Origin of the sequence: Tolypothrix tenuis PCC 7101, assembly GCF_963874875.1 — a bacterium.
Classification (GTDB): domain Bacteria; phylum Cyanobacteriota; class Cyanobacteriia; order Cyanobacteriales; family Nostocaceae; genus Aulosira; species Aulosira tenue.
Map to the genome: position 1 here is coordinate 4607513 of NZ_CAWNJS010000001.1, position 461373 is coordinate 5068885.

Here is a 461373-nt window from a genome sequence, read left to right on the forward strand (position 1 = left end):
AACTAAAAGTATTGCCACAATTACCTGTGTCAGCGTCGGCTTTTTGTTAGGATTAATCGCTTTGGGGATAGATATCCTACCCTTATTAGCGGGTGCAAGTTTAGTTGGTGTTGCCGTTTCCCTAGCATCGCAAAACCTGATTAAAGATGCGATCAACGGATTTTTGATTATTTTAGAAGACCAATATGCCTTAGGCGATGTGATTAATGTCGGTACTGTAGGAGGCTTAGTAGAGAATTTAAATTTGCGGATGACCCAAGTTCGCGACTCCGAAGGACGCTTAATCACCATTCCCAACAGTGAAATTAAAATAGTTGCCAATCTTTCTAGCCGTTGGTCTAGGGCAGATTTAACCATTCCCGTAGACTATCAAGCTGATGTTGACGAAGCTTTGAAATTAATTACTACTGTTGCCTTAGAGATGGATGAAGATCCAATATGGAAACACCAGATTGTAGAGACACCAAAAGTTTTAGGAGTTGATAACTTTGGCGATCGCGGTTTAATTATTCGTGTTTGGATTAAAACCCAACCCCTGAAACAATGGGATGTAGCGCGCGAATACCGCCGCCGTCTCAAAATCGCCTTCGACCAAGCCGGAATTTTTATTCCTGTTCCCCAACAGGCAATCTGGATTAATGATATGCAATTGCAGCAACTCCAAGAGAATGGTAAAGCTAATTAATTAGGGAATGGGGCATTGGGCAAGGGTAATAGGTAATGGGTAATTGGTAATTGGTAATTGCTTTTCTCCCCTGCTCCCTGCCCCCTGCCCCCTTGCCTCTTCCCCAATCCCCTTATAATCAAAATATGGAAAAACAACCGATACAAGTAATTGGAGGTGGACTAGCTGGGACAGAAGCAGCTTGGCAAATTGCCCAGGCTGGTGTACCGGTGATTTTCCATGAAATGCGTCCTAATCGCTTTAGCCCTGCCCACCATACAGAACACGTGGCAGAATTAGTTTGTAGTAATTCCTTTGGTGCAATGGCAAGCGATCGCGCTACAGGATTATTACATGAAGAATTGCGGCAGCTAAATTCCATTGTTATCGCCAAAGCTGATGAACACTCTGTTCCCGCAGGTGGCGCGCTAGCTGTAGATAGAGGACAATTTAGCCAAGATTTAACAGAAACATTATCTCGTCATCCTTTAATTGAATTTCGCCGGGGGGAAGTTCCTGCCATTCCTGAAGGTATTGTGGTTTTGGCAACTGGCCCCTTAACTAGCCCAGATTTGGCAGAAGATATCCGTCGGTTAACGGGGATGGAATACCTCAGCTTTTTTGATGCTGCTAGCCCTATTGTTGTAGGAGAATCAATTAACCGCGATATTGCTTTTATGGCTTCTCGCTATGACAAAGGCGAAGCCGCTTATCTCAACTGTCCCATGAATAAAGAGCAATATCTGCATTTTTGGGAAGAACTCCGCAAGGCTGAACAAACGGAATTGAAGGATTTTGAACGCGAAACCGCGAAATTCTTTGAAGCCTGTCTCCCCATTGAAGAACAAGCTTTACGGGGGGAAGACACGATGCGCTATGGCCCCCTCAAACCAGTGGGGTTATCTGATAGCCGCACCGGAGAACGCCCTTACGCTGTAGTACAGTTGCGACAAGAAGATAAAGCCGGTCAACTTTGGAACATGGTAGGCTTCCAAACAAATCTGCGTTGGGGTGAGCAAAAGCGAGTATTTAAATTAATTCCTGGTTTAGAAAATGCCGAATTTGTGCGCTTAGGAGTGATGCACCGCAACACCTTTATTAATGCACCTCAACTCATGCATCCCACTCTGCAATTTAAACAGCGTCCTACTTTACTAGCGGCGGGGCAATTAATTGGTACTGAAGGCTACACCGCTGCGGCTGCGGGTGGCTGCTTGGCGGGAATTAATGCTGCCAGATTAGCTTTAGGCAAAGAAACTTTAACTCTACCACCCACAACCATGATGGGTGCGCTATTTGAATTTATCAGTTCCGCCTCTCCCAAACACTTTCAACCTATGCCGCCTAACTTCGGTATTTTCCCGGAATTGGGTGTAAAAATTAAGAATAAACAAGAGCGTTATGGACGTTACCGCGATCGCTCTTTGGCTGACTTAGCAAACTGGAAGCTTGCAATGTAAAGATGACATCTTCATCACTGTAATGTTCTCCGTTAGGGGTTTAGGAATGCTCAACTTCCTAAACCCCTTAGTTTTCTTATACCAATTCAAATAATGTTTGCGACAAATAAATTCTTTAGTAGGGAACATCTACAATCTTGTGGTGTATCGAATTATCTTACTGTTGCCCCCCTACCCATCTGTCGCATTCTTTTTTCAAAATGGTATTAGCCTAACGCTTATAAACTACTAAAAAAGGTGAAAGTTCTTAAAATCCTCATTTTCACGAGAGTTAGGGGTAAAACTTTTTTATACAAACATTCTCTAAAATAGTTTGAAAACATTGGCTATATTTATCTAGGTTTTTCATAGCATTGCTAATTAGTGAAAACTAAATTTTAAAATACCAATTACGACGATACATGAAATAAAGAATCAACCACCAGAAAATTACGGTTGTTATGGCAAATAATAAAGAACCATTGAGCGCACCCGCCCAAGGTTTAAATAAATGCTCGTAAATCCAAGTGTATGTAGTCGGTGCATCAGTACCATTACCAATGTGCGTTTTTATTAATATTCTGGCTATAAAACCAGAACCGACAAAAGCGAAGATAGCATTTAAGCCCATAACTTCAAAAGGAAAACCTAACCACTTTAAATTGCGAACTTCGATTAATTCATAGCAAGCAGCTAGTAATAACAATGCAAAACCAGCAGTGAAAATAACAAAAGAACTTGTCCACAATTGTTTGTTGATAGGAAATAAAAAGCCCCACAAATGACCTACTAAAATGCAACTCATTCCCACAATCACTAAATTAATGCTAGTACGACTTTGCTGAGGTTGTTTACTTAGCCATTCTCCAGTAAAGTAACCAGCAAGAACAGTAACTACAGCAGGTAAGGTACTGAGTAAACCTTCTGGATCGAAAGGTTTTCCTCCTAATAAATGTTGCTGTCCTAAAATTAAGCGATCGCAGTACCCCACCAAATTACCTGCGGGTGTCAAGTTACCAGCACCATAACCGGGAACCGGAATAAGTTGCATTGCAGCCCAGTAGCCAAGAAGCAAGATTGCCGCTAATATCCATAAAGCACGACGGTGGAGATTGAGTACAGCGATCGCACTGATGAAGTAAGCGAGACTAATCCGTTGCAATACACCCATAATCCGAATTGTGGCAAATTTGGAAGCAGGCGCACCATTAAGCCAGAAATCTAAAGTTAAGGAAAATAACGCTAAAAATAACCCCAATCCACATAAAATTAACGCTCTACGCCCAATCCGCCAATACACTGCTTTTGTAGGACGGTTTTCTTTTGTGTATTTGGATAGGGAAAAAGGCATTGCTGCACCGACAATGAACAAGAAGAATGGAAAGATAAAATCTGGAGGTGTGTAACCGTTCCACTCGGCGTGATCTAGCTGTGGATAAATATTATCCCAACTTCCGGGATTATTCACTAAAATCATGGAGGCGATCGCAATACCACGAAATACATCCAGAGATTTCCAGCGCTGAGATATTTTCATCTAAGCCTCCAACGGACGCGCGTTTCCACATATAGAATAAACTTGAGTAGTAGCATGACAGCAAAAAACTGTTTTCACAATGGTGCTGTGTGCGCCAGAATTTCAGCCGGGTTCTGGGTGATTTTGGCAAAAATATTTGTGAAGTAACAACAGTTACTATTCCCCTTGAGCGATGAGATTTATTGGACTCACTCAGGCGTGGTACAGCCTGACACAAAAATGATGCGATCGCATAGTATTTATTTAGTACTTAAATATTTTTGTAAGCGCTGATTTAAAGTACCTGTGTGTAACTCAAATAAGTGATTATCATAGTCATAAAAATATAGAGAACGTCCTTCACCTCCAACACGCTTTCTATCTTCTTTAACATTAACTCCTAAATTCTTCACTCTTGCAGTATAGATTTCATAGTCTTCTGCAGCTATTTTAAAAGCTACATGGTTATAGGTTTTTTCTGCTAAAGATTCACCCTCCATAATCGCAATCCACAAGCCATTGATCAGGAAAAATTTTTCTTTGGCAATAGAGAAAGTTGTCTCTCCACTTGCATAGACTTCTTGAGCATCAAATACAGTTGTCAGAAACTTGCTCATCTTGTCTAAATCTCTGACTATAAATGTAATGTGGCTGATACCTTGAATCATTTTCCCTTCCCCAGAGATTGAATTAGCTAGTATTTTTGTCAGCAAATTTTGACAATTGCATTAAAAAATTTTTACGTCAAAATCAGTTAATGGCTGCTTAGTTAAAAATCCTCCTATGTCCATCGTCTTTGATGAGAAAGTATAGCCGAAAAACCGCTAATTACTTATTTAATGGAATTTTCAGAGTCAGCAATTTATCAATATAGAATATCTCAACTGAAAAATTATAGTTTTATAGAAAATGACACCTTTTTCCCCAGCATAAGTGGGGTTTATATTTACTTAATATACTGAGTCAAAAAACAGATATACAAGGGAATTTAACTATTCTAAATTTAGAAAGTATGTAGCAACAAGTTTATTTCATAGATATTATGTACAACTATATTTTGAACCTAACTGTTTCTCCTGCCACAATTGCAATTATTGGGGGTGGGTTTAGTGGTTCTCTTGTTGCAGCCCATATTTTGCGAAATGCAACCATCCCAATTTCTATTAAGTTAATTGAACGAAGAGCAGAAATTGGTAAAGGAGTCGCATATAGTACGTCAGTTGCAGGACATTTGCTCAACGTACCAGCTCTAAAGATGAGCGCTTTTGCAGATAAACCTCAACACTTCTTAACCTGGCTGCATAAAAATGGATATACCGAAGCGACTGCATCGACATTTGCACCGCGTCAGGTGTATGGAGAATATATACAGGCGATTTTAAATGAAGCTGAAGCCAATGCGCCGACTCATGTAAGTTTAGAGAGAATTTGCGATGAAGCGATCGCAATTGAAACCACTGCATACAGTACGAGAATTGAACTAAGTAGCGGTAAATCTCTACACGTGCAAAAAGTTGTCCTCGCCTTGGGGAATTTTCCAGCTTCGCTACCACAACCTATTGCAGCCCTAGGAAATAATCATCCCAATGTTAAAGATGCTTGGTCAACTGATGCAATTAGCAATCTGCGCCCAGATGATTCTATTCTGTTAGTAGGAACTGGGTTAACAATGGTTGATGCAGTTGTGGCTTTAAATCAGCAAGGATTCCGGGGAAAAATTCATGCTGTTTCTCGTCATGGATTAACCCCCCAACGCCACCAAGCGACAATTTATTATCCTGAATATCTGGACTTAGCAACTGCGCCCAAAACAGCGCGGGGGTTACTGTGCTTAGTACGTCGAGAAATTAAAACAGCAGCTATTTACGGTTATGATTGGCGGGCGGTAATTGATGCTATCCGCCCACTCACGCAACAACTTTGGCAAACACTACCACTTGCAGAACAGCGGCGCTTTCTCCGCCATGTCAAAGCTTACTGGGAAGTTTATCGCCACCGGATTGCAGGAGAAATTGCTGAACTATTAGATAGCAAACTCCAATCTGGTCAACTAAATTATTATGGTGGGCGGATTCAGATTTGTCAGCAAGTAGATAATGCAATTGAAGTGAAAATTTGTGAACGGCGAACCCAAGCAGATATTGTTTTACAGGTGAACCGAATTATTAATTGCACAGGTTCAAATTGCAACTATAAGAGGTTAGAAAATCCACTGATTACCAGCTTACAAGCCCAAGGATTGATTCGCCCTCATGCTTTGTCAATGGGGATTGATACAGCCGCCAACGGTGCGGTAATTAATGCTCAAGGAAAAGTTTCCGACAGACTTTATACTCTAGGAACACCACGCAAAGGCGATCTTTGGGAAACTACAGCAGTTCCAGAAATTCGCTCTCAAGCAGCAGCTTTGGCTCAAGAGTTACTGAAATCTCTCAATCCCAGATCCTACGCTATGGAAAGAGATTGGTTCGCTCTCCATCCATTGAGCGATTTCCCCAAACCTGCTATGCTATTTCGTCAACTGTTTGATCGAGAATCGAGTACCTATACATACTTAATTGCAGATCCCCAAACCAAAGCCGCAATCTTGGTAGATCCGGTACTAGAACAGGTAGAACGTGACTTGCAAGTCTTGCAAAAGCTGGATTTGACTTTACTTTACTGCTTAGAGACCCATATTCACGCTGACCATATTACCGGAACAGCTCAACTAAGACAGTTTACAGGTTGTTGGAGTGTTTTACCCGATAAGACTGTGCCGAGCGATCGCTATATTGCTGATGGTGAGATTTTACAATTAGGTTCTGTGCAAATTCAAGCGATCGCCACTCCCGGACATACCGACTCTCACATGGCTTACCTCGTTAACGGTACTCACCTGTTAACCGGAGATGCTTTATTTATCGGGGGTTGTGGTCGTACCGACTTCCAAAATGGTAATGCTGGATTATTGTATGATGTCGTCACCCAAAAGCTATTTACCCTCCCAGATGACACATGGGTATTTCCCGGACACGACTATCAAGGGAGAACAGTATCGACAATTGGTGAAGAAAAACGCTGGAATCCTCGGTTTTTGGGACGTACCCGCAGCCAATTTATTGAACTAATGAACAATTTAAACCTTCCTTATCCGCAAAAGATGTCGGAAGCCATACCCGCCAACCAACGTGGAGGGAAAGTTTTAGTGAGGTTAGATTATCAAATTTGAACCATTATGTAGGATGCGTTATCAACGCATCCTACTTGCTGGATAGGTTACCACTAAAATTACATAACTCCAGCATTAAGTAAAATAGGCTAGCTAATATTCTCTTGAGTCTAAATAAAAGACGCAATATATTGCGTCTCTTTATTTAACATTATTCAGTAGCTTGAGTAATACCATTTTGAAAAAAGAACGCGACAGATGGGGGAGGGCACGGCACCTGTAAGATATTTGATATACCAAAAGATTATGGATGCCGTGCCCCTACATGGAATTGATCTGTCGCAAACATTATTTGAATTGGTATAAGATTTGTGGTGTTAATAAATTGCTATTCTGGTATTTTGTACAATCGCAGGATTTTATAGACCAATTAATAGAAAACTACTAAATAGTGCGAATTTACCTTGTACCTACCTTTTTACTGCATTACCCAACTTAAAGAGGTTTGACTAAGAAACGGTTGTTCTCAATTTTAGCCTCAAAAGGTTTTAGCCCTCGTTCTGCTGGGCCTTTAACCACTTTTCCATCAGTAGCAAATTCAGAACCATGACAAGGACAGACAAAACGCTGCTTCTCTTGTTTCCAATCAACTACACAATTTCTATGAGCACATAGAGGACTGACAGCAACTAATTTTTTATTAGCGCTATTTCTGACAATAAGAACTTTATCAGTTAAAACTTTACCATGCTCATCCAAAATGCTTGCAGGGCCGACAACAGGCTCAAAACCATCAGTTCTCGGTTTAGCTTGCTTAATAGAGTTATTAGATTGTTGTCCAAAAGCAGCGATCGCAGTACCAAAAGTAGAAGCAAAACTGGCTGCAAAAAATAGCAATCTTCGGCGCGTAGCAGAAAAAGGAAAAGTCAAGATATTACCTCTTTAGTTAAGTCATTAAGGAGCAAATAATTCGTAATTGATATTTCATCATAAAAATTACGCATTACCAATTACGAATTATTAATTACTAAGCAGCAACAGGAGTAGGTTTCGCAAACCTTGCATATCGCTCGATATAGAACTCTCTAGAATGAGCGATCGCTTTCACAGATGGACGTTCTTTCAGCGCGTGTTTCCACTGTTTTACACGAGCAAATTCCGCAGGGATACCAAAACCACGATACTCTTTAAGCGCAGGCCAGCGCTCAAACCAAGGGAAAAATGTGAAATCAACCAAACTGATAGATTCACCAAACCAATAGGGGCCATTTTGAGAGAGTTTCCCTAAAGCTTCAGTTTCAATAAATTCTAAATGTTTGTACAGTTCTTGTTTAGCTTCTTCTTGTTTTTGAGCATCTGTACTGCGTAAGAGAGTAGAAAAAGCAGGTACTAATCTTGTATTAGCAAAATCAATCCAAATTCGAGCTTGCGCTTTAGCAATGGGATCGCTAGGTAAAAGTGGTGGATTTGGGAATACTTCATCTAAATATTCATTAATTACCGCCGATTCCCAAACGCGATTTTCGCCATGTGTAATTGCAGGTACTTTGCCATAGGGAGAAACTTTTGTAAAACCCTCTGGCTTATTCTGCAAGTCAATTTCAATCAAATCAAAATCAATGCCTTTTTCTTGCAAAACTAGGCGCGTGCGGTGAGCATAAGGACAAACAACTGCACTATAAATCTTAATGTCAGCCATGCTAATGTTCCTCTATAAATATGTCTGATTACTGGGCATTGTGCTAGAGATTTTCTATTTAAAAAATCTCAAAATTTTTGGATGAATTATTAGTTCAAAATCCCAAATTTTCTTAGCCCTTTAATAAGGGTGAAGTATGTCCCCACTGTCCTGTAAACACAAATTCGCTTAAAGGTTTGCGGGTACGGGGTGCTAATTCGCGATCGCGTAATCCATCAGGGAGATTCTGGGGATCGCCTGGATAGCCAATTGTCAACACAGTTGCAGGTTCATAATCTGCGGGAATTTGGTATATTTCCCTGGCGGTATCTGCATTAAATCCCCCGATTTGATGAGCAAATAAACCTAGAGAAGTTGCTTGAAGAATCAAGTTTTCTATAGCTAGTCCCACATCATGAAATGCGTGTCTGTTTGTCTTTCCATCATCAGTACGAATTTTGGCGATCGCAAGGATCAATACCGGCGCATTTTTCGCCCATCCTTGATTAAACTCCACCAAGGTACTAAATAGGCGATTGTATTCTGTTGCATCCTCTTTAGTTGCAACAATAAAGCTCCAAGGCTGATGATTAAAGGAAGAAGGTGCCCAACGCGCCGCTTCTAACAAAGATAGTAGTTTCTCTGGTTCAACAGCGCGATCGCTAAAAGCTCTAGGACTCCAACGACTGCGAATGAAGTCATGAACAGGGTATTCCGTAGGAGCAAGTTTCTGCGTCATCTGAGTGAATTTCCTGGGTAATGAACTGAATAGATCTACATCACCGATTTATATTTGATTGCTGCTTGCCAAAGGCTTGTAGCAGTTAAAAAACTTGTTTAGAGAAGAAATACTCAATACTACGGTAAATACGTGTAAAAAACGAATTTTAATTATCCTACTGCATCCATCAGCAGTTAATCAAGTATCAGGGAATCAAAAACCGAGAAGTTACGGAATATTGCAATTAATTGCAACCATGAAACATTTATTCAGGAATTTTGATTTGGAGGGCGATCGCAGCAATAACTATATTTGAGGTTAGAAAAAAAATTAGAAATTATATTATGGCTTGGGAAATTACCACTGAAGAGTTGTTGAAAAAATACACTTCCGGTAAGCGAAACTTCGCTGGGGCTGTCGTAATTAGAGAAAAAGGATATGGTAGAGAATTTATTGACCTCGAAGGTGCTGTCTTGCGGGATATCAACTTGCGTGGAGCAGATATAAGTTTCGCTGATTTGAGAGGAGCCGATTTGACTGGAGCCGATCTCTTTGCTGCTTCCTTGAGAGAAGCTCGGTTGGATGGTGCGATTATCAGAAATGCTAATTTGGAATGTGTGAATTTGTTCAGGTCTTATTTAATTGGTGCTGATTTAGTTGGAAGTAACTTGTATCATGCTAATGCCATCGGTGCTATTTTCCGTGAAGCTAGATTTTTGTATGGTGGTGAGCATAACATTTTCATTTGTGCTGATTTTCGGGGTGCTTCCATTGCTCACGACGCAATTTGTCGAGCCATGAATGTAATTTGGGATACTATCATGCCGGATGGCAGTATTGAACGAGGGCCTTATTTCGGAGAGTGGAAATCCATCAGTAAATAAGGTAATTTGTATAACCTCGACCGCGCAAGGAAGTTGCGAGACATTGGCTAACTCAATATAAGACTACAATTGATTCACAGCTTTTATTTAAAAGCCATTTCTTACCAAATTTTCTTACTAAGTCTCCGGACTAATATAAATACGCTCACGGAACAGTATTGCCAGCAGACTTGATTTTACATCTATATCTGTGATACTGTGCCTTCATTGCAAAATCCTGTTAATCGATAGATTTGCCGTAGTTAATTATTGTGCAGCGTGCTTATCACACTGCAAAGCCATAGTTTGCAAGGAATGGGAATCACCCCTTATGCCAAAAGATTGGTTTGAATGGCACGATCTCTATAATACAGAACCAAAATTACAACAACGGCTAGAAATCGTGCGGGAATACATTACCTACAGCTTAGATGCGTCTCCAGCAGGAAGAATCCGTGTAGTTAGTGTTTGCGCTGGTGATGGTAGAGATTTACTCGGAACCCTAGCAAATCACCCCCGCGCCCAAGATGTCTATGCAAGACTGGTGGAGTTAAACCCCAACTTAGTTGAACGCGGAAAAGCAACTATAGAATCATTGGGTTTAGCCAAGCAAATAGAATTTATCAATGGTGATGCAACTATCTCCGCTAATTATGTAGGCGCAGTACCCGCAGATATTGTGATTGTCTGTGGTGTGTTTGGTAATTTGGCTGATGAAGCTGAACTTAAACGCTTGCTAGATAACTTGAGTTTTCTCAGTAAAAAAGGTGCTTTTGTTCTCTGGACTCGCGGACATTCTAACGGTACTGCTTACTCTGACACTGTGCGGAAAGTTTTACAAGCATCACAATTTGAAGAAGTTAAGTTTAAACTCACCGCCACGGGAGATATGGGAGTAGGTATTAATCGTTACGTTGGTGAAAATTTACCTGCACCGAAAGAGCAACAATTATTTGTATTTTCTGGCGTTCCCCATAAAGCTAGGTAATTCAAGATAATTCGTAATTCGTAATACCCTGCGGGAAGCGCAAAGCGCTACGTAATTCGTAATTAAATTTAGGGTTAGAGGATGTTTTAAAAATGGTTAGCTCTGAATTTTAGGCACTTATTGATCCCCCCAACCCCCCTTAAAAAGGGGGGCGAAAAGACTCTCAAAGTCCCCCTTTTTAAGGGGGATTTAGGGGGATCGATAAATTTAGAAGGCTAAACGAGTAGTTTGAAAACACGCTCTAGAGTCCTCAGTTAAAATCACCATTTATAACGTAATTACGAATTGTTAATGACTTTTGCTTTTCAATCCAATAGGATTGCTCTAATTTTCGAGGTTGTCCGACATAATTTTTTTTAAATAGGTGTCAAAAATGGCTATTCAAGACGCTGTATCTAATTGGGAACAACTCTTAGAAACTGCTCGAAAAAATACCCCAGCGCGGAGGGTAAAAAGACCAGGACAAGCTCCATCTACTGCACCTATACCCAGCAGTTTGCATAAACTTCCACCAGACACTAAAGCACCAGTTTTGTTATATAGAGATACTAATTCTTGGTGTCCTTTTTGTGAGAGAGTGTGGTTTGCTCTAGAAGAAAAAGAAATTCCTTTTGAGACAGAGTTTATTGATTTAAGTAATAAGCCAAAATGGTACACTGATTTAGTACCGACTACCCTTGTACCTGGTGCAAAAATTGAAGGTAAGTTAGTGTATGAATCTAAAGATATTCTCTTAGCTTTAGAAGAAAGATTTCCTACACCAGCGTTACTTCCAGAAGATTCAGAAGAAAATGCTGTGGCTAGACAATGGGTAGAAGAGTCAGAAACGAACGGTTTTAGAGATATTGCTTACAAATTCCTCAGAGAAAAAGTTACTGATGCTGATGAATTAGCTAAGTTACAAGCAGAATTTGAAGCTAAATTAGATGAACTTGAACAAACTTTAGGTAAATATCCTGGCCCCTATTTTCTTAGCAATTTTAGCTTGGTAGATATCCTCTACAGTCCCCATCTCGATCGCTTGGCGGCTAACTTACCAGTTTATCGACAGTATCATATCAAAGGTAATCCCCGTTACCCCCGAATCAACGCTTGGTTTGATGCACTCAATCAACGCCCAGCTTATCATCGGGTGAAATCGGATAATATCACCAACAATTTACTTTTACGCCGCAGATGGGGTGTAGAACCGATTGGAAATCCTTTACCCTTAGATCCAGCAGAAAGCGAAGCCATCCAGTTTCGTGCAGAAGCGGCGGAGAGATTGAGCGATAATCGAGAAGCAGCTATTGGTGATATTTTGAGAAACTCAGGTGTACAAGCCTTAGCTGTAGATGGCGATGTTTCTGCAGTTCAAGAGGTGGTTGATTTTCACCTGAGATTGCTTGCTGATTACCTCATCAACGGTAACGGTGAACCTCTACCAGGTGGACGCACAGGTGGTAAAGATGGTAATACTATCGATCCCAAGATAGCTGCCATTGGAGCTATTACACTCGCCTATTTGCGAAATCGCATCTGTGCGCCACGAGATATGAGTGCTGGTGCTGCGACTGCATTCCGCGCCGCTGCTGATAAGGTTTTGGCTTCTCTTTATTAATTTTCCTCAATTTTCATTGGTGACAGGTATCAATCTGTCACCTTTTCAACTGCAAATATGAAAACCCGTCGCTATATTTTAACTGCGATCGCCACTTGTGTATTAACCTGGCTTTTAGCCTTGGCTGGCTGTAGTTCGCAAAATACCTCACAAAGTAACATTTCTCCCGTTGCACAACCCTCTGCTAGTTCACAGGTAAAGGTGATTAATATCGGTCACCAAAGCGGTACACCTGGACTAAATTTGCTGAAGGCGCAGGGATTGTTAGAAAAAAGACTTGCGCCAGAAGGTATTCAAGTTCAATGGATATCCTTCCAAGGTGGCCCTCCGATGATGGAAGCAATGGCTGCTGGTAGTGTTGATATCGGCAACGTAGGAAATCTACCACCTGTATTTGCACAAGCTGGTGGTAATCCCATCCTCTATGTGGCGGCGACGGGTTCAAATGCAGGCGCTCAAGCTATTATTGTGCCTAAAGATTCTCCTATTAAAACCCTTGCTGATTTAAAGGGGAAAAAATTAGCAATTCAAAAAGGAACAGCACTACAATACTTTGTCCTCAAAGCTTTAGAAAGTGCAAAACTGAAGCTGACTGATATTCAACCTGTTTACTTAAAAATTCCCGATAGTACCACAGCTTTTGAAGGTGGTAATGTCGATGCTTTACCTATAGGCGATCCTTATCTCGCTTCTAAAGAATTAAATGGTAGCGTGCGTGTATTAGTTAGAGGTTCCGATGTCGCACCTCAACGCGCTTTTTACATTGCTACAGAAAATTTTGCTAAAAATCACCCCGATTTAGTCAAAATCGTTTTGGAAGAACAAACAAAAGTAGAAGATTGGGCGAAAGCTAATCCTACTGAAGTTGCCAAACTTTTGGCAGTAGAAACTAAATATAAACCAGAAGTTTTGGAATATTCTTTAAAAAATCGTCCCTATTTTGGTGTTTTTGAAATGAAGGATGAATATATTGCTGAACAACAACAAGTAGTTGATTTGTTCTACAGTCAAAAGCTAATTCCTAAAACCTTTCAAGTTAAAGATGCTATTTGGAAACCTTAAATAGGCTAATATATTAGTCATTCATGAAACAAAATTTTGCCACTACTCACAAACGTTTACCCATACTAGTAACATCATCTACTTTGAATCCTAAATGCTTATAAAACTGAATAACATCTGTATTTGAATTGCGTATCTGGATATTTATTTTTGGGCAATTTAGGGACTTGAGTTTAAGAGTTGCTTGCTCAACGAGATACTTACCGATCCCTTGTCGTTGATATTCTGGTGCTACAGCTAAATAGTTGAACCAACCACGATGTCCTCCATAACCTGCCATTATAGTAGCAATAACTTCATCTTCAATTAAACCAATAAGAAACAATTCTGGTTGGACTTGCAATTTAAGTTGAATGTCTTGTTTAGGGTCATTCCACGGTACTACTAAATTACATCGATACCATAAATTAATTACTTGTTCTTCATCTTGCTCTTGATAGGAGCGCAGCAATAAATTTATGTTTTGCATTTTATAGTACAATATTTTTCTATGAAACTATATTACATCACCCTAAATAATACAGATGAAGCTCGCCAGATTGGTCGTGCTTTGTTAGAACAAAAACTAGCTGTTTGCGTCAATTGGTTCCCGATTACCTGTGCTTATATATGGCAAGGGGAAATTACAGAAGAGCCAGAAGTCGTGCTAATTGTCAAAACTCAAGCAAGTTATCGCCATGATATTGAAAAATTAATTAGCCAATATATTAATTACACTAACTTCATTGCGGAGATATCACCCACTAATATTAACGACAAATTTTTAGTATGGTTGAATGCTGAAGTTCCCATACGTTATTCAGAGTAAATATTGGCGATGAGCAGAAATTAAAAAAGTATTTATTTAAAATTTTAGAGCAGTAATTTATCAGCCCATCTGCTCATGCACTGGGGTATTTCACTGACTTTGATTACGTAACCTCAACACTGAAGCAGCGGCAGCAATACACAGAATTATTGCTGCAAACCGAAACGTAGCTTGGAAGCCTGTAACAATCGCATCCGGAGGAGCGACAGATACATCTGCACCTGCTGCTACACTAGCAATTAAGCCGCCAAATACTGCACCTATCAAGGAAACGCCGACAGTATTACCAGATGTGCGTGATAAAGAGAGTAATCCCGAAGCAATTCCTAACCTTTCCCGAGATACTGAACCCATGACGGTAGTATTATTGGGTGATTGAAATAAACCTAACCCAATACCGTAAATAAAATAACGCGATATATAATCCAACTCAGTAATTTGAGCATTAAAGGTACTGATACCCAAACAACCACCAATCATCAATCCCAGCCCAAGGGAACTAATTAATTTCGCACCAAAGCGGTCTGCAAGTATACCAGCGAGCGGGGCAACTAATCCGCTAAGTATAGGCGAAAAAGCTAAGAGTAATCCAACTTTTACTGTCGGATAGTTCTTCACTCGCTCTAAAAAGAATGGGGTAATGAGTAGAGAACCACCAATTACAGTGAACGCTAACCAGCCACTCAGCAAACTCATACTCAGCTGAAGATTGCGGAATAGGTGCAGTTCTAGTAATGGCTGGTCGAGAATAGCTTCTACTACCAGAAAAGTTAAAAAGCTGAGAGTGGCGATCGCAAGTAATACGATGGTGTTAATACTGCTAAAGCCTTCACTTTGCCCAAAGGTCATACCTAAGCCAAAACTACCCAGAGTCCATAAAGCTAACAAGGCTCCTAAAGGGTCGAATGTTTGTTTACTTTCACTAGGGGTAGATGGTGGTACTAACCGCGCCACAAGGAAACTAGCTATGATGCCCAAAGGCACATTGATCAGGAATATACTATGCCAACCTGACAAGTTCAACAGCAATCCGCCCGCAGAAGGGCCAAAAGCAATTCCCAGTGACACGACACTCCCAATAATGCCAACCGCCCGACCTCGTTCGGAAGCTGGGAAGACTTCTGTGATAATTGCCAAACCAAGGCCAGAGATGAACACAGAACCAAGTCCCTGAAGTGCCCGAAAACCAATCAACCACTCAATGCTAGGTGCAAAGCTACATAACAGTGAACTCAAGGTAAATATAATCAGCCCTGCTTGATATAGGGGTTTTTTGCCCCACATATCCCCTAGACGAGTTGCGCCTAAAACTAAACCAGAACTGACTAACTGATAACTCAATACAGCCCACTGGGCCATAGGAAAACTAGTCTGAAAGCTTTGCACCAAAGTGGGTAATGCCACATTGATAATCCCCACATCTAGGGTAGACATGAATACACCTAATCCGACACCTAACAAAACCCAAGATTTTTGAGAGGTGGATAAAGTCAGAGATTGTATTGGCAGTTGGGACAATATTTAGTCTCCTTGTGTAGATGGTTGGGGATTGGGGACTGGGGATTGGGGACTAGGGATGAGGGAGAAATAACTAATGACCAATTACCAAGTACCCATTTTCTTATACAGGCTGTAAATGCCTTACACGTGGCATAATTTCTTCGGCAAAGCGGGTCATTTCCCGTGCAAAAGGATTGAATTGCAGCATAAATGTATCGATACCTGCATCAGAAAAAGCGGCAATTCTGGTAGCAACTGTGTCATAGCTGCCAACTAAGCCTGCGGCTGTCCCACCATTACCACCAACGGCGGGATTTTTAGCGAAGAGTCGGAACATAACTGCATCTGGATCGACACCTTTCGCCACGCTTAATTTTAAATGTTCTTCTTTGCTCTGAAGTTCTGTGAGTCTCTGTAGTTCCTCTTGTGCTTCTGCATCGGTAGGTCGAGCAATGACGAAGGCTGATAAACCAAAACGCACTGGTTGAGGTAGCGTAGGCGTAGCCCGCCGTAGGCATCGCGGACGGCTCAATACTTGCTTAATTACCTGACGTACATCTTCGATTGGCTGACCGTTGATAAAGTAGATATCTGCTTGTTCAGCTGCTAAAATCTGGGCGGGATCGGATGCACCTCCTAAGTAGATTGGGGGATGGGGCTTGGCGATGGAAGTAGGACGTAAGCTTAAATCTGTGATTTTAAAATATTCTCCCTCAAAGTTAACCCTCTCCCCACTCCACAAAGCTCTAACAACTTTTAACCATTCACCAGAATAGCGGTAACGTTCATCGTGGGGAGGAAAGGGAATATTGGTGCGTTCCATTTCTGGACGAAACCAAGCGCTAATCAAGTTGATGGCAAACCGCCCGCGACTAATAGCGTCAATCCCTAACGCCATCTTTGCTAGTACAGCTGGATGGAATAGTAAAGGCTTAATGGCGGCGATAATCTCAATTTTTTCTGTCGCCTCAGCTAAAGCTGCAGAAGCTGTCCAAGTTTCTAACTGCTCTAACTCTAAACTGCGTGGGTTGGCGAGATGCTGTGCCACCAAGGTTGTAGCGTATCCCAAGCGTTCAGCTTCTAAAATCAGCGATCGCGATCGCTCATAACTCGCATCGATGGGTTCTTCTTGAGTATCTAGGGGGCCAAAGTTACCACCAACAGGTGCCCAAATACCATAACGTGGTTTTGACATGGTGAACTCCAAGTTAATTGGGGAATGAGGAGATGAGGTAGGGGAAATACTATGTTGGATTATTTTATAATACGGTAAATTTATCGAGTTAGTGTATTATATTGAAAGTTGCGATCGCTTCCTGATGATCTCTTGCACTTGATAGCAACAGAAGTAGACGAGTGCAAACAAACCCAGGTAAACCTCTGGAGAATTTTTATGAGCAACAAGCATATTGAAGTCAAACCAGTAGCTGGTCACATCGGTGCAGAAATCGGTGGTGTAGACCTTTCCCGTCCTCTATCCGATGAAGCAGTAGCCGAAATTCGTCAAGCGCTGTTGAAGTGGAAAGTCATATTCTTTCGCAATCAGAACATTGACCACGCAGCACAGATTGCTTTCACATCTCGTTTTGGCGAAGTGACTTATGCACACCCCCACGAGGATGAACCAATCGAAGGCTTTGCCGAAATCCTGCCTATCGACCGCAGCCGCTACGAACGGAAAAATGGTCTGCGTCGCGCCAGTTATGAAAACCGTTGGCACACCGATGTGACAGCAGTTGTTAACCCACCAGCAGGTTCTATTTTGCGTGCAGTTAACGTTCCTAGCTTTGGTGGTGACACACAGTGGACTAATTTAGTTGCAGCTTACGAGGGACTATCAGCACCGGTGAAGGCGCTAGCAGACACATTAAAAGCACAACATCACTTCAATGCACGCTTGCGTTTATCCAGCAATAGTAAGCTTGCACAACGCATCGCCGCCAATCCCCAGGTTTCTATTCACCCAGTCGTGCGAGTGCATCCAGAAACAGGCGAACGTGCATTATTTGTGAATCCTGGCTTTACCTCTCACATTCTCGATGTATCGCCACAAGAAAGCGATTTACTACTAGAATTGTTCTTCAATCAAATTACCAAACCTGCTTATACCACCCGTTTCCATTGGAACAACGGTGATATTGCCTTCTGGGACAACCGCGCCACCGCACATTTAGCACCGCAAGATCTAGATCATATAGAAGTCGAGCGCGTACTTTATCGCACCACCATTACTGGTGATATCCCCGTCGGCCCCGATGGCTTCAGATCGCAAATAGTTGAAGGTGAGCCTTTAACTAGCGAATTACCAACCGTACTCAAAAACAAAGCCGAACAGCGACAACCCGTGCTTTCATAAGTCATATAGTTTTCAACTAGGCTGCTGATACAGTTCACAGCCTAGTTGATCTGACAACAAATAACAAATGACCAATGACAAAACTAATTTTACCTATAGAGCTTGCTACCGAAATTGAGCCAAATTTACCATCAGATACAAAATTTGTCCGGGTAGATAGTGATGGTAATTTTGATGGCGATCCCAGTGATGCTGAAGTTTATCTCAATGGGTTTAAATTAAAACCCACAACTCTACATAAAGTCCTAGAAACTGCGCCTAAAATACGTTGGCAACAAACTCCCAGTGCGGGTGTAAATCATATTCTCACGCCCACTTTTTTAGAACACGATATTATCCTGACTAATGGCGCAGGGGTTCATGCGATTCCCATTTCGGAATTTGTCTTGAGTTTGATTCTCTATCACGCCAAGCAGTTACGAGAATTGCAAGCATCTCACGATCAACACGATTGGCGCAAAAGCTGGTTAGTACTGCCAGAATTAGCAAATTCTACTGTATTAATTCTCGGTACTGGAAATATAGGAAAAGCGATCGCATCTCGTCTCAAAGCATTCGGAACGAGAGTTTGGGGTGGTCGTCGTCGTCCGGAAGCGCTGCCAAATTTTGATAAAATTGTCGGTCAAAATGAATGGCACGCCTTGTTACCAGAAGTTGACTATCTCGTTGTCGCCACACCTCTGACACCAGAAACCAAAGCTTTAATTGATGAAGAAGTACTGCGATCGCTCCCTAATCATGGTTATTTAATTAATGTTGGTCGCGGTGCAGTTGTGGATGAATCAGCATTAACTAAAGCCCTCACTGAAGGCTGGATTGGCGGTGCAGCATTAGACACAGTTTCCATTGAACCCCTACCACCAGAAAGCCCTCTATGGTCGTTACCCAACCTCTTAATTACACCGCATACTTCCGCAATTTCCCCAGCATTAAAAGAGCGCATCGCCACCTTATTTCTGGATAATTTAGCGCGTTTCCGGAATGGTCAACCTTTACGGAATATAGTCAATAAACAAGCAGGATACTAATTTATACTTCACCGTCCTGATAGGACGAGTCCAGTTAGATGAGAATTTGAAAAAAGAATGCAACAGATTGTTGGGTATGGCAATGCCATGCCCTCTAGAATATTATTGATGTACTGCAAACATTATTTAAATTTATTTATTTCTTAGCTTGACCAACTTTTGTGGCTTCCGGCACTTCAATTAATTGCCCAGTTTTCACATCGTAAATATAACCATAAATAGGAATTTCTGGGGGAACTAACGGATGCAAACGAATCCTTTGCACATCTGCGTAAACACTTTGAGCCAGATCGTCAATAGTCAACCAATTGATAAACTTACCTTCATTTGATCCCGGACCAGATCCAATATCAGACCAACCAGTTTCATCTAGTTTGGCTGTTTTGAAGCTATTAGCAAGTAAGTTACCCATGATGTCATTCGTGAAGGTTTCCATCCCACAATTAGTATGATGAATAACAAACCATTCACGAGTCCTAAGGAGTTTGTAAGAAATCACCAAAGAGCGAATTGCATCATCGCTAGCACGTCCACCTGCATTGCGAATTACATGAGCATCTCCTTCAGCTAATCCAGCAAATTTAGCTGGATCGAGTCTCGCATCCATGCAAGTGAGAATTGCAAACCGACGAGCCGGGGGTATGGTGAGATTACCCTTATCGCCGAAGTTTTGCGTGTAAGTAAGATTAGCTGCCAGAACTTCTTCTACAATTTGGCTCATTTTTAATCTTTATAGGTAAGCACTTAATTCGCAAAGCAGAAGCTAAATTTCTATCTTATTTACCCTAGTTTGAGAAAATTATTTATCTAAACCACAGTAACTTGATAGGAATTTGCTATTTTACAAAGAGTAATTTGCCACAAATTGATATAAAAAGCAAGTTAGGGGACTCCAAAAAATCAATTATCCTGCTAAAAGTCATTGACGGTTGACCTTTCATATTGAATAGTCAACCGTCAAAAATACCAATGAAATATTTTTTTACTTCAGAAATGCTTTACCATTTCTGGTCAGGAACCCAGTTGAAGTTTTTATCTTTGACATCGATTTTCTTGGGAATAACTTTGAGTTCGTAGAAGCTATCTGCCATATTTTGTAAGCCTGAGAGAACTTCATCAGTTACAGGTAATACTTTGCGATCGCCTCCACGTTCCTCTACGATGTTCATTGTTGCTAAGTCAACTTTGTAGAGCTTGGAAAGTAGTTTAGCTGAATCTTTGTAGTTACTTTTCGCCCAACTACCTGCTTTTTCCAATTCTTGTAAAATTATTTTTACAATATCTGGATGATCGCGGACGAAATCGGGTGCAGCGTAATAAAATCCTGGGCTTTCTACAGCAGCTTTTTCGCCAAATACTGTAGTATTATCTGCCAATAAACGAGTACGCAGCTTACGTTCAGCTTCTGCAGTATAAGGGTCCCAAATTACCCATGCGTCAAAATCACCACGTTCAAAGGCTGGTAAGGCTTCAGCTGGCGTGAGATAGACAGGTTGAATATCTGTGTATTTCAAACCGACTTTTTCTAAAGCACGCACGATCATGTATTGCGAACTTGCACCTTTAGCAAAAGCAACTTTCTTACCTTTTAAATCAGCAAGAGTTTTAAGCGGTGAATTTTCTTTCACCAGGATGGCGGAACTTCTGGTACTACTGGTACTTGCAGCCACTCGCACAAAAGGTTTATCAGCAGCTTGAGCAAAGACGCTTCCTGTACCGCCGCCACCACCGAAAACAATTGCACCTACACCCATCCCCTCAAGTAAAGGTGCAGTCGAAGAAAATTCATTCCAGGTGACAGAAATACCTTGGGGTTGCAAACGCTTCTCTAGGCTACCTTGGGCTTTGAGGATATTCAGCAACGCCATCCCTTTTTGATGTCCCATTTTCAACACAGTTAACTTGCTGGCTTGGGGTTTTTCTGCTGGTGCATTCGCTGAATTACTGGGCGCGCAAGATGCGATCGCAAAACTCAAGCCTAAACCGATGACAAATAATAATGCAAATGAGCGAATTCCCGGTTGCTGAAAAGATTTCAACAACCTCCTCTGATTTATCCAACTAAAAAACTGATGTAGCCATTTCTTGAACATATATATTCCTTTGCTTACTGGCATATTGTGTGTATTTATTTCTCATTTTTAGAATTAAATTTATTTAAAATTATTAAAATATCAAGCTATTTTTCAGGTTATTAATACTAGAAAAAGGATACTAATGATTCATTTGATAATTCTTGATTGAACTAACGCGAATCATTAGTTTCCATGTGACGTACTTTGGTTGAAGCGGAAAAATAAATGCTGAGTAAGTTGGTACGTTGACTCCCCTACATTCAAATTTCTTAATTTAGATGGGGGAATAATGCTTACTTTCTATTTAATAGAAGTAAGTTGAGGATTAGGAATATCTAGCAAGTAGGAAAGTACTTCTTTGCGCCATGCATCATATATTGGTTCAATACCTTGGCTATTAGAACCATTAAAGTTTTCTGCATCTTGCCAGCGTTGTTTGATATAAGCAGCACGTCGCTTTTGAATTTCTTCATCTAATTCTAATAATTGTGCAGCTAGTTCAGCACGTTCATTAGACGAAGCTCGCTCAAATTTCTTACGCCACCAATTAGCAATTGTCACTCGATGAATTGCTTCATCATCACTAAATCTTTCGCTACTTTGTTGGGCTAATACTGCATCACCAATTGTTGATGTCAGCTTATTAAACCAAACTTGGGGCAAAATATGATGCTCATAATGCAGTTCCCAAGCAATAAATCCTAGCCAGTTACGATAGGGTACATCTTCGAGAAATTCCCAATGGCGTTCGGCTTCTTTACGGATATCGTCAATCGGATCGCGTCCAGTTAGAGCAATGACTCTTTCCCGAAAAGCGATCGCATGTGCGCCGTCATCACCAATTTGTCTACTCAAAATTAAATGCAAATCTGGGTCGGGAATCAATAAGATTGCCTTACTCGCAGCTTGCACAATAGACAAATCGTGACCACCAGTAGCAGCCCAATATTGATAGAAATGCTCTTTTTCTGCTTCTGTAATTGGCGGACGGCTGGGATGTTCGCGAGTTAATGGTACGTGTGGCGCGTGCTGACTAAAGAGTTTTTCCAGGTTTTCTTTTTCAAACTCTACACTCCAGCTTCGAGTTAAAGTTGCAGCCATAATAGGTTCCTTGAGATATTTTAGATTGCGTCCTAATCGTCAATGCTGACAAGTTTGGGTAACTGAGAAACTGGAATATCGAAGAAATAAGACAATACCTCTTGTCGCCAAGTATCATAAATTACACCTGTTCCCTCAACTTCAATCCCTAGCGCCCGACGGCTAACTTTTTCATGCTCTTTTAAATAGGGATTGCGACGGCGTTGGACTTCTTCGTCTGCTTCGATTACCTGTGCAGCTAACTCAGCTTTTTCCGTTGGCGAAGCTTTGTCAAATTTACGTAACCACCACTCTGCAACACCTGCACGGTGGAATGTTTCATCTGGGATAATTCTCGCTGTTGCAAAGCTAGAGGATTCTGGATCGTACAGCCTTGATAAACGGCGATTTAATGAACCAATGGCAACAATATGATGTTCATAATGCAGCTCAAAAGCTAAAAAGCCTAACCAGCCTCGTCGGGGTATATCTCCCATAAAATCCCAATGCTTTTGTACTTGCTTTTGGATATCGTCAATGGGATCGTGACCAAATAATGCTTCTACACGGCGACGAGTATTTTCTGCATGTGCGCCATCATCACCTAATTGGCGACTTAAAAATAACTGCAATTCTGGATCGGGAATTTTATCGATAACGTTAGCGACAACTTGCACAATAAATAAATCATGGGCTGCACCACCAACACGGAAATGGTAGAAATTTTCTAGTTCTTCGGCTGTGGCGATCGCTTTTGGCTCTTGCAAGCGCTTTTTCGGAATATGGGGCGCGTGTTTATCAATTAACCTATCAATAGTTTCATTTTCAAATTCAATTGTCCAAGCTGGACGAGTGATAATAACAGTCATATTTTGCTCCTGTGTGTGAGTTGTTCACTGATTTGGAACAGAGCCGAGTTAATCTGCCAATCTTGAATTTTTGTAACGCGAATTTATATGTTGTAATCTCGCGTCTGTTCTTTGTCTGTTCGTAAAATTTAATGATGTGTTGCACTATCTAAAATTTGTTGTCATCCACACATTTTCTGCAACTGTGGGATAATTCTTGGCTCATAATTAGTTAGGGTTTAAGAAAAAAGTGAGCCTAGTTGCTGGAATTTGAAATTTTACTCCCTTCTCTAGGCTCAGGCGGCATAACTGTTCAGAACCTTGGCAATCAGCGTTTGAAAGTAAATGTTTAATTTCTTAAACCATAAACTACGGTAATTTGACCAATAAACCGTAGTTTATAAATATGAGATTTGCATATATGGCGATAAAAAACAAGGGGTGAGATTTTCAAGCTTGCTTCTTGAGGTGAACTGTGGTAGGTTCATATTGCAGAAAATACAGTAGCTCGACTGATTTACCGTAGTTTAATAAAAAATGTTACTAACCTACTCCAAAGAGTTGCTGTGCTAGATAATTTCCTACCTAACTTTGGGTAAATAGTAATGAGCCGAAAGATTTTATTAATTCAGTGCGATCGCGTCTGTTAAGAAATTTCATCAAATAATTCTGCTAATAGTTTGACGGTGTAGTCATCTGAATCGTCACGCCTAATATATCAGGCTATTTCATGGCTGTATTTATTAAATAATCTTCTATTTATAGGAGTCGAAAATCATGGTGCAAACTTCCATCGTCCGCAATGGTACTCTCGTTAAACCACCAACCTTTACCTCCACAGAAGCAGAACGTCGTCATCGCAAAGAACGGTTAGCAGCAGCTTTACGCATTTTTGCCCGTTTAGGTTTTGCTCAAGGATTAGGAGGACACATCACAGCCCGCGATCCTGAACTTACCGATCATTTTTGGGTTAATCCTTTTGGGATTCATTTCAGCCGCGTGCGTGTTTCTGACTTAATCTTGGTGAATGCTCAAGGTGAAGTTGTTCAAGGTAATGGCGCACTCAATCAAGCAGCTTATGCTATTCACTCCCAAATTCACGAAGCCCGTCCAGATGTAGTAGCGGCGGCTCATGCTCATTCCTTCTATGGCAAAACTTGGTCAGCACTAGGTCGCTTAATCGATCCGATTACTCAAGATTCTGCTGTGTTCTATCAAGATCATGCTTTATTTGATGATTACAAAGGCATTGTGTTGGATACCAGTGAAGGAAAACGCATTGCGGAAGGATTAGGTAATAAAAAAGCGGCAATCCTCCGCAATCATGGATTATTAACAGTAGGACATACTGTAGACGAGGCGGCTTGGTGGTTCATTCGTCTAGAAGATGCGACTAAATCCCAGTTGCTAGCAGAATCCGTAGGTACACCCATTCCTATTGAGCATGATCTCGCTTTGAGTATTCAACAACGCAATGGTACTCATGAAGCAGGTTGGCGTGCATTCCAATATTTGTGGGATGAAATTACCCGCGATCAACCAGACTTATTGGATTGATAGCGATTGAAATTGGACTGACGTAAAAATCGCAGATAATCAAACCGCAGAGGACGCAGAGGACACAGAGTTTGAGAGGTTTTTTGCATCAGTCTTATGAAAATTAGGGACTGGAGAAAACTTTCCTCATCCCTAATTAAAATTATTTGTAGGAGAATTGATCGTGCCAGTAGAGTTTATTGGGTTAATCCGCACCAAACCTGCTTCGGAGTTAAACAGTTTACCGGGTAGTCTAGCGGATGATATTATTGACCCCGCCTATGTGCGTGAGTTTGCCCAAGCTCATGAACAAGGGGATTTTGATAAGGTACTAATCGGCTATAGCTCTAGTAGTCCTGATGGTTTTACCGTTGCTACCCATGCAGCTGCATTTACTGAGCGCTTAGGCTTTTTGATTGCTCATCGTCCAGGTTTTGTTGCACCAACTTTAGCAGCACGCAAAGCCGCTACCCTCGACCATTTCACCAATGGTCGGATTGCGGTACATATTATCACTGGCGGTAGTGATGCAGACCAGCAAAGAGATGGTGATTGGCTTGACCATGACAACCGCTATCGTCGTACAGATGAGTATTTAGAAATAGTCCGTCGTGTTTGGACAAGCGATACACCCTTCGATTACGAGGGTGAATTTTATCGTGTTAAAGATGCTTTCTCTGCCATTAAGCCACTGCAAAAGCCTCATATTCCCCTTTACTTTGGCGGTGCATCCGGCCCAGCCGTAGGAGTAGGAGCCAAGCATAGTAACGTTTATGCTTTGTGGGGTGAGCCTATAGCCGCAGTGAAAGAACGGATTGCTCAAGTTAAGGCTGCTTTACCTCCTGATCGCTCTATTCGCTTTAGTGTATCTCTGCGTCCTATTTTAGGTGTGACAGAAGAACAGGCTTGGGAAAGAGCCAGAAATATTTTAGGGCGGATTCAAGAACAACGCGGAGGTGCAAAAGTCGCGCCCCCAGCTAGACCACAGGCGGTAGGTTCGCAACGGTTACTGGATTTTGCAGCTAAAAGCGAGATTTACGATAAACGTTTATGGACACCGATCGCAGCTGCTACTGGTGCCGCAGGTAACACAACTGCATTAGTGGGAACACCGGAACAAGTTGCAGAAGCTTTAGTTGATTACTATGACGCAGGTGTCACTACATTACTAATTCGGGGCTTCGATCCGCTACCAGATGCCATTGATTACGGGCGGGAAGTTATTCCTTTAGTGCGGAAAGAAGTAGCAAAACGAGAACGCCAAGCTGTTACAGTTGGGAGATAAAAATTATGGTACAAACATCTACATCTAAAAGAACTGTTGAATTAATTACAGTTGATACTGCATTAGCCGCAGTCAAAGCAGGTTTAAAGGAAAGCCAAAATTTAGGTGCTAACGTATCTATTGCTGTTTACAACTCCCTTTTAACTTTGGTAGCCTTTGCACATGGTGATGATGCACCGCCTCACAGTGTGCAAACAAGCAAACGCAAAGCGCAAACAGCAGCTTCGATTCGTCGCCCTACAGGAACCTTTGCCGATCATTTGGCTGTAGCATTACCGTTAGCTTCGGGAAATTTGTTAACAAATCTCGGTGGAGGTTTACCTATTCGCTTTGGTGGTGATCATGTAGGAGCCATCGGTGTTGGCGGTGGTACTGTTGAACAGGATATTGCGATCGCCAAAGCCGCGTTAAGTGCGATCGGTGCAGAGCCAATAGATTAAATGGGCATTGGGCATTGGGCATTGGGCATGGGAAGATTGATTTTTATTGTTCTTTGTGAGCCTTTAACACGCATACTCAACAACGCCCAAACATTTATGCAAGAAGTCTATTAGTTATACCAATTTGAAAAAAGAATGCGATATATACACAACTTCAACGCCTTGCTCTGTCTGGATTCTTAATTTTGAATTTTGAATTTTGAATTGGTATTATCTACCCCATTTGAGCGATGATTCTTAGCCATTACCCTGGTTCCATTGTCGGAAGCGATCGCTTTTTGGCTCCGACAGATTTCCCCGACAGCCCTCTCTCTCAAGCATTAAAACAGCCTGTATTGTTGGGGTTATTTCTCCCCATCCAAGCAGGCGGTTGGAGTGCTTCTACATTACCACGCACTACCGACTGGAGCTTTGAATACAACAAGGATTTGGTGCTGAAAACTGAGGCGCTGGGTTTTGATTTAGTATTTGCGCTGTCACAATGGTTACCTAAAGGCGGCTATGGTGGTGTGTTCAATGGTCAAGCGCTGGATTCTTTTGTGACTACAGCTGCACTCACCAGCGTGACACAGAAGATTATGCTCATCTCTACCATTCATGTGTTGTACGGGCCGATTCATCCCTTGCACTTAGCTAAATATGGCGCAACACTCGACCATATATCAGGGGGGCGCTGGGGTATTAACGTGGTGACTGGACACCGCGCTGTTGAACATGAAATGTTTGGTTGGAATCGGATTGAGCACGATCATCGTTATGAACTTGCAGCTGAGTTTATCGAAGTACTGCAACGTTTATGGGGTGATAATGAAAATTTCTCATTTGAGGGTAAGTCCTCGTGGAAACTCAATGGTGCTTATGTAACGCCTAAGCCCAAATATGGCCGTCCGGTGCTAGTCAATGCGACAGGCTCAGATGCAGGTATTTCCTTTGCTGCACGTTATTCTGACATTGTGTTTATTACCAGCCCAGCAGGTTCAGATTTTGAGAGTGCCATTGAAGCATTACCCCCACATACTAAAAGAGTAAAGCAAGCTGCACGGGATATCGGGCGGGAAGTGCGGACACTCCTCAACCCGATGGTAATTAGCCGCGAAACTGAGCGCGAAACTTGGGAATATCACGATGCGATAGTCGCTCATGCTGACTCAGCCGCACCTTTAGGCTTTAGCAGATTTGATAGTGACGCACACGCTTGGAAAGGTCGCGTCGGTAGAGATGAACCAAAGCGGCGGGCTATTGGTGGTAACATCGAGGTCATTGGTACACCTGAGCAGGTAGTCGAGCAGTTTGTCCAGTTGAAAGAGGCTGGTATTGATGGCTTGCAGTTGAGCTTTTATGACTTTAAGCCTGATTTGGAATTTTTTGGCGATCGCATCCTCCCACTCATGAAGCAGGCAGGTCTGAGGGTATAAATTACCTATAAATTAACATTTACAACTGAAAATTTTACCTTGATCATCTGCATAGAAGTTAATACTTTCCTGGTGAAACAATCAGGATTTTAATTGATTAATTATTTTTCTATAAAAATTAAATAGAAAAATAATTATCCAATTTTTGCTATGTTGCCCAATGCTTGATAGGGGTAAATATTCAATCAAAAATCTCTTGATTTTGGTTAGTATATATGCAATTATAATTTTCAATACCATTAAATCTACTCGCTTATGGTAGTTAAATTGGAAGGGAATTTAACTACCATCTTATTTAATGAATTATCATATAAACTTAATTTATAGATGATTTATACAGCGTAAAGCACAGCTTTTTACGTCTCATGTTTAATGAAAGATTGGCAATATATTTTCCTAAATAAAATAATTTGCTTAATATTACTTTACTACTAGGTAATTAGTTTTTTAAATATTTAGGACTTACGCAAGTGTCACATTATTTTTCTTTTAGGCTGTCCAGCGTCTACCATCAAAAGTCTAAAAAATCTGAATTTTGACCCTTGACTCTTGACTCTTCAACCAGAAGATAGGTGTACCAGTTGCGTAAGTCCTGAATTTGTTCCTATCCGCTTTTCAATCTGCGAGGAGAGTAATCATATGAGGCTAAAACGCCGTGAATTGCTGGGTTTGGGTATATCAACAGCAGCTTTGGCAGCTTGCGGTAAATTGGCTAATTCTCCATCCAACACATCTAATAATACTACCCCTGTAGCAGCTAACACTGACGTGAGTTCTGCCAAATTGCGTCTAGGCTTTCAACCACCATACGTTGCTGTATATGCATTAAGAGAACAAAAGTTATTAGAGAAAGCTTTGGCAGAAAAATCAACTAGTGTTGAGTTTCGCCGGATGCTATCACTCAAACCAGTTACAGAAGCCCTATCTGCTAGCGCTATTGATTTGGGTTTAGGTGGTACACCAGTAGCCGCAATTGCATCTGGGCAACCTATTAAGATAATTACTTTAGTTGAACGTAGTCCTAAAACCCATGCTTTGTTAGTTTTACCTAATTCACCCATCAAAAAAATTGCTGATTTAAAAGGTAAAAAACTCGGTAATCCATCAGGAAAAAGCTACTATTTTGCAATTAGAGTATTAGAACGTGCTGGACTCAAAGATAGTGATATAGAATGGGTACAAATTGAAAATGATGCAGGTAGAGCTGCATTATTATCAGGTGCTATTGATGTTTGGGGTACATGGGACCCTTTTTATGCGAGTGCTGAAGTTGCAAAAGAAGTAGTACCCTTAGTTGATGGTGAAGGTTATCAGTTAAATTATGTAGCTTTATTTGGGCGAACAGATTATATAGAAAAGAATCCAGAGACTATACAAAAATTTTTGCAAGCCTATAAACAAGCAATATCTTGGGCAAAAGATAACCGTCAAGCAGCAGTAGATATTTTGGTTAAAGAAAATAAGTTATCACCACAGGCGGCTGATTTAACTTTAGGTCGTCGCAACCTGATATTTGAAGTTCCAAATGATGAGTATCGCCAAGAATTAATCAATCAGTCTCAATTACTGACTCGTCTAGGACTGATCAAACAACAGCCAAATTGGGATAGCGCAATTGATACAACGGTGGCTAAAGCGATCGCATCCTGAATCCGCCCAATTAGCATCCCAAATTGACAAAATTCACAGTAACAACTTTTAATACCACCTCTAAACCCAGCAATTAGCAATAAATGCTGGGTTTTTCCTATTTTTTAGGCGAATATCAAAATTTCAATTTTGCCAATCTTGTATACCTGCACCTAAATTCAGTGCCTTTGGACTGCTTGCTTTTTTTTAAAGCTTATGACATGATACTTAATACAAATAAACTACGTTAATTCGATAGACTTAATGTAGTTTTGACCTCCACGACTAGCAATTCCTGATTTTGCTCACTATTCGTTGGATTGGTTTAATTAAAAAACCTTTCATGCCTAATGTTTGGTTTGAGAAACAATAGGCATGATCAATTACCCTCTCAATTAGACTTGTCCAATTGAGCAAAAATTCCCTGACATTCAGTTCATCACTTAATTACACCTATTTGTTGACCTTCAAAAAGTTAGTTTGGAGAATTTTGTATGGCAGCTATAGCATTAAGCGTATCTACTGTTAAGCCTCTAGGCGATCGCGTTTTCATCAAGGTTAGTGAATCTGAAGAGAAAACAACGGGAGGTATTTTCTTGCCTGATAGCGCTAAAGAAAAGCCACAGGTGGGTGAAATTGTTGCAGTTGGCCCTGGTAAACGTCACGATAACGGCACCATTCACACTATAGATGTTGCCATTGGCGATAAGGTTCTTTACTCCAAGTATGCAGGTACCGACATTAAGCTAGGTACAGAAGAGTATGTCCTCTTATCTGAAAAGGACATCTTGGCAATTGTTTCCTAGTTGATTGCCATTAGTTATTAATCATTTTTACTCCACAAGTCAAAAAGCGAATAGTGAATCAATAATCACATTCGCAATTGATGAAATTACACAATATTTAGAGAGAACTTGCATCACTATGGCTAAACGCATCATTTACAACGAAAATGCTCGTCGCGCCTTGGAAAAAGGAATTGATATCCTCGCTGAAGCAGTAGCAGTTACCCTCGGCCCCAAAGGTCGTAACGTTGTTTTAGAAAAGAAATTTGGCGCACCCCAAATTGTGAATGATGGCGTTACCATCGCTAAAGAAATTGAATTAGAAGATCACGTGGAAAACACAGGTGTATCTCTAATTCGTCAAGCTGCTTCTAAAACTAACGATGCTGCTGGAGACGGTACTACAACTGCAACTGTGTTGGCTCATGCCATTGTCAAAGAAGGTTTGCGGAACGTAGCTGCTGGTGCGAATGCCATTGAAATCAAACGCGGTATCGACAAAGCCACAGGCTTTCTCGTGGACAAGATTAAAGAACACGCCCGTCCTGTAGAAGATTCTAAAGCGATCGCACAGGTTGCAGCTATCTCTGCTGGTAACGATGAAGTTGTAGGTGCTTTAATTGCTGAAGCCTTAGATAAAGTTGGTCGTGAAGGCGTTATTTCCTTAGAAGAAGGTAAGTCAGTCACCACCGAACTAGAAGTTACAGAAGGCTTGAACTTCGACAAGGGTTATATCTCTCCCTATTTTGCCACCGATGCCGAGCGCTTGGAAGCAGTATTCGATGAGCCTTTCTTGCTGTTAACAGATAAGAAAATCGCTTTAGTACAAGACCTCGTACCCGTACTTGAGCAAGTAGCGCGTGCTGGTCGTCCTTTGGTAATTATTGCCGAAGATATTGAAAAAGAAGCTTTAGCAACCTTGGTAGTTAACCGTTTGCGTGGTGTACTGAATGTAGCTGCTGTCAAAGCACCTGGATTTGGCGATCGCCGCAAAGCTATCTTAGAAGACATTGCCATTCTCACAGGCGGACAGTTAATTACCGAAGATGCTGGTCTAAGACTAGATGCTACTAAACTTGACCAACTCGGTAAAGCTCGCCGCATCACCATCACCAAAGATAGCACCACCCTCGTAGCTGAAGGTAACGAGCAAGCTGTCAAAGCACGGGTAGAACAAATCCGTCGCCAAATCGAAGAAACAGAATCTTCCTACGATAAAGAAAAACTGCAAGAACGTTTAGCAAAACTCGCAGGTGGTGTTGCAGTCGTAAAAGTGGGTGCTGCGACAGAAACCGAACTCAAAGACCGCAAACTACGTCTGGAAGATGCGATCAACGCCACTAAAGCTGCTGTAGAAGAGGGTATTGTTCCCGGTGGCGGTACAACACTGGCACATTTAGCCCCTGGCTTGCAAGAATGGGCAAAAACTAACCTAGTCAATGAAGAATTAACAGGCGCATTGATTGTATCTCGCGCACTGTCTGCACCTCTCAAGAGAATTGCTGAAAACGCCGGTCAAAACGGTGCAGTAATTGCAGAACGAGTCAAAGAAAAAGAATTCAACGTTGGTTATGATGCAACCACTGGTGAATTTGTAGATTTGTTTGAAGCTGGAATCGTTGATCCCGCCAAAGTAACCCGTTCCGCAGTGCAAAATGCTGCATCAATTGCAGGTATGGTACTAACCACCGAAGCCATTGTAGTTGACAAACCAGAACCGAAGGATGCTGCACCTGCTGCACCCGGTGGCGGTGGCTTAGGTGGCGATTTCGATTACTAATCCTGAATTGGTTGTAAAACAATAGGTTTTGGGTCTTTTGTAATCCTCAGGGGCGATCGCCAAATATTGCGATCGCCTCTTTACTTACGATTTTAGGGCTTACGCATACTCTACAAACTCTTGGCGTTCTTGGCGTCTTGGCGGTTCATTAATTTAGGCTTTTGGGAATTTTTGTGTAAGTCCTAGACTTCTCTTCCTTCTCTCTATAACCACCCATTTCCAGGTGACTCATAAAATATGTTTTTTCTCTGCGCCTCTGCGCTCTCTGCGGTTTAAAAATAATTTATCTAACCACAGAGACGCAGAGAACACAGAGATAAGAGATTAATTTGCAATATTTAATTTTGAAAACCTAATAATTAGGGTATCATATTATCTGAAATCTTATCTTTATCTATACTGTTTAAACTTGCTTGCCGACTTACGCAACCAAAAAACATGAAATCGACCCCCCCAGACTCATCTGCGGGGTTATTAATTTTGAATTCCCCAAACAGGGTGCAACTACCAACAAGGAGGAAAAACAATTGCTCACAGTCGATAGCGAAACAGAACTACAACTAACCGCCGATGTGCTGGTAATTGGTGGCGGGCCCGCCGCAGCATGGGCCGCATCAGCAGCAGCCGCCCAAGGTGTAAAAGTCATCATTGCAGATAAAGGCTATTTGGGTACGAGTGGAGCCGCAGCTGCCAGTGGTAATGGCATCATGGCCCCTTCTCCAGAAAATTGGGACAAAGTTGTATCAGAACGTTACCGCATTGGAAAAAACCTCGCTAATTTACGTTGGATTGAACGTGTCATTGAAAAAACTTGGCTAAGTTTGCCCCTAGTAGAAGATTGGGGCTATCGTTTCCCTAAAGAAAATGGGGAATCCGTGCGCCAAAGTTATTATGGCCCGGAATATATGCGGGTACTTCGCAAACACCTGTTGCGTGTGGGCGTGCAAATTCTTGACCAAAGCCCCGCTTTAGAACTGTTATTAGCTGAAGATGGCTCTGTAGCTGGCGCTAGAGGTGTACAAAGGCAAAATAATCGCACTTATACCGTTCGCGCTGGTGCAGTAGTTTTAGCAAATGGCGGTTGTGCATACTTGAGTAAAGCTTTAGGTTGCAATACCAATACAGGTGATGGACTGCTGATGGCTGTAGAGGCTGGCGGCGAACTCTCCAGTATGGAAGCTTCTAATCACTATGCCATCTCGACCGCTTTTAATGCCACAGTCACAAGGGGTGTTCCTTTTGGCTGGGCTAGTTACAGCGATGAAGCAGGTAACGATTTAGGCGGTTATATCAATGGTCGTCGCGATCCCGCATTCCTTCCCAATGCTCTCTTAAAAGGCCCGGTTTATGCTCGTTTGGATCGAGCTACGCCTGAAGTCAAAGCCGTAATTGAAAAATCGCATTTCATCGCGTATCTACCCTATAAAAAAGCTGGTATTGACCCCTATACAGAACGAGTACCTGTAACCTTGGTTCTAGAAGGTACGGTTCGGGGTACTGGTGGAATTCGGATTATCAATGATAGTTGCGGGACAAAAGTACCCGGACTTTACGCCGCAGGTGATGCAGCATCACGGGAATTTTTAGCCGGTTTAGCTTCTGGGGGTGGTGGCCCTAATGCTGCTTGGGCAATATCTACAGGACAATGGGCGGGAGAAGGTGCAGCAACTTTTGCGAAAAGTTTGGGCGATCGCGCTCATGAAAGAGTTGTGTATCCTGCTGGACAGGCGGGAATGCGTTCGCCGAAGGCGGAGCGTAGCGCCTCGCAATCTCTCACCTCGGAAACATTCGATAGTCAGGCGATCGTGCGTGGTGTTCAAGCGGAGGTATTCCCCTTAGAGAAGAATTACCTGCGTTCTGAGCAGAAACTACTAGATTCTCTCGCAAAATTAGAAACTTTGTGGCAGCAAGTACAAGAGAACCCGAAACAAGATACTGTGCGTGATATCGAATTTTCTCGCAGAGCTGCTGCGCTGACTGCTGTAGCAAGATGGGGATATTTTAGCGCTTTACATCGCAAAGAAAGCCGCAGCGAACATATTCGCATAGACTATCCCGAAACCGATCCCAATCAGCGTTATTACCAAGCCACAGGCGGTTTAAATAAGCTGTGGGTAAGACGGGATTGGATTACAGATGAGACTACGACATCACCAGTATTAACAACTCAAACTACAGCCTCAGTATCATGATCGAGCTTGTCAGCCATCAACTCTGCATTAATTGTAATGTCTGCGTTCAAGTTTGCCCTACCAATGTCTTTGACGCAGTTCCCAACCAACCACCTGCGATCGCGCGTCAGGAAGACTGTCAAACTTGTTTTATGTGTGAAGCATACTGTCCAGCAGATGCGCTCTATGTTGCACCCCAATCTCATACCAATGTTGCAGTCAACGAGGATGAGTTAATTGAAAGTGGGATTATGGGTGAATATCGTCGCATCTTAGGTTGGGGATATGGTAGAAAAAACAACAGTGAATTAGACACTGCTCATAAATTGCGCCAACTACCACGACCTTATCAAAGTTAGTTGACGTTTGACTGTTAATACCAATTTAATCTGAAGTTGCACATATCTAGATCCCCCTAAATCCCCCTTCAAAAGGGGGACTTTGATAAATGTTTTCTGATTCCCCCCTTTTTTAAGGGGGGTTAGGGGGGATCGAATTCTATGCAGCTTTATAAAGAATTAGTATAAAGATTTGAAACGAAATAATTTCTTTTGTCGTTTTTCATAAATGAAGCATCTTTGTGTCATTTTTGATTTGGATGGAACTTTAGTTGATAGCGAAAAGCTTTGTAACCAAGCATTTATCGATTTGCTACCTTTTATTAATGAATCAGTTGACAGTCTAATTTGTCGATATCGTGGCAGAAAATTAGCTTTAATTTTAGCGGATATAGAAATAAGATATAGCGTAAAGCTGCCGATAGATTTTGAAGCAACATATCGTCAAAAAGTGAATGAATTATTTGAATTTTATTTGCAGCCAGTAACAGGCGTTCCAGAGATGCTACAAAAGCTAGAATATCCTATTTGTGTTGCCTCAAGTGCGCCTATCGCTAAAATTCGTCAGGCTTTAAATGTCACAAATCTATCCCATTATTTTGGCGATAGCTTGTTTAGTTCTTATGAGGTATGCTCGTGGAAACCCGACCCAGGTTTATTTTTATACGCAGCTAAGAAAATGGGATTTCTGCCCGAATCTTGTGTTGTCATTGAGGATAGTGATGTGGGAATTCAAGCTGCAAATTCAGCCGGAATTTATGCTTTGAAATATTCAACAGAGGAGAAAGCAGAGACACAAAATAATGTGTTTTCTCATATGAAATATCTGGGAAAGCGGCTTGATAATATTTATGCGATGAAATGCGATCGCTCATAAAATAGCCCAGGATATGTAATAAGTTAATAGCTTTTGGTGACAGGGCATATCGAGAATCGTTGCCTGAATCAGGAATCCTTCTATTGCGATAGCCGATGATTTGTCAGGCTATATCAATGCCCGTAAACAAAGTTCTTGACTTATTTTTCCTTAAGAGGTAGGTTATCAATATTGCTTTAAATACGGTAAAACTATCAATATATAGTATGATGCAAATTTAAAACAAGATAAACTTTTTTAAAATAGCGCATATTCATGGCAATTTTCAATAAATAAAAAACTCCACCCACAAGGGGATGGAGTTTTTGGGCATGGGGAATGGGGCATGGGGAAGAAATCACCAATGCCCAATGCCCAATGCCCCAAGCGGCGGGGCGGCTGTCCCTCTCCACCCACAAGGGGATGGAGTTTCCCGCCGCTTTCAATTAATAGACTGATGAATATTTATCAGCAATATTGAGTCTGAATTTTGATTTCTTCTTGTTAACAGTCAACACCACTGTGTTAAGGAAAAGTTTTTTAGCGCTGTTATTGGTTATAGGAGTAGCAATGTCTACGGCGATTCCTCCCGCTTTTGCTGCTACCGCTAATCCCTGTCCTCCAGAAATGGTAATGATTCCTGGTGGAACATTTACGATGGGATCGGATAATTCCGGTTATATAGAAGAACTCTCAGCACAAGAAGTAAGAGTTAGTTCATTTTGTATCGATAAATACGAGGTCACAAACTCCCAATTTGCAGAGTTTGTCAAAGCGACGGGGTATTTAACAGTTGCAGAGCGTCCTTTATCAAAAGAACAGTTTCCCGACTTACCAGATGAGCAGAGATTACCCGGTTCTTTAGTGTTTGCAATAGTACAACCAGAAGCAAAACCACTGAGTTGGTGGCATTGGCAGACTGGAGCGAATTGGCGACATCCATTTGGCAAAGAAAGTGCTATCGCCCATCAAGATAACTATCCAGTTGTTCATATTGCTTACGAAGATGCTGTAGCTTATGCCCAATGGGTAGGAAAATCACTACCGACAGAAGCCCAATGGGAATACGCCGCCCGTGGTGGGTTAGATGCTGCAACTTATGCTTGGGGCGATCAATATTCGGAGAAAAAAGCCAATACTTGGCAAGGAATATTTCCCTTTTTCAATACTCAAAAAGATGGTTACACAGGTATTGCCCCTGTTGGTTCCTTTCCACCCAACGGTTATGGACTTTATGACATGACCGGTAATGTTTGGGAATTAACATCTGATTGGTTTATGCCAGGACATAACCACAAAACCCACAGTGTTAATCCTACAGGCCCAGAACAAAGTTTTGACCCCAATAAACCTACCGAGAAAGCCCTACACGTTATCAAAGGTGGCTCTTATTTGTGTGCTACTAACTATTGCAGCCGTTTCCGTCCTGCAGCGAGAGAATCTCAAGCGCCGGATACGGGAACAACTCATATCGGATTTCGCTTAGTAAAGAACCTGACTACAGAAAGGATGAAGAATGAAGTTTAAATCTAAGCCCTGGAATTTATTTCCAAGAATAGCAAAGGCGATCGCTATATCATTATTGATAGTTTTGTTAACGATCAATAGCCCCGCCCTAGCTGCTACATCTGAGGTTTTACCTGTGCCCTTACCAGAGTTTAAGGGTAAAATCGGCCTCACCTATAAAGAATCACAACCAGACTTTCCCCAACCCATCGCCGCCCCAGCCAACGCCCCCAACGTCTTGCTAGTAATTCTAGATGATGTGGGCTTTGGACAAGCCAGTACCTTTGGCGGCCCTGTGGATACTCCCAACTTAACGCGCCTAGCTGAGAAAGGATTACGCTACAACCAATTTCACACCACCGCCCTGTGTTCGCCTACCAGAGCAGCTTTGTTAACTGGACGCAATCACCATTCAGTGAATACAGGAGTAGTTGAAGAATTAGCTACAGGTTATCCTGGCTACACAACAGTTTTACCTAAGAGTGCTGCTACTGTTGCCGAAATCCTGCGACAAAATGGTTATAATACAGCCGCTTTTGGTAAATGGCATAATACACCAGACTTTGAAACCAGCGCCGCCGGGCCTTTTGATCGCTGGCCTACAGGGTTAGGATTTGAGTATTATTACGGCTTCCTTGGTGGCGATACTAACCAGTGGAGTCCGGCTTTAGTGGAAAATACTAAACGGATAGATAAACCCAACAAGCCAGATTATCACCTAACACCTGACTTAGTAGACCATGCGATCGCCTGGATTCGCAACCAACAATCTATTGCACCAGAAAAACCCTTTTTTGCCTATCTTGCCACCGGCGCTACCCACGCACCCCACCACGCCCCTAAAGAGTGGATTGACAAATATAAAGGTAAATTTGACCAAGGCTGGGATAAATTACGCGAAGAAACCTTTGCCCGACAAAAGCAACAGGGTGTAATTCCCGCTAATGCTCAACTCACCCCCCGTCCTCAAGAATTGCCAGCTTGGGATTCCCTCTCAGCAGAACAGCAAAAACTCTATGCCCACATGGCCGAGGTATTTGCTGGATTTTTAGGTCATACAGATTATGAAGTCGGTAGGTTAATTAATGCCGTTGACCAACTTGGTGAACTGGATAACACCTTAGTCATATATGTAGTGGGAGATAACGGTGCTAGTGCCGAAGGCGGATTAACAGGTAGCGTCAACGAACTGCAAGTTTTCAATGGTGTACCCGAAAATCTCCAACAACTGCTAGCTGCTTATGATGACTTGGGTAGCCCCAAAACCTTCAACCATTTTCCAGCTGCTTGGGCATGGGCAGTCAATACTCCCTTTCAATGGACAAAGCAAATCGCCTCTCACTTTGGCGGTACTCGCAACCCCTTAGTAATTTCCTGGGGCGCAAATATCAAAGACCAAGGCAGCATTCGCAGCCAATTTCACCATGTAATTGATATTACACCCACAATTTTAGAAGTAGCGGGAATTACTGCTCCTAAACAAGTAAATGGTGTGAAGCAACAACCAATAGAAGGTACTAGCCTCGCATATACATTTAATAATCCTAATGCGGACTCTCATCGGGAAACACAGTATTTTGAGATGCTGGGTAACCGAGCCATTTACGATGAAGGTTGGGTAGCGGCGGCGCGTCATGGTCGCTTACCTTGGGAACGAACTGTCAAAGGTAGCTTTGATACAGATGAGTGGGAACTGTACAACATTGCCGAAGATTTTAGCGAGGCGAATAATCTAGCTAAGAAAAACCCAGAAAAGCTAGAAAAACTGCAAAAGTTGTTTTTAAAAGAAGCCAAGAAGCATAACGTCTTACCACTAGACGATCGCATCGCTGAAAGATTTGATGTTAAAATTCGTCCCAGCCTCACCAGAGGACGCACAACATTCACCTACTATCCAGGTACAGTGGGTATTCCAGAAGGTAGCGCCCCAAATTTGAAAAATCGCTCCTTCACGATTACAGCTAATGTAGAAATTCCGGAAAAAGGGGCAGAAGGTGTAATTTTAACCCAAGGCGGTCGTTTTGCAGGTTGGAGTTTCTTCCTTGAGGATGGTAAGCCTACATATATCTACAACTATGCCAATACCGCCCGCTATACTATCCAATCACCAGAAAAATTACCCTCTGGTAAATCTACAATCCGGTTCAACTTTGATTATGACGGTGGTGTAGGTGCAGGTGGCATCGGCAAATTATTTATTAACGAGCAACAAGTAGCCGAAGGTCGAGTTGATAAAACCATCGCTTACCGTTTAGCCCTAGACGAAACCTTTGATGTAGGCAGAGATACAGGTACTCCTGTGGTTGACACTTATCAAGTACCTTTTAACTTTACTGGTAACTTACAACAAGTCAGCCTGGAGTTGAAGTAATTCAGATTTGATATGGGGCATGAAAATTAGAAAGCAGAGGAGAAATAACTATGCCCCATGCCCAATGCCCCATGCCCTATACCCTATAAATCATGAATGAAATATTAGTAATAATCGATAAAATTGCACTATTCACATTTATTGTTTTCACTATGTTAGGTGCAGGTTTAGGTTTAACCATCAAACAAATCTGGCAACCACTCCGCAGCCCTAGACTTGTGATTTTATCGTTGCTGACCAATTTTATATTGGTGCCAAGTTTTGTTTATCTGCTAGTACAAATAGTACCTCTGAGTGAAGCATTAAAAGATGGTTTACTCATCATGGCATTAGCATCAGGCCCGCCAGCTTTGCCTAAACTTGCTCAAATAGTGAAGGGCAATATAGCCTTTTCTGTGGGATTAATGATGTTACTTATGCTTGGTACTATTTTTTATATGCCATTAGTACTACCCTTAGTTGTGCAAGGGGTACAAATCAATTCTTGGGATATTGGTAAACCTTTGTTATTGATGATGATTAGCCCGTTAGTAATTGGGCTATTTATCAAAGCCAAATTTCCTGCGATCGCTCCTGTTATCCAGCCTATTTTCTTCAAGTTATCTAGTAGTGGATTATTGTTAGGTTTAGTAGTCCGATTAATAATTCACACCAACGATATTATCGGTTTATTAAAAACAGGCGCAATCTTTGTTTGTGCAGTATTTATTATCTTTTCCTTTAGCGTTGGTTATCTCTTAGGCGGGCCTGGTATTGATACTCAAAGGGTACTAGGAGTAGGAACAGCGCAACGCAATTTTGCCGCAGCATTATTAGTAGGAACAAGTAATTTTGACGACCCCAACGTGGTCAGCATTATCATGGTGACAAGTTTATTAATGATGGTGACAGTTCTGATTATCGGGCCAAGGTTTATAGAATTAGACCAGCCAAAGGATGGAGATATTAAACAGTTAGAGATATCAGGGTAAATGCCTTTACAAGCAAAAATCAATAATATGCCAATACAATCTCACTTTAAAAATTAATTTTTAATAAAAGCAATTAACAAAAAGGGCCTTATTTTTTAGAAAACTCCTTGGATATCGCTCCTCAAAAGCAAAGGATAAATAATTATCAATGTTATGATAAATCCTAAATTTGAGGCAAAAATATGGGACAAAATCAATTCGAGCTTGTGATTTTTGATTGTGATGGAGTTTTGGTTGATAGCGAACCAATTATTAATCGCGTTTTTGCAGAAACGCTCACTGAAGCTGGCTTTCCTATCACCTATGCAGAAGTAACTCAAAAATTTATTGGCAAGTCCTTAAAAACCTGTTTAGAGATTATCGAGACATCTTACAACAAACCATTGCCCAAAAACTTTATGGAACTTTGTAAAGAGCGAGAAATCGCTCCCTTGGAGCAAGAACTAAAACCAGTTCTAGGTATTAGCGAAGTGTTGGAGCAGATAACATTACCAAAATGTGTGGCATCAAATAGTAGCCACCGTCATATTCAAATGGTATTGAAATTAACGGGGCTCCTACATAAATTTGATGGCAAAATATATAGCGCTAATGATGTTTCGCGCCCCAAACCTTTTCCTGATGTGTATCTGTATGCAGCCGAGCAAATGAATACAAATCCAGAAGATTGTGCTGTAATTGAAGACTCTGTACCGGGCGTACAAGCAGCATCCGCAGCAGGAATGACTGTTTTTGGCTATGCTTATCACAGCGATTGCACTGCTTTAGCGGAAGCTGGAGCCAAGATAGTCTTTAACGATATGCGCCAGCTTTCTCAATTGCTATAAGTGGGGCATTGGGGATTGGGCATAGGGCATATTGGCAATGGCTGCATCTATCTTACAGAGGCGGTTGCAGTCTCAAAAAAGCGGTTAGCGGGGCGGGCTAGTCCCAGATTTTCACGCAGTGTCTTTCCTTCATAATCTTTGCGGAAAATGCCACGCAGTTGCAGTTCAGGCACAACTTGATCTACAAAATCATTCAAACCTTCAGGTAAAAAAGGAAACATAACGTTGAAGCCGTCAGATCCCTCTTCTGTCAGCCATTGCTCCATCTCATCGGCAATGGTTTGGGGTGTACCAACAAAGGCTAGTCCGCCATAACTACCAACGCGTTGAGCTAGCTGACGAATTGTCAGATTCTCTTTTTGTGCCATTGCTATGACTCGTTCTCGAGAGCTGCGTCCGGCGTTAGTCTCAGGTATTTCTGGCAACGGCCCGTCTGGATCAAAGTCTGAAACATCGTAGCCCAAGGCGCTATTTAAGCTGGCAATACCACTGTCGTAGTGTACTAAGCTATCCAAATGGGCACGTTTAGCCCGTGCATCTGCTACAGTTTCGCCCACAATCACTAAAGCGCCAGGAAGAATTTTGATGCTATCTGGATCTCGTCCAATCGCTCGTGTCCGTCCTTTAATGTCAGCAAAGAAAGCTTTGCCTGAATCCAAATTAGTCGCAGCAGCAAATACGACCTCTGCAGTTTCAGCAGCTAATTGTCGTCCTGCTTCCGATGCTCCCGCTTGGACTATCACAGGCCATCCTTGCACAGGTCTAGCAATGTTCAACGGCCCTCGCACTGAGAGATATTTTCCCTGATGAGCTAGAACATGAAATTTGTCGGGATCGAAGTAAATACCAGATTCTACGTCTTTGATAAATGCATCGTCAGCGAAGGAATCCCAAAGACCAGTAACGACATCATAAAATTCCCTCGCTCGTGCATAACGTTCGTCATGTTCCACCTCTTCTTTTAAGCCAAAGTTAAGGGCTGCGTGGGGATTTGATGTGGTAACAATATTCCAGCCAGCGCGACCGCCACTGATATGGTCAAGAGATGCAAAGCGACGCGCAATATGGAAAGGTGCATCATAAGTTGTAGAAGCTGTGGCTACTAGTCCGATATGTTCGGTGACGCTAGCGAGGGCAGAAAGTAGGGTAAAAGGTTCAAAGGAAGTGACTGTATGACTACGTTTGAGGGCGTTGATGGGCATATTCAGCAGCGCCAAGTGATCTGCCATAAAGAATGCATCAAACTTACCCTCTTCTAGCTTCTGGATGAATTTTTTCAGTGCAGGAAAGTTGAAATTGGCATCAGGTAAAGCCCCAGGATAGCGCCAAGCACCAGTATGTATGCTGACTGGGCGCATGAACGCACCTAATTTCAATTGCTTTGCTTTGCTCATTAGCCCTCCCTCCAAAAATTCTGGATGTTTGGTGAAATGTTATCAAATGCAGAATGAGACAGTTGAACGAGCATCTGAGATAATTTTTTACTACTATAAAAAACCAACTGAATCACAGTTTTTAAACCTGGTTTTGTAATTTCGTTCATTGTTTTTCTTTATGAGATTAAGAGGTTACTTATAAAGTAAAAATAAGCTCGACTTGAGCGAACTGGCGTTGTGTTAGGCGCTTATTTCCAAGATGATTTGTTACGAAATAACTATCTTCGCACCTAACGCACCATCAATGCAGCGGTGCGTTACGGCTAAATTTCATTGTCTCTAAGTCCCAAATACTTTCATAGCCGTAACACACCCTACTTCAGATTTAATAAGGTCGCTAAGATAAACTGTGTTGTGTTAGTCTACTACAAATACTAAGAATTGAAAAGCTCACTCAATGAGTTGAAATTTTGTTGAATTGCTTTAGCTAAATAATTCCCGATCGCATTAATATTTTCTACAGGCAAATTCCCTCCTAGGAATACAAAAGCCAAACTAGCGACCCCTAAAAATAACGCTAATGTTCTGCCAAAACAACCAGGATTAATTTCAATAAAGCCTAGTTTTGAGCTTCCTAAAACAGCAATTAACAAAAAAACAATACCTAGTATGAAAAAGATATTTGTTGCAGGTAAGGTAGTCATTATAATAGCTTAAAATATTGCTATGCCAACATTTATATTATAGCTATTTTAAATTTCAATTTTGGCGCTGAAAGTGATTGAAAACATCACTTTAAAAGCTTGTGTCTATCGGAATCATCTTTGGTTTTGGCAAATAACTCGCTTTTTTATCTATTCCATTTTTAAAGCAATACGCTTGGGTTAAGCTCATTAGCGATTGATTTGTCACTTATTAAAGAAGCCAGAAGAATTGGGGGATTCTCCCCCAAACCCCCGATTGGGTGACGGTTGCGTCCCCCAAGCCCCCTCCAAAATTATTGTTCGGTTTTTTGTTGAGTAACTAGTTACTAGTTTTTTGGTTTTGTTATCAATTAATTTTCTTAACTGAACTGTATTTCTTTTTAAACAGAAATTCGAGGCGGGGCTTTTTACTCTTGTACAGACGCGATTAATTGCGTCTGTACAACTCAGATTAACTTGCTTAACCAAAGCGTCCACTAATATAGTCTTCGGCTTCTTTAGTTTGCGGCGAACTGAACATTTGCTCTGTAGGACTAAACTCGACTAATTTTCCGCGACGTTTACTGTGTTCGTCTATTTCTGTATTGAAGAAAGCTGTACAATCTGCAACTCTGGCTGCTTGTTGCATATTATGGGTAACCATAATGATGGTGTATTGCTCCTTCAATTCTAAACAGAGTTCTTCTACTTGACGGCTAGAAATGGGATCGAGAGCTGAACATGGTTCATCCATTAATAATACATCTGGTTTCATGGCGATCGCTCTGGCAATGCAGAGTCGTTGCTGTTGTCCTCCAGATAAGGCTGTACCTTTTTCTTTAAGTTTGTCTTTGACTTCAGTCCAAATCGCAGCGCGTCGTAGAGAATCTTCGACTAATTCATCGAGATTACCTTTGTAGCCGTTAGAACGAGGGCCAAAAGCTATATTTTCATAGATTGATTTAGGGAAAGGATTCGGACGTTGAAACACCATCCCGACTTGGCGGCGTAATTTGACAGAATTAATCCTGGGATCGTAAATGTTGCGATCGCGGTAATTTAACCTCCCCTCTACTTTAGCACCGGGAATTAAATCGTTCATCCGATTGAAGCAACGTAATAGGGTACTTTTACCACATCCTGAAGGGCCAATAAAAGCCACGATTTGTCTTTCGGGAATCTGCAAATAGACATCTAGAAGTGCTAAAAACCCCCCATAATACACTTTCACACCTTCAACATCAAATACTTTATTGCTTTGGTCTAGTGTGACATTATTTAACTGACTTCTACTGTTTCTGGGATATGATGGCATTTGGCTAATCTCCTAGTATCTATCAATGCCTGATGATTTTGTAATTAATGAATAGTGAAGCGTTGTCTAATATAAATAGCTACACCATTTAAAGCTAAAATCAAGAGTAACAATGCAATAATTGTTGCGGCTGCTGCGTTTGCAAAACCTGGTTCTGGACGAGTAATGTAACTGTAGATTTGAATCGGTAAAGCCATAAATCTCTGGAATAAACCAGGATTAAATGTGAGAAAACCTACAGCACCAACAACAATTAATGATGCAGCATCGCCAATGGCGCGGGATATAGAAATAATTACCCCTGTAAGGATACCAGGAACCGCATAGGGTATGACATGACTACTAATAGTTTTCCATTTAGTAGCACCTAATCCATAAGATGCATATCGTAGAGAATTAGGAACAGCGCGAATTGCTTCTCTAGCTGTGACAATAATTACTGGTAATGACAATAAAGATAAAGTCAATGCACCAGAAATTAAAGCAGGGCCAAATCCTAGCAAATAATTAAAAACGCCTAAACCTAGCAAACCATAAACAATAGAAGGTACTCCAGCCAAATTACTGATATTAATCTCAATAATCGCTGTCCACCAATTTCTCGGTGCATACTCCTCTAAATATAAAGCTGCTCCCACACCAATGGGAACTGTTACCGAAATTACTACAAGTCCTAAAATAATGCTGCTCACAATTGCGGGACGGATACCACCTTCATCGGGGAAGCGGGAAGGCGTTTCTGTGAGAAAACCAGGCGTTAAAAATCTGGCTAATCCGTCGCGGAGAATATCAAACAGCAGTAATCCCAGGACGAACAAGCCAACTAATAACCCTAATAAAAACAGGATTTCAAATACCTTTCCTAAAGCCTCTCTTTTATCAATATTATCAGTAAATTCTGCTGTTGAATCTAGATAATCATCGCGTCGGTAAGTTGTAGCCATATTTATTAATCGTACTTTTCTTTAAAACGGTTAGCGACCCAGTAACTAATAATGTTTAACGCCAAAGTAATGAGAAACAAAAGCGCGCCTACAGCATATAAAGTTTTAAAATTCAGGCTTCCCCTCGGACTATCGCCACCGGAAATTTGTGCCATATAAGCTGTCATTGTTTCTACAGATTCTGCAAAGTTAATCGTGATTCTTGGTTGCTGTCCGGCAGCAATCACCACAGTCATCGTCTCACCCACAGCGCGAGAAATACCCAGAATAATTGAAGCGATAATTCCCGAAAGTGCTGCTGGGAGGACAACTTTAAAAATCGCTTCTAGTTTAGTAATTCCTAAAGCGTAAGCACCTTCTCGCAAAGAACGGGGAACGGCTTTAATCGCATCTAAGCTAATAGAACCAACAGTAGGAGTAATCATCACTCCCATCATTAACCCTGCACTTAAGGCGTTGAATAATTCTAAGGGAAGTACATTTCGTAGCAATGGCGTGATGAATAGTAGGGCAAAATATCCATATACTACAGTTGGTATACCTGCTAAAAGTTCGACTGCGGGACGTAAAATTGCGGCTACTTTTGGTTGAGCATATTCACTCAAATAAATTGCTGAAGATAAACCTAAAGGAATAGCCACCGCCATTGCGATCGCAGTGGTTAATAATGTACCGTTAATCAAAGGCCAAACGCCAAAATGCTTATCAGCAAATAGCGGTGTCCACTTAGTATCCAAAAAGAATTGAGCGAAAGAAACCTCTTGGAAAAATCCAAATGTTTCTTGAAATATAATTACTACAATGCCAAAAGTAGTTAAGACAGAAACAAAAGCACAAGCAAATAAAATTAGCCCAATAATCTTTTCTAAGATATCATCTGAGGCATTTTTTTCTAGCGAATCACTAAACCTGGAAAAGGAATCGTCTTGAGGATTTATATTTTGCATAACTTTCTCATGAATCAAGCTTAATTAAATAAAGTTGGTAATTGGTTCTCCAGGTTTAGCTTTCTTAAACTTTGTTCCCGTCTCACCTTTAGCAAACTTTTGTTTGACTTTGATATAAGCTTCATCTGGTAGCGCTACATAACCAACGCTATCTACCCATTTCCAAGAATTATCTAGATAAAAATCGACGAACTCTTTAACTGCTGGTTTATTATCTAAGGACTTTTTACTGACATAGATGAATAAAGGACGAGATAAAGGTGTGTAGGTATTTTTAATGACGTTATCTACGGGAACGGGTTTTTCACACTTTCCTGTTGGACTTTCTACCGCCACTAAATTTAGTTTGTCTTGGTTTTGAATGTAATAAGATATGCCTACATAACCCAAGGCTGTTGCATCACCTGATACCCCTTGTACTAAGAGGTTTTGATTGTGGCTAGGAGTATAATCTGTGCGCCCATTTTTAGCTTTACCAGTTACAGCTTGCGTCAGATAATCAAATGTTCCTGTATCCGAAGCGGGAGCATATAACTTAAGTTTTTGATTGGGAAACTTCGGATTAACTTGATTCCAAGTTAAAATCTTACCATCTGATTTCGCACTCCAAATTTTATCTAATTCCTTAATAGTTAGACATTGAGCAAAATTATTTTGACGGTTAGCAATGACAGCAATTCCATCTAAAGCTATGGGTAACTCTACAAATTCAATTTTCTTACTGCTACATTTTTTGATTTCTTCGTCTCTAATGGTACGAGAAGCACCAACAATATCAATATCACCATTACAAAACTTACTGATACCACCACCAGTTCCACTTGAGGCGACACTGACTTGTGCTTGAGGTTTTACTTTACCGTACTCTTCTGCAACTGCTAAAGAAATTGGGAACCCCACAGCCGCACCATCAATACTCACCTGACTTTTCAATTCTTGTCCGCCATTACAAGCAGTAATACTGCTAATAATCAACATAAAATTGGTGAGATAACAACTAGATTTAAATAGGCTACGCCAGCTCATAAACTATCCAAAATTTGCAAGTAATTTAAATTCCGAGGCTTTTGTGTGCAATAGAATTTCATGCTTTCTTACCAGATTGCACTTTGTCAAAAATTGCCCCATCGTCAAAGAATTTCTTCTGAATTAAATCCCAACCACCTAAATCTTGAGATGTGAATAAAGTATTGATGGGTGGATATTTGGCGACTACTTCTTGGGTAACGGTAGGATTTACAGGACGATATTGTAATTTCGCAAATTCCCTCTGTGCTTCTGTGGAATATAAGAAATCAACGAAGGCAGCAGCAACTTCTCTGTTACCATGTTTATCAACGTTTTTATCAACTATGGCGACAGGGTTATCAATGGAAATATTGATTGGAGGTACGGTATAAGGGAGTTTTGAGCCATTCTGTCCCGCTAAAGCTATCTCATTTTCGTAGTTGATTAAAACATCGCCCTGTTTTTGCTGGAAAAATAAATCGCTAGCTTCGCGAGCATCTTTTGTGAGAGTCGGAGTATTTTTATAGACTTTGCTGACATAATCTAAGGCTGTTGCTTCATCGCCACCATTAAGAGTCACCGAACCCCATAAAGCCAGCAATTCCCAAATAGCAATCCCAGAAGTTTTGGGGTTAGCTGCAATCAATGTTACGCCATCTTTTGCTAAGTCTTGCCAACTATTAATACCCTTGGGATTACCTTCACGGGTTACAATCGCCGCTACAGATTTACTAACAATACCATTCCTCGGCGCTTTGTTTTCCCAACCAGCTTTTATTAAACCTGCTTGCTGGATTTTCTTGACATCTAAAGGTAGTGCTAAATGTACTATATCTGCTTCTTGCGAACCTGCAATTACAGCTGCGGCTTGTGCGCCAGAACCGCCATAACTTTTTTCAAAAGTAACATTTTGATTATGTTCTTTTTTCCACTTTTCAACAAATTTAGGGATAATCTGATCGTGAGCAGCTTGCGTAACCGAGAAAGAAACCAGCTTCAGCCTTACATCAGATTGTCCAGCAAATCTGCTTTCCGAACAAGCTGCGATCGCAGTACTAAAAATAGCCCCTACTAATAACAAACCCACAAAACTGCTAACATTACGTACCCTCAACCACTTTGCAACGATGTGTTGGTAACGCAATATAGTTGGCAAAATTTTATCCACAATTAGGTATGCTAATTGCGCTAGATGCTGCAACTTGCTCATCAGCATTTGCTCCTTGTTTTACGGTATATCGGGCGGAATACCGTTGTTCAAAGTATTATATACACTATCAACTTAGATTTATGATTTCGGTTTATTTTTCGTTACTGAGTCAGCAAATTACTATAAATATGAACACAACTATTCACAAATTCATCTATATATAAAGCAGAATTAAGTGTCAATCAGGCGCAATCAATAGCTTTTTAGGGAAATTTATAGTCAAAACTCATATAAATACTGGATATACACAACGTTTTACTGCTGAAGCTGAAAAGGTAAAAAACTTCACGATTAATTTTTTGTAATCTAGCCAATTAACAAAAATACCTCCTGAGGAGGAGGGAGTAAAGTATTATTTGTGTATTTGGAATTGATGCGCTAATTACATCTTATTAGTCAATGAGTTGTGGGCTAGGAACTTGTACGTCAATATCAGCCTGAGATAATGTAGGGAGTAACCAGTTACCTTCGCCAGCTTTGAAAACTTTGGCAGGTGCAACATTCAATTCAATTGCACCAGTGGCGGGATTAGTTCTAGCAATTGACTGTGTACCATCGACAAACTTCACCGCGATTGGTTCAGTCAACGGTTGTATTTCAGTATTGGGAGTTAAAACTACCTGTGTACCTGCAGGAAAGTAAATACCATCACAATCCCAATCATCATCTGTAATTTGTCCAGCAGCTAAAAAGTATAGTTGCGTTGGAGATTTTTTTGGTTTATTGGCATAGACACCCAAAGTTCTACCAGTTTGATTAAAGCACTGCGCCCGTTTTCTTGCTGTTTCCATTACATACTTCTGAGACTGCAATTGTGAAAGTCGTTCCTGAAATTGTTCAGGTGTATAACCAGCTTGTTCAGGATTAGCTTTCGCAGTTAGAAGTTGATTAAGTTCCTGTGTTACCTCCACATAATCAGCCCCTTTAGTAAAATCCTTACCAGCCCAAGAAGGTTGAGCAAAAGTTAGATTTAAGATAAATACAAGAGCGACAAGAACTATTTTGATGAACTGCATATTTTTCTCCTTAATTTGAGATTCCTAATAATTATTTAAGGAAGTTATTAGCTAGGCTGGGGAAGCTTTTTTAAGATGTTTGCATCAGTCTGGATTTAGCGTAATGCTGAGTCTTGAATCTTAGGAAAACTTTCCAGCTTATTAGGATTTACCCATCGATTGATCGCTTCGCTATTTTTTTTGTGGACTTGAATTTGTACTTGCTTAGAACTTAACTTGACTACTTCAGCCGGGATTTTTTGCACTTCAGCAGAGTCGGGACGAGATTTGTATAGCCAGATAACTTTTTGTCCAACTTCAAAGTGCTGAGGATTATTGACTAAAGATAGATGGGTTACCGCCCAAGATGGGCTAGCTACTATTAAGTTAATCAAAAATACCAAGATTGCAAAAGCGAGAGGAAGATTTTTCATATATTTCTACAACTATAAACTTTGAGTTTTGAGTTTGGAAGTTTGAATGATTTTGATTAATCCCATTAAACCCAGACAAGCTACTGTCAAGACAATTGGAGTCAGCGCCGCACTATCTAAGATAATAAACACACCTAAGCCTATTAAAATAAAGGGAACAAAATTATTACCATAGCGTGTGAGTAAAGTTGCGATCGCACTCTGACAAGTTAGTTTATAAGTCACATAACACCAGACACCAACCAGTAGTAAGAAGACAGCAATGATTACTAGTAACTCAGAAATAGCACTATTAGCAAATAATGGCATATAAATTCCTACATTATCACTACCGTTAGCAATAGTAATAGCAGCCACACTGTAAGCTTGAGGAGATAAAAAACTACTGAAAATAGAAGAATTAGAAAATTCTATTCCTGATTCTATATCAGATGATTCATCATTATCTGTATTGATCAGACGATTAAATCCAATGGTAATTGGCACTAAACCTAACAGCCCAATCCAATGCGATGGTAAGATTAAACCGCCGAAAAAACCAAATAGGCTGGCAATTACCAAAGTACAAAATCCCAGGTATTGACCAATTACGATATGTCGATGGCGGAAAGTTGCATTTGCTTGAGCAAATAACAGTGTGAGAATGACTAAATCATCTAAGTTAGTAGCTACAAAAGCTGTAATTCCGGTGGGTATAGCTGTAATCAGTTCGTTCATTTCACCTCTCTCTCAATTTGATAGCTAATATTTTTCAATTAGTGTGACTTGATATTTGTAAAAGCTGGGGAAATGGCTATTTAATGAAGCGTGCAGATATAGCATCTCCAATTCAATATTTAAGCTGCGTCTACTGGTAGTGAAGTCAAAAGATGAGAATTTTACTTGATGAACTGACTCACTCAGTGCCAATGTTTTACAAAAACTTCAAAGATAGATTTGATTAAACAGAATATAGGTAATTATCTAGTAAACCAAAAATTGCTAATAGCTAATTTATCTTAGTGAATTAGCTTTTCCAAAACTTTGTTGTTATCACCTAATTGCTGAGAAACTGTAAAATTTTTATTGCTAGAAGCTTGTTTTGTAAATTTACTGTTTGTTTGAATATGTAAGCCTGGCAATCCAGCCACTCTAACTTCTTTATTTTCTTTTGGAGTATGGACTAAAGTTACTTTAAGCTCATGGATTACTTGTTGCTGCTCTTTGATAATTTGAGTTAGTTCATTGAGCTTTTGAGAGTGTAATTCATCCAATTTTTGATGTAACAGTTCAATATTTTGACTAGCCCTCAGATTCACTTGATGGTCGATATCCGCATTTCTGCGATCAGTGTCAGATTGACGATTCTGACTCATCAATACAATAGGTGCTGTATAGGCTGAAGCAAATGAAAACACTAAGTTGAGCATGATGAACGGTGACTCATCCCAGTGAGGAACTCCTGGTGCTAAGTTCATTCCTACCCATCCGGCCAAAATTGTGCTTTGACAAATCAGAAATTTCCAAGAACCTACTTGACTAGCTAATTTATCCGCCAGTCGTTGTCCTTGTGTTAATTCTTCTGTGGATGTCTGCGGCGCTGTTTCTGCAACTTGAGTTTTTTGAACGATTTGGGCATCAACGCTATTCGATAATGTTTTTGTAGCGGTTTTCATACTGCACCTGCTTGGGTAACTCAGTTGGCGTTTGCTTGATGAGTTTTAATTTACGTCTTTCCCAAGATAGGAGCAAATACTCTTTTTTTTTAAAACGATAAATAAAAGTGATTAATTGTGACAATAGTTTGCTCTGACTTTCTCAGCAAGCCCTAATACTTTTCGGTTAAGGGGGAAAAGGGGAATGGTTCAAGGGAAAGAAACAACCTTTAACCTTTTTCCCAAAAGCTATTTTGAGTTCAAGCTTCTTGGGAAAGAGTGGTAATAATATCTGCGATCGCTCCGATTTTCCAAAGCAGCAATTGTCTTTAATCCATTACGATTGAGTACAGATGCGTAGACGCGTTCGCGGAGCGTTGCCGCAGGCTAGCGGCTTGTCGTCAGACATCGCCTGTCCCATATCGCCAGCACTTAAAATACCAACAGTCTGTATTTGCATGGAAGTTTAAATTCCTCAGAGGGGTTGACATTGTGGACTAGTACATTTAACCTAGTAGTTAATTAACTGCGCGGTTAAATACTTCCAATCTAAATGTCCACCGATCAATTGAGCGTCACCTTTGCCGCCCTTGCCGATCCGACTCGGCGAGCAATCTTGGCTCATCTTGCTTTGGGCGAAGCATCGGTAACTGAGCTAGCCCAACCCTTTGAGATGAGCCTACCTGCCATTTCTAAACATCTCAAGGTGCTGGAGCGTGCGGGATTAATCGCACGGGGTAGAGAGGCTCAGTGGCGACCCTGCCGATTAGAAGCACAAGCGCTCAAGGAAGCAGCAGATTGGATTGAGCAATATCGCCAATTCTGGGAACAGAATTTGGATCGTCTAGACGAGTATTTACAACAATTGCAAGCAGAGGATAACAAACGCGATCGCGAATCATAAACTGCGTTCCCTTCTTCAGGAGAAACAAGATGTTGAAACAAAATGACTCCACATCCACTCAGTCCGAACGCGAGATTATCATTACCCGTATCTTCAATGCACCGCGAGAACTTGTATTTCAGGCATGGACAGACCCAAAACACATTGTCCAATGGTGGGGGCCAAAAGGCTTTACAACTCGTGTAACTGAACTAGATTTGCGTCCAGGCGGTCAATCGCGGTATGTCATGGTTGGCCCCGATGGCACAGAGTACCCTGTTAAAGGTGTTTTCTGTGAAATCGTGCCTCCTGAACGGATTGTCAGCAGCGATGAATTTGATGAAGGCTTTGAAAAAGTCATCAACGCAGATTTGCCGCAGGGAATCGTCATGACAGTGATGTTTGAAGATTTGGACGGCAAGACTAAACTAACTCTTCAAATTCGTCATGCAACCGAAAGCGATCGCCGCAAGCATGAAGAGATGGGTGTGGTTGCTGGGTGGAATTCTAGTTTCGATTGTCTTGACGAATTCTTGGCCAAGCAAGTTAAACAGCAACAGAATGGTTTTACTGTCACGTTGCCATCAGATACGGAAATCTTAATTACTCGCGTCTTTAATGCCCCACGCAGACTTGTTTTTCAGGCATGGACGCAGCCCGAACATATTAAGCGCTGGTTTGGGGGTTGTAGCAGTATGACAATGACTGTTTGCGAAATCGATCTGCGCGTGGGTGGTGCTTGGCGCTATGTCTTACATGAACCCAAAAACAACATTGAACACGCATTTTACGGAGAATATCGTGAGATTGTGCCACCAGAAAGATTGGTAACTACCGAAATCTATGAACCAGTCCCCAATAGTGACCATCTCAATATCCTGACTCTGAATGAAGTTGGTGGCAAAACAACGTTGCATATTCACATCCAACACCAATCTAAAGAGCAACGAGACGGGCATCTCCAATCTGGCATGGAAGAGGGACTAAGCGAAACTCTCAACCGTCTCGAAGCACTCCTTCAATCAATAGGGTGACAAATGCTACAAGAGATAGCATTTTGAACGGCCCTGTTGCATGATTTTTCCCGCGATCGCTGTAGGCATAAAACCTAGTTAGGGAAATACAACAGAATGTAACAGATGGGTAAGGGCACAAGCATTGCTGTACCCTTACCCATAATTTATGTGTCACGAATAGCACTGAATTTTTATGGAATCTGCGGTACCTGTGTTTTTGAGGACTGCGTTAACCTTGAGCAGTAGACTCTTCCGGATTATCCTTACCATCTTCACTGTTTTTTAAAAGTAGCTTATTTCTCGTAATAATGACACTCCACTCTTTTACTTGAGCCAAATGTAATGTGTTTATGCGAGTGATAAAATTATCAACTGCTTTGTCCTCACTAACTCGATAAGATTCTGTAACACCAATCTCAAAAGCTATTAACTCAGCTTCCAGAGCTTCTTGAGTGGATTTCCCAATTATCCAATTCTCCTGCCACCGAAATACTGCTAGACCACCAGTAATAGAAGCCAATGTGGGAGGAATTGCTTGTAGTACTTTTGGTGCATTTCCTAATATAAGAACAGGAGTTGCAGCAGCTAAAATTACAGTAGCAGCCTGTGAGCCATACCAGGCATTACGAAACTTCTTCCTACAACTTTTGTAATACTCGATTAAGTCTTTACAATAAGTAATCGCTTTTTCTCTAGAAGGTTTGTGGCTTTCTTCATCAGTTTTCATTGCACTATCCCTTGAAAGCTTAGAGCTATTAAATCAAAGTACAAAATTTATATAGCAACTTTGATCAGATTTTCTGTCACCTCAGAACAGAAGCAGAAAGCAGTTTCGGTCATAAGATGGTTATGCTTCAACAGTGCTGCCTATACATCTGGGTTCTGGCGCTAATTCTGAAGAGAATTTCTCAACTTTCACTGATTGTTTTTACCAATATATTCACTTTCACTCATCTAGCCGTTCCTGATGGGCAAGAAAGACTTTAATTTGGCTCAAACCGTTGCTCTATAAGCGATTTCATTTTATGCGCGCATTAGAGAGGCTGAAATCCTTATAACTTCGTTGTTCAAATTTAATCTTATGTGCGAACTTACACATTAACTCACGAATATTTACTTAATTTTTCCATACGCCCTCATATTGCGATCGCTTTGTCTCCAACAAAATATTAGATCTGATCAATAGTAGGGATATGACTTCGCACAATCATTTACCATTCAACACACTTCCTACTGAGCAAACTTCTGTGGTGCAGTGCTTGTCACCTTTTCAGCGTCGGTTGCTGCAAAAAATATTACAGCAAGATGATTTGCCCCAGAAATACCGCCAGCGTATTCAAATCATGTTACTAGCTGATGAAGGCAAAACACAAAGTCAAATTTGTCAGATCTTAGGCTGTTCTCGTGTAACGATCAGACATTGGATTTTGGTGGCGAAGTCAGGTGAAGCTCACAACTGGAATGCGTCTCCTTTAGGTAGGCCTAAAACTGCTAATGACCAGTACCGTGAGCATTTGAAAGAACTCATCAGCCACAATCCCAAAGAGCTTGGTTATCCATTTCGTCGTTGGACATCTCAATGGTTAAGCAAGCATCTAGCGAAAGAATTAGGCGTGAAGGTGGGAGTTCGCCACATCAATCGGTTACTGAAAGAAATGGGTTTATCTACGCGACAAACCATAGAATCTGTAGATTGTAACCAAAACAGCAACAACTGTCAGCTAGTCATTAGCGATCTACCAGAAGCTTCAGCACCTCATCCCAGTGTGTGGGAATTTCACTCAATACATTGAGATTGCAACTATGGTTAACAATCCATCCAACTCTTTTGTCTCTGGTGACTTAATATGCGATCGCACATTGGCTCATCAGGAGCTTGAAGCTGTCAAAAAGTCGTAGAAAATACCTTAAATCACTTTTAATTACTTGGGTAATTGGGATGAGGTTATGCTGTCATCGATAAATATTTCAGCCAAAGATATTCTTCAGCAAGTCAAGCTTTCCTGCCAAATTCCTGCGATTGTTGAGCAAATTGCTATCCGCAAGCTGATTATTTCTGCTGCTGCGGAGGCGCAAATTGAAGTAGATCCAAAAGAACTGCAACAAGCCGCAAACAATATTCGATTAGTTAGCAAACTCAGAAGTGCTGATCAAACGTGGGCATGGTTACAGAAAAATAGTTTATCTGTTGATGATTTTGAAGAAATGGTTTACACCAATGTCATTTCTGGGAAGTTAGCACAATATTTGTTTGGTGAGCAAGTCGAAGCGTGGTTTTTTGAACATCAACTAGATTATTATCGAGCTGTAATATATGAAATCATCTTGGAAGATGAAGATTTAGCAATGGAACTTTTTGATCAAATACAAGAAGGCCAGATGATCTTCCCTGAAGTTGCACAGAAATATATTCACGAGCAGGAACTTCGCCGCACCGGTGGTTATCGAGGAATTTTAAACAGTAAGGATATGAAACCAGAAATTTCATCTGCTGTTTTTGCTGCTAAACCTCCACAGCTTTTAAAACCAATTGTCACTGCTCAGGGCATACACCTAATTTTAGTTGAGGAGTTAATTCAACCAAAATTAGATGATAAATTACGTTATCAAATTAACTCTGATTTATTTAATATATGGATAAAAGAACAACTAAAAGAGATAGTGATTTTGAAAAATATTGATACAAACTCATGACAATTTGTGGCAGTTTTAGCTTGCTCTGTTTTACTATATAAATTTAGCTTTTTGTCAGCATTTTCAACATAGCGATCAATTTTAAATAATTTTGTAGATGCCCAATAATTTGTGTAACAAGTTAAAAGGGTATACTACCTCTGTGGATAATCGGTATAATACCAAATTTCGCACCAGAACTATGTTCTGGTGCTTTATTTTTGAATTTTATTATATATCGTTATTTTTTCTGTCTAATTAAATAGAGAAAATTTACAGCTAGCTTGTTTTTTAAATTTGATTGTTCAAGTTATCTAAATTAGATTGCTTGATATTTTATGAGAGTTGAAAGTACAGCATTATGTCCAAGTAAACACAAAAACTTTATATCCTTTATCTAAAAAATCTTTTTATAAGCTGATTTTGCAAAGATTGAATATAGCGCAAAATATAAAAGTGACATTTTTATGTCTTGTTAATTTGTAATTAAGCATTGGCATCCAAATTTTCTGCGGATTAAATAGTCAATAAGGGGCAAGAGAATTATCAGGTTGCCTAAGATAAAAACTCTGATTACCCAAGTTTGACAATCATTTAATAATGCAGAGATTGTATGAAAATAAAAAAACGCTTCACCTCAGCGATCGCAGCAGTTTTTCTTGTATCTTTGGGCAGTGTTTCTATTAATGCCATCAGTGCATTTTCGCCACTGCCGCAAACAGCTCAAGCTCAAACTACATATTGTAAAAATCGATCTTTTACTGCTAAAGCTTTGTTCAAAGTAAATGTTCGAGCTGATCGTTCTACATCATCTCCAATAGTAGCAGTGTTAAATCCCGGTACATACCAGTTTTCTACATGGGAAGAAGGACAGTCTATCCCTGATTCATGGACGGGTCAGCCTGACAATAAATGGTATAAGCTTGCAGATGGTAGAGGTTGGGTAGCTAGTGCTGTAATAGCTGGTTATCCTCCACAGGGATGTCCAATTAATGTTTCTGTTTACCAAGATCCACTTAAAGGAAAAGGTACTATTACCCAAAGACCAGGAGGCGCTACTAGCCATACTGGTAGAGCTCAGTATGCAATAGATTTTGGCACTCCTATTGGTACTCCTGTATATGCTATGCGTGCAGGTACAGTAGTCAAACTTGAAGATAGATTTGCAGACACAGGTGGTGGTGAAGCAAATAAGGACAAAGCTAACTTTATTGCTATCGAACATGTCGAGTCTAATGGTTCGCGCGTGCGTTCTGGATATGTACATTTGCAGCGAGGATTTATATCCAAAACTGGTATAAAAATAGGGCAACAAGTTCAAGCAGGACAGCTAATTGGATATAGTGGCAACTCTGGTTGGAGTACAAACCCTCATCTACACGTAGAAGTTCATATTCCCAACGCCAACGGCACTTTTGGACAAACAATTCCATTTTCTATCCAAGGTCGTTATTAACTCATAATCAATCAGGCGATCGCTCTATTATCTTCACATTGCGATCGCCTCTATTCTTACCTATTAATTTTTTCATCAAGATTTCAATATGCGGTTATCTTCCTTAATTCATACCACTATCTTAACTGCTTCGTTATTTACTACATATGTACCTAATCAATCAGCCATTACACTTGCCGGAACACCCAATAGTAGGACTGTAAAGGAGGATGTACCAATTTGCTATATACAAACATCTAATGGCAGAATTATCAATTTAGCTGCTCAATGTGGTTATCTCAGTCCAGATATATGTTTTACTTCATTGGGTAGCCCAGAACGCGATGTAGTGTTGGCAGAGTTTTGTAAGAAAAATGAAAAGTGTTTGCAGCATGATACTTGTAATAATACTCCACCTCCTTTGAACCCAACAGATCCAGAAGAACCTTTAGGTTAATTTACATCATTTGTATTTAAATTTTTTAACTAATTACTTATGTCTAGTTCGATTCAAACTAAACTAAAACAAAAAGAAATTACTTTAGAATCAGCATTGCAATCATTAGTCAATCAGGAGTTAAAAACTGTCAATCTGGAACTACTAGATTCAGAGATTAGCTTGAGATTTTTTCAACAAATCCGCGATCGCACTTCCATGCCACCGATTATTCCCCTGCTACTATGGCGTAATTGTTACTACCTCGGTTCACCAGTACAAGTGACAACTGCACAAATCAAAAACTGGAGCGATCGCCTCAATACAGATATTAAAATTATTCTCATCCATGAAAAAAGCTACCGTGATTGGTTTCGACTACAAAACCTAGATCATAGCCGTATCCAAGGGGAAAATTTTGTCAATCCCTTGACTGGTGAACAAGAACAAGAAGATATTTCCCAAATTACTGAACTTTACCTCTCCCGTACTGACGATCAAATTGAGAGGATTAATACAATTATTTCTTCTGCACTGCGAAATCGTGCCAGTGATATTCATCTAGAACCAATAGCAGATGGATTACGGATTCGTTTTCGTATAGATGGTATTCTCCGCCATGTCACTACCCTTTCATCAGAAATTAGCCGCAAAGTGATTGTCTCTCTCAAAGTCATGTGTAATATGGACATAGCGGAGAGTCGTCGTCCCCAGGATGGGAGAATTGGCGAAAAATATGCCACTCAACAACAACAACAGATGGGCTTAGACTTGCGGGTAAGTACCTTACCTTGTGTCAGTGATAAAAAAGGTGAACCAGCAGAAAAAGTGGTTTTGCGATTACTACGCCAACAAAACTCCTTTCAAACGGTTGAAGACTTAGGTTTTACTGAACGGACTCGTGCTATTTACAAAAACTGGCTAGAACAACCCCAAGGATTGATTATTCTCACTGGCCCTACAGGGTCAGGAAAAACCAGTACACTCTACACCAGTTTACAGGCGATCTCTACAGACTCAGTTAACATTGTCACTGTAGAAGACCCTGTAGAATATGTCCTCCCTGGAATTACCCAAACCCAAGTCAATGAAACCGCAGGTATGACATTTGCAGCTGGCTTAAGGGCTATTCTGCGGCAAGACCCTGATATAGTCATGTTAGGGGAAGTACGCGATCATGAAACCGCAGAAACCGCTATTAGAGCCGCATTGACAGGACACTTAGTGCTGACCACTTTACACACAAATGATGCAGTAGGTGCTATTCCTCGTCTCAAGGATATTGGGCCAGATCCCGGACTTATTAGCGATGCGTTGCTGGGTGTAGTCGCCCAACGTCTCGTGCGTCGTGTCTGTCCCCACTGTGCTGAACCCTACACACCCACAGAATCTGATCTCAAAGTATTGGGTTTAACTAGAGAAGAAGCCAATCCGACTGCATGGCGACGAGGACATGGTTGTGCAAAGTGTTTCCATTCTGGATATTTGGGAAGAGAAGCAGTCATTGAGCTATTGAATGTAGATAGTGTGGTTCGCCAGATTATTTACGAAGGTACAATGACCCAGTTGCATAACTACCTTCACGAAAGCAAATTTGATTCTTTCCGTATGGTTGCTATTGAGAAGGTCACAAAAGGTATCACTACTGTTGAAGAAATATTGCGAGTTTTACCACACAGTGCATTGTCTCGCAAACACTCTTCAGAAAAACGTATGGGACAGATGACTTTATTAAATGCAGGCTAATTGACATATCTCAACTATATTTTGACTAAATATAAATTATTCGTCAGGGCACAACAATGTTGTGCCCTTAAACATCTGTAGCTTTCTGTTTTTAAATTGGTATTAGTGCCAAAATCAACACCAGCAAATATGAAGGTGATATCTAATTTTTAGCGATTTTTTGACAATTTTTTCTCTGTCATACCATTTCACGAAATGCCTGATACAAATGATTAATCTCTAATTCTTTCCCCCTGCACCCTGCCCCCTGCCCCCTGCTGCCTATTTGTATCAATCTTAAAGTGAAACGGTATCAGTCCATAGGAATCCTAGGGACTTTCATAAAACCTCTAGGATATACCCAATAAGACATCAGTACACCAAGATACTGATTAACACAAAAAACTAACGTTGCCAGTGTTTGTCATCACACCTGAAAACTAGCAGTTTTTTATACTTAAATGTAAGTATAAAAAACTTAAAATCTGCTTAAAAATCGAAGGTCATGATGTACAGCAATCTACCTAATCGTCAGAACCTGGTTGATAAATTTTCTATGTATATCAAATTGGAAAGCAATAATGGTCATTTAAATCTGCAATGGCAATCTCAACCTTATTTGAAACGTAATATAGAGTTATATCAAAGCAGACATGAGCAATTTGCTAACCTATTTAATCAAAAAGATTCTACCAGGGAGATAGTACAGTTTTGGATAGATATGGCTTTTAATGATTTACCCCAGCAGCAAGACTGGGAACCTAGCAACAGAGTGGCAAAAGCATGGGAACACCTAAAAATTTACTGTGAAAAAAGTTGCTATGAAGCTACTAAACAGGTTTTAAAAGATACATGGCAAGCTCATATAAATGAATCTTGGGAGGAGTATCTATTTATTTGTAGATGCTTAATTTATTCTGATAATAAATTTCGCCAGATTTTAGAAAAATATAATTCAAGAACTTCATTGTTAGATACTTATATTACCGGAGTATTGATAAAAACCATTAAAGATGAAGCAGGTGTTGCTAAATTTTCTAAATGGCGACTCTTGTACAAAAAAAGTGATAAAGAACTTAAGGAAGCATTGCTTAGAGATGGCAGATATGAACCAGAAATTTCTCAGATGCTGTTTGCGCGGAAATATTTTAAATTAGTTTATCAAATGAATAAGGTGCAGAATCCTACTACTAGGGTTAGTAAGAAATGGCCAGAACCTGATAGCTCAGATTTTGCAGAGGCGGCTCAATACTACAATGCGGAGAAATTACTTGTCTGTGCGCCTCATGAGGTAGCTATTAGTGCTAACACCACAGGTGAACAACTTAAGGCTGGGATGGAAATTTGCATTACTGCTTTACAAAATTATCCCAAATCTATTACACCTCGTTGTTCTTTGGAGGCGCTAAAAGACGCAGGTTGTGAATTTGATGCCTTAGAACTTGGTTTAATAAGTGTTGATAAATTAGAAGATTGTACTCATCAACAAAGCAGCCTAATTAATCAAGCTGAGGCGATTTTACAGCAGCAATTACAGGCTTTAAAACCAGACCAACAAGAAATATTATTACTTTATTATGGTTTGAGAATAAATCAGCAAGAAATAGCAGATAAATTTCATGTTACCCAAGGAGCGATCGCTCACAGGCTGCAAACAATCGAACGCAAATTTATCAAAAGTTTATATAGCTTAAAATCTCCACCAATATGGGTTAGTAAGTATGTAGAGCAATGGTTAGCTACTAATTATAAGGCTCCAATTTATGCAGATTTAATTCAAGCCACTTTAGTAGTGGCTGAGAAAAAACTTGCGCCGCCAGAACGAGAAATATTACAACTGTGCTATGCACATAATTTAGAGCCACAAGTAATTGCCAATCAATTGGGCATCAATCAATCATTAGTACAAGAAATACTTCAGAAAACTCAAGCTAAATTAGAGGCGGCTGTAATTCAAGAAATTGATATCTTGATTAAAAAGTTTTTACAAATTTGGTTAGCTAAAATTTCTCAAACTTCTCCATATCTAGCCAATTTATCATCTGGGGATGCAATCAAAGCAAAAGTTCATCTTATGGCATAAGTAATGTTACATCAAAAGATTTATCCCAGAGAACTAAAATTTTTCATATTAGTTGGTCATCACTTATCACCAAGGCTAGCATTTTATCGCTATCTCGGTTATTTCAGCCGAATTAATGATACATTATTACCACCAATCTACAAGAGGCAAAATCGCCAGAGTAAGCAGCAGGTGGAGTTGATGTCTGATGACCATCATTTAGAAAAAGTCTTTGCTAATCGGTTTCGGTTGAAAATACCACCTCAAGAGCAAAAAACTACTTGGGAACAAGCTCAAATTCATCATCACGGAATTGCACGTCATAACGCTTACATTAACAGCATTTGCTTGCATACCCTCTTGAACTGGCTAACAAAAGTATCTGCACTACAACCATCGATTGTGCCTAGTGAGGCTAGTTTACCCAGTATATGGGAAGTGGTGAATGGCACAGCAATTAGTTTGGGAGATCGGCGCATAGTCATAATTCCCACAGAAACGATGGATTTAGAAGAGTTATGCGTACCTCAAGAGTGGGTAGATATTCCTAACTGGGCTGCTGATTATTACCTCGCAGTCCAGGTAAATTTAGAAGCAGATGAGGATGATTGTTGGATGTGGGTATGCGGGTTTACAACTCACCGCCAGCTCAAAAACTTTGCCGAGTATAAGTCTAGCGATCGCACTTATATATTACCAGCCGAAAATTTAATTAGTAATTTGACGGTAATGCAAGTAACTCTGGGACTGGATATGCGAGATGATGTCCCAGAATTACCAACTTTATCTGAGGTAGAGGCGCAAAACCTATTGGCGCTGTTAGGAGATCCATCTATCTATTCTCCACGTTTGCGAGTTGATATCCCCTTTGTACAATGGGCATCATTGTTAAATAATGAGCAATGGCGACAGCAGTTGTATCATCGCCGCATTGGCCGTTTGCTCCCCAATTATCCCCTAAAAATTAATAATTTGGGCAGATGGTGCCAAAATATTTTTGATAATGGTTGGCAGTCTCTGAACAGGCTGTTAAATTTAGATCCAAGCAACTTAGCTTATACTTTTAGACAATATGAAATTGCTGCTAGCGGTCTAGCTGTTGAGGGTGTCAAACTCATAGATTTAGGAATGCAATTAGGTCATCAATCTGTTGCACTCTTGATTGCTTTCACCCTACAAGCTGATGAACAAGTTGCGATTCGTGTGCAATTGCATCCCACTAAAGGAGAAGTTTACCTCCCACCCAATATCAAGTTAGCTTTAGTTTCTCATTCAGGCACAATTTTGCAAGAATTGGAATCACGAATTCAAGATAATTTTATGCAATTGAAAAGATTTACTTGCCCTTTGGGAATAGGTTTTAAAATTCGGGTGAGTATCAATGATCTGAGCATTACTGAGGAATTTGTATTAGAAACACCGACATCTCAACAACAATGACCAAGTTAGTTATCTTAAACCTGGGAAAAGGTAACTTGCACTCAGGCTTTCCGTTTGTAACTGTACAAATTTTAGAAAAAAGTAAAAATAAATGGAGGCAATATCAAGGTAGTTTACCTGCTGCACCAATTCTCAGCGACTTATATCAGCGTTGGCAATTGCTGTATGAATTAATTTATGAATCTCGTTATCTAATGGCAGGTTTTCGGCAATTTCATGACAGCTATGAAGGTATTAAAATTGATGATGCTGATGTAACTCATGTTTCTGATGTAGACTTTGAGCAAGTTTGTCAAGAAATTGCAAAACAAATTGATATTTGGCTAAATGCTGAGGAATTTCATCACATTGACCGCCAACTACGTAGACAATTAAGTATTGATGACGAAATTCGCTTTGTTGTGCAAACCGCAGACAACTTACTCAAAAAACTGCCTTGGCATACTTGGCATTTTTTTAGTGATTATCCCAAAGCAGAATTTGCTTTTAGTGCTGTTGAATTTGAAACTATAACTAAAAATAATTATTCTTTAAATAAAGTTAAAATATTAGCTATTCTTGGTGATAGTACAGGGATTAATATAAATACTGATAAAAAATTATTAGCTAGTTTACCAAATGCCGAAACTGTATTTTTAGTAGAACCAAAACGTTCAGAAGTTGATCATCTACTTTGGGAACAGCAGGGATGGCATATTTTGTTTTTTGCTGGACATAGCTGTCTTGCATCTCCAAGAGAAACTGGATTAATCAATATAAATCAAACAGAAAGCCTGAATATTAATCAGTTAAGGAATTCCCTAAAAATAGCCATAAAAAATGGGTTACAAATAGCAATTTTTAACTCTTGTCAGGGTTTAGCATTAGCAGAAGCACTACAAGATTTGCATATTCCCCAAATTATTGTGATGCGGGAGAAAATTCCGGATAAAGTAGCACAGGAGTTTTTGAAGCATTTTCTGGTGAACTTTGCTGCGGGTGAATCATTGTATTTAGCAGTGCGTCAAGCCAGAGAGAAGTTGCAAGGTTTAGAAAGTGAATTTCCCTGTGCAAGTTGGTTACCAGTAATTTTTCAAAACCCCGCAGAGTTATCACCAACTTGGGAAGATTTACAAGGTAAAAATCAAGGAGTGAGGAAATTTCAGCCTTTAGCTTGGCATCCCAGTCAACTCAATTTTAAAGGATTGTTGAGTTTGAATTTGCTCCTCACCATTTTGTTGATGGGAATGCGATCGCTTGGTATATTTCAGGGATGGGAACTCAAAGCCTTTGACCATTTGATGCAAATGCGTGCATCAGAATCCCCAGATAGCCGTCTTTTCATCGTGGGTGCAGATGAAAAAGACATTCGTACCTATGGTTATCCTCTACCTGATGCTGTACTAGCTAAAGTTGTAGATAAATTGCAGCAGTATCAACCCGCAGCTATTGGTTTAAATATTGTCCGGGATTTACCTGTACCCAGCAATGATGTAGTGGGACACCAAGCACTAGTTAATCATTGGCAAAAAAATCACGACTTAGTTACCGTCTGTGCATTTAATAATGGTCTTGAGCAAAATATTGCGCCTCCACCCACTACTCCCAAAACCCAAGTCGGCTTTGTTGACTTGTTTAATGATACACAACTCAACAGCCAAGATACCACAGTCCGGCGCTATCTGTTATCCCGCAGTGAAAATCCAATATCTGAAGCTGCTGTTTGCGAGACAAATTATTCCTTGGGTTGGCAATTAGTATATCGTTATCTCAAGTCCCAGCAAATTCCTGTAGAAACCTTAAAAGATAATTGGCAATTTGGCTCAGTTATTACCAAGAGGTTAAAAAGACATAGTGGCGGTTATCAAAACTTAGATGCACGCGGAAATCAACTATTAATCAATTACCGTCACACCCCTGAACCCTCCCAGATTGCTCAACAAGTCACCCTGAGAGATATTCTAAATTTAGATCGCGATCGCTTTAATCCTAACTGGGTAAAAGGTAGAGTGATCCTCATTGGTGTTGTAGCTAATAGCGTTCAAGACTCTCAGTTAACACCTTACGGTGAAATGCGCTCTTTATATATTCATGCACATATAGTCAGTCAAATCCTCAGTAACGTGGAAAATCATCGACCAATGTTATGGTGGTTACCACCTTGGGGTGATGCTTTATGGATATTTTGCTGGCTATTGCTGGGAAATGTTGTTTTACGTCTGCATACTTACCTTCAGCGAGGCTTGGCACTTGGTATATGCAGTGCTATGTTATACGGAAGCTGTTGGATAATCTTCAGTTTCGGCGGATGGATACCATTTATTCCCACCATGATTGCATTAATCGCGCCTTGGGGTGTTATCTGGATAGATCAGGAACTGCATCGCAGCAAACACCATTTGTCCTAGCATTGCAAGCAAACAACAAAGCATGAACAAAGCTCGAATTTTAGTAAGATTCATCTGTACTAGTATTTTGATGCTGACTGTACAAGGACAGTTACAACCCCATGTACAGGCGACTTCACCGCCACCCAAACCACCAGCCACAGGTACGCCTAAAGGAAATTCCACACCAGGAACAACACGTCCAGCCGCCACTTGTAAGCAAACAAATAAACCACTAACAGCACTCAACGCTAATAATGGTAGTGATTTTACTGTATCTGCAAATCCTAGCTTGTGGTTTTACGTGCCTTACAGCCAAGATGAGGTAAAAGAACTAGAATTTTTACTACTTGATGGACAGGAACACACAACACTTTACTATTCCACAATTAAGTTGGCGGCAAAGCCAGGACTCATCAAAATTAGCTTACCTGCAAATTCTCCCAATTCACTGCAACCCTACCAAAATTATCGTTGGTATTTGCTACTCAAGTGTAGCGCTAGTCATAGTGATGAACCAGATGCTGTGGTTGATGGCTGGATACAGCGTCAGCTAGTTGATAGCGAGCGATCGCACAACCTCGAAGTTGGTAAGTCACAAGACCTGAGTTTTTATACTAAAAACAATATTTGGTATGATGCCATCAATCATCTAGCAGAACTACATTTTCAATATCCAGATGATGCTGTCATTCAAGCTGCTTGGTATGACTTACTGAAGCTGTTAGGTAAAGAATGGATAGCACCAGCAGCTTTCATCGGTTCAACAACGGTTGCACAATTCCAATAATTTTGGTGACAGATAAATTCTTTGTAGGGGCACGGCACCAGTCATACCTGTCAACTTAAGCTAAAAGCTATATACGGCGAGTGTTGTACAAAAACCCTCGCCCTCATCCCCTCACCCCTTCTTCCCCTGGAGAAGGGGAATTAAATCTCTTGCTCCCCTCTCCTGCTGGGAGAGGGGCTGGGGGTGAGGGCGAAACCTTGCAACCAAAAGGGTTTCACGTTAAGTTGACACCAATGGGCACCAGTAAGATATTGGATATGCCAAAAGATTGTAGATGCCGTGCCCTCCAGGATAAATTTTGCATCGGTATTATTTTTTCCCCTCATATTTGCTTGAGACTGTTCCCAAATAAATAAGTAGATAATTTTATTTCCCAATAGCTCATCCTGTTTTACGCCTGAAAGTGTAATACCATTTTGGATGGGAAAATCTCTGCTATGTTTAGCTTGTTTTAATTCATTTTTTGCCGTCATTTTTAAAATTGGTGTTATACCAATTCTTGACGATTTAGCAACAAATTCAAAGTCTCAAACCTAGCTAGCTAATGTAGGATTTTCGTGATTACCAATGGTTATTACCTATTTTGTTTTAAAAATGGCGCTGTTTATATAGGTATGAAATTGGGTAAATAATATTTGATCGATAGCAATCCTGAGAATATTTAAATTAAAATAATGACAATTGAAAATCAACAACCCTTAACCAAAACAAAATTACTTTTAATAGCTGGTGGCTCCTTTTTTACAGTTTGTTTAACTGCTTTTGCATTAGTCAATATAGTATTTCCTAGCCTGCATTCACTCAATAACAAATCTAATGATAAAAAACATCCTCATGAAGGATTATTTATTGTAAAACAAGATGGTAAGTACGGCTATATCGATAATAAGGGAAAGGTAATAATTAATCCCCAGTTCAATGAAATTTATTCGGAATTTACAGAGGGATTAGCATCTGTAAAGATTGGTGACAAGTATGGCTACATAGACAAATCTGGAAAAATCGTCATTAATCCTCAGTTTGATTACGCGAGTTCAAAATTTTCAGAAGGATTAGCATTGGTGAAAATGAGTGATAAGTATGGCTATATTGATAAATCGGGGAAGATAGTCATTAATCCTCAGTTTGATGATGCGAGTTCGGAATTTTCCGAAGGATTAGCATCGGTGAAAATGGGTGATAAATATGGCTATATCGATAAATCTGGAAAGATAGTCATTAATCCTCAGTTTGATTACGCGAGATCCAAATTTTCCGAGGGATTAGCATCGGTAAAAATGGGTGATAAATATGGCTATATCGATAAATCGGGGAAAATCGTCATTAATCCTCAGTTTGAGTACACGAGTTCGGAATTTTCCGAGGGATTAGCATTGGTGAAAATTGGTGATAAATATGGCTATATCGATAAATCGGGGAAGATAGTCATTAATCCTCAGTTTGATGATGCGAGTTCGGAATTTTCAGAAGGATTAGCATCGGTGAAAATGGGTGACAAGTATGGCTATATTGATAAATCGGGGAAGATAGTCATTAATCCTCAGTTTGATAGTGCGAGTTCAAAATTTTCAGAAGGATTAGCATCTGTGGGAATTGGCGATAAGTACGGCTATATAGATAAATCTGGAAAGATAGTCATTAATCCTCAGTTTGATTACGCGAGATCCGAATTTTCCGAGGGATTAGCATCTGTAAGAATGGGTAATAAATATGGCTATATCGACAAATCGGGGAAAATAGTCATTAATCCTCAGTTTGATAGTGCGAGTTCGGAATTTTCCGAGGGATTAGCATCTGTAACAATGGGTGATAAATATGGTTATATTGATAAAAACGGTCATTATATTTGGAATCCAACAAATTAGAAATTTATGAGTTTGACTTAATTTTTACATTATTATTTAGGTGGGCTTTTTGTTCACCTAAAATTATTTTTAAGCAAAAAAGCTTTACATCCTCAGACAAGCTCAAGGCTGGATGTTATTTGATAAATCAATTAATTAATTTATCGCCAATTTCCCACCAATATATAAGGTGCCCAAAAATAGGGATTTTGATACTCTGGTTGATTTAAAAGAGCTTTTTGAGCTTGATGCAGTGCTTCGGCTTTAGTCACTTTACCTTGTTTTAACTGATGATAAAATTCTCCCATGAGTTTAGCTGTTGAATCATCGTTAACTTGCCATAAAGTTGATATTGTACTATGCGCTCCTGCTCTCACTGCTAATCCTGCTAATCCTAAAATGGCTCGATTGTCTCCTTCTGCTGTTTGACAAGCACTGAGAATTAGTAATTTAATCGCATTATTTCGCAGTAAATTGTTTAAGTCTTTGGATTTTAGCAGCTGATGATAAGCAAGAATATATGTATCTTCAGGGTCGGAACTAAAGTTACCATGAGTTGCTATATGTAAAACAGAAAATGCACTAGATTTAATTTGCTTAAGTAGATTAATTTTAGTAAATTGGGCATTGAGCATTAGTTTACTAGGTAGTAATTTCTCAATTTGCTGCAATTCATCTATATTCAGGGGATGGAAGTTACGATTTTCCACATTTTCCATTTTCTCACTGATGCCAGCACCTAAAACTTTTATTTTATTAATTGGTAAAGCTTTTAAATCGAATATTTGTAACCCTGGTACTAGAGCAAGTGCATACCGTTTTTGCATCAGGTATTCATTATTTTGACTATCATATAAAATACCCATGGGAATATTTCTGAATTCTCCATCCAAGACAAACACTAATGTTTTAATTTCATGATTGTTGCCAATATATGTTTCTAGAGGTTTAATTAACCAGTTATAAATCTCTTGAGATTGTTCTCTAGCTTTGCTAACATTACGATTTAAGATAGCTTGCCGTAGTTGTTTGATAGTATTTTGGACAGCAGGTCGTTTGATCAATTCAACATGATGTTCTATCTTTTGACCAGGTAATTTAAAAATCACATCTAATTTATCTTGCAAAATAATGGGGTAGATAAACGCAGCCTGATTATCTATATTGTCAATTTCTTGGTCAAGCTTGACTAATTGCGTCAGGTTACAATTTAAAAAATTCTGTAGTTCAGCTAGCTGTAAAGAGTCTATATTCTCAATAGCCGATTTTAAATATGTGGCTGATTGTATAGAATCACCCTGATTTTTTAAAAGTAAATTAACTAATCCTCGATATACAGGCTCTACATGATCTCGATAGGAAAATTGCACATCAGAATTGATGGCTAATAAATCACTACGCACAGATTTGAGGCTGGCTACAGCCATTTTGTAAAATTTAATTGCGTCTGGCTGCTTTTCTTGTAATGCTAACAGTCTTCCTAATTGCCATTCCCATTGATAAGTAATATCTGGTGCTGCAATTGCTTGAGCTAAGATTAAAGCTTCTTGAGTCAGCTTTTGACTTTTAGCTAGATAATGTTGATATAATTCTGGTTTTGATTTTGACTGAGATGTTTGTTGAATTTTGGCAGCGAAATATTCATAAAATCCCCCACGATTGCCAAGAGTATATGATATTGCACGGGGGTCTTGGAGTTTTCTAGCCTGTTGCTCTGATGTTGCTAATAAACTCTCAATCTCTTCCCATAAGGGAGGATTAATTAAGGTATTTTTTTGTTGTAAACAAGCAAGAGTTTTAGCTAAATTAATTTGAGCGTAGACTTCTTGACGACCACCAATAAATTTTGTAGTTTTAATTTTATCTGCTAAAGTTTGGGCATCTACAAACTTTCCAGTCTCAACTAATAGGCTCAAGTAATTAATCTGTGCTTGTACCCCTATAGCTGATGATGGAAATTCCGAAATTGCTTGACTGTATAAAAGTGCAGCACTCTGATAAAAGCCAAGGGATGCTTCTGGTAAGGCGATGGACTCACAACGCCAAGGCATGGCATCATACTCAATTGTACGTTGGCGATCGCGGATCAGATGACCCTGAGCGCGTAGAGTATTTGCTAAACTGAGCAACACAGCGCTTTTAATTTCAGGTTTGGCGCTGAGAGATGGGGATTCTGCAACTAAGGTTAAGCTTGTTTGCAAAACTGCTTGGGACTGTTTCAACTCACCTACAGCACGTAAGACATTCCCCAGACTCAGCAATCCTTTGGCTTTGATAACAACATCAGGTATGTTGTTGAGTGCTGGTGGCAATTCTTGTAATATTTCCCCAGCCTGTTGATAAAGTCCCAAACTTTGCAAAGCTTGAGCTTGATTAATCAAACTACCTAGTCTTCCTGCTTCATCACCTAATTGTTGGTAAATTTGACTGGCTTGTTGCAAGCTTTTCAAAGCTATTTCTGGTTGTCCCCGCAAATACCACAGACGACCTTGAATGTCCAAAGATTGGGCATATACTTTGAGATATTTGGGGTGATTTTGTACTATTTTTAAACTACTTTCAATAGTTTTTTGTGCTTGCTCCCAATCTGCCAATTGCTGATAAGTTAATGACAAGTTACTCAAGGTAGTAGCTTGCTTTAGGACATCGTTACTATCTTGAAATATTAGTAAGGCTTGTTGTAAATACTTGATTGCTTCCTGATATTGTCCTGTATGATAATAGCTTTTACCTTGTTGTAATAATTGTTGCCTATCAAAGCTTTGATGATTTTCTGGTGTCATTGGCATTTGAGAAAACGCTGGAGAAATTAATCTTGTTGTTAACAGAGTGATTATGCTTAAAATTAATAAGCGATTTACACTATATTTGATGTCAATAAAGACACGTAAAATTATCTTCCAGACATACAGAAAATGCTGTAATACCTTCTTGATTAATAGGTAACATTTGTAATTGAGTAATTTGCCACGCTGACTTGCCATAGGTTTAGTTTGCAATGTAGAGATGTTTAATTTTTCTGGCAAGCTGAACGCCTGAAATTAGATGTAGGAATTATATTTGTGGCTACTTGAATTTTCTGCTCTAGATTTACTAAATCTAGTAATTTTTTGGGCTGAGAATTATTTTCTATAGCGACACCATCATCAATCCAATCAGCTATAAAAATATCCACATTCAGTGGTTCATCTGGTTTTGGGGGTGAACCGCCACGTCCAGTTTCAAAAAATTGCACCCGCGCTGTTTGTTCACCACTAGCTTGACAACCTTCAGCAATTTCTACACTGCGGGGTTCTTCTGGTAAATTGGCTAATCCCCGATTAGGGTCAATACCAGAGGTGTTAATTTCAATTACGCCATTCAATTGGGAATTCTGTTGTGAAAAAGCAGTAATGTCACTGACTGGAGTGAGTTGTTCGCGGCGCTCTAAGCCAAATAGCCCAAAAGATGTAATATCAATAAACCCACCCTTACCCTCGAAAGCATTAGCAATAATATCGCTATTTTCTGGGGATACGCCCACAATAAAGCCATTTTCTGCATTAATTTTGATATTACCGCCATTGCCTGGAGCTTGCCCAGTCCCAGCAGTTGTAGATATTAAACTGTTGTGACGCAACAGTAATAAGTCCTGGACTTTTAGAGTAATATTTCCGCCATTAGTGGATGTAGTTTCGGCTGTAATTGCTCCTTGGTTGTCTAATAAAATGGATTTAGCAGCAATTTCTATATTTCCAGCCACTCCCGAACCTTGACTGCTGACTGTAATTGGAGCTTGATTTTGAATAATTAACTGCTGAGTGCGGAGGAATATATTACCCCCATTACCAGTGGAATTAGTATCAGTACTAGCTAATACCCCACTAGCCGCACCTTGATTAGTCAGAGTATCCAGACCAATTGTAGTGATACCCAAAACGCGATCGCTATAACTCGCATCACTACCAGTCAGGTTTATACTGTCTGCAATGTTAAGTGTAATATTCCCAGCATTGCCACTGCTGCGAGTAGCAGTAACAATTTGTCCCCCATTAGTGGCTGCTAAGGTTTGAGCATTAATCACAATACTACCGCCGTTACCTGCATTGGCAGTTAAGGCATTAATTACTCCTCCATCCTGCACCCGCAGATGAGCTGTATTCACTGTGATTTCTCCGCCTTTACCAATACCCAGTGGTTCGGTGTTGCTGTAAAGTCCACTAGAATAGCCATCGCCAGCAAACCCAGCAATAGTAACGCTATCAGCGCCATTAACTAAAATATCCCCCGCATCACCAGTTCCACGGGTGCTGGTTACTACCACAGCACCATTAGTTAAGGATAAGGAATTGGTGTTAACAATTACATTCCCACCATTTCCCTCACCTTTATTTTTCACACTGCTGAAAGCACCACTCGACTGAAAAAATTTAAATCCTGGTCTATCGTTAAAGCGACCTTCACCGTTGAATAAAATATGATCAGCATTAATTATCACATTACCCGCGTTCCCCAGCCCTGCAGTACTGGTAGTGAGTACTGCACCATGATTTAGTTTGACTGTTCTGGCTGTAACATTCACATTACCAGCATTGCCCACGGCAAAACGATCAACACGGCTGTATATACCACTACTAAATGTTGAAGTTAATATTTGATTAAAATCAGCAGTCTCACCATCAAAGGAAGCGGTATCACGGACAAAAATATTCACGTTTCCAGCATCACCCCGTCCCACGGTACTAGCTTCCAAAATCGCCCCATTGGTCAAATTCAGGGAATTGGCTATGATGTTGAGATTACCTCCACGACCTATGCCGCTTTCTGTGACTGAATTGTATGCGCCAGTGTTAATGCCATTAGTGCCCACACCATCAAACAAGATAGTATCGGCAACATTAATATTCACATTACCAACATCCCCTTGCCCATAGGTGCCAGCAAAAATTTGAAAACCTTCAGTGACAGCGAGTGAAGCTGCGGTAAGATTGACGTTACCACCTTTGCCTCTGGCGTTATCTCGCACAGCATTAGAAATAAAGCTACCTGTACCAATGAGGCTAACTGCACCTGTAGCATTAATTTCAATATCTCCAGCTTGACTGTTAACGGTACCTTGACCAGAAGCAATACCGGCTCTGAGGGTACTGACTTTGTCGATTTGCAAAGTCTGAGCATTGATAGTAATGCTACCACCGCCGTTAGCACGAACATTAACTTGGGAAGCATTTGTCAGGGAAACATGGGCACGGACTACATCAGTAGGAAAACTCAAGCTGCCATTTTGATTCAATTCTACTGTCCCTGCTCCTGTCAAGCCGCCTAACTCAACTCGGCCCCCAGGCGCAAGTATGGTTCCGCCATCTAATGTGAGGTTACCACCTACTAAGGCTAAATTTTTACCTGGCAACATTACTAGGCGTGCATCCTTGACAGTGATAGCTCCGGGAATTCCCTCAAATTCCAACCCCAAAGGCACTTTAATCGCCAGTAATGGCGGCGCTTGGGGATTAGTTGCGCTAAATGCACCATTACCAAAAGTGAGGCTACTTGCAGTACTACCAACAAAGGAACCCCGCATATCAAGTTGGGCATTAGCGCCAAAAATGATACCCTTAGGATTGATCAAAAATAAATTGGCATTTCCTAAGACACCCAAAGTTCCCAAAAAGCGTGAAGGATTTTCGCCTGTAACTCGGCTAATGATATTCTCAATTCCCGCCGGATTGCGAAAATAGGCTGTTCGTCCTTCACCAATATTGAATTCCAAAAAACTGTGAAAGAGGTTAGCGCCGCGAATTGCTCCACCATCAATCTCGTCAACTTGGGGATTTACTGGCTTAACCACAGAATTTTCATTTCCCAGAGTGCGATCGGGGATAATTGGGGAAGGAGTTTGAGCTACTACTTGATCTCTAGCAAAAGCTAGTATCTGCAACATACTGGCACTGAGCGCAGCACTCAATATAAAAAAACTGATTACCTTCAATATTTTTGAGACTTCTCCTGAAAAAAATTCGTTAAAGAATTTATCTCCTACTAATGCTTTTTGCTGTAAGAAATAATCATAAAAAATCTGTAAATTTTATCTGTAGCAGTGACCATATATCAGGCATGGGCTGCTTGTAGTGTTTGATTTATCGTTGTGAGAGACAATAAATCTACTACGAAACGCCCTACCTCTTCATACTCTTATTTTGGCAATGGTATTGTATTAATATTTAGATTTAATGACATCTCACTTACATTTCGTTTTTAGTTGAAATGCTGTATTGAGATTTATAAAATGAAAATAAATTACCAAGATAATTGTTTTTTTATTAAAAAATTATAGCTGAGTGTAAGTTTAAATATATGACATCTACCCTAGGATATATAATTAAATTTTATTGGTTTAATTTTTTTATATTAGTTCTACTCTAAATTCTGATTTTGGATAGAGACACAGCTAGATTTTGATGTGGATTTGCCTGAATCAAGACCTATAAAATATCCAAAATTGAATCACTGAAAACTTATTTTAAGTGTTAGTAAGCGTATATTATGATGTTTGTAATCAGTCTCATTAATTACGGCCAAGTATAGTCAATGGTTATACAGTATTTTTTGCTGATAATTTTGGCTAGTGTAAGCGTTAGAAATACCAAAAAACTAGCATTTATATTGAATTATAATCAACTGGTGTTCCTTGAATGCTCGCAAAATTTGGCTTAATTGCTACTTTAGCAAGTAAATTTTGTATTTGGCAAAAACTTCTGGTACACAACCTATGGAATTGAAACAAAATAGAATAAAGAGAAAAAGAGGAGTAGTATTAACTCCCAAGGGACTCAAGCAATTACAAGAAGCAATTATTTCTAGCGAGATAGTAGAAAATCAAGGAGATCGCTTTACTCTAGAGAAACTATCACAACGTACCAATATTTCCCCTAAAACTATTAGCCGTTTGTGGTCTTTAAGTAAAGGTGTAGATCAAAAAACTTTAAAATTATGTTTTAATGCCTTTGACTTAGAACTCCAAGATGAATATTATAGCTTTGTACAAGATGAGGAGGAAAATCAAGCAGAAATATCAGAACTTTTATTAGAGAGTTCTCAGATAAAAGAACAATATTATTGGCCCTATCCAGATAGACCAGTACCGCTAGATTCTCCTTTATATATTGAACGCCCACCGATAGAAGAACAAGTATATCGAGAAGTTACTCAAAGTGGTTGTGTAATTCGGATTCGTTCGCCTAGACAGATGGGGAAAACCTCTTTGGTAATGCGTCTTTGCGCCTTTGCTCAAAAGCAAGGATACCATACGCTTAATATCAATTGTGAGCAACTGGATGAGCGATGTTTAACTGACTTAAATAGGTTGTTGCGTTGTTTGTGTCTGCAAATCGCTACACAATTAGGCGCAGATACCAACCTTGATGACAAATGGGATGATGAGATTGGTTGTAAATTAAGTTGTAGTTTATATATACAAAATTTCTTATTAAAACAGAGTGAAAACCCCATAGTTTTGGTGTTGAGTGAGGTTGACCGCTTTTTTGAGTATCCTCAACTAGGTCGGGAGTTTTTTGCTTTATTGCGTTCTTGGTGCGATGAAGCCAGACAAAATAACCATTGGCGAAAATTAAGATTAGTGGTAGTTTACTCGACAGAACAGTATATTTCTTTAGATATTAACCATTCTCCCTTCAATATTGGACTACCAATTCGTTTGAGGGAATTTACTGTGCAGCAGGTAGAAGAATTAGTGAGGCGATACGGTATAGAATTGACCAGCAAAGAACTCAAGCAGTTGATGTCTTTGGTAGGAGGTCATCCAGGACTGCTACAACTAGCTTTGTTTAATCTTGTTTCTGGAAGTATGACTTTAAAAGAGTTAATAGCTGAAGCGATCGCCAATGGTGGGATTTACCGTTATCATTTATGGCAACATTGGGTAAATCTGCAAGCCAATCCTGGTTTGATTCAGATGTATGCTGAGTTAGTTACAGCCAAGCAAGGTATGATTCTTGACCCTGTATGTGCCTACAAACTCGAAAGTTTAGGATTAATTGACTTTGAAGGCGATCGCATTGTACCGCGTTGTGAACTCTACCGCAATTATTTTGCCAAGCAGTTAGCGACAACTGCGTAAATAAATTTCATTGGAAGTCGGCGGTAAACTCTATCCCCTTGTGGGTGGAGAGGGATAGCCGCCCGCCGACTTGGGGCATAGGGCATAGGGCATTGGGAACTCTTATACCAATTCTCTAAAATCTAGCAACACATTCAAAGCCGGAAACCCAGATACAGTAAGAAAGGCTTTAGAATAGATGCGTTACGCTATCGCTAACGCATCCTACCTGAACTCTATTTTTTTTAGGAGTTTATATCTCCATATTTTGCCATATACTCAGTATATTTAAATGGCTAAAATTTAGTGAATATTTTTTGAGCAACCTATGTAAATATTATCTGAGTTTCGCTGCCAAAACACAAGGACAGTTAAGCTATTTAAGCTGAAAATCTAGCAGAAATTTAAGACAGTTAAGATATCAAATTGGAAAATCGTAAAGTTACATAGTAGCTACTGCAACTGACAATAAATCAATAATGTGTAATAGTCAATTCTTGACTAGTGGATAGCAAACAGGCGAAAAATTCTCTACAAATCACCAAAAGTTGTGTTAATCTCTCTATGTGACATCGCATATCTGACATGAAAAATTTATATGTAATATAAAATATGTATATGATATGAAATACCAAGTTGGCGGTAGTTTGCCGAGTGATGATCCCAGCTACGTTATTCGGCAGGCAGACGAACAGCTTTATAACAGCTTAAAAGCTGGTGATTTTTGTTATATCTTTAATTCCCGCCAAATGGGTAAATCATCGCTGCTGCATCGCACAAAAGACCGTCTGATACAAGAAGGTGATAGCTGCGTTTATATAGATGTCACACGTTTGGGTAGCGAAGATACCACAACAGAACAATGGTACAAAGGAATTATTATTTGTCTTTTTTATGGTTTAAATTTAGCTGATCAAATCAATTTTAAACAATGGTGGGAAAAGCAAGCAGGTCTTTCACCTGTGCAGAAGTTAAATCAATTTGTTGAAGAGATTTTACTTTCACCGCAAGCAAGTCAGCGGATATTTATTTTTATTGATGAGATTGATAGTTTATTAAGTTTGAGCTTTCCAGTTAGTGACTTTTTTGCTTGGATTCGTCATTGTTATAACCAACGCGCCCAGGATGCAAAATTTCAACGCCTAGCATTTGCTGTGTTTGGGGTAGCAACTCCATCTGATTTGATTGCTGACAAACGCCGCACACCTTTTAACATTGGTAAAGCAATTGAGTTATATGGTTTTAAAATAGAAGAAGCAAGCCCATTACTTAAAGGATTAGACAAAGTTGTTTGCCAGCCCCAAATAATATTACAAAAAATTATTGACTGGACGGCTGGACAACCTTTTTTAACACAAAAACTTTGTCAGTTAGTTGTGCAGATAGCAAAGGAAACACCACACAACAAAATTGAGTTACCACCAGCTACAGAAGGGTATTGGATTGAGCAACTAGTAAAAAAGCAGATCATCCAACAGTGGAAAGCCAAAGACGATCCAGAACACCTACGAACAATACGCGATCGCCTTTTGCATAACGAACAGCGTGCTGGTAGGTTATTAGGGATTTATCAGCAAATTTTAGAAGCTGAGGCTGGTAATCCTCCGGTAGCGATTGATGATAGTCGAGAACAAAAAGAACTATTGTTATCAGGCTTAGTGGAAAAACACAATGGTTACCTCAAAATTAAAAATCCTATTTATCGCCATGTATTTAATGCGGAATGGGTAGAAAGACAATTAAATAACCTGCGTCCTTACTCGCAAATTTTTAATGCTTGGATCGCATCCAATTATCAAGACGAGTCACGCTTATTGCGGGGAAAAGCTTTAAAAGATGCTCAAAACTGGTCAATAGGTAAAAGTTTGAGCGATTTAGATTATAAATTTTTTGCTGCAAGTCAAGAATACGAACAGCGCGAAATTCAAACAACATTAGAAGCCGCCAGAGCCCAAGAAGTAGAAAAACGACTAGCACAAGAGAAAAAAAGTACTAAATTACAAAGATGGCTACTAATAGGAATGTGTATTAAATTCCTAGTTTCTACTAGTGTAGCTATCGGAATTTATATTTTATACCGCCAAGCCAAAACCAGCGAAACTGAAGCCAAAAACAGCGAAATTTGCGCGCTTGTATCGGCTTCCGAAGGTATGTTTGCCTCGAATCGCAGATTAGATGTGCTTGTAGCAGCAATTAAAGCTCAACAGAGACTAAAAAAACTAGAAAAACCCAACGCCGACATTGAGCATCAGGTAAATGATGTATTAGAGCAAGCAGTTTATGGCGCAGATGAATATAATCGCTTTGCTGGCCATCAAGCGGCTGTGATGTCAGTAGATATTAGTCCTGATAGTTCTTTGATTGCTTCCGCCAGTATAGATAAAACAATTAGATTATGGCGGCGCGATGGTACAGCCGTGGTAACTCTCAAAGGTCATCTAGGCGCAATTAGATCTGTCAAATTTAGTCCTAATGGTCAGATGTTAGCTTCAGCCGGTGAGGATGGTACGATTAAACTGTGGAAACGGCAAGGTACAGACAACCAGTGGCAGATTTCTCAAACATTTAAAGGTCATACTGCTTCCGTTTGGGGAGTCGCTTTTAGTCCTGATGGTCAGTTTCTCGTTTCTGCGGGTTGGGACAGAACAGTCAGGTTGTGGCAGCAAGATGGTAAACTTCTAAAAACATTTTCATGCCCATAGGTGTCAACTTAACGTGAAACCCGCTCTTGTGCAAGGTTTCGCTCTCACCCTGTGTCCCTCTCCCACCAGGCTAAGGTGTACACACAAGTTATCGAATCACTACCAGTCCTAGAATTACCCCACCCTAACCCTCCCCTTGCAAAGGGGAGCCACTGCGTTGCGGGGGTTCCCCCCGTTGTAGCAAGTGGCGTGAGGGAACTTGATTTTCTTGTTTCCCCCCTTGACAAGGGGGGATTAAGGGGGGTAAAACCCGGATCTCAAAATAAAATTAATTTGTGTGTACACCGTAGCCCACCAGGAGAGGGGAGCAAGAGATTCAATTCCCCTTCTCCCTGAGGGAGAAGGGGTTAGGGGATGAGGGCGCGAGGTATTTGTACAACGCCCGTCCTATATAGCTTTTAGCTTAAGTTGACACGTATGACATCTTGTCCGCCCAGTTTATGTGGCGGGCAAGATGCCCGCCCCACAAGATGGAATAATTTATTTCTTGGAAATACCTAAGAAGGCGAACACTTTGTTTAACAAGGTAAGCATTTTCTTTAAGAAGGCGAACACTTTGTTTAACAAACCAAACACTTTCTTTAAGAAGGTGAACACTTTCTTTGAGAAGGTGAACACTTTCTTTAAGAAGGTGAACACTTTCTTTGAGAAGGTGAACACTTTCTTTAACAAACCAAACACTTTGTTTAAGAAGGCGAACACTTTCTTTAACAAGGTGAACACTTTCTTTAACAAGGACAACACTTACCAAAGCCTCGATATCTTCTGCCATATAGCCTTGTCAAATTAATGGCAGCTTGATGGTAAACGTTGCACCCCGCCCAATGCCTGCACTTGCCGCTTCAATTGTAACGCCGTGTAGTTCTACAAGTTGACGTGCGATCGCTTGCCGCACATAGAGATTTCTTCTTGTTCCCTGCATCTCCCTAATCTCCTTTGGACTGATACAATCTCTATACCCGGCTGGTCTTGAATCTATCCAGGGGTAATAAGGAATCGCTGATGAGTGCTAAACAGCTAAAGCAGGTACAGCAATTACAAGCTACCCTCACCAAGATGGAAGTAACGCTAAATGCGATCGCTGATGCTGTCGTCTGGGTAGGGGAAGACCGAAGTATTCAATGGTGCAATGCTCAGTTTCAGTGTTTGGTTAACCAATTTGATGGTGCTGTCTGCGGTTTGCGGTTAACTGAGTTACTACCTTTAACACAAGCAGGAAAAGCAGTTGCAGCACAATTATATCCAGATGTGCGGATATTAAATGGAGAATACGCCACCACAATTTATCAGTTAACACAAAATGATCGTACCTTAATTTTAGAAATTTCTGGTAACTGCACAATATTGCGTGATGAAAAATTTGCTGTACTGGTAATTAGAGATATTACCAAGGCTCAACAAACTCAAGAATCGCTGCAAGCAATTGAGGAGCAATTACAAACATTAATTAACGCCACACCCGATATTATTTGTTTAAAAGATGGTAAGGGTAGATGGTTACTTTCTAACCAAGCTAATCTAGAATTTTTAGAACTCCCAGGTGTTAATTATCAAGGTAAAACTGACGCAGAATTAGCACAGTTTAGTAATTTTTATCATGATACCCTAACCAATTGCTATCAAACAGATGAGCAAGCTTGGCAATTAGGATCTGTGCATCGAGTAGAAGAGATTGTTAATCGTCCTGATGGTACAGTCAGCATTTTAGATATGATTAAAGTGCCTGTATTTCATCAGGATGGTAGACGTAAGGCACTGGTAGTTTTAGGGCGTGATATGAGCGAACGCCAACAAACTCAGGCAGCTTTAGAAAATTCTCTATCTTTATTAAGCGCTATTTTAGAATCGATTCAAGATGGCATTTTAACAGTAAATAGTTTAGGAGATATCACTAGTTATAATCAAAAGTTCCTAGAAATGTGGTCAATTCCTCCAGAAGTTTTGACAGAACCAAATCATCATAACCGACTGGCTTATTTAGCAAATCAACTTCTAGATCCAGAGGGATTTTTACAGCGAGTCCGAGAATTATATGCCCATCCAGAATTAGATACATACGATTTATTAGAATTGCGTGATGGCAGAGTATTTGAGAGATACTCTTGTCCGCAACTGATCAAAGAGCAAATTATTGGTAGAGTTTGGAGTTTCCGCGATGTCACAGAACGCCATAAGGCGGAAGTAGCACTGCGACAAAGTGAGTTGCAATATCGGAGTGTTTTTGAAGCAATTAATGATGGATTATTTATTACAGAAATAGAGACAGAAACAATTGCAGAAGTTAACCCAGCGGCTTGCCAGATGCATGGTTATACTTACGAAGAATTTATTACTCTGCATCCATCAACCTACATTCACCCAGACTCCCATCCGGTATTTCATGAGTTTATTGAAACTACAAAAGCTGGAGGACAATTTTATGGACAAGCCGTTGATGTTTGCAAAGATGGCAGCTTAATTAATGTGGAAGTAAAAGGCACGACTTGCATTTACAATGGCAAGCGGCACGTCTTAGCAATTGTACGCGATATTAGCGATCGCAAACGCACTGAGAAAGCTTTACGTCAAAGCGAAGTTCAGTATCGCGATTTAGTGCAAACAGCCAATTGTATTATTTTACGTTGGGATGCTCATGGTAATGTCATATATTTAAATGATTATGGTCAAAAGCTGTTTGGCTTTGATTTAAACGAAATTACAGGACGGAATGTTGTCGGTACAATTGTGCCGGAAACTGAAACCTCTGGGCGCGATTTACAGTGGTTAATGGTTGATATTTGCCAGCACCCAGAAAATTATCTGTTCAACGAAAATGAGAACTTGTGCAAAAATGGCGATCGCGTCTGGATTGTTTGGGCAAATAAACCGATATTAGATGAGCAAGGAAATTTAATTGAGATTCTCTCAGTGGGAACCGATGCTACAGAACGCAAACGCATCCAAGCTGCTTTGCAAGCAAGTGAGTTAAAGTTCCGCACTATTGTAGAGAATGCCAATGACTTAATTTTTACCATCTCTCCTGAGGGAATTTTTACTTACCATTCGCCAAATGTGACTCCTATTATGGGTTACAGCCTGCCGGAAATCGAGGGACATTCTGTAGTCGAATTTACCTACCCGGAAGATTTAGCAATTAGCGCCGTAGGTATGCAAAAAGCCATAGCCGGAGAAAAGCAGACAGGTATTGAGGTGCGATTAAGACACAAAAACAATAGCTGGCGCTGGTTTAGTTTTAATACTTCCACTATTCACACCCCCAATGGTGAAATTGCGATCGCTGGTGTCGGGCGTGACATCACAGAACGCAAAGAAGCCGAAGAGGCTTTGAGAGTTGCTAAAGAAGCAGCAGAAACCGCCAACCGTGCCAAAAGTGCTTTCTTAGCTAACATGAGTCATGAATTGCGTACTCCTCTCAATGCCATTTTAGGTTATTCGCAGTTGATGGAGCGAGATACTAGTCTCAACTCAAAGCAACGGGAATCTTTAGCTACTATCAACCGTAGTGGAGAACACTTACTGAATTTGATTAATGACGTACTGGAAATGTCCAAAATTGAAGCTGGACAAATGGTATTTCATCCAGAAGACTTTGATTTATACCTGTTGCTGCAAACACTGCAAGAAATGTTCCAAGTACGGACACAAGCCAAGCAATTATTCCTCAAATTTGAAATCGCCGCCAATCTTCCCCGTTATATCCAAACAGATGAAGGCAAACTGCGCCAAGTTCTGATTAACCTTTTGGGTAACGCTGTTAAGTTTACTCAAACAGGCGGGGTAACCTTGCGCGCGAGATTGGGGAAAGGAGATGAGGGGGATAAGGGAGAAAGGGGAAATAACAAACACCAATTACCCATTACCAATTACCCATTACCCATTACCCCTTCCCCCTTCCCCCTAACCTTTGAAGTAGAAGATACTGGGCGGGGAATTGCACCAGAAGAAATACATAACCTCTTTCAGCCGTTTGTGCAGACATCCAGCGGTATTCAAACTAAGGAAGGTACAGGATTAGGGCTAACTATTAGCCGACAATTTGTCCGGTTAATGGGGGGCGATATTCACCTCAATAGTACTCAGGGGCAAGGATCTACTTTTAGCTTTGACATTCAAGTCACTTTAGCGGAACCATTAGCAGTTAAACCCCAGTTGCATAAAGGACGCGTACTCAAGCTAGATGCAGATCAACCAACTTACCGTATTCTGGTAGTTGATGACCGACAAGAAAACTGCAACTTAATTGTGCAGCTTCTTAGTAGTGTGGGTTTTGAAATTGTAGCGGCTCGTAATGGACAAGATGCGATCGCACTTTGGGAAAGTTGGCAACCCCACTTAATTTTTATGGATATGCGAATGCCTGTTATGAACGGCTATGACGCAACAAAAGAAATTAGATCCAGAGAAGAAAATACACCTACAAATCACCGCACAGTAATTATTGCCCTAACTGCTAGTGCTTTTGAGGAACAACAAGCAAGTATTTTAGCCGCAGGTTGCGACGACTTAGTTCGCAAACCATTCCGCGAACATATAATCTTTGAAAAGATAGCTGAATATTTGCAAGTGCGCTACATTTGCTCAGAAGATTGTCACGAAAATGCTATAAATAACCAGCAAGAAAATGTGGAATCTCCTATTTTGGATCTGCACTCTGCTATCAAGTTTATGCCTAGCGAATGGATAGCAGAACTTCATCAAGCAGCCATTGCCGTTGATGGCGATCGCATTTTGCAATTAATTGAGCAAATACCACAAACTCATGCTGAATTGGCAGATAAATTAACAAATTTAGTCCGGAGTTTCGGCTTTGATGAAATTTTAGAATTGACCGAATAAAAATAAAATCATAAGATTCAGCGATTCAACAAGTAGGGGCACGGCATCGATTAAATATCGGTTTTATCGAAAGTTTATGGATGCCGTGCCCAGATGACTAAATGTTTGGTGATATTTTCAAATCAATGGGCACGGCACCGATTAAACATCGGTTTTATCGAAAATTTATGGATGCCGTGCCCAGATGACTGAATGTTTGGTGATATTTCACAATCAATGGGCACGGCACCGATTAAATTGATGTTTTTTGGGCTTAAATGTCATCCCAATAATGTTCGGTAATATTTATGAATAACAAGTATATTGTTTATGTAGGGGCACGGCACCGATTAAATATCGGGTTTATCGAAAATTTATGGATGCCGTGCCCAGATGACTGAATGTTTGGTGATATTTTCAAATTAATGGGCGCGGCAACAATTAAATTGATGTTTTTTGGGGTTAAATGTCATCCCAATAATGTTCGGTAATATTTATGAATAACAAGTATATTATTTATGGTAGGGGCACGGCACCGATCAAATATCGGTTTTATCGAAAGTTTATGGATGCCGTGCCCAGATGACTGAATGTTTGGTGATATTTCACAATCAATGGGCGCGGCAACAATTAAATTGATGTTTTTTGGGGTTAAATGTTATCCCAATAATGTTCGGTAATATTTATGTAGGGGCACGGCACCGATCAAATATCGGGTTTATCGAAAATTTATGGATGCCGTGCCCAGATGACTGAATGTTTGGTGATATTTTCAAATCAATGGGTACGGCAACAATTAAATGTGGTTCTTCCCAAAATATTGTGGATTTCCCCTAAATCCAGGTTTTACGATATTTCCTAAATCAATGGGCACGGCACCGATTAAATATCGATTTTATCGAAAGATTGTGGATGCCGTGCCCCTACAGAACATTTATCTGTCGCAAAAACTCTTTGAATTTGTATGATTTTATAAATGAGGTTGTGGATGTTCCTTACATCAAGGTTTTACGATATTTTCTAAATAATAAACTTCTCCCCTTGCTATGCAGAGGAGAAGTTTTAAGTTCACTATAATGCTTACAATTTAATCAATTAACAACTCAGTCAATGTTGTCTACATGACTTACACTTTAGCTAAGGCAAGTTCTGCTGTAAACATTTTTTTTGTTTCTGGGTGAGTTGTAAATTGTAAGTATTGAGTTGCCATTTCTGGTGTTAGCAGTTCAATCATGAGTCTGTTTTCTACCCAGAATTCAATCACATCAAAAAAGGTTTCACGGGTACAACGTACAGTGCGCCAACCTTCGCGATCGCCAATTTTTTCAATTTCTTCTTGGCTAGCAGGTACAGAAATAGCTGCATGAATATCTACATATTTAGGAGAAATAGCATTTTGGACAAATTCGCATTGTCTATCGCCTTCACCTGGTTCTAATTGGGTACCTGAAGGATAAAGTTCGATGGCTGTACCATGTTCATCAAAAGGTATAACCATATAGCTACCTGGGTGAGGAGGAAAGGGAACAGCTTCGGCTTTTAAAATTTCTGCCAAAACTTGAGCAACATGGTGAGGGTTGTTAACAGCAAAGGAAATATGGTGAATCATAAAGTAACCTGAGTTCGATGTTTTATAGATTAGGACACAATCGGGGAGAACTAGGGGAGAAAAATATCACTTTGACAGACTTATACCAATTCAAAATTCAAAATTCAAAATTCAAAATTAAGAAAACCATATGTAGCAAGGGTTTTTGAGTTTGGATCTGTTGCTGAATTTTGGAGAATTGGTATTACTGAGGTCGTCCATAATGAGCTTGACCTTGACCATCGGAAGTCTCAAGTAAGAGAACATCTTGTCCATACTCGTTTTTATCAATTGACCATTTGTAGGTTTCCGGCTTGGCTGTATTTTTTCCGGTATAGGTGCGTCCAGAGTTGCAAATTTGTCCCTTGGATGAACTTTCTGTAGGTTGGAAGGTAAGCTGTTGATCGTTGACGCTAATTTTTCCTTTCTCTTGGATGAAGAGGTTAGAGGCGCAATTGTAGGTGTTGATTTGAATTAATCTATTTCGCTGGTAGTTACCGTTAGCTGCGACTATAAAGCGATCGCTTGAACCATTAGGTGCTGCTGACTGTCCTGTAATTTGGTCTTGGTATTGGATAGAAGAAATTCGACCGTAAAGCCACTCACCTTGAAGTTCAGCAGGTATCGCAGCGTCATTTTTACCAGCTTGACTAGCACTAGGGTAGACGAACAGGCTAGTACTGAGGGTTAAACCCAAAGCAGCGAGAAGACGTGCGGTTTTTGGGATTGAAGATAATTTTTGGCTCGTCATATAATTTTTACCTTTTAATTGTTGTTTTGAGAATAAAAAATAATCGGGGAGAAATAGGGGAGAAAAGATGATTTTGTCTAAAAAAATTGCCAGCAGTTGTATTAACTACTGGCAAACTATCTTGAGTATTATTGATTTGAAAGTTCAAATTTAAGCAATAAACCGCAGATTATACTTATCTAAAATTGGCTGCACCTTTTCCATGTCTAGTGTCAAGCTATTTGCTACTTCACCCATTTCTTCATAAAAAGTTTTGGCGTTACCAGGTGCAATAAAAACTAAAAATTTAGCAAAAGCTGAACAAATTTTAAAAGCGTGGGCAGTATCGGCAGGAATATTCACAAAATATCCTGGTGTTGCCGTCACGGTTTGTTTACCAACTTGTAATTCTACCTCACCTTCTAGAATATAGAATGCTTCTTCCCAAGGATGAGTGTGTAAAGGCGGGCCGTTGTTTTCTGTATCTGTAAATTCATAGATTGTCCAAGCCCCATTAGTCGTTTCACCAGTTGCTTTGGTGGTAAAATGTCCGCCTAACACAGAGAATTTATTCCCTTCTCCTGGTGCTATAACTGTTGGTTTGTGCATGAGTGAATTTGACATATTAGCTACTCCTAGCTCTTGATTTCGTTAAATATTAACTATGAACTTGATTTGATATTTTCTAGATTAGAAATGAATCGGGGAGAACTAGGGGAGAAAATTAAGCTATGAAGAAGTTTTCTGTAAAAGATTATTAAGCTATTGAATTGACGATAAAATTTCTATTCATAATTAAGAGCCTGATTCTGGCTCAGAGTTAATATTGCGATGCCCACTCAGCTATTCAATTCTCCGAAAGCCGACATACTAGTAATTGATGATACACCGGAAAACCTGAATCTTTTATCTGCCATGCTGACCGAACAGGGGTATAAAGTTCGCAGCGTGACTAAAGGTTCTACAGGTTTGCGGGGAGCGAATGCAGTTCCCCCCGACTTGATTCTGCTGGATGTTAATATGCCGGAGATGAATGGTTATGAGGTTTGCCAACAATTAAAGACAAGCGATCGCACTCGTGATATTCCAGTAATTTTTATCAGCGCTTTGGGTGATGTGCTGGATAAGGTGAAGGCGTTTGCAGTTGGTGGGGTGGATTACATCACCAAGCCGTTTCAACTAGAAGAAGTGTTAGCCAGAATTGAAAACCATTTGACGATTCGCAACCTGCAAAAGCAACTCCAAGCGCAAAATCAGCAGTTGCAGCAGGAAATACGCGATCGCACTAAAGCTGAGGAGAAGTTTGCCAAAGTCTTTCGTTCTAGTCCCAACCCAATTGCGATCGCTACAATTTCAGAAACACGTTTGCTTGATGTTAATCCCAGCTTCCTCAAGATGAGTGGCTACAATGTAGATGAGGTAATTGGGCATACCGTCACAGAAGTTGATTTAGGTAAAAATACAGTAGCGATCGCCCAAACCATTCAACGTTTACCGGAAAGTGGTTCGCTGTACAATTTGGAATTTGAATTTTCTACCAAATCTGCGGAACTCAAAACTATCCTTCTATCCATCGAATTGATTGACTTGGCGGGAGTACCCTGTGCTTTATTAATTGCCAATGACATCACCGAACGCAAACGCCTAGAAAATGAGTTTATCTCTTTAGTTAGTCATGAGCTGCGGACACCTTTAACTTCCACAATGGGAGCATTAGATTTATTAGGTTCAGGACAATTGGGAACTTTAACCGCACAGGGGCAAAAAGTTTTGAGCATTGCTACCAATAACACCGAACGACTCATCCGGTTAGTGAACGATATTCTCGATTTAGAACGGATGAAATCGGGCAAAATCTTTATGCGTAAAGCCAAGTGCAATGCTGCTGAACTGCTGATTACAGCCACAGAAGCAATGCAAGCAATGGCAGATAAACTTCAAGTCAAATTAATTGTTAATCCTGTAGCGGTGGAACTTTGGGCAGATGCGGATCGCTTGTTGCAAACCTTCACCAACCTACTCAGCAACGCCATTAAGTTTTCCGAACCTGGGGATACGGTGTGGATTGGTGCCACACTTTCAGAAAATCAAAGTATTGAGCCTCAAGCCGATGCACCTAGTTACCTTTTGATTACATTCCGAGATGAAGGACGAGGAATCCCGGAAGATAAATTACAAATCATTTTTGAACGCTTTCAACAGGTTGATGCATCCGACTCCCGTAACAAAGGCGGAACAGGTTTAGGACTAGCTATTTGTCGGAATATTGTGCAGCAACATAACGGTAAAATTTGGGTTCAGAGCGCTTTAGGGGAAGGTAGCACCTTTTACGTACTTTTACCTTTAGCTGACTCTAATTAGCATCTGCTTACTGCTCTAATCTCCCCCATTTCTCCCCGATTGCATTTTAGAATAGCTCTAGAGTTATCAAGTTAGTCAGCATCACATATCATGCAAGGATGGCACCATGAGCAGAAATATCTTGATTGTTGATGACGAAGAAGACGTACAGGCGATCGCAAAATTGGGTTTAGAATTGGGTGCTGGTTGGAATGTGTTGACAGCTTGTTGTGGGCAGGAAGCATTGAATATCGCTGCTAAATCACCAGTTGATGTCATCCTTTTAGATATGATGATGCCGGATATGGATGGGCGTACCACCTTACAAAAATTAAAGGCTAATCCTGCTACTAAAGAAATTCCGGTTATTTTACTAACTGCCAAAGTTCAAGAATCAGATCAAGATTGCTTTACTGGGTTAGATGTCGCTGCTATCTTTGCCAAGCCTTTCCGCCCCTTAAAATTAGCAGGGCAAATCAGTGAAGCATTAGGCTGGGCTTATAGCGAAATAGATGGTTAAATAGGTCGGCGAAATTAAAGATAATTGGCTGAGGCTGTCATTGGTAAGAATTTCAAGAAACAGTAGGATGCGTTAATAACGCATCCCCCAAAGCTTTTGGTGCTAGAAGATAATACCAATTAAAATAATATTTGCGACAGATAAAATCTTTGTAGGGGCACGGCACCTGTCAGTGGTGTCAACTTAACGTGAAACCCGCTTGGTTGCAAGGTTTCGCCCTCACCCCCAGCCCCTCTCCCACCAGGAGAGGGGAGCAAGAGATTTAATTCCCCTTCTCCCTGAGGGAGAAGGGGTGAGGGGATGAGGGCGAGGGTTTTTGTACAACACTCGCCGTATATAGCTTTTAGCTTAAGTTGACACCTATGGGCACCTGTAAGATATTTGATATGCCAAAAGATTGTGGATGCCGTGCCCCTACCCATCTGTCGCGTTCTTTTTTCAAACCCATATCAGGTATCGCCATAGAGTTTTTAAAGGAATTCATAATTACGAATTGCTATTTACTCATTTCTCCCCTACTTCTCCCCGATCGCTCTGTAATTTAAAAAACATAAGCAGCATGGGAGATAAATCAAGTGCATATACAAAATCTTAAAAAAGAGCTAAAAAAGCTGATATTCGCCTATCGCTTCATGCGAATTGTCCAACTACCTTACGGTTCCTTTGGCGCAGGTGGCAATTTATCTGATGCAGCCATTGATCCTAAGAGTCTCAATCAAATTGTCCAGTTTCTCTCGCGCACGGAAAGGGGAAGAATTGCCCTAGCTGAAAAAAAGTCCCTCGGTAAAATTGATTTACAGCAACTCCATCAATTACCTAGCAACACCTTGGGCTATATTTACGCCGATCATCTGCTGAAAAACGGCTTAACTCCACCACCAGTACGGGAACATACGTCAGATACATATAGATATTTGTTCAATTATGTAATGGAAACCCATGATATTTGGCACGTAGTTACAGGTAGCAATACAGACAAAGCTGGTGAAATTCAAGTAGAAACATTTTCCTTAACTCAGTTCTATCCGGCGCGGTTTTGGGTGGTGTTACTGGCGAAAAATTTCCTCAAAACTGCGATTGAAGATATGGATATGTGCAGTCAGCACATGGAGGCTTTTGTGCGCGGCTGGATTATGGGACAACAAGCACAACCTTTGTTTGGTATTCCTTGGAATACTTTATGGGAAAAGCCTTTAGACGAAATCCGCGCCCAATTAAATATTCGTCCTTATTTAGGTTCAGAACTAGAAGCTGCTATTAAGTGGCGTGGTGAGGAAATTACGGCTAAATCTGAATTGGTAGGAGTTAAATGAGACATACACCAATAGATGTGAGTGTGACTACTTTAGTGGATCTGTTGGAGTATCGAGCCAGTCATCAGCCAGAGCAAACAGCTTATACTTTCCTTGCAGATGGAATTACCGCCGATAGCAGTTTCACCTATGGAGAATTGCATCAAAAAGCCCAAGCGATCGCAGCATATTTGCAAAGCCAAAAAGCTTATCAAGAGCGAGTTTTATTACTTTATCCACCAGGATTAGATTTTGCTGCGGCTTTCTTTGGCTGTTTGTATGCAGGTGCAGTTGCGGTTCCCGCTTATCCTCCGCGCCCGAATCAATCTATTGCGCGACTCCAAGCGATCGCAGCGAATGCTCAAGCTAAGATTGCACTCACCACTCAAGCAGTTTTAGCGCTGGTTCAGCCACAGTTACAAGAGTTTGCCGATTTGCGATCGCTACAATGGCAAGCTACCGATAATCTAGATAAAAATTGGGCACAAGATTGGCGACGAGTCGAAGTTAGTAGTGATAACCTCGCCTTCTTACAATACACTTCTGGCTCCACCTCCACACCAAAAGGTGTGATGATTAGCCACGCTAATTTACTGCACAATTCCTCTTTAATTTATCAATCGTTTCAGCATTCTCCAGAGAGTCGGGGTGTAATTTGGTTACCTGCTTACCATGACATGGGCTTGATTGGCGGTATCTTACAACCACTTTACGGTGGTTTTCCTGTCTTCCTGATGTCGCCAATGATATTCTTACAAAAGCCTTTCTACTGGTTGCAAGCGATTTCGCGTTACCAAGCAACTACCAGTGGTGGCCCTAACTTTGCTTATGATTTATGTGTGCGGAAAATTACCCCAGAACAACGCGCCACTCTCGATTTGAGTAGTTGGGAAGTGGCTTTTAATGGTGCGGAACCCGTACGCGCGGAAACAATGGAGCAGTTTGCTACTCTATTTGCGCCTTGTGGCTTCCGTCGCGAAGCGTTTTATCCCTGCTATGGGATGGCTGAAACTACGTTAATCATTGCTGGGGGAGATAAAGCAGCTTTACCAACTGTGGAAACGGTAGAGGAAAACGCTTTAAAACAGCATCAAGTAATTCCTAGTGATCATCATCTTAATAGCCAAAATATTGTTAGTTGTGGTCAAACTTTAGCAAATCTGCAAGTTGTGATTGTTAATCCAGAAACTTTAACTCCATGTTCACCCAATGAAGTCGGGGAAATTTGGGTATCTGGTGCTAGTGTGGCGCAAGGATATTGGCATAATCCCCAAGCAACAAAAGAATATTTTCAAGCATACTTAGCAGATAGCCAACAAGGGCCATTTTTACGCACAGGAGATTTAGGCTTTCTACATCAAGGCGAACTCTTCGTTACAGGCCGTCTCAAAGATTTAATCATTATTCGGGGACGCAATTATTACCCCCAGGATATCGAATTAACGGTTGCTCAAGCTCACCCATCCCTAAGACTTGGCGCTGGTGCAGCTTTTACCATTGAACGCGAAAATGGAGCGCGGCTAGTAATTGTGCAAGAAGTTGAGCGCCAATACCTACGCCACCTCAACGTTGCAGAAGTGGTAGGAAAAATTCGGGAAGCGGTGTTACAACAACATGAGTTGCAGATTCATACTGTAGCGTTGATTAAAACCGCCACTCTCCCGAAAACTTCTAGCGGTAAAGTCCAGCGCTATGCTTGCCGAGAGCATTTTTTAGCTCAAAAATTAGATATTTTGCCAAATTTAGCGCCAGTTTCAAGTGTAAATCATCTGTTATCTGCATAACTGCAGTAGGGTGTGTTGTCGCGCAGCGCAACGCACCGATTCGCATCAGTTATCAAGGTTGAGAATATGGAAAGCAGTATTAGCGTTGAATCCGCATTATTAAAAACGAGAACCATGAGCAACAGCTACATTAAGTTGTTGCAAAAGCGGCATTTTTTATTGTGTGACGTTCTGCCTTTTGTTGGGTTTATTTTTGCGATCGCCTGTTTATGGGGCAAGCCCATCAGTGTAGTTGATATCACCGTTTTTCTCGGGATGTGGTTTCTCACCTCTGTCGGAATTACCGTTGGCTATCACCGCTACTTCACTCACCGCGCTTTTCAAGCACATCCAATTATCCGGATTCTACTAGTAATTCTCGGTTCCACAGGTGCGGAAGGCCCTGTGCTTTCTTGGGTAGCCAACCACAGACACCATCATCGTTATAGCGATGAAATTGGAGACACTCATTCACCGCATTTACACGGTACAAGCTGGAGAAATCAACTTTATGGATTTTGGCACGCTCATCTGTGGTGGAAAGTTGAGTACGATTATCCGAACCCGCTTTACTATGCGCCAGAACTGCTGCGAGACAAGACAATTTACAAACTAAACCAACTGTATTTTGTTTGGGTAATTTTGGGGCTGGTTTTACCGGCGATTGTCGCTTTTCTTATTACAAGAACTTGGATTGGTGCTTGGCATGGTTTTTTGTGGGGTGGAGTCATTCGCCTATATTTAGGACAGCAAACGACTTGGTGCATTAACTCTATCTGTCATCTTTTCGGTACTCGGAGTTTTGATACCAAAGATAAAAGCACAAATAATTTGTGGCTAGCTTTACCTACCTTTGGCGAATCTTGGCACAACAACCATCACGCTTTTCAAAACTCGGCTAAGTTTGGCTTGCAATGGTGGCAAATTGATATTGGCTATTGGGTAATTGTGGCATTGCAATATCTAGGTTTAGCGTCGGATGTAAATCAACCGACACCGGAAATGATGCAATCAAAAAAAGTGCGATCGCTATAAATAATTAGTGTAATTCAAGCATGAATTTATATAAACCTGTGGAGCAGAATTTAATTATGAATAGCACCGAGCAAAAACAGCAAATACATACAGATCAATACTATATTCAAACCATCCGTCCTTTTATCCCAAAAGCAGCTTTTCAAAAAAAGCCAGGTTCCCTCTGGTATTTTCTCATTCAGTTTTCGGTATTTATATCAGCAATTGCCTTAACACGCTACTCCAATAATATTTGGATATTTTTGCTTGCAAGTTTATTATCAGGAAATTGCTTGCCAGGTCTAGTTTTTTTTGCTCATGATTTGAGTCATGGCTCAGTTATGGCAAAATCTTGGCAGAGACATTTTCTAGAAGTGTTAATTTGGGGAATAAATTTTATTCCTTTAACAATGTGGATACATATTCATCATCGAACACATCATCCTAATGCAGCAACATTTCGAGACCCTGATCGGCGATGGTTAGCCTCAGAAAAAACTCTCTTTAAATGGATTTATACTTGGATATTCTATCCCCAAAAAAGCAAATTCATACTTAGGTTCATTAATCCTTTCGCTTATATTCACTTTGTTTTTTACATCTTGCGTAATTTCATAGCTGTTTTTATCTCACCAAAAAGTAAGCTTTATATAGTTCCTTATCAAGTACCATATACTCTCAAAGAAAAATTATCAATTATTATTGAAACAGGCATTATCATTTTAATTCAGGCTATAATTTTTGCAGCCGTTCAATGTAACTGGTTAAAGTACCTATTTGTCAGCATATTACCTATATTGATTGCTTCAGTGATCGAAGTCATTTATGTAGCGACGAATCATTTCCTCAATCCTATAAAAGCGCAAAATAATTCTGTGCAAGGTACTACATCTGTAATAGTAGCTCCCTTGTTCAATGTAATTCATAACAATTTCTCTTATCACACCGAACATCATCTATTTCCAACAATGCACCCTTCTTACTATCCATTAGTCAGCGATTTGCTGAAAAGGCACTTCCCACAAGACTATAACCAATTAACAATTACAGAAGCTTGGCGGCGTTTATGGAATTCTCAGGCTTTTGATTAATGATGTCATAGCAGTTTGAAAAAATAAGGTGATAAAAATATGGGGTAGAGGCACATATCTGTGCATACGTGTCAACTTAACGTGAAACCCTCTTGGTTGCAAGGTTTCGCCCTCACCCTGTGCCCCTCTCCCACCAGGAGAGGGGAGCAAGAGATTTAATTCCCCTTCTCCCTGAGGGAGAAGGGGTTAGGGGATGAGGGCGAGGGTTTTTGTACAACACGCACCGTTATGACAAAGTGTAACCCACCCTACACATACTTAGATTTTTTCAATAATCAAATCGGATTCCTAAAGTTTACGCCTGGTATCTTCTCCCCTAGTTCTCCCCGATTTATCCCTAATCTATAAAGTATCAAAGAAATTCGACTGATACTTAAGAAGGTTTTAACGATGGAAGTCACCAGCACTATCACCAATAATTCATTAGCATCGCAACAAAATAATCTGAATGCAGAGGTAATTCAAGAATCGATAGTTGCTTACATTGCCGAACTTTTAGAAGTTGAGCCACAACAGGTAAATGTCAAGGCTTCTTTTACTCAATATGGTTTAGATTCACTGTCAGTAGTTAGTTTGATTTCCCATTTAGAAAGTTTAACCGGAGAGGATTTATCACCCACTTTATTATATGACTTACCTAGCATCGAAGTTTTATCGCAACGTTTAGCATCAGGCACAACAAAACTTGAGGTTCCTATCTAGGTTTTAAGTCAAACTATCAATTAATTATTCACAAACATAAACATCATGACTACTCTAAATACTGCAACTCCTGGAGCTTCACATCAAGCAATTCAACACCATTATGATGTTGGCAATGATTTTTATCAACTTTGGCTAGATAGCACTATGACTTATTCTTGTGCTATTTGGGAAGAAGGTGAAACAGAGTCAGCGCTAGAATTAGCTCAAATTAGAAAAGTAGATTTTCATATCAATCAAGCTAAAGCTAAAAATGCCAAGCGAGTTTTAGATATAGGTTGTGGTTGGGGAACAGTACTGCAACGTTTGGTAGAGGTGCATGGAGTTGAGCAAGCTGTAGGTTTGACATTAAGTGAAGCTCAAAAAGATTGGATTGCTGCTAAGAAGCATCCGCAAATAGAAGTTAATCTCGAAAGCTGGTTAAACTACTCACCTACAGAACCTTTTGATGCCATTATTTCTATTGGCGCTTTTGAGCATTTTGTGAAACCAGAATTATCGAGTAATGAAAAAATTGATGTTTATCGTACTTTCTTTAATCGCTGTCATGAATGGTTAAAACCTGGGGGTTCGATGTCGATTCAAACCATCGCCTATGGTAAAAGAAAACCAGAAGAAGTACAAAAAAGTTTAGGCGCTCAGTTTGCTAATCAAGAAATATTTCCCGAATCTGATTCCCCACGACTCACAGAAATTACCGCCGCCGCAGAAGGGATTTTTGAAGTCATTTCGATTCGTAATGATCGCATGGATTATGTCCGTACTCTTCAAGCGTGGTTAACTAACTTTAGAAGCAAGCGTACAGAAATCATCAATTTGGTTGGCAAAACTGTATTTGAGCGCTACGAACGTTATCTGTATCTGGCACTTTTAGGCTTTTTGACTGGCGATTTATTACTTTTACGGTTAACTTTTCGCCGCATTGATTAAAATCTCAAGATTGTCATTTGTCATTAGTCATTCGTCCTTTGTAATTACAAATGATAGCTAATAGGCTGTTAGCAAAAAGAATTATCATATAGAGTGTTCAAGAAAATGAGAAATAATCTAGTAGGTACTTGGAAACTTGTTAGCTGTGAAACGAGAACAGCAAATGGTCAAATTTTTTATCCTTTAGGCGAAAACCCCAGTGGGTACATCATTTATACAGATAATGGCTATGTTTCTGTAGCCATGATGAGAGCGAATCGTCCGCAATTTCAAGCTGGGGATATTGCGGCGGGTACTGTGGAAGAAAAGGTGGCGGCGGCTGATAGTTATGTTTCCTATTGTGGAACTTACGAAATCCAAGGCAATCAAGTTGTGCATCATGTGGAAGTAAGTTTCTTCCCGAACTGGGTAGGAGCAAATCAAGTCCGATATGTGCAATTAAATGATGAGTTATTGACTTTGAGTACGCCTCCTATACTCGTCAATGGTATTGAGATGGTTGGTAGCTTAATTTGGCAGAATGTAGCTAACATAAAGCCAGAAAAAGAATTAGTTACTTCTCATGTCACAGTACATTGAAGTTGGCGAACATCGATTAATGGTGCTAGGCGGAAATCAGAATCAACCAGGGATACCAATTATTTTTCTACATGGAATAACGCTATCTGCTAACTTTTGGATACCGAATTTACCTGCCATAGTTAGAGAAAATATACCTTGGTATTCTCTGAGTTTACCTGGTCATTATCCAGACTACTATCAACCGGAATTATTAACAGCAGATATGCTAGCCGATATCTTGATGAGTGCAATTCAGAAGTTGGTAGGTAAGCAACAAGTGGCTTTAGTGGGATACTCAACAGGTGGATTTGCTGCTTTAAATCTCGCGGCACATTTTCCTAGTCAAATTCAAGGTGTTTTCTGTATTTCTGGCTTCTCTCAAGGAAAATGGCATGGTTTTTTGGGATGGTTACAGCGACAGGCGCAAAATGGTGTAATGGGTAAGTTATTTTGTAAAATGCTCTGCAAAGCTCTCACGCTTAATCAAGCTAGCTATAAGCTGGGGTGTAGTATCAACATAGGCGATCGCAAAGCTTATTGGAATGCACCTACCCTAGAAACCACTGTTGACGCAGTGTATCCAGATGTCATCAAGCACAATCTCAACAATATTGTTGACTTGTTTGAGTGGTTCGCAGACATGGATATTAGCCATCTGTTACCTAAGATTCAAGCGCCTACTTTGATTTTAAGTGGCGATCGCGATCCAGTTATCCCCCTGGCGCAAGCAAAATTCATTGCTAGTCAAATTCCTGAGTCTCAATTAATTGTATTCGAGGGGATGGGGCATATGTTTTTTGCAGAGCGATCGCTAGCTTATCAAAATCTTTTAACAAGTTGGATAATAGAAAAAAAGCTATAAAATGCCGCTTTGATTATTAAATTTATCTGCTAGAAATTTTTACGAACCGCAGAGAACGCGGAGAACACAGAGAGAAACGATTAATAATCAGAAGTTTTGAGGAATTATGAATATGACTATCGAGCGCGTTTGTATTATCGGTGCTGGTTCATCTGGAATTGCTGCTGCTAAAATCTTCCATGAGCGTGGTATTCCCTTTGACTGCTTTGAAAAAGGTTCTGGGATTGGCGGTAATTGGCGCTATATGAATGATAACGGGATGTCTTCAGCTTATAAGTCCTTGCATATCAATTCATCTAAGGGACAAATGGCTTACTCTGATTTTCCCATGCCGGAAGATTATCCGCAGTATGCCAATCATAGCCAAGTTCTGCAATATTTTGAGTCTTATGTTGACCATTTTGGGTTTCGAGACAAAATCACTTTCAAAACAGAAGTTTCTCGTGTCTCGCCAGTTGGTGATGGTACTTACGATGTGACTATCAACAACGCCAACGGGGAGCGAACACAACGCTATGGTGCAGTAATTGTGGCTAATGGTCATCACTGGTGCCCAAATATGCCTAAATTCCCTGGAGAATTTACAGGGAAGATAATGCACACCCACGACTATAAAACTCCACAAGGGATGGATGACAAGAATGTTTTAGTTGTGGGTGTGGGTAATTCAGCTTGTGATATTGCTTGTGAAACTTCACGAGTAGCAAATCAAACTTACCTCTCCACTCGTCGCAGTGCCTATGTGTTACCGAAGTATATTTTAGGTAGAACTCTTGATAGTTATCTCACACCTTTGTTTTTTGCCTTGCCATTACCCTTGCGGCGATTATATGGTCAAATCCTGTTATATCTAGCGCGGGGGTCACAATCTGCCTATGGTTTCCCCAATCCCACCCATAAATTCTTAAGCGAACATCCGACAATCTCCTCAGAATTACTGAATTTTGTTGGCTATGGTAGGGTAAAAATCAAACCAAACATCAAAGAACTCGCAGGCGATCGCGTGCGTTTTGAAGATGGTACAGAACTGCCAATAGATATCATTATTTACGGTACAGGCTATAAAATTGCTTTTCCGTTTTTTGACAAAGACTTCATTAATCCCGAAGACAATGAATTTCCTTTGTACAAGCGAGTTGTACACCCAGAACATCCCAATCTTTACTTTATTGGTTTGTTGCAGCCCATAGGTGCAATTATGCCTTTAGCTGAGTGGCAATCGAAGTGGATTGCGGAAGTGATAGCTGGAAATGTGAGTTTACCCAGCAAAGCAGAGATGTTACGGCATATAGAAAAAGAACAGCGACTGATACAAAAACAATATGTCAATTCCAAACGCCACACAATGCAAGTAGATTTTTGCCCTTACATCGATGAAATTAAAAAAGAAATCAAAAAAGGACGCAGATATAACAATTCAAAATTCAACATACCCTTTGGCAAGCGCAAAGCACTACAAAATTCAAAATTAATAAATCCAGATTTTCCCAGGATGTCCGAGATTTAATACCATTTTGAAAAAAGGATGCGACAGCTGGGTAGGGGCACGGCACCAGTCATAGGTGTCAACTTAAGCTAAAAGCTATATACGGTGCGTGTTGTACAAATACCCTCGCCCTCATCCCCTAACCCCTTCTCCCTCAGGGAGAAGGGGAATTAAATCTCTTGCTCCCCTCTCCTGGTGGGGGTGAGGGCGAAACCTTGCAACCAAGAGGGTTTCACGTTAAGTTGACACGTATGGGCACCAGTAAGATATTTGATATGCCAAAAGATTGCGGATGCCGTGCCCTTCAAAAAATTTATCTGTCGCAAACATTATTTGAATTTGTATAATCTATTACCAATGCGAAACTGGCATTAAAGTAAAGTCTGCCGGGCAGAAGATTCTGTCCGGCTAGTTTTACATGAAAGTCAAGCTGTTGATTCCTATACAAGTATCAATTTCACAGTGGTACAAAAGAACCAATACACATTATGATGATCGATACAGGTTTAGGTGCATATTCCCTCCTGCCTTACCATAACGATAATTTTTAACACCAAGCTACTTAATTGATTAATGAAAATCTTGCTGATTGAAGACGACGAGATTTTAGTAAGTGTCTTAGCGAATTCTTTAACCCAAAATAACTATGTTGTAGACATCGCGCCAGATGGATATGCGGGTTGGGAATATAGTCAAGCTTATAACTATGATTTGATATTAATTGATGTGGGATTGCCGAAACTGGACGGTATTAGTTTATGTCAACGCTTACGTTCTAGTGGCAATTCCACTCCGATTTTGTTAATTACTGCTAAAGATGCAACTAGCGATCGCATTCGTGGGCTTGATGCTGGTGCTGATGATTATCTCATCAAACCTTTAGATTTAGGAGAACTGCAAGCTAGGGTAAGGGCGCTGTTACGTCGGGGTGATACTCCCGTTTCCCTAATGCTGGAAATTGGGGGATTACAGCTTGATCCAAGTAGCTGTCAAGTAACATTTAATGATAAATTGCTGGATTTAACACCAAAAGAATATAGCTTGCTAGAGTTATTTATCCGTAATCCTTCCCGAGTTTTTAGCCGGGGCAATATAATCGAGCATCTCTGGACTTTTGACGACCCACCCCAAGAGGAAAGTGTTAAATCGCACATTAAGGGCTTGCGGCAAAAGTTGAAAGCAGTTGGTGCAGTAGATTGGATTGAAAATGTCTATGGGTTGGGATATCGATTGCACCCTGCTGTGAAAGAAGCAGGGGAGCAGAGAAGAGAGGAGAAACCAAAATTACCAGTCTCTAATATTCAACAGCAATTCAACCAGGCCATGAGTAAGTTGTGGCATCAATATGCAGGGTTGATGCAGCAACGGATGACGGTACTACAAGAAGCAGCCACCGCACTGACTGGGGAGTTACCTCAAGAGTTACGCAAATCCGCAGAAAAAGAAGCCCATAAGCTAGCTGGTGTCTTAGGAATGTTTGAGCTAGAGACGGGTACTCAGATAGCGAGGGATATTGAACAAATTCTGGGGAAAAATACTAAATTATCTGCGGCTCAAAAAACTCAACTGCGATCGCAAATTCAAGAGTTAGGTAACTTAATCAACTTGATGGGGCAAAAGTCCAATTCAACTACTACTTTAATTGCCGAGGAAATTAGTCAGCGATTGCTATTAATTGACCCTAATCCGCAACTGAGTTCGCAGTTACAACAACTGGTTGAGAACTTAGGCATAAGCTGGGAGCAAATTAGCAAGTTAGAAGAGGCCAAAAATTTACTACAAACTACATCACCAGATTTAGTGGTGCTAAATGTCAGTGAAATAGGACATCGACAAGAAAGTTTGGCGCTGCTATCAGATTTAGCTACTCGGACTCCGCCTATACCTGTTTTGGTACTAGCTGCTGATGAGTTAGCAGAACGCGTAACTTTAGCGCAGTATGGCGCACGGGGTTTTTTGGCTCAACCTGTAACAGCTGCTCAAATTTGGGATGTTGTATCTCAACTATTACAGCGCACTCACGATTTACGAGTGAATGTCTTGGTTGTAGATGACGATCCTGTAATTTTAGCCGCATTGCGTTCAATGTTGGAACCTTGGGGTATGCGGGTGACAGCATTAGACAAGCCGTTACGTTTTTGGGAGGTACTGCAATCTACCACACCAGATTTATTGATTTTGGATGTGGAAATGCCCGATATCAGTGGTATAGAATTATGCCAAGCAGTTCGCACAGATCCGCAATGGCAGGAATTGCCGATTGTGTTTCTCACCGCACACCGCGACATAGAAACCGTACAGCAGGTGTTTGGGGTTGGGGGAGATGACTATGTAATTAAACCAGTAGTAGGCGCAGAACTGTTAGCAAGGATTAATCATCGCTTAGAACGCAGTCGCTTACTCCAGTCGCTTTCTACTAAAGATCCGCTCACCGGATTAGCAAATCAGTTACAGTCTAGCCGCAACTTGCAGCAGTTAATTGCTCAAGCCCAGAAACATCAGCATTCCCTTTGCTTGGCGATATTGAGTGTGACAGATTTACGCCAAATCAACAGCAAATATGGACATGAAACTGGTAACCAAGTATTGCAACGATGGAGTCGTCTATTTCAATCAGCATTTTGTAGCGGCGAAGTTCTCGGTTATTGGGGCAATGGAGAATTTGTCATGGGATTTTCTGGGTTAACCAAACCAGAAGTCAAAGACCGCTTAGGTAATATTTTAACTACTCTCCGCCAGCAAATATTCACAGATGTGAATGGCGATCGCTTTCAAGCAGTTTGCAATTGTGCTGTGGTTGAGTATCCTCAAGATGGACAAAACATTCAATCTTTATATCAAGTTGCCATTGGTCTTTAGAAAGGCTTCCCGCTACAAAAATATCCTATTGCTTTCTGGGCAGGGAGACAAATCACAGTGGCAATCTGTAAATAATTATACAAATTAACTCTAGTAGTCAACCAAGAAAATTAACGTAGGCTTTTAAGCATTCATGTTTCGCCTGATTTGAGTAGCCTTTGGTTGGACTATAAACATCGATACTAGGACTTACGCAATAAATCTCTGAAACTATCTTTACTTCGTGTTCCTTGCGTGCTTCGTGGTTCGTTTTTTCATGATTTTGCGTAAGTCCTGTGTAGTAGTAACATTTTTTATTCTCTCTTCTAGTAATTGTTCAGAATTAAAACATAGTTTCTTTGTAAGAACTTTACAAAGTTCATAAATATCCTAGTTGTATTTACGTAAAACAATGTATTAAGATTTATCAAAATCTAATCGAACAAAGCCTGCCTACCCTAAACTACGGTTTCTTCTGTGGAGTATGGGAAAGTCTTCTGGTGCGTCCTCAGCATAGGGGTACAACGAATACAGGCTGCAAATTTGGTGCATCTTCATCAAGAAACGTTATCAATGTTTAGGCTTTTTTAGGCTTTGTCTTAATCAAGCTAATTTTTCCTGGCTTTGATTTCTGTTATTAGCTTGATTGAAATTGTTGGCAAAAATTATTTTAAATATATCAACCTGGGGAACTGTATATGTGGTTCTCCCAGATGCATATTGTCATTTTTTAATATTTATTTTTATTGAAATTTATATTAGATGAACAACTTTGAGAATATTCTAAATCAAAACTCTAATTCCCCCGGTGCTGAGATTACCTTAATTGACCAACAGTCACTTAATCCGCTCACGGGTCAATTAGATAAGCTTGGGGGAAAAGCAGAAGTCGATTCTCAAACTCTTTTGTTACCAAATAATCTTGAAGATATTGAAGTCACACAAAAGCTTAATGATAATAGTGTAATTCCCTTACCACAGCTATCATATGCCCAAAATCAGCAAGATAATTCTGATTTATTAACTTATGAGCAACGCCAAGAACAACCACTAGTTGGAGACTTAGATAGTGTCAAACTACCATCTGTCGCTGATAATAATGTTAATGCATTGACCGCTTCATCACCTTCTTTAGTTCAAACAATCAGTCAAATTTCTCCAGTTGAGCAATTACCAGGATATACCTTTGTTGTCCCAGGGAAAACTTCAGAATCTAACACAATTAGTTTTAAATGGACACAACGAGACGCAGCTTTTAATAATGAAATTGGTGTATTTGTTATAGATGAATTAGGGCGAATCAACGGCATTGCACCAGGGGAAACAAATTATGCCCAAGCTGCTCTACAAAGTGCAACCAGACAAGTCATATTTTCCAGAGGTCAAAGTGCTGGTACACATAAAGAATTTACTTTTAAAGCGGGCGAACGTCTCGCTTTTTATTTAATTCAAAACAGCACCACAGAGCAATGGCTAGCATCAAATCCGCAGAATCAAATAGGGAAAGGGCCTGTAGCATTCTTTTCACTCAGTAATGCCAACCCAGACCAGATTGACCATGTTTTGACGCAGACATTGGACAATGGTTCAATGCAATTGAACTGGGAAGATATAACAGGAGGAGGCGATCGCGATTTTAATGATGTGGTGTTTACCATTGCAGAATCGCGGAAAGCCATCACTGTTCCCGGACAAAGAGGACAGAAAGTCACCACAAAATTTACCTGGACACAACGGGACGCAGCCTTCAATAATGAATTAGGGTTATTTATTGTTGATGATCCCACAGGCAGAATTGGCAATCTTTTACCTCAAGACACAGGATACGCCCAAGCTGCTTTAACTAGTAAATCCCGCCAAGTGGTGTTTGCAAGCGGTCAAACTCAAGGATATGTAAAAAATTTAGAACTACCATCTCAAGCATATATTGGCTTTTATCTCATCCAAAATTCTCCAACCGAGCAGTATTTAAGCCAGAATCCCCAAAATCAAATTCATCAAGGGCCTTCAGCCTTTTTCTTTTTCCCTAGCGCCAACCCAAATCAATTTGACCATATTATCGAACTATCATCCAATCAACTGGCGTGGGAAGATCAGACTAACGGAGGCGATCGCGATTATAATGACCTAGTTTTTCATTATGAATTTGGTTCGCCTTTTGATACCGAACTGCTGTCACCCACTTTAGATTTAGCCTCAGAAAGCGATAGTGGTGTTAGCAACAGTGACAACATTACCAATGACAATACTCCAACAATTACAGGTAATGCAGAAGTAGGAGCCAAGGTGCAATTGTATAGCGGTTCTGTACTGTTGGGTCAAACCATAGCAGACACCGCAGGTATTTGGCAAATTACTACCAATGAGTTAAATCATGGCACGCAGAATTTCAGTGCGATCGCCACTGATATTGCTGGTAATATTAGTCCTACATCCTCACCATTAAATATCTTCATCGATACGATTAACCCCATCATCAATCTGACGAACCCGATTGATATTGCTCCCTTACAAAAAGGCGCTAGACTCACAGGTAAAATTGATGGTACAGGTTCAGGAATTGCCTCACTCAGCTATCGATTTGATAATTATCCAGAAATAGCTCTGGCGTTTAATGCTGATGGTACATTTGACCAAGAAATTGATTTTACTAATATTGCCAATGGCGGATATAAATTATCAATTATTACTATTGATATAGCTGGTAACACTACAAACAGTCAGTTTAATATCAATGTTGCTAATAGCGATATAGTAGAAAACAGCGCTCCCGAAATTATTAGTCAGCCAGAAACTGATTACATTATTCTGCGTAACAGTAACACCCAAATTCAGGGAATTGCATTAGACACAACTCAAGCGGGTTTAGCAGAAATCCAAGGTCAAGCATTTTTAGACTTTGATAGGAATGGTATCAAAAATCTAGAAGCTGGTTTAGATGGCTTTGTAGTTGAGTTAGTTAACTCAGGCACAGATGAAGTTGTAGGAATGCAAGTTACTCGCAGTGTTGATATCAATAAAGATGGGAAAATTGACCCATTTACAGAACAGGGATTATATAAATTTAGCAACCTCCAAGCAGGAAACTATCAAGTTAGACAAGTTACTCAAGATGCTTGGAATTTAACTTCACCAGCATCACCTATATATAATCTGACGTTAAATAATGGTGAAAGCAAAGATGGATTAAACTTTGGTAATGCTCAGAATTATTTCTATCAACTTCAAGCCATAGATGGGGAGGGTGATTCTCTGAGCTACTGTTTAATATCTGCACCTCAAGACGCAAAAATTGATGCCAATACTGGTAAATTAATGTGGACACCACCTGCAACTGGAGAATATACATTCCAAGTGCAAGTTGTAGATGGTAAAGGTGGGGAAGATATTCAAGAATTTAAATTAAATGTTATCGACCCCAACCGCTTACCTAGCATCTCTTCTAGTCCTAGTGCTAATGCAACTGTAGAAGAAAATTATACTTACCAAATCATTGCTGATAATCCTGATTTAGATGGTTTAAACTTCCAATTAAATCAAGCACCCCAGGGAATGACAATTTCTCCTGATGGTTTAATTCAATGGACACCGCAAGCGAATCAAGTAGGCGCACAACAAGTAAAATTATTAGTTCAAGATGAGCGTGATGGTAAGGTTGAGCAGGTATTTACAATTTTGACTCAGGAAAAATTAGCTAATCCTCAACCATCAACTAATTATGCACCTGTGATTACCAGTAAACCTGCGATCGCAGCAGCCATTAACCAGCAATATAGTTATGATGTAGATGCTATTGATGGCGATAACGATCCGCTACAATATTCTCTGCTGACTGCACCACAGGGAATGAGCATTGACGAAAATACAGGATTAATTTCCTGGAATACTAACAGTCAAACTACTGGAGATTACAAGATTAATGTACAAGTTGCAGATAGTAAAGGTGGTGTTGACACTCAAGCATTTACCCTCACATTATCAAATACCGTTCCGGGAGAAATAAGCGGTATTGTGTGGGATGATTTCAATGGGAATGGAATCAGAGATACTAGCTTTGCTCAAGGTGCAAATCCTGATATTGTCTTTGTATTTGATGTTTCTTTAAGTACAGCTTTTAGTTTCCAAGGTTCTGTGAATGGTAATCAAAAATTTACCACTATTCTCGAAGCAGAAATAGCAGGTTTAAACGCACTCAATCAACAGCTAATTCGTCAAGGACTTGGGGAAACAGCGAGAGTTAGTATAGTGAGTTTTGCTGGAGATGTCAGTTCTATAGATATGAATCCATCTCTTGACGGAACACAGTTAGTGACCAACCCCATTGCTGATAATGATAATAATGGAGTTTTAGATTTTGAACAAGTTATAGAAAGAACTAATATCCGCCTGGGTACTAATTTTGAAGTTGCATTACAAGAAGCTGAAAAAGTTTTCAAAACTATCGGTACCACTCCAGGTAATGGTACTTTAGTGTTTTTATCAGATGGTGAAAATCTTTTAGGGAGTTCCATCATCGACGAAGTTAATAACCTCAAAGCATTGGGAATTAAACTATATGCTTTTGGTGTTGGAGATGGCTCAAAATTAAATGACGGAGATGCAGTTGATGATGATTTAGTGACAATTGACCCCAATGCCAAAATTTTTAAAACAACCGATGAATTATTAAATACTTTTAATGATTTAGGTAGAGGTCAAGATGTAACGGAACCTGTTTTAGCAGGTGTAAAAGTATATTTAGACTTAAATAATAATGGACTTTTTGAACCTGATGAACCTAGCAAAATCACCAATAATCAGAGTCAATTCCGCACAACTTCTCTCACAGTTGCAGCTACAGATGCTATTTTCTTAGCGGGTCGAGATGATATTACAATCCCGCCTTTAGGTAGTAACGATCCATCCTTTCCACTACAAAGAAGAAGAACCTTAAGACCTGGCTCAGTACCAGAAACATTTCCCCAATCAATTACCGTTCAACCAAACGAAATATTTAGTTTTACAGCCAGTGGTGAAGTCAATTTCTCTAATGGGTTTAGTCCGTTTAATCCAGATGGTTATAGTTTAAGAAATACTGTGCGTGGGTTAGAGGGAATTACTGCTTACAATGGCAGAATGGGTTCATTAGTTGGTGTGTTTTTAGATGATGAAAATCCTGTTAATCAAACTCCTCCCACAGAATTAAACTTTCAAAGAATTGGCAGTGAGTTTACATTTTTAACCCCAAGTATCGGGCAGGTTTTCTTTATTGGTGATGGCAAAAATGAAACTGGTCAAATCCAACAATTTGTCGCCCCCCAAGGAGCCACACGCCTATTTGTGGGTATAGCTGATGGTTCGATTTTAAACCCAGGTAATTATGAAGATAATGAAGGTGCTTATCAAGTTACAATTCAAAGCGATCGCTTTGCTAACAACACAAATTACAGCTTTAGTAATTTGCTTGGGGGTATTTATACAGTCCGTCAAGTTGTACCCAATGGTTATGCACAAACATTCCCAACAAATCCAAATTACTACACAGTTAATTTAGGCGCAGGCGAAATTGCTGAAAATCGTAATTTTGGTAATCAAAATACTACCAAGCCGAACCGATTACCAAACTTTATCACTGCACCAATTACTAATGCCCAAACAGGTAAATTATTCCGCTATGAAGCTACAGCACAAGACCCAGATGGCGATATTCTCACTTACGAATTGCTAGAAAAACCAACAGGTATGGCTATAGACTCCGCAAGGGGTATATTAGTTTGGCAACCTGCTACTGACCAAATCGGTAATTTTAATGTTGTCTTGCAAGTACAAGATGGTAAAGGCGGTTCTGCTACCCAAACTTTTCAAATTAATGTAGATGACGGTGTAGATAGGGTTGTTCCTGTAGTTGACTTAAGCTTTAGTAGCAATGTTGTGAACATCGGTGAAAGTGTCACCTTCAACATATCTGCTACAGATAATAATGTAGTGGAAAATATTGCTCTCACCATCGATGGAAATCCAGTTACACTCAATAACGGTTCTGCAACTATACAATTCAATCAAGCAGGTGTATTCTCAGTAATCGCAACCGCAACTGATAGCGCTGGAAATATAGTTAAAAAAGATTTATCTTTGCGCGTACTTGACCCCAACGACACCAGAGCACCAAATGTAGAAATTATTAGTCCGCAAACTAATAAAACTATTACTAACCTTACAGATATTGTTGGTAGTGTAAGTGACGATAATCTCGAATTTTATCGAGTAGATTATGCACCTTTAGACTTAGTTGATATTAATAATCTTGCTACTGCTGACCCCGACTTCATCACCATTGCTGAAGGTAAAACTAATGTTAATCAAGCGGTAATCGGTCAATTTGACCCCACTATATTATTTAATGGCAACTATGTACTGCGAGTCACAGCCCAAGATTTTAGCGGTAATATCAACTCTCAAGGAGTTTTTCTTGGTGTTTCTGGTGACAACAAACTGGGTAATTTCCGATTAGAATTAACAGATTTATCTATACCACTGGCTGGTATTCCCATTCAAATTAACCGAGTTTATGACACACTCCAAAGTAGTTTTTCTAGTGACTTCGGCTTTGGTTGGAGTTTGGGGGTTAAAGATGCCAAAATTCAAGAATCAGTACCGTTAACAGACGCAGAAAAACAAGGCGTACCCTCACTATTTAGCGCAAATCCCTTTACTGCGGGGACAAAAGTATATTTAACCAACCCCGAAGGTCGTCGCGTTGGATTCACCTTTGACCCTGTGGTTTCTGGCGCTAGCTTATTAGGTACATTTTGGAAACCTCGCTTTATTGCTGACCCTGGAGTTTACGACAAATTAGAAGTTGATGATATTAATCTGCAACAAAGGTCAGATGGTAGCTTTGGTTTATTTTTAATTCCTTTTGCCTACAATCCTTCAGAATATAAACTCACTACTAAAGACGGTACAACTTACAAATATGACCAATTTAAAGGTCTGCAAGCAGTTCAAGACCGTAACAACAATACCTTAACTTATCAAGATAATGGTATCTTCAGTTCTACAGGTGCTTCCATTGAATTTTTACGAGATACCCAAAAAAGAATTACCCAAATCAAAGACCCCACAGGGAAAGTAATTCTTTATGGTTATGATGCTAAAGGGAATTTAATTAGTGTTACTGACCGCAACAATAATGCTACTCAGTTTGTTTACAATAATCCAAATCGTCCAAGCTTCTTAACTGAGATAATTGACCCATTGGGACGTAAGGGTATTCGCACTGAGTATGACGATAAAGGACGATTAGCGCGAATTTTTGATGGGAATGGGAATCTAACTAACTTAAGTTTTAATGCTAATGGTTCGGTACAAACTATTACTGATTCTTTGGGTAATCCCACAACATTAGTTTATGACGAGCGCGGTAATGCTATTCAAGAAATTGATGCTCTTGGTGGTCTTATTCAAAGAACTTATGATGTGAATAATAACCTCATCAGTGTTAAAAATCCAATAGGAAATACTAGCACCTACACCTACGATAATCGTGGAAATCTCCTCTCGGAAGCAGATGCTTTTGGTAACAAAACAGTCTATACCTACAATGCCAATAATCAAATACTAACTATAGTTGATGCTCTAGGTAATGTATTCAGTAATACTTATGATGTTAAGGGTAATTTAATTGGTCGCCGAGATGCTGCGGGAAACACTGCAATCTATACCTACGACAACCAAGGTAATCTCCTAACTCAGATTGACGCTGATGAAAATATTACCAGTTACACTCATGACTCATTGGGTCGAGTTACAACTTTGGTCGATGGAAATGGGCAAACAACTCGTTTTACCTATGACGAAAACGGTAATATCTCCAGCATTTTGACACCACGCGGGTTTAATAATAGTTTTATTTACGATGGAGAAGGTCGCTTAACTCAAGTGACTGATGCTCTTGGTAATGTTAGCCAAGTTGAATACAATGCTGTTGGCGATCGCTCGGCTATCATTGATGCACTCGGTAGACGCACTGAGTACCGCTACAACGATAGTGGTTTTCAAACGGAAATTATTTACGCTGATGGAACAAAGGAAAGTTTTGTCTACGATGCTAACGGTAATCGTATAGCGAGCATAGATCGCGCTGGACGACAAACTAATTTTACTTATGATGCACTTGGTCGATTAATTAACAGAGATGAACCTTGTGGTTGTGGTGCTGCTGTTAAATTTGAATATGATGCTGCTGGCCGAGTGATTGCAAGTATTGATCAAAGGGGTAATCGTACTGAGTATAAATATGATGCGGTAGGACGGCGTACTGTTGTACGTGATGCACTCGGTTTTGAAACTAAATATAACTACGATGCTGTAGGTAATGTAATTCAAATTGCTGATGCTCTCAACCGTCAAACGCAATTTACCTATGATTCTCTTGGTCAGTTAACCAAAACTACCTTTGCTGATGGTACAACTGTCCAAAGTTTATATGATGAATTGGGACGAGTTAGCAAAGAAATTGACCAAAATGGTATTGCAACTGAATTTGAATATGATGCACTGGATAATTTAACGGCTGTCATCGATGCTGCTGGTAATCGCACATCTTATGAGTACGACAGTTACGGTAATTTAATCAGTACGACTGATGCTTTAGGAAGAACTACTCGCTACGAATATGATGCTTTAAATCAGCGCACAGCTACAATTTTACCTTTGGGGCAAAGAGAAACTTACACTTATGATGCAGTAGGAAATATTACTAGTACTACCGACTTTAACGGTCAAGCCATCCGATATACCTATGGTCTCAATAACGAACTGTTGCAGGAACAGTTTGCTAATAATTCCAATATTAGCTACACCTATACTCCAACCTTACAGCGGGCTACAGTTACCGACAATCGAGGGAAAACAACATATACTTACGATTTACGCGATCGCTTAACAAGTCGCACAGACCCAGATGGTTCACAAATAACTTATACTTACGACAAAGCAAGTAACCGGACATCAGTCGCAACAGCATCCGGAAGAGTTTCCTATACTTACGATGCTTTAAATCGTATTGATACTGTAATCGACCGGAACGCAGGAATTACTGACTACACTTACGATGCAGTTGGTAATTTGGTAAGCACAAGTTTACCCAATGGTGTTACGGAAACAAGGACATACAATGCTGTCAATCGTTTAGTTGCTTTAGAACAACGTTCATTAACAGGTGCGATCGCAGGATATTCTTACAACTATGACCCAACAGGAAGACGAACCCGTGTTGAAGAAATAGATGGACAAGTTACAGAATACAGCTTCGATTCTCTCTATCGTCTGACCAAAGAAAATATTACAATTCCAAGTGTTGGTAATAGAAGTATCAGTTATACCTATGATGTTGTTGGTAATCGCTTAACACGCAACGATTCAGCAAATGGTATTTCGACTTACGTCTACGATGCTAACAACCGTTTGCAAAGTCTTTCTAGCAATGGTGTAGCTACAACTTACAGCTACGACAATAACGGTAATACTCTTAGTGAAGGTAACACAACTGGAACCACAACCTATAACTGGGGTCAAAAAAATCGCTTGTTGGGTGTAACCACTGCTAACGGCGATATTGTCCAATATCAATATGATGCTGATGGCAATCGTGTTGCAGAAATTATCAACGGAATAGAAACAAGGTTCCGTTTAGATGATGGTCAACAGTTTTCAGAAGTTCTTGAGGAGTACGCCCCTGATAGTACGGTCAAAGTCACCTACACTTTTGGCAATGACTTAATTAGTCAAACGAGTGGTGGAAATATAACTTACCAGCATGGAGATGCACAAGGTACTGTTAAAACTCTCACGGATAACTTAGGCAATATTACTGCGAAAATTGCTTACGATGCTTTTGGTCGCATTTTAAATCAAGCAGGAACGACAAGCATTACACATCAATACACAGGTGAACAATTTGATAGAGAAACAGGATTAACTTATCTACGCGCTCGTTACTACAATGCTGAGGTGGGAAGGTTTCTGTCTCGTGATGCTTTTGAAGGTTTCTCATATAGACCTTTGACACAAAATCAATATTCTTACACGGAAAATAACCCAGTAAATGGTACTGACCCTAGCGGAAATTCCACAATTGAATTAAGGACAACTCTAATACCAGCTATCAGCATTGCTTCTCAAGCAAGGAACAGCGTACTGGTAACAAATATTGGTACAGGTATAGGTCGAGAAATAGTTAGAAAACGCTTCAATGTTTATGGTTTACGTATTGCTATACAAATATCCTGTAATCTCCTGAAAGTATCATCTGCGATTTCTATCACTAATACTGGCGTAAGCATCTCTTTGATGGAATTGCAAGATAAGGGTGGACAACTCAATTGTGGTTATGAACCTGAACCCAAAGAAGAGCCACCATGTGATGACTATAAAGGAAACTTTCCTTTTGGTAGGCCAAAGTATCTAGGAAATCAGCAATATAATCCCTGGCTTGAAATCGGACAGGATTTCGTCCAAACAAAAAACTCTCTAGGAAAAGTTTATTACGAAAATCAGACTACAGGTGAAACTTACTATCCTGACTTATTAAATACAGAACATAGAGGAAAAGGACACTGGGACTATAAAGCAAATGGGAGAAAATGGCGTGTTTATGATGATGATTGTATAGAAGAGGACAAGCGATAAGTTAGTTGCAGTTTAAAGCGTGATGTCTGTATTGGTTATAAAATTCTCTAAGGCAATTGCATCTGATTATAGGTTAGTAGTATTTATAATTTATTGCTACTAGATCAGCTTTAAATGCGAAGCAAAATCATCCCCAGAATCAGCAACACCTGTTTTTACAATGTTCTACAGCAAATTTTAATGATAGGTGCCTAGATTTAGATAACATTTAGTTTTTGTATGCTATGCAGCATCAGGATAATTATTACGTTTTCTCCCCATTAAGAACAGTACCTTCTGTTTGTCCAATCAAGGTAAATGCAGCCCAATATTTGGGATGGGGATGGCGTTCCATCGTTTTAAGCATTGCTTGGCGTAAGGCTTGAGCTTTGTTAAAATTTAGCTTAAGTTGACAATAAAATTCTTTCATTAAATCAGCGGTGCAATCATCGTCAACTGCCCATAGGGAAACAATAATACTGGGGGTTCCGGCACTAATAAAGGAACGGGATAAGCCGAGAATGCCATCGCTAGTAATTTCTCCTTTACCCGTATCGCAAGCACTGAGAACAATTAGAGAAGCATTTAGTTGTAAGTCAAAAATCTCACTACTCGTCAGCAGTCCATCCTCTTTACCTACCTCTGGTGCTAAGGCTAAAGCTCCTGGTAAGTCTTGCCGTTGACCTGGGATTTGTCCGTAATCAAGCAGTCCGTGGGTAGCAAAATGAATAATATCTGCATGGAGTAGTTTCGATTTTATGGCTGTCTCTGTAGCTTCAGCACCAATAAATGCTTTAGTGTTAAACAGTGTGGCAATTTCCAATGCTTCTTTTTCAGCGCCTGGTAAAGGAGATAATTTTGTAGCTGGTACTCCGATGTTTAAAGAAACGCTGGGCATGGTAGGATTGCCGACAATAAGTATTTGAGAAGCTATTGAGTTCTGACTCAACCTTTGTTCTAGTTTTTTACGAGTTAAATCCAGTACTTGAATTGATGGTGCCGTCAGAACAGTATGTTCTTCAATTAGGTATTTGCCCTGCTCATTCTTCAGTGCAGCAAAGGGAACCAAGAACAGTTCTTTATGTGGAATGAAGATAATGTGGGCGTTAGGGTCGGAGGGAAGCTGGTCAGCAATGGGTTTAATGAGCAAGTTGTACAATTTCTGGAGGTATTGCTTTTCGTCTTTATTTGGTGCGCGGGCAATTGGAATACTTTCGCGACTTCTAACACCAATGGCGTTACGGCTAATACTAACTAACTCTTGTAAGGGACTTTCAAATAAAAAAATATCCAAAATTTTCTTATGGGGTGAAGTCCCCAGCTCACCTTCGGAACGGGCAAGGATGCTCTGGAGTTTGCCGGAAAGAACATCTTCTCGGCAACTCCTCTCCATTCCACATTCTGGGAGAATTATATTTTTGGAAGTCCCTAATGAGATGTTGAGCGATTTAAGGTTCATTTGCTTAAAAACAATTTCGCCATTGGGTTTAATAACCCAAATGTAAAGTTCCGATTTATTGACTGAGTATTCAACAAGTGTGGCATTATGCTGCTGTGCTATTTGTCGAATTTCCTTAATTGTGGGAGAAGTGATAGTTGTTTTATCTAATTGCCCGTTTAACTTCTTGCTCAATAAATCTACAAATGCTCTAGCTCGACTGCTTTCAGCAATTTCCAATGCTAGTAAGGGCTTTTTTTGATCAATAAGAACAGCTTGCAATAAGTCATAAGTGTTAGCTTGCTGTTCAAATATTGATACTTTAAAATCATCATGCTCTCCTAAGCTTCCTCGTACAGATTCCCAAAGCTTAATCCCCGCGCGTAGTCTATTTTCTGCTTCTTCAATTTGATTTAAGCCTAAATAAGCAACTCCCATATCAGTTAGAATGCTTGCTTTGCCAGCAACATTTTTGAGTTCCTCCATAATTTGCAAACTCTGCTCAAAGGACTCTAATGCTTTAGTATATTCCCCTGTTAAAAGACAAATGCTTCCTCGAAAACCAATAGAAGCCCCTTTACCAATTTGGTCTTGTAGTTTCTCTTTTAGCATCAAGCTTCGTTCGTTATAATCCCACGCTTGTTTTAAATTTCCTTGGTAATAGTCAATATTAGCTAAAGCTTGTAAAGCATTAGCTTGTCCCTGCTCTTCGCGTATATTCTCGGCAATCTTCAAGCTTTTTTGGTAATTTTCTGACGCAGCAGTTAATTCGCCATTTATTATGTAATATCCTCCTAAACCTTGTAGGGCATGTATCTGCAACCAATAGGCATTTGGATGATTTATTTTATTGGCGATAGCCAAACTCTGCTCATAGTAATTTCTCGCTATATCCTTCTGTAAATAACCTAAAGCATCATAACTCCTTCCTAAATTAAATAAAGCGCTAGCCTCTATAAGAGAGTTTTTCAAATCTCGCCCGATGGATAAAAGCTTATTGTTACACTCTATCGCCTGAGCATATTGGCTCGTGTAATTATAAGAATCTTGCAAATCCTGCAAAGCATCTAGTTCTCCTTGAAGGTTTCCTATTTCTTGGAAGATAGATTTAGCCTGCTCATAACATCTAATTGCTGCCGGAAAATTCCTGTACTCTCCAGGTGCCCAATAATGAGCTTTTCCTATACAGGTTAGAGCAACAGCTTCGCCGTAACGATAGCCTATTTCCTTAGCAATTCCCATAGAAGAAGTGCAAATTTCTATAGCTTTACCTAAATCCCAAGCGTAGGGTGGATTGTAAGAAGCTCCTAAAGTATTGAGGATATCTATTTGTAATTTCTTAGCAGCAAAGTCATTTATCTGTTCAGCAATTGCCAAACTTTGCTTATAATAATTTCTTGCTTCGTCTAAATTGGACAAACTTTGATAATCAATTCCCAGATGGAACAGAGTTTCAGCCTCCAAAAAATCCTGCTTATGGTTTCGCACGATGGCTAAAAGCTGCTTGCTTGACTCTATTGCTTTTACATAATCTTGGATGTTACGGTAAAAGAAACTTATATAATACATAAGCATTATTTGCATCTGCTGATAGTTTCTTTCCTGGCAAATAACCAAAAACCGCTCGTAGTAATCAATTGCCTTGAAAAACTCCTGACTTTCAGAGCCAGCATTTTTAAGAGTAATTAACAAATTAATAACAGTACTGATTAAGCGTTCGGAAGTGTTTATACTGTTTTTTACTGCCAGATTTACAGCATAATCTAGCATTATTTGTACCAACTCAGCATTTATTAGGTTTTGATTGCTTTCCAAGATTGTTAATTCTTCACCACTGGGGCAGTTCAGCAGTACTTCAATCAAATTTATATAAGCTTGGTTACTATTTATATTCATAGATATATAGATGGACGCTTTTAAAGGATAAAGTGGGCAGGCTTTTCTGCCCACCCCACAAGACTAATCAACAAGATAATTTAGGATATCTTTTGAGAATTCCTTAAATAGCTTGGATTTCAAACGAGGAAGTAATATCGTTAAAGTCATCACCTATATAAGGAGTATCACTTGTAAGCTCCTTGGTTCGTCCTTGAAACCCGCTATGTTCGTAAAGAATAACTCGAAGTCCTGATGGTATTCTCAAGGAACTAAAGCGGTCATTCCAATCAAGATTTTGACCAACATCATATCTTGCTGGCTCTAATTCGCAGCTTACTCCTTGATAATCACGGTCTACATATAAAGTAACTTTCTTGGATGCTACTAAACCAGGATACATTTCACGAATGAATGCTTTATCCATTTCAGAAAGTTGGTTATTCCAGCCAATTTCAAAACCTCCAAGTGTTAATTCTTTAGAAACTGAATAGTGCATAATTGACTGTCTATCGTACTGAGAAAATTGTGTAATGTCAGTACCATATTTTTGAAAAATATTGCTGTCAATTTTTTCTTTATTCCAATTATTTGGTGGCCCCATATAATAGCTGTAAACAGCATCACGATTCCAAGGAATTCCAGCTTGGGGATGCTGATGCTCGTGAATACAACCCAGAGCATGACCAAATTCATGAAGCACAACTCCCATATAATCTTGGTCAGACGAATCTGGTTTTAACCATCCATAGTTCATTGTTGGCTCATTTTTGGCACGAGTTAAAGCATCAGTACCTAGATAAGACCAAGAACCTCCAGGTTGACATGAAATACGAATTTCTGCATCAGGGTCATTTCCAAACACTAATTTAAGGTTGGCGTATTGAGTCCACTGTATTGCTATTGCTTGAATTTTCATTTGAACCATAGGGTCACCATCTAAGAAACGAACGCGCAAAGTCCGACCAGGTTGCCATTTTTTACCTGTTATCAGCGCCATTCTATCTGGTGAACCATCAGTTGTTTCTGCATTTTTTGGATTTTCTTCAAATGCAATTCTCTGTGCTTCTTCAGACATATCGGCTGGTATATCTATACAAGCTTTGATATTCTCAAAGTTTATATTTTCAGATTTGATTTTTTCTGACATGTTACCACTCATAATTTCATTCCTGTTTTTACATTGAATTGGGTTAACGCTTTTACCATGCATTTCCGTAGGGTCGCCACTGGCAACCTTACAGCTTTACAGCTTAGGTAAGTGTCTTAACTAATGCTTCTAAACCTGCTGAATTAGTCAAGTAAGTCAGGTGGCCGCAAGCAACATCTGAGGAGCTTCTTTTGTATCAACGGTACTATTTCCTATATCAAACAGTTCCAAAACCCTCAAACCTGGGTCGCTTCCGCGCGTAGTAGTAAATTAATTGGAAAGGTTGGATCAGATTAGAGTCTTGTAGCAAAATAGCTGGAAGTAGTGGTTTTTCTCCTATATGCCTACTAACTTGAGGCCAGGTTGTTAAGCTCACTTTCGCTTGTAAACTTGGGTGTGGTTACAGTTGAACTACGGAATTTAGTAAATTAGTACTTTGATGAGGTTGAATTTCAACAGCATCTTACAGACGTACAATTGTTACTGCAATTTTCTTTGTCATCCAATCATCTAGTTTTTTGGTACTGGTACCAGGTTCACGGGTCTGAACTCTATTCAGTAAAAGATTGAGCGTACTATCTTTTTGCGTCAGCGAACGACTCTGTCGTGGTGGGTTGAGCCCATCTTGTTCTAACAATCCAGCATCAAACTCTGTGGTGCTAACGATTAGCTTAAATATCTCTTTGTACTCAGTTACTCCTTGTTCTAAAAAAGCATCTGGAATATAAAAGCTGTTGTCACCTTCGATACTTTGATACGCTTCAAGAACGATACTACTTCTTTCTTCAAAGAAAGGTAGATAAACTCCGTAGCTTTCTGAGAGTTCCAGTAAGTTGCAATAAAGCCTTCTTGAACTATTATTAGTCAAAGTGACTTTTATTCGTGGTGGTTCCCACTCACCTTTTTGATTAGTGTAATACACCCGTTTTTCTAAATCTCCTTTAGAGGAAGATACCTCTTGCCCAGAGATAATTTGAATCGACATCTCCACTTGTTCAGGTTTAATAAAACTTGTCGCTGGGCTTTCAAGTGTAAGAATATTATTCCACCGTGCGATATGTTCTAAACGTTGAATTGCCAAGTGCGCTCCCTCTTGTTGTGGAATGGGAGCAACTAAAGAACGGTTATCTTTAATTATCCAGTATTGACCATCGCGTGCTAACAAGGTGCAATATGCATCATCTGGAGAGTCTACAGCATCCACATACAACGAAGAATTTCGATTAGGACTTGCTTTTGATAGGGCTTCTTTTGCCAATTTTACACCTGTTTCTTCTCCTGTATTGCCTTGAATATAAACTTTTAAAGGTGCCAGTGGTACGCTGGTAATCACTGCCCAGTAAGCTTGAGTTTGAGATAAGCCGCTATCACGAGTAATCTCTACTTTACTAATTTGTGGTAGTACTTGGGTTACTTTCGCTTCAGCCACAGCATTATTTAATTGGTGTAGTTCTTCTGTACTGCTACCAACTGGAAAAACAGCTAGCAAGGTATTTCCACCTTTAGATGATTCTGGTACACCATGCAAAGCACCGCTATCAATTACCCAACTATTATGTTTTGTATTATGGCTCAAGGTAAAATATTGAGGACGTGTACCAATTGCGCCACCTAAAAAAGATTGATTTAGTTCTTCTGTGTTATTTGCTTCAACTTGTGGTGACTGTTCTTTAAGTTGACTAACTACTAAAGCACTTACATTTCTAACTAAATCTCGATAAGATATGGCACCATTTGTTTTTTTCAAAGTCTCTGTAAGGAAATAAGAAAAGGCACCTCGTCTTTGACCATCTTCTCCAGTATACTCCTGCGCTTTTTCATTTGAACGACAAGCGGCAATAGCAATATGTTTCCCCTTGAACTCTGGGAATTTAATATTGTTGTCCTGCTTATCAAATGCAACTGAGTCCAATGCAAAAATGAAACTATTCCAAGGACGTTGGCGCTCATCAGAGGGAGCTTGACGGACTGTTTCTACATCTCTTGTGCCAGTCCCAGAGTGACAACAGTCTAAAATAACAACAGTATGTGGGTTATTTTTTGACACTTGAGAGATCAAGTAAGCTAATTCCTTATCTGCAATGTCCCAACCATCTGCCGTGCGACTATCGTAGCAAATCAAAGTTTCATTATATTGGTCTAGTTCTAAATGAGAAAAAACTTCTGGTACTTTCTCTTGAGAACCATGACCTGCATAGTAAAATAGCACAACATCATCACTATCTGCTTTGCATAGGTGTTGTTGAAAACCATTAAGGATTGCTTGACGAGTCGCTTGTTCATCAATAAGAATCCACGGAATATCTGTAGATTCAACAAGTGTCCATTCACTATCTTTATCAATTCTATCTCGTAAATATGCCTCGATTGCTTTGATATCATTAATACAGCCTGTTAGTGATTTTATTGAAGGCTTTGATTCTGGATGATAGTTATCAATGCCAACTAATAAGGCGTAAATATTCTTAGCCATAGCTATTCTTCCTGATAATTTTAGTATAGTTGCAAGGGAAATTAACTGATACAGTTGTTTATAGAGCTTTCCTAATGCTTAGACTGTTTCTCTGCATTGAGGTAAAGTCTCTCCTAAGCGTAGGGTCTCATACCATTGCAGTAGACGTTATCATCTGCATTTACCCCCAGCATTTGGCTAAACTGCCTGTAAAAGCTTACCCTGCTCTCAACCTTTTCATTAGTAGGTATACCGCATTCCAGACCACCATTGATAATATTGATAGTCATGCCAAAACCAGGTGTAAGCCCTTTGTTTCCATCATCGGCAGAGGGTGTCCAATCACCGCTCATGACCGCGTGACAAGAAGGTTTTGGTGGTTGAGGAGTCATCCAAAACCACAAAGCGGTTTGGAAGGAGATAGCACCATCAGACTTGACTAAATCGGGGTTAGAAAGTAAATCCACTCCCAACGCTTGACCCGCTGCACCGTAATTGTAATTCCATGACAACTGCATCGGACCGCGACCGTGATAACTGCGACCGGAAACACAGGGATAAGTAGTGTTGTTGCGATCGCAGTAAGTAGCTTCACAGCCCCCATTTATACAGGCTAATTCTTCAATATATATAAGACCGCTAGTTTCATGGGCGATATTAGCTAGAAAGGCTGCTGCTTCACGTTTACGTTGTATGTCGGTTCCTTGATTGCAGAAGTTTGGATATTTCCCTGTTGCACTTACTAAACTGTCGTAGGAGTAAAGACTGTTACGATTGGGAAACATAGTTTCATAGGTTTGACGAGATACAATATCCGCAAAACTACCGCCCCCTGGAGGTTTCGGAGTTGAGCCATTAGGAAGACAAACTTCATTGCCAGGCTGTAATCTTCTAGCTTCTTCTTCTGTGAAAGGAGTACAATTTGGTTTGGTGATTTCTCTCCAACGACTGCTGTCACCTAACTCTCGCTCGGCTATGGCAGCGAGAGTATCTCCTGACTTAATAATGTATGAATTTCCACAAGTACAAGTCATAAATCACTTCCAAAAATGATAGACAAACCTAACTTGATTCATTTTTTAGTTCTATAGAACGAAGGTACTCCACCGCTCGATATTTTCATACCGAGCGAGCTAGGGTACCAACCCCTGAACCATTAACGTGGCTAAATACTACTAAGCGCCAAAGTTTTGCGTCCAATAAGTCCCAAATCTACCTCCTCCTTGAGCATATCCCACGCCAATGTCACGGAAGTTAGGATTAAGAATGTTTTGACGATGACCGGAGCTATTCATCCAAGAGCGCATTACATCTTGAGGTGAACGTTGACCTGCTGCTACATTCTCTCCAGCCGTGCGATAATTATAACCATATCGCTTTATGCGATCGCCCATTGATGAACCATCAGAGCCACTGTGGCTCATAAAGTCATTTCTTGCCATATCGTTGGAATGTGCTTGCGCTGAGGCATTGAGTTGTGAGTGCATTCTCAGAGGTGATAATCCAGCTCTGCCTCTTTCATGATTAACGATATTGACAACTTCCTGAATTACAGATGTAGACCTGCTGTCCAAGTCTATTGGCGATGGGTCTTCAATATTACAAGATAGAGGCATCTCTGCTTGAGCGGGATTTTTTAGTTCAATAGTTACGGGTTCGTCAATCACAACCTCAGATGTTGTTTGTTCTAAATTAGAATCAGGTGTTATAGTCATGATTTTTCCCTTTAATCAATTGAGTTGTGTCTAGATGTTTTTTGATGACAAGCGTTTGGTAAAAACTGATAAAACTTGTCTTGAAAATTACCATCACTGTCTGTATAGATATAGTTGGTATTGAGCCTATATCCGAGTATTTTCCTGCTAGATGGTCTGAAAAGCCTTATTATGTCTGGGTTTGATAATTGTTCATAATTCTTCTGGATTTTGTAGGATATTTGGCAAAGCAAATCCAAACTATAGAGTTTTTTAGGAAATGTTCTTTGCGAATCTCTTTGCTCTTTCTTAATACCAATAGTATTCTTTATTAACTAGTCATACATCGACATTTTCTGCATATTTGTGTGCAGTATTCATACTTAGAGAATGCAGTTTTATGCAATTAGGCAATCGCATAAAACTGTATAATGCAACAAAATTAGCTGATTTCTTGTTCTGGCGTTGCAGATAATTTGAGGTATTCTACTGTGCGAAAACAACAATATCCCCAACTTATCCAATAAGTCAGGGATATGAATTTTTGCGTTGCAATTTACATATAGATGGCTAGGATTAAAACTCGAAAATTTTTATTATTTGCAGGTAATTATGAAAGTATAGCATTAGGCGAATAACTCCCTGCTTACTCAGACCCTAAGATGTGTAATTTTGCGTTCTACTATTTGTCGTTCCTGACCAGGTTCGTTTCATCGGTATCAACGACAAAGACAGCCAGCAGGCGTGCGGGTTCAGTTCCACTGTTATTTGCGCTGACAGCATGATGATCGCCAGGTACTTCGGCCCATCTCTCTGCATATTTCAGAACTCTTTCCCATTCCCAGCGCCAAGCAGTCTCTACCGTTATTGCTTTGTGTGCAGTGCTCTGTGGAGCAGATAGTTGGGTGGCAATTGAACTATATGGCTGCACGAAATATTAATGGTTAAAAACGGAAAAACGAGTGAAAGTAGGAGTAAAAAACGAATACCGCTCAAAAAGTAGCTAAAGCAGTCTACAAAAATTTATGATTGCTAAATAAAGCTTTCAAAATAGACGTAGTTTTAAGGCTGAAATATGTTTTTTAAATTGTAATTTACTTATCCTATGGCATTTAGATTGTGGGTCAGGTAATTCCCAGATATCTCTTTGTATATGTTCTTGTTCTACTAATAACTGAATATCAGGTGGTAACTGGGAATATTGAGCAAATGACCAAGGTTCACCATTTGATAATTCCTTTTCTATGCCATGAAACATAATGTTTACCTGGGTTATGGATAAGTTATGATTGCAGCCGGTTATGTCAATGTATCAGCAACTTTTTGCTAAGATGCTCTCGTCTTTTGAGACATAGATAGTAATTTTTGCGATCGCTCTCATTCTGCCTGGGCATCTTTGTTAACAATGCTTTCATCAAAATTGATCGTAGTTGCATAAGTTTTACATTACTGTTTGATATGAAACTTCCAGCATTTTTGTGATTTTTTACAAGCAGCAGAAAAAATCTACAGACAAGAAAATTGAGATTTTAGATTTCGTCGTGAGCGCTCAGTCGAACGATTTGCGATGCGTGGATTTAAATCCAAAATCCAAAATTGTTTACAATACCCTATCCCATTAGTCCAATAAATCTGGTTCTTCGCGAACAATTCTGTCATAGAGTGGTTGGAAACTAAACCAGCCACCTGCATGAGTTCCAACTTGACTATGGGTTAAAGTAGCAATTTCATGTTCAATAGAAATTGGTTTACCTGCTGCTTCAGCTAAAAGTTGTGCTTGAGCCGATCGCTCAAATGTGATATACCACCAAGCAGCTTCATCTACTGTTCTTCCTACTGTCAAAAAGCCATGATTGCGAAGAATGACAGCTTTTTTATCGCCTAATGCTTTGGCAATTCTTTTACCCTCTGAAGTATCAAGAACTACACCCTTATAATCATCAAAAATGGTGTGGTCTTGATAAAAAGCACAAGCATCTTGAGTTAAAGGGTCAAGTAGACGACCTAAACTTGACCAAGATTTCCCATGCAGAGAATGAGCGTGTGCGGCTGCAATGACATCAGGTCGAGCTTCATGTACTTGAGAATGAATAGCAAAGGCGGCGCGATTGACAGCTGCATCACCTTTCACAACTTCGCCTTCTCTATCAACCAAAATTAAGTCAGAAACACGGATATGGCCGAAGTATGTTCCGAGGGGATTTACCCAAAAATGGTCAGTAAATTCTGGGTCGCGGGCGGTAATATGGCCTGCGATTCCTTCACTGAAACCAAAACGACCAAATAGGCGAAATGCTGCCGCTAGGCGTTGCTTGCGGTAAAGGCGTTCATCTTCAACTTTTGCAAAAACTGGTGGTTGGGGTCTATCAAATCTCGGCATAGTTTTACCCTGATAGTTTATAAGTTTTCTTTGTAAGGTGCATTGGAATATCCAGAACGAAAAGACTTAACGCTTTCTGCTTCTGGGTAATAGTGGTGCCGCAAAATGTTACCAGTATCATTTCCCATCACATGAATCGAGATAGAGGGAGTAAATACTGTTGTCGCTTTGACTGAATGAATATCTCCATCTGGGGGTAACAGACGGTAAATATCACCAGGTTTTACTTTATAAGTACCGAGGTTTTGTAACTGTGCCCGTCCTTCAACATCACCGTTATCGAGGCGACGGTAAACAGTTTCTTCTTGTCTGCCTTTATACAAACCCACTAACCCCCAAGACAAATGGTCGTGAACAGGTGTAATGGAATTAGGCGGAATTACTAAACTAAAGATGGTCAGCGAACGCTCCTGAGAACGATATAGCAACCATTGTCCAATGCCACCGCCTAAACCGCTATGGTGATTAGGTTGGGCGAATTGTTCTGGTAACCAATCTTGTTTTTTTAGAAGTGTTGCAAAATGGGGTTCTAGGGTATTGAGAGTTTCTTGGCGATCGCCTGCTGTGTTAGAGAGAATTTGTTTTGCGATCGCTACAAACTCACGTAAGTCAGGACTATCAATAAACCATTCGTCTGTTGCTAAGGATTCGAGAATAGTTGTATGAGTCATAAAATTCCTGTAATTTAACTTTGGGCATTGATTATTTCTCTTCTGCTTCCTCTGCTTCCTTGTCCTCCTCCCATTCCCTACCTCGTCGCAGTAGTTCCCAAAGGACATACCGAAGCGGCAATATCTACTCGTTTGGGCAGAATTTTTTGCTCTAATAACCAATCAGCTGTTTTCTGAAGCTTGGCAATATCATTAGCATCAGGAAAAACGTAAGATTCAGGGCCACGATTCTTAGTAGCTTGCTTGGCTACAGCTTCTGAAACTTTCAGTTCCTTCACCATAAAATCTGCGGCTGCATCGGTATGCTGATTCAGCCATTCACCATCTTGGCTCAAAGCTGTCAGTGCAGATTTAATTGCCACAGGATGATCCTTCGCCGCATCACCGCGCACAACCATAACGCCGTAGGTTGGTGCAGGATGCGTAGTCGTGATTCGTCGCGCTTTATGTTCTAATTCAGCAATGGAAATGTAAGGTTCCCAAACAGCCCAACCATCAACCGAACCTTGGTATAACGCTGGTGCAGCATCATTTGGCGATAAGTAAACTCGCTGGACTTTATCTTTGGGTATATTTTCTTTTTCTAAAACTTTTAATAACAGGTATTCACCTGCACCCCCTTGGTTTACTGCTACTTTTTTACCAATTAAATCAGCAGGTTTACGGATATGAGAATCACCACGCACTAAGATAGCACTACCTAAAGAATCAGCTTTAGGACGCTGTACAGAACCAATACAGAGTGGTTGTCCAGAAGCAATTCCTGAGATGGTAGGAATATCACCGCAACCACCTATGTCTGCACGATTACCATTAAGGGCTGCTAACAGTGTGGCACATCGGTCAAAAGGGCCAGTCCATTCAACTTTAATCTTTTGCGCTGTTAGCTGCTTTTCTAGGTCGCCGCGCTGACGGGAAATGGGAATAATCCCGCCTTTTTGGTATCCCAAGCGAACTACATTATTTTTTTCGGAATTTTGATTGTTACTCACAACTTGTGAAGCAGAATTGGAGTTAGCTGGTGGATTCACAGCCGTTTTTTGACTGCAACCAATAACCATCAAACTCAGATATGCAACAGCAAGTAAAAAACCACGGTTAGAATACGCTTGTTGATAGCGAAAGTTATGCTCTTGTAAATCATTCACCACAATTTATTCCTTCATCTCAATTGTTGAGAGTTGAAGCAGCAGCCGTATTTGTTTAATTTGATAGGCGAAGCCAAATCTACTTAAACTCGATATGTATATCGTAGATTAAAATCAAGCATACCATCTTTTTGATGGACTATATAAGTTCAAGCCAAGATTTTTTTGATTTACGGCATTACCATAAGCAGAAATCTTTAGATATAAAGGTTTTTGTGAATTACTTGAGTCAATACTACAAGGGATAGCGTTTTGAACTCAAAATAGCTTTTGGGAAAAAGGTTAAAGGTTAAGGGTGAAAGGTTGTTTCTTTCCCTTGAACCATTCTCCTTTTTCCCCTTAACCAAAAAGTATTGGCACTTGGATATAAGGTATTATGGCTAGTAGGTGAATCAAACTAGCGTTGTCGGTGAATCAATATTCACGCACAAACTTCACCTGTATTAACTACCCATTGACGCTACCTTTTTTGCAGAATCAGGGTTGGCGAAATAAGTATTTTTTACAAATATTAAAAAAACTACATATTTTTTTAATATCTATTTTTTTTTGATTCCTGCTTCAATGTGCTTGAACAGAAAAATTTATACTCTTTTAAGATGCTGAGAAAAAATATAAATTTTCCTCTCAGCATCTTTTTAGATAGGAAAATTTTGGCTGGTAAAAGGCAGACAGCTTGCTCAAACGACGAGATAGCGTGGAATGGTCTGGTACTTCTAGCTCAATTCCCATAAGCGTGAACTGTGATTCTAAAAACCCCTCTGCTTGTGTTTCAAGCACTTATGGGATTAATTCACAACCAAACCGAAGAGACAAATGGTGATCACCTGTAATTTTCTGGCATCATCTGAAGAGCGATGATAATAGCATATAAACTTACTGATGTTGATAACAGGGTTTTTAGGAAAAAAATTAAGATAGATCTCACCACTTTATAGTGATTGCAGAACTGTTCAGTCTACTGACAGTTACAACATTACAAAACTTTTCTCGCTAGTTTAGCGCCTATTTGTCATACGTTGAAATACTAATTGAGCTATTTTGGGAAAGATTTTTTCGTCCAAAGCATAGGCGCGATCCTCAGCAAAGACTACGAGAATATAAGCAGTTTTACCATCTTTGGTCGCTATGTATGCAGCTTCTTGACGAGAGCTAGAAGTCCAACCCCCTTTAGCACCAACATAAACATCTATTGGTAGAGACTCGCTGAAATATCCGTGTACAGGATTGAAGTCGTTGGAATCTTGCTGGTCTTTTTTTTCAATTCTGGTGGTAGGCTCTATTGATAGTAAGTTAGCCATTTTTTTACTATAAGCAGGAGATATAGCCTGCCCAGTGTAAATTTCATACAAAAGTCTAGCTGCTTGCTGTGTAGTGATTGTATTTTTAATTGAATATTTAGGATTACCCCGCATTTTTAAATCAAAACCTTGCGGTTCGTACATTTTTTTATGCGTTATAGGAAATGTTTTTTGACTAATATTGATTTTTTCATATCCTGCTTGCTGAAAAAATTTATTCATAATATTTCGCTTTTCTAGCCAATTTTCATAATATATATTTCCTACATTTTGGGTTGATTGTGTATGAGTAACTAAATCTATAATATCACTGGCAGCATTGTTATCAGATTGCTTAATCATCGAAATTAAGAGTTTGTCAAATTTCGACTCTAACCAAATACCATTATTTATCTGAGAATAGGAGTATACCATCCAAAACATTTTGGCTACGCTAGCAGGAAATCGTGGTTGCTTCTGCTGATATCCTGCAATTTCACGCTTATTTACATCAAGAATAGTAATAGAAAACTTATTTTTTGGTAATCTTTGAGAAGTTAGAATTTTTATAATTTCATTAATGGTTGATTGTAATTTTTCACTTTCTTTAAAAATTGTAGGTTTGCTGACATTATAAGTTAGGTCAGAATTATTAGATTGTGTTTGAAAGGTAGGCTTGGATAATAGCACTGCTTGATTAACAACTGGCAAGACTATAGATGTAGGAGGAAAATTAGGTATTTCTGGAGGCATCATAAATTTTTACACAAATATTTAAAGCTTGTTATGAGTGCATTAATAGTTTTTAGAGTAAATATAAACCTCGTCTAAGTTGAGAACTGAAGTTTTTCAAAAGGGAATGCTTAACAGGCAACAGTGCAGGATTTGGGAATAAAACCCAATTCTAAAAAACTAGCGGTTTCAAAGTAGATGTGGTTTAAATCAATATTTAATTTTTTAATGTGGTACGCCTACTTTTGCCAAACATATAGTGTATGGAAAAGGGCAGTAGGTTTGCAAACTTAATGAAATTTTCCAAACGCAATAATCAGAGTGTGGGTTCGGGCATAAAGTGAAATTTTGCATCTAATCACAGAAATTCGCTGGCTTCTGTGCAATCTTGATTACATTTTATACATAAAATTCTGAAAGGTATTCACCTTAACTGTCTGAAACCCTTTAGAGCAGAGGTTTGTAGCCTAAATATTAGCCTCTATCTCAAAATATTTTTAATAAGGGTGCAGGGGAGAAAGAAGAAGTTTTAGGCATATGAACGAAAGAAATAGAAATTCCCCTCTACCCCTCTGCAATCCATATGCTGCCTACCCTTCAGCTTAACAAGCGTACCATTCGTGCTTGCAGAGAGCTAAATATTGCCCCACTTTATTGCAAGTGTTTTGCGATGGAACTCAGGCTACACATTAAAAAGGCTTAAAATGGTATCTCGCCTCAATACCGCAGAGAGTTGATGTTATAAGCGTGAGGATCATTTTTAAACTATACGGTTTAGTTTTATCCTGGTATCAGCTACGCTATATTTAGTCCTAGTTCTCAAGTATGAATACTTGCAAGAGTTAAGCAATATTATGTAAATTTGCAGAACAAATGATAAATCTGTTGATAGAACTCTAGAAATATTCAGAGCAAGAGCGATCGCATTTATACGCTTCTCTGATTCAATAATGTAGTTGTAACAGGAGTGACTATGGACAAGCAGATATTACAATTTATCCCCCAAAGGTCTCATGTGGCACAGTCATAAGTTCATATGATGGCAGAGACTATATAGATGCAAAAAGAGACATAATGATTACCAAATGAGCCGATCATAGCTGATTTTCCAATTTACAGCCATTTTCATTTAAATAGGCTATATTGTGGAGAAGTTTTCTAAAATAATTTACGTACTCACTCTGCAGTTCATGTAATCAATATTTCTTATAGACATATGTAGTTTTCCCATTGGCAATCACAGATGTATCAAGCTTGTAGGAAGCATTGTGTATTTGGGAAGAGTGACATTGGCTTTAAGTTGGGTTTGAGTTAGTTTCACTAATTAGCACTGGTGAAAATATTAATGCCAAAATCAGAACAAGTAATGAAATTAATTGTAGGAGATTAATTGATGAGATACGAGTATAAACTTCAAATAGCGATTTTAAGCTTAATACAGAGTATAACCAAAGCACTGAGTTTATATATCTTTACATAATTTATTTTTCAGCAGATCTATTGAATCATTACCACTTAAGGTCAGACTGATTGCTGTTTTGCAGTTTCTTATAACACTCGTAATAGAATGAGGATAAATTGATGAACCCTGAAGGAAGAAAAACATTTAACTCGCGTTTAAGTATTGATCAGAGAATCCAAGAGATCTACGAGGCACCAGAAACCACTAGTCCTTCACCAAGTGGAAATGGGCAAACTCAGCAAACAACATCTACGCCAAATCAGACTGAATACCAAAAGAAAATAGCACTCATTAAGTCGCAGGCAAAGTTAAATGAACTGAAACAGAAATATCCTCATATATTTCCACAGGGACAAACTCTAAACCCACCATCAGCTTCTTCTCATCCGTCTCCTAGATAAGCTTTTCTCTTAGGGAGAAACAATAAGCGGTAAGGGTACAACAATGTTGTGCCCTTATGGAAAAGCTGTATTTATACAATTGAAAATGGCTAGGATTAATACCTGGGAACGAAGCAATAGGTAAAAACTAAAAATCAACCAATTTATAAGATTACAGAAAATAAAATTATGCATTGGGTTGATACTTTTTTGAAATACCTTAAGCACTATTTCGCTACAGTTATATCTCAACTAGTAATAAATCATCATTTCAAATTTGGAAACAAATATGGAGCGATTTATTTTCGCGATATTTGCTTTTATTTTCAAAATCTACTTTCAAATTCTGGGTCGAATTTTTGGGTGGATTGTCAAATTAACTGGGTGGACATTTTATCAGGCATTCAAAGCTGTAGGTACTTCTGTCAATAGTAAAAATGTTTTAATTCTTGGCCCAGGAGATTTGCTGAAACCATCTGTGAAATATCAAGAACTATTTGATTACTCACAAACTGCTAGTAAACAAGAAGTATGTAATTTTTTCACAGGTAACTTGAAAAATGGCGATTTTTGGCTAGGTAGATATGTAAGTTTTCGCAATAGCAAGGCATCTATTTCTGCGGATATTTGGCTTCCTAATGAGTTCTTACATCAGCATGTACTGATTGTTGGCGCAACTGGTTCTGGTAAAACAGAGCTGTTGTTGAAATCTGCACAAAATTTAATGTTGAAGGGCAACTTAGTTTGCGTTGATGCTGCTGGTTTTTTGGGAGATAGACTAGCGGGTTTAGCACATAGTGCAGGGTCAAGATTAGTGTGTTGGGATTTAAGTGCAGCTCGAAACCGAACAGTGTGGAACTTTTTAGAGGAGTTAGAAAAATTCGGTAAAGAGAGAGAAATTAGAGCGATCGCAGAAGCTATATATGGCAACTATAACGATACAGATCATAACGCTGCCTTTTGGAAGCGAGACATCATGTGGCTGACAGCCATTCTTGGTGTCGTTGTGGAAGCACGAAGACAAAAGCTGATCCAACTAAACCCCAGTGATTTAGCTGATTTAGTTACAGATCGGACTGGAATCCAGACATTGTTCAGTCACCTACCTAATGCTGCTAGTCAGTGGGGATCTGATCTGTTTTCCTATATGAGTCTTCCTGACGACCGCTTTGGACTGGATATCAGCTTTTTACAAAATAAATTAAGTCCTTTCAAAGACCCAAACGTCAAAGCAATTTGTGATGGCTCTAGCAATATCTTTTTACTGCCAGCTTTAAACGGTACTGTAAGACATACTCTAGTTGTTGGTCAATCATTGGCAGATGGTAAGTTTGGCTCTTGTTTGGCAGCGGTGATGATTAGCTATGTGATGAATGTGATGTACCGTCGGATGAACAATCCTAAACATAACTGGACTCCTACTTATGTCATATGTGATGAAGCTCCTCGCTTGAAAAATCTTGATTATGAAGAGCTAACTGCCATTGGTCGTAATGCGAAAGCGAGTGTTTTTCTTATGTGCCAATCTATTGATCAGTTTCCTGAAAAAACGATGGCAGCACTAAACAATTGCCGAACACAAATATTTTTACAGGGAGTAAGTCACAAAACAGCAGATTGGTTGAGTAAACAGTTAGGTGAATATCAAAGACAAGTGATGAGTATGTCTTTTCAGGGAGTGTTTGGTTCTAGTCCTATTAATCAGAAAAATGTGAGTTACGAACGGATATCTGTTTTGGGAATTAGAGAAGTTAGTAGCCGACCCTTAAGCATTTTACCAAGTGGATTGAGTGCTATTGTTCGGATTAATACAGCAGCTAGCCCAACAACTAAACCTTTTTTGACAGATTATTCAAGCTAAATTCAAAAACCGTAATTTTACTTAAATAATTATTTTATCGTTTTCAAAATTCATTGATATTAATGAGGTTTTTATTATGCTAATTGCATATTATCAAGAAAGTTAAGGGGAATCAATGTGGGAGTAGTTTATATAGGCGACCGCTCTACTGGAAAAACACACTTAGCAATGGAGTTAGCTAACCCTAAAAATGAATATATCAAGATTGTTAACCAAGACTATGATTTTCTGAAATCTAACCTTAGATTTGATGAATTTTCTGGAAAAATTGCACAAACTGAGGTCATTATTGATCGCTATCTCGATATTCAAGTACGACTACCCACAGGTAATAAACAAGTGATTGTGGATTGGATAGATACACCAGGAGAAGTATGGCGAAAAAGCTGGCAAACAGATAATCAAAATGAGTGGAACAGATTCTTGGACACAATCCGCCAAAGTGAAGGTATTTTGCTCATACTCCCACCGCATCGGGGGTTGAATTTTCAAGCAGGTGTAGATGTAGATCAATTTCTAACTCAGCAGCAATGGTGTAATAGATTTGATCGCTGGGTTGACTTTTTCCGTCAAGATTGCCCTAAAGCTAGACATATTGTCATTTGTTTAAATAAGGCGGATATGTTTTGTAATCTGCGAGAAGAAGCTTCAAAGCTTGCCTACAATCCAAATGGCGGATCAATGAATTGGCAACAACGCCATCTATATAGTCTGCAACGGTACTTCCGTCCTATTCAATCGCAATTAGAACAAATTAATAAAAGTATCTCTGGTTTATCAATTCGTTGCTTTATTACATCAATTTATAATCGTTCTTTGTTAGAACTTCCTTGGATATATTTAGGTAGTTTTTTAAGTAAATAAGAAGGTTAGAATCAAGATGGGGAACATTCGTGTTATTGGCCCAAGAAGTTCAGGTAAAACTACTTATCTAGCTGCCTTAGCTTATCAGCCAGCAAAAGCTAGCCGAAAAAATAATAACTTTCAAATTCAAGCTCTTAATGATGATACAAGAAAGTTAGCAGAGAAAGCTGAAGGTATTATTGTGGAAGCTGCATCTTTAGAACCTAGTATTACTCAAGTAAGAACAATTGATGATTTAGCCGTCTACTCATTTAATATAGAAGTAAAAAATAGATTTAGTAAAGAAAAACTTACATTAGCTGTTAGAGACTATCCTGGAGAAATATTTGATGAACTAGAACATGGTTCATCAAATCCATTACATCAAGAATTTATTGATGAATGCTTAACAAAAGATGTGAGTGGTTGCTTAATTTTGCTAACGGAATGGAAACAAGGAACTGACAAAACTTATAGCCGAGTACTACAACGCTTTACTGAATTAATGAATAGCCATGACAGAGCTAATGATTTACGCCTTGCTGTGGCTATGAGTAAGTGTGAACGAGGGGAACTCTGGCCAGGCCGTTTAGACCCAGAGATTGATTTATTTGACGTACATCTACCCAAAACTAAAAGTATTTTAAAAGATAAAATTCCTGCTAAAAATTTACATTTTTATGCCATATCAACATTTGGAGTACTTGGGCGCAATAACCCTCGTCCTAACCGAATTGAAGAGTGGGGGACTGATGGTAGAAATTCAGTTTTGCGAGATCCAAATCGTTGGCAACCCTATGGCTTGATTTCCCCCCTCTATTGGTTAAGTACAGGTAAGAGGATGAGATATGATGCGTGATTGGTTAAAAAAATACACTGCTTCTGAAGCCTTACAGAGTAGTGCAGTGGTGCGGGTAATAGGCGATCGCGGTTCAGGGAAAACTGCATATATGGCTTCTTTAGCACGCTGGCCCAATGCTGATCCTAAAAGCCCTGTGCAGACTGTTACCCCTGTAGGTGAGGCAGGAGAAGAGCTAGTTGCTAAAGCACAGAATATCCTCGAGCAAGGATTACAACTAGAACAAACAAGACTTGATCCTAATGCATCTGATACAAAAGATTACACCCTTAGTATTACCCTCAAGGGTCAGCTTTCTTGGAAGAATCCTAAAGCCACAATTGCTTCACAATTAGTGAATCTCAATATCAGTTGCAAAGACTATGCTGGAGAGTTTTTTACTGATCTTTTGCAACAATCAGGGAACTCAAAGCTACAAGATTATATGGAAGATTGCTTACAAGCTACAGGCATCATGTTCTTAGTTGATGGCAACAGCAAACGCAAAGATTTTGAATATGCAACAGCTTTAGATAAGTTTCTAACCGCGCTTGACCGTACAGATATTAACGTTGGGTTGAGAAAAATTGCCTTGGTGCTAACTAAGTGCGAACAGCCAGAGTTATGGGTCAATCGGCATAGGCCGGATTTTCTAGCAGAGGCTTGCTTTCCTCAAGTCTGTAGAAAGTTGAAAACTTGGCAGCAAATGGGAGTAGGTAGAGTGGATTACTTTACTGCTTCAGCTTTTGGAATGTTAGGGCAAAATTTTCCCGAACCCAATATGAATTTACTTGGTCGTGGTCGTGATGGTGTGGCAGCAGTCATCAAAGACCCTAAACGTTGGCGGCCTTTTGGCTTAGTGGCTCCAATTTATTGGTTATGTACAGGCGATCGCCATAAGGAATTAGATAAAGGTTAAGGGTATGAATCCATCAACGATTGAAATTCACGAATTTAGTACAGGTATTCGCCCACAGCAAACTGCTGATGGCGGTTGGGTATCGTTAGGCTTCACTGGACAGTACATGAATGTCACAATCGAGCGCATTCCTGAAGCTGTTGAGCGATCTATTGCTAATCGTGAATTTGCAGTAGCTGAAGGTGCTTCCAGCGACAAACCAGCAATTATCGGTCGGGTGCTAGGAACAGGAGAAGATATTTGGTCAGTGGTGGCTATAGTCACACGAGGACGCGATGAAAAAGGTCGTAGTGCTTCTATGTATCGTTATCTCCTCTCTAATGGATCTGACGGCTATAAAAACCTGCGGCTTATATTGGCTTGGTGGGAGGATCAAGAAACTCCTCTTACGTTTAACCCATTTGATATTAGAGAGTTAGGGAAACCTAATATATGTGACGTTGCTTTAGTTTCTACCCGGTTCCGACCCCAACCACAAGAAGCCACAAAGATTAATGTAGATATACCAGAACCAATATTGCTCTCACCAGAACAGCAATATGATTTACAAACTATCAACACCTTAGCATCTAAAAAATATAAGGCTAATAAAAATGGTCAAGCTCTTTCTTGGGCATTTAATGTAGAGGCTCTAGAAAAACCAGAGCGTTTTCAGGTGATTCAAGCTGCTTCGACACGGGCTTATCAAATTTTGCAAAAAGCCATTGCTAACACTCCTAAGGTCTTAGCACCAGTTGTAACAGATGAAGAGGCTCTTAAGTCTGCAATTCGCGGTTTAATGAATAGTTCCCAGGTGAAACCGGAAAATGTGAAAGTAATTGCAGATGCTCTAGCAAATGACCAAATTACCTCAGCATATTGGCACACCCTGTTTGATGCACAAGGAGCTAGAACCGCAATTGAGCAAAAAATTTATAGCCCACAAATGGTGAGGCTAATTACCCTCAGAGCAATGGTGATTCCAGAAACTATATTAAAGTTTCTAGTTTGGTTGAATATCAAATCAGGTCAAAAACCTGATGACAATCAAACTATTTCTCTAGAATTTCAAAAGGCTATACGCTCTTATTTGCCCAAAGAAAAACTGGCTGACAGTATAAAATTTCTTTTACCTAAATTGCTGAATCAGCCTCAAGAAATTACTCCAGAATATATCCATTGGTTACTTGTAGAAAAAGGGAGTGCTTGGGAGTCATGTCGTAAAGAATTTATTAATGATATTTTATATGACTTGCAATTAATTTCCGATCATTTTAAGACAGCAAATACTAAATCTAATCTTCCTTCTCAGCTTTTGAAATGTCCAATTGAAACATGGAAACTTTTAATTAGTAATTGGAGTCCCGTCTATTCGGGTTACTATAAACTTAAACAATACAATTATATTGCATGGTTATTTGAGCAGTTAGGAGAAAATTTATTAGCAGGTTATTTTTATCAAATTAGTCAGGGTATTGTACCAAAAGAGGTATTTGATAAAATTGCCGTTAAACAAACAAATACATCTGAACCTGTTGTTTTTGATTTAAATTTGAAACGAGATGTTAGTTTCGTTGAAGGTATTATATATTTTTTATTTCAGGAGTTTATTGTGCCAATTCAAATAGTAATTCTTCTATCTATTTTAATCTTTTTTAGTGGTCTATTGGTAGGTTCAAAAGTTTTTCCAGAAACAATTTCCGAGAGCAAAACGGACAATAATATTCCATCAAATAATACATCAATAAAATCATCACAAGGTAGCACAGGCTATATTGATGAAGCATTAATAAAAAAAGCAACCAATAAACAAAATTTTGATAAGACAAATAACTCTATTGAAACAATTGTTAAAGATATTAACAATAAAAATAATTTTATAAACCGTGAAGAAATTATTGCGGCTATTCAAAGTGTTTTGAATGTAAATATTGATTACGATAAAGCTGTTAGAGAAGAAAAATCTGATGAAAGAAAAAAAATAGTTAGGGCTATATATAATTATCAAAATTCTTATATTTTCTCAAGAGATCCAGATGGTATTTTAGGACAAGAAACGATTAGAGCATTAGAAACAAAAGTCAAAACGACCTTAAGTAATAGTCATCAAAAAACAATAAAATGAGAATTTACCTTTACATATTAGCTGGCTTAACATCAGCATTAATTGGTTGGAGTTTGGGTCAATTTTTTCTTACTGATATAAGACTATTCAATGAATTTCCTGAAATTACCCTATTTCCTTGCATTGCCATTTCTCTAGCCTGTGGGATGGTGATGAATGAAATATTTATCAGTAACCCTACAAGACCTAAACTCAGCTTTCGTATTGCCAAAACTCCTCTGTTAATAGCCTTGGGTTTAGGACTTCTAGCAGGCTTAATTGCTGGTGGTATATCCCAAATTCTTTTCTTACCGCAAATTCGCGTTCCTACTCCAATAGTAAGAACCATTGGCTGGCTCTTAATTGGTAGTTCTGTTGGCCTTGCGGAAGGGTTAAGTTGGCGGTGGCATAGTATGGAAGCCGGCGACCCCAAACGCTTCTGGCAGCGTTTCAGAATCAGTGTGATTGGTGCTAGCACTGCCAGCTTATTTGCTGCTGTAATTTTTGAAATCATTCGCACAACTTTAGGCGGAATGCCTAGTGAGTTCAAAGCTATCGAAGATCCCTTAGGTTTTTCTATTTTGGGTTTGTTGCTTGGGTTAGTATTCAGCATTACTAATTCACCCAGCTATCTAGGTGCGTTGAGGGCTGGTACAGGCTTTGAGTACACAGGCCCTAACTATGAAGATGTTGATCCTCAATTACAACCTGTTAATAAAAGTTTTCCCTACATTGATAAATCTCTACTCAAATTTGTCAATGATAGTGAAGCTTATGAAATTGAAGAAGGTCTATCAATTCAATTACCTGGGACAGGCAAAATTAGAATTGGTTCTGCTGCCAATAAGTCACATATTTATATTCCTGGATTACCTCTACACGTTGCCGATTTAATTTTAAAAAATAGAGAAGTATTGCTATCTCCTAACCCACAGTATTTCTCTACTATTGAACTGAATGGTCAACGTTTAAGCTCTCGCAAAGATATTCGCTTAAAACATAACTATGTTTTAACGTTTCATCCAGCAAATAAAAATAGTAATCATGAAAACAAAACATACCGCTTTATCTACTACAATCGCTTCCTTGACCCACAGGCTTAGTTTGTCACTCTTAATGATAGCTTCTCTAACTTCTCCTAGTTGGGCAAATGTAAAAGTAGCCGAAATTGTTAGAAAACCTGTGGTTAATGATGACAAAATAACTATTCGGATCAAGGTTAAAGGTGAAGAAGATAGACCCGCAATGGGTCTACAGGACACGGATTTCAAATTACTTGTAGATAAAAAAGAAGTTAAATTTAAAACCCAAGACTGGAAAAGCCCAGAAGAAAGTGTACCGCCACCTGCTTGGATTATAGTCCTACTGGATTTTAGTGGCAGTATGAATCAGCCCGATAGTAGAGGGGGCAAAAAAATTGTAGGGGCAATAAATGCTATCCGTCAATTTACTAAAGTATCAAGTGAACGTGGTGGTAATACTCAAATAGCTATTGTTCCTTTTGGTAAATCTAGTATTTACTGTAAACAAGGCTATCCTATTAGTAATGAAACCCTTGATAAATTTTTTATAGCAAGTGATTTTAAGCTACAAAATAATCTTGATTATATTGCCAGTTTAACTCCCTGTGCTTCTACGAATCTCTACGAGCCACTGATGAAGGCAGTCAAGTTTTTAGCTAATACTAAAGACCCTCGTTTTTACTTACTTGCAGATTCTCCCGAGCCACAGCCTCGACTTTCGATTATTTTACTATCTGATGGTTATCACAATGCCTCAAATGAAGAGCAGGATTTTCAAACTTTAAGTACTCTGCTGAAAAGGAATAATAATATTACTGTGCATACCTTGGGTTATGGTTTAACACCAGAACAGCTAGGTCAAAAATATAAACTTGGTAAAGCAGCAACTCGTGCAAATATCGGTAAAGGTGCAGGGAAAGTTCCTGAAGAAGAGTTTGTAGATAAAAAGCGGTTAGCAGAAATTGCTAAGTTAACTGGGGGAATTGCCGAGTTTTCTGGAGATGCAGAAACTATTGCAGAAAATCTACAGCTATTCCTGAATGCATTATTAGGGGAGTATGAAATTACCTACACCCAACCCAATGCAGAACGAGGTTCCAAGCATGATGTACAGGTTGAGGTGGCTTCTAAAGGAGCTACAGCAGTCAAATCACAACCACAAAGTTACACGATCCGCGTATTTGGGCGATCGCTTCCCTTAACAGTTCGACTAATAATGCTGGGATGTATTTTTATGGCTATAGGACTCGGTGGTGTAGTGCCATTTTACTTCTGGGGACAATACTTAAAGCAAGAGGCGTTAAGGGATTAATTGCTTTTATGAAAAGTCTTACATTCTCCCTTGCTACTTTAATGTTCTCTATCATCACTGCTTGTTCCCCGAACAACAAAACAACTGAGATAAGCACCGCTCAATGTTCAACTCAACCAAAAATAGTTCTCGAACCCAAAAATGTTACACCAGTTTCTTTGAGTACCCAAGCTATTACTGAATCAGGTATGGTAAGCAGTAATAAATCACTAGGTTACACCTTTGAAGCTAAATCTGGTCAAAGGCTTTCTTATAGAACTAATCAAGATATTTGTATTTGGATTTATACCCCAGATAATCACATACTCAATAGCAGTGATTTACCAACTAATGGAAAATACACGATTCAAGTCTCTGCACCTAAAGGTTCTACCACTTTTGATCTAGCAATAAATTTAGAGAGTGAGACAGCAGTATCTAGATCTTCCTCCACTGCAACACCAACCCCTGCAGTTTTAAATAATGTTCCCATAACTTCGGCTGCTATATCTAGGCCTTTAACCTCAATAACACAAACCCCTTCAGTGACAAATAATGTTCCTGTAAACTCAACACCCATATTCAATTCGTCATCTACGACAACAGCAAGCCCTTCAATACCAAATAATATTTCCAAACCCTCACCAGAAAAAGTTATAGAAGATTACTATACGAAAGTTAATAATCATCAATATCAAAAAGCATGGGATATTTTACCTCCTGCACTTCAAGATAGTAAGACTCTTCATCCAAATGGATACTACTCATTTATTGAATGGTGGTATAAGGTCAAATATGTAAGTATTAATAAATATTATGTAGCAAATGCCAATAGTAGTTCGTCCATAGTCAATGTCTGGACTAGCTATCACATGAATAATGGTAGAACAGTTCCTATATCTTTAAAGTTTTATATGGTATGGAATGATTCAGTTAACAAATGGGATATCACTAAAATACAAACTTTTTAATTTACTTATCTATATTACCAATCAGAGATAAATATAATTTTTAAAATCATGAGTGTGCATCATAATTACCAATTTCATAATCAATTAATATTAATGCCACCATTATGGGTTATTCTACTGATAATTGGTGGTTGTCATGTTACGCCTCAAACATCACTGCAAGCTGTTTCTAAGCAAATCAATCAAGCAAAAAGTTGTTCAGATAAGCCTATTGGTTACTTAGATAGTAAAAATGTTAAACCTCTTCAGATTTCGTCCAAAACTGTTACAGAAACAGGTCAAATAAGAGCAGATCAATACTTAGCTTATACATTTGAAGCTAAGTCTGGTCAGAAGTTAAGTTATCAAACCAATGATAATATTTGTGTGTGGGTTTATGCACCAGATAATCAATTAATTACAACTAAAGATTTATCACAGTCTGGTAAATATATTATTCAAGTTTCTACACCTCAAGGTTCTACTACTTTTTCGCTAGCAATGAATTTACAGAATATGGCGGCAGAATCTGCTTCCTCTGATTCTGCAAAATCGCTGTCTTCTATTTCAGATAGTGCGTCCCGTCCAACTCAGGTTGATAGACCATCACCAGAAAAGCTGATTGATACTTACTATACCAATATTAACAGCCATAATTACCAAGATGCTTGGAGCAGTTTAACGCTTGAACTTCAATCCAATAAAGAAGCTCATCCAAATGGTTATAGTTCTTATTTGGAATGGTGGCAACAAGTTAATTCTATAGATACTCAGCAAGTAGGTACAAACAATAACAGGGATACTTCAACAGTAACTATTAAATGTAAGTACCACATGAAGTCAGGGAAAATACTTTATGCAACTATCAAATATTATTTAACATGGCGTGAGGCGAAAAATACCTGGCAAATCAATAATGTAAAACGTATTTAAGAAACAATATTCAATAATTTTATCATGAAAATAAACGTTATAAGCTTAGGCTATCAATCTTCTTTGTATCAGGTAAAAAAAATAATATTTATGGCAATCATATTTCAAATGATTAATAGCGGCTGTAGTGGAACATCCCCAAAATCAGCTAAAAATATTTCTAATCCTCAATGTCCAGATAAACCTGAGAGTTTACTAGATAGTAAAAATGTTAAGCAACTTCAACTAGCTTCTCAAACTCTCACTGAAACTGGTCAAGCTAAAGCAGATCAATCGTTAGGATATACCTTTGAAGCGAAGTCTGGCCAGAAGCTAAATTATCAAACTAATGATGATATTTGTATCTGGATTTATGCACCTGATAATCAACTCATTACTAGTAAAGATTTATCTCAGACTGGCAAATATATTATGCAAGTTTCTGCACCTAAAGGGTTAAGAAGCTTTGAATTAAAAATCGGTTTAGATGTTTCACAAGCATTAATAACTTCATCTTCACAATCTTGGCAACAAAATATAGAGACGACAGATCACCCAGACACTACAAATTTTGTTAGGAATCATTATATAGCCCTTAATGACCGTCAATATGCTGAAACTTGGAAGCATCTTTCGCCTAGCTTTAAAAAGCTATCTGGTAGTTACTCCGAGTATCAACAATGGTGGAATAGCGTGAGAGAAATAAAAATTGGCGATGTTAAATTGATTAATCAAAATACTGATACTGCTATTGTAGATGCTGAATTGTGGTACTTCCTAAATAGCGGCAAAAGTTTTAAAGATTCTAACAATCGCATTTATTTGATATGGAGTAATAGCTCAAATAGCTGGTTGTTTGAGCGCAAATCATCACCTTGATTGTAAACTTATATTTTTATCATATAAACCTATTATTTTATCAAAATAATGAAAAATCTAATTCTTTATTTAACAATGTTAACTATCTACGGTTGTAATTTATCAGGAGGTTCATATCCTTCATATTCTTCAGCATCCTCGAGTTGCCCTACAAAACCTACAGTTACGCTTAGTGAAAATGATGTGCAAGAGATTTTATTAAATGAGCAACCATTAACAAAATCTGGTTACGCTATTCCTAGCAAAGCTACTGGTTATAAATTTGCTGCTAAATCAGGAGAAAGAATTAGCTTATCAAGTAATAATAATATATGTACTTGGGTTTATAGCCCGGATAATGAAATAATTTCTGGAGATAAGTTACCAAAAACTGGAAAGTATATCATCCAAGTATCTGCACTTAAAGATAAACAAAAATTTGATTTAAAAATAAAATTATTAGATATTGTTTTAACTCAGGATCTAGCGTTAGAAATAATAAAAAAATGGTACAAAGCTAAACCTCTAATATTTGCGCCTCCTTTTGATACAGCTTTAGTTGAGCAGCTAACAACTGGGAAATTGTATTCGGAACTAAGCAACTCTGATAGTTCATTATCTTGGTTAAAAAAGTATAATTCTTATTACACATATAATAAATCAGAAATTATAAATGTTATAAATTTTTATAATTCTGGCAAGCAAGGATATATAAAACTAAGAGTATTTGAAGAGCTTTATCTTCATACTCCTAAAGGTATTAATCAAGAAAATTCAGGAGAATTTAGAAATAGTTATATCTACTATTTAAATAGTGATAATGGGGTATGGAAAATAAGTTCTTATGAAAAAATACCTTAAATCTAAAATATAACAATAGATTAAAAGATGAAATAATGAAAAAATCATTGCAAAAATTATTGCTTTTTAAATTCCTGATTGCTTGTGTTTTAGGGTGTAAAAATAACTCTCTAGTATCCACAGAAATACATCAACCTTTAGCAGTTTGTCCAGAAAAGCCTTCAGTTGTTCTGACTGCTAATAACGTTAAAAAAATCTCACTCAATAATCAAACAATAAAAGAATCAGGTCAAGCTAGTTCTAATAAATCTATCGCATATATCTTTGACGCAACTGCTGGGCAAGAATTTAAATATAAAACGACTGAAGATAATATTTGTGTTTGGATGTATTCTCCAAATAACCAAATTTTAAACAATATGATTATTCCTGAAACTGGTAAGTATACTGTACAAATTGCAGCCCTTCAAGGTGCGACTAGCTTTAGCCTAGAAATGAGTTTACAAAATAGTAATATTACCGACAAGAATGTTTTAGTTTCTAGCTCTAGGAGCTTAAAACCATCTTCAATAAATAGTAGTTACATACCTAGTAGAAATCAAGGTATTGGTTGGATTTGGCTAGGTTCTGTTAATAACAAAGTAGGGACTTTTTCTTATGGTGAAGCATTAATACCTTCTAATCGCCAGCCAGTAACAATTACTCCATCTGTTGTTCCTTCTCCTAAAACAATTGTAATACTAAAATCTACAACTAATTTACGAGCAAATATACCACAACCGCCTAATTTTGAACTACCTAATAGAGTTAGTGACCCTCTGGAAACAGGGAGCAAACTGGAAATAATTAGAGTAGAAGCTTTTGTAGATAATACTTCTGACTCAGAATACACCAGAGTCTGGGCAGAAGTGGGAACTCCTTAAATGAATATGAAATAAGTTAGAAAACTATGCAAAACATATGGATAAAATTAAGGAAAAATAAACCCCTACTCTTTGGGCTATATGGTGCAATCGGTTGTTTGATATCTGCGATTGTTCTAGGAGAGCCATTACTAGCATTTACCAAACTAGCACTATCTGCACAACAACCCTCCCAAGCGATCGTCTTGTTAATTGATGCTTCTGGGAGTATGGCTGGTGGCAAATTGGCAGAAGTTAAATCAGCTGCGAGCAACTTTGTGCAACGTCGCAACTTGGATCAAGATCAACTAGCAGTAGTTAGTTTTGGCTTAGAAGTTAAAACTGCCTCTCCCTTAACTACTGATGCTAATACACTAAAAAATGCGATCGCTACCCTGTCAGAAGATGGTGGTACTCCTATGGCTGAAGGTATAGACAAAGCTGTAGGCGAGTTAAAATCTACCAATCTGCGACGCAACATCTTGTTATTTACCGATGGAGTCCCAAATTCCCCAAGTCTTACTAACTTATCAGCCCAATCTGCTAGAAATCAAAGAATTAATTTAATTGCAGTTGCTACTGGTGATGCTGATACAAATTATTTAGCACAACTGACAGGCGATCGCTCTTTGGTATTTTATGCAAGTTCTGGTCAGTTTGACCAAGCTTTCCGCAATGCTGAAGCGGCGATTTACAAACAATTAGTTGAATCCAGTCCCACAGGAGATTACGGCGTATTATATTCTGCCCTACGGATTGGTGGTTGGACTGCTTTTCTAGCAATGGGCATATCACTAGCTCTGATCATGGGACAAAACTCCTATATGCACCTTCCCCTCTTAACACTCCGCGAAGGTAGCGTTAGCACTGTTGGTAGCCTCACTGCAGGTATGGTTGCTGGAGCATCTGGTCAATTACTTTTTGTTCCACTTACGAGCATTCCTAACCCTACCATTCTTGAAGGTGTCATGCATGGCTCAATTGCTAGTGCCTTGGTAATCAGTATTATGTCCTTATTCATACCTAAATTAAAAAAACTTACATTATCTAAGGCTATAGTTTTTGGTGGTATTAGCGGTGGCTTAAGTGCTGGCGCTTGGCTGATGACTGCTAGTGTTTTAGGGGATTTCTTTGGTCGGTTAGCAGGAGCAATTGTCTTTGGTATTTGTATTCGACAAATAGCTGGTTCCGTCCTTAGCCTGATCGCAGGTATAGGAGTGATAGCCTTCGGTCAATTGCTATTTTTACCGATTTCTGGCATCTCTATCCTAGACCTTATTGGCAGAATATTTGGCTGGGCAATTTTAGGGATATTGGTGGGAGGCGGAACACGCTTTTTTGTACCTAATTTGCAACTAACTAAAGCTTTATTTGGTGGCACTATTGGCGGTGCTATTGGGTCTATTGGTTTTCTGCTTACTGCTGGTGTTTTTGGTGATATTCCTGGCCGTCTATCAGGTGCAGCCATCCTCGGCTTTTGCATTGGCTGGATGATTGCTTTAGCAGAGCAAGAACAATTAAACCAGGAACCCTATCTGGTAGTACATTGGACACAAACAGAGCAGACACCATATCTGTTGGGTATAAAACCTTTTTTAATAGGTACTTCCCATGAGGCAAACATACCCTTAAATGCCTCTGAAGGATTCACCCCTATTACTGCAAAAGTTTACAAGGAGGGTGAAAAAATCATGATGCAGTTTGATCAAGAGTATGCATCTATAAAAAAGATGACAAAAACAATACATGAACTTAAAGTTGGTGATAAGCGACACTTAGGAAAAATTCTGCTTGAAGTCAAATCTAAAAGCAATCATCAAGCAATTCAAAAACCATAAAATGTTCTAATTTCTATAAGGTATTGTAAATTAATCAAAAACATTTCTCATGGTGAAATATTTATTCCATCTCCAAGTTAAAGGTCTTAATGATGAATATATTTATGTTTTGGATTTAAATTCTAAACAAGAGAATTCACCTGAGCAAATTTTTAATAACCAGATGCGTGAAAATATGAGAAATCAATTACAAAATCAAAGCTTATGTGCTATCAAAGATAATCATCTCAACCAAATTATTCAAACTTGGGTACAAGATATTAGAGAAGGTTACAGAGATAGTACTCTTACCCTTAGCTTACCGTTATTAATTGAATCAAATCTTGAAAAACTACATGAACAAGGTAACCAAGAAACTCCCACCATAATTAGCCCCAATTTATCAGAGATAGAACCTATATTGGGAGCGCTACCACCTTTAAATTTTTCGTAAAAGTAAAGGAAAGCAACGATTTTTAACCTGTACTTTTACCCTAATTCTCACTCTCTGTTTAAATTACTCAAGGATGATCACAATGGCTAATGAATTAAATGTCAGCATTACTCCCCACCGGGAATTTATGCCTGCGGATACAGAGGCTCAAAAACTATTTCTGATGTTGAAGCTAAGACCAACAAAGGATGTAGCTGCTACTCGTCCTCCGACTACGTTTGCTTTTGTCATTGATACTAGTGGCTCAATGTATGAGGAAGTAGACGGAAGTAAAACCAAAATCGATGTTGTTATCGAATCTTTGTTAGCTCTGGTGCGTTCTGGCAGATTAGGTGCAAGCGATCGCATTGCCATTATCCAGTTTGATGACTCAGCTTCCCAGATTATCGGCTTGACAAGCGCAACTCAAGTGAGCCAATTAGAAAATGCGATCGCCAAACTCCGCACTTTTTCAGGTGGTACTTGTATGGGTTTGGGTTTAGCTAGTGCTTTAAACGCACTAAGTAACCAAGATATGACCGTGCGACGTACTTTACTATTCACCGATGGGCAAACTTTTGACGAAGATCAATGTCGAGCGATCGCCTCAGATTTTGCTGCCAATAACATCCCTATCACCGCTTTAGGGGTTGGGGGCTTTAACGAAGACTTACTTACTCATCTCAGCGATTCTACAGGTGGAAGTCTTTTATATATTGTTCCTGGAAAGGCTACAGGTACTCAGGTTTCCATTCAGGAACTACCCCAAAAAATTATAGAAGAATACAGCCAAGCACAACAAGAAGTCATCACCAACCTATCTTTAAGAGTCAAATCCGTTCAAGGTGTAGAACTTACCCGCATTGTTCGTGCCTATCCTACTCAAGCAGAATTTCCCTTCACTCAAGCTCCTTATCCTATTGGTAATGCAGCCGCTAACGATGAAACAATCTTTATCCTCGAATTTAGCATGGCCAGTCGTCCTGCATCCCGTGTCCGTCTAGCTCAACTCGGCTTAACCTACGATGTTCCAGGACAAAAAATCAGAGGTGAATTTCCCCCGCAAAACTTAGTAGTGCAATTTATTGCTGGACAGGGAGGTGCAGCACAAGTTAATCAAGAAGTAATGGATTATCTGCAACAATGCAATATTTCCAACCTCGTTGGCCAAGCAACAAAAGTTGCTGAACGTGACCCTCAAAAAGCCGAAGAATTACTAGAAACAGCACGCCGGATGACAGTCAGACTTGGTAATGATGAAATGACAGCATCTTTAAATGGCGCACAAGACGAATTACGTAAAACCCGCAAAATTTCCGACGGAACTCGTAAAACCGTCAAGATGGGTGCCAAAGGTAAAACCGTCAAAATGGGCGGTGATCTTAACGATCAGTTTTCGGAAGATGAGATGCGTAAACTAACAGGAACGTAGAAATTATAAATTTTTAGCTTTACAACTGAGAATGTCAATTTTTCTAACATCGTATTTGCAAATTAAGGAGCTATATCAATGATTACTTGTTCAGCCTGTGGCTATGATCAAAACCCAGATGGTGCAGAATTCTGTGATGCTTGTGGTTCAGAATTACAAGAAGTAGCAACAACTGTGATTCCCTCTTCACAAGCACCTACAGTTATCCAACCGCAAACACCACCACCACCACCACAAATACCCCAACCCAGCTACTCTAATCCAATACCTATTACCCCATCTTTTTCTACCAGCACAGCCACAACGGCCAGACTTATTGCTAAACAACCCAGTTCTCCAACACCAGAATTCTTTCTAGATAGCAATGCCATCGTTGGCATATTTGACCCAGATATGGGGCCAGTTGATATTGACTTGGAATCATTCTCTGGTGGTGACACAGTTTCACGTAATCATGCGGAAGTCTACCAAGAAGCGGGAGTCTGGAAAATTAAGGATCTTGGTTCTACAAACGGTATTTTCATCAAACCTGCTGGTCAAACCCGCTTTGCAGCCAGAATTACTTTACCTGAAACCTTAAATTCAGGAGATGAAATTGCTTTCGGTAAAGTGCGGTTCCTTTTCCAAAGTCCTTGAACTTCATAGAACTTAGGAAAACATTACTGCTTGGAGTAGGTTTAAGTATCTCCAAAAGCCTGCTCCATCCAAATCTATAAGCAAAAACGTATAAATCCTGTTAGTTAATTTTTAATTCCCAACCGAATATGAACTCACTTTCCAATGACACAATTAACAGTTTAGTAATCCAAAAAAATAGCAGCTTATCAATAGAGAATTTTCAAGTAGAAATTTTAGCATATCTAGGACAATTTACGTCCGATGTCTACTATTTTCAAGTCAACATTTTACCAACAGATACTAACATCACATCTTGTAAATTAGGCTTACTGCGAATAGGCTCAATTGAAGGTGGACTTAGCCGAGAACTAAAACTAAGAGAAGCACTCGCTGATTATAAATTAGTTGCTCCCCTTCTAGCTCAGATTATGGTTGATTCTGCAATTATTAATCTTCATCCACCTGACAGCGAAAATTCACCCAATCTCGAAAAACAAGAGTATCAAGAGCATAAAATAGAGTCTGATGAAGAAAATCATCAACATGGAATAGAGGCAAATATTACAAAAGAAAATACTGAGTCATCTGCCCCAGAATTATTAACTACATCTATTGATATAGATAATGAATCAGACTACCTCGAAGAAGAATACTATGAGGAGCAGGAGATTATTCCTAACTTATCTACACAAAAATTGCTTCTACTTAATTATCTTCCTGATGAAACAAAGACTTTAGAAAATTGGCTAAAAGCCGAACATTCCTTAGAAGAATCTATATTTTTAGCTAGTCAAGTCTGTCAATTTTTGCGCTATGTGCATCAACAAAACTGGTGTCTTGTTTGCGTTCTACCCCAACTTATTGAAATGGCAACTCCCATCCAGTTTTTTGATCTCACTAGTGCTTACCCTGTAGGTGAAACCCTCACTTCTGGCTTATTAGGAGATTATTGTGCTCCTGAATTAGCCTATGACAAAAATCCCGTCAATGAATTGATGAGTAGTTATACTGTTGCTGCATTGCTATATCATGCTATTCATAAACAACCTATACAATTAGAACAGTCAATAGACATCAAAATTAACCCCATTCCTCGGATTTATCAACTTCTCAAGATTAGTCTCTCTCCCATTCCCGAAGAAAGATTTCCTCTCTCCCAACTGTTAGGGAATTTAGTTGAAACTCGTCAAGCAATTAATACACCTAAAATTCAGTGGCAAATTGCTAGTTCTTCCACTGTAGGATTGTCAACCAAACGTTTACAAAATGAAGACAATTATGGAGTTAGACAACAGCAATTAAGCAATGCAGAAACAATGATATTAGGAGTAGTTGCCGATGGTATGGGTGGTATGGCTCAGGGAGAATTAGCCAGTAAATTAGCTGTAAAAACATTTTTAGAAGAACCTATACCTACTGATTTTAAAACTATAGATCAACGGAATGAATGGTTAATTTCACTATTTCAAAAAGCCAACGAGTCTGTAGCCGACCAAGTCAAAGATGGAGGAACTACACTCAGTGTAATTTTAGCTGTTGCCAAACAATTAATGATAGCTCATGTAGGAGATAGCCGTATTTACTTACTACGACAAGGCGAAATCCGCCAAATCAGTGAAGATCACTCCCTTGTTGCTTTGTTAGTTGCTAGTGGACAAATCACACAAGAAGAAAGTTTAGAACATCCAGACCGAAATGTGCTTACTAAATCTATTGGTTCAAAACGAAGATTAAGTGACGGCTATGTGCAGAATTTAAAAAATATAACTGAGGAATTATCAATCAATTTAGAAAATGGAGATATCTTGCTACTTTGTTCTGATGGAGTTTGGGATTTAGTTCCTACAAACGAATTAGCCGAATTTTTTAATACGCATCAAGATTTACAGTCTGGTGTTGACCACACTATTAATAAGGTACTTGAGCGTGGTGCATCTGATAACGCTACTCTTTTAACATTGCAGTATCGTATTGATAAATTCTGACTCAATATATAAATTATAATTTACTAACTAAATTATGATTTGACTGCGATTATTAACCAGTTCATTACTGGCATATTTATCATCATTTTCACAAATTGGAGAAAATATAATGATATCTAAAACAACCAAAAATGGATTTTTAAAATTAACCACTTCTACTGGAAGCAAACTTTTTAAACTATTATTTTTTTTCGGCTTTTTGGGCTTGACATTACAAATTACTGATAGTTCTTATTTGCAACAACAATGTCGTCAACAATCAAGTCAAAATCAACAGTCTTGGAACTGTTCGATAGTTTCTCCTTTGAGTGGTGGTTTGGGTTCAAATTTTAATTTTACACCCAGAGTCATCTCTTATGGATTGTTTATACCAATCTAAATTCACTAGAAAAAATAATTTTTCATCTATTTCAAACGCGTTTTTGAGTAAATTAGATAATCTTTATCAAGACTTGGAAAAGCATTATCATCCAACCAGTAAGAAAATTAAGGGTTCAATAGAGGTAAAATTTCATAAAAACTTATTTTCACCCATTGGTTACTACTCAGATTCAAAAGATTGTAAAATTGTATGGATGTATTTGTCAAACTCTGATGGTCGTGAATACCCAGCATTTCATATAGGTGCTCAAGATTTAATGGATGATACTGACAAACACTTTGAGCATTTATGGCAAGAGGCAGGTGCATTACTAATTAGAGTAACCAAAGATCCTGCTAGCAGTCTTAATGAAATAAATAAAATACGTTCTTCTTCAAGCCAAACCTAAAATTAGAAGACTGGTTGTAACCAAATGTCTATTCAATGTCCAGCTTGTTTTACAGAAAATGTTGACAATGTAGTTACCTGTATTTCCTGCGGTAACATCCTAAGTTCTACTACTGCAAGTCCATCTGCTCTCCAACCTGATACGTTACTAAAACAAGGAAAATATAAGATAGAAAAAGTATTAGGAAAAGGTGGATTTGGGATTACATATAAAGGCATTTATGTACAGAATTCTGCTCCTATTGCCATCAAAGAACTTTGGCCAGAAGGTGCTGCTAGACAAGGAAATAAAGTATTTTGGCCTATTTCGCTTGCGCCCGTTGATCGACAAAAACAAATTACAGAATTTCAAAATGAAGCTAGTAATGTCCAGAAATGTGTTCATACTCATATTGTCAAAGTTTATGATTGGTTTCAAGAGAATGATACTGCATACATGGTAATGGATTTACTCACTGGTAAATCATTAGACCAGATATTAAAAGAAGAAGGAATTCTAGAAGAGAATCGGGTAAAGCATTATTTTTTACAACTTGCAGAGGCTTTAAAAATTATTCATGCGAATAACTTACTTCATAGAGATATCAAACCAGAGAATATTATAATCGTACATCCAGATAGAGCCGTATTAATTGATTTTGGTGCAGCTAGAGAATTTATTGCTGGTCAAACTGCACGCATGACTGGGATATTAACAGCCGAGTATGCTCCTTATGAACAATATATCAAAAATAATAAACGCTTTCCAGCAACAGATTTTTATGCTTTGTGTGCATCGGTTTATGAATTATTAACTGGACAATTACCAGTAAACTCAGCAGAAAGAGCAGGCGCTTTATCTAGTAAAAATCCAGACCCATTTGTTTCACCTCGAAAATTTAATTCTAACCTGAGTCCTTTAATTGAAAAAGTTATTATTACAGGAATGCAGTTTAGAGCTGAAGACCGATTTCAAACTGCTGATGAATTGATTGATGCTTTGAATGGTAAATTTATATCACCTATTCACAAAAGAGCGCATGAGTTAGTTAAACAAGGAAAATTGTTTGATGCTGTTCAAGCTTATGAAAAATTACTCAACAATGAACCTAATAATGGAGAAGCTAAGGTTGAATTAGCTTTAGTGCAAATGTATATTGATGATAGAAAAGCAGAGGTAGCTGCTCAAAAAGCAATTCAATTACAACAAAAAGATGGTAGAGGATATGGAGTTTTAGGACTTGTCAATTGCCGCAGAGCAAATTGGACAGAAGCTGTAAAATATTTACAACAAGCAGCTAACCTAGCTCCCCAAGAACACTGGATACAAGCTAATCTAGCTTGGGCGTTAGGTAAGTCTGGTAATTGGCAACAAGCTGAAATGGCTGTAAATAATGCGCTATCCATAGATGTTAATTGTGCTTTTGCTTTAAGCTTACAAGCATGGATATATGTTAAACAACAACAATGGAAGCCAGCAGTCCGTGCTGCTACGCAAGCAGTTTTCAAGTTAAAGCAAACGCCATTAAGTAACTCTAAAGAATCACAACTATGGGTTTATCCTTACTTAATTTTTGCCTTAGAAAAAGCAGTAATTACTCAACAAGCTAATGATGTAGACAGACGTATTCAAGAATTTATTACTCAAGTACCTGATAGCCCTGTGGCTTGGGGTTTAAGAGGTTGGAAAAAGGCAAAGTACGGTCTATGGACTGATGCTCTCTCCAGTTTTGAACAAGCAAGCCGTCAAACACAAGTCCCTAGTTGGATATTAATAAATTATGGAATCACTCAAGAACATCTGCAAAATTTTCAAGGCGCTATCCAAGTTTATGAAGTTTACACTCAAAAATTTCGACCCCATGCCTTTGTTTGCTTTCGTCTAGGTACTTTGTACGGGAAGTTAGGGCAATGGTCGCAAGCACAGATACATCTAGAAAAAGCAATTCATTTAAATAGAAATTATGCACAAGCATATCATAACTTAGGTTGGGTTTTACTACATATTAAAAATTCAGATAGTCAAGTAGAGTACTTTCGCGAAATGTTATCAGCTTATCGCAAAGCCAATGAACTTTATACACAGCAACAAAAACATTCTTTAGCCGCATGTATTAAACAAGCTTTCCAATTGGTTGGTATGAATATTTAAACTCTATGATAAAAGTACTACAACAGTTTTCAGACGGTACCCCAGAAGATCAGTACCTCTGTCAATTGATTACGGAAATTTTTAATTCGCCAGAGACCAGTCCTATATACCGCAAAGCATTGAGCAGAATCATAATCAAAGTTCAAAATTTTCCAGGTCTGTTAAAATCGTCTCACAATAATTATCTATCTGCTCTAAACCTAACTTGGGAATGGCTGGCTAAAAATATTAAAAACTTTGAGCCACAACCACCCTCAATTCAAAAAAGCTTGTTAAAGTGGATTAATGGTTATCTGTATTGGAGAATTAAAGACCTAGATTCCTCAGACTTTTCTTATATTCCTCTAGATAAACAAATTCCAGGAAGTGAAATAGCTGAAGAGAAAACAACCTTTGCTGATTTAGTTTCAAACAATAACTCTAGTTCTGCTGAAATCAAACGTCGCAGAGATACAGGCGATCCGGATGGGATTGATATTTATATCCGCCAATTACAGGAGAAGAAAACTCAGAGGATTGGCTTAGAATTAGAACTTTACATTGAGCAAGATCCAAAAGGGAAATTACGCAGGTGTCATCCTAGAGGATGTGAACTATGCAACTGTCAATTGCTAGCGCAACGATTAATATTAAAAGAGCCTCCAGACGAATTTAAAACACTTGCTGAAAATCTTAGCATTCCCTACCAAACACTTTATTCTAGATGGACAAGAGAATGTAAAGTTTTATTATTTCAAATCGGGCTAGAAATTGGATATATCCCAAAACGCTTAAAACATTATATCAAAGAAGATCCAGATAGTTTATTAAAAAATACTTTTAAGTATGCGCCTGCTTGTAATGCCCAGTTTTTAGCTATGCAACTATTACCTGAATTTCAAAATTCACCAGCCTCTTTTAAGCAAATTACTTTAGGTTTTAATGACAAAGGAATCAACGTTACATCTAAACAAGTTCAAGATTATTGGGAAAAGAAGTGTTTGCCTTTATTAAGTAAAATAAATGTAAATCTGCAAAAATAAATTTAACTATTAAATATATCTATGCTTAATCTTAATACCAAACTAATTAGCATTCCAATTGATATAAAAGCCCAACTTTTGGCAAGTGAATTCGCTGCCGAACAATCAACTGTTCAGAAGGGCAGAAAAGTGTATTTTAATACCCTAGCAGTCTACGCAGTTCATTGTTACTTAAAGTGGTTACAAATCCCAACAGATTTAGAGGAAAGTGAAAGTTGGCATCCCATTCTACAGTCTAGCTACGATGTTGCAGATCTTGTTATTCCTAATTTGGGTAAATTAGAGTGTCGCCCGGTTTTTCATGAGGATTTGCCAGGAGCAATCACCATACCACCAAGCGCAAGAGAAGATCGTATTGGCTGTGTTGCAGTTTTGTTTAGGGATAGACTACTTAACCAAGTAGAATTACTCGGCTTTTTGCCACCTTTGGATTCGGCTGACTTACCGGAAGCAATTCCCATCAAAGATTTTCGCTCAGTTGAGAGTCTCATAGATTATCTTAACGAGATTGAATCAAGTTTGAGCTTAACACAGGAGTTTGAGCAAATTCGGATTAGCAGAGATTGGTTGCAAGGTAGATTTGGAGAAAATTGGCAACCGGAGCAAGAACTAATTGCAGGTCGTCGCAGTAATAATGAACGTCTGATAGAAGAGATTACTCGGGTAAAATTAATCAATCTTGCAGAAAATATTGTTGCTTTATTAGTATCAGTAATATCAGAAACTGACAATAAATTTCATATTATGTTTCGGCTCTACCCAGCCGGACAAGCATTTACACTTCCCACTGGTTTGAAACTAAATGTATTTGATGATGAAGATGGAGAACTAATTGAGCAGGAAGAAGCGGGACAAGCTGATAACTATATTCAGATAGAACTACTGGAGGCAGAACCTGGGTTTTGTGTGAGTGTTCAGCTATCATTGGGCGAAGTCAGCTTCACAGAATATTTTGTGGTTTAAGTCAACATCTACAGAATTGATTTATGGGTAAGGTAGTTAGCTTTGAGTTAGAGGGTGATTTAGAGCAAGGGTTTGATGTTACTGCCCAAATTGGGTTGGAGAATACTGCACCTTTCGTAAAGTTCAAGGGCAAACTGCCAGCTAATCCATCAATCTTCCAAAAATACACAACTTGGCAGCAAGCCTTTAATAGTATCAGATTTGCACGAGGCAGCAAAGTTAAACATAGGAAAGGTAAAGTTGGCTGTAATACACTGGCATTGGAGTTTACTGAGAATTTTAACGCTTGGCTAAATTCATCTAATCAAGAATGGCAAAAAGTTATGGTTGCTTTGAAGAAGCATCTGCGATCTAATGATGAAGTTCGCGTGATTATTCAAACCAGTAGTTTAGAAGCTCAACGTTTACCTTGGCATTTATGGGACTGGTTTTCTCGCTATACTCCTAAAGCTGAAGTGGCAATTAGCTTGCCAGAATTTGAAGAATCACAAACGCTAACATCTGTCCCCAAAGATGTGGTCAATATTTTGGTAATTTTGGGACATACAGTAACTTTAGATGCCTCAGACTTAGCTGTACATCTTGACTGTAGAGAAATTGAGCAATTGCCTGGTGTAGAAACGGTGATTCTAGATGCACAAGTAGAGGAATTAAGTTTAGAGCGTGTTCAACAAGTATTGCGATCGCAGCCTTGGGATATTCTGTTTTTTGCTGGTCACAGTCATACGCATGAAGAAACTGGCTACCTACATCTGACAGACAAGCTGAAAATTCGCCTGGATGATCTTAAAGATGGTTTAACAGATGCGATTTCTCACGGTTTAAAACTAGCAATATTCAACTCTTGTGACGGTTTGGGACTAGCGAGGCAAATGGCAACTTTGCATATACCACAAGTAATTGTGATGCGCGAAAACTTGCCCGATGAAGTAGCACCGCATTTCTTAAGATGCTTTCTCAAAGCCTATTCTCGCGGTAAATCTTTGTATACCTCTGTTCGTACAGCACGGCAAGTATTAGCAGATGATTGGGATCAAAAATATCCAGGTATTGGTTGGTTGCCAGTAATTGGTCAAAATCCCGCAGAATTACCCATTGCATGGTACGAACTCCGGCAAGGTTTCCGTTCCCAAAAACGACGTAGACAACGACCAGACGATGAAAACGCTTTATTAGATAAAGTAAGAACCTACTGGGTTGAAGGAGTGTTAGAAAAATCTTTGCATGGTAGGTTACGGATTGAGTTGGGGTTAGAGGAAAGGTTGGATGCGATCGCTCATCCTTGGAGTATGGTATGGGAAACTCCAGAACAACTCCGCAAATATCTCGCTCCAGGTACAAGGGCTATTGATGTCTTGAATGAAATGGGTAAAGGCGGAACACTCTTACTTTTGGGAGAACCTGGCTCCGGCAAAACTACAACACTGTTAGAATTGGCTGAGGATTTGATTACTCATGCCGACCAGGATAATACATTACCCATTCCAATTATTTTTAACTTGTCTAACTGGAAAGGCAGACGACAGACCTTTATTGACTGGTTAGTTCAAGAACTCAATGAAAAATACCGCGTCTCTAAAGCTCTTAGTCTGCAGTGGATTAATGCAGAAAAATTGAAGCTTATGTTGGATGGACTAGATGAAGTAAGGAGCGATCTCCGTGATTCCTGTATTCAAGCTATCAATCAATTCATTCAACAATATGGAAAAACAGAGCTAGTTGTATGCAGTCGTGTTCAAGATTATGAAGCACTCAAAAGCCGCCTCCAATTTCAGGGAGCTATCTATGTTCAACCATTAACTGATCAACAAATTGAAGACTATCTTTAGCAGAGCAGATGCTGGCTCTAATCAATTCAAAGGTCTAAGAGCAGCTTTGAAAACAGATGCAGTGTTACAGGAATTGACAAAATCACCCTTGACACTCAATATTATGACTCTCGTCTATCAAAAGTTTTCTCTTGAACAAATCTCGAGGATGCCATTGGCAGAACGTCGCAAAGATTTGTTTGATCGCTATATTGAGCGGATGTTCTCTCGACGTAAAACAAATATAAAAGATTCGAGTAATCAAAAATGCGAACTATCATACGAAGAAAATATAAGTCGAAAATGGTTAATTTGGTTAGCACATAATATGCAAAAGCGTTCTCAAAGTATCTTTTTAATAGAACGGATTCAACCTAATTGGTTATCGAGTAAAAAAGCTAAATTCCTGTATTCCTTGTTGTTTAGCTTAAGTTTTGGTGGAATCGGAGGATTACTAATTGGGATGATTTTTTGGTTAACTGTTGGAGTATTATTTCAAAATATTTGGGGATTTATTTTAGCAGCTAGTCTTGCTTTATTTTATGCCTTAATGGGTTCAACATGGGCAAGCTTAACAATAGGGAAAGTTTCTTGTGAAATAGAACCTCTGGAAACATTAGACTGGTCATATAAGAATATCATTAAATCAATTATTAGTGGATGTTTTGCAGGAGTATTGATCTATAAATTAACAAATATGAGTATATTTTTAATAATAGGACTATTAATAGGCATAACTTTTGGAGTTCAGGGGCCAAATTTAGAAAAAACTATGATTCCTAATGAAGGTATATGGCAATCTCTTAAAAATACAATATTTTTTTCGATTATTGGTGCACTAGGATTAGGTATACCAGCAGCATTTCAAACAAAAGAATTATTATTAATAGTTACTCATTCAATCTCGTTGCAAAATAAAATAAGTAATATCAATTTAATTAGTTCCGGTATTATTGCTGGGTTATTTTTTGGTCTTACTAAACCAGGAATAGCGTGTTTACAACATTTTATCCTAAGAACTATTACTTTTATAACTCAATACACCCCTTGGGATTATGCTCATTTTTTAAACTATGCTACTGAACGCATTTTTCTTCAGAAAGTAGGTGGGGGATATATCTTTATTCATCGTTCACTTCGGGATCACTTTGCAAACCTAAATTTGTATCTGTAATTTAAGATAAGGGAGGGTTGTAAATGACAAATTTGAGATGTGATTGCCTAATTCATGATGATATCTGAGATTTAGCTTAGGAACCATATTTTTCTCTCCGCGTAGTAACAAAAGAGGGATAAAAACTAAAATTTACTGCAAAAATCTAAAAAATTAGATATAAGTGCAAAAATTACTATAATTTAGTGAAAAATTTAATTTTTATTTAAGTAGAATACTCATGAATAGATAATAATAATTGCTTTAAAATAGTTAGCTAATAAAGAAAATGAGAGAATTTTTATGGTGATTTACAGCGACTCTATTCAGCTAGATACTTCTAGTGGTTTATGGTATAAATTTGGTTATGAAATTGTGGAAAATAATAAGAAATGGCATATTTTGTCTTCAGGAGACAGAGATAGTCTAGAAAAAAACAGCATTATTTACCACGATCATTTTTGGCAGAGTAATGGTCATTGGTACTTTCAGGGCAGACTTCAAAATCAACACATAATTGGAAAAGATGTTCTTAAGGAAGGAATTAAAATACAAAATCAAAGACGAAGACTAGAACTAACAGAAGCCGAAAAACAATACCTCAATTTAACTAGTGAAGAAAAACGTCAGCTAACAGAAATAGAAGTGAATCAATTAGCAATTTACAGAGCACGCCAAGCATATGGTAATTCTGGATATAGTGGTAGCAATCATGGTATTGAGGTTGATCAACACCTAGCTCATATACTGGATAGACAAGTTCAACAATATCAAGCATCTGTACAAACCTCTATATCTACTAATTTTCCTCAATCAACTACTAAATCGCCAAGTAGTGGAGCGGGAAGATTTCCAACTATGTAATGAAATATTAAGGAAATTTCAGAAATTAAAATATTACAAATAACTAGGACTTACGCAAGTGTCAGATTATTTTTCGTTTAGGCTGTCCAGGGGAGCTAGTCACGTGCGGTGAGACCAGCGCTGCAGGAGGGTTTCCCTCCGTTGAGTGAACTGGCGTTCAACCGTCAAAAGTCCAAAAAACCGGAATTTTGACCTTTGACTCTTGACTCTTAAACCAGAAGAGGGGTGTACCAGTTGCGTAAGTCCTGATAACTTATCGATACCTTGCTCCTACCAAAAGGGCGATCGCCAGTAACACACGCAAACTTTTAAGGGATTTGAGGAGATGCGATCGCCCTGATTATATGAATGTATCTGTCTGCAATTGAATTGCATCGACTGACAATGCCAGAGCGCTTACTTCGCCTCGCCAATTAAAGTAAATGCAGCCCAAGCGCTAGGATGAGGATGCTGTTTCATCGTTACCAACATCGCTTGACGCAACGCCTGTGCTTTATGAGGATTTTTCTGTAACTGGCGGTAAAATTCCCCCATCAATAATGCCGAAGGGCTATCAGGAATTGACCATAATGTAACAATCACACTCGGCACACCGCAGAAATTAAGGTGCGAGATAAGCCAATCACACCATCGCCTGTAAGCTTACCTTGGGCGGTATCACAAGCACTTAAGAGAGGGATGGTGTGATAATTCGACTGGGCTGTTTATCAATTCGTGCAATAGTGTCTAAATCCTGCCATGATTTCCATTTATTCGGAGTTACCAGCACATATACAATAGGTAGATTGACTTCTCAAAGTAGAACTTGAATAATAAGCACTAATTCTATTTGGGTTTGCGGTTCTTTCTATGCTTTGACAAGGTGATAAGAATGATTGCGCTACCTGACGTTGCGGTTAATGCTAAAATATACTCCAGCAATAATTCTGTGGTGTATCGTGGCATCAAGTTGTCAGATCACACGCCTGTTATTCTCAAAGTTCTCAAACAGGACTATCCTACGGCATCGGAACTCACCCGCTACAGGCAGGAATATGAAATTACGCGATCGCTTAACTTAGATGGTGCGATCAAGGCATATAGCCAGCAGGAATATCAACGCACACTCATTATTCTTTTAGAAGATTTTGGTGGAGAGTCACTAGCGAAATGGATGCATAAGCGTCCAGATTTCTGCCCCATGCCCTTATCTGCTTTTTTACCTCTTGCCATCAACCTCACAGATATTCTGGGCAAAATTCATGCAGCCAATATTATTCATAAGGATATCAATCCTGGAAATATTGTTCTCAATCCGGATACTGGTGTTGTCAAAATTATTGACTTCGGGATTGCCACCCAATTTAACCGCACGAATCCGACTTTCAAAAGCCCTCATGTTTTAGAAGGAACCCTAGCCTACCTGTCGCCAGAGCAAACAGGGAGAATGAACCGTTTGCTCGATTACCGCACCGATTTTTACTCGCTGGGTGTGACGTTCTATGAATTGCTAACCGGATATCTGCCTTTTCCCACAACAGATATCTTGGAGTTAGTCCACTGTCATATTGCTAAACAGCCACCTCCACCGCATGAATTGAATGCAACGATTCCTAAACCAGTTTCAGATATTGTTCTCAAACTGATGGCAAAAAATGCAGAGGAACGCTATCAGAGTGCTTGGGGAATCAAAGCGGATTTAGAAATTTGTGCTGACCAATTAAAAAAAATCGGACAAATTCATAGCATTCAATTGGGTCTTTTGGACATTAGGGATCAGTTCCAAATTCCCCAAAAACTTTATGGCAGGGATCGGGAAGTTGCAATGTTACTAGCAGCTTTTGAGCGCGTTGCTTCTTCACAAGAACATGTAGAAAAGACTTCAGAACAGGCACAAACTAGCAAACCAACATTCAAAGTCGAAATGATGTTGGTTTCTGGTTATGCGGGAATCGGGAAATCAGCATTAGTGCAGGAAATTTATAAACCAATCACCGCCAAGCGCGGCTATTTTATTTGGGGTAAATTCGATCAATTTCAGCGCAATATTCCTTACAGCGCGATCGCAGATGCTTTGCAGAAATTGGTGCAGCAAATACTTGGCGAACCAGATGAGCAGTTGCAACAGTGGCGATCGCAACTTCTAAAAGCTTTAGGAAGCAATGGACAAATTATTATTGATGTAATCCCGGAAGTTGAACTGATTATTGGCAAGCAGGCCCCTGTAGCAGAAGTTGGATCTGCGGAAGCCCAAAATCGTTTTAATCGAGTTTTTCAACAGTTTGTGCGGGTGTTTTGTTCCCAGTCACACCCGCTTGTGATATTCCTTGATGATTTACAGTGGATAGATTCTGCGACTCTGAAGCTGATTGAATTAATGCTCCTTGATGAGCAAACTCAACATCTATTTTTGATTGGAGCCTATCGGGATAACGAAGTCAGTCCAACGCATCCACTCAGATTATTGCAGGAGCGAGTACGAAAACAAGGAGTCGTGCTTGGGGAGATTATTCTAGCACCCTTAACACTGGAGCCATTGAGTCAGTTGATTGCTGAAACGCTGCATCAGAATACAGAGACTATACGTCCCTTAGCTGAGTTAGTGCTGCGTAAAACCGAAGGCAATCCTTTTTTTGTCGGCGAATTTTTGCGAATGCTGTATGGCGAGAATCTGCTAACCTTTAATGCAAAAAACCTATGTTGGCAGTGGAACATTGCTGAGATTCAAGCTCAAAATATTACCGATAATGTTGTAGAGTTGTTGCTGCATAAGTTAAAGAAACTACCAGATGATACAAGATACATTCTCCAGTTAGCGGCTTGTGTCGGTGCCGAATTTGATTTAGATACATTGGCGATCGTTTGTGAGAAAACCGCTCAAGAAGTTTTTCGAGATTTATTGGCAGCGATCCAAGCAGGATTAATTCAACCTTTATCTGAATTAGACGAAAACCTGTTAATTAAAGAATATAAGTTTTTGCACGATCGCGTTCAGCAAGCTGCCTATGCTCTCATTGATGAGTCGCATAAACAGGTGGTGCATTTACAAATTGGTCGCAACCTTCTGGAAAACACCTTAACTGAGCGACTATCAGAGCAGATATTTGAAATTATCGATCATCTCAATCATGGAATTGAACTGATCTTTGAACAATCTCAACGGGATGAAATTGCCAGATTGAATTTGATGGCAGGACAGAAAGCTTTAGCAGCAACAGCTTATGAAGCAGCTTTCAACTATTTCAATGTGGGACTAAAACTCTTGAATGGAGAAAGCTGGCAAAGTGCATATGACCTAACCCTAGCGTTGTACTTAGAGGCAGCACAGGCAGCATACCTCAGTGGTCATTTCGACGAAATGCACATATTCGTAGAAGAAGTACTTAACCATGCCAAGACAGATCTTGACAAACTGAAAGCTTACGATAGCCAAATTCAAGCGTGTTTGTCACAGGGCGATCCCAAAGAAGCACTTAGAATTGGATTGGAAGTGCTGAAACTTTTGGGAGTTAAGTTAGTAGAAACTCCAAGCCAGTTAGATGTGAAAGCAGGATTGACGCAAACAGCTTCACTATTAACTGGGCAGGAAATCGAAGACTTGATTGATTTGCCGGAGATGACCACTCCAGTAGCGTTGGCAGCAATCTATGTCCTGGCAAATATTGTAGCTGCTGCTTTTATGGTATCACCAGCATTAATGGTGTTGATCGTGTGCAGAATGGTGAATTTATCAGTCGAAAATGGTAATGTAACTTGGTCATCGCTTAGTTACGCTGCCTATGGAATGACATTATGTGGAGTAGTGCAAGATACTGAACTCGGTTATAGATTTGGCAAATTAGCTTTAAGTTTGATAGAGCGATTAAATGATAATAAAGGGAATGCTAAGGCATTGCTGGTAGTGGGTTCCCATGTGATGCACTGGAGAGAACATCTTAGGAAATCATTGCCAATTCTAGTTGACGGTTATCAAAGCGGAGTAGAAACTGGAGACTTTGAATTTGCTGCTTACTGTGCATTTAACTTTTGTTATTACTCATATTTTTCTGGTCAAGAACTAACAGAATTGGAACAACAAACAGCAATTTACAGTAAGGCTACCAGTCAAATTAGGCGAGAAAACCCCTTTAATTGGCTTTCAATGCTGCGGCAGACAATTCTTAATTTGCTAGGTCAGTCTGAAAATCCAAGCTGTTTAATTGGTTGTATATACAACGAAGAGCAAGCACTATCGCGTGCTATTTCAGTTAAAGACGGAACAGGAATTCACCACTTTTACCTGAACAAACTTATTTTATGTTATCTGTTTGGGGAGTATCACCAAGCTTCACAAACTGCTATTTTGGCGGAACAGTATTTAGGTGAAGTAACGGCGTTAATTTCTGTACCCCTATTTCATTTTTATGACTCTTTAGTAATTTTGAACTTATTAGCTAATACCTCAAATTCCGAAAAAAAGGCTTGGTTAAATCGCGTTAATATTAATCAAGAGAGAATGCAGAAATGGGCACATGATGCGCCAATGAATTATCTACACAAATTTCACTTAGTTGAGGCAGAGAAAGCGCGAGTTTTGGGGCAAGTTATGGAAGCCGAGGAGTTTTTTGAACAAGCCATATCTGGTGCTGCTGAAAACGAATTTATCCAGGAAGAAGCATTAGCTTATGAGTTAGCCGCTAAGTTTTATCTAGAACGTGGTAGAACAAAGATTGCTCAAACTTACATGAAAGAAGCTCACTACTGTTATGAACGTTGGGGAGCAACTGCAAAGGTAAAAGATTTAGAAACTCGGTATCCACAGCTATTTCCTCAGCAGTCAGCTAGAGATGGTACACCAATTCGTACTACTTCAGGAACTACTTCTAATTGCTCAGATGTTGCTCTTGATTTAGCGACGGTAATGAAAGCATCACAAGCGATTTCAAGTGAAATTGAACTCGAACGCCTGCTTCGTTCTTTAATGCAGATTTTAATTGAGAATGCTGGCGCACAAACTGGGTTTTTGATTTTGGAAAACTCAGGAGAATGGCTGATTGAAGCTGCTTGTGAACTAGCTGATGCTGAGAGTGTTTGTGCTACGCGAGTGCTACAATCGCTCCCAACTAAAAATCATCTGCCGGAATCAATTATCCAGTATGTGATTCGGACTCATGAATCTATCATTTTAAATGATGCAACTCGTGAAGGTAATTTTACCAACGAACCATATATTCAGCAGCACCAAACTCAATCACTTCTTTGTTTACCGCTATTAAATCAAAATAAACTTGTCGGTGTATTGTATTTAGAAAATCAATTAGCAACTGGAGCATTTACACCAGAGCGAGCGCAACTTTTACATCTATTATCAACTCAAGCAGCCATTGCCATCGAAAATGCTAGGCTCTACTCCAAGGTGCGTGAGAGCGAAAGTAAGATGACTCAATTTCTGGAAGCAATTCCAGTCTGTGTTGCAGTTGTAGATAAATGGGGACACCCTTATTACTTCAACCAGCGAGCAACTCAGCTATTGGCTAAAGATATTGATTCTTCTGTGACACTCGATCAACTTACAGAGGTTTATCAAGCTTATCAAGCTGGAACTGCTCAAAAATATCCAACTGAGAGAATGCCACTTTTCCGAGCGTTAAGGGGCGAACATACTAGAGTTGATGATATAGAAATTTACCACCAAAACGCCAAAATCCCCATTGAGGCATGGGGAACTCCAGTCTTTGACGAACAGGGCAATTTGACTTATGCGATCGCAGCCTTTCAAGATATTACTGAGCGCAAACAAGCCGAGAAATTGTTAGCCGATTACAATTGCACCTTAGAGCAACAGGTTGCCCAACGAACAGCAGCTTTACAAAAAAGCGAAGCCGAATTGCGCGATGTTTACGATGAGCTTCGCTTACGAGAACAGGAATTACGAGTGATTACAGACGCTCTACCTGTTTGTATCACCTATGTAGATGCCAAGCAGCATTATCGGTTTGCCAACCGCACTTATGAGGAATGGTTTGCTCGTAGTCAAGATGAGATTTTGGGCAAGCATATTCGCGAAACCTTGGATGATGCGGTTTATCAAGTTATGCAACCGTACATTAATCAAGCACTGGCAGGGCAAATCACAACCTATGAGGCAGAAATTCCCTGTGTATTGGGCAAGAAATATATTAGTAATTCGCTCATTCCTGATTTCGATGCCAATGGTCAAGTGAAAGGATATTATGGGTTAATCACAGACATCAGCGAACAGCGAAACGCTGCACTGCGTGAACGCAAACGTGCCGAAGCCGCCTCAATTTTAGAAGAACGCAACCGTATGGCACGGGAAATTCATGATACGCTGGCTCAAGCCTTTACAGGCATTTTGGTTCAAGTTGGTGCAGCAACCCAAGTGCTAGAGGATGATTTAGAAGCAACACAGGCACATCTGGAGATGATCGATGAATTAGCAAGAATTGGGCTAGCTGAAGCTCGTCGCTCAGTCACAGCACTCCGCCCTCAGTTGTTAGAGGAAGGCGATTTATCTAGCGCCCTCAATCGCCTTGTGACGCAAATGAGGTCTGCTACCGATGATACTGCTTTGATTTACGCAATTCAGGGTACAGCCTATCCTTTACCTGCCGAAGTGGAGAATAACTTACTGCGAATTGGACAGGAAGCATTGACAAATGCAATTAAATATGCAAAAGCTGATGAAATTCGCCTTGAATTAGTCTATGGAGATGCAGAAACTACATTGAGCATCAAAGACAATGGGCAAGGCTTTGGCGTAGGTAGCATTCCCTCGGTTGGGGGATTTGGATTGTTAGGAATGAGCGAACGGGCAGAGCGGATTGGAGCGCAATTGAGAATTGCCAGCCAACTAGGGCAAGGAACAGAAATTATTGTCATTGTCAATCGAGGGTAAGAATCATGCTTGGTCAATCCACTACAATTCGTGTTTTAATTGTTGACGATCACGCCATTGTCAGACAAGGATTGGCAACCATCATTAATCGCGATCCCGAAATGACAGTAATTGCTCAAGCAGAAGATGGAGAAGCGGCGATCGCTTGTTTTGGTGAACATCAACCGGATGTGACTTTGATGGATTTGCGAATGCCGCAGATGGGAGGAGTGGCAGCCATTACTGCTATTTGTAACCAATTTAAACCTGCCCGAATTATTGTGCTAACCACATACGATGGCGATGAAGATATCTATCGCGGATTGCAGGCAGGCGCGAAAGGCTATCTGCTCAAGGATGCAAAACCCAACGAACTGCTTAATGCCATTCGCATGGTTTATCGCGGTCAGCAGTACATTCCACCGGAGGTGGGGGCAAAGCTAGTACAGCGTATGAGTAACCCAGAACTGAGCGAACGAGAGCTAGAGGTACTGGGTTTAATGGCGCAAGGAATGAGTAATTCAGATATTGCAACGGCTCTAACTATTGGCGAAAGCACAGTCAAATCTCACGTTAATCGCATTCTGAGTAAATTGGGAGTAAGCGATCGCACTCAAGCTGTGATTATTGCGGTAAAACGCGGGATTGTCAGTTTGTAGGCTGTGCTTTTGGTTAACTTTCGATTCCAACTTTAGTTGGAGTTAGTCTTCCATTATCAGATGGGTTAAGCGATAATCCATTCGACTAAATAAAAGTGCCAACTGTGAGTGGACGACAAACCAAAGTCAATTGCATATATTAAATTCATACAAACACAGATAGTAATTCAGTTGCCAGATTCAAGATTATTGGTCTCATCTTCAACTCAGAATCGGAAACAGAGTTGATGGTAGCCATTATCTTTGCAAGTAATCAAGAGCTTTGATCCTCAATTGCACAATTATAAGAGGTAAAACCATGAGTACTGAATTCAGTAAAAACAAAGTTGCAATTGTCAGCCAGGGCGAATACCTCAATTGGTTCGATACAATGCCTGGTGAGCAAATGGCTATCCGGGTGCATAGCAGAGATGTTGGTGGGGCTTTTACAATCATCGAAGCGCGTGTCCCGCCATTCTCAGGCCCACCGCTTCACTATCACAAAGATAGGGAGGAAATATTTGAAGTACTGGAAGGCAGATTTCGCTTCCACTGTGCAGGTAAAGAGTTTGAGGCTGGGCCAGGAACGTCGGTTGTTGTACCCCGTAACAGCATACATGGATGGGTGAACCTGGGGCCGGGAGTAGCTCGGTTGCTTTTCACCTTTGTACCTGGCGATATGGACGAATTTTTCCCCCAAATAGGCCAAACGCCCCCCGAAGGTTGGACGGAACTGGCATATCGTTATGACACCTGGATCGTCGGAGAACCCCTTTCCATTAGTAAAAATGAGCAGCATTCACATGGGCAATAAGTTTGTGAACTGCCAAAGGCGGCACTTCGCGATCGCCCCATTGCACTTAATTTAGCAAGGACAAAACTAACCCAGATGTCTGCAATGGGAGGCGTATAAAAACGCACGTCCAGGTTTGCACAATTAACCAATACACAACAACGGAGACTCTCATGCCTTACATTACTGTTGGTCAAGAAAATTCTGGCAACATCGATATTTACTATGAAGATCTCGGCGCAGGCCAACCTGTCGTGCTAATCCACGGATTTCCGTTGAGCGGACACTCCTGGGAAAAGCAGGTATTATTTCTGCTGAATCAGGGGTATCGAGTTATCACTTATGATCGCCGAGGATTTGGCAATTCCAGCCAGCCGTCCTTTGGCTATGACTACGACACCTTCGCAGCAGATCTCAACACACTCATGACCAAACTTGACCTGCGCGATGCGGTGCTGGTTGGCTTTTCTATGGGGACAGGCGAAGTCACTCGCTATCTTGGCAAGTACGGCTCAGATCGCGTCAGTAAAGCTGTGCTGATGGCTCCTGTTCCACCTTTTCTGCTGAAGACAGATGATAACCCAGAAGGTGTCGATCAAAGCGTTTTCGATGGAATTATGAAAGCGATTGTTGAAGACCGTCCAGCTTATTTTTCTGCATTCTTCAGAGATTTCTTCAACGTAGATCTACTGCTTGGAGACCGCATCAGCCATGAAGCGATTCAAGCAAGTTGGAATGTTGCAGTAGGAGCCTCTGCTAAGGCGACTCTAGACTGTGTGCCATCGTGGTTGACTGATTTTCGTGACGATCTGCCCCGCATCGACGTGCCAACTTTAATTATTCACGGAGATAGCGATCGCATTCTGCCATTTGAGTCTACCGCAGCAAGACTACCACAGTTAATCAAAAACAGTCGTTTGGTGGTGATACCTGGCGGCCCCCATGCCATCAACTGGACTCATGCAGATCAAATCAATCCTGCACTGTTGGACTTTCTCAAAGGACATTTATAGGCATTACGAGTTGTGATCCGTCAGGCCCCTGGTTGATTACTGGGGGATATAAGCGCCCAAGGTCAACACAAACAAACCACCCCTACGCTTATCTCTATGCACAGATACACTTTAGGCAATTGGCGAATTCTGGCTGAGTCCACTAACTACAGATAAGGAGTTGAAAGATGGAGTCATTATCAACGATGCACGCACTAATTGTAGATGATTTTCAAACTGCAACATTTCGTGCTGCCGAAATTCCGCGACCAGAACCTAGTGCTAACCAAGTTTTAGTACAAATTAAGGCAAGTGGTGTGAACCCACTCGACAGCAAAATCCGCACAGGTAAAGCACCTCATACTCAATCTGTATTTCCTGCTGTGCTGGGATGCGATCTGGCTGGGGTCGTTGAAGCAGTTGGACAAGACGTTACCGCATTCAAAGTTGGCGATCGAGTCTACGGGCTGACAGGTGGAGTTGGTGGACTGCAAGGTTCACTGGCTGAGTTTGCGGCTGTCGATGCCGATTTGTTGGCGAAAACACCAATTAACTTCAGTATGCGAGAAGCAGCTGCTTTACCCCTGGTATTTTTGACCGCCTGGGAAGGACTGGTTGATCGGGCGAATGTCGGTGCAGGACATAGAGTTCTTGTACTCGGTGGTTCTGGCGGGGTTGGTCATATCGCTGTGCAGATTGCCAAAGCTCGTGGTGCTAAAGTGTTTGCAACTGCTTCAGTTGCCAAGCATGACATGGTGCGGCAACTCGGTGCAGTAGCGATCGACTATAACAGCACATCAATTGAGCAAATCGTACAGACATTCACGGATGGGCAAGGGTTTGATATAGTCTATGACACAGTTGGGAGTTCTACCCTGGATGATGCGTTCAAGGCAGTACGCAATTACGGTCACGTCGTTAGTAACTATGGCTGGGGGACTCATTCTCTACTGACCCTCTCACGCAAGGCTGCAACATATTCTGGTGTGTTTGTACTTCTGCCTCTATTGACTGGCGAAGGTCGCGTTCATCATGGTGAGATTCTCCGCCAAGCCACCCAATTGGCAGAAGCTGGACAACTGCGTCCCGTGGTTGATCCTCGCCATTTTACTTTAGATACTGCACTGTCTGCCCATGAAGCGGTGGAACAAGGTACGGCTGTCAGCAAAATTGTCATCGATTTGTGAACAGTGAACCACCAAAACCAATATTTTCACAACTTAAATAGGATTGTGATCGGCATGAATGTCCAACAAAAGAAATATGGATGAATATGGAACATTACGACGATATTATTATTGGTGGCGGCAAAGCGGGTAAAACTCTCGCACCTGCGCTAGTGGCAACTGGACGTAAAACTGCTTTGGTTGAACGTAGCCTAAACATGATAGGTGGCACTTGCATTAATGTTGCTTGCATTCCTACCAAAACTATGGTGGCAAGTGCCAATGTTGCGAATATAGTCCGTAACAGTGACGCTTATGGTGTTAAAGTCCATGCTTCCACCCTTGATTTTGCAGAGGTGATTCGCCGCAAACGAATAGTTGTGCAATCGATGCGTGAAATGAACTTGCACAATCTAAAAATAGCTCTCGGTCACGAACTGATCGTTGGTACGGGACGCTTTGTTGCTCCTCAAACGATTGAAGTGGCGACAGATGAAGGCAATACTCGGTTAATCACCGCAGAACGATTGTTTATTAACACAGGCACACGACCGTTGATTCCATCCATACCCGGACTTAAAGAAGCTGGGTTTTTGACTAGCGAGTCGATTATGGAGCTAGAGCAGTTGCCTGAACACTTACTTATTCTCGGTAGCGGCTATATTGGATTGGAGTTTGCTCAAATGTTCTGGCGCTTTGGTTCTCGCGTTAAGGTGATTGGACAAAGTGAGCAAATTCTTTCACAGCAAGATCCAGATATTGCAATGGCGGTGCAGACATTGCTGGAACGAGAGGGTATTGAATTTCTACTGAATGCGAAAGTGTTAAAGGCTGATCGTGCTGGCAATGCAATCAAACTGCAAATCCAAGTTGCTAATCAGCAAATAGAGCTTCAAGGTTCACATTTGCTCGTCGCTGTTGGTCGTGTGCCAACTACCGATAGCTTAAATTTAGCTGCTGCTGGTGTGGCAACTGATGCTCGTGGATTTATTGTAGTTAACGATCGCCTAGAAACGAATGTACCAGGTATTTGGGCGTTAGGCGACATCAATGGCTGCCCGCAATATACCCATGTGTCGCTGGACGATTATCGGATTATCAAAGCAAATTTGATTGATGGCGGCAACCGCAACACTAGCGATCGCCCAATTCCCTCCTGTCTGTTCATTGATCCAGAACTGGCGCATTTGGGGTTGACTGAAACTGAAGCACAGCAACAAGGGTATGCCATTCGAGTAGCAAAACTGGATGCCTCAGCCATTCCCAGAGCGAGAACACTAGGTAAAACTGATGGTTTGTTGAAGGCGATCGTGGATACTGAGACAGGGCATATTCTCGGTGCTTCACTCTTGTGTCATGAAGCGGGTGAAGTGATTTCAACTGTGCAGATGGTGATGCAAGCTCAAATGCCTTACACTGTTTTGCGCGATGGTGTGTTGACTCATCCCACAATGACCGAAGGGTTAAATTTGCTGTTTTCAAAGATGTGAAGCAGCAAGTGCAGACATCTTATAGTTGGAAGGGGAATTGAGTCATTTTATTGAATTCCAACTAAAGTTTGAGTTACTCTTCCATTGTCAGATGGATTAAGCGATCGCCCACTCGATTAAATAAAAGTACCAACTGTGAGTGGACGACAAACCAAAATCAATTGCATATATTAAATTTATGCAAACACAGATAGCAATCTAGTTGCCAGATTCAAGTTTGCTGATACACATAGCACAAAGAGGGATGGAGGCGTAACCCCCCGCAAGCATCACTTGCGGTAAACATACTTCCCCTCGGAGGTTCCAGTGAACAATGACCGTCAACACCGTTTATTATTCCCACCTTCAACCCAAGATCGTAAACAAGGGCTGTTAAGTGCCTCTGTGGTACTGGTGATGTATGGAGATTACCAATGTCAAGAGAGTGCGGAGGTTTATCGGTTGTTGAAAGTCATTGGGCGACAACTGAGTATTTCGTTAGGGGAGGATTATTTGTGCTTTATTTTCCGTCATTTTCCCCAGATAAAAATTCATTCTCAAGCTTTACGTGCGGCTGAAGCGGCTGAAGCAGCAGCTGTTCAAGGTCAGTTTTGGCAAATACATGACATTTTGTTTATTCACCAACAACAGTTAGCAGATGGTTATTTAGTAGAGTATGCCAACGATCTAGGACTCGATATCTCCCAATTTTTGCAAGATATGTGTAAGCATCTGCATCTTGAGCGCATCAATCAAGATATCGAAAGTGGCACCCGCAGTGGAGTAACAGCTACCCCAGCGTTGTTTATTAATGGCATTCGGTATGGCGTAGGCTTAGCCCGCCGCAGGCATCGCTGGAATATGGAGCAGTTAATAGCAGCCATTGTCAATACAGCAAATTGAGCCAGTCAAAGACTAATCAAGTCAGTGTTAGTTTATTTAGGAATATATCATGACGAATCAAACATCATCTCGCGTGTGGCTGATTACAGGCAGTTCTACGGGCTTTGGTCGGATTTTAGCTGAAGCTGCTTTGGCTCAAGGCGATCGTGTCATTGCAACGGCTCGTGATGTCAGCAAAATTCAAGATTTAGAGCAGCAATATCCACAGACGGGAAAGGCAGTGCGTTTAGATGTTACCGATCCAGCAACCATTCAAACGGCTGTGCGGAGTGGTTTAGCCGCATTTACCAAAATTGATGTGCTGGTGAACAACGCGGGCTATGGATTGATGGGTGCAATTGAGGAAGTAAGCGACCAGGAAATTCGTGACCAATTTGAAACTAACTTCTTTGGGCTGTTAAATGTGACTCGTGCCGTCATTCCGACATTCAAGAAACAAGGCGTTGGTCATATCTTGAATATTTCTTCAATAGGCGGACGGAAAACATTTCCTACGATGGGGCTATATCATGCTTCTAAATTTGCAGTCGAAGGACTTTCAGAGACCCTTGCACAAGAACTTATACCTTTTGGCATTAAGGTGACAATTGTTGAACCAGGAGGCTTTGAGACCGACTTTTCAGGTCGCTCTTTGATTACGGCAAAGCAAATGCCAGAGTACAATTCTCTCCGGGCGGAAGTGGTCAAAATTGCCGCCGAACAACCTCGTGGTCATGTACCAACGGGTGTTCTAGCAATGTTGAAAGTGGTGGAATTACCTGATCCGCCGCTTCACTTAGCGATCGGCCCCAATGCACTACCAACGATCGTTCAAAAACTTTCCTCAGATATCGAAGAATATCAGCGCTTTGAGCATATCTGGCAAGACTCTACCGCTAATGCGGGCGTGGGATTTAATTTTTCTAGCCTCACCCAGCAAGTTTAGAAACAAAGCTGGGGTAGCACCTGCTTTGTATAGCGATTAGCGATCGCTGGAATTTACCTCACACATGAAGCAGCAAGAACTAAATTGCTGAAGGATAACTCACTATGATCCAATGTCTTGAAAAAGCACAATCCCTTAATGTCCTCGATATCGGTCATCAACTTGCTCAGGAATTTGCCAAAACAGCCCCAGATCGCGATCGCAATGGTGGTAGCCGTCCAATCCATGAGATTGAGAAGTTGCGCCAAAGTTGCCTACTCAATCTGGTGATTCCTAAGATTTATGGGGGATTAGGAGAAACCTCTTGGGTCAAAATCTTTCAGTTGATCCGCGAGTTCTCCAAAGCTGATGGCTCGATTGTGTAAAACTGTCAACCCTGAATGGACGACAAGTTCGAGTCAATTTCCTATATTGAATTCATGCAAACACCAATAGCGAATCAATTGCAAGATTCAAATTTGCTGAATACGAGATATTGCATATCGAAGCTTTGCTACTAACCCGAATAATTTTCAGGAGATAAATCATGACTCAGAGAACATGGCTGATTACTGGTGCTTCACGGGGCTTTGGCGCCGAGATTGCGAAAGCAGTTCTGGCAGCAGGTGACAGATTAATTGCCACCGCCCGCAATCAAGCTGATTTGCAACAGTTTGCAACCAATAAAAACGTATTAGTACTGAGTATGGATGTCACTGATGAGACTCAGGTAAAAGCAGCGATCGCCACAAGTCTAGAAGAATTTGGACAAATCGATGTATTGGTTAACAATGCTGGATTCGGTTTGCTCGGAGCAGTCGAAGAGTGCAGTGCCGAAGAGGTTGAGAGTGTTTATCGCACCAATGTCTTCGGGCTACTAAATGTCACCCGTGCTGTGCTGCCCAGTATGCGTCAAAATCGCTCTGGACACATCATTAATTTATCGTCTATCGGTGGCTATCGCTCCTACCCAGGATGGGGGGTTTATGGCTCAACCAAGTTTGCCGTCGAAGGGATTACTGAAGCCCTACATTACGAGCTAGCCCCGTTAGGTATTCACGCTACAGTGGTTGAGCCAGGATTTTTCCGTACCAATTTTCTTGATGGTAGTTCACTGCGTCAAAGTAGAATACAAATCCCTGATTATGCTGAAACTGTCGGTAAAACCCGCGACGGGGCAGTTGAACATAACTATAAGCAACCAGGAGATCCGATCAAACTCGCCCAAGCCATTCTTGAGATTGTCAACACAGATGAACCACCCCTACGCTTACCTCTAGGTACAGACACGCTTCAAGCAATAGCTAAGAAGAACGCCTACGTTGAGCAAGAGACGCAAAAATGGCGAACTCTGGCTGAGTCTACCGATTACAGATAAGGAGTGGAAGATGGAGCCATTATCAACTATGCACGCACTGAATTGTAGATGATTTCACACTGCGGCATTTCGTAGCACCGAAATTTCCCAACCGTAAACCCACTCGCTTTGATCCACACAGGTAAAACGCCCCATGCCAAATCAGTCCTCGCTGCTGTGCTAGGAACTGATCTAGGTGGGATTGTGGAAGCGGGGACAGATGTTAGCAAAATTGCGATCGATTTATAACTCAGATAAATTCTTCCAAGAGGTTTTTATGCTTCGACAACTTGGTATTGAAGAACGTATATTTTGGTTACATGACCAGGCAATACCGCTACATTTTACAATGGCGGCAAAGGTAATTGGGGAACTTCAGGTTGACTCATTACAGCAGGCACTAGCTTGGGTACAACAACGACATCCCTTACTGGGGGTACGAATCGTTCTTGATTCCTTGGGAAACCCTTGGTTTACGGAAGATTCAGCTACTATTCCCTTACGAGTGGTGCAACGACAAAGTGAGCAGCAGTGGCAACAGGAAGTGGAACAAGAGCTTGCCCATCCGTTTAACTGGAATCAAGCTCCGCTAATTCGGATTGTATTGGTTCACGCAGCCGATTGCTCAGAACTGATAATAACCTGTCACCATGCGATCGCTGATGGTATGTCAGTAGTTTACTTGCTGCGGGATATACTGCAAGCGGTTGGGATACCCGGTAGTCAGCAACAAATTTTACCCGAACGTCCTGCCTATGAATATCTAACGCCGATTGCTCACAAAATTAAACCTCCAACCAAAGACTCGCAATTAGAGTTGGTAAATCCTAGCCAGACTATACCGCCAGCAAAAAGTCTTCACTTTCGTCTCTTAACCTGGTCGCTGTCACCCGAAGAGACTGCTACTGTTATTCTCCGTTGTCGACAAGCACAAACTAGCGTTCATGCGGCTATTTGTGCAGCTTTCTTGTTAGCGATCGCGCAATCCCATCACTCACAAAATGATACAGAAGCTCAGAGCCTTGAGCAAAAACAACCTGTCACCCTGAATTGTTTGACAGCGATTAATATTCGTCAATTCCTCACTCCTCCCATTCAAGAGGACTTTGGCTACTACTTCACCTCAAATATTTCGGCTCATACCATTACCCCAAATTTATCGCTTTGGGACTTAGCCCATGTCATCAAGGCGCAGCTCAATCAGAAGATGTCACCCGACCAAATTTTTGCCCATCTTCCCGAAGCTCAAGCGTTTATTACTAGCAATCCCAGTATTGATACGATTAAAGATATATTCCAAGAACTGTATAGGTATGACGTTCTTGTTAGTAATCTCGGAAAATTGCATATTCCCACACAGTATGGACATCTCCAACTTGCAGCTATATATGGCCCATCTGGAGCTATTCATGTTGCAAAGGGTCGCTTTATCGGAGTTGCGACCTTGGGAGACCAAATGTTTTTTAACTTGCTCTACCCTGATTCCAACATCTCATTAACCGAGATTGAGCATCTACAAAAGAAGACAATGCAACTCTTGTTAGGGGAATCGATGGAACAAGTTCAACTATTAAGCGATACCTTAATCTCTGAGGATAAACGGAGCTTGAGCAAAGTCAAGTAAGAAATATCTGGGAATGGATTTTAAGCGATCGCTCTTGATTGAGATTCCTTAGTGGCATTCGAGTTTGTATCCTTGTTTTCTCCGGTCAATGCTAAATTCACATAAAGAGAGAAGTTTTATGACGAGTAAACTTACAGATAAGATAATAAAAGTCCAGTTCCTAACTTGTAGAGAGCGCGAAAATCTACCTAATGAGGAATTCTCATGTCCAGTAAATTGGATTAAATTGCACAAAATGAACTGATTTGTCGCTGCAACCAGATGGATAGCAACTCCCAGCCCCAACCGCCCTTCCACGAAACCAATGAAAACACCCCAGAAATTGGCGGTGGGTTGCCTGTAATTGAGTATTGGGCAAAGCACACACTTTCACCAGAAGGGCCACATCTGTGGAAGACCCTGTTTCACAAAAGTGCTTGCTTGTCCTGCTCCTGGGGGACAGGTGGACAAAAAGGCGGATTTACCAATGAAGCGGGTGAGAAACTGCAACGCTGCATGAAAAGTGTAGAAGCAATTTCAGCAGAAATCCAACCTCCAGTTCCAGTCCACTTCTTTGATGACCACAAGATTACTGACCTACAACAGCTATCTTCTATGGAAGCGGATCGATTGGGAAGACTGAGCTTCCCGGTGATTCGACGTGCAGGGAGCGACCATTATGAGCGCATTTCTTGGGAAGAGATTTATGCGATCGCCACAGATGCATTTCAGCAACCAGCAGAGCGAATAGCATCCTACAGTTCCGGGCGTGGCTCCAACGAAGCGGCATTTTTACTACAATTGCTACTGCGAACCCTGGGTTCCAATAATTTGGCAGATTGCTCAGATCTGTGCCATGCTCCTTCCACAACCGCACTCAAAGAGATGTTTGGCACAAACACCTCAATCGTCAGCCTGGAAAGCTTGAAGCAGGCAGATTGTGTAGTGTTAGCAGGGTCAAATTCTGCTTACAACCATCCGCGGTTGATGAATGAGTTGATCAAACTGCGAGACAAAGGTGGCAAAGTGATTGTAATCAATCCGGTGATGGAAATTGGATTGGTGAAATTTGGCTCTCCGGCATTCCCAATTAAATCTTTGATTCCTGGTTCTGACATTGCTTCGCTTTATCTCCAACCGATTCCCGGTAGTGATGTGGCGCTGTTTGTGGGCATTCAGAAAGCGTTAATTGAACAGGGGTTTGTGCAGTACGACTTTTTGCAAGCATATACCCAAGGTTGGGAAGCGGTATTAGAACAGGCGCGATCGCTTTCTTGGGAAACAATCACGACTACCTGCGGCGTGTCCAAAGCAGAAATTGCCGCCGCCGCAACTATCATTGGCACATCAAAAGCTGTGGTCTTTGGTTGGGCGATGGGAATTACTCAACATACCAATGGTGTGGATAATGTCTATAGCATCGCCAATACAGCGTTAATTAGCGGTCAAATTGCCAGAATGGGAGCCGGAGTCATGCCTGTGCGGGGACATTCCAATGTGCAGGGCTTTGGCTCAATGGGTGTAACTGTGAAGCTCAAAGAAGAAATTAAGCAAGCGTTAGAGAAGTTGTTGGGGCGATCGCTCTCTTTACCCAAAGGCTACCACACTCGTGACTTAATCGAAGCAGCCGAAGCAGGCAAAGTAGATAGTCTCATCTGTGTAGGTGGTAATATCTATGGTGCTAATCCTGACTCAGCACAGGCAAAACGGGCATTGGGTAACATCGATACCATCATCTATCTCGCTACTAAACCCAATATTGGGCACTTTCACGGATTGGCGAAAACTCACACAATCATTATTCCCGTCCTCAACCGATTTGAAAACCCCCACAAAACCACCGTTGAATCGGGTAACAACTTTGTGCGCCTCAATGATGAAGGCAAAACTCACCTGAAGAATGCAGATTTAATTTCTGAAGTTGAGTTTTTAACTGAACTAGCCCATCGGCTGCTGGGTGATTATCCTGTCGAATGGCGTAAACTGCAAGATACTCGCTACGTACGGCAACTGATTGCCACAACTATTCCTGGCTATGAAAAAATTGCGACGATTGACGACACCAGCGAAGAGTTCATTATCTCTGGGCGCATCGTCACCGAACCCCATTTTAAAACGCCCTCAGGTAAGGCAAAAATGTTGACTACGCCACTACCGAATCTGGCTTTACCTCAACCTCAAGACTTTGACATTGATGATAGAGCAAATAGTCTCGTGCTGGCATTAATGACTGGACGCAGTTATTCCCAACACAACACGGTGGTTTATAAAATTGATGATCAGTACCGGGGAATGCCTCATCGCCACTGCATTTTGATGAACCGCAGAGATGCAGAAAAAATTGGGTTAGCCGAACATGATCTTGTCACAGTCCAGGGCGATGCCGACAAACTAGAGAACGTGGAAGTGATTTACGGTGCTGTGCGGGAAGGTGCGGCGTTGATGTTTTATCCGGAAGTGAATGTCATTTTTAAAGCCAGAACAGAAACACGTTGCGGTACGCCTGCTTACAAACGGGTGCCAGTGGTAGTGTATGGAAAATAGCCGGCTGGAGTTAGGGTTAGACAATTTTGAAATTGGCTTGAATCACAATATCATTGAAATCGCGATCGCCACCGCCTGCTAAATCCTCTACACCCCAAGCATTATTGCCGAGTGAGAGGAAGTGATCTGTATGGTCGGAATTTGCCCCAGTAAAGCTAAAATAGACAGAAACATCGCCTTTTAGCCCAGCGTCAACTGTACCATTAGCAATGAGATATGGTGCATAGAATTTCCCACCTGCAAAGGTACCACCAGTTAATACCCCTTGGTCATTCATAGTCATACCATGCTGTTGACTGTTGCGAATTGCGGCTTGTGCGTAACCGGCTTCACCAACACGGATCAATTTACCAGTGAGAGAGTCAACCACTGAACCTTGAATGTCTTCAATTTGATAGAAACCGAAAACATTATCATAAGCCGCTTCACTTTTGACAATTGGGAAGGAAACTTGAACTTGTAATCCAGCTAAATCTGTAAGGTCAATTAGTTCCTCTGTTCCTTGTTTTTGTAATTTACCACCTAAAGGAATCTCTTCATTAGTAATTTCTAACTTCACGACTAAATCAGGGTCAATATCTCCTAATTGATCCTCAAAGCTCAAACTAAATTGATTATTATCCAATGATGCAACAGTCAAGACTTGGGTAGAACTGGTACCAAAAGGAGAACCAAGGAACACGCGATTCAGCAGACTGCTATCATTGATAACTGCATCTAAGCTGGTATTTTGGAAAAACAGCAATCCTAAGTTTTCACGACTGGCTCTTTGAATAATTTTTGTTGGATTAGAAATAAAGTCATCGGGGAGTACCGAGAACAGCACCTGAGAACGTTTGAGTACAGCATTGAGGTAGCCATCTTGTCCAGGTTTGAAGCCATCAACTTCTCCTTGGGCGTTATCATAAGCAACCAACGCAATTTGGTGAATGTTTTGGCGATTGAGGTGCTTACTGCTCAGACTAAACTTGAGATTAATTGTGTCAGTATCGCCTTCTAGTTGGAAGACCTTGGTGTCAGTATTCAAGGTAATATGGGGCTGTTGTGGCTCGATACCGCCAAAGGGTGCTGCATACTGTAAGCCAGAACTGGTATAAAGTTCATTCAGTCCTCGCGGTAACAGATTTGTATCAAAATTACGGGCGTATAGTTCACCTGCGTTACCTACCGCCTTAATTACCTTAACTGCAAAATCATTATTCAGTCCCAGCTTGGCACCAAGATTACCTTTAATTCCTAAGAATGCCAGAATTTCCGGGGTAGAATCATTATTGGGGTCAGCATCGGTATTAAGAGCAATCAATTCATCAATATTAGTGGAATTAATGCCGTATTCCTCAGCTTGCACCAAAGTATACATTGTCCACCTGACTACATCAGCCCAATCTGATTGGTTTTCATCAATGATTAAAGCTAAAGGTTCTTTAGAAAAAGTATCTTGAAGAATTTGGTGTTCTTGTGGCTGAGATAAAGTGGGAATTTTGCCTGCTAGGAGTGTAACGTCATTAAAGACTGCTTCGACCTCACCGCGATCGTAAGCGGCGTACATCTCAGCAGAAGTCTCAAAGGTGACAAGGGTAGGACTAGCGCTAAATTTTACCAATGCATCTTGCAAATTGCTTAATGCAGTTGTACCTGACATTCCACTCAGCAACCCAATTTTACGACCATTGAGAGTGGGGATAGAACTAATACCGCTATTTTTGCGGGTGAGAATACCTTGTCCGGTATAAAGATAAATCGGACTGTAATCGATTCCGTAACTCGCATCACGGACTAAGTTTTCTGTATAAGCCGCAGCAGAAGCATCTACGACACCATTAGCTGTATTACCAAAGCCATCGGCGAAGGCTTGTTGTACAAATTCTACTTGATTGGGATTGCCAAATACGGCTGCGGCTAATGCCCTACCTAAATCTGCATCAAAGCCTTTGACTGTACCATCTGCTTGTTTGACTGTAAAACCGGGGAAGTTCAAGGGTTCAGGTAAGCCAAACTTCAGTACACCTCTTTGTTTGATTTCGTCTAAGACGTTACGTTTGTCATTGTCAATTAAATTCAGTTCCTTCGGAGTACCTGAGAACGGCGGTGTATACATTAAACCGCCATCAGTCCATAGAAGATTGCGATCGCGTTCTAAATTCGGGAAGTGACGCTGATAAATTTCGCCGTAGTTACCAACCTGCTTAATCACTTGCACGATAAAATCATCGCGCAAACCTAAAGCAGTCCCCAATTTTTCCTGCAAGCCTAAGAAACGGCGAATAGCAGGGTCAGAATCATTATTGGGGTTCTCATCTTGATTATCTTTGAGGATTTGGTCAATATTTTGAGAAGTAATCCCAAATTCTTCCGCTTGAATTGTGGCGTAAGTCACCCAGCGTACCACATCAGCCCAAGCAGATTCATTTTCTGGTAATACTAAGGCGATTGGTTCTTTGGAAAATTCGCCATCGAGAAGCTTGTGTTTTTGTGGATCTGGGAAGCTACGTAAGTAATTATCAACTAAGGCTGTATCAATAGATAGAGCAGAAATTTCACCTTTTTCATAAGCCGCAAACATCTGCGCTCCATTATCATACCAGCGCGGTGTAAAGCTAATACCTAAAGGTTGCAGTATATTTACTAAGTTAGCGTAGGCTGTACTGTTACTAACAACACCAATTGTTGCACCTTTGAGATCTTCAATTTTTTGAATCTTGCCGTCAGTAGGGACTAAAATACCTTGGTGATCGTAAAGATACACTGGGCCAAAATCCACATTTAAACCACCATCTCGCACAAGATTCTCAGTCACTCGCCGAACACTGAGGTCAAGGTTTTTATTAGCAACTTGAGTAAAACCATCGCTGGAGGTGGTGTTAACGATTTCGACTTGGTTTTTGTTACCAAATAAAGCAGCTGCTAAAGCACCAACAAACTCTAAATCAAAGCTGAGAACCGAGTTTTGGCTAGATGAAGCAACTTTGAGATAACCTCTTTGTAAAATTGCTTCTAAAAGGTTAGCCCCAGTTCCTTGGCTGCTTTGAACTAGATCGTTCAATACTGCGGGAGCATTAAAGCTATACAGGTTTTCCGGTATCTGTTGATTTTCAGTAGATGGAATTGGGGTGGGTTGGTCAACAATTTCCACAACTTTCTCAAGGTGAGAAAAGTAAGCGTAGGTTTTCCCTTGATTTTGAATCAGTGCGAGATTTTTGCCTTGGAAGTCTAAGACACCATTAATAAAGCGGAAACCACTGAGGTCACTGACACCAAAACCTGAAGCCGAAATCTGAATTTTGTCCCCTTGTTCGGGATTAAAATCGAGAATTGTGTCAAAGCCGTCATTGGGAGAGTTGAAGAAGAAGACATCTGCACCAGCACCGCCATTGAGGATGTCATCTCCCGTACCACCGACGATGACATCATTACTATCGCCAGCAACTATCCAGTCGTTATCTTCGTTACCGTAAATGGTGTCCTTACCGCCACCACCTTCAAGCTGATCGTTACCTTGATTACCTTCTAAATAATCATCGCCTAAACCAGCTAAGATAATATCGCTACCGACACCACCTAAAAGGCGATCGCTTCCTTCGCCACCTTCTAATCTATCGCTTCCTTCGCCACCTTCTAAGGAGTCATCACCAGCGTTACCTTCCAGCTGGTCATTACCAAGACCACCAATCAGGGTATCATTACTACCACCACCGAGTAAGAAGTCATTACCTTCTTTACCATCAAGATAATCGTTACCTTCTTTACCTTCGAGTTGATCGTTACCAACGCCACCTGTGAGGGTATTAGCCAACAAATTACCCTTAAGAACTATTCCTTTAGTAGCTGAATCTGTAGTTGTTTGGTCATCATCTTGAATATCGATCAAAGCGACTTTAGCATTTGGCGCGATCGCATAACCTTCACCTACAGTTTTCAAGTTCAAGGCGATACTTTCTAAGTTTTCTGCCAAGTTATCATTGAGAACTTGAATCTCAATCACCGCAGTAGTTTCACCAGGAGCAATATTGATTTCCCCTGTAGTTGCACCAACAATTTGGTAATCTTCCCCTAAAGTAGCTGTACCGGAGAAGTCATAAAGAATCTTTAAGCCTTGGTTTGGTGCTTCTTGGGTTAAATCAATGCGGAATTGAACCTTAGTTGCATCAGCCTCAGAAACCCTTGCTGGCGACACACTGACAGAAGCATAACGATTACCGAAGTTGTTACCGTTAGCATCAACTAAATAATAGTTTTGATCGAAAGTCGCTGCGATCGCACCGATAAGTTGCTCTGTAGTCAGTTTCCCCGCAGCCATCTGCTGTATTAATACAGGAATATGTTCTTCGGTGACTCGTTTGAGAGAGGCTAGTACTGGTAAGGCTTCCGATACAGCTTTTGATGCACCCACTTTCGCCACTGTCTCTAAATACTCATTACCTGCGGCGGTGGCTAAAGCTACACCACTTACTTGTTCAGCCGATGCAGTTAATTGATTGCGCTCAAGTACTGAGTTAAAGAAGGATTTGAGAATCTCTATATTCGTTAGATCCAGGCGAGAATAAGTGCTATTTTGCAGATATACAGCTAGGGCATTAATCGCTTCTAGTAAATTATTGGGATTAGCTACACCTGTAACAGCTTGTTGCAAACCATCCAAGAAAGCACGGGTTTGATTGAGCAGAGATTGGACTTGAATATGTGCTAGATAGACATCCAAGCCAATTTCTTGCTTTTCTCCTACAGCTTTAAGGGGGTCGAAACTTTCGATTTTCGATGACAAATCTAAGCCCAATTGCTGTTTAATAATGCCATCGGCTGCGTCTCGGCTCAAGCCTGATTGTACTAGTCTTGCTTCTAAGCTAGTTAACGGTGTCACGATCGCCGAACCCGGTAAAGCAATTAAAGCACCAGAAGACAAACCACTAGAAGTATCAAAGCCGCCTAATCCGACTAATTGCGCCTCATCAACCCCAATCTCGCCATCGCCATTAGTATCGACTTCTTGGGGAATATCCAGGTTAAATTGACCGTATTCATCGGAAATTGTCTTAACTTCCCCTACATCCCACTGATTATTAAAGTTAGTATCTAAAAAGATTGTGGCACCTGCAATATAGCTTTGAGAAAGTGCGCCACTGAAGGTAAAACCATCAGCACTCAAGGTAAATTTAGCTAAGTTAAAGCGAGCAAATTCTTCTTTCCATACAGTCCCGACAACAAGTACTTTAATTTCTGCTTCTAAGAAAGCATCAATACTACCATTGAGGTCAAACAATTCCCAAGGCTTGCTAATACGAGAAATAATCTCGGAACCGCGCACTTTACCATCGCTAGTTCCTGTATTTTCTCCAGTATCTACAACATCAACACCAAGATAACCTTGAACACCACCCCGCACTGTCGCATCAGCTACGCCAACATCTAAGCCTAAACCAGCAGTAATTGTGGCATTTAAAGATAATTCATCGACATCTTTACCGTTTGCATCCCAATCTTTGAGATAAAAACCGTCAAAGATTTTGTAGATACTGCTGAACTCAAAATTATCATTTTTCCAATCATTAACTCCGGCGGTATCAAAACCGACTACCAGGTTAGTTTTCGCTGAGAAACTACCACCGAGTTCACCTTTAACTGGCCCCCAAATTGGGAAACTCTTAGAAATGCCAAAGTTAAATTCCAAATCAGGAACATCATAAATCACCAAGTCGGTGGTTTTTCCTAACAGCAAATCAATGGCTTTGAGGGGATTGGTAAGAATGGGGAATTCTAAACCTTCAATATTTTTCAGCTTACTGAGGAAGCTACCTGTAGAACTACCACTAGTTTTATTGGTGGCGCTAGTGAGGGGATCTGTTGCTGTTTTAGTAGTTTGTAAACCGCCTGTATTACTAGAACTGGTATCAACTTTATTCGCAGCTTGGGTGGTATCTTTGCTAGCTACTTTCAAGTCATTGAGGGCAAAACTACCTAAATCAATAACAATTGGCTGATTGGCAGGAATTTTACTCAGTTCGGTAATCAAATCGACAATATCACCAACAGCTTTAATAAAGCGCTCAGATTTTTCTAATTTTGCCCGGTCTTCTGGAGGTGCTAACCGTTTGGCGACTTCAAAAACTGTGACTTTACCATCACTATTGGCATCAAATAAATCACCTAAACCGAGTTGAGTAAATAACTTTGTATCAGCATTTAGGAGTTTAATAACTGGTTTAATTGGCTCAATAATTTGATTAACTTCTTTGATGACTGGCCCCATTAAATTACTAATGAATGAGCCTAAATCAATTGCTACATTATTGAGTTTAATATTTGTCCCATTCTTGTTGGCTTGTTGAACATTGCCATAATTGAAAATGGGGAAATTGGCAGCAACATCGAAACTAAAGGAAGGAAAGACAGGACTACCATTAATACTGGTTTTAGCTGTTAAACCCAGGTTGGCTTCACCTTTGAGTTGATAATCAATGAAGTTATAAAAGCCCTGCTGATTGGTTTTCGCTGTATTGAAGATATTTATTAAATCTAAAGCGCTGAGGCGACCACCATCATCAATGCCTTTGGATATCCATTTATTACCGTCGTAGTTTAAGCCGATATTTAACCCAGCAACTGTTCCCGAAAGGTCAATAATTTTATTAGCAGAATTAGCAGCTTTTGTTACTGTAATCTGCGGATTATCTATTTTAATTTCCTTGATGTATGTGGTAATAACATCAGGTAAACCGAGACCATCCAAAGATACCAAAGACTTCAAATCAATGCCTTCGGATGCAGAAAATTGCACTTTATCGTTACTAACAAAGAAATTGACTTTTGGTAACTTACTACTTAAATCATCAGGAATACCCAAAGAAGTTGCTAAAGTTGCTAAATTCAAATCAGAAGCGGAAAATTGATAACTAGTAGTCCCAGACTTAAAGTTAGTTAACAGTAGATTGGGATCACGCAGGGTGAGATTTGGCGGTGCAGTGAAAATGCTATTAATTCCGGGAATCGCATTAATAACTTGGCTGAGGTTAATTTGGTTAGAAGAGAATTGGAATTGATTATTACTCAAACCTATATTCACATTACCAAAAGCAGTCAGTAAATCCTTAACTGGCGTAGCTACACTGCTAGGAACTAATGCCGAACCTTGGGAAATGAGCCAATCGGCTAATTGTTTGGTAGGTAATTGATCGGCTTTAAAAGTAAAGTTAGCATCTCGCCAACTGGTAGCGTTAAGTGGTTTAGTTAGGGTGAGACTAGGATTAGTAACTGGTAAATCGAGGGTATTAACATTGAGCGCATCTAAGCCTGGAATTTTCTCTAAAACATCGCTCAAATCTAGGATACCTTCATAGGTAATCTGAATTTGACTATCACCAATTTGCAAATCTACTCTTCTGGCTAAATCTAGCAAATCCTCAACTACATTAAGTACTTCCCCAGGTAAAACGGCTTTTGCTTGTTTGGTTAACCAATCTACCAATTCCTGTTTTGGCAAATGATCCGCAGTTAAGGAATAGTTAGCATCAGCAGCACCTTGATCTAAGTTAGAAATGCTCAGTACTGGATTGGTAATTGGTAAAGTTAAGTCAGTAGTTTGTAATTCTGATAAGCCAGGAATCTGTTTAATAACACTAGCTAAATCCAGAGTTCCCGGGTAACTAATTTGTAGCTGATTCTTTTTGAAGAGAACCTCAAAGTCGGCGGCGGTGGCGATGAGGGAACTAATAACATTGCTAACTGATGACGGTAGTACAGCCTTTGTTTCAGGAATTAACCATGCCGTCAAGCCTTTTTTATTGAGTTTCTCCACACTAAAGTTAAAGTCTGTGCTGGTAATGTTATTTGTCGTTACCCTTGTGAGAGTTAAAGTTGGTTTAGTAACAGTAAGGGCGTTATTTGGTGGTAGAGGAATGTTACTAATTCCAGGAATATTTTTAATTAGCCCAACGACATCAACAGTACCGTCATAAAGGACTTGGATTTGTTTATCTGTCAGGAGAATATTAACATCCTGTGCTAAATTCTTAAGTCCATTGAGAATATCCTTAGCTTCTGTGGGTAAAGCATTACCAGCTTTGGTAATCAACCAATTTTGTAATTCTGCAATTGGTAATTTTTCGGCATTAAAGCTAAAGTCTGCATCCTTACCGGGATTGGTAATAGTGATACTGGGATTTTTAACATTCAAAGTTAAACCAGTAAAATCAAAGTCCTTGATACCAGGAATTTCTTTGAGGATATTTACCAGATTGAGATTGCCTTGATATTTCACCTGGAATTGACTATCACCAAAGCGAATATCTAATTGTTCGCCTACCGCCGCTAAAGCGTTGAATATTCCCTGTAATTCTGTAGGAATTAAAGATTTGGCTTGTTCTTTCAGCCAGCTAATTAACTCTTGTTTTGGTAACTTGGTAGCAGCAAAACTATAACTCGCACTCTTACCAGGATTAGTAATAGTTAAACTGGGGTTGAGAACAGGTAATTTGAGGTTATTGAGGGGTAATTCATTTAAGCCGGGAATTTCTTTGAGGAGGGTAGCTAAATCAACCGAACCTTCATAAGCAATTTCTAGCTGATTATTGCCTACTTCTAAATCAATACCTTCAGAAATATTCATCAAAGTATTAAATACCTTGACTAAATCTGCGGGTAGTAATTCGGTAGCTTTTCCTTTTGCCCAGCTTACCAGTTCTTCTTTAGGTAAGCGATCGCTCTTGAGTAAATATTGGGCTGTGGCTGTGCCAGGATTGAGAATGGTAATGCTGGGATTGGTGACAGGGAGGTTTAACCCAGACAAAGCACCAATATCCTTCACCCCAGGAATTAAACCGATAACTTGCGCTAAATCTAGATTCCCATTATAAGCAAGTTGCATTTGTCCCTTGCCCAAAACTAAATCAATATTGGTTCCCAGCGCCAGTAATTGATTGAGAACCGATTTCACCGCGTCGGGTAGGCTATTGGTAGCTGTCGTTTTTAACCAAGCGAGAAGATCCTTGGTAGGTAGGCGATCGCTATTGAAGATATAATCTGCGTTGGCTTTACCAGGATTAATTAAGGTAAAACTGGGATTGGTAACATTCAGTTTTAATCCTTGCAGAGGTAGATCCTTAACGCCTGGAATCACTCCCGCGAGTTCTAGTAAATCAACATCACCACGATAGTTGAGTTGCAGTTGATTCTGGGCAATATTGATATCTAAATTAGTAGAAAGTTTGCTCAGTACAGTTTGTACGTCACTGGGTAACTGAGAACTCAGCCAATTTATTAACTGTTGTTTCGGTAATTTTTCGGCATCAATGCTATAGCTAGCATTTGCCCCAGGATTGAGAATGGTAAGCTTGGGATTGAGTACAGGTAGACTTAACCCAGTGGTGAGTAAATCCTTCACACCAGGAATCAACGCCAGGAGTTTAACTAAATCAATGTTACCGTTATAACCAATTTCAATCTGACTATTACCGAGAACCACATCCAGGTTTTGCGCTTCATTTGCGATCGCCTGTAATACCGATTTCACCTCAGCAGGTAACTGTTGCACTAACCAATTGAGTAACTGTTGCTTCGGTAGTTGCTCGGCACTAAAGTTATAACTAGCATTCTTACCTGGGTTGAGAATCTCAATCTTGGGATTCAGCACAGGTAAAGATAAATTATTCAGGGGTAACTCATTTAACCCAGGAATTTCTTTAATAATCGTCGCTAAATCTAAATTACCTTGATAACTCAGCGTCAGTTGATTACTCCCAATGGTTGCATCCATGCGTTGCGCTACATTGAGCAGAGATTTCACCATCCCTGCAACTTCTGTAGGTAACAGCGCCATGACTTCTTTACTCAGCCATTGAGTTAACTCATCTTTGGGTAAACTTTCTGCCGTTAAGCTATAGTTGCGATCGCTTCCGGTTTTGTTAATTGTAAAGCTGGGATTGAGAACAGGTAAGCTTAAATTTTTAGGGGTAACAGAGTCTAAACCCGGAATAATATCTAAAGCTTTGACTAAATCAACTGAACCTAAATAGGTAATTTGGGTTTGATTATCACCGAGAACTAAATCAATGTTGGTTAAGTTGTTTAACAATCCGGTGAGGAAATCTTGCACACTCGCATCGTTAACTAGGGTTTTAACTTGATCCACCAACCAAGTTTTAATTTGAGCTACAGGGAGGCGATCTAAATTAAAGCTAAAACTCGGTGCAACATTGGGATTAGTAATGGTGATACTGGGATTAGTGAGGGTAAGGTTTAATCCCTTGAGTGGTAACAAGAAATTACCGAGTTGACTGGTAATTCCATCGATGATGGTTTTGAGGTTGAGATCGCCTAAGTAGCCAATTTGGATTTGATTATTCCCAAATTGCACATCGATATTCTCAACCACACTCAGCAGTTGCTTGACAAACGACTGCACATCAGCCGGAAGTAGCTTGGTAACTGTGTTTGTTAACCATGTAACTAGCTCTTTTTTGGGTAGGCGATCGCTCTTAAAGGCGTAACTAAGATCCTGTGTACCTAAGTTGCTTAAAATCAACTGGGGATTGCTAACTGGTAACGCCAAGCCATCCAAAGATAAATCTTTAATTCCCGGTATAACTTTGGCAATTTTGGCAATATCTAAATTACCTTGATAAGCCAGTTTCAATTGCTTATCGCTAAATAGAACATCTACCTGTTGAGCAACATCAGAAACCGTATTTAAAATAGATTTGGCTTCTGTGGGTAACTGTTGAACTAGCCAATTAACTAATTCTTGTTTGGGTAACTGTTCAACCGCAAAACTATAGTCAATATCCTGACTATTGGGATTAATAATTGTTAGACGCGGATTAGTAACAGGTAACTTCAGGGTATTGAGTGGTAAATCCTTCAGCCCCGGAACTTGTTGTAAAATACTGCTCAGGTCTAATTTACCTAAATAACCGATTTGAATCTGGTTATTCCCCAGTTGTAAATCTACATTTTCTGTTAAATTTAGTAACCCATTCAGGACATTACGCACTTCTTCTGGTAGTAAAGCTGCTGCTTGTCCTTTCACCCAATTGATTAATTCTTGTTTGGGTAAACGTTCTACACTAAAGGCATAATCAACATTAGGTGTACCGAGATTTAATAAAGTTAAACTCGGATTTGTCACAGGTAAATTTAACCCTGTTAACGGTAAATCTCGTACCCCAGGAATCGCCGAAATTAACTTATCTAATTGCAAATCCCCTTTGTAGGTAATTTGCATTTGCTTACTACCCAATACCAAATCTACTCGTTCAAAGTTCTCGATAAATAGCTGATTCAGGAGGTTTTGAGCAGCTTCTGGTAATACAGATTTGGCTTGATTAGTGATCCAATTAAGAATAGGACGTTTTGGCAGACTATCAACAGCAAAGGCATAATCTGGGTTAGTTCCCTTGGGATTGTTAATTGTGAGGCGAGGATTAGTAACAGGTAAAGTTAAACCATTTAAAGGTAATTCTTTTACCCCAGGAATCAAAGCTGCTAATTGCGCTAAATCGAGATTACCTTGATAAGCAACTTCGATTTGATTATCGCCTAAAACTAAATCAATATTGTTAGTAAGTGCCAGGAGTTTATTTAAAACATCTTGTACGCCTTGGGGTAATGAAGATTTACCAGCAGCTAACCAGCTAACTAATTGTGCTTTCGGTAATTTTTCCGCAACAAAGGCATAATCTGCATTCACACTACCAGGATTAGTAATTGTAATCTTGGGATTGGTAACAGGTAAATTCAATCCAGTTAAAGGTAAATCTTTAATCCCCGGAATTACACCTGTAAGCTGTGTGAGGTTGAGATTACCTTGATAAGCAATTTGGATTTGTTCTTTACCCAATACCAAGTCAACATTATTAGTTAACGCCAAGAGTTTATTGACAACATCCTGTACACCTTGGGGTAGTAATGTTTTGGCTTGATTACCTAACCAGCTAACTAACTGTGCTTTGGGCAAACTCGCAGCCGACAAAGCATAATTAGCACTAGCATTACCCGGATTAGTAATGGTAATTGTGGGATTGGTAACAGGTAAAGTTAAGCCAGTTAAAGGTAAATCTTTAATCCCCGGAATTTTATCTTTGATTTGGGCAATATCCAAATTACCCAAATAAGTAATTTGCAGTTGATCTCTGCCTAATACCAAATCAACATTATTAGTTAATGTTAGTAATGAATTAAGGACATCTTGTACACCCTGCGGTAGTAATGTTTTCGCTTGATTACTTAACCAACTAACTAACTGTGCCTTTGGTAAACTAGCTGCACTAAATGTATAGTCAGCATTTTCTAATCCCGGATTATTAATGGTGAGTTTTGCACCTGTAACAGGCAGAGTTAAGCCATTGAGGGGGATATTCTTAACTCCCGGAATCACATTAGCTAACTTAGCAAAATCAATCGATCCGAGATAGGTAAATTGCAGTTGTTTATCGTTAAAAGCAATATTTACCCCAGTAGTTTCTGCTAACAGAATTTGCAGCAAAACTTTGACTTCTGGGGAAGCATTTGTTAAGGCTGTCAGTACCTCTTGGGAAATACCCGCCGTTGCTGTGGCTGGATTTTTTAACCATGTCGCTAAGGTTGATGCTGAGACATTAGAGAAAGAAGAGGTAAAAGACGCTGCTTGGGGAATAGTTTGCAGATTGCGGTTATACTCTACCGTCTTTGTATCTACTGTTTGCGCTAAAACCGGATTAGCTACAGGAATTTCTGCAATTTCTTGACTAGGATTACTCTTACTTACCGGAGTAGGTAAATTTGGTGTGGTAGCAGCTGGTGATTTCGGCGCTAATTTTTCCGTAGGTGCAGATGGAAGCTGTGGCGGTGTGGGAATAACTAAAGTATCGGCGGGGGTACTGTCTACCTTGATAGCTGTGACATCAATTGTGGTGATTGGTTTGGGTGCGACAAGTTTTTTCTTGCTAGCATCTGGATCTTTAAAGCTAATATCCGCAGAGATTCCTAATTTAGTTAGATTATTCGGATCGTTAGCAAAATCAACTTGCAGAAAGCCTAAATTACCTACACCTTTGAAATTTTGACTCAAATTCAAGCTGACATCAGCATGAAATTTAGTTTTGTCTGGATTAATATAAAAACCCAGGAGTTTATTTAAGCCAAAACCAACAGATAAATCATAATTAAAATTACCCGTTAAATTACCTTGAGTTTCAAAGCCAATCCCTAAAGCCGGAACACCTAAATCTGAGGAAAGATTGAGATTAAAGAGTTCGTAGTTTTTCTTAGCATTAAACTCAAAGTAAACATCGATATCTGTCATTGTGGTTTTGACATCTACCCCAGGAATTCCTAACTGAGTTAAAGCATCTTCTATTAGTTTCTCTAGGGAAGTTGTTGTCAGTTGATTAGGATCTGTTTGGCTGACACCTTTAATGACAATGCTGCCTAAATCTTGCAGTAAAGTTGGAGAACGGCCTTTGAGTGAACCAATAATTGGTAGTTCTAAGTTATCAATTGTGCCTTGAAGTGTGCCAAATCCAGCTTCAATCCCTTTGATGGTTTCAACTTTATCCAGAACCCGATCAACTATATAAACTGTTTGCGGTACAACAGCCAGATTGTCATAGTTAATATCCTTGCTACTCAGTTTATAGTCAATGACAGCGATATTTGTTTCTAAATTCGGTTCCAGAATGCCATCATCTATACCTTGAACAGTAATGGTTTTTAATTTATACCATTCCTCTGGTTTAAAGGTCACTTGCAGCGTATCAACTAACTGACCATTTTTATCAATAAAGCGTAATTGTTTCTTGTCTTCACCAGCAGCATTTTTCTTGGTGGTGTTAGTTGTTAAAGTCAGGGTGACATCAGATGAAGGTTCACTGAGGAGAGAAAGTTCAAACTGAGAAGTGCGAAGAGTATCGCCATTATTAGTTTTGAATGAATCATCTTCAATGGCAATAGTCCGATTTCCACCTTGAACAATCCGCACCCCAGGAACATCGTTATCAATAATATTCAGGCTGGCAGTTTTTGAATTAGTATCTCCTAATTTATAACCGTCACCAGGAAGTAATGTTACCGTGACTGTTTCGGAAGGAATTCTGGCTGCATTTCCAGCTTTAATTTGACTAGCAATAGCGTTATCAACGGTTAGTTCTAAGGTTCCCGTGTAATTGATGACGGTACTGTTAACAGGAGAATCTGTTTTGCTAACATTCCAAGTAGCACCATTTTGTAAAGTGGCATTAATACCATTACCAGTCAAATCGTTAATTACGCCACTGGTTTTATTTGTGGCATTAGCATTAGCAGTATTAGCGCTGTAATAAAGGTCTAAACCGTCTTCTTTACCAGAGAGAAAACGGTTCATATTTGCCTGAATTTCTTCAGTACTGCGGGCTGTATCCCATACTCTGACTTCAGCAATATTCCCGTCAAAGTATTCATCACTCCAGTTACTCTTACCAATAAAGTTACTGCTGCGGGTAATATTATTGACAATTTGTTGACCACTAGCCTGTTTAATTAACTCACCATTGAGGTAAATAAAAGCATTACCTTTACCATCATTAACTGCGGCAATATGAATCCATTGACCAATAGGTAAAACCTTGTCTGTGGTAATGAATGTCCTGTTACTAGTACCACTACCGTTGCGAGTGTTTAGTTCTAGTTTGCCTGTAGTACCATCAAACTGTAAAAGAATATTATCTTTATCTTGACCATTTCCTAAGTCAATAATAGTTGCATAGTTTTGATGTTTATCAATCTTAATCCACGCTTCAATTGTAAAATCGCCACCAATGTTTGTATTGCCGAAAGAAGCATAATTATTAGTACCATCAAAACTGAATGAACCTTGAGCTAATTGAGTCAGGGTAACATTCTTATTCAGATTCCCAGTTAAACCATTACCAAAATCAACAATACTAGCTGTTGGTAAATCGAGACTTGATGTCGATTCTGGTTTGAGGCTTTTGGCTAGAACATCTAACCGTAAAATTGTTTTACCATTACTGCTAGATACGGTAGAAACATTATTAATTGTGAAACTTACATCTTCGATTTTTTTATCATCAATGGGAACAATGGGAATGAGGATTTGATTACCAAAAACCCGCACTTTACCTATGTTGTTACCATCTGTGCCAATTGACTGATAATCTGCGTCTTTTGTTGCAGTGCCGCCTGTAATTTTGTAGTTGATTTCTAACCCTGTATTATCAACAGGCAGGGCATAAACAGGCGCATCAAAGTTCCCTACTTGCCAAGTTGCACCATTTTTGAGAGTGCCATCAATACCGTTATTTGTATAGTCGGTGAGAGTTTCAGGATAGAGATTGGTGGGATTGGCGTTATTAATACTATAGTAAGTTTTTAAACCGTTTTCTGTCCCCGAGAGAAAACGATTCATGTTTTGCCGAATTTGGTCGCTACTACGGGCTGTATCCCAAACTCTCACTTCGCTGATATTGCCATCAAAGTATTCATTACTCCAGTTACTTTTACCAATAAAGTTACTGTTACGAGTAATATTATTGATTATAGTTTGACCGCTTGCTTGTGTAGCTAACTCACCATTTAGGTAAATAGCAGCATTACCTTTACCATCATTAACTGCGGCGACATGAATCCATTGATTAATAGCTAATACTTGATTTGTGGTGATAGTTGTCTGGTTACCACTACCGTTGCGAGTATTTAGTTGTAGTTTACCTGTAGTATCAACCTGTAAAAGGATATTATCTTTATCTTGACCATTTCCTAAGTCAATAATGGTGGCATTATTTTGATATTTGTCAATCTTAATCCAGGCTTCCAGGGTAAAATCACCACCAATTTTGGGATCGCCAAGGGAAACATAGTCATCAACTCCATCCAAGACTAAAGTCCCTTGTTCGCCAAGATTGCGATCTAATTGCACAACAAAATAGCCCGGAGTGGAGTAGATTTCGGCGGCGGATCTACCAGCAGAGATACTGGCTGTGGGAAGATCGTTATCTTGAATGAGGACAGTTACAGGTTTGAGGTTTGCACCTATATTGTTATAGAGTGGATCTTCACCACTAACCTCAAAGGCGATCGCACTTCTTTGTAAATACTCTACCTTGTTATCATCAACGGCAGCAATTTGCAGGGTTTGGGCTTTATCCCAGTTTTGCGCGTTAAAAGTAATGGTGATGGTATCGCCGGGTTTTTTCCCAACAAAGTAAAATTCATCATCCTGGGGTGTCAGTGTGACAACAACTTTACCTGTGGGTTGGCTGGCAAGTTTTATACTAAAGGCATCCTGAGTTCCTTCAGTAGTAATTGGTAAAGAAGTAATGACAAATCCCGCTTTGTCATTATCATCTAGATTGGTAACAACTAAATCTTTAGTAGGCGCAGAAACGAAAATATCGCTAAATTTGTTGCTATCACCTGCAACCAGGTTTTCGGCTAGCGAACCAAAGACAACATAGCTACCATCCCCACTGATCGCCGCATCGAAACTAATATTAGTCCCTTGGGCGTTATTATTCGCAATATTCAGGCGTTCGATTTGCTTGGTAGTGCGATCATAGCGGAAAATATCTTTTTTAGAGTTAGTGTCATTTGCTACTAAGTTACTAGCTTCCGATTCAAAGACAACATAGCGCCCATCGCCACTAATAGTAGGATCTAAACTATCGCCGTTACCTTGAGTACCATCGCTACTAACACTGATGCGTTGAGTTTGTTTAGTAGTGCGATCGTAAATAAAGATATCTTTTTTGCCGTTGGTGTCACCGGCTACCAGGTTACTAGCTTCCGATTCAAAAACAATATAACGTCCATCAGCACTCACTGAAGCGATCGCACTATTACCATTTGCTTGTGTACCATCGCTAGCAACACTAATGCGCTGTATACCTTCTCCGGCGGTAATTACAGATTCTGTGACAGTTGTGGCAGTGTTAGCATTGAGTTTAAATTCCGCTAATTGAATTGCACCGCCGCTTTTAGCATCAATTCCATGATTAGACAGAATCTCCAGGCGATAGTAGCGATATTGTTTGCTGTTATTTACTTGGAAAGTCTTGGTTTCCAAGCGATTATTAAAGTTAATCCCTGTTTGTTTATCAATTGTTTCAAAGTTGCTACCATCATTTGAGCCGCGTAATTGCCAATCTTTGGGATCTCGTTCGGAAAAATCATTAGCAGAAGTAATTGAGTAGCTATTAACTACAACATTACTGACTGGATATTGGTACTGAATCCAACCAGATGAACCAAAAATTAACCATTTAGTATTTGTGTCGTTATCAAATGCTTTGTCTTGTTCTTCGCCAGTAGGAGAAATGGTACTAGAGACAGAAATAGTCCCGCCAGTGGTGTTAATGGGGTTAGTAATAACTTTGTTAACAATGGTGCGAGTGGTAGTGCGATCGTAGATGAAAATATCTCTTTTGCCGTTATTATCACCCGCTACCAGGTTATCAGCATCAGATTCAAAAATAATGTAGCGACCATCAGCAGTAATTACAGGATTATAGCTATTATTATTTGCTTGTTGATTACTATTGCTGAGGTTTATCCGTTGGGTTTCATTGGTAGTGCGATCGCGGACGAAAATATCTCGCTGACTATTGATATCACCAGCTACCAAGTTATCAGCATCAGATTCAAAGACAACATAGCGTCCATCAGCATTAATAGCTGAGTTATAACTATCAGCGTTTGCTTGTGTACCATTATTGCTGAGGTTCAGCCGTTGGGTTGCTTGAGTAGTGCGATCGTAGATAAATATATCTCTATTGCTATTAGTATCACCCGACACTAAATTGCTAGCCGCAGAGGTGAAAACTACATAGCGTCCATCGGTGCTTATCGAAGCCTGATAACTATAATTGTTTCCTTGAATACCATCACTACTGACGCTAAGGCGTTCAGTTTCTTTAGTATTGCGATCGTAGATGAAAACGTCTGAGTTACCGTTACTATCATTGGCTACTAAGTTGTTGGCAAAAGAAGAGAAAATCACATAACGCCCATCAGCGCTAATTGCTGGAGAATCAAAGAAGTTGGTATAGTTGTTTGCTTGTGTACCATCTGCGGCAATACTTACCCGATCAACTAATCTGTCGCTGATGTTAAAACCTAGTTTAGAGTCTGCGGTGTCATTGTAGTTGGGGTCAAGACTTTGAACTTGATGTCCTATTATATAAGCAATTGCGCCATCTTGAACGCGATCGTCTTGGGGAATAATTGAGAAGGATTGAGGTTGATTCCAGTTATCTGGGGTGAAGATTAAATCAACAACTTGATTAGCAGTTGTATCTCCAGTTTTCTGGAGTAATCCTTCCCTGACATTTTGACTAAAGACGCTGACTTTAACTTGATTTGTCGGCTTACTAGTCAGTTCAAGGCTGAAATTAACAGGAGTATTACTATTTTCTTGTGTTTGGTATTTCAGACTAGAGACAGGTTGTCCTTGAGAATTTTTTAGTAATAATCCGGCTTTGTCGTTATCTTGAATTGTCAGGGGTAGACGGTGATTCTCTGGTTGATTAGTATTAACCCTATAACTAGTATCTTCTGCTAGTTTTAGGTTAATAATTTCATTTCCTTCGAGAATTTGATCGTCAATTGCTTGAACTGTAATTTCTCCTGTGGTTTGTCCTTCAGGAATCACAATTGCTTGGTATTGTTTCTGATATTGCAGCGTACCATCAGCCTTACCAAGAACTGCATCTAAGTCATTATCTTGATCTAAATCTATAAATAACGGCGCACTATTAGCCCCTGTATTCCAGCTATTAGTTGGAGTATTATTATCGAGGGTAAACTGAGGGTTTTTAGCTGTACCAATGTTGCGGTAAAAGGAAACTTTACCATTTTTACCACCAACAAATAAATCTAAATCACCATCGCCATCAAAATCTACCAGATTCGGTTTACTATCATCACCAACATCAATACCCTTAAAGGGATTATTTGCATCTGCTTGAGGAGTTAGGATTGGCTGTATGCTTGTACCAGTATTTTTTGTCCCAGTATTTAGGTAATACTTAATTGTGCCATCGCCGGCACCGATAATTGCATCTAAATCACCATCTCGATCAATATCTGCGAAAGTAGGTGCACTATTAGTTATTGTTGGTTGTCCAATTATTTCTAGCTTTTGCAGTGGTGCAAATTTAATTCCTTTACTATCGCTGATATTTTCAGAATAAGAGAGATTCCCTGTGGAACTACCAATAACTAGATCTAAATCTCCATCTTGATCGATATCGGCAAAAGTTGGTGTACTATTACCATCAACCTTAATAGCTGTGAAAGGATTACTACTACCTGTTTCTGCACTAAAGAAGGGAGTCGCTGTAGTTCCAATGTTGCGATAAAACTGGACGACACCATTACCATTACCAACTACTAAATCTAAATCTCCATCTTTATCCAAATCCGCAAAATTAGGATTACTGAATTTACCAACATTAATACTATTAAAAAGATTTTTTGCTTGAGTTTGTGCTTGAGTTTGTGTTTGATTTTGTGTTTGATTTTGGAAGTAGTTGGTATTAACAGTGAAATCTTGTTTCCAAGTAGCACTACTACCATCAAAGGAAAAGAATACTGGTAACCCTCCTTGGGGCGCAGGTCGATCTAAAATTACTTTGACTGTGTTAAATGCGGTGCTATTTTCCGCAAAGGTAGTATTAGTTCCCTGGATTGTTACCAGAGGTAGAGATGGATTAGGACGTTCGAGAGTGACAAGTTTATCAATACTATTGTTGATATCTTGATTCGTAACAGTAATAGGAATATCTAACCCATTGTAATTAGAGTCATTACTGCTACTTTTGCCTGGAATATCGTAAGTAATATCACCATCAATAACAGTATCAGCTTCACCTTTTACTTCCACTAATTGGTATTGATCCCAGTTATCAGGAGTAAAGGTAACTGTAGAGGTGCTGAGGCTACTTTCTTTGCTATTAAATCCTTTGAAATCTACGGTAACGTTACTATTTGGTTTAGTTTTTAGCCGAATAGCAAATGTTTCCTTCTCGCCGCTTTCTTTAGTTTGCAATGCACGGAAAGTAGAAGCAATTATCGCTTTAGGTTTACCCTGTGCATCTAAATTTGTGTCATCAAAGCTGACATTAGCTAATTTAAACCCAACAATATTACTATCAATTAAAGTGATGGTTTTACTGTTAGCATTGGCATCAACATTGTAGCTGTTTCCAGAATTCAAGGTAATGGTAATTTCTTCGGACAATTCCTTGATATTGTCAGCAATCGGGACAACAGGTAAAGCAACAGAAATTTCCCCCTTGGGAATTGTCACAGAATAAGTATTGTTAGCACCTGTGGAAAATTTACCAGAGTAATCAATATCTTTAGTTGCTGTACCACCAATGCTATAGCTAATTGTTAAATCTTGATCGACTACATGGTCTAGTTGAACAACAAATTGAGCCGCTTCTAAACTATTTTCTTGAATTTGTGGGTCTTTGTTGCTTAAGCTAGGATCGCCTACAGCAAAAATACTAACTTTGGGAGTACCTAAATTTTGTGTCGCTACCCCTTCTTTTACTATTGTTTGTAAAGGTGGTGTAATTGTAACAGGAAGACTAAGATTGAGGTTTTGATAGTTAGCGTCACTACTAGTAAGTTGAGCTTGTAAATTAAAATCAGCAGTGACTCCTTCAATATTTATAGTTTGTAATTTATCCCAATTAGTCGCATTAAAAGTGATATTATTACCAGGTTTTAATGCCACATTAACAGGAGTTACATCTACAGCTAGTTTATACTTACCGCTACTATATGTTGTACCTGATGCACCGTAATACTCACTATAAACAACTTGAATATAGTATGTATCAGCTTTGCTGACAGTATATTCTAGTAAGGAATCCCAATCATCTCCAGAGGTATCATCATTTTTAGCAACTATTTCCCCCTTGGAGTTTAAAAGATTTATTTGGGAATCTAGTGTTGATAACTTGGGTTTTCTGGCATCAATATCAATCTTAAGTTTATCGCCTGGTTTAAGGTCAATCTTAAAAGTATCAATATCTTTGTTACTGCTGATTGCACCATCAAATCTGAAAGAACTGGTGGTAATAGCAATAGCATTAACGAGTTTATCGTTGTTATCTATTCCTTCGTTTTTTGTAATTGTACCTGTAGGTAAAGAAGCAGATGTTGTTGGTGCAGGGGGATTGAATTTAACAATAACATCATTCAAAGGTTGGCTACCTAATTTGAGTTTCAAGGTAGCTTTACCATCTGTGACTGCTAAGGGATTTTTATCGCTAACTAATTGACCAGTTTGGTCAATAATTAATACTTGTGGTGAATATAGTCCGCTATCTTCGATTTTTAATGTAGCGTTAATAGCATCAACAATCACACCATTTTGTTTGAGAAAGTAATTGGAGATTGTCTTATTACCTGTCGTATCTAAATCAAAGTGATAGGGTTGAATCTTAATATCTAAGTTCTCAGTATTTTCTTTGATTGCGTCTGGTAACGCCATAAAATAGATGCGGATTTTGGAAGCATCTACAACACTGTTACCAGCAATCTTTAAATCTTCACTGTTAGGGACAATAATCCCTTTTGTTTGGGTACTGGGATTGAAAGAAACTTTACGATATTGAGAACTGAGATAATCTACCCCTTCAATAACGGTATTACCAGCTGTGATGGTATATTTCACCCACAACCCCAAGGAAGAGAGAACAGGTTTATCCGCTTTTAATTCAATATAACCAATTGTTCCTGAATCTTCACCATTAGGTAAGAATGTATCGTATTCTTTGGCATTTTTAAAAGTGACAAACTCTAGGGTTGGTTCATTGTCATCAATATAGATGGTGTCAGATTTATTATTGCTATCAACTTCATAGTAGCGTTTGTTACTACCAGAAGTTTGTTGAACTAATTCAACTTTTACAGATTCAGTATTTTCTGCTACTTCGTCATTAATCGGTTCAACGCCGATAATAATTGCTTTATCACCAAGTCCTGTGTTAGCGGTAACTGTAAATTGATCGGCTGCTATATATTCTTTTTTGCTACCATCTTTGTAGCGCCAATAGAGAAGATAGTCAGCACCTTTAGCTGTGTCGATATAATCGCCCCGAATAATTTGACTACCTGTAATTTTGAGGTATTTATTAGGGTCAGACGCATCTTTTTTAGTGACAGCATCAACATTTAGTTTTAAGGCGAAATCTTCTGTTCTTTGGCGGTCAAAAGTTAGCTCAAATTCGGCATTATCTCCGATATTTTCCGAACCATCTTTAATTTTAGTAATCCCTATTTTTGGTTCATCATCAATGAGGTTAAAATCAATTGAACTCTTAGAGGAATTAATTGTATATCCATCATCAGAGTTAGGTTTTTTTAGGGAAATTGTAAAGCTTTCATCTCCTTCTCTAATGTCATCGTTCTTAATAGGAATTGAAATAGTAATCTTAGTTCCATCACTGGGTTTTATTATGCGACTAGTGGAGAAGGTATAGTCATCAGTTATTTTTGCACTACCACTGACAATAAAATTGACTGTAAACGGTTGAGAAGCAGCGCGATCTAAAGTTAGGCTAAATGTAAATTTTTCTTCGATTATATTTTCTGAACCATCTGTTGTGATTTTTTCAATACCAATTACAGGTTCATTATCGTTGATAGTTACGGTAGCAGAACTGGAAGCGGTTTTAATTGAGTAAGCATTAGAAGGATCGGGTAATAAGGTGATTCTTACTTTCTCTCCAGATTCTCCAGTGAGTAAGTCATCAGTAATAGGGATATTTATTGTTGCACTACTACCAGATAATGTGACGTATTTGGCTATATACTGAGTTTGAGGAACATTATTAAGATCTTTACTATCCGCTCCAGATATAGGTTCAACCTTGTAAAAAACTTTTACCTCTCCTGAAACAGTCAAATCAGATTTAATAGTCAATCTTGCAGTTCCGCCTTCTGTTACTTGTAATGTAGAAGGTGTAATAGAAACTGGATATTTGGTGGATGGAATATCATTAGGAAGAATAAAATTTGCAGCAGGAATAACTTGCTTAGAAATAGATGAACTAGACCATTTCAGAATTGCTCGCCAACCACCTGTATTATTCTGAAAATTCATCTGAAAGGGATACCATTGTCCTCCAGTTAAAGAGATATTACCTGTGTATTCACCAGTACCATTATTCCATTTATCAATAATTCTTGTATTATTTACCCATAGACGTACACCGTCATCAATGTCCGCGTAGAAAGTGTAATTTCCACTATCAGGTGCATAAACATAACCCGTCCAAATTATCCCTCTATCGTTATTTCCATTTACAAAATCAAAATTCTCATCGTTTTGTGCATAATTAATATTATCAATGTCATAACGCGTACCTTTACTGTCAGAAAGACCAGGGTCTTGATCTAGGTCTTTATCGTTAAAATATTCTGCTTTTAAATATAATAAATCGGTATAACCTTGCTTCGCCTCCTCAGTAACCGCTAAACTCGATTCAATACTTCCTGTTTGAACTTCTAAGTTCCAATCTCCCCCTAAATTTGCATTTCCGGTAATATCTGTGGAACCTGCAATATCAGCCCCGGTAATTTCGCTTAATTGCTGAAGAAACTCCTCGCCTATTCCTGAAGCTACATCACAACCAAACAGCAAAATATCAGCGTTTTCTGTCAAAGAATTGCGCCACTGTTCTAGTAAGTGATGGTATTTAGCGATGGTTTCTGTATTTAGGAGAGTGGAACCTAGCTGAACTTGTCCCTCACTTCCATGAGAGATAATTTGGACACTAGCGATATTACTTCGCTGGGCTAAAACATTGGTAATTTGTTCTACTCCATCCTGGTTAGCATCGAGGAGAATTATTTCAGTTCCTGTTTGGGTATTAGCAATAAGAGATTGGTAATTCTCGACATTGCGATCGACAAACAGAAGGGTATTGATGGAGTTAGAACTAGTCATATTAGAAATGTTCTTTGTAGAAAAGATTAGAGTTCTGGAAATTTAACATGACATATACAGATAGGATACAGAACACAAAAATGTTACCCTCCTACTTCTGTACATCACTCGTCGCCAACTTATACAGTTCGCTCTTCAGGAGTTTTTGCTTTGACAATTGATAAATTTTTAACGTTCCTAAATAATGGGATGACTACACATCAATTAGAACGAATTATCAATGATTTTAACCATCGAATCATCCCTGATTTATAGAACGCCAATTCTTAATAAATTCACCCTAAACATGATTTTTAGTCAACCGATTTTACTCATCAGCAATAGTTTGATTGGTTTGACAGAGATAATTTTGGTGCATTAGATGTTGTTTCGCCTTGCGAAACCCAACCTGGAGCTTGGTGTCGGACTTTACTCCAATTAACCCAACCCAAAATTTTTTTGCATCTGTCATTCCAGTAGGTTGCTACCCAAGCTAAATTAGCAGAAAAATTTATGTTTTTCTGCTAATCTAATGTAAACATTAACACTTAATATCAATTTTCGATATAGTATTTTCACGTAGTTAAGATTAACTGCATGAGAGGTAATACCACTCAAGTGGTAAATTGGAGGTCATGTTTTACAGCATATTTCAAGTAATATTCTCTCATAAGAGTGATGGAAGAGCGTTAGGTAGAGAACTGGAACTACTGCCACATCAATGTTTGCACAACTTTAAGAAATAAAGGGTAATTGAAGAACAAGGCAAAGCGATCGCATGAGTGAAGGAAGGAATTCATGAAGGCTGGTGTGATAATCCGACTGGGTTGTTTATCAACATCTGCAAAAGTGGGGCTAAGAGCAAGAATGTGGTGACATCGGATGATTGACTTTCAAACGCCTTACAGAAATCATCTACATAGCAAAATAAAGCATCTCAACTAAACATAAGATAGGTGCTGGATTTGACTTTATTTTTAGCTTACTACTTGTCCCTTTCCTGCTCCCGAACTCAGGTTATCTACGACAAGATGGAAGTTGCTGCAACTCCTGGGGATGGTTTTGGAAATAGTCGCCCAGCCAATTGCAACCTTGGGCGAGGAGATCGTCAAGATTCAAGTTCCAGGAATAGATCATTGACCCACTACTAGAAATCAAGCGGTTGCCATCTGGGGTAAAATTGAGGAATGTATTCAAGGCACCACCCATAGGGATGCGAGTAATAGGTGTGCCGTCGCCTTGCCAAATATGGATTATGCTATCAATAGTCTTGGCAATCAACAATTGCCCGTCTGGGCTAATCGTTCTAGATTTAAGATATCTGCATTGGTTCTGAGTTGCTGTTCTGATTGCTGGAAGTAAAAAAACGTGCCGATGGTGCTAATTACAGCCGCAGAAAGCGCGATCGCCCCAATTCGCAATCGTTTTCTGGTTTGATGTTGTACGGTTTTTAATCGCCCAATTGCTTGATTGTATTGCTGTTTGGGTTTTGGATTGGGCGATCGCTAATTCTTGGGCTTGGCTGGCAGATAAAAATTGATAATCACTATGACTCAAACTTAATTTTTTTGCCCAAACTAACGCCCACTGCAAGGCTTCATTTTGCAGTAAATATTGAGCATCTTGAGAAATTTCCCAAGCGGCGAGTTCTGCACCATAGGGACGGATAGCACGCAAAGCTTGTTCTGTCCAGGTATAATCAAACACGGTGGCATAGATGCGGTTATAGATACTCAATTTGCCTTGACGTTTGACAACCAAACCAGAAAGACACAACTGCATTAACTCCCAACTATCTTCAGCCGAAAGTTCCCCTTGATTGAGCAATTGCTGATAAAGTCCTAATGACCAACAAGCCAAAGATTTATTGTGGAGAATGCGATCGCGACTACTAAAATATGTATTTTGGGCATTGCTAAATTAGGGAATGAATTTTGAGCCATTGAAACCTCCCACTCCTGATTCTCTCTGCGTCTCTGCGTCTCTGCGTGAGATAAATCATCCCCCAATTATGCAACGCCGTATTTTGTTTCCAAATCTGTAACTCAATCCTGAGTTTGAGTATTTATTAGCTAACTTGAGACTGCAAGATTTACTGATATTTCTCAATCAATATTCTATGCTGCAACACTTTTCCCACCAAGCTTTATTCAAATCAACTATTTTTGGATGTCTGCTTTTTTCTAGTTCCCTAATTCCCTTACAATCTACCGTTGCTAATCCGCAAATTGTGACTACACCACAAGCAAAAACGATCGCTCAACAAGTGCTTCAAGATGCGATCGCCAAAGAGAAACTTGATAATACTGCAAAAGTCGTTCAAGTTGCTCGAATTGGTAAGGGCGATACCTGGATGTACAATCCTGTACCTTACTGGAAAATTGCGATCGCCGATCGGCATAAAAATTTGGTCTATTTCACCACTGATAATGGTAACTTTAGAGTCTTGATGCAAAGGAATGGGCAAAACATCCATTCTCTAGGAAAACCTGCTCAAGAAATTCCGCCAACGGCAATGATCACAAAAGCGATTCAACAGGCGAAAGAATGGGGCTATCCTGGAGAACCTGTATTAACTAATATTTCATCTGCAAAGACAACTTGGGCAAGTGGTTGTGAAAATGTTTCTGCCCCTAATCCTTGCGATCCCTTTCTTAGCCGAGGCTGGAAAATTACCATTCCCCACCAACGCCAAAGCTGGGTATTTCGAGGTGAAACAGCTGACGATTTACAATTGATTGCACGTACTAATCCTGTGATTGAAGGCGGCTTACCGATTCCGGTGGTTAACGAAATCAAGAGTATTGCCAGCAAACACTTGCAAATTTTACCCTCAGTTGTTCTGATTACTAAAATCGAACCTCAAACCTTTACTGATAGCTGTCTAGGATTGGGGAATTTAGCCGAATCCTGCGCTCAACAAAGAATTCGGGGCTATCGGGTAACGGTGGCGGGAAAGTCGCAAGCACAGCAAATATACCGAATTAGCAGTGATAAAGTTTATCTTCGCACCGAAGCGATCGCCGGACTTCCTACTCGCACTGATGAGTTACCAACTGCGATCGCTCGCACAGTCTTTAACGCCGCCAAATCAGACTTGAAAAAACCCATTGCCAATCTTAGTATTACCCAAGTGTCACCACGATTCTATTGTTTCCGCAGTCCCACGGCTGCACCTAATGAACCTTGCATACCAACGCAGCGCCTTGAAGGTTGGAATGTCACGGTGACAAATTTTCAGAAATCACTGACTTACACGGTTAATCTCAGTGGCAAGATTCTGAGCAAAAAATAGCTGAGTATAAATCAATATAGCTCTTTTAGTAATTAATACGCCCTAATTTAAGTGAATACGAATATACAACATAAGCTGATGATGCTGACGCGATGCCTGCGGCGAGCGAAGCTAACGCTCGCTTTGATTATTGCTTCTCAACTAATTTACTCTGTTCCTATTTATGCGGCAGATGCTAAAATAACTATTTCTAAAGCTTGCCGTGTAGAGCTAACTGGTGAAAGTACCCGACGCTGGAACGAAATTTCTGGAATGTCCCCGACTGATAGGCTCCCCGCAATTATCAGAGAGCTAGAAAACGCTCAACGGCGAGGAGATACAACTTTTACAACCCAGACATTAGATTTTGCTATCAAGACAATTACTACTCAAATACAATCACTGAAACAGAAGGATAATCCAAAACTTGCTACCATACTTGATCAAATCGTGGTTTTAGCTAAACCTTTACCGAGTGGGTATAGTCTGGGTAAAACTTATGTGTTGACGGAATCTGCGATCGCCTATGCACAAATTGGCCAGTCTAGCAAAGCAAAACAAACCCTACAGCTTGCGGCTGAGTCGGTATCAGGAATTCGCAATACTCCTAAAGATTTAATTGCGGCGCACATTCGCACAGCAGAAGGGTGGATTGCTCTCGACAAACCGGCGGAAGCTGCATCTTCCCTCAACTATGGATTTGAGCAAACTATCAAAAATCTGAAAGATCCCTACGCACGACGTGAGTTTTTGTCACAAATAGTTAATTTACATCTCCAAATTAACCAACCCACAAAAGCTTTAGAGGTGCTAAAGCAACTGTCTCCTCAAGATTACGATCCTGATATTACCGTCACTCAGATTGCTGCTACCTACTTTAAAGCTAAAGACCCAGTAAAAGCAAAGCAATTGCTAGATCCATTGCTCAAAGCAGCACTAGCAACTAAAGATGTTGAACAACGGGAAATTAAATTAATGACTTTGGTGCTACACTATGCCCCTAGTGGAGATTTAGGGCGATCGCAGCAAATTGTTTCCCTAATGAAACGCCCTAATTCTTTCCGGGCTAGAAGTTGGTTGACAATTGCCGCAGAAAGTCGCAAATTTAACCAGCCTGAAATCCGCGAATCTGCGATCGCCCGTTTAGTTGCTGATGCCAAAGCTGCTAAAATAGTCGATCAGTTTGGTGGACGCTTTGATAATGAATGGTATGGCGAGATGTCAAATTTATCTACAACTCGCGGCTATCACCCAGAACTCAAAGCTCTGATTGCTGAACTGCGTGCGGTGAATGTCTTGGGAATTGTCCTGAAAGATTTGATTGCCAATAAGCAGTTTACAACTGCACGGCAAATGGTACCACGTCCGATGATCGTACAGATAGATGCAGGCTATTTCGATGAAACTGATCGCTGGCTGGATAATATTGCCATAGCCGCCCTTGAAGCCGGACAAACCCAGGATGCAGAAGCTAGAATTGCTGGGGAAAAAACCGATGTGCAGCGATTGCTGCGGTTTGCTCAAGCTTTTCATCGCCGTGGTAATGTTGCTGTTGCCGATCAATTATTCACTCGTAGCCAAGTAATAGCTAATGGTATTTCTGCGATGACGAGAGTGTTCAATTAAGCCAGATAACGGCAGCAGCAAGATAAATTGCGCCCAGAAAGTTCCTTGCCCGCTTATCATAACGTGTTGCGTAGGCGTAGGCCGCCGTAGGCATCGCTCGATATTGCTTAAGTTGAGCAAAGAAATTCGTATGGGAGAAGCCGTGCTTTGTATAAAGGAGTCAAGTGAAAGCCGATAGGATTGCCTAAGGCATCTACCAAAGCATGAATCTTGGTACTCAATCCACCCCAATACTGCTCGGTTAAGGATTTTAAACTCTTAATTTGGTTTGGGAAAAGGTTAAAGGGTAAGGGTTAAAGGTTTTTTCTTGCCCCTTTTCCCCTTCCCCTTTTCCCCTTAACCGACAAGTATTGCAATCCACCCTTACTGCGTCCGATGGCTTCCCTAGACGCATCCCTCCCTTTGCCCCCACACTGTGTTGGTGGGCACGCACAATGGTCGAGTCAATCATCGCATATTCGTTGTCTGCATCCTCGGCTAACACTTCAAACACCTGTTGCCACTCTAAATTAGATTGATACCTATTTGATGACACGCCCTAATAAATACGTATAAATTTCAGAAAAATTGTCCTGAATTCAGGAAAATACTAAACAGCATATGTAGTTAAGGTGAATTTTGCTGTTCAGCCTCGATAAGAAAGATGTATCTACAAAAAACTAGACGCAGACGGGGTGTACTCCTAACGCCCGAAGGATTGAAGAAACTTCAAACAGCTAAGTCTGAAGCAGAGATGGGTGAAAACTCTGGTAATCGGTATACTCTTGAAGCATTGAATGAACGTACAGGTTTGTCAGTGGATACACTGATGAAGATATTTGCTTGTGAAGTAGGAGTAGACAAGCAAACCTTAAAATACTGTTTTCAAGCGTTTAATCTAGTTTTAGAACAGAGCGACTATGAATTTCCTGAACCACAACAGCAGGATGAAGTCTTAGACATTAACTTGCCCATAATAGAAACAACACCAGAGATACCAGAAGGTCAAGTACCGCTAGATTCTGCATTTTATTTAGAACGTCCTCCTATTGAAAGCGATTGTTATAGAGCTATTTTGCAACCAGGAGCTTTAATCCGCATCAAAGCTCCTAGACGCATGGGTAAAACTTCATTAATGTCAAGGATTCTTCAGTCTGCAACTAATAATGGTTATCGCACTGTATCTTTAAGCTTCCAGCTAGCCGATAAAGCAATTTTTCAAGACTTAGATAAATTCTTGCGTTGGTTTTGTGCAAGTATAAGTTTGGGTTTACAGGTACAAAACCAACTTACAGACTATTGGGATGAGATTTTTGGCAGCAAAATTAGCTCAAAAATTTACTTTGAGCAATATCTTTTAACAAAAACAACCAACCCTATTGTCCTGGGTTTAGATGATGTAGATCGGTTGTTCCAATATCCTGACTTAGCTGATGATTTTTTTGGCTTGTTACGCGCTTGGCATGAGGAAGCCAAAAATCGAGAGATTTGGAAAAAATTGCGGTTAGTTGTAGCCCACGCCACAGAAGTTTATATTCCCCTGAACGTGAATAAGTCACCTTTTAACGTAGGGTTACCAATTGAGTTACAGCTACTCAGCAAGAAACAGGTGCAAACTTTAGCCAAGCAGTATGGCTTGAACTGCTCACAAGCAGAAGTGGAACAATTACTGGCTTTGGTTGGCGGACAGCCTTATCTGATCCAACTAGCCCTATATCATACATGGCATCAGTGCATAACTCTAGAGCAAGTGTTGTCAACAGCACTTAGTGCAACAGGAATTTATAATGAACACCTGCAACAACAGTGGTGGAATCTTCAACAGTATCCAGAGTTGATGACTTTGTTTGCACAGATAGTCAGATATTCTACCCCTGTTGAATTAAATTTAGAGCAAGTATTCAAGTTGCAAAGCATGGGCTTAGTATATTTACAGGGTTATCAAGTAGTCCCTAGCTGTAAATTGTATGTCAGTTATTTTTGCGATCGCCTAAATAAACAGTTATTAAGTACCTAACATAAATGTTTAGCTATTGAAATAGCTGTATTTCTTACCTGTTTCCTTGCCTAACTAGATAATTTATTGGGCATAAAAACATTCGTAGACATCTGGTAATAGTATCAAAAACTTATGCTGCCAACTTTACCGCAGAATGATCCCAATCCTAGTGTGCGTCAAGCACAATTGGCTCGCAGCCGATATATCTACAAATTTACTCATAAGTACCAAGGCTGTCCCGGAAATTCACCTTTACCTAATGGGATTGCGCTGGCAGAACATGTTCCTCCTGATCAGGAGTTTACTCCAGACTATCTTTTGCGGGTTACTCAGGTTAACGCCACCTTACTGGCAAACCACGCAGCCATCGACCTGGAGTATCTCACAGGAGGAAACGCAGGTAGCAGCTTTTCGCTGTCTGATTGGTTAGGATTAACTCGGGCTGTAGGCAATAAACACTTACTTTTTTCCACACCGCTCAAGGTGACTTCCAGGATAGATAGTTCTTTTCCGATTAATTTGGATGCCTACGATGCAATGTTTGCGTTGATCCAGAAACCTGAGATTGTTTACAAGTTAAAGCAAGGCAGGGATGTTTGCGATCGCGCTTTTGCCTGGCAAAGGCTGGCTGGTGCTAATCCGATGGTTTTGCAAGGTATTACTCATTTACCACCGACGTTTCAGCTTACTAACCAGCAATATCAAGCTGCTATTAGAGATGAGAACGACACCCTTGAAGCTGCTGGTAAGGAAGGGAGGCTTTACGTTGCTGACTACTCGCTGCTTAGTGGGCTTCCTCACGGTACTTGGAGTGATGGCGTTCTTGGTGTGCCTCGTAATAAGTATATCTTTGACCCAATCGCTCTATTTGCTTGGAAAAAAGAAACTCCACTGGAATTAGGAGGGTTATTACCCGTAGCAATTCAATGCCAACAAACTCAAGATTCTATTTCGTGGTGTCGTTCGGTTGCACCAATCTTTACTCCTAATGATGGAATCTTCTGGGAAATGGCTAAAGCTATTGTCCAATCCGCTGATGGTAACATTCAGGAAATGGTCTACCATTTAGGGCACACGCACTTTGTAATGGAAGCCGTAATTGTTGCCGCAGAGCGCAATCTAGCTGCTGTTCATCCAATTCATGTACTGCTTAAGCCCCATTTTGAATTTACGCTATCACTAAATGACTATGCATACAAGCACCTAATTGCACCAGGTGGTGCAGTTGATTCGGTGATGGGTTCAACACTTGAAGGCAGCTTAACTCTTATGCTTCGGGGTATGAAAAACTATGCTTTTAATCAAGCTCTACCTCCCCTAGATTTCAAAAATCGTGGCGTTGATAATTTAGATGGGTTACCTGAGTATCCTTATCGCGATGATGGTTTATTAGTTTGGACGGCAATTCGTAAGTTTGTATCCAAATATCTCCGGCTCTACTATACCAATGATATTGATGTCAAAACCGATACCGAACTCCAAAACTGGGTCAAAAGTATTGGCAATAGTCAAGAAGGAAATATTCAAGGAGTGGAGGAAATCCAAACCTTAGAAAAGCTGATTGATATGGTAGCCTTAATCATTTTTACCGCTTCAGCACAGCATGGGTCACTCAACTACGCACAATTCCCAATGATGGGTTATGTACCGAATGTGTCTGGAGCAATTTACGCAGAAGCTCCCACAAATACAACTCCTCAGAATCAAGACAATTATTTAATGTTGTTGGCTCCCGTACAACAAGCCCTGATACAGTTCACAACTCTATATCAATTGTCGAACGTACGCTACGGTAAATTAGGTCATTATCCCTGCTTATATTTTCAAGATTCGCGAGTACTTCCTTTAGTCAAGGAATTCCAGCAGAACTTAGCTGTTGTTGAGTCAGAAATTCTTGATCGCGACCAAACTCGTTTTATGTCATATCCTTTTCTGCTTCCCTCTCAAATTGGGAACAGCATCTTTATTTGAATTTTATTAAGCTACAAACTCGATCAATCGATAATCTTATGGCTCAATTCCTTCATCAAACTATAATGCCATGTCTTCCCCAAACTGATCCAAAAGCTGAATCTCGTGCCCAGATGGTAGCTCGCGATCGAGAAATTTATCAACTCACTTATGACTATCACGACATTCCTTTACCAAAAGAAATACCTGCAAAAGAAAATTTTTCTCCTGAATATCAGTTATGTAAAACACTTATAGAAGCACAGTTGGTGCAAAACAATTTCCAGAGCGATTTGCAAGCGTGGGAAACTTCGCCGAATGGAGGTTTTCTCAACTTGATTCGTGATACCAAAAGCACACTCAGACACAAGATATTGAACAAAATATGGGGTTCACCTCGTGATGTTCAAATATTCCCCTACAATTGTCGTCCGCCTTTGAGTATCACAGACTATAAAAATATCTTGCAGTCAATTACTCCTCCCATTGCTGTGCAGTATTGGCAGGAGGATTGGTACTTTGCTTGGCAGCGTCTTACAGGCGTAAATCCACATTTGCTGTCGTTGGTTAGTCCTAGTAACGAGAAGCTGTTTGAGCAATTTCCCATCACGAATGAACAGTTCCAGCAAGCTATCGGCAATTCAGCAGATAACTTAGAGACAGCTAAGGCAGAAAACCGTCTGTTTGTCACTAATTTTCACCTGTTGGATAAAATTCCTACAGGTATCAGTGATGAGTGGCGCAAGTATTTGTCAGCTCCAATCGGGCTTTTCTACTCAGATCCAACAAGGGCTAGACAACTGCTACCTATAGGTATTCAATGCGGTCAAAAACCAAGCCGGGATAATCCAATTTTTACCCCTGCAAGCGATCGCTATGCTTGGTTAATGGCTAAGACTGCGTTTCAAGTAGCTGATAGCCATTATCAGGGCATCATTTCGCATGGTGCTTATTGTCACATTATTATGGGCGTTGTGGCTATCTGCACTTACCGGAGTCTGGCTGCAAACCATCCGATTCGCATTCTGTTACACCCACACTTCCAATTTACCATCCCGATCGCAGTAGCGACCCGGCAGATTGTACTTTCACCAGGTGGAACGACACCAACGTTACAGAGTGTAACCTTACAGGGAGCATTAACACTCACTCAACGGGCACTGCAAACTTTTAATTGGAATGAACAAGCCATTCCTCAATCCTTAGAACGTCATGGAATCACGCCAGAGATTTTACCAGAATATCCTTATCGGGATGACGTTCTACTATTGTGGGAAGCTATCCATTACTTTGTGAGGCGTTATGTGCATTTATACTATACGACTGATGCAGATGTTGTGGGCGATCGCGAGGTGCAGAATTGGTTGCGTGAGTTAGGCGATCGCGATGGGGGGAATATTCATGGTATAGGTAAAAATGGCCAAGTCAAAACCATTAAGGAACTAATTACATTAGTCAGCCAAATTATTCATCGGGCAACAGCTCACCATGCTGCTGTTAACTACTCTGTTTTTCCAGCTATGGGTTTTGCACCAAATATGCCTGGAGCATCTTTTGCACCATTTCCGAGCTCAGAAGACAACCAAATCCAGTACTCTTTAAATGACCTCCTGCAAATGCTGCCAACTCGAAAGCTAGCCATTGGTCAACTTGAGGATGTCTTTGTTGTCTCCAATGTGATCATGAATCATATTGGTAAATATGGATGCAATTATTTTTCAGATCGACGTGTTCGGCCCCTTGTAGAAGACTTTCAAAGTGAGCTAGATCAAATAGAGTTCAAAATTAACACCCAAAACAAAACTCGTTGTCTACCTTACGAAATTTTGTTACCGAGTCGAATTCCTGCTAGTATCCACATTTAACTAAAGCGCCCCTTCCTGCTATATTCTTGCGGGTATAGCAGTGAGTAGTTCACTAAAAGTGTAAGTGGTGTATGACAATTGCGGATTTTTCGTTAATAGAGAAATTACACGAAGGTAGTCAGTCTATTGTTTACCGTGCTTATAATCATAGGGATTCTATTCCTGTAATTATTAAAGTACTGAGAACTTTTGACTCGAACTTAAAAGCGATCTCTTGGCAACGAGAAGCACTGATCGCCCGCTTTAGTCAAGAATATGAAATTACTCAGCTGGTGGAAGGAGACGGCATAGTCAAATGTCTTGGGATAAAGTGTAGTAGCAACGATGCTTTTATGGTGCTGGAAGACTTTGGCGGCATCTCCCTTGACCGGATATTACCTGACTCTGGTCTACCACTGATTGAGTCTGTTGAGCTAGCTATTCAAGTTGTGAACATCTTGGGACGAGTTCACGGAATGCGGGTTATTCATAAAGATATTAATCCCAGCAACCTAGTTTACAATCGTGCAACCCAATTGGTTAAGCTCATTGACTTTGGTATTGCTAGCCGATTTGGTCAGGTCAATCTTGCGGACACTAGCGCACGCAAACTTGAAGGCACCTTGGCTTATCTTTCCCCAGAGCAGACAGGGCGCACAAATCATCCCATAGACTATCGTTCCGATTTCTACTCGCTGGGTGTAACATTATATGAAATATTGACTGGGCGCACTCCTTTCATAGGGTATGAGCCACTGGAAATCATCCATGCACACTTAGCCCAAGCTCCTCTGCCATTACACCAGGTAAGACCTGATGTTCCAGAAGCCCTTTCTGGTATCGTTCTCAAACTTTTATCAAAAATACCTGAGGAACGCTATCAGAGTTCTCATGGGCTGAAGCAAGATTTGCAAAGATGTCTAGAGTTGTTGAAAGCTACGGGATCTGTCGCAACTTTTCAACCGGGTCTAGGGGACTTTTCAGAAAGTCTGCATTTTTCGCAAAAACTCTACGGTCGCGAAACTGAAATCACAACCCTAATCGCCAGCTTCGAGCGAGTGCGCCTGGCGGGTCGTAGTGAATCATTTCTGGTAGCAGGTTACTCGGGTATTGGCAAAACAGCGTTGGTCAACGAGCTGCGTCAACATGTTTTGCTGCAAGGTGGTTGCTTTATCTCAGGAAAATTTGACCAGTTTCGCCGAAATATTCCTTACTCAGCTTTGACTGAGGCAATTGGGCAACGCTTACGGCAGATTCTGAATCAACCTGAACAGATTCTCGCTCAGTGGAAAACAGCCCTGGGTGAGGTTGTTGGTGATTATGGGCAATTGCTCAACGATATGATTCCTGAGTTAGCGTTGATTATCAAACCTCAGCCGCCATTAGCAGCTCTACCACCTAGTGAGTTTGAGACACGCTTTAGTTCACTAATGCGACGACTTGTGCGATCGCTCGCTTCAGCAGACTCTCCCCTCGTAATTTTTCTAGATGACTTGCAGTGGGCTGACTTACCCTCGATCGCTTTGCTGAAGCTGTTGCAAAGCGATCCACAATCTTCCTATATCTTACTGCTGGGAACTTACCGCAGTAATGAGGTTGATATTTCACATCCTCTGCGGTTAATGCTGGATGAAATGTATCAGCGTGGGGAAGCACCAACAATTTTAAATCTCACTCCTCTCCAGTTACAAGATACCCGTAGTTTTCTGAGTGAATGTCTTCGACGCAAACCAGAAGAAGTCTCAAACTTGGCAACTCTATGCCAGGAAAAAACACAAGGCAATCCTTTCTTTCTCAGACAGTTCATTGAGTCTCTATGTGAAACTAGGCTACTACAACTTAATCTGGATACAGGTGAATGGTTCTGGTTGATTGATGAGATCCGAAATCGGAACCTAACGGACGATGTGGCTAAATTCATCGCCCAGCGACTAGAAACATTGAAATTGAAAACGCGGGAACTGCTTTCTCTGTCGGCTTTTTTGGGCAGTCGTTTTGATCTGTTACCCTTGACAACATTGAGTGAACTTTCTGCCGTAGAAGTTGAAGTATGCCTGAATGAAGCCGTAGAAAGTGGATTTATTCAGCGTATTGAGAAATCTGCGATTCCTAAAAGTACCAAGGATGACCCAATAGATTCTTTATATAACTTTACATTCTATTTTATACATGACTACGTACAGCAGGCTGCTTACTCATTAATTCCCTGCGATGAGGCTAAATTAGTGCATTTGCGTATAGCTCGTATGCTTGTAGCACAGGTGAAATCAGATGAATTAGACGAGCAGATTTTTGATCTAGTTAACCATTATCGCCAAGCTTTGGAGCTAGTTAAAGATACCAACGAGCGCTTTGCGATCGCACGCTATGCTCTAGCGGCTGGAATCCGCGCCAAACAGTCCGCAGCATTTCAATTGTCCTTGAACTTTATGGACACAGGAATCAAATTACTCGAGGAGAATGCTTGGGAAACTGATTATGAATTTACCTTAAGTTTATATCGGGAAGCTGCAGAAGCAGCATACTTAGCTACTAACTTTGAGCGGATGGAAGCGTTAATTTCTGTTGTCTTGGCCAATGCTCGCACGCTCTTGGATCAAGTACTTGTCCACGAGATGAAGATTAATGCTCTCATGGCGATGAAGCAACTTACCGAGGCCATAGACTATGCTATTAACATTCTGTCGCTATTAAAGGTACACCTGCCTAGAAATCCTCACAAATTGCATGTATTGTGGGGACTGTTGTCCGCAAAAGCAGTGTTATGGGGCAGAAAAATTGATGATTTAGTGGCTTTGCCAATTGCCACTGATGTTACAATTTTGGCTACTGCACGTATTCTCATCAGTATTCTTTCTGCTGCGTATTATGCCAAACCCGATCTTATACCCTTACTAATTTTTAATTTAATTAGTATCACAATCAAGTATGGCATTGGTTCAGAGTCTTCCTATGCCTTTACAGTATGGGGATTATTATTGTGTTCTATTGGAGACATTAACAGTGGGTACTCGTTTGGTAAGATGGCTTTGCGTCTCAACAACCGAGTTCAGGTGCGGCGACTCCAAGACCGTTCTATACATGTTTTCAACTATCACATTCGTTTTTGGAAAGAACACTATCGATTTTGTCAGCAAGATTTGCTACAAATTTACAACCTCATACTCGATGGAGGCGACCTAGAATTTGCATCTTATGCAGCACATGCACACTGTGCTATTTCTTACTATTTAGGAGATGAATTACAACAGCTTGCAACCAAGATGACTGACTTTAGCAAAGTTATTCGCCGTCTTGGTCATGAGCCATCTTTGCACACCCACGAGATTCATAGGCAATTAGTACTGAATTTAGCAGGTTTATCCCAGAATCCTGACCAAATGTGTGGTGATGCATTTAATGAGAATACAATGATTCCACGTTTGCTTGCCGAGAATGATGTCTCTAACCTGTTTGTTTTTTACTCTAAAAAGCTGATCTTAAATACACTTCTTGGTAATTATGCAGAAGCTGCTCAGGCAGCAGTAGAGAACAAAAAGTATCTTGAAGGTGCTAAATCTACCATTTACTTACCCTGTTACTATCTATTCGATGCCTTAGCTCATACTGCTCTCTACGATATAAAACCAGTAAATGAGCAAAAGTACATTTGCAAACGAGTTAAACGCGATCGCAAAAAACTGAAAGTGTGGGCTGAGTTAGCTCCCATGAATCATCATCATCACCTTGCATTGCTAGACGCAGAAATTGCCCGAATAGAGGGGCGCGAACTGGCTGCTATGCAATTTTATGAAATTGCTATTACCGCAGCTCGCCAGCAGGGTTATATTAATGATGAAGCTTTGGCAAATGAACTGACCGCCCGATATTATCTTTCAAGGGGTAATGAGCGGATAGCTGGCGTATATTTGATGGATGCGCGAAAAAGCTATGAATCTTGGGGTGCGAAAGCTAAGGTTGATCGCCTCAATGCTACCTATCCCGAATTACTGGAAGAAGCAGCGACAACTGCGATCGCTGCTTTTGAACGCACAAAGCAGATTGATCATGATACCAAAACAGATTTAACCAGTATATCAAGACTTTTTCAAAAGACATTTAGAGTAGAGGAAAGCCAACTGGATGCGGTTACCCTAATCAAATCTTTGCAAGCGATATCTGAGGAAATTTTACTACCAAAGCTCATACAAAAGCTCATGCAGATTGTCATTGAAGCAGGTGGAGCTGATCGATCTGTGATTATATTGGTTGAGGGAGAAAAACTGATCGTTCAAGATGAGTGTCAAATCAGTAAGGCTACTTCTGCACAAAAAATGCCGATTTTTATAGAAGAGTATACTGACTGTCCAAAGACTATCATTCAATATGTGGCTCGTACTCAGAGCTATGTTCTTCTTAATGAAGCAAACCAAGAGGAGTACTTTACCCAAGATCCCTACATTATTTCTGCACAACCTAAATCAGTTCTTTGTATACCTTTGATCAATCAAAGTCAGCTGATTGGCATCTTATATTTGGAAAATAACCTCACAACCCAAGCTTTCACTTCTACTCGCTTAGAAGTACTAAAACTTCTGTCCTCTCAAGCGGCTATTTCTCTTCAAAATGCTCAACTGTATGTGGCGTTAGGTGAAAGTGAAAAAAAGCTAGCTCAATTTTTAGAAGCTGTGCCAGTTGGTATTGCTGTACTTGATGCTAATGGCAAACCTTACTACGTTAATCAGACGGCACAAGAGTTACTGGGTAAAGGGGTAATAGCAGAAGCAACATCCGAACAATTGGCCGATATTTATCAACTCTATCAAGCAGGAACTCAACAAATTTATCCTGCCGAAAACTTACCTATTGTACGAGCATTAAAGGGTGAACGGATCGCAGGTGAAGATTTAGAAATCCACCAAGTAGATAAAATTATTCCTATAGAAGCTTCTGGCACTCCCATCTTTGATGAAAAGGGCAAGATTGCCTATGCCATAGCCGCTTTTCAAGATATTACACAACGCAAACGGGCAGAAGCAGAGCGTATTCAGTTTATTCAAGAACTTGCCCATAAAAATACAGCTTTGGAACAAGCAACAGCCCAACTAGCTGAGTCTAACCGCAACTTAGAAACAAAAGTTCAAGAACGAACCAAAGAGTTAAGCCAAACTTTAGAAATCCTCAAAGCTACACAAGCTGAATTAGTGATTGAGAACGCTTTATTAAGAAGTGCAGAACAAACTCTCACTTATGAATATCAGGTAGGAGGAAGTTTGCCCATAGATGCACCTACTTATGTGGTACGTCAGGCAGATAGACATCTTTACAAGGCTTTGAAACAGGGAGAATTTTGTTACATTTTCAATGCTCGACAGATGGGTAAGTCTAGCTTGCGAGTGCAAATTATGAAAAGGCTACAAGCCGAGGGCTTTGCCTGTGCTGCTATCGATATTTCAGAAATTGGTAATCGCCAGCTGACTATGGAACAGTGGTATGCAGGTTTTATTTATATATTAGCCAGTAGTTTAAATCTTCTCGATAAAGTTAATATTCGTACTTGGTGGCGCGAGCATGAATTTCTATCTCCAGTACAACGTTTTAACAACTTTATAGAGGAAATAGTAATAGAAAACATCTTGCAAAAGAATATTGTGATTTTTGTTGATGAGATTGATAGTGTTAGCAATCTCAATTTTGAAATAGATGACTTTTTCGTACTCCTCAGAAGTTTCTATAATAAACGTTCTAATATTTCCAAATATAGTCGTCTCACTTTTGTATTGCTTGGGGTAGCAACTCCTTCTCAATTAATTCAAGATAAAAAACGAACGCCTTTTAATATTGGTCAAGCTATCCAACTTAATGGTTTTCAATTGCATGAAGCCCAACCCTTATTACAAGGATTAGCAGAAAGAGTAGATAATGCTCAAAATGTCCTGAAGGAAGTTTTAAACTGGACTAGTGGACAACCTTTCCTAACCCAAAAACTTTGTCAACTAATTCGTAATTCATCAGCAAAGATTCCCAAGGATAATGAAGCTGATTGGATAGAGAATTTAGTGCAAACACAGGTGATTGAGAATTGGGAAGCTCAAGACGAACCTGAGCATTTAAAAACTATACGCGATCGCCTCCTCAATATGGAATCCCGTTTTGTGGAAATATTAAAGCTATATCAAGCAATTTGGCATCAAGGTGAGATAGTTGCGGTTGATAGCCCCGAAGAAAAGGAACTACTGTTATCAGGTTTAATAGTTAAGCAGCAGGGTAAATTAAGAGTCCATAACCGGATTTACCAATTAGTCTTTAATGCTAATTGGATTGAGCAGATGCTTTGCAAACATCATGGGTCGATTAACTTGTGCGATCGCAGATAAGTTCGAGGCTAGGGCGGGTTTTTAAACTATAACCTGGAATGTAAAGACGAATACCACGATGGCAAAGGTAATTACGTATTTATTGACATACTTATATGCACTATTTTAATTCTCTCATGTTATTAGATTTTTGTCAACCTCAGTTAATCAGAAGATAAGGTATTTAGTCAGACTTTAAGGCAGATAAGCTGCGAGCATCATTTCAGTTGAAATTACTTGCAACCCTTGCTGATTATTGATTTAGCAGATAAATGCCATAAAATTCTTAAGTTCTTTTTTAAGACCCTAAACTTCGATTGTGATTTAGGGGTTAAAAAGGCAAATTGTATTCATGAAATTACCTAGAAATTGGAGTAATCAATGTTAACTCGTCATATCCAAAAAAGCGTTGAAATTGTCGATAACGGACAACACTACAAATACACCTGCTATGGAGACCATGAAGATAAAAATAAATTTTACGTACTTCCTGAAACTCCTGAATATGCAGTAGATGGTAAAGGTAAACCAAAATTCCAGTTTTATCAATATCGTGGAGATGCTCGCGATAAAGATGAAGGTGGTTTTGCTACATTTACTGTCAAATTACCTTTCCCCAATTCGTCCCAAAAAGAAAAAATTAAAGTAGCACTTCAAGAGGGTTTAGCTGCACAACTCGAAGCCCGTGCTAAAAAGACTCTGCTGTTAGTCAAGGCTTATCGCAACAAGCAAGAAACTGATTGGCGGGCTTTGCAAAAAGACTTGGGTTACACAGATGAACAAGTGCAATCTTTCTCGGCTCAATATGATGAATCAAAGGGATGGGATCAATACCTGCAAATACCTGATCTAAATGCAGTCAAGCTAGAAGCAATTCCCTATTCTGATGCAGAAGTTAGTTTATTAATTGGAGACGGCCCTGATAGCTTTTTTGAGAAGAAACTTAACCCAACTTCACCCTCCAAAATAGGTGATAATGAAACGGTTTTTGTCTTATCACTCAGCGACAAAGGGTCATCATTTTTTGAGCAAGCGCTGAAAAAAGGCTCTGCAAGTTCTATAGCGGCTGTCAAGTATAAATTGAGTTTTGAGTGTGTTTTACCTGCGGCTACAGTCGATGTTTTCTACAATGCTAAAGAAACTCGTGAGTACTCTAGAACGGTTGACCGGAACATTTGGGGTCAAGCAACAGAAGAGAAGATTCGAGATGAGTTTGAGAAGAACCAATACGCTGGAGTCAAAGTCATTTTAGGTTCAACAGAAGGTTTAACTGATAAAGAACAAAAAGACTTAGAAAAAGAATTGCGGGAGTGGGGACAAACTCAACTAGACGACATCCTCAGCAATCAAACTGGTGGTCTTGATTTGAGTAATATTGGTCAGAGGTTTAAAACTAATCCTGATAAAGTTTCCGAAGAACTCAAAAATACTAGAGATATCAAGCGCACTTTTAGTGAAAGTCGCGTTGTTACATACACTGTATTTCCTCAAATGCAGCTACCTACTATTGAATCATTAGTTGGTGAAGCAAATCTCAAAGATTATTTCCACGAAGTTGACTTACAAGACGAATTTTTCAAGAAAAAAGCAGTCAAAATTCAGACAAATGCTAATTTTGAAAAATTAGGAATTCACAGTATTGAAGTCAAGATTGATTACGAAGGCGAACCCCAGGGAGAATTTGTTTTCAACAAAAACAACTTTGCTGAACTCCAAGAAGTAATCTGGTATCTAAAATTTGTAGACCAAGGTGGTCAGAAAACACCAATTCACAAATATAAATATTCTTATCAAGTCAATTTCATCGGCGAAGGAAAGTCTTTCCAAAGTGAAACAAAAGAAAGTGATGAAAATGTTTTGACTATTAACGTGGGTGATACGGGGATTGTTTACGCAGAAATCACAACCAGTGATATCAATTGGTCACTGGTAGAAAGAGCGCAGGTGGAATTAAAGTATGAAGATGCGGGTATCCAGACAGTCGAAACCAAGAGAATTCTCACCAATACAAGTTCAAAAGCTAATTCTTTCGTGAAACCCATCTTTGTATCTCGCACAAAGCCCATCCAGTACCGCACTAAGTTCTTTATGAAAGATGGTAAAGAATTTTGGTACACAGTTGGTGACTTTGATGGTAAACCTGTAGAATGGGCACAAACATTAGGTTCTGACATCTATATAGATGACCCTTTCAAAGAGACACAAGAATACACTATCAATTCTGTACTTGATAGCAAGATTGAAGCGATTATTATTGACTTGAGTTACGTTGAATCTGGTATTCAATACATTCCTAACAAGACTGTGAGCCTATCTAGCGATCGCCGTACTGAAAAATGGGCTGTACCAACCATCAATAAAGATAGAGCTACAATCAAATACTCTGGGTTCATTCAGTTCAAAAATGGTACAACAAGAGAATTGGTTGGTGAACAACCTGCTGTAAAAAGTACGATCACAGTGGGAAATATTAAGGAAGATGTTCTAGAAATAGAAGTAGATACAGAAGAGGTAGATTTTACACTAAGATTTAGTTCTGCTAAAGTCACTCTTGGGTATGAAGATACGGAAAACCGTGTGAGTGAAAAGAAAATCTTCAGCTTCAAAGATGAGGAATCTGAGACTTGGGTAGTTGATCTCAAAGACAGAAATCATGAAGAATATAAATGGCAAGCTGTTCTCACGCATAAGAACACATTGTTCGGTGATAAAGGCAAAATTTATCTCCCCGGGCCAGGAAAAGATAATTGGACAGAAGCAGAAACTAACCCCAAACTGAGCTTGAAAGATGTGATTCCCAGTGATGAAGAATTGGCTAAACAAAGTAAATTACTCATGGTCAAAATTTCTAAAAAATTCATTGATTGGGATGAAGTTGACAACATTAAAGTTGTGATTGAGTACGGTAAAACCAAGCAAACTTTTAGGATAGACCAGGGCGAAGGTGATAATGACCCAGATCTAGTGTTTTTAGCACCTTTAGAAGATGGTGATGGTACTTATAATTGGCGAGCTGAATTTAAGCTAGATAATGGTGATAAGGACTATTATCCAGAGGCTAAATCCAAGGTATTATCACCATCCACAGATACGGCAATTGTTCTGAATGAATACCTTTCCCAAAAGTATGGAGGAGAACTGGATTCTCAAGGCTAAATAAATTTTAGGGACGGCTATAATCACCGTCCCTAACAATAAAAATGGCAATATTTATCGCTGTTGAAATATGAAAATAATTGCCTTAAAGCCATGAGGAATCTACCATGCTGGAATTGAAACCCCAAGTAATCAATGGAATTTACTTATTCCCTGACAATATTGATCCATCCAGATATTATTACCTACTACAAGAGCCGCAGATTGCCCAAAGAAATGGTGAATTTCAAATCAAATTAATTAAGTATAGCGGGGCGGTTAAAGGTGGAATGTTCAGCCTTGAAGTTGACCTGAATGTAGAACAAGAACGTTTACAACAGGTTAGTCGTGAGATGAAAATTCCCGGTGTCCAGCTAGAACCTGTAGCGATAATAGATGGCTCAGTTAAACTGATAATTCTAGATAAGATTTACAAACCTCAGAAACCTGCACTTTTTGGTAATAACCAAGCTGTATTTTGTTTATCGCTAACACAAGATGAAGTTGTGATTTTAGAGCAGGCGCTTTTAGAAGCAGAGTTTACAACAATTGGGGTAGTTTATGCTTTAGATTATCTAGCTTTAAGACCATCTTATGCTTACCAACTTCGAGCTAACTGGGAGCGAGTACAACAATATATAGAAGAAAAATTTGGCTTAAATTTTGTTTTCTTCAAGGTAGATATTGAAAATGTTATTGACCAATTAATTGAAAATCGCAGTATTGAAATTAAGTTAGATTCCTTTACACCAGAGGATGAAGACAGTAAAAATCGCGATCGCATCCTCCAAGAAATTCAGTCAATGGTACTGAGTACATTTTTTGAACCCACCCTTAAACCTGTTCCCATCAAAGATAAATCTGGCGAATTTTCACTATTACCAGGCTTCAGCTATCGTCGAATTGACATTACTACCATTGATCAGAGATTTCTCAATCTGACTGTGAATGAAGAAACTACAGTTAGACGCAGTATCTATCCTCAAGGGAATTTGCAAGGCTTTTTACAACTAATTCAACAAGGTAAATTAGACTGCGATCGCATCATCACTACTATAGACCTTGATGATCCTTTTTTTAGACATCGTCAGGTACAGGTAATTTCCCGTGGGAATTTTGAAGAAGATGGAATTTCGCAAATTTCCGTGACTCTCCAATATGGCGACGAACTCAAGACTATTCTCTTGCAATCATCAACTGATAGAAAAAATGTCGAACCCTGGAATAGCATCCTCAATGATGGTGTGGTGCAAAGAGATGTCAAAGCCAAGTATACAGTCAGTTTCAAAAATTTCGATAGTAGTCAGCGACCAAATACTCTCGAATCACCAGAGACAGTCACAATTTTTAATCAATTAGAGATTGTTCCTAGAGAATTATACTCAATCATCCCGGTGTCCATAACTACGAGTTCTACCTTCCCTTGGGAGCGATATGAAACAGTTCAGGTAAAGATTTTGTACCAGGATGAAGCCAATAAAATTCGCTTAGAACCGAATTTTTATCTAAATCGCCAGAATTACCAGCAGATATGGAAGATGTTTGTGGGCGATCGCCTGCGAAAAAAGTTTCAATATCAACTATCTTATCAGCCAACGTCTGGTAATTCATATTACAAAACATCTTGGCTGGAAGCTGAGGAACAAATTATTGTCCACAATCCTTTTCCGCAAGAACGCACCCTAACTGTAATTCCCTTATTTTCATGGTCGGAAATCAGAGAAGTTGAAGTCCAATTAAATTATCAAGACCCTAGCAATAACATTAATGAAAATCAGGTATTTTTGTTTAGTGAATCTGATTCTGAAAATAAAATTTTTAGTGCTAGGATGCGTAATCCAGAACTACGGCTGGTGACTTACTATGTAACTATCTTTTTTGCAGATGAGAAAATTTGGCAACTTCCGCGTTCTGTCACATTAGACAAACGAATTTTTCTCACTCAAGACATGAAAGCACATCAAATAGTTGCAATCAGCGCTGAGAAAGTAGATTTTGAGGCTAACCAAATTAAAGAAATCACAGTAGAAATCAGTTATGAAGATGCAAAAGCTGGATTGTTCAATAAAAGTAATTATGTTTTCGATTCTTCAGGCGATCGCGCATATTTTGAATTTGATTATTTAGATGCTCGTCGCCAACATTATCAATATCGTACCACTTATCTGTTTACCAATGGTATCCAAGGAACAACAGACTGGCAAATAGTCGATAGTGACAAGTTAATTTTAGAGAGTAAAACCAGCGATTTTTTTCACTCTGAATCAATTACAGAAAATTTGACAGTAGAAATATCTGCCAAAAATCTGAATTGGCAACAAATTGAATCTGTAAAAGTACTGCTTGCTTTTGAAGATAAAAATATAGGCATTAAAGAAGCCAGTGAAGCCATCTATTTCCGTGAAAAAAATCAAGAGTCTTTTTTTTGGGAAGTTGAACTCAAAAATAGTCCAATCAGAACCTATAAATGGCAAGCCATAGTTTATCTGCGAGATAAATCAGTTAATCGGAAAGACAAAATCTATCATCCTGGCCCTACTGCTAAAAATTGGCAGGAAACCGACAAACAACAACTAAATCTCAAAGATTATCTCAAGGTCAATGAGAAATAAGAGTTTTTCAATTATACCTCAAGTCAAACAACACATATTCAAGGAGTTCTAAATGTTATTACTAGGAAGAGGCGCACAACAAATCAACGGAATTACTATCTATCCCGATCATGAAAATCCTCAACAATTTTGGTATCTATCAGGTTCGGTAAGGCTATCAGAGCGGAATAACAATTCCGTATTTACCCTAATTAAATACAATAAAAAAGCCAAAGACAAAGGCGCTAAAGGCGGCGGATTCGTCACTTTTGAAGTGAATATTGGGCTGTCAGAAATGCAAAAACAGCGTATCCTTAGCCAACTCCCTGCTGATTCTGTTTTGGCTCCTGTACCTTTTGATAAAGGAACTGTTAAATGCTTGGCACTGGATATTGATAAAGAGCAAATCTTGGGGGCTGCGTCTCCATCTCTTTATGACGAAAATTCAGCAATTTTTAGTCTCACATTAAACGAGAATCAAACAGCTATTCTAGAGCAAGCTTATAACGGTAATGCTACACCAATCGGTGTTGTTTATGAACTGGAATATACTGCCATGCGTCCAACTTTGGATGTGAAACTAGAGGCAGATTTAAAACGAGTTTATGAAGAATTACAATTCGGTATTGGCGGTTCTGGTTTTGTCGAAGGGGTCAAATTAGATGCTGCAATCGAAACTGGTTTTCAAAATTTAATCCAAGAAGGTGCAATCAAAATAGAAGTCTTTACATTTACAGATGATGAGGATGTGAAAATCCAAAAAGAAACTGCTTTGAAATTGTTTATGGATACACTCATCAAAGATTGGTTTGTACCAACTCTAACGATTCCAAAAATCACTGATGAAGATGATAAAGATGACTTACCTTTAGATGAAACAACCAATGAAAAACCTGATGGTGCAGCAACAACAGAAACAAAACCTGAAGATGGTATAGGAGAGGATGTCAAAGATACCGTAGATGCTGCTGAAGATATCGCTGAAGAATTTATCCCAAAAGCAACACTAAAACTGAGATATGTGAAACAAGAAGAACAAAAGAAAGTTACATACACATATCGTGGGGCACAAACGACAACCAAAAATTACTTTCCGCAAGGATTTTTCAGCCGTCTCTTGAGTGATGTAGATAATAAACAAGGTATTATTTTAGCTGACCTTGATGACCCATTTTTCCGAACTATCAATATCACAGTCCAAGCTCCACAAATTAGCTACGAAAAGTATGGAATTCAATCTATTAATTTCGCTGCTAAATATCCCAACCGTGAAATAGAAAGCCATATTTTTGACGAGAACAACAATGCTGCTCAAATTATTGAGTTTGCGATGAATAAAAACCTGGATACATCCTATAAGTACCAGGTGCAGTATAACTTTTTACCTGATTCTGGTTGGGAAGGCGATCGCGTCAAGTATGAAGTTCCTTGGACACCCACTGAGGACAGAACGCAGGTATTGTTACCCCATGAGCATATTGACTTCTTAGATATCACCGCCACCTTGGAAAGCAATTTCTACTGGGGTCAAATTCAGGAAGCCAGGGTGTATCTCAGCTATAAAAGTCGCACTGGTTGGAGCAAACAAAAAATGTTGCGCTTTATACCGGGAGATGAAACAGAACAGCATTGGAAATTGCGACTGAGCGATCGCCAAAATCGTAATGGTGAAGACCCATCCTACAGCTATTACATCGAATATAAAATGGCGGATGACTCCACCCAAAAAACTGAGCAGGTAACAACAAAAGTCCCAGCAATAGTAGTTAATGACCTGATTAAGAAAAAGTTACCTATCAAATTTATCTCCCAATTAGCAGCAAATGAGCGTGCATTGATCGACATAGTTTATGAAGATACTGAAAACAATTTTCGCTGGGATAAAAGCTTAGAAATGAGCGCCAATAATTCAACGCCTGTAGAATTAGAAATTCCCCTAGCCAATCCATCTCAGCAGCAATTTCAGTACACAATAACTTACGTCAAAGCTGATGGTAGAAGATTAACTCAATCATTTCCACTAGGTATTTATCATCGCTCACCCATTATTGTCAATACTGGCAGTGATTTAGAAGTAAATGTGTCTCCAGACAATATTAACTGGGAATTGGTTAGGACAGTGACTGTGAACTTGCTTTACCAAGACCCACAAAATAATATTCAAAAATCTGAGACTAAAACTTTTAACAGAGGTGATAAATCCTTTGTTTGGAAAGCGGTACTTGCCAATCAAAGCTTAAGAACTTACCAGTGGCGCGCCGCTTATTACATGAAAGACACTACCATCGGCGAGCAAGGATTGGTACGCTATCCCGAAAGTAAAGATGCTTGGAATACAACAGATGAAGCCGTAATTTTCCTAGATAGATATCAACCAAAGTCAAATAAACCGGAAACAAAAGAAGGGGAATTAGAAGTAGAAGTATCTCTAGAAGATATTGATTGGGATGTAGTGCGACGGATCACAGTAAATCTACGTTATCAAGACCCACAGAATAATATTGATGAATCAGAAACCAAAACTTTTAGAAGTGGTGATGATTCCTTCATCTGGAATATTACAGCCGCTAATAAGAACTTAAAAAGTTATCAGTGGCAAGCGACATTTTACATGAAAGATAGCTCTGTAGGCGAGCAAGGAAAACTCTATTATCCACAAACCAAAGGTGAGTGGGTATCAAGTACAGACAGCGTCATTTTTATCAGTAATTACCAGAATTCTTCTAGTTGGGTGGGATTTTCTCTAGTAGATGAAGATGGGAAACCTGTTACTAATGAAGTATACCGCGTGACACTACCAAATGGCACAGTTCGAGAAGGGCGTTCAGACGAACAAGGACGGGCAAAGATTGAGGGAATCGCTATGGGAAACTGTACAATTTCTTTCCCCAATATTGATGCTAATGATTGGCATCAGTTTTAAACAGATATCTAAATAAGGAGACAACTTTTATGGCATCTTCAATTCCGCGCAATCAGTGGCATACTGTGGTAGCTGGAGAGAACATCTTACTCATTGCTAAACAAGCAGGATTTAGGAACTGGCAGACTATTTTTGAACACCAAAAAAATCAAACCTTTAGGCAGAATAATCCAGATCCTTACAGCATTCACACAGGTGATTCTGTTTGGATTCCTGAAAAAATGCCCCGACCAGGCTTTAAATGCGAGGTAGGAAAAGAACATCAATTTGTACTCAAGACTTTAAAGGCTTCGTTGCATTTGGTGCTGGAAAATGATGATGATCTTTCCTATGCAGATAGGAAGTACGAAATATGGATTAATGGTCAGCAGTATGGTAACGAAGAGAGACGAACATCGGGGGATGGCGTTGTCACAGGTGAAATCCCAGTTGTACCAGAGATAGAACTGAAGATTTGGTTTGAAGGCGATGCAGATGAACCAACTACCTACATTGTGCGAACAGGAGATTTAGACCCTATTGACACTATTGCAGGTGTTCAAGACCGCCTCAATAACCTGGGCTATGACTGTGGGGATGAACAAGGTGAAATTGGCCCTGAGACTAAAGCAGCATTGCAAGCATTTCAATCTGATTTTGGGTTGACACCTACTGGTGAAATTGATGATGCCACCCGCAGAATACTTCAACAAGAACATGATGTGCAATAAGGCTCAATAATTTTTGAGCGAAACCTTAGTTAATACATAATTGCCCAAATAAGTCAAAAAAAGGAGACATGATATGGATTCAAATAGAACACCAAACAAAAAGAAAGCGGAACTAATCGAACAACACACAAAAACATTTGGTATAGAAATCGAATTTTGCACTCATAAGAGCGCAATTTTAAGTTATACCCACATTGAAGTCTGCAAAATAAAAGACGGTGTTCACGAGTGGAAAATCGAAACTGATGCAGATTTCACACTCGAACTTGTATCACCTATTTTAGTATTCGATAATCACGAAGCAGCGAATGAATGCAAACGAATCCTGGTGAAGGAACTGCATGAAATCGTAAAAAGTAGACCCACACTCAAAGTTTGCATTGACAATATTCAAGTTTTAATTAAAAAAATATCGTCAATGTTCCGATATTGGAATATTGATCATGCTCAAGAATACCAACCAACTAATGCATTCAAAATTGAGTATATAACTCGAGAACAACTCTTGAAAGAGCTAGATTTTCATAACTGGGATATAAGTACTAAATGGCAAGAAGCAGAGGATGAGAAAAAGAAGTTTTTGCGTATAACTCAACAAGATCTAGAGAATTATATAAACACATTAAAGTTAAGAGTTAGTCAAAAACATGGGGGGATGCCCAGTCCTCAACTCAACTTGCCAATGAGCCTAAAAGCTTATGTTTGGTATTCAGCTTATGTGAAAGAACCAACGGCTTGGCGTAGGCTGCTACTCCTCTCCAACAACGATTTTAAAGCAGAATGGGTGAAGAAGAGAATCCAGAAGATATCTGGCTTTGAAGCGACAGTAACTGATTCTGAAATGAACAAAGATTTTACTGTAAAAGTAACAGATTGGTTCAAGTACTGGTTCTGGCTTGTCAGTATTCGTGAACTGACAGAGAAAGCTCTTCAATCCCTAAAATATAAGGACGGTTATGAATGGAGAGAAAATTTAGGATCTAGAAAAGGAAATACTATAAATAAACATCAATTGGTAAAAGAATGGCAGCATATTACTTTGGCTGAATTTGAGAGTAGGATAGGGATAACGAATAAAGGTAACTACAAGGGGCTACCCATTGAGATAGTGAAAAAAATCGGCAACAATGGAATGCTACCTGTTGAGCATTATTGGGAATTAAAGGAAAATTCAGAGGAAAATTCAGAGGAAGAATCAAAGGAAGAATCAGAGGAAAAGTTAGAAAAAAAATTAAAGGAAAATAAGGCAAAAAGTGTTGTCTCCAGCCTGCTATATTTAATAGTACAAAAACTAATTGCAGGAGCACTGGGTGTGTTAAGTGAGCCGGCTCAGTTGAAATTTCAAGAATTGAAGTGTGATCCAAACAATGCAAAAAAGAGTAATGATATTCTGCTGAGAGATGTCCCAAATGCTAATTTTCGAGATTATCACAGTTTCTTAAAAGACCTGACACCGTTATGGTTCAAGGGTACACTTGCCGATGTGTTGTTAAGTGTCCTGAACTCTAGCGATACTGACCTAACTAACCTAGTTTTGCCATATTTGATAGACGGAATAAAGGCAATAAATAGAGATGTGGCAAAAAAAATTCTGGAGAATAATATCGCGTTTCTGGAAACTATGTATTCCTTCCACCAATTGGAGAAAAACAGCAAAAACTGGAAGAGTTTTCAGCAAGAATTTGTCCCTAGCTTGGAGGAGTTTTTAAAGCAGTATGAGATTGGAAGGGTTGACCTATTAAGACATATTGGGGAGAGCGAAAATAACATTTGGCAACTTGATCGGTTTGGTTACGACGGCAATTTAGAAACCAAAGACAATAAATTTTTACAGCGCAACGGAGTACCTCCTTGGGAGGGACGATGGGATACCTTGAAGCCTCCTATTGATAATCTAACTGAGGAGAAAGAATTTCTTGTCGAACATCGCAATAACTAACTAGTACACCTCGGCGTAAATAAGCAGACCATTCTAAACTCACGAAACGCTTACGCTGTATTCATTTTGAATTTTGAATTTTGAATTCCGCCTTGCGGTACTAGCGCACTCTTTCACCTACCCGAAACTCAACAATTTAGCTAGGGTGCAGGGAATCTCGAGATGGTTCACCCATTGCTTCCATAACCCTAGTAACGAAAAAGCACTCACATCGCCTCTAAAAATAGCTCTCTCTAATCCCACTGCTGTCAACTCTTATAAAGATGCTTGTAGTCCATAAACCCTCTACTCCACCTGCGCTGACGCGGGCGATTCAAATCACAACGGCAAATATACCCCAAGCCACAGCCCGTGTTACAGCTACTCTTGATACTCTGTTAAAAAGGATTCGCACCTCCCAACATCAGGAGGCTTGGAAATTCAGCCGCTTAAATAAGAATGGCTTTCCTGTGGAATTTACTTTTAATTCTTTAGATGCAAGTGTGCGCTATGCTACTGATGTAGCAGCACCGGAGGTAGACCCAGTTGAGCGTTTATCCCATGCTGAGTCGCTATTAGCTGAATTAGGCGTACCAGTGCCAGAAGATACAATGAATCGCTTGCAACAGGTGCAGACATCCGGTGATTTAGAGTGGGGGGCTTGGATTGGGGTACGCCACCGCCCAGAAGGCGATCGCTATAAGTTATATGTGCAAGTTCCTGATACTGGTTCTGCAACCGCAGATGAACTGATGCAAGACTATTTGGGAACGGAACCTTTATTACCCAACAATACTGCGCGGTTGGTGGCAATTGGTCAAGAGTTAGGTACGCCGCGCATTGAGTTCTATTTCAAAATCGACCATCTCGGTTTGCAATATTGGGAAGTTAGCTATTTGCTACGGCGTTTTGGTTTAGCAGCCCGACAAATAGAGTTGCTGAGTCTCATTGAAGAGACTCGTGGCTATTCTCTGGATGAGGCGCGACCAAAGTTACCAGATACAACTTATGGATTTAGTTTATCTGTCTCCTCTGGGGAACCAATGGTGTTTTCCCTCTTTGGCTTTGTTGGGCCTTTGTTGGGGGGAGACGGACAAATCCGTCAGCGTCTGTTGTCGCTAGCAGAAAAAAAGGGTTGGAACTTCGATAGTTATGCAGCTTTGACTAAGCCACTGGCAGCAGAGGATAACTATAATCTGCATCATAATGCGATCGCTTTTATTGTCCCATCCCAAGGCCCTATCGGCTTACATATTTCCTTGAGTCCTCCGGAGGTAGTAGCAGAGGATTTAGCTGAGAATTCTCCAGATTTCCGCCCGCTCAATTTGTCCCCAACCCGCCCTGAATTTAATGATGCAGATATCAATTGGGCAATAAAAACTGCCCAAAAATTTTTGATTAACGCCCAACATCCAGAAGGGTGGTGGTCAGATTTTCAGCTAGCGCCAGGGCGTAGTGATGAGTGGGTAACTGCTTATGTGGGTACTGCGATCGCTAGTCTTTCCACTCATCAAACTAAAGCGATCGCTTTTAAAGCTTGGCGTTGGTTGATCGGTCGTTGTCAATCATCACCGGGCTGGGGATACAATGCTTTAGTACCTAGAGATGCCGATAGCACAGTTTGGGCTTTGCAATTAGCCGCCGCTATTGGTTGTAGTAATTGGGAACCAGCCCAGTTAGCTAGCGAATTCTTGCTTCAGCATCTGCGCCCTGGTGGTGGTATCGCCACCTATGCTGACGATCGCTTAATACGGCGTTTTATTGGCGCATCCGAGCAAATGTCTTTTGCGGGGTGGTGTAGTCCCCAAGTTTGTGTCACAGCCGCCGCCAGTTCCTTACCAAAGTTGCGTTTCGCTGCTGGCGACTTTTTACGCCAAACCCAATCACAGGACGGTAGCTGGAAAAGTTATTGGTGGTGTGAAGATGAGTATGCTACAGCTTTGGCAGCAGCCGCATTATCTAAAGGTATGGAACCACAAGATAGCGATCGCGTGCAACGAGCAATCCAATGGGCTGTCACTCGGATTAATTCTGATGGCTCAGTTTCTTCTAGCATCAAACCTTTGGGTTCAGCCTTCGCCTCTGCTTGGATACTGCGGCTACTCCTGCTTGATCATCAACCTGAGACTTTTCGCGAACAGCGCGATCGTCTAGTTCGTTGGCTGTTAAATCATCAAAACCCTGATGGCTCTTGGAATTGTTCTGCTGGCTTACGAGTTCCACCACCAAATATCATCTATCCGGAAACTCAGCAAAATTGGGTTTTGCATGGCTTAATCGAAAACGCAATTTCTCTAGACCAATTAAGTATTTTTACTACAGCTACTGTGTTGCAAAGTTTACATAAATATGCCAAATTTATTTGCAGATTTAACTGATATAAAAAATATAATTACAGATCAAGGGTCGAAAACAGTCGCTGTGAAGGTAACGGATACATCGGGCGTTAATAAGCCTGATGATATTAGTTTTGATGCTCAAAGTTCATCAGCATCACCTTACATCGATGTTGTGATTTTACCAAACCTTTCGCCGCCAGTCCCTAGAAGTCAAATTCAAGTTGCAGTTTCTCCCAATGGTCAAGTTACGGATGAGGTACTGTTTGAGGAAGCGGCTGATGCTAGCAAAAAGCTATATTTACCTCGTTATCGACTCTCAGAAGAAATTGTTTCAGGTCAACGGCGATATCGAATTTCTCTAGAGCCAAGTGGACAAATTTGGAACTTAATTGTCTATCTAGAAGCGTACCCAGCTGATAAACTTCAGGAAATAGGTAATGCGAAATTGATTGACCATAACCCTCAGGTGATCCTGAAATACCAATTCCAAGGAAAGGCTGTGGAGTCCGTATTTCAAGAAGTAACCAAAGCCGAGGGAGGACAAAAACTCAGAGCCGTATTGCAACTTTACACTCTCGAAGAGCGAGACAAAATTTATCTTGCACTTACAGATGCTGCATATAATACATCCTTAATTGTGCAACGCGATTTTAAAGCTGCGATCGCTCTCACTCATTCAGCACCATCAAATAGCACTGAGCGATTAACACCAAAACTGATTGTTAAAGGTACAGAAAACTATCAAGCTGGTGGACAGGCTTGGACTCGGTATCTGTTGAGTGTCACCAACTGGTCAGCTTTTCCCCAAGAACTATTCGACCCTGCACCCGATTTACCTCCTTGTGGTTTGAACAAAAACTCGGCTCGTACTTGGGTAGATATCTACGCTCAAGGTGGAACCAAACTATACGGATTTTGTGCCCTCTCTTCTCCCAAAAACCTTGATGACCTTTGGTTTGCTGTCTCCACGGGGAAAGCACCGCCAGAAGCAGTTTACATCGTTCTCAACGACCGAAGGCAGCAAATTAGTTATACATCCAATAGCATCAGCCCTTTACTGAGTGCGGATGCAGGACTATTCGACAAAGCAGCAATTCTGAAATTTAACGGCAAAGATAGCTATGTCGATTGTGGTAATAGTGCAAATTTAAATTTTGGTGGTCAAATTACGATTGAAGCCTGGATTAAGCCAGAGAAAACAACTGGCCTACAAAATATTGTCGCCCACGGTCACTCACCTAACAGCGAAATTTATTTAAGGATCATCAATAACTATTACCAAATTGGCTCTTGGGATGGTCGAGACTACTTGACAGGGTTTTCCATACCAGCAGAAGATGTGGGGAAATGGGTTCATTTAGCAGGGCTTTATGACGGCACAACTTGGAGACTGTATCGGAATGGGGTAGAAGTTAGTGCTAACCTTGCTGTTAAAGGTGCATTCCCCGTGAATGAGAATTGGGCAATTGGTGCTAGAGGGACAGGAAGCGAAAGATTCTTCCAAGGTCAAATTAGTGAAGTGCGAATTTGGAACCGTTCTCGCTCTCCAGAAGAGATCCGGCGCGATATGATTCGGAGACTGGCTGGTAATGAGGGTGGACTAGTTGCTTACTGGCCTGGTAACGAGGGTTATGGTGACAAAGTCTTTGACAAAACAGCTAATGGAAATCACGGTTTGCTGCGGGGAAATGTGCAATGGGTGGGTACGCTACCAGAGACTTTGTACAGCCAGGCTAATTATGTACTTCCCGATATTGTCGATGACAGTTTCTTCTTCCCGACATTATTGTATGACTACATTTTTAGTCGCCTTAAACCTCCTTCTAGCCAAGGTATCAACCTCATTCAGCGATTAGTTGAATGGAACGGTATATGGTACAGCTACTACCAAGACGAACGACAACGCGATCGCTTTTATTATCTACCAGATAGTTTTCAGATTGGCAAAAGACCTGAGTCTCAAGAACCAACAATGTCCTTGCAATTTCAGTCCATAAATGGAACACAACAAACTGTAGCCAAGCTGGAATACTATGCAGCGCCTATTGTGAATATAGATCGGCTGACATTCGCCGCCACCAAATTGCTGCAATATGCCCAACCTCTGCCGATTGGGGTTAAAAGTTTAGAATTTGTACCACTGAGAAATACCCAAAATCTGCAATTCCGCCTCGCACTCCCAGGAACAGAGGGTCTACAAACTCGTAATGCAAAAATCAATCTGCAACTAGGTATATTTGATACTTTAACCTTAGCTGTACCAGATGATTTTCAAGCTATTTGGGATGCAATGTTTAGCAGCAAGCAAGAAAAAACTCTCTTGACTGGACTGGTAAATGTGGAAATAGCAGGTGGTTACTCTGAAGAAATTCCCTTCTTTATCCGTTTGCAGGCCCAACAGGAGCAAATTTGGAACGCCATTTTTGTCGCAGACGTACCCGCACAGTACATCAAAAATATCGAAGTCAAAACCTATAATTCGATTTTTGCACCACCACCCACTCGTCCGCAAGACCAAATTATGAGTATCTTAGTTGACTTTGAGGGTAGTGATGCTGTGGAACTCAATGCAGCTAAGTTAACAGCAACAGCGAAAATAACTTTACCTATTAGCGATCTGATTTTGCATCGAGAGGATACGGGAGTTTACCGTTATCAAATGACTGTCATTCGCCGCAGTGGACAGAGTAGTTTTCAGCGCGAAACAACTATGGAAATACTGTATCCAGACGTAGAGGTGTAAAATGTCACTTTTAGGACTACCAGATTTCCAGCAACCACTTCATACCGGAAATATACAGATATTTTATTCCTATGAAAGTGCTGGTAACTACACTCTTCTCCCTGAGAAATTAGAGATTGCTTCGGGTATTGATGGTTCACCTGACTTTCTACTGGAGTTTGTGCGCGGTAAAAACCCAATGCTACCCCCAGAACCTTACAGCCTGCTGGATTTTCGAGTATCGCCGCATTACCAAATGACAGAGGGACTAATTTTCCTCCGGAATCAGCAACCAGCAGCCAGTCTATCTGTTAGTAGCTTTTCTTCAGGATTTCTGCGCTTTCAACCTCTAGGAAATTTAAATCATGAGTTAGATCAACTGACGCAACCAATCCCGCTAGTGTGGAACGGTCTAGGTATGGCGCGATTTAGTCGCAAACTCTCACCTAGTACTGGTATTTTGCTGAAAAATTCTTTACAAAGTCAAGTGCTGGCGTTAACTGCTAGGGCTGAGTTAGAGATGATTGGCGTGTCACCGCGAGTACCAGTGAAAGTCCGCTTTGATCCCAAACAACTTTTAGAATCTTTGGTATCTTTAGGCACAGCAGAAAGACAAGTTTCTTGGCAAGCGATCGCTGACTCTTTCCGCCACAATTGGCAATTCCTACCATTGCAGGTGGAAGGTGATTTGGATGAACACCAACTAGAAGATTTTGCACAGACGCTGACTGATAGGGTGCGCCTCCGCTTTGGTAAATTTGTGCCCGCACCAACAATTGATGCTGGTGCTCACATCGCCTTGGTGTCACCCACATCTATTGGTAGTGGGCGTTTTGAGTGGGATTTAGCGCAACCAATCTCAGTTCTTCGTCCTCTAACTTTTGACCTCAATCCACAGGAGGGCGAATCACTGCTAAACGTAGTAGTGCGGGAAAAAGTCGTTCCACCTATACCTACAGGTTTCCAAACGATCAATCTTGTTGCGAATTTACCCTCCCATCGCGAAGGAATTTTAGACTTAGGTGTAACACTCCGTGTCAAAGCAAAACCCCCTTTGCGTCCGCAAACTCAGGTAGAGACAGTAGAGTTAAATACTGACGAGACACCACAGATTAACCTGCGATTCTCTCCTCAAGAAAAGCCAGAGTACACTTTCTCGACTTATGTCATCATCAAAGATGCTCAGGGTATTGAACAACTAGAAAGTGAAGCTAAACCCTATAGCGGAAACAGACTATACCTCAATCCTCATGATTTTCCTGTGGATTTCGTCACCGTACAAAGTTCTCGGTTGTTACTTGAGATTGCTATGGTGCGGGGGATTTACCAAAGGTTGCTAGGCTCATCATTAATTGAAGATAAATTTGAACTGACTTTAAATCAACCGACCATCACTTTAGCGCTTTCCAAGAGTGCTGAAAATGCTACTCTCTCTATAGAGGCTGAGTCTCGTGAAGGTTTAGGAACTATTTATCTGAATTCTCTACCAGCGCGCTCGCTTTTGCTCGATCTACATTCATTTCCAGAAGCTGGGCCGCAAAAAGTCGAGGTAGAGTGCATATTTGAGAACGAGAGAAAACTTGTAATTTTTGAGTTCTTACCAGAAGGATTGTCGGAGACTGCTGGTGCAAGCAAATTGTTATATTTCACTCCTGATAAACCGCAAGGGATATTTACTTGGATGGGGCGATCGCCTTTTCAATGTCGTTATCGTTATCGCCGCACACTTCTAGGATCTAGTTCTGCTCAATGGTCAGATTATTTATCTGGCTTGAGCAACCTGAAAATTTACGTTTAAATCAACAACTATGACTGAATTACCAACCGGTTTTTACTTTCAAGATGTCTATTGTTATCAAGACGGGACATCTAATCGCTGGACTTATTTTTACATTCCCAGCGCCCCCAAACCAGAACTGAATCTTGCTGGTCAGCCAATTATTAGTTTAATGGCAAGCGATCGCGGTGCGATCGTGCAATTGCAAACTCGTTGGGATGTAAATTTTGATGTTCTCAGCGAATTAAAACAAGAGTTAGTACGTCGTTATCCAGAACTTGACCCAGAATTCATCTTTTTGGAATTAGGCCAGGTGAGTAATGTGGAAGTCTCGTTAGCAATTGGAGATGGTGATGATAAATTCCAGGAATTGCAAACAGCTAACTCTTCTGGAGTTTCGCCCTTCTCGACTATTTTCAATTTGCGGTTGACATCAACAGAAAAAGCAAAAGCTATATCTGCTTTCAACGGTCAAAAAAATTACCTAATTGTGAAGTATAAGTTTTCTCTAGAGGTAGTCTCTACTATTGAAACCATAATTGAGGGAGATATCGCCGTAGATGTAGCTCAAATACTAAGTAATCACGATAAAAAGTCATCTATCTTAGGAAATATTTTTGGCAAACCCAAACCACGTCAACAACAAAAAAGCGTTTCTTTAGAGGAATGCTTAACGCAAATCGAGCTAGCTCTGAGCAAACAGCGTCTTCACCTCAGACACATTGAGATCAATCAAATTTCCGATCAACTGCGAGTAAAAGTTGATAGAGAAGCTAAGGAAAATGCAGCACAACAACTTTTGCATCTAGTTAAAAATAGAGATTCTACTGCGCCTAATCAGTCGTTGCTGCAAGTAACAGCTAGACAAACAGAAAAAAAACGTTACTATTTTGAGCAAACAACGGATATTAGTTCTTGGTTTCCTACTGCTGATGGTTCAGAATACATACGGTTTTCCTCTGTTCCCATTGATGAGCCTACGAGGGAATGGCCCTAATACCAAATCTAAATGAGGGTGCATAGAACTGTAGATGAGTCATCCTTACTATTGGGCACGCTTTATTTTAATTGGTAATGGATTGTAGGTAATTCTGACATCGGTCTACCTTGGAGTTGTAGCGGTCTACCTTGGAGTTGTGTCGATCTACCTTGGAATTGTATCAGTCTACCTTGCAATTGTGTCGATCTACCTTGGAGTTGTATCAGTCTACCTTGGAGTTGCATCGGTCTACCTTGGAATTGTAGCGGTCTATCTTGGAATTGTAGCGGTCTACTTTGGATTTGTAGCGGTCTACTTTGGAGTTGTAGCGGTCTACATTGGAGTTATATCGGTCTGCCATTGACAATACGTAGATGCGGAGTAGCTTGTCGTAGATATTGCATAACCAAATAATCTGAATTTAAGAGATTTTCCGGAATTTTCAGCAAAATATTGTATTCCTTCCTATAATTTGCGGATATACAAAATTATCAATTTAACAATATGCTTGTAAGTACTGCTGATCGCTTGAGGGTCATGCTTGTAACTCTGCTGTTGTTCTTTGCTGTCACAGGAGAACTCAAAGCTGTTGCAGTGGTTGCAAACCTAACTTTGGCACAAGCACAAACTGCTCAAAATCAAAAAGATGAGGCTGATCGGCTGAACAAGCAAGGTATTCAGCAGTATAGTAGAGGACAATTTCAAGAAGCACTAGCAACTTTTCAGCAAGCTTTAGACATTCAAAAACAAATCGGCGATCGCTCTGGTGTTGGTGCTACCCTCAACAACATTGGCTTGGTTTACTCCCGTCTGGGACAGTACTCCAAAGCTTTGGAGCACTATCAGCAAGCTTTAGCGATTAGCCAACAAATCAACGATCAGACAGGTGAAGGCATTACCTTCAACAACATTGGTGATATTTACTCCAGTCAAGGAAAGTACCCCAAAGCCCTAGAGTATTTTCAGAAAGCTTTAGACATTCAACAACAAACCAATGATCGCTATGGCATTGGTGCTACCCTCAACAACATTGGCTTAATTTACTCTCGTCTGGGGCAGTACCCAAAAGCCTTGGATTACTATCAGCAAGCTTTAGCGATTCGTCAACAAATCGGTGATCGCTCAGGTGAAGGCATTACCCTCAACAACATTGGCAGAATTTACGAAAGTCAAGAACAGTACTCCAAAGCATTAGAGTACTATCAACAAGCATTAGCCATTTATCAGCAAATCGGCGATCCATCTGTTGAGGGCTCTATACTCAACAACATTGGCTTTATTTACTTCAGTCAAAGACAGTACCCAAAAGCCTTGGATTACTATCAGCAAGCTTTAGCGATTCATCAACAAATCGGCGATCCCTTTGGCGTTGGCACTACTCTCAACAACATTGGCGGAAATTACGACAGTCAAGGACAGTACCTAAAAGCCTTGGATTACTATCAGCAAGCTTTAGCAATTCGTCAACAAATCGGTGATCGCTCAGGTGAAGGCATTACCCTCAACAATATTGGCAGAGTTTACTCTGCTTTAAAAAAGTATGCCGATGCTGAAAGAAACCTAGTAGCTGCCATTGAGATTTGGGAATCCCTACGATCTGGATTAAGTGATCAAAGTAAAATCTTCATTTTTGACACTCAAGAATTCACCTACCGAAATATGCAAGTAGCCTTAGTTGCTCAACAAAAAACTAATCAAGCGCTAGAAGTAGCTGAAAGGGGAAGAGCAAAAGCATTTATTGAGTTAATAGTATCAAAGCATAATCCCGAATCTCTGCAAAAAAAATTTAACATTAATCTTGAGCAAATCAAACAAATTGCTCAAACACAAAATGCTTCTGTAGTTGAATATTCCATCGTTTCCGATAAAGACCTTTACATTTGGGTTGTCCAGCCTACAGGTAAAGTAGAGTTTCGCTCAATTGACCTCAAAAAATCTTTAAACATTCCCTTAGCAAAGCTTGTTACTAGCAGCCGTGAGTCTATTGGTGTGAGAGGAAGTGCAAGCATTGAGATAGAGCGTATAGTTGATGCAGCAGAACAAAAAAACAGATTACAGCAATTACACAAATTGCTAATTGATCCCATTGCTGACATTCTCCCTAAAGATCCAGACTCCCATGTAATTTTCATTCCTCAAGGTCAACTGTTTCTAGTTCCCTTTGCTGCTTTACAAGATGCTAATGGTAAGTATTTAATTGAAAAACATACTATTCTTACTGCACCTGCAATTCAAGTTTTAGATTTAACCCATCAACAACGGCTCAAGCCACGCCCCGCAGATTTGCAAGCAGCATTGGTTGTGGGTAATCCTACCATGCCTAAAGTCACAACAAAACTTGGTGATCCACCGCAGCAGTTGTCTAATTTGGCAGGTGCAGAAACAGAAGCAAATGAAGTTGCTAAAATATTTAAAACTCAAGCATTTACAAAAAATCAAGCCATAAAAGCCAAAATATTACCCAAGCTATCCCAAGCGAGGATCATTCATTTAGCAACGCATGGGTTGTTAGATGATTTTAAAGGATTAGGTGTACCAGGAGCAGTTGCCCTTGCGCCATCTGGTAATGGAGAACTCAACGATGGCTTACTTACCGCCAATGAAATTTTGGACTTGAAGCTAAATGCAGATTTAGTTGTTCTCAGTGCTTGTGATACTGGGCGAGGTGAAATCACAGGTGATGGTGTAATTGGTTTATCCCGTTCTTTAATTACCGCAGGTACACCCAGCGTCATTGTTTCTTTGTGGTCTGTACCCGATGCACCAACAGCTGAATTAATGACTGAATTTTATCGTAACTGGCAACAGGGCAAGCTCAATAAAGCTCAAGCTTTACGTCAAGCAATGCTAACAACTATGAAACAGCACCCTAATCCTAAAAGTTGGGCAGCATTTACCCTGATTGGTGAGGCGAAATGAGATGCCAAAAGATGCGGAGCGGCTTTTAGTAGAGATCGCATCACCAAATAATTTGATTTAAGAGATTTGCCAGAAATTTTCAGCGAAATCTTATATTTTTTCCTAAAATTTGCGGATATATAAAATTATCAATTTAACAATATGCTTGTAATACCATTTCTCTTAATTCAGGCTACAGATAATTCTCCCCCTGCTCCCTGCTCCCTGCTCCCTGCCCCCTGCCCCCTGCTCCCTGCCCCCCTGCTGCCTATGTGTAGCGATATTTTGGAGAATTGGTATAAGTACTGCTGATCGCTTGAGGGTCATGCTTGTAACTCTGCTGTTGTCGTTTGCGGTCACAGGATAATTTAAAGCTAAGTGATTATCCGGAAATTATGCTCGGAAGCTTGTATATTTTTGAGTGATAACCAATCGATGATTATCATTAGGACTTACGCAAGTGTCATATTTTGTTCGTTTAGGTTTGTCCAGGGTCAAATGTCAAGAGTCCAAAAAACCTAAATTTTTGACCCTTGACTCTTGACTCTTGACTCTTATACCAGAGGATTACTGTGCCAGTTGCGTAAGTCCTGATCATAATCTTTACTCTTTTAGATTCTTAAAATATTCTCTCAAGACTTATGATTGCTCTCTTGTCCATATCAACAGTCACAAATAAAGAATAGAAGTTACCCCAGTATGCTATACCCTATTTTTCCGTATCTACTGAATGCGATCGCTCATATCAAGAATTTGCCAGAGCAGCCAGTTTCGTCAGAATCGAGTTTTACATCATCAGAAAATATTAATAGCAATTCCAAAACGTCATCATTTGTATTAGCTCAAGCTATATCTTCTCAAAAAAAGATAGCTGACGAACTTTTAAAACAAAGTATTGAAAAAATCAATCAAGGAAAAGTAGCAGAAGCGCAAAAATCTTTACAGCAAGCACTTAATATTTATCGGCAAATTAAAGACACTGTCGGAGAAGGAGAGACTCTAAAGAATTTGGGTAATGCTTATTATCTTCAAGCAGACTATACCCAAGCAATTAATTATCAACAACAGGCTTTAAAAATAGCACAGCAAATTCGTAACCCCGATTTAGAAAGTAGGGCGCTATTGAATATCGGAAACGCTTATCGTGATTGGAAAAAGTACCCTGATGCAATTAACTACTACCAACAGAGTTTAGTGATTTCACGTCAATCGCGAATCCCAAAAGTTGAAGGTATAGCAATCGGTAATTTAGGAATTGCTTACTACGAATCAAAAGATTATCCCAGGGCAGTAGAAATTTTACAACAGGGTTTGACTATTGCTCAGTCAATTAAAGATAACAAATTAGAGTCACTTTGTTTGGTGTATTTAGGACAAGTTTATGATGCCATGCAAAAATATGACAAAGTGATTGAATATTATCAGCAAGCTTTGGTAATTACTAGAAAACTCGATAATCGGCGTGAGGAAGTTATTATAGTAAGTGCGCTGGGACTTGCCTATGAAAAAATGGGTAACAACCAAAAAGCTCGTGACTTTTACCAACTCCAGTTAATCTTAGCACAGGGATTAAACGACAAAGAACAAGAGATAGCAGCGCGTAAAAATATTGAAAGAATTCAGCTTCCTTCTAATTACCAAGAATTGGAAAAAGTACGTCAAAAATTAGAACAAGCACGAAAAAGCAATAATTTACCAGCAGTGATACTTGCTTTAATTGATATAGGCAGAATTTACAATCAGCAAGCTAACTACTCAGAAGCCGCTGAAGCACTTGAATTAGGTTTGCAAATAACGCAAGGCATAAAAAATTCACTATTAGAAAGTCAGGTTTTGTTAGAACTTGGAAATACTTATGATTTGCAGAAAAAACCTGATAAGGCGATTGAATCATATAAGCAAACTTTAGCTATTGCTCAACAAATCAAAAAAACAAATAATAGTCAAATTAAAGATTTAGGTATTGAAATAGAAAGAATAGCTCTGATACAATTAGCTACTAGTTATGAACTTCAAGGAGACTTACGGCAGGCGATTGAGTATCGTCAGCAAGATTTAGCAATAGCCAGTAAACTTAAAAACTTTCTTAGAGAAGGACAGGCTATTTATGCTCTAGGTAGTCTTTCCTGGGAACAAGACAACTATATTCAAGCAATTAATTATTTTCAGCAGAGTTTGGCAACTGGACAAAAAAATAATAATCTTGTATTGCAAGTGCAATCTTTGAGAAGATTAGCAACTAGTTATTTGGGATTAGGAGATTTTGAAAAAGTAATTAATTACGCTGAAAAAACTAAAGAAATAGTTGAAGAAATTGATAATCCCCGGCAAGCGCAGCAAACTTTATCTACTACAGAAATTGATTTCATAAGACTACTACGCGAGCAATCTTTATCTTTGTTGGGTGCTGCTTACCTGTTTGGTAGTGCCAGTCACGACAAAGCCATTGGATATTTTCAGCAAAATCTAGAACTTGCCAGAAATCTTCCCAGTAGTAATAACAAAGCCACGGCTTTAACAAATGCTTATCAGGATTTAGGGAATGCGAATGCTTTTCTAGGAGAATATGACAAAGCTATAGAGTATTACGAAAAAGCTTTGGCTGTTCGACGCTCAATCAAAGAACCGCAATTTGAAAAGATAAACCGTCAGATAGAAGGGGCTAATCTACAATTTTTAAGCTCGGCTTACGCTTCCAAGAGAGATATTAAAAAATCAGTTGAGTATGCTCAGGAGAGTTTAGCGATCGCACAGGAAGACAATAACCTTTACGGTAAAGCTGGGGCTTTGGGGAATCTGGGACGGACTCTTTTTCTGGCTGGTAATTTACCGGAAGCGGAGAAAACACTACGAGAAGCAATTAAGATATTTGAATCAGTCAGAACAAGATTAGGCGAAAAGGACTTACAAAAAGTCTCTTTCTTTGAGATATACACAGATGTTTACGAATTGCTACAACAAGTATTAATTGCACAAAATAAATCGATTGCAGCCTTAGAAATTGCTGAACAAGGTAGAGCGAAATCTTTTTCTGAGTTATTAGTATCCCGTGCCGGATTGACCAAGATTCCTAACGCATCATTTAACCTTGAGCAAATCAAGAAAGTTGCTAAGGAACAAAATGCTACACTCGTTGAATATTCGATTATTTACGACTCTTCCCAAGCATTAGTTCCAGCCAGAATTCGAGGTTTCCAGCCAAACCAAGAATCAAAACTTCTAGTTTGGGTGGTTCAGCCTACAGGTGAAGTAAAATTTCGTTCCATTGACCTCAAAAAATCTTTAAACACTCCCTTAGCAAAGCTTGTTACTAGCAGTCGTGAGTCCATTGGTGTGAGAGGACGTGCAAGCATCGAGATAGTGCCTAGAAATAATGCCGCAGAACAAAAAAACCGATTACAGCAACTTCACAAATTGCTAATTGATCCCATTGCTGACATTCTCCCTAAAGATCCAGACTCTAACGTTATCTTCATTCCTCAAGGTCAACTGTTTCTAGTTCCTTTCCCAGCTTTACAAGATGCTAATGGTAAGTATTTAATTGAAAAGCATACTATTCTCTCTGCACCTGCAATTCAAGTTCTAAATTTAACTCATCAACAAAAGCTCAAGCCACAGCCTAAAGATTTGCAAGCAGCGTTGATTGTAGGTAATCCTACCATGCCTAAAGTTGCAACAAAAGTTGGTGATACACCTCAGCAGTTATTACCCTTAATAGCAGCAGAAACAGAAGCAAATGAAATTGCTAAACTCTTTAAAACTGAGGCATTTACCAAAAATCAAGCTATAAAAGCCAAAATATTACCCAAGCTATCGCAAGCTAGGATTATTCATTTAGCAACGCATGGGTTGTTAGATGATTTTAAAGGATTAGGCGTACCAGGAGCAGTTGCCCTTGCGCCATCTGGTAATGGAGAACTCAATGATGGCTTACTTACCGCCAATGAAATTTTAGACTTGAAACTCAATGCAGATTTAGTTGTTCTCAGTGCTTGCGATACTGGGCGAGGTGAAATCACAGGTGATGGTGTAATTGGTTTATCCCGTTCTTTGATTACCGCAGGTACACCCAGCGTCATTGTTTCTTTGTGGTCTGTACCCGATTCACCAACAGCTGAATTGATGACTGAATTTTATCGCAACTGGCAACAGCGCAAACTCAATAAAGCTCAAGCTTTACGTCAAGCCATGCTGACAACTATGAAACAGCACCCTAATCCTAAAGATTGGGCAGCATTTACCCTGATTGGTGAGGCGGAATGAAATTGGGGAAAAGGTGAAAGGGTAAGGGTTAAAGGTTTTTTCTTTCCCTTTTACCTTTCCCCTTTTTCCCTTAACCGAGAAATATTTATACAGATTATACCAATTGTTTATGAAGCTGCATAGAATTCGATCCCCCCTAACCCCCCTTGAAAAAGGGGGGGAAACGGCAAAATCTCTCAAAGTCCCCCTTATTAAGGGGGATTTAGGGGGATCTAGATATTTGTAACTCCACATTAAATTGGTATTAAGTATGTGAGGAGAAGAATAAGCTATGTCATTCATCAAGCGTCGTCAGTTTTTGCAATTTGCTAGTTCAGCTTTAGCTACTCTTGGCATTAGTCAATTAGAAATTGAGCAACAAGCTATTCGCTATGCCCAAGTTTTAGCACAAAATACACCCCGCAAAAGAGCTTTATTAGTAGGGATTAACGATTACCTAAAAGTAGGTAATTTTCAATGGTATCCCCTAGAAGGGGCTGTCAATGATACACAAATCCAAAAAGAACTTTTAATTAATCTCTTTGGCTTTCAACCAGAAGACATCCGCATCTTACATGACCAAGAAGCAACCCGTGCAAATATTTTACAAGCTTTTGAAGACCATTTAATTAACTGGGCGCAGCCGGGAGATGTAGTAATATTTCACTTCTCTGGGCATGGTTCTCAAGTTGCTGATTTAGATAAAGTGTTTGATGATGGACGAGTCAGCACAATTGTACCCATTGACAGCCCTTTGCCACCAGGATATCCCAACAAAGGAGGCGAGGTAGATGATATTACTGGGCATACTCTGTGGTTATTAATGCAAAAAATCAACACAGAAAATATCACTTTTGTACTAGATAGTTGTTATTCAGGTGGCGCACGTAAAGGAATTTTAACAGTGCGATCGCGTCCTGGCGATCAAGAACTGCTGCGGATTACAGACTCTAAAATCCAACTTTTAGCAAGTAAGCAAGAGCAAGAATATCAAAAACAATTGATGTCTCGCTTAAATCTAAGTAATCCAGATTTTGCGAAATTGCGTCAACAAGGTGTACCCAAAGGAGTTATGCTTGCTGCTGCTAGAAGAAATGAAGCAGCTATTGATACAAGCTTTGCTGATACACCTTGTGGTATTTTTACTTATATACTCAGCCGTTATCTTTGGCAACAAACTGGGGTTAATTCAGTCAATCAATTGATGGTAAGTACAGCAAACACCACAGATAGAATACTCAAAGAATACTTCCCAACTTCTAGTCTTGTGCAAAGACCAGAGTTTAACGTCAAACAGGGAAGCAATAACGACAAGCAAGCGGTTTACTTTACTACAAGAAAAAACATATCTGCTGATGCAGTTGTTACCAAAGTCCAAGGTAATCAAATTGATTTGTTCTTAGGTGGTATAGATCCTCGGAGTTTAAAAGCCTTTGGTAGAGGTGCAATTTTTACCGTATTTAATAGCCAAGGAAAAGAACAAGGACAAGTACAAATTGAATCCAGACAACAGCTCAAAGCTCAAGGCAAACTGATACCAGCAACCACTAGAGGAGCGACAATTGCACCTGGTACATTATTACAAGAGCGATCGCGGGCAATTCCTAGCAACCTGACTTTGCGAATTGGACTAGATCCATCGTTAGGGCAAGATATAGAATTAGCACGACAGGCACTTAGGACAATTAACAAACGAATTGAACCTGTATCAGCTAATCAGCCAGATGTAAATTACATCCTGGGGCGAGTGACACAGGAGTATGTCCAGCAGTTGCAAAAATTGAATGTTAAAAAACTACCTGAAGTTGGCAGCATTGCCCTGTTTTCCCCAGCAGCAGATCTAATTCCTGGTTCTGATGGTTCTGCTGGAGAACCTGTAGCTGACGGGGTAAGTAATCGCTTGAAGGCAAAACTCAAATCTTTATTAGCCGCCAGCCTCGTCAAGCTGACTTTAAATACAACTTCTTCAAAATTGAGTGTTGCTGCTGCAATGGAAACAGTGGATGGTAATGCTATTCAGGCAGAAGCATTTACGGTAAGAGGAGCAACAGTTGCACCTGTTAGTCGCAGTAGAGGACAAACCACTCGTTCTTCCAATGCTCAACGCATTACAGTTGGAACCTTAGTCCGCTTTTTAGTTCAGAATAACGAACCTCGTGCTCTCTACATCAGCGTGCTGCTCATCAGTGTAGATGGCGAGTTATTAGTTCTTTCACCGCTACCGGGAAATGAAGATGCTCCTCCCATTCCTGCAGGACAACAAATTCAAGTCCCCGATCCAGATCGCGGCGAATTGTATCAATTTAGAATTGCTGGTGAACCTGGTGTTGCGGAAGTACTAGTAATTGCCAGTACGACACCTTTCAAAAAGGCAATTGAGTTATTGCGGGCACTTGCAGCAGAATCAGATAGTCAACGGGGAACACCAGTGAATTTGGATCAAAAACCAGATGAAGCAATTGTCAGTTTGCTAAACGATCTTGACGAAGGTACTCGTGGCGCAGGTATAACACAAGTTGATGGAACCAGCCAAATAGATACACAGCAGATGGCTGCACTATCGATTACATTTGAAATCTTGCCATCTTAGTTTTTTATTTAAATGTAGTATGCAATTTAAATTTTCCTGGCTCAAGCTGAATGTGGCTTGCTTATCAACACTTCTGGTTTTCCTGACAACTAGTTTATTGAAAGCGGCGGGAAACTCCATCCCCTTGTGGGTGGACGAGGTTGTTCTCCCCGTCGCTTGGGGCATAGGGCATAGGGCATTGGTATTTTCTTTCCCATTCCCTATGCCCAATTCCCAATGCCCAAAAACTCCATCCCCTTGTGGGTGGAGTTTTTCATTGATTCCTTTACCAGGATTGACCCAACCCCAACAAAATCAAATAAACGCTGAAACAGACAGACTATTAAAGCAAGGACTACAACAAATAGCACTTCAGCAATTTGAGCCAGCAATTCAATCCTTGAAGCAAGCAATGCAGATATCGCAACAATTAGGCGATCGCAAATCTACTATTCTTGCCCTCAAGCATCTAAATACAGCCTTAGACAATTTGGAAAAATCTTCTCCCCAGCAGGCAAAAGAGCAACGCGAACAAATTTTGTCTACCCTATCTACAAACGAACTGGCTGTCTTTCAAGGATTGAATAACGAATTTGATCTGAATTTGGCGGGTTGGCAAATGATCATGGATTTAGGCGATGACCATGTTAAATCAGGTAACTATACTGCTGCAAGTGAGCAATACAAGAAAGCAGGAGTGATTGCCGAATTTCCCACAGAGGAAACCGGAATAGCACCATTAATCATTCCCAAGCAGGAAAGAGGTATATTGATTGCTCAGGCCAGAACTTTAACAAAACTGGGATGGACTTTGGGGAACTTGGGTGATTTACCAGGTGCAGAAAAAACATTACGAGCTTCTGGAGAAATCTGGAGCGAACTCTGGCACAAGACCCAAAGAGACGATCAAAAGCAGCAACTTGACGTTATATCTGGAAGTGATGCTATTCGGTTAAAGATATTTGATATTGGAGAGCAGCAGGCTCTAACTTATACCTATTTGCAATCTATTTTAGTCAAACTAAAGCAACAAAATCAGGCTTTGGCAGCGTCTGAGCAAGTCAGGACAACTGCCCTAATTGACGATTTAGGTTTTCGACTTTCTAGACTTCCTCGGCAAGAACTAGGTAGTAAACCAGTAACATTAAAGGAACTACAGCAGGTTGCTCGTCTACAAAACACCACATTAGTGGAATACTCGATTATTTATGAAGATATTGTAGATAACAATCGGTATCGAGATGATGACACAGATGCCTTTTCATCTGGAGCATCAACTGCCAAACAGTTTATCCAAATTCAAGAACTATCTCTGGAAAGTTTACTTCCTAAACCGACAAAGTTATTTATTTGGGTGATTCAGCCAACGGGGAAAGTTGATTTCCGAGCAGTTGATTTGAAGTTGTTAAAAAAACCATTAGCCCAAATGTTAATTGATAGCCGAGAGGCTATGGGTGTCAGAGGTCGAAGCTCATCCATTAGCATTGAGCCAATCGATGATAAACAACAATTAACTCAGCTACATCAGCTATATCAGCTTTTAATTCAACCAATTGCCGAGCTACTACCTCGTGATGCTCAGAATAAAGTTATCTTTATCCCACATCGTAGCTTAACGTTAGTTCCGTTTGCTGCCTTGCAAGATGAACATGGAAAATATTTAATTGAAAAAAACACAATATCTATTGCCCCCTCTATTCGCTCGCTATCTCTTACGCATCAGCTAAGACAGCGTGTTCGGGAACGACAAAATGAGCTTCATGATTTCATTAAACCAGCACTTGTTGTGGGCAACCCTACAATGCCAGAATTTGCCAGCGTTCAAGGGCAAAAGCCTGAACGCTTACCTAATTTACTAGGTGCAGAACAAGAAGCTCAAGCGGTTGCTAGTTTCTTGAAAGTGGAAGCTTTAACAGGAGACAAAGCAACGGTTGCAGCAGTGAATTATTTAATTACAGGGGTAAGATTGATTCATCTAGCTACCCATGGATTACTGGAAGTTTTTAGCGACGATGGACTTGGTGCGATCGCACTAGCACCATCTGCTAATAATTCAGGTTTTATGACAACAAGTGATATTCAGAATATGCCGGAAATGTTTGCCGATTTGGTTGTTCTCAGCGCTTGTGATACGGCTAGAGGACAAATCACAGGTGAAGGAATCATCGGATTATCCCGTGCATTTATGACGGCTGGTATTCCTAGTGTTCTTGTTTCTTTATGGGCAGTAAATGATGTATCAACCGCAGAATTAATGATTGAATTCTACCGAAATATGCAAGAACGTCAACTCAACAAAGCACAAGCACTGCGACAAGCAATGTTAACTACGATGCAAAAGTATCCAAAAAATCCTAAAAAATGGGCAGCATTTACCTTAATTGGTGAATCAGAGTAAAGTGATGAAGATGATTCCAAAGGATTGGGCTGCATTCACTCTTATTAGTAACCCAAAATTAATAACAATCTCTCTTTTTATCTGCTTATGACTGATTCTCGCCTGCAACAGGCAATCAAACGTTATCAAACAGCTATTGAACAACTTAAGACTACTATTGATGCAACCACAGATCCCAATCATCTCGTCGCAGATGCAGATCAAACAACCCCACCAGAAGAAGTAAAACCACAACTTACACCCACGCAAATTTTAGAAGTATTGACAGCGCGAGATGAAGTCCAAGCAGCACTAGCAGATACTACGCAGACATCTGGAGAGAATTTAGCCGCGATCGCAGAACTTGATAAAGTACTCAAAGATAATGCAGAAGCGATCGCCAGCATCCGCGAAACTGCTGATTGGCAAAATAGCTTTAACCCTGCCAAAGAAGCTTGGTGGTGGTCATTGCAACCTGAAAAAAAACCTCATAAATTTTGGGATCAGCTTGATTGGTTTTGGAGTACCGTTTCTATATCTTCGCTGACTATTTCTCTTGGTTTAGTCGGAGATATTTCCTCTCGTTTCCTTACAGGTGGGCCTGATACACTTGGGGCATTGGCAGTTAGTACACAAAGCATTTTAACCTTGTTGACTGCTGGCGGCGCACTCACCCTCGCAGGACAGGAAGCTTATAAACGCACACTTAACAGGTTGAAAATACCCGAACAATTTTGGCATGAAATTAGTGCAGGTTTTTCGCTGTTATTAGTAGTTGGGTTATTTGGTTTGCGGCTATCTCTGCCCCAAATTGCCACCCAGTATAGTAAATGGGGTTTCAAAAACTATCAAGAAGGTGACTGGGGAACAGCTGAAGAGAATTATCAACGAGCAATTAAACTCAACCCTGATGATACTCTCACCCACTTTCGCTTAGGGTTACTTTACGAAGAATTGCAAAAACTAGATCTCGCCCGTACTGAATACCAAATTGCAGTACAAGATAATATACCCGATGCCATTAATAATCTATCTCGTCTTTACATCCTCAATAAAAACTACCCTGCTGCGGCTAATTTGTTGTTAAAAGCTTTAGCTTCCGAACAGAAATTAAAGCCTAGTGCCGAGACTAAACAAGCTTTACTAAAAAATCTAGGTTGGGTAAGGCTCATGCAAAAGCATTACCCAGATGCAGAAGCCAAACTCTTAGAAGCAATTGACTTACAACAATCCGCCAAACTGACAAAAAGTATTGCCGCGCCTCACTGTCTATTAGCACAAGTTATGGAAGCCCAAAAGGATAAAAAAGGTGCTCTAAAAGAATGGGAAACTTGTATTCAATATGCCGATATTACATCTAGTACTGATGAAGATGGTTGGGTGATTAATGCTCAACAACGCTTGGCAGAACCGGAGTTAACAATTCAAAATTCAAAATTCAAAATTCAAAAATAAGAAATGAGTAGTTTGAATTTAACTGGCAAAATATTAGTATTAGGGATAGTAGTATTGGGGATAGTAAAAACTGCGTTGGCTTTGCCCGCCGCAGGCATCGCCCAAGGTCAAGCAGCAGTCTACTCAGCTAGAATTGACTCCTCAACAGGTAAAGTATTCCTCAAGCGCCCTGATTGGTCAAATTTTCGACTTGTTTCTGTGGGAACAGAATTAAATCAGGGAGATCAGATTAAACCAGATAAAGGTGTCAGGGTGAGAGTAGTTTGCCCTAATCTCTCCAAACCATTTGTTCCTGTAGGCGTACCATCAGGTTTAAAAACAATCTGTCCTGTTTGGCAAGCAATCATCTCTAAAGCACCTCCACCTGCTGGGATTCTAGGTGGTAAAAATCCCCTAATTCCCTACTTAATTACCCCTCGCCATACCCTACTGTTGAGCAGCACTCCTACTTTCCGATGGAATGCCGTGCCTAAAGCTACGCAATATACAGTAATTTTACAGACTAAAAAAGGAGTAGTGTGGCAAAAGCAGAGCAAAAACAATTCCCTAGTTTATCCTGGCTTACCACCATTACAACCTGGAACAAACTATTCATTAGTTATTAAAGCTAATAGTGGCAAAACATCTCAAGACGAAGGCACATCTAACCTAGATTTTAAAGTGCTACGTAAATCTGAGGCAACAGCTATCCAATCTGAAGTCACTAAAATCACTAAATTAGGATTAAATGAACAAGTAACAGCGCTAATGCTGGCAAATCTTTACAGCCGCTACACTTTACCGCAAGATGCAATTCCAGCCTATGGGTTGAGTGCTGATACCTTCAAAAGCTATAACTTGAGTGCAGATGCGATCGCAACTTTAGAAACTTTAGTAAAAAAAGGTAAGCAATCAACAATAGTTTATCGCTCGTTAGGCGATATTTACTGGCAAACGGGATTAGCTCAAAAAGCAGTCGATAATTATTTGATGGCTATCAAACTTGCCAAAGACAGTGAAGATTTAGAAGCACAGACATTAGCTTTATTTGCTTTAGGCGAAGTCTATGCTGCCACGGATGATAACAAGCAAGCAATTAACTGGTACTCTCAAGCCATGAATGGATATACCTTGCTAGGTGATACTAGACGTGCCAATTTTTTAAAGCGGCAAATAGAAAGCCTCAGACAACAATAGCCTCTCTTGCTCAAAATCAATCTGCTTCACCTATAAGTGTGAATGCAGCCCAGTTTTTCGGTTCAGGATGTTGTTTCATAGTTGCCAGCATCGCTGTTCGTAGTGCTATAGCTTTATCAGGACTTTTCTGGAGGTTTTGATAAAACTCAGTCATTAACTCAGCAGTAGGTGCATCAGGAACAGGCCATAAAGAAACGATCACACTAGGAGTGCCCGCACTAATCAGCGAACGGGAAAGCCCAATAATGCCATCACCGGTAATTCTTCCTCTGCCAGTATCGCAAGCACTCAACACAACTAGTTCTGCATTTAATTTCACACGCTCAAAGATTTCTTCAGCCGTCAGTAAGCCATTGTCTTTACCTGATGGTGCAAGAGCGATCGCACTCCCCAAACCTTGGATATCATCAAGTAACCCATGAGTCGCTAAATGAATAATTCGGGCTTGAGATAAAAGTTGCAATATCGCAGATTTAGTTGCTTGATCTCCTGTGATGGCTTGAGTTTTCAAAATTGGTGCGATCGCTTTTGCTTCTGCTTCAGCACTAGGTAAGGGGAGTAATTGCTGTGGAGGTTCTCCAATTTTAGGCGGAACTTTTGGCATAGTTGGATTACCAACAACTACCGCATCCTGTTTTTGGAAAGACGCGATTAATTTTGTTGCTCCCAAGCGTTTCCTTTGCTGGCGTGTCAAATCCAAAACTTGAATTGAAGGTGAAGTGAGGATAGTATGTTTTTCAATCAAGTATTTGCCATTTTCATCTTGCAAAGCTGGGAAGGGAACGAGAAATAAAGAACTTTGCGGTATAAAGATAACTTTATCACTTTCCTTTTCGGGTAATAAATCTGCGATCGGTTGGAGCAAAAGTTGATGCAGTTTTTTTAATTGATTTGTGGTTGCGGCTTGATTAGGTGTGTGAACAATTTCAATACTGGGACTTCTCACATTTATAGTTTCACGGCTACGATATACAAGCTCTACCAGATTTATCTTTTCTTTCTGCCACAGTGGTTTTAGATCTACTTTGCGAAATGTAAGTTCACCTGTAGGCTGGATTACCCAAATGTAGAGTTCTGATTCTTTAAACTCTATTTTCCCTGCAATGTTGAAGTCATCGTAAACAATTGAATACTGAACTAAAGTGGCATTTTGTGTCTTAGCTATTTGTTTAATTTCTGCAATTTTGGGTGGAGATGGTAATTGTTGATTGGGGTTAGAAGAGATTCGAGAACTCAGTAACTCCACAAAAGCTCTCGCCCGTCCTCGTTCGGCTATTTCTAAAGCTACATCAGTTTTATTTTGAGCTATTAAAACTTGTTGTAAAGCACGGTAGGTATTAAGCTGAGTATCAAAAATTGATATCTTTTCGCTATCTTGTAATTTAGCTCGGAGCGATTCTCTAACTTTCATGCCTTCAATTAGAGTACTTTCTGCTAATTTAAGATTTCCTTGTTTGTAGAAATAAAATCCTAAATTGTTCAGTAAGTTACTTGTGCTTTGAGAATCTTTGATTTCTTGTGTAATCGCCAAGGATTGCTGCGAATAATCAATTGCTTTTGGGTAGTTTCCCTGATAAGAATACACCAGACCAAGATTTCCGAGCGCTACACTCTCACCCTTACGGTCTTTAATTGTTTGTGCAATTACCAAATGCTGCTGGTGATAATTAATGGCTTGTGCATAATCTCCTAATTTAGTGTAGATATCGCCAAGATTGGCAAGTGCATTTCCCTGACTTTGAGAGTCTTCTATTTGTTTTGCGATCGCTAATGACTGTTTTTGATAATCAATCGCTTTACGGTCGTATCCTAGGTAAAGGTATGCAGCCGCAAGATTTCCGAGTGATTGTCCCTGGCCTTTTAGGTTATTGATTTCTCGCGCAAGCTTCAAAGACTGCTCATGATATTTAACGGCTTTTTGATATTCTCCCAGGAAAAAGTAGACATTCCCCAAATTTCCTAAGATTTTACCTTTAGTAACAGGGTCTTGCACAATTGCTAAACCTTGCTGTTGTAGCTCAATTGCTTGTTTGTAGGCTCCTTGATCGAGGTAGACATTACCAAGATTTGTTAGTGATGTCACAACGCCTTGAAGGTTGTTAACTTCTTGTGCGATCGCCAAGGACTGCTGATGGTAGCTAATTGCTTTTGGGTAGTCGCTTATTTTTGTGTAGGCGAGACCTAGATTTCCGAGTGATTGTCCCTCACCCTCACGATCCTTAGTTTCTCGTGCAAGGTTCAAAGACTGCTGAGAGTAATCAATTGCTTTTAGGTAGTCTCCCTTTTCCAAGTAAGCAGTACCAAGATTTCTCAGTATTTTACTCTCACCGTTACGGTCATTAATTTCCCGTGCAATTGCCAAAGTCGGCTCTAGTAACTGAATCGCTTTTGAGAAGTTTCCCAAATTACTATAGGTATAGCCGAGATTAATCAGTGTATTTACCTCATCTACGCGGTCTTTAATTTCTCGATAAATTAGTAGTGCTTGTTCCCATGACTTTGATGCTGCTGGAAATTGACTGGTTTGAAATTGTTGCATACCTTGATCAAACAGTCTATCTGCTTCCAGTTTTCTGGGATTATTTTGGAGTTGAACATTTGATAGAACTTGAGAAACTGCAGTTTCGAGTTGAGGATCTTTAATGTCTTTTGCGATCGCCAATGCTTGCTGAAAAAATCTGATTGCTTGGCTGTTATTACCCGCAGCAAGATGAACCTGTCCTAGACTAAATATAGCTTCCAGTTCTCCCCGTTTATTTTGAATATTCCTCACAATAACTAAACTCTTCTCCAAGTATTCAAATGCTTTGGGGTAATTTTTAATGAAAACGTAAATATTTGCCAGGCCAGATAAAGCCTTTAACTCTAACTCATGGCGTTGATTTTTGCTGTCGTTGCTATAGCTTGCACCCTGCACAATCTTTAAAGTTTGCTGATAATAATCAATTGCCTTCGCTGTATTTCCTTGTGCAGCATTTGCCAATCCGAGATTTAGTAGTGCCCTTGCTTCTAAATCAGGGTTTTTAATTTCTCTTCCTATGATTAGCGCCTGCTGTTGGTGGGCGATCGCTTGAGGATAATCTTTTAACAGGTAGTAAGCGTTACCAATACTTCTTTGAGTGTGCCCCTCTGCTAGACGTTCCTTCAGCTGTTGGTAAATTAGCAGTGCTTGTTGTAAAGACTTCAAAGCTGCTTGAGGCTGACCATTATTTAACTGCTGTTCACCTTGTTTAAATATTCGCTCTGCTTCTACTTTGCTTGTGTCTAAGTTTTGCGCTAACGCCTGTGGCACTGTTAATATTACTCCACAATTGAGAAGCAGAGGTGTAGAGGTATTAACCAGGATTGCTAAAAATAATAGCCTGATGTAACTCACAATATTATCTATTGATAAATAAATATCTAAGATTATTGAAGTTTAAGGGTTCACGAACTCGTAGTAAAGAACTAGAAATATAAATCTACAATAAGCTGGTATAAGTTTGAGATTTACTGCATTTGTTAGCTATTTTTATGATATTTTTAGCAGTTAAGCTTAATAGCCAGATAAATGAGGCGATCACATAGTCTGTCTCAAGCAAGATTATGTAGGTTATCTGGTATAAATTCGGTGAGAATGAACAATAATTTTTGATGAGAATGCGATAGCTGCTGTCAGCTAAGGTATTTTCCATCTCTCACTCTACAATTTCCACTGTTCGCTCCCTGAATTTTTCTTCCTATTACCTTTCCTTTTCCTAAACGAGTACCAATCCCAACACCCACAGTCAGCTTTTTTATTGGTTGTAAAAGGTCAACTAAACCCTGATCTAGTGTACTTAGTTGTTTAGGGCCAATATCTACTGACCACTCTACTTGACTACGACGATCGCGTTTATGAACATATTGCCCAAAACCCCCCAAATCAACAGAATCACCCCCTGCTTCGGTGCGGTAAACAGGCAACTAGAGCCAGCCCACAAGAGAAAGCAAAAGAATTAGCGATCGCCGCTTATTATTCCCGCCAAAAAACCTGATTGACAAAACACCGAACCTTGAAAATAGAATAAGTATAAGTAATAGCGCCGCAGTTCATGCTTGTGTGAAGAAGCAGGGGAGCAGGGAGCAGGGGAGAAAAACCACCCACAAGGGGGAGCCAGTCTCGTGGGCGGCTGTGCCGACTTGAGAGAACTGGCGTTGGGGCTTCAACCAAGGGAGAAAAAGGAGCAAGGGGGCTTTTGCCCACAAGGGGCAAGGTTTGTACCTTTCCCCCTGCCCCGTTCCCCCTGCCCCCTGCCTCTTATAAAGCCTCTGTACTGTGTATAAATGTGGATTAGTTTGACTGTTGGAAGACATTAATCTGTTAACAGTGACAAATAATTTGTTAATGTACAACAACAAAAGCGGGAGATGGGACTCGAACCCACGACGTTCACCTTGGGAAGGTGACATTAACCTTGATTTTCCAATACTTTCAGCCTTGCTCACAATCTTTACACCCATTTTACACCCAAAAATATTGACGATTTAGTTTCAGCGCCAGTTATCAATAATTTTTTGGATAAAGTTTTTGGCAAGATATTTTCGTATACATTACACGCTTAAGGAAGATTTTCCACAAGCGTTAAATGATCTCAATGTTTGGAATTCCTATAGTTGTTAAAGTATTTTTATTGGCTTAAGTTTTCACATTGCGATCACTGTTCATCAAGTGTAGTAGGCATCACGTTACCACTGGTTCAGGCTAGTGAGAGCTAATGAGGATGAACTAAGCGAGCAATCGTCTCAACCAGTAGCTCTGGTTCGATAGGCTTCGAGATGTGCTTTTGAAAGCCTGCGGCAAGCACCTGTTGCTGATTGGTGTCCCCAGCATAAGCGGTTAAGGCGATCGCCCGAATGCTTCCCCCTTGTTCAGGGGCTAATGTCCTTACTTGCTGGATCAGCATATACCCATTCATCGCAGGCATACCAATGTCACTTAGTATGATATTTGGTTTCACTTGGGGCAGAAGTAGCCGCTGTCACCTTTGCCCCTTGTTGCTCCAATACAAATGCCACCAATTCCCGTGTGTCGGGTTCATCATCCACAATCAGAATTTTGATGCCGCTTAAATCGAGAGAGTGCTCAGGCGATCGCTCTCGTTTTTTTACTGCATTCCCGACTTTTCAAACATCCTCTGAAATAGGCATAAATAAGTAAACCAAAATTTTCAACAATAACGAATTTACTAGGTTTGAGTTTTTGCTCTAGCTAGCTTTGCCGTTCTAGCAAATAAGTTTTTATCCACTTTTTACCCTTTTCTAAGAGACTTCCCAATTCTTAACTTTGTACTGAGCTTTCGTCTTCATTGTTGGGCTGGCGGCGAGTGAACATAGGCTATAGGTAAAATTTACCATTTTGCCTATTCACGCAACAACGCCCAAACATATTGAGAATCCACGCTTTCTGGCATTATCAGAACGTTTAGAAGCAATCAAAGAACGTCACGAACAGGGGCAAATTTACAGCGTCACCTTTCTTAAAGAATTACTCGACCTAGCAAGGGATTTACTCCTAGCAGAGAAAGATACACCCGTCGAAAAAGATGAAGACAGAGGAAAAGCAGCACTGACCGAATTATTCACAGAAGTTCGCAACGACCAAACCCCGAAAATGGTAGAAAGAATAGTCAATGATATCGATGAAATCGTGCGTTTGGTAAGGTTCCCTGCTTGGCAGCAAACGAGTGCAGGAGAAAGGGAAGTCAAACAAGCATTGCAGAAAACCTTGTTTAAATATGCGCTGCATCCGGATAAAGAATTGTTTGGGAAGGATTATGAATATATAAGGTAGTATTATTGATGCGAGAAAATGCGTGCCAAATTATCGTGTAAAAAAGGCTTTTAACGAACGCGCGATCGCTCACTAATTCGGGTTTGCGTTTGTAACCTAATTTTGTTGTAAAGGTCAACCTTTGCATCGGAATGACTAACTGATATAACTAAAGCATACCTTTGGGTATCAATTTCGCCTTCCCTCGCCCATTTGCGATTGCAACTAACAACCAAATACATCGATTTTTGATTATATTTCCATGTCTTAGAAGTGAATTCAATTTGACCTTTTTGAAGAGTTCCTTTTTTCCTTAAATTAACTCCTGGCTGTAAATCAACTATAACACTAGAGCCATATTTCTTTTTTAATTCTTCCATCGTCAATTCGGCAATATCCTCATTTGGATTATCTTTATTTTCATCTTGGGCTTTCTGAAAAGCTCTCGTAATAGCTTCGATATCAATATTTTTAAATAATTGAAATTCCATTGCAACACCGAGGTAAGAATCTCCTCTGGTATGTCTCGTCGGTGGGTCGAAAGCAAGGGTAACAGATATTTTTTTATTGCCTTTTGTATCTAGGAACTCCGGCGGCAAAGATGGTATCTCATAAATTTTAAAATTTCCAACTTCTATGATTTCATTATCTACAAGTAAAACTACATCATTATCAGTGGAATAAGCCGCTTGTACAAAATTTGTATGTCCATACCCATATACTTGTAGTATTTTGTTCATATCAAGCTTCGTATTCTCTTTATTTTTAGCTTTACTCTTGGCTTTATTCTTAGCTTTAGTTTTAGTTTTTATTTTAAACAACCCTGGTATTTCTGTTGGTAAGCCAGCAGCATTAGTTATTAATGCTCGAATCAAATTAGATGACGAATTTGGGTATTTAGAAAATAATTGCGTTACGATATTAGCAACACGAGGAGCAGAAAAACTTGTTCCACAATATGCTTTGAATAATGAGCCTGCTTGATAATTTTTAGCAACCGTAATTATGGAAGCTCCAATTTCATTATCAATCATTCTATTTCCATCTATAACCAAATCTCCTCCAAAATCTACCAAATCAGGCTTGATCATGCCATCAACACCAAAGCCGCTCCTAGTAAATGGAGACGGATATCCTTCTACTTTGGCAACAACATTTCTACAAGCATCTTCATGATATTGAGTGCTTCCCTTACCCATTGATAAAGAACCCACTGTTAAAGCGATCGCAGAAGTCGCAGGGTCGATAATCCGTGCATCCTCGCTTAGTAAATATTTTGGGTAATCTCGGCGAATTAATTCTTTAGACTCAGAATCATAATAATAATTTCCTGCCGATATCACAAACACTATATTTTTGTTCTGAAGCTTGTATGCAATCTCATCAATCCTTGCAGCTAAACGAAATTGCTTTTGCCCACTTCTATAAACTAAATTGGAATCTCCAAGAGATATATTAATGACTTTGCAATTAGGATAGTTACCTATGAAATAATTAATAGCTGCTTCTAATTGCTTATCCAATAGCAAATCTGGGTCATATTCATTATTTTCGTTAGTGACACGAGCTGAAAAAAGCCAGACTGGTGGCTGAAATTGCTTCTTTTTAATACATGCGCTGACATCACCATATACCGCAATACCCGATACTCCTGTTCCGTGTCCACCAGTTTCATCCCCATCTTCCTCTTCTCCCTTGATAAACTTACGACCTGGATCGGGAAAAACTTGTGCATCACCCAAAGCAACACCAATAAGTGGATGACCTCCTTGAATACCTGAGTCAATGACCAAAACTCCGCACACTGACTCAAGAGGAGAAATTACTTCCGGAAGGTCGGATATAGGAATATTTATTTCTCCCGCAGACTCGAAAGCTGGTTTTGGTCTTCGATCAATCTCTTTAACAGCATCTTCTTTGAGAAGAAGTTCTAAAATTTTTTTATTTAACTTAACCCTTGCAGTACAAAAATATTCACTAATATACTGATCAGTTATTTTCATCCCTGGGTATTCTTTAAAAGATTGCAAAAACTCATCTAATTTTCTTAAGTAATCTCGCATCTCATCTGTATTACCCGTGTGCCATAACTCTAGGTCTAATGGTACAATCTCATCATTTTCGAGTGGTTTCAACTCTAGCAATCGACCAATTCTATCTTCTGGCTCTAATGGAACAATATCTTCGATCGCATCCAAATAGCCATATTCGTAATTACTATCATTCAAACCGCTATATGACTTTAATTTTTCTCTAAAAATTTTTAATTCGTTATCCGAAGAAAATACAACTATAGCTTGACTTGCTTTAGGCTCTTTTGCTAATAGATTTAAACCTAAAGAAGATAGATTGTTTTCTTCTAAACTATCGTTTTTTCTTAATTTTATTTTAAATATGAGTTTCGGATTAATACCAAAGGGAGTAGATTTCTTTGGTGTAAGGCTAGTTAGTGATGATGCTTGCGCTAAAAGTTTACTACCATGAGTTGGGCGATCGTCTCTTTTTCCACCACTACCAAACCCTCTTTTCGGGCGTTTTGGTAATGTGATGTTTATTACAGGTAATTCGAGATGTTCATACTGATTACTCATCTTGATGCTCTGCTATTGTCTTAATCGATTCCCTTGAATATTCTATTATACGGATTCTTTCTAAATGACGTTGCAAAGCAGCCTCTAAATCAGATGCTGTTAAAACAGCATCGCTTCTTAAGATGACTGATTTTATCGCATCCGAGCAAATTCTTTCAATATCTGCACCTGTAGCATTCTCAAGTCGATATGCTATTTGTTCCATTTCTATATCTCGATGCCTAATACTGATTAATTTCGCTTCTAGAAGTTTTCTTCTCAAATGCAAATCTGGTTTTGCAAAATACAAAATTTCATCGAACCTTCTCCAAATTGCGGTATCGAGTAATGACTCATAATTTGTTGCAGCAATAAATATACTATTATCATTTGATTTATCTATCAGTTGAATTAGGCTGTTAACTAACCGTTTGATTTCGCCATGTTCATTGTGACTATCTCTATCTTTACCAAGTGCGTCAAATTCATCAAACAATATAACCCATTCACCAGTTTGGATGTAATCAAAAATCTTCTTTAAATTAACTGCGGTTTCACCCAAATAGGAAGAAACTACAGATGGTAAATTAACATATACTAATGGCAAGCTTAATACACTTGATAAGACTTGTGCCGTGAGCGTTTTTCCACATCCAGGTGGCCCACAAAACAATAGTTTGCTACTTGGTTTCAAACCATGAGTCCGCAAAATATCTTTTTTCCTATTCTCCAAGACAATTTTCTCTAATGTTTTAAAATTATCTTCTGCTATAACAACTCTATCCCAAGTCAATTCATATTGTTTAATATCTATTAAAGGAAACCCTGTATCTTTATCTTTAGGTACATCATTATAAACATTATATACAGGTGTATTAGAAGCTTTTTTTTGTGGAGATACTTGTAGGATCGTCTCAAGGTCTTTCGCAAGCAATAGGTGATTTTTATCTCTTTCTTCTTGAATAATCTCCATTGCAACAGCATAAAAATCTTCTCGATTATTTTGTGAGAAGCTCTTAAATAATTTTCTTAGAATATCACCTCTTGTCATAATAATATGTACTATTTTTATCTATATTCTTAAAACGTTTTATTCTATCTTAGAAGTAATAAAATTATATTATTTAGTCATTATATTCTGTAATGCTAATTTATTAAATTCCATGTTCGACAAAACAAGATTAAGCTAGTCATTAACCCAACTTAATACAAAACATAACAATTATTCGTCCACAAGCATTCATAAGCCATCCTGTGACTATTTTATAGTATATTTATACTACTTGTTGTCTGGTTTTAGTTTTGCGATCGTTATTTAAGAGTAAGCTTTAATAACGCTTCTGGTATTTCGCCATCTCAGCAAAACACCAATCTGAACTGCTCTCAAAAATATAAGACCTATGTTACAAAACCTGGTTTGCACAAAATGGCGTAATTTATGAATTGCGATCCGCAAATTACTTGGAGGCGATCGCTCGTTACCGACTTTGATATTTTCTCCATCAACTAACCCAGAAGTCCCGCAGATTCGTTTTTCTGGTTGTTGCTCCATTGAGTGAGAAATTTGCAAATCAACCGACGCTTCAAGGCTTGCTAAGTCCAGTAGATGTGTAAAAACAAAGCAACTTGTCCCCGGACATCGCAAAACAATCGTTGAATTTTGCTGTTCTTCCAAATGCGCCCATACCGGAGAAGCAATGGCATGAGCAAGCAACGGTGGAACGCTATTACCAATAGCCTTATGAGCAGCCAGCTTACTTGTTCCAAAATCAAACCAATCAGGAAAACTGTGTAATCTCGCGGCTTCACGAACCGTTATCACCCGCGCATGTTCGTAATGTATCGGTCTTGCTGCTGTTCGATTCCCACTCCCAGCACGTAATGTCGGGGACAACCCATTGGCTGACAATCGTTTTGCCCAAGTAGTCGGTTCTTTCTCTCCAGGAATAGTATCACCATATTTCTGTTGTGTTGCTGCTGTATGTACTGTTGCTTGAAATCCACCTATCAGGTTCGATGATTTTGGAGTAACAGGGAAGATTTTGTCCAAATATTGGGCGTATTCGCCCTTGTCGTTTAACCTCCAATTGTCGATTTGGGAATTGATAGGGATGTGGCTTAGGTCAGCGATAGCGTCAAAGACGCTGACCTTCGGTATCCCATCCCCCACATTCAACTTCTTCTCGCTCTCGACAGGTGCAGCAACTTCCCCAAATTTCGATCCCACCCAAATAGCCCGTTGTCGTTTTTGAGGTACACCGTAATCCGATGCTGTGAGCAAGCATTTGGAGAGAATGTAGTGTTCCTCAATGAGAGTGATCGCATTATCCGTAATATGAGAAAATTTTTTCCATTCGATTGCAGGAACATTCTCCATCACGAATATTGCCGGATTTAGCTCGACGACCAAATTGATGAATTTGATTACTAATTGACTGCGATCGTCATTGAGATTTTGCTTCCCAGCAACCGAAAAGCCTTGGAAGGGTGGACCACCTATAACTGCGGCGATTTCTCCATCCCAATCTGGATATTTATTTTGAATTATTTCTCTAATTTCTGCTGCTGAAATATCCCCAATATCTCGGCATAAAACTAACGTATTGGGAAAATTCATTCTATATAATTCTAAAACTTTAGGATTATTATCGATGGCAACTGCTACTTCAAATCCAGCAGATTCAAACCCCAGGTCTAATCCGCGAATTCCACAAAATAAACTAACTACTAACTTCTTATCTGTTGACATCATAATTAAGTTCAGATAAGTAAGATTTTATGTACTTATCTCTATTTTATAATCATTTCACACCTGTACTACTATAATTAGTTATTTGCTTAGATAAAAATATTTAATCTTGGGAATTTAAATCTAGTTTAGATATTATCAATTCCAGCTATGGGATTGCTATTAGATGATTACAGCAATACTTGGAATTACACAGTAGTTTTTGATTATCCACAAGGCTTTTGCGAAGAATTTATCGAAGAGGATTTAGCAGCACTTGACGAATTACTTTTCTCAAAACTGGAGTTAAAGTTAATAAATCACAACTGTCAATTCCTAATAAATCAAAATTCTTTAACTGCTGGTATCTATTGCCAAAAGCTGACCCTATTCCAAAGTCTACTATTCGATTCGTTCTCTGTGTGGGTTAGTTGCAAAGCGTTCCCTCAAAGAAGCCTTTATCTGGGACGAGTTCAAGGAACGGTTTACCAATGATTTCGGAAAAGTTGAAGAGAAGAAGTATCATAATCTGCTAAAGCGCCTGCCTGTTGAAGCAGAACAGCCCGACCGCTTTTTGAACGTAGCCAGTCGTCAATTGCCACTTTTAAGAATCTCCAGTCGTTTTCAATTTTGCGACCTGGGATATTTCCAAGCATTGTTTGATGCACAACTGTTTGAGTGGGTAGTCTTAGGTATGCTGAGGCTTGTTCAATCCATCTTTCTCATTGAACCGCCATGCATACTGGCTGGAGTCGCGTTCAAGCGGCAAGAATTGCCAAACTTCCATGAGGCTTTTTCTGAAAAAATAGTTTGAAATTATGGTTGCTGCTGAGTCTGCTGTATGACAGTAGCAGGAGTTAATTTTCTCAGTTCTGGCAAGACTCCCAAAAACAATGAACCTGCCAGAATTAGAATTAAGGGGTTAGCTTTGGACAGATTTAACCACCAACGCAAATCCTGAAAGTTAGGTAGTTGAGTCAGCCGAGAATTCCAAAACTTGAGATTCCCAAACCCAATTCGCACTTTACCACCAGGAAGCCACTCTGGTTCAAGGTTAACAAACACAACTTGTATACGGGGATTTTGCTCAACCATTGAGGCAGTCTTGAGCGCTGATGATTGCTCACGCGCATCAGGTGTGAGAAATCCCATGACAATCAGCTTGTGTGTATTGTTCAACCCATAAAGATTGAGTTGTCCCACAGCTTGATAAATAGTATTGCGATCAAGGTATTTTTTGCACTCGATGATTGCACCACCCTGCCAACTGGTGACAATATCAGCTCTGCCACCATTGGCAGAAACTTCCAATTGAGTTTGAAATCCACGTTCTTTTAAGCGATCGCCAATATATTTTTGCAAATCTCTTTCTTGCCAGCGTTCAGGAAAGCCAGCAGCTTCTATAAATAAAGAAGGAAGCATAAATTCAATGTATGGAAGTTTACAAAAACTAAGCGGGAATAGTATCGAACCTATAAGCCTGAAATCTTTTATCTAGCAACCCAGACTGCACAATACCGTCACCGCGCCCCTGCAATGAAGTAACTGCCTCCCCTCGGCGCATCAAAATCATCCGACCACTAGTAGCATCAACACAACGAAACGCAATCCGACAAGGTAAGTTATCGCGTAAGTCTGGGGGTAAACCTTGGGGATCTTCCTTTCCTCTCTTGGCTGCACGTTGTAAACCGATAACAACATGAATCTTTAGCCCTCTCCCCCGGCGACCGACTTCACACAACTGCTGATCGTAAGTTTTGCGTCGCGGATCATCGAGGGGAACAGTACCTTTATACTCATCAATAAACAATACCCAGGGCTGTTGTTGGTCTAGTTCAGCCTTAGTCATAGAGTTTCTGCTGACGCATTCTTGAAAATACTCACCAACAAACTCAAAAGTTTTTCCCATATCGTTCATCGTAATCTGAGAAAAACGGTCAGCAAAATCTTCGTAATCGCTGACTTTACCACCACAGACATCAACTCGCGCACCTTGCATGAGTAGACAGTAAGCAGCAGCGCGAAAGAAGTTAGACTTGCCAGAGCCAGTTGTACCGACCACTAACAATTGTGGTGTGTCTTCACTAGCTAAATCAATTATCACTTCGCCATCAAGAGATAGACCCAAAATAATCAGGCGCGATCCTTGATTCCAATGCTTAAGGGGGAAGTCGTAGTAGGTGCGGTCTTCTGGTTTTAAAGCCACTTCTACTGCTATTTGTTCGGGAGCATAAATATAGAAGGGTAAATCTTCTTTATCAGTGATACCCAAAGCTAGTTTAGATGCAGCTTTAAATTTGGGAATTGATTGAAAATCCTCAGTCCTAATAGAGAAAATTAACCTTTCGTAGCTAGGGGCAATGTCTACCCCCAGACATTGAGTGGTCAGCCCAACAACTGTTGCAGCTTTTTTTAAACCATCAATCTTTGACGAGTTTGCTATTTGTGGGGTTGAGGTTGAGGTGACACTATCAGGAGTTACTTCAGCACTTTTAAGCTGTTGTACTTGCTTGACTTGTAATTCTAACTGTCGTTGATGAATTTGGGCTTGCAGTTTAGCTTGTTCCAGTTGCATTTCCGCTTCGGAAGCCGCTAACAGAACATTACCCAATGGTTCTCCATTCTGGATCATGCCCAAAGCCATGCGTTCTACGGCACCATTTTGTCCAGTGAGATTGAGAACTTCACTAAATAGTGGTGCTGTTTTTTGTAATAGGTTTAATTGTCTTTGGGTACGTTTATCTGCATCCTCATTTTCACGCTTTCTTTGGGCAGCGGACGAGAGAAATTGCAGTTGTTCTTCTGCTTGAGTATCTTTCAAAGCAGCTAGCATATCCTCACATCGTTCTTTATCTTGGTAATATTTCTCTAGCTTTCTCAGTTCGATACCTGCATAACTGGCCAAAGCGATCGCCGCAATATTTGCGGTTGTGAACAGCTTGAGGTTTTTCGGGTTAGCCGATAAAGTTAGCACTAAAGCAGCCAAACCACTGGTGGCAATTTTTAACCAGCAAAGTAACATTTCATCCACCCAAAAGCTAATCCAATAGCAATAACTTGTAAAAGCATGGAGTTATCAGTTTTCCCCTTGGAATAGGTGATGACTGCTGCTACTCCTATAACGAGAAATGACCAGGGTAATAAACTAATTAATTGTGCGAGGGCTGATGCCACCAAAAAACCACATATACTCGTTAACAGCCGACAAATTTGTGACATTACTCCGCCTTTTTAATTCGTTGCGTAATCCCAACGGATGCACCTTCATATCTGGCTTCTCTCAATTGGCGGAATCTATCAACTAAAGAAGCTGTTTGTTCTTCGTAAGGAGTTGGTTCTTTTTTAGTAGTTTCAGTATTCAGTTTCTCTTGTTTTTTCGCTTTTCCTTCTGAGTACTGTGAGGCAATTCGTCCCAAACTGATTTCTAAATCATCCTGTACACTAGCGATCGCCGAACGCGAACCACCCACAATTTGTCTAAATTTTGATTCTAAATTAGCTAAAGATGTCCCCAAAGACTTTTCTAATTCGGCTTGTTGCACTCTCGCCTCGGCTACATTTTCACTAACTTCTGCTTGCTTTTCTCTGACCTTATACAGAGCTTTAAGATAGCGACTAATAGCTGTTGAGTACTCAGTCCAGTTTTTCGCTTGGAACTCTGCTCCTTTGGCTTTTTCTACTGCTGAAGCTACATCTTCTTCGGTCAAATCACCAAAGACTTTAATGTCAACAGGTAACATATCAGCAATGCGTTGAGCATTATCCCACACAGCTGATTCTAAACCAAAATGAGAATCACCGAAGACAATCGCCTTGCTAACATCACCACTTAAGTCTGACAGACTCAATGCGCCATTTTTCTGTGGTTCTGGGGGTTTTGCTTTTGGCATGACTAACTCACATTAATTAATGAATCGCAAGGTTGATATTCTACAAATACATCGTCTTGAAACTCCGTCCATTCTCCATTTAGTGTGCGAAAATACCGACAATTTTCTTCTAACTTGATTTCTAAATTAATATCAGGGAAGGTAACAAGATTATCCTTTTGGATGACTCTAATTAATTCAGTATCTATGCCTATTTTCATCCCCAGATGTAAAGTTATTCCTAGTTTTTTGTATTGCTGCCAATAGTAAGAAAATTCCTTTTTATCTAGAAAATTGACATTGATTTTAGGAATACCATTCTCAAATACCAGGGCAAATATCCCCAAGGCGGGGTAGTGAATTTTAGCTATTCCTAAGTTATTTTCGTAGCACCAGTATGCTCGGTGGAAGTAGGCTGTTTGCAAAACTTTTTCTCCAATTTTTTAATCAACATCTTTGCTAATGACTGCCAAACTAATGACCATGCACGACCGTTTTTAACCCTTAATTGGGCAGCTAAAATATCAGCTTGCGAGGGAATGATGTTGCCATATCTTTCTAAGTTGTTAATTGCCTGTTGGAAGCTAACGACTTCATCAGCAGTTGGTGGGAGGTCTGGGGCGACTGCGGCTGTTAATCTCTCCATCACCCCGCTGAGTGTTGCTGATTCCAGCTTGATCTTCTCCAACTCCTGCGACATCACCTCAATTGCTGCCAAATTTGATTGAGCGATCGCATTTTGGAACTCTAACAATTGGTTTTCGATTTGGCGCTGTACTTCTGCACTAATGATTTCGGTGATGTGGGCAAATCCTTGACCCTGATTTACCGTATCGATAAATTCTTTTACTTCAGCCGATACTGGGGATGCACTCGAATTGTCCATCGGATAAATCCTTCCACTCCAATTGCACACCTAAACGAGATGCAAACTCATTAATAGTTTGTTTCATGGTTTCATAAGGCAGATAATCACAGCTATCAATAAGTTGGGGTAATTCCACATCAATAAAGTGCTTTTGTGTTGCAGCTTTTTGTTGAGCTTTTTTTTGGGCTGTCTTGGCTCTAGCTTGCTGTTTCCCCTCTTCACGCGCTATTTCAATAGCTTCTAATCTAGCTAGTTCTAGTGCTTCTGCAATTTGACGTTCTTTATCCTTATGCTGAAAAATGACCTGTTTATTTTGTACTAACCTTTGAATAATTGCCGTTCTTAAATCAAAGTCAAAGGCAATCTCTAACTCCTCAATAGCCTGTGCTGAAGCTTGTTGATTATGAGTAGTAATTTCGGTTTTTTTACTTCTAGTAATTGCCTTCGATGAAGTCTGTACTGATGTCTCTTCTGTTGGTACTATTAATTCCGAGCCTCTACGCGCCATAATTTTTTATTCCTCAGCAATAATTACAGTATTCTCTACACAACACAAAATTTATTGTGAAAGCTAAAACATTGTTGAATATATCTAGTAATCGAATCATGCCACTCCTAAGCAAATTTTAGATTTTAAATTTTGGATTGTTGGCGTAGCCTCTCCGTCAGGAAAAGATTCACCGAATTTTAGATTTTAAATTTTGGATTTTGGATTGGGAATAAATCTAAAATCTAAAATCCAAAATCCAAAATTGAGTCACCTTTTTGAAGCTTTTTCTTTCCACTTTGCTAACTCAGAAACCGAATAATGCCTTCGTTTACTAAAATCTCCCCATTTGTACAATGTGCGAGGTGAGACTTTGTAGCCACATGCAGCCAAGTATCTGTGTAAATCTCTCCCCAAGCATCCTTGCATTTGCCATTGATGCCACATCAGAGCGCTTGATGCTGTTTCTATACTCATCGCTGTGCGTGACCAATTTCTCATCATTACTAGCAATTGATTTACTGAGGGAAATCGTTGGGTGGGATGATCTTGTCGCCAACAAGCCATGTAAGTTAACAGTGAAGCTTTTCCTTCATCTACAAAGCGTTCATATTTAGGTATTCCTAAATATTGCTTCCAACTTGCCCAGCAATTTCTAGAAATCTCCCGGTTCATAATCCGGTTACAACAATTTTCCACCTCACTTAAAGCTATTTTTTTAGGTTGTTGTGTAACTTCATAGGCTACAAAAGTTTCACTGGAGTTGACCCGTTCGCAATACTTGTCAAATACCTCCTCTAATTTGTATTCATTAGCCTGGAAATAATCTCTCAAGCTCCGATAAGTCATTTTGCAGCGTGGGTGATACTTTCTAAACCATGCCAAACACAACAACATCTTTGTCTGTTCTTGTGTGTACTTTCTCTTCACTATTGGCTTGCCTTGGGCGTAACAAGCTCCCGCTAATCGCTCCCACTCATACCATGTCCGATTGCTAATTTTCGTTTCTCGGATCTTTTGACAAATGTTTCTCAGATTGGTTGATTGGCTTATCCAATCCTCTAGTACTACTGGCATGGTTAACACTTTGTAAAATTAAAGTGGCTGTCAATATTGAGAGAGTAATTGCGATAATGGCTGCACAAAATTCTAACAACCCTGATGAATTTCTTTCTTCTGTTTCTATTGTTTCAGTTGCACCATCAAGAGATGTTTTTGTATATTTCTTTCTTCTGTACACATTATGATATCTCCGTATATATGGATACTTGTATTTATTAACTGAATACTACACCTGCACTCAAAGTGAAAAAAAATGTACTTAAATTGGGGATTTAAGAATAGATTTATGTACAATCAGCTTCCTAACAATCTGTTTAACCCCTACGAGCTAAAGGTTTAGATGTTGTAGTGTTGCCGTATTACTCCTATCTATGGTTTTTTGGAGAATTCTACAAGCTTATTTTTGGCAAATTCAGCAGGACAAATGTAGTTTGTTATTAAGGGCAAAACTCTTTAAATGCTTGTAATAACAGTGTAGTAAGCTGTAATGAGGATTAAATCAGCAGTTCACTTTTTCAAAAGACTTACTACACAAACTGGTTTTTGGGATACTGAGTCTCTATGTATTTTTTGTAATGCTGCTAATCTGGCATTTATTTCAACTCCATATATTTGAAATGTTTGGTCTAGTTCTTGACGAGTCATTTGACGAAAGCACGATATGCTATTTCTCCCGTGTTTCAGCCCCAGGTATATTTGCAGCTCTAATACTTGTCGGAACTGCTCCCAGTTGAGGTACTTGTTGCCAAACAAATCTAAAGCTTTTAAATACTTATTTATGGTGTCTCTAGATTGAATTTTTAATAAATTGCGGCATTGTTTAATGGTCATTATCTCCATTTTCAGGTCGAACTGTTGAACTGTTTAAATCCTAAATTACCCGTCCTTTTGTGGGCAATAGAAGTTTGGATTATTGGGGAGTTTCCTGATTTTGGGAAATTAATGCTCGCGTTAGCACCGCGATCGCCCAATCAGGACAATCACTATAAAACCAGTTTTTTACAGTTTTCAATTCTGGTGGATTTACACCAGTACCATCAAAAAAAGTTTTTAAATGCTCTCTAATTAATGTTGCACCAACAGAGACATACTCATATTCTCCTGGGGAGATTGAGCAACCCCTTTGATTAATCAGTGCTTGTGCAAATTTATCTATCTTTTTTAACTTGCGTCGTGTCATGGATGCCCTCTATAGCCTATCTGTAGTGGGTGAAAGCCTTTTGTAGTGACACACTCTCTGGCTAATATTTTAAGCAATTTCCAATAGTTAACCTTGAAACAACAAAACAAATGTCTATTTAACTTTGAGCGTTTTAGATACTTAAATTTTCGTAATCTGGACAAGTAGTCCCATCTACTCCATAAGGATAGATAGCACAAACCAACTTTACTCCTCCATATTCAATTCCGTGAAAATTTCGGCAACATCTACAAGCTTTTGGTATTGCCTTAAGCCTTTGATTTAAAGTTCTGTTGATTTCTTCTTCGGTTTGATTTTTCAATAAACGGTCTAAGGCTATTGCTTGCAATCCAATTCCCCCTAACATTAGAGATAAACCGGAAAACCAACTTTTTGCGCCTGACCCAGCAATTGCTCCTTGAACACCAATTATGCCTCCGATAACTATTACTACGGCTCCTGATGTTGCCACAAAAATATTCAAATACTTAATCTTTGACATATTTTTCTCTCCATAATTATTGCTAGATTAATTAATGAACAGGTGAACATTTGTCAATCAGATATTCACCTGTAATCAAATATTGCTTGACGGCAATTTGGGCATTGTATTCTTGCCCAGTGTTGAAGAAAATGCCATATCGATTATTGGGCTATTAATTGATCGCTAGGGTGATCGCAACAAGATTAGTTATGCTAGTTTGAAAGCTCAAAAAATCGATATTACTGTTTGAGATGATGATGTCCACCGCTTACTGTTAATTAATTCAAATTGCGGAATCGAGCAGTCTTGAGAGATTTGGTCGTTACTGCGATCGCACTCGAAGCCGGTCGCGCCGCCTTTGCCCAATCGCGCATCCGTTCTACAGCCGCCGCATCTTGTACTGCCAATGGAGTGATAGAGTTTCGACAAGTTTCTAAATCTCCTAAAGTGACCTGTTGCGGTCGTCCTTGATCAAAAGCCAGTAATGCGGCTTCGGCTGCTAGGGTTTCGAGTTCGGCCCCTGAGAACTTCACAGTGTTAGCGGCGATCGCTTCGAGATACTCATCTTCAACCGTGATACCGAATCTTTGGAGATGAATAGAGAGGATTTGGCTTCTCTCAGGCTCAGTTGGTAAATCAACGAAGAATAATTCATCAAACCTGCCCTTTCTCTTGAGTTCACTTGGCAGTGCTGATGGGTCATTACAGGTAGCCACAACAAAAACCCCAGCAGTACACTCACTCATGAATGTGAGGATATTGCCCAAAATGCGTTGGGAAACTCCACTTGTATCACCCTGTCCAGACAAAGCTTTCTCAATTTCGTCTATCCATAAAATACAGGGGGCAATGGCTTGTGCTGTCTTGAGTGCGCGGCGGACATTGCCCTCAGACTCACCTACTAAACTACCCAGCATTGATGCAATGTCTAGTTGCAGTAGCGGTAGATTGAGAATAGTAGCAATGTTTTTGGCAACTATTGATTTACCTGTTCCTGGTGGCCCTGCCAACAGAACACCTTTAGGCTGAGGTAGATGTAGCAATCGTGCTTGTTGTGTGAATAATCGCCGCCGCCGTTGCAACCACTCACGCAATAAGTCAAGTCCACCGAATGGGATAGTTGCTGGCTTGCCCAACTCAATACCCATCTGTGCAAGTAGCCGAGTTTTGTATTTAACAACTAATGGTGTGACAGTAGCATCTATGACGATACCATTGCTGCTCAAACGCTCTTTGACTGTTAAGCGGAGGAAGTCGCTAATTTCCTCGAGCGTCAAGCCCAGTGCGGCTCTTGCCAAAGTTTCTCTTTCTTCCGCAGCCAACGAAACTGTGAACTGTACTTCTTGCTCTTGTGCTGACTCTAACAAATATTGCAAGTAAGAATTTAAGTGTTCTTCAATCTGCTCTACCAAGGGTAGTGGCACTTCACAGTAGGGAATGAGGCGTACCAAAGATTCATGTAGTTCGATGTTTTGTCCCAGAAAGATAATTCTTTTCTCAGTGGGTTTGAGTCGGTGGTAAAGATTTTTCACTCTGGTCAAAATATCCCACGATAGTTGAGGAGAGTTTTTGCCGATAAACGGGTGAACATCACCTAAGATAAACACACCAGCACCATCAAAGCTGTTGATGTAATCAAAGACAAATATCAGTGGATCAGCAAGAGGCGGTTTTTTGTAATCTGGCACTGGCTTGAATACCAGTCCCCCATCAACAGCAATCAGGCATTGTTCTAAGGCAGAAACTCCCAAGTTCCAGAAGTACACTGGTAGGGTGAGCTTTTCTTGAGCAGTCGTTGTTAGCCATTGAATGATTGTGGCTTCCTCTGGGGACAGCACTTCCAACGCCACAATCGGAATTTGCGAGTCCAGAGTGCTGAAAATATTGGATAGGTTCATAGTTTTGAATTTTGATAGGGTACTGGAGATAATTCGTCGTGAGTATTTACCAGCCTCACGACTACCTCATGGAGTTCGGCATCGCCGGTGAAAATCTCCGCAGTTCCTTGACTGTCTGGAAAGGCAATAGCAGAGATTAAGGCATTAACCAGCACACACAAACCTTCGGTATTGCCTTTGATCACGATTGGTTCTTCTGCTTGAGTTACTGGGTAAATATGAACCATCGCGTATTCTTTTGGTAAATCCATAATGCTTGGGGGAATTAAATCCCCCCTTTTGATTAGTGTCTTAGTTGTGTCTGATGATTTGAGGTGATCCGTTGCTGTTGTGCTTCTGGCTTGAAGGAGCGTAGTTTACCGCCGTAGGCATCGCCTTCCACAACCCCCAACGCTTCCTCAATTGGTTGAGTCGCTTCAAGGCAGGCAAGCCCTTCAAATCCCTGGGCTTCTACCTTCACTTCCCCTGTAACTGAATTGAAATGTATGAGTATGGCTCGTTCCATGATTCATCTCCTGAGGTATTGCTGTGTTTGTTGATGTGCGGCAAAAGTCAGCCGTAGGGTTTGCACCTGACCGTTGCTTTCTTCTGTGATGCTGCACTCCCCGAACTGTTCTTGTAGTTGAGCAGCTTTAGCACGAACCATCCGTTTGCCATAAGCCTGCATTAACTGATGAGTAAAGAAGTTTTGTCCTAGCTTGGGAATTGTCTCGTAAGCATCGTGGATTAATTGATATGCGCCATCTGTTACATTCCATCGAAAGCCGATATCTGCACGGACTTTTAGCGTGTGGTTAGGGATAACAATCTCCGCACTTTGCCCCTCCTCATTACCGTAGTATCCTTTGAGTGGATGAGGTGTTTCGTAGACTTGGGGTGATAGCTTCAAATCTTGCAAAGCTTGTACTAAGCACTCACAGTTGGTGAGTTTTGTTTTCACTGTTGAGAAATGAGACATAATTTACCTCATGAAGAAGTTGAAAAGGTTTTTGATCTAACGGAATTTGAATGATTTAACGGTAGCCACTGTCAGTCCAACATCTTCACTGGTCAACTTTTGCAAGTTGCGTTGTTCAGAGAGTAACTTGGAGTAGATTGCATCCATCTTTTGTTGCAACTGCGAGCGCCCATCTGACCCCAAATTCTTCGATTCAATTGTTGGGTCATTCACAATCGAATCCAAATGCTCCATCATCTGTTGCAGACTCTTTCCTGCTTCTGGGCTTGCATTAGCTAGTAGTACTCGAACTTTTTTCAGGTGTTTTTCCATCTTGCGTTTGAATTGGACGGGCTTGCGCCCTGGCTCCCAATCAGCCAGTTCTTCAAGTAATTGGGCTGCAAGTTCTTCACCACCAGTGATCGCCGCTTCCTTTAATCTTTGTTCCAGATTTTGGTCATACTGCTGGATAAACTGGGTGATTTGTTTTAGGCAATCGGCTTGTTGCTCATTGAGTTGTTCAGATAATGCTGGGATAATTACAGGTCTACCAATGACTACCTGCAAATAATCTTCTAGTTCTGTCAAAGAGGGAAATGCCTGAAGTAAGTCAGCTTTTACATCTTCGCGCTTTTCCTCTGGTAACTGCCAAGCATGAAGTGACAAAAATTGCTCAATTCTCTGTTGATAGTCGCTTAAGCCCTGCTCATAGTCATCTTTTAACTGAGCGCGAAGAGTCGGAGCAATTGAATCCCGAATATTTAGTAGTTGACTCCAAACCAATGGTGCGAGGTCAATTGGACAAATCCAGTCACCATTGTCAGAATTCATCCATTCTTGGACTGAAGCTATTTCTTGTCGCAATTGACTGGCTGCTTCATCCAATGCTTTGAAAACTTTGATACCTTTTAATCCAACTTCTGAAGACTTAATTTTAATGAGATCCGATTGTGATTCTCCCTCAGACTTTAAAACATCAGTCCATTTCGGAGCGTTACTTTTGGTAGTTTTCTTCAGTTGAATTTTGAAACGAATACGGGTCTTATTAAGTTGAGAAAAGTTGTAATTTTCAACTACAGCATTTTGAAGAAATGCATCAACAGTAGGGTTAGGTATTGTTTGTACCATATTTAGTTCCCATGATTAATTTTTGAGCTTAAGCGTAGCTTCAAGAAAATTAGTAATTCCATCCTTAGCTGTATAGTTGGAGTGATGGGGATTTTCGCTTCAAGTTACCGTTGCCATCATCCCCATTGGTTGTAATGGTAGGCTGCTGTCTACATTCCGAATGATTACATCTGAAATCCCAGTGATTAATTTGAGATTTTCCACGATGTTCTACCAGAACTATTTGGTTTTGATAAGTAGGATTTTGACCACTGATCAAAAATGCATCTCCTAATGCATAGAAGCCAGTTGATACATAATGCCTCTTGTCAATACCCATTAATGCATCCCAAGCTTTTTGGGTTTGTTGCTGTACGTCCATATTGATTAACCTAAATCTTGGTAATTGCTCGTAACAAAGCTATTCATCTAGTTTCAAAACTTCCAAAGTTTGTGCAAGCGCCTGTATTGCATCTGCCAAACTCAAATCCCTTGTGCGCTCGCATAAGAATTGATAAACTCGTGGGTTATACTCTTGAAAATCTACCAGTGAATTGAATATTTTCTCCAATTCTTCATGCACAGATTCTCTGGTTCGGCTGTCTAAGTACAGTGCTTTATCTAGAGTTTGTTCAATCATGATTTCTATCCGATATAAAGAAGCGCTCTGTTAATAACAAAGCGCTTGGTGATTGATAGATTGTGGTAAGTTGCTACTAATATGTCTTCGGATTGCTGTCAAGTTGCAGCAAATCTTGTCAACAATTCTTCACGGCTTAATTGAATGCATAGAGGCGTAAATTCTTCTGGTGGTAACTGTAACAACCTATCAACTACTCTTGATAGCTCTTCATCTAAATTACCAAACCTGACTCTCAGTAAGTTCTCTACAACTTCACGTTGTCCTTTTTGCTTTGTAGTTTCTTCCCATTCTTGATATGCTTGTGACAAATTCATGATTAACTCCTGGTCATCTTGTGTGAGATTTTCCGGCTGTTGAATTGAAACTATTTCCAATTCGCAATTCGCAATTCGCAATTCGCAATTATTGAGAAAGTTTAGAGTTAACCTTGTCTTTAATTTTTCGAGTTGAAGAAACTAAAATTTTTCCAATTTCTTTAGTTTCTTCAAGCAGAGGGTTAAATTGATTCTTTTCAACTAACTCTGATTCTATTAATATTTCTATCCAATATTCAGTTTCTCTTTCCTCTTTAAGCGCAATCTCCAATTTGCTAAGAAAATCTTTATTGGATTGAGCAGATTGGGCTTCTCTGACATTTGCACCAATGGAAGTACCACTACGTAGTAGTTGCTTTGATAATGTTCGGCAAACTCCAGGCTTTTCATCCAAGAAACTACAAGCTTTAACTATTCTTATTGCTAATGCTTTTGTCCGGTCAGCAATACTAATATTTTGAGTCATAAATTTCCCCCATCAATAATATTATTTTACCTCATGAATAAATGCTGTGTATTCTTATTGGTGTTATCTACAAACACAATTCAATAACTAATTTATCAGCTATATAAACCTCCTGGTTGTGTAATATCGATATTCAAACCTCTGCTACTTAGTTTTTAAATTGCGAATTGCGAATTGCGAATTGCGAATTGTAACTGGCGAATTTCATCGGTTATTTCTTTATTGACTTCCACCTTTCCTAGAGGTGAAAGTAACTCCTCTAAAAATTGCTTTGAAAATTGATTATAAGGTTTTCTAGTCATATTTTTAATCGGAGATGTTTTGCATTTTAGGTGCTCAAATTTTGGTGCCAGATGAATAGTATTTGCATATCCAAATGTGTCTTTTTTCAGCGAGTATCTATACCATCTGTGCAACATTCTGCTGTTGAACTTGCTGCATCCATGTCTTAATTGCTTGTAGTTCATCCACGCCATCAGCTACAGCATTTACAACGTACTTGTGATAGGAATTAGCAGCATGATTGGGGTGGTCAAACTTGTCTGATGCCCAAGCAATGCACATGGTTTTCACAAGCTCATCAACCTTACTGTGATGAAGCTCACTGGGGCTACTAACATCTTGTAAATGTAACCATTCTTTGATTAAATCAAGCGGGTAATTTAGTAATTTACGAATTTGTTTTACCCGTAAATCTTGAGGATGTATTACAGATGTTACAGGAGTTTGCTTTGGATTTGATTGCGTTTGTCCAGATTGAGCATAATCGACTGACTCTGAAGTTGGAGCTAACTTAGATTGAACATCACGAATAATTGTTGCCCAATCAGCATTTGGATTCCATTCTCGACGAATTTTAGTTTTAGTCAAAGCATCATAGAGATTGCAGAAAACTGAGTTTTCATCCCCAGGAGTAGCAACAATTATCAAAGGCTGAGTAAAATGTTGAATAACAGATGCAGCTAATAAGAATGATTTGGCAAAGTTTGTTTCAATGCCACTGCGGACGATATAAATTTCATCGGCTTGCACAACAATATCTAATTTTAAATTGTCCTTGCCTTTAAAATCTTTATCTGTTAGTCTTAGCTCCAAAACATAACCTGTTAATGCTCTTTGGCTAACAGGAATCTTTTTATCTTGTTCAATCTCGCAGTTATACCAAGCATAAATTCGACCATCAACCTCTAATTTCTTTACATACAGATAAATTGGCTGTGGTGGATTACCTAATCCGAGTTTAATTTCAGCCATAATTAGAAATCATCCATTTCAGTTTGAGCTTTAGTAGACTGTTTTTGCATTCGGGCTTTATTCATTTGATAAATTGATTCTTGAATTACAGGTCTTGCAGCTTCTTTTACAGAAGCTTTAGCTTGCTGATATAAAAATTGTGTTACGCCCTCTGCATCTTCTTCTGGGTCTATTTGTGCCCATAATGAGCAACCCAATTCCAAAGATTCATAGTCACCTAAGTTAAATTTTCTGTGATAGGTGACAGCAATAGTTTTAATATCCATCAGTTTTTCAAACTCTCAAAGATGAAGTTTAGTGTTGCAGTTTGTTTCTGACTTTTATGGATTAACTTTTTTGAGTTATTGCAACTATTCCCTCATACAGCAAGTGGCGGGAGAGTTTTTTCTTATTGAGATGCTTATTTAAAAGCACTCTCCTCATGTATTTAGCTGCCATTTGTGATATCGCCGAAGCTGAACGCAAATCAGCAAGCTTTACTTCTTAATTTAGGACTTCTCACGTCCGGCTTATTATGCTGATATTGAGATGGTGGGCGCATTGTGCCCACCATATTCTCTCTTAAACTACGCGATTAACACCATACTCTCTGGAAGTGGCTTGTACTCCATAAGCCGCTTCCATTCCTCAGTTGTCAGTTGATCAAACGGCTGATCCAACAACTCCTCACAAGACCTAGTTTGGAGACTAGGCAATACTTCGACCATCGACAACGACCACACGGCATCGAATGCAGAATCGCAAGGCACTTGCTGCTGATGTTCTGATGATGCTCTTTCCACCCACCAGCGACCGTCAGTACATCCTGCCGAGCCTAGCTTTTTGTCGTTTTGATAAATGCCATCTTCGAGTAGTTCAAATCCAAACTTTTCGCACTCAACAGCAATTTGTGCCATGACTTCGTTACCAGTTGTATTGGCTAGAACTTTCTGTTGTTGCACAGGCAGTGTGCCTTGCTTGTGGTGCCAAGTGACGTGGCTGTGGCACTTAGCCCAGCTGTTTGCACGGTGTACTTCGGTTAAGTTCACACTCACTACCCAGCGTTGGGTTATGAATTCGTCGTGGTCGTAGGTGATGCTAGCTATTAGTTTGTCGCCAACGTAAATTTCATAGTCGTAGCAGCTGATTTCGATAACGGTGAATTCTTCAGGTGCTAAAACTTCACCCTGTTGTGTGATGTGCTGCTCTAGTTGGGCTTGAGCTAGAGCTTGTTCGTCAACAGCGAAAGAAGCGAAAATTGCTTGCTGTGCAGGTGTTTTGTAGGTCATAATAGATATTCCTTTGATAAAAGGGTAAAAGGCGATCGCAAACTTTTCCAGGGCTAGCGATCGCCTTTGTTTTGAGTGTGTTGTGCTGAAAGCACAAGATTTTCCCATTAATTAAGCGTAGCTTTGTATTTGTTACTCAAAGTCAGTGACGTTTGAGCATTACCACACAGGAATAAATAGTTTTAGTGGACGTGTAAGGCTTTAAAAGCGCCAAATGTGAACCCTTTCCTGTCATTTGGTAATTCTTATTCAGAACCTTCCTCAACCCTGATCTACCAGAAGCCGCTTTGACTATTCACTGCCTCTGTTTCCTCAGGGTCTGTTGTTTGGTTCAGTTGTCATGGTTCTGTAGTGCTGGAAAGCAAACCCTTTTAGCGTTTGGGTGCGGGCGGTTTGCTTTCCGTTACCCTGATACTTAAATAAATATATCGCTTCGTCGATTAATCGTCAAGTCGATTAATCATCAGAAAAATTACTGAAAATCTAGAAACCGATTAATATGTCGTATAGTCGCTTTATCGATTAATCGATAAAATGATGATACGTTTAATAAAGTAATCGATAAGTAATCGAAAATAGGAACGTAAGGAAATGACATCTCTAGCTTTAATGATGAATCCTCCCGTTCCGCCTAAGTACACTAAGCGTAGTGATAGAAAAGCCGTGCAGAACCTTAAGGTGAAGCTACGTTGCAAATTGCAAGATTTAATTGACGAACATGGGTTAACTCGAACAGCTTTAGCTGAAGCAACAGGGTTAACCGCAGGCGCAATACGTGGCTTATGCGAGAACACTGCAAAACGTTATGACGCTGATACCATAACTGTTTTATGTGTTTATTTTAATTGCCAAATTTCAGATTTCTTTGAATTGGTTCCAAAAGACTAATTCCAACTTGAGTAACAATGCCAAATATTAAGCGATCGCTTGCTATCCAAGATTTGCGATCGCTGCCCAAAATCTTTAAATGAGCTTGAAAAGCTGAAATTATCAGCTTCCAAGTTCAGACGTTAATAATTTGCCAATTAAATTGGCGGCATCTTTGCAATGCCGTGATTTTTCTATGCGTCAAAAATAGGAGGGAGTATGGACACACGGACATTTCAAATCAAAGATGAATTAGGATTTTGTACTCGTCAGAATGATGGGATCAGTGGAATGACCGTGACCGCATTGGCGAATTTTTGCGGTGTAGATCAACCTGTAATTACAAATTTGTTAAATCGACTTAGAGATTCTGACTCGATATTAAATGAATTACCACCGTCATTGAAAAGCTTTGCTGGCAAGGACTGGAGGCTCATATTAAAGGATGGCGACAATAGCTTGTTCATCCTTGATGAGGTGTGTCACGCTATTTTGGAATATTACGCCGTAGACGCTCGTAAATATAAAGGTAAGGCAATCGCTCTCAAGAATTACCGTATGGTTGCCAGGGCAGGGCTGCGAGTATTCATCTGGTCGCAAACAGGTTACTCACCGCAGACCAAAAGCGCAGAACAGTTGGCATTGTACCAAGATATCCCTGCTATGCAACAGGCGATTGCCCAACTCCAAGCCCAAATCCAAAACCTCCTACCCCTATCTGCTGACTTCATACCCCCAGGCTGGAATGAGGAAGTATGGCGAAAGCTCCCCCCACAGGACAAACGTCATTTTCGCTTTTTATACCGTCGTCGTGGCTTTCGTCCTTCAGGGCAAGGCACAAATGAGCAACTGGCATTACCTCCTGTGACTACTGAGCAATTGAAGCAAAAACAACGGGCAGAATTTGAGCAGCTCGTCGGTGAGTCATCAGCCCAGGAGAAACAGCAGTTAGAAGCGGCAAAACAAAAAGCACTGAAGCAACTTTGGTCACAAGGAGAACAAGATGATACAGATGTCCCTTTTTAACGAACCAGCCCCAGTTTTACCAGTCACTTATTACCCAGAGTTTCTCAGCCAAGAGGAAGCTGGCGTGTTATATCAGCATTGCCTAAAGCTGCAATGGCAGCAAAATCAAATCAAAATGGTCGGTAAAACTTTACTTGTGCCCCGGCTGGAATGCATTTACGGTGACGAAGGTTGTGAGTATTTGTATTCCAAGAGTGTGCTACTGAAACCACTGCCTTGGCCTGAAGCTCTGGCCCAGTTGAGGGACAGAATTACTGCTGTTACTGGCTATAGCTTCCGTATCGTCATTGGTAACCAGTATAGAAGTGGACAGGACAGCATAGGGTGGCACGCAGATAATGAATCGTCGATGGGCCTAAATCCGGCGATTGCATCTGTAAGTTTGGGTGCAGAGCGGAAATTTCAGATAAAGCCCATCAAAGGCAAGCCGACTGATTTCTGGCTGGAACACGGGAGCCTACTTTTGATGCACCCAGGTTGTCAGTCCACACATCTGCATCAAGTTCCCAAAACCAAGAAATTGGTTGGCACAAGAATTAATCTAACTTTTCGTCCACATGTGGGAGGTAGAAGATGAGCGCTGTTGTCTCTACCGAAAAAGCATCGGTGCTGGTAATATTGCGACGAGAGTATCTGGATATTACTGGCAACTTCTGTGCTGCCAAGCTGATTGAGTATTTCCGGCACTGGACAAAGTGGAAGCTCAAAAATCATCGCACTCCTTGGGTTTACCAGCCACTCAAACGAATTTATGCTGACCTGATGGGAGAGCATAGTCTTCATGTCATTAGGAGTGCGATCGCACTGCTTGAGAGCATGGGTATTATCGAGAAGCAGAAAAATCCTGGTAATGGGCAGGATAAGACTTGGCAGTATAAATTGCACTTTGATGTACTTAATCAGCTATTAGTACCTGGCAAGTGCAAAACTGAACCTTCAGAATTCAATGCAGAACAATACCACAGATCCCATCCTGAAACTTCAAAGCCACAACAACACACTGCTGTTGAGTCAGGAAAGGATGAGGGGGTAGAAGAAAGCGAATATGAGCCAGCTCACCAAGCACCAGAACCAGAGCCATCCCAGACTACTAGCTTCGTTGATGAATTAGAACTAGATCACTCAAATAGCGAGATAGACCCTCATGAGGACGAGTTTTCCGAGGCGGAGGTCGAAGTCGATTCAAGTACGTATAAGCCTAGCAAACATGAGATTGCTGAGGTTTGTACCGAGTTGCGGCGGTTGCGGATTAACCCAGAACCATGTTTGGGGGTGATGAAAAAATATTGGGCGAATGTCGCCGGAGCGATCGCACGAGTGAAGGAAGGAATTCATGAAGGCTGGTGCGATAATCCGACTGGGTTGTTTATCAACAGCTGCAAGAGTGGGGCTAAGGGCAAGAATACAGTAACGAGCGATGTGAGTACTTGGTTCGAGTGGGCAAGGAAGCAAAGGATTGCGCTCGCCATGTCTGCGGGGGTGGTTTATACACCTGATGGCGATGCAGTGGAAGTGCAGGAGATGATGCGGCGGTTTCCGGATGAAAGCTAAGAAGAGCGATCAAAGCGCAATTTTTTTAGAGTTAAGCAGCTATTAGTCATGGATTATCAAACAGGCTGGGGGTAATCCAGGGATAATATTACTAGCAGCCAAGCGAGGATCTGCTCTTAGAAAAGAACATGAAGGCTTTGTAGACCAAATTGCTATGGCTCTTGAGCAGGAAATTCGGAGCCTAATTGATAATTATGCCGTTGAAATTCTCAAGTTATTGAGTTTGCTAGAGTATGTTGAAATAGAAGGCAGAGCTAACAGAGAAATCAGAGTTTTATGTAAGTGGTTTGGACAAAAGTTTCAATCTGATGAAGTAACTAGAGCAATCAATAGCCTAGCAAAAGCAGGTTTTTTGCAAATTCGAGGCTTGTACGCTGAAGTTACTCCTCCGCTACTTGCAAATCATCTTGCTGCTTCTTTACTCCAAGGTCGCCGTTCCGAGTTTTTAGCATTATTTGCTGATTTAAGTCAGAAAGAGCGATCGCGGTTGATTCAGCGACTACAAGAGCTAAAATCATCAAAGATTGCTTGGTTATGGAAAGAAATATTTGGCTCAAGTGGATTACTTCCAGACTTACCCACAGCACTTGCTAATCGGGAAATACTACACCTAGCAGCTTGTGCAAATCCAGATAAAACTATAAACCTTATTCAGCAATGTTTAGGATCGGCAACTTTTGAATATCTTAAATCTTTGCAATACTCACAACGAGATACTTTAGTATGGGCACTGGAAGAACTAATATTTCGTGAAAGAACAAGTTTAAGAGCGCTCTATTATTTAGGACTGCTTGCCGAAACTGAACCAGCTAATTACAACAACAGCAGTGCTACTAGTAAATTCTGCCAGTGCTTCCGTCCACTTCATCCACAAGTACCATTATCTCTCGAATACAGACTTGATCTGTTGAAGAAATTTACATCACCTAAAGCTACTGTCGCATCACGCCTACTTGCCATTGAGGTCATCAAAACTACTCTCAACCGATTGGGTTATCACTTTCTTCATGAGGGTAAAGGAAATCAACCCTTCGATCCAATACCTCAAATGACTTGGGGAGATGTTTGGGGTTATCAAAAGTCTTTACTCACACTTCTAGTTGAGTTAGTCCAATCCGACGAGCCTCAAGTAGCTGAAGCAGCAAGACTTACACTTCCAACGGCGATTGCTGAATTCTCAATGCTCCAATTTTCACCAGAAATAACAGTTTCAGTATTCCAAACTGCTGTGGATTGGGCTACTAATCAACAAATTCCCTTAGCAATTTCCAAACTAGCTGATGCTCTACATTCTGTCTATGATTTTTATAAAAAAGATAATAATCAGTTCAATCCAGAAACGAGAATTGAAGTTGAAAACCTACTTGAAAATATCAATACTCTAATTGAGTCACTAAATACTGCTGAATTTGCAATTAGACTAAAACGTTGGGCAAGTAATTGGACAAGAAGCCATAATGATTATGAACTAGATGAAAATGGAAAACATATATATCGATCCGAAAAAGAAGCACAAACACTTGCAGAAGAAGTAATTAGCAAGCCATCAGTTCTAACAACAGAACTACTAGAGTGGCTTTGTTCTGTGGAAGCACAAGAGGCACACAATTTCTGCTTCTGGCTTGGAAAGCTTGATTCTGAACGAAGATGGTTAGCGCAGATCGAACAACTCGGTATGAGAAAAGATGGTATTAATGTCTTTTCAGCTTACTTTGGGGGTTTAAGTCAGATTGATCGCCAGTTTGTCAGTGACTATTTGAATCAGCTTACACAGTCAGGTCAGGTTAAAGCTGAAGCAATAGTTTGTGCGACTCAGCAACTTGGAGGTGATTTTACCGGGGTCAATCGAATGGTGGCACTAATTCGAGACAGACGCGTTGATCCTAAATATGTTGAATACATCCTTGAACACGGCAAATGGTTTAACTGTCTTAATTCAGGCGAATATCTCTACTTGTTGGAAGCCATAGCAGGTTCAGATTTAGAAAATGCAGCAGCAGTGGTTAAATCTTTTTTCATTTGGCTCCATCCTGAAAAAGCAGTTGATGGAAAGCTGGCTGAGTTTGCCTGGAAGTGTTTAGAAGCAAGTGATACATCAGATCAAGATTACTATTTTGATCAGCTAGCCCTGCATCTTGTGCAAGCTAATATTGCACAAGGGTTCAGACTTCTAGAGCAATTACTTGTGAAACAACTGACAGAGTATAAATGCTGGAACCCAATTAATAGTAATCATCAAAGAGAATTTTGGGAGTTTCTATACAGTAATAATCGTAGACTTGCTATCTGTATACCCTTGAAAGTCGCTCTACAAGATACCCGAGAACATTCTTTTATAAGCTGGCATCTTCACAAAATAATTAATCAAGAAAAAGATTCGGACTTGCTAATAGAATTTGCACTTAATTCTGAAGACCAAGCTAGAAGTGTTTGTCATATTTTATCTATTCAAAAAAGCAATTTGCCAGAAATTGCTTTTGTAATTATTACGCAATATCCTGATAGTCAGGATATCAAAGATTTATTGTCTTATCTTGTTGTAGAACCTAATCTTTTCAAATCTCGATTGCAGTACTTAGAGAGTAGTGTCAACACGGTAGAGCAGGCATTGAGTGAAAGAAATCCACCATTTGCAGCTCGCCTTTGGTTGGAGGAACTTGCTTCAGAATTACGTATCAAAATCAACGACGAATACAATTCTCAACAAGTTGCAGATGTCAGTAGTCAATTACCTATTACAGATAGACGTATAGATGCTGAAAGAATTTGGGCAATAAGAAGGCTATTACGCGATGGAGAGATTAAGAAAGTTAGTCAGTTGCTTGTACAAGATGAATTACCCATCATTTTAGCTATGTCAGACTTATCAGATTCAGAAAAACAGCAACTTCAAAGCCTGTTTAAGCTAGAAGTTGAGCAGCCTGTGTCCTCAACTATTTCTAGTAAAGTATATATAGCATCTTTAGAAAAGCTCACCATCATGTCAGAACAATCGCCTATTTTTAATCAACAACACGCAACCATTGGGGTTAACTATGCTGCTGAAGGCAGTAAGCAACAGTTTACACAAAATATCAACACAACTGAACAGAATTTTGAAGGTTTGTTAACTCACTTCAAGCAATTTATCCACGATTTACAACAAGAATATCCAGATATTGCAAATGAAACAGATGCCTATCAAATCATTGATGTCAAAGCGAAAGAACAACCGTTAAACTGGCAAAACTTTCTGCAACTTAAACGCCTCTGGAATGGAGGTAAAAAGGCGGCAATCAAAATCAGCGAGCATTTCACAGAACAAAACCCTTGGGGTAAAGGTGCGATCGCTTTTCTCGAAGGTGTGATAGAAGAATCAAAATAAGAGAGATTGGAACAACGCCTACATTACAAGCTAAAAGTATTTCTCATATCATTTTACAGGCTATTTTTGTTGCAAACCTGTAATTAAAATTAAAGTATAGAGAAATATTTCAACTTAGCTAATTCATCTCGTATTGATGCAAGAGCGAAACAATAATGATTACAAATTATCAACTCATAACTCACAAACTCGCCAAAATTACTAACTTCGCGCCCCAATCTTCATCATGGCGTAAAGTTAAGACAGTGTAACCAGTGTTATACCTGAGATTATCTCGCTCAATTTGGTCTTGCTTGCGTTTATCAGGGCTATCATGAACTGAACCATCACAGAAAAGTGCGATCGCTTCCTTCTCATAAACAAAATCTGGCTTACAGTTCGCTTCCGGAATCAACTTTTGTGAAGCATCAGGTAGTTTATATCCCCGTTGATAAATCTCCTGCAACACTACGCGCTCAAAATCAGAATTGGGATCTGTTTGTTGCAGCAGTTTTTGATATTGCTCATCACGAGAAAGTCCTTTAGTTTGAGTAATAACGCTGCTCTCCAGTAGTAAATCAAGCCAGGGTTTGATGAGGTGCCGATTGATCAGCGCATGGTCAAATTGGTTGCGGTAGGAGAGCAAGCATTCATAACAAGCTTGAATACAACTTTCTTTTGGCTGCGTAAAATGGCAGATGTCCATAGCCGCATCAGCAATTTTTTTAAATGCTTCTGGTTTTTCTAATAGTTGAGATAATACGCCTGCGCCACCTTCAGCAGCTTCCCAGAAAAGTAGATACTTACCTTCACCTAACCGTTCTGAATCGAGTTCATCGGCTTCTAATTTGTAAACTGCTTGAATTGCGGTTTCTAAAACATATTGCAGCGTAGTAATAAAGGCTTCTCTATTATCAGCAGGAATATTTAACGGTTCAACCACCAAGATATTACAAGTATCATCGACCATTAAATTTACTTCAGTGTGTAGGCTATCAGGTGTCTGTTGACTTTGTGGGTTTTTATTGTCGCCCCATACACCCGTTGTCGGATTAAGCTTAAATCCTCGGTCTTCTCGATTCTTCTTCAGTCCGCGATTAATTCGCCAGATGGTAGCTGTGGCTCCATAGGTTAACTTGAACAGTGGCGTAGCATCAGCAGCTTGGACGATCGCGGATTCTCGTTTTTGATTAGCGTAGCGGAAATGGGTTGTAATGTTGTAGCCATACTTGAGCCTTTCTTCTTCGTCGCAGGTGATGCGTTCTCGACGACGAGCGATCGCAGTTTCCATTGGTAGCACACGAGTCAATTTAGCTACATTGTTATGAACATCTGGTTTAATTTCTACGCCGCAGTTTTCGCAGGTATCACGAAAATCACCGTCGTGATAATAGCCGCAATTGGCACAGACGCTCACCCGCTTATAATCGCCTTCAATACCGCCGACAGGGACTTTAGTTTTGGCTACCATGAATTTACTACCTTCATAGTAAAGAATATTACTAGGAGCAAATTCCCGTAATGCCATTGAGCGAGGGCGAGAGATGAATTCACCACCTTCACCAGCCGGAATAAATGCCCGGACTGGCAGACGCGGGAAGTTGAATCCTGGTAAAAATCCCTCGGCGGCAAAGTAGCGATAGGGATAAAATTCAAACTGGGAATTACTCTTGCCTTGAGTTTGACCTACGAGTAAGTCAATTTGTCGTTGTGCTTCTCGTGCTTGTGCTTCGGCGTTGCTGCGTTCTTCCTGGGTGACATCACCTCTAGCAGAACGGTCGATGGTGCGGCGGGCAGATTCTAATTGCTTGACTGATTCTGTGTATAACTCTCGCCAACGCTTACAGGCCCGGTCAAAAGCATTCAGAGCGTTTTCAATAGTTAACTGTAACCAATTAACAGAATACCAGGAAGCTTTTTGCAGATCCTCTTGGCAGAAAAAGTCTGAGAGAATCGACTGGGTAGCTTGCAGACATTGGGCTAATTTGGCAGGGCTGAGGGTAAGTTGTTGGCGAATGCTGTCTTTGAGGGGATAGCCTTCTAGTTCCAAATCTAAAAGTTTATTCATGGAGTCTTCTAAGTAAACCCCAGTGTGTGCTAGCCAAATAGAATACACATGAGATTTAATTAAATCTTGGTTGGCTAGTTCTAGTTTTGGCGGAGCAACTACCCCAGCTACCATTTGATTTTGGCGTTTGAAAAAGTATTGGTCGTGACCGCTTCCAATAGAAGCATAAGTAATTACTAAAGCTTCCTGCCCACTTCTACCAGCGCGACCGCTGCGTTGGGCATAATTAGCGGGACTGGGGGGAACGTTCCGCAGATGGACTACGCTGAGGTCAGAAATGTCGATGCCTAATTCCATTGTCGGGGAACAGAACAAGGCGGCTAATTGTCCTTGGCGGAATTTTTCTTCTCGTTCTTGACGGTCTTTATTGCTTACCTGTCCCGTATGTTCTCGCCCTTCCATTGTTTGGATTTGTAGGGCGTTGGTTTGGTAGAATTCTTGGAAGAATTGGTTAACAGATATACTCGCTTGATCGTTACCCTGCAAGCGACGCGATGTTAAGGGGTCGGCGGGAATTTCCTTGAGATTGGTGGCTTTCCACAGTAGAGAACTAATTTGTAGCTGTACTTCAGATTTTTGTTGCAGTAGATAGCCAGCGTCACATAAAGCACTAACTAAGGTAGTAATTAAGCTGTTAAATTCCGTATCTGTTAAAGTTTGGCTGCGGAGTGACCAAGTGTTAGGGGAACGCAAAAATCTTCCGATTTTACTTCTAGTGGTAAGCTTGACTTTGGCTCTCTCACTACCACTACTAATGGTTGCCCAAGTTGCTAAATGCAGATATTCGTTTTCGTCAAATACCCAAGGTTCTTTAATTGTTTGAATAACTTCGCTTCTGAGTGAGTCTTTTTGGTCTGGTTGCAACAGTTTGGCATCAATGGCTAATTCTCGCCGCAGATGGTTGAGTAATGCTTGTGTAATAACGAAACGTTGTTGGGGAGTGGCTTGCAGTAGCAGAGGATGGCGGTGTTTTTGCCAAAGGTTGTTGTCAGCACAGTCTTCTTGCAATCCGTCATACTCAATTACCAATAGTCCGCACTGTTCGAGATTAGGTTGAACGATGCGCCATCCCCGACGCAAATCTTCGTAAAGGCGGTATTCAATCAGTTTGCGAAAAGCTTCTTCATTGCGTCGCTTACCACCACTAAATTCTGCTGGTTGCTTGGCGTAGTCGTTTTGAGTAATTCCCATGTACTGGATGACTACACTGGCTAATTCGCTGTGGGTGAGTTGTTGTTTAGCTTGTATTGCGCCTAAAAGTGCAGCCCTTAAGAAACTGGTTTGGACAAAATCATTGAAATGTCCAGCTTGTAATGAAGCATCTTGACGGTTATCGGTAAAGCTGAGAATTTTGGCAGCTTTGGCTTTTTCACCTGTGAAGACTTGCTTGAGGCGGCTGGTGGTAGAAAGACAAAGCAAGGTGGTGGCGGTACTGCGTCCTTCACTGCTGAGGCGAGAGAGTTTGGTAAATTCGTTGCGCTTCTTGTCATGGAGTACGCCGCAGTTGAGACAGGTAAGAAAGGGTTTGGGAATAAACCAACAAGTGGTTCCTTGTAACAGGGAGGATGTAACTTTACCATTGGCTAGGACTTGGAGTTTTTGAGGGATAAACGGCGCAAAGTCTTTTTTGGCAACCCGTCCTTTCTTTTTGGTTTCAGTGAACCAAGAATCAGGAAGTCTATCTTCATCGTCTGTATCCCATAGTCCTGGTTCATCTAGGGTGAGATAACCTGCGGTAATATCTACATCGTCTGGACTGATATCCAATGCTGTGGGCAACTGGGGTAGGATGATGTGCTTATCGGCATCGTAGCGCACGACATAGTAATCCTGTCCGCATTCCCGACAAAAAACCAGGGGATAAAGCAGACGGTTGTCGGTGGTTGTATATTGTCCTTCGAGGGTGAAATGCCGTTTGTCTCTATTTTCAATGGTGGCGTAAACGCTTCCCCCTTGGGAAATGAACTGATGCAGGCGAAATGCCAGTCCTTTGGTTTTGCTTCCCCAGAGGAACATCTGTTTGAGAACTGTTAAACAAGTTTCCTCTGGAAGCTGGGTTTGTTCGGCAAGTTTGGTTGCACCTGTTTCTAAACTAATCGGTTGCCGGCGGACGAGATGCCCTTCTCTTGCTTCTAAACCGAAGTTCATCTCTATCCAGTAGCTAAGGGGATGATTTTGAAATTCTGTTAGTGTCTGTTCTAAGTCGCTGGGTAAGCCTGCCAAAATTGCTTGACGTAGTTGTTCTATGGTAGGTTCAGCACGTTGGATAGAACGTTCTAAAGTCTCATCAATGACGTTGCTGGGTTTGATTTCCACACCAAATAACTTACTAGCAACATCTGCCACTACCTGACGGCGTTGTTGACGAGAACCTTCTGTTGACATGGTGGCGCTGGTGCCAATGCAGAGTAATTCGTCATTACTTTTGCTGCGTTGCCGGAGTTTACGAATTAAGATGGCAACATCTGCGCCTTGTCGTCCGCGATAGGTATGTAATTCATCCAGTACCAAGAATTTTAAATTAGCAGATTCGACCAGTTTATTTTCGTGAGTGCGTGAGAGCATTAACTCTAACATCACGTAGTTGGTGAGCAAAATATGGGGTGGGTTGTTTTGAATATCGGTTTTTCTGGTTAAACTTTCTTGTCCGGTGTATTGTTCGACGCGAATGTGAGTATTGGGAACTTGGCGTAAAAATTTGTCGAGTTCTTCTTTTTGGGAGTTAATTAAGGCATTCATGGGATAAACCAATATTGCCCTAACTCCAGAAATTTCGGGATGACGCAGTAAATCATCAAAAATAGGCACAACGTAAGTCATGCTTTTACCGGAACCTGTGCCTGTGGTGACAACGTAGGGTTCTTGGCGTTGTGCGGTTTCAAATGCTTGCTTTTGGTGGTAATGGAAAGTAAAAGGTGTTCTGTCTTTTTTGCAGAAGTAGTTTTCGCTGTCTGGATGGAGGGTTTGCTGTTGTACTAATTCTTTGACTGTTGCACCTTTTTTATAGCTGGGATTGAGTTGTACTAGGGGATCTGTCCAGAGTTGTCCTTTGTCTAATTCTGCGTCTACAAATTCTTTGACTTTAGAGTCGCGGATTTTGAGGAAGCTTTCTATATAGCGGCGGTAGTCGCCTATTACTTCGTTGCGGAAGTTGAAAATATCGAGTTCATTCGTATTTGATAATTCGTCATTTGTAATTGAGGGCTGGGGTTGAGTGCGTCCTAAGCGTTGATTAATCCATTCTTGAAGTTGGTGATTGAAAATTGAATTAACAGTTGATAAGTTGAGAATTTCTGCAAATTCTTTGAACTCCCAATCTTCAGGAATACTGGAAAATAAAAGCGTTAGTTGTTCGGAAGTGACAGTTACCACACCTGTACAATCTAGTAATGCTAGTTTTTGACTAAGAAATGTGCTAGCTGCTACGATTGCGCTTTCATTCTGTTGTAATAAATCTTGAAGTTTAATTGGGAGCTTCATTGTTTTATATGTATTGTTGATATTTTTAGATTTCTTTTAAAAATCTCCTGATTTCCTCCACATCTATTTTTAAACGTTCAGAAATTTGTTGAACACTTAATCCTAGTTCCAGTAAAATAGGTATCATTTCCAATTTAGTTTCTAGTTTTCCTTCTTCCTTACCTTCTTCTTTCGCTTCTTGATAAACTCTAGTTTCTTTCAGCAAGTTTAGGTTTAGCATGGTTTCTATTTCCTCACGGCTCAAATTAGGAAACTTGTAGACTACGATTGTCTCTATAAATTCTAGAACTTTTCTTTGGGTGAGAGTGTCTGTTAATTGTTCTTTAGCTTTATTAATTAGGGTTTTGGCTAATTCTCCGGCTTTTTCCTCACTCTCTACAACTAAGCGGACAATTCCTATTCCCAGAGAATCGTCTGGTACGTCGTCAAGTTCATCTAGGTAAAAGCGACGTAGATGTGGTTCTAATAAAGAACGATAACGTTGGGGATAGGTACGTTCATTGCTGCGCTTGTCATAGATAACTATTGCAAACCAATCAGGGTTAGGTGGCTGATATTGAGTGAAGTAAAGGAATATACTAGTGAATAGTCTGTCATAAAATTCTTCATCTTTATAAAACTGAATTTCGATAAAGTACAGCGCTTCATTAGGGAATTCTGCAAATGGAGAAAATACCCCATCTAATCGGAAGCTTTTTTGTTTAATTTCTGGGGCAATAAACTCATATATATTGGTGTTAGTATCTGGCTTACCAATGATTTCAAAAAAGATGTTGGGAAATTCTTTAAATATTTCATAGAAAATTGCATCTGTTTTCATAAAGTCCTAATTACGAATTATTTAAACATTCTATCCCAAGCCTCTAAAACTAATCTTTGTGTACGGTATTCGCCAAATTGCTTAATTTCGTTGTTTTTTAAAACGCGGAATGTTTCGCTGGGGAAGTCTTCGCCATAAACATCAGCAGGGTCGAGAATATATCGCAGTTCATCACGGGTGAGTCCGTAGAGTTTGGCGTAATATGCGTCTAATTCTGCTCTTAATAATGCGCGTCTGTTAGGATTCCAAATAAAGGGTTCGCCGTTGTATCCCATATCTTTGGCGAAGGGTTGGATATCCCAAGCGGTGTAGACTAATTCAAGTACGCGGATACTGATAAATTCTATATCTTCTTGGGTGTAGGATTCGGGGGTAAGTACAGGTAGCTGTTTAAGAATAAAAAAGCTAAAGTTATTTCCACCCATTTTTTGACGAGTTATAAAATCAAAAACTAAACTACTAAAATTTGCTTGTAAACAAGCAACTAGAGTTGCTTTATCTACTCCAACTAAAATAACAGGTGCGCTATGTCCTACAGCTACTTTAGGAAGTATGCTAAAAATAGCAGTTCGCTCATCAGTTGCTCGACAAATCCCTCGAAAAGCTAACAACCATTCTTTATTCCAGTTATTAATTAACCTATTCTCAACCTCAGCACCACTTACCCAATAACGTGGTTGAATAGTAACACTTGGGTCTTGTTTGATTTCATCTGGTACTTGAGGTAAAATTCCAACATTTAAATTAGCTTGTGTTGTACTTTCATAAGTTGAGTAACGGTGATCAAACTGGTGAAACATCTTTGCTTCATAAAGTGAAACTAGATTATTACCTGCTTCATCTTTAAACAAACTGCTATCATTCGCCATATCAAACATTCGTATAAACGAAATACCCCAAGAATTTCTATCTGTTGTTTCATGTTGGAGAATAGGTACATTATGATAAATTTTCTTAGTTATTTCAGCGTCAACACGAGTGCGGAAAATAGGACAAGTTAAAGTATTAGGATTTAAGCTAATTAAATCAGATGCTGTTATTTCAACTCTTCTATCTAAATTTTCTATTTCTGATAGTTTGACAATTTTGAATACAAATTTTGTTGGAAGGCTCATTTCCTGACCACGAATTGATAACATACAAAAGCCTTCTCTACTTTCTGAACCATGAAAGAAATTGCGTATTTCAAAAAAGTCGAATAAAGAATCTAACTGTCCATTTATAGCTACAGAAGCAAAAAATTGTTTAGTTGTATCACTTGTAGCAATACCAGTAGGAACAATTACACCTAGTCTTCCATTAGTTGAAATTATTTTTCTAGTAGTTTCTGCAAACACAGCATAGGTATTGATATCTCCAACAGCAGTTAAAGGAAATCTGCCCGACTCTCGAATAAACTTACTCTGTGCCTCAGCATCATGTTTAGCTTCTTCCCAAGCTTGTGCTAAATCAGGATTCTTCTTTGGTAATTCTTTAATCAACTTCTCCCGTGCTGCTTTATTTATAGCATTAGCAATTTCGGCACTTTGAGAAGCAAAAAACTCCTTTTCTTGTAACTTAATTCGCTCCCAAGGTGGATTTCCTAACACACAATCAAAACCACCTTCTTCAAACACTTCAGGAAACTCTAAAGGCCAGTGAAAGAAATGCTTATTTTCAGCTAACTTATTTGCTGCATCTACAATCTTTTGCGTTGACAAATTACCACGTAAAAGCTGAGTTAACACCGCAGTTGTCGGTAACATCTGCAAATTATATTCAGTCAAAGTTGTGAAAAATGCCGCAGTCCATAAATTACACGCGGAGTAATCTCGCCACCATCCTGAATCTTTACGAGTTTGCTGATATCGTGCTTGCTTTTCTCTCACTTGTTGCGGTGTTGCTTCAGGTATATGTCCCAACTCCCGCACGCTTTCTGCGTAATGTGTACGTTTTGGTTCTAAACCTCCAAACAGTGATAATTGTCCCTGATTATCTGTCTCCCGTTCTTTCTTATTCCGCTTCTTAAACTGTGTCGCTAACTTCTTATCATCCCCAGTCACAGCCTTATACGCTTCATCGGGTATCCCTTCATCCAAACAATTAATATCCAACACTCCCACCAGAGAATTACCACATTTAATTCTGTGATCTAAAAAGGTGAGTGGTAACTTACCAGGAAAGCCTTCAATCCATAACGCCACCTTACACAAATCCACAGCTAATGGGTTTAAATCAACCCCATATATACAATTTTGAATAACATCTCGAATCGCTAATTTTAAAGGTTCACTGCCCGGTTCTGCTTCGCCAGTACGAACTTTAGCTAATTCTTTTCCAATGCGTCTTGCTGCTGCTAAAAGAAAATGTCCCGAACCGCAAGCTGGATCGCAAACTTTTAAATCCAGAAGTGCTGCTTCTAATTCTTGATTATTTTCTGAGTTGCGAAGCTTCTCTTTTGTACTGCGAAGTTTTTCTTCAATTACTGGTACAAGTGCTGTTTTGATAAGTTGTTGTACAAGCTGCGGCGGGGTATAGTAAGAGCCAGTAGTTTTCCTTTCACTACCAAATACCAAAGCAAATTCATATCTCCCCTGACTCTGTGTTACCTGGGGATGAAAATCTAATAAACTCTCATAAACACTACCCAATTCTTCCACATCCAAGTACTCATAATTCACCCGACGCAGTTGTACCTTATCTTGATATAACGACAACTGACGAATTGCTACAAGTAAATCATAATTATCAATTGCACAATCATCTAAAGCAGACAGAGTATTAGAGCCAAATAAATCTCCATTCAGGGGAGACAAACCCAGTACTTCCCCACGCCAGTTTTCATCAAATAGTAAAAAAGTTACCCGCAAACCTTGCCATAAATCTTGAAAACCTTCCCGCCGCCAATGAGGACGTTCGGCTAACTCTCGCAGTCGCTCAATGCTGTAATATTCTCGGTAGATTCGTGCTTTTTCTACATCATCCCCAATTAATAATAAATTGCGCGATTCTGCCACCATTAAAAACAGCAGGCGATAAATTAGCCGCAACAATTGGCGATAAAATTCGTAGTTTGTAATTTCTGTTTCGTAGTGGGGGATAATTCCTAATTTTTGGCGCAGGTGTTCGTTTTGTGGATGTTGAATAAAGCCGTTACCTAGCTGAACTAAAGCTTGTTCAACCCCATCGCGAAGTTTATCGCGTACCCGTCCACCTTGTTGCAGCGCTTCTTGGTGGTAATATTCCAGCAGACATTTATCCGCATCATCCACAGCTTCTGGCAAGCGGGAACGGTGGAACAGCCGATAAAATAAGCCAAACTCAGCAAAGTTTTCACCGTTGAGAATTTGCTCTAAGTCAAATTCGATATAAGTAAGACGAGTCATCAGAGAAGAATCACGTAGCAACCGCCAACGAAAACCATTAGTTGCGATCGCCCACAAATGCTCTGTCTTGTTAAGATACTCCTGCACCAGGGCGTGTGCTGATAGCCTGGGTGTACCACTGGGCGGACGTTTATCAACTTCTAGCCGACAACCAATAATGTGGATAGGTGGTTTATTTTCTCCGTTTTCTGCACGATGGGAAATTGCATAAGTTTGTCCCTCCACCACTTCGGCTGTTGCAGTATATACAGGGTCATAGCCTAGACTCTTGAGTAATGGCACAGCCCAAAGTTCACGAGTAATAGTTGTAGCGGTGTTATTTTCATCTAACCTTGCCAATGACCTTTGAAATGCTGCCCAGTATGCTTTAGCATCGCCCCAAGCAGTAGCAATTTCATCTGCTAATTTGTCAGTTTTATTAAAACCAAAATCCTCTGGTGATTGTCCTTTGATACTGCCTTCTAGCATTTGGGCAGTCATATCTGGAGCGAGTAAATTTCCTTCAATTTGAAGCGCAGTTAATGTAGTTTTCATATATAGAGAATTAAGAATAAAAATTACGTTTGCTTTGGCGCTTTAGCGCTACTACGAGCCTTTTACTTACGTCCAGGTTGGAGGATAAAAATGCCGAGAATATCCATCGGCAATTGGGGTGTGACGCGGATTCGTCCTTCTTTGGTTATGTCTCTCACCCGCTTATGGCTTTGTAAAAGTTCTTCCGCCCTTTCCCCAGCAAACTTTTCCAAATCTGGCTGGAGTTCTTCTAACCTTTCGAGTAACTCAGCAATTTCCACCTGCTTGATAGCTTTACCAACATCGCTGACTGGCTTGGCTTGTTGCAGTAATGATGTTGCTTCCAACTGCGACAACCAGCTAGGACTAGAAGGCGAACCTGTAAAGCCAATTACCGCGCATTCTTCCGCTAGTAGAGATGTGTTATTTCGCGTTTCTGTACTACGTTTAGAACTGTCTAACAAATGCCGTAGCCGTACTAACAGCAAAGTCGTCCGCTTTTGTACAGCATTAGTTGTGGTAAAGCCGCATCGGGCTGCTATTGGGTCAGTAGTGTAGGAAAGAGCATCTTCTAGGATGTACCGCGCTAAACCTTCTACCAAAGGATGATTCCGCCCGACATATTCCACACCTTCTGGTGCCGGGGTGGTAAAGGTGAGTAAGCGCGATTTATCCCCTAACGTTGACTTGAGAAAATCTGGTGGTTGGGAAAGTAACCACACTTCGGCTTCGCTCAGTGACCTTCCCTGCTTTTTCTTAATTAAAGAACAAGAGATGCGATCGCACGCCGATAAAACAAAGCGCTCTACATCCTGCTCATTCCCTAAAATCTGGTCAGAGTCAATTAGTTCTTGTTCTACCTGCTCAGGCTTAATGGCACGTTGAGCAAAGCGAGTCCGATTGATTTTTTCCCGTTCTACGGCGTTGTCCCAATTTTTATGAACTTTATCAACAGCAGATTCTTCCTGAAAATCAAACAGTGATAACTGGATAACTTCAGTAGCACGTTCAAACAGCGATTTAAACACTGCTTCGGCTACAGTCGTGCTTTCCATTGGTACAGGAACAGTAATCCCCAAAGACTTGTGAATCTGGACTGCTTTGCGAATCAGAACATCCAAAACCGCACCATCAACAGGATTATCCTGACCATAAAGCAAGCAGGCTTTTACCTTACTAGCAGTTTGACCATAGCGGTCAATACGGCCTTCGCGTTGCTCCAAACGATTCGGATTCCAGGGTAAATCGTAGTGAATTACAGCACTGAAGTGTGTTTGCAGGTTCACCCCTTCACTCAAACAGTCTGTAGCTACTAGCACTCGTTGGGGATAAGATTTTAACTCTTCTAGTCGAGTTTCCCGCTCATCCTCTGAAAGTTCCCCAGTAATAGCGATTACCCGAATTTGACTCCCTTTTTTTTCTAATTTCTGCCTGAGAGCATCAGCTACATAATTTGCAGTAGCAATGTAGCGACACCAAATAATCGGGTTCATCTCTTCTTTGAGCAGAGAATCCACCGTAGCGATGCATGATTGCAGCTTTTGGTCTTTATCACCCCGCAACTTCTCTGCTGCTTGCACAAAGGCTTTTAGCTTGCGTTTATCTGTGTCCTTATAGCTTTGCTGTCCCTGTTCAATTACCACAGTTGGCGATGCGTCAACTGCTTGTTCTTGTTCTGTGGGATCGTGGACATAAGAACTCATCAAGTCTTCGTCTAAATCAGCTAGTGAGCGATCGCGTTCCCTATTAGGGTTGCCGAAGGCATCGCCTGATTTGCTAACTTGGCGATTGAGAGTAGCGATCGCCGCCGCAGGCGAAGACATCACACAACGAATCAACGCCAACGCTGACCAATATCTCCCCCGACGTTGAGCATGACTCATGTCCGCCGTAGTAGTTTTCACTAAACCACGAGCAAAGTCATAGACTTCATCAAATAGCTGTTTATATTCTTTCGATAACTTGTATGGCGTTTCTTCCGAATTTCTTTCAGGAAAAGGCGTTTCGTTCCCTAACCAAATTTTGACATCTGCCCGTCGGCGCTGCACAAAATGATTAGCTAGGCGATCGCGTTGCTTCTCAGCCAAATTACTCAAGGTGAAATGCTCAAATTCTGGCTTCAGCAAGCCTAGAAGCGACAGAAAAGACTCTTCAATCCCGCTGTGAGGAGTAGCGGTAAGTAACAATAAATGTTGTTCTTGCTTTTGAGCAATTTCCTTAATTAGCTGGTGACGCTGCTGTTGGGATGTAATTGTTTTGTTTGGACGAGCACAGGTATGCGCTTCATCCACAATCACTAAGTCTGGACAATGGGTAATAAAACTAGCACGCCGACGCTCTGCTTTGGCATAGTCCAAGCTAACTATCAGATGTCGATAATAACTAAAAACACTCTCATTATTTGGTATGTTCCGCTCTAACTTAGAAGCTGTACCAGAACGTACTACCACACCATCAATATGAAACTTTTCGCGTAATTCCTGCTGCCACTGTTCACACAAGTGTGGTGGACACAGCACTGCGATTCGCTTGACTTCGCCTCTATCTAAAAGCTCACGCGCAATTAATCCAGCCTCGACAGTTTTGCCAATGCCCACATCATCAGCAATGAGCAGTTTTACCGTCTCTAACTTCAGCGCCATCAATAAAGGAACTAACTGATAAGGACGGGGACGCAGCGATAACCGTCCTAAACAGAGAAAAGGCCCTGCACCGCTACGGAGTAAAAGACGTGCAGCATCCATGAGTAACAGTGCAGCTGCATGGTCTTGTACGCTAGTAGCTTGAGGTAGGGGAAATGTTGCTGATTCAATCTTTTCTAGGAATTGTGAAAGCAAAGGCTGAAAAATTCCAGCGATTTCGTCCTCATTTCCTGAGAGGGGACGCAAGCGGATAATTTCCTGATTTTCCGAAGGTAGCACCACCCACTGTCGATTCCGACAGGTAATTATCGAACCAGGTGTAGGGTTCAATGTGTCCGTCATTGTTTGCCCTCTGAAAATTTGGCAACAGAAATTAAGCAATAAGTGTTAAAACTTACTAATTACTACGGGTATATAACTATTAAACTAGAAATATCCTTATTCTGTTTTATGTCAGTTTAACTACTTAAGCCTTAGTAATATTGCTTAATTTATCAAATCAAGAATAAAATTTCATCGTATTTTCATAAAGTAATTATTTACTCTCTAGGTAATAAGCAGACTCAGCAATTACACGGTTATGCCATCCCTTACCCCTTCCAAAAGCTTGGACTTGTGAAAATTATCTGACTGGAGGAGTTAGGAAAAGCGATCGCGCATTGTCCCTTTACAACACATTAACTAAAGAGCAAAAACAGCAGATACCGCAAGTATTGCGGGTGTGGCTGCGTTATCGCAGTGAGAAATATTTTGGCGCACATCGAACACCACCCAAATCGGTACGGCAATCGAAATAGATGCTACCAGAGCGTCCGTTGTTCAATTTACGCACATCGAGTTCTGCTTGGTACACTTACGACACAACCCAAGAAATCAATGCTTTTCTAAGATGCAGACAGATGAGATTGTTCTTTTTGAAATCATGCATTGTTAATTTTCATCTAATGCTGAATTTTTATTTCTGTCCTCCCTTTCCTAACAAAGGTAATGATGCTAAATTTCCTTTATTTGCAATGCTCCCAGATAATTTATGAATAAAAGTGAATTAGTAGATGTTGTAGCAGCCAAGGCTAACATGACAAAAAAGCAAGCTGATGAAGTCCTTTGTGCTTTTTTATCAGTGGTAACCGAAGCTGTCGCTAATGGCGATAAAGTGACGCTCATAGGATTTGGCTCATTCGAGCGACGCGAGCGCTCAGAGCGTGAAGGACGTAATCCCAAAACCAAGGAGACAATCACGATTCCAGCTACTAAAGTGCCTGCATTTTCAGCAGGCAAGCAGTTCCGCTCAAAAGTATCATCATCTGCACCATAAATCCATTAACTGAACTTCTGTCCATCCAATCACTGCAGCTTTGCAGTGATTGGTGCGATCACAAAGCATAGGGCAAGGCTAGGGGCGAAACGTAAATGTTAAACCGCAGATTTTACAGATGAAGTACCGCTTGCACGAGCTCAAGCACAATCGCTAGCACTACTTAGAAGGGTAATTGCGCTCTGTCCTAATGGTACGAAGAGTGCGCGTAAAAGCGCGGTTTTAAAGCAACTAAAAACAAGTTTCGCCCAGCACCTAGATATGTTCACAGAACAAGACTGATTCTGGATATTGTTGAATGCTCAACTTTACTTTGTGACAACTTTAGTAATTGAGGCAGGGTATATTTGGAGGAGCATTGACTCAAAATAGATAAGCAATGAACAATGGAACAGTATATTGTTAGCTATTATTTTTTGCGAGCAATAAAACCATGTCTTTGAGTACCATCAACGAAAAATCCGACAATATCTCCCTGGCTGTTTATACCATAAACGTAGGTAGAATATGCACCAGGCACATTAATAGTAGTGAACTTATTTCCTTGTTTCAAAAAACCTCGATTGGCTATACCATCATAGAAAAATCCGACGATATCCCCTTGATTATTGATACCACTAGGGTGGGTAAAAATTGCATTAGGAATAGTAAAGTTAGTAAAGTTATTTCCTTGCTTTAAAAAAGCTTGGTATCCTTTGCTATCTTGAAAAAATCCAACAATATCTCCCCAATCATTGATGCCATTGGCGATTGTATACTGGTAAGTTGTATTAGGGTGATCAAAGGAACTATAACTATTTCCTTTTTTTAGGAACCCGTGAGTTCCACTATTGTCACGGAAAAATCCGACAAAATCTCCTTGGTTATTAATATCCCTAGCTGATTGATTGCTAAAGTATTGAGCTAAAGCCGGATCTACACCAGGTACATCTACATTACTAAAGCTATTTCCTTCCTTTAAAAAAGCATGGTATACCGTGTTCTGGTAATAGGAACCGACAATATTTCCCAGATTGTTGATGCCATTAGCATAGGTGAGCAGCGCATTAGGGTAATCAAAGGTACTAATGCTCCGTCGTTGTTTTAAAAAACCATGATCTCCTTGGCTGTCGCGGAAAGATCCAATAATATCGCCTTGATCATTGATACCTAGAGCATCAGTGGCAATTGCATTAGAAATATCAAAAGTAGTAAATTCGAGTTTGGCTTCTCGGATAGAAGAAGGGTTTGCTTCTGGCTGGAATATTTCGGTTTTTGATAATTTATTAACAGGAACAACGCTGACATTATCTAGGTTGTACCAGTAAGAGCGTTGCTTGCTAGCAAACTTTAACTCTGTTGTTCGTGATTTAGCTACAAAATAGTAGGTATATTTTGTGAAACCTTGAAAGGGAACATTAACTTTTTCATCAATCAATTGTCCACCTACATATGTCTGAAAGACATTATCATTTGGGCCATCATCTGTGTTGGCGAGATAGTAAATCAGTTCGTATCTCTGGCCAGGTACAGTCTTGAGTTTCTGTGAAATGTAAGTAAAAGTAGGCCCATTATCGTCGTAACGTGGAGCTAGACGTACACTTAAAGAATAGTTTTCAGCATCATCAACTGTATAATTTTCTAGGAAAGTAGTAGCGGAAATATCTTGAGCAATGCTATTAAACCAGCCGGAAATGAAGGGATTATTCCTAGTACGATCGTAAGGATTCTGAAGCGGATCTGCTCCAAACGTTCCGTTAACCACTAGATTTTCTGCTCTTTGCTTGGGAGCAGCTTGTGCTTTGAGAATATTACTACTGGTAACTACAGCTGTACTCATAATAACGCTGGTAATTCCAGAAATAATCAATCCGAATTTTTGAGATGATTTCATCAGATCTCACTCCTATTAGTAGTGAAAATTGCACAAAACTCCTGTGCCCTGCTTACAATCAGAAGTAGGGCTATTTAGCAATAATTTATGTCTGTGAATAATCTTCTGAAAAAAAATTTCAGGAAGTTACTTAAGTGAATTCCGCAAAAATAATGTTAAAGTCACAATACCAAATTTATTGGTAGTAGACAATCCTTTTGGTATTTGTTATGAAACCATAACTTAACCCGCTTGTGACGCTTTTGCGGTAGTACAGTACCTTTTTTATAGCTACTGGGAAAGAAAAATCAATAATATATTCAACAAGCAATAGGAAAACAGATTAGAGAAGCTCTAAAATCATTCGTGAAGTTAATTAATTTCCAACAGTAAAGTTTCATACTAGTAATGTTAAAGACTGCGATATATTGTTGAATTGAACAGTAAAAATACAGGGTTGAATAACTCAAGTTATTTAAGACACTCTTCCATGTAGTGCCAGATGAATGAGAGCAGGAGGTAGTGCAGGCAGTCTCGAAGATCCACAAAATTTTAAATAATAGTTTTTGATTAAAAGTAGTAATTCTGACATTATTTGTAATGAAATAAGATTAGGTTTAGTGTAAATCTTAGTTAATTTTATATATTTATTTGCTGGTTGCAAAATTAACATGAGTATTTTCTTTTCAGATGAGGCAATTGCCAGTTTAATTCAGGAAGATGTTCCTTACCTAGATTTGACAACTTACGGACTTGCCATTGGCAAGCAACTGGGTGAAATCGAATTTTCTACTCGTCATCCAATGACTATTTGCGCTACTGAAGAAGCAGCTCGAGTATTGCAATATTGTGGTGCCGAAGTTCATTATCAAGTGGAAAGTGGTACAGGTTGCCAGGAGAAGCAATTAATTCTTCAGGCTAGTGGCACTGCGAATGCTTTGCATAGTGGTTGGAGAGTGGCTTTAAATTTGATGGAATATGCTTCTGGCATTGCTTCACGTACCAGAGCATTGGTAGATACTGTCAAAACAGTAAATCCGGCTATTTCCATTGTTACTACTCGCAAGTGTTTTCCAGGGACTAGAGCAATTTCTATCAAAGCAGTTCTCGCGGGGGGCGGTTTTTTTCATCGTTTAGGGTTATCTGAAACAGTTCTGATATTTAACCAACACTTGATATTTTTAGGAGGTATGGTTGGGCTAATTGAGCGGATGAATGAGTTGCGAAAAAAGTTTCCAGAACAACGTATTTGTGTTGAAGTAGAAACAGTAGCAGATGCCTTGATGGTTGCTCAATCTGGTGTAGATTTAATTCAATTTGATAAAATTTCGCTCTCCGAAATTAAACCTCTAGTTTTAAAGTTGAAGCAGCAGTATCCCAACTTAAAACTAGCAGCAGCTGGTGGCATTACCTCAGAGAATATCAAAGACTATGCTAGCAGTGGTGTAGATATCTTAGTAACAAGTTCACCGTACTTTGGTAAACCGTGCGATATTGCAGCCAAAATGACGAAAACACAGTAGTGTATTGTTTTTGAGCCTGCTGATTACGCAAATAAGACGTTACACCTGTAATGGAAATCAGCCTCCCTTTGTGTAGCGTCCAAAATCATTAAAGTAGGAAAAGCGCTCAGTAATCTCTAACTTTTAGAGGAGAAGGAGGTGCAGAAAATACGAAGATGTTTCTCACATTACTAACATAACGACCGCCAGCTTTATCACCAGGAACTACTAAACGAGCGAATCCATCATCTGTTAAAGGTACAACTGTACCATCGCTACCTTTTTTTTCAAATGCAACTAGGACTGTTTTTGCTGCAAAGTTAGGGTGAATTTCACCAATAGCGACAACTGCACCATAGCAATCTGTAGCATCCACTAAAACATATTGCCTGAGAAAAGAGTTTTTAGAATTTACCCCGGAATTACCAGGTTTTAAACCACCTGCGGCTTGTGGATTATTAATTAATTCCCAGAGAGGAACTCCTAAGTATGTTTCTGTACGCGGGCCGGAGCCTGTTTGATAACTGACAGTGATTTCTGTGACTACTGCTGGATTTTGGTTTTTGAGCGCGTCTCGCAAATTTCTCAGCTTTTGCAAGTTATAGGTGGTGGGATTATTTAATTCCCCACCTAAGCGAAAAGTTGGCGATAAACCTCCACGACACTTATTGTTATTCCAGATAGATGGTGTTTCTTCTCGATTCCAAGGGGCATCATTTCTAGAGTCGGCTAAAGTAGGCTGCCATAAAACCAGCATTGATAATACTAAAGATGCAATAGGAATATTGCGGCTAAAACGCATAAAACATTTCTCCGTTGACTAATTGAATATTGAAAAAACTTAGATGCACAACAACCTTAGCCACAATTCGTGTTGCTCGAATTGGGTGGTTGCATCAGGTACGTTATTTAACCTAGTCTGAATATTACCAACTTAGTGAGTAAAATACCAAGTATATTTTTATGACAAGTCTCAAAAATAGCATTTTATATCTTTGTGCCAAGAAGAGAGTCAACCATTAGTTGGCTGCTCAAGTTCATTAAAGACGGCACTTTTAATGAAAAAATTTGAGAAATTACTGTCAAGTGAACCCCAGCCTTTTGTCAGAGTATCTTTACCAAGTAAGGTATTAAGCAGCCAATATTGTTGGTAATATCATCACAGTAGGATATATCCATTCTCAAGTGCGATGTCTAAGACAAGCCCTGACGCTCTACGCCCTTGAGAATAGATAACCTAAGTATGCGATCGCTCAACAGTTAAATTCACCAGTGCTTCAACTCCCAGACAAACTAAACCCATGAAGTTAATTGCCAGACCTCTGCGTCGTTACTTTTTTTACTTGAGCTTATTAGTAGTTACTTTAGCACTGACATTTATACCAGGAATCTTACCAACTATTGCCCAACAAGCAAATGCAGCTACCCTAACGGTATCAGCAGGTGCAGGTTTAAAACCAGTATTAGAGGATGTACAAAAAGTTTATAAACAACAGCAACCGAATATTAATATTACTTACAACTTTGCGGCTTCTGGTGTTTTGCAACGACAAATTGAACAAGGTGCAAATATAGATGTTTTTATAGCAGCATCCACTAAAAATATGAATGAGTTACAACAACAAGGATTGTTGCTGTCAGAAACTCGTAAAAATCTGATAAAAAGTAGAATAGCTTTAATAGCCTCTAAAAATACTACTGGTATTTCTAGCTTTCAAGATTTGAATAAACAGATTGTCAAGAAAATCGCTATAGGCGAACCGCGTAGTGTACCTCTTGGTATGTATGCTGAGGAAGTTTTTAAATATCTTGGTATTACAGAACAAGTTAAACCTAAATTAGTGTATGCCAGAAGCGCTTTAGAAATTGTGACTTTTGTAGAATCAGGTAATGTTGATGTGGGTATTGTGCATGATACGACTGTAAAAACATCAGATAAAGTCAAGATTTTGGCGCTTGCACCTGAAGCTGCTCACTCTCCTGTAGTTTATCCTGTAGCTGTCTTGAAAAACAGTAAAAATCAAGTTGCTGCTAAGTCATTTGTGCAATTCCTCTTCAGCAAGAAAGCAAAATCTCTTTACAAAAATTACGGTTATACACTGCCTTGATATTAGACGAACATTTTGCCAATTTTTTAAATTAACTCAGTTATGAACAGAGATACATTGAGCTTAAAAGTTCTGCTCAATGTATCTCAATTGCATTCTCTATTAGAAAATGCAATTGACTAAAATTAAAATTATCCGAGCAATTAGAACCTAAATGTAGTGCGAATAACTCCTGTATAGATGGTGTCGTTATTGCTGTTATGTTCGGGATTAAATATCACAATTAATCCGGGTGTAATCGAAAGATTGCTATTTACTTGGTATCGATATAAAGCCTCTAAATGGAAAGATGTTCCAGTATCTATACGTCTATCAGGAACAAGATTTGTGGCGCTAACGCTATTGTTGCCAAAGTCATTACCAGTTACTTTCGGTGGTTGTCCAAAGATAATACCGCCAAGATTCCCCTTTTTACCCAAGTCAGGGAAGGCGAGAGTTACAGCCCAGTTCCAAATATCTGCTTTATCGCCACGATTGACATTCGCACCTGAACTATTTTCTGCGATCGCCTGAGTATATCCCACCCAACCGCCAAGGGTAAATTGGGGACTGAAACGATAATTGGCTTGGAAACCATAGTTGTTGGTTGTGGTATTCACCGGAGTAGTAGCACTAGAGTTTAAGGGATTATTCGCAAATGCACTTCCATAGGAACCAGAAACTACCACATCACCATCATTGTTAGCGCCTTTGAGGTAGGAATGTGCATAAGTTAAACCTAAGCTCAAGTTTGTGTTGGGCTGAAATGCTAATTGTGCTAAAGCGCCATAACTACCGTCAAATAAACCTTTACCGTCACTAGGTTCGCTACCTCTGCGCGCTAAATAACCCCCTGATAAGGTGATGGTGTCACTTAACTTGAAAATTGCACTCACACCCGAACCTGTATTGCTGGCTGAGGAGGTATTACTAGCGCGGTAAATTGGAGAGAAGCGACCAAAGCGAGATAAAGAACCAACAGGAGTGGAAGACAACAAGGGGTTAAAGGTGTTGAAGTTGTCGTAGAACTCGCCTCCAATCGCATCAACGATGATGTTGAGTTTTTCACCCACAGGAAAACGATAATATAACTTGCCCATCTGAACACTGTTATCAGCATTATTGGTAGTGTCCCAGGATGTACGAGTCATGTTTGTACCTGTGACCGCACCACTAAAAGCTGTGGTGTTGTTGGCTTCTAACCGTGTAAATAGTTGGTCTTTACCTGTGAAGCTGGTAATTAAGTTTAGACGGATGCGATCGCTAAATGTGGCCCTATCTTGCAGTCTGCGTCCACCTGATGCCGCATACTGATTGTTGGCAAAAGTGTCTCTAGTTGCGCCTGCTGGTCTGGCGTTGATTTCATTCCACACATCAGAGTTTAGCGCGCGATCGCCACCAAACACGCTACCAAGACTGAAAATTACTTCTCCACTCAACTTGGTAGTAGCAGAAAACTGTTGACTTTCTAGTGTAGCTGTCCGACCCTCCAAGCCATCCAACCTACCCCTCAGTTCTGCCAATCCATCAGCAAACTCTTGTTGCAATTTCTGTAAGGTTTCTAGGTCTTGCTTTGTGACTAAATCGGCTGTACCAGTGGCAATCAGTTCATTAACTCGATTCAAACAAGCATTTAAACCAGCTGCAAATTCATAGCGAGTCAGCGCCCGATTTCCGCGAAAGCTACTATCTGGATATCCCGCAATGCAACCATAGCGTTCAACTAGAGACTGCAATGCTTGAAATGCCCAATCTGTTGGCTGTACATCAGAAAGTTGCGATACTGATGTTACCTGCTCCATTGCAGTGTTTGGCTGTGCGTTTTCATCTACAACCGACTGGCTGTGTTGGGATATTTCGGGTTGTGACTGATTTATTTGGCTATCTCCTACCACTTGATTCGCCGATGCAGCTTTCGCTGTCATCATACTAGCTATCACAAGTAACAATGAAGTCCGGACTAAAGTGGACATTGACCTCACACCTCAAATATATTAGAACCAACATAACTGGTATATTTTTCCAATTATGTTGGTATATCGTAGCAAGAATTACGCAGTTTTAGAAGAGATTGCTCTTCTACTTAGCTCGACTTTATACAAAATTTAGAACTCAGCTTTCTTGATTTGGCAAAAACCCTAGTACCGCTACGCAGAATTCAAAATTCAAAATTCAAAATGAGCATAGGATAAGCTTTTCGCTAATTTGGAATCGTTGTTTCATTTACGCTGTGTCATACTAGCTTTTTGACAAATACTTTTTTATGTCATGGATTCTCGACAAATCCCAAAAACTAAAACTAGAAGGAGTTTCAGAGCCAAGTTTTGGGTTTCCTAAAGAATAAATTCGAGCTAAGGAAATGCACTGAGAATCTTTCAAACAAACAGATAAATCTTACAAATTTTGCAAATACCAAGAACTTACAACACCAAAACTAATGCTAAAAATTACATTCAGTTAACAATACCTAGAAACTTTTATTCCCTGGCGATGACGATATCGTTGGATTTAATGATTGCATAAGCTTCTTGTCCCTCATATAACTCCAACTCTTCTGCTGAAACTCTGGTAATCATCGAGGTTAATTCAACTTTTTGAACAATTTCCAGCGTTATTTCACTGTTAACAGACCCATTGACAACTCGTTTGACTATCCCTTTGAGGACATTGCGAGAGCTGACTTTTAGTGATTTTTTTTGGTTATTAATTTCTATCTCTGGCTGATGAAAATAGGTATCTCCTGTGTCTACTTGCTTACTAGTTTTTTTCCTTCTACGAGTTTTACTTAAAAGCTTTTGAGTTTGAGCTTCTTGCTCATCGTCCTGCTTATGTGGTGATGACAGCGATGTTGAGGAGTGCTGATTAAGACTGCGTACTAGTTCTCGCAGGATCTCAGTTTTTGTCCGCTGAGACTCCTGACAGAACTCCTCCAGAATCTCTCGTTCCTCTGGTGACGTTTGAAATGTAATCCATCCTTGTTCTTTTCTTGGCATAATATTACCAATTTGTTTGGTACAATTTTGGTTGTCTTGTTAAATTCTACCAACGTCAATTTTAAAAAAATTCTTCGGCGTGCAGTTTTTTATATGAACAGAAGACGAATTCTTACGTTAATTGGTACAGCAGCAGCTAGCTTTCTCTTAACCACTAGTTTACCAACAGTTGCGCCCTCACCCGTACTCGCACAGTCAAAAGGCAGCCTCCTTGTGTCTGCCGCCGCCAGTTTGAAAGAAGCTCTAGAAGAGATTAAGCCTCTTTACCAACAAAGTCAACCAAATACCAACATTAATTATAATTTTGGGGCTTCTGGTGCGTTGCAGCAACAGATTGAACAAGGCGCTCCCGCAGATATCTTTATTTCGGCTGGTAAAAAACAAGTAGATGCTTTAGAACAAAAAGGGCTATTGCTAGGCGGAACTCGTTCTATCTTGGCAAAGAATCGTCTGGTTCTGATCGTACCTAAAAACGTTGTAGGTATTACCAGCTTTTACAGCCTCAAGGATAGCAACAAAATTAAAAAAATTGCCATTGGTGAACCTAGAAGCGTACCCGCAGGACAATATGCAGAGCAAGTCTTGCAAAAATTAAAGATTTTGCCACAAGTCAAATCTAAGCTGGTTTACGCTAACAATGTGCGTCAAGTACTAGCATCTGTAGAAAGCGGAAATGCTGATGCAGGTTTAGTTTACGTCACGGATGCCAAAATCTCTGATAAGGTCAAAATTGTGGTAGCGGCTGACGAGAAATATCACTCCCCGATTATTTATCCATTTGCAGTCCTCAAAAGCAGCAAAAATTCTGATACTGCTAAGGAATTTGCCCAATTCTTAACTAGTAATCAAGCTAAAGCTGTACTGCAAAAATATGGCTTTATTCTGCCTTAATATTAATATCACAATCTTTCATAGTTTGTGAAAGATTGTAAGAGATTTTGTTGACTGTTGACGGTCAATAAGTCTTTCTGACGGGGAAAAGAGGTAATATCAAGTCCGGTTAATTAATTATGATTCGGCCATCTGTGAAACATTATGAAAATCTCTTTCCCTCTTTTTTATTTATACCAATTCTCCAAAATTCAACAACGCATCCAAGCTCAGAAATCCTTTTGATATCTGGCTGTCTTAATTTTCAATAGGTATTACCACTTAACCGAAAGTATTTTATCTGCTCCTATGTATAAATTCATCAAAAATTTTCTACTTGGAGTCTTAATAGGTAGTAACTTGTTGACACCACTCGCTATGCTCTTAGGTAATATTGAAGGATTTAAGGTTGGGCTGATAATCTATTTCTTATCTAGCTTATTAGTACAAGAACTCAATCCGCGATCGCGCAGCTTCAAAAGAGAAAATTCACAGTATCAAGAATACCTTTAATCACAGCAGAAACGGTTAGGTCTGGTACAAAAAGGATGGCGTAGCAATTTTTTATTGAGATTAGCTTGCTTCTGTTCAAATACTATGAAATGCTTAACTAGTTCTAAAAAGCGCCGCTTGTCAAAAATTCCTTGAATTACTATCTCTAGTTCAGTTTCTCCTGTGGCGGGGAAATCTTCACCATCAATAGTGCGCCAGGGTAAAAACTCTTGCCAATCAGAGGTTAAAGTTCCTACTCGTGCTTGACTTCCGCAAGCAATAACTACACATGCATTATAGGTAAACAGTGTTGGTATCTGTTGTTTGTAATTTTGCAACCGTTGATAAACTTGTTTGAGGGTAGCTTTTTGATTGTTGGGTTCAGTCCAGACAATTACTGCTAATGGTATCCCATTAATAAAGACCACTACATCCAAATTGTGAGTATAATTGCCCTCAATAACAGTACATGGATGTATGACTAACCAATCGTTATTATGCAGATTTGATGAATCGAGCAGCCAGAGTTGATCGTTTACTATTTGCCCATCTTTGGGGTAAGTGATATTAATACCATCGGTCAACAGTTTATGGCAGCGACGGTTATTTTCAATTAATAGACAATTATTTTTGGCAGTTAACTCAGAGATAGTTTTTGCGATCGCAGACAATGGTATTGTCGGGTTAATTCTCTGCAAGGCCTTCAACAGGCGATCGCGCAAAATTACTTCACTATTACTATAACGTTGTACTGGATGTCTAACACCGTCAATATCTGACTGCAAAAGAACTGTGTAGCCAATTACCTCGAACCAAGTTAAACAATGCTGCTGTAGGGTATACCAACCCAAAGGATTGCGAACTGGAAAAGTAAATCGTCTTGCTGCAATGGTTGGTGCGAGATGCAAGCGCTGACGCAACTTTCTGTGCTGGCTGCTTGCTTTGAGTGTTACTATTCTGGGCTGTGCTGGATTCATCAGCAGAGAAGCAGTAATTTTGTAATGAATACAAATGCTAGGTATTAGCCCTCAAGGAGCATATACTGGTTGCCTAGTAATTATCAAAGCTGAAATCGATTATTTAAATTGTATCGGTTGTGCCAATTCTACCAGCTAAGTTGGTAAAAATCTTCATAACTACTATCCCTGCAAGTTTTTGCATTGAAAATTAACTAACGCAAGTAAAATTGCAAGATGTATGCTATGCTTTACATATAGGGAATCAAGAGCGTAAATCACAAAAGATGGATTCTAGAAGAGGCACTGGAATCTCCATGCTTGTTATGTGATGAGACGACATTTTGTGAGTTAACCAATCGTTTGATGAACTGATGGTCATGTTCCACAACATTCTGGAGGATTGTGGAAACAATAGATTTGTAGCAGACTCGGAGTTATGGGGATACCTCCATCTGCTTGCAGTTCATCAATCGACTTGGAACCAACAGCATTCTATAGAAGGGGATACCGCTATCGAGTAAGTCAAAAGATGGAAAGACGCGATTAATTGCGTCTGTACTTAAGTAGTCTTGCAAACTAGCGAACAGATGAAGAGTTTTGTAATTGTCACCCTCGGACTTCCGTGAGATTTACTTAAAGGGTGGCGAAATTTTGTCATAGTTAAAATTAGCGATCGCTATCTCTAAGAGTGACCATATTTTTTGTAAATGACTGGGTTAAAGTCAGCAATAAAATATGGCAATTGCTCCATTTGTAGTATTGATTGCAAAATCTCCAAATACTTTCTCCTCTACTCCCTGGCTGTTATAGGACATGGGAGACATTCTTTTCAGCAAAAAAAACACTCTATTTCGGGCGTAATCACTAATTAATTTCTCAACACCTACTGAATGATTGTGAGGTAACAATTTATGGGCATAGCTATGGAATTAAGTAATTTGGTTCTTTTTGATGACAACGATCGCCTATCAGTCACATTATATGCATCTCATAGCTTAAAAGGCGCTCTTTCAGAAGTTGCACAAGCTTTTACTAGGAAATATAAGATACCTATAAAACTTGAATTTGACAATTCTGATTCGCTGCGAGAACGGATTTTGAAAAGCGAAAAAGCAGATATCTTTGCTGCTGCTGATTTTAAAAATCCTTATGCACTGATGCAAGTTAGTAAAGGTAGCCCTGTAGTCAATTTCGTTAGTAATAGAATATGTGCCATAGTTAAACCAGGTTTAAAGGTAACCCCAGATAATTTATTAGACTTGATGCTAGCTTCTGATATTCGCGTAGGCATAGCAACACTTAATTCCGAACTGTCTAGGGATTACATACAACAACTGTTCCAGAAAGCCGAGAAATTAAAATCAGGGAGTTGGGAAAAGCTAAATAACAAGGTTATAGAGTTACGAGGTGGTTATAACTCTTTTGTTGTTCCTCATGGTCTGAATAAGTTGGCTTACTTCATCCTAGAAACACAACAAGTAGATATGCTTTTAACCTATCGTACAGATGCTCGATTAGCAAGTTTAGCAGCGCCAAATTTACAAATATTAGAATTACCAGAAAATTTAGCTGTCAAAGCCAATTATGGTATGACCTTGATTAACAACTCTCGTAGTACTGTAGTCATGCTGGCTATGTATATCCTTTCACCCTTGGGACAAGAAATCTTAGCCAAATACCATTTTGATACTCCTTTATTGTAGAACAATTGATTGATCGTAATCAAAACTTTACCCCTTCTTCGCTGAAAACATAGTGCATTGCTTGTTTAAGAAGAGGGGTATTACTCATGGGAAATTATCTAAAATATATTTATTTTTTATATTTAAATCTCACAAAACCCTTGTAAGGCAATCACTTGTCAGACATCATCTAGATTAGTTAACTACAGATTAGCCAACTAATCTAGATGATGGCTAGCGGATTTTATTCATATATATACTGGCAAAAACAAAATATTATCTATCTTACTATATAGCCTATTTACCGATTTATATAGTAGATAAATCAAAGCTTTATGCTTGTTTAAACTCGCCATAAAATGATATTAATATAAAATTAATATTTATAGCTATAAGTTCAATATTAACCTACAAAAAATATACAGAACTGTCTATATAAAACGCTAGAATTTAGTGCCGATATTGGATTTATTTTTTTAAAGTTTTGTTGTGTAAATCACTGTTTAATATTTGAAAAATTTATTATTATCTAAACAGATAGAAACAAGAAGAAAATTTCTTCTCAGAGAAAAGAAACAAAAGCACTTTCTTCTTGTATAGATATTGCGTCAGGAGCAATTAGATATGCCATTGAAACTATTGAAATGTGACGAAACAATTCCCGAACGGGAAAAGCACGTTTATATCAAAGAAAAAGGAGAAGACACCACCCAATTCTTACCACTATCGAACATTGAAACCATACCCGGCTCACTCTCAGAAAGAGGCTGTAGCTATTGCGGCGCGAAACTCGTAATTGGTGGTGTACTCAAAGACACCATCCAAATGATACACGGCCCCATCGGCTGCGCCTACGACACCTGGCATACCAAACGTTATCCCAGCGACAACGGACACTTCCAACTCAAATATGTCTGGTCATCAGACATGAAAGAGTCACACATCGTCTTCGGTGGAGAAAAGCAACTCAAAAAGTCTATCCTCGAAGCCTTTGCTGAATTTCCCGACATCAAACGGATGATTGTCTACACCACCTGCGCCACCGCCTTGATTGGTGATGACATCAGAGCAGTAGTCAAAAGTGCCCAAAAAGAACTAGGTGATGTCGATATCTTCTGTGTAGAATGTCCCGGATTTGCTGGTGTGAGCCAATCCAAAGGACACCACGTCCTCAACATCGCCTGGATTAACGAAAAAGTTGGGACATTTGAACCAGAAATCACCTCACCCTACACCATCAACGTCATCGGCGACTACAACATCCAAGGTGACACCTTTGTACTGGAGAAGTACATGGAAAAAATGGGCGTGCAAATCATCGCCCACTTTACAGGGAACGGTACTTACGACGCGCTCAGAGGAATGCACAGAGCGCAACTCAACGTGACTAACTGTGCCCGGAGTGCCGGTTACATCGCCAACGAACTCAAGAAAAGATATGGTATCCCCCGGATGGACGTAGACACTTGGGGATTTGACTATTGTCAAGAAGCATTGCGGAAAATCGGTGCTTTCTTTGGCATTGAAGACAGAGCCGAAGCTGTAATTGCGGAAGAAGTCGCCAAATACCAAGACAGAATGAATTGGTACAAAGAACGACTCAAAGGCAAAAAAGTCTGTATTTGGACAGGAGGCCCCAGACTATGGCACTGGACAAAAGCATTGGAAGATGACTTAGGAATGCAAGTTGTATCCATGTCTTCCAAGTTTGGACACCAAGAAGACTTTGAAAAGGTAATTGCCAGAGGTCAAGAAGGCACAATCTATATTGATGATGGTAATGAACTAGAATTCTTTGAAGTTCTCGAGATGATTCGTCCCGATGTCGTGTTGACTGGCCCACGGGTGGGTGCGTTAGTCAAGAAATTGCACCTACCATACATCAACGGTCATGGTTACCACAATGGGCCATACATGGGATTTGAAGGTGCGGTGAATATGGCGCGTGACTTATACAATGCCATTTACTCTCCTTTGATGAATTTGGCTGGTATCGATATCCGCGATGATGAGACTGAGCAAGCAACATCGAAAGATAATAGCGAGAGCCTAAAACAGCAATCTGAAGAAGTCACAGCCTATATCCAACAACGGACTGAAGAAATCACAACTTTCATTCAAGAGCGTTGTTTATGGCAGTTCCACTCTCGTTCTTGGGACAGAGAAGAAAACATCAATGGTGTGATTAATAAAGCGATCGCTATTGCTTCAGGAGAAAAGCTAGCTAATGAAACCCTGGCTGAAAAGCTTCATTATGCAGATGCCAAAATCCTTGTTCTTGACCTGAAAAAGAAATTCTCATGGTTCGATAACAGCGATAAGGCACACATCAAAGCAGTACTGGAGCTAGTTAAACAAAAGCTGATCGGTATCGTGATCACTGGTTCTCGCAATGGTGAATTGCACCATTCTCTCTACTAAAGAAAATGGGTGTTACTGAATTTGGGTATGGGTTTAGCTCACGCAGAGGCGCAGAGGCGCAGAGAGTAGGAGTTTAAGAGAGTTAATTATTAACTTTCATACTTGAATTCAGTAATCTGAAAAATTGCTAGTTCTCTTCAATCTTCTAGCAATTTATCTGATTCCCCAGTGTTCTTGAACTTATACCATTACTTACAAAGAACTCAGAACTAAAAGCCGCAGAATTTAGGCGAAATTCAATTCTGGAGGGCAATACAAGTTCTAATACCAATTCACAAAAATTCTGAACAATATCCAAATTGAGAACCTATTGCTAAATCAGGATTTCTTAATTTTGAATTTTGCGGAAAGTCTGAGCGGAGGTTTCCTCCGATCAGAACTTTCCAAGAGAGAATTTTGAATTTTGAATTGGTATGAGTTCTCTTCCCAAAAACTTTAGACTATTTAGGAGACAATAAGGATGACTTTAGCTGTCAGCAAAAAAGAACGTTCTGGGGTAATCAATCCTATCTTTACCTGTCAACCTGCGGGTGCTGAATATGCAACCATCGGTGTTAAAGATTGTATTCCCTTGGTACATGGTGGACAAGGTTGCAGTATGTTTGTCCGCCTGATTTTTGCTCAACACTTGAAAGAAAACTTTGACATTGCATCTTCTTCACTCCACGAAGCAAGTGCTGTGTTTGGGGGTATGCCACGGATTGAAGAAGGTGTGAAAACCATAGTAGCACGGTATCCTGACGTGCGCTTGATTCCCATCATCACTACTTGTTCTACTGAAACCATTGGGGATGACGTAGAAGGAACAATCAACAAGGTCAACAAATTCTTAAAGAAAGAGTATCCCAATCGGGAAGTTAAATTGATTCCTGTGCATACTCCTAGCTACCGGGGTAGTCAGGTAACTGGGTATGATGCTGGGGTACAGTCCTTGGTGACTAACTTAGCCAAGAAAGGCGAACCAAATGGTAAGTTAAACATCATTACTGGTTGGGTTAACCCTGGTGATGTGACTGAGGTGAAGCACATCCTAGCAGAAATGGGTGTAGAAGGTAATATCCTACTGGATACTGAAACTTTCAATGCTCCCACCATGCCAGATATGAAAAGCTTTACCTTTGGTAATACCACCATTGAAGATATTGCTGGTTCTGCCAATGCGATCGGCACCATTGCTCTATGCAAATATGAAGGTGGTAATGCAGCTGAATTCTTGCAAAGAGAGTATGGTGTTCCCGCAATTGTCGGCCCCACACCAATTGGCATCAAAAACACCGATGCTTGGTTGCGAAATATCAAACAACTGACCGGTAAAGCTATCCCAGAATCCTTGGTAGTAGAAAGAGGTAAAGCTATTGACGCTTTAGCTGACTTAGCTCACATGTACTTTGCTAACAAGCGTGTAGCTATTTACGGCGACCCCGATTTAGTAATTGGCTTGGCAGAATTCTGTCAGGAAGTGGAATTAGAGCCAGTATTGCTGTTGTTGGGTGATGATAACCAAGCACCTTCCAAAGACCCCAGATTAGCTGAATTGGACAAGAAAGCTAACCACGCTGAATATGACATCGAAGTCATCTGGAATGCAGATTTGTGGGAACTAGAAAGCCGCGTTAAGGAAAGAGGCGACATCGACTTGATTTTAGGTCATTCCAAAGGTCGTTATATTGCGATTGATAACCAAATCCCAATGGTACGCGTAGGCTTCCCCACCTTTGACCGTGCAGGTATGTGGAAACACCCTGTAATTGGTTATCGTGGTGCGGAGTTTTTGGGAGACGCGATCGCTAACGCCTTGTTTGCAGATATGGAATACAAGCATGATCGCGAGTGGATCTTAAACGTTTGGTAAGAAGATTCTAAACGCAAAGTTACGCGAAGTATAACGCAAAGGAGCGCAGAGTTTTAAAGAAAGTCTCTCTGCGTGACTTTGCGCTCACCTTAGCGTACCTCTGCGTTAAAAAAATCACAAAACACGAGAGAGGGATTATGCCCACAAACATAGATGCTAACGTCGTATTTTACGGACATTTAAGCGAACTGTATCAGCTAGCAAAAGAAGGTAAAATTCAAACCACCCTACAAGGTAGTCATACTCGCCCCTGCAAATTCTGGACTGCAACTAAGATTTTAAGTGGGATTAAAGATGCGATCGTCATTTCTCACGGGCCGAGTGGCTGTGCTTATGGGGTGAAACGAGCATATAAGCTCACAAATAGCCGTAATAGTGGTTCCCCCTATGAAGCCGTTGTCACTACTAACATGAGTGAGAAAGCGGTGATTTTTGGGGGAGAAAAAGAACTACGCGGTGCGATTCGGGAAGTAGATCAAAAATACCATCCAGATGCGATCGTTGTCGCCACCAGTTGCGCGTCGGGAATTATTGGCGATTGCGTTGATGATGTGGTGAATAAAGCCCGCAGCGAAATCAACGCCGAAATCATGACGATACATTGCGAAGGCTTTGCTGGAGAGTATCGCAGTGGCTTTGATATCGTCTTTCGACAAATTGTAGACTTTATGGAGCCGCCCACACCAGAACGTCAATCACAATTAGCTGATTCTGTCAATATTGTCGGTGCGAAGATGGGGCCAGAAAGGACAGAAGTAGAAGGTGATGTCAAGGAACTGAAACGACTGATCAAAGGAATGGGGGCTAGGGTTCACAGTGTAATTGCAGGTGATTGCACATTAGATGAACTCAAACAAGCACCGAGTGCAGCAGTTAACTGTACCTTATGTTTGGATCTTGGCTATACCATCGGTAGAGCCATGTACGATAAATTCGGTACTCCCTTAAATTCTACAATTCTTCCCTATGGTATTAGTGCTACAGAAAAATGGTTGCAAGGCGCGGCAAAATATTTAGGAATGGAAGCGCAAGCGGCTGCTTTGATGGAACGGGAATATGCAGCCATCAAGACTGAATTTGAGGAAGCGAAGAAATATATCGAAGGTAAGTTAGCCATCATCGAAGGACATGATGCTATCAAGTGCTTGTCCATTGCTCATATGTTAGAGCGTGATTTCGGGATGCGTGCGGTGATTTATAACTTCCATCCTTGGAGTACAGAAGCACGGGAAACCAGCGTAGATTACCTATTAGAAACGGGATTAGACCCAGAAATCTTGATTACCAAAGGGACTTTAGCTTTTGGTAAGTATGAATCAATGAAACAAACAGAAGATGAATTACTAGAATTCATTGGTGGACTGGATGCAGATTCTGTTGTTTATTTTGGTTCTTCTTTGAGTTTCCCCCATATTCCCGTTGTCGATTTAAACGCCATCTTAAATCGTCCTAGATTTGGTTATCGCGGAGCCTTAAGGGTAGCTAAATGTATTAAAACTGCACTCCAATATGGCTTTAGACCTCGTAGTTCCTTAACCAAGCAAATGGTATTCCCGAAAAACTCAGGTTTAGCATCTGCGCGATCGCTTACCGGAAAATTAGCCCAAGACTTACCTGATTGTACTGTATATGGAGGGAAGAAGCGGGGCAAATGTTTTAACGAGTAATAACTTAGCCGATTGTACCGTATATGCAAAGAAGAGAACAGGAAAATGCTGTCAGGAATAAAAAGCGAAAACTCTCAGGTACTTAATGTCATATCTTCCCAGAAAGAACAACTAACATTTGACAATTGCGATCACAGTAAAGATCCTATTGTCGGTTGTGCTTTGGAAGGCATCGCCAATATGGTAGCTGGTATTAAAGATGTCAGTATTGTAATTCATTCTCCCCAAGGTTGTGCTTCTACCGTAGCGGCTGGCTATGATAACCATGAGGTTGATTTCACTAAGCGTAAAGTAGGTTGTAGTCGTCTTTTTGAGTCAGATATCGTCATGGGAGCATCTGAAAAACTCAAAAATTTGATTAAAGAGGCGGATCAATCTTTTAAAGCGAAAGTAATGTTTGTCGTTGGTACTTGTGCGGCAGATATTATTGGTGAAGATATTCAGGGCTTATGTCATAGCCTTCAGCCACAGGTTAACGCCAAGCTTGTACCTTTGCTGGCTGGTGGTTTTCGTGGTAATGCTTATGATGGTTTGGAAATGGGTTTAGAAGCTTTACTACCTTTCATCCACAAAAGACAGAAGCGGCGAGGCGGAAGGAAACCCAGAATTGTCAATATTATTGCACCCCAGGCAAATCTAAATCCTACTTGGTGGGCAGATTTGCAATGGATTAAGGAAACGTTAAAGTATTTAAGGATTAAAGTCCAAACAGTAATTTCTCACGGTACATCCTTTGAAGAATTAGAACAAGCTGGTAACGCAACTGCTAATATTATTCTCAGTCATGATGTGGGGTATAAGTTTGCGCGAAAAATGCAAGAATCCCATAATATCCCCTTAATTCTGGAGGATATTCCTTTACCGATAGGTGTGAAAAATACTACGCGGTGGTTGCAAGCATTAGCAGCACATTTCAAGATAGACGAGAAAAGAGTAGAACCACTAATTAAAGAAGGTGAAAATAGAGTAGTAGAAACTCTTCGCAAGCGAGCATTGATGATTATTCCTCGATATCGTAACTGTAGAATTGCGGTATCTGCGGATGGAACCCTGGGAATTGGGTTAGTAAGAATGCTGTTTGAAGAGTTAGAAATGATTCCTGAAGTCTTATTGTTTCGTTCAGCAATGCGTGAATCTCGTTCAATTTTGGAGCGAGAACTTAAAAGTATGGGTATTTCGCCTCGTGTAGCATTTGCAGCAGATGGTTATCAAATTAAGCAAGCCTTAACAGAGATTGATACTGATGCTGTAATTGGTTCGGCTTGGGAGAAATACATGGCTGAGGAATTGGGAATTAAAATTGCATTTGATGTCTTTAGTCCAACTAACAGAGAGACTTATCTTGATAAGCCATATTTTGGCTATGAAGGCATGATCAATATAATGGAGGTAATTGCCAACGATTGGGAAAGGGCTTTTCGTTCCAAGCATATTCATTGGACTTAGAATTTGGCGATCGCTCTTGGGGAATGATGAGGGCGATCCCAGGCACCGATTTCACTTACATCTACTTCAAAATCTCCAGTTTCGATGTTTATCACAACATCACTGATAACTTAGCAAGCTAACAGCTGTGTTCACCAGATATAGATATCTTCTGCAACTCCACTAACTATTTATAAATGTTCCGGTGCAGCGCAATTATTGGGCTGCATCGCAAGTAGCCTAAATTGCTATGGTAGCGGAATCCCTACGGAACGAATAGCAAGTTTGACAACTCCTTTAACCACGTCACTTACTGTTGCATCTCCCAACGATTGCCCCCACTTTACGAGCTTGTCTTTCATCGTTGACGTATTCTGCGCTTCATCTGCCAAATCCTGCGCTACTTTTTCTTGAGCCGCATCTACTGTCATACCCCGCTTTTGCAATTGCTCAAGTAAATTTTGGATTTGAGCAGCAGCTTGAGATAAATCTTGGCTCATGTTGATGTAGTCACCTTGGATATAACTACCGCCACCCGTATTTATACTTTCATAATAACTACCGCCACCTGTATTAATTGTACGATTATCATTCATAATAAACCTTTCTATCTTGTTGACAACATTAGTCGGTGGACTAATAGTAGCATTTGCATCATCAATTCTACTGAGACTGTTTAACATTTCTTCAAACTCGCCATCTTTAAACATAGCATTTTTATCTTTAGGCATACGTTCTTTCTTATCTTTATCTACTAAATATAAATAGTCACACTTTACATTATTAAATATTGCATCAGGGCTAATATTATGAATTTCAATGCATGAGCCTGTGAAATCAGCACCAGAAAAATCTGTGTTCTTAGTGCTAATCCCAGATAGGTCAGCACCCCGGAGATTCCCATTTCTAAGAATAGATGAATTGAGATTAGCTCCTTGTAAAATACTATTTTCAAAGTTAACATTTGCTATGTTTAACCTAGACAGATCTAAGTTCTCAAAAGAGGAAATATCATTATTTCCTTTACGGGTTATGCAAAGAAGCCGAATCTCTCTTAGTTGCATATTATTGGGAAAATTAAAATGGTTCTCAAGTGAAACCTGATCTTTGAGTGAAATCTCGTCTCCCTCGAACTGTGTATACTCCCAGTCAACTTGTACTATGGAAGCTCTAGAAAAATCGCACTTATGCAGTTTTGCTTTAATGAACTTTGCGCGATCAAGACAAGCTCCAGCAAAGGATGTTCCAGTAAATTTTCTGATTTCCTCATGGTTTAGAATCTTAAATAAAATTGCACCTGCAAACTCCGCCCAGCTAGCTCCGAATAGTGATAATGCAAGACTGCGTGATACTGCAAGACTACGAGCTATTACCCCTCCGAAACCAAAGCCTAGCAAACCAACTCCTCCAGCCATCAAAACTAAGATTGCTTGCTGCTTGAAAGTTTGTCCAGCTAGAACCTCTGAAAAATCTGCATTTTGACAATTACTGTTGCGAAAATCACAGCCACATATGTTAGCCTTACTGAAGTTTGCTTTTGAAAGATTCTTGGCTCGAAAGTCACAGTCGCGTAGATCAGCCTTAGTAAAGTCTATACCTGCAAAGTTGTTGTGTTTAAAGTTGGCTCCAGTAAGGTCTGGAATAGTGTTTGGCTCTTTCTCGCGCCATCGATTCCACTCTTCCACACCTCTATTAAAGACCTCTAAATGTCTTATCTTTGCCATTAACTGATATCGCTACTTGAAAAACTTACCTCAACATCAATCTAATGAAAATTAGTTCACTATTCAATACCTTTGCCAAAATCTGATGAGGAGTTAGCGATCGCCATCGCCTAACTCATTGTTATTTTAGTTCCATTCCACCTGATTCATTTTAAACTTAGAGAAACACAGGGAAAAATCTGAGCGCCAGAAGTCAACGCTCAGAACTTTTCAAAGCCGAGTTTTTTCACGAATTTACAATAGCTTGAAGCCAAAGCCATTGAGAATCTGACGTAAATTTTTACATCCTTTGAGATAGTCTAAGGTGGCGATTCTCTCGGCGGAATGTTCTGACCAATCACCTGCGACATTCATGTTTTGTTCGGTGTAGAACTGTTTCATAATATCGTTGTAGTGAGCGATCGCATCTTCTTGTTCTGCTAATTTGTAGGTTTCTCGATGCAATACAGCTGGCTGGGGTAGACGCGGTTTAATGGCTGGTTTGACTTCTGGATTGGGATAACCTACACACATCCCAAATACAGGAAAAACAAAGGGTGGTAAATTTAGTAATGTGGCTACCTCTTGGGTATTTTTGCGGATTGCACCTATATAGATGGTTCCTAAACCCAAAGATTCAGCAGCAACGATCGCATTTTGTGCTGCTACAGAAGCATCAACTATGGCTTTAATCAATAGCTCTATATAGTCTAGAGCAACATGAGGTAGTCCGCGACTCTCTGCAATGTAAGCCAAACGTCCTAAATCTGCTAACCATACCAAGAATAGAGGCGCTTGCTTGACATGAGCTTGGTTATTAGCCAATTTGTATAATTCCTCTTTGCGTTGTTCATCTTCAACAGCTACCACACTCCAAGTTTGCATATTAGCTGAACTGGCAGCAGATTGAGCAGCCGCTACAAGCAATTCTAGAGTTCCTGGCGGTAAGGGATCAGGTAAATAAGAGCGAACTGAACGGTGAGATAAAATCTTCTCTATAGAGTCATTCCAGGGAAGTTCATCATTGAAGGGAATTTCACCGTAGCGCGATCGCAATAATTCAAGAGGATTAGTCATGGTTATTTTTTCACTCCAAACTAATGTGTGACAATTTTCAAAAGACTATTAACTAAGCCACATTCTGAAAGAACGCCACTCGTAAAGCTAATCGTCTCTCAGATGCAGGAGTATTCAATGGCGTTACCATATGCCAAGAATTTTCTGAACGCACAATGACCACAGATAAATGACTTAGAGGTAAAATATCTTTAAAGGCTGATTCTGGTCTGGAATTTTTGAGAATTCGCAAACAGCCGCCCCAATCTCTAGACCATTGTTGATTGAAAAATAGCAAATGAGTTAAGACTTTATTCGGTTCGTCTGTGTGGGGAAAATGTTGGTGTCCTGACTGATATTGCCGAAATCCAATATCCATCACACAGTCTTTGAGGTCTAACCCTGACATTTCTGCTAAGGCGGCGCGATAAGTATCTGTCCAGAGTCCTTGTATTAACTGTCGCCAGACATGACTCAGATGTCTCAAATCACTGGTAAGTCGTCCTTGTGCTAGGCGCTGTCGCCAGCGATCGTCCTTAAATTTGAGCATCAAAGGAATATCTTGACTAGGGGCGAGTATCTTTCCCCAGTAATAGCCATATCCTTCTCCTGTTGACAATTGAAACTCTCGGTGGGGAAAACTTGCAGTTAGTTCTAAGCTGGCTTCTGGTGAAAGCAAATTTTTAACCAAAGCCCAGTTATATGGAACTGTTTGCATGACAGCAGTACGGATGAATTGAAGATTTAGCATGATTCCCAAGGATGTGACTCAATGAATAAACTGAAAACAAAGCGTAAATCTGTTTACGATCGCATTTTGCACACAGCGTCAGATTTGTTTTATCGGGAGGGGATTCGCAATGTTGGGATTGACAGAATCATTGCGGAATCTGGCGTGGCGAAGATGTCGCTGTACAATCATTTCAAGTCTAAAGATGCTTTGATTGAAGCATGGTTACGCCAAGAACATGAACAATGGTGTCAATGGCTGAAAACCACCGTTGAACAACAAACTACCGATCCCACTAAACGCTTGCTGGCTATCTTTGATGCTTTACGAGAATGGTTTGAAGGGCCAGATTTTCGGGGTTGTGCTTTTATGAATGCCTCAATAGAATTAGCTAATCCCGATCATCCTGGCTATCGAGTTGCTTTAGAACATCAACAATCGATATACCAATATATTCTTCAACTTGCTCAAGCAGCAGAAGTTACATTACCAGAACAATTAGCTAGACAACTGCTGTTGCTCGTACAAGGTGCGATCGTTGTTGCTTTAATGGAAGGAAGTTGGTCAACTGCATCTCAGGCGAAAAAGGCGGCGGTAATGCTAATTCAGACAACATCAAAATCTTGAAAAGTGGCGTTCTCATCAGGTTTATCATGAAAAAAGGCTGTGAAATCGGGGTAAATCTATGCGAATTCATTACTTACAACATGTGCCATTTGAAGGACTTGCTAGTATTGCACAATGGGCGACACAGCAGGGTCACATTATTTCTGCAACTCAGTTTTATAACGGTGATAATTTACCATCTGTTGATGACCTAGATTGGTTAATAGTCATGGGTGGGCCGATGAATATTTATGAGTATGATCAATATCCTTGGTTGAATGACGAAAAACAGTTTATTGAATCAGCAATTCAGCAAAATAAAGTAGTCATTGGTATTTGTCTAGGTTCGCAGTTAATCGCTGATGTTTTAGGTTCCAAAGTATATCAAGGTCGAGAGAAAGAAATAGGTTGGTATCCTATTAATCTGACTCCAGAAGCCCAGAATTATCCTGTCTTTGCATCATTTTCCCAGTCTTTTAATGTGTTTCATTGGCACGGGGATACTTTTGATTTACCTCCTGGTGCAGTACGAATAGCTTATAGTGAAGTCTGTGCAAATCAAGCTTTTATCTATGGTGATCAAGTATTAGGGTTACAATTTCACCTGGAATCAACAAAGGAAAGTGTTAGCCAAATTATTGAAAATTGTGTTTCTGAATTGGTGTCAGGTAAATATATTCAAAAAGCTGAGGAAATGCTCGCCAGGGATGAGGATTTTAGCAAAATAAACACTTTTATGTGTCAAATTTTAGATTATTTTGCTACCTCTACTAACTAATGTGTAGGATTTTAAAATCTTTGGCGGTGCGTTACGCCAAAGGCTAACGCACCCTACTGGCTCTTATGATAAATGAGATTTCCATTTGTCTGTAATTTTGGTTGGTGATTTTGATAACTTTTTATCCGAAAGTTCCGCAATATTAATCATAAAAATAGCTAGGAATAATCCTAAAAATACAGATGCAATTCCATAAAATAGCTTGACTTGCATTGTTGATTGATGAGGATTAAATACATTTCCTATTAACAAAATATTGCCGATAATAATGATGCCAATCCATAATAAAATTATCAAACATAACAGACTTGCTGTTAGTAATAGCCATGTGCCAATGTCAAAATAACTAGAAAAGTTTGATAAAATTGGTAATTTGCTAAATTTCATTTTTCACCCTAGATAGTCAATATTCAGAAGTTAATTTAAGTGTTTAGCAGCTACACAAAATGCACATCTGTAGGGCTGAATGCCAGCTTAATTTTTCCATGACGATAGATATTTTCGGATGTATAACCCCGGCGTAATTTGGCAGTTAAAATTTGTTCTCCCAGTTGAAAGCGAATAGTATCAGTGCCTATCCCACGTAAAATTCTCTCTACTCGTCCTTCTAGCCTTACGACTCCTGGCTGGTATGGAATTGAAGAATTTGTATGATCAAGATAGAAAGCATCACTCGATAAACAACAGGCTGTGATAGTTGTTTTCAATTCACCAGGGTAGAAAAACTCTAGACTGTTTGCCAGCTTAATTAAATAACCGCGATCGCCTGGCTTAATCTTACAGGGAATAATATTATCCATGCCCACCAATCTGGCAATTTGCTGATTAGCTGGTCGGCGGATCAGGTTTTCTAATTTATCATCCTGAATGATACAGCCATCAAATAGTGCGATCGCGCGATCGGCAAAATTCAAGATATCAGTAAAGTTGTGGCTAACTAATATCACAGCCGATCCTCTATCTTGCGCCCATTGTCTGATTTTTTCGATAATTTGCGGACGGATTGCCACATCTAAGGAGGCTGAAGGCTCATCTAATAGCAGCAATTCAGAATCAGCTACTAAACCAGAGGCTATACAAACTCGTTTACCTTCGCCACCAGATAAAGAACGAGCTGACCGATACGCTAAGTGTTCGCAACCAAAAGTTTCTAGTGCAGTATATACCCTTTGTTTAATTTGGTGTTTTGGAACTCCGCGAAACTGTAAAACTCTGGCAACATTATTAAATACTGTGTCATCTAATAGTAATGTCTCTTGAAAAACCAGAGCCGAACGACGACGCAAGTTTGTTTGATTGGCATAACTCGCATCTTGACCAAACAATTGTATTTGTCCGCGATAAGGCTGCAACATATTGATTGTTCTTAACATGGTGCTTTTGCCAGCACCATTGGGGCCAAGCACGGCGACTAGTTCCCCAGGACGGACAGCGAAATTATCAATTGTCAGGATATTTTTGCGGGTTTTACTATCGACTTTTACCTGATGCATATTCAGGACATACTCGTTGATACTCCCCAAATTTTTCTGTCGTCCTACAGCAGAGGCGACAAAGGACTTGAAACCAGTAATTTTCATCATAAAACTTTCTTTTCGTGCTGCAAGATAGTCAGCAATACAACAATGCTGTAGGTAACGATCAGGAGAATATATGCGATCGCCATTGCCACATCGAAATTACCTTTTTCGACTTCGGTGACAATCGCTGTAGTTAAAACTCTTGTCTGTCCTTTGATATTGCCACCAACCATCATCGAGGCCCCAACCTCGGAGATGACACGACCAAAACCTGCAATTATAGCGGCTATTAATCCTAACTTTGCTTCCTTAATTAGCAATAAATTAGCTTGCCAAGGTGTCGCCCCCATTGATAGTAATTGCCAACGAAGTTTAGGATTAATACTGAGAATAGCTGCAAAACTAAAGCCAGCGACAATGGGGAAAGCAATCAATGCTTGGGCAACGATCATTGCTGTGGGTGTATACATCAGTTCCAAATCGCCCAAGGGGCCAGACCGCCACAAAAACAAGCTAACGACTAAGCCAACTACGACTGGTGGTAATCCCATACCAAAGTTAACCAAGCTATTTAATACTTGTTTCCCGAAAAACTCTGTTAAAGCTAACCACAATCCCAAGGGTACACCCAGCACAACGCTAATAGCCGTCGCTGTTCCAGATACTAATAATGTCATCATCATGACCTGGAGAACGTCGCGATCGCCCCTTGTTAATAGCTCAATAGCTCTGATTGCTCCTTCAATGATTGTATCCACAAGTTTGTTAAAAACTGAAGTAATAATTCGTAGTTTGTAATTCGTAGTTCCGATATTTGAACAACTCATTAATACCAATTTCATGTAAATTTGCACATATTTAGATCCCCCTAAATCCCCCTTAAAAAGGGGGACTTTGATAGATGTTTTCTGCTTACCCCCCTTATTAAGGGGGGCTAGGGGGGATCGAATTCTATGCAGCTTCATAAGGAATTGGTATAAGGAAAAATGACAAATGACTAAAACCCGTAATTTTTTTCTGTTTTACCTGCATCAACAAAAAATAGTGGTTGTCCAAATTCTTTTTTGCCGTGGGCTGAAATTATTGTCTGTCCTTCCGTAGATAATACGAAATTAATAAATGCTTTAGCTCCTGCACTATTGACTTTGGGGAATTTTTGTGAATTTACTTCCATGACATGGTAGAGATTCAACAATTTTTTGTCTCCTTCTACCATTACTCGCAAAGACGAAACATTTTTCTTTTGAAATATATATGTTGCCCGGTCTGTTAAGGTATATCCTAATTTTTGGTTAGCTACTTGCAAAGTTTTCGCCATCCCTGAACCTGTTTGTTGATACCAAGTACCAGCAGGGTTGACTTTAGCTTGTTGCCATAAATCTTTCTCAAGTTTATTAGTACCTGAATCATCACCTCTGGAGATAAATAAAGCTTGATTTTTTGCAATCAGAGAGAATGCTTCAATAGCGTTCTTTTTATTTCTAATCTTCGCTTTATCAGAATTAGCTGGCCCCACGACCACAAAGTCATTGTGCATTACCAAATGCCGATTAGTTACAGCACCACCTTGCAAAACTTTGCGTTCAGCTTTTGGTGAATTAACAAATAGCGCGTCAACTTCGCCTTTTTCAGCCAAAGCTAAAGCCTGTCCAGTTCCAACTGCAACCTTTTTGAGTATATGTCCTGTTCTCTTTTCAAAAGCTGGAACTAAATCATCTAGAAGACCACTATCTTCTATGCTGGTTGTCATAGCGACTATGACATTTTTCTTAGTTGAGGACTGGGCAATAGCTGGTTGTTGCCGAACTAATTTATTACCAAAATCAGCACTTATTAGTGCTACAACGCACAGTAACCCCCCGATAACAAGTCTTCTTTGAATCATAAAACATCCTAGAATTTACAGAGATTAAATATTAGCAATGGGGAATAGGGAATAGGGCATAGGGCATAGGGCATAGATATTTTATTTATTAATGTAATTTTTTCTTCCTCATATTCCTCATCTCCTTTCCATTCCCAACCAAATTACTCACAACTTACGGTAAATATGATTGATATAGATTTTTTATAAAAATCTGAGTTTTTTTACTAACTCAGGAAGTATTAGTAACAGGATTTATTCAGCCGATTTAGAGAATTTCATCACATGGTAAGTAGTGATAATTCTTCCTCTGCTCCCTTACTTCTGAGGAACTAAGCTGAGTAATTCTTCAACCGTGAGACTGCGTTTTGTTTGCACTGATTGATGTCGCACAGCATCTAATACTGATTGAATTTCTGTTTGACCAAGGTTGATGCCATGTTGTTGCAGTACACTCAGCAATAAATGTCTGCCAGAATGTTTACCCACAACTAAACGGCGTTCCCAGCCTACATCTTCTGGTGCAAAAGGTTCGTAGGTGACAGGATTTTGCAGCACACCATGAGCATGAATACCAGATTCATGTGCGAAGGTATTTTCGCCGACGATCGCTTTCCAAGGTGGTACAGGATAGTTGGTGGCTTTGGCTACTAATTGAGACATTTCTACTAGTCGTTTGGTATCAATACCCGTTTGAATTCCGTGGAGATGTTTGAGTCCCATCACAACTTCTTCTAGGGGTGCATTTCCTGCGCGTTCGCCAATACCGTTAACGGTGGTATTAACTGATACTGCTCCGGCTCTAACGCCAGCTAAGGTGTTTGCTAATGCTAGTCCAAAGTCATCATGCATATGCATTTCTATTGCAATTGATAGATGAGAGACTAAACGACTCACTTTGTTGTAAGTGCTGATGGGATCAAGAATTCCCACTGTGTCACAAAAGCGAAACCGAAAAGCGCCCCATTCTTGAGCAGAATAGGCTACATACAAGAGAAAAGATTCATCAGCCCTAGAAGAATCTTCGCCACCTACAGATACAGATAAACCGCGATCGCGTGCAAAACTAATTGCATCTTTGAGGCGATCTAACACCAGCCGTTTCCGTCCTTGAAACTTAGCATCAATTTGAATATCAGAAACGGGTACAGAAATATGCACTCGCTCTAAACCACAATCTATAGATGCTTGAATATCAGACAAGTTAGCCCGATTCCAGCCAAGCAATTTAGTATTTAATCCCAGATTGGCGATGGTTTTAATCGATTCTGCCTCTTCTTGCCCCATTGCGGGAATCCCAACTTCCAACTCCTGCACACCTATGGCATCAAGTAGAGTGGCGATCGCAATTTTCTCTTCTACAGTAAAGGCTATACCTGCGGCTTGTTCTCCATCTCGCAGGGTTGTATCGTTAATCTGAATAGCATGGTTGTTCATCATAAAATCGCAATCAATTGAGTGAGAGTAAACAAAACTCATGCAAAAAGCGTCACCAAATCTATACAAGGATTTGAGACTCATCCTTGCAGACATTCTCGGAATGCAGTCAGAGGTAAAGGTTTAAAGCCAGACTTTGTTCCACTGCACTGTAATAGTTTTTCCTATTCACAATGCCCAATGCCCAATGCCCAATGCCCTTCCATTAAATAGTTGCGACAACTTCCCCTATCTTACTGATGTCATAACCGCCAAGTACTTTTAGTTGCGATTGCACCAGCCGATGTCCTAAGATGCCAAGGAACTGTTGTACGGGTGATTCTTCCAGGTATTCTTTGAGAATTACCAAGTCATACCGCGCTTGATGCAAAGGAACAAATCCCAAACCAAAGGCCGCAGCTATCGATGAAGTACTCACACCAGCATCAGCAATTCCTGATGCTATAGCTAAAGCAACATCTTGATGGCTATGGACAATCCTCTCAGATCCTTTGAGCGTATCTAGTGAGATCTTTTCTTTGTTGAGTTGGCGTTCTAAAAGCATCCGACTACCAGAACCAGGTTCGCGGTTGATGATGGTTCCTCCTAATTCCACTAAATCAGCCAAATTTTTGATTTCCATTGGATTACCTGGTTGCACCATCAATCCTTCTTCCCAAATACCAAGGGTAATTAAAACTGCACTCCTATCAGCTAAAGCTTCACGAACAAAGGGAATATTATGTTCTTCAGTTTCAGGATCATATAAATGCATCCCTGCAATGTGAACTTCACCTCTATCTAGACTACGCAAGGCAGCCATGCTATTGGCAAAATGATAATGAACTCGCAGTTGAGGATACCAACGTTCAGTTGCCTTTGCTAAGAAGGAAATTACAGGTGTACAGCCAGCTATAACAACTGTATTGTGCAATTTATCTATATCATCAAGCAGCTGAACTTGAACTTTATTTGTAGTTGTTGGGATATGTGCCTTACCATCAGCGGGGATCATTTCCATGCGAAAAGCATCTTTCCCAATTAAGGGATAAGCTATCCATTGTCCCCCAATTTTTGCTAGGCTTACTCGCAATTGCTGTTCACTAGGAACGGGTTTAGTAAGAACTGCTTCAACTTCTGGTAAATCATCCTCTAACCAAAATAACTCTTCAACTTGGCAACCCAGCGCTTTAGCTAGACGCAAGCTAATGGCAACCGAAGGAGCATATTGTCCCGATTCCACACTACTGATAGCCTGACGAGTTACGCCAGCTATATTAGCTAAATCTTGCTGACTCATGCCTAAGCGAGTTCTAATTGACTTCAGGTTGTTGCAAACATTAGCATCCAGCTTCATAAGGCTGTCTTCCTCCTGCAAGAACGGCTACCGCAGACAAACTTATACAATTTTGGATTTTGGATTTTGGATTTTGAATTTTGGATTGTAAAAGATTGATTAACCAAGCTTTTTGGCAATCCATCTATCGCAATCATTCTTCCCATAAATCGGTATTAATTTGTCTAGGCAATAGCAAGAAAGTCTTCTAGTTGATGCCTTTCCTGTTGGAAGACCTGTTAATACTCTCGGATGATTGCATACATCATATATATGGCTAAGATACTTACTGGGTTTCATTGTTGCAGTAGACAAACTAAACTTGTTGCTAGTTGATTTACTGCTGTTTGATTTCCCCTTAAGGCAACTATAACATACATTTCGCCAAAATAATTGCCAAAAAAACTTTTAATCTTCATTTTTTTTATAGTAATTATGTAGTAATAACTACAGAAAATTTGCAATTTATATTTAGTTGAATAGATATTCTTAGGCTAAAAATTGTTTTATCAGGATAGTCCTAGAGTTAACTGGCGATCGCATTCATTTAACCCTGGTCAATATTGCTTTGTAACTACATAAAAATTCCTGAGTTTGTTGAAGAAATCAGGAATTTTCACCTATCTATGTTGATAGACTAGAATTAATGCTGGTTTATTAAGTAACTTGTTATATGCCTGCTGAAACTCTCTCACGCTACGTTACTCGCGATGCTCAGATTTTGAGTGGAGAGCCAATTATTATAGGCACTCGTACATCCGTTCGTGCCATTGTTGGTTTGTGGCGCTTAGGCATTATGCCTGAAGAAATTTTGAACCATCTACCCCATCTAACTTTGGCACAAGTTTTTGATGCATTGAGTTTCTATCTCGATAACCAACCAGAGATTAATGAGTATATTGAGCAAAACCGAATACCCGATGAATTAGTTCATCCATCTGTAAAAAAAGCATTGGGTAAATTGTGACAACTTTTGCACTACTTTATACAGATGAGGATATGTCAGCGTTAGTTGCTACATTGTTGAGATCGCGTGGTTTAGATGTCACCACCGTTCCTGAGCAAGCAACCATTGGCAAAACAGACATTGAACAACTGGAATTTGCAACTTCAGTTGGCAGATGTATCCTGACTCATAACCGAGTTGACTTTGAGCGGTTACATCTCCAATACATAACAGAAGATAAACAACATTCTGGAATAATCATTGTGCCACAGAAAAACGCCTATGAAGTTGCACAAAGAATAGGGATTTTGGTGAATGCTCTAAATGTAGAGGAGATTAGGAATCAATTATTATATGCCTGAATTCTTTCCAAAAAGCAATTGTCTATAATTTGGCGATCGCACGCAGAGCTAACAATGCGCTGCCTACTAACCGCCTGCACTGAAAAATGTCAAATTAGATACTAATTGTTGTGTAATTCTTACATTTCGATATGTTGTGCTACCACCCATTGAAGTTCCAACCACAAAACAGGGTTGGTTTGTTTCAGGTTAGATCCTGGATCGCGGATAATGCGTGTAGCGTTCATGCAGATAGCTTCTGATGTCCCTAAATCTTGGGCAATATTTCTAAAAACATCTCTGTATTCAATAATTGAGGTAAATAGCTGATGGGGGAAGTAAACAACAAAATATTGACAAAGTTTAGGATTTACCCCCCAGTAGAAACTGACAAGTTCAATATGACAGTACTGAAGTAAATCACTGATTTCTGGACAGCGTTCCTTAGCTACAGTAGTAAATTTTTGCACTAAGATTTCTTCGGTTAGCATCATCGTTGTTCCTTCTAGTGAAAACAAACTTAGGTCTTCTCAAGTACGCCAATTGTTGAGAGGATGATAGGCGGTCATTAGTACATCACAGCAGAAATCAACATACCATTCTCAATCTGCAACACCACATACAACATATTTACAACTCATTTTCACCCTTCACCCTTCACCCTTTACCCTTCTCCTGCGGAGACGCTACGCGAACATCCTTTACCCTTTTTGTCCTAGTCAAATAATCCAAACGTCATAAGCAGTTTTTCCAACTGCTGATTAGACAAAGGTTTTGGTATCACAAAATTTTGATTCTGATCTATCGCCCTTGCCAAATTACGATAGTGTTGCGCCTGTTTACAGTCCGGAGCATACTCAATCACGGTTTTACTGTAAAATTCTGCTCGTTGCACCATATTATCTCTAGGTATAGAGTAGAGCATCTGAGTACCCAGTTGCTCTGCTAAAGCCTGAATTAACTCTTCTTCGCGATCAACATTGCGAGAGTTGCAAATTAATCCACCCAAACGAACATCGCCTATCAGAGAATATTTTTGAATTCCTCGGCAAATGTTGTTAGCTGCATACATTGCCATAATTTCTCCAGAAGTGACAATGTAAATTTCTTGAGCTTTGCCTTCACGTATCGGCATGACAAAGCCACCACATACTACATTACCCAAACCATCATAGAAAGTGTAGTCAAGATTTAGCTTTTGATCGTAAGCACCGAGTTGTTCAAGCAAACCAATTGATGTCAAAACACCTCGCCCTGTACATCCTACACCAGGTTCCGGCCCACCAGATTCTACACACAGCGTTTTCCCCCATCCTTCTTTGCGGAAGTCTGCTAGATTTAAATCTTCTTCTTCCTTACGCAGTGTGTCGAGTACAATATTTTGATGCAATCCCCCCAAAAGCAACCGTGTAGAATCTGCTTTTGAGTCACATCCCACAACCATTACTTTACAACCTATTTCGGTGAGTCCAGCCACTAGATTTTGAGTGGTTGTAGACTTACCAATTCCCCCTTTGCCATAAATAGCAATCTTCCGCATAAAATCTCTACTATCTTGTGTATTGATGTCTGGTGATACGAAGACAGAAGATTAGATCTGGTTCAGTTAAGCGTTTTGAACCCAAAATTGGTTTTGGGGAAAAGGTTAAAGGTTAAGGGTTAAAGGTTTTTTCTTTCCCTTGAACCATTCCCCTTTTTCCCTTAACCGACAAGTATTGGAGCAAAACCTAACCCATGATTTTCAATTTTCTCAACTGAACTCTTCAAAAATTGAGCTTTTTACTCTCCATAATGAGGGCTGATAACTTTACCTTGAAATACTCGGTAAAGATAGACATTATAAAGTAGTAAAAGCGGCACAAAAAAGCCAATGAAAGCAATCATGAAGGCTTGGGAGCTAAGGGAAGAAGACGCTTGGTAGATAGTTACTTGGAAGGGAATAATGTAAGGAAACACTACAAAAGCCAAAGCGAGAATAGTGATTAGGAAAAGCACTATTGACCAGATAAAAGGTATTTTTTCCTGACGTAGGTTAATACTATTCATTAGTAGCCCTACTGCACCAGTTGCCAAAATGGGAATTGCTGCGAATATCCAAACTTCTGGTTGATGGAATAAGCGATCGCGCACTTGTTCGTAGAACATGGGTGTGGTAATTGTTAAGGCTAATGCACCAGAAAATGTAGTGAGAGCGCTAAATTTGGCAGTAATGTAGTGATATCTTTTTAATTCACCTTCGGTCTTGGCAATTAAGTAGGTAGAACCGATTAAAACGTACCCTTGCACTACAGTTAATGCTACTAATATTGATGGTAAATTCCACCAATCCCAAGTACCACCAATAAAGTTACCAGCTTCATCAACTTTAATTCCCGCAATTACGCCACCTAAGATCAATCCTTGAGACAAAGCTACTAATAAACTACCTCCTCCAAAACCAATATTCCAAAAAGTTTTGTTGAGAGAATGTTCGCGAAACTCAAAGGAGACAGCGCGGAAGATAAACCCGATCACCATCAAAGTGATTGGAATATAAAGAGCATTGACGATAGTAGCGTAGGCGAGGGGAAATGCACCATACAATAATCCGCCTGTACATACCAACCAAGTTTCGTTGGCATCCCAAACTGTACTTAAGGTATTGATAATAATCCCTCGACGTTCTTCGTTAGCAGCAGTTAGCGTTAAAATTCCCACACCTAAATCAAAGCCATCTGTAATTAAGTACAAAGTAAGGAATAGGGCAACAAGTGCAAACCAAAGTAGTGGTAAGGTTGTATTTATGGCTTCCATGAAATCTCCGGTGATGTTTGATTGATGATGACCGCACAAGGCAAAAGTAAAAAGATAATTTTTACTTTTTACTTTTTACTTCTTAAGCTTTAGGTCAAACTTTCTGCTTTACTGCTTTTGAGTAAATCTGGATTGGGGATTGGAAGTCCTAAATTTGGCCCTTGGCGCACAATCCGACTACCAAAATATAAAGCGCAGCCAAGTAACATTAAATAGATACTGGTATAAGCAATCAGTGAGACTAGGACATTGCTAGCGGGAACTTGAGATACAGCATCAGCAGTACGAATTTTGCCGTAAACAATCCAAGGTTGTCTCCCAACTTCTCGCACCATCCAGCCTGATTCCACAGCAAGATATCCCAAGGGTGCAGCAAATATCCAAGCTCGCATTAACCAAGTTTGGGCAGTAATATTTTCTACAGTCAGCTTACCGCGCAACCATTGTACGAGGCTGACTCCCATTAAACCCAAGAAAAAGAAGCTAATACCTACCATCATGCGGAAAGAATAAAATATTAGAGAAACTGCATGGGGACGATCTTCTGGTTTCCACTCATTTAAACCCAATACAGGTTCGTCAAGTTGAGGTTTCATGGACAAAACCATACCTAAACCACCTGGTACACTTAGTGACCAGTTATTCTTACTGTCTTGAACATTGGGTGCAACCAAAACATTCCAAGGTGCAGATTCTCCAGCAGGTACGGTGTCCCATAAAGCTTCGATCGCAGCTAATTTTGCAGGTTGGTTGTGGTATACTTCCTCACCACTGAAGTGACCAACAATAATTTGCAGAGGAGTGACAAGTATAGCTAATGCGATCGCTAGTTTAAAAGATTTGCTGAAAAATTCTTCATAGCGCTTGTTGAGAATATACCAAGCACTAATACCACCAATGACAAACAAGGCGGTTTCGAGAATTGCTAATACCATGTGAACCCAGCTACTTAAAGCCGCTGGGTTGAAAATTGCTTCTAGGTAACTATGAACCAAAAATTTCCCATCCACCATTTCCCCACCCGCAGGGGTTTGCATCCATGAGTTAGCAACAATAATCCAGAAAGATGAGAGTGTAGCACCAATGGCGACCAACATAGTTGCTAGCAAGTGCATCAGCGGTGGAACACGATTCCAACCATAAATCATAATTCCCAGGAAAGCAGCTTCTAGCATAAATGCCATCGTGCCTTCAAAGCCTAGAATACTACCTAAAAAGTCACCAACAGCTAAAGAAAATGGTGCCCAATTTGCGCCAAATTCAAATTCAATGGCGACACCAGAAGCGACACCAAGCCCAAAATTAAGAATGTATAGTTTTGACCAAAAACGTGCATGGTGATAAAAATTAGTATCTTTGGTTTTTAGCCATAGCACTTCCATCACCACCAAATACCAAGACATCCCAATTGTTAAGATGGGCCAAAACATATGGAAGATGCTGGTAACAGCAAATTGGATGCGTGAAAGCATCACCGTATCTGCAAAAAAACTCATAGTTTGTCCTCAAATATTTTGCCATCCAAGGCATTCTTGATGGGTCTCTATTTCCAGACTTTACGAGCAAGAAGTAAGCTGAATAAACAGAAAAATGATTATTCTTGTTACTTCAATGTCTGGGAAATAAATTCCTATTGTGAAAATCTGGTCTGAATATTAGCCTAGAAATATTCAGTTCGTTTTTCTGTATCACTTACCACTTGTTCAATCGAAAATATAAAAACCAGAAAACTGAAGATATGTAATTTGTCTGGCTATTTTGATATCGCAAATCATAGCATATTCAGAGATTCAAGGTCTGTGACAGCTTGTCTTTTGACATCTATCAGATAATTAGATATTAATAAGAGTAATCATTTTGGCTAATCAAAGCGATAAGTGTTTAAAGTTTAAATTACATAGTTATGGTTAAATAGCCATTTTCTCAACAAGATTGAGCAGATTTAATTATGTGTTTTAGATTTTTTCTGCTTATCGCTTTTACATTTTTAAATTATATATTTGCTAAGACTTGATATGCATATTTAGAAAAATGCAAAAAACTAATATTTAATTTGCGTAAATTATCCCGCAAATTAAATATTAAGTTTTCCATCCCAAAATTCTCATTTTTGCAAATGTCAAGCTTTTTAGCTCTTATACCAATTCTGCAATTACACCTTAAATTGTAGGGTGCGTTAGCGATAGCGTAACGCACCATCTTTCTTGGTGCTCTGTTAATCAATCTACTCTCTAAACAATTTCTTTTTGGAGAGAGTGAATTTTGCTAACTAATTCTTGACGAGCAGAAGCTTTGAGTAGATATCGAGAGATAAACCATCCTACATAACTAATACCAATCAACTCAAAAACGAATGGCAGTAATGGAATCTCATTGATTGCATTTAATAAAGCTATAACTAGCTTCACTGTAATTAGTACAGCAATCATCAAGACGATACCGAGAATTAGTGGCTGGTTTTGAGAAGAAAATTTAGCTATGTATTGAGGTAATTGTTTTAAAATTACCCAAACTTTTCTGCTAACTAGCTGCCATTGAGATAATTGTAGTTTAGTGGGCGATGTCTGAGTTTCTAGTATTAAAGTTTCATCGCCTGCTCCCACATCGTCTAAGGTCATATCCACAGATTTTGCTGATTGTACTTCGCTGTCCATAAATCTCCTATTTTCTTCACTGACAAGAGTTCTGAGTCCTAAATTCCAGCCTTTGACTTCATGTGTAGAGAGAAATGAAGAGTTAGCCACAAGAATATTTCTATCTACACAAAGGCTTTGATGAGCAGGTGTTTCCACAACCACTTGGTCTGTAGTTGAGATATTGCTTGTTGTCTCAACTACAGGCCTTTCCTCGGCTTTGACATCCTCAGAGAATAAAAACTTCTTGGTTTCATCATCGCGGATATCGATACCAGCCAAGTTCATCAAAGGAGAGTAAATCGCATTGTATAAGTCACGTGCCATATTCACTGCACCTTCAAATCCCATGTATGGCCCATTGTGGTAACCATGACCGTTGATGTATGGTAGGTGCAATTTCTTGACTAACGCACCCACCCGTGGGCCAGTCAACACTACATCGGGACGAATCATCTCGAGAACTTCAAAAAATTCTAGTTCATTACCATCATCAATATAGATTGTGCCTTCTTGACCTCTGGCAATTACCTTTTCAAAGTCTTCTTGGTGTCCAAACTTGGAAGACATGGATACTACTTGCATTCCTAAGTCATCTTCCAATGCTTTTGTCCAGTGCCACAATCTAGGGCCTCCTGTCCAAATACAGACTTTTTTGCCTTTAAGCCGTTCTTTATACCAATTCATTCTGTCTTGGTATTTGGCGACTTCTTCAGCAATCACGGCTTCGGCTCTTTCTTCAATACCAAAGAAGGCTCCGATTTTCCGTAATGCTTCTTGACAATAGTCAAAACCCCAGGTGTCTACGTCCATCCGGGGGATGCCGTATCTTTTCTTGAGTTCGTTGGCAATATAACCAGCCGAACGCGCACAGTTGGTAACGTTGAGTTGCGCTCTGTGCATTCCTCTGAGCGCGTCATAAGTACCATTCCCGGTAAAGTGGGCGATGATTTGCACGCCCATTTTTTCCATGTACTTCTCAAGTACAAAGGTGTCACCTTGGATGTTGTAGTCACCAATGACGTTGATGGTATAGGGTGAGGTAATTTCTGGTTCAAATGTCCCAACTTTCTCGTTAATCCAAGCGATGTTTAATACGTGGTGTCCTTTGGATTGGCTCACCCCGGCAAATCCGGGACATTCTACACAGAAGATATCGACATCACCGAGTTCTTTTTGGGCACTTTTGACTACTGCTCTGATGTCATCACCAATTAATGCGGTGGCGCAGGTGGTGTAGACTATCATCCGTTTGATGTCGGGAAATTCAGCAAAGGCTTCGAGGATAGACTTTTTGAGTTGCTTTTCCCCACCAAACACGATGTGTGACTCTTTCATGTCTGATGACCAGACATATTTGAGTTGGAAATGTCCGTTGTCGCTGGGATAGCGTTTGGTGTGCCATGTGTCGTAGGCGCAACCAATGGGGCCGTGTATCATTTGGATGGTGTCTTTGAGTACACCACCAATTACGAGTTTCGCGCCGCAATAGCTACAGCCTCTTTCTGATAATGAACCGGGTATGGTTTCGATGTTCGATAGTGGTAAGAATTGGGTGGTGTCTTCGCCTTTTTCTTTGATATAAACGTGCTTTTCCCGTTCGGGAATTGTTTCGTCACATTTCAATAGTTTCAATGGCATATTTGATTGCTCCTGACGCAATACCCACAGAAGGAGAGAGATTTAAGCTATTCGTGAGGGCTGTTGATGGATGACGGTTGACTGTTAACGGTCATCCATCAACAGCCCTGATTAGTAGTTATGCAATTTAGACATGCATTAGCTTATTTACTTCCGTTCTCTTACCAGAAATATTTTTCTATCGCTGCTCTTTTTAAATAATAGTAATCTTATTAGTTAATAATAGTAATTTTAATCACGAAATTTGAAGTATTCTTAAAATTATTCTATGCATAAAAATAGATAGACAGTTCTGTATATTTCAAAATTAATTAACTATCTTGTCATATTGATAATTAAATAAAAAAGCATAAGAAACTTGATGCTTAGAAATATCGGCTGACAATATAATGTTTAATTTCTGCAATAAATTAATTTAAATTTTTGATTTTGTTTAACCGGAAAAATCAAGTAAATCATTGAATAAGCTACAATTAAATTACTTAGATAAGCTAAAAATAAAGAATTAAATTCTATACTTTATTGCAACTGTCTGCATTCAGTACAGAAGATTCTTCTCTTGCTATCACTATATTATTAGAGTTAATCACTACGTAAGCTTCTGTACCTTCGGATAAATCTAATTCATCTACTGAGGCAGTGGTAATAATTGAAGTTAACTCTACTTCTTGAATCACTTTAATAGTGATTTGACTAGTTATTTCTGTACGCAAAACTTCTGTGATGATGCCTTGAAGTATGTTATGTGAGTTAATTTTGAGATGCTTTGGGGAATTAGTAATTTCTATAAACTGACTATTCGGCTCTTTTTGTTGTGGCTTTTGAGTAGCTTTTGATTTTGGCGATCGCGTATAACTATGCTCAAGCCCCCGTAACATTTCTCGCAGGATTTCTGTTTTAGTACGGCGCAACTTCTTAGATAATTTATCGAGCAGTTTTCGCTCTTCATCTGATGCTTGAAATGTAATCCAGCCCTGCTCTTTTCTTGGCATATTACTGTTAGCAAACTACTTGTTAATGTTGGTAACCTAATAAAAATTGAAACAGACCATTTGCACAGGTAGGGAAAGTTTCACAAATGATCTTGATATGCATCAACCAGCCCCTACTCATTCCAATTCAAAATTAAGAATCCACATAGGACAAGGTTTTAGGGCTGTATATCTGTCGCATTTTCTTTTTAGATTGGTATCAGATGGGGTGAGATGGTGCAGCTGGGTTATGAGCAAGGATAGTCTGGTAAAAAACTGATGAAAATTGACCGCTGGTTTCCCAGTTATAAACCCTGTGGTAACTGTAGTCACATTGTTGAGTGTTGGACACAAGGTGACAGTTTGTGGTGCTAACATCAGACAAGAGAAGGTATAGACGCGCCACAGCGCGTCTGTACTAGGGATCATCTACACAAAACATATATTGTACGCAATTATTTTAGCATGATGTCATATAAACTTGCCTCATAATTCAATTGCGATCGCTGTTTGTCGAGAAACCCTGATATTTTGGGAATAAAAATAAAATTTAGCAAGTACTTTGGCAAGATGTATGCTATTCTTGCAGTAGAGGGAATAAGAATAGCAAATGCATTAACAGTGCTTCTCCATGAAAAACTTCCTGTTGTGCATACTTGCTTAGGGAAAAAATCACAGAGATGCGATTAATCATGTACTCATAAGTCAAAAGTCAAAGGTAAAAATAGACTTGAGGCTTAAAGTTTCATGGATTGATTGTATGTCCCGCTCAAGAGTTCAGCCTTGATATAGATTTCAATTCTTCTGTAATCTAGCAAATTCATGACATTTGAATACAACTGAAATTACTAATAGTTGCTGTCTGTAAGTCAGAAAATTTTTGGTTACCACAATGAAGCGAATTAGCTGGATGCTTTTTCACCAAATATAAAGTTTTCATACATGGTGCATCGACCAGGGAAAAGTTTCTTTTCCCGCGAGTTGGATTACAGATAGAGGATGTGCAGTCAATATTATCTATAACACCGTCATCGTAGGTTGATTATGGTTAATCCTGTTAGTTGCTCACTCCTCTATCTTTCCTAACCAGGCTCCTATCGCAAATCAGAAATCTTAAAAAGATGGCGCTACAGCTAACTCAAGTATTTTACTGATTAATTTTTTCACTCTATCCGAACTGATATAAGGAAAGACATGAAAAACTCTCAAGAAGAAATCAATAACTTACTCAACAATACAACTTGCGAACATAAACAACCTACATCTCATAACAACAAAAAACCTACTTGTAAAAAACCACCACAACCAGGAGCAGCCCAAGGTAATTGTCCTTTTGAAGGTGCAATGGTTGCTCTCGGCCCAATTACTGACGTTGCTCATTTAGTGCATGGCCCTGTTTCTTGTACTCGTAACCCTTGGGGAAGTCGTGGTAGTCTCTCGTCTGGCTCTAAACTTTATCAAATCGGCTTTAGTACAGATTTGAGTGAGCAAGATATTATTTTTGGTGGAGAAAAGAAGCTTTATCAAAGTATTCTAGAAATTGCTAAACGCTATCATCCGGCGGCTATATTTGTTTATGCTACTTGTGTGACTGCTTTAATTGGTGACGATATAGATAGTATTTGTAAAGCAGCTACAGATGAAATTGATATTCCTGTTATTCATATAAATGCGCCTGGATTTATTGGTAGTAAGAATTTAGGTAATCGTATTGGTGGTGACGCTTTATTAAAGTATGTAGTTGGTACTGCATCGCCAGAATTTACTACACCATTTGATATCAATATCATTGGTGATTACAATGTTGCTGGTGAAATATGGAATGTTTTACCACTATTCAAGAGCTTGGGTATTCGTGTTTTATCTAAAATTACAGGTGATGCCCGCTATGAAGAAATTTGCCATGCTCATCGTGCCAAGTTAAATGTAGTGATTTGCTCTAATGTTTCACTCAAAATAGCACAAAAAATGCAGGAATTGTACGGCATTCCTTATATTGAAGAATCTTTCTACGGCGTAGAAAATATGAGCCGTTGTTTGCGGAATATTGCCGCAGCATTAGGTAAATTACTTGGCGATAGTTCAGCTGCACGCTATCTTAAAGAGCGCACAGAACGCTTGATTACAAAAAAAACCGCAGCTTTAGATATGGCTTTAGCTCCTTACCGTTCCCGGTTAGAAGGAAAGCGTATTGTTCTTTATAGTGGTGGTATCAAAAGTTGGTCGATTATTTTAGCAGCAAAAGATTTAGGAATGGAAGTTGTTGCTACTAGCGATCGCAAAAGTACAGAAGATGAAAAAATAAAAATTAAGCAGCTGCTTGGACAAGATGGTATTGTTCTGTCTAAAGGTAGCCCCAAAGCATTATTACAAGTCCTGAAAGATACAAAAGCTGATATGTTAGTGGCTGGCGCTAGCAATCAATATACAGCGCTAAAAGCACGTATTCCTTTCTTAGATATTAATCATGAACGTCATCATGCCTATGCTGGTTATGATGGCATGATAGAAATGGCCAGAGAATTATATGAAGCCTTGTATAGTCCTGTGTGGCAGCAAGTAAGAAAACCTGCTCCTTGGGAACAGAAAATTGGCGATTTGGCTGAAGAGAGTACTCTTAATTGATTGCACAAAGATATATGAGGTTTGTTGACAGTTAACTGTTAATAGGAAAAATGTAGCAGTTGTATGAGAGATAGCTGATGAACTAAAAACTATCAGTGATGAAATTAACCAGAATATCGGAGGATTTTGTATGAATCAGAAACAATCCGTGCTTTACACCTATCGGCTTGTACTAATTCCTATCTTAATCCTTGCCTGGTCAAGCCAACTTGTGGGGATCTACATCGTTTTCGTGTAAAAACAACAATTACTTTTCCTGAAGGAGAGCCATAAATGAAAGTAGCTTTTACGACAAGTGACGGAACACATATTGACACTCATTTTGGAGTTGCAAAAGAAATTGATGTGTATGAAGTATCTAAAGATGGGTTTAATTTTGTTGAGACTTTAACTTTTGAGGGTGACTTAGAAGCAGCCGAGCATGAGGATAAGATTACACCCAAAATGGAAGCAATTATTGATTGTAAAATTGTATATGTGAAAGCTATTGGTACACCAGTCGGCAACAAATTAACTAAGCAAGGTGTAACTCTTGTAAGAGCGCAAGAATATGATAGAGTCCCTGATATTTTGCATATGTTAGTTAAAAGTTGCAATGGGGATGCACCGCCTCTTTTGCGTAAGGCTTTGCTACAGGAAGAAAATGACTTCGCATATTCTCATGATGAAGAATAGTTTGTTGGTTGTTGACTGTTAACTGTTGACTCTTGACTGTCAAAACTGAAAAGATGATGTAGGATGTGTTACGGCTTACGCCTAACACATCAACATATTTGGGAAAGATGTTTTAATTTCAGAGGAGAAGAGATGCGTTACGCTAGCGCTAACGCATCCTACATATATGCATATATTTCAAAAATAAATAATTTAAATTATTGATGTTTTTTGATTTACATGGTTCAGACCCCCGACTTCTCCAAGAAGTCGGGGGTCTAAATTTTATGATTTATGAATAAAAGAGCTACTTGATGCGATACCAAAAATGCAACTTGGGTGTGAGGTAAAAAAGAGCGATCGCCATTAGAATCTCTATCGGTATTAAAGAAAAGAACAAACTGCAACAAAACCAAAATATTGCAAATAATATAGCTATTATTTGCAAAAAATGATTAGTTATTTTGATTGCAATGCTTAAACAGATTAAAGCTATAAATAGCGCAATTGATGAATAGACAAAAGTTAGCATTGTGAGTGAATAATAATCTAAAAAAACCAAGATGATTGATGAACTGCAAGCAGACCTATGTCTCCCCAGAACGCTAGAACTGCTACCAATCTGTTAACGCTACAATACCTCCAGAACATTGTAGAGTTAGATCATCAGTTCATCAAATCATTGGTTCACCCACAAAGGGGATTTTGTTTCTTTACCAGAGCCAGACGAATGTTAGCCAACAAATTGTTCGTGATTCACAAAGGTTGTTCCAACTGCAACTGATTTGATAACTTTTCTATTGCTATTTGGGTTGCAAACCTAGCCTCAGAATCCATTCCCAAATCCGAAGAGTTATCAAGATTCCCTATTCAGCTAAAGCCTCACATACCAAGGGAAGATGATAATATCTTGTTTTGGGTTTATATAGGCGCATCCCAAATATTTAGTTACCAAACGCTACATCGGAATTAATTGGATTTGCGGACACAAAAGCAGAGTTTTTTACTTGGGTTTCTACCTAATCCCTATGGAAAATCTTTTTGCTTTTGCTCTTTTGATTCCCTATATATAAATCATAGCATATATATTGCCAAATAACTTGCGAATAGACAGAATTCTTGCTTTAGAAAATCTATAAACGCTAAACTTTCGCCTCTTTTTGCTCATAAAGTAGATTACCAATATCAAATAACAGCTCCATAGTGCCTCGGTAGCTTACTTTGGTGGACTGATTATGCCCTAAACGGTCGTAGATGGGGATTCCCTGGCGATAGATTGGGATTGTTAGGCGTTGAGAAATGGTAACTGCATGAGAATTACTAATGAGTAAATCTGAGCCAACTGCTAGTTGCTCAAAGTCTTCTAAATCACCGATAGTCACGCTGGTGATTTGAAGTTTTTCCAGCAGAGGGGAACGTGCTGTAGTCACAGCTGCGTGAATTTGCGCTCCCATCGACTGTAAAAAAGAAACTGTTGACCAAAGTAAATCTGGTTCCAATGCTAAGGAAACTCGTTTACCACCAAAGTAAAAGTGAGCATCTAGCATTGCATCTTGTAGCTGCAAGCGTTGGTAACGATATTTCACTGGTACAGGGACACCTCTGATATCTGCCAATGCTTGGAGGAATTTATCAGCAGCTTCTAAACCTGAAACTGTGTCAAACACTTCGTAAGGTGTACAGAACTTTTGAGATAAGATTCGCGCTGCACCGCGCATACTCTCACCTAATGCAACTGTGAATACAGAATGAGGAATAGCTCTTAATTGTGGCAAGCTAGTACCACCAGATGTTACCAAACTATGCCGATCATCTAATGCGCGAATATTCAGTAAACCAGATATGTCAGGGACAACGATAGACTGCAAACCAAAAGCAGAGACAATTTCTTTAATTTCTTGCAAGTCACCAGGAGTAAAAGCAGAACTAGCCAAAATTGTGATTTGCTTGGGACAACAATTTTGTCTGTCAGTCGTTTGCGGAATTTCCTTGACGATACTTTCTACAGCTGCAGCAAAGCCATCTTGTAAGGTACCCTTAAAATCTGGTGTTGAGACTAAGTAAATTGGTACTTGGGACAATTCCGAATAACGTTGACGCATATCTTTGAGTAGTCGTCCCATGTCATCCCCTCTGGTTTCCGTCAATCCAGTGGTACATAGTCCAATCATTTTGGGTTGAGATATCTGCACCAATTTTGCGATCGCCTTTTCAATATTTTCCTCACCACCTAAAATAGTAGAAACCTCTGTCATAGCAGTACTAGAAAGGGGAAATACCTTACCCAGATGCTTGGTTAAAACGACCTTGGTAAAAGCACTACAGCCAGGAGAACCATGTAACATTGGCATCATACCTTGCAAGCCTAAAAAAGCTAAGGTTGCACCTACTGGTTGGCTTTGCTTCAGAGGATTGACTGCAACTGATGTACTTGTGATGCTAATAATCGCCATAATTGAACCTTTGAGAGAACAGAGGAAGTAATGAAAAATGATTGTGAAAGATTGATTGACCAAGCTTTTAGGCAATCAATCTTTCACAATCCAGAATTTAAAATCTAAAATCTAAAATTCTATTACTCCCAAGGTGCAGGCCGACGCACTTGCTCCCATACAGGACTGTGGAGAGTTGTATATAATTCTTGTGCCACACTGATGATTCCTGCATAGCCTGTATATGCATTTTTGCGTTCCTGATTTATGTCCAAAAAAGGAATCTTAGTTTTCATAGCTGTGGCTTGATAGTGATTGCTGGCAATTAATAAATCAGGTTTAAATTCAGTAATTAACTGACTAATCTCTATCTCTAAAATTTTGGCATTGTCACCGAACAAACCTTTGATTTTGCGTTGATTATCTTGAGTTATCTTGTTTGTACTAGTAAGAAGCACTTCCATTTCTAGATATTGAATAGCTGAAACAATTGCCCAATTATTGAGATTGGTAATATCAATTAAAATTCGCTTACCTTGGAGACTAGGAAGATAAAAATCAAGTTGATTATTTAAAGCCGTAGTTTCTGAATTAATTAAATTCTCTGTGCGTACTTGTAATTCCGTCTCACCTAACTTAGCTGCAATATTCCTGAGACAACGATTGAGATGTTCTATACCATAAAAAGACTCTGTGATGTAAGGAATATGAAAACGCTCTTCCATCTGCCTTGCCATTTTTAACATAGCTTTAGCAGAACTATTAACAACATTCAGCTTGGCGCGATGGGCGTAACATATTTCTTGATAACGCGCATCACCTGTAATTTTTGCGAGTACTCTAATACCTAATTCTTCTAACATGGGTAATATATTCCAAATATCACCACCAATGTTATATTCACCAATCAAATTGATATCATGAAGCGTGGTAGTATCAGGTTCAGCAGTACCAATTACATATTCTAATAAAGCTTCACTCGCTAACCGAATACCTTGATTCCGATGCCCAACAAATCCAGGCGCATCTACAGGAATAACTGGTGTTCCTATTATTTCAGCAGCCTCTCTGCAAGCTCCATTAATATCGTCACCAATGAGAGCAGAAACGCAAGTGGAGTAGACAAATATCGCTGCGGGTTTGTAACGTCTTTGCAATTCTAAAATTCCTCTGTACAGTTTTTTTGCACCCCCAAAAATGATATCGCTCTCATCCATATCAGAAGTAAAGCAATTCTTGTACATCAGAGAACCAGAGGAGAGACTATCACGTCCACCCCAATAGTTACCTATGCAGCCGTTTGGCCCGTGAACTAAATGAGCTGCATCAGTAATAGGAACTAGAGTAATCATGGCTCCATCAAAGGCACAATCGCAATTATCTCCAAGCTGAGATAATTGTGTACAAGAATGATTATTTTGTTCGGTTTCTGATTTATAAGGCTGGTCGTTGATTTCTTCTTGACTAGTTTTCATTGCTCTTTTGAAGGGTAGATTTTCAAGGGCAAAGTATGCATAATGAAAGAGATTTTTATTTAATGTAGGGTGTGTTATGCCGTAGGCTAACGCACCAATACAGTGAATACAGTGGAATGAGTAACTGTGCATTGCGCTACGCGACAATACACCATACATTGAAATTATTAAATATAAACCTCAATTTATCTAAAAAATAAGGGATGGCATATTATTACCATCCCTTATGGAGTAAATAACCAACCAACAGAGAAGGAGAAAACAAAACCTCAACTAACGTAAATTTTTAGCTATGCAAACATTAACAGCTTTGCGCTAATACAATAAAAGCTCAATAATCTTTGAACCTCCACAGCCTGAACAATATTTGAGGAAAAGATGGGCTATTTTAGCCCACCTCATGGCTACATAAAATCTACTTTGTGAGAGTCAATACAAAACTTACTTTTTGTCTCTACCGGAAACGATTTCTACGTTACCTTTTTTGACTGCTTCGAGCGCTTCACCTTGAGCATCTTCTTGCTTTTTGGCAGCTTCTTCTTCAGCTTTGCTGACACCAACTAATTTTTCTTTTTCTTCGTCGCTTTCGAGAATACCGAATTCAATCAACAATGCTTCTAGCTCATCCATTTCGATGGGTGTAGGAATAGCCATATTTTGATTGTTGATAACCTTGTCGGCTAATATGCGGTATTCATTCGCTTGATTACTATCAGGTGCGTACTCGTTGACTGTCATCCGGCGCAACTCAGCGTGTTGCACGATGTTATCACGAGGGACGAAGTGAATCATTTGGGTGCTGAGTCTGTTTGCAAGGGTGGTAATTAATTCGTCTTCTCGGTCTGTTTTGCGGCTGTTACAAATCAAACCACCCAAGCGCACACCACCAGAATGAGCATATTTCAAAATACCGCGTGCGATGTTGTTTGCAGCGTACATCGCCATCATTTCACCGGAAGTCACAATGTAAATTTCTTGTGCTTTACCTTCCCGAATTGGCATTGCGAAACCACCGCACACAACGTCACCTAATACGTCATAGGATACGAAGTCTACGTTGGAGTAAGCACCGTTTTCTTCCAAAAAGTTAATAGCGGTAATAATACCCCGACCGGCGCAACCTACACCGGGTTCTGGGCCACCAGATTCTACACATTTAATACCTCGGAAGCCTTGAAGTACGACTTCATCAAGTTCTAGGTCTTCTACTGCGCCTCTTTCAGCAGCCAAATGTAGCACGGTGGTTTGAGCTTTAGTATGTAGAATCAAACGGGTGGAGTCAGCTTTAGGATCACAACCCACAATCAGAATCCGTTGACCCACTTCTGCCATTGCAGCTAGGGTATTTTGAGAGGTAGTAGATTTACCAATACCACCTTTACCGTAGAAAGCTATTTGTCTAATCTTTTCGTCTGACATGATTGATTACCTGCAATGGTTTACTTACTGGGTCAATTTGTTTATGAGTGTTCACTGTGGAAGGCCAACAGTGATTGGATATAGAGCGTCGTTGGAGGCGTTGGCACTAAGTGCCCACCGGAGGTGATCGCTCTACGGCAAAAGCAGTTAAAATCCTAAACATATTCAAGTTGTGACAAGTTTGCTTTCACCACTAGTCATTAATGGTGCGACCTGACTAACGGCTGATTTTTGATATAGTTGCTTGCGATCGCACAACGGCTTTGTTGCGAATGCAAATACTACCTGTGATGCGATCGCAATTTGGATAATTTTTCAATCCAAAATCTAAAATTGCTAAATTGGTCTTACGCAGAGGTGATCCTAAAACACCCAATCCAAACTTTGCAATCAATTGCCAATGGTTGCTACAACTGCGCCGATATTAGTTGTGTCATAACCACCAAGAACTTCTAACTGTGAATGTACAAACTTATGTCCCAAAGTATTGAGCAACTGCTGTACTGGTGCTTCTTCTAAATATTCTTTGAGAATTACTAAATCGTAGCGTGATTGATGCATGGGCACAAATCCTAGCCCAAACGCAGTAGCTACCGATGCTGTGCTGATACCTGCATCAGCTATTCCTGATGCTACAGCTTCCGCAACATCCTGGTGGCTTCTCACAATCTGCTCAAACCCATGAATGGCATCGAATGGCACTTGTTCCTTTTGCAGTGTTTGCTCTAACAGCATCCGACTTCCAGAACCTAGTTCGCGGTTGACAATAGTTGCTTGGGTTTCTACTAAGTTGGTAACTGATTTGATACCTTTGGGATTTCCAGACTGCACTAATAGTCCTTCTTCCCAAACTCCTAGAGTAATCATCACTGCTTCTCTTCCGGCTAATACTTCACGCACAAAGGGAATGTTATACTCCCCAGTTTCCGGATCATATAGATGCATTCCTGCAATATGAGCTTCACCTCGGCATAAGCTGTGCAATGCTGCCATGCTATTTGCGAAGTTATATTGGACTCGCAATTGCGGATGCCAACGTTCGGTTGCTCTAGCCCATAATGAAATCACCGGGGAACAGCCAGCAATCACGACAGTGTTATGAAGTGCGGCGATATTATCATCTAACAACCGGACTCTCACTTTATCTGTCGCTTCCTGACTTATACCCTCTCCCTTCGGGTTCGACAGTTTGCTTATGCCGGGGAACCCGTCCACCGCAACTGTCTCACCGTCAGCCGGAATCATATCTTGGCGAAAAGCATCTTTGCCAATTAAAGGATAAGCTATCCATTGCCCTCCTACCCTTGCCAAACTCAGCCTAAATTGCTGACCGAATGGGACTTCTTTTGTCAAAACTGCTTCAATTTCAGGTAAATCCTGCTCTAACCAGAATAAATCCTCAACTTGACATCCCAAGGCTTTAGCCAAGCGCAGAGTAATTGCTACTGAAGGAGCATATTGTCCTGACTCTACACCACTAATGGTTTGACGGGTAACTCCCGCAATATTAGCTAAATCCTGCTGACTCATGCCCAAGCGGGTTCTGATTGACTTCAAGTTATTGCGGAGGTTGTTATCCTGCTTCATTTGGCTTCTTTTTTTCAGTTATAAAAAGCCGTCGCGGATTTAACTGTATTTGCCAAAGCAAAAGCGCGGCCTCTGATTGCGAGTATATCTATTGTGTATAGTAGCCTGCGCGTTTTTGCTTTTTTGATTCCCTCTATTTAAAAATATCATAAACTTTTGCCAATTTACTGGCAAGGGGAAAAAATTTTTGCGCTAGGGCTGCAAACCTCCAATTGGCGAGGATGAAGAATTTTTCTGATTAAATTTATAGACTTTTACCAACGTAATTGGTAAAATTAGCGCAATCATCCAGTTTTAGTAACAAGAAAATACCAAAAAATAAATTGTTCTGTTTACAGTCGTTGACCGTTCACAGTCAACAGTCCACAAACATGGAGCGATCGCTGCAAAAAAGTTACATACGATGCTTTATTTAATAGGTATAGATGATACTGACAATGCGACAACTGGTGCGACAGGTCACCTAGCACGAGATTTGAGAAAACAGATAGGCGATCGCAATCTAGCTCGCACTATTAGCATTAGTCGTCACCAACTTTTCCTCAGTCCAGAAATTCCTTACACTTCTCATAACAGTTCCGCCTGCATGATGGTGGACACTCAGCCAGAGTCAGTTAATCTCCTCATTGACTACTGTCGGGAGTATCTATGCAAGTACAGTCAACCAGGCTCAGACGTGGGCTTATGTGTAGCACAGTGGGAGCGAGTCAGTTCTGCTGTTCAAGCTTTTGGTAAACAAGCTAAAGAAACAGTTCTGACTCAAGCACAAGGAATATCAATAGCCAGCCAAGCTGGGATATTTTTAGAGGGTCTGACTGGTACGCAAGACGGAATCATCGGAGCGTTGGCTGGTGTGGGTTTAAGGAAAACTGGTAACGACGGGCGAATTATTTGGATACCAGGTTTATACGAGCTTTATGGGACATATACAGTCAGCCAGCTTTATCAAATGCTCAGTATTGATCGCATTCAAGATTTGGCTGGGGATCTTTTGTCGTCAGACGCTAGGATTCAAATTCAATTGTCCAAAGAAACCAAGATGAAAACTGGCCGTTGGCCTCGTCCAGTGTTGATAGATGGACAAGCTGTCATGCTGGTGGTTAAAGCTTTTTCTGAAAAAGATGCAATAGGAAAGAACAACAATGAATATGAATTGGCTCCCAAAGACATCATCCGCCAATATTAAGCAGCGTTTGCGCTCCTTAAACTGGCTAGAAATTCTGGCTTTGGTGGGCTTAGGATTGATTATTGCTATAGTCCAAGCAAATCTGCATTTCCCCTTGAGGTTACCAGGTTGGCGAGGACTGATTTGGCTGACACCTTTAGTTGCTACTAGACTCTCGACTTCCCGTTTTGGTGCAGCTTCCATTACAAGTTTGAGCGCTGCGGGTTGTTCATGGTTGATTGGTGTCAGGAACGATCCATATGACTGGTTCTTTTATCTTGTGGTTGGGGAATTGCTGGATTTAGCCTATCACCAAGGTAGAAGATGGCAAAAGCAGGTATGGTTTTGGGCGATAGTTGCAGGTTTAATTCACCTAATTAAGCCTTTAACCCGCATGATTATTAGTGCTGGTGGTGTGTGGTCTTATGGTTTCTTGGCTTCAGGATATATCTATCCTTTGACAACACACTTCATATTTGGTGCGATCGCTGGATTTGTGGGAGCAGGCTTATTGCTGTGGGCTAAACGTCGGCGCAGTAGTGAATTAACAGACAATGAAAGTTAATTTTAAACTTTTGAGAGAGCGCCAAAGTTTTGGTACACTGACGCTCTCTCAACTAGATGATTAATGGCAAACCTAGTGTTCAATTAATACTTTGATATTAAAGTAGGAAATGCCTTAAATCTGTTGTTAGATTTGCAATAGTTACTTTAGTCAACAGCTAGTATTACATCTGAGGATTTAATCACAGCATATGCTTCTTTACCCTCAGTAAGTTGTAACTTATCTGCTGATGACTTGGTAATAATTGAAGTTACTTCTACCCCTGGTGCAATTTCTAGGGTTACTTCAGTATTGACAGATCCTACTACAACTTTTTTTACTGTTCCTTTCAGAGCATTGCGAGCGCTAACTTGCATGTTATTAAAATCCATAGTACGTTGTTAACCCCTTCATAGTAACAATAGTTACGCTTGAAAAATATACCTAGAGTTATAAAATTCACTAAACTTTAACTTTTTTTTAATAAAAAAACACATAAAAAATCAAGCGTATCTAGATAAATACGATTTTTTTAACTTAATCGTTTTAATTTTAAAACTGTATAACTACAAATAATTAACTAATATGTTTTGTAAAAAAAATCACTAATTCATTGTAGAGTTTTGTCAAAATTCCAAATTAATACTAATAAAGTAAGTAAACAAAATAAATCACTATTAAGTACACAGAAAGAATTTTGCACGCATGATTTTCTTGTTCGCTAATTCCTGGATTCACGAGAAGTATATATATAAAATATTTCTCGATCTAAAATTTATCTTTTACCAATTTTTTTGGTTTATCTAATTTAAAATTGGTATTATTATTGTAATAATATTTACGTACCTGCCCTTATCCAGCGAGCGCTAATACTGGTATCAATCTGTCAAAGATTCTGTATCTAATGACTTGATAGGGTAGGTATTTTCTCATCAATAACTATCAATCAGCAGCACCGTCAATTTTTCTGCGCTTAAATTTTTTGCTGCGTTTTTAGTAAAGCTATTTTATGTTTATACGCTTTGATTTGCCTGATGAAAAAAAGTCACCCTAAGAGCTAAGCGAGATTTTTGTGCTGACGATGCTACCGGAGTTACCATGTGCCAAGAATTTTGGGAGCGTACAAGCGCAACTGAAGTATCACTTAAGGGTGGAATATCTTGAAAAACCGATTCTGGTTGTGCGTCTTTGAGGATTCGCAAACAGCCTCCCCAATCTTGTGGCCAATATTCATTGAAATACAACATATGAGTTAAAGCTTTGGATGCTTCATCGGTGTGAGGTCGATGAAGATGTCCTATGTTATATCGGCGAAAGCCAATCACCATTGCACAGTCTTGGAGTTGCAAGCCAGACATCGCTGTTAGTGCTTCACGGTAAGCAGGTTGCCAAAGTTCTTTTATCAGTTGACACCAAATGCTGCTGAGACTGCTTAGATCAGAAGTTAAAGTACCATCTACAATGCGTTCAAGCCAGCGATCGCCAAATTTCGGCATTACAGAAATATCGTGGTGATTAGCAAACATCTGGCTCCAGAGATAACCATATCCCTCCCCTGCTGATAATTGAAACTGTTCTTGAGGAAAACTGGCAGCAAGTTCTAAACTATCCTCTTTGGATAGTAAATTCTGAATCAGAGCATATTGATATGGAACCTCTTGCATTACTGTGTTGTAAATCGCATTTAAATTAAGCATCAAAAAGCCTATATTGTATATTTCTCAGATATGGAGATTTTAAACTTAAAATTCCAGAGAAATAGTCCCCACAACAGTTAATGGCGCACCAGGAAAAATCCCTGTTCGACTTTGAGCAGATTCAAAATAGCGGTTATCAAACAAATTTTTGATATTGAGTGCCGCCCGGAAATTGTTGTAATTGTAGTAGATGGCAGCATCAACGCGACTATAGCCAGGTAGAGTAAAACTATTATTCAAATCACCAGGGCGATCGCCTGCCATAAAAATCCCAGCGCCAAATCCTAACCCTTGCAAATCACCACCAGGAATTGTATAGGTTGTCCACAAACTAAAAGCATTACGCGGTACATTTGCTAGGGGATTACCTACAGGAAAACTATTATCTTTAGTTATCATTGCATCAGTATATGCATAGGATGCAATCAAATTCCATCCTGGTAAAATTTCGCCGATTAAATCTAACTCAATACCACGACTGCGTTGTTCACCAGTCTGAATAGAAAATGTGGGACGCAGAGGATCTGTAGTTAAAACATTAGTTTTGGTGATTTCGTAGAAAGCTAAAGTTGAGGAAAGACGGCCATCAAATAAATCTGCTTTTACTCCTAGTTCATACTGAGTTCCTGATTCTGGTTTAAATGGCGTACCATCGAAACTTGTACCAGATTGGGGTACAAAAGAGCGGCTGTAATTAGCGTAAAGGGAAAGTGGTTGAATTGGTTGATAAACAATACCAATTTGTGGACTAAATGCATCACTGTTATTAGTAGTTGTGTTACTTCTTAAATTGTCCTGAAGTCGATAATTCACTGTGTCAAAACGTCCGCCCAACAAAATTTTTAGGTTGTCGGTGAAAGCAATTTGGTTTTGAACATAAAAACTAAATACATTTGTTTCTTCATTGCGGTTTTGGTTAGTAGTGAAGTTACCCACAGAGAATCGATAGACTGGATTAAAAATATCGATAGAACCAGCATTAGCATTTTGAACCACGGTATCTCTCAATTCATTACCGTATTCAAATCCCAAGAGGATTTTATGCTTAATAGAGCCAGTAGAAAATTTACCAATTAAATCAGTTTGAAAGTAATTTGTGCTGGCATTTTGAGTACTATTTTGAGCGCTTAGTAGTAATGTGCGGTTATCAGATAATAGCGTTCCACCGCCACCGCTAGCACCAGTACTAATTCCAGTGCTGGTGCTAGTTCCAGTTCCTGTACTAGTGCCTGTGCCAGTACCAGTTCCCCTTCCACCCCCGGTTCCCGTTCCAGTACCAGTTCCTCTTCCACCCCCAGTTCCAGTACCAGTGCCTGTACCACTTCCGGTTCCAGTTCCAGTACCAGTGCCAGCGCCTGTACTACTTCCGGTTCCAGTGCTAGTACCAGTCACAGTTCCAGCACCTCCAGCCCTACCAAAAATTGCAGAAAAGTCTTGGTTACTATAAGTAGTCCGAAAACTACTTCGCAACGACCAATTGTCACTAAAGCGATGTTCTACTGACACGTAACCACGCCATTGATCGACATTATTTTTCCGCGATGGATCGCCAAGAAACCGACTGATAGGAATGTCTGCAACTTGGTTACCAATGGCAACTAAGCCAAAATCTACAGGACGGCTATCCTCTAAATATTCTCCCGTTAAGTTGAGTGTGGTCTTAGGGCTGAGATTAACTGAGAACTTGGGTGAAATAAAGAAGCGTTGTGATTCTACGCCCTGGCGAAAGCTATTTGAGTTGTCGTAGGCGAGATTGAGGCGATAGTTGAAATTGCGATCGCGATCTAAAGGGCCTGTAATATCCAAAGTGCCACGATTTAAACCAAAACTACCAGCGTTATATTCAGCCGCATAATATGGGTCTGATTGGGGTTGTTTGTTAACTAGGTTTACCACTCCCCCTGGTTGCGACTGTCCGTAAAGTATGGCGGCTGGCCCCTTAAGAATTTCGATGCGTTCTAAATTGGATATTTCTGTAAATACTCGGTTAGAGTTGTTTCCTTCATTAAAGCCATCACGGAATTGGTCGGCGGTAAAACCCCGCGTAATTAAAGAAAATTCGTTCCTTCCGCCACCTTGTCCAGATAGGGCAAACCCACTAATGTTGCGTACGGCATCATAGACGTTGAGGGCTTTTTGGTCTTGAATTACCTGTTGCGGTACTACCTGGATAGAAGAAGGCAAATCACGTAATGGTGTATCTGTTTTTGTAACTGTAGCTGTGTTGGGTTGACTGTATTCCCCAGGGCTACCTGTAACAGTCAGTTCGATATCAGGATTCTCTACTGTTGGAGTTAAGCTCAATACCAACCCACTAGCGCTAGAAACCACCTGTGCAGTTGGTAAAGTAGTTTCTCCTGTTACGCTTACCCTAATACTGTTACTATCATTTTGGCTAACACTAACTGCTTGAATGCCTGGTGCAGGGTTATCTGTACGGAACTCTTTACTATCAGGTAGTACCAAAACCGCATTAGGAATATCTGCAATTAAAGTATTACCTTCTGTTTTAGTTGTTGGTTGAGACAAAACCCCTGTAGCTGTTTCTAAGATTAATTCAATTCCTGTAAGAGTAGAGTTAACTCTCACTCCTGTAACTTGTATCGGTTGTTGTGCTAATAGTAGGGCTGCATTAGTAACCGGAAATTTTAGCTCACTAACATCAGGAATAACAGTATTTGTAATTTGTGATTTTCTCGTTCTTGGCTGATTGGCTTGAGCATGTACAGAGTCTACAAATACAAACAACACAGAACTGCTTAGGATTATTAACCTAAGTAACTGGAACTTATTCAACTTATTCCTCACACTAAAAACTAACTAAAATAAATATTTAAGAAGTAGTAATTACTACCAATTTTGGAAAAATCGATATTTAATGTATTTCAAGATGCAACAATTCAAATTTTTAAATTTTTAACTATTGAAGGCTGGAAAATATTATGTTGATTCATAGTTTACTTTATGTTTGCATTCAATATTGATTGCCTCCAAATCTGGCTGATTGGAGCAAGAAAGATGTGGGCAAGTGAATGAATTAATCACTTCCCGCATCAGCATTTACTGGTGTATATCAATATATGCGTAATTTTTCGGATAAATTTATAGTACCAGCATTGTTGGTAAAAATCAACCAGACTAAGTCTTCAAATCCTAACTTTATTAAACCTTTATGCTCTTTAAATTTCTAAATATCAGGGCATGAGCAATCAGCGATCGCCTCAACATCATAGCCATTAATACTAGTATTATTACCAACCCAATAGCGCCATTTAGTTGGTAATCAAGAGAGATTAAAAATTGCTATATTAAGCAGGGTAAAGGAAAAGGGGAAAAGGTAAAGGTTTTTCTCTTAACCTTTCCCTGTTTCCCTTAGAAATCTTACATATTGAGTTTAATCACGCTGACTCTACAAAACTTGCCTAGTTACAATGTGTTTTGATTAGCAATTGGTTCAGAGACACTGGTAGAAGTATCACCTTGCAACTTCACCCAGAGGAAGAAAGGAATAGCTAGTAGCTGTGTAGCGCTAGAAAATACCACGAGTGAGGTCATAGAATGATCGTAGAGAATCCCCATGACAGCGCTACCAATAAACCAGGATAAACCATAGCCTGTGCTGAAAACGCCATAAGCTGTAGCGCGTTTGTGCTTAGGAACCATCCCAGCGATCGCAGCCTTGAGGATTGATTCTTGCGCTCCCATACCTATACCCCAAAATGCCATGCCTAAAAGCGCCAGATTGGTATCGCCAAAAAAGACTAAGGGTGCAAATAAAGCTGAAAATAAAGCTGCAAACATCAGCATAGAAATACCAATACGATCAAATAAATAACCAAAAATAAAAGCGGCGATCGCATCAACTCCCATTGCTACAGCATAAAATATAGGGATTGTCTGCCCAGAAGCAATTCCCGCCTTTTGAAAATGAAAAGCTATCAGGGGAAAATCGGCATAGCCAGCAGCAATAATCGCTACAGCACCGAGATAAATCCAAAAAATTCGGGGTAGTTTTTCTCCTTGATTTTCTACAGTTTCTACTTCCAAATCGCTGGGATTTGGGTAAATAATTTGCAAAACCACTAACACAAGTAATCCTAGTACCGCAGGTACAACCAAAATTGCAAAGCTATTGCGATACTCTCCCTGAAAATAAAGCATTGCGGCTACAGCCAAAGGCCCCATGACTGCACCTGTTTGATCCATTGCTTCATGCAGTCCAAAGCCGAAACCTCTACCGATTTGGCTTGCACCGTGAGAAAGTAGCGCATCTCGTGGTGGAGTCCGAATTGCTTTACCTGTACGTTCCGCCATCATCAAACCTGCGGCGGCTTCCCACCTCCCAGTTAAGGCTAAAAGTGGTATAACTGCGGTGTTTAAAATGTAACCTAATGTTGTGATTCCCCAGTATTTGCCTGTATGGTCGCTGATATAGCCAATAGCCAGACGCAAGCCATAACCGATCAATTCTCCAAAACCAGCTACAAGACCAACTACAGTGCCGCTAGCTCCCAAAACTTCTAAGTAAGCCCCTGTAATACTACGCGCACCTTCATAAGTTGCATCAGCACAGAGGCTAACCAATCCCAATAAAATTACAAACTTCAAAGCGCCTGTTTTCTGGGGCATCATCTGTCAATCTATAAATTTATGTTGTGCTATTAATACACAGATTTCTAGAAAAAATCAGTAGACTTTGAAATTTGAATTATAAAATTCCAGCAATTATTCCAATTCTTCAAAATTCAGCAACAAATTAAAGCTTGCAAATCCTTGTAATATCTGGCTTTTCTAATTTTGAACTGGGATTACTCCATCAAAATTAACTGCAGGAGATCTAGACGCAAATACCAAGGAAAAGGTTGATCTTTCATGGTTGCCCATTTTTCTTTGAAAACTTCTGCTTGCAAATGGTAGTCTTGGGGATTATTAGCAGCAGAATGTAGTTTTAAAAATAAAGTCATGCGATGGGGTGTTTCACTAGTGCTGGCTAGCCAACAAGGAAAGGTATTTTCCTGGTTGGGGTCGTTAGTAAAGCTGATGTGATGGGCACGAATACCAACATGGGTGATGTTGTCAGGAATTGCTTCCATAATTTGGATCTGACAACCCCAATCACTAGCTTCAATCAAACCAGATCGTACAAACTGCGCCACAGAAAAGTTCTTACAACCAGTAATTCGAGCAACACCCATAGTTCTAGGATGCTCAAAAATCTCGTATTTAGAACCATATTGAACAGTTCGACCATGTTCTAAAACCAATAAATTTGGGCAAACTCGGTAAGCTTCTTCCATATTATGGGTGACAAACAAAGATACACCGTTGTAATCAGCTAGAGTCTCAGTCATTTGCTGTTCTAGTTGACTCCGCAGGTGAGTATCAAGTGCGGAAAAAGGCTCATCTAAAAGCAAGGCTTCTGGTTGAGAGGCTAATGCTCTAGCTAAAGCTACACGTTGTTGCTGACCTCCGGAAAGTTGGTGCGGGTAGCGATCGCCTAATCCTTGCAACTGCATTGCTAGTAATTGCTCTTCTACTTGTACCCGGATACTGCCCTTAGATAGCCCCTTGGGTAAGCCAAACGCAATATTTTGTGCCACAGTCATGTGGGGGAACAGCGCATAATTTTGTACTAAAAAACCGATACGGCGATCGCGGCTTGGTAGATTAATTCTTTGTTCAGAATCAAACAGTACTTTGCCATTGAGCACAATACGTCCTCTGGTTGGTGTTTCTATCCCGGCTATGCAGCGCAGAATCATACTTTTACCTGCTCCTGAACCTCCCAACAATCCCAAGGGTTGCTCGTCGCTATTAAAGGCAACTTCAAGATGAAAACTCGGCAGTGTTTTTGCGATATCTACACTTAGTCTTACGCTTGAGGATATTGTTGGCACAAAAGATGATTCATGTGCTTGTGTGTTTTGTTTCCGTACTCTTGTTTCCCTGTTTCTGTTTCTCCCTTTCTCTCTCGATTCCTGCCAGAAGTTGACAGCAATAATTCCTGATAGAGAAATCACCATAATTACAATCGACCAAAACCAGGCTTCATCCATTGCTCCGGCTTCCACAGCAAAATAAATTGCCATTGGAATTGTTTGCGTTTGTCCAGGAATGTTACCAGCCAGCATCAACGTTGCACCGAATTCACCCAAAGCGCGAGCAAAAGCAAGAGTTGTCGCTGCTAAAATTCCCGGCAGTGCTAAAGGTAAACTAATGCGCCAAAAAATTGTGGACTCGGTTGCTCCCAGAGTTCTGGCTACCCGCAACAGATTATTATCAATTTGCTCAAAAGCCCCTAATGCTGTTTTATACATTAATGGGAAGGAAACGACTGTCGCTGCGATCGCTGCACCATACCAAGTAAAAACAATGCTAAAGTCAAACGGCTGCATGAGTTTCCCCACAGGCCCATTCTTCCCGAAAAATATCAATAACAAAAAGCCAACAACTGTAGGCGGCAAAATCAATGGTGCAACAAAGATACCCTCAACCAATGATTTTGCCTTGCCCCGATAGCCCAGCATCCAATAAGCAGCAACAATACCCAAGAAGAAGGTAATAAATGTAGCTAGTAATGAAGTTTTTAGTGATATCCACAGGGGCGATAAATCCGATGCCATAGTTTTTTGGTGAAGAAGGTACGAAATTAGGGCTAGTTTGAATCGTGTGTTTTACGCTTAAAAACAGCCCTGTCAAAATTTCTCTTGTTAACTACCAGCTACTGTAAAACCTTGTTTTTCAAACACTCTTTTGGCTTCATTGCCTGATAAAAATTGCACAAAATCCTGAGCAGCATCGACATTTTTACTGCTTTTAAGTACTGCAATGGGATAGACGATAGGAGAATGAGTGTTTTCGGATGCAGTGGCGACAATTTTGACTTTTGGTGTACTTTTGGCATCTGAGAAGTAGACCAGCCCCGCATCAGCATTGCTTGATTCTACATAATTAAGAGCTTGGCGAACGTCTTTTGCGTAAACTGCTTTGCCTTTAACTTGGTCAAGAATTTTTAATGAAGTTAAAACTTGTTGGGCGTATTGTCCAGCCGGGACACTTTTGGGTTCACCGAGAGCGATTTTCTTAATGCTTGGTGAAGCTAAGTCTTTGAAATCAGTGACAACTGTCGAATTTTGGGGTGCAATCAACACTATTTGATTTTTCAGCAAGTCCTTGCGAGTGCCATCGACCAATAAACCTTTTTGCTGTAAAGCATCTATCTGTTTAGTTGCAGCTTAGATAAAAACGTCAACGCCTGCACCTTGTTCAATTTGTTGTTGCAAAGCTCCCGATGAACCAAAATTGTATGTCAAATTGACATTTGGCTTTTGTTTGCTGTAAAGAGGCTTGATTTCATCCATTGCATCTTTGAGGCTAGCAGCGGCTGATATCGTCAAACTTGCTGTTGGCGCTGCTGGGCTAGTAGTTGAGGATAAGTTCTGTGTCTTTGTTGGGCTACAGCCCACAATGAGTATGAACGAAATTAATACCCAACTCGCAAAAGTCACAATGGGTTTATTAATCATTTGCACTCCTCAAGCGTTCTTTCTTAATTCATAATTTACCAACCTATGAGCCTATAAGCCAAAAAAATTGGTAAAAGAATTACAGCTTGTTTGAGTTGATGACTAAAATTATTGGTAATATAACCAATCTGACGATAACTTTCTTCCTTGTCAGCCGATCAAGAGATTCCAGGGCATCTTTACTCTTGAGTTCATTGCCCTGCCACATCGTTGTAGCCTTTATTAGCCGTAGCAGAGATAATCCATAATGCTAGGATATCGAAGCTTATCAACTTAGCTCCATAATTGGAGTTATAGCTTGTTATTCTTTTGCACCCAATACTGGAATACCAACTTTGTTATATCACTATTACTGGAATACCAACTTTGTTGTATAATTTATGCTGTGCATTTTTTGTTAACTATTTGGTAAACCATTCACAATTAACGCTTCAGGCAATTTTTCCACAAGCGTCTCTATCTGCTGTATTGATGCCTGGAACTGTTAAAACTATTTTTTTATAGAGCGTAGTCTGTTCTTTTCTCAATTTTTTCTTCAGGACTTACTATGCTAAATCCCATTTGCAATAACTATGAAACTATTGCTACACCATAAAAATGAACATTATTTAATAACATTAGGACTTACGCAACTGGCACAAAGAACGGGGGGAAGTGCGAAAGCGCACAAAAACTTAATTCAAACTAAATAGCCTATATTTTTAACATTTATACCGTTTATTTAAGCTTAAATTATTCCTCTTTTGGCTTACGCCTGAAGAGAACTGAAGGTATTCAGAAGCAATCAACCATGATTCAGGCAATAGATTTTGAACAAACATTTGTGACCCATCTCGAAAGCTTCATGGGTAAAGCAGATAAGTTCATCAAGGTTTATTATACGGGTATAAGTGAAGAAATCCATTTTCAAGAAATTATGCTAGCAGTGAAAAATCTCGCACTTGATGCAGATTTACAACAAATAGAAGCTGAGTATCAGATGTGCAGCGAAAGAAGAGATTTAATAGCTGACTGCGATGATTCAGCTTGGTGGTAGCACGTTCCAATTGCAGGCTGAAATTCTTAACTATATTAAGTTGAATTTAGTAAATCGAAAGTCGGAATTTTCAAAACAGTTCTGACTTTCGATTTGCTACTTCTCTTAAGACATTGGCTTACGCCATTTGGTTAATGAAGTTTACAGAGATTCTATATGCCATCACGCAAATCTTCTACCCCTACCCTTCAACCAATAGATGGTTCAATATTAGGTGAGTATGCCGTTAGCAACTACTCGGAGCGTGTCTACTCAAAAGTTTACTATTCTATCCGTTCTCTTTGTGGACTTGTTGCCAAACGAACGCTCAAAGAAACTTTTGATTGGGATGAATTTAAAGAACGGTTTACTAATGATTTTGGTAATGTTGTAGAAAACCGATACACTCTAGAGCAACTTCTTGAATATGCAAATCGCAAATTTGGTAAAAGCCTTGAAGATTTGATAGTTCAAAATCAAATATCTTGGCAACGTAGACAAGAATATGCCGAGCGCAATCAGATGCATTACCAATCAGAGACGATTGAAGATAGCACTCACTACTAATCACAATAATCCATATTAGCAATTTCAAATCCTCCAGTATCATTCCCGACTGGAGGATTTTTATTAAAAGCGATTTATCTCCTCAACTCATCGCTTTTAATCAGTAGACTTTTGTGGCTATCTGTCTACGGAATTACTCGCTTCACAACTTGCCAACTCATCAATATTCAACTATCTGCTGTTACCAATATGCTACAGAACAGCTATATTGTTTGGTCAGGAGCTTCTTTGATTGACAGTTCTGCGATCGCCCTGATTTTGACCGGATTTGTTTACCCTACATCTAATCGCAAAACTGGAAGATTGATTCAATCTTGGATTTTGCAGCAAGAATTTGTGCCGACAGAAGCAGCAAAAAATGGTTTAGACCAAGGTATTTGTGGGAACTGTCCCTTGAAATTAAGTCAAAGCGGTAGCTGCTACGTTAATCTGTTGCCCATCAACAATATTTACCGCAAGTATAAAACCGGAACTTATCCGAAACTGGGTACAAATGAAATAGAAGTATTAAAACGATATCGCTATCCGGTGAGAATTGGCTCTTATGGAGACCCAACAGCAGTACCAATAGAGGTGTGGGAGCCAATCATTTTAGCATCGAAAAAATACACTGGTTACACGCACCAATGGCGAGTGTGCGATCGCCGTTGGCAGAAATATTTAATGGCTTCGGTACAAAGTCAAGCTGAAGCGGAGTTAGCCCAAATGCAGGGTTGGAGGACTTTCAGAATCATCGCTCCTGATGCTCCTTTGAGCCAAGGCGAAGTTATATGCCGCCATACCGAAGATGATAGAATTCAATGCGAAACTTGCTTATTGTGCGACGGTGCATCCTCAAAACCGAATGTAGCCGATCCCGTTCACGGTTTAAATTGGAAAATCTCGAATTTTCTCAAATACACCAAATCAGTATCAATTTAATTGCAGGAACTCTTATCTGTCTTGTCAAAATTATCAGATTCAGAATTCAGAAGACCGAAGTCAGGAGTCAGAAGAGTTTAAGAATTAGGAAAACATAAGTTACGAAATATACTGTATTCCTGATAAATTCTGACTTCTTACTCCTGAATTCTGAATCCTTATATACAGCCTTACGGCAAGAGAATTTAGAACAGAATGTCAGGTGCTACCGATGGCAGAAGTATTAGCTAAACCACAATTTCAAATATTCACTCACATAAAAACGGGAGCGAAAGTAGGAAGAATTTATTTTCCGGCTTTGTTTCTGGCTGAGTTTCACGCCATTGTCTTCCAATGGTTGCAAAGGCAAGAAATTATTTTCGATGAAAAAGACATCAAACAATATGGTGATGGCTCATTTCGAGTTTATTTTAGAACTAATAATTCACTTGAAAGCGAATATTTTCAGTTAGTAAAGCCACTCACAATTCAAAAACAGCATAGTTATTTTGAAAATAACTTTCCTGATTAAACCTTGGAATAGACAAAGAAATTAGGTGCAACCCAAATTCAGTAAACTCCGAATGCAGGAGAAATATTCCATGCCATCAAACTATCGAAGCTTTCTGGGAAATCCTAACATCCAAGTTTCAACTCTTCCTAACTTTCAAACAAATTACCCAGCAAAGCCAGAACGAGAAACAATTAAGCATACGCTGATTGGCTCCAGTCAAGCTGTAATGGCAACAATTCGTATTTTGCATCAACTCGGTTATGCAGATATAGGTGATTGGAGTCCCTTATTACCAACGAACAATCCTGGGGAAGTGATGAGCATTTTAATTAGGTCAATTAATGTGTATTTGTCTTGAGTTGTAATAAATAGTATGCCCTCAATGGGGGTATTTTTTTTGATAGAGCATGAGTTTTCAACTGCAACCCCTCACGGGGAGAAGACTGTGAAAGACCAGCATCCGCTTCAAGCTGGATATCGGAGATAAAGCAAATGGAAAATACTCAAGAATTTTTGAACGCTCTTATTATCGGGTTGATTTTAGCTTTTACAACGTTGATAACATTGAATTTATTTGTTGGTTTATGGGATTTATGGAAGCAATCGGGTAAGACTTCCTTTAGTAAAGCTGTACACTCCTTAACTCACAAGCAAGAAGCCGAAAGAATAAATTCTCTTCCCTATCTCAAACCTGTAAGTAAGATAGTACAGATCAATACACAACTTGCTGATTCTATCGCTTCAAATACAGCAAATAATGTTGATACAGAATCTCTAGCAGTTTTGATACAGCAGTTACCACAACCTCGTGTTCGTACCGCAGCAAGACGCTTGGGTATTCCAGACAAAATTGATGGACATTATCAGAGATTGGCAGTTTTGCGATCGTATTTACAAACCTTGTTATTGTCTCAACCAACAGAAGTAGCGCGGGTGTTGAATCAATTGAACGCTCAATAGCTCCCATCGCGTTCGATATCGTTGTTTGCTGCAACCACATTTGGTTGAATTGAAGGTAAATTACGCCGCTCAAATTTTCCAGTTTCCGGAATATATGCAGCGATCGCTTTTCGGTGATTAGATGCAAAGTCTATAATACCAATGGTTTTTGGGCTGCAAATACCAATAACTATATCATCTGGCTCCCTTAGGAGTGCGATCGCATCTTCTAGCGATGCTGCACCTTTAAACTCAACCTTAATATTCTTCCGCTCTGTCGCCAACATCTCAATAGTTCTCTGATTCTGTGAGGACTTATCTGAGTGTAATGAAACATCAACAAAGCGGACTGTATCATAACCCCTCTCCACTGCACGATCAACAGCGCGTCGGAGCATATTACACAAAACTTGCTCTGTTTTGGCTTGCAACTGGCTGTCAATAGATGAGCTAAAAAATAGGACAGTTGCAACTGCGGAATTATTTTCATGTTCTCCCACTGTGATTTCTGGAAACTTAACACTGCTGCTATCAATCACAATATCCGCATAACTAACCGGAGCATTATTAAGCATACCAACAAAACTAAATCCTTGAAGTTGTCTACCAATAGCAGCCAGTCTGCCCTGTAAAAAATTGACTGACTGCTTATTTACTACTCCCAATATTTGATTATCAAGATAAGCAACAACAGTTGGTGCTTTTCGCTCTTGAGTTTGACGCACATCCAAAGTAATATTTACTTGTTCACCAAACCATTGACGAGTTGCAAAAGCATATTGATTAACGCTATCAATTTGCAATTTATGGTCAGGATTTTTCAAACTGGTAATAATAAAGCTCGTACTGGGAGCAGAAGTAATAGCTGCAATTGCCTCACATCCGGCTAATAAATGAGGAGAACGAGCATCCAATGTACCAAGCGTTTTACCCTCTAAAATTACCCAACGGGCAGTTTTAGTTGGGTCACGAGGATGCACGCTATCCTCAAATTTAATCGGTACTCTTTCACATTGAAAATTCTGAAAGGCATACTCATTAAATTGAGTACCAATTACCCTCATCTGGTTAAACTGTAACTGCTGGAGTTGACTTATAATTTTGTCAGGGAACACAGCAAATGCCACACCTGCTCTCTTGATTCCCGAATAATTTTGGCTTTCTTCCGTGTGGCTAACATCGTGAATAGCTGCTGCAAGTTGTAATCTTTCTGCTTGTGGAGTGCTATTTATAATTGACTCAATGTATTCTTTAGCTTGCTGTTTCAAAGCATCAATCATGCCATCACTAATACCAAAATGAAATTCAACCTTACCTTGTTTAATTGACATTCCTGGTTTGAGGTCGTATTGTTGCATCGATTTCAGACTAACTGTACCAATAGTCATATCTATTTCTTGACCATCTACATTGTTGAATTTAACTGTAGCCTTCAATGAATGTGGCATACTTTTAGATGGTGTTCTTTCTTTGATTCTGATAGTCAATTTATCAGCAATCCAAAAATCTGGATTTTTAGCTGGAGCAAACTCTACTAAATTAGTAATTTCTAATTTTCTACCACTGGTTGGCGAAGTAATTACTATATATGGGCCGGATTCAAATTTATTCCTTGACTCAAGCTCCAGGCGCTGCTTGATTAATGAGTTATAGTCACTCTTGATTTCTTGAGCTTTTTCTTTATGTAGTTGGTTAAATTCGACTCCAGGATATAAGTTTCTAAATTGTTCAATTGGTCTAGCTGTAATTTGGTTCTGTTCAAAAATCTGATTGGTTTGTTGAATCATTAAATCAATTGGACTGTAACCATTACTCTTCATACCGCGATTAGTAAAAGCTTCTATATTTTTCTTATCGGATAACCATGCAACTTCTTTATAAGCAGTTATCGCTTGACAGTATTGAATAATCGACTTATCAGGACGTAACGCACTTTTTGGCCCATCCGCAGCAACTTGTAGCTCATTTCCAAGTTCAGCAACACAATCTTTTAAAACTTTTTTGAGTAAATTTAATTTTTTTTGTTCTTCAGTAGCACTTAGATAGTTGATGCTTGCTGGAGCAAGTTGCTGGATTTGCTGTATTATCTGTTCTGGTATTTTTAACTTACCTTGCTGATATCGTTGTAAAACTTTAGCTAAATGTATAGATACTTGTTTGAGATAATCAGATTTTTCAATTTGGGGCATTGCACATAATTCACATTGCAGTGCCAGATTTTTCTGGATTTCATTAGCAATAATCCCAATCTGATTATCCATTGCGAACAGCAATTGTAATGTTTCAGGTGCATCCTGAAGCATTACTTCTAATTGTCCAGTTGCTACTAATACAAGAAACAATGGGTCATCTGGCGATAGTCCACAACTCATTGCAAAATCGAGAACTCGACGTTGAAATTCTTCACTCTTACCCTTCAAAACCTCAGCCAGTAAATTCTGGGGAGTTTGGGGTGTATGTATATGCGTCATTTAATTAACCCTGTTTCTGCAAAGGCGGTATAAGCTTCTTTGAGAAAGTTCTTGACTCGCTGCTTCGATACCACCTTCAAATCTTGATGTGCGATCGCATCTGAAAAAGTGATTTCTAAGCGGTCAATCATGTTACGCTCCCAAAAGGGGAATTTTGGGAAATCCATAACGACGAACTGATATTTTCGTGCTGCGGCTGCCAACTCTGGCATTTGGTCTATGTAACTCCAGTCATCGCACAATCCCATATTCTTGACAAAAACGTGAGTTATCTTATCCCCTAAATCAGACAAAGATTTGAGGAAGAAGTTAACCGAGTCTACTCCACCAGTACAGACAAACCATTTGATAAAAAATATCGAATGCTCTTGACCTAAATCAGCCAAATTGTTGCGTGTTATCCAGTCACTAAATTTTGTATAAACCTGAGCAGGTAAATTGACAATTACTGAGCTTTCAAAAGCTAATTCAAAAATTTTATCCGCTTCTTTTGCTTGTTTTTCATCATCACTAAAGAAAGCTACCTCCGCATGAGGATAAATTTTGCTAATGTCCTGGTTACTCGTATCTGCATCGATAATCACCATGTGGTAATTGATAGATTTGCAATATTCAATAAAGGCTCTACAAAGGAAAGATTTACCACATCCTCCCTTTTCCCCATCAATAATGTGGATGGTTGTTGACTGTTTGAAATCTCTCTTATTATCTAATGTGTCAAAACCATTAGCAGGAATTAGTTGTTGAATTTGCTCGCTGCTTTCATCATTAGCTATTGATTCTAAAACTGCTATTTGTTGATCATGTACTCCATTTGAGCTTGATAAATCCCAATCATGAATAGAGGCATCACCATCAAGTTCGCGTTCCCAATCTTCACCAAATTCCAGATTAGTTGGTGAGTCTGTCGCTTCTACATGGGAATTATCTAAATTATCAGGTTGACCGTGATTAGATAAACCTACTGAGAAATTAGCTGGATTATTCTTGGGTCTACCTCGTCTTCTTTTTCCTGGTGTTGCCGTCATATTTATAGTTATCTATTAGTCAATAAAACTGCCTACTTGGAGAGAAAAATTACATCTCTAAATAGGATTTTCTACAAAAAATTACTTAAACCTGTATCATCATAAGAATGATTTCCTGCATGAGTACGAAGCTCATCGATAGATGTATTTGCCCCATGTGTTGCAATCACTTTGGCTACTTGTAATGGCCTTAATTGAGTTAATTGTGACTGAACATCTAAAGAAGTATCTTCCAAGCCTGCTAATTCCAAAATCTCTTTTATCTGCTTTCTTAAAGCTTGAACTGAAGCACGCGCCACACGCCGTATCCGTTCTTGGGAGAGAGAATCCTCAGCTATTGCATAAGGTAGCCAAAATGACCGCAGCGCCAAAAGTATCATTTCAGTTTTACTAGTAATTTGATTGTCTTGGATATACTCCATCAGTTGCATATCCATCTGCTTACGTGGTTGATATCGCCAGCGAAAATCTATTTGCTTAGACATTACAGACCTCTGGAGCTCGCCTTGTGAGTAGGAAAAAAACTTTGATGGACTTGTTCTGAAAAATACAAAAATACGCTGTAAACATCAGCCAGCCTAGTTCCCAAACCGTAACTATCAATTTGTTCAGGTATTTCTGCACCTACTCCCCACAAACAAGGAGTTCCGGGATAGTGCGAGTTCAACTCTTTTCTCAGATAGTCCGCAGTACCACCGCAAAATAAGATTTCGTCTACCGAACTGATAGAAATTACTTGGTCTAACCAACTTGTTAGTACGGAAGCATACTCGCTTCTAGAAAGCCTTACTGCTTTTTGAAGTTGTTGTAATTCATGCTGTTTATTGGCTAAAGAAGTACTTCTCAATAATCGGAAAAAAGGAGTTGTGGATATATCACTACCAGCAGCAACCACAGCCGGAGCTAATTTAGAAGCAGTTTGCCCAGATGTCTTGTCCAGTATTTTCTCTAAAAGTCGTATCATTCCTAAATCAGAAGTCTTACCATCAGCTGCTACTATGCCCTTATTGCTGATTAACACTGATGCATTTCTGTAACCTATCATTGCTAAGGCAATGACTTTTGTTTTGATAGCTTGTCCTAATTTCTTTTGGTAAGCCAGATAAATTCCTGCTCCTTCTGGTAAGCATTTAAACTCGATTAACTCCACAAGCATTCTTCCAGTTGGTGTGACGAAGTCAGCGAGTACAGTTAAAAGTTGTTTGTGGAAACTTTCTTTATTCTCTAACTCCCCTGGTGGTAGTAAACAAGCAAGTGCAAGCCGACATTTCATCCCTAATTTCAGCTTTTGTGAAACTACCCAAAGAGCAGATACCGTTTTGGCGATCGCCCGCTCATATTTCAATTCTTTCAAACCCTCGTTGGCATAATATTTACTTTTCGCCAAATAGCCCACAACAAAGGTTTCACCCATATAGTTCACCCATGCGATGTTCTCTGGTTCTGTTGCACCTAAACTCTGTGTGTGTGAAGTAACTGACTCCAAGGAGACTTTTAGTACTTCCGGTTCCATGACCAAGGACGATGGATTATGTTGCTCAAACGCACAATAAATTCCCTTGGTTGCACTTCCCCCAAAATCCAAAGCCAAAATTAGCAAGGGTAAAGAATTATTTTTCGCTTGAGTATTCTTACTCATAATGTTAAACAAATTTAATGCAATTAAAGCTGTTTAATTTGAAGGAAACTAAAGGTAAATGAAGGTTAATTATTAGCCTTCCTTATCAATGTTTGGGTAATGATCTCGGAAAAATTCCTTCAACTTCCTTCACTCAGATTGTGATATTTCAAAAATCTGTTAACTACTCTCAGTACATCATTCCATCTCTCAGTGATTTCAAGGAAGCGTTAGCGGTTGGAAAAATTTGAGATAATCCAAACAATAAAATCTTTTTTATTGCCAAGGTAATTTGTACAATATTCCAGCTTGTGATGATTTTATTGGTGAAACACACTACACAATTTGTTCTGGCTAATTCCTGAAAAATAATTGCAGTGATATTCAAAAAGTCCAAAATTTTCAATACCAAGAGCAATATCAACATCCTCTATTACCAGACTAAAACTAGTATTAGCGCAGCTTATCAAAGGCTTGAGAAAAAAATAATTCACTATCTTCGACTTTTTTGTGATTTGTTTCCTTCTCTACCTTGGTAGCGAAATGTTCCTATTTCGCGCAATCGAACAATCGGTAGATTATGTACTTGGTTGAAATGCACTAAAAATCATCAGTATAAAAAATTTGAAAATTAAAATTGTTTATTGGCTGGCAAATTTACCATAAAAAATAGCTGAGTTTCTTCCTTCGCAAGGATTACAGCGACAGTTACTTGAAAAGTAATTTACGTATAATCTATTGGGTTACGAAAATTTCTATTACATTTTTTAACAAGGAATAATTGCGTTTAAGCGGATTTTTACGTTTATATACGCAATCAAAATAAATCAAAAAATACTAATATTACGTAAGCCACTAGATAGATTTTTTAGTACATTAAATTACTCAGTTCGTCTAATTAATTACGAGCGCGTTAAAAGTGTAAAAGACAGGTTATCGATCATTAGTTCAGGCAAAATTTGCGTTACATATCACACTATGCCCTTCGCAGTTTGTCGAATCCAGAAAATCAAATCTTGGGGATTATTGGCTGGAAAAGAAGCACACACATCAAGAACTAGGGATACGCCAAATGCAAATCCGCAAGTAACAAATGTGCAGCTAATTGGCAGCTCTGATGACGCAAATTTGGCGACTTTAGTCAAAGATAAAATTGGTTCGCAGAAGATTCGCTCGAACGCGGTTCTAGCCGTGGAAATCTTGCTTTCAGCCAGCGCAGAATATTTTCGACCCCACGCACCTAATGAAGCAGGAATTTACGACAAAAGGTGCTTGGATAATTTTGTGCAAGCAACAATCCATTGGTTGTCATGCTTTTGGGGAGATCGCATAATTCGGGCAGAACTGCACTTGGATGAAATTACACCACATATTCACGCTTATCTCGTGCCTTTGGATGAACGAGGTAAGCTCAACTGTAAAGCATTATTTGGCACTAGGAATAAACTCTACTCCTTGCAAGATAGTTTTGCTGAGGCTGTTGCACATTTAGGAATTTCTCGCGGTATCAAAGGAAGTACTGCTACCTACACAAAAATCAAAAAGTATTATGCTGCTGTGAATCAAGATTCTCTTGTTCTCGACTTGGAAAACTGTCTCCCCCAACCCCAAGCACAAGAAACTAGTGAATCTTACCAACAGAGAGTAATTGAAGTTTTGAGTCCTCACGTAGAGATAATTAACTACCAACTTCAGGAGCGATCGCGCATCCAAAAACACAACACTCAACTAAAGCAAACGGCATCTAAAAGCGAACAATTACGACGACAGCTAGAGAGTGAATTGCAATTACTGCGCCTCACAACCAGCAATCAGCATGACTTATCTTTGGAACTGGTAGCCTACGAACTAGGGCTAAACCAATATCAGCAAGTCAATAGCAGTAGTAACAGTCCACTTGATTTGGTGATGGAGATTAATAAATGTACATTCGATGATGCAGTTGTTTGGTTGCGCGATCGCTTTGGTGAAACGGCGATGTTAACTGCGGTGACTCACCATGCTCAACAGCAAGCAATAGCGATCGCGCAACGAACTCCAGCAAGTATTTTCATACCGCCGACACCAATGCACAGTCGTTGGAAAGAAGTAGAGAATTATCTCACAAGCACTTACTCAGTTCCTCAAAAACTAGTACAAACGCTTCACCAACGTAATTTGGTTTACGCAGATTTGGCAGGTAATGCAGTTTTTCTAGCGCGGAGTCTTACTCATGAAATTACAGGAGCTTATTTATACTCTCCTTTTGAGGCTAGTGATCGCTATAGTTTGTATCCTGGTAGTAGGCGCTCATGTGGTTGGTTCCATGTGAGTATGGGTGGAAACTCAAACGCTCCCATAATAACAGCTGTGTTAGCTTCTTCACCTATGGATGCACTGTCCCTAATGGTGTTAAATTCGTCCCATCACCACAGAACACTATACTTGGCAGTTGACGATAGCGATCGCCTAGCAGCGCTGCAAGCGCATTACTATTTATTACCAGTAGAATTTTTGCAAACCGTACAAAATATAATTATTGCTATGCCAAAAAAAACAAAAGCGGCAATTCAAAAAATTTTACCAAGTGCAACACAGATGGAGCAAAATAATAGCTGTAAAAAGCAATTACACCAATCCTACGTAAAGGAAAACCATGTTGAATTGGAATGATGCAAATAAAAGATGATTCTACATTTGAGTTTTTTTAGTAAATAATTTTTAAATATCTAGCATTCAATTGCTTATATTCATCAGCTGCTTATTTTTTTATTATTTTTGTAAATTTCAATCATATCAATTATTTTTCAAGACACAATAATGTTGTGCTCTACCCATTTGTCGAATTATTTTTTAACCTGGTATTATTTATGTATTTATATTCAAATTAGGTATAAAAAATAGTATCTAAAATTGCATCATCTATTGATTTATTATTTTTATATTGCTAGATAAATATTATGTATTTGATAAAACTAGATTTTTAAGTTAGTATAAAGCAACAGATGTAAAATTTATGTTAGTTTACAAAAGTGTAAGTATTGCTGATTCTAAAATAGATAGCAATGTGAGCGCTACACATCTAAAGCATCTATATAAAAATATTAGGGTGACATTAAAATAGCTAATTAATAGTTCCTATGTGAATTATTAATTATGAATAATATTCGCATCTACTTAAAGATTGCACAATGTACAGCGACCTATAACAAAGGTAAGCCAGACTTATTTGTCTGGTTTTCATACAAAAATGGGTGAGTAATTATCCTGTAAATAACTGATTTTTATCTGACTGATGATTGAATTATCATTAGATATTTTTCAATGACAGGATGCAATTATAGTAGCCCTATATCCTGGAAAAATTGAACTTTAATGAATAGAAAGTTGGCAGTTTATGAATCTACCCAAGAACATAAAAACCAACCAAAACCTAAAATTGAGCCAAGCAACAAATTCTGAGCCACCGAGAACAGTTGTAGCACAATGGCATTGGAAAAGACACGTATGGGCAGCATATCAGTTACCCAATGGTGTCAAAGTCATGAGTGAACGACAAGTAGCACTAATCGTTGGAAAATCAAAAACAGATGTCAGAATATTTGCAGAGCAGAAACAGCTAGAGTCAATAATTGTACAGATTCCAAATGGGAAGATAATTAAAGGATATACGCTACCAGCAGTAGCAGTTTATCTGAGACAACTTTTTGAACAAGGCTATTTACTAGAACATCGATTATCTCTAAGTCGTAGTGAATGGAAACAATTGATTGAAGCCTTGTCAAATCCAGAAAGAGGTAAAGCAGTCACACCAAATCCCTGCTTTTTTAGCGGTAATTATCGACTTGCTAAGGCTCAAACTATCCAAATTAAATTGGAAAATCACATTTATTTACAAGTTTTAGTTGTAGCACCAGGAGAATACCGGATAGGGTATGACGAAGGAATGCGCTGCATTCATTCCAACTGTGAATGGTTAATCGACAATTCCCCTAAGAGGGCAAAAACCCTCTCGAAAATGAAGTTATCAAAAGAGATTGTAGAGTGTAGAGTTAATACACCAGAGGGAGTCAAACAGGTTTATACACTTACCTGCGAAGATTGGTTATCCGTTTGGGAATACTTTGCTAATCGGGGAAATACGCGGGCAACTGCTATTTTGAAGGCTTGTGCTCAGGAGAGTATACCCCTAAGAGTTGCTAAGGCACTTTCACAGGGTCAATAATTCTTAGATAATCCTAATTTTGTAACCAATTGGCTTCGCTTCAGGAAAATTTTCCATAAGCGTATCCTAAGAAGATTCACCCCAGTAGCTAGTAATTGCGGGAGCGAAAACCGAAGTATCTTGAGTGGAGCTAGGTTGGCAGATATATCTTGCCTGATTCTCAATTGCCAATATCCTATCAGTATCCCGGACATACAATGGCACCATCGCCTCCCTTTGGGCTAACAATTGCTCCAACCCAATTTTCATTTCCTGTCCCTGATGAAATAATTCACGCGCTGCTTGAGATACTATCCGCGCCAGTTCTGCACCCGTACAATTGAGTGTTTTATTCAGAATAATCCGCCATTCTTTCTCACTGAGCGGGTTACTACCGTTACGGTAACGCTCGTCAAATCTCCCCAAGTGCATAATTAGAATTTCTTTTCTCTCAATAGCTTGAGGAAATCCTACGTAAAATATTTCATCAAATCTTCCCACCCTGGTTAATTCTGGTGGTAGTGCATCTAATCGATTAAGGGTGGCGATCGTAAACACCGCAGTTTTCTTATCTTGCAACCAAGTTAGCAGCGTTCCTAAAATTTGTCGCGAGCCGATAGCTTCGCCCGATTCATCAGACGCAGCAAACAATTTATCAAACTCGTCAAAGTAAAGCACAGCAGGAGTGCAAGCTTCTACTCGTTCTAGTAACCTTTTGAGATAAATGGCACCAGCACTCATAACGGCTGCGGTATCTACGCTCACAAGAGGAAAACCCAAAGTCTTGGCGCTGACTTGTGCTGCTAAAGTTTTCCCCGTCCCCGGTGGGCCTACGAGTAAACAACCTTTGGGAAGGGGAATATTAGCTGTTCTAGCTTCGGGTGAAAAGTCCTGTTTAACATTTTCAATATACTTTTTGAGCAAATCCAATCCCCCAAAATCTGGAAGATTTGGCTGAGTCACAAAATTCAAGTTTAAAGCACGAAAGCGATTTATTTTGTAATCAAGTAAGTATGAAGCTACTGAATTAATATTTAGTTGCTTGGAAGAATTAACTGCTAAAGTCAATCCTAAACGAATTTCAACAGCCGTTAAACCAGAAGCTGCATTGACTATAGCAGCGATATCGCCATTGCATGACAATTCACCTAAAAATTTCGGTAAAAGCACTTTGATGAAATCAGCAATTTCTTCATGATTTGGTAATTCTAGCAAAAGAGTTGGAATCAAACTGCTTAAAGATTGAGGTAATTCTACGTTCTCATTTGTCAGAATAATCAAATACTTGGATTGGACAGAGCTTGCCCAATCATAATAGATATTAATTATTTGGGAAATTATTTTATGAGAAAAATTTTTGTTGCTTGTAATATTACCTGTTAAAGATGACAAATTTTCTAAGATAAAAATTCCATCTTGGTTACAGTTAGACAAACAATTAAGAGCCGAAATCATACTTCCATCACCAAGCTGTAAGCAAGTCAGTTTTATGTTTAAAAAACTGACTTGCTTTTCTAAATCAGATTTTACTTGTTTAAAATATCCCCAACCAGCATTCCACAAATAAATGGGCAGATTTCTTTTGATTGCACATTCATTATAGATTCGCTGCAATGCTGTCATCCGTTCTAATAGTGGGACAGTTACAGATACAATAGGCACACCAGATTCTATTAACAAATTCAAGTTAGACAATTCCATGTGATGAAAAACTATCTTTCTAATCCGTTACTTACAGCTTTTTGGGATTGAGAAGTGCTTATGTTTTGTTGTTGGCGAATAGGTTGTAATTTAGGTAAGATCTGCTCAAAATAAATTAAATCCCTCTCGTTCATAGTGCTTTTCAATTTTCCTCCAGACTTTTCTAATAAAGTCCCTCGCTCATCTTTAGCATCAATGCGTACTTTGCCATCAGGGGATGCGTGCCATTTATAAGTAAATCTGCCATCAATTTCTACATCTCTTTGTTGAAGGACAGCATATTGCACAAGAGCATTAGTAACCCTTTCTACACGAGCAAAATACTCAGCTTCTTGCTTACCAACAGGAGCGAAAGATGTAGGAATGGGTTCATTTCTTTGTAGAGAGCGTTGTAATATATCAATATCTTTAATATGAGTTGGTTCCAGATTTTCTTTCTCAACTTTTACAGCCAAAGGAGTTGAACGAAACTGCATTATTTGCTTGTCTGTGGCTAACTCCTTCACTTCATATAAAGTACCATGACGAGAAATTTGATATTCACCTGTTTGGTAATGACTTTCTCCCGGTTGTGTCTGGAGGTGAAACAAGTTTTTTAAAGATGCAGCCCATTGATGTTGCATTGACTTCTCTTTAAACTCCTGTATCCCCATTTTTATGGCAGAATTCACGCTACTAACTACAATGGAGACATTATTAATTGTCTGTTGCCACCAAGATGTATTTTGAGGTTGCTGTAACCTTTTATCAATTAACTGTTGATATAAATTATGTTGCTGCTGTAATGCTTTTATTTCTGCTTGCAACTGCTCAAGTTCTGCACTTAATAGGATTTTTAACGGGCTAGATTCTAATAGTTCTAAAGATTGTCTTACTCGTGTTGAGCCAGGAGTTGTTAATAAATTTGTATCCGCACTAACTTTGGGTTCTTGAATAGTATCTGGTGAAGAAGATTCCGAATCATCAATTTGGTTGCTATTATCCCTATTATCTAAATTGCTCAAATTTTCAGAGCTTGCTGTTTGAATACTTGACTGGGGCAATAAAGTATTAATAATTACCCTACATTGATTATTCGATTGCAAAACAACTTGCCCATCTAATTCTACCCTCTTATTAATTGCTCCCTCTACTATTTCTCCAACTCTTGTAGAGCGTAATTGTTGCAGTTCGGTAATAAGTTGAGGATTTAAAAGCTGTCCAGACAAAGACGAAACCTCATCACGAAATTGATTAGTATCTCGCCCATAAACTAATCTATCTCCATCAAATATTTGCAATCCCTGACGCTCGTTATTATCCTGTTTGGCATCTATAATCGCTCTGAGCAAAGCTTCAATTACTTGTTCGTAATGCTGTTGAATTGCAATTGCATCACCAGAGTTAACAGTAAAAATATCAGGCATTTTTCAAGAAGTGAGTGGTGAGTAGTGAGTAGCTAATAGTAAGCATTGAGTAAGTCGCATAATATAATTCCTGGCAGAAATGCATATTTTTTTCTTTGTTATCTCTTCAACATCTTCTTCTTACTACTCACCACTCCCTACTCACTCTCTCTAATATTTGTATGCGATTAATTACCAGTTCTGAACCAACATAAAAAACAGCTAACTCCCCATCGAACAACCAAGCAATAAATTCGCTTTCTGATTGAAATGTTCGCGAACATTCATAAGAAAAGCAGCCGTGAACTCTACCAGCTAATAAGCCATGCTGATCGAATACTTCGATTACTTCTGGACAATAAGTTGTATCCAATAAAGGTTTATGGAGGGCTGAGTGAAGCATGTCCTGCCACTGAGGATAATTTGATAATATCGAGAAAACTTGTGGACTCCAATTAACTTGTGTCTTTCGCATTTCCTTGACCATCTAAAATACGTTAGCTAGTTCTTCTGGTGAAGGTAAATCCCCAGTATGTTCGGGTATAGGAAATAATTTCTGTGCTAGTTCTTGCCTTTGCTGAAATTGTTGCGATCGCTCTGAGTCAGTAATTTGTAGAGAATTGTTTTGGATCAGGCGTGAGCGCACAAAATCCCACTTTGCCTCTGACCAGTTCATCTCATCAATATCAGATGAAGGAACCTTAACCTTTTGTAGCAGAGGAATATAGGCTTCTGTACCACGAGTGTATGCAGGGTTGATGATTACTGCCCTACCCGTACCCATCTTGGTGAACTGTGCTGGTTCAAATAAATGTCGCTTTTGGTGATGTTCGTTAGAACTGCGAGAACCGCCGCCTTTGCCAATACTGCGGGATTTAGAACTAAACTTGATTTCCATCTCTCCCAGATAATCGCTGAATAACTTCGCAGATTCTGGATCTTGGGGATTGAAAATAAATTTGGTTGCTGTACCTCCTAAAATTGCCCTTGCTAATTCCTTTCCATAAACTTTCTCCAGCTGGGCAATGTTTTGATATCCCAAAATACCAACAAAACCATCTTCGCGTCCTTCATTTAACCAGTTGACAAGCGCTGGTAAATAAAACGTTGGCAATTCATCCAATGCAACTATCAAAGGATCTTTACGCGGTCTAGTACGGGTGATATTGCGCGTCACAATCATGTGTAAAATTGCAGCCAGCAGAGGGCTGACAATATCTCGATTATTCCGATCCAGTCCGAAAATAATTAATTGCTTACCATCTAAATCTAGTGGTAGTGTAGTCTTTCCACAAAAAGCACCAACAAAATCACGTTTGAGAAAACGTTGAAACATCCTTTGAGCAGTTCCAATAATTGATGCAGCAGTCTTTTCTGAATCCTTAACACTGATTAACTGGGAAAGTGGGCGCGAAGTCCAAACTTTCAACTTGTTCTTTGAGGCAGCTTCTAATCTGGCTGGCAAATTAGGTAAAGATAAAATCGCCTGAGCCATCATCAAGTCGCAGTAGTTATCCTCACCAGTCAGAGTTTTTATCGCTTTAGTAACGAGTAAAATTCCCTCAACTAAGCTATCTCCAGCTTCCTCAAAAAACTTATCACTACTAGCATTTCCTCCGCGATCAAAGTTGCGGGAGATGACTTGAGTAAGTTGTCCTGCTGCGATCGCATCTTCCTCATCCCTCAACAAGTCCAACGGATTGCAAGTTTCGCTCTCAGAGAACCCCGGCGCAAATACTTTAACGGTGTAACCTCGTTTAATTGCATAGGCTACAGCTCGTTTAGTCTGTGCCGGAAATTTGAAATCGTAGAGCAACATGGGAAAACCCTGGTCAAAAGCACTACGAATTAGAGGGTCTATTACAGAGAAAGTTTTACCGGAACCAGCTGCACCAATAACAGCTATTCCCCTCTGGGCATCAGGAACATATAAAGTTGAATTGGGGGAAATAAATTGCTTGTAAAATGTTGGTTTGGTTTTGAGTAACCCAGCCTCATACCATTGTTTTTGAAGATTAATTCTGATGTCATCAGGAGTACCAACATACAATGCGACAGAATTACGAGTTGGTTTTGATATTTGTTTTTTCGCTTGACGCGCAGCTAATGATTTTTCACGACTCCCACCCCAATAACTAGTGGCAACTTTACCTTTAGAATTACGGACTGATAAAACTTTAAAAATGGCCACTACTGCAAAACAACCCAGCAATATTAATCCCGATTGTGATTTCATTAAGTCTGTCAATCTTTCTATCTGCAAGCTTTGGACTGGGGCAGATTTTACTTGCCGTACTTGGAAATAATTACTCATAATTTTAATTTCCTAATGAACCAACAGCCGTCCAAGTGTCGCCAAAGCGCGTATATCGACCAGAATCAAAGCAATAATCAGTACGAGATACTATATTTTCCATGTCTGTTGTCTGAGTAAAAATTAAGCAAGGAAAAGCTTGTAGAGCGCGGCTTGAAACCCTAATCAAATCTTCTTTTGGTGGTAAGTGAGGATTAGCTATAACTTGCAAAAGTAGTTTTCCTGATTCGTGATAAACCTGATACAAACACCCACCTGCACCACAAAGCTGAGGCGAATGAAAATCAAATACAAATACATGGACACCATCACTAGAGCTAATTGGCATCACTTTTACAGCTTTCTCATCAAGCTTATTTGTAGAAACAGAAGCTAGCACTTGTTTCAATAAGCGCTCATTCACTACATCTTTGGCACTTTCCCAAGTAGGTGTACGACTTTTATTGGATGAGGAATTAAATACCCATAAAAAACAGGCTAGTGTTAAGCTCAAAAAAGCTAAAAGTAACATCAAAATTATCAAGAGTTTTATATTATATTTTTTCAGTTGTTTTGGCATAGCTAACTACCCTGAAAAATTATTTTAAGCAGCCCATTGATTCCATAGTTTTTAAATATTTATTAGCAACGTTACTGCCATATTCTTTGACTGAATTTTCTTCTCTAACATCACTAACCAACTCATCAGCAGGAATACTCACACCAGCAAAATGCATTTGAGCAGCACGTTCAATTAATCTGCTTCCTCTAAAAGGCTTGCCTGTAGATGGGTCAATTTGTTGTGATGCTGTTGATAATAAGTTATTAGTTTCAATTTCAATTAAAGATTGCTGATCGGTGGGTGAAAAGTACTGCATCATTTCCTCACCAGTCACTTCTTGACCTATATCCAACTTGGTGAGGAATTGTGACCCACCAGATTTACTTGATATGATCTTCCTTACATCAGAACGATAGGACATCAATTCCATTGCACCCAGCGCTCGACCGCAATTACCATTCGAGTCACAAACATAACTACCCACAGCGTTATAGTTATCTTCAGTACTCAACATTGCATTACTCAAAGCATCAATATTAATACCTGATGAATGAAGCTTTTTACAATCACCTTTCGCTGCTGGTATTAAATTAGATAGCGCATTTCCAGATGTTATCGGAGACTTATTAAAAGTAAATCCACTACTTTTTAATCCTGTGGGAGTAGAGACAGAATTTTTACCCTCATCAATAGCACCTAAAAATATCGGTTCTTTCTCCTTATAACTCATGAAAGGCACAGGGCCTATAAAGTAGGGTGTACATCCCAAATCAACAAAATTATTCCGCATACAAACCCGGAAGAATAAAGCTTGGGTAATCATTCCATCAACTTCCGAGACATCCCATATAGCCACCTTGAATGCATCACCAAAAGGTTGTCTACCTGTGGGTTCTTTTCCACGATTAACAGAACCCAATATACCTTTACCACCTTTGACTAACTGATACTTACCGCTAAACCAAGCTTTACCGTTAACAGCAGGTGAACCAGATAATTCAGTATGGGCGCAATCTCGATCGCATGGTACAGCAAAGCCTTCTTTATCGCTTCCGGAAATAGTACGATTTCGCTTTTGTTCGTCGGTTGCAAAGGCAATATCAACTATTCCGACTTCCGTACCTACAGGGTTGATGGGATTGGGGAACTGAGAAAATGGTACTTTTGCTAGTCCAGGTATTTCGTCAATGTAAACCCCTTGCCATTTTTCAAAGGTACTAATGGGAGTCACTAATAATCCGGGAATTGAATTAAGGTTATAAGATTTTAAATTCAATAATGACAAACTCAATTTACCCAAATGGGGAGATTGTTGTAGCAAATTACCTATAGTTTGATTGGTATCGAAGGAATTGGATAAGTATTGCTCAAGTAAATCAAGAATAAATTTAACTTCAAAAACATGAAATTCCTTTAAATCAGGAATAGCTTTCACCAAACTTTCTAAGGTTTGAAACTTAATCACACCAAAGCTTTCTAAGTTCAGTTTCTGTAAATCCAAGTCAACAATTTGGGCGATATCGGTAAGTGAAAACTTTTGGAGTTGGAAAGAATCCTGAAAATCACCTAGCATTGTAAACGAATCAGGCTTTTGTCCCGCATTCCAAGTACGAGAGGGGTCATATCCTAATTTATCTGTCACTCCTGGAGGTGCTTGAAATGAGCCTGATTCGCTAATTGCTGGCATTTTAGAAAAAGTAATTCTGTTCCAATCTGGTAACCGGGTATTTTGCCAAGATATTGTGGGAATCTCTGGTTGTTTTGATATGCCTTGTTGCTGCCATGTAATGATAATTACACTAAAGATTAATATTGCTAGCCTTAATCCTGGCATCAATGCCAAATACTTATTTGAGAATTTCATTGTCTTTGAATAAATATTTTTTCGGAAAAATGTTAAATATTTAGCGTAAAGTACCGATTTGTGAGTTACTTCCTAATTCGATTAAGCGATTGACTAACTGTAAGGAAATTCCACTTCTACGGGCAGCATCATTGATTAAATATCCCGACTTCATTAATATCAAAAAACTCTTTACTCGTCTTTGTAAGCGAGAGTTAGGTAAAATTAAACGTTGTTGCTGGGCAATTTCTAATCCCGAACTAATAAGCTGTAGATTTGTGATATTCGTGGCGCTAGGCAAATTTTTGATTTCAGGTTCTTCTCTTAAACTTGGTGTAACTTCAATAGTGTGATATTTAGGAGCAGTATCGCCCATTGCTACGCGAAATACATATACTTTTCGTCCAGAGTTACTCTTTGTTATTACCGTTAGCAAACTGCTATTTGTCTTGGGTAGTTGTGGTATTTTGAGCGGGTTGATTCGCCGTAAATGCAGTACAGTAGCACCTGATTGTTCGCACTTCTGCGCCAATCCTGATAGACAACCATCGACATCTAATGAAGCGAAAGCCGGATTATCCAGCCAAACTTTCTCGACTATCTCGCCACTCTTGATAAATGAAATATTCACCCCATAGCCGGATGACAATTCAATCAGAGGTATATTATTACTGTTACCAGTCGCTATATCTTGTGAAATATTCCTCACTCCTTTTTTTAAATAATTTTCACCTCTTGCTGATTGCCAAAAAATAGTAAAAGTCAGAACAGTCGAAATAACACTCAAATTTTGTAAAAAAGCCTTCATAACTAAAAGTGTTTACAACTGAAATGATTGATTAACAAAGACTTGAATATCTGTACCAGCAGGGATGTACCACACTTCCTCTCGTTGCTGAATTTCTGCAAGTGCTTGTTGATTGCGCTGAAGAATTTGTTGAGTGAGCGGTTCAAATCCACCTTCTAAAACTGCTCCCAAAATATTTTCGCTACCTCCACTGATAGAAGAAAAAGTATTTGTACCACCTAACCCACTAGATGTTGATATTTGTTGAGATTTGGGTTGATTTAATACCTTACCGACTTTGGCAAGGGAACCTACTATAAATGTTTCAGCATCACGGGAAGCAATTTCTCCACCTTTGTCACTCCATTTCGATGCGATTAAAGGTTGACCGGAATTACCACGAATACTAATTGCTCCTGGTGGAAGCAGATATTCCTTACCATCAATTAAAACTTGTGTGGCTTCGAGTTGAACAAGTCCTGATTTTTGAATATCAGTAACTTGAGCAACGATTTGAGAGCCTTTTGGTAAAGCAATCAAACCATCTTCTTTGGTTAAAGGTTCGATAAGTTGGATAACAAACTTTTCACCTGATGTTGTAGTTGGTGATTTGTTAGAAGAGTTATTAGTTGAATCTTTACTCCAAATTAGCGGAGTTACTAACTTTCCAGATGCAGAGGCACCAACTTGTAATTTTTGTATCGGTTCGCCATTGATAACTACTGCTTCTTCTGTATACAGGGGTTCAGGTTCAATGCTATGAGTAGATGCTGTTGAAACCAAGGTAGTACAGGGAATTTTTATTGATGAATTTGGTTGTTCATTGGCTATAGTATCCAAAGTTTTACCGTTTGCTTGCTCGTTAGTTATAGATGCAATTTGCGTATGACCATAACTGCCCAAGCGACTAATTTTTGCCCATTCCTCTATTGGGTCAACAGATTCTTTTGTGTTTGGAGGTGCTGCGCCTACGGTGGCTTGAAATCTAGGAACAGAAGCAACACGAGGCAAATCATATCTACTGTTTTCTTGTATTGGGTTACGAACAGAAGAAACCTGGGCTGGGCGTACTTCTGTGTCAGAAATTCGATTAATCCGGTTGTTTGAATCATTTTTGGAGAAAACTTTGCGTTGAATTGTTGTTTTAGGGCTTTTAGAACGCTCGAGCGATCGCATTTTTTCTGCTTGACTACCTAAAGCTAATTCTGCTTTTAGTTTTCCTGTTTCTGTTTCTTGAGGATTTGCGTTATCAGCCATTTCTACTTTTGGTTGGTCAGCTTTTTGATTAGCAATTGTTGGTGTCACTCTGGATTTACCAAACATAATGCTATTTAAAATAGTTGCTCCAGCACCAAATACTACAAGCATAACCAACCCAACTGCGCCAAACTTTGCAAAGGGATTACCGTAAAAAGTAGGCTGAGTTTTGCCTGTTTGGGGGTCATCAAATAATTTGTGGATTGCAATTGTATTATGTGTGGATTCGTTACTAGCGTTCTCTGTTACGTCAATGTTATTAGATGTTGGTTCAGCAGAGTAGATAGAATTTTTTAACTGACTTTCATCATGAAACCCGAGTAATTGAGCAAGGCTAGCCTCATCCCAATTTGTATCTGACTCATAGCTTTCTTTGAGATTATTCTCCTGCATTACAAATTTTCCTGTGCTAAATCTCGAATCGCATAAATTTCCAAGCCGCTCGCACGCATTTGATAAATTACTGCTGCTAAACCATCAACTTGATTTGGCGATTCTGGTGGGACAACTGCCCTCACAAATATTTCTTTATTAAATTGAATTGTTTCTCCTAAATTGCTATCCTGAGCAACAATTGTCAGGTTAGCAACCATCTTGACTTTCCATTTACCCTCAGCAATTTTTATCGGTGATTGAATTGAAAGCGGGACTAAAACTACTTGTGTCTTGCCTTGAAAAACTCCTGATGGTGTAATCGCAGCCAGCGCTTTTAAAAACTCTTTACGAAAATCTTCTGATAAGGCATAAGATGCCTGCCATGCTGCTGATGTAATCTTACTACTTCTAAATTCTCTGTTGCTAATATTTACACCAGGATCAGGTTTTGGTTTAGCTGCTTCTTCAACAGTACTAGGTGGTAGCGTTCCCGACCAATTCATCATCAAAGTCATTGTGTCAGAAACAAAACGCAGAATTACTTGAGGAGTGCGTTCTAGACTACCAATAGGTGCAACTTTAATAGATTTTCCTGTCTCTAGTTGTACTAAACTTGGAGGCGCTTTTTTATTTAACTGTGAATAGGAACCATACAATAATAAAAGTATGAAAAAAGTAATGAGGTGTAATCCAAAAGTACCTAAAGCAAATAATGCTAGTGCGTCACCAGTTGAAACACTTTTTGACGCACGATTTAAAAATCGTAATCGATTTTTTTGTGCAGATTCTGAATCTAAAATAGCCATAAACAATGTTTTAGGATTTATTAACTATCCTCATCACAACCGAAGAAAGCCCAAAACTCGCCAGACTGGAGAAACTTCTAAAAATTGCCATCCCGCCACCCGCAGCTAAAACTACAGATAAAATGGGGGCGAGAATACCAATTGCAAAAGCAAAAATCATCGGGTCGTTGTTGTTAGCATTCAGCACTATTGTGGCGACCAAACCAGAAATAATATTGAAACAAAGCTTGATCATTCCGACGGAAAAGAACCCAGTTAACCAGGCAAAAATTGCTTTATTACCGACTGGAAGTAATGAACCTCCTACTGCAAGCGGGCCTAAGAGGGCAGTCAGTAACAGACAAACTTCGACTATCCATTGAAAAGCGATCGCCAATGCTAGCAACCAACCCCGCACTGTTAGCTGAAAAATGTTGGTGTTGAAAAAATCGCTGATACCTTTGAGCCAATCGGGGCGATTGTCGTTATCTAGCTGGGATTCTATCTCTTTAGCTTGCTTAGAAGCATTTTGCAGACATTGGGTTTGTTGCGTCGGATCAGCGATGGCATTACATTGAGCGATTAATGATTGAATAGCATCTCCCTTTCCTGTCTTGAGCATTACTTGCTGATAAGCTTCTTGCAACTGGATAGAAGCAGATGTGGAAGCTAAAAGAGTTTGATTCGTTTGGTTAATAATTCCTCTAAGTCCTTGGGTAACAGCGGCTAATGGTTGAGCATGGTTAGCCAGTAGAACAATGACAACAATGGGCCAGATTATTTCTGTAAATCCCCTGGAACTGTCACCATCTATCATTTCTTTCGTCCATTGGACGATGAAAATTAGGAGAGTACCAACTGCGAAGAAGATGCCGAGATTTGCGATCGCACTATACAATCCTCCACTTAAAACATCGTTCCACAGCTTATCTATTGACTTGGCAACAGCTTCACTCGCAGCTACACCATCTTCGGTGATTGTGGAAGCTGCTTGTCCAGGGTTCGGCACTTGAGCTTGGGAAAGAATTAGTCCGTATCTCAAAAAATAGTAGAACATCCAGGTGCATCTTCAACTAAAATAACCGTGCTTGTGATGCAGTTCTCAAATTGCTGAAGCCTTGACCTACAGTTTCTTTTTGACGTACTTGATTTTGACCATCCAATGAGCGGGAAATATTAGTCAAGTTAAGATTCGCCAAATCTTGAGATTGTTTTGATTTCAATCCATCAGTTCTCATTGCTCCTAAAATTCCCGCTATTTGGGTATTTTGTTGAGCCATCCTTTTCATGACATTTTGGGTAACAACATCATCTTGAGCAGCACTAGCATCAGCCTGAACTTGTTCAATCGAAGTTTGGGTTTTTTTAACTTGCTGTTTTGTAAGTTCTTGCCCTTCTTTACTCAAAGTTGTATCTGAATCAGCACGGGTAATTTGACGGTCAATTTCATTGCTTACTTTGTCAACGCTATTAACTGCGCTATTATTTAAAGCTGCAATCTCTTCAATCTTTTCTCTCGTTTCTGTTGCATCAGGTAAACCCAATGCTCCAACTGATTCATTAACTGCTGCTTGCAAATCCCCCTGCAAAGATTCTGATAAATTCTCTAATTTACCAGAGACTACTGAGTCAATATATTTATCTAGAGAGCTTAATTGCTCTTGCCATTGGTCGAATACTTTAACCAGAGGGTTTGGTATCTCTAATGCATAGGCACTTGAAACGCCAATTGTTGATATTATGGGTATACCAACTATGCTTAGTGTCAATTTATTGAGCTTGTTCATACTCTGAACTACTTTGTTTTTACTAGTTGCCTAGAAAGCTCTGTCAAAGCAACAAATTTATCTGGATACTTCGACAATGCTTGCGTTCTCTGCTCTTGCTCAGAAGGATTATTTGCCACTACCGCTAATAAGTTAAATGCTGGATAATAACGACAAAAAGTAAATATTCCGTTATCATCCAGCAACCATTGCGAGTAAAATCCCTCCTTTTTTGGAAAAAAACTTTCGGTCGCATTGCGAGAAATAATTTCTTGGGGATATTTCAAAATCTTTGCAAAACTATCAACAGCAGTCGGTTGAATACGTCCAATCAAACGAGTGGTTAAGTTTTGAAAAATCTTGGAACCTGATGGAGATTTTGCGATCGTATCGGGGTCTTGAGCGGATAAAATTACTCTGATTCCAGCTTTTGCACCATTGGCACAAAGTCTGCCAACCAAGGCGGCGATCGCATCAAATTCAAATAAAATTGGGCTTTCATCAATGAAAAAGATGCTTGCCGGAGATGCTAAAGCTCTTCGTAATGCAGCACTGTAAGCACTCAAACTCAAAATTGCTGCATCTTCATCGTTCGATAAATTACGTAGTGCAAAGATGAGTAACCGCGCATCACTGCGGAAGGTAGATGGTTGTGCCAACGCTTGTCCTACACGACTAGAAAGCCAAAATCTTAACCTTAAGCGTATGGTTTCCAAACCTGCTTTGATATCCCCACTCAGAGAATCTAACCGTAATCGTTCGTGGGAGCAGAAACTCAAGAAATCATGCAATGTCGGCATTACAGACCATTCGTCCGAGCCAAAGCCGTTAGTGTATGCTGCCGCATAACGATCGCGTATTAATTCATCCTCAAAAAATGCTTTCAAAGCCAAAGCAATAATCGAACGGACAGTATCTGTCAGCACTTGTGAGGAGGCACCACCACGATTACCTGCAACCATTGCCAGTAATGCTGTTGCCAGAAAATCCTTGTAATCTTCAAACCTTTCTTGCTGCAATTTTGTAGGTAAAGAGCGTAAATTTGGTAACTCAAACAGATTACTCGACTCCTTACCAATATCGAAATATGCACCATCCTTACCCATAAATTGGGTGTAGTCAGTAAAAGTGCTAGTTCCATCTGGTTTCGGATAATCCATTGCTACTACAGGTATTCCGTGCGCTAAGGCTTGCGTAAGAATCCCGGATGCCAAAACACTTTTACCTGCACGGGTGGTAGCAAATAATCCCAAGTTTTTGTGTTGGTTGTACAAATCGAGAAATACTGGTGTTCCTCCTTCTTCTGCGATTAATTCAAAACCGCTACTATCCCCAGCTTTGGTTCGCACTAGTGGCATCAATCCTGGTACTTCGCCACTTAAGTAAACTAACCTGCGATTAAAAGGTGCAGTCATCAAGCGTTCCCAAATAATGGGCAAAGTTTGCAACCAGATTCGCCAGGGATATTCGGTTTCTCTGACAACCCAAGCTGGATTCAGAAAACAGGATTGTAAGTAACGACAAGCTTCGTCTAATTGTTCGCGGGTTTTGCGATATACCAAAAATACTGTCGCTACATGAATGGGAACAGCACCTTCATAAAGTTCTTCTTGAGCGGCAACAGATTTTTTGATGTTGAGTAGCGATTTTACATCCACCGAGTTTTTATCTTGTGCGATCGCCGCGACGGTATTTGCCTGTTTCGTCAGGCGCTGCATATTTGTTTTTACTAAGGTTTCATTTGCCCGCATCAACTGACAGTAAATTTCGGTGTCGTAAACCCTCTCCCTAGATAAAACCTCCCATAAATAGCGAAGCTGTCGTTCTTTATCCACCCAACCACCAGGTTTATTTACAAAAGTAAGAGCTGCTATGTATTTTTCTTGGAGATGCACCCATCGTCTATCTGCGATGGGGATGGAGGATTCGGACTCCATGAGAAAAGATGTGGGGGCGAGATCTGAATAAATTTCCTCTCGCAGTCCGTTTTCATCGAGAATTAAAAGTTGGGGAATTGGACGGGGTGGTGTATTGTTAAATCGCTGCCAAAGTTCTGACCAAAGTTTATCGGCATTCATTGGGTGGATATCTAGCCCCATTTTGTTGGATATTAATTGTTCCCATAGTTGGAATCCATCGGTAAAAGATGCATGTAATAATCGTTCGATGGCGATAAATTGTAGTTCGTTGATTTCTCCTGTAAATGATTTCCAAGAACGCTCTAATTTCGATAGAGCTTTTTCAAGTGCATCGCTTGTACCAGTGCTGTTGGTTTCAACTGTGTAGGTGCAATAAAGATGTAGTTTTTTCGGTTTGCGAACTCCTTGAATTGTTAATTTTTGTGTCCGGCATCGTTCTCCCATCAAGAGATATTGCAGTTCTTTGTTAGGAGCAATATCGCTCAAATTCTTAAGTTGTTGCTGTCGTGATTTGTCATTGGTAAACGAACTAAGATGGATGGTTAAACGTTCCGAGGATGGTAAATCTTTCAATCCCGATTCAATCGCATCGAAAACTGGATCAATTTGTTCGCTGCGTAGTGTGGAATGAATTCCGGCACATTCAAATCCAAATTGAATCAAAAAGTTATCAACACCTTTGCGTAGAAGATAAGCACCAATTGAACGCCCTTGAAGATTTATTTGCAACATTGTCACTAGTGAAAATGAATCTTCAAGAGGTGTTAATCTAAGTATGCGTTTACCAACTTTATTGCTCATTATTTTCTACCGTTTGATTTGGTTGAGTACTCCTTTAAATCCAATATTTTCTGATATCTCACACGCACTCGCGTCCAATGGGGAGTTGCAACAAATTTAGATAAAATATGCCAAGCGCCATTGGCTGTAAGTATCCACCAAGTTGCTATTCCCCAAGCTGCGGCTGCACAAGTCCAAACCCAATTCAGTCGAAATAGCCCATGTGCTAAGTAGTAAGAAAGTCCACAAATTATTGCCCAAGGGATTAATTGATCTGCGGGGAATATTCCGATGTTTGGTACTTTTCCCACTGTACTATTAACTTTACAGTATTTTGATTTGTCCTCCATCGTTTTATTTTGTGAGTAGTGAATGGTGAATAGGAGTAGGATAAAAAACAAGTTATTGCATTCAAAATAGTTCACTTTAATCTTCTCGCTTACAACTCCCTACTCCCTAAGTTTTAGTTCCAGTACCGCCTCCAATAATTAAATTTGCCAGAATATCACCCATTGTCACCGCAATCAAAATAATCATCGGTGTCCGGGCTAAATTTTGCCAATCTTCATCCTGACGAGCTGCTTGGACAACACGTATCAAAGAAATTCCCAAGTACAGTATGAATAATCCTCGTAGGACGTTAAATGATAAAGTAATTGCTTCTTGGGCACCTGTAAATTGACCTGTCATCCAAGTTTCTGCGTTTTGGAAAAATTGTGCCTGTGCGGTCGTTGAAAGAGCATCTAAAAGTAGGAATGCACCCAAAACTGTTAATGCAGAGGAAGTTATTCTGTATTGTCTAGAAAATTTGGCGATGGTATTGAATACACCGTCCAACTCGTGCCGAAAAAATATTGCGCTCGTTCCCAATGTCGAGATAGCCAATGTTGTAATTCCAATCAAACTTGGGTTAATGACTACATCTATTATTGTTGTGGTAGTTGCCGTCAGGATTAACCCAGATGAACGCACGTGATTTCTTTGACGTAAGTCACAATCTTTGGACGGTTTCGAGAGCATAGGAATTAAAAAAAATTCTATATCCATAATTAACTTTCGATTGATTGAATTTACATCAACCAATTGCTGGATATTTAACTCATATGTTTATTCGATTAAATAATTTATTTATTGAGTCAAAATATTAACTTTTAGTTTGTGTATAGATGCGTAAAAAATAGTTTTTGAGTATAGTTTTATCTTTAAAAAGTATATTATTACGCAATTATTTTGATGAAAATTTACTAGCGAATATCCGTAGTATACATAGACATATATTTTATTTGTCTATATTACTGTAATTCCAGTAACTTAAATATTAACAAATTGATTAATAGTAACCAATGAAATATGCATTGTCAAAAGGTTTTGGGCGTTCGTTTTACTTGGTTACTATGGTTACTATTTAAATAGTAAACAAATACAAAAAATACCAGATTATTTTTTGATGGCAAAATTTTAGTAAACGATAGAATCTCAAAATTGGGGATACGAACTGACTAGTAATACCGTTTCACTTTAAGGTTGATACAAATAAGCAGAAGAGGGGCAGAGGAAAAATTATTTGTATATATCATTTGGTGAAATGGTCTGAGCATTTGCGCCATCACATGAATTGCAATGAATTGCACTACTTGGACGCGCAAATTTCTTTCACGAACTCAACTACTTTCATCTAAAACTCTCGATCCAAAAAATGCTTAATTATTGTTTGATGACAGAGATTATGCCCTATCGTTAACTTTAAGACATTGATAGATCATGAAAGAATCGCGTCTACTTCATCAAGTATGCATCGAGTTCTGAATACTGAGAAAACAAGCCATCAATACTAGCTAGTTTCGCTTGATAAATAAGTGCTGTAGCGATAATCAAGCGATCAAATGGATCTTTGTGGACGGGAGATAAACTGACTGCTTTGTAGGCAATCTCAGCAGTTATCGGCAGCAATATAATTCCAGATGGCTCCAAAGCATCCTGAAACCATTGTTCGGCAGCGCAGGGTAGTTGTAGTCGTCCCCGTTGTTGTGCTAGAGCTACCTCATAACAAGATACTGGTGAAATACCTACCACAAAAGCAGTTTCAATAATTTCGCGCCAGTGGGTAGGAAATCGCTCAAACTCTTGAGTGATGAACCATACCCAAATATGAGTATCGAGGACGATTATTTGAGACATTCCCAATCCTGTTCCTCAACGATGGGACTAACCAAATCGCCCAACGTTTTACCTTTACCCGCGATCGCAGTAGGGGGAGTACGGCGTGATACTTGTGGTGTGGTATCTGAAAGAATCGTGACGATTACACGAGCTTTAGATATTTTAGGCTCATCTGTTAGCCACTTAACTTGACCATTTTCAATAATGGCTTCATAACTTTGAAGCATTGCTCACTCCGGATTTAAAAGCTAACTAGGAAGAATACAAAGCGTTTCTACATCTCCAAAATTAGCATGAAAAATCTTCAGTGGAGCAACTGTCAGTATTCCTAGTTTGAATAATAATAAGTATTTCCGCTCTGTGTTTATTTGTCAGATTCGATTAAAAATATTATTTTGTTGCTTGAATTTTGATTGAGTAACTTATAGTTGAGATAGTTAGATAATCCTTGTAGGATAAATATCCCAGCAGTTACTATTGGCATTTTTAACTAACTTGTAGCCTCATTGGAATTAGTAACCAAGTTTTGACTATTGTCATGATCAACTGAAAAATTTGTTTGACCAGCTAACTCAAAACTATTTATTCGCCCTTGAAGCAACTCAATAGGAATTTCCACGCAACTGCGAGTAGCCATCTGTGGTGATTTAGGTACGACAATCTCTCCATTGAGATCAGCCCTAACATTTAGTTGACAACGTTGATAAGCGATGGAAGAGTCTTTGTCGCAATGAAACTTCTGTTTGCTGTAAGTCTTTCCACCTGCTTTGTGGATTTGCTGTCGAATCATCTTTTGGCTGTATGGTAACTCTGATTTAAAGTAACGGGACATGACAGGCCAGACAGAGTGGATGTAAACTGCTAACGATTTATAATTATCGTTTTCTGGATTGCCATCTTCGGTAATTAAGCGACAATTCCACTCGCCGACTTCTGTTTGCGATCGCAATACCAAAAGTTTATCCACAAAGTCATCAAGCGAGGATTTCTTGGATTCATCCTCATTTGCTTCGCCACATAAATAACTCAAATAAGCCCAAACTTCATCTGCCCAAACCACACCAGATAGTTCAGCCAAGCGAAAAGCATAGTAACCAACCAATGCCAAACTTGATGCTAACCTAGCGTGTGCTGTGGGTAACTTGGAAATTAGCTGTGATTCCAAATCTTTAATTCCTTGTTGGTGATAACCAAGCTTGATTAAATTGGGTAAAGCAGATGAACACAGCCTCCTAATTGCTCTTAATTCTGGGAAGGCAGTGGGATTTGGGTTTCCTGAAAACTCCAACCGAATCAACCTTGACAGAATTATTGGATCATTGTCACCAATCGAATAATTGGAAGCCACTATCAAGGGACTATGGGGGTCTTGGTTATTTTCACGTACAGAACGCGACCCACCACCAAACTGGGTTTTAATTTGCTGACACACCCAGGAAATTTGAGTTTTATCGGGGTCATCGAGAAACTGGGTTAACCCACCCATGAGTTTAAATCGTTCGTGATAGGCACTTTCTGAGGCTTGATTAATTTTCGCTCGATGGTCGAAACCTAACAGCGAAAGTGCTGTCACAGCAGCGACTGTTTTTCCAGTTCCCGCATCTCCGTAAAGTCCTAAAACAGGAAAAAATCCTTCTGCTTCCTGAATTTCATCATAAAATAGTCCAGCCACAGAGAATGCCATTGTAAAAAATGCACTCATAAACCCAGATTCGCCAAAGAAGTTTCGCATTGCCGAAACTAAACGTGGTAAAACTTCTACTTCGTATTCTGTGTTGATTTTGGGGATAGGAATTTTTTCTTTAGCAATCAATGCGTTATTGAGAACCCAAAGAGATTGTTCCTCTGTCAGGAACATTCCATCTGCGCTAATTTGACAATCGGGAAATACCCAAGTGCCATCTGATTGCCGACCGAGACGTTCTGATAATTTATATCCTTTACCTCCTCGCTCTCGATAAGCTGCCAGTTCTTTGTGCAAATATTGGTGAAGTTCTTCTGGCTTTAACTTATTGACAAGATAAACCTTGCCAGTAGAACGCGACAGACAATTAATAAAATCTGTAACTCGATGCAGTGCTTCCGCAGGAACTACTACCCTATCTTGTTCATTTGCTGAATCATAACTGCGCTTTACCTGTAGAACTAATCCGCCAAAAGCATTGTTAGTTCCAATTAGTTCCCGCTCGACAATAAAACTAAAACCCGCTTTGGGAATCCATTGCCATTTGACATCGCCACCAGAGGCTTTAATTTTTTTCCAATATCCCAACTCTGCCCTATCTGGATGTTGCACTGGTGCTACCCAATCAGAAGTATTAAATTGTACAAAAATGTACAATAAATCATTGCGGATGTTATCAGCCCACAGCGAGATCCATTCATCAACTGAAATATAAGTGATCTGATGACGACCTCCTTGAATAATCAAGTCATCAATATCCTGTTGATCTTTGGTTAACTGTTCCCACCAACCAACTCGAATTTTACATCCCCACTTTTGTAACAACTTGACCGTTTCATAATAGCGGAGCATGATGTGCCGATTGGAAATCATACCCGCATCAACATACAAATCAATCACCAATTTTGATAAGGATATATTTCTAGTGTGTGCAATGTTTTCCAGGTAACGTCTCAATAAGTTTGGGCTACAGTCCCAAGTTGCTCCTGGCGCACCAATGATGATTTGTTGGAGATGACAAGCTACTGAGTGGGCTTTTAAAATTCCTTCAGCTAAACCAATAGAGGATAGTTGAATTGATAAAGGATGACAGAACGCTAATGGCATTTCCCCGTTATCTAACCTTGGGCCATTACCGTCCACAGGTGTGGACGACCCCCATTTATACTTACCACTACTTCGGTCATCTGGAAGTAGTTGGAACGCGATGATTTGTCTGATCTCGTTGTAAATTGGCAGGAATAATCCTGGTTGACCATATAAATACAATGAACCATTGCGTTCGACCACACCTGGTAAATTAGCACTGATGTGTTCGACTTGCTTGGTTTGCCAAGAGCGAAAGCCAATAAAATCAATAAACTCACTCAGTTTCCGGACTTCAGTTAAATGATTGCGGTGAGCATCTGTTAGTTGTAGTTGTGACAATATTGCCCGGTAGTGTTTGTCTCGTTCTTCTTCGCTCAGAACTTTCATCTGAGGTTGAGGTTGATTTTGGAGTTGATTGTTAGGCATTTGATGTTTGGATTTCACTACAATTCTGGAGCGATGGTAGTTGAAGTCATTAAATTCTCTAAACCTTGATGGATAAGCTTTTTGTAATGCTCTAGCCCAAGAGTTAGGCAGTCCTGTCAATTGAGCTATTTCTTTACTAGATGCTTTCTTTCCTCGATTTTGAAGCTCTGTTGCAGCTCTAAATAATTCATCTGCCACCAATGGTGTAATAAACTCTTGTCCCATCCCACTTGCTAGCTCTCGGATGTAGATGTAACCGGATGGAGCAGAGTCACCAAGAGAATGATAGCAATAAAGGCTACCATCGTCATTCAACTTACAACTTCCTGCGGTATTTCCACATACAGGACAAGGATTTTTTTTGCTGGAATACTTGCCTTTTTTGGGATTTCCTGGCATGAGTTTAGGCTCTTGAATACAGCAACTTTAGCTAGTCAAAGGAGAGAAATGACGTTTTTTGATTAAATTGGCTCAATTTGGGATTTATCGAACCGAATACAGGAGTCAGGAGTCAGAATGAGGGCATGAATTATATACAAGTGGCAGATGAATGCAAGGGTTTTATATCCCTCACTAATTGATTCTGATTCCTTTATTCTGACTTCTGTATTCTTCTTCAAAGCTATTTTTTAGACTTCTAAAGGGATTTTCGACGATTGGGCAGCTTGTAAAAGATGATGACAAGTCCAGTCCACCAAAGTCATTCCTGATGCTCTGGCTGCGTCCTCAAACATTATTTGTAAGTGTGATGGCAGTGTGAGAGTGAAATACGAGTTTTTCGGTAGAGATTGACAACTATCAGAGTCACTCCACCGATATCGCCATGCAAGACATTCCTCGCCTCTTGTTTGAGCATCCTTCTCTAGAAAACTCAACAAACCAAATTTATAGCAGTAGAAGGTGTGGTTATCCTTTACCTGTTCTTTACTGCAAAATTGACAATTCCAACAACTGCGTTCTTGATCATCTGTTTGTTTTGCACTCTGGGATGGATGTGCTTTTATCAGTTTAGTTGCTGCATCTACACTTTGCTCATTCAAGGCTTTTCGTAAATCTAAAGCTGATTTGTCATTGCCTTGTTGTCGGAGCTTATCTATTGCTGTAACTACCTTTTTCGCTTTGGAATAATTACGACCACTACCTAAACCTACAAGCTTTGCTACTTTATCGCGGGTTTGTCCTGGAGACGATGCAGGAAAATTTTCCACAAGCGTTATTTCTACTCTTCTGCCTAATTTTTGATTAGTAGTAGCGGCTGCCATTTGTTGTCGTTGTTTCGCTTTCGCTTTTTCGATTCGTTCCCAAGCAATGGCTTCACGCACTTTTTGTTCGTTCGTCTTTTTGCGGTCAGCATTTTCTAACAATAGTGCTTCCAATTCAGCTTCCTGATTAGGAAATTCTCTTACTTCCACTGGAATCTGATTCCAACCCAATAACAGTGCAGCTTTCCAATAAGGATGGCCGTTAACAATGGTATTTTCTATCGTGATCAGTAATGGTCTAGGGTACTGAGAGTTTTGAATTAATCTCATCACATCAGAAACATCTTCTAATTCTCCGTAAATCGACAAATACAATGGATGGGGTTTCACAGAGTTGGGGTCAACTAATTGAAATAGTGAATTGGGTTGGGAAGTAACACTCATAGAAACCCTAATTTTGTAAAGAATTGCCAAAAATCCTGATGCCAGTTACTGTTCGCGTCATCAGAACTGCCATCTGTAGTACAGTAAAATCGAGATAGTTCTCTCGCCCAATAGGTATGGTTTATCAATCCGGAAAAATCTCGATTGACTGATTATTTAGTCACATATGTCTAATGAATTGGACGCTTATTCTTAGTAATTTACCGCATTAGGTACAGTCTGATTAGCTTTGACACTAAAATCACACCGAAAACGTATAAAATCTTAATATGGCAAACAAGACAGAAAGATTAGCACAATTCATTAAAGGGCTAAGAGGTACGACATCACAACGTCGTTTCTCTCAACAGTTGGGTGTGAGTAAGTCTTGTGTGAATTTCTGGGAATCTGGTTTGGCTTTCCCTGATACTGGAAATCTTGAAAAGCTGGCAGCATTAAAAGGATGGACGCTGGCGGAACTGCAAACCTACCTGGTAAAAGGTGAGTTGCCGTCTGATGATACATTACAGCAGATTATTACTAAATTGCGATCGCTCCCCACAGAGGCTGTTGCTCAGGTAGCATCTGCGGCAGTAGAAACATTAGCCAGCAGAAGCCAGTCAGTGCAGGCAATGATTAAGTAAATTTGACTTGGGTGAACATTACTGATGTCCGCTGTCATATGTTTATTTTCAGAAAGTCTTTGTGGCAATATAATCAGTCGCTTTCTAACGACACTTTAGTCACCATACAACAGTTTCTAGCGATGGCGAGTTTTAAACCATCGTTATCTTGATGGGTAAGTATGCTTAACTGCAAAGTAGTGAATCTGGTTGTCTGAAAACTGTTCTTAAGTGGTACTAGTAGACATTTGTTACGGTTGAATAATTGACGTTGCAAGGAGATTCCTTGGTCAGCGATCAAAATACGTACTGCCAGGGCACGGGTTTTTCTGCTCTTCATCATGATTTGATTTTGTGAGTGTTCAGTAATTTTTGCCCAGTGCGGTAGTCGTGCTTAAATACACGAATGCTTCCCTGTATAAGAAATAATTGAACGATTTTCTTTGTTGCGTTTGATACTTATTACAAGATTTTGCCTAGATTAAATTTTATCTAAATCTATCTAAAGGAATAAATTCAGTTCAATAATTTTTTGCTCTATCTTGAGATAGATGCACGAATCAGATTTTTTATTTTTTTAGCTAATACATTTTATACAAATAAGTATTAGCCTATTTTCAATATAACTACACAAACTATCAGCCCATGATTGGGCCAAATAATATTTGGTAGCTTTATGCAAAAAATAGGCTAAAAACTACACAAATAGTTCTTACCAAGGCAATTCACTTGTATTTTTTTATTTTACCCAGTGGTAATATTGCCTATAAAGTTAATTAAAAAATTAAATTTTTAAACCTATTAAGTAAAACAGTACTGTAGTAAATATAACAATCATATTTTAATTTTAGAAGATGAAATTTATTGAATATTCAGCATTTTTTTATTTCTCAGCTTCCTGAACCAACCAAGGGGAGGATGTCTATTGATTAGCAACTACTGATGCTATATTCTCTCAAAAATTCAGTGTTCGGTAATTACTGTAATTGTAAATTACAAAAATTTTTGGAGCACGTACAAAAAATATAGGCTGTATAGCCTGTTTTTACAGCATAAAATTATTATTTTGGCTAAGTATTACGATATTACTAATGCGAAAAATATTATACTGCTTGATATAAATTAATTTTTATTTTTTCAACAAAAAATTGTCAAACAAGAAAGAAATATGTATCAATAGTTCGATGTATAGGGTTGATTTCCTAGCATTAATGTTTGTCTTGAATCCTATTTGTGTTTTAGAATAAACTCAAAACAATACATTCTTAAATTAGTTGTATTGCCCTGCTTTCCTAGGAATTTTCTGCCTTATAGGAAATGTAGTTAGGATATTTATTGGTAGTGAGGAATTTATCAAAGAATAACTATTTATGGCTTTAAATGAGATGAAAAATAGCTTTACAATAAATAGTATTAAATAACTTATCGTTTCTATTTATTAAAGTTTTTCTGACAAATTTTTGTATTTATGAGCAATAAGATATTTACTAAATTGACAATTTAAACAATTTATTTATAAATTATTGAGTCTAATTCTAGATAGCTCAGGGTTTTATTTAAATAAAGAAATTGATTATAAAATAATATATATTAGTTAAATTATTTATCTTATCAAAAATATTTCTTCTTGAGAAGAACATTCTTCCTAGTGAATAGCAGAAACAAGAAAAATAGACTTGAAGTTTAAAGGAGTTTTTTCTAATGAAGAATTTACCAACTAACATCAAATCTCAACACTATCAATTTGTCAGTAAGCATGTAGCAACAGAACTAACTGGCTTATCAGAATGTACTTTAAAAAGATACAGACTCCAAGGCAAATTACAACAGGATATTCATTGGGTTACCATAAATTCAAGAGTAGTTAGGTACAACATTACACTTGTGTTAGACTGGCTACAAAATCATGCTAGTAATCCTCAAGCACATTTGAGAGCAATAGAAAACTATCTAGCATCGCTTCCGTCTAATCAGAAAAAAACAAGACGGAAAACATCTTAATCTGTTAATTAATATTAAAACTCTGGGACAATCAGCTCTCGCATACTACCTGCATAGTGTTTGTAGATTATTTCTGGACTATTACCCACTAAGCGAGCCACATCTTTAGCATCTAATCCAGCTTCGAGAGCGCGAGTAATAAAAGTATGGCGGGTTTGATAAATTTTACGATACTCAATTGCTAAACCTTTGAGTACTATTTTCCAGATGCGACTTCTAAAATTATTCAGGTCAATATGTTTACCTTCAGGAGAAGGGAAAACTAATAATTTTGGTGTTGCCTCAACTGGTTTTATTGATTGGAGTAAAGTTTGGAGCGAATTATTACAAGGAAATTTTCTGCGTTCTTGAGTCTTTAATCCTTGTCTAACTTGCTTTCCAGAATCAGTTCCAATAATTGCTTGCTCAAAAGTAATCTGCTTAAAGTCTAGGGAAATATGCTTCCATTGAAGAGCGATCGCCTCTGAAGGTCTACAGCCTGTTGCAAACAGGAACTTCATCAGAGGAGCATAATGGCTGTGTCTAAATCCTGACTTCCTTGGACAGAAGCGATCGCTTTCAAGCGCATGGATAATCATATCTCTTTCTTCTGTGGAGAAGGGATTAATGTCATTCATTCCGCCACTGTTGGATGACTTAGGTGGTTTAATTTTTGCAGCCATACCCTTAAATGGATTCTCAGAAATTATTCCTGATTCGATTGCCCAATCGCAGCAAGCACAAAGACGCGCTAGGAAACGTTTTCCAGAATATAGAGGAATTGAGTTGACGATGTAGTCCCTAATTTGTGCTGCTTTGTCTAAGTCATGAGTTGGTAGTTTTTTTATGTAGTTAGAGAAAACAGCATAGATATATTTCATGGTATTTGGGGAACACTGGGGACGCTTATATTCAACAAACTGTTCCCAAAGCTCTGCAATTGTTGGCGTTGACGTAGCCTGAGGTGTAATTGCGGGTTTAACCGCCTTGACAGCAGCAGGTGGTTTATATTTAGCCAGAGTAGCGTCAAAATTACCTGAAAGCATATCTAGCTCTATTTGTCTTGCTTTGGCTTCAGCTACCTTGCGATTAACAATAGTATCTGGTAATCCAATGCTTAGGGTGTATCTCTTCCCAGCATACCTAAATCGTAATTGCAACCGACAGTGGGAAGCCACTACGCTAACTTGTCCTTTTATACCTTTCATGCTGTTCTTCTACAAAAAATTACGCCCAATCTTACGCCTGTCTGGATTGACCCCAAATTTTTACGCCCAATTTACGCCCAGAACGCACCCAAAAAGACCTTTAATGACCCAATAAAAGCACCTGATAAAGGGTATAATGGGGATTATCAAGGAAAATGAGCAAGATAGAAAAACCTTGAAAGGCTTACGCTGTAAGGATTTGAATCAAAAGCGGGTGATGGGACTCGAACCCACGACGTTCACCTTGGGAAGGTGACATTCTACCACTGAATTACACCCGCAAATAGCAGCTAGTTATTAAGCTATAACTAGTTGCTATTATACCACAATCTGCCAAGGCTGAATTTAAGAAGCGGATTTTTCGCGCTCTGATGGCAGGCTGATGACTTCATGTTCGCTGGATGCTGGGCGGGGTGGTTTTTTGCCGAAACCGTAGCGCAAGGTATTCATGATCCAGTGTTGGAAGTTATCAATATAGCTAAATATTACGGGTACTACCACCAATGTCAGCAGTGTGGAAGTTGTGAAGCCACCCATGATGGCGATTCCCATCGGTTGGCGGACTTCGGAACCGACACCAATTCCCAATGCTAAGGGTAGAGTACCAGCGATTGTTGCTAGTGAGGTCATCATGATGGGGCGTAAGCGTGACACGCCAGCTTCAATTAGTGCTTGACGTTGGCTTTTGCCCTCTTGCATATTGATGATTGTGTAATCTACTAACAGAATTGAGTTTTTGGTGACAATTCCCAACAGCAGTACAATCCCAATTAAGGCGTAGAGTCCCAAGGGTTTTTGCATCACCATTAACGCTACTAGTGCGCCGCCTAAGCAAAAGGGTAAGGCTGCCATAATCGATAGCGGATGCAGGAAGTTGTTATATAGCAACACGAGAATTGCATAGATGCAGAGAATTGCTAATCCTAAGGCGCTACCAAAACCTCTAAAGATGTCTTGCATAATTTTTGCACCGCCGGAGGGTTGCTGCATAACTCCTGGGGGCAGGTTTTGCATAATCGGCAGTTTATTGACTGCTTGGACTGCTTCTCCAAGGGCAATACCTTGCAAGTTGGCTTCGACTGCAACTTGACGGGCGCGATCGTAGCGGTTGATGGTTGCAGGGCCACTTCCAAAGCGGATATCTGCAACGGCGAGGAGGGGAACTAAGCTACCGTTTTGGCTGGGAACTTGGAGATTTTTGATATTGTTGATGTCTGCGCGGGCTTTGGGATCGATTTGTACACGAATGGGGATTTGCCGATCGCTTAAATTATATTTGGCTAAGTTGGCATCGTTATCACCAATGGTAGCTAAGGAGGCGGTACGAGCGATCGCTTGCACTGTCACACCTAAATCGGCGGCGCGTTGGGGATCTGGTATGACGAGAATTTCTGGTTTTACCAAACTGGCGCTAGAAGAGACTTCTACTAATCCAGGTATGGTTCGCATCTGCTTTTCTAGGTCTGATGCAGCTTGACTTAAGGCTTCAGGATTTTCGCTTCTGAGAACTATCGATAAACCTTTACGGCTATCACCTGGTACTTGGCTTTGGAAACTGATTCTTGCTCCTGGTATTTGTTGGAATAGGGGGCGGATTTCTTCCTCAAACTGTTTTTGCGATATCTTGCGTTCTTCTTTGGGTTTGAGATTGACAGCGAGGGTAGCTGTACTCAAATCTTCTGTAGCTACTACCTGAGCAACATGAGGGTTTTTCAGGAGAATGTTAGTTGTTTGTGTAACTACCTGATTCATATCTGCCAAGGTGGAACCAGGGGGAATTTCTATAGAAATACTAGAAAGTCCGTAGTCGCCATCATCAACGAAACCTTTGGGAATCATGGGCACTAGCATCAGACTAGCTATGAAGAAAGCGATCGCGATCGCTATTGTTGTTAATTTATGGCGCAGTGCTAATTGCAACAGCGATTTATAAGGCTGAAATTTCCGAGGCTTGAGAGTGGTAAGTTTTGTAGTTTTTTTGTTGGTTGTTGGTAGTTTAAATTTAAAATTTAATAATCGGATAAATCGTGGCTGATTCTGATCCTGTATTCCTTGACTGTGGGTATGAGCTTTATCCTTGAGTAAATAAGCTCCCATCATGGGGGTAACCATCCGGGCAACTAAGGTTGAAAAAATTGTGGAAATGGCAACCGTAAATCCAAAGGGTTGGAAAAATTGCCCAGGAATTCCACCCATAAAAGCTACGGGCAGAAATACGGCAATAATCGTAGCCGAAGAAGCCATTACAGCTAATCCCACTTCATCAGAGGAATCGTAAGCGGCTTGTAAAGGCGATTTCCCCATTGCCATGTGCCGTTCCATGTTTTCAATTTCCACGACGGCATCATCGACTAGGTTACCGACTGCTAGGGCTAAGGCTAGCAATGTCATGTTGTTGAGGGTGTAACCTAATGCTTGCTGTACGGCAAAGGTGGGAATCATTGATAAAGGCAGGGCGACGGCGGTAATTAATGTTGCTCGCCAGTCCCGTAAAAATAGCATAATGACGATCACCGCCAATATGGAAGCCTGAATCAATTCATCGATGGTGCTTTCATAGGATTGGCGAACTACATCAGCCCTGGTAAATACTAAATCCAGCTTCACATCTGGAGGGAGGGTTTTTTCTAGTTCCTTAACTGCGGCTTTGACTCCCGATTCCACTGTTACCATGACGCTACCAGTGCTGCGGAGAACCTGAAAGGCTACCACAGGTTTGTTATTCAAGCTTGCGGTTTGTCGGATGTCACCAAACTGATCCTTGATGGTTCCTAAACTGGAAAGAGGTACGGAACCGCCTCCGGGGAGGATGATTTCGTAGGTTTTCAACACATCCACACTGGCGGCGCTACCTAATGTGCGGATACTTTGTTCGCTACCACCTAATTCTGCACGTCCACCAGGTAAGTTAATGTTCAAGGCGCGGATTTGGTCGTTTACCTGGGTAGCGGTGATACCTAAAGACTGCAAGCGATTGGGGTCGAGGTTAACTCTGATTTCTCGGTCAACTCCACCGACACGTTTAATTTGGGCGACACCTTTGACTGCTAACAAGGCGCGGCTAATAGTTTGGTCTGTGAGGTTGCTTAACTCTTCCACAGAACGGCGATCAGATTTGACAACATAGGTCATGATCGGCCCGCCAGCGAAGTCTAGACGTTGGACAATCGGATCGTTGATGTCTTGGGGTAAACTTTGGCGAATTTGCGCGATCGCATTTCGCACGTCATTAGTAGCGCGATCGCTGTTTGTTCCTAATAAAAAATTGATTGTGGTTGTAGAATTACCATCACTGACCTTCGATATCATGTTGTCGATATTGCCCAACCCTGCGACAGCATCTTCAATTTTCTTAGTCACTTGCGATTCCAGTTCCGCCGGGCCTGCGCCTGGTTGGGCGACTGTCACCGTCACAGAGGGAATATCAACGTTAGGGTTAGTGTCTATTCCTAAGGAAATGAACGAAAACCAACCAACTATCGTCAAAATCAAGAATAAAACTATCGTGGGAACAGGTTTTTTAATCGACCAAGCAGAGATATTGAAGGACATAAATTAATTCAAAATTCAAAATTCAAAATTAGGGAACTTTCAGACTTCATCCTTCCGGGGATATCAGTACTTTGTCGCCATCTTTGAGATAACCTGCACCTTTCACAACCACGCGATCGCCTAATTTCAATCCGCTTTTGATTTCCACTCTGTTACCGTTTAGAGGTTCTCCTAGTTCTACTTTCTGGGCGCGGACAATGTCTTCACCCGATAGCATGAATACAATTACACTGCCATCAGGTTGGGTTTGTACGGCTTTTTGCGGTACTGTCATGCCTAAAGTTGATGAGGTGGTAATGGCGGCGCGGGCAAACATTCCAGGTTTGAGCAATTTTGTTGGTGGTAGGTCAATTTTGACTGTGGCTTCTCGTCTTTGGTCGTTTACCATCGGTTCTATCTCTCTGACTCGTCCTTGCAGTTCTACAAGGCGATCCAAATCGGAAGTTACTTCTACTGTTGCACCCACTTTCACGAGGGAGAGTTGAATTTCAGGAACTTTTGCTTGCAATTGTAATTTGCCATCCCGAATAATCGAGAACAGCTTTTGCGTCCCACCAATCACATTACCTACTTGAGTTTGCGGTGGTACCCCTGTCATATCCCCTACTCTTGCCAGTTTTTCGGCAATAATTCCCGATACAGGTGCGACAACTAGGGTTTGTGCTAATTGGGCTTGCAGTTGCCCTATTTTCGCAGCACTATTACGAACATCGGCTTTGGCTTTGTTGACATTGGCTTGGGCAATGGTGATATTTGCTTGACTACCACCAACGTTTGCTTGGGTACTACGAACATTTTCTTCGGCAACGCGCACAGTTTCTCTGGCAGTTTTGACTGTATAGGAACGAGTATCCAGTTCTTGTTGACTAATAGCACCAGAAGCCGCCAGTTGTTGATATCGCTGATAGTTCTTTTCGGCTTCCTCTAAGCGCGCTTGGGCTTGGGCTAAATCGGCTTGTCTTTGCTTAACAATCGCCACATTGGATGACACACTGGCTTGTTTAGATGTGACATCGGCTTGTTTCGATGCCATATCTGCTTGCTTCGATTCCATGTCTGCTTTAGCTTGGGTAATTTGAGTTTGCAGTACGGAATCATCTAAAACTGCCAAAACATCCCCTTTGTTGACGAAAGCGCCTTCTTGGATATTGTCAGGAATTTTTTTAATTTGCAGTCCGTTGGTTTGGGGAAGTACAGGAATCAAATCGGAGGCGGCGACAGTACCCGTGGTATTGAGAGTCCGTGCTACACTTGCAGTTTCTACAGTTGCAACGGTAACTGTCATTGATGGTTTCAACTTTGCTGGTGGTTTGGCGATCGCATTTTGTTGACCAGTAGGACGATGGTTTAAGATACCCATACTGCCAAAAGCGATCGCTAATCCCAAACCAGTCCCCAGTAAAAGTGGCATCAACCATAGGCGAGTTTGCCGATCCTGTAGTTTTTGTCCTAAATCAGCATCTTCAGCCCTCAAAGAGTCTTCCATTTCGACTTTTGATGAACTTTCATCACCCACAGTCATACCTCTAGCTCCTGTAATATGAATAATTACTGGTATTTTTTAATAAAAGTTTAAATTTATTAACTTGTATGAAATATAGCTCATTTTTTGAGGCTCTGACTATCACGATTCCCACTATAGAAACATGATACAGGTTGTACTTTTATTACAATAGAAGAATATTTGCAATATATTTAGTTAATCAAAATATTGTCAATGAGTATTTGCACTGAATTACTGTCATATTTTTAGTATTAAAATGATATTGACCAGCATTTATAATGCAAGGAAGTGAATACAGGTGCAAAGAATCCAAATTTTTCAGAAGTTTCAGTCTGGCAAACAGACTGAGTAATTTTTAACTACTATTACTTTTTCTGGGTATAGAAGATGAATATGGCTCAAATTTTCGAGAAATTTCTAATTATAGAATTATTTATCAGGTTGCAGTTATTGTGATTTTTTAGTATCTAACTCTCGTCAATCTAGATTGTTGATACGTAAATAATAGAAGTAAAAAACCAGATAGGGCTAAGGCACATCTATACAAAACCGAATAATTTGTGGCAATGTATCTGACAAAGACAGTAGTACCTTGAAAGTCATCAGTGCTGATGCCTAAAACAGTACTTAGGCTTTCAATGCAGGATTTTTTTCTCCATTGCTGAATTTGAGCATGGGGGAAAAACATATTCCTAGCCAAGACTTTAATCCTCTACTTGGGAATTTGAACCTTGACTACGAAACCATCCAAATTCCCGCAGGGGGCTACTAGTTTTAGCTAAAAACTATAACTGAATAAAGCAGCAATATCGAAGCTTCTAACCTGTTATTTGCAGGCTAATGAAAGGATAGCCTGTTTTGTGGGAAAAATATCAAAATAGATAGAGCTAAAACTCTAAACCAGTAACAAAGGAGGAAATCTGCATTGCTGTCATTTTAAAGATGAAATTTAACGTATTTTGCAAAATTGACTAGTACCGCTGCGCGGAAGTCAAAAGTCAAAAGTCAAAAGTCAAAAGAATTGTCTTCTAAGCTTTTGCACCATTTTTAATGGGTACTTTATTTACGCCGTGCTGTACTAGCCTGTTGATTGGTGAGAAATTTTTGCCGAATACTTACCCAATAACCATAATCAACTCAATTACTAATTCGTAAGTCGTAATTCGTAATTAAACGTACCTTTACGGGTAGGGTCTAAACTCCAATCATTAACTTAATTACAAATTAGTAACTACGAATTACAAATAGTTAATAAATTCTTATCCCAGTGAGTCAAAACCAATGTTCAATGCTACAGAAATTTTAATTGATGCTTTTGTTAATCAAATTCGAGAAGGCTATCATCGCACCTATGGCGCTTTAAAACATGATTATCAAGATATCATTGCCTGGGCTGGGAGCATGGCTTTAGAAAATATTGCCAATAGCGATGCTTTATATCACAACGTCGAACACACAATTCTCGTGACTTTAGTAGGACAGGAAATTTTACGAGGTAAACATATTCGCGAAGGTGGTGTTTCCAGTGATGATTGGTTACATTGCATTATCTCTTTAGCTTGTCATGATATTGGCTATGTCAAAGGAGTTTGTCGGCAAGACCAGGAGACAGAAGGCTTATATGCTACAGGTAAAGATGGGCAAATGATTTCTTTAGCTCCGGGTGCTTCTGATGCTAGTCTCATCCCCTATCATGTTGATAGAGGCAAACTATTTATTGATGAACGTTTTGGTGGACATAAATTAATCGATGCAGAAGTAATTAAGTCGAATATTGAATTAACCAGATTCCCCGTCCCCAAAGCAGAAGACCATCAAGATACACATAACTATGCAGGCTTAGTCCGCGCCGCCGACTTAATTGGACAACTCAGCGATCCGCGTTATTTAAAGAAAATTACTTCTTTATTTTATGAATTTGAAGAAACTGGGATGAATAAAATCTTAGGCTATCAAAACCCAGGCGATTTACGCAAGAATTACGCCAAGTTTTACTGGAATGGTGTTTATCCTTATGTCAAAGACGCATTACGTTATCTGGCGTTAACACAGCAAGGTAAACAAATATTAGCTAATCTTTACTCAAATGTCTTTGTTGTCGAGCATGAAAAACAACAAGAAGAATTGCGGTTAATGGCTAACAGTCATTAGTCAACACTTGTAGAGACGCGATTCATCGCGTCTTTAGTCAAAGGTCAGAAATCAAAATTCTGGATTTGATATTTTGAAAATCTGCAATCGAAAATCTAAAATATATCAAGAGTCAACAGGCAGGGGTTAAGGTCAAAATTTATCATAGTTAACTGAGAATTTTGACCTTTGTACAGACGCGATGAATCGCGTCTCTGCAACTTTTGACTTTCCCCAGGGCTTGACTATTAACCCTTGACCCCGGACTATTAACTATTAAACCTTGACTGCATATCAAAACTATGGATTGGTGGCAACGACTGAAAAAGAACCCTTTGGCAAGATTTGGGGCAATTTTGCTGTTGATATTCTATCTGGCAGTAATTGCAGCAGATTTCATCGCCCCTTACGATCCTTATGCTTCCCAGCCAAATGGTTCGCTGCTACCACCCACCAAAATTTATTGGACTTCCCCATCAGGACAAGCAATTGGGCCTCATATTTATCCCACGACGCAGGGAGATACTAATTTAAAAACAGGCGATCGCAAACTCATTGTAGACTTCAAAAAGCCCTCACCTCTACGTTTATTTGTCTCCGGGGGAGAATACCGCCTGTTTCAACTCAGTTTACCTCTACCACCTAAATGGGACGAAGTCACCATTATCCCTGGTATCCCTTTAAATTGGCATTTGTTTGGTAGTACTGGAGAAGCAAAGTTTAACATCTTAGGTACTGACGACCAAGGACGTGACCAATTTAGCCGTTTAGTGCATGGAGGTCGCATCAGCTTATTTATTGGGATATTTGGTGTGATTATCACCTATCCCCTGGGTTTACTCATCGGCGGGATTTCTGGTTATTTTGGCGGTAAAATTGACACCTTAATTATGCGCCTCGCAGAAGTGCTAATGACTTTCCCCAGCATTTATTTGTTAGTCACATTAGGGGCAGTATTACCACCTGGTTTAAGCAGTACTCAACGCTTTTTATTAATTGTAGTCATTACTTCTGTAATTAGCTGGGCAGGTTTAGCAAGGGTAATTCGCGGACAAGTCCTATCAATTAAAGAGCGAGAATTTGTACAAGCTGCAAGAGCAATGGGAGGTAAACCAATGTATATTATCCTCCGTCACGTTTTGCCACAAACTGCCACCTATATAATTATCTCCGCCACTTTATCTGTTCCCAGCTTTATCAGCGCTGAGGCTGTCTTAAGTCTCATAGGTTTAGGAATTCAACAACCAGACCCCTCTTGGGGAAATATGCTTTCTTTAGCTAGTAATGCTTCTATTCTAGTACTACAACCCTGGTTAATCTGGCCGCCAGCCGTGTTAATTATCCTCACAGTATTAGCTTTCAATTTACTAGGTGATGGTCTAAGAGATGCACTCGACCCTCGCAGTTTACGACGCTAATACCGCTATGCAAAAGTCAAAAGAATTTTATCTCAGCTTTCACCCAAATTTGAAAAAAGAACGTGAAAAACTAGCTAGGGAAGCAATACGGTTCTGATAATAAAAATCGATTGATGTTTAAATCCTGTAGAGACGCGATTCATCGCGTCTTTAGCTATTCATCGCGTCTCTACAACCCCAAAATCATAACGAAAAATTCTTAACCAAACCGTTTTTCTCCCTTACCCTTTCCCCTTTCCCCCTTCACCAAACCTTATTGAGATTCATCCTCAAGGACGCTATACCAACATCTTGAGGCAGATGACACTAACTAGTGAATCAGTATCCAATATATCAGAGGCGAGTAATATGCTGGGATAAGGAGACTGATGCCATGAGTTGGCGAGCAATTTTGGGGTTATTCCAAGAGACTTTCAAAGAATGGAGTGAAGATAAAGCTTCACGGTTAGCAGCAGCTTTAGCTTATTACACAATATTTTCCATTGCACCATTACTAATTATTGTTATTGCCGTCGTCGGCGCAGTATTTGGTGAAGAAGCCGCCAGAGGTGAAATTTTTCGCCAAATTCAAGGCTTAGTTGGCACACAAGGCGCAAAATTTATTGAAACAGCTATTCAAAATGCTAACCAACCAACAACAGGAACTATCGCTTCTATTATTAGTATCCTAGTTCTGTTATTGGGTGCTACAGGTTTATTTACAGAGTTGCAAGACGCACTCAACACCATTTGGGAAGTAAAGCCAAAACCAGGAAAAGGCGTGAACACTATGGTTCGCCAGCGTGTTTTATCATTTACGATGGTGTTAGGAATTGGCTTTTTACTATTAGTTTCTTTAGTAATTAGTGCAGGTTTGAGTGCAATAGTAACTTTCTTTAGTAACCTAGTACCGGGTGTTGATTTTCTCTGGCAAATTGTTAACTTTCTTCTAGGTTTTGCCATTACTACAGTACTATTTGGACTCATTTTCAAAGTTTTACCAGATGTGAAAATTACTTGGGGTGATGTTTTAATAGGTGCTTCTATTACCTCACTTTTGTTTTCTATCGGTCGATTTTTGTTAGGACAATATTTAGGTAATGGTAGTTTTGGTTCAACCTATGGTGCAGCAGGTTCGCTGGTAGTAATTCTCGCGTGGATTTACTACGCTGCTCAAATTCTCTTTTTTGGTGCTGAGTTTACCCAAGTTTACGCCAGAAGATATGGCAGTGGCATTATCCCTACTAAACACGCTGTACCTCTCAATCATGAGAATTCTACTAATCCAGGTATGCAAGATAGCAGTACTAATCAGCCGAGAATATCTTCTTCCCGCAAGCAACCGTCTTCTAATCTGATTAATCGCATCATGCGTTCATTTACCAAACCCAAAGGTGTTAAAAAAAGAACAAGAAATTAAATTCCATCTTGCTTGAAACTTGGTAGAGTATAATCTATCAGCAAAACTCGTCAGGTTACTCTTGCTTCCCAGATGCGCGGATGGGTAGGTGTGGAAAATGTAGTCTCACTCAAAATAGGTGAAACCATTTGTGTGTAAGACTTGCACCTATTTCTTGATGTTCAACCACCCGCGCGCCTTACATAGAGAAACTTTCAGTCATTTTGGTTTTGCTTTTTTGCGATCGCCTATGTTATCATTGCTCCATCCGCGTAACAGAACCTTGAAAACCGCATATACATTAGCTTTGGAACTTCCGCTGTTGAAATTTCACTTAATCCCTATTAGGGATTGAAACAAAACTTAAATGATTATTAATAAGTCCTTGTAAAGGTTGAAATTTCACTTAATCCCTATTAGGGATTGAAACGGGATTAAGTTACCTGAAGAAATTCAGCCATTTGTTGAAATTTCACTTAATCCCTATTAGGGATTGAAACGATAGTAAAATATTCATTACTAGTAGGGACAAGGTTGAAATTTCACTTAATCCCTATTAGGGATTGAAACTCTTGCTGATAAACCTCATAGCCCTCTAGGTGTTGAAATTTCACTTAATCCCTATTAGGGATTGAAACTGTACATAGCATTAGTAAACTTATCTGTAGCGTTGTTGAAATTTCACTTAATCCCTATTAGGGATTGAAACAATAACCGCAAAGACATCACCAGAAAAGTTGTGTTGAAATTTCACTTAATCCCTATTAGGGATTGAAACTAAATCCCCGACTGAAACTGATGCTACGTATAGACGCAGGTTGAAATTTCACTTAATCCCTATTAGGGATTGAAACGCGCTGACTAAACTTATTGAGCCATAAAACCTCAGGTTGAAATTTCACTTAATCCCTATTAGGGATTGAAACGCTCTACTCTCTTAGGTGCAACTTGGTAGGCAGAAGCCATCGTTGAAATTTCACTTAATCCCTATTAGGGATTGAAACTATCTGCAAGTCACTCAAAGACATGGACGTAGAGGTTGAAATTTCACTTAATCCCTATTAGGGATTGAAACAGAATTACAATACTGTGCTTCTAGCGAGTATCTTGTTGAAATTTCACTTAATCCCTATTAGGGATTGAAACTCTATAAGCCACTGTGCATATTTACTGTGTACATCCTTGCACGTTGAAATTTCACTTAATCCCTATTAGGGATTGAAACCTACAGAGATCGTGCTGGGGTATGGTGGTTTACGTTTAAAGTTGAAATTTCACTTAATCCCTATTAGGGATTGAAACTAGCTCGGAAAGGGACTAAATAACCGGAATTAATAAGGTTGAAATTTCACTTAATCCCTATTAGAGACTATTGATAAAGTAAATCTTAAGTAGGGTGTGTTACGGCTATGAAAGGATTTCGGATACAGAGACAATGATATTTAGCCGTAACGCACCGTCGCGTGGATGGTGCGTTAGGCGCTAGGATAGTTATTGCGTGACAAATTATATTGAAAGTCAGCGCCTAACACACCCTACAGTAATTTTATTTTTACTTTATAAATAACCTCTTAAGTAGGGTGTGTTACGGCTGTGAAAAGATTTGAAACTTAGAGAAAGATTAGATTTAGCCGTAACGCACCGTCGCGTGGATGGTGCGTTAGGCGCTAGGATAATTATTGCGTGAAAAATTATATTGAAAATAAGCGCCTAACACACCCTACAGTAAAATTTTACTTACTTTCTTCAGGATTAAAACCCTTTGCTTTCAACCAAGAATAGATGATAAAAATGAAGATGAACGCTATAAAAAAGCCCGCACAAGCGGGCTTTTAATTGATTACCAAACTCTACAAATTGCCTATTACCTTATGCAACATTCAGAAAACCAGTCTGAATCAAATAAGCAGTATAGGTCATGAACATTTCCGAACTGATTGGCGGACAAACAATAGAACTACCTTCTAATGCTTTGAGAGTTTCCTCGCAGCTAATATGAGGTCTTCTGGCTTGCAAATACAAATCGGGAATTGTTAATTGCTCATCAGACCAACGTTCTAACAAAAATGGACGTAGAGTATATAAAGGATTGTCCGTAGAAGAGACATTATTAATTAACTCTGCTTGCCATTGGTCGTAAGGAATCGCCTTCACTGGATAACCAAAGGATTGTACCCACTTAATTAAGGTGCTTAAAGGCGCTGGTTGGGGATGTTGCAGGTGGAATGCTTTACCTATAGATGAAGGCTGCATTGAGAGATAAACGATCGCCTTGCTGACATAATCTACAGGAGACATATCCATCATATATTCCACATCTGGGAAATATCCCATTTGCAGACAGCCTTTGACCATCAAGTTGATAAAGTCATGGGTGTTACAAATACCTGTTTGGCTATCTCCAGAAATTAATGGTGGTCTGTGGATAGTTACAGGTAAACCTCTGTCACGGGCAATTTTGACTAACTTCTCAGCTACCCATTTTGTTTGGGAATAACCAAGGAAAATTCCTTCCCAATGCGCGAAGTCATCTTGCTCTTTTACTAATTTACCAGCATAAGCAGGTGATTCAAACACTGCTACGCTAGAAACATAATGTACAGGCTTGAGTTTGATTTGGCTAGCTAATCTCAATACTTCTTGAGTTCCTAACACATTGGCGGCTTTCAATGCTGAATAGGGGAAAACATAATTCAGCAAAGCACCGCTATGATAAATGGTGTCAATATTAGCAGCTAAAATTTGGAACTGTTCTGCGCCCATACCCAATAATGGGAGAGCTAAATCGCCCACAATTGGGATAATTCTCGATTTATATTTTTCATCCCAAATTGCGTAAGATTCGAGATTTTTTGCTAATTTGCTCTGACCTTCTTGAGCGTTAGCAGCCCGTACTAAGCAATATATATTGGCATTAGTTTGCTGTAACAATTCCCGAATAATAAATGCACCTAAATAACCTGTACCACCAGTTAAAAAGATGTTTTTTGGTTCAGTAATTGTAACTGGAGGTAAAGCATCCGGGCGAATGGTGGGGTCAAGAACTACCTCGGCGTTTAAATCTAAAGCCGGGATAGGAGCATTAGCAGGGGCAGTATTTGTATCTTGAATAACTGCTGCATCTTCGGGTAAATCTTCTGCTAAACGCTGAGAAAGAGCAGCAATATTGGGATAATGCCACAACAGCAACGGCGAAGGTTGGAAGCCCAGCATTTTCTCTAATTTGCTGACGAGAATCATTGCTTGGGCGGAATCCAAACCGTAGTTTTCTAAATGTTCGTTGACATCTATCTCGTCAGTTTCTACCCCTATTAACTCAGCCAAATTAGCAACCAGCCAGGCTTGAATATCTGCGGCACTATAAGAATGTTTTGAATTCATTTTTTTACATCTCCAATGTAGAACTAGCTGGGCGATACTGACTGTAGTAATCGGGAATTTGTAAGCCTTGAAATCTCAAACTTTGGATGCGATATAAAAATGCTGCTCCGGTCATAATATGGTTAGCAACATCAACAACTTTGCGGTTTTGAGGTTCTGCTAAATAAGTACCGCGCACCCAGTCGTTAAAGCTACCCATTGCCGGGCCGCACCAAATTTGATAATCAACTTCTCGTCCTTTTTCGCCAGAACTAGACCAACGGGAAGATAATCCTAAATACCAACGGAAAATTAATGCCATTTTCAATTTAGGATTATTAACTGCCTTGCCCAGTTTCTCCGGATTTTTTTGGGATAAATAAGCTGCAGTTCCTTCCCAAACTTCGGCAATAGTTTTACGGAAAACTTGTTTTTCTAATTTCTCTCTTTCAGCCAGAGGAATTTCTTCAATGGAGTCATAAGCGCGGTATAACTCATACAATTTTTGCGCCCGCATCGGGAACATTGTGCCGCGTTTGAGAACTTGTAATTTGACTCCCATTTCAAACATATCAGCAGCAGGAGCCATCATGACATCAGCCATTTCTGCTTGGGCGAGTAACTTTTTAGTATGTTCACACGCGCCAGATTCTACACAAGCTTGATTAATCGAACCTGTGACTACATAAGCTGCACCCATCATAAAAGCAGCTAAAGCTGATTGTGGTGTGGCAATTCCCCCAGCTACACCGATGCGAATAGGTTGAGAGTAATGATATTGTGCTTGAATTTCATCTCTCAAAGCCATGATGGAAGGTAACAGACAAACCAGAGGACGATTATCTGTATGTCCGCCAGAATCAGCTTCCACAGTAATATCATCCGCCATTGGAACTTGCGCTGCTAGAGTTGCTTGTAACTCAGTGATTAACCCTTGTTGTACAAGTTCTTTGAGGATTTTAGCTGGTGCAGGTTGCAGGAATTTGCTGGCTACTTCTCTACGAGAAATTTTAGCAATGACTTTATTTTTGATTTCAATTTGATTAGCTGCATTCAAACTTAATCCCGCAGCCCGATAATAAACAATGTTGGGAGTTAAGTCCAAAAATGCTGATGCTTCAACAACTCTCACGCCATATTTGAGGAATAAATCCACAGCACGGCGTTCAATTGTTGGTTCATTAGGGCTGTGAATTAAATTAAAAGCATAGGGGCCTTGGGGTAAGGCTTGTTGAATTTTGTTGATAGCAGCTTCCAAGTTTTCTGGGCTTAAACCACCAGCACCAAAGGAACTTAAAATTTTCTCTTTCCCCAGGGCAATTACCATTTCTTCGGAAGCAATAGCGCCAGCCATTGCCCCAGTTACATAGGCATATTTCACTCCATAAAAGGAGAGAAAAGAGGGGTCACCTAGTTGTTGAATTTTAATTGGGGGAATAGATGCTAACAGTTCTATTGGTGAAGTTACAGTCCCATCTAGCGGGCATAAATATCCCACATTTGTAACACCAATTCTGCCGCCGGCGTTCACAATATAACAGGGTTGGTCTAAGTTGAGAAATTTAACTACTATTCCTGGTTGATCAAAAGAAATACAATCTGGGGAACCTTTCCAAATGAGGTTTTGTCCATAGGAATAGCAGGTAAATCCTAGTCCATTTTCGTGTTGACTTAGTGGCGCATCTACAGTAGTCACGCTAGTTATCCCTCGATTTATAAGCAAAGGTTTCTAAAGGATGAAGGGTAAAGTGTGAAAAAGAGGTAATACCAATTTTTTCTATCTTGGGCGTTACTGTGTTTTGTAAAGTTCGTTAAATAATAGTGGAGTGCAGAAGTTTTTTTTGGTCGAACCGCAGAGGACGCAGAGAACGCAGAGAGCAGAGAAATGATAGAGTTGAAAAATTGGTATTACTTTGAGTAGACTGAGGTACTAATTAAACATCCTAGTAACAGCAAGACGTAAATCAACAGACCATTCAAAATTAACAAAAAGCTTACTCTGTCTTAATTTTGAATTTTGAATTTTGAATTCCGCCTTGCGGTACTAGTCCCCAATCCCTAATTAAGATTCTTCCTTCAGTAAGTTTTGAGCGCAAGCTAATTGCAATTGAATGATTTCGCTCATTTGCTGACTAAAATCTTGTCGAGATTTTAAGAAAGCTGTATGAGATTTAGTCAAATTGGCATTGTTAGCATTGAGCTTTTGATATTGAGTCTTATTTAAATCGAGCATACGGATAGTTTGGCCGGGTTTACGAGTTATATTTGATGGGGTAAAGCTGGGCTGTGTTGGTTTTTCTAGAGTGGTAGTTATCTCAAAGGATTGTAATTGTTCCGTTGAGACTAAACCGTGTTCCATGATATTTTTCTCTGCGATTTCTGCTGGCTGATTTGTAGGGAGGAAAATATCATCAACGGGTTGATTATTGGTAGCAATTACCACTGGAGTATTCAGTGAATTAAATACTGGATTTACTCTTTGATAATCAACTGCGGCGTTGTTACTTGGGGTTTTGCTAGCTATATTTTGGAATATTTGGCGATTTTCTTCGCTTAAGATAGCAGCCGTAATTGACTTTCCACCCAAGGTAATATTTCGTTGGGTTAATTTATTTTTATTCCCGGTTTCTTGGGTAAGGTCGTAAAGAGATGAGATATCTAACTCAACTTGATGACTGAGTAATTTAGCTAGGGCTTTGACTATCGTAGTATGGTCATCCATACCTCGACGATTGAGGGAGACGGTGATATGTTCTTTTCCTTCGAGAATTTTGCTTACCCAGCGAGAACAAACACCGCCAGCACCAGCTTCGACAAAGATTTTGACTCCATCGGCGTAAACGCGGTTCACTAAGCGGGGAAAATCTAGTTGTTGACTCAGTCCGGTGGCGATACTGTGGGCTACGACTTCATTGTTCAAGGAGATGGGTTTATAGCCAGCTGCAGAATAGAAGGTGATACCGGGAATATCCTGAGTTGGTAAGGTATTGAGTTTAACTAACTCTGCATACTCCGATCGCATGGCTTCACAATGGATCACATGGTCGAAGGGTGCAGGGAAAGCATTGCAACCAAGGGCTTTAATCACGCGCTGACAAGCTGCTGGTTCACCGGCAATTAATACTTCTTCGGGTGTATTAATTTGCGTCAAATATACGCGACTCTCATTTTTCAGACATTCTCTAACTTTATCTGGGGTAGTCATGAGTACATAGTTAGCCCAGAAGTTATTGTCTGAAGCGTCTGTGGCTGGAGGTAATCCCCAATATTCCCGCACTGCATTTTTTGGCCCTGATAACCTGTCGCCAAATAAAGCTGAGGAGTTAAAGCTGTTACTACCAGCAAAGAAATCACTCCAAACCCCTTGGGATACCATCATGCTGGTTTCTCCCAGGCTATAGCCAAACACATATTTCGGTTTGACTTGAAAGCGATCGCGAATCACGGTAGTAATTAGTCTAGTAAAGAACATTTCCGCTTCAAACATTGCTAGGGAATCATCTAGCAACTTTTTCTCTAGGGTTTCTAGTTCTCTAGTAGACAGCTTATGCAAGCTTCTGGGAAATACGAGTTTCTCAACATCCGAGACTCGTTTATACAGACTCTTGACGAAGGGTTCAGCTTGCAGGTCGGGGAAGAGGCGGAAGAGAGTCCGACCAATACCGACATAGGAATTCACCGCCGCCGGATACACATAGGCAACCTCACCCTCTTTACCCAAAGGTTTAGAGGTGAAATAACTACCTATGGGTGTTTGCCAATCACTACCCTTGTCAAAGGCAGTATTTATTCCTTTGTGTGCTGAGGCGATTTCTTTGAGTAATTCCTTTTTGTTGCGTCCGGTAATGGCTAGGGTATATTTCGCTGTTTGATGCTGTTGGAATTTAACAAAGTTCTGGCTAGCTGTATGAGATAAAGACTCAGATTTCTCAATCTCTTGTTGTAGGGTATCTAAAAGATTGAATAAAGCTGAACGGTCATCAGCTGCTACAGGGAACAGGTAAAAAGGCCGTTGTTGTAAATACCTATTGTTGTGATTTACTTGGTCTGGTTCATCCGACAAGATGACATGGGCGCAAGTCCCATCACAACCGATACCATTAATCGCCGCAATTCTATGGGTACTATCTTTATGGAGGAACCAAGGTCTAGATTCCGTCGCGACAAAGAAAGGACTACCTTGCCAAACTTGGGGCGTTTTCACACCAGACCAGTTGGGAGTAGCGGGAATATAGTTGTGGTAGAGACACAAAGCTGTCTTAATTAAGCTAGCAATTCCCGATGCTACATAGGTGTGTCCGATATTAGCCTTCACACTCCCAATGGCACAATGTAGACCATCACCTACAGAGGGATAAGCCTGAAGCATCCCCGCAATTTCTGCCTCATCTTCCTCGGGAAAACCACTAGCAACCACTTCTACATAGTTAACCTCTGACGGCTGAATCCCCGCAATTTGGAAAGCCGATTGACAGACTTGGTTAATGGTATCCGCATCTACAGCAGTAGAAGCAGCTTGACCGATACTAACAGCATCAATCACCGCATAAATGCGATCGCCATTTTGTTTCGCCGTATCATAACGCTTGAGAACAACTGCACCTGCACCTTCACCCACTGTCCAACCGTTAGCATTTTGGTCGTAGCTTAAGGTATTAGCGCCAGTATTTACCGTTCCCCATTGGCTACGTAGCAAGACATTTTCAATCCCGCCAGCCAAATCTACAGCACCAACCACAACCGCGTCTACTTCCTCATTTATCAGTAGCATTTGTGCTACTTCCAAAGCTTTGAAAGCAGAGGTTTCCACAGCCGTCATCGTAAAGGATGGCCCGGTAAAATTCCATAGAGAAGAAATCCGACTCGCCATAATATTGGCGATGTAACTCAGATATTCTCCAATCTCTACTTGATGGTGAACGCTGTCTTTAACTATTGTTTCTAACTGAGCAATTTTATCTGCTGGTAAAGCAATTTCCGCAGCATTCAAACCATCTTTAATTTGCCACGATAAATTCCAACGTTGTTGCAGTTGATGTACAGACAAATCTGCTTCAGCCGCAATCACAACAGCAACATTTGCCCCTTCTTGAATCCCTGCATCTTTTAACGCCCCATCTGCGACTGTTAACAGTAACAGTTGTTGAGGATTGAGTTGTTCTACTTCATTGGGAGGGATTTTGTAAGCTAAAGTATCGATGGCAAAATCTTGAATGTACCCACCTACAGGTGCTTTACCATCAGGTAAACCATATTCTTTGAGTAAATCGGCTTTCTCGTCGATGCCATACCATCTTTGAGAAGGTAGGGGAATAAAATGCTGTTTGCCGTCATAAATACTACGTTCAAAAGCATCTAAATCTTGACATTCACCAAAAAAGGCATCCATGCCGACAATAGCAATTTTGCCTGATTGTATTTCTTGTTCAAACATTGTTTATTTACAGTAAATAACAAAGAATAAAGGATGAAGTATTTTAAAGAGATTGATTTCTCTGCCCTATAAATCTCAGACAATAGATGTAAAATCCCTCTATAGTCCTCTTTCCTTTGTGACCTTCGTGCCTTCGTGGTTTATTTTATAAATTCATAACGAACCGCGAAGACGCGAAGTACACGAAGAAAGGAAAGAAAGAAAGAAGAAAATCTAGACTTCTTGTATCGGCGGTTAAATCTTCTTACACTTCATCCTGCTTTTCCAAAATCAAATGTGAATTGGTGCCGCCAAAACCAAAAGCACTTAAAGCCGCACGTTTCACAGAAGAATTATTCGGCCATTTTGTCGCCGTTCTCACAATATTGTTGCTAGAAATGACACTATTTTCCGTCCCCATAGGTTCATTAACATTAATCGTGGCTGGAATTACACCCGCATTCATGCTATGAATAGTTTTTGCCAAACCAACCATACCAGCCGCTACTAATAAATGACCGACATTCGATTTCGCAGAACCGACTAAAGGCGATGCTTGATGTTCACCAAAGAACGTTTCTACAGAGTTAAATTCTGTGGTGTCTCCTAATAATGTGCCTGTCGCATGACATTCTATATAATCAATATCTTTCGGGCTAAGTTGTGCTTCTTGATATGCACGTTCAAAAGCGAGAATTTGTCCTCTAGAATTGGGACTTAATAAATGCTTACCTTTACCATCATTAGAGAGTCCATTACCCGCAATAGTGGCGAGAATTTTATCGCCATCTCTCACCGCATCGCTGTAGCGTTTCAGCATTACCATCCCAATCCCATCGGATGTAATTAAGCCGCGAGAAGCTTTATCTAGAGGACGGCTGATACCATTTTCGGGATAACCTTGAATACCCGAAAATAGCATTCGTAAAAATAGCGGATCGACACAACTCATCGCCCCTGCTAACATCACATCAGCTTTGCGCGATCGCAAATAGTATGAGGCTAGCTTAATGGCATAAAATGAGGACGAGCAAGCCGCATCTATACAAAAATGATTACTGGATAAAGCAAATGCTTGGGAGACAAGGGCGGCGGGAAAGCCGGTTATCATCGCATTATACGGGGAAGCCTTGGTGGTTGTTGGTAACGCAGCCAACCGGAAATTTTCATCTTGTAAAAGTTCTGCGATCGCAGGGTTAATTGTTTGCTGGTAAATTGGGGCAAACAATTGATTAGATTTCTTGGTGGGTAAGGATAAAGTCCCTAGAATTACCCCACATTTTGAGAGAACTTGACGATTTCCCCAATAGCCACTACTCTGAATCGCTTGCTTGGCTGCATATAGCGACCATTTCATGGAATTATCCAAACTCTCTACCAACTCCGCAGGTAAATTGTATTCGCTGGGGTCAAATGGGAAATTGCGAATAAATCCACCTTGGAGAAAATAAATTTTTTCCGGTTTTCCTTTAATTGGATCGTAAAATATTGTGGGATCTACACCCAAATCTGCAACAGTAGTAGCTGAAGTTGCATCTTTCTCATTTGTCAGGTTTTGCCAAAACTGCTCAGGATTGTTGGCATCAGGAAAGAGGCAAGATAACCCGATAATCGCTATTTTCTCCACTGCTGATATCCTCATTGGGGTATTAAACAAAAGGGGGATATGCTCGCTTTTTTAAATATTCTCCCCTTGACTTTATGGGCGGTTTGTTAAAAAAATAACTTTCACAAATCAAATAGGAAAGCTAGATAACAACCGCATAAATTGGATTCCCCGAGATGGTAAGATTTACGCCGTTAATCAAACTAAATCAAATGGCAGTTATAGCAATTCAGAATTGATTATAATACATCTAACTTTGTATTTCATCAATAAAGAAATGCTATAAATATCACGAATTCATTACTTAGCTTGCAGCAAACTCATCGGCGCAACCACAGCCTTTGCTCCCAGGATGCGTGAGTATAATTTACCTGCGCGATCGTGCAGAATAAAATCGGCAGTTAAACCAGTAGCTTTTTTCTCCTTAATATCACAAGAAACATAAAAGATTTCATCAACTGGTATTGCTCTATACTGTTCAGAAGTTGTTAACTGTCCAGGTAAGCAAACTTCATTATGATAGTGACTTAACCATACCCATAAAGGTTGGGTACTCAAGTCAGTAGCATAAGGATTATGCCAATGAATCGGAAATTGTCCTTGTTGTTGGGGAGTGATTTGCGCCCAATAGCATTCTGTAGTAATTTTTTCGGGGCTAATATTTAAAACCCTTTGTATTTGCTGAAAACATGGGCCATGAAATAATGTCGATGGGCCATTTTGATATAAATCTTTACCCCTAGCGGTAATAATGCCATCTTCTGTCAAATTCACTGCATCATATATAGGTGCATCAGGTAATTCTCGCACCAGTTTAATAGTAGAAGTGAAATGATAGTGAGTTTTACCAGCGGGAGTTTTGCTGAAGATAGTTGTTTGGAATTCGATAAATTCGCCGTCAGATTTGGCAATTTCTTTGAGTTGCAAAATATGTTCGCTGGCTACGGAGTCATTAAAGGTAATTCCCTTAAGAACTTTAAAATCTTTGCAACTGAAATATCTATAACCTGGGTAAGCTTCTTCACAGCCATTAATCATCCATGACATTGCACAGGTAGCGGGAACTACTGGATAACCAGCAATCACATGATCCATTAGAAATGGATTGGCTGCAACTGTGATGCGACGACGGATAAAATGAGTTTTCAGTTCAGAATCTAAAGGTGCAGGTGGGGGAACCAGGGGACTACCAATTACTAATTGAGTAGTATCGCCATGCTTGGGGTTGAGTTCTTTAACTAACATTTTGGTTCCCACTTCCACGGGGATAATATCAATTCCCCGTTCTGCAAAGGCTTTTTTCAGTTCTGGGGTTACCATTCCACTATCCCAACCGCCCCAGTTAATCGCCACAACGTGACAGTTGGGGTAGTACTGCTTCATCAAGTGGGCGGATTTGTTGAGGATTTCATTGGCGATCGCGTAATCAGATTGACCGATATTGCCGTAAAATCCAGTGACGGAGGAGAACAACACTAAATGCTGGAGTTGTTCGGCGCTAACGCAATCTAGCAGGTTTTCTAATCCATGAACTTTGGCGGTGTAAACCTTTTCAAAATCCTGTTCGGTTTTCTTTTCAATTAATTTATCAGCTAAATTTCCTGCACCATGTATGATGCCAGTAATTGGCCCCATGCGGTTAACTACAGCCGCTAAGTTTGCTTTTAATGCTTGGGTATCTGTGACATCAACGCTTAAATATTCGGCGGTAGCGCCTGTTTGTTGAATGGCGGCGAGAGTTTTTTTAATTTCCCGGCTGGAGTGAATTTTGTTATAAATTTTTTGTACACTCATGGGTGTAGGCTTCTCACCTTGAGCAAGAAGATTTTCCATGATGCGTTTTTTTAATGCAGGTTCTTCAAAGCAATTTTTGGCGTATTCTGGTTCTGTTTCTAATAGTTCGGAACGTCCCAGGAGGATGAATTTACAAGGTTGTTTTTTGGCGAGTTCGATTGTGCATTCGGCGGTGATACCTTTAGCGCCGCCGCTAACTAGAAAAACTGATGAGGGACGAATAGGTGTTTGTGTTGTCATGTTTCAATTTTGGATTTTTTAACCGCCGATAAACGCTGATAATTACTAATAGTTATTCTTTGCGTCTTTGCGCCTTTGCGTGAGATAAAAAAATTTCAAACGAACCACAGAGACGCAGAGAACACAGAGAAAGAAGAGTTTTAGAGAAAGGGAGATGAGGTGACAGTATTCCTTATCTCCCTTATTTGCTTACTTGTCAGATGAAGTATTTAGGGTAACTCTTCCCTGAGCGCCGTAGCCAACTTCACTGAGATAAAGGTTAGAGTCGTGTAATTCAGCGATGATGTGTTGCGCTGATTGTTGAGCATCAAGAGCGGGACTAATATCAACTGCTCTGGTGTATACTTTAGGCCATTCCCATCTCATTGTCTTGGTTAAACCAGCTAAACCGGCTCCGATGACTCCAAAGTTGGTGTTATGCTCAAACCCGAAGGCTCCATCTAAACGAGCTACTGTGAGAAAACAACTGCGTCCGTAACGTGCGGCTTCATTGAGGGATTTTTTCAGGTGTTTGGCCATGAAGAAGACGTGTTTGACGATCGCCTTTTCTTGTTCAATGTAAGGAAGTGTCTTTGTGTGACTGACTTGGAAGACTGGGTGAATATGGATGAATGCCCCAATGCTGCCGATGTTACTTGTAATAGCAGATAATTTATCTTGCAGTAGTTGTTCGCTGAAATCTACTAGAGTGATGCGGGTAACGCCTGGGGGTAAGAGTGCTTGTTGGGAAATTACCGCTTGGGGGAAGCTGAGAACTACAACTTTCCAGCCTTTATCCACTAGGGATTGCACTACCACCGAGGTGGTGAGGGAACCATCATCGGTGACTAAGGCGATGTGTCCCTCTGGTAAGTTGAAGTCTAAGTAATCGGGTTGGGGAAGGTATTTGAGTTTGATGGGTAGACGTTGAACGTTATGCTCTACATCTATTATCGGCTCGTCGTCAAGCTCAAACTCATGCTTTTTTTTTTCACCTCCAGCCAGCTTCTGGAGATAATCAACTATTTGACCGATGGTGCGGAGGTCGCCAAGTTCTTCGATGTTTGGTTTGGGTAGGTCGGGGTACATTTCTTGCATCGCACCCAGGATTTCTACTCGTTTGATTGAGTCGATACCTAAGTCGGCTTCCATGTCCATTTCCATTTCCAGCATCTCTACTGGATAACCAGTTTTTTCACTGGTAATGTTGAGTAGGGTTTGACCGATGTCTGCGTAGTCAGCGCTGGTTGTGGTTTCAGTTGTGGTTTCTACTTCAGGGGCGAAGGAAACTACTTCGCTGAGTGAAACTACTGGTTCAGGTGCAGTTACTACAGTTTCTACGGGGGCGACTACTGCAACTGGGGCGACTGGCTCCGGTGCAGTGACTACGGTTGCGACTGGGGCGACTACTTGGGGAATTTCTGCAACTTCTTGTACGGGAGCAGCTACGGCTACGTTACCTGAGGCGTGGTTTTGCAGATATTCTACAACTTGGCCAATGGTGCGTTTTTCGGCTAATTCTTCTAAGTTAGGCTTGGGTAGGTCGGGGTATAATTCTTGCAATCCGCCTAAGATTTCTACCCGTTTGATGGAGTCGATACCTAAGTCTGCCTCCATGTCCATGTCCATCTCTAACATTTCGATGGGGTAGCCTGTCTTTTCACTGGTGATGCTTAACAGGTTATTACCCAATTCAGATAAATCGACGGTGCTAGATGCAGGTGCAACTACAGGTGCGGGTTCGGGAATGAAAGCAACTGTTTCTGCTACAGGTGCAGGTGCGGGAATCTCAACTACAGGTTGAGGGGGAATTTCCACAACTGGAGGCGCAGGAATTTCTGCTACAGGCTCAGGCTGAGGTTCAACAATTTTGGGAGCGGAGCCATTTTTTGCTACAGGCTCAACTTTTGTCTCAACTACAGGCGCAGTAAAAGTTTCGACAATTTTGGCGGTGGGGGGAACAGGTGCTTCGGTAACAGCTTCGCTCACGAAGGGTAATGTTACCTGAGGTAAGGTAATTTCTTCACCAGCAACCAGGTGAGAATACTCTTGCTGAATTAGTTGGAAAAAGTTTTTGGTATATGCAATTTGCTCTTGGAGATATTGCTCATGGATGCGTAGAGTGTCACCCTGTTGAGAATGAAACTGCATCATGCTACGCTCTAAGCTTTCCATGACAACTTGCTTGAGCTTGGCGGTTTCCGCAGAAGTTTTAGCTTCCGCGAGTAAAGCGTTTTGTTGTTGCATCAGTTGGAAAAATGTTTTGGCATATTCCATCTGATGATTAAGATATTGTTCGTGAACTTGTAAATTTTCGCTTTGATTGTTCTGAAATTGAGCCAGGAGATATTCTAAACTTTCTAGAACTCTTTGATAATTTACAGGTTTTTCAGGTGTTTGCATCTTTGATTCCTGGGCTGGAGTTTGTAAAAGGGTCGCAGGATTCATTTGAGGCTTGGTTTCGGGAGCATAAGCAGCGCCGTTCATGACTGGGGTAGGGGCGGTTTTCTTATGTCCGTTAGTGTGAATGGGTGTAGGACTTACAGGTTCTATGTTCACAGGTGCAGGTGCAGGTGCAGAGATTGCGGGGGTGATGGTAACTTCAGATATAGGTGCAGAGATTGCGGGGGTGATGGTAACTTCAGGTATAGGTGCAGATACTGCGGGAGTCACGCTAACTTCAGATGCGGGTGCAGCTAGCTTAACTTTATGCCCGTTTTGTAAAGCTTGAGGGAAGGCGTTTTTGGTTTTTTCCGACACAAAATTAATGCCGTTTAACTTCACCGTTAACGCTTTTTTCTTCTCGTTTTCGGGTGCGGGGAGTGCAGGAGGTAGTTGATAAGGATCGAGATTTTGCAAATTCATCCCCACTACACGCATCTGTACAGCAGCTTCGCGCAAAGAGCGATCGCTGTTCTTTTGGGTGCTGGGGTTTAAGGAAATGGTCAGGTGCGGGCGATCGCCTAAAATATCTTTGACTAAGTTGCTGAGTATTCTGCGGGGGCCAAATTCTACGAAGCAGTAACCACCAGCAGCGTAGATATTCTCAATCTCTTGCTTAAATAGCACCGAGTTGGAGAGGTGACTTTCCAGAACTTTTTGAATTGCAGGTGCTTCTTGGGGGTACTTTTGCCCAGAGACGTTGCTGAAAACTGGGAGTTGAGGAATTTGGAACTTGACAGACTTAGTTGCGATCGCAAAGGATTTCTGAGCAAATGCAATCAATGGGGTGTGGAAGGCTGCGGATACAGGTAGTAATACAGCCGCACAACCTTTGTCATGCAATACTTGGCGAACTTTGGCGATTTCGGCGGTTGGGCCAGCTAACACTACTTGGGTAGGAGAATTGATATTAGCAATTAACACCTGAGGATAATGTCTAACAATCGTTTCTACCTTAGCAATGTCTTCTTTGACTGCCAACATACTACCGCGATCGTGGTCTGGGTCTTCGGGAGCCGCCATTGCTTGACCGCGTGCTTTTACCAGGAACAAGTAATCTTCTTCGCTTAATACACCCGCAGCCCATAAAGCTGTGAGTTCGCCAAAGCTGTGTCCCGCAACAAAATCGGACTTGAAACCAGCTTGTTGCAGAATTTTATATAGCCCAGCACTCAATACCCCAATTGCGGGTTGAGCATATTCTGTGCGCTGTAAGGCGGCTACTTGAGCATTCTTTTCTGATTCTTCAAATGCTGGGTTGGGGAAGACAATTTCCGACAATGAGCGCAAGTTATCTTTCAGCAACAGGCTGTCCATCTTGCTGTAAAGCCGGCGCATTTGGGGGAAGTTCATCACCAATTCCCGGCCCATCTCTAAATATTGAGAACCTTGACCAGAGAACAGCGCCACAACTTTACCAGCCAAATTCATTCCCGAAGAACGGAAATAAATACCTTGGGGATGCTCCCAAGAAATAGCTGCGCCTTTGTGCTTCAGCCAATCCAAACTAATTTGCAATAACTTGCAAGCTTCTTGCAGATTCTCAGCGACAAAACCAACTCTCGCAGATGTTTGGGGAATTTCTTGTGCTGTAGAATCTTGCATCAACTGAGCATAATGTCTTTCGCCGTCCTTAGACTGCAAATTCGCCAAGGTTTCTTCGCACTTGGAGATTAGTTGAGCAGAAGTCCCAGCAAACAGCAGAATTTCCGCAGGTGCATTATGTAAGCGGTAAGGCTTTTCTTGTTCAGCTTCGTATTCTTCTAAAACCACGTGGTAATTTGTCCCGCCAAAGCCAAAGGAACTCACACCAGCACGTCTTGGCGCGTCACCTTCGGCGCGAATCCAAGGTCTGGTTTCGGTATTTAAATAAAAGGAGGAATTTTTAATGTTGAGTTTGGGGTTTGGCTCGGTAATGTTAATTGTCGGTGGCAATATCTTGTGATGTAATGCCAAAGCAGTTTTAATTAAACTTGCTGCGCCTGCGGCTGCTTTTGTATGTCCAATTTGGGACTTCACACTACCCAGAGCAATATGCTGTTTCTTAGAATCATGTTCGGCAAAGAAATCGCGCAAAGAGCCGAATTCTGTAGGGTCACCAGCCATTGTCCCTGTGCCGTGCGCTTCCATTAAGCCTACAGTAGCGGGAGAAAAGCCAGCATCTTCATAAGCACGTTCTAAGGCTTTAACTTGACCTTCTTTGCGGGGAGCATAAATACTCTTATAGCGCCCATCGCTGGAAGTACCAATACCTTTGATGACTGCATAGATTTTATCGTTGTCCCGTTCCGCATCTTCTAAGCGCTTGAGGACAATCATCCCGATACCTTCACCCAGCATCATCCCATCGGATTTCGCATCGAAAGGTTTGACATTCTCGCTAGGAGAAACAGCCGGGGTTTTGCTGAAGGAGATGTAAGCCATGATGGTGTTGTCGGTGTCTACACCACCAGTCAGCATCATGTCACTGCGATACTCAACTAGTTCGCTAATCGCCATTTTCAAAGCGCCGAAGGAACTAGCACAAGCCGCGTCAACAACACAGTTCATCCCGCCAAAATTTAGACGGTTGGCGATTCTCCCAGCCACAACGTTAGCTAACATCCCTGGGAATGCATTCTCATCCCACTTGACGTAAGCGCTTTTGATTTTTTCGATAATTTGGGCGGTATCTTCATCAGATAAACCACTGCTTTTCAGCGCTTTTTCCCAAACTGGATATTCTAACCTGGCGGAAAGTGGCATACCTAATTGCTTCGCCATCGCCACGCCGAGGATTACCCCCACCATTTCGCGGTTATAATCACGCGCTTCACCGTAGCCAGCATCTTCCATTGCTTCTTTCGCAACTACTAAACTTAATAGTTGCGATACGTCGGTAACTTCTAAAATGCTGGGGGGAATACCAAATTCCATTGGGTTAAAATCAACCTCAGGAATAAACCCACCGCGTTTGCAATAGGTTTTATCTTCCGGAGTTCTGGGATTTGGATCGTAGTAATCTTTAACGCTCCAGTGAGTTTCTGGAACATCTGTAATACAGTCGGCTTTGCTAATAATATTGCGCCAATATTCCCGTAAATTCCGTGACTTAGGAAATAAAGATGCCATCCCAATAATCGCTATAGGATTTTGTTGTAATTGTCTGTTAATCTTGTTAATGGAAATTGGCTTATCCGACTTCACTTTTTTCTCCTCTATAAACTTAACCAAAGTCTTTTCACAACTGTTAATCTGGGCTTCTAAATCAGCCAAGGCAGCATCAATGGAATTAGCAGACATAGGACATAACGAATCTGAAGGACTTTGAATTGCAAAGCCACAGAAATTTCTGTTGCTGTACAATAATGAAAGCTATCTGTTTGACGAGCAGCTAGCACCGCAAGGCGGAATTCAAAATTCAAAATTCAAAATTCAAAATTAAGATAAACTAAGCATTTTGTTGATTTTGAATAGTCTGTTTATTTACGCCGTGCTGTACTAGTTATCCTATCTGCAAAAGCTAAATGCTTTTTTTGGAATTAACACCACACACAATAAGTAAAGGATGAAGGATAAAGGCTAAAGGCTAAAGGGTGAATCTCATACTATTCGGTTAAGTGTTTTGAACCCAAAATTGGTTTTGGGAAAATGTTAAAGGTTAAGGGTTAAAGGCTTATTTTTTCCCTTTTCCCATTCCCCTGTTTCTCCTTAACTGACAAGTATTGAGGGTGAATCATATTTCACACTTCAACCTACACAATTGATCAAGCAGTGATTTTGAAAATCCTAGACAACGCCCGACTCTTGATATTGTGGTAGCAAGTCAATGACGTTGTTGAAATTACTAAAATAGTCTTGAAGCGCTGTAGCAGCTTGACCTGTGAATTCTAGCCATTCGTAATGATAGATATTTTGGGCAACTGCATCCCACTGAAGCAAGGGAAACTTAGGAGTAGCTATTAGGACAGAAACGCTCTTTTCTCCCAAACTAGTTTGACTATCTAAGTTGATTGCAGCCACATAGCTGGTGTTAATGACAACGTTCTGTATCTTGATAAATGTCATAGCCAGTTTCAGCTTCCAGGATAATGTATTTTATGCAATTCGCCCGATAGAAGTTGACAAGTTCGTTACAGAAAAAACCTCAATTTCACTCCGAATAGATGCAGTAATTTAAACATTAATCGAGCCTTCGTTAAGGTGGTAACAATGCCGCTGGCTTTAGTTATTTCTTTCATGCTCTCAAGAAAATAACTGATTTACCTGCCGCTTTGAAAGACTTGAATTAATACAAACACTAGCACAATTTGCATCGCACGAAGCATCGGTTTAAAGGAATTTAAGAAAAAAAATTGAGTGTTGCTGACAAAAAGATTTGATTAAGGCTAAAGCACGAGTGTCAGCTTTAGCCTTGTTGATCAACTTCATATTCACTTGCTGATTGGCTAGATATTGATTAAATAACAATTACAATAATCACCGTAATAAATAAGTTAAATAGATAACGTTGTCATTGGTACAAAGATTGTATGAAGCCTTAACCGTATTTTTTTCAACATAACATCATATTTACCCAAAATTTTTTGATGTTTTATCAAGATAATTCAACTTAAACAAATAATAAGTGCTTTATAAAGCAAACGTTAATTTTGATAAAAGTGCATTATAAACAGATGGGGGTTGGGGACTGGGGATTGGGGATTGGGGATTGGGGATTGGGTAATGAGTAATGAGTAATGGGTAATGGGGAATGGGTAATTGGTAATTGGTAATTGGTAATAATACCAATTTGAAAAAATAATGCGACAAATTGTAGGGGCAAGGCAATGCCTTGCCCTCTTGCCTTTAAAATAATTGATGTGTTGCAAACATTGTAGGGGTTATCGGTTGAGTCCACACAGTCTTAAGGGCACGGCAGTGCCGATGCCCCTACAGGTGACGATATAATTTTGTCTGGCATCCAACACCAGAAGCGCTATTTTTGACTTGGTATTAGATTCTTGGCGGTGCGTTGCGCTGCGCGACAACACACCCTACATTTACGGCGAATTACGAATTATTTAATAACGCTGCAAGGGATTGAGGGTCAGCAATACCCCGCAGGATAGCGGAGATAATCATAGACTGTTCCAAATTTAACGGCTCGCACAGTATATTCTCATCTCGCTCGTCGGCTAAGATACGACGGATGGCAGCAACAAGATTTTGCGAACCTTCTGCGGCATTCTCCAACTCAATTTCTAACTGTTCCCTGATTTCTGCATTATCCACAGCATCTACTACCCATGCAATAAACTGCCCATGTTGCCGCAACTCATACTGTGTTCCCGCAAACGCCGCTTTTGCTTGCCTTGCTTGGCGACGATATTCTTTAGCTTGGGTGCTGTCGCCCTGTTTGTCGGCAATATCTGCCAAGATGCCATAGGTGTTCCAAATCACAGCCGCAGCTGGGTCTAAAGTTTTGTCGATGGCTAATGCTGATTCTGCCAATTGTCGGGCTTCGCTGAGGCGGTGGGGTTGGTTTTGTAATATGAAAGCGAGGTTATTTAATACTAGAGATGCATTTGCTTGATTTTCTAATTTTTGAAATTGCTTCAAAGCCTTACGAAACCAAGCTTCCGCCTCTCCCAGGTTGCCAGCAAGTGCATTGAGGTTGCCTAATTGACCCCAAGTACTTGCTGCATCTGCCAGATTTCCTAGAGATTCATTAATTTGTGCTGATTTTCGGTAGGCATCTTCCGCAGCGTCCCACTGCTTGCCTTGTTCGTACACCATACCCAGTTGATGCCAAGCCGTGGCTTCTAGTGCTGGCTCTTTGAGTGGGCGGAAAGTAGTCAGTGCTTCACGGTAACGCTGTTCTGCTTCTCGGAGGTTGCCTTGCAGCATAGCTAGAGTGCCGAGTTGAAAATTTGATACCGCAGCCCCCCGAAGGTCGCCAACTTCTTTATTAATAGCTAATCCTGCTTCATAAGCAATCCGTGCCTCACCATAGTCTCCCATATCCGTCAGCGCATTTGCCAAGTCAGCCTGCAAAGTTATTATCAGCTTCTTGACATCATCAAACTGTTCCAACTGCTGCGCCACTGCCAACCCCTGGCGGTAAATTTCTGCTGCTTGTGCTGTTTGTCTTTGCAAAAACAAGCACCGCCCCAGTGTTAACAAAGTATTAAAGCGTTTATAACTTAGTTGCTCGCCCAACTCTGCTAGTATCTCATTAAACACCTGCGCTGCTTCTTGATAGCGACCTGCGTTGAATAATTGCTTGCCTGAACTAGTACGGCTGAGAAACCATCTATCAGAACCGACTTCCACAGTCAACTGAGCAATTCGTTGATTTAATCTAGTGCGATCGCGGTTAAGTCCAAATTGGCCAAGAAATTTGTTTACGATGTCAACAAACTCTACTGCCCATTCTGCACCTGCATTCAACGCGCCATCAACTGCATAAAGTAAATTCGGTAATTCTTGTTGGGCAACGGCACGAACTGCATGAGGATTTTTGCTATCGTCATAATACAAATAGCCAGAAAGTCCATAATACCACTCTTGATAACGAGCAAGCAGTTCTGTTTGTGCTTTGTCTGATAAGCGCGGCCACAAGGCAGGGGCTAAGGAGGGGTGAAATTTGAGAAAAGGCCCATCAACTTGAATTAACCCAGTGGCTTCTAAGGCTGGGCGCAAAGTTTGCCACTGTGACTCAGATATTTCTGTAATCCCTAGCAAGATAACTTCTAACGCCCCGCCCTGAAACACGCCTAAGCGAGGCAACAACTGCATTGCTTCAGCATCCAACCGTTCTAAAGATAAATTCAACGATGCTAATAGGGGATTATCTGGTGTTTGGGCAATCAAGGTTTCTAAGCGTTGTCCCAATTCTGCCGGACGGCGACTTTCCAACTGTTTCGCTAACAAACCAATGGACAGGGGATGAAAATCCACCAGTTTAAATAATTCCAACAATACTTCGCGTTTAGGTGGGTCAAATTTGGGTGCTGGCGGCAGTTTAATCAAACTCTGGAAATACGCTAGGGCATCTTCTTGTCCCAAACCTCGCAAAGATAAGGAGATATGTTTGCGGCTGCCTTGTGTGGGATAATCGGGATGGTGAAAATCTGGTGTGCGCGTGGTAAGTAATACCCGACATTCCCCAACCTCAGACCACTGTTTTGCCACGGTTAACAGTTCTCGTAGAGGTTCGGCTGGCAAGGTTTCTAAGTTATCTAAAATCAGCAATGTAGCTTGCTTACGCAACGCCTGAGTTGCCGCCGCCCCATCAATTAAACTCTCGTCTAACACTGTCGCCAGGGTGCTAACTGCCAAGCCTACAGCATCCACACCACCAAAAGCGGCATAATCCACAAAACAAACTTTCTCAAACATCCCCGTGCGGTGTAACCAGCGTCCTGCTTCCTGGACAAGATAGGTTTTTCCCTGTCCACCAAAACCCGATACTGTGAGGCGGCGCGTTCCCTGCACAAACCAGCGTTCTATCTGCCACAATTCCCGGCTACGACCGAAAAATCCAGCTTCTTGTAAATCCGGCAAGTTTCCCCATTTTGGTGTCTCGCCGCTTTCTTGGTTGTTCAAGTCTTGCTGCTGCAATAACGGCGTATCCCCAGCCGCTTGATACAAGGCAGGTAAAAACCAATCTTGCAATTTTAACTGTACTCGTTGCTCACCCCGTTGCCGTTCTCCCCGTTGTTGGTTGAGATACAAGTCTCGCCGCGCATTATCTAATGCTTCACCCATACCAGCACCAGATACTAAACCCTGATAAAATTTAGCAAACAGTTGTTGGGTAGTTGTGACTAATACCGAATGAGTCATTGCCAAGACTGTGGGAATACCTGCATGGGTTAACCTAGCGGCTACACTACCCATTGCATCTTCTCCATCTTCCCCACCCATCGCCGCCGACTGACAGGCAGACAAAACAATTAACCCCACTTTTTGCCGATTCAGCATATCACCCAAGGTTTCGGCAGTAATTAGGGCTTTTTTTCCTTCTTTATCCTCAAATAACAAGTAACCTATATTGCCGCCGTTTTCATTCCCGCCTTTAGTTAGTCCCCCCGGATCGCTATGTTTAGCCTGTTCCTGGAAACGCCCATCTAAATCAAATACCCCATGACCATCAAAATGCACAATATCAACAGGGGGTTTGCGGGAGTCTTCTAGCCGCGCTACTAAATTATCTAAGGTGGCTGGACGCAAAAATTCTACCTCAACTCTTCCGGCTGCTGCTTGTTGAATGGCGTTCAACACTGCCATTGCTTCACCACGGGGGTCAATAAATCCCGCATCACTGGGACGACTGACGACAAACAATAACCGCAAACAATCTTTGACTTGCACTTTAAACGGTCTGCGTCCACCCCCTGCACCAGCCAAGCGGCGACGAATCGAAATGCGGGGATTTTCGTGAAACAAATAAGTACCTTGTGGGTCGCATAACAATTCCCAAGGCAGCGATAAAATTGCTGGATGATTGGCGCTGATGGTTAATAAGCGTCCTGGTTGATTTTCATCTTGAAAATAATTAAACAGCCGTTGAGCAGTCCGATGTTGAAAAACCGCATTAAATAAATCTTCGCCCCATTGCCGGAATTTTTTTGCTATCCCTTGTGCCCGTTTATCGTCTACATCCGTGGTGTAACGTGCCGCATAAGTTTCTAAGTACCAGCGAATCTCTTCTCTGTCTGCTGCACTCAACGGTGAGGCAAAATCCAGCCTCTCAGTTTCTTGCCCATCAAATGTTACAATGACTTGATTATTCTCTGGGAAGCGGAGATTTAATTCCATAGCTGGCGGTTTGGGCGTGGAAGGTTATTTGAGATAATACAAACTTTTGAGCCTAAATTCCGTAAAAATGCTAGGCGATCGCGTTTCCTTATATTCTAGAGGGCATGGCAGTACCCAGTGGGGTTAATTGAACGTGAAAAGCGCTTGGTTGCAAGGTTTTGCCCTCACCCCCAGCCCCTCTCCCTCAGGGAGAGGGGGGCAAGAGATAGAGATTTAGTTCCCCTTCTCCCTGCGGGAGAAGGGGTTAGGGGATGAGGGCGTGAGGTATTTGTACAACGCCCGCCAATAACAGAAGCCACTATCGTTAAGTCAATAGTGGCTTTGCTCAACTCAATAGTGGCTTTGCTCAACTCAATAGTGGCTTTCCTTAACTCAATAGCGGCTATTCTCAACTCAATAGCGGCTTTTCTTAACTCAATAGTGGCTTTTCTTAACTCAATAGCGGCTATTCTCAACTCAATAGTGGCTATCCTTGACTCAATAGCGGCTTTTCTTAACTCAATAGTGGCTATCCTTGACTCAATAGCGGCTTTTCTTAACTCAATAGTGGCTATCCTTGACTCAATAGTAAATGTAGGGTGTGTTGTCGCGCAGCGCAACGCACCGTCAAGAATCTAAGGTGCGTTAGCCTACGGCATAACACACCCTACTGTTAATTTATATTTCTTCATATACATTGAATTTTTCTCACCGACTTACTTAATTAGATACCGAAATATTACTGATATTAGCTGAAAATTATATGTTCAAAAACTGCTATTTATGCTGAACCAGATTTTGATTTAATTAAGGCAAGCTATGTCTAGAATTATTTAAACAGGGCAATTTTATGAGTCGCAAAAAACGTAAATCCAGCGTTTTGGAAAAAGTTAAGTCAAGAGCAGATGGGATGAAATTGATCGATCCAACTCTGAAACTGGATGATGATTATAGTCTGGACAAACTGCTGGAGTCAATGGAACAGTTACGTAATAAACTCGAGGTTCATAATAACGCTCTGGCTTTAGCTGATTCTTCTTTAACTGAAGTTGAAGAGATGGAGAAAAATTTGAATAAACTTTCTCAAAAAATGCTAATGCTAATTGCTATTAAGTACGGCACAGATAGCCCCCAATATGAAACAGCAGGTGGTGTTCGAGATAGCGATCGCATCCGCAAAATGAGGTCTAGCCGCTTGAAAAATGTTGCACAACAAGCATCAGATAATAATAGTAAAAGCGCGAATGTTACTGCATAGAATAAGACTGTTGGTCAATTCACGTTTTATTATGGAATATGAACCCTCACCCCTACCCTCTCCCTCAGGGAGAGGGAGTAAAGAAAAAGAACAAGAACAAGAGAATCAACAACAATATAAAAATAACTCTTATCCCCCTCTCCCTCAGGGAGAGGGGCTAGGGGTGAGGGCAGAAATTGCGGAATTAGCAGGTAGCAACCGACAAATTCCCGATGTATTATTAGAACGCGCTCGCGAATTAAGAAAACAAGAAACACCAGCAGAAAAAATATTGTGGGAATGTTTAAGAAATCGACGTTTATTAAATAAAAAATTTCGCAGGCAACATAATATTGATAGATATATTGCTGATTTTTATTGTCACGAGAAATTACTAATCATCGAGGTAGATGGTAGTATTCATGCAAGTCAGCAAACTGAAGATTATATTAGAGAAAACTGGTTGCTATCTCACCAATTTACTGTGATTCGCTTTAGTAATGAGCAAATATTTAATGATATCGAGTCAGTTTTACATACAATTGCTCAAGCCCTCATCCCCTAACCCCTTCTCCCTGAGGGAGAAGGGGAACTGAGCAATGGTAGACTCTGATGACAGATGTTGTTGAAATAGCTGAAAACTGCTGCTGTCTCTGCGTCTTTTATCATCCTATCTTCTGACATCGCTTTCCTGTCCATTTCTCCCAGCGCGCAATTCCTCGGCTGATTAACTCCGGTTGCTCGTCGCCGATAAAACAAATTCGCCCCATCCTTTCGCAAGCAATTAGAACTTCACCATTCCCCATGAAAGGCGCAATTACAAAATTATTGGGACTGGTATATAAATTAATTAAGTAATTGACGATTGCTTCTACACCTTCAAGATTAATTGCTGTTTGTGGCTGGGATAGAGATTGATGAGAAAAAACTCCTACATAGATATTTCCTAACAGTAATTCGTACTGAAAAGGCATTTGATTATGCCTATAGAATTCGTAAATTTGCCCTTGCGATCGCAGTACCGCTACAACCCGCGCTTCCCCAACCAAATAATTATGGTTCCAAGTTGAGGAAAAAGTTGCGATCGCCAATGCTGCATCTGAGGGTAGCAGGTTCATGAAATCCTGCTTGGAAGTATCGCCACAATATACCAAATGTCGCCCCAGCATCAATTCTTCGCCCACTGTTACCTTGATAGCTGAGTTCGCTAATTTCTCGCCTGACTCCTCTGAGGGACGCTGGTTTTTCTTGATCAGTAACTTTGCTTCTTTCTCTGCCAAAGCACTGTTGTAGGCTAAAATCTGTAAATCTTTTTGCTGATTTCGCGCCTCAGTTAGCAATTTCGCTTGTTTTTGTGCTGCTTGGATATCTCCTTGCGTCTGGGCTAATTCCAGCGCCTGTTGTGCGGCTTCTGCTACAGCACGTTCCTGGCTACCAGCTCTAGCTATCTTCAATAAAACCGTGGGACTTTCTGCGATCGCAGTCCCCTTAATCATTTGTTTGACATCGGGGTGAATCCCTTTGGCTATCTGCTTTCCATGTTGAAAAGTGCGCTCAGAGTAGCCAGCTTCCTTTGCTAACTCCACAGTTCGTTTTTGAGGTAGTGAAATCATTTCACCACCTTTGAGAGTATGTTGATTATCTCCCGCCTTCGCCCGCAATCCCATACGTTCTAGAATGCGATCGCGCTCTAACCATAATTCCGAGCGTTCTAGCGGTTCTAGCTCATTGCGGATTAAATTCTCATCAATTTCCGCCAAACGCGCTTGATCTGGCCCTTGGTAAGCCACAATATTACACGCGATCGCATCTAACCCCAACAGCTTACAAGCCGTCAACCGATGCAATCCCGCAATCAAATTCAGCTTTTGATCCACCGTAATCGGATTCAACAGACCATTAGCCTTAATTGATTCCTTTAACTCATTCACCTTATCACCCTTAATCGGGCGACGATTGCAACCAACGAGAATCTGATTTATTGGCACAATAGGCATAACTACTGTTCTTCAGTGCAGCCAGTCAAAACACCAACCATAGCATTAAGATATCAATAGTCAAGGGGAATGGGGCATTGGGCATTGGGCATCGGGCATGGGTAATTGGTAATCGGTAATCGGTAATTGGTAATTGGTAATTGGAATAGGAATATCTCCCAGTCCCCAGTCCCTAATCCCCAGTCCCCAATCCCCAGTCCCCAATCCCCAATTTCCCAGACTGTCTAATGGTACACAAATGAATTAACAGTAATTGATTGATAATATTAATGTGAATTGATTAGCCATAATATTTGAGAGCTAAATGAGGAAAATTATACCATTTTGAAAAAAGAACGCGACAGATGAGTAGGGGCACGGCACCAGTAAGATATTTGATATGCCAAAAGATTGAGGATGCCGTGCCCTTACAAAGAATTTATCTGTCGCAAACATTATTTGAATTGGTATTACTTAGTGTATATTAATCGTTTCCTCGTCATTTGTTCGAGATATTGTGGAGATTCAATAACAAATAAGACAGTGAAAACTGATTGACAAGCTAAAGTGTTTTTGCAATACTTTAACAAAGCTTTATCCTAGTTTTCTAGTCATATCAATCAGCGCTACATTATTTGGGAGAATTTTTTGTTGCTAGCGCTACTTATTTCTTAAGTTACGGGGTTTGTTGACTGTAGAAGATAAAACTAAGGATGCTTAGTAGTAGCGTAATTAGCAATTAAGCTAAACCAAATTTAGTTTGCATATCTATAGCAAAGTGCTGAGTATAAAACTAGTTGATTTAAGGCTTTGAGCAATCAACACCATTCAGCAACAGATGCAAGAGTACAAAATTATATCGCGAGGTGTAGGGGCGGCAGTGCTCACCTGTGTCAACTTAATGTGAAACCCGCTTGGTTGCAATGTTTTGCCCTCACCCCCAGCCCCTCTCCCTCAGGGAGAGGGGAGCAAGAGATTCAATTCTCCTTCTCCTGGGGGAGAGGGGAGCAAGAGATTCAATTCCCCTTCTCCTGGGGGATAAGGGAGCAAGAGATTCAATTCCCCTTCTCCTGGGGGATAAGGGAGCAAGAGATTCAATTCCCCTTCTCCCTGAGGGAGAAGGGGTTAGGGGATGAGGGCGAGGTATTTGTACAACACCCGCCGTATATAGCTTTTAGCTTAAGTTTACACCTCTGGGCAGTGCCGTACCCTGACGGATATACTGCCTGAATCCTTGTCTCTCGCCGAGTTTTATAGGCATTATTGGCGTTGCTTTAATTCATATTTAGTGCTTCTACACGGAGAATATCGGCTTGTAACGAATAATCTTTCTAAGCATAAAAGCGTAAAAAAATTACCTACAACTAATCAGACTTATCTCATGTTTGACAGTCGAATAAAGGATGAAGGATGAATCTTGAGGTGAGATACAAATTAGTATTTAAAAAGCTGATTTTATCTCATATAAGCTAACTAGGTTACCAATTAATTTACTTCATATCATCCTGAACTTTTAGACTGAGTTTAAACAGCATAAAGTGGGATACGTCGAATGTAATCAAGTGAGATAGACCTTTAAATTATTCCCCCGACACAGCAAAACTGGAATAAAAATATGACAGCAAACAAGGAAAATCCGTTATTCTCTAAACCTATTCATCGGTGGCAAATTGTTTTAGGAGTTTCTGTCATCTTAGCTACTGGGTTAGCATCTTTTTACGGTTTATCAACATTATTCTTTCGCTCTAATCTTTACACTCGCCCAACTAATACCCCTACAAAACCTGCACCTGCAAAAGTTGCGATTACGGCTTTAGGACGTTTACAGCCAGAAGGCGAAATTACTTATTTGTCTGCACCTAATTCTATTAACGGTGTACGAGTTGAAAAACTCTTGGTTAAGGAAGGAGACAAGGTACAGGCTGGACAAGTTTTAGCTTACCTGGAAGACTACAATCGCGCCACAGCAGCTTTGCAACAAGCTTTAGACAAACTGCAAGTAGCCAAAGCCCAACTAGCGCAGGTAAAATCTGGTGCGAAAACTGGAGATATTGACGCGCAAAAAGCAACGATCGCGAGTTTACAATCCCAATTAAAAGGAGATGTTGCAACCCAAGAAGCCACAATTGCGCGTCTCCAGGCGCAGGTAGAAAATGCCAAAACCGAAAACGATCGCTATCAGCAATTGTTCAAACAAGGTGCGATCGCAGCTTCTGTAGGCGATAGCAAAGCACTGCAACTTAAAACCGCACAACAGCAGCTTGAAGAAGCCAAAGCTACCAAGAAACGGACTCAAGACACCCTGCAAAGCCAAATTAAACAAGCACAATCGCAACTTAGCAGTGTCAAAGAAGTACGTCCTGTAGATGTGGAGGTAGCACAAACCCAAGTTAGAAGTGCCACAACTGCGGTCAAACAGGCAAAAGCCGACCTTGATTTAACTTACATTAAATCACCCATCGACGGCACAATTTTGAAAATTCACGCCAGAACCGGCGAAGTAATTGCTACTTCCGGCTTTGCTGAGATAGGTAACATATCTCAAATGTACGTAGTTGCAGAAGTCTACCAAACCGATATTCAAAAAGTTCGTAAAGGTCAAAAAGTGACCATTACCAGCCCAGCCATTGTAGGAAAATTGCAAGGAACCGTAGCAGATGTAGGTTGGCAAGTTGAGAAGCAAAGTATCTTCAGCCTCAACCCCAGTTCCGACACCGACCGCAAAATTATCGAGGTCAAAATCTGCATAGACGATCCAAAAGAAAGTGCCAAGGTATCACGCCTCACTAACTTACAAGTGGATGTAGCAATTCATATTTAGTTATTGGGCATGGGGCATGGGGCATTGGGCATTGGGCATCGTTCAGCACCCAAAGAAAAACCCCAATTACCAATTACCCATTACCAATTACCCATTACCAATTACCAATTACCAATTACCAATTACCAATTACCAATTACCAATTACCAAACACCAAACACCAAATAACAATCCATAACAGAATTCATGAATTTTAAGATTCCTTTAGCATGGCTACAATTAGTCCAGCAAAAAGTTCGTTTTCTGGTGGCTGTAGCGGGGATTGCTTTTATTGTGCTGCTGATGTTTATTCAGCTAGGTTTCCAAGATGCACTTTATTCTAGTGCTACCGCAGTACATCAAAGCTTGAAAGGAGATTTGTTTGTAGTTAGTTCTCAATACAAATCTTTGACCTCCAATCAAAGCTTTTCTCGGACTCGTTTATATCAAGCTTTGGGGTTTGATGGTGTTGAGTCTGTTAGCCCCATGTATGTGCAATTTGCCAAATTGAAAAACCCAGTAAATAATGAGAAATATTCAATTTATGTTATTGGGTTTGATCCAGGCAGATCTGTTTTAAATATCCCAGAGGTTGAAGAGAATTTAGATAAGCTCAAAATTACGGACATGATGCTGTTTGACAGAGATTCACGTTCCGAGTTTGGGCCGATTCCAGAAAGATTTGATCAAGGACAAACAGAACAAACTGTTGAAATCTTCCCCTTTAATTCCTTAATTGGTTATCGCGTTAGAGTTGCAGGCTTATTCAGTTTGGGGCCTTCCTTTGGCGTAGATGGTAACTTAATTGTTAGCGATTCAACTTTTCTCAGAATCAATCCCAACACCCGCCCTGCAGAAATGATTGACGTGGGTGTGATTACCTTAAAACCAGGTACAGACGCTAATAAGGTGCTGAAAGATTTACAAGCATCCTTACCTAATGATGTGCAAGTTTTTACATACCAAGGTTTCATTGATTTTGAGAAACAATATTGGGCTGTGAGAACCCCAATCGGTTTTATTCTCAGCTTGATGCTAACAATGGCTTCTGTGGTAGGTGTAGTAATTGTTTACCAAATTCTTTACAGCAACATTGCTACACAATTTGTTGCTTATGCAACATTAAAAGCTATGGGTTATGCCAATAGATATTTATTAAATGTTGTCTTTCAACAAGCTTTGATATTGGCAGTTTTAAGTTATATACCCGGATTTATCTTTTCCGTGCTGCTATATGATTTTGCCATGAAAGCTACAAAGCTGCCGATTGTGATGACATTTAATAATGCGGCATTAGTCTTTGTGTCAGCCACATTAATGTGTTTAACTTCAGGGTCTTTAGCTATCAACAAACTTCGTTCCGCAGACCCAGCTGATATTTTCTAATTCTTGTTCTTGTCTGTGTCTTTGTTCCTCTGTGCTAGATAAATTATTTTCTCAATACATAGGCACTCATACTAATTTGTTATGAAGCTGCATAGAATTCGATCCCCCCTAGCCCCCCTTATTAAGGGGGGAACCAGAAAAAATCTATCAAAGTCCCCCTTTTGAAGGGGGATTTAGGGGGATCTAGATATTTGCAACTTCACATTAAATTGGTATCAGCTAAAACAGATATTCATTACCTAATCACTTTGTTAAGTAGTCAACAGTCAACAGTTAACAGTTAACAGTCAACACCATTATCCCTTCATCAATTATCTCTGCTTTATGAACTTTGAAAATAAAACGATTCTGATTACCGGAATTGACGATTTTATTGGCTATCGTGCGGCTGAGTTAGCCATAGCCAAGGGAATGAAAGTCAAAGGACTACAAAGTTCTGGTACTCAGGATACAAAAGCAAAAAATTTAGGCGTTGAGGTGATTGTTGGTAAAATTAACGATGCCAAAACTGCTCAAAAAGCTTGTGAAGGAGTAGACATCGTTTTACATACCGCTCAACTTGCTCAAGAAGCTGGCCCTCTCAAAGATTTTCGTGAGGTAAATGTTGACGGAACCATCACAATGGCGAAAGCAGCCAAAAGTGCTGGTGTCAAAACCTTTGTGCATCTTTCTAGCGTATTGGTGTATGGGTTTAATTATAGCGATCGCGTCACTGAATCCGAGCCGCTAGCTGAAGAAAGCAACCCCTACTGTCAAACCAAAATTGAAGCAGAAGTTGCATTATTACCACTCAATAACCCGCCAGATTTTGGTGTAATTGTAATTCGTGCCGGCGATGTTTACGGGCCAGGATGTATCCCCTGGGTAGCGCGTCCGGTTCATTTTATGCGCCAAAAATTATTCGCTTATGCTAGTGATGAACATGGCGTAATCAATCATGTATATGTTGATAATTTGATTGATGCTATTTTCCTAGCTATCGAAAAAGAAACCTACGGCGAAATCTTCAATATCACCGACGGACAAAACACTTCCTGGAAAGAGTATTTTACCCGTTTAGCCGCAATATCTGGTTCACCTGAACCCATGTCTATTGGTAAAGACGAAATCAAATTATTTTTGAAATTGCGCGCTCAAGGACAAAAGCTATTTCGCAAAAAAGCCGATATTCTTCCAGAGTCTATAGATTTTATGACTCGTCCTTACGCTTGTTCGATTGAGAAAGCCCAAAGTCTCTTAAATTATGCACCAAAAATTAATTTGGAAGATGGCTTAAAAATTACTAAAGAATGGCTAGAAAAAACAGACCTGCAAAACCTAATGAAATAGTCTAACAGTGCTGAGTCCTTAACCTTCAGGACTCAGCATTCAGCACTCAGCACTACCAAAACTTATGAGTAATTCTCTGCGGCGCTTAAGCATTGGACTCCCTGTATATAACGGCGAGAAATTTATCCGCGAGTCCATAGATTGTATTTTGAATCAAACATTCCAAGATTTTGAATTAATTATTTCTGATAACGCCTCTACAGATAATACCGAAGAAATTTGTAGAGAGTATGCTGCTAAAGATAACCGTATCCGCTATTACCGTAACGCCACAAATATCGGTTGCGCTCGAAACTTTAATCGTGCTTTTGAATTGTCTACAGGCGAATATTTTAAATGGGTAGCCTATGACGATTTACACGCACCAGATTTTATCCAAAAATGTATAGAAATACTTGACCAAGACCCAACAGTAGTTTTGTGTCATTCCCATACATATTACATTGATGAACAGGGAAAATTTATCCAAACCTACGATATTAAATTTAAAACTGATTCATCAAAACCACAAGAACGTTTTCAAGAGTTGCTAACCAAGCATTACTGTTATCAAATATATGGTGTAATTCGCGCCGATGCTATCAGAAAATCTCCATATATTATTGGATGTGGAGCAGCAGACGCAATTTTTTTATTAAGAATTGCCTTACTTGGCCGTTTTTATGAAATTCCCGAATATCTCTTTTTTGCTCGTAGCCATCCCCAACAATCAATGAGTATGTTTTTACCAAACTACTTATTGGCTAACAGCAATAATCAAAAAGAATTACTCAGCGTGTTACCAGATTTCTATGGTTATGCTGTGTGGTTTGATACAGCAAATGCCGGAAAAATTATCTTCCCACATTGGAGAATTTTAGGGGAAGTTTTGCTGTCAATTTGGAAATCACCTTTAAATTGGCAGGAAAAATTATCATGCTTGCTCGGGATGCCAAAACGTTTACAAGGAACTGAATATTTATTGTTTAAAGACTTACAGCTAGCTGCTCAAATTCTATGGAAAAACCGCCAAAACTTTTATCAACGTTTCTCAGTTTTGAGCGGCGGTTAATTACTTCCCAATCATACCATTTGAGGAGACTCATACATGATGTTAAAACTATCTAAAATTACAGCCTTAGCGATCGCAACTTTCGCCAGCCTCACCTCCATTCAGCTTGTGAATGCTGCACCAGCGCAAAACCTGACTGTGGTAGTTAATGGTATCAAACACCAAAAGGGACAAATTTGTATCGGAGTTTACTCTCAAGACAAAGAGAAAGGATTTCCTTCCAATACTTCCAATGTATTGCAAGGTGTTTGTAAAAAAATTACAGGTAGCACCTTAAAACACCAATTCTCCGGCTTAAAGCCTGGAAATTACGCTGTCGCCATCGTTGACGATCAAAATGGCGATCGCAAAGTCAATAAAGACTTTTTCGGTATTCCCACTGAAGGATTTGGTATTTCCAATAACCCTACAGTATCCATCCAAACTGGAACACCCAAATTCCGCGATGCTAGTTTTGCAGTCAACAAAAACACCACCGTCAACATCACAGTGAAATATTCCCTTGATCCCTAATACAGCTGGCGTAGGGTGTGTTGTCGCGTAGCGCAACGCACCACATGAGGACATACTACCCAGCAGATCCCCGACTTCTTGGAGAAGTCGGGGATCTAAACCCCACTTAAGCAATTCACGGTGCGTTACGCCGGAGGCTAACGCACCCTACAAATTACAAAATTTGTAATTAATTACGAATTACGAATTACGAATTACGAATTGATATGGCTCATCACCGCTTCTTGAGGAGGCTTTACAATTAATGCCAGATTTGGTCAAATTTCTGTGTAACTCGTTGTTGGGTTGGCTGGCGATTCAGGTATGTTTAACCCTGGTGTTTTTGGTGTCTCTGAATCCAAGCCAGAAGAACTTGTTACCAGATGACCAGTTACCCAAAACAGCGGTGATTCTCTGTCTACGTGGAGCAGATCCATATCTCAGACAATGTTTGCGTGCTTTACTCAAACAGAACTACCCCAACTATGATTTAAAGGTTGTTGTCGATCATCAAGAAGACCCAGCTTGGAACATTGCTGTTGAAACCATCCAAGAACTAGGTGCAGTTAATGTTGAAATTAGCGCATTGCGAACAATAAACAACAATTGCAGTCTCAAGTGTAGTTCTCTAGTCCAAGCAGTCTCGGAATTGGATGATTCCTATAAAGTAGTCGCTTTAGTGGATAGCCATACTGTCGTTCATCCTAATTGGCTGCGCGAATTAGTTAACCCCTTATCCCATCCCAAGGTAGGAGCAACCACAGGTAACCGTTGGTATGTACCCACAGGGAAACACTGGTGGTCTTTAGTACCTTATATAGCTAACGTCTCCTTAGTTATACAGATGTATCTGTTTGGTATACCTTGGGGCGGGACTTTAGCTATTAAAACTGAAGTCATTCAGCAAACGGGACTGCTTGATAAATGGAGCCGTGCTTTAAGCGAAGACATCATGATTAGTAGTGTCTTACGCAAGCATAGGATGCGGGTAAAATTTGTACCTTCCTTATTAATGCTGAATCGGGAAGAATGCGATTTACCAACCTTAAGAGAGAATATTGAGCGTCAACTCACTTTTTCTCGGCTTTATCATCCCCAACCATCAGCAATTATTGGCGATACTTTTTCCAGCATATTGCAGCCGACGCTCGTCTTGATGTGCTTGCTATGGGCATTATTTACTTCACAATGGGATAATTTCGTCTTTTTGCTGGCGTGTTATAGCAGCTATACCTTTGGATTACTTTGGCTCATGCTGATTTTAGAGCATGGAGTACAGCAAATAATTCGCGATCGCCATCAAAAACCAACACCAATTTCATTTCCCACCATCATCAAACTCCTCATTGGAATTCCCCTAACTCAATGGCTTTATGGGTTAGGAATGTTGTCTTCTTTGAGAATGTCTACAATTAACTGGCGTGGTATCACCTACCGCATTTCCGGCCCTTGGAATATTCGGTTAGTGGAGTACCGGAAGTATCGGTGAGGGGGGATGAGGAGGCAGGGGGGCAGGGGGAGAATAAATTACCAATGCCCAATTACCAATTACCAATTACCCATTACCCATTACCCAATGCCCAATGCCCAATGCCCCATGCCCCATTGCATTGAGAATTTTCCAGAAATCTTTGCTGCGTAAATCCTAAAACCAGCACTTTCATGGAATCTTCTAGGTGAGCAAACATGAACGATTTGGCGAGATTGTTGTCTCAGATTGTACTGGGATGGCTGGCCATTCAGGTATTGTTAATTCTTGTTTTCTTGTGGAATTTGCGTTCTAATCAGGGGAAATTATTGCCAGATGACAAGTTACCCAAAACTGCGATCGTTCTTTGTTTGCGGGGTGCAGATCCTTTTCTGCCTAATTGTTTGCGTGCTTTATTAAATCAGAACTATCCCCAGTATGATTTAAAGCTGATTGTTGATCGTCAAGAAGATCCTGCTTGGAAAATTGCGACTGATACTATCCAAGAGCTAGGTGCAACTAATGTTGAAATTAGCCCTTTGAGAATTATCCGCAAAAACTGTAGCCTGAAGTGCAGTTCTTTACTGCAAGCAGCGTCAGATTTAGATGATTCCTATCAGGTAGTTGCTTTAGTCGATGCTGATACTATCGTTCATCCTAATTGGCTGCGGGAATTAGTCAGCCCTTTAAATAATCCCCATATTGGCGCGACAACTGGTAACCGTTGGTACTTACCTACAGGTAAATATTGGGGTTCTTTAGTGCGCTACATCTGGAATGTATCTGCGGTTGTGCAGATGTATTTATATGGGATTCCTTGGGGTGGAACGCTTGCTGTGAAAACAGAAGTACTGCGTCAAACAGGACTTTTAGATAAATGGAGTAAGGCTTTTGGCGAAGATACTATGATGCGTAGTGTCTTAGGCAAAAATAAATTACGGGTGAAATTTGTACCTTCCTTATTGATGCTGAATCGGGAAGAATCAGATTTACCCAGCTTAAGATACTGGCTGCAGCGTCAATTAATATCTTCGCGTCTGTATCATCCCTGGTGGTTGGCTGTAGTTGGCGACACGATTTTGACTATATTATTGCCAACTCTGCTAATTGTATTGTTCGTAGCAGCATTATTTACCCAACAATGGAACACTGCAGTTTTCTGCTTGAGTTGTTACATTGGCTATATGTTGGGACTTCTCTTGCTGGTCATTGTTTTAGAAAAAGAGATACAGCAAGTCCTGCACCATAATGGTGAACCGATAACAAAACTCGCACCAGCAACCATCCTCAAAATTTTCATTGGGATTCCCTTTACTCAATGGGTTTATGGTTGTGCCATGTTTCTCTCTCTGTGGATGTCAAAAGTCAAGTGGCGGGGAATCACCTACGACATCAAAGGCCCTTGGAACATTCGCCTCCTCGACTATCGCCCTTATAAAATCGTAGACCAACCAAGCGATCGCAAACTTTCTCTTTGATTGGGGGCTGGGGACTGGGGATTAGGGACTGGGGATTGGGGACTGGGGACTGGGGACTAGGGGAAATAAAAAACACCAATTACCCATTACCAATTACCAATTACCAATTACCAATGCCCCATGCCCCATGCCCCATGCCCATTCTCATGAAATTTCTGCTGCGTAAATCCTAAAACCAAAACCAGCTTTTTCATGAAATATCTCCTTTATTATGACAAACCAACCTCTGCGGATTGCCCTTTTTACAGGATTGTATGCTCCCTTCCTTACAGGGGTTTCAGTAGCAGTACATCAGCGAGTTCGTTGGTTATTAGAGCAGGGACATGAGGTATTTCTCATCCATCCCGAATTTAATGATAAATACCCCAAACAAGTTGGGAATCGTCCAATGCCAGGATTAGAAGAGTTACAGAAATTTCCTAACTTTTCCTCCTATGCATTTCCCACACAGCCACTGATTTTCTATAAGTCTCTACCTCAACCATTAAGTTACAAACATTGGAGTGATACTAAATTACTGTTGAACTTTCAACCCGATATTATCGTTGTTGAAGAATCAGCCCAAATGAGAGGAGCTTACTCAGCTTTCCTACAAGGTTACGGTCGTGCTGTAGGAGTTAAATATGCCAAGCAGACAAAGACTCCAATTATTTCAGTTTTCCATACAGATATCGTTGGCTATATCAAATATTACTTAGGAAGCTTCTTCTTTAACTTACTGCGCCCAATTATTCCCTTAATAGTCAAGCAAGTCAGCAATGCTTACACCGTCAATGTATTTTCCTCACGGGAACAGCTAACTAAGTACAATAATTTGCAATGTCAACGGGGGGAATACTTGCCCTATCAAGGTATTAATTGCGAGAAATTCCATCCTCGTAATATTTGTTATGATCCCATACCAGGCGATCGCAGACCTACTATCCTCTTTGTTGGACGCATTACCGCCGAAAAGAATGTTACCCAATTAATAGATGCATTCCCCTATATTGTTGCCAAAATCCCCGATGTGCATTTAGTAATTGTTGGTAGCGGCCCCTTAGATGAGCAAATCAAAAAACGCGCCCAAAAGTTTAAATCGGGAATTACGATTTGGGGAGAATCTCACGGTACAGAACTTTTAGGTTGGTTTGCTAGAGCCGATGTTTTTGTCAACCCCTCCGTCACCGAAAACTTTTGCACCACCAATAACGAAGCGCTGGCTTCCGGGACTCCTGTAGTTGCAGCCTTAGCACCCTCAACCGCAGAACAAGTGATTCCCGGACATAACGGCTTTCTTGCTGAACCCAACAACCCAGCAGATTTCGCCCAAAAAATCATTGCTATTTTAGAAAATCCCGAACTGAAAACAGCAATGACTCAAAACGCTCGCCCTTCGATACTAGACTTTGATTGGTCAACTTGCCAGGAGAAATTTGAGGAAAAACTCTATCAACTAGTTGCTTTATCCAATAAGCAAAAGGTGAAGGTTAATTCTAGTAATTCGTAATTGATACAGCGCTTTGCAAGTAAATGAAGTACACCCCAAGGCATCGGCTACGGTGTACACACATCTTTGTGCTAAGTGCAAAATGTGGCTTGATCCCCATAAATCCCCCTTTTCCCCCTGGAGAAGGGGTGAGGGCGAAAGTTTTTGCATAATGCTCGCCATATATCAATACTTGTCGGTTAAGGGCAAAAGGGGAAGGGGAAAAGGGGCAAGAAAAAACCTTTAACCCTTCCCCTTTCTCCTTTTCCCCAAACTAAATTCCGATTTGAAAATCCTTAACCGAGCAGTATTGCGCCATATATAGCTTTTCGCTTAAGTTGACACGTATGGGTAGTGCCATGCCCCTACAATCTGTCGCATTCTTGTTTCAAATGGGTATTAAATTTTGGATTGTTGGCGTAGCTTCTGTGTCAGGAGATGATTCAAAATTTGGAATCTCAACAGGTAGCACCCGAATTAAAACACGAGAATGAATCCTTGCATCCAAAATTCAAAATTGATTGACTGTTACTTGCTTGACGGGGAATTAAAAGCATTCTAAGGTTTTACCGTACTGAAAAAACGGGGGAATGAATTGATGGCAACGGTAGAACTAGAAAAAAATGTGATGAGTGAAGAAGAGGTAACAAAGCTGTGGGAAGCATTCAAAGTATTTGATGCTGATGGTAGCGGTAATATCTCAGCAAATGAATTAGGGCAAGTAATGCGATCGCTGGGGCAAAGTCCTAGTGAAACAGATTTGCGAGATATGATCAAAGAGGTAGATATTGACTTATCAGGTAGTATTGATTTTGAGGAATTCAAAACCCTGATGGTGTCAGTGCAAGGCGATCGCAAAAGCCGTCTTAAGTTGGCATTTAGTGTGTTTGATGAAGATGGTAGCGGTCAGATTACCACAAACGAGCTACACAGCATCATGAGTCAGTTTGGACTGACGGATCAAGAACTTGATGAGATGATTAAAGAAGTCGATCATGATGGCGATGCCTCAATTGACTTTCAAGAGTTCATGAAACTGGTTCCAGAAGAGTCAGAAATCACCACAGGCTATAAAGATTCACCCATTTCTTTTACTATTTCCCCAACAAATAATTCACCCACCGTCACCTCAGAGATAGCGGCTACTACGGCAGCACCTACATTATCAACCATCACATCTCCTGCACAGGAAATAAAGAGCGACGACAAAGAAGTAGCGCGACTCAAAGAACTGCTTGCCCAACATCCCCAAGATCAAAAAGAACGCGCCACTTCTCGCCTGCAAATGCAAATCGGGTTATTCCGCCTGATTCAAGGGGCTGCCTATCGCAGCTTCCGTGAAAGTTTTTCCGCCAACCACGAAACCCACCTGCGCGTGAGAAACCTGCCCTACAAAATTACCGACTTTGTGCAGTTTGTCCAAAAAGCGATCGCATTGTATAAAGGGTTAGATGTCGTAGAAAAAGCTTGTTACCCCTTATTAGATGCCGTTGTTGAATCCATCGAAGCAGAATACGCCCGACTCCAACACCGCATCAAGAACTGGAACACCATCGAAAAAACACCCCAGATGCTGGCTGAGGAAAAAGCGATGCAGGAAACACGGCGTAAATCAATCTCCGTCAGAGAGAAGTTTGCCGCCGGGGTTGAGTTTGCGATTACTGTCAAGAAAAAGCAATTCAGTTTTCGTGATATTGCCTCTGGTGTACTTGCCATCAACGAACTCAACCGTCTCAGACAGATGGAACTGAATGCAGAACTTGCCCCACCACCCGCTAAATCAGCAGGCAATCCCAAAGATTACCTCCAGCAATGGCACCGCGTCATCCTCTCTGATGCTTCAGAAGAAATATCCGGTGCGATGATGCCTGTAGCTTATTGGTATGAAGATTTTATGCCAAAGCTGCTAGCTGCCTTCAGTGTCAACACTGCTGCAGATATCCCAAGCAACACAGTACTTGATGAAGCGGCGTTAACTCAATGGTATGAAGATACCAAAGCATCTGGAGAATTTGACCGCTATGGGGCAGATGTAGTACAAAACTTTGCTCAATGTACTCCTAAACAAAAGCTAGCCGTGAAGCAGGCATGGCGTTTGACACATCACTATCTTAATGGTGTACAAAAACGGCGTGAACGCCAAGAGTTTGGGCGTGAGTCAGGGGCACTATCCCAGTATGTAGCATTCATTGATGTCTATTTGGCAAGAAGTGACGTGAAGGATTCCCAGATGCGCGTCAGCTTTCCTTATTATATTGGCCCTGCTGTGTGGCGATTTTTCCACACCACAGCAGAAATTGTCTGTACCAAGCCAAATGCAGCGCAAAAAGCGGTGGTAGAAATCTTCAAAGATTTCTTTAAACTATTTGCCACAATGTACCCCTGCCCTTACTGTCGCCACCACCTAAATATGTATGTGGTGCAGAACAAAGAAGTCGATATGTACCCAGTAGAATATTTATTGCTGGGACGCGATCCGCAACTGAATAATTTTGAAGTATCGATGGAAGCCAAGCTGTCTACAGTTGTAGATGGCCCCGCCTTGCGCTTATTTTTCTGGAAACTACATAACACCGTTTCCTCATCAATTGCTCGCTCTGAAGAATGGTATCACAAGGATGAGAAAGCTTTTTACACTACCCGCTACTGGCCCAGTCTCGACTCCGAATTGGCACGCAGCAAAGCACTCAAACACCTCAGCATCTCCGTTGAGCGATTATACCGCCTCTATGGAATTATTAAACCAGCATCGCGGCTAGCTGGTGTAAGAGTAACGCTGCAAAAGCTGTTAGAAAAAGGCGATGAGTCAGGCATTAGGGAAGCTTGCATCCTAGCCCAAGATTATATTCAAGAATTGGAAGCAGCTGTGATCGCCGGACAATTTCTTCAGGAAACCTACCACTTTGATCCGGAAATTGTCGATCAAACTCCCCACTTTACTCCTGAAGAAGAAGAGTATGCCCGCAGTGGCGTATTTGTGGAAGTGATTTAATATAAGTACTCGCATTAACTGACTTGAAAAAGTAGGGGGCAGGGAGCAGGGAGCAAGGGGGATTAATGAATTTTTTATGTGTTCTGGTGTAACCAGTTCATGACGGCTACTTGTACCGATTCAAACAATGTTTGCGACCGATAAATCATTCGGAGGGCACAGCACTGTTCCCTACCCAATACTGCTCGGTTAAGGATTTTATACTCGGAATTTGGTTTGGGGAAAAGGTGAAAGGGTAAGGGTTAAAGGTTTTTCTTGCCCCTTTTCCCCTTCCCCTTTCCCCCTTAACCGACAAGTATTGGTTCCCTACCCATCTGTCAGATTCTTTCTCCTCTGCTTTTTCTGCATACACAGCGTAAAGCCTACGGCATAGCTACGCTTAACGCGTAGCGTCCCGCAGGGATGGAATATTTTTTTAGTTGGAAGTCCCTAATCTTCAACAGCACGTTGAATTTTCCAATTCACTAGCCAAGCTGCACTACTGGATATTAATAACAAAGGTGTCAACCAATCACCCCAACGCACATATAAAGTTTGTGTTTGCCGTTTATATATGGTTTCGGAGTGAATTTCGTAGGTATTATAGCCAGATATCCACAAGGTTTTACCATGAGGGTCAATAAACCCTGAATATCCTGTATTTGTCGCCCGCACAGACCATCTATCGGTTTCAATCGCCCGCATAATATCCTGTGCATGGTGCTGGAATGGCATAGCAGCAGTGTAATGGGCATCGTTGGAGGAACTGAGGATAAATTGCCCACCCGCAGCCGCTTGACGGCGAAATTGAGCAGAAAAAGCGGAGTCGTAACAAATACCTGCGATCGCACGCCCAAATGGTGTATCAAATATTTGATTGGGTGAACCATGCACTTGATGTTCATCCAATGGCGATAAGCGCTGAATCAGTTTACCTAAAATCTCTTCAAAGGGAATATATTCACCCAGGGGTACGAGTTTGGTTTTGTCGTAGCGGCTGACAACTTCGCCGTTACCTGTGTAGGTAAATAAACTATTGGTGTAGCTGCGTCCTTGTTCGCCAAAAGCCCCAATCCAAGCTACTACGCCTTTTTCCTTGACGGCGGAGATGATGGGAGTTGTGCCTAAGTCACGCTGAAAAAACGGTAAAGCCCCTTCTGGAGTTAAGACAGCATCAACACCTTGGTCTGCTAAAGTTAAATAGCCATTGGTGTAACCTGCGATCGCTCTTCGCAATCCTTCTGGTTTAAGTTTAATAATGTTGGGAATGTTACCTTGAACAATTCCTACTTTTAAAGCCTTGTCTGCAGGTTTGCTTAGGGGAATGCTGTATAAGCTAAAACCAATTATGTGTAGAGTAATGAATAATCCAGTGGCGATCGCTAAATATTGATTCGCGTAAATTTTCTTGTCTTTACGGTGTATCCAAGCTTCAGCAATTAAACCATTTACTGCGACAATTGCGGCTGTCACAGCACTTGGCCCAGCTAGTTGCCCTAAATGTAAAATTACTAAATTATGCGGACTTTGTGTGTAAGAAAGCGAACTCCACCACAAATCGCCAGCACTCCAAATGCCTTCTAAAACACACCAAATAGCTGTGCCAATCAGCACGCGCAAAAGCGGCTGTTTGCCTGCGAAACGCACCATCAAAGCCGCCCACACAACTACTATTGCTGCCCCCCAAAGGGTAACGAATGTCAAACAGAAGGTGGTAATTGCCAAACTCGCTAGCCAAGGAACACCCAACCAATCCATTGGATGAATGCCGGTAATCCAGAATAAAGCTAATCCATGATAGCCAATACCCCAAAATAAAGGTAAAAGGAGAAATTTTCGCCTTTTACCTGCTAATTGCGTAGTTTCTTTGTTAATTAAAACCCAGAGAGGAGCAAGGGCTATCCAAGCGAGGAACCATGCGCCCACAGGAGCCACAGTTAGCCCCATTAATACCCCACTAATCAAGGCTAAAGTGTAAAGGCTAAAGGATGAAAACAGCTTTTTTGTTTGATATTTCACAACTACCCCAATTCTTGCAAAATCATACCAATTCAAATAATGTTTGCGACAGATAAATTCTTTGTAAGGGCACGGCATTCTCAATCTTTTGGCATATCAAATATCTTACTGGTGCCGTGCCCCTACCCATCTGTCGCGTTCTTTTTTCAAAATGGTATCACCTCAACAGTTGCCTTTAATTGAGGCAAATTCTGCTCAATCACGCCCCAAATTCGATTTAAATTTACTTTTAAATAATATGGTAAAGGGGTAAGGGTTAAAGGTTTTTTCTTGCCCCTTTTCCCCTTCCCCTTTTGCCCTTCACCGACAAGTATTGGGTATAGTCTGTGTTTTTAAATCAGGTACATCAGTCAAAATTGATTAACACTTGGATAAACTTGCACAAGAGTTTATCCAAGATGTCATGCTTTATTCTGCCTCTTCTAATTCGCCTGTTTCACCACTATCGGGAGGAACGATCGCTACTCCGGTGATCGCATCATCGTCGTCTAAGCGCTGTACTCTTACGCCTGTTGCCGATCGCGATTGTACAGAAATGGCATTGACAGCTTGACGAATAATAATACCGCGATTGGTAACCATCATGATTTCATCATCGCTGTTGACAATCTGTAAGGTGGCTAATTGGTCTTTGGTTTTGCGGTTTTTGAATTTGGTTGCCATTAAACCTTGACCAGCGCGGTTTTGCAAGCGGAATTGGGCTACAGGTACGCGTTTGCCATATCCACCCATTGTAATTACTAACACCCAAGGGCCAGGACTAGTGTTAGCTGTGACTTCTGTGGTTTCTTCGGTTTCAATTTCTTCGGTTTCGATGATTTCTTCGATTTCGGCTTCAGTTTCTGTAACCGTACTCAAGGTATCGAGAATGGCTGCGGGGAGGATATCCATACCCACCAGTTCGTCACCTGGTTTGAGTTTCATCGATTTTACACCACGCGTCGCCCTACCTAAAGGACGCAATTGTTCGTGGTTACATCTAAAGTGAATCGCCATCCCATGACGAGAACCGACAATCACGCTATCTTCTACCCTCGCGCGACGTACCCAGCGCAGTTGATCGCCTTCTTCTAAGGATATAGCGATTAAACCGTTAGCGCGGATGTTACTAAATGCTGCCAATTCGGTTTTCTTGATATTGCCACCTTTGGTCAGCATCACCAAGAATTCTTCGCTGGTAAATTCATCTACTGGGACAATAGAGGTGATTTTTTCTTCCTTGGGAATCGGTAACAGTTGCACAATGGGAGTACCCCGGCTAGTACGAGAACCCACAGGAATTTGATAAGTTTTTAGACAGTAAACGACACCGCGATCGCTAAAGAATAAAACGCTGTCGTGATCGCAGCAAGTTAAGAAATGTTCGATGGTGTCATCATCTTTAACTTTCGCTGCTGCTTTCCCTCTGGTAGCACGGCTTTGGGCTTCAAAGGTATTAACTGGCATCCGTTTGATGTAACCTTGCTCTGTTAGCAAAATGATCACTTTTTCATTGGCGATCAAGTCAAGGTCATCAATTTCTCCCTCAGCATGGGTAATGACTGTGCGTCGGGGTGTGGAAAAGCTAGTTTTGATTTGTGAAATTTCGTCTTCAATGATTGACAGCACTCTTTCCCGGCGTGCCAAAATATCTTGCAGGTCGGCAATTTGCGCTTGTAAATCTTCGTGTTCTTGGCGAATTTTATCTGCTTCTAGGGCTGTTAACCGTCGCAGTTGCATTTGTAAAATTGCGTCGGCTTGGACTTCCGATAGCCCATAGGTGGTGATTAGTTCACCTTTGGCTGTGGGCGCATCAGAAGCATGGCGAATTAAGTTAATAATTGCGTCTAAATGCGCTAGAGCAATTAATAAGCCTTGTAAGATATGGTCGCGTTCTTCCGCTTTCCGCAGTTCATATCTGGTGCGGCGATTAATTGATTCGATGCGGAAATCGAGGAATACTTCTAAGAACTGCTTGAGTGTCAGGGTTTGGGGTTCCCCATTCACCAACGCCAGCATATTCGCCCCAAAGTTGGCTTGCAGTGGGGTCTGCTTGTAGAGGTTATTCAGTACTACTCTGGGATAAGCATCGCGCTTGAGTTCGATGACGATTCGCATCCCATCGCGATCGCTTTCATCACGGATATCTGCAATTCCCTCGATGCGTTTTTCATTCACCAACTCGGCTATTTTTTCAATTAATGCGGCTTTGTTGGTTTGATAGGGCAATTCGGTGATGATAATTGCTTCTCTTTCTGGTCTTCCCCGTTGCTCAATAGTTTCGATGTTAGCTACACCACGCATGGTAATGGAACCGCGCCCAGTGGTGTAAGCTTCTTTAATTGCTGATGTTCCTAACACCTGCGCCCCTGTGGGAAAGTCGGGGCCGGGGATAAATTGCATTAACTGCAGATTAGTGATCTCTGGATTGTGAATCAGTGCTACTAATCCATCAATCAATTCGCCCAAATTGTGCGGTGGGATATTGGTCGCCATCCCCACAGCAATCCCCGAGGAACCATTTAATAGTAACTGGGGAATACGTGCTGGTAGAACTGTGGGTTCTTGTTGGGAACCGTCGAAGTTATCAATAAAATCTACGGTTTCGGACTCAATGTCGTGGAGTAAAGCTGTGCCAGTTAAAGCTTGCAAGCGACATTCTGTGTATCGCATTGCGGCTGGGGGATCGTTGTCTACGGAACCGAAGTTACCATGCCCGTTAATTAGGGGCGATCGCATGGAAAAATCCTGTGCCATCCGCACCAACGCATCATACACCGCCGTATCACCGTGGGGATGATATTTACCTAAAACTTCCCCAACTACACGGGCGCATTTACGAAACGGGCGATCGTGCGTCAAACCTAGCTCGTGCATTGCGTAGAGGATGCGACGATGCACAGGTTTCAGACCATCCCTGGCATCTGGTAGCGCCCGACCCACAATCACACTCATGGCGTATTCCAGATAAGACCGGGACATCTCGTTCCGCAGATCTGTCGGGATAATCCTCTCCTGTGAGGTTGTCATAACCTAAAAAACTCCAAAAATCGCAGATTTTAGCCCTTGTTCTTGACAAAATGCAAAATTATTCCAAATTACTCTTGAATAATTGCCATATTTTGGTACAATTCTAGCACATATTGCTTTTTCTTGCCGGGAGAGCGGATTCAGGCAAGTAAGGAGGCTACTAATTAGGAGATGGTCAATGACTGTCCTACACAGGCTTTTGCTGACGAGTTAAGAGCAGCTAACTAAAAAGCCTGAAATATATAAGCAATTTAAAATTCAACATCAAAAACTCTAATACATCAGGAGTTCTATGATTTTCATAAAATTAGATGTTAATCTAACTATCGACATCACTGAGTAAATGTAGGATAACGGTATTGACTATGGGTAATCTTTAAGACTTTTATAATCATTAATTTTTTGAGAGACGCTAAAGCTACTATGATTTTTCAACAATTACGCATTGGCGATTACTTTCGTATACCTGGAATTAGTTTTTCTTGCGTTTATAGAAAAGCTAGTAGTTCATCTTGCACTCTGGATATGATTTTACGGCCTATCCGACGCAGTGCAATAGTGGTACCACTGAATCGAGTTGAGTTGAGTAGATATATTGCCCAAAAGAAAGAACTAATTCAAGACTTAGAGGAGTGAACAAATAATTAAGATACAAGCCTAAAAATTGATTCACCCGAAAAATCTGAAATAACCTTTATTTAAGCCCTCTGATTTATTCTTGGGGTTATTATTTTGAATTTTGTCTTTACTCATCCAGCAAAGTGGTATGTTGGGTTAACAATAAATTGTCACATCTTCGCCAAGCTCATCAGCCAAATAACTTAAAGCGCGGAAACGTAGCTCAATAAACTGTTCGTAGAAAGGATTGAGTTTACAGAGGGGAGGAATGTGAAGTAAAGTGCGTTAGCCGAAGGCTTTGGCGAAGCCATCGCAGAATTTAATTTCTCGCTCAAAAGGACAACTAGCCGGAATCATTTTGCAGATAAAGCGTGCTAATCGGCAATTTTCGATTTTGAGAGATATGAGGCGTTGACGTAGTGGTTGTAGTAAAACCTGAGCGAAATTGATAGAAGCTGACTGATTGGTAGACATCATACTGTTAGGGAAGGAATTTGTTGAGATTGTTGGGGAATGACTAAAACTTTTTCCATGAAGAGGCGGTCAGATTCGGAAACATCTGCCATAATTGCTTTTTTAGTTTGTTCATGCATCAAGATTTTACCTTGAGCATCAAAACTAAAGTCTTGGCTAGGAATAAATCCTTTGCTAATAAGTTTTTTTAGAGTAAATCTGGTAACTTCTACTAATAAATGTGCGTAAGGTCTCCAAGCACATAAGTTATCTAACACCCAGTGAAATGTTTTGGTATCTGTCAAAGACAATTCCAATACTGCTGCTGTTAAAAAAGATTCTGTATGTTGAACTCCCATACTAGTATTTAGTTGAGTTACCCAACATTCAGCTAGTTTTTTATCACGGAACTTTAAGATATAAAGGGCTCTTTCTAGATGGAAGTGGAACATTTCTAAATCTTGCATATTCACCAAAGAAAATACAGCAATAACAACTTAGCCACTAGCTACTAAATCGAGAGCTTAACTTTCCACATCGTTGAGAGAGAGGAAATGGGGTAGAGGAGAGTTGTTGCTCTACCCCGTTAAGGTGTTACCGAGTTAGTGGTTTTTCTAGTTGCTTTTAACTGTAAAACTCAAAAATGCAGAACTTGTGGAGATGAAAAAGATTTAGAAAAAATTTTTCTTGGCTACCAGTTGAGAGCGCTGGCGATTTGGCCAGGTAATTTCATGGCTTTGAACGGCTTAGTAATAATTGCTTGCACTCCCAGTTCCGCAAATCGGCGCTGTTCGGTAGCTTGAGCCTTGGCTGTTAGCAAAATCACGGGAATTGGCTTTGTGGTGGGATTCGCTTGTAAAGCTTGAAAGGTAGCGATTCCATCCATATCAGGCATCATCACATCCAACAAAATCAAATCTGGTTGTTCGGCAATTGCTTTAGCCAATCCCTCACTTCCAGAAGCCGCAGTGGAAACTTGCCAACCGCCTACAGTTTTCAAGGCGAGTTCAGCTACAGCCCGGATATCATATTCATCATCAACGATGAGAATGTGTTTCGTAGTCATACAAGTCTAGTTTCGTCCCTTGCCTAAAGTACGTAATACAGGGCTACGCGCCTGTTATTCAAGGGTTTTCAACGGTTGTTTTTATAATCTTATATTGCTTGGCATAGTTCGATTTATTCCCATCGGCTTATTTATGTAAATTGGTAACCAAAGAGGCGGAGGGGCAGGGGGCAGGGAGTAGGGGGAGCAGGCGTTGTACAAATACCTCGCGCCCTCATCCCCTAACCCCTTCGGGAACTAAATCTCTTGCTCCCCTCCCCTTTCCAAGCTACGGTGTACACACAAATCGGAGTTATTTTGAGATCCGGGTTTTACCCCCCTTAATCCCCCCTTGCCAAGGCAGGGCTGTTTCATTCCCTAAAACACGTAAAATAGCAAGTGTTGAGGGGAAAAAATATGGGTGCAGATCTGATTGAACAATTAAAGCAAGTGGAAGATTTTAGAACGACTGATGGACGAAGACATCCACTGTGGCTGGTGTTGCTATTTGTCATAATGGGAACAATGAATGGATACGTGGGATATCGGGGATGGGGGGATTTCGTCAAAAGGCATAGTCGAGTATTAATAAATAAATTTGGCATTCAAAAACATGGGGTTCCCTCATATTCAACAATCCGACGTATAGTCATGGGAGTGGATTTCGATAAACTGGCTCATAAATTTAATGAATGGGCAAAAAATTATGTGGATTTAGAGGTATCACAATGGTGTGCTATAGACGGCAAAAGTATTAAGGGTACAGTACAAAACTATAGTTCATCTCATCAGAATTTTGTGAGCATAGTATCAGTATTTGCTGGAAAAAAAGGGCTGGTTATCGGGATGGAGAAATTTGAGAACCAGCATAAAAGCGAAATTCAAGTTGTACAAGAGTTAGTCACAGCATTGGGTCTAGAAGGTGTGGTCTTGAGCTTTGATTCCTTACATTGTCAAAAAAAACTTGTCAAATAATTATCGAGGGCGGTAATGATTATGTCATTGCTGTTAAAGATAATCAGCCCAAACTACATAGTCATATTCAACGTATTGCTGCTACAAAAAAACCTACTTCTCGTATAGTTGAGACCGAAAAAACTAGAGATAGATGTACAACACGTACTGTAGAAGTCTTTCATGATATCAATGGAATTGACCCGTTATGGACTGGAATAAAATCTTTAGTCAGGGTCGAAAGAATTGGTACGAGAAAGGGTAAGAAATATCATGAAATTGTTTGTTATATTAGCAGTCTGATCGCCAGCGCCAAGGAATTTGCTCTCGGTATTCGTGGTCATTGGGGTATCGAAAACTGCCTTCACTGGGTGAAAGACGTTGTTTTCAAAGAGGATTGTTCTACAATCCGTCTTGGCAACGCTCCTGCTAATCTTTCCATTATCAGAGCGATCGCACTCAATATTCTTCGTCGCAATGGTTATCATTCCATCACAATTGCTCACAGATTTCTCTCTCATGATATTGACAAACTCCTTCATCTTGTGGAATGAAACAGCCCTGCCTTGCCAAGGGGGGAAACAAGAAAATCTAGTTCCCTCCCCTTTGCAAGGGGAGGGTTAGGGTGGGGTAATTCTAGGACTGGTAGTGATTCGATAACTTGTGTGTACACCGTAGCCTTTCCAAGGGGAGGGTTAGGGTGGGGTAATTCGAGGAATGGTAGTGATTCGATAACTTGTGTATACACCGTAGCTCACCCACAGGGAGAGGGGCTGGGGGTGAGGGCGAAACCTTGCAACCAAGCGGGTTTCACGTTAAGTTGACACGTATGGCTCCCCTGCCTCTTGTGACTGGAGCCAGAGCTTGATGTTCTCGTTAAATTTACTGAGATTGCTCTTTCATTTTTGCTATATCTTCCTCACAAGTTCCTCAACCTTTGCTGTTAACTTCAAGGTGCAGCAGCTAGAAAGGCTACCTGTGCATCAGTGAATTGAAAAGCTCAAACTCGCTGTTTTGCTACCCTTCTTGTTTGTTGAATTTTACATTGGTAATTTCAGCGCAGTGAAGGTCAGGCTTTGATAGGGTTCGCAAACTGGTAAAGGTTAAACCAATTATGAAGACAAAAATATTTGCCACTATTGATGGCAATGAAGCTGTAGCCCAAGTGGCTTATCGTGTAAATGAAGTTATTGCTATTTACCCGATTACGCCTTCTTCTAATATGGCTGAGTGGTCGGATACATGGGCTAGCGAAGGTAAACCTAACATCTGGGGAACTGTGCCTACAGTTGTGGAGATGCAGAGTGAAGCCGGCGTTGCAGGTGCAGTACATGGTGCTTTACAAACAGGTTCGCTAACAACGACATTTACCGCATCTCAGGGATTGTTGTTAATGATCCCCAATATGTACAAAATTGCTGGTGAATTAACACCTACAGTATTTCATGTTTCAGCGCGATCGCTAGCTACTCAAGGTCTATCTATTTTCGGCGATCATAGTGATGTGATGGCAGCGCGTGCCACAGGTTTTGCGATGCTATGTTCAGCATCAGTACAAGAAGCTTATGATTTTGCGGCAATCTCTACACGTGCAACTTTAGAATCTCGTATACCTTTCTTACACTTTTTTGATGGCTTCCGCACCTCTCATGAGGTAGATAAAGTTGAAACATTATCTCACGAAGATTTGCGATCGCATATCCCCGAAGAATACATCTTTGCTCATCGGGCGCGGGCGATGACTCCCGATAGGCCTGTGTTACGCGGTACAGCCCAAAACCCTGATGTTTACTTCCAAAGCCGCGAAACCGTTAACCCTTATTATTTAGCTTGTCCAGACATCACCCAAAAGGCGATGGATCAATTTGCCAAACTGACTGGACGACAATACAAACTCTTTGATTACCACGGCGACCCCGCAGCAGAAAGAGTGATTGTCCTCATGGGTTCTGGTTGTGAAGCAGCCCATGAAACGGTAGATTATTTAACTAGTTTGGGTGAAAAAGTTGGGGTA

Annotated in this window: 310 protein-coding genes, 2 tRNA genes, 8 pseudogenes and 1 CRISPR repeat array (2 of these 321 only partly in view); of the genes and pseudogenes, 163 read left to right on the forward strand and 157 right to left on the reverse strand. The window is 40.1% G+C overall.

Annotation, left to right across the window (positions count from 1 at the left end; translation table 11 throughout):
• Nucleotides 1-685, forward strand: partial view of a mechanosensitive ion channel family protein gene (locus tag AACU25_RS18470; protein WP_096583865.1) — the 3' portion only. 932 nt of this gene lie to the left of the window's left edge; only the last 685 of its 1617 coding nucleotides appear in the window; its start codon lies off the left edge, out of view; it ends in the stop codon at nt 683-685.
• A 125-nt stretch (nt 686-810) separates the two neighbouring features.
• The gene (trmFO, locus tag AACU25_RS18475) at nt 811-2124 is read left to right on the forward strand and encodes an FADH(2)-oxidizing methylenetetrahydrofolate--tRNA-(uracil(54)-C(5))-methyltransferase TrmFO (protein ID WP_096578045.1); all 1314 of its coding nucleotides are present in this window, start codon (nt 811-813) and stop codon (nt 2122-2124) included.
• 370 nt (nt 2125-2494) lie between these two features.
• Here trmFO and AACU25_RS18480 read toward each other — a convergent pair whose 3' ends face one another.
• Nucleotides 2495-3640: an acyltransferase family protein gene (locus AACU25_RS18480; protein ID WP_096578047.1), complete on the reverse strand. Its 1146-nt coding sequence runs from the start codon at nt 3638-3640 to the stop codon at nt 2495-2497.
• 239 nt (nt 3641-3879) lie between these two features.
• Nucleotides 3880-4287: a FosX/FosE/FosI family fosfomycin resistance hydrolase gene (gene fosX, locus AACU25_RS18485; RefSeq protein ID WP_096578049.1), complete on the reverse strand. Its 408-nt coding sequence runs from the start codon at nt 4285-4287 to the stop codon at nt 3880-3882.
• A 374-nt stretch (nt 4288-4661) separates the two neighbouring features.
• On the opposite strand from fosX, the gene AACU25_RS18490 reads away from it, so the two are divergent.
• Nucleotides 4662-6830 carry an FAD/NAD(P)-binding protein gene (locus AACU25_RS18490; RefSeq protein WP_096578051.1) on the forward strand — a complete coding sequence of 723 codons (2169 nt, stop codon included), beginning with the start codon at nt 4662-4664 and terminating at the stop codon, nt 6828-6830.
• A 435-nt stretch (nt 6831-7265) separates the two neighbouring features.
• Here the strand turns inward: AACU25_RS18490 and AACU25_RS18495 are convergent, their stop codons facing one another.
• The 3 genes from AACU25_RS18495 to AACU25_RS18505 all read right to left on the reverse strand — a co-directional run bounded on the left by AACU25_RS18495 (nt 7266) and on the right by AACU25_RS18505 (nt 9187).
• Nucleotides 7266-7700 carry a QcrA and Rieske domain-containing protein gene (locus AACU25_RS18495; RefSeq protein WP_190445841.1) on the reverse strand — a complete coding sequence of 145 codons (435 nt, stop codon included), beginning with the start codon at nt 7698-7700 and terminating at the stop codon, nt 7266-7268.
• Nucleotides 7701-7797: 97 nt separating this feature from the next.
• The gene (locus AACU25_RS18500; protein ID WP_096578055.1) at nt 7798-8469 is read right to left on the reverse strand and encodes a glutathione S-transferase family protein; all 672 of its coding nucleotides are present in this window, start codon (nt 8467-8469) and stop codon (nt 7798-7800) included.
• A 112-nt stretch (nt 8470-8581) separates the two neighbouring features.
• Entirely contained in the window at nt 8582-9187 is a 606-nt protein-coding gene (locus AACU25_RS18505) for a nitroreductase family protein (protein ID WP_096578057.1), read from the reverse strand.
• 326 nt (nt 9188-9513) lie between these two features.
• On the opposite strand from AACU25_RS18505, the gene AACU25_RS18510 reads away from it, so the two are divergent.
• The 4 genes from AACU25_RS18510 to AACU25_RS18525 all read left to right on the forward strand — a co-directional run bounded on the left by AACU25_RS18510 (nt 9514) and on the right by AACU25_RS18525 (nt 13682).
• Nucleotides 9514-10053 carry a pentapeptide repeat-containing protein gene (locus AACU25_RS18510; protein ID WP_096578059.1) on the forward strand — a complete coding sequence of 180 codons (540 nt, stop codon included), beginning with the start codon at nt 9514-9516 and terminating at the stop codon, nt 10051-10053.
• Between the two features lie 310 nt (nt 10054-10363).
• On the forward strand, nt 10364-11020 hold the full coding sequence (locus AACU25_RS18515) for a class I SAM-dependent methyltransferase family protein (RefSeq protein ID WP_096578061.1): 657 nt from the start codon (nt 10364-10366) through the stop codon (nt 11018-11020).
• Between the two features lie 373 nt (nt 11021-11393).
• Nucleotides 11394-12620, forward strand: a complete 1227-nt coding sequence (locus AACU25_RS18520; RefSeq protein ID WP_096578063.1) for a glutathione S-transferase family protein — start codon at nt 11394-11396, stop codon at nt 12618-12620.
• Between the two features lie 57 nt (nt 12621-12677).
• Nucleotides 12678-13682, forward strand: a complete 1005-nt coding sequence (locus AACU25_RS18525) for an aliphatic sulfonate ABC transporter substrate-binding protein (RefSeq protein ID WP_096578065.1) — start codon at nt 12678-12680, stop codon at nt 13680-13682.
• 46 nt (nt 13683-13728) lie between these two features.
• On the opposite strand, the gene AACU25_RS18530 is transcribed toward AACU25_RS18525, so the two are convergent.
• On the reverse strand, nt 13729-14151 hold the full coding sequence (locus tag AACU25_RS18530; RefSeq protein ID WP_096578067.1) for a GNAT family acetyltransferase: 423 nt from the start codon (nt 14149-14151) through the stop codon (nt 13729-13731).
• Nucleotides 14152-14172: 21 nt separating this feature from the next.
• On the opposite strand from AACU25_RS18530, the gene cutA reads away from it, so the two are divergent.
• The gene (cutA, locus tag AACU25_RS18535; RefSeq protein WP_096578069.1) at nt 14173-14490 is read left to right on the forward strand and encodes a divalent-cation tolerance protein CutA; all 318 of its coding nucleotides are present in this window, start codon (nt 14173-14175) and stop codon (nt 14488-14490) included.
• Nucleotides 14491-14580: 90 nt separating this feature from the next.
• Here cutA and AACU25_RS18540 read toward each other — a convergent pair whose 3' ends face one another.
• A complete protein-coding gene (locus tag AACU25_RS18540) occupies nt 14581-16008 on the reverse strand; it encodes an MFS transporter (RefSeq protein WP_096578071.1) in 1428 nt (475 codons plus the stop codon).
• 103 nt (nt 16009-16111) lie between these two features.
• Entirely contained in the window at nt 16112-17185 is a 1074-nt protein-coding gene (locus tag AACU25_RS18545) for an LLM class flavin-dependent oxidoreductase (protein ID WP_096578073.1), read from the reverse strand.
• Between the two features lie 198 nt (nt 17186-17383).
• On the opposite strand from AACU25_RS18545, the gene AACU25_RS18550 reads away from it, so the two are divergent.
• Both AACU25_RS18550 and AACU25_RS18555 read left to right on the forward strand, forming a co-directional pair.
• A complete protein-coding gene (locus tag AACU25_RS18550; protein ID WP_096578075.1) occupies nt 17384-18346 on the forward strand; it encodes a TauD/TfdA dioxygenase family protein in 963 nt (320 codons plus the stop codon).
• Between the two features lie 74 nt (nt 18347-18420).
• Nucleotides 18421-19374: a D-2-hydroxyacid dehydrogenase gene (locus tag AACU25_RS18555; RefSeq protein ID WP_096578077.1), complete on the forward strand. Its 954-nt coding sequence runs from the start codon at nt 18421-18423 to the stop codon at nt 19372-19374.
• A 136-nt stretch (nt 19375-19510) separates the two neighbouring features.
• Here the strand turns inward: AACU25_RS18555 and AACU25_RS18560 are convergent, their stop codons facing one another.
• From AACU25_RS18560 to AACU25_RS18575, 4 genes are all read right to left on the reverse strand, one after another.
• Nucleotides 19511-20095, reverse strand: coding sequence for a beta-class carbonic anhydrase (locus AACU25_RS18560; RefSeq protein ID WP_096578079.1), 585 nt, complete (start codon nt 20093-20095; stop codon nt 19511-19513).
• A 277-nt stretch (nt 20096-20372) separates the two neighbouring features.
• Nucleotides 20373-21467: an aliphatic sulfonate ABC transporter substrate-binding protein gene (locus AACU25_RS18565; RefSeq protein WP_096578081.1), complete on the reverse strand. Its 1095-nt coding sequence runs from the start codon at nt 21465-21467 to the stop codon at nt 20373-20375.
• Nucleotides 21468-21749: 282 nt separating this feature from the next.
• Complete coding sequence (locus tag AACU25_RS18570; RefSeq protein ID WP_096578083.1) at nt 21750-22550, reverse strand: hypothetical protein; 801 nt, start codon at nt 22548-22550, stop codon at nt 21750-21752.
• Nucleotides 22551-22582: 32 nt separating this feature from the next.
• Nucleotides 22583-23398 carry a hypothetical protein gene (locus AACU25_RS18575; protein ID WP_096578085.1) on the reverse strand — a complete coding sequence of 272 codons (816 nt, stop codon included), beginning with the start codon at nt 23396-23398 and terminating at the stop codon, nt 22583-22585.
• 756 nt (nt 23399-24154) lie between these two features.
• Here AACU25_RS18575 and AACU25_RS18580 point away from each other — a divergent pair.
• The 14 genes from AACU25_RS18580 to AACU25_RS18645 all read left to right on the forward strand — a co-directional run bounded on the left by AACU25_RS18580 (nt 24155) and on the right by AACU25_RS18645 (nt 41287).
• Nucleotides 24155-24934 (forward strand): class II aldolase/adducin family protein, encoded by a 780-nt coding sequence (locus AACU25_RS18580; RefSeq protein WP_096578087.1) that lies wholly within the window; start codon nt 24155-24157, stop codon nt 24932-24934.
• A 163-nt stretch (nt 24935-25097) separates the two neighbouring features.
• Nucleotides 25098-26198, forward strand: a complete 1101-nt coding sequence (locus tag AACU25_RS18585) for an LLM class flavin-dependent oxidoreductase (RefSeq protein ID WP_096578089.1) — start codon at nt 25098-25100, stop codon at nt 26196-26198.
• A 5-nt stretch (nt 26199-26203) separates the two neighbouring features.
• Nucleotides 26204-26638 (forward strand): GlcG/HbpS family heme-binding protein, encoded by a 435-nt coding sequence (locus AACU25_RS18590; RefSeq protein WP_096578091.1) that lies wholly within the window; start codon nt 26204-26206, stop codon nt 26636-26638.
• A gap of 230 nt (nt 26639-26868) precedes the next feature.
• Nucleotides 26869-28053 carry an LLM class flavin-dependent oxidoreductase gene (locus AACU25_RS18595; protein ID WP_096578093.1) on the forward strand — a complete coding sequence of 395 codons (1185 nt, stop codon included), beginning with the start codon at nt 26869-26871 and terminating at the stop codon, nt 28051-28053.
• 639 nt (nt 28054-28692) lie between these two features.
• Nucleotides 28693-29703, forward strand: coding sequence for an ABC transporter substrate-binding protein (locus tag AACU25_RS18600; RefSeq protein ID WP_096578095.1), 1011 nt, complete (start codon nt 28693-28695; stop codon nt 29701-29703).
• 473 nt (nt 29704-30176) lie between these two features.
• Nucleotides 30177-30488 carry a co-chaperone GroES gene (gene groES / locus AACU25_RS18605; RefSeq protein WP_096578097.1) on the forward strand — a complete coding sequence of 104 codons (312 nt, stop codon included), beginning with the start codon at nt 30177-30179 and terminating at the stop codon, nt 30486-30488.
• 118 nt (nt 30489-30606) lie between these two features.
• Nucleotides 30607-32247, forward strand: a complete 1641-nt coding sequence (groL, locus tag AACU25_RS18610) for a chaperonin GroEL (protein ID WP_096578099.1) — start codon at nt 30607-30609, stop codon at nt 32245-32247.
• Nucleotides 32248-32774: 527 nt separating this feature from the next.
• Nucleotides 32775-34439 (forward strand): FAD-dependent oxidoreductase, encoded by a 1665-nt coding sequence (locus AACU25_RS18615; RefSeq protein WP_321206763.1) that lies wholly within the window; start codon nt 32775-32777, stop codon nt 34437-34439.
• Entirely contained in the window at nt 34436-34777 is a 342-nt protein-coding gene (locus AACU25_RS18620) for a 4Fe-4S binding protein (protein ID WP_096578101.1), read from the forward strand. The genes AACU25_RS18615 and AACU25_RS18620 overlap by 4 nt, the downstream gene beginning before the upstream one ends.
• A 208-nt stretch (nt 34778-34985) precedes the next feature.
• Complete coding sequence (locus tag AACU25_RS18625) at nt 34986-35633, forward strand: HAD-IA family hydrolase (RefSeq protein ID WP_096578103.1); 648 nt, start codon at nt 34986-34988, stop codon at nt 35631-35633.
• 549 nt (nt 35634-36182) lie between these two features.
• Entirely contained in the window at nt 36183-37139 is a 957-nt protein-coding gene (locus tag AACU25_RS18630) for a formylglycine-generating enzyme family protein (RefSeq protein WP_096578105.1), read from the forward strand.
• Nucleotides 37129-39489 (forward strand): arylsulfatase, encoded by a 2361-nt coding sequence (locus AACU25_RS18635; protein WP_096578107.1) that lies wholly within the window; start codon nt 37129-37131, stop codon nt 39487-39489. Before AACU25_RS18630 ends, AACU25_RS18635 begins: the two co-directional genes overlap by 11 nt.
• Nucleotides 39490-39581: 92 nt before the next feature.
• Complete coding sequence (locus AACU25_RS18640) at nt 39582-40460, forward strand: bile acid:sodium symporter family protein (protein WP_096578109.1); 879 nt, start codon at nt 39582-39584, stop codon at nt 40458-40460.
• A 182-nt stretch (nt 40461-40642) separates the two neighbouring features.
• On the forward strand, nt 40643-41287 hold the full coding sequence (locus AACU25_RS18645; RefSeq protein ID WP_096578111.1) for an HAD family hydrolase: 645 nt from the start codon (nt 40643-40645) through the stop codon (nt 41285-41287).
• 47 nt (nt 41288-41334) lie between these two features.
• On the opposite strand, the gene AACU25_RS18650 is transcribed toward AACU25_RS18645, so the two are convergent.
• From AACU25_RS18650 to AACU25_RS18700, 11 genes are all read right to left on the reverse strand, one after another.
• The gene (locus AACU25_RS18650) at nt 41335-42681 is read right to left on the reverse strand and encodes an LLM class flavin-dependent oxidoreductase (protein WP_096578113.1); all 1347 of its coding nucleotides are present in this window, start codon (nt 42679-42681) and stop codon (nt 41335-41337) included.
• 416 nt (nt 42682-43097) lie between these two features.
• Nucleotides 43098-43367: a hypothetical protein gene (locus tag AACU25_RS18655; RefSeq protein WP_096578115.1), complete on the reverse strand. Its 270-nt coding sequence runs from the start codon at nt 43365-43367 to the stop codon at nt 43098-43100.
• Nucleotides 43368-43827: 460 nt separating this feature from the next.
• The gene (gene pstB / locus AACU25_RS18660) at nt 43828-44661 is read right to left on the reverse strand and encodes a phosphate ABC transporter ATP-binding protein PstB (RefSeq protein WP_096578117.1); all 834 of its coding nucleotides are present in this window, start codon (nt 44659-44661) and stop codon (nt 43828-43830) included.
• 44 nt (nt 44662-44705) lie between these two features.
• Nucleotides 44706-45605 (reverse strand): phosphate ABC transporter permease PstA, encoded by a 900-nt coding sequence (pstA, locus tag AACU25_RS18665; RefSeq protein WP_096578119.1) that lies wholly within the window; start codon nt 45603-45605, stop codon nt 44706-44708.
• A 5-nt stretch (nt 45606-45610) separates the two neighbouring features.
• On the reverse strand, nt 45611-46552 hold the full coding sequence (pstC, locus tag AACU25_RS18670) for a phosphate ABC transporter permease subunit PstC (protein WP_096578121.1): 942 nt from the start codon (nt 46550-46552) through the stop codon (nt 45611-45613).
• Nucleotides 46553-46576: 24 nt separating this feature from the next.
• The gene (locus tag AACU25_RS18675) at nt 46577-47578 is read right to left on the reverse strand and encodes a PstS family phosphate ABC transporter substrate-binding protein (RefSeq protein ID WP_096578123.1); all 1002 of its coding nucleotides are present in this window, start codon (nt 47576-47578) and stop codon (nt 46577-46579) included.
• 58 nt (nt 47579-47636) lie between these two features.
• Nucleotides 47637-48770: a sulfate ABC transporter substrate-binding protein gene (locus tag AACU25_RS18680; RefSeq protein ID WP_096578125.1), complete on the reverse strand. Its 1134-nt coding sequence runs from the start codon at nt 48768-48770 to the stop codon at nt 47637-47639.
• A gap of 392 nt (nt 48771-49162) precedes the next feature.
• A complete protein-coding gene (locus AACU25_RS18685; protein WP_096578127.1) occupies nt 49163-49786 on the reverse strand; it encodes a hypothetical protein in 624 nt (207 codons plus the stop codon).
• Between the two features lie 95 nt (nt 49787-49881).
• Complete coding sequence (locus AACU25_RS18690; protein WP_096578129.1) at nt 49882-50199, reverse strand: hypothetical protein; 318 nt, start codon at nt 50197-50199, stop codon at nt 49882-49884.
• Between the two features lie 12 nt (nt 50200-50211).
• On the reverse strand, nt 50212-50916 hold the full coding sequence (locus AACU25_RS18695; protein ID WP_096578131.1) for a cadmium resistance transporter: 705 nt from the start codon (nt 50914-50916) through the stop codon (nt 50212-50214).
• Nucleotides 50917-51197: 281 nt separating this feature from the next.
• A complete protein-coding gene (locus tag AACU25_RS18700) occupies nt 51198-51854 on the reverse strand; it encodes a DUF1003 domain-containing protein (RefSeq protein ID WP_096578133.1) in 657 nt (218 codons plus the stop codon).
• 532 nt (nt 51855-52386) lie between these two features.
• Between AACU25_RS18700 and AACU25_RS18705 the strand changes: the two genes are divergently transcribed.
• Together AACU25_RS18705 and AACU25_RS18710 are read left to right on the forward strand one after the other, a co-directional pair.
• Nucleotides 52387-52737 (forward strand): ArsR/SmtB family transcription factor, encoded by a 351-nt coding sequence (locus AACU25_RS18705; protein WP_096578135.1) that lies wholly within the window; start codon nt 52387-52389, stop codon nt 52735-52737.
• 29 nt (nt 52738-52766) lie between these two features.
• On the forward strand, nt 52767-53750 hold the full coding sequence (locus tag AACU25_RS18710) for an SRPBCC family protein (RefSeq protein WP_096578137.1): 984 nt from the start codon (nt 52767-52769) through the stop codon (nt 53748-53750).
• 211 nt (nt 53751-53961) lie between these two features.
• Here the strand turns inward: AACU25_RS18710 and AACU25_RS18715 are convergent, their stop codons facing one another.
• Nucleotides 53962-54459 (reverse strand): DUF4231 domain-containing protein, encoded by a 498-nt coding sequence (locus AACU25_RS18715; protein WP_096578139.1) that lies wholly within the window; start codon nt 54457-54459, stop codon nt 53962-53964.
• A 466-nt stretch (nt 54460-54925) separates the two neighbouring features.
• On the opposite strand from AACU25_RS18715, the gene AACU25_RS18720 reads away from it, so the two are divergent.
• From AACU25_RS18720 to AACU25_RS18765, 10 genes are all read left to right on the forward strand, one after another.
• Nucleotides 54926-55525 (forward strand): helix-turn-helix domain-containing protein, encoded by a 600-nt coding sequence (locus AACU25_RS18720; RefSeq protein WP_096578141.1) that lies wholly within the window; start codon nt 54926-54928, stop codon nt 55523-55525.
• A gap of 133 nt (nt 55526-55658) precedes the next feature.
• On the forward strand, nt 55659-56426 hold the full coding sequence (locus AACU25_RS18725) for a peptidylprolyl isomerase (protein WP_321206762.1): 768 nt from the start codon (nt 55659-55661) through the stop codon (nt 56424-56426).
• Nucleotides 56427-57018: 592 nt separating this feature from the next.
• Complete coding sequence (locus AACU25_RS18730) at nt 57019-57861, forward strand: peptidoglycan DD-metalloendopeptidase family protein (protein WP_096578145.1); 843 nt, start codon at nt 57019-57021, stop codon at nt 57859-57861.
• An 88-nt stretch (nt 57862-57949) separates the two neighbouring features.
• Nucleotides 57950-58297: a hypothetical protein gene (locus AACU25_RS18735; protein WP_096578147.1), complete on the forward strand. Its 348-nt coding sequence runs from the start codon at nt 57950-57952 to the stop codon at nt 58295-58297.
• A 39-nt stretch (nt 58298-58336) separates the two neighbouring features.
• Entirely contained in the window at nt 58337-60022 is a 1686-nt protein-coding gene (locus AACU25_RS18740; RefSeq protein WP_096578149.1) for a GspE/PulE family protein, read from the forward strand.
• A gap of 484 nt (nt 60023-60506) precedes the next feature.
• Nucleotides 60507-62084 carry a sigma-70 family RNA polymerase sigma factor gene (locus AACU25_RS18745; RefSeq protein ID WP_206758948.1) on the forward strand — a complete coding sequence of 526 codons (1578 nt, stop codon included), beginning with the start codon at nt 60507-60509 and terminating at the stop codon, nt 62082-62084.
• Between the two features lie 3 nt (nt 62085-62087).
• Nucleotides 62088-63503 carry a DUF1822 family protein gene (locus AACU25_RS18750; protein WP_096578153.1) on the forward strand — a complete coding sequence of 472 codons (1416 nt, stop codon included), beginning with the start codon at nt 62088-62090 and terminating at the stop codon, nt 63501-63503.
• Entirely contained in the window at nt 63500-65890 is a 2391-nt protein-coding gene (locus tag AACU25_RS18755; RefSeq protein ID WP_096578155.1) for a CHASE2 domain-containing protein, read from the forward strand. Before AACU25_RS18750 ends, AACU25_RS18755 begins: the two co-directional genes overlap by 4 nt.
• 22 nt (nt 65891-65912) lie before the next feature.
• Nucleotides 65913-66659, forward strand: coding sequence for a DUF928 domain-containing protein (locus AACU25_RS18760; RefSeq protein WP_096578157.1), 747 nt, complete (start codon nt 65913-65915; stop codon nt 66657-66659).
• Nucleotides 66660-67333: 674 nt separating this feature from the next.
• Nucleotides 67334-68524, forward strand: coding sequence for a WG repeat-containing protein (locus AACU25_RS18765; RefSeq protein ID WP_096578161.1), 1191 nt, complete (start codon nt 67334-67336; stop codon nt 68522-68524).
• 140 nt (nt 68525-68664) lie between these two features.
• On the opposite strand, the gene AACU25_RS18770 is transcribed toward AACU25_RS18765, so the two are convergent.
• Together AACU25_RS18770 and AACU25_RS18775 are read right to left on the reverse strand one after the other, a co-directional pair.
• Nucleotides 68665-71487, reverse strand: a complete 2823-nt coding sequence (locus AACU25_RS18770; protein WP_096578163.1) for a CHAT domain-containing protein — start codon at nt 71485-71487, stop codon at nt 68665-68667.
• 26 nt (nt 71488-71513) lie between these two features.
• Nucleotides 71514-74423, reverse strand: coding sequence for a two-partner secretion domain-containing protein (locus AACU25_RS18775; RefSeq protein ID WP_096578165.1), 2910 nt, complete (start codon nt 74421-74423; stop codon nt 71514-71516).
• A gap of 801 nt (nt 74424-75224) precedes the next feature.
• Between AACU25_RS18775 and AACU25_RS18780 the strand changes: the two genes are divergently transcribed.
• Both AACU25_RS18780 and AACU25_RS18785 read left to right on the forward strand, forming a co-directional pair.
• Nucleotides 75225-76619: an AAA-like domain-containing protein gene (locus AACU25_RS18780; protein ID WP_321206761.1), complete on the forward strand. Its 1395-nt coding sequence runs from the start codon at nt 75225-75227 to the stop codon at nt 76617-76619.
• A 602-nt stretch (nt 76620-77221) separates the two neighbouring features.
• Nucleotides 77222-79300, forward strand: coding sequence for an AAA-like domain-containing protein (locus tag AACU25_RS18785; protein ID WP_096578167.1), 2079 nt, complete (start codon nt 77222-77224; stop codon nt 79298-79300).
• A gap of 403 nt (nt 79301-79703) precedes the next feature.
• Here AACU25_RS18785 and AACU25_RS18790 read toward each other — a convergent pair whose 3' ends face one another.
• Both AACU25_RS18790 and AACU25_RS18795 read right to left on the reverse strand, forming a co-directional pair.
• A complete protein-coding gene (locus tag AACU25_RS18790) occupies nt 79704-80072 on the reverse strand; it encodes a hypothetical protein (protein WP_096578169.1) in 369 nt (122 codons plus the stop codon).
• A gap of 9 nt (nt 80073-80081) precedes the next feature.
• On the reverse strand, nt 80082-80222 hold the full coding sequence (locus tag AACU25_RS18795) for an ATP-binding protein (RefSeq protein ID WP_321206760.1): 141 nt from the start codon (nt 80220-80222) through the stop codon (nt 80082-80084).
• Between the two features lie 80 nt (nt 80223-80302).
• Here AACU25_RS18795 and AACU25_RS18800 point away from each other — a divergent pair, with 80 nt between their 5' ends.
• Nucleotides 80303-84136 carry a PAS domain S-box protein gene (locus AACU25_RS18800; protein WP_096578171.1) on the forward strand — a complete coding sequence of 1278 codons (3834 nt, stop codon included), beginning with the start codon at nt 80303-80305 and terminating at the stop codon, nt 84134-84136.
• A 1105-nt stretch (nt 84137-85241) separates the two neighbouring features.
• On the opposite strand, the gene AACU25_RS18805 is transcribed toward AACU25_RS18800, so the two are convergent.
• The 3 genes from AACU25_RS18805 to AACU25_RS18815 all read right to left on the reverse strand — a co-directional run bounded on the left by AACU25_RS18805 (nt 85242) and on the right by AACU25_RS18815 (nt 87057).
• Complete coding sequence (locus AACU25_RS18805; RefSeq protein ID WP_096578173.1) at nt 85242-85724, reverse strand: hypothetical protein; 483 nt, start codon at nt 85722-85724, stop codon at nt 85242-85244.
• Nucleotides 85725-85908: 184 nt separating this feature from the next.
• A complete protein-coding gene (locus AACU25_RS18810) occupies nt 85909-86454 on the reverse strand; it encodes a hypothetical protein (RefSeq protein WP_096578175.1) in 546 nt (181 codons plus the stop codon).
• 150 nt (nt 86455-86604) lie between these two features.
• A complete protein-coding gene (locus tag AACU25_RS18815; RefSeq protein ID WP_096578177.1) occupies nt 86605-87057 on the reverse strand; it encodes a cupin domain-containing protein in 453 nt (150 codons plus the stop codon).
• A 207-nt stretch (nt 87058-87264) separates the two neighbouring features.
• Between AACU25_RS18815 and AACU25_RS18820 the strand changes: the two genes are divergently transcribed.
• The 13 genes from AACU25_RS18820 (at nt 87265) to AACU25_RS18880 (ending at nt 112503) form a co-directional block, all read left to right on the forward strand.
• A complete protein-coding gene (locus AACU25_RS18820; protein WP_096578179.1) occupies nt 87265-88794 on the forward strand; it encodes an ATP-binding response regulator in 1530 nt (509 codons plus the stop codon).
• 106 nt (nt 88795-88900) lie between these two features.
• Entirely contained in the window at nt 88901-89293 is a 393-nt protein-coding gene (locus AACU25_RS18825; RefSeq protein ID WP_096578181.1) for a response regulator, read from the forward strand.
• A 575-nt stretch (nt 89294-89868) separates the two neighbouring features.
• Complete coding sequence (locus tag AACU25_RS18830; protein WP_321206759.1) at nt 89869-90606, forward strand: Coq4 family protein; 738 nt, start codon at nt 89869-89871, stop codon at nt 90604-90606.
• Entirely contained in the window at nt 90603-92369 is a 1767-nt protein-coding gene (locus AACU25_RS18835) for a fatty acyl-AMP ligase (protein WP_096578187.1), read from the forward strand. The genes AACU25_RS18830 and AACU25_RS18835 overlap by 4 nt, the downstream gene beginning before the upstream one ends.
• A gap of 114 nt (nt 92370-92483) precedes the next feature.
• Nucleotides 92484-93383: a fatty acid desaturase gene (locus AACU25_RS18840; RefSeq protein ID WP_199347373.1), complete on the forward strand. Its 900-nt coding sequence runs from the start codon at nt 92484-92486 to the stop codon at nt 93381-93383.
• Between the two features lie 20 nt (nt 93384-93403).
• Nucleotides 93404-94453 (forward strand): fatty acid desaturase family protein, encoded by a 1050-nt coding sequence (locus AACU25_RS18845; protein WP_096578191.1) that lies wholly within the window; start codon nt 93404-93406, stop codon nt 94451-94453.
• Nucleotides 94454-94843: 390 nt separating this feature from the next.
• Nucleotides 94844-95155, forward strand: a complete 312-nt coding sequence (locus tag AACU25_RS18850) for an acyl carrier protein (protein WP_096578193.1) — start codon at nt 94844-94846, stop codon at nt 95153-95155.
• 45 nt (nt 95156-95200) lie between these two features.
• The gene (locus AACU25_RS18855) at nt 95201-96085 is read left to right on the forward strand and encodes an SAM-dependent methyltransferase (protein ID WP_096578195.1); all 885 of its coding nucleotides are present in this window, start codon (nt 95201-95203) and stop codon (nt 96083-96085) included.
• A gap of 105 nt (nt 96086-96190) precedes the next feature.
• Nucleotides 96191-96664 carry a lipocalin-like domain-containing protein gene (locus AACU25_RS18860; RefSeq protein WP_096578197.1) on the forward strand — a complete coding sequence of 158 codons (474 nt, stop codon included), beginning with the start codon at nt 96191-96193 and terminating at the stop codon, nt 96662-96664.
• Complete coding sequence (locus AACU25_RS18865) at nt 96648-97508, forward strand: alpha/beta fold hydrolase (protein WP_096578199.1); 861 nt, start codon at nt 96648-96650, stop codon at nt 97506-97508. The genes AACU25_RS18860 and AACU25_RS18865 overlap by 17 nt, the downstream gene beginning before the upstream one ends.
• A 112-nt stretch (nt 97509-97620) precedes the next feature.
• A complete protein-coding gene (locus AACU25_RS18870; protein WP_096578201.1) occupies nt 97621-99015 on the forward strand; it encodes an NAD(P)-binding domain-containing protein in 1395 nt (464 codons plus the stop codon).
• A gap of 552 nt (nt 99016-99567) precedes the next feature.
• On the forward strand, nt 99568-101853 hold the full coding sequence (locus tag AACU25_RS18875; RefSeq protein ID WP_096578203.1) for a response regulator: 2286 nt from the start codon (nt 99568-99570) through the stop codon (nt 101851-101853).
• Nucleotides 101854-102594: 741 nt separating this feature from the next.
• Nucleotides 102595-112503, forward strand: coding sequence for a putative Ig domain-containing protein (locus tag AACU25_RS18880; protein ID WP_096578205.1), 9909 nt, complete (start codon nt 102595-102597; stop codon nt 112501-112503).
• A 244-nt stretch (nt 112504-112747) separates the two neighbouring features.
• On the opposite strand, the gene AACU25_RS18885 is transcribed toward AACU25_RS18880, so the two are convergent.
• From AACU25_RS18885 to AACU25_RS18940, 11 genes are all read right to left on the reverse strand, one after another.
• A complete protein-coding gene (locus AACU25_RS18885) occupies nt 112748-115816 on the reverse strand; it encodes a CHAT domain-containing protein (protein WP_096578207.1) in 3069 nt (1022 codons plus the stop codon).
• A 103-nt stretch (nt 115817-115919) separates the two neighbouring features.
• Nucleotides 115920-116945, reverse strand: coding sequence for a beta/gamma crystallin domain-containing protein (locus AACU25_RS18890; protein ID WP_190445606.1), 1026 nt, complete (start codon nt 116943-116945; stop codon nt 115920-115922).
• 463 nt (nt 116946-117408) lie between these two features.
• Nucleotides 117409-119418 carry a caspase family protein gene (locus AACU25_RS18895; RefSeq protein ID WP_096578211.1) on the reverse strand — a complete coding sequence of 670 codons (2010 nt, stop codon included), beginning with the start codon at nt 119416-119418 and terminating at the stop codon, nt 117409-117411.
• A gap of 113 nt (nt 119419-119531) precedes the next feature.
• Entirely contained in the window at nt 119532-120431 is a 900-nt protein-coding gene (locus AACU25_RS18900) for a chitinase (protein ID WP_096578213.1), read from the reverse strand.
• A 141-nt stretch (nt 120432-120572) separates the two neighbouring features.
• On the reverse strand, nt 120573-121112 hold the full coding sequence (locus AACU25_RS18905; protein ID WP_321206575.1) for a CAP domain-containing protein: 540 nt from the start codon (nt 121110-121112) through the stop codon (nt 120573-120575).
• A gap of 1024 nt (nt 121113-122136) precedes the next feature.
• Nucleotides 122137-122349, reverse strand: a complete 213-nt coding sequence (locus AACU25_RS18915) for a hypothetical protein (RefSeq protein WP_096578215.1) — start codon at nt 122347-122349, stop codon at nt 122137-122139.
• Nucleotides 122350-122709: 360 nt separating this feature from the next.
• Nucleotides 122710-123471, reverse strand: a complete 762-nt coding sequence (locus tag AACU25_RS18920) for a class II aldolase/adducin family protein (RefSeq protein ID WP_096578217.1) — start codon at nt 123469-123471, stop codon at nt 122710-122712.
• 17 nt (nt 123472-123488) lie between these two features.
• The gene (locus AACU25_RS18925; RefSeq protein ID WP_096578218.1) at nt 123489-124142 is read right to left on the reverse strand and encodes a cysteine dioxygenase family protein; all 654 of its coding nucleotides are present in this window, start codon (nt 124140-124142) and stop codon (nt 123489-123491) included.
• 77 nt (nt 124143-124219) lie between these two features.
• Nucleotides 124220-125293 carry an aliphatic sulfonate ABC transporter substrate-binding protein gene (locus AACU25_RS18930; RefSeq protein WP_321206574.1) on the reverse strand — a complete coding sequence of 358 codons (1074 nt, stop codon included), beginning with the start codon at nt 125291-125293 and terminating at the stop codon, nt 124220-124222.
• Between the two features lie 624 nt (nt 125294-125917).
• On the reverse strand, nt 125918-126070 hold the full coding sequence (locus tag AACU25_RS36980; protein WP_199347159.1) for a transposase: 153 nt from the start codon (nt 126068-126070) through the stop codon (nt 125918-125920).
• A gap of 218 nt (nt 126071-126288) precedes the next feature.
• Nucleotides 126289-127326, reverse strand: a complete 1038-nt coding sequence (locus AACU25_RS18940) for a serine hydrolase (RefSeq protein WP_096578222.1) — start codon at nt 127324-127326, stop codon at nt 126289-126291.
• A 1557-nt stretch (nt 127327-128883) separates the two neighbouring features.
• Here AACU25_RS18940 and AACU25_RS18945 point away from each other — a divergent pair.
• From AACU25_RS18945 to AACU25_RS19070, 26 genes are all read left to right on the forward strand, one after another.
• Nucleotides 128884-129165, forward strand: a complete 282-nt coding sequence (locus tag AACU25_RS18945) for a hypothetical protein (RefSeq protein WP_096578224.1) — start codon at nt 128884-128886, stop codon at nt 129163-129165.
• 268 nt (nt 129166-129433) lie between these two features.
• Nucleotides 129434-131005 carry a type IV secretory system conjugative DNA transfer family protein gene (locus AACU25_RS18950; RefSeq protein ID WP_096578226.1) on the forward strand — a complete coding sequence of 524 codons (1572 nt, stop codon included), beginning with the start codon at nt 129434-129436 and terminating at the stop codon, nt 131003-131005.
• 117 nt (nt 131006-131122) lie between these two features.
• Nucleotides 131123-131869 (forward strand): hypothetical protein, encoded by a 747-nt coding sequence (locus AACU25_RS18955; RefSeq protein ID WP_096578228.1) that lies wholly within the window; start codon nt 131123-131125, stop codon nt 131867-131869.
• A 16-nt stretch (nt 131870-131885) separates the two neighbouring features.
• Complete coding sequence (locus tag AACU25_RS18960; RefSeq protein ID WP_096578230.1) at nt 131886-132707, forward strand: TRAFAC clade GTPase domain-containing protein; 822 nt, start codon at nt 131886-131888, stop codon at nt 132705-132707.
• Nucleotides 132697-133605 (forward strand): hypothetical protein, encoded by a 909-nt coding sequence (locus tag AACU25_RS18965; RefSeq protein WP_096578232.1) that lies wholly within the window; start codon nt 132697-132699, stop codon nt 133603-133605. Before AACU25_RS18960 ends, AACU25_RS18965 begins: the two co-directional genes overlap by 11 nt.
• Before the next feature lie 4 nt (nt 133606-133609).
• Entirely contained in the window at nt 133610-135709 is a 2100-nt protein-coding gene (locus tag AACU25_RS18970) for a hypothetical protein (RefSeq protein WP_096578234.1), read from the forward strand.
• The gene (locus AACU25_RS18975; RefSeq protein WP_096578236.1) at nt 135706-136791 is read left to right on the forward strand and encodes a hypothetical protein; all 1086 of its coding nucleotides are present in this window, start codon (nt 135706-135708) and stop codon (nt 136789-136791) included. The genes AACU25_RS18970 and AACU25_RS18975 overlap by 4 nt, the downstream gene beginning before the upstream one ends.
• Nucleotides 136733-138022: a vWA domain-containing protein gene (locus AACU25_RS18980; RefSeq protein WP_096578238.1), complete on the forward strand. Its 1290-nt coding sequence runs from the start codon at nt 136733-136735 to the stop codon at nt 138020-138022. The genes AACU25_RS18975 and AACU25_RS18980 overlap by 59 nt, the downstream gene beginning before the upstream one ends.
• Before the next feature lie 8 nt (nt 138023-138030).
• A complete protein-coding gene (locus tag AACU25_RS18985; RefSeq protein WP_190445604.1) occupies nt 138031-138972 on the forward strand; it encodes a hypothetical protein in 942 nt (313 codons plus the stop codon).
• A 93-nt stretch (nt 138973-139065) separates the two neighbouring features.
• Complete coding sequence (locus AACU25_RS18990) at nt 139066-139884, forward strand: hypothetical protein (protein WP_190445603.1); 819 nt, start codon at nt 139066-139068, stop codon at nt 139882-139884.
• Between the two features lie 90 nt (nt 139885-139974).
• Complete coding sequence (locus tag AACU25_RS18995; RefSeq protein ID WP_096578244.1) at nt 139975-140742, forward strand: hypothetical protein; 768 nt, start codon at nt 139975-139977, stop codon at nt 140740-140742.
• Between the two features lie 48 nt (nt 140743-140790).
• Nucleotides 140791-141582, forward strand: a complete 792-nt coding sequence (locus AACU25_RS19000) for an ARC6/PARC6 family protein (protein ID WP_096578246.1) — start codon at nt 140791-140793, stop codon at nt 141580-141582.
• Nucleotides 141583-141617: 35 nt separating this feature from the next.
• Entirely contained in the window at nt 141618-142445 is an 828-nt protein-coding gene (locus AACU25_RS19005; RefSeq protein WP_096578248.1) for a hypothetical protein, read from the forward strand.
• Nucleotides 142446-142543: 98 nt separating this feature from the next.
• Nucleotides 142544-144262, forward strand: a complete 1719-nt coding sequence (locus AACU25_RS19010) for a vWA domain-containing protein (protein WP_339382043.1) — start codon at nt 142544-142546, stop codon at nt 144260-144262.
• 49 nt (nt 144263-144311) lie between these two features.
• Nucleotides 144312-144695: a hypothetical protein gene (locus AACU25_RS19015; RefSeq protein WP_096578252.1), complete on the forward strand. Its 384-nt coding sequence runs from the start codon at nt 144312-144314 to the stop codon at nt 144693-144695.
• Nucleotides 144696-144777: 82 nt separating this feature from the next.
• Complete coding sequence (locus tag AACU25_RS19020) at nt 144778-146106, forward strand: vWA domain-containing protein (RefSeq protein WP_096578254.1); 1329 nt, start codon at nt 144778-144780, stop codon at nt 146104-146106.
• A 78-nt stretch (nt 146107-146184) separates the two neighbouring features.
• Nucleotides 146185-146742, forward strand: a complete 558-nt coding sequence (locus AACU25_RS19025; protein WP_096578256.1) for an FHA domain-containing protein — start codon at nt 146185-146187, stop codon at nt 146740-146742.
• A gap of 128 nt (nt 146743-146870) precedes the next feature.
• The gene (locus AACU25_RS19030) at nt 146871-148709 is read left to right on the forward strand and encodes a PP2C family protein-serine/threonine phosphatase (RefSeq protein WP_096578257.1); all 1839 of its coding nucleotides are present in this window, start codon (nt 146871-146873) and stop codon (nt 148707-148709) included.
• 109 nt (nt 148710-148818) lie between these two features.
• On the forward strand, nt 148819-149088 hold the full coding sequence (locus AACU25_RS19035; RefSeq protein WP_096578259.1) for a hypothetical protein: 270 nt from the start codon (nt 148819-148821) through the stop codon (nt 149086-149088).
• Nucleotides 149066-149479 carry a hypothetical protein gene (locus tag AACU25_RS19040; protein WP_096578261.1) on the forward strand — a complete coding sequence of 138 codons (414 nt, stop codon included), beginning with the start codon at nt 149066-149068 and terminating at the stop codon, nt 149477-149479. The genes AACU25_RS19035 and AACU25_RS19040 overlap by 23 nt, the downstream gene beginning before the upstream one ends.
• Before the next feature lie 24 nt (nt 149480-149503).
• Nucleotides 149504-151609 carry a serine/threonine-protein kinase gene (locus AACU25_RS19045; RefSeq protein ID WP_096578263.1) on the forward strand — a complete coding sequence of 702 codons (2106 nt, stop codon included), beginning with the start codon at nt 149504-149506 and terminating at the stop codon, nt 151607-151609.
• Between the two features lie 5 nt (nt 151610-151614).
• The gene (locus tag AACU25_RS19050) at nt 151615-152631 is read left to right on the forward strand and encodes a hypothetical protein (protein ID WP_096578265.1); all 1017 of its coding nucleotides are present in this window, start codon (nt 151615-151617) and stop codon (nt 152629-152631) included.
• Nucleotides 152632-152652: 21 nt separating this feature from the next.
• The gene (locus AACU25_RS19055) at nt 152653-153594 is read left to right on the forward strand and encodes a DUF1822 family protein (RefSeq protein WP_096578267.1); all 942 of its coding nucleotides are present in this window, start codon (nt 152653-152655) and stop codon (nt 153592-153594) included.
• 23 nt (nt 153595-153617) lie between these two features.
• The gene (locus tag AACU25_RS19060; protein WP_096578269.1) at nt 153618-155423 is read left to right on the forward strand and encodes a CHAT domain-containing protein; all 1806 of its coding nucleotides are present in this window, start codon (nt 153618-153620) and stop codon (nt 155421-155423) included.
• Entirely contained in the window at nt 155407-156576 is a 1170-nt protein-coding gene (locus AACU25_RS19065; protein WP_096578271.1) for a hypothetical protein, read from the forward strand. The genes AACU25_RS19060 and AACU25_RS19065 overlap by 17 nt, the downstream gene beginning before the upstream one ends.
• 282 nt (nt 156577-156858) lie before the next feature.
• The gene (locus AACU25_RS19070; RefSeq protein ID WP_096578273.1) at nt 156859-157419 is read left to right on the forward strand and encodes a hypothetical protein; all 561 of its coding nucleotides are present in this window, start codon (nt 156859-156861) and stop codon (nt 157417-157419) included.
• A gap of 396 nt (nt 157420-157815) precedes the next feature.
• On the opposite strand, the pseudogene AACU25_RS19075 reads toward AACU25_RS19070, so the two are convergent.
• Nucleotides 157816-158093: pseudogene (locus AACU25_RS19075) on the reverse strand (CHAT domain-containing protein); the annotation flags it as partial.
• Nucleotides 158094-158290: 197 nt separating this feature from the next.
• Between AACU25_RS19075 and AACU25_RS19080 the strand changes: the two are divergent.
• The 12 genes from AACU25_RS19080 (at nt 158291) to AACU25_RS19135 (ending at nt 176644) form a co-directional block, all read left to right on the forward strand.
• On the forward strand, nt 158291-164296 hold the full coding sequence (locus AACU25_RS19080; RefSeq protein WP_096578277.1) for an AAA family ATPase: 6006 nt from the start codon (nt 158291-158293) through the stop codon (nt 164294-164296).
• A gap of 5 nt (nt 164297-164301) precedes the next feature.
• Nucleotides 164302-164934: a response regulator gene (locus tag AACU25_RS19085; RefSeq protein ID WP_096578279.1), complete on the forward strand. Its 633-nt coding sequence runs from the start codon at nt 164302-164304 to the stop codon at nt 164932-164934.
• Between the two features lie 298 nt (nt 164935-165232).
• Nucleotides 165233-165727 (forward strand): cupin domain-containing protein, encoded by a 495-nt coding sequence (locus tag AACU25_RS19090; RefSeq protein ID WP_096578281.1) that lies wholly within the window; start codon nt 165233-165235, stop codon nt 165725-165727.
• 152 nt (nt 165728-165879) lie between these two features.
• Nucleotides 165880-166719: an alpha/beta fold hydrolase gene (locus AACU25_RS19095; protein ID WP_096578283.1), complete on the forward strand. Its 840-nt coding sequence runs from the start codon at nt 165880-165882 to the stop codon at nt 166717-166719.
• A 167-nt stretch (nt 166720-166886) separates the two neighbouring features.
• Complete coding sequence (locus AACU25_RS19100) at nt 166887-167885, forward strand: zinc-dependent alcohol dehydrogenase family protein (protein ID WP_321206571.1); 999 nt, start codon at nt 166887-166889, stop codon at nt 167883-167885.
• 80 nt (nt 167886-167965) lie between these two features.
• Entirely contained in the window at nt 167966-169354 is a 1389-nt protein-coding gene (locus AACU25_RS19105) for an FAD-dependent oxidoreductase (RefSeq protein ID WP_199347158.1), read from the forward strand.
• A gap of 306 nt (nt 169355-169660) precedes the next feature.
• Nucleotides 169661-170236 carry a DsbA family protein gene (locus AACU25_RS19110; protein ID WP_096578289.1) on the forward strand — a complete coding sequence of 192 codons (576 nt, stop codon included), beginning with the start codon at nt 169661-169663 and terminating at the stop codon, nt 170234-170236.
• 49 nt (nt 170237-170285) lie between these two features.
• On the forward strand, nt 170286-171161 hold the full coding sequence (locus tag AACU25_RS19115; protein ID WP_096578291.1) for an SDR family NAD(P)-dependent oxidoreductase: 876 nt from the start codon (nt 170286-170288) through the stop codon (nt 171159-171161).
• A 104-nt stretch (nt 171162-171265) separates the two neighbouring features.
• Entirely contained in the window at nt 171266-171526 is a 261-nt protein-coding gene (locus tag AACU25_RS19120; protein ID WP_096578293.1) for a hypothetical protein, read from the forward strand.
• 161 nt (nt 171527-171687) lie between these two features.
• A complete protein-coding gene (locus tag AACU25_RS19125) occupies nt 171688-172518 on the forward strand; it encodes an oxidoreductase (protein ID WP_096578295.1) in 831 nt (276 codons plus the stop codon).
• Nucleotides 172519-172693: 175 nt separating this feature from the next.
• Entirely contained in the window at nt 172694-174121 is a 1428-nt protein-coding gene (locus AACU25_RS19130) for a condensation domain-containing protein (protein ID WP_190445602.1), read from the forward strand.
• Between the two features lie 261 nt (nt 174122-174382).
• Entirely contained in the window at nt 174383-176644 is a 2262-nt protein-coding gene (locus AACU25_RS19135) for an FdhF/YdeP family oxidoreductase (protein ID WP_096578299.1), read from the forward strand.
• Nucleotides 176645-176660: 16 nt separating this feature from the next.
• On the opposite strand, the gene AACU25_RS19140 is transcribed toward AACU25_RS19135, so the two are convergent.
• The 3 genes from AACU25_RS19140 to AACU25_RS19150 form a co-directional block, all read right to left on the reverse strand.
• A complete protein-coding gene (locus AACU25_RS19140) occupies nt 176661-200570 on the reverse strand; it encodes a LamG-like jellyroll fold domain-containing protein (protein WP_096578301.1) in 23910 nt (7969 codons plus the stop codon).
• 996 nt (nt 200571-201566) lie between these two features.
• The gene (locus AACU25_RS19145) at nt 201567-201833 is read right to left on the reverse strand and encodes a hypothetical protein (protein WP_096578303.1); all 267 of its coding nucleotides are present in this window, start codon (nt 201831-201833) and stop codon (nt 201567-201569) included.
• A gap of 96 nt (nt 201834-201929) precedes the next feature.
• Nucleotides 201930-202409: a hypothetical protein gene (locus tag AACU25_RS19150; RefSeq protein WP_321206570.1), complete on the reverse strand. Its 480-nt coding sequence runs from the start codon at nt 202407-202409 to the stop codon at nt 201930-201932.
• Nucleotides 202410-202668: 259 nt separating this feature from the next.
• Between AACU25_RS19150 and AACU25_RS19155 the strand changes: the two genes are divergently transcribed.
• Both AACU25_RS19155 and AACU25_RS19160 read left to right on the forward strand, forming a co-directional pair.
• Complete coding sequence (locus AACU25_RS19155; protein WP_096578305.1) at nt 202669-203844, forward strand: hypothetical protein; 1176 nt, start codon at nt 202669-202671, stop codon at nt 203842-203844.
• A 51-nt stretch (nt 203845-203895) separates the two neighbouring features.
• Entirely contained in the window at nt 203896-205449 is a 1554-nt protein-coding gene (locus tag AACU25_RS19160) for a tetratricopeptide repeat protein (RefSeq protein WP_321206569.1), read from the forward strand.
• Here the strand turns inward: AACU25_RS19160 and AACU25_RS19165 are convergent.
• Both AACU25_RS19165 and AACU25_RS19170 read right to left on the reverse strand, forming a co-directional pair.
• Nucleotides 205442-205676 (reverse strand): annotated as a pseudogene (locus tag AACU25_RS19165) (hypothetical protein); the annotation flags it as partial. The gene AACU25_RS19160 and the pseudogene AACU25_RS19165 sit on opposite strands and share 8 nt — an antisense overlap.
• 126 nt (nt 205677-205802) lie before the next feature.
• Nucleotides 205803-205945: pseudogene (locus AACU25_RS19170) on the reverse strand (IS5-like element ISNeu3 family transposase); the annotation flags it as partial.
• A 147-nt stretch (nt 205946-206092) separates the two neighbouring features.
• On the opposite strand from AACU25_RS19170, the gene AACU25_RS19175 reads away from it, so the two are divergent.
• The 13 genes from AACU25_RS19175 (at nt 206093) to AACU25_RS19235 (ending at nt 236668) form a co-directional block, all read left to right on the forward strand.
• On the forward strand, nt 206093-207445 hold the full coding sequence (locus tag AACU25_RS19175; protein WP_096578309.1) for an AAA-like domain-containing protein: 1353 nt from the start codon (nt 206093-206095) through the stop codon (nt 207443-207445).
• A gap of 114 nt (nt 207446-207559) precedes the next feature.
• Nucleotides 207560-209398: a lipoxygenase family protein gene (locus AACU25_RS19180; protein ID WP_096578311.1), complete on the forward strand. Its 1839-nt coding sequence runs from the start codon at nt 207560-207562 to the stop codon at nt 209396-209398.
• A 38-nt stretch (nt 209399-209436) separates the two neighbouring features.
• Entirely contained in the window at nt 209437-211242 is a 1806-nt protein-coding gene (locus AACU25_RS19185; protein ID WP_096578313.1) for a lipoxygenase family protein, read from the forward strand.
• A gap of 71 nt (nt 211243-211313) precedes the next feature.
• Nucleotides 211314-217577 carry an AAA family ATPase gene (locus tag AACU25_RS19190; protein ID WP_096578315.1) on the forward strand — a complete coding sequence of 2088 codons (6264 nt, stop codon included), beginning with the start codon at nt 211314-211316 and terminating at the stop codon, nt 217575-217577.
• Nucleotides 217578-217937: 360 nt separating this feature from the next.
• Entirely contained in the window at nt 217938-220712 is a 2775-nt protein-coding gene (locus AACU25_RS19195; protein WP_096578317.1) for a death domain-containing protein, read from the forward strand.
• Nucleotides 220713-220819: 107 nt separating this feature from the next.
• Nucleotides 220820-223303: a hypothetical protein gene (locus tag AACU25_RS19200; protein ID WP_096578319.1), complete on the forward strand. Its 2484-nt coding sequence runs from the start codon at nt 220820-220822 to the stop codon at nt 223301-223303.
• 52 nt (nt 223304-223355) lie between these two features.
• Nucleotides 223356-226205 carry a hypothetical protein gene (locus AACU25_RS19205; RefSeq protein WP_096578321.1) on the forward strand — a complete coding sequence of 950 codons (2850 nt, stop codon included), beginning with the start codon at nt 223356-223358 and terminating at the stop codon, nt 226203-226205.
• Nucleotides 226206-226234: 29 nt separating this feature from the next.
• A complete protein-coding gene (locus AACU25_RS19210; protein WP_096578323.1) occupies nt 226235-226915 on the forward strand; it encodes a peptidoglycan-binding domain-containing protein in 681 nt (226 codons plus the stop codon).
• A 73-nt stretch (nt 226916-226988) separates the two neighbouring features.
• Entirely contained in the window at nt 226989-228854 is a 1866-nt protein-coding gene (locus tag AACU25_RS19215) for a hypothetical protein (RefSeq protein ID WP_096578325.1), read from the forward strand.
• A 263-nt stretch (nt 228855-229117) separates the two neighbouring features.
• The gene (locus AACU25_RS19220) at nt 229118-231211 is read left to right on the forward strand and encodes a prenyltransferase/squalene oxidase repeat-containing protein (RefSeq protein WP_096578327.1); all 2094 of its coding nucleotides are present in this window, start codon (nt 229118-229120) and stop codon (nt 231209-231211) included.
• Nucleotides 231183-233915, forward strand: coding sequence for a LamG domain-containing protein (locus tag AACU25_RS19225; RefSeq protein WP_096578329.1), 2733 nt, complete (start codon nt 231183-231185; stop codon nt 233913-233915). Before AACU25_RS19220 ends, AACU25_RS19225 begins: the two co-directional genes overlap by 29 nt.
• 1 nt (nt 233916) lies before the next feature.
• Nucleotides 233917-235692 (forward strand): hypothetical protein, encoded by a 1776-nt coding sequence (locus tag AACU25_RS19230; protein ID WP_096578331.1) that lies wholly within the window; start codon nt 233917-233919, stop codon nt 235690-235692.
• A 10-nt stretch (nt 235693-235702) separates the two neighbouring features.
• Nucleotides 235703-236668 (forward strand): hypothetical protein, encoded by a 966-nt coding sequence (locus AACU25_RS19235; RefSeq protein WP_096578333.1) that lies wholly within the window; start codon nt 235703-235705, stop codon nt 236666-236668.
• Nucleotides 236669-236873: 205 nt separating this feature from the next.
• Here AACU25_RS19235 and AACU25_RS19240 read toward each other — a convergent pair whose 3' ends face one another.
• Nucleotides 236874-237011: a hypothetical protein gene (locus AACU25_RS19240; RefSeq protein ID WP_190445601.1), complete on the reverse strand. Its 138-nt coding sequence runs from the start codon at nt 237009-237011 to the stop codon at nt 236874-236876.
• Nucleotides 237012-237154: 143 nt separating this feature from the next.
• Here AACU25_RS19240 and AACU25_RS19245 point away from each other — a divergent pair, with 143 nt between their 5' ends.
• The 6 genes from AACU25_RS19245 to AACU25_RS19270 all read left to right on the forward strand — a co-directional run bounded on the left by AACU25_RS19245 (nt 237155) and on the right by AACU25_RS19270 (nt 251367).
• Nucleotides 237155-239569 (forward strand): CHAT domain-containing protein, encoded by a 2415-nt coding sequence (locus AACU25_RS19245; protein ID WP_096578335.1) that lies wholly within the window; start codon nt 237155-237157, stop codon nt 239567-239569.
• 678 nt (nt 239570-240247) lie between these two features.
• On the forward strand, nt 240248-243811 hold the full coding sequence (locus AACU25_RS19250) for a CHAT domain-containing protein (RefSeq protein WP_096578337.1): 3564 nt from the start codon (nt 240248-240250) through the stop codon (nt 243809-243811).
• 271 nt (nt 243812-244082) lie between these two features.
• A complete protein-coding gene (locus AACU25_RS19255; protein ID WP_199347157.1) occupies nt 244083-246380 on the forward strand; it encodes a caspase family protein in 2298 nt (765 codons plus the stop codon).
• Between the two features lie 256 nt (nt 246381-246636).
• Nucleotides 246637-248757 carry a CHAT domain-containing protein gene (locus AACU25_RS19260; RefSeq protein WP_190445600.1) on the forward strand — a complete coding sequence of 707 codons (2121 nt, stop codon included), beginning with the start codon at nt 246637-246639 and terminating at the stop codon, nt 248755-248757.
• An 87-nt stretch (nt 248758-248844) separates the two neighbouring features.
• Entirely contained in the window at nt 248845-250191 is a 1347-nt protein-coding gene (locus tag AACU25_RS19265) for a tetratricopeptide repeat protein (RefSeq protein ID WP_096578341.1), read from the forward strand.
• A 3-nt stretch (nt 250192-250194) separates the two neighbouring features.
• Nucleotides 250195-251367, forward strand: a complete 1173-nt coding sequence (locus AACU25_RS19270; protein ID WP_096578343.1) for a tetratricopeptide repeat protein — start codon at nt 250195-250197, stop codon at nt 251365-251367.
• Between the two features lie 16 nt (nt 251368-251383).
• Here the strand turns inward: AACU25_RS19270 and AACU25_RS19275 are convergent, their stop codons facing one another.
• From AACU25_RS19275 to AACU25_RS36985, 4 genes and pseudogenes are all read right to left on the reverse strand, one after another.
• Nucleotides 251384-254659, reverse strand: coding sequence for a tetratricopeptide repeat protein (locus AACU25_RS19275; RefSeq protein ID WP_190445599.1), 3276 nt, complete (start codon nt 254657-254659; stop codon nt 251384-251386).
• A 362-nt stretch (nt 254660-255021) separates the two neighbouring features.
• Entirely contained in the window at nt 255022-255312 is a 291-nt protein-coding gene (locus AACU25_RS19280) for a hypothetical protein (protein WP_096578346.1), read from the reverse strand.
• A gap of 436 nt (nt 255313-255748) precedes the next feature.
• Nucleotides 255749-255825: transfer RNA gene (locus AACU25_RS19285), tRNA-Ser, on the reverse strand.
• Between the two features lie 275 nt (nt 255826-256100).
• Nucleotides 256101-256473: pseudogene (locus tag AACU25_RS36985) on the reverse strand (response regulator); the annotation flags it as partial.
• 271 nt (nt 256474-256744) lie between these two features.
• On the opposite strand from AACU25_RS36985, the gene AACU25_RS19295 reads away from it, so the two are divergent.
• Nucleotides 256745-257179, forward strand: coding sequence for a hypothetical protein (locus AACU25_RS19295; protein ID WP_321206568.1), 435 nt, complete (start codon nt 256745-256747; stop codon nt 257177-257179).
• A 50-nt stretch (nt 257180-257229) separates the two neighbouring features.
• On the opposite strand, the gene AACU25_RS19300 is transcribed toward AACU25_RS19295, so the two are convergent.
• From AACU25_RS19300 to AACU25_RS19310, 3 genes are all read right to left on the reverse strand, one after another.
• Nucleotides 257230-259749 carry a S8 family peptidase gene (locus AACU25_RS19300; protein ID WP_096578350.1) on the reverse strand — a complete coding sequence of 840 codons (2520 nt, stop codon included), beginning with the start codon at nt 259747-259749 and terminating at the stop codon, nt 257230-257232.
• A complete protein-coding gene (locus AACU25_RS19305; RefSeq protein WP_096578353.1) occupies nt 259742-260779 on the reverse strand; it encodes an AAA family ATPase in 1038 nt (345 codons plus the stop codon). The genes AACU25_RS19300 and AACU25_RS19305 overlap by 8 nt, the downstream gene beginning before the upstream one ends.
• A gap of 264 nt (nt 260780-261043) precedes the next feature.
• A complete protein-coding gene (locus AACU25_RS19310) occupies nt 261044-262480 on the reverse strand; it encodes a DNA cytosine methyltransferase (protein ID WP_096578355.1) in 1437 nt (478 codons plus the stop codon).
• A gap of 147 nt (nt 262481-262627) precedes the next feature.
• Between AACU25_RS19310 and AACU25_RS19315 the strand changes: the two genes are divergently transcribed.
• The gene (locus AACU25_RS19315) at nt 262628-262951 is read left to right on the forward strand and encodes a hypothetical protein (protein WP_096578357.1); all 324 of its coding nucleotides are present in this window, start codon (nt 262628-262630) and stop codon (nt 262949-262951) included.
• Here AACU25_RS19315 and AACU25_RS19320 read toward each other — a convergent pair.
• The 25 genes from AACU25_RS19320 to AACU25_RS19440 form a co-directional block, all read right to left on the reverse strand.
• Nucleotides 262942-263169, reverse strand: a complete 228-nt coding sequence (locus AACU25_RS19320; RefSeq protein WP_096578359.1) for a helix-turn-helix domain-containing protein — start codon at nt 263167-263169, stop codon at nt 262942-262944. The two genes, AACU25_RS19315 and AACU25_RS19320, sit on opposite strands and share 10 nt — an antisense overlap.
• 103 nt (nt 263170-263272) lie before the next feature.
• A complete protein-coding gene (locus tag AACU25_RS19325; RefSeq protein ID WP_096578361.1) occupies nt 263273-263878 on the reverse strand; it encodes a restriction endonuclease in 606 nt (201 codons plus the stop codon).
• A gap of 28 nt (nt 263879-263906) precedes the next feature.
• On the reverse strand, nt 263907-265478 hold the full coding sequence (locus AACU25_RS19330; RefSeq protein ID WP_096578363.1) for an FtsB/FtsL family cell division protein: 1572 nt from the start codon (nt 265476-265478) through the stop codon (nt 263907-263909).
• Nucleotides 265460-265675, reverse strand: coding sequence for a hypothetical protein (locus AACU25_RS19335; protein WP_045869340.1), 216 nt, complete (start codon nt 265673-265675; stop codon nt 265460-265462). Before AACU25_RS19335 ends, AACU25_RS19330 begins: the two co-directional genes overlap by 19 nt.
• The gene (locus AACU25_RS19340) at nt 265675-266346 is read right to left on the reverse strand and encodes a hypothetical protein (RefSeq protein ID WP_096578365.1); all 672 of its coding nucleotides are present in this window, start codon (nt 266344-266346) and stop codon (nt 265675-265677) included. The genes AACU25_RS19335 and AACU25_RS19340 overlap by 1 nt, the downstream gene beginning before the upstream one ends.
• A gap of 2 nt (nt 266347-266348) precedes the next feature.
• Nucleotides 266349-266750 carry a hypothetical protein gene (locus tag AACU25_RS19345; protein ID WP_190445598.1) on the reverse strand — a complete coding sequence of 134 codons (402 nt, stop codon included), beginning with the start codon at nt 266748-266750 and terminating at the stop codon, nt 266349-266351.
• Nucleotides 266699-267211: a hypothetical protein gene (locus AACU25_RS19350; protein WP_096578369.1), complete on the reverse strand. Its 513-nt coding sequence runs from the start codon at nt 267209-267211 to the stop codon at nt 266699-266701. The genes AACU25_RS19345 and AACU25_RS19350 overlap by 52 nt, the downstream gene beginning before the upstream one ends.
• Nucleotides 267177-267701, reverse strand: a complete 525-nt coding sequence (locus AACU25_RS19355) for a hypothetical protein (RefSeq protein WP_096578371.1) — start codon at nt 267699-267701, stop codon at nt 267177-267179. The genes AACU25_RS19350 and AACU25_RS19355 overlap by 35 nt, the downstream gene beginning before the upstream one ends.
• 249 nt (nt 267702-267950) lie before the next feature.
• Nucleotides 267951-268529, reverse strand: coding sequence for a hypothetical protein (locus tag AACU25_RS19360; RefSeq protein WP_096578373.1), 579 nt, complete (start codon nt 268527-268529; stop codon nt 267951-267953).
• A 145-nt stretch (nt 268530-268674) separates the two neighbouring features.
• Nucleotides 268675-268920 (reverse strand): hypothetical protein, encoded by a 246-nt coding sequence (locus AACU25_RS19365; protein WP_096578375.1) that lies wholly within the window; start codon nt 268918-268920, stop codon nt 268675-268677.
• A gap of 329 nt (nt 268921-269249) precedes the next feature.
• Nucleotides 269250-269573 carry a hypothetical protein gene (locus AACU25_RS19370; protein ID WP_096578377.1) on the reverse strand — a complete coding sequence of 108 codons (324 nt, stop codon included), beginning with the start codon at nt 269571-269573 and terminating at the stop codon, nt 269250-269252.
• Nucleotides 269574-269652: 79 nt separating this feature from the next.
• Complete coding sequence (locus AACU25_RS19375; RefSeq protein ID WP_096578379.1) at nt 269653-269922, reverse strand: hypothetical protein; 270 nt, start codon at nt 269920-269922, stop codon at nt 269653-269655.
• A 133-nt stretch (nt 269923-270055) separates the two neighbouring features.
• On the reverse strand, nt 270056-270424 hold the full coding sequence (locus AACU25_RS19380) for a hypothetical protein (RefSeq protein ID WP_096578381.1): 369 nt from the start codon (nt 270422-270424) through the stop codon (nt 270056-270058).
• A 260-nt stretch (nt 270425-270684) separates the two neighbouring features.
• Nucleotides 270685-272304: an AAA family ATPase gene (locus AACU25_RS19385; protein ID WP_096578383.1), complete on the reverse strand. Its 1620-nt coding sequence runs from the start codon at nt 272302-272304 to the stop codon at nt 270685-270687.
• Nucleotides 272301-272531 carry a hypothetical protein gene (locus tag AACU25_RS19390; RefSeq protein ID WP_321206567.1) on the reverse strand — a complete coding sequence of 77 codons (231 nt, stop codon included), beginning with the start codon at nt 272529-272531 and terminating at the stop codon, nt 272301-272303. Before AACU25_RS19390 ends, AACU25_RS19385 begins: the two co-directional genes overlap by 4 nt.
• A 56-nt stretch (nt 272532-272587) precedes the next feature.
• Nucleotides 272588-272809, reverse strand: a complete 222-nt coding sequence (locus tag AACU25_RS19395) for a DUF2997 domain-containing protein (RefSeq protein WP_096578387.1) — start codon at nt 272807-272809, stop codon at nt 272588-272590.
• A 3-nt stretch (nt 272810-272812) separates the two neighbouring features.
• Nucleotides 272813-273262, reverse strand: coding sequence for a DUF1257 domain-containing protein (locus tag AACU25_RS19400; RefSeq protein WP_096578389.1), 450 nt, complete (start codon nt 273260-273262; stop codon nt 272813-272815).
• 36 nt (nt 273263-273298) lie between these two features.
• On the reverse strand, nt 273299-274369 hold the full coding sequence (locus AACU25_RS19405; protein ID WP_096578391.1) for a hypothetical protein: 1071 nt from the start codon (nt 274367-274369) through the stop codon (nt 273299-273301).
• A gap of 64 nt (nt 274370-274433) precedes the next feature.
• Nucleotides 274434-274730: a hypothetical protein gene (locus tag AACU25_RS19410; RefSeq protein ID WP_096578393.1), complete on the reverse strand. Its 297-nt coding sequence runs from the start codon at nt 274728-274730 to the stop codon at nt 274434-274436.
• A 39-nt stretch (nt 274731-274769) separates the two neighbouring features.
• A complete protein-coding gene (locus AACU25_RS19415) occupies nt 274770-274988 on the reverse strand; it encodes a hypothetical protein (protein WP_096578395.1) in 219 nt (72 codons plus the stop codon).
• Between the two features lie 98 nt (nt 274989-275086).
• Complete coding sequence (locus AACU25_RS19420; RefSeq protein WP_422641110.1) at nt 275087-275365, reverse strand: hypothetical protein; 279 nt, start codon at nt 275363-275365, stop codon at nt 275087-275089.
• Between the two features lie 28 nt (nt 275366-275393).
• The gene (locus AACU25_RS19425) at nt 275394-275771 is read right to left on the reverse strand and encodes a four helix bundle protein (protein WP_096578397.1); all 378 of its coding nucleotides are present in this window, start codon (nt 275769-275771) and stop codon (nt 275394-275396) included.
• A gap of 399 nt (nt 275772-276170) precedes the next feature.
• Nucleotides 276171-277025 carry a hypothetical protein gene (locus tag AACU25_RS19430; protein WP_096578399.1) on the reverse strand — a complete coding sequence of 285 codons (855 nt, stop codon included), beginning with the start codon at nt 277023-277025 and terminating at the stop codon, nt 276171-276173.
• A gap of 2 nt (nt 277026-277027) precedes the next feature.
• On the reverse strand, nt 277028-277291 hold the full coding sequence (locus tag AACU25_RS19435) for a hypothetical protein (RefSeq protein ID WP_096578401.1): 264 nt from the start codon (nt 277289-277291) through the stop codon (nt 277028-277030).
• A gap of 300 nt (nt 277292-277591) precedes the next feature.
• The gene (locus AACU25_RS19440) at nt 277592-278401 is read right to left on the reverse strand and encodes a hypothetical protein (RefSeq protein WP_321206649.1); all 810 of its coding nucleotides are present in this window, start codon (nt 278399-278401) and stop codon (nt 277592-277594) included.
• A gap of 483 nt (nt 278402-278884) precedes the next feature.
• On the opposite strand from AACU25_RS19440, the gene AACU25_RS19445 reads away from it, so the two are divergent.
• From AACU25_RS19445 to AACU25_RS19465, 5 genes are all read left to right on the forward strand, one after another.
• Nucleotides 278885-279181: a helix-turn-helix domain-containing protein gene (locus AACU25_RS19445; protein WP_045873477.1), complete on the forward strand. Its 297-nt coding sequence runs from the start codon at nt 278885-278887 to the stop codon at nt 279179-279181.
• 198 nt (nt 279182-279379) lie between these two features.
• Nucleotides 279380-280186: a hypothetical protein gene (locus AACU25_RS19450; protein ID WP_096578403.1), complete on the forward strand. Its 807-nt coding sequence runs from the start codon at nt 279380-279382 to the stop codon at nt 280184-280186.
• Nucleotides 280173-280763: an alpha-ketoglutarate-dependent dioxygenase AlkB family protein gene (locus tag AACU25_RS19455; RefSeq protein ID WP_321206650.1), complete on the forward strand. Its 591-nt coding sequence runs from the start codon at nt 280173-280175 to the stop codon at nt 280761-280763. Before AACU25_RS19450 ends, AACU25_RS19455 begins: the two co-directional genes overlap by 14 nt.
• A complete protein-coding gene (locus tag AACU25_RS19460; RefSeq protein WP_096578407.1) occupies nt 280760-281737 on the forward strand; it encodes a hypothetical protein in 978 nt (325 codons plus the stop codon). The genes AACU25_RS19455 and AACU25_RS19460 overlap by 4 nt, the downstream gene beginning before the upstream one ends.
• A gap of 154 nt (nt 281738-281891) precedes the next feature.
• The gene (locus AACU25_RS19465) at nt 281892-285101 is read left to right on the forward strand and encodes a hypothetical protein (RefSeq protein ID WP_096578409.1); all 3210 of its coding nucleotides are present in this window, start codon (nt 281892-281894) and stop codon (nt 285099-285101) included.
• Nucleotides 285102-285282: 181 nt separating this feature from the next.
• On the opposite strand, the gene AACU25_RS19470 is transcribed toward AACU25_RS19465, so the two are convergent.
• The 4 genes from AACU25_RS19470 to AACU25_RS19485 form a co-directional block, all read right to left on the reverse strand.
• Entirely contained in the window at nt 285283-290628 is a 5346-nt protein-coding gene (locus AACU25_RS19470; RefSeq protein WP_096578411.1) for a DEAD/DEAH box helicase, read from the reverse strand.
• A gap of 25 nt (nt 290629-290653) precedes the next feature.
• Entirely contained in the window at nt 290654-291448 is a 795-nt protein-coding gene (locus tag AACU25_RS19475) for an Rpn family recombination-promoting nuclease/putative transposase (RefSeq protein ID WP_096578413.1), read from the reverse strand.
• Between the two features lie 17 nt (nt 291449-291465).
• A complete protein-coding gene (locus tag AACU25_RS19480; protein WP_190445715.1) occupies nt 291466-295347 on the reverse strand; it encodes an Eco57I restriction-modification methylase domain-containing protein in 3882 nt (1293 codons plus the stop codon).
• Between the two features lie 62 nt (nt 295348-295409).
• Nucleotides 295410-298310 carry a helicase-related protein gene (locus AACU25_RS19485; RefSeq protein WP_096578415.1) on the reverse strand — a complete coding sequence of 967 codons (2901 nt, stop codon included), beginning with the start codon at nt 298308-298310 and terminating at the stop codon, nt 295410-295412.
• A 317-nt stretch (nt 298311-298627) separates the two neighbouring features.
• On the opposite strand from AACU25_RS19485, the gene AACU25_RS19490 reads away from it, so the two are divergent.
• Both AACU25_RS19490 and AACU25_RS19495 read left to right on the forward strand, forming a co-directional pair.
• Nucleotides 298628-298765, forward strand: coding sequence for a hypothetical protein (locus tag AACU25_RS19490; protein ID WP_321206651.1), 138 nt, complete (start codon nt 298628-298630; stop codon nt 298763-298765).
• Nucleotides 298766-298998: 233 nt separating this feature from the next.
• Nucleotides 298999-299283 carry an HU family DNA-binding protein gene (locus AACU25_RS19495; protein ID WP_096578419.1) on the forward strand — a complete coding sequence of 95 codons (285 nt, stop codon included), beginning with the start codon at nt 298999-299001 and terminating at the stop codon, nt 299281-299283.
• Between the two features lie 409 nt (nt 299284-299692).
• Here the strand turns inward: AACU25_RS19495 and AACU25_RS19500 are convergent, their stop codons facing one another.
• The gene (locus AACU25_RS19500) at nt 299693-301156 is read right to left on the reverse strand and encodes a hypothetical protein (RefSeq protein WP_096578421.1); all 1464 of its coding nucleotides are present in this window, start codon (nt 301154-301156) and stop codon (nt 299693-299695) included.
• 650 nt (nt 301157-301806) lie between these two features.
• Between AACU25_RS19500 and modD the strand changes: the two genes are divergently transcribed.
• A complete protein-coding gene (gene modD / locus AACU25_RS19505; protein WP_096578425.1) occupies nt 301807-302658 on the forward strand; it encodes a ModD protein in 852 nt (283 codons plus the stop codon).
• Nucleotides 302659-302764: 106 nt separating this feature from the next.
• Here the strand turns inward: modD and AACU25_RS19510 are convergent, their stop codons facing one another.
• The gene (locus AACU25_RS19510) at nt 302765-303439 is read right to left on the reverse strand and encodes a molybdopterin-binding protein (RefSeq protein ID WP_096578427.1); all 675 of its coding nucleotides are present in this window, start codon (nt 303437-303439) and stop codon (nt 302765-302767) included.
• 499 nt (nt 303440-303938) lie between these two features.
• Between AACU25_RS19510 and modA (AACU25_RS19515) the strand changes: the two genes are divergently transcribed.
• Nucleotides 303939-304745: a molybdate ABC transporter substrate-binding protein gene (modA, locus tag AACU25_RS19515; protein ID WP_096578429.1), complete on the forward strand. Its 807-nt coding sequence runs from the start codon at nt 303939-303941 to the stop codon at nt 304743-304745.
• A 143-nt stretch (nt 304746-304888) separates the two neighbouring features.
• Here the strand turns inward: modA (AACU25_RS19515) and AACU25_RS19520 are convergent, their stop codons facing one another.
• Together AACU25_RS19520 and AACU25_RS19525 are read right to left on the reverse strand one after the other, a co-directional pair.
• Complete coding sequence (locus tag AACU25_RS19520) at nt 304889-306697, reverse strand: iron uptake porin (RefSeq protein WP_096578431.1); 1809 nt, start codon at nt 306695-306697, stop codon at nt 304889-304891.
• A gap of 504 nt (nt 306698-307201) precedes the next feature.
• Nucleotides 307202-307717: a TOBE domain-containing protein gene (locus tag AACU25_RS19525; RefSeq protein WP_096578433.1), complete on the reverse strand. Its 516-nt coding sequence runs from the start codon at nt 307715-307717 to the stop codon at nt 307202-307204.
• A gap of 93 nt (nt 307718-307810) precedes the next feature.
• On the opposite strand from AACU25_RS19525, the gene modA (AACU25_RS19530) reads away from it, so the two are divergent.
• The gene (modA, locus tag AACU25_RS19530) at nt 307811-308608 is read left to right on the forward strand and encodes a molybdate ABC transporter substrate-binding protein (protein ID WP_096583879.1); all 798 of its coding nucleotides are present in this window, start codon (nt 307811-307813) and stop codon (nt 308606-308608) included.
• A gap of 488 nt (nt 308609-309096) precedes the next feature.
• On the opposite strand, the gene AACU25_RS19535 is transcribed toward modA (AACU25_RS19530), so the two are convergent.
• Nucleotides 309097-310056 carry a type I restriction endonuclease gene (locus tag AACU25_RS19535; protein ID WP_096578436.1) on the reverse strand — a complete coding sequence of 320 codons (960 nt, stop codon included), beginning with the start codon at nt 310054-310056 and terminating at the stop codon, nt 309097-309099.
• An 893-nt stretch (nt 310057-310949) separates the two neighbouring features.
• Between AACU25_RS19535 and AACU25_RS19540 the strand changes: the two genes are divergently transcribed.
• The 5 genes from AACU25_RS19540 (at nt 310950) to AACU25_RS19560 (ending at nt 319106) form a co-directional block, all read left to right on the forward strand.
• The gene (locus AACU25_RS19540) at nt 310950-311741 is read left to right on the forward strand and encodes a substrate-binding domain-containing protein (protein WP_096578438.1); all 792 of its coding nucleotides are present in this window, start codon (nt 310950-310952) and stop codon (nt 311739-311741) included.
• Nucleotides 311742-312344: 603 nt separating this feature from the next.
• Nucleotides 312345-314141, forward strand: coding sequence for a nitrogenase vanadium-iron protein, alpha chain (gene vnfD, locus AACU25_RS19545; protein WP_096578440.1), 1797 nt, complete (start codon nt 312345-312347; stop codon nt 314139-314141).
• Nucleotides 314142-314601: 460 nt separating this feature from the next.
• The gene (vnfK, locus tag AACU25_RS19550) at nt 314602-315993 is read left to right on the forward strand and encodes a V-containing nitrogenase subunit beta (RefSeq protein WP_096578442.1); all 1392 of its coding nucleotides are present in this window, start codon (nt 314602-314604) and stop codon (nt 315991-315993) included.
• A gap of 137 nt (nt 315994-316130) precedes the next feature.
• Nucleotides 316131-317660: a nitrogenase component 1 gene (locus AACU25_RS19555; protein WP_096578444.1), complete on the forward strand. Its 1530-nt coding sequence runs from the start codon at nt 316131-316133 to the stop codon at nt 317658-317660.
• Between the two features lie 45 nt (nt 317661-317705).
• On the forward strand, nt 317706-319106 hold the full coding sequence (locus AACU25_RS19560) for a nitrogenase component 1 (protein ID WP_096578446.1): 1401 nt from the start codon (nt 317706-317708) through the stop codon (nt 319104-319106).
• A gap of 227 nt (nt 319107-319333) precedes the next feature.
• Here the strand turns inward: AACU25_RS19560 and AACU25_RS19565 are convergent, their stop codons facing one another.
• The 3 genes from AACU25_RS19565 to AACU25_RS19575 form a co-directional block, all read right to left on the reverse strand.
• Nucleotides 319334-320809 (reverse strand): pentapeptide repeat-containing protein, encoded by a 1476-nt coding sequence (locus tag AACU25_RS19565; protein WP_096578448.1) that lies wholly within the window; start codon nt 320807-320809, stop codon nt 319334-319336.
• Nucleotides 320810-321043: 234 nt separating this feature from the next.
• Nucleotides 321044-321865 (reverse strand): NADPH-dependent oxidoreductase, encoded by an 822-nt coding sequence (locus AACU25_RS19570; protein ID WP_096578450.1) that lies wholly within the window; start codon nt 321863-321865, stop codon nt 321044-321046.
• 52 nt (nt 321866-321917) lie between these two features.
• Nucleotides 321918-322595: a 2OG-Fe(II) oxygenase family protein gene (locus AACU25_RS19575; RefSeq protein WP_096578452.1), complete on the reverse strand. Its 678-nt coding sequence runs from the start codon at nt 322593-322595 to the stop codon at nt 321918-321920.
• A gap of 21 nt (nt 322596-322616) precedes the next feature.
• Here AACU25_RS19575 and AACU25_RS19580 point away from each other — a divergent pair, with 21 nt between their 5' ends.
• The gene (locus AACU25_RS19580) at nt 322617-323201 is read left to right on the forward strand and encodes a TetR/AcrR family transcriptional regulator (RefSeq protein WP_045868594.1); all 585 of its coding nucleotides are present in this window, start codon (nt 322617-322619) and stop codon (nt 323199-323201) included.
• Nucleotides 323202-323259: 58 nt separating this feature from the next.
• Entirely contained in the window at nt 323260-323958 is a 699-nt protein-coding gene (locus AACU25_RS19585; protein ID WP_096578454.1) for a type 1 glutamine amidotransferase, read from the forward strand.
• A gap of 63 nt (nt 323959-324021) precedes the next feature.
• Here AACU25_RS19585 and AACU25_RS19590 read toward each other — a convergent pair whose 3' ends face one another.
• The 6 genes from AACU25_RS19590 to AACU25_RS19615 all read right to left on the reverse strand — a co-directional run bounded on the left by AACU25_RS19590 (nt 324022) and on the right by AACU25_RS19615 (nt 330115).
• A complete protein-coding gene (locus AACU25_RS19590) occupies nt 324022-324345 on the reverse strand; it encodes a hypothetical protein (RefSeq protein WP_096578456.1) in 324 nt (107 codons plus the stop codon).
• A gap of 50 nt (nt 324346-324395) precedes the next feature.
• Nucleotides 324396-325541, reverse strand: coding sequence for an energy-coupling factor ABC transporter ATP-binding protein (locus AACU25_RS19595; protein ID WP_096578458.1), 1146 nt, complete (start codon nt 325539-325541; stop codon nt 324396-324398).
• Nucleotides 325538-326320: an ABC transporter permease gene (locus tag AACU25_RS19600; protein WP_339382046.1), complete on the reverse strand. Its 783-nt coding sequence runs from the start codon at nt 326318-326320 to the stop codon at nt 325538-325540. Before AACU25_RS19600 ends, AACU25_RS19595 begins: the two co-directional genes overlap by 4 nt.
• A 155-nt stretch (nt 326321-326475) precedes the next feature.
• Entirely contained in the window at nt 326476-327363 is an 888-nt protein-coding gene (locus AACU25_RS19605; RefSeq protein ID WP_096578460.1) for an ABC transporter substrate-binding protein, read from the reverse strand.
• A 297-nt stretch (nt 327364-327660) separates the two neighbouring features.
• The gene (nifV, locus tag AACU25_RS19610) at nt 327661-328779 is read right to left on the reverse strand and encodes a homocitrate synthase (protein ID WP_096583882.1); all 1119 of its coding nucleotides are present in this window, start codon (nt 328777-328779) and stop codon (nt 327661-327663) included.
• A 205-nt stretch (nt 328780-328984) separates the two neighbouring features.
• Nucleotides 328985-330115: a substrate-binding domain-containing protein gene (locus AACU25_RS19615; protein WP_096578462.1), complete on the reverse strand. Its 1131-nt coding sequence runs from the start codon at nt 330113-330115 to the stop codon at nt 328985-328987.
• Between the two features lie 652 nt (nt 330116-330767).
• On the opposite strand from AACU25_RS19615, the gene AACU25_RS19620 reads away from it, so the two are divergent.
• Nucleotides 330768-331061, forward strand: a complete 294-nt coding sequence (locus AACU25_RS19620) for a DUF433 domain-containing protein (protein WP_096578464.1) — start codon at nt 330768-330770, stop codon at nt 331059-331061.
• Entirely contained in the window at nt 331058-331402 is a 345-nt protein-coding gene (locus AACU25_RS19625; RefSeq protein ID WP_096578466.1) for a DUF5615 family PIN-like protein, read from the forward strand. The genes AACU25_RS19620 and AACU25_RS19625 overlap by 4 nt, the downstream gene beginning before the upstream one ends.
• Nucleotides 331403-331521: 119 nt before the next feature.
• On the opposite strand, the gene AACU25_RS19630 is transcribed toward AACU25_RS19625, so the two are convergent.
• From AACU25_RS19630 to AACU25_RS19655, 6 genes are all read right to left on the reverse strand, one after another.
• Nucleotides 331522-331875, reverse strand: coding sequence for a hypothetical protein (locus AACU25_RS19630; protein ID WP_321206652.1), 354 nt, complete (start codon nt 331873-331875; stop codon nt 331522-331524).
• A 221-nt stretch (nt 331876-332096) separates the two neighbouring features.
• Entirely contained in the window at nt 332097-332921 is an 825-nt protein-coding gene (gene nifH / locus AACU25_RS19635; RefSeq protein WP_096578470.1) for a nitrogenase iron protein, read from the reverse strand.
• 239 nt (nt 332922-333160) lie between these two features.
• On the reverse strand, nt 333161-334174 hold the full coding sequence (cydB, locus tag AACU25_RS19640; protein WP_096578472.1) for a cytochrome d ubiquinol oxidase subunit II: 1014 nt from the start codon (nt 334172-334174) through the stop codon (nt 333161-333163).
• 89 nt (nt 334175-334263) lie between these two features.
• Nucleotides 334264-335670 (reverse strand): cytochrome ubiquinol oxidase subunit I, encoded by a 1407-nt coding sequence (locus AACU25_RS19645; RefSeq protein WP_096578474.1) that lies wholly within the window; start codon nt 335668-335670, stop codon nt 334264-334266.
• A 735-nt stretch (nt 335671-336405) separates the two neighbouring features.
• The gene (gene vnfD, locus AACU25_RS19650; RefSeq protein ID WP_096578476.1) at nt 336406-338448 is read right to left on the reverse strand and encodes a nitrogenase vanadium-iron protein, alpha chain; all 2043 of its coding nucleotides are present in this window, start codon (nt 338446-338448) and stop codon (nt 336406-336408) included.
• 512 nt (nt 338449-338960) lie between these two features.
• A complete protein-coding gene (locus AACU25_RS19655) occupies nt 338961-339440 on the reverse strand; it encodes a TOBE domain-containing protein (protein ID WP_096578478.1) in 480 nt (159 codons plus the stop codon).
• A 1173-nt stretch (nt 339441-340613) separates the two neighbouring features.
• Between AACU25_RS19655 and nifE (AACU25_RS19660) the strand changes: the two genes are divergently transcribed.
• Together nifE (AACU25_RS19660) and nifX are read left to right on the forward strand one after the other, a co-directional pair.
• Entirely contained in the window at nt 340614-342044 is a 1431-nt protein-coding gene (gene nifE / locus AACU25_RS19660) for a nitrogenase iron-molybdenum cofactor biosynthesis protein NifE (protein WP_096578480.1), read from the forward strand.
• 273 nt (nt 342045-342317) lie between these two features.
• Nucleotides 342318-342719 (forward strand): nitrogen fixation protein NifX, encoded by a 402-nt coding sequence (gene nifX / locus AACU25_RS19665; protein ID WP_045868613.1) that lies wholly within the window; start codon nt 342318-342320, stop codon nt 342717-342719.
• A 1121-nt stretch (nt 342720-343840) separates the two neighbouring features.
• On the opposite strand, the gene nifN is transcribed toward nifX, so the two are convergent.
• The 5 genes from nifN to AACU25_RS19690 all read right to left on the reverse strand — a co-directional run bounded on the left by nifN (nt 343841) and on the right by AACU25_RS19690 (nt 349611).
• Nucleotides 343841-345151 carry a nitrogenase iron-molybdenum cofactor biosynthesis protein NifN gene (gene nifN / locus AACU25_RS19670; RefSeq protein ID WP_096578482.1) on the reverse strand — a complete coding sequence of 437 codons (1311 nt, stop codon included), beginning with the start codon at nt 345149-345151 and terminating at the stop codon, nt 343841-343843.
• Nucleotides 345152-345273: 122 nt separating this feature from the next.
• A complete protein-coding gene (nifE, locus tag AACU25_RS19675; RefSeq protein ID WP_096578484.1) occupies nt 345274-346605 on the reverse strand; it encodes a nitrogenase iron-molybdenum cofactor biosynthesis protein NifE in 1332 nt (443 codons plus the stop codon).
• A gap of 441 nt (nt 346606-347046) precedes the next feature.
• Nucleotides 347047-348024, reverse strand: coding sequence for a nitrogenase iron protein (gene nifH, locus AACU25_RS19680; RefSeq protein WP_096578486.1), 978 nt, complete (start codon nt 348022-348024; stop codon nt 347047-347049).
• A 217-nt stretch (nt 348025-348241) separates the two neighbouring features.
• Complete coding sequence (locus AACU25_RS19685) at nt 348242-348418, reverse strand: hypothetical protein (RefSeq protein ID WP_190445716.1); 177 nt, start codon at nt 348416-348418, stop codon at nt 348242-348244.
• Nucleotides 348415-349611 (reverse strand): substrate-binding domain-containing protein, encoded by a 1197-nt coding sequence (locus tag AACU25_RS19690; protein WP_096578488.1) that lies wholly within the window; start codon nt 349609-349611, stop codon nt 348415-348417. Before AACU25_RS19690 ends, AACU25_RS19685 begins: the two co-directional genes overlap by 4 nt.
• 403 nt (nt 349612-350014) lie before the next feature.
• On the opposite strand from AACU25_RS19690, the gene AACU25_RS19695 reads away from it, so the two are divergent.
• Together AACU25_RS19695 and AACU25_RS19700 are read left to right on the forward strand one after the other, a co-directional pair.
• Nucleotides 350015-350797, forward strand: coding sequence for a hypothetical protein (locus tag AACU25_RS19695; RefSeq protein WP_096578490.1), 783 nt, complete (start codon nt 350015-350017; stop codon nt 350795-350797).
• Complete coding sequence (locus AACU25_RS19700; protein WP_096716324.1) at nt 350760-351341, forward strand: hypothetical protein; 582 nt, start codon at nt 350760-350762, stop codon at nt 351339-351341. The genes AACU25_RS19695 and AACU25_RS19700 overlap by 38 nt, the downstream gene beginning before the upstream one ends.
• A gap of 146 nt (nt 351342-351487) precedes the next feature.
• On the opposite strand, the gene AACU25_RS19705 is transcribed toward AACU25_RS19700, so the two are convergent.
• The 6 genes and pseudogenes from AACU25_RS19705 to modA (AACU25_RS19730) form a co-directional block, all read right to left on the reverse strand.
• Nucleotides 351488-351697, reverse strand: a complete 210-nt coding sequence (locus tag AACU25_RS19705; RefSeq protein ID WP_096583884.1) for a TOBE domain-containing protein — start codon at nt 351695-351697, stop codon at nt 351488-351490.
• A gap of 636 nt (nt 351698-352333) precedes the next feature.
• Nucleotides 352334-352984, reverse strand: a complete 651-nt coding sequence (locus tag AACU25_RS19710; protein ID WP_321206653.1) for a 2OG-Fe(II) oxygenase family protein — start codon at nt 352982-352984, stop codon at nt 352334-352336.
• Between the two features lie 78 nt (nt 352985-353062).
• Nucleotides 353063-355768 (reverse strand): TonB-dependent siderophore receptor, encoded by a 2706-nt coding sequence (locus tag AACU25_RS19715; RefSeq protein ID WP_190445717.1) that lies wholly within the window; start codon nt 355766-355768, stop codon nt 353063-353065.
• Nucleotides 355769-356443: 675 nt separating this feature from the next.
• Nucleotides 356444-357646, reverse strand: coding sequence for an MFS transporter (locus AACU25_RS19720; protein ID WP_096578498.1), 1203 nt, complete (start codon nt 357644-357646; stop codon nt 356444-356446).
• Nucleotides 357647-357825: 179 nt separating this feature from the next.
• Nucleotides 357826-359640, reverse strand: coding sequence for a molybdate ABC transporter permease subunit (gene modB / locus AACU25_RS19725; protein ID WP_096578500.1), 1815 nt, complete (start codon nt 359638-359640; stop codon nt 357826-357828).
• A gap of 87 nt (nt 359641-359727) precedes the next feature.
• A pseudogene (gene modA, locus AACU25_RS19730) lies at nt 359728-360543 on the reverse strand (molybdate ABC transporter substrate-binding protein).
• A gap of 790 nt (nt 360544-361333) precedes the next feature.
• Here modA (AACU25_RS19730) and AACU25_RS19735 point away from each other — a divergent pair.
• From AACU25_RS19735 to AACU25_RS19760, 6 genes are all read left to right on the forward strand, one after another.
• Nucleotides 361334-361579, forward strand: a complete 246-nt coding sequence (locus AACU25_RS19735; RefSeq protein WP_096578502.1) for a Pb-reticulocyte-binding protein — start codon at nt 361334-361336, stop codon at nt 361577-361579.
• A gap of 156 nt (nt 361580-361735) precedes the next feature.
• Nucleotides 361736-362125 (forward strand): hypothetical protein, encoded by a 390-nt coding sequence (locus AACU25_RS19740; RefSeq protein WP_096578504.1) that lies wholly within the window; start codon nt 361736-361738, stop codon nt 362123-362125.
• Nucleotides 362126-362314: 189 nt separating this feature from the next.
• Nucleotides 362315-363046, forward strand: coding sequence for a hypothetical protein (locus tag AACU25_RS19745; RefSeq protein WP_096583886.1), 732 nt, complete (start codon nt 362315-362317; stop codon nt 363044-363046).
• 211 nt (nt 363047-363257) lie between these two features.
• Complete coding sequence (locus tag AACU25_RS19750) at nt 363258-363557, forward strand: hypothetical protein (RefSeq protein ID WP_096578506.1); 300 nt, start codon at nt 363258-363260, stop codon at nt 363555-363557.
• 70 nt (nt 363558-363627) lie between these two features.
• Nucleotides 363628-363897, forward strand: coding sequence for a hypothetical protein (locus tag AACU25_RS19755; RefSeq protein ID WP_096578508.1), 270 nt, complete (start codon nt 363628-363630; stop codon nt 363895-363897).
• A 134-nt stretch (nt 363898-364031) separates the two neighbouring features.
• The gene (locus AACU25_RS19760) at nt 364032-364499 is read left to right on the forward strand and encodes a hypothetical protein (protein WP_096578510.1); all 468 of its coding nucleotides are present in this window, start codon (nt 364032-364034) and stop codon (nt 364497-364499) included.
• Here the strand turns inward: AACU25_RS19760 and AACU25_RS19765 are convergent.
• The 4 genes from AACU25_RS19765 to AACU25_RS19780 all read right to left on the reverse strand — a co-directional run bounded on the left by AACU25_RS19765 (nt 364493) and on the right by AACU25_RS19780 (nt 369616).
• Complete coding sequence (locus AACU25_RS19765) at nt 364493-366949, reverse strand: DUF6753 family protein (RefSeq protein ID WP_321206654.1); 2457 nt, start codon at nt 366947-366949, stop codon at nt 364493-364495. The two genes, AACU25_RS19760 and AACU25_RS19765, sit on opposite strands and share 7 nt — an antisense overlap.
• A complete protein-coding gene (locus AACU25_RS19770) occupies nt 366946-367977 on the reverse strand; it encodes a P-loop NTPase family protein (RefSeq protein ID WP_096578512.1) in 1032 nt (343 codons plus the stop codon). The genes AACU25_RS19765 and AACU25_RS19770 overlap by 4 nt, the downstream gene beginning before the upstream one ends.
• Nucleotides 367978-368048: 71 nt before the next feature.
• Nucleotides 368049-368462 (reverse strand): hypothetical protein, encoded by a 414-nt coding sequence (locus tag AACU25_RS19775; RefSeq protein WP_096578514.1) that lies wholly within the window; start codon nt 368460-368462, stop codon nt 368049-368051.
• Nucleotides 368462-369616, reverse strand: a complete 1155-nt coding sequence (locus tag AACU25_RS19780) for a ParM/StbA family protein (RefSeq protein ID WP_096578516.1) — start codon at nt 369614-369616, stop codon at nt 368462-368464. The genes AACU25_RS19775 and AACU25_RS19780 overlap by 1 nt, the downstream gene beginning before the upstream one ends.
• Before the next feature lie 957 nt (nt 369617-370573).
• On the opposite strand from AACU25_RS19780, the gene mobV reads away from it, so the two are divergent.
• Together mobV and AACU25_RS19790 are read left to right on the forward strand one after the other, a co-directional pair.
• On the forward strand, nt 370574-372247 hold the full coding sequence (gene mobV / locus AACU25_RS19785; RefSeq protein WP_096578520.1) for a MobV family relaxase: 1674 nt from the start codon (nt 370574-370576) through the stop codon (nt 372245-372247).
• A 724-nt stretch (nt 372248-372971) separates the two neighbouring features.
• Nucleotides 372972-373799 (forward strand): hypothetical protein, encoded by an 828-nt coding sequence (locus AACU25_RS19790; protein WP_096578522.1) that lies wholly within the window; start codon nt 372972-372974, stop codon nt 373797-373799.
• A 66-nt stretch (nt 373800-373865) separates the two neighbouring features.
• Here AACU25_RS19790 and AACU25_RS19795 read toward each other — a convergent pair whose 3' ends face one another.
• The 18 genes from AACU25_RS19795 to AACU25_RS19880 all read right to left on the reverse strand — a co-directional run bounded on the left by AACU25_RS19795 (nt 373866) and on the right by AACU25_RS19880 (nt 396236).
• Nucleotides 373866-375440 carry an ATP-binding protein gene (locus tag AACU25_RS19795; protein WP_339382048.1) on the reverse strand — a complete coding sequence of 525 codons (1575 nt, stop codon included), beginning with the start codon at nt 375438-375440 and terminating at the stop codon, nt 373866-373868.
• A gap of 50 nt (nt 375441-375490) precedes the next feature.
• Entirely contained in the window at nt 375491-376885 is a 1395-nt protein-coding gene (locus AACU25_RS19800) for a hypothetical protein (RefSeq protein ID WP_096578526.1), read from the reverse strand.
• 127 nt (nt 376886-377012) lie between these two features.
• Complete coding sequence (locus tag AACU25_RS19805; RefSeq protein WP_321206655.1) at nt 377013-377267, reverse strand: hypothetical protein; 255 nt, start codon at nt 377265-377267, stop codon at nt 377013-377015.
• Between the two features lie 84 nt (nt 377268-377351).
• On the reverse strand, nt 377352-379178 hold the full coding sequence (locus tag AACU25_RS19810; protein ID WP_096578528.1) for a type IV secretory system conjugative DNA transfer family protein: 1827 nt from the start codon (nt 379176-379178) through the stop codon (nt 377352-377354).
• A gap of 4 nt (nt 379179-379182) precedes the next feature.
• Complete coding sequence (locus AACU25_RS19815) at nt 379183-379737, reverse strand: histidine kinase (protein ID WP_096578530.1); 555 nt, start codon at nt 379735-379737, stop codon at nt 379183-379185.
• 19 nt (nt 379738-379756) lie between these two features.
• Complete coding sequence (locus tag AACU25_RS19820) at nt 379757-381583, reverse strand: hypothetical protein (RefSeq protein WP_096578532.1); 1827 nt, start codon at nt 381581-381583, stop codon at nt 379757-379759.
• A gap of 40 nt (nt 381584-381623) precedes the next feature.
• Nucleotides 381624-382271 carry a hypothetical protein gene (locus AACU25_RS19825; protein WP_321206656.1) on the reverse strand — a complete coding sequence of 216 codons (648 nt, stop codon included), beginning with the start codon at nt 382269-382271 and terminating at the stop codon, nt 381624-381626.
• Between the two features lie 111 nt (nt 382272-382382).
• On the reverse strand, nt 382383-383999 hold the full coding sequence (locus tag AACU25_RS19830) for a TrbI/VirB10 family protein (protein WP_096578536.1): 1617 nt from the start codon (nt 383997-383999) through the stop codon (nt 382383-382385).
• Complete coding sequence (locus tag AACU25_RS19835) at nt 383999-384787, reverse strand: hypothetical protein (RefSeq protein ID WP_096578538.1); 789 nt, start codon at nt 384785-384787, stop codon at nt 383999-384001. Before AACU25_RS19835 ends, AACU25_RS19830 begins: the two co-directional genes overlap by 1 nt.
• 10 nt (nt 384788-384797) lie before the next feature.
• The gene (locus tag AACU25_RS19840; RefSeq protein WP_096578540.1) at nt 384798-385823 is read right to left on the reverse strand and encodes a hypothetical protein; all 1026 of its coding nucleotides are present in this window, start codon (nt 385821-385823) and stop codon (nt 384798-384800) included.
• A 16-nt stretch (nt 385824-385839) separates the two neighbouring features.
• Nucleotides 385840-386553: a hypothetical protein gene (locus AACU25_RS19845; RefSeq protein ID WP_096578542.1), complete on the reverse strand. Its 714-nt coding sequence runs from the start codon at nt 386551-386553 to the stop codon at nt 385840-385842.
• A gap of 8 nt (nt 386554-386561) precedes the next feature.
• Nucleotides 386562-389252 (reverse strand): hypothetical protein, encoded by a 2691-nt coding sequence (locus tag AACU25_RS19850; RefSeq protein ID WP_096578544.1) that lies wholly within the window; start codon nt 389250-389252, stop codon nt 386562-386564.
• Entirely contained in the window at nt 389252-389581 is a 330-nt protein-coding gene (locus AACU25_RS19855) for a hypothetical protein (protein WP_096578546.1), read from the reverse strand. The genes AACU25_RS19850 and AACU25_RS19855 overlap by 1 nt, the downstream gene beginning before the upstream one ends.
• 106 nt (nt 389582-389687) lie before the next feature.
• The gene (locus tag AACU25_RS19860; RefSeq protein WP_321206657.1) at nt 389688-390278 is read right to left on the reverse strand and encodes a hypothetical protein; all 591 of its coding nucleotides are present in this window, start codon (nt 390276-390278) and stop codon (nt 389688-389690) included.
• A 729-nt stretch (nt 390279-391007) separates the two neighbouring features.
• Nucleotides 391008-391409 carry a type II toxin-antitoxin system VapC family toxin gene (locus AACU25_RS19865; protein ID WP_096578550.1) on the reverse strand — a complete coding sequence of 134 codons (402 nt, stop codon included), beginning with the start codon at nt 391407-391409 and terminating at the stop codon, nt 391008-391010.
• Entirely contained in the window at nt 391397-391618 is a 222-nt protein-coding gene (locus tag AACU25_RS19870; RefSeq protein ID WP_086833123.1) for a hypothetical protein, read from the reverse strand. Before AACU25_RS19870 ends, AACU25_RS19865 begins: the two co-directional genes overlap by 13 nt.
• 263 nt (nt 391619-391881) lie before the next feature.
• Nucleotides 391882-394989, reverse strand: coding sequence for a hypothetical protein (locus AACU25_RS19875; protein ID WP_190445718.1), 3108 nt, complete (start codon nt 394987-394989; stop codon nt 391882-391884).
• A gap of 230 nt (nt 394990-395219) precedes the next feature.
• On the reverse strand, nt 395220-396236 hold the full coding sequence (locus AACU25_RS19880; protein ID WP_096578556.1) for a hypothetical protein: 1017 nt from the start codon (nt 396234-396236) through the stop codon (nt 395220-395222).
• 269 nt (nt 396237-396505) lie between these two features.
• On the opposite strand from AACU25_RS19880, the gene AACU25_RS19885 reads away from it, so the two are divergent.
• A complete protein-coding gene (locus AACU25_RS19885) occupies nt 396506-396859 on the forward strand; it encodes a helix-turn-helix domain-containing protein (RefSeq protein ID WP_096578558.1) in 354 nt (117 codons plus the stop codon).
• 73 nt (nt 396860-396932) lie between these two features.
• Here the strand turns inward: AACU25_RS19885 and AACU25_RS19890 are convergent, their stop codons facing one another.
• The 5 genes from AACU25_RS19890 to AACU25_RS19910 all read right to left on the reverse strand — a co-directional run bounded on the left by AACU25_RS19890 (nt 396933) and on the right by AACU25_RS19910 (nt 405100).
• Nucleotides 396933-397181 carry a hypothetical protein gene (locus AACU25_RS19890; protein ID WP_096578560.1) on the reverse strand — a complete coding sequence of 83 codons (249 nt, stop codon included), beginning with the start codon at nt 397179-397181 and terminating at the stop codon, nt 396933-396935.
• 1672 nt (nt 397182-398853) lie between these two features.
• On the reverse strand, nt 398854-400026 hold the full coding sequence (locus AACU25_RS19895; RefSeq protein WP_096578564.1) for a site-specific integrase: 1173 nt from the start codon (nt 400024-400026) through the stop codon (nt 398854-398856).
• A gap of 209 nt (nt 400027-400235) precedes the next feature.
• Nucleotides 400236-400307, reverse strand: a tRNA-Gly gene (locus AACU25_RS19900).
• Between the two features lie 64 nt (nt 400308-400371).
• The gene (locus AACU25_RS19905; RefSeq protein WP_096578566.1) at nt 400372-403578 is read right to left on the reverse strand and encodes an efflux RND transporter permease subunit; all 3207 of its coding nucleotides are present in this window, start codon (nt 403576-403578) and stop codon (nt 400372-400374) included.
• Nucleotides 403579-403624: 46 nt separating this feature from the next.
• Nucleotides 403625-405100 (reverse strand): efflux RND transporter periplasmic adaptor subunit, encoded by a 1476-nt coding sequence (locus AACU25_RS19910; protein WP_199347253.1) that lies wholly within the window; start codon nt 405098-405100, stop codon nt 403625-403627.
• 1263 nt (nt 405101-406363) lie between these two features.
• On the opposite strand from AACU25_RS19910, the gene AACU25_RS19915 reads away from it, so the two are divergent.
• The 3 genes from AACU25_RS19915 (at nt 406364) to AACU25_RS19925 (ending at nt 410029) form a co-directional block, all read left to right on the forward strand.
• Complete coding sequence (locus tag AACU25_RS19915) at nt 406364-407233, forward strand: Npun_R2479 family HD domain-containing metalloprotein (protein ID WP_096578568.1); 870 nt, start codon at nt 406364-406366, stop codon at nt 407231-407233.
• A 281-nt stretch (nt 407234-407514) separates the two neighbouring features.
• Nucleotides 407515-408630, forward strand: a complete 1116-nt coding sequence (locus AACU25_RS19920) for an ABC transporter permease (protein WP_096578570.1) — start codon at nt 407515-407517, stop codon at nt 408628-408630.
• 373 nt (nt 408631-409003) lie between these two features.
• Complete coding sequence (locus AACU25_RS19925) at nt 409004-410029, forward strand: YihY/virulence factor BrkB family protein (RefSeq protein WP_096578572.1); 1026 nt, start codon at nt 409004-409006, stop codon at nt 410027-410029.
• A 300-nt stretch (nt 410030-410329) separates the two neighbouring features.
• Nucleotides 410330-411384: a CRISPR direct-repeat array (repeat unit 37 nt; unit sequence GTTGAAATTTCACTTAATCCCTATTAGGGATTGAAAC).
• A gap of 493 nt (nt 411385-411877) precedes the next feature.
• Here the strand turns inward: AACU25_RS19925 and AACU25_RS19930 are convergent.
• The 8 genes from AACU25_RS19930 to AACU25_RS19965 form a co-directional block, all read right to left on the reverse strand.
• Nucleotides 411878-413389, reverse strand: a complete 1512-nt coding sequence (locus AACU25_RS19930) for a thioester reductase domain-containing protein (RefSeq protein ID WP_096578574.1) — start codon at nt 413387-413389, stop codon at nt 411878-411880.
• 4 nt (nt 413390-413393) lie between these two features.
• Nucleotides 413394-415064 (reverse strand): PfaD family polyunsaturated fatty acid/polyketide biosynthesis protein, encoded by a 1671-nt coding sequence (locus AACU25_RS19935; RefSeq protein ID WP_096578576.1) that lies wholly within the window; start codon nt 415062-415064, stop codon nt 413394-413396.
• Nucleotides 415065-415430: 366 nt separating this feature from the next.
• Nucleotides 415431-418802: a PfaB family protein gene (locus AACU25_RS19940; protein WP_096578578.1), complete on the reverse strand. Its 3372-nt coding sequence runs from the start codon at nt 418800-418802 to the stop codon at nt 415431-415433.
• Between the two features lie 244 nt (nt 418803-419046).
• Nucleotides 419047-420408: a beta-ketoacyl synthase N-terminal-like domain-containing protein gene (locus AACU25_RS19945; protein ID WP_096578580.1), complete on the reverse strand. Its 1362-nt coding sequence runs from the start codon at nt 420406-420408 to the stop codon at nt 419047-419049.
• Nucleotides 420409-420687: 279 nt separating this feature from the next.
• Nucleotides 420688-422421, reverse strand: a complete 1734-nt coding sequence (locus AACU25_RS19950) for an SDR family NAD(P)-dependent oxidoreductase (protein WP_096578582.1) — start codon at nt 422419-422421, stop codon at nt 420688-420690.
• 189 nt (nt 422422-422610) lie between these two features.
• The gene (locus AACU25_RS19955; RefSeq protein ID WP_096578584.1) at nt 422611-428124 is read right to left on the reverse strand and encodes a type I polyketide synthase; all 5514 of its coding nucleotides are present in this window, start codon (nt 428122-428124) and stop codon (nt 422611-422613) included.
• 486 nt (nt 428125-428610) lie between these two features.
• Nucleotides 428611-428889, reverse strand: a complete 279-nt coding sequence (locus AACU25_RS19960; RefSeq protein WP_045874176.1) for a hypothetical protein — start codon at nt 428887-428889, stop codon at nt 428611-428613.
• A 984-nt stretch (nt 428890-429873) separates the two neighbouring features.
• Nucleotides 429874-433626, reverse strand: coding sequence for a CHAT domain-containing protein (locus AACU25_RS19965; RefSeq protein ID WP_096578588.1), 3753 nt, complete (start codon nt 433624-433626; stop codon nt 429874-429876).
• Between the two features lie 308 nt (nt 433627-433934).
• On the opposite strand from AACU25_RS19965, the pseudogene AACU25_RS36990 reads away from it, so the two are divergent.
• The 3 genes and pseudogenes from AACU25_RS36990 to AACU25_RS19975 form a co-directional block, all read left to right on the forward strand.
• A pseudogene (locus tag AACU25_RS36990) lies at nt 433935-433997 on the forward strand (hypothetical protein); the annotation flags it as partial.
• Nucleotides 433998-434455: 458 nt separating this feature from the next.
• A complete protein-coding gene (locus tag AACU25_RS19970; RefSeq protein ID WP_096578592.1) occupies nt 434456-434863 on the forward strand; it encodes a hypothetical protein in 408 nt (135 codons plus the stop codon).
• 31 nt (nt 434864-434894) lie between these two features.
• Nucleotides 434895-435407 (forward strand): DUF559 domain-containing protein, encoded by a 513-nt coding sequence (locus AACU25_RS19975; RefSeq protein ID WP_199347256.1) that lies wholly within the window; start codon nt 434895-434897, stop codon nt 435405-435407.
• A gap of 100 nt (nt 435408-435507) precedes the next feature.
• On the opposite strand, the gene AACU25_RS19980 is transcribed toward AACU25_RS19975, so the two are convergent.
• The gene (locus tag AACU25_RS19980; RefSeq protein WP_096578594.1) at nt 435508-436839 is read right to left on the reverse strand and encodes a ParB/RepB/Spo0J family partition protein; all 1332 of its coding nucleotides are present in this window, start codon (nt 436837-436839) and stop codon (nt 435508-435510) included.
• Between the two features lie 1594 nt (nt 436840-438433).
• Here AACU25_RS19980 and AACU25_RS19985 point away from each other — a divergent pair.
• The 10 genes from AACU25_RS19985 (at nt 438434) to AACU25_RS20030 (ending at nt 451282) form a co-directional block, all read left to right on the forward strand.
• Nucleotides 438434-439639 (forward strand): ABC exporter membrane fusion protein, encoded by a 1206-nt coding sequence (locus AACU25_RS19985; protein WP_096578598.1) that lies wholly within the window; start codon nt 438434-438436, stop codon nt 439637-439639.
• 9 nt (nt 439640-439648) lie between these two features.
• Nucleotides 439649-439807: an alpha/beta hydrolase gene (locus AACU25_RS19990; protein WP_096578600.1), complete on the forward strand. Its 159-nt coding sequence runs from the start codon at nt 439649-439651 to the stop codon at nt 439805-439807.
• An 18-nt stretch (nt 439808-439825) separates the two neighbouring features.
• On the forward strand, nt 439826-441004 hold the full coding sequence (gene devC, locus AACU25_RS19995) for an ABC transporter permease DevC (RefSeq protein ID WP_096578602.1): 1179 nt from the start codon (nt 439826-439828) through the stop codon (nt 441002-441004).
• A gap of 324 nt (nt 441005-441328) precedes the next feature.
• On the forward strand, nt 441329-442333 hold the full coding sequence (locus AACU25_RS20000) for an NAD-dependent epimerase/dehydratase family protein (protein WP_096578604.1): 1005 nt from the start codon (nt 441329-441331) through the stop codon (nt 442331-442333).
• A gap of 64 nt (nt 442334-442397) precedes the next feature.
• A complete protein-coding gene (locus AACU25_RS20005; RefSeq protein WP_096578606.1) occupies nt 442398-443384 on the forward strand; it encodes a glycosyltransferase family 2 protein in 987 nt (328 codons plus the stop codon).
• Between the two features lie 39 nt (nt 443385-443423).
• Nucleotides 443424-443897, forward strand: coding sequence for a DUF2141 domain-containing protein (locus AACU25_RS20010; protein WP_096583894.1), 474 nt, complete (start codon nt 443424-443426; stop codon nt 443895-443897).
• A 244-nt stretch (nt 443898-444141) separates the two neighbouring features.
• On the forward strand, nt 444142-445365 hold the full coding sequence (locus tag AACU25_RS20015; RefSeq protein WP_096578608.1) for a glycosyltransferase family 2 protein: 1224 nt from the start codon (nt 444142-444144) through the stop codon (nt 445363-445365).
• Nucleotides 445366-445562: 197 nt separating this feature from the next.
• Entirely contained in the window at nt 445563-446822 is a 1260-nt protein-coding gene (locus AACU25_RS20020; RefSeq protein ID WP_096578610.1) for a glycosyltransferase family 2 protein, read from the forward strand.
• Nucleotides 446823-447033: 211 nt separating this feature from the next.
• The gene (locus AACU25_RS20025) at nt 447034-448311 is read left to right on the forward strand and encodes a glycosyltransferase (RefSeq protein ID WP_096578612.1); all 1278 of its coding nucleotides are present in this window, start codon (nt 447034-447036) and stop codon (nt 448309-448311) included.
• Between the two features lie 577 nt (nt 448312-448888).
• The gene (locus AACU25_RS20030; protein ID WP_096578614.1) at nt 448889-451282 is read left to right on the forward strand and encodes an EF-hand domain-containing protein; all 2394 of its coding nucleotides are present in this window, start codon (nt 448889-448891) and stop codon (nt 451280-451282) included.
• Nucleotides 451283-451711: 429 nt separating this feature from the next.
• Here AACU25_RS20030 and lnt read toward each other — a convergent pair whose 3' ends face one another.
• From lnt to AACU25_RS20055, 5 genes and pseudogenes are all read right to left on the reverse strand, one after another.
• Nucleotides 451712-453208, reverse strand: a complete 1497-nt coding sequence (gene lnt / locus AACU25_RS20035; RefSeq protein ID WP_321206658.1) for an apolipoprotein N-acyltransferase — start codon at nt 453206-453208, stop codon at nt 451712-451714.
• Nucleotides 453209-453688: 480 nt separating this feature from the next.
• Nucleotides 453689-456289 carry a DNA topoisomerase (ATP-hydrolyzing) subunit A gene (gene gyrA, locus AACU25_RS20040; protein ID WP_096578618.1) on the reverse strand — a complete coding sequence of 867 codons (2601 nt, stop codon included), beginning with the start codon at nt 456287-456289 and terminating at the stop codon, nt 453689-453691.
• 774 nt (nt 456290-457063) lie between these two features.
• Nucleotides 457064-457384, reverse strand: a pseudogene (locus AACU25_RS20045) (Mo-dependent nitrogenase C-terminal domain-containing protein).
• The gene (locus AACU25_RS20050; RefSeq protein WP_096578622.1) at nt 457381-457827 is read right to left on the reverse strand and encodes a hypothetical protein; all 447 of its coding nucleotides are present in this window, start codon (nt 457825-457827) and stop codon (nt 457381-457383) included. The pseudogene AACU25_RS20045 and the gene AACU25_RS20050 overlap by 4 nt, the downstream one beginning before the upstream one ends.
• 224 nt (nt 457828-458051) lie before the next feature.
• Nucleotides 458052-458426 (reverse strand): response regulator, encoded by a 375-nt coding sequence (locus AACU25_RS20055; protein WP_096578624.1) that lies wholly within the window; start codon nt 458424-458426, stop codon nt 458052-458054.
• A 419-nt stretch (nt 458427-458845) separates the two neighbouring features.
• Here AACU25_RS20055 and AACU25_RS20060 point away from each other — a divergent pair.
• Both AACU25_RS20060 and nifJ read left to right on the forward strand, forming a co-directional pair.
• Nucleotides 458846-459913 (forward strand): annotated as a pseudogene (locus AACU25_RS20060) (ISAs1 family transposase).
• A gap of 560 nt (nt 459914-460473) precedes the next feature.
• Nucleotides 460474-461373, forward strand: the 5' portion of a protein-coding gene (gene nifJ / locus AACU25_RS20065) for a pyruvate:ferredoxin (flavodoxin) oxidoreductase (protein ID WP_096578626.1). Its footprint extends 2706 nt past the window's final position; 900 of the gene's 3606 nt are visible here — the first part of the coding sequence; the start codon lies at nt 460474-460476; its stop codon lies beyond the right edge, outside the window.

Coding starts and splice junctions, on each gene's coding strand:
- trmFO (WP_096578045.1), top strand. CDS start 811: ATGGAAAAACAACCGATACAAGTAATTGGAGGTGGACTAGCTGGGACA.
- AACU25_RS18480 (WP_096578047.1), bottom strand. CDS start 3,640: ATGAAAATATCTCAGCGCTGGAAATCTCTGGATGTATTTCGTGGTATT.
- fosX (WP_096578049.1), bottom strand. CDS start 4,287: ATGATTCAAGGTATCAGCCACATTACATTTATAGTCAGAGATTTAGAC.
- AACU25_RS18490 (WP_096578051.1), top strand. CDS start 4,662: ATGTACAACTATATTTTGAACCTAACTGTTTCTCCTGCCACAATTGCA.
- AACU25_RS18500 (WP_096578055.1), bottom strand. CDS start 8,469: ATGGCTGACATTAAGATTTATAGTGCAGTTGTTTGTCCTTATGCTCAC.
- AACU25_RS18505 (WP_096578057.1), bottom strand. CDS start 9,187: ATGACGCAGAAACTTGCTCCTACGGAATACCCTGTTCATGACTTCATT.
- AACU25_RS18510 (WP_096578059.1), top strand. CDS start 9,514: ATGGCTTGGGAAATTACCACTGAAGAGTTGTTGAAAAAATACACTTCC.
- AACU25_RS18515 (WP_096578061.1), top strand. CDS start 10,364: ATGCCAAAAGATTGGTTTGAATGGCACGATCTCTATAATACAGAACCA.
- AACU25_RS18520 (WP_096578063.1), top strand. CDS start 11,394: ATGGCTATTCAAGACGCTGTATCTAATTGGGAACAACTCTTAGAAACT.
- AACU25_RS18525 (WP_096578065.1), top strand. CDS start 12,678: ATGAAAACCCGTCGCTATATTTTAACTGCGATCGCCACTTGTGTATTA.
- AACU25_RS18530 (WP_096578067.1), bottom strand. CDS start 14,151: ATGCAAAACATAAATTTATTGCTGCGCTCCTATCAAGAGCAAGATGAA.
- cutA (WP_096578069.1), top strand. CDS start 14,173: ATGAAACTATATTACATCACCCTAAATAATACAGATGAAGCTCGCCAG.
- AACU25_RS18545 (WP_096578073.1), bottom strand. CDS start 17,185: ATGTCAAAACCACGTTATGGTATTTGGGCACCTGTTGGTGGTAACTTT.
- AACU25_RS18550 (WP_096578075.1), top strand. CDS start 17,384: ATGAGCAACAAGCATATTGAAGTCAAACCAGTAGCTGGTCACATCGGT.
- AACU25_RS18555 (WP_096578077.1), top strand. CDS start 18,421: ATGACAAAACTAATTTTACCTATAGAGCTTGCTACCGAAATTGAGCCA.
- AACU25_RS18560 (WP_096578079.1), bottom strand. CDS start 20,095: ATGAGCCAAATTGTAGAAGAAGTTCTGGCAGCTAATCTTACTTACACG.
- AACU25_RS18565 (WP_096578081.1), bottom strand. CDS start 21,467: ATGTTCAAGAAATGGCTACATCAGTTTTTTAGTTGGATAAATCAGAGG.
- AACU25_RS18570 (WP_096578083.1), bottom strand. CDS start 22,550: ATGGCTGCAACTTTAACTCGAAGCTGGAGTGTAGAGTTTGAAAAAGAA.
- AACU25_RS18575 (WP_096578085.1), bottom strand. CDS start 23,398: ATGACTGTTATTATCACTCGTCCAGCTTGGACAATTGAATTTGAAAAT.
- AACU25_RS18580 (WP_096578087.1), top strand. CDS start 24,155: ATGGTGCAAACTTCCATCGTCCGCAATGGTACTCTCGTTAAACCACCA.
- AACU25_RS18590 (WP_096578091.1), top strand. CDS start 26,204: ATGGTACAAACATCTACATCTAAAAGAACTGTTGAATTAATTACAGTT.
- AACU25_RS18595 (WP_096578093.1), top strand. CDS start 26,869: ATGATTCTTAGCCATTACCCTGGTTCCATTGTCGGAAGCGATCGCTTT.
- AACU25_RS18600 (WP_096578095.1), top strand. CDS start 28,693: ATGAGGCTAAAACGCCGTGAATTGCTGGGTTTGGGTATATCAACAGCA.
- groES (WP_096578097.1), top strand. CDS start 30,177: ATGGCAGCTATAGCATTAAGCGTATCTACTGTTAAGCCTCTAGGCGAT.
- groL (WP_096578099.1), top strand. CDS start 30,607: ATGGCTAAACGCATCATTTACAACGAAAATGCTCGTCGCGCCTTGGAA.
- AACU25_RS18620 (WP_096578101.1), top strand. CDS start 34,436: ATGATCGAGCTTGTCAGCCATCAACTCTGCATTAATTGTAATGTCTGC.
- AACU25_RS18625 (WP_096578103.1), top strand. CDS start 34,986: ATGAAGCATCTTTGTGTCATTTTTGATTTGGATGGAACTTTAGTTGAT.
- AACU25_RS18630 (WP_096578105.1), top strand. CDS start 36,183: ATGTCTACGGCGATTCCTCCCGCTTTTGCTGCTACCGCTAATCCCTGT.
- AACU25_RS18635 (WP_096578107.1), top strand. CDS start 37,129: ATGAAGTTTAAATCTAAGCCCTGGAATTTATTTCCAAGAATAGCAAAG.
- AACU25_RS18640 (WP_096578109.1), top strand. CDS start 39,582: ATGAATGAAATATTAGTAATAATCGATAAAATTGCACTATTCACATTT.
- AACU25_RS18645 (WP_096578111.1), top strand. CDS start 40,643: ATGGGACAAAATCAATTCGAGCTTGTGATTTTTGATTGTGATGGAGTT.
- AACU25_RS18650 (WP_096578113.1), bottom strand. CDS start 42,681: ATGAGCAAAGCAAAGCAATTGAAATTAGGTGCGTTCATGCGCCCAGTC.
- AACU25_RS18655 (WP_096578115.1), bottom strand. CDS start 43,367: ATGACTACCTTACCTGCAACAAATATCTTTTTCATACTAGGTATTGTT.
- pstB (WP_096578117.1), bottom strand. CDS start 44,661: ATGCCATCATATCCCAGAAACAGTAGAAGTCAGTTAAATAATGTCACA.
- pstA (WP_096578119.1), bottom strand. CDS start 45,605: ATGGCTACAACTTACCGACGCGATGATTATCTAGATTCAACAGCAGAA.
- pstC (WP_096578121.1), bottom strand. CDS start 46,552: ATGCAAAATATAAATCCTCAAGACGATTCCTTTTCCAGGTTTAGTGAT.
- AACU25_RS18675 (WP_096578123.1), bottom strand. CDS start 47,578: ATGAGCTGGCGTAGCCTATTTAAATCTAGTTGTTATCTCACCAATTTT.
- AACU25_RS18680 (WP_096578125.1), bottom strand. CDS start 48,770: ATGAGCAAGTTGCAGCATCTAGCGCAATTAGCATACCTAATTGTGGAT.
- AACU25_RS18685 (WP_096578127.1), bottom strand. CDS start 49,786: ATGCAGTTCATCAAAATAGTTCTTGTCGCTCTTGTATTTATCTTAAAT.
- AACU25_RS18690 (WP_096578129.1), bottom strand. CDS start 50,199: ATGAAAAATCTTCCTCTCGCTTTTGCAATCTTGGTATTTTTGATTAAC.
- AACU25_RS18695 (WP_096578131.1), bottom strand. CDS start 50,916: ATGAACGAACTGATTACAGCTATACCCACCGGAATTACAGCTTTTGTA.
- AACU25_RS18700 (WP_096578133.1), bottom strand. CDS start 51,854: ATGAAAACCGCTACAAAAACATTATCGAATAGCGTTGATGCCCAAATC.
- AACU25_RS18705 (WP_096578135.1), top strand. CDS start 52,387: ATGTCCACCGATCAATTGAGCGTCACCTTTGCCGCCCTTGCCGATCCG.
- AACU25_RS18710 (WP_096578137.1), top strand. CDS start 52,767: ATGTTGAAACAAAATGACTCCACATCCACTCAGTCCGAACGCGAGATT.
- AACU25_RS18715 (WP_096578139.1), bottom strand. CDS start 54,459: ATGAAAACTGATGAAGAAAGCCACAAACCTTCTAGAGAAAAAGCGATT.
- AACU25_RS18720 (WP_096578141.1), top strand. CDS start 54,926: ATGACTTCGCACAATCATTTACCATTCAACACACTTCCTACTGAGCAA.
- AACU25_RS18730 (WP_096578145.1), top strand. CDS start 57,019: ATGAAAATAAAAAAACGCTTCACCTCAGCGATCGCAGCAGTTTTTCTT.
- AACU25_RS18735 (WP_096578147.1), top strand. CDS start 57,950: ATGCGGTTATCTTCCTTAATTCATACCACTATCTTAACTGCTTCGTTA.
- AACU25_RS18740 (WP_096578149.1), top strand. CDS start 58,337: ATGTCTAGTTCGATTCAAACTAAACTAAAACAAAAAGAAATTACTTTA.
- AACU25_RS18745 (WP_206758948.1), top strand. CDS start 60,507: ATGATGTACAGCAATCTACCTAATCGTCAGAACCTGGTTGATAAATTT.
- AACU25_RS18750 (WP_096578153.1), top strand. CDS start 62,088: ATGTTACATCAAAAGATTTATCCCAGAGAACTAAAATTTTTCATATTA.
- AACU25_RS18755 (WP_096578155.1), top strand. CDS start 63,500: ATGACCAAGTTAGTTATCTTAAACCTGGGAAAAGGTAACTTGCACTCA.
- AACU25_RS18760 (WP_096578157.1), top strand. CDS start 65,913: ATGAACAAAGCTCGAATTTTAGTAAGATTCATCTGTACTAGTATTTTG.
- AACU25_RS18765 (WP_096578161.1), top strand. CDS start 67,334: ATGACAATTGAAAATCAACAACCCTTAACCAAAACAAAATTACTTTTA.
- AACU25_RS18770 (WP_096578163.1), bottom strand. CDS start 71,487: ATGGCAAGTCAGCGTGGCAAATTACTCAATTACAAATGTTACCTATTA.
- AACU25_RS18775 (WP_096578165.1), bottom strand. CDS start 74,423: ATGTTGCAGATACTAGCTTTTGCTAGAGATCAAGTAGTAGCTCAAACT.
- AACU25_RS18785 (WP_096578167.1), top strand. CDS start 77,222: ATGAAATACCAAGTTGGCGGTAGTTTGCCGAGTGATGATCCCAGCTAC.
- AACU25_RS18790 (WP_096578169.1), bottom strand. CDS start 80,072: ATGGCAGAAGATATCGAGGCTTTGGTAAGTGTTGTCCTTGTTAAAGAA.
- AACU25_RS18795 (WP_321206760.1), bottom strand. CDS start 80,222: ATGCAGGGAACAAGAAGAAATCTCTATGTGCGGCAAGCGATCGCACGT.
- AACU25_RS18800 (WP_096578171.1), top strand. CDS start 80,303: ATGAGTGCTAAACAGCTAAAGCAGGTACAGCAATTACAAGCTACCCTC.
- AACU25_RS18805 (WP_096578173.1), bottom strand. CDS start 85,724: ATGATTCACCATATTTCCTTTGCTGTTAACAACCCTCACCATGTTGCT.
- AACU25_RS18810 (WP_096578175.1), bottom strand. CDS start 86,454: ATGACGAGCCAAAAATTATCTTCAATCCCAAAAACCGCACGTCTTCTC.
- AACU25_RS18815 (WP_096578177.1), bottom strand. CDS start 87,057: ATGTCAAATTCACTCATGCACAAACCAACAGTTATAGCACCAGGAGAA.
- AACU25_RS18820 (WP_096578179.1), top strand. CDS start 87,265: ATGCCCACTCAGCTATTCAATTCTCCGAAAGCCGACATACTAGTAATT.
- AACU25_RS18825 (WP_096578181.1), top strand. CDS start 88,901: ATGAGCAGAAATATCTTGATTGTTGATGACGAAGAAGACGTACAGGCG.
- AACU25_RS18835 (WP_096578187.1), top strand. CDS start 90,603: ATGAGACATACACCAATAGATGTGAGTGTGACTACTTTAGTGGATCTG.
- AACU25_RS18840 (WP_199347373.1), top strand. CDS start 92,484: ATGAGCAACAGCTACATTAAGTTGTTGCAAAAGCGGCATTTTTTATTG.
- AACU25_RS18845 (WP_096578191.1), top strand. CDS start 93,404: ATGAATTTATATAAACCTGTGGAGCAGAATTTAATTATGAATAGCACC.
- AACU25_RS18850 (WP_096578193.1), top strand. CDS start 94,844: ATGGAAGTCACCAGCACTATCACCAATAATTCATTAGCATCGCAACAA.
- AACU25_RS18855 (WP_096578195.1), top strand. CDS start 95,201: ATGACTACTCTAAATACTGCAACTCCTGGAGCTTCACATCAAGCAATT.
- AACU25_RS18860 (WP_096578197.1), top strand. CDS start 96,191: ATGAGAAATAATCTAGTAGGTACTTGGAAACTTGTTAGCTGTGAAACG.
- AACU25_RS18865 (WP_096578199.1), top strand. CDS start 96,648: ATGTCACAGTACATTGAAGTTGGCGAACATCGATTAATGGTGCTAGGC.
- AACU25_RS18870 (WP_096578201.1), top strand. CDS start 97,621: ATGACTATCGAGCGCGTTTGTATTATCGGTGCTGGTTCATCTGGAATT.
- AACU25_RS18875 (WP_096578203.1), top strand. CDS start 99,568: ATGAAAATCTTGCTGATTGAAGACGACGAGATTTTAGTAAGTGTCTTA.
- AACU25_RS18880 (WP_096578205.1), top strand. CDS start 102,595: ATGAACAACTTTGAGAATATTCTAAATCAAAACTCTAATTCCCCCGGT.
- AACU25_RS18885 (WP_096578207.1), bottom strand. CDS start 115,816: ATGAATATAAATAGTAACCAAGCTTATATAAATTTGATTGAAGTACTG.
- AACU25_RS18890 (WP_190445606.1), bottom strand. CDS start 116,945: ATGTCAGAAAAAATCAAATCTGAAAATATAAACTTTGAGAATATCAAA.
- AACU25_RS18895 (WP_096578211.1), bottom strand. CDS start 119,418: ATGGCTAAGAATATTTACGCCTTATTAGTTGGCATTGATAACTATCAT.
- AACU25_RS18900 (WP_096578213.1), bottom strand. CDS start 120,431: ATGACTTGTACTTGTGGAAATTCATACATTATTAAGTCAGGAGATACT.
- AACU25_RS18905 (WP_321206575.1), bottom strand. CDS start 121,112: ATGACTATAACACCTGATTCTAATTTAGAACAAACAACATCTGAGGTT.
- AACU25_RS18915 (WP_096578215.1), bottom strand. CDS start 122,349: ATGTTTCATGGCATAGAAAAGGAATTATCAAATGGTGAACCTTGGTCA.
- AACU25_RS18920 (WP_096578217.1), bottom strand. CDS start 123,471: ATGCCGAGATTTGATAGACCCCAACCACCAGTTTTTGCAAAAGTTGAA.
- AACU25_RS18925 (WP_096578218.1), bottom strand. CDS start 124,142: ATGACTCATACAACTATTCTCGAATCCTTAGCAACAGACGAATGGTTT.
- AACU25_RS18940 (WP_096578222.1), bottom strand. CDS start 127,326: ATGATGCCTCCAGAAATACCTAATTTTCCTCCTACATCTATAGTCTTG.
- AACU25_RS18945 (WP_096578224.1), top strand. CDS start 128,884: ATGAACCCTGAAGGAAGAAAAACATTTAACTCGCGTTTAAGTATTGAT.
- AACU25_RS18950 (WP_096578226.1), top strand. CDS start 129,434: ATGGAGCGATTTATTTTCGCGATATTTGCTTTTATTTTCAAAATCTAC.
- AACU25_RS18960 (WP_096578230.1), top strand. CDS start 131,886: ATGGGGAACATTCGTGTTATTGGCCCAAGAAGTTCAGGTAAAACTACT.
- AACU25_RS18965 (WP_096578232.1), top strand. CDS start 132,697: ATGATGCGTGATTGGTTAAAAAAATACACTGCTTCTGAAGCCTTACAG.
- AACU25_RS18970 (WP_096578234.1), top strand. CDS start 133,610: ATGAATCCATCAACGATTGAAATTCACGAATTTAGTACAGGTATTCGC.
- AACU25_RS18975 (WP_096578236.1), top strand. CDS start 135,706: ATGAGAATTTACCTTTACATATTAGCTGGCTTAACATCAGCATTAATT.
- AACU25_RS18980 (WP_096578238.1), top strand. CDS start 136,733: ATGAAAACAAAACATACCGCTTTATCTACTACAATCGCTTCCTTGACC.
- AACU25_RS18985 (WP_190445604.1), top strand. CDS start 138,031: ATGAAAAGTCTTACATTCTCCCTTGCTACTTTAATGTTCTCTATCATC.
- AACU25_RS18990 (WP_190445603.1), top strand. CDS start 139,066: ATGCCACCATTATGGGTTATTCTACTGATAATTGGTGGTTGTCATGTT.
- AACU25_RS18995 (WP_096578244.1), top strand. CDS start 139,975: ATGGCAATCATATTTCAAATGATTAATAGCGGCTGTAGTGGAACATCC.
- AACU25_RS19000 (WP_096578246.1), top strand. CDS start 140,791: ATGAAAAATCTAATTCTTTATTTAACAATGTTAACTATCTACGGTTGT.
- AACU25_RS19005 (WP_096578248.1), top strand. CDS start 141,618: ATGAAAAAATCATTGCAAAAATTATTGCTTTTTAAATTCCTGATTGCT.
- AACU25_RS19015 (WP_096578252.1), top strand. CDS start 144,312: ATGGTGAAATATTTATTCCATCTCCAAGTTAAAGGTCTTAATGATGAA.
- AACU25_RS19020 (WP_096578254.1), top strand. CDS start 144,778: ATGGCTAATGAATTAAATGTCAGCATTACTCCCCACCGGGAATTTATG.
- AACU25_RS19025 (WP_096578256.1), top strand. CDS start 146,185: ATGATTACTTGTTCAGCCTGTGGCTATGATCAAAACCCAGATGGTGCA.
- AACU25_RS19030 (WP_096578257.1), top strand. CDS start 146,871: ATGAACTCACTTTCCAATGACACAATTAACAGTTTAGTAATCCAAAAA.
- AACU25_RS19035 (WP_096578259.1), top strand. CDS start 148,819: ATGATATCTAAAACAACCAAAAATGGATTTTTAAAATTAACCACTTCT.
- AACU25_RS19040 (WP_096578261.1), top strand. CDS start 149,066: ATGGATTGTTTATACCAATCTAAATTCACTAGAAAAAATAATTTTTCA.
- AACU25_RS19045 (WP_096578263.1), top strand. CDS start 149,504: ATGTCTATTCAATGTCCAGCTTGTTTTACAGAAAATGTTGACAATGTA.
- AACU25_RS19050 (WP_096578265.1), top strand. CDS start 151,615: ATGATAAAAGTACTACAACAGTTTTCAGACGGTACCCCAGAAGATCAG.
- AACU25_RS19055 (WP_096578267.1), top strand. CDS start 152,653: ATGCTTAATCTTAATACCAAACTAATTAGCATTCCAATTGATATAAAA.
- AACU25_RS19060 (WP_096578269.1), top strand. CDS start 153,618: ATGGGTAAGGTAGTTAGCTTTGAGTTAGAGGGTGATTTAGAGCAAGGG.
- AACU25_RS19070 (WP_096578273.1), top strand. CDS start 156,859: ATGGTGATTTACAGCGACTCTATTCAGCTAGATACTTCTAGTGGTTTA.
- AACU25_RS19080 (WP_096578277.1), top strand. CDS start 158,291: ATGATTGCGCTACCTGACGTTGCGGTTAATGCTAAAATATACTCCAGC.
- AACU25_RS19085 (WP_096578279.1), top strand. CDS start 164,302: ATGCTTGGTCAATCCACTACAATTCGTGTTTTAATTGTTGACGATCAC.
- AACU25_RS19090 (WP_096578281.1), top strand. CDS start 165,233: ATGAGTACTGAATTCAGTAAAAACAAAGTTGCAATTGTCAGCCAGGGC.
- AACU25_RS19095 (WP_096578283.1), top strand. CDS start 165,880: ATGCCTTACATTACTGTTGGTCAAGAAAATTCTGGCAACATCGATATT.
- AACU25_RS19100 (WP_321206571.1), top strand. CDS start 166,887: ATGGAGTCATTATCAACGATGCACGCACTAATTGTAGATGATTTTCAA.
- AACU25_RS19105 (WP_199347158.1), top strand. CDS start 167,966: ATGAATATGGAACATTACGACGATATTATTATTGGTGGCGGCAAAGCG.
- AACU25_RS19115 (WP_096578291.1), top strand. CDS start 170,286: ATGACGAATCAAACATCATCTCGCGTGTGGCTGATTACAGGCAGTTCT.
- AACU25_RS19120 (WP_096578293.1), top strand. CDS start 171,266: ATGATCCAATGTCTTGAAAAAGCACAATCCCTTAATGTCCTCGATATC.
- AACU25_RS19125 (WP_096578295.1), top strand. CDS start 171,688: ATGACTCAGAGAACATGGCTGATTACTGGTGCTTCACGGGGCTTTGGC.
- AACU25_RS19135 (WP_096578299.1), top strand. CDS start 174,383: ATGGATAGCAACTCCCAGCCCCAACCGCCCTTCCACGAAACCAATGAA.
- AACU25_RS19140 (WP_096578301.1), bottom strand. CDS start 200,570: ATGACTAGTTCTAACTCCATCAATACCCTTCTGTTTGTCGATCGCAAT.
- AACU25_RS19155 (WP_096578305.1), top strand. CDS start 202,669: ATGCTGCAACACTTTTCCCACCAAGCTTTATTCAAATCAACTATTTTT.
- AACU25_RS19175 (WP_096578309.1), top strand. CDS start 206,093: ATGTATCTACAAAAAACTAGACGCAGACGGGGTGTACTCCTAACGCCC.
- AACU25_RS19180 (WP_096578311.1), top strand. CDS start 207,560: ATGCTGCCAACTTTACCGCAGAATGATCCCAATCCTAGTGTGCGTCAA.
- AACU25_RS19185 (WP_096578313.1), top strand. CDS start 209,437: ATGGCTCAATTCCTTCATCAAACTATAATGCCATGTCTTCCCCAAACT.
- AACU25_RS19190 (WP_096578315.1), top strand. CDS start 211,314: ATGACAATTGCGGATTTTTCGTTAATAGAGAAATTACACGAAGGTAGT.
- AACU25_RS19195 (WP_096578317.1), top strand. CDS start 217,938: ATGTTAACTCGTCATATCCAAAAAAGCGTTGAAATTGTCGATAACGGA.
- AACU25_RS19200 (WP_096578319.1), top strand. CDS start 220,820: ATGCTGGAATTGAAACCCCAAGTAATCAATGGAATTTACTTATTCCCT.
- AACU25_RS19205 (WP_096578321.1), top strand. CDS start 223,356: ATGTTATTACTAGGAAGAGGCGCACAACAAATCAACGGAATTACTATC.
- AACU25_RS19210 (WP_096578323.1), top strand. CDS start 226,235: ATGGCATCTTCAATTCCGCGCAATCAGTGGCATACTGTGGTAGCTGGA.
- AACU25_RS19215 (WP_096578325.1), top strand. CDS start 226,989: ATGGATTCAAATAGAACACCAAACAAAAAGAAAGCGGAACTAATCGAA.
- AACU25_RS19220 (WP_096578327.1), top strand. CDS start 229,118: ATGCTTGTAGTCCATAAACCCTCTACTCCACCTGCGCTGACGCGGGCG.
- AACU25_RS19225 (WP_096578329.1), top strand. CDS start 231,183: ATGCCAAATTTATTTGCAGATTTAACTGATATAAAAAATATAATTACA.
- AACU25_RS19230 (WP_096578331.1), top strand. CDS start 233,917: ATGTCACTTTTAGGACTACCAGATTTCCAGCAACCACTTCATACCGGA.
- AACU25_RS19235 (WP_096578333.1), top strand. CDS start 235,703: ATGACTGAATTACCAACCGGTTTTTACTTTCAAGATGTCTATTGTTAT.
- AACU25_RS19240 (WP_190445601.1), bottom strand. CDS start 237,011: ATGGCAGACCGATATAACTCCAATGTAGACCGCTACAACTCCAAAGTA.
- AACU25_RS19245 (WP_096578335.1), top strand. CDS start 237,155: ATGCTTGTAAGTACTGCTGATCGCTTGAGGGTCATGCTTGTAACTCTG.
- AACU25_RS19250 (WP_096578337.1), top strand. CDS start 240,248: ATGCTATACCCTATTTTTCCGTATCTACTGAATGCGATCGCTCATATC.
- AACU25_RS19255 (WP_199347157.1), top strand. CDS start 244,083: ATGTCATTCATCAAGCGTCGTCAGTTTTTGCAATTTGCTAGTTCAGCT.
- AACU25_RS19265 (WP_096578341.1), top strand. CDS start 248,845: ATGACTGATTCTCGCCTGCAACAGGCAATCAAACGTTATCAAACAGCT.
- AACU25_RS19270 (WP_096578343.1), top strand. CDS start 250,195: ATGAGTAGTTTGAATTTAACTGGCAAAATATTAGTATTAGGGATAGTA.
- AACU25_RS19300 (WP_096578350.1), bottom strand. CDS start 259,749: ATGAGTAATCAGTATGAACATCTCGAATTACCTGTAATAAACATCACA.
- AACU25_RS19305 (WP_096578353.1), bottom strand. CDS start 260,779: ATGACAAGAGGTGATATTCTAAGAAAATTATTTAAGAGCTTCTCACAA.
- AACU25_RS19310 (WP_096578355.1), bottom strand. CDS start 262,480: ATGATGTCAACAGATAAGAAGTTAGTAGTTAGTTTATTTTGTGGAATT.
- AACU25_RS19315 (WP_096578357.1), top strand. CDS start 262,628: ATGGGATTGCTATTAGATGATTACAGCAATACTTGGAATTACACAGTA.
- AACU25_RS19325 (WP_096578361.1), bottom strand. CDS start 263,878: ATGCTTCCTTCTTTATTTATAGAAGCTGCTGGCTTTCCTGAACGCTGG.
- AACU25_RS19330 (WP_096578363.1), bottom strand. CDS start 265,478: ATGTTACTTTGCTGGTTAAAAATTGCCACCAGTGGTTTGGCTGCTTTA.
- AACU25_RS19335 (WP_045869340.1), bottom strand. CDS start 265,675: ATGTCACAAATTTGTCGGCTGTTAACGAGTATATGTGGTTTTTTGGTG.
- AACU25_RS19340 (WP_096578365.1), bottom strand. CDS start 266,346: ATGCCAAAAGCAAAACCCCCAGAACCACAGAAAAATGGCGCATTGAGT.
- AACU25_RS19350 (WP_096578369.1), bottom strand. CDS start 267,211: ATGGACAATTCGAGTGCATCCCCAGTATCGGCTGAAGTAAAAGAATTT.
- AACU25_RS19355 (WP_096578371.1), bottom strand. CDS start 267,701: ATGGCGCGTAGAGGCTCGGAATTAATAGTACCAACAGAAGAGACATCA.
- AACU25_RS19360 (WP_096578373.1), bottom strand. CDS start 268,529: ATGACTTATCGGAGCTTGAGAGATTATTTCCAGGCTAATGAATACAAA.
- AACU25_RS19370 (WP_096578377.1), bottom strand. CDS start 269,573: ATGACCATTAAACAATGCCGCAATTTATTAAAAATTCAATCTAGAGAC.
- AACU25_RS19375 (WP_096578379.1), bottom strand. CDS start 269,922: ATGACACGACGCAAGTTAAAAAAGATAGATAAATTTGCACAAGCACTG.
- AACU25_RS19380 (WP_096578381.1), bottom strand. CDS start 270,424: ATGTCAAAGATTAAGTATTTGAATATTTTTGTGGCAACATCAGGAGCC.
- AACU25_RS19385 (WP_096578383.1), bottom strand. CDS start 272,304: ATGAACCTATCCAATATTTTCAGCACTCTGGACTCGCAAATTCCGATT.
- AACU25_RS19390 (WP_321206567.1), bottom strand. CDS start 272,531: ATGGTTCATATTTACCCAGTAACTCAAGCAGAAGAACCAATCGTGATC.
- AACU25_RS19395 (WP_096578387.1), bottom strand. CDS start 272,809: ATGGAACGAGCCATACTCATACATTTCAATTCAGTTACAGGGGAAGTG.
- AACU25_RS19400 (WP_096578389.1), bottom strand. CDS start 273,262: ATGTCTCATTTCTCAACAGTGAAAACAAAACTCACCAACTGTGAGTGC.
- AACU25_RS19405 (WP_096578391.1), bottom strand. CDS start 274,369: ATGGTACAAACAATACCTAACCCTACTGTTGATGCATTTCTTCAAAAT.
- AACU25_RS19410 (WP_096578393.1), bottom strand. CDS start 274,730: ATGGACGTACAGCAACAAACCCAAAAAGCTTGGGATGCATTAATGGGT.
- AACU25_RS19415 (WP_096578395.1), bottom strand. CDS start 274,988: ATGATTGAACAAACTCTAGATAAAGCACTGTACTTAGACAGCCGAACC.
- AACU25_RS19425 (WP_096578397.1), bottom strand. CDS start 275,771: ATGACTCAAAATATTAGTATTGCTGACCGGACAAAAGCATTAGCAATA.
- AACU25_RS19430 (WP_096578399.1), bottom strand. CDS start 277,025: ATGGCTGAAATTAAACTCGGATTAGGTAATCCACCACAGCCAATTTAT.
- AACU25_RS19435 (WP_096578401.1), bottom strand. CDS start 277,291: ATGGATATTAAAACTATTGCTGTCACCTATCACAGAAAATTTAACTTA.
- AACU25_RS19440 (WP_321206649.1), bottom strand. CDS start 278,401: ATGGGAAAATCTTGTGCTTTCAGCACAACACACTCAAAACAAAGGCGA.
- AACU25_RS19445 (WP_045873477.1), top strand. CDS start 278,885: ATGACATCTCTAGCTTTAATGATGAATCCTCCCGTTCCGCCTAAGTAC.
- AACU25_RS19450 (WP_096578403.1), top strand. CDS start 279,380: ATGGACACACGGACATTTCAAATCAAAGATGAATTAGGATTTTGTACT.
- AACU25_RS19455 (WP_321206650.1), top strand. CDS start 280,173: ATGTCCCTTTTTAACGAACCAGCCCCAGTTTTACCAGTCACTTATTAC.
- AACU25_RS19460 (WP_096578407.1), top strand. CDS start 280,760: ATGAGCGCTGTTGTCTCTACCGAAAAAGCATCGGTGCTGGTAATATTG.
- AACU25_RS19465 (WP_096578409.1), top strand. CDS start 281,892: ATGGCTCTTGAGCAGGAAATTCGGAGCCTAATTGATAATTATGCCGTT.
- AACU25_RS19470 (WP_096578411.1), bottom strand. CDS start 290,628: ATGAAGCTCCCAATTAAACTTCAAGATTTATTACAACAGAATGAAAGC.
- AACU25_RS19475 (WP_096578413.1), bottom strand. CDS start 291,448: ATGAAAACAGATGCAATTTTCTATGAAATATTTAAAGAATTTCCCAAC.
- AACU25_RS19480 (WP_190445715.1), bottom strand. CDS start 295,347: ATGAAAACTACATTAACTGCGCTTCAAATTGAAGGAAATTTACTCGCT.
- AACU25_RS19485 (WP_096578415.1), bottom strand. CDS start 298,310: ATGACGGACACATTGAACCCTACACCTGGTTCGATAATTACCTGTCGG.
- AACU25_RS19495 (WP_096578419.1), top strand. CDS start 298,999: ATGAATAAAAGTGAATTAGTAGATGTTGTAGCAGCCAAGGCTAACATG.
- AACU25_RS19500 (WP_096578421.1), bottom strand. CDS start 301,156: ATGAAATCATCTCAAAAATTCGGATTGATTATTTCTGGAATTACCAGC.
- modD (WP_096578425.1), top strand. CDS start 301,807: ATGAGTATTTTCTTTTCAGATGAGGCAATTGCCAGTTTAATTCAGGAA.
- AACU25_RS19510 (WP_096578427.1), bottom strand. CDS start 303,439: ATGCGTTTTAGCCGCAATATTCCTATTGCATCTTTAGTATTATCAATG.
- modA (WP_096578429.1), top strand. CDS start 303,939: ATGAAGTTAATTGCCAGACCTCTGCGTCGTTACTTTTTTTACTTGAGC.
- AACU25_RS19520 (WP_096578431.1), bottom strand. CDS start 306,697: ATGTCCACTTTAGTCCGGACTTCATTGTTACTTGTGATAGCTAGTATG.
- AACU25_RS19525 (WP_096578433.1), bottom strand. CDS start 307,717: ATGCCAAGAAAAGAACAAGGATGGATTACATTTCAAACGTCACCAGAG.
- modA (WP_096583879.1), top strand. CDS start 307,811: ATGAACAGAAGACGAATTCTTACGTTAATTGGTACAGCAGCAGCTAGC.
- AACU25_RS19535 (WP_096578436.1), bottom strand. CDS start 310,056: ATGAATCCAGCACAGCCCAGAATAGTAACACTCAAAGCAAGCAGCCAG.
- AACU25_RS19540 (WP_096578438.1), top strand. CDS start 310,950: ATGGGCATAGCTATGGAATTAAGTAATTTGGTTCTTTTTGATGACAAC.
- vnfD (WP_096578440.1), top strand. CDS start 312,345: ATGCCATTGAAACTATTGAAATGTGACGAAACAATTCCCGAACGGGAA.
- vnfK (WP_096578442.1), top strand. CDS start 314,602: ATGACTTTAGCTGTCAGCAAAAAAGAACGTTCTGGGGTAATCAATCCT.
- AACU25_RS19555 (WP_096578444.1), top strand. CDS start 316,131: ATGCCCACAAACATAGATGCTAACGTCGTATTTTACGGACATTTAAGC.
- AACU25_RS19560 (WP_096578446.1), top strand. CDS start 317,706: ATGCTGTCAGGAATAAAAAGCGAAAACTCTCAGGTACTTAATGTCATA.
- AACU25_RS19565 (WP_096578448.1), bottom strand. CDS start 320,809: ATGGCAAAGATAAGACATTTAGAGGTCTTTAATAGAGGTGTGGAAGAG.
- AACU25_RS19570 (WP_096578450.1), bottom strand. CDS start 321,865: ATGACTAATCCTCTTGAATTATTGCGATCGCGCTACGGTGAAATTCCC.
- AACU25_RS19575 (WP_096578452.1), bottom strand. CDS start 322,595: ATGCTAAATCTTCAATTCATCCGTACTGCTGTCATGCAAACAGTTCCA.
- AACU25_RS19580 (WP_045868594.1), top strand. CDS start 322,617: ATGAATAAACTGAAAACAAAGCGTAAATCTGTTTACGATCGCATTTTG.
- AACU25_RS19585 (WP_096578454.1), top strand. CDS start 323,260: ATGCGAATTCATTACTTACAACATGTGCCATTTGAAGGACTTGCTAGT.
- AACU25_RS19590 (WP_096578456.1), bottom strand. CDS start 324,345: ATGAAATTTAGCAAATTACCAATTTTATCAAACTTTTCTAGTTATTTT.
- AACU25_RS19595 (WP_096578458.1), bottom strand. CDS start 325,541: ATGATGAAAATTACTGGTTTCAAGTCCTTTGTCGCCTCTGCTGTAGGA.
- AACU25_RS19600 (WP_339382046.1), bottom strand. CDS start 326,320: ATGAAATTGGTATTAATGAGTTGTTCAAATATCGGAACTACGAATTAC.
- AACU25_RS19605 (WP_096578460.1), bottom strand. CDS start 327,363: ATGATTCAAAGAAGACTTGTTATCGGGGGGTTACTGTGCGTTGTAGCA.
- nifV (WP_096583882.1), bottom strand. CDS start 328,779: ATGAACAACCATGCTATTCAGATTAACGATACAACCCTGCGAGATGGA.
- AACU25_RS19615 (WP_096578462.1), bottom strand. CDS start 330,115: ATGAAGCTGGATGCTAATGTTTGCAACAACCTGAAGTCAATTAGAACT.
- AACU25_RS19620 (WP_096578464.1), top strand. CDS start 330,768: ATGCCTGCTGAAACTCTCTCACGCTACGTTACTCGCGATGCTCAGATT.
- AACU25_RS19630 (WP_321206652.1), bottom strand. CDS start 331,875: ATGATGCTAACCGAAGAAATCTTAGTGCAAAAATTTACTACTGTAGCT.
- nifH (WP_096578470.1), bottom strand. CDS start 332,921: ATGCGGAAGATTGCTATTTATGGCAAAGGGGGAATTGGTAAGTCTACA.
- cydB (WP_096578472.1), bottom strand. CDS start 334,174: ATGGAAGCCATAAATACAACCTTACCACTACTTTGGTTTGCACTTGTT.
- AACU25_RS19645 (WP_096578474.1), bottom strand. CDS start 335,670: ATGAGTTTTTTTGCAGATACGGTGATGCTTTCACGCATCCAATTTGCT.
- vnfD (WP_096578476.1), bottom strand. CDS start 338,448: ATGCCATTGAAACTATTGAAATGTGACGAAACAATTCCCGAACGGGAA.
- AACU25_RS19655 (WP_096578478.1), bottom strand. CDS start 339,440: ATGCCAAGAAAAGAGCAGGGCTGGATTACATTTCAAGCATCAGATGAA.
- nifE (WP_096578480.1), top strand. CDS start 340,614: ATGAAAAACTCTCAAGAAGAAATCAATAACTTACTCAACAATACAACT.
- nifX (WP_045868613.1), top strand. CDS start 342,318: ATGAAAGTAGCTTTTACGACAAGTGACGGAACACATATTGACACTCAT.
- nifN (WP_096578482.1), bottom strand. CDS start 345,151: ATGGCGATTATTAGCATCACAAGTACATCAGTTGCAGTCAATCCTCTG.
- nifE (WP_096578484.1), bottom strand. CDS start 346,605: ATGAAAACTAGTCAAGAAGAAATCAACGACCAGCCTTATAAATCAGAA.
- nifH (WP_096578486.1), bottom strand. CDS start 348,024: ATGTCAGACGAAAAGATTAGACAAATAGCTTTCTACGGTAAAGGTGGT.
- AACU25_RS19690 (WP_096578488.1), bottom strand. CDS start 349,611: ATGAAGCAGGATAACAACCTCCGCAATAACTTGAAGTCAATCAGAACC.
- AACU25_RS19695 (WP_096578490.1), top strand. CDS start 350,015: ATGCTTTATTTAATAGGTATAGATGATACTGACAATGCGACAACTGGT.
- AACU25_RS19700 (WP_096716324.1), top strand. CDS start 350,760: ATGAATTGGCTCCCAAAGACATCATCCGCCAATATTAAGCAGCGTTTG.
- AACU25_RS19705 (WP_096583884.1), bottom strand. CDS start 351,697: ATGCAAGTTAGCGCTCGCAATGCTCTGAAAGGAACAGTAAAAAAAGTT.
- AACU25_RS19710 (WP_321206653.1), bottom strand. CDS start 352,984: ATGCAAGAGGTTCCATATCAATATGCTCTGATTCAGAATTTACTATCC.
- AACU25_RS19720 (WP_096578498.1), bottom strand. CDS start 357,646: ATGCCCCAGAAAACAGGCGCTTTGAAGTTTGTAATTTTATTGGGATTG.
- modB (WP_096578500.1), bottom strand. CDS start 359,640: ATGGCATCGGATTTATCGCCCCTGTGGATATCACTAAAAACTTCATTA.
- AACU25_RS19735 (WP_096578502.1), top strand. CDS start 361,334: ATGATTCAGGCAATAGATTTTGAACAAACATTTGTGACCCATCTCGAA.
- AACU25_RS19740 (WP_096578504.1), top strand. CDS start 361,736: ATGCCATCACGCAAATCTTCTACCCCTACCCTTCAACCAATAGATGGT.
- AACU25_RS19745 (WP_096583886.1), top strand. CDS start 362,315: ATGCTACAGAACAGCTATATTGTTTGGTCAGGAGCTTCTTTGATTGAC.
- AACU25_RS19750 (WP_096578506.1), top strand. CDS start 363,258: ATGGCAGAAGTATTAGCTAAACCACAATTTCAAATATTCACTCACATA.
- AACU25_RS19755 (WP_096578508.1), top strand. CDS start 363,628: ATGCCATCAAACTATCGAAGCTTTCTGGGAAATCCTAACATCCAAGTT.
- AACU25_RS19760 (WP_096578510.1), top strand. CDS start 364,032: ATGGAAAATACTCAAGAATTTTTGAACGCTCTTATTATCGGGTTGATT.
- AACU25_RS19765 (WP_321206654.1), bottom strand. CDS start 366,949: ATGACGCATATACATACACCCCAAACTCCCCAGAATTTACTGGCTGAG.
- AACU25_RS19770 (WP_096578512.1), bottom strand. CDS start 367,977: ATGACGGCAACACCAGGAAAAAGAAGACGAGGTAGACCCAAGAATAAT.
- AACU25_RS19775 (WP_096578514.1), bottom strand. CDS start 368,462: ATGTCTAAGCAAATAGATTTTCGCTGGCGATATCAACCACGTAAGCAG.
- AACU25_RS19780 (WP_096578516.1), bottom strand. CDS start 369,616: ATGAGTAAGAATACTCAAGCGAAAAATAATTCTTTACCCTTGCTAATT.
- mobV (WP_096578520.1), top strand. CDS start 370,574: ATGCCCTTCGCAGTTTGTCGAATCCAGAAAATCAAATCTTGGGGATTA.
- AACU25_RS19790 (WP_096578522.1), top strand. CDS start 372,972: ATGAATCTACCCAAGAACATAAAAACCAACCAAAACCTAAAATTGAGC.
- AACU25_RS19800 (WP_096578526.1), bottom strand. CDS start 376,885: ATGCCTGATATTTTTACTGTTAACTCTGGTGATGCAATTGCAATTCAA.
- AACU25_RS19805 (WP_321206655.1), bottom strand. CDS start 377,267: ATGCTTCACTCAGCCCTCCATAAACCTTTATTGGATACAACTTATTGT.
- AACU25_RS19810 (WP_096578528.1), bottom strand. CDS start 379,178: ATGAGTAATTATTTCCAAGTACGGCAAGTAAAATCTGCCCCAGTCCAA.
- AACU25_RS19815 (WP_096578530.1), bottom strand. CDS start 379,737: ATGCCAAAACAACTGAAAAAATATAATATAAAACTCTTGATAATTTTG.
- AACU25_RS19820 (WP_096578532.1), bottom strand. CDS start 381,583: ATGAAATTCTCAAATAAGTATTTGGCATTGATGCCAGGATTAAGGCTA.
- AACU25_RS19830 (WP_096578536.1), bottom strand. CDS start 383,999: ATGCAGGAGAATAATCTCAAAGAAAGCTATGAGTCAGATACAAATTGG.
- AACU25_RS19835 (WP_096578538.1), bottom strand. CDS start 384,787: ATGGCTATTTTAGATTCAGAATCTGCACAAAAAAATCGATTACGATTT.
- AACU25_RS19840 (WP_096578540.1), bottom strand. CDS start 385,823: ATGTTCTACTATTTTTTGAGATACGGACTAATTCTTTCCCAAGCTCAA.
- AACU25_RS19845 (WP_096578542.1), bottom strand. CDS start 386,553: ATGAACAAGCTCAATAAATTGACACTAAGCATAGTTGGTATACCCATA.
- AACU25_RS19850 (WP_096578544.1), bottom strand. CDS start 389,252: ATGAGCAATAAAGTTGGTAAACGCATACTTAGATTAACACCTCTTGAA.
- AACU25_RS19855 (WP_096578546.1), bottom strand. CDS start 389,581: ATGGAGGACAAATCAAAATACTGTAAAGTTAATAGTACAGTGGGAAAA.
- AACU25_RS19860 (WP_321206657.1), bottom strand. CDS start 390,278: ATGGATATAGAATTTTTTTTAATTCCTATGCTCTCGAAACCGTCCAAA.
- AACU25_RS19865 (WP_096578550.1), bottom strand. CDS start 391,409: ATGTCTCAAATAATCGTCCTCGATACTCATATTTGGGTATGGTTCATC.
- AACU25_RS19870 (WP_086833123.1), bottom strand. CDS start 391,618: ATGCTTCAAAGTTATGAAGCCATTATTGAAAATGGTCAAGTTAAGTGG.
- AACU25_RS19875 (WP_190445718.1), bottom strand. CDS start 394,989: ATGCCAGGAAATCCCAAAAAAGGCAAGTATTCCAGCAAAAAAAATCCT.
- AACU25_RS19880 (WP_096578556.1), bottom strand. CDS start 396,236: ATGAGTGTTACTTCCCAACCCAATTCACTATTTCAATTAGTTGACCCC.
- AACU25_RS19885 (WP_096578558.1), top strand. CDS start 396,506: ATGGCAAACAAGACAGAAAGATTAGCACAATTCATTAAAGGGCTAAGA.
- AACU25_RS19890 (WP_096578560.1), bottom strand. CDS start 397,181: ATGATGAAGAGCAGAAAAACCCGTGCCCTGGCAGTACGTATTTTGATC.
- AACU25_RS19895 (WP_096578564.1), bottom strand. CDS start 400,026: ATGAAAGGTATAAAAGGACAAGTTAGCGTAGTGGCTTCCCACTGTCGG.
- AACU25_RS19905 (WP_096578566.1), bottom strand. CDS start 403,578: ATGTCCTTCAATATCTCTGCTTGGTCGATTAAAAAACCTGTTCCCACG.
- AACU25_RS19910 (WP_199347253.1), bottom strand. CDS start 405,100: ATGACTGTGGGTGATGAAAGTTCATCAAAAGTCGAAATGGAAGACTCT.
- AACU25_RS19915 (WP_096578568.1), top strand. CDS start 406,364: ATGTTCAATGCTACAGAAATTTTAATTGATGCTTTTGTTAATCAAATT.
- AACU25_RS19920 (WP_096578570.1), top strand. CDS start 407,515: ATGGATTGGTGGCAACGACTGAAAAAGAACCCTTTGGCAAGATTTGGG.
- AACU25_RS19925 (WP_096578572.1), top strand. CDS start 409,004: ATGAGTTGGCGAGCAATTTTGGGGTTATTCCAAGAGACTTTCAAAGAA.
- AACU25_RS19930 (WP_096578574.1), bottom strand. CDS start 413,389: ATGAATTCAAAACATTCTTATAGTGCCGCAGATATTCAAGCCTGGCTG.
- AACU25_RS19940 (WP_096578578.1), bottom strand. CDS start 418,802: ATGTTTGAACAAGAAATACAATCAGGCAAAATTGCTATTGTCGGCATG.
- AACU25_RS19950 (WP_096578582.1), bottom strand. CDS start 422,421: ATGACAACACAAACACCTATTCGTCCCTCATCAGTTTTTCTAGTTAGC.
- AACU25_RS19955 (WP_096578584.1), bottom strand. CDS start 428,124: ATGTCTGCTAATTCCATTGATGCTGCCTTGGCTGATTTAGAAGCCCAG.
- AACU25_RS19960 (WP_045874176.1), bottom strand. CDS start 428,889: ATGACATTTATCAAGATACAGAACGTTGTCATTAACACCAGCTATGTG.
- AACU25_RS19965 (WP_096578588.1), bottom strand. CDS start 433,626: ATGGAATTAAATCTCCGCTTCCCAGAGAATAATCAAGTCATTGTAACA.
- AACU25_RS19970 (WP_096578592.1), top strand. CDS start 434,456: ATGAGTCGCAAAAAACGTAAATCCAGCGTTTTGGAAAAAGTTAAGTCA.
- AACU25_RS19975 (WP_199347256.1), top strand. CDS start 434,895: ATGGAATATGAACCCTCACCCCTACCCTCTCCCTCAGGGAGAGGGAGT.
- AACU25_RS19980 (WP_096578594.1), bottom strand. CDS start 436,839: ATGCCTATTGTGCCAATAAATCAGATTCTCGTTGGTTGCAATCGTCGC.
- AACU25_RS19985 (WP_096578598.1), top strand. CDS start 438,434: ATGACAGCAAACAAGGAAAATCCGTTATTCTCTAAACCTATTCATCGG.
- AACU25_RS19990 (WP_096578600.1), top strand. CDS start 439,649: ATGGGGCATGGGGCATTGGGCATTGGGCATCGTTCAGCACCCAAAGAA.
- devC (WP_096578602.1), top strand. CDS start 439,826: ATGAATTTTAAGATTCCTTTAGCATGGCTACAATTAGTCCAGCAAAAA.
- AACU25_RS20000 (WP_096578604.1), top strand. CDS start 441,329: ATGAACTTTGAAAATAAAACGATTCTGATTACCGGAATTGACGATTTT.
- AACU25_RS20005 (WP_096578606.1), top strand. CDS start 442,398: ATGAGTAATTCTCTGCGGCGCTTAAGCATTGGACTCCCTGTATATAAC.
- AACU25_RS20010 (WP_096583894.1), top strand. CDS start 443,424: ATGTTAAAACTATCTAAAATTACAGCCTTAGCGATCGCAACTTTCGCC.
- AACU25_RS20015 (WP_096578608.1), top strand. CDS start 444,142: ATGCCAGATTTGGTCAAATTTCTGTGTAACTCGTTGTTGGGTTGGCTG.
- AACU25_RS20020 (WP_096578610.1), top strand. CDS start 445,563: ATGAACGATTTGGCGAGATTGTTGTCTCAGATTGTACTGGGATGGCTG.
- AACU25_RS20025 (WP_096578612.1), top strand. CDS start 447,034: ATGACAAACCAACCTCTGCGGATTGCCCTTTTTACAGGATTGTATGCT.
- AACU25_RS20030 (WP_096578614.1), top strand. CDS start 448,889: ATGGCAACGGTAGAACTAGAAAAAAATGTGATGAGTGAAGAAGAGGTA.
- lnt (WP_321206658.1), bottom strand. CDS start 453,208: ATGGGGCTAACTGTGGCTCCTGTGGGCGCATGGTTCCTCGCTTGGATA.
- gyrA (WP_096578618.1), bottom strand. CDS start 456,289: ATGACAACCTCACAGGAGAGGATTATCCCGACAGATCTGCGGAACGAG.
- AACU25_RS20050 (WP_096578622.1), bottom strand. CDS start 457,827: ATGCAAGATTTAGAAATGTTCCACTTCCATCTAGAAAGAGCCCTTTAT.
- AACU25_RS20055 (WP_096578624.1), bottom strand. CDS start 458,426: ATGACTACGAAACACATTCTCATCGTTGATGATGAATATGATATCCGG.